Consider the following 445,238-nt stretch of genomic DNA (forward strand, 5'->3'; position numbering starts at 1 on the left):
GATCTCTCGGTTGCTGGACTTCTACTTGGCGACGGCGGCGGGGGTCTACTCGATCGAGCGTCCGGGCGACCGGCTGGTGAACCACCTTGAGGCCACCCAGCATCCCGGACTGACCTTCACCGAGGGCAAGACCGCCGTCGACTGGCTCTACTCCGAGGCCAACTGCCTGCTGGCCTGCGTACGTCAGAGTGCCGGAAGCGGAATGCTCCGGCGGGCGGTCGACCTGCTGTGGGTCGCCAAGGACCTCGCGGAGTCCGGCGCCAACTCCTACCAGTACGAGACGATCGCCGTGGCACTGCGGGACCTGGCCCGGGAGACCGGTGACCGCCGGGCCGAGGGGCGTGCGCGTACGGCGCTGACCAACGCCCTCATGGTCTCCGACAAGTTCGCGCAGGCCGATGAGGAAGCCCGGCTCGCCATCCTGCTGGCCCAGGAGACGGGAGACCTCGCCCCGTGCTGCTGGGCGCCGAACGACCGGGGAATCATCGCCTTCTACCAGGGGCGCAACGCCGACGGCGAGAAGTACCTCCAGGAGGCGATAGACAACTACCGGGCCGACGGGAATCTGCCGGGCGAAGGCAGCGCCCTGTGCAATCTCTCGCGGATCCGCGTACGGCTGGGTCGTACGAGAAGCGCCATCGAACTCGCCCGGCGCGGAGTCGCCATCTACGACCAGCTGGGCATGACCGTCCGCCTCGCCAACAGCCGGCTCGCGCTCGGCATCGCCCTCAGCGCGGCCGGTCAGCACAGCGAGGCCCTGGAGGAACTCCACGAGGCGCTGCGGCTCTTCCGGACCAACCGCCAGCGGCTCTGGGAGGGCTCCGCGAACTTCCGTATCTCCGAGGCCCATCTCGCCGACGGCCACCCGGCGCTCGCCGCACAGCACGCGGAGCAGGCGCTGGCCCTGCGCGTCATCGGGGGCGACTGGATGCGCGCCAACGTCCTCACCACGCTGGGGCTGGCGCTCAACCAGCTCGGGCAGACGGACCGGGCCAGGGCCTGCTGGACCGAGGCACTCAGCATCCACGAGGAGCACGGCGCTTCCGAGGCCGAGCAGGTGAGGGCGCTGCTCATCCCGGCCGCGGCCGCCTGATCCGGGCGCCGGGCCGCCGTTCATTGTTTGTTTATCGCAGGCCGCCATGCTCATGAGTGCTGATCCGCCGCCTCGGGGGGCAAGCGGCTCAGCGCCTGGCCCCACCATTAAGGTGAACGGCCTTGTAGTGCCCGCCCGGCGGCCCTCGGGGGAGTCTCCGGGCGGGCCTCATCATCAGGACGTTCGACAGGAAGTTGCCGACGATGAGCGATAGCTCGAAGAAGCAGAAGATAACGACGCTGGAGAACCACGCCGGGAGCCCGGACGACGGGTCGACTGTCGAGCCGCTGGAGAACCACGCGGGCAGCGTCACCGAGAGCGAGATCATCAAGCCGCTCGAAAACCACGCCGGCCTCATCGAAGAAGCGGTCCTCAAGCCTCAGGAGAACCACGCCGGTTCCGAAGAGGCATAGCAGGCATCGCCCGACACGGGGGATCGGCCGCGGCGGCACCGAGGGGGAGCCGTCGCGGCCGAGGTGTGTCCGGGGGCCGGCAGCCGGTCTATGCAGGTCAGCACCCTTCCGCCAGTTCGCACCAGACGGTCTTGCCCGCCACCGCCTGCTCCACTCCCCACCGCAACGCCATCGCGTCCAGCAGGGCGAGGCCGCGCCCGGACTCGGCGTCGCCCGTGGCGCGGACGAGCACGGGAAGAGCCCGCGGATCGGGGTCGGTGACCTCCACCCGCGTACGGCCGTCCACGCGAGCCACCCGCACTCGGACAGGCGTGCCCTCGCCCAGATGCCGGATGACATTGCCGACCAGTTCCGTCACACAGAGCTGGACGTCGGCGCAGGGGGCGTCCAAGTACTGGCGCACGGTCCGCCGAAGCTCGGGGACGGCCTTGGGGAGGGCCAGCAGAGCGAGTTCGAGATGTCCGGGAAGTTCGGCGGGACGTTCGGGGTGAAGGGTGTTCACCGTACGGCCGCCTTCTGGAGTACGGCCGTGAGCCTGCGCGCGGTGGCGGCGTTGCAGTTGCCGAGTGCGACCAGCCCCGCCGGCGGCGCGTACGTCCCCGCGAACCCCGGCAGGTCGGTGCGGAGGGAGGGCAGGGTGATGCCGTGGGCCGCGAGGGCGGTGCGGAGTTCGCCGACACAGCTATCCAAGTCGGCGGCGGTGGGGGGCTGGTGGTCGGGCATGAGGTACGCCTTCCGTCTTCGGGTTTCTTCACTCGTCGATGCTTTCCGTGACGATTCAGTCACACGGTGACGTGAAGCCGCGTACCGTAAAAGAGGTTTGAGTTGCGCCCGGTAACTGGCAAATGGCGGTGGTGAGTTGTGCCCCCTCGTAAGGATCCCGACGCGTCGGCGAACGTCCCCTCCTTCTACGGCGCCGAGTTGCGCTTCAAGAGGGAAGAGGCCGGCCTCACGCTCGAACAGCTGGCGGAGGGAAGCTTCCGGGGCATCCCGTTCCTGAGTCAGATCGAGCGGGGCGAGCGGCGCATGCCGTTGGATCTGGCCCAGCACGTCGACAAGGTGCTCGGTACGGACGGGTTTTTCGAGCGGCGCTGTGAAGACGCCCGCAAGGCGAAGCAGTCGGGGCACGCGGAGTATTTCGCGGATGTCGCGGAGATGGAGAAGCACGCGGAGTCGATCGAGGACTGGGCGCCGGCGCTGCTTCCGGGGCTGTTGCAGACGGAGGCGTATGCCCGGCGGGTCATTCAGAGCGGAGCCCCGTGGTTTCCTCCGGAGGACGTAGAAAAGCAGTTGAAGGCTCGTATGGAACGCGCGAAGCTTTGGGGGCGGGGCGACCGTCCAGCGTTCTGGGCGGTCCTGCGCGAGGAACTGATCCGAAAGCCCCTGCTGCCGTCCGAGGAGATGGCGACCCAGTTGGAGCACATCGCGCACACGATCCGCTCCACGCAGGGCGTTCTGCAGATCCTCCCGGAAACGGCCGTGGCCTACCCGCTCATGATGGGCATGATCCGGGTCATGACCTTCCCGGACGCGCCGCCCGTGGTGTACACGGAGGGCCTCCACAGCGGCCAACTGATCGACTATCCGGCCCTCGTGAAGGACTACCGCAGGTCGTACGATCTGCTCAGGGCCGCGGCGCTACCGCCGGACACGTCCCTGGCCATGATCGAGCAAGCGGCGGAGGATCACAGAAATGGCAAGCACAGGGCCTGACTTGAGCACCGCGGTGTGGCGCAAGAGCAGCTACAGCAACAGCAGCGGCGGCGACTGCGTCGAGGTCGCCACGCTGTGGCGTGCCAGCAGCTACAGCAACGCTACCGGCGGCGAATGCCTCGAAGTCCGCGACGACCTCCCCGACGCCGTCCCCGTCCGCGACTCGAAGGCCGCCGAGGAAGGCCCCGTGCTCCTCTTCCAGGCCCCGGTCTGGACCGCCTTCCTCACCTCCCTGAAGCGCTGAACGCCCCACTCCAGGTCCCAGACGCACCCCTGCTCCTGCCCGAACACTCTGCGTAGTCACGCGACCCTGTCGTACCGTGGCCGAAGCACGCACGGTCCGTGGACGGAGCAGGATGACCGCACACCACATCGAGCCCGGGGAGCCGCTCATTCCCCGGCCCGAGCGGACGCCCGCCGCCCTTCGAGTGGCACTGGCTCAGGTGGCCCCTCACCGGCTGCCCGACATGGAGCGGCAGAAGGACGAGGCCATCGCCCTGGCCGCACGCGCCGGCAGCCTCGGCCCCATCACCCAGTTCCTCGAAACGTGGGCCGAGGCGATCGAGATCGCGAGGATCCCCCCTGCAGCCGCGCGGCTGCGGTCGGCGGAGTACACGGCGCAGAGCGTCGACCGCGACAACCCGGCCTGGCGTGACGCCATGAACGAGATCCACACCCTCCACGCCAGGGCCCGGGAATCACTCGTCCGTGAGTAACTGGCACTGGGAGCCGACGAGATCGTACGAGCGACCGAAGCCCCGTCCCCCGGCACGAGTGCGTCTACGTTCTCCAGGTCACCATGTGGCCCGCGTAATCCCTCACCGCCCCTGCGGGTCCTCCTTCACCGCCTTCCCGCTCGGGTTCCGCGTCCCGAAGGCGTCGGCCACGTCGTCCGGCAGGTCGTCGAAGTCGTCGGCCAGCTGAATCCGCCCGCGAAGCGAGCCCCGGCCCGTCCGTCTGGCCTTGGGCCGCAGGGGGGCCACCTTGGCCACCGGCTCACCGGCTTCGCTGATCGCCACGTCCAGCTCGCCTCCCTGGCTCACTCCACACTGTCCTGCTACGGCTGTCTGCCACAGGTCACGCGACCGTGTACTGGGTATCTCCGAAGTCCGCCACCACACGCAGCCGACCACCCAGCGCCTCGACATAGGACCGCAGGGTGGACACCTCCGTGCGGTCGATCTCACCGTGCTCGATCGCCGAGATCCGGGGTGTGGAGACACCCATGGAGTCCGCGATGTCGCGCTGGGTGAGGTCCTGCTCGCGGCGGATCTCCGCCAGCTTGTAGGCGCGGACCTCGGCAAGGAGGCGGTCCATGTCGGCCCGCTTCTCCTCGGGAGTCCGTACCGGCAGCCCAGCGGCTCTCCGGCGCTCGTCGGCCCGGCGCTTGGCTTCCTCCCAGCTGACAGTGCTCATTCGTACTCCCTCGTGTCCAACTCGGTGATGTGGTTCCGGTAGTGCTTCTCGGCGATGGGGATGTTGGTGTCGTACCAGCCGCTCCAGTTTCCCGCCTTGTCACCAGCGACGAGCAGGACAGCCCGGCGTACCGGGTCGAAGGCGAACAGGATCCTGACTTCACTGCTCCCCGATGATCCGGGTCTCAGTTCCTTCAGGTGGTGCTGTTCGGCACCCTTGATCCGGTCGACGAGCGGTCGACCGAGCGCGGGGCCGCAGTACGCCAGTGCGTCGATGGCATCTTCCACTCGATCCGCGCTGTCAGGGTCAGCTGCCGTCAGCTCCCCGAACCACGTCGCCACTTCCGCGACGAGAACCACTTCCCATTGAGCTATGCAGCGGAAATTAACGCAAGCGTTAACCCGTGTGGCGAAATCGCCACTCCGTCACCCGAAAGTGGTGGGGCCGTGCCCCCGCAGCTCCCCCTTGACCACCTTCCCGCTAGCGTTCCGAGGCAGCTCCCCCACGAACTCCACCACCCTCGGCACCTTGTAGTTCGCCATCTCCCGCCGGGCCCAGGCGATCAGGTCGTCGCCCGTCAGGGTCACTCCCGGCCGCCGTACGACGTACGCCTTCCCGACCTCCCCGAGCCGCGCGTCCGGTACGCCGATCACCGCGACGTCGGCCACATCGGGATGCAGGCCCAGCAGCTGCTCTATCTCCGCCGGGTACGCGTTGAAGCCGCCGACGATGAACATGTCCTTGATCCGGTCGGTGATCCGGAGGTTGCCCGCCTCGTCCAGCACCCCGACATCCCCCGTGCGCAGCCAGCCGTCCTCGCCCAGGACCTCCGCCGTGGCCGCCGGGTCCTCGTAGTAGCCCCGCATGACATTGAAGCCGCGCACCAGCACCTCGCCCGGGGAGCCGGGAGGGGCCTCCACCCGGACCTCGGTCCCCGGGATCGCGCGCCCCGACGTGGACGCGATGACCACCGGATCGTCCCCCCGCCGGCACATCGTCACGATGCCGCTGGCCTCCGAGAGGCCGTACGCCGTCAGGACCGTGCCCACGCCCAGTTCGCCCCGCAACCGCTCCACCAGCCGCAGCGGCACCACCGCCGCACCCGTGACCACGAGCCGCAGCGCGGAGAGGTCGTGCGTGTCCCGGGCCGGGTGGTCGAGGAGGGACTGGTGGAGGGTGGGCGGGCCGGGGAGGACGGAGACCCGTTCCGCGGCGATGTTCGCCAGCACCGTGTCCACGTTGAACACCGGCTGCGGGATCATCGTCGCGCCCCGCATCAGACAGGCGATCACGCCCGCCTTGTAGCCGAAGGTGTGGAAGAGCGGGTTCACGATCAGATAGCGGTCGCCCTGCCGCAGCCCGGCCAGGTCGCTCCAGATCTCGTAACCGCGGAGTGTCTGCGCGTGCGTGATCACCGCGCCCTTGGGGCGGCCCGTCGTGCCCGACGTGAAGATGATGTCCGAGACCGTCGAGCCGTCCAACTCCCGTTCCCGTTCCCGTACTTCCGCCTCGCCCACACCCTCCCCGCCCGCCAGGAAGTCCTTCCAGGTGCGGAAGTCGGCCGGCGCGTCGTCGGCGAGGACCACGACCTGCTCCAGTGCCGGGAGTCCGGGCAACGGGCCGTCGCCCGCCCCCTCCCCCGCCGCCCGGCGCAGCGAGGCCACGTACGACGTCCCCAGGAACGTCCCGGTCACGAACAGCAGTCGGGCCCCGCTGCCGCGCAGCACATACGCCGCCTCGGTCCCCTTGAAGCGCGTGTTCAGCGGCACCAGTACCGCGCCCGCCGACACCGCGCCCAGTGCCGAGACGATCCAGTCCAGCGAGTTCGGCGCCCAGATGCCGACCCGGTCGCCGACCTCGACACCGGCGGCGAGGCAGGCCGCCGCCGCGCGTTCCACCCGGGCGCCCAGTTCGGCGTACGAGATCCGTGTACGGCCCTCCACCACCGCCTCGGCGTCCGCGTACCGTTCCGCGGCCGACCGGACCAGGCCCGGGATGCTGCCCCACTCCTCGTCTCCGCGCATGAACGGCCTCCCTGTACCCGGTAGCTGACTGCCCGTCAGATTAGCTGTAGCCTGACGCCCTGTCAGCTGCCCCGGTGTCACGCGGAGGTGCACGGAGAATGGCCGGACAGCGCATGGCCGGACTGAAGGACGCAACCGCGATCGTCGGCATCGGACAGACCTCCTTCGCCAGGCAACTCCCCGAGGACGAACGGACCTTGGCCTGTCGTGTCGTACTCGACGCCCTCGACGACGCGGGCATCGCCCCGGGCGAGGTCGACGCCCTCGCCTCCTACACGATGGAGGAGACCGACGAGGTCGAGCTCGCGAAGGCGGTCGGCTTCGGGGACCTGACCTTCTTCAGCAAGGTCGGATACGGGGGCGGTGGTTCATGTGCGACCGTCGCCCACCTCGCCACCGCCATCGCCGCCGGGCAGGCGACCGTGGGGGTGGCGTGGCGGTCGCGGAAGCGGGGCAGCGGGGCGAGACCCTGGACCAACACCACCCGCCAACTCCCCACCCCCGCCCAGTGGACCCGCCCTTTCGGACTTCTCCGGCCGGCGGATGAAATAGCCATGCTCACGCGCCGCTACATGTACGAGTACGGCGCCACCCGGGACCACTTGTTCAACGTCGCCCTCGCCTGCCGGAACCGCGCCAACCAGAACCCGGCCGCGATCATGTACGACCGCCCGCTCACCCGCGAGATGTACATGACCTCCCGCTGGATCAGCGAACCCCTCTGCCTCTTCGACAACTGCCTTGAGACGGACGGGGCGTTGGCCTGTGTCGTCGTCTCGCGCGAGCGGGCCCGGGACTGCCGGCGCACCCCCGTCCACATCCACTCCGCCGCCCAGGGCCTCCCCGCCCAGCACCACGGGATGGTCAACTACTGGAACGACGACCCCCTCACCGGCCCCGCCTGGACCGCCGCCCGACACCTGTGGAAACACGCCGACTTCACCCCGCAGGACGTCGATGTCGCCCAGATCTACGACGCGTTCACCGCCCTCGTCCCGCTCTCCCTGGAGGGCTACGGCTTCTGCGGGCGCGGCGAGGGGGGCGCCTTCACGGAGGGGGGTGCTCTTGAGATCGGCGGGCAGCTCCCCCTCAACACCAGCGGCGGCGGGCTCTCCGAGGCCTACGTCCACGGCTTCAACCTGATCAACGAGGGCGTACGGCAGCTGCGCGGCACCAGCACCGCCCAGGTCCCGGATGCCGCCACCTGCCTGGTGACGGCGGGCGAGGGCGTCCCCACCTCCGCCCTGCTGCTCACGAAGTGAATTGAAACGAGGAGTTGACCGCCATGCTCGCTCCCCTCACCGACACCGACGGCGCCCCCTTCTGGCAGTACGCCCGTGCCGGCGAGCTCCGCGTCCAGACCTGCGCCGACTGCGACGAACCCCGCTTCCCGCCCCGCCCCTGCTGCCCCCACTGCCAGTCCTTCGCGAGCGAGTGGCGGCAGGTGAGCGGGCGGGGGAGGGTCTGGTCGTACGTCTTCCCGCATCCGCCGCTGCTGCCCGACTACGCCGCCGTCGCGCCGTACAACGTGATCGTCGTCGAACTGGTCGACGTCCCGCGGATCCGGCTGGTCGGGAATCTCGTCAGTGAGGCCGGGGCCGCGCTCAACTCCCTTCCCCCGGGCCGGATCCGGATCGGGGCGCGGGTGCAGGTCGTGTTCGACGCGGACGGGCTTCCGCAGTGGGTTCTGGAGCGGTCATGACGCTCAAGATCGCCGCCGACAAGGACACCGGTGTCGCCGTCGTCACCCTCGACCGGCCGCACAGGCTCAACGCCGTCGACCTCGCCACGGCCGCCGAACTGGCCGCCGTATGGCGGGAGTTGCGGTTCGACGACACCGTACGGGCCGTCGTTCTCACCGGGGCCGGAGAGCGCGCCTTCTGCACCGGACTCGACCGGGACGCGGTCGTGCCGCAGCCCAACTCGCCCTATATGCAGGACGATCCGCTGCTGCGCATCGGGCCGAAGGCCAACGACCTGTGGAAGCCGGTGATCTCCGCCGTGTCCGGGATGGCGTGCGGCGGGGCCTTCTATCTGCTGGGCGAGAGCGAGTTCGTCGTCGCCGATCCCACCGCCGTGTTCTTCGATCCCCACACCACCTACGGCATGGTCAGCGCCTACGAGTCGGTGCTGATGGCGCACCGGATGCCGTACGGCGAGGTGGCGCGGATGATGCTCATGGGGACGGCCGAGCGGATCTCCGCGCAGCGCGCGTACGACATCGGCCTCGTGTCCGAACTCGCGCCGCCCGGCGGAGCGTTGGAGGCCGCCGTGGCCTGTGCCGCCGTCATCGCCGGGTATCCGACCGAGGGGGTTCAGGGCACCGTACGGGCGCTGTGGGCGGCGAAGGAGGCGGCGCAGGCGCAGGCCTATGCGCAGGCGCCGCCGCTCATCGCCCTTGGGAATCTGCCCGACGAACGGCAGGCGGAGCTGTTCGCCGGGCGGCGGAGCGGTGAATTCCGGACCCGGTGAGGGTCAGGTCCCCGGGGTTGCCCTGGGGTCGACCTCGCAGTGGTCGACCGGGGTGGAGGTGCCGAGCACGCGCACCCGGACGGTCGCCTTGCCGTTCGCCGGGACCTTGACGTCCACGTAGTTGAAGTCGACCTCGTTGTCCTGGGCGTCCTTGAAGGTGACGTCGACGGAGAAGGTCGCCTTGCGGCTGTTCGGGTTGCTGACCTCGACCGTCGCGTACTGCTTGGTCGCCGTCGCGCAGCTCACCAGCTTCGCCGTACCGTCCTGGAGGCTGCTGGTGCCGCTGCCCGAGGTGGCCGTAGAGGTGGGTGTGGAGCGGTAGTTGGGCCGGTGGGTGTACGAACTGCCGCCCGACGAACCGCCCGTTGTGCTGGTCGAGGTGTCGTGATCCTGGCTGGAGCTGCTGCACCCGCCCCCACCCCCGCTGCTCCCATGGCGGCTGCTGTGGTGCCGTCCGGTGGAGAAGCCGGTGAGGGTGAGAACCGTCAGTGCCAGTACTGCCGTGAATTTGAGCCTGCGCCCCCGCGTTTGCATCCGATCATGGTACCCACCTGGGCCAACGGGCGCCGTTCACGCGGTCTTTGCGGTGCCCGTCCCCTTCTCCGCGTCGAGGGCGTACACGCAGCGGTCCTTGCTGCACGCGTACACGACGCCGTCCCTGACGACGGGTGCGCCGGTGATCTCGCCGCCGGTCGCGAGCTTCCAGCGGAGCCGGCCGTCGTCGGCCTTGAGGGTGTAGAGGAGGTGGTCGGTGGAGCCGAAGTGGATCCGGCCCTCGGCGACGGCGGGGGCCCCCACGATGTCGCCGCCCGCCTGGAAGCGCCATTTGGGGGTGCCGGTGACCGCGTCGAGCGTATAGAGGCCCTTGCCGCTGCCGACGTGGACGTGTCCGGCGGCGACCAGGACCGGTTCGATGGAGGCGCGCGGTTCGGTCGCGATACGCCAGCGGTCGCGGCCGTCGGCGGCGTCGAGGGCGTAGACCGTGCCGAGGTAGTCGGCGAGGTAGATGCCGCCGCCGGTGACCGCCGGGCCGACGGCGAAGGTCGGGGCGCAGAGGAAGACCGCGGGGGCCTCGAAGTGCCAGCGGACCCGGCCGCTCGCCACCTCGACGGACAGGACGCGGGTGCCGGCGGCGACGTAGACCTGACCGTCCGGGGCGGCGGTGACCCGTACGGGTACGCCCCCGCAGGAGGCCGCGTCGCCGATCGGGTACGACCAGCGCTCGTCGCCCGTCCGGGCGTCCAGGGCGCGCAGCCGGGCGTCCTGCCACACGTAGACCGTGCCGTCGTGCAGCGCGGGGCCCGCCTCCGGGGACTCGAAGTCGGTCTGCGAGCCGGTCAGCTGCCACAGCTGCTGTCCGGTGGCCGCCTCCCAGGCCTGCACTCCGCCGCCGCGCGTACCGGTGACGACGGTGCCGCGCTCGGCCTTGAGGGAGTACACCCAGGCCTCGGTGGACAGCCGCCACAGGTCACCGCCCTCGCGGGCGTCCAGGGCGAAGAGGGTGGGGCCGTCCGAGGCGTGGATACGGCCGTCCGCGACCGCCATCGACCAGGCGACGTCCCTGGTCTTGAAGGAGCGGCGGCCGGTCTGCACATCGAGGGCGTGCACCTCGAAGGAGGTGACGTAGACGAGGTCGCCGGCGACGGTCGGGGTGCCCCAGACGTCGTTCGACATCCGGAACCGCCAGGGGCGCCAGCCGGACGCGGTCTCCGGGGGCAGCGGCGGCGGTGCGGGTACGGCGGGTCCTACGGCGGCGTCGGTGCCGTTGACACCAGGGCGCGGCCGGGACCAGGAGGCGACGAGCCCGGCCTCCGGAGGGGGTGCCTTCACGGCGGCGGCGCGGGCGTCGGCGACCCGGGGGCCGGGGCCGATCGGCACGGGGGCGCCGGCCAGCCGTACGGGCCCGGTGTCGGGGGCGCCGACCGGGACGGGCACGACGGGGTCGTGGGAGGGCGGCGGCGGTACGGCGACTCGGCCACCGCCGCTGCGGCCGGCCGTGGGCGTCGGTTTCACGGGCGGGCGGCCACCGCGCCGGGTCTCGATCAGGGTCACCGCGCGCTCGGGCAGCCAGGCCGAGGCCGTACCGCTGTCGTCGGAGCCGGAGCCGAAGAGGTGGGGGGCCAGCTGGGCCTGGAGGTCGGCCGGATTCGGCCGACCGGTGGCCTCCATCTGCATACAGGACTCGATGAGGGGGCGGAGTTCGTCCGGGAGGCCGGCGAGGTCGGGGCCCTCGCGCAGCAGCATGAAGACGGTCTCGACCGGGTTGGCGCCATGGAACGGGGGGTGTCCGGTGGCGGCGAACACGAGCATCGAGCCGAGCGAGAACACATCACTCGCACCGGTGACGCTGCGGGAGTCCTTGGCCTGCTCCGGGGACATGTAGGCGGGCGTACCCACCGCCACGTTCGTCATCGTCAAACGGGTGTTCGACACACCGGAGGCGATACCGAAGTCGATGACCCGGGGTCCGTCCTCGACCACGAGCACATTGGACGGCTTGAGGTCACGGTGAACGAGACCCGCCCCGTGAATGGACTGCAGCGCCTCCGCGACCCCCGCCGCGAGCCAGCGCACCGCCTGGGCCGGCATCGGCCCGCACTCGTTCACTATCTCTTCGAGGGAGGGTGCGGGCACGTACGCGGTGGCCAGCCACGGCACGGCCGCCCGCGGATCGGCGTCGACCACGGCAGCCGTATAGAAACCGGAGACGGCCCGCGCGGCTTCCACCTCGCGCGTGAAACGGACCCGGAACAGCTGGTCCTCGGCGAGTTCCGTCCGCACGGTCTTGATCGCCACGCGCCGGCCGGACGCCGAGCGCGCGAGATAGACCAGCCCCATGCCGCCCGCGCCAAGCCGTCCCAGCACCTCGAACGGCCCGATCCGCCGCGGATCGTGCTGCGTCAGCTGATCCACCACTTGCCTGCCACCTCCCCGTACGGGCCACGCCACCCACATATGTACGCGACCCCGTGCAGCGTCTCACCACCGCACCGCCATGGCGGCACGCACCCTGATTCTTCCTGGCCGGGCCACAGGTTGCGAACCCGGCGACTAATCGGGGTGTCTCAGCACATTTTCGGACAAATGTCCAGGTGTCAACGTTGCTGCAGCGCGAACGACGCCCCTTGATTGTCGGTGACGACGGCCACTTTTCCGTACGACGTCTCGAAGGGCGGGACCTGAACCCGTCCGCCGAGCCGCTGCACGGCCCCCAGAACAGCGGTGATGTCCTCGACCCGGAAGTGAACGAGGAAATGCGGCGGCATCTCCACCGGGAAGACGTCGGAGACGGGCGCCCGCCCGAAGTCGGAAGCGGCCTCCGGTCCGAACAGGGCGTCTGTGAAAAGTCCGCCGTAGAAAGTGTTCGCGGCCTCCGTGTCGCGGGCGTACAGCTCGGCCCAGCCGAAGGTGCCCGCCTTGTGCCGGACGCCGAAACCGGGGTGCCGGGCCGCCTGCCACAGCCCGAAGACGGCGCCCTCCGGATCGGCGGCGAGGGCCGCGGTCCCCAGCTCCCCCACCGGCATCGGCGCCATGAACACCTGCCCGCCGGCGTCCCGGATCCGCCCGGTCAGCCGCACCACGTCCGGCGTCGCGAAGTACACCGTCCACACGGTCGGCATCCGCCCGTCCGCCTTGTGGGCGAGCGCCGCGACCGGCTCACCCTCCTTGCGGGCCCATACGGAGCCGCCGTACGCCTCCTCGAAGGTCCACCCGAAGAGCTCACCGTAGAACCGCCTGCCCGCAGCGAGGTCCGGCAGCTGCGCGTCCACCCAGCAGGGGACGCCCTCTCCGTAGGTCTCTTCCTTCGCGGATGCCCTGTTTTCGGCCATACCGTCAAAGTAACGGCGTCGCACGCACCCCGCAGACCAGGCACACCACCCTCTGGACCCTCGTGCACCCCATTTGCAGTCGGCCGAATCGCGCTCCGATCACCCCTCGGTAAGCTGACGGCATGACAGGACAAGTGCGTACCGTCGACGGCCGCGTGGCCGGCCGGCGTGGGCAGGCGACCCGGCAGAAGCTGCTCGACTGCCTAAGCGAGATGCTCAGCTCCTCCCCCTACCGGGACGTCAAAGTCATCGATGTCGCCCGGAAGGCGGGGACTTCACCCGCGACCTTCTACCAGTACTTCCCGGACGTCGAAGGCGCCGTCCTGGAAATCGCCGAGCAAATGGCCACGGAGGGCGGGCAGTTGACCGAACTGCTCGCCGGCCGGTCATGGGTCGGCAAGGCCGGCTGGCAGACCTCGCAGGAACTCGTTGACGGATTCCTGGAGTTCTGGCGCAGGAACGACGCGATCCTGCGGGTCGTCGACCTCGGAGCGGCCGAGGGCGACAAACGCTTCTACAAGATCCGCATGAAAATCCTCAACTCCGTGAACAACTCCCTCTCGGACGCGGTCGCCGAACTGCAGTCCAAGGGCAGGGTCGACAAGGACGTGAACCCGGCGGCGGTCGCCGGTTCACTGGTCGCGATGCTCGCGGCGGTCGCCTCGCACCAGAAGGGTTTCCAGACGTGGGGCGTCAAGCAGGCTGAACTCAAGCCGAACCTGGCGCTGTTGGTCCACCTGGGCGTGACCGGCAAGAAGCCGACGAGGTAGCGGTTCCTGCTTCCAGGTCCCAAGTCCTGTCTCGCGGGCGGCGGTTCACCCAGGTGGACCGTCGCCTGCCCTGCGTGTGATCCGGAACAGCCGGATCTCCCGCTCCACCCGCGCCTGATACGTGGCATACGGCGGCCAGAAGACGAGGGCCGCCTGCCAGACCTCCGCCCGCTCCTCCCCCTCCAACAACCGTGCGGTGACCGGGATTTCCGCACCCTTCCAACTGATCTCCGCGTCGGGATGGACCATCAGGTTGCGCGTCCAGGCCGGATGGCCCGTGCGCCCGAAGTTGGACCCGATCAGAATCCACCCGTCCTCAACCGGCATACAGGCCAGCGGAGTACTGCGCCGCTGCCCGCTCCGCGCACCCCTCGCGGTCAGAATCACCCCCGGCAGCATCTGGGCGCTGAGCAGCACCTTCCCGCGCGTCAACCGGTGCACGGCCCGGTCGAGGGCGGGCACGACATGTGGGGCGACGCGCGCGAACACGGGCGTCGAGGACACCTTCTGCACCAGCCGCACACCGATCACACCGTCACCTCACGGCTCTCGAAGAGACGCGCACCCTCGGCGGCGTACGCCCGCAGCCGGTGCACCGGCCCGAAGAGCAGTTCGTCACCGGCGGCACGCTTGAAATAGAGATGGGCCTCGTGCTCCCAGGTGAACCCGATCCCCCCGTGCAGCTGGATCCCTTCGGCGGCGGCCCCGCGCAGGGCCTCCAGCGCCTGCGCGAGGGCGAGCCCGCCCACCCGCTCCCCGTGGACGGTCCCCCAAGCCGCGTAGTAGGCAGCCGACTTGGCCGCCTGCACCTGCACATACACATCGGCCAACCGGTGCTTCACCGCCTGGAACGACCCGATCGCCCGCCCGAACTGCTCACGCTGCCTGACGTGATGAACGGTCCGCTCCACCACACGGTCGGCGGCCCCGACGGCCTCGGCCGCCAGCACGGTGGCGGCGGTGTCACCGAGCGCGGAAAGCTCTCGTAGCAGCCGCGGGCTGTCATCGACGCCCAGCAACTCCCCTGCCACATCCCGCAGTTCGATGCGCGCCAGCGGCCTGGTCGCGTCGAGCGCGGTCTGCCGGGTCCGTACAAGCCCTTCAGCGTCCCCCGCCACGAGAAACAGCAAGGTCCGCGACCGGGCGAACCCCCCGGCATGAGCGGCGACAAGCAGCAGCTGGGCACTGTGCCCGTCGAGAACCTGCGCGACCTGCCCGTACAACCGCCACCCGCCGTCCCCCTGTTGTCTGGCCTGCACCCCGCCCGCACGCCCGCCGCCGGCCCACTCGCCGTCGTTGGGGCCGGTGAGGGCGAGGGCGGTGGTGAGGGCGGTACCGGGAACGGCAAGGGCGGCGGTCAGGGAACCGGCGGCGATGCGGGGCAGCAGCGTGGCGCGCTGGGTCTCGCTCCCGAGGGCGAGGACGAGAGGAGCGGCGAGCACGGCGGTGGCGAGCAGCGGGGAGGGGGCGAGAAAACGGCCCGTCTCCTCGCAGGCGAGAGCGAGTTCGGTGGTCGTACAGCCGACACCGTCGTACGACTCCGGGAGCGCGAGCCCCGGCAGCCCCAACTGTTCGGCGAGAGCGGCCCACAGAGCGGGATCGTGCCCGGCCGGACTGTCGATGGCGGCCCGGAGCCGGTCCGGCCCGCAGCGCTTGGTGAGGAGTTCGCGGAGGGTACGGCGGATCTCGTCCTGCTCGGCGGTGAAGCTGGCGTCCATGACACTTCCCTCCAGATCTGACGGTCCGTCATATTAGGAGTCCGGGCACGATATGCACAGAGGGAGGAGGCCCCTCATGACACCGGGGAGCCGCAAGGTCGCCGTGGTGGGCGTGGCACTGTCCGACTGCGGGCGGGTCGACGACACGACCCCCTACGCCCTGCACGCCCAGGCGGCCCGCCGCGCACTGGCGGACGCGGGCCTGGACCGGTCCGCGGTGGACGGCTTCGCGTCGGCGGGCCTGGGCACGCTGCCACCGGTGGAGGTGGCCGAATACCTGGGCCTGCGCCCCACCTGGGTCGACTCGACGGCGGTAGGCGGCTCGACCTGGGAGGTCATGACGGCACACGCGGCGGACGCGATAGCGGCCGGCCACGCGAACGCCGTACTCCTCGTCTACGGCTCCACGGCCCGCGCCGACATCAAGGCGGGCCGCAGAACCGGCAACCTCTCCTTCGGCGCACGGGGCCCGCTCCAGTTCGAGGTCCCCTACGGCCACACACTGATCGCCAAGTACGCGATGGCCGCGCGCCGCCACATGCTCGAATTCGGCACGACCATCGAGCAGTTGGCGGAGGTGGCGGTACAGGCCCGCGCCAACGCCGCGCTGAACCCGGAGGCGATGTTCCGCGACCCGATCACCGTGGACGACGTCCTCTCCGGCCCGATGATCGCGGACCCCTTCACCAAACTGCACTGCTGCATACGGTCCGACGGCGGAGCGGCGATACTGCTGACCGCCGAGGAGTACGTACGCGACTGCCGTACGGCACCGGTCTGGATACTCGGCACCGGAGAACACGTCTCGCACGCCGCGATGTCCGAGTGGCCCGACTTCACGGTGTCCCCGGCGGCGGTGAGCGGCCGACTGGCCTTCGAACGAGCCGGGGTCCGCCCCGAGGAGATCGACTTCGCGGAGATCTACGACGCGTTCACCTACATGACGCTGGTGACGCTGGAGGATCTGGGCTTCTGTGCGAAGGGTGAAGGTGGCGCCTTCGTGGAGAAGGGACGGCTGCGGGTGGCGGGCGGCGAACTCCCCGTGAACACGGACGGCGGCGGCCTGTCGGCCCAACACCCCGGGATGCGGGGGCTGTTCCTGCTGGTGGAGGCGGTCCGACAACTACGAGGAGAGGTCGGCGCCCGTCAAGTCACCGGCAGGGACGGGGAGTTGCCACGCCTCGGGGTTGCCTCTGGGACGGGGGGATGGTTCTGCTCTTCGGGGACGGTGGTGTTGGGGCGGGGGTGACGGTGTTGGTCGCGAGGCTTCTGGGTGGTGGGCGTTGGGCCACTCGCTTCTTTGTCAGTGTCGGGCTTCCACGGACCGAGTAAAGGGCGCTCCCTGCGGTCGCGTCGCCTTCGGCGATGACCCTTCGGGCCACCCTTGACTCGCTCCGCTCCAACCCGTTTCAGAAGCGAGCGAGCGGCCGGGAAGAATGGGGGGCCGAGGTCCGCCAACCCCTCACGCCGGCTGCGCCCGCAACCGGCGGAGCGGAAGCGCATCCGCGTCTCGCCAGCACGCCGCGCCGGCTCAGCGGCCAACCGCGAGTGGGGGGACCCCTTCATGTTCATGGCCGGGGGGCAGGCTGCGCACGCCCGGTCTCCAGGACGTCGCGGATCAGGACGGCTTCGAGCAGGCAGGAGTGGCGGGCGAGGCACGACCGCCCGTGGGGGGGGTAGGGGTCCCAAAAAAGTGTGTCACTTTCCACCCGAAGTGTCACACTTTTTCAGACCCACCCCCCCACCCCCCTCCTCCTTCTCCCCGCCGGCGGTTGGCCGCTGAGCGGGCCCGGCGTGCCGGCGAGACGCCGACGCGCCCCGTAGTACCGGCCCGCAACGCGGCACAGGCAAGGGGCTGGTACGCCTCGGCCCCCCATTCCTCCCGGCCGCTCGCTCGCTTCTCAAACGGGCTGGAGCGGAGCGAGTCAAGGGTGACCCGAAGGGTCATCGCCGCAGGCGACGCGACCACAGGGAGCGCCCTTTACTCGCTCCGCGGAAGCCCGACACTGACAAAGAAGCGAGTGGCCCAACGGCAACTTCTAGCAACTCACGGCCACAGCAACACCTTCGCCCAGCCCCGCTCCTCACGGACGTAACTCAGGCGAACGTGCCGTCGTAGTGAATCTCCCTGGAAAAACTCAGCCTCGTCAGGGAAGACGCGGTACAAGGTCCAGGACGGAACCGGTGTCTGCGGCTCGCGTTGGGCGAGTTCCCAGGCTGCTTCAGAGGTTTGCGTCAACTCCTCCAAGGACGAGAGGACTTCGCTCTGGTGGCCGGTCAGTGCTGCTGCCAGGGCTCCTGTCGAGCGGGCGTGCAGGTCGGCCTGGGATTCGGAGGAGGTCGCCGGGAGGACCGGGCCGCGCAGGCGGATCTGGCGGCCCAGGCGGGGCCAGTAGAAGGAGAGGGCGGCGTACGCGAAGTGTGTCAACTGGTGGCCCTTGCGGCTCGTGGCGTGGGTCGCGAAGGACCAGCCCTCCGTGTCCGCGCCGTGCAGCATCACCATTCGTACGTCGGGGAGCCCCTCGTCGTCCCTCGTCGCCAGTGACATCACGTGCGGCTCGGTCTCTCCCGCCGCCACCGCCTCCACGAACCACGTGGTGAAGAGGGCGAGGGGGGTGTCCGGTGCCGTCGTCGGGTCGAAGGCCCGTAGTTCGGTCGTCTCGGGGGCCCATACCCGTAGGGACTTCAGCAGGTCGTGGAGATCCGGTCCCGTTTCCGTTGCCATGGGTCGAGTATCACCTTTGCCGGGTGCCGGGTCGGAAGTCGTATGCGGTGAAGTCCGCGACCGGGCGGTACCCGATCCGTTGGTAGAGGGCGTTGCTGGTCGGGTTCGCGAGGTCGGTGAAGAGGAGTATCTCGGCCGCGCCCGCCGCGCGCGCGGCCCGGCTGACCTCCGCCGTGGCGGCGCCGGCGTAGCCGCGGCCCCGCAGGTCCGCCGGGGTGTAGACGGGGGCGACGCGGATCTGGCCGGCCACCTTCGCCGTGACTCCGGCCATCGACACCGGTGTTCCGTCGGGGGTCTCCCAGAGCGTGACGCCTCCGTAGGAGATCCGTGCGTCGGCCCATTCGGCCGAGCCGATCACGGCGCCGTGCTCTCCGATCGCCGCCACGAACTCGCCGTGCCAGCGCATGAGTTGTTCGCGGTCCTTTGCCACCGCGACTCTTGGGCGGCCCGGAGGGGCAGGGGTCGGGATCATCAACTCGGCGAGGCGGTAAAGGCGTTGGCGGACATTGATTTCGGGTTCGGCTCCGGTTCGTCGTCGCCATGATTCCGCGAAGGCCGTCGCGGTGTCCTGTTCGGCCATGATGCCGGGCAACTCGGCACCACGGTCGGCGAGTTGGGCTGCCAGTGCTTCGGCCTCGCCGGGGGTGAGGCGGGTCGACATCAGGCGGCCGGGGGGTGTGCGGAAGTAGGCGGCCGTGACAGTGCCGTCGCGTTCCAGGACGCCGAACTCCGGGTCGCCGTCGCCGTAGATGTGCCGCCCGCGTCTGCGCAGGGTGTCGGTCACCGTCAGTTGAATCGTGTGGTGTGCTGGGCGGGACTGGAGGAAGTCCCCTGCCAGGCCCAGGAATTGGTCCAGGTCCGCGGTGATGTGCCAGGTGGGGATCGTCGTCACAGTTCTACCTCCGGGTCGGTCGCCAGGCGGCCGTGCAGGTGGACGTCGCGGAACGCGTCGCGTCGGCCCGCCTCGAACATCGCCCCGCGCAGTGTTCCTTCGGCGGGGAAGCCGCAGCGTTCGGCGATGTGGCAGGAGGCGTGGTGGCCGAGGGCGTGGCCGAGTTCGAGGCGGTGCAGGCCCAGGTCGGTCAGGGCCCAGCGGGCGGCGAGGGTGAGGGCGCGGATCGCGACGTGCCGGCCGCGCGCCTCGGGGAGGGTCCAGTAGCCGACGCGGGCGACGCTGATGATGTGGTCGATGTCGTTGACGCCGATGTGTCCGAGGGTCGTACCGTCGGCGGCGTCCATGACGCGGAACGAGGCGCTGACGCCGTCCTCGGCGCCCTCGGCGCGGGAGCGGAGCGAGTTGCGGGCGCCGGTGAGGTCCGTGATCGGGCGGAGTGGGGTGTTCCAGCGCTGGAAGTCGGGGTCGGACACTCCGCGCAGCCAGTCCGCGACATCGGTGTCGTCGTCGGGGTCCCAGGGGCGCAGCCGCAGTCCGTGGCCGTTCAGCTCGGGCAGCGGGTGCTGAACGGACCGCTCGCGTATGTGGGCCATCGCGCCATTGAATCAAGTGCCTCGTGCACGGGGTGTGTCATTTTTCCCGGGGCGGAAGCCTGAACACCGGTACTCCCTCCCGGAACACCGCCTCGACCGGCGTCCCGGCCCGCAGGGCGGCCGGGTCGGAGTCCACCAGTTCCGTCATCATGCGCGGGCCCTCGGCGAGATCGACGACGGCGGCGACGTACGGCACCCGTTGTCCGAAGGGAGGCAGGTCGTTGCGGTGGACGACGGACCAGGTGTAGAGGGTGGCGTGGCCGCTCGCGGTCTCCCAGGTGACGTTCTCGCTCCAGCAGTGGGGGCAGAACTCGCGCGGGTAGTGGTGGGCCCGGCCGCAGTCGGCGCAGCGGCGGATCAGCAGTCTGCCCTGGCCGGCCGCGTCCCAGTAGGTGCGGGTGAACGCGTCGGTCTCGGGGAGGTCGAAGCGGGGGGCACCGGTCATCGGAACCATCCGACCGCGTCGTCCAGGGACCACACCTGCCAGGACATCGCGAACAGGGCCACGACCGAGATGAGTGCCATCATCGCGTTCTGCCCCTGCTCCGCCCAGTCGTGGATCATGAGGGTGAAGTAGAGGACGTTGAGGAGCAGGCCCCCGACGAGGGCGACCGGGGTGAGGAACCCGGCGACCAGGCCGAGGCCGACGGCGAGTTCGGCGTAGACGACGACGTACGCCATCGTGCGCGGGCGTGGGGCGACCATCACGTCGAAGCCCGAACGGACCGCGGTCCAGCGGTGTTTGGCGGCGATGTCGGCGGCCCAGGCGATGCCGGTGCCGCGTTCGAACCAGGCTTTCTTGTCCTTGTGCCGCCAGCTCTCCAGCCACCACAGGCCGAGTCCTATGCGGAGGACCGCGAGCCATTCCGCTCCGTCGAGCCAGATCGCATCCATGAATCTGACGGTACGTCAGAAGCTGAGGAAATCCGAGGGGTGGCCATGAAAATCCTATGCTCCGGCCGTGCCGCTGTGGGTCCCCCATGAATCCCCGCAGATTGTTGACGATTTTGTTCAGCGCCGATTATGTTCGCAAGCGCAAGGTCAAGGAGCGGTCAGGAAGACGAGAGGCAGCAGGCAACGGGCAACACACCCGCTGGCGGCGGCCGGGGGGTGAAGCACAGGGCATTGAATCCTCCCCCTCCCTAACGGATGGGGATTCCTGGCTCACATTGGCTGCGGACCGGCGGTCCGTCAGCTCTTACACGATCAGCACCAGCCGGGTTGAGACCAGCCCGGACCAACATCACGCGGGCGGAGTTCTTGTCCCTGGGGGACACGGCTCCGCACACAGTGCAGGCGTAGGTTCGTTCCGAGAGAGGCGGCAAGTAGCCCGCCCGACCCCAAGAACGCGGTACCGGTTTCCCGTCATACATTCCGGTCACCGCCCCACGACGCCGAGCCCCTCCGCGCACGTTGCGGGCTCGGCGTCGCGGCATGTCCGGCCCCTCACCTGCTACGCACAAACCAGAGCTTCTACGCCACTGACCTCACCCGGTCCTCCACACCCGTGATCAATCCGCAACCAATTCCGGTCTTGACCGAGACCCATCAACGTGGGAGGTGATTACGCTCGCGCTCATGGCCGACTCCACAGTGTCCCCGACCCCGGTGCCGCAGAACCACGCAGACCGCCCCGTGTACGTCGTCGGCGGCGGCCCCGGCGGACTCGCCGCCGCGTACGCACTGCGCGCGCGGGGCATCCGTGCCGTCGTACTGGAGCGGTCGGACCGGGTCGGGGCGTCCTGGCGCGGCCACTACGACCGCCTCCATCTGCACACCACCCGGCGGCTCTCGGGCCTGCCGGGCCTCGCGATGCCGCGCCGGTTCGGGCGCTGGGTATCGCGGGACGACGTGGTGCGCTATCTGGAGAAGTACGCGGAGGTCCACGAGCTGGAGATCGTCACCGGTGTCGAGGTCTCCCGTATCGAGCGCTCGGCCGACGGCACCGGCTGGCTGCTGCACGCCACCGGCGGCCGTGAGCTGACTGGCCGCGCGGTCGTCGTCGCCACCGGCACCAACCACACCCCCCGGCTGCCCGACTGGCCCGGCCGCGACTCCTACACCGGCGAGCTGCTGCACGCCGCCGACTACCGCAACCCGCAGCCGTACGCGGGCCGGGACGTCCTGGTCGTCGGCGTCGGCAACACGGGTGCGGAGATCGCGGTCGACCTGGTGGAGGGCGGCGCATCGCGCGTACGGCTCTCCGTGCGCACCACCCCGCACATCGTGCGCCGCTCGACCGCGGGCTGGGCGGCCCAGTACACGGGCATCGTCGTACGACGGCTGCCGGTGCGCCTCGTCGACCGGCTCGCGGGGCCGATGGCCAAGCTCAGCGTGCCGGACCTGTCGGAGCGGGGGCTGGCGCGGCCCGACACCGGGCTGTACAGCCGGGTCAAGGACGGGTCGATCCCGGTGCAGGACGTCGGTCTGATCGACGCCGTGCGCAAGGGGCGGGTGGAGGTCGTGGCCGCCGTGGAGTCGTTCGAGGACGGCAAGGTGGTGCTGGCCGACGGTGAGCGGATCGAGCCGGACGCCGTCGTCGCGGCCACGGGTTACGTCCGCTCGCTGGAGGGTCTCGTCGGCCATCTCGGCGTGCTGGACGCGCGCGGCAGGCCGGTCGTGCACGGCGTCCGCTCCCCGAAGGACGCGCCCGGCCTGTACTTCACCGGCTTCACCAACCCCATCAGCGGCATGCTCCGCGAGCTGGCGATCGACGCGGAGAAGATCGCGAAGGCCCTCGCCAAGTCCGTCCGCAAAAATGCCGTGAGCTAGAGCCCGTCCGTTCTTTGCGTGCACGACAGTTCCTGACGCAGTGTCAGTTCAGTAATCTGACAGTGCGTCAGTTAATTGTGCTGTCACGACTGTCACACAGGAGCGGGCGGACCGATGCTTGGATCAACCCACGGCACCCTCACCACCGACTCCCGCCGGGCCCGGGTCATCGCCTGCGGTGAGCAACCCGGCCCCGCCGTCCACGGAAGGCCCGCCGACGTCGACGATCTCGATGTCGGCGGACGGCCGTTGTACGCCGGCGTACCCGACCTGGACCGTTTCTTCCGCCCCGAGTCGGTCGCCGTGATCGGCGCCTCGGACGCGGAGGGACGCCCGAACACGGGCATCACCCGCCAACTCATGGCCTGGGCCGACCGGGTGGGGGCGCGCCTGCATCCGGTGCACCCCACTCGTACGACGGTCTTCGGCGTCCCCTGCCTCCCCTCCGTCCCCGACCTCCCCGAACAGGTCGATCTGGCCGTGGTGCTGGTGGCCGACCCGCTCCCGGTGATCGAGCAACTGGCCGAGGCGAAGGTGAAGTTCGCGGTCGCCTTCGCGTCCGGCTTCGCGGAGACGGGCGAGGAGGGAGCAGTGGCGCAGGAGCAGCTGGCCGCTGCTGTCGGCCGGTCCGGTCTCCGCCTGCTCGGCCCGAACACCAACCTCAACGCCTTCGAGAACTTCCGCGAGGACCTGGACGGCCCCGCGATCGCCCTCATCACCCAGTCCGGCCACCAGGGCCGCCCGGTCTTCGCCCTGCAGGAACTCGGCATCCGCCTCTCCCACTGGGCACCCACCGGCAACGAGGCCGACCTGGAGACGGCCGACTTCATCTCCTACTTCGCCGAACGCCCCGAAGTCGGCGCCATTGCCTGCTACTTGGAGGGCCTCAAGGACGGCCGCGCCTTCCTCCTCGCCGCCGACCGCGCCGCCCGCCGCAAGGTGCCCGTCGTCGCGGTGAAGGTCGGCCGCACCGAGACCGGCGCCCGCACCGCCGCCTCCCACACCGGCAAACTCACCGGCGCGGACACGGTGGTGGACGCGGCGATGCGCCAGTACGGCGTGCTCCGCGTCGACGGCCTCGACGAACTCCAGGACACGGCAAGCCTGTTGGCGCGGGCGAAGCCCCCGGTCGCCGACGGGGTCGTCGTGTACTCGATCTCCGGCGGCACGGGCGCCCACTTCGCCGACCTGGCGAGCGAGGCGGGGCTGCACCTGCCACAGCTGTCCACGGCCAAGCAGGACGAGCTGCACGAGTGGATACCGCCGTACCTGAGCGTGGCCAACCCGGTGGACAACGGCGGTCACCCGGTGGGCGACTGGCGCGGCCGGAAGATCATCGACGCGATCCTCGACGACCCGGAGGTGGGCGTACTGGTGTGCCCGATCACGGGCCCCTTCCCGCCGCTGAGCGACAAGCTGGTCGAGGACCTGGTCGCCGCGGCCGAACGCACGGACAAGCTGGTGTGTGTGGTGTGGGGTTCACCGGTCGGCACCGAACCGGCGTACCGGGACGTCCTGTTGGGCTCCTCGCGGGTGGCCACCTTCCGGACGGTCGGCAACTGCATCACGGCACTGCGCGCCTACTTCTCCCACCACCGCTTCGTCCACGCCTACCGGTCCCCCTTCGACGAGGCCCCCCGCGCCCTCTCCCCCTCCTTCCGCAAGGCCCAGGCCCTGATGCGCCCAGGCCAGCAACTGAGCGAACACGCGGCGAAACAACTGCTGCGGGCCTACGGCATCCGGGTGCCCCGCGAGCAGCTGGTGACCAGCGCGGCGGCGGCCGTACGGGCGGCGGGGCTGGTGGGCTACCCGGTGGTGATGAAGGCGTCGGGCGGCCAGATCGCGCACAAGACGGAACTGGGCCTGGTGAAGGTCGGCCTGACGTCCGCGAGCCAAGTCCGTGATGCCTACCGCGAGTTGACGGACATCGCCCGCTACGAGGACGTGACCCTGGACGGTGTCCTGGTCTGCCAGATGGTCGAGCGGGGTGTCGAGATGGTGGTGGGCGTCACCCAGGACGACCTGTTCGGGCCGACGGTGACGGTGGGGCTGGGCGGGGTGCTGGTCGAGGTGCTGCGGGACGTGGCGGTAAGAGTGCCGCCGTTCGGCGAGGACCAGGCGGCCGACATGCTCGGCGAGTTGCGCGGCCGTCCCCTGCTCGACGGGGTGCGGGGGCGACCGCCGGCGGACCTGGACGCGCTGGTGGAGGTGATCCTTCGGGTGCAGCGCATGGCCCTCGAACTGGGCGATGTGCTCTCCGAGTTGGACATCAACCCGCTGATGGTGTTGCCGCGGGGCCAGGGCGCGGTGGCCCTGGACGCGCTGGCGGTGTGCCGATGACCAGGCCGACGGCTGATGTCGTCCACACCGTCACGGACCAGGTCGCGTACCTCACCCTGAACCGCCCCGAGACCCTGAACGCGATCACGCCTACCCAACGGGACCACCTGATCGCCCTGTTGGCGGAGGCGTCGGCCGACCGGACCGTTCGGGCGGTGGTCCTCACCGGCAGCGGACGCGGCTTCTGCGCTGGCGCGGACCTGAGGGGAGGCGGGACGACGACCGGCGAACGGGTGGCCGGAGATGTGGCCCGCACGATCCGCCTGGGCGCGCAACGCCTGATCGCCGCCGTCCTGGACTGCGAGAAACCGGTGATCGCCGCGGTGAACGGCACCGCGGCGGGCCTGGGCGCGCACCTGGCGCTCGCCTGCGACCTCGTCCTGGCCGCGGAGTCGGCGCGGTTCATCGAGGTGTTCGTACGACGCGGCCTGGTCCCGGACGGCGGCGGCGCCTACCTGCTCCCCCGCCTGATCGGCCCGCAACGGGCGAAGGAGCTGATGTTCTTCGGCGACGCCCTGACCGCCCCGGACGCGGAACGCCTCGGTCTCGTCAACCGGGTAGTGCCGGACGGGGAGTTGGAGAAGACGGCCCGCGAGTGGGCACAACGCCTGTCCACCGGCCCGACCCGCGCCCTCGCCCTCACCAAACAGCTCGTCAACGCCTCCCTGGACAGCGACCGAACGACCGCGTTCGCGGCGGAGGCGGCGGCCCAGGAGATCAACATGACGACGGAGGACGCGCGGGAGGGCGTGGCCGGCTTCGTGGAGCGGCGGAGTCCGGAGTACCGGGGACGCTGATGCCCGCGCGGCGGCCCTTGCTCTCTACGCTGTGTCGATGCTGTCGTACGAGGAAATGACCCCGCCCGAGCGGGAGTTGTGGAACGCCTTCCCCGAAGGCCGCCTGGTGGACCTGCGCGTGGGCGCACTGGACGAGGACGATCCGGCGGAGGGGGCGGGCTGGGGGCCCGAGCGCACGCTTCGGGCGGCCGTCGTGACGGCTCTGGCGCGGGGAGCCAACGCGGCACCGCCCGGGGCGGTGACCGCTCTGCGGGTCACCGGCGCGCGGATCACCGGCCAACTCGACCTGGCCGGGGCCGAGATCGGGCACCTGCTGCGGTTCGAGGGCTGCTGGTTCGAGGAGGGTCCGAGTCTTTACGGAGCCACCACCCGGACGATCGGGATCGTCGGCTGCCAAGTTCCCGGCATGGACGCCTCGTTGGCCTCCGTCGAGGGCACCCTCGACCTGAGGCGTTCGGTTCTCCACGGCAGGCTTTCGCTCATGAGGGCGCGCATCGCGGGCGAACTGCAGCTGGGCAACACGAAGTTGTCGGACCCGAACGGCTGGTCGTTGTTCGCCGGCGGTCTGGTCATGGAAGGCGGGGTCTTCTGCCGTTGGGGATTCACCGCCCACGGGGGGATACGGCTGCTGGGGGCCCACCTGCCCGGCGGCCTGTTCATGGAGGGGGCCCGACTCGACAATCCCGACGGCCCGGCGCTCGTCGCGGACAACGCCGTGGCCCAGACCCTGGTCCTCTCCCAGGGATTCACCGCCGCGGGGACCGTCCAGCTGCGCGGCGCGCAGATATCCGATCAACTCACCTTTGACGGCGCCTTCCTGAACGGCGCGGACGTGGCCCTGGACTGCTCACGGATGCAGGCGGGGGAGCTCCACTTCACACCCGCCGTACCCCCTTCCGGTGCGGTGGACCTGCGCGGGGCCCACGTCTCGGTCCTGCACGACGGCGAGGAGAGTTGGCCGGGCATCGTACGACTCCAGGGGTTCGACTACGCCTCCATCCAGTCCGAGGACGGTCTTCGGGGGTACGACGTGACCCGCCGCGTCGAGTGGGTCCGACGCGAGCCTGGGTACGCCCCGCAGCCCTATGAGCAGTTGGCGAGTTGGTACCGGCAGGTCGGCCACGAGGACGACGCCCGCAAGGTGCTGCTGGCCAAGCAGCGCCATCGCCGCAGCACCCTGCATCCGGCCGGCCGGGCGTGGGGGCACGTGCTCGATGCCCTGGTCGGCTACGGCTACCGGCCCTGGCTGGCCGGAGTGTGGATCGTGGCCCTGGCCGTCCTCGGCACGGTCGTCTTCGGCCACCAGGCGCCGATCCGGGTTCAGGCCGGGCAAGGACCGCCGTTCAACGCCCTCGTCTACACCCTCGACCTGCTGATCCCGTTCGGCGGCCTCGGCCAGCGCACCACCTGGTACTGGGCGGAGGGAAGCTCCGCGCAATGGCTCTCCTATGCCCTGATCGCGGCGGGCTGGCTGCTGACGACCGCCGTGGTCGCGGGCGTGACACGGTCGCTGAACAAGAGCTGAGACCCCCGCCGACGTGCTCGGCGGGGGTCCGCGTGTGTCGGGTGTGCGGCGCTCGTCAGTCCAACAGGCCGTCGTAGTCCGGGAGTTTGTACGTCGCGTCGGCGTAACCGCCCGTCAGGTCGGTCGTGTTGTTGCCGATGTTGGCGATGATGTCGTAGCCGTTCGCCTCGATCGCCTTGCGCTGGGAGGTCTTGAAGTCGGCGACGCTTTCGCTCGCGATGTCGATGAGCGTGCGGGTGTAGAGGCCGTCGACGGTGTAACCGACGTTCGTCAGGTTGTACTTGGTGGCCACGTCGATCAGGTTGGTACGGGCGCTGACGAAGAAGACACTGACGCCCTTGGCGTGCGCGTCCTTGGCCAGGGCGAGTACCGGTGCGGCGGCCGGGGTGGGGTAGCCGCCCTCGAAGTAGGACGCCAGCGAGGTGTTGTCGATGTCGAGGACGATCGCCTGCTTGGCGCCCGAGGTGTTGGCGGCGGCACGGGAGTCGACGTAGGTCTGCGCGGGGCCGGTGACGGCGGCGACGTCGGACAGCCACTGGGACTCGGTGACGGTCGAGTCGGCGGCCTGCGCGGGCAGGGCTGCGGCGAGGGTCAGGGCGAGGCCGGCCACGGCGGCAACTGCGGTGCCGCGTGCGGTGAGACGGTTCATCGGGTGGATGCTCCTCGGGGTCGCGGCGGCCACCGGTTCCGTACCGGCGGCGGTCGTTGCGGAACTCTGCTGCGGGCGGGTGTGCGGGGAGTGACTCAGGGAGGTCCGTGCGGCGTCGTAACTCCCATGTTCTTCCCGGGAGTCTGTGAACCGGCCGTCAGAACCCCCACCGCCCGCGCCCCTTCCTATCTGATGACCCGTCAGCTTCAATGGGTGGTGTGATGGGACACGCAGGAGCGGCTGCCGCCGCCGTCCGCTACCTCAGGTCGTCCGGAAGCGCTCCGGCCGCGCAGCCTGTCGAGGCGCTGCCGCGGCCGGAGCTCCGGTGCGTCGCGGACGACGAGCGCGCACCGGTCGACCAGGGCGAATTCCGGCGCGTACTGGGCCACTTCGCGACCGGCGTGACGGTGATCACCGCCCCCGCGGCGGTCGGCGAACCCGGCCCCGCCGGCTTCGCCTGCCAGTCGTTCTCCGCGCTCTCCCTCGACCCGCCGCTCGTCGTCTTCATGGTCGGCCGTACGTCGACGACCTGGCCCCGCATCGCCCGCGCCGGCGTCTTCTGCGTCAACGTACTCGGCGCCCACCAGGGCGAGTTGTGCCGCGGCTTCGCGATCAGCGGCACCGACAAGTTCGCGGGCGTGCCGTACGACGCGTCCCCGGTCTCCGGCTCCCCCCGGCTCACCGGCGCCGCCGCCTGGATCGACTGCACGATCCACGCGGTGCACACCGGGGGCGACCACCTGATCGTGGTGGGGCGGGTGGACGCGCTGGGCACCGAGGACCCGGACGAAGCACCGCTGTTGTTCCATCGGGGCCGGTTCCGCTGATTGCTCCTCAGTCTCCCTGAGTAACCCGCGCTCCGGTTCTGAGCCCACGTACTCATGAAGGTCCGGCGCTCCTCCGACAGCCTTGCTCTCAGACCGATTCGAGCACCTGACCGGGGGACCTCAACCATGAGCAAGCACACGCGAGTCGCCGTTCTCGCTTCCGTCCTGATCTCCACCGCCGGGCTGCTGTCCGCCTGCTCGTTCTCCGTGGCGGACGCCATGTGCGGCTCCGGCGAGTACCCGGTCCTGGCCGTGGGCAGCACCTCGGGCGGCGCCTGCGTGAAGAACGGCGACACCCCGCCCAGCGGCTACGCGCGCTACCCGAAGGGGAAGGTGCCGCAGCACGTCGGGGACAAGTGGGACACCTACTGGGAGACCCACACCGTGGACGCGAAGGGGAACGTCACCTCGGCGCCGTAGCCGTCACGCCACCGCCAGCGGCCGCATCCCCACCACCGGCCGCCGCCGGATGACCAGCGCCATCAGCGCCGCCACCGCGCACAGCGCCCCGGACACGTACCAGACCATGTCGTACGAGCCGAACGCGTCCCGTGCGACCCCGCCCAGGAAGGCGACGAGCGCCGCGCCGATCTGGTGCGAGGCGAGGACCCAGCCGAAGACGATCGCGCTGTCCTCGCCGTACTGCTCGCGGCACAGGGCGAGGGTCGGGGGGACCGTGGCGACCCAGTCGAGGCCGTAGAAGACGATGAAGAAGAGCATGGGCGGGTGGACCGTCGGGGCCAGGAGCATGGGGAGGAAGAGGAGGGAGATGCCGCGCAGGGCGTAGTAGACGGCGAGCAGGCGGCGGGGTTCGAAGCGGTCGGTGAACCAGCCGGAGGCGATCGTGCCGACGACGTCGAAGACGCCGATCACCGCGAGCAGCGAGGCCGCGGCCGTGATGGGCATGCCGTGGTCGTGGGCGGCGGGCACGAAGTGGGTCTGGATCAGGCCGTTGGTGGAGGCGCCGCAGATCGCGAAGGTGCCGGCCAGCAGCCAGAAGGGGCCGGTGCGGACCGCCTTGAACAGGACGCCGATCGTGCGGCGGGCCGCGCCCGGCACGGGTTCCGGCTTCGGTACGAACTCGGTCGCGCCGTACGGCTTCGCGCCCACGTCCGCCGGGTGGTCGCGCAGCAGCAGCCACACGAAGGGGACGACCGCGAGCGCCGCGAGGGACACGGTCACGGCCGCCGGGCGCCAGCTGTGCTCCTCGACTATCCAGGACAGCAGCGGCAGGAAGATCAGCTGGCCGGACGCCGAGGCGGCGGTGAGGATGCCGGTGACCAGGCCCTTGCGTTCGGTGAACCAGCGGTTGGTGACGGTCGCGGCGAACGCCAGCGCCATCGAACCGCTGCCCAGACCCACCAACAGGCCCCAGCACAGCAGGAGTTGCCAGGGCGCGGTCATCCACACCGTCAGGCCGGAGCCGAGCGCGATCACGGTCAGCGCGACGGCGACGACGCGCCGGATGCCGAAGCGGTCCATCAGCGCCGCCGCGAAGGGGGCCGTCAGCCCGTACAGCGCGAGGTTGATGGAGGCCGCGGCCCCGATCGTGCCGCGCGACCAGCCGAACTCCTGGTGCAGCGGATCGATCAGCAGCCCCGGCAGCGAACGGAAGGCCGCCGCGCCGATGATCGTCACGAAGGTGACGGCCGCGACGAACCAAGCTCGGTGGATGCGGGTGCGCCGGGCGGGGCGAGCTTCGTTCACGACTGTGCTCGGTTCGGTTGTCTGGGTCACGCCATACAGCTTCCGGCCTGCGGCGGATCCGATCCATTGGCCGGGAGGACAGCATTCGCTAGGATCGAGCCATACAATGGGGTCATGGCCATAGCCACCGCCACCGACGGTTTCCGCCCGCACCGTGTCGTCGTGCTCGCCCTCGACGGGCTGCTCCCCTTCGAGCTGGGCATCCCGCACCGGATCTTCGGCCGCCCCAGGGACGCCGAGGGGCGGTTGCTCTACGAGGTCGTCACCTGCTCGGTCCGGCCGCCGGGCCCCGTCGACACCGACGCCGACTTCGCCATCCAGGTCCCGAACGGGCCGGAGGCGCTGGCCACCGCCGACACCGTCATCGTCCCGGCGTCGTACGAACTCGGCCCGGTCTTCGAGGAGGGCGTCCTCACCCCCGAACTGGCCGCCGCCTTCGCCCGGATCCGCCCGGGCACCCGCCTCGCGTCGATCTGCACGGGCGTCTACGTCCTCGCCGCCGCCGGTCTCCTCGACGGGCGCCCGGCGACCACGCACTGGGCGGACGCCGAGCGCTTCCAGCAGCTCTTCCCGCGGATCGAGGTCGACGCGGACGTGCTGTTCATCGACGACGGCGACGTGCTGACCTCGGCGGGTGTCGCGGCCGGGATCGATCTGTGCCTGCACATGGTGCGCCGCGACCACGGCACGGCGGTCGCCAACGACGTGGCCCGCCGCACGGTCGTACCGCCGCACCGCGACGGCGGGCAGGCGCAGTACATCCACCGCCCGGTCCCCGACCCGCAGTTGGCGACCACGACCGCCGCCCGCGCCTGGGCGCTGGGCCGGCTGCACGAGCCGATCCAGCTGCGCGACATGGCGGAGCAGGAGGCGATGTCCGTGCGCACCTTCACCCGCCGCTTCCGCGAGGAGGTCGGGGTCAGCCCCGGCCAGTGGCTCACCCAGCAGCGCGTCGAACGCGCCCGGCACCTCCTGGAGTCCACCGACCTGTCCATGGACCAGGTGGCCACGGACGCGGGCTTCGGCACCGCCCAGTCGATGCGCCAGCATCTGCAGGCGGCACTTGGTGTCACTCCGACGACGTACCGCCGGACGTTCCGCACCGGCGGCGGTGGCGGCACCGGGTCCGAGGGCGACAGGTCCAAGAGTTACGGCGGTGTCGGCGCCGCTCCCTGAACCCGTGCCCCCGCACGTCTCGCCCGTACTGGTCAGCCCGCGACGATGCCCTCCCCGCCGACGGCACCCGGCACCACGACCGAACCGATCTCGGTGAGGGACCCGTTCTTGTCGACCCGGAACTCGTCCACGATGCCCTTGATTCCGGTCTGGACGTACAGGTACCGGCCGTCGGAGGAGGCCGCCGCGTCCACCGTGCCGGCGTCGGTGGCCGTGTTGCCCAGCGCGGTCAACTTGCCCTGGGAGCCCACCCGGTAGCCGGACACCGTGCCGCTGGCGGCGTTGGAGACGTACACGTTGCCTGCGGCGGTGACCGCCCAGCAGGTCGCGGTCTGGCCGGTCGCGACGGTGCCCTTCGCGGTCAGTCTGCCGTCACGGGCGACGCCGAACGTGCCCACCGAGTTCGTCCCGGCCTCCGTCACATGGATCCGTCCGGCGGAGTCGAAGTCGAAACCGAACGGCACGGCCCCCGGGAGCGAGGTCACCACGGGCCGCGCGGACGGACCGCCGTACCGGCCGACCGGGAAGACATCGATGCTCTGCCCGGCGGCCTTGGTGGTGACCACGAGCTTGGAACCGTCGGGCGTGAAGGAGATCTGTCCCACGGCCGAAGCAGTTGCGCCCAGGCCGAGCTCACGATGCCAGGAGGGGACCTTGACCAGCCGCTCGCCGGTCCGCACGAAGCCCTGCACGGAACCGCCGCCGAGCGCGTTGGCGACGTAGACCCGGTCGCCGTGGAAGGTGACGCTGACCGGGAACTGCCCGCCGCTGGATATCTCCTGGACACGGCTCAGCTGGGTGCCGTGCACGGCGAAGACGGTCACGGTGTCGCTGCCCGCGTTGACGGCGTAGAGCAGCTGGTTGTGCCGGTCGTAGGCGAGCGACCCCTGCGAGGCCAGATGGTCGGCGACGGTGCCGGCCAGGACACCGCCCTTGCCCCCGGTGCGGTAGACGCCCTTCTGCCCGAGGGTGCCGTCGGCGGCGCGCTCGTAGGCGACCACGGAGTTGGCGGTCGTGTCGTCGGTCTGCACGAACACCGTCGAACTGCCGTGGCGCGCACGGGAGTCGGAGCCGCGGTGCGCGTCGGCGGCACTGGCGGCGGGAGCGGCGAAGAGGGCCGCGGCGGCGAGCGCGACGGCGCCCGTACCCGCCGTGCGGGCGATCCGGACGGCGCGGGAGGTGCGGGAGGCACGGGCCTTGGCGAGAGCCATGTGTGGGTACTCCTCTTGCGGAAAACGGCACGGAAAACGGCACGGAAAACGGAACACGGAACGCGGGACCAGGAGCCGGCGGAGCAACTCGCGCTCACTGCCGGACGGCTGCAACGCTAGCCCGCGACCGCGGTACATAAGCCCACAAAAGGCACGCCAGGGTCCGACGTCCGAGCTTCGTAAGAATCACCGCCAACTCCGCTTCGAGGCTCCTGACTTCGCCGACCGCACTACGGCGACATCGACACCCCGCGCCGCCCGCTCCACCCGGCCCGCGCGCCGCACCTCGCCCCACCACCCGGTCACGGTCAGCAGCCCGGTGAGGCCCACGCCCGCCAGGATCGCCGTCGACGGCGCCGTCACCTTGAGCAGGGCACCGGCCAGCGACCCCGTCGCCGCGTAACCCACGCCCGCCGCCGCGTACATGACCGAGTAACCGGCGGCCAGGGCCCCGGGCGGCAGCACCTCGCGCAGGGACAGATTGCGGGTGACCATCGCGCCCGACTGGAGCGTGCCGCCCAGAACGAGCGCGACCGCGATCCCGGGCGTGCTCGGTATCAGCGCGGCGAGCGCCACGCAGGCCGAGGTCCCGGCCATCAACACCACGCTGCGGGTGCGCAGCAGCCCCGGCCAGCCGCGCAGGCCGTGGACGAACGCGCCGAGGCCGCCGCCCACCGCCATCCCGGCCAGCAGCGGACCGGACCAGCCGACACCGATGCCGCGCTGCTCAAGCAGGGCGGGCAGGACGAGTTCGGACAGGCCGAGCAGGGTCATGCTGGCCGCGCCCGTGACATAGACCGGCCAGGCACCGACCAGCACCCGGAGCAGCGGAGCGCCGGTCCCGCCCGCTCCGCCCGCGTCCCACGCCGCCGGCAGCAGCCACAACCCCCCGACCGAGGACGCCATCAGACCGGCCGCGAGCAGGAGCGGAACGCGCGGCGCGACGCCCAGCGCCAGCCCGGCCACCGCGGCCGGGGAGAGCGCCCAGACCCCCGCCGTGAGTATCGACTCGGCGGACAGCGCCTGTGCCACGGACCGCTCCGGCACCAGGGAGCTGAGCAGGGTGCGCAGCGCACCGGTCGCCGCGGACGGTGCGGCCCCGGCGAGACAGGCGAACCCCGCGAGGACGACGGGATGCGCGCCCGGAAACAACCCGAGCCCCAGGAAACCCGCCGCGCCGAGCCCGAGCCCGACCGCCAGTTGCCCCCGGGCCCGCTCGGGCCGCAGTCGCATCCCGAGCACCGGTGCGCCGACGATCTCCCCGAGGACGTACGCCGCCGCGATGACCGCGCCCAGCGAGTAGCCCCCGGGCCGTTCGCGCACCAGGAAGACCAGGGCGAGCGGAGCCATGGCCACGGGCATACGGGCCCCGATGGCGGTGCAGGACCAGGTCAGGACCTGTCGGGAGACGACATCGCGGTAGGTCATGCCAGCACGCTACGGGCCGTCACCGACAACACCCCACGGGATTTTCCCCACCTGTGGACAACTCCCGTCATGCCACGGTCACGCACCCGCCGTACGGCCGCCGGACGCCCTCGTCAGAACCTCAGAACGTCAGAACGCCCCGAGCCACCCGCCCCGCCTCCGCGTCCGCCGCCGCCTTCTCGAAGTCCTCGACGGGATAGGTCTCGGTGACCAACTCGTCGAGCAGCAGCCGCCCTTCGCGGTACAGCCGGGCGTACAGGGCGATGTCCCGCTGCGGCCGGGAGGACCCGTACCGGCATCCGAGGATGGACTTGTCCAGGTACATGGACGAGACGAGGAAGGAGGCCTCGGCGGTGGCCGCAGGCACCCCCAGCAGAATGGCCTGCCCGTGCCGGTCCAGCAGATCCACGGCCTGCCGGATCAGCTCCACCCGCCCCACGCACTCAAACGCGTGATCGGCCCCGTTCGGCAGAATCTCCCGCACACCTTCCGTCGAGGTGAGGAAGTGCGTGGCCCCGAACTGCCGTGCCACGCCCTCCTTCGCGGGGTTCGCGTCGACGGCGACGATCGTCAACGCGCCCGCGATCCGCGCCCCTTGAATGACATTGAGCCCGATCCCCCCGGTCCCGATGACGACGACGCTCTCCCCCCGGTCGACCCGCGCCCGGTTCAGCACGGCGCCGACCCCCGTCAGCACCCCGCACCCGATGAGCGCGGCGGACGGCATCGGGATGTCCTTCGGTATCCGCACGGCCTGCACGGCCTTGACCACGGTCCGTTCGGCGAAGGCGGAGTTGGAGGCGAACTGGTAGACCGGCTGCCCGCCCCTCGTGAACGGCTTCCCCGGCCGCCCGATGGCCTGCCGGCACATGGTCGGCCGCCCCCGGTCGCACTCGGCGCAGGTCCCGCAGTTGGCGAGCGTGGACAGAGCCACATGATCTCCGGGCGCCACATGGGTGACGCCCGCACCCACGGCCTCCACCACTCCCGCTCCCTCATGCCCCAACACCACAGGAACGGGAAAAGGTATGGTCCCGTCCACCACGGACAGATCGCTGTGACACAGCCCGGCCGCAGAAATGGCGACCAACACTTCCCCCGCCCCAGGCTCCCGCACCTCCAAATCGTCCACGACCTGGATCTGCTTGCCGTCGAAGACCACACCGCGCATCAGACGACCCCCTTGGGTTCCCTGGGCAGACCGAGCACCCGCTCGGCGATGATCGTGCGCTGAACCTGGTCCGAGCCGCCGTAGATCGTGTCGGCCCGCGAGAAGAGGAACTGGTGCTGGAACAGGTCGAGTTCGTACGACAGCGACGGCGACCAGTCCACCGGCCCCACCGCCGCCGCGGCCCCCCGCACCGACATCGCCAGCTCCCCGAGCCGCTGATGCCACCCGCCCCACAACAGCTTGGCCACACTGGGCGCCCCCGCGTCCCCGGCCCGCCCCAGCGTCCGCAGGGCGTTCCACCGCATGGTCCGCAACTCGGCCCACTGCCGCACGAGTCGATCACGTACGACGGGATCAAGCACGGCACCGGAAGCGACAGCGGCCTCGACAACCCGCCCCAACTCCCGTGCGAACCCCACCTGTTGGGCAAGGGTGGACACCCCCCGCTCAAACCCGAGCAGACTCATGGCGACACCCCAACCGCCCCCCTCACTCCCCACAAGATGCTCGCCCCGCGCCGACGCCCCGTCGAAGAACACCTCGTTGAACTCACTGGTCCCGGTCAACTGCCGGATGGGCCGCACCTCGATACGCCCCGGCTGATCCATGGGCACCAGCAGAAAACTCAGCCCGTGATGCCGCCGCGACCCCGCCTCGGTCCGCGCCAGCACAAAACACCAGTCGGCCTCATGCGCGAGCGAGGTCCAGATCTTCTGCCCGCTGATCCGATACCCGTCCGCCTCCCGCACGGCCACGGTCCGCACCCCGGCCAGATCGGACCCCGCCCCGGGCTCGCTGTACCCCTGACACCACAACTCGTCCCCCGCGGCAACGGCAGGCAGGAAGCGGGACTTCTGCGCGTCGGTGCCGTGTGCGATGAGGGTGGGGGCGAGCAGATTCTCCCCGATGTGCCCGGACCGAGGAGGCGCCGACGACCGCGCATATTCCTCGGCCCAGGCGACCTGTTGAGTGAGAGTCGCGCTGCGATTCCCGTATCCGGATTCGGGCCAACCCAGCCCTATCCAGCCGCTCTTGCCGAGTGTGCGTTCCCAAGCCCGACGGTCCTGACCACTTTCGGCATGCGCAGAAAGCCAGGCCCGAGCTTCCACCCGAAACTCTTCGTCCTCGCCAGCGAATCCAAAATCCACAGGGGGCTCCTCAAAACACCGCTCAGACCAGCTCCGTCAGGGGCGCGGGGAACTGCGCGACCAGCCCCAACGCACCCGCACCCGCCCAACAACCCAACGCCCCCCGAGCTATTAGGCGTTGGGCCGACTCCCATCCCGCGCAGCCCGCTCCATCTCCTGCAACCGCCCAAGCATCGGCATCGGATCCACCCCCACAGACCCCGGCAAAAACTCCGCGATCTTTTCAGCCGTCCACCCGCCGGAGGCATACCCCGCCCGCAACTCCCGAGGCTGAGCCCACACCGCGATCTTCGGCCCCGCAACGGTATAGACCTGCCCGGTGATCCCGACCTCCCGAGCCGAATCCGACAGCAGATAAACGACCATCGCCGCCACATCCTCCGGCGACCCGATCTCCGCCAGCTCCATGGGAACGTTCGCCGACATCCGTGTACGAGCAACAGGCGCCACCGCATTGGCAGTCACCCCGTACTTGTTCAAACCCAGCGCAGCGCTCCGCACCAGCGAGATGATCCCGCCCTTCGCCGCGCTGTAATTGGCCTGCGAAACCGACCCTTGATGATTCCCGCTGGTGAACCCGATCAGCGTCCCGGCCCGCTGCTTCCGCATCACCGCGGAAGCCGCCCGGAAAACGGTGAACGTCCCCTTCAGATGCGTGGCGAGAACGGGATCCCACTCCTCCTCGGACATGTTGAAGAGCATCCGCTCCCGCAGAATCCCGGCAACACACACCACACCGTCGAGCCGCCCGTACGAGGACAGCGCGACATCCACAACGCGCTGCCCACCCGCCATCGTAGAAATGTCGTCGGCGACGGCGACGGCCTCGCCTCCCGCCGCCTCGATCTCCTTGACCACGCCCTCGGCTATCTCGCTCGTCGGCGACGCGCCGTCCATCGAGACGCCGTAGTCGTTGACGACGACCCGCGCCCCCTCGGCCGCCGCGGCGAGCGCGACCGCCCGGCCGATGCCCCGGCCCGCGCCCGTGACGGCGACGGCCTTGCCTGCCAAGAAGTTCCCCATGTCCGGCCCCTCCCGCAGTTTCTGACGGTCCGTTAGATTTGACTCAGATTCTACGACCCGTCAGATGCCTGAGGACAAGCCCCGGGGAGGCCCCGATGTCACTGCCGACGTCACCGCCGTCACTTGGTCCGGAGTTCCACGACATCGCCAAGCGCGTGAACAACTGGGGCCGTTGGGGACCGGACGACGAGATCGGCACGCTGAACCTGATCACCGACGAGGTGGTCCGAGAGGCCGCGTCCGAGATCCGGACCGGCCGCCGCATCCCGCTCGCCCTCCCCCTCCGGCACGACGGCGTCCAGACGGGGATGATCCCGGGCCGGGTCAACCCGCTGCACGCGATGGTGCAGATCAACCAGGAGCTCTTCGGCCCGGGGACGGTGGCGTGCAGCGACGACGCGGTGACCATGGGGCTGCAGGCGGGCACGCACTGGGACGCGCTGACCCATGTCTCGCACTCGGGGAAGCTGTACAACGGCCGCCCGGCCGGCACCGTGACCCCGCACGGCGGCGCCGAGTTCAGCGGTATCGACAAGGCCCGGCACATCGTCTCGCGCGGGGTGCTGCTCGACGTGGCACGCGCGCGTGGCGTCGACCGTCTCGAAGGCGGTCACGCGGTGACCCCGGAGGACTTGGAGGCCGCCGAGCAACTCACCGGCACCCAGGTCCGATCGGGAGACGTCGTGCTCGTACGGACCGGGCAGGTGCAGGTGTATCTGGCGGGTGACAAGCAGGGGTACGGCTATCCGTCGCCCGGTCTTTCGGTCCGTACGCCGGAGTGGTTCCATGCGCGGGATGTCGCGGCGGTCGCCAACGACACCCTCACGTTCGAGATATTTCCGCCGGAGATCGAGGACTTGTGGCTGCCGGTGCACGCCCTCGACCTGGTCGAGATGGGGATGCTGCAGGGGCAGAACTGGAATCTCGAAGAGTTGTCCACAGCTTGTGGACAAGAGAACCGCTTCACGTTCTTCCTGTCGGCGATGCCCGAACCTTTCGTGGGCGCAACGGGAACCCCGGTGGCCCCCATCGCCATCCTCTAAGGCAGTCCGGTTTTGACGAGGGCCGGACCTACGGTCGGATGGCGGCGCGCTGCTGCCCGCCCCGAGCACGGCACCGCGCTGCCGCCATCCGACTCCGGCGCACCCGTCCCGGCCCCCGGCCCCGAGGGAACCCACGCCGAACACGACCCACACTCGCCGAGGGCTCCCGTCACCGAAGCCCCCGTCGTCCCCTCGCGGCGAATCGCTGCTCACAAGCGTGACCAAACGGTCACGTCGCGTCAACGCCCATCCGGGGATTTATTCCTTAAGCACCACTTTGCCGCAGGGCGCGCACGGAAGCACGGCCCGGCGCATCTCCGCCCGGCACTTGCAGACAGCACCTACACGGCTTCGTACGCGAAGCCCTCGAACCCCCCGTACGCCGTGACACCGCTCCCGAACGCGGCGGCGGCATCACGGGGTTGGCTGCCCCGGTCCAGCTCGCACCAGATGCGCTTGCCGACGCCCTCGGCGCTCCAGCCCCAGCGGTCGGCGAGGCCGTCCACCAGGGCCAGTCCGCGACCGCCGGTCTCGTCACCGTCCGCGCAACGCAGCACGGGAGCCGTACAGCTGGTGTCGGCGACCTCCAGGCGGACCGTGGCCGACTCGGTCGCCTCGTCCGGCAGGGAGAGCCGCAGCACGGCCGGACAGCCGGTGTGCACCACCGCGTTGGTGACGAGCTCGGAGACCAGCAGGATCAGCGTCTCCGCGAGCGGTTCGTCCGCTTCTATCCCGGACCCGGCGAGCCGGGAGCGCGCCCATCTCCTGGCCCGCCCTACCTCTGCGGGGTCGGGCCGGATCTCCAGCTGCACTTGAAGCACCTGCACCGCTCACACCATCCGAACCGGCGGACACATAGCCTCGCGCCTCACGAGGGCCACGATCGTAGCCATTTTCTGCATGGCCAGAACAACGACCGGAGCCAGGGTCACGGAACGTGAATCCCTTGCGAGACAGCATGATTGACGTTCCGTCACCCCAACAAGCGCTTCGGGCATATTCCAGCGCGAAGGAGTACGCGTGCGGGATACTGTGCGACGCTCATTGCGGGGAGTCGAACAGGCAGGGGTGAAAGCCCGTTCTGCCATACGAACTGCGGAGCGCACCGCCCGATCCGGAGCCGCCTCACAGGCAACACCGGCATGGCTCGTACCTTGAACCACTCGCATCCCACACAAGCTACCGGAGCCCCGAGGCGACTCCGGACCGTGACGAGTCACGCATAGGACACAACCCGATATCAACGCTGCGTGATTCCGCTGTGCCACGATCCGCGACACCGTTGTCGGAGCCGTTCCGGTCACCGCAGGCAGGCGCCCCACTACACCGCTCCGCCCACCAGATCGGCCGCGAGCAGCTCCTCACTCTCCATGCTCCCGCCACCACGCTGGGCCCGCACCCACGCCCGTTTCAAGTGCAGATGGACCTCGGACTCCCAGGTGAAGCCCATCCCGCCATGCACCTGCAGACAGTCCCGGGCCCCGCGCACGGCAGCCTCGTCGGCCAGCAGCCGGGCTGCCGCGATGTCCACCGGGTCCCCGGTCACGGCCGCCGCGTACACGGCGGCCCGCGCCACCTCCACCCGCACCAGCGACCGCGCGCACAGCTGCTTCACGGCCTGGAACGCCCCGATCGGCTGCCCGAACTGCTCACGCGTCCGGGCGTGTTGCACCGCGAGCCCACACACCCGCCCGGCCGTACCGAGCTGCTCGGCAGCGGTGAGAAGAACAGCGGCGGAATCGGTACGCGCCGGAGCCGGCACCCGATGCAACGGCGTCAACGGATCCACCGACCGCAGCGCTACGGCCCCCTCGGCCCCCGGCAACACGACATCGGCCTCGTCCAGCCACTCCACGAGCCTGCCATCGGCAGCGGCGACAACCGTCTCCCCACTGGCCGCCCCCGGCACCACCCCGGCAGCAAGATGCGTAGCCACCAACGGCCCCGGCACCAACGCCGACCCGACCTCCTCAAACACCAACACGGCTTCGGGCAGCCCGAGTCCGGCTCCTCCATCAGCTTCGGGCAACCGGAGGGAGAACAGCCCGAGGTCTCCGAGGGCCCGCCACAATCCCCGGTCGAGCCGAGGAGTGCCCCGTAGGGGCGCGGGGCTGTATACATCAGCGGCTACGCCGCGGGGCGCGACAAGCCACGACGAACCCGCACCCGACCGACCACCGACCACGGCTCGCACCGCATCCCGCAACGCCTTCTGATCATCGGTCAGTTGAAAACGCATGGCTCACCTCCCCTTCGGCAACCCCAGAATCCGCTCGGCCACGATGTTCTGCTGAATCTGCGAGGTACCCGCAGCGATGGTGTACGACAGCGACGACAGCCGATCGAGCACCCAAGGCCGCTCCAGATCCAGCGACTCCACCCCCAGAACCTCCGCCGCCGCGTCATACAGCTCCTGACGGGCGTGCGAGTAGCGGAGTTTGAAGACCGAGCCGCCCACACCCGGGACGCCGCCGGAGGCTTCCGCCTCGCTCACATTCCACTGCGTGAGCCGCCACAACGCCCGGAACTCGGCGTTCAACCGCCCCAGTTGCCGCCGGAGCACGGGATCGTCCCACCGCCCGTTCCTCCGCGCCTCGTGAGCCAACTCGCCCAACACCCGCCGACAGGCAACGACCTCCCCCACGAAGGCCGTACCGCGCTCAAAGGACAGCGTCACCATGGTCACCCGCCACCCGTCGTTCTCGTCCCCCACCCGGTTGCCGACAGGCACCCGTACCTCGTCGAGGAACACCTCGGCGAACTCGGCGGACCCGGCGAGCGTCCGCAGCGGCCGTACGGTGATCCCCGGCGCGTCCATCGGCATCGCGAGCCAGCTGATCCCCCGGTGCTTCGGCGCGGAGGGGTCCGTGCGGACCAACAACTCGCACCAGTCGGCGACTTCGGCGTGCGAGGTCCAGATCTTGGAACCGGTCACCACGTAGTCGTCGCCGTCCCGCCACGCGCGCGTGCGCAACGACGCGAGGTCGGAACCGGCCTCGGGTTCGCTGAAGCCCTGGCACCACACCTCGTCGCCGCGCAGCACGGGCGGCAGCCAGCGCTCCCGCTGCTCGGCGGTGCCCTCGGCGGCGATCGTCGGCCCTGCGTGCAACAGCCCCACGAAATTGGCCCCTACGTAGGGCGCGCCCGCCTTCTCGGTCTCCTCCAGGAAGATGAGGCGGGTGGTCGGGGACGCGTCCCAGTGCACATCGCCGTACCCGGCGTCGTACAACATCCGCTGCCAGCCGAGGTCGTGGACGCGTCTGCCCGGCCAGTCGTCCGGGGACGGCTTCGCAGGGAGAGTGGGAAGCACCTTGGCGAGCCACTCCCGCAAACGGGCCCGGTACTCGTCCTCCTCAGCCGTGTACGAGAGGTCCATTACCGGTCGAGGTCCAGGCCCAGCATGCGGATCGCGTTGCCCCGCATGAGCTTGTAGACGGTCTCGTCGTCGAGGCCCTTGACGTGGTCGAGTGCGACTTCCTTGGTGTGCGGGAAGGTCGAGTCGACGTGCGGGTAGTCGGTCTCGAAGGTGGCGTTGTCCCGTCCCACCACGTCCAGCGAGGCGACCCCGTGCTTGTCGCGGAAGAAGCAGCAGAACATCTGGCGGTAGTAGTACGTGGACGGCGGGTCCGGGATCAGATCCCGCACCCCGCCCCACGCGCGGTGTTCCTCCCAGACGTCGTCGGCACGTTCCAGGGCGTACGGGATCCAGCCCATCTGGCCCTCGGAGTAGGCGAGTTTGAGGGTCGGGAACTTCACCAGGACCCCGCTGAAGAGGAAGTCCATCATCGAGGCCATGGCGTTGTTGAAGGAGAGGGAGGCCTGTACGGCGGGGGGTGCGTCCGGGGAGGCGGCGGGCATCTGGGAGCTGCTGCCGATGTGCATGTTGACAACCGTGCCGGTCTCCTGGCAGACGGCGAAGAACGGGTCCCAGTAGCCGGAGTGGATGGACGGCAGTCCGAGGTAGGTGGGGATCTCGGAGAAGGTCACCGCGCGGACGCCGCGGGCCGCGTTGCGCCGGATCTCCTCGACCGCCAACTCGATGTCCCACAAAGGGATCAGGCAGAGCGGGATGAGCCGGCCGCCGCTGTCGCCGCACCACTCCTCGACCATCCAGTCGTTGTAGGCGCGGACGCAGGCGAGCGCGACCTCCTTGTCGTGCGCCTCGGCGAAGGTCTGGCCGCAGAAGCGCGGGAAGGTCGGGAAGCAGAGCGAGCCCTCGACATGGTTGAGGTCCATGTCCGCGAGCCGTGCCTTGGGGTCCCAGCAGCCGGGGCGCATCTGTTCGCGGGTGATGCCCTCCAGGGTCATCTCGTCGCGGTCGAAGCCGACGGCGGCGATGTTGCGCTTGTACGGGAACTTGAGGTCCTCGTAGATCCACCAGTCGGTGGGCGGGCCGTCCGGGTCCATCGTGATCTGGTATTTGCCCGCCACGTAGGCGAGTTCGCCGATTCCGGCGGTGAGGGGCTGGGGGCCGCGCTCGCGGTATTTCGCCGGCAGCCAGGTCTCGAAGAGGTGCGCGGGTTCGATCACGTGGTCGTCGACGCTGATGATGCGGGGCAGTTCGGTGGTCATGGGTTCCCCTCCGCCGGACGGTACTTATCTGATGACCCGTCAGATAGCATGTCACCTGACGGGTCGTCAGCCAAGGCGGGGGCACCATGAACGAGACGCCGCACTCCCTGAGTTCCGCCCGCACGCTGTGGGAACTGGTCGTCCGTCGCGCCGATTCGACCCCCGACCGGCCGGTCTTCCTCCAGGACGACCGCGCCCTCAGCTTCGGCGAGTTGCGGGACCGGTCGGAGCGGGTGGCGGCCGGCCTGTACGGCATGGGCGTAAGGCCCGGCACGGTCGTCGCCTGGCAGCTGCCCACCCGGATCGAGACCGCCCTGCTCTCCTTCGCGCTGGCCCGCCTGGGCGCCGTGCAGACACCGGTGATCCCCTTCTACCGCGACCGCGAAGTCGGCTTCGCGCTGCGGGAGTCGAAGGCGGAGTACTTCGCGGTGCCGGGCACCTGGCGCGGCTTCGACCACACGGAGATGGCCCGGCGGCTCGGTGCGCGGGGGATCTTCGAGGCGTACGACGGCGCCCAACTCCCGGACGGAGAACCGTCCTTGCTCCCCGCTCCGCCCGCCGACGGCACCTCCGTGCGCTGGATCTACTGGACCTCCGGCACCACTTCCGACCCCAAGGGCGTGCTGCACACGGACCGTTCGCTGATCGCGGGCGGCTCGTGCCTCGCGCACGCGCTGCGGCTGACGGCGGACGACGTGGGGTCGATGGCCTTCCCGTACGCGCACATCGCGGGGCCCGACTACACGGTGATGCTGCTGCTGTACGGCTTCCCGGCGGTGATGTTCGAGCAGTTCGCGCTGCCGGACGCGCTGGAGGGCTATCGCAAGCACGGGGTGACGGTGGCCGGCGGCTCGACCGCCTTCTATTCCATGTTCCTTGCCGAGCAGCGCAAGCAGCCCGGGACGAAGGTCATTCCCTCGCTACGGCTGCTCGCGGGCGGCGGGGCGCCCAAACCACCGGAGGTCTACCACTCCGTCGTACGGGAGATGGGGGTCCAGCTCACCCACGGATACGGCATGACCGAGGTGCCGATGATCACCATGGGCGATCCGGAGGACACGACCGAGAACCTCGCCACCACCGAGGGACGGCCGCCGGAGGGGATGGAGATACGCATCGCGGAGGGCGGGGAGGTGCGGCTGCGCGGGGAGGCCGTGTGCCAGGGGTACTTGGACCCGGCGCAGACCGCCGGGGCCTTCGACGCGGACGGGTTTCTGCGCACCGGGGACCTGGGGACCGTGACCGACAGCGGGCATCTCGTCCTCACCGGGCGGCTGAAGGACGTGATCATCCGCAAGGGCGAGAACATCTCCGCGAAGGAGATCGAGGATCTGCTCGCCGCGCATCCGGACGTCGATGACGTGGCCGTCGTAGGGCTGCCGGACGCCGAGCGCGGGGAGCGGGTGTGCGCGGTGGTCGAACAGCCGTTGGGGGCCGGGGAGTTGACCCTCGATGCCGTGACGGACTATCTGCGCGCGGAAGGGCTGTCCGTGCACAAGCTGCCGGAGCAGCTGGAGATCGTGGACGCCCTTCCGCGCAACGAGACGCTGCGCAAGGTGCTCAAGTACAAGCTGCGGGAGCGTTATTCGGGGACGGTGAAGTAGCGGGCGAAGGCGGAGACGACCTCCGCCTCGCCGACCTTGCCGTCGCTGTCCGTGTCGAGGGCCTCGGCCGCCATGGCGGCGATGTCGTCGGGCACCCCGAGGGCCTTGAGAACGCGCACGGTGTCCGCGATGGTGGCCGAGCCGTCGCCGTCCGGGTCCGCGACGTCGAGGGCCGCGTGCAGGAAGGGGCGGCCGATCTCGGCGAAGCGCTCCGGGTTGTCGCGCAGCCGCTTGACCGCGCCGCCCACGAACTCCTCACGGCTGACGCGCTGGTCGCCGTCCCGGTCGGCGATGCCCGCCATGCCCTGCCAGAACGCCTCGGCGCCGATGTACAGGGCCTGGCCCTTGTCGGAGCGGGCCGCCGTACCGAACTCCGCGAGCAGCGCCTTGGCCGCCGAGTTGAAGTCCTCGCGGTCGATGAAGCCGTTGCCGTCCTGGTCGAAGGTGGCGAACCGGGCGGCGATGCGTCGCTCGTACTCGGTGCTGACCATGTGTTTCGGGCCGCCTTACTCATGTGGGTGCACTTGGCAGGGAGCGTACGACGCCGGGGCGGGTCCGGGAGCGGGAAAACGTCGCTTGTACCAAGACCGGGGAAATTCCGAAACAACGGCGTCACGCCGAGAGGGGGTCCGCCTCTTCCTCGGGCTCCTCTTCCGTGGCCGCCATCACATCGGGGTAGACGTCGAAGAGGCGGCGCACGCCGAGGGCGCCGAGCACCCGGTTGACGTGCGAGCCGTCGACCGCGCCCTGGGCGGGCAATATCAGCCGCAGATGCCCCTGGCAGGACCGGATCAGACGGCGGGCTGCGATCAGCACTCCGACGCCGCTGGAGTCGCAGAACAGCACCTCGGAGAGGTCCACGACCAGGCTGTGGTGACCGTCCGCCACCACGTCGTGCACCCGCTGGCGCAGCACCGGCGAGGTCACCAGGTCCAGTTCGCCGGACACGAGGAGCACGGACCAGCCGCCGCGCTCGCCATCGTTCACTTTGAAGGCCACCATCGCGCCTTTCGCTAGCCGGAACTCCCGGAAACCGTCCGGAAACGGAAGCCGTACCTACGCTTCCTTGCAGCGCGGCTGCCCAGCGGCCGTTCCCTGAAACGCGGCAACAGAAACGGAAACCCGTCCGAAGAGGCTTGTTTTAGTCGCCTTCGATCCTGTTCGATCAGTTGTGGACCGGGTAGGCACACGTCCGCTACCATCCGCGCCCCTTCGGGGGCGTGCGATTGCACGAAGGGGCGTGCGCTGTCCGAGGTGCCGACTACATTCGAAGAGACGGTGAGCGCACGCTTGACTCGGGCACGGACACGGTGAGGGGGCCGCATGGCGACAACGGACGCACCGCCCCGATGGGACCGCAAGATGCAGCAGCGGCTGGCCCGCGGCGAGGCGGCGGCCCTCGGTGAGCTCTACGACCGCTTCGCCTCCCTCGTGCACGCCCTCGCCCACCGCGTCCTCGGCGACGAGCGCGCCGCCGACACCATCACCCGCGAGGTCTTCACCCACGTCTGGGAACACCCCGACACCTACGACCCCAAGCAGGGCCCGCTGCGCTCCTGGGTGGCCGCGCTGACCGCCCGCCTCGCCGTGCAGCGGCTGCGCGCCACCGAGACCGCCGCCCTCGCCCGGGGCGGCCAGGGCTCCACCGAGGAACTGGAGCGCAAGGTCCGCCGCGCCTCCGTCGCCGCCCGCGCCGACTACATCGTCACGTCCATGCCCGCCCCGCTGCGGGCCGCCCTGGAACTGGCCTACTTCCAGCGCCGCGACTACCGCCAGACCGCCGTCGACCTCGGCGTCACCGAGGACGAGGCCCGCCGCCGACTGCGCCTGGGCCTCCAACTCCTGTCCACCGCCCACGACGTCGGCGCACCGCCAGAACCAGCGGGACCAGGGGGTGCGGTGTGAGCGACGCGAACGACGAGCACGACGAGCACGAGGCGTACGACGGGAGTCCGCCCGGGGAGAGCGAGGGCCGGGGTTCCGTGCCGCCGCGCATCCCCATGCCCCGGGCCTCCGTGGAGGACGGTGGGCGGCCGTTGCCCGAGCTCGACGAGTCCGCGTCCCGGCCCGCGCCGCTGATACTGGAGCACCCGGTGCTGAAGGCGCTGCTCGGCGCGTGGGCGCTGGCCGCGTGCTCCGCGGCGGAGACGGCCGCCGTGGAGGAACACCTCGGCGAGTGCGGCTCCTGCGCGGACGAGGCGCTGCGGCTGCGCGGCGCGGTCGGCCTGCTCCACCCCGTCGAACCCCTCGACCTCGACCCCGGCCTGCGCACCCGCGTCCTCACCGGCTCCTTCGACCGCCGGCCGCCGCGCATCCCGGTCCCCGAGTGGGCGACGCCGTACGACGCCGAGACCGCGCGCCTGGACGCCCTGCTGCAGGACATAGGCGACGCCGAATGGCACACGCCCGTGCGGCTGCGCTGGTTCGACGGCCAGGCCCCGACGAGCCGTCGTACGACCGTCGCCGGAGTCATCGCGCATCTGCTGACCGTCGACGGCCTGGTCGCGACGGCGCTGGGCCTGGACGACCCTCCCCCACTCTCGGCTGCGCTCGAGCGGGGGGACCCCCACGCCGGGGAGGCGGCCGACAAGGCCGCGAACCCCACCGCGCGCACCGAGGCGTACTGGCAGGCGTCGTACTTCCCGCCCACCCGCACCATCCGCGCACCCTGGCGCGAACAGAGCCACACCATCGTCCGTACGGTGTCGTTCACCGGCACCACCACCGGCAAACGGGCCGTGTCCTACGGCGACTTCGAGCTGCCGCTGCACGACGCGATGCTCGACCGGGCCTTCGAGTGCTGGGTCCACGCGGGGGACATCGCGGACGCGGTGGACTATCCCTACGAGCCGCCGTCACCGCGCAGCCTGAACCAGATGATCGACCTCGCGGCCCGCATGCTGCCCGTGGTGCTGGCCGAGCGGCGCCGGCACGGGTTGGCTGCGCCGGCTGAGGGGCGGCACCTGGTCCCGGCCGGGGATCCCGGGCGCAGCCTGCGGCTGGAGATCGAGGGGCACGGCGGGGGCGAGTGGTTGATTCCGCTCGACTCACCCGGCGCGGTGGGGTCGGCCGAGCGGGAGGTGGCTCATATCGCCCTGGATGGCGTGGAGTTCTGTCATCTGGCGGCTGGGCATGTGTCGCCGGAGGACGCGGCGGCTGGGCAGTTGGGGGATCGGACAGCGATCAGGGATGTGTTGTTCGCGACGGCGTCGTTGAGCCGGATGTAGCGGGGCGACTGCGGGTGCGTTGTGGCTGGTCGCGCGGTTCCCCGCGCCCCTTGGATCGGAAACGCAGGCCCACTTTCAGGGGCGCGGGGAACTGCGCGAACGGCCCCCACCGGCCCGCAGCCGCCCACGCACCCGAACCCCCGAGCTCCTAGGCGAACACCACAGTCCGGCGCCCGTTGAGCAGAATCCGCCGCTCCGCGTGCCACTTGACAGCCCGCGCCAGCGCCTGGCACTCCACGTCCCGGCCGATCGCCACCAGCTGGTCCGGGGTCACGTCATGGCCGACCCGCTCGACCTCCTGCTCGATGATCGGGCCCTCGTCGAGGTCGGCGGTCACATAGTGGGCCGTGGCGCCGATCAGCTTGACGCCCCGCGCGTGCGCCTGGTGATACGGCTTCGCGCCCTTGAAGCTCGGCAGGAACGAGTGGTGGATGTTGATGATCCGGCCGCTGAGCGCCTTGCAGAGGTCATCGGAAAGGACCTGCATGTAACGGGCGAGGACGACGAGTTCGACGTTCTCCTCGCGGACCAGGTCCAGGACCCGCGCCTCGGCCTCGGCCTTGTTGTCCTTCGTCACCGGGATGTGGTGGAAGGGGATGTGGTACGACTCCACCAGCTCGGCGAAGTCGGTGTGGTTGGACACCACGGCCGCGATCTCCACGGGGAGCGCGCCGATACGGGCGCGGAACAGCAGGTCGTTCAGGCAGTGGCCGAACTTGCTGACCATGAGGACGATGCGCATCTTCTCGTCGGCCCGGCTGATCTGCCAGTCCATGTGGAAGGCGTCACCGATCGCCGCGAAGCTCGCGCGCAGCTTGTCCACGGTCACCGGAGGCTCCGCCGAGAAGTGGACGCGCATGAAGAACAGTCCCGTGTCGTGGTCGCCGAACTGCTGGCTGTCCTCGATGTTGCAGCCGGTCATGAAGAGGTAGCTCGACACGGCGTGCACGATGCCCTGCTTGTCGGGGCAGGACAGGGTCAGGACGTACTGGTCGGCGGGCGCCGCGGCTCGGGTGGACTGCGCGTTCATGCGGGACAGGGTCCCATATCCCCCTGAGCAGGGAGACCGGCGTCCGCCACCCGGACCGGGGGCCCACGGAAACCTGCGGCCTACGCCGACCGCGTCATGATCTGCAGCACCTCGAGCGTGCGCGGCGGCGCGTCCGGGTCCTCCTCGTCGCTGGACGCCATCCGCACGTGCGCGTCGCGGGCCGCCCGCACCGCCTCCGGCCACGCCTGGTGGTCGACGTACGCGGAGACGGGGGCGTCGGGCCCGACCTGGTGCATGATCCGCAGCACGCGCAGGACGGCGGAGTCGACGAGCGCCGCCTCCTGGGAGTCGCGGAAGATCGTGCCGACGTATTTCTCGGCGGACCAGTTGTCCAGCCAGGTGTCCTCGACGAGGCGGTAGACGGCGTCGGTGACGTCCCCGTACCCGTCGACACCGGCCAGCCAGACGTTCTGCTGGAACACCGGATCGGAGAGCATGTGCAGCGCGGAACGCACGTTGCTGCGCCAGCGCCACCACGGCATGTCGTTCAGTGGCATGCCGCCCATGGTGGAGGAGCGACGGGGGCGACGGGAAGAGTTCTCCGGAGCTTGCACGGTCATCGATCGTACGTTCCTTGTCACACCCACAGGAACGCCCCCCGTAATTCACCTCCGCGTCACCACTTGTTGACCATGAGTAACTCGCGGGTTAGCGGTGTGGCGGAAGCGTGTGTGTACATGACCGGCAGGCGGCGCAACCACAGCACCTTCCTCCCCACGATCACCCGGCCCGTCAGAGCCACCGTCATGTCGGCGGCGGCCCTGGTGGCATCTGCGTCGCTCGCGGCCGGCTGCGGGGTCATCCCCGGCACCGCGGGCTCCGCGGACGCCCCGATCACCGTCATGACCTGGGCGCCCTGGGACACCAACGCGACCAACAAGCCCGGCATGCCCGCCATGGCGACGGCGTACGCGAAGTGGATCAACAAGCACGGCGGTCTCAACGGCCGCAAGCTCAAGGTCCTGACCTGCAACGACCACAACACCAGCGTCTCCGCGGCACAGTGCGCCCGGCAGGCCGTCAAGGAGAACGTCGTCGCGGTCGTCGGCTCCTACAGCGAGTTCAGCGACTCGTTCTTCGCCCCGCTGGAGGGCGCAGGCATCCCGTACATCGGCGGCTACGGCGTGACCAGCGAGGAGTTCACCCGCGCCCTGTCCTACCCCGTCAACGGCGGCCAGCCCGCGCTGCTGGCCGGTCTCGGCAAGGAACTCGCCCCCGGCTGCGGCACGGTCACCCTGGTCCGGCCCGACTCCATCGCCGGCGACGACCTGCCCCCGCTGCTGAACGCGGGGCTCTCGGCGGGCGGACACGCACCGGCCACCGACCAGCTCGCCGCCGACAACGCCACCGAGTACGCCGGCCAGTCGACACGCGCGCTGGAGAGCGCGTCCAGCGGCACCTCGTCGAAGGAGGGGTGTGTGGTGCCCTCGCTCGGGGACCGCACCGACACCTTCATGGACTCCTTCCGGCGTGCCCGCGCGGACTATCCCGCCGTGCGCACCGCGACCGTGCTGGGCAGCGTCGACCAGACCGAGATCAACGCGACGGGCGGGCAGTCCGGGCCGTACGAGGGGTCGTACATCACCGGCTGGTACCCGGTCGCGGGCGACCCGCGCTGGGACCCGATGAAGAAGGCCGTCAACGAGGTGGCCTTCGGCGACAACCGCATCGACCCGGCGGACGCGGGAGTGGAGACGACCTGGATCGCGTACACCGCGTTCAAGACCGTCGTGAACTCGCTCGGCAACGGCGAGGTGACCGCCGACACCGTACGGCGCGCCCTCGACGACGGCGTCAAGGTCACCACGGGCGGGCTCACGCCGACGCTCCAGTGGAGCTCCACCGACGACGACGATCTCGCCTCCGTCGGACTGTCCCGCCTGGTCAACGCCTCGGTGACCCTTCAGGTCGTACGCAAGGGCGTTCTGGTGTCGGCGAAGAAAGGCTTCGTCGATATGACGGAGACGCTGGAGAGCGCGAACCTCGACTGAGGTCCGCGCCGTCCGTTCCTGTTCCTCAGAGCTGGGTCGGCTGCCGCTGGGTCAGACCGTAGGTCTTCGCGATCGTGTTCCAGAGCGCGGCGGCCTTGGTCTTCTGGTTGCTGGCGACACCGCTCGCCGCGTTGCCGGCCGCGGTCTGGCCGGTGGTGCGGGCCTGGCCCTTCTTGCAGCCGTGCTTGCCGGCGGCCTGGTCCGCCCAGGCCGCGTAGTGGTTGTCGGCGGACGCGGACGCCTTCCACGCGTTGGTGAGTGCGGTCGTCAGGGCCGCGTTGTCCGGCAGCTTGTCCACCGTCAACTGCGAGAGTTTCGTGACCAGTTCGGTGCGCTGCTGGGCCGCGTCCCGCAGGGCGGAGGCGGAGTCGCCGAGGCTGTTGCATGCCTTCACATTGCCCACGGCACGGATCACCGAGGCGCGGCTGCTGCCGCTGTCGGCCAGCAACTTGTCCAGGGCGACGGCCTGTTCCTTGGCCGCGTCACCGCCCGCCGCCGAGGAACCCCCGGTCGCGGGCGACGTCGCGGCGACCGTCTTGTTGCCGTCGCTCTTGCTCCCGCCACCGCTGAGCAGCGCCCCGGCACCGACCCCGAGGATCGCGATGACGATCCCGACCCCGGCGATCAACGGCACCCGCGAACGGCGCCCGCCCCGGCCGCCGTCGTCGTCCTGCCCGGGCGGGGCGTAGGACGGTGCGGCATAGGCGGGCTGGGCGTACGGCGGCTGCGCGTAGCCCTGTTGTCCGTGGCCCTGTTGCCCGTAGCCCGGCTGCTCGGCCCGCGGCGGCTGCTGGAAGCGCGGCAGCTGCTGCGTGGCCCCGGCCGGTGCCTCCCCGCTGCGGAAGAGGTTGTCGAACTCTGCGGGCGGCTGCCGGTCCTCCGCCCCGCCCGGCAGCCCCCCGTACCCAGGAGCGCCGCCCTGCGCGGGCACCGGCGGGAGGAACTGCGTGGGCTGCGCGTCGGGATGCGCGGCCGGCGGCATCGGCCCGGCCCCGCCGGACACCTCGGGCGGCAGCGCCCCGGGCAGCACCGGCGGGATGTACTGCGTCGCCCCCTCGTCCACCGGCGCGGCCGGGACCGGAGGCAGGAACTGGGTGGCACCCTCGTCGCCGGGAATGTTGACCACCGGCGGGATGTACTGCGTCGCACCCTCGTCGGCGGGCGGCAGCGGGGCGCTCGGGAACGCGGACGAGGAAGACGAGGAAGGGGACGCGGAGGCGGCGGGGGGCAGGGGCGCGCCGCCCGAACCGGAAGCGCCGTATCCGTATCCGTAGTCCTGTGCGCCCGATCCGTAGCCCTGTGCGCCCGCCGCGTACCCGGCGGACTGCTCCGGGGCGTATCCCGGTCCCGGCGAGTACTCCTGGGCGTACGACTGCTGCTGCACGCCGTAGGCCGCGTGCTGGGCGCTCTCCTGCGGCAGCGCCCCCGGCTGGCTCGGGATGCCCTCCTGGGCGCCCCATGGGGACGGCTGCTCGGGGGCGGCGCCCCACTGCTGCTGCTGCGCGTCGCCCCAGCCCTGGCCCGGCGGCGGGGCCGGGGTCCGGTGCTGCGGGTCGTGCTGCTGGTCCGGGCCCCACGACCCGCCCCAGGCCTGGCCACCCGGGGGCGTGCTCGGCTGCCCTGCCGACTGCTGGTTACCGCGTCCGCCCGTCATACCCGGAAGGAGGGGTTCACCTCCGTCGGAGGGCAGCACGATGCCTTCGCGCGCGGGCCGCGCCGAGGGCTCCTCGCCCTGTCCACTCTGCGTCACCGGGACTCCTACGAATGGGGGACCTTCGGGATCGTCGGTTCACGCTACCGGGTACCCCGAGCCCGGTGCCACGCAGCACTGGACGGGACCTCTCCACTTGTGACCCCGGTAACAGTTCCGGCCCCTCATCCGCGCCAAATCCCGCTCTGCGCCCTCCTTTCACCACCGGATCGCCACCGGAAGCTTCCTTCACTCCCCGTTCACGCGGCGGCCTGCAACTCCATCCGCGCCCCGAACTCCCGCACCACCGGCTCGTCCCGGTACGGCTCCAGGCGCTGCTGGAAGTCCTCCAGGTACTCGGCACCCCGGTTGGACCGCAGCGAACCGAGCAACTCCACCGCTTTCAGGCCCGTGTTGCAGGCCTGCTCGACCTCGCGCTGCTGCACCTGCGCGCTCGCCAGCAGTACGTACCCGATGGCCCGGCGGCGCGCCCGCGACTCCGGGTGCCCGTCCAGGGACTCCTGCGCACACCTGGCCGCCGCCTCGGCCTGCCCGAGATCGCGGTGGCAGTGCGCCAACTCGTCGGCGAGATACGCCTCGTCGAAGTGCCCGATCCACGCCGGGTCGTCCCCGGACGACGGATCCGCCGCGTCCAGCGCGCTCACCGCGCGCCCCGACGCCAGCTGCGCCGACCGCGCCTCACCCATCAGGGCGTGCCCGCGCGCCTCCGCGGCGTGGAACATCGCCTCCGCCCGCGGGGTCACCCGACCGCGCGCCCCCTCCTGCGCCGCCCGCGCCAACTGCGCGATCTCACGCGGGTTCCCGAGCTGCGCGGCGAGGTGACTCATGGAGGCGGCGAGGACGTACCCGCCGTATCCCCGGTCCCCGGCCGCCTGCGCGAGGCGCAGCGCCTGGATGTAGTACCGCTGCGCCAGGCCGGGTTGACCGGTGTCGACGGCCATGTAGCCGGCGAGTTCCGTCAACCGGGCGACGGCGGCGAACAGTTCACGCCCCACGGCCTCCCGGTACGACCCCGCCAGCAGCCCGGAGACGACACTGTTGAGGTAGTGCACGACGACCGGGCGGACATGCCCGCTGCCGTACTGGTGGTCCAGCTCGCTGAGCGCCTGCGTCATCGCGCGCACGGCCGCCACGTCGGACTGGCCCACCCGGGGCCCCGCCGCGCGCGCGACCTGCGAGTCCGGCGAGGAGATCAGCCAGTCACGGCTCGGCTCGACCAGCGCGGACGCGGCGACCGACGAACCGGACAGGAAGTCCCGCCGTCCCACGTCACTGCGCCACAGCTCACACACCTGCTCGATGGCTCCGAGCACGGTCGGCGAGAACTGCAGGCCCACACCCGACGCGAGGTTCTTGCCGTTGGCCATGCCGATCTCGTCGATCGTGACCGTACGGCCCAGCTTGCGGCCCAGTGCCTCGGCGATGATCGCCGGAGCCCGCCCGCGCGGCTGCTGTCCCCGCAGCCAGCGGGCCACGGACGTCTTGTCGTAGCGCAGGTCGAGACCGTGCTCGGCGCCGCACATGTTGACCCGGCGGGCCAGCCCGGCGTTCGAGCACCCCGCCTCCTGGATGAGCGCCTGCAGCCGTTCGTTCGGCTGCCGCGCGACAAGTGGCCTTGCGGCCATGGCGTACCCCCTGGGAACAACCCCTGAAGCGAAAAGATCCGGCCGAGAAGATCAATGCCCACCGAACATGGCGAAAATGCGAAGCATGCGAGGAATGCGAGGAATACCGGGGTAAAAGCTCGTGCCCGCCCCTCACGTGGTTACCCCGATCCCGCCCTCGGTCCTCCCGCGCGCCCCCGCACATGCATCCATGCGCCCCAGTTGCGGAATCGATGCTCCTCCCCCGCGCGCGTTACAGCCGTAACCCGAGGTGGGTGCGGGAGTTGTGTTGGGCGTGGAAGAGACGATCGCGGGCACCGAAGCCGCTCAGATTCCGAAGCAGCGCGGGGAATCGCTGCTGGAGACAGCCGTACGCTACGCCGAGGAGCGCCACTGGGATGTCTTCCCCGGCACCTGGCTGGAAGCCGTCGACGGGGTGCAGCACTGCTCGTGCGCGGACCCCGCGTGCGCCGCACCCGGCGCACATCCGGCGCGTGAGGACTGGGCAACCCAGGCGACGGGCAGTGCGACGGTCGCGCGGCGGATGTGGCAGAAGCAGCCGGGGGCGTCGATTCTGCTGCCGACCGGGCGCACGTTCGACGCGATCTCCGTTCCGGAGACCGCGGGGTTCCTGGCGCTGGCGCGGATGGAGCGCATGGAGTTGACGCTGGGTCCCGTCACCTTGACGCCGTCGCGGCGGATGGAGTTCTTCGCGCTGCCGGGCGCGTCGGTGAAGGTGCCGGATCTGGTGCGGAACATCGGCTGGTCGCCGTCGTCACTGGATCTTGTGGTGCTGGGTGAGGGTGGGTATGTGGCCGCGCCTCCTACGCGGTTCGGGTCTCGGGGGGCTGTGCAGTGGGCTTGTCGGCCTACCGCTGCCAACCGTTGGCTGCCGGACGCGGAGGAGTTGATCTCGCCGCTCGCCTATGCGTGTGGGCGGGATCGGTAGTTCCGCGGCCTCCGGCCGGTGGGGGCTGGTCGCGCAGTTCCCCGCGCCCCTTAGGTGGGACACCTGACCGTAGGGTGCAAGGTATGACGTCTGCTGCCGTGAGTGTGCGTGGGCTCTGGAAGCGGTTCGGACAGCAGGTTGCTGTTGCCGGGATCGATCTGGAGTTGCCTGCTGGGAAGTTCATCGGGCTGGTCGGGCCGAACGGGGCCGGGAAGACCACCACCCTCTCGATGGTGACCGGGTTGCTGCGGCCCGATCAGGGCAGCGTTGAGGTCGTGGGCCACGACGTCTGGCGTGACCCCGTGGCCGTGAAGGCGCGGATCGGGGTGCTGCCGGAGGGACTTCGCCTCTTCGAACGGCTCTCGGGGCGTGAACTCCTCGGCTACAGCGGGCGGTTGCGGGGGCTGCCCGGGGCCGAGGTCGACAAGCGGGCCACGCAGTTGCTGGACGTGCTCGACCTGGCCGGTGCCCAGCACAAGCTCGTCGTCGACTACTCCACCGGTATGCGCAAGAAGATCGGGCTCGCCACCGCTCTCCTCCACAATCCCGAAGTCCTTTTCCTGGACGAGCCGTTCGAGGGCGTCGACCCGGTCTCCGCGCAGACCATCCGGGGTGTCCTGGAGCGCTACACCGCCTCCGGCGCCACCGTCGTCTTCTCCTCCCACGTCATGGAACTCGTCGAGTCGCTCTGCGACTGGGTGGCCGTGATGGCCGCCGGCCGCATCCGCGCCCAGGGCACGCTGGCCGAGGTCCGCGGCGAAGCCCCCACGCTCCAGCAGGCGTTCCTCGAACTCGTCGGCGCGGGCGCCCGCGACCACGGCTCCGACCTCGACTGGCTGGGCGGCGGCACCCGATGACCGACACCACGCCCCCGGCCTCGATCACTCCCGTCGTCGTCCGCCTGAAGCTGTCGCTGTTGCGCAACGGTCTACGGCAGTCAGGTGGCCGACGGGCCGCATATGTCGCGTCGGCGGTCGTGGCGCTGCTGTTCGCGGCGCTGCAGCTGCTCGGGCTGATCGCGTTGCGCGGGGACTCGCACGCCGACTCCGTGGTGGTCGTCCTGGTGTCGGTGCTGGGGCTGGGCTGGGCGGTGATGCCGCTGTTCTTCCCGACCGGCGACGAGACCCTCGACCCGACCCGCCTGGTGATGCTGCCGCTGCGGCCCCAGCCGCTCGTACGGGCGCTGCTGGCGGCCTCGTTGGTCGGCATCGGCCCGCTGTTCACGCTGGCGCTGCTGCTCGGTTCGGTGATCGCGGTCGCGCACGGCGCCGCCGCCTACGTCACGGCGGTCCTGGCGCTCCCGCTCTCCCTGCTGGTCTGTGTGGCCCTCGCGCGGGCCGTCGCCGCCGCCAACATCCGCCTGCTGACCAGCCGGAAGGGCCGGGACCTCGCGGTGCTGAGCGGGCTGGTGATCGCGGTCGGGGCGCAGTTGGTCAACTTCGGTGCGCAGCGCCTGGGTTCGTCCGGGCTGTCCCAACTCGACCCGGCGGCCGAGGTGTTGCGCTGGGTGCCGCCCGCGTCGGCGGTCGGCGCGGTGGACTCCGTGAGCAAGGGCTCGTACGGCCTCGCCGTCACCCAACTCGCCCTGTCCGCAGGCGCTTTGGCGGCCCTTCTCTTCCTCTGGTCGCGCAGCCTCACCAAGTTGATGACCTCCCCCGACGGCTCCACCCTCCAGTCCGCCGAACCGGCCGCGAAGGACAAGGCGTCCGCCGGCGGCCTGGCCCGTCTCCTCCCGGCCGGCCGCACCGGCACGGTCATGGAGCGCAGCCTGCGCTATGTCTGGCGCGACCCCAAGACCAAGGCGGCGTGGGTGACTTCACTGGCGATCGGTCTGATCGTTCCGGTGTTCAACGCGCTGCAGGGCACCGGCTCGGTCTACTTCGCGTGCTTCGCCGCCGGGATGCTCGGCATCCAGATGTACAACCAGTTCGGGCAGGACACCTCCGCGTTCTGGATGGTCGCGATGACGATCTCCACGACGAGGGACGCCTACGTCGAACTCCGCGCCCGCGCCCTCGCGCTGCTCCTCATCACCGTCCCGTACGCGGCGCTCGTGACCGTCCTCACGACGGCGCTGCTCGGCGACTGGCACCGGCTCCCCGAGGTCCTCGGCCTCTCGTTCGCCCTCCTCGGCGCGATGCTCGCGACCGGCGCCTGGACCTCGGCCCGCTTCCCCTACTCCATCCCCCAGGGCGGCCACAAGAACGTCGCCCCAGGCCAGGCCGGACTGGCCTGGATCTCCATCTTCGGCGGCATGATCGCGGCGGCCCTGCTCTGCTCCCCCGTCATCACCCTCACCATCTGGTCCAACGTGAGCGCGAACGGCGACCAGTGGAGCTGGCTGCTGCTGCCGGTGGGGGCGGGGTACGGGGCGGCGATCACTTACGCGGGGCTGCGGCTGGCGGCACCGGGAACGGCGAGGCGGCTGCCGGAGATCCTGGCGGCGGTAAGCAAGGGGTAACTTTTCAGCTCAGGGCCGGGCGATCCCCCAAGGGGCGCGGGGAACTGCGCGAGCAACCACGACGCACCCGCACCCGCCCCACAACCGCACCCCCCACCCCCGTAGGCGCTCTCACACCAGCACCCCATCAAGAAACGGCTCAATAGCCGCCCGCCAAGCCGACGGCTGGTCGTAGTGCACCAGATGCCCGGCGTCGGCAACCTCCGCATACTCCCCTCGCGGCAGCACCCGCACCATCTCCTGTGCCTCGGCCCGCCCCAACTCCCCGTCCAGCCCCCGCACAACAAGCGCGGGACACTGAACCTGGGCCAGCTCCTCCCAGTGCGCGTCATACACCCACGTCTCCCGCGACTTCAGCATCTGCTCCGGCTCGAACACCGGCCGCCACCCGTCGGGAGACTCGTGCATGACCTCGGCGTAGAACTCCCCCCGGGACGGATTGGGCCGTTCCACCCACGGATCGTCCTCGCCGAACCACTTGCGGACATCGGCGAGCGTGGCGAAGGGCACGGGCCAGGACTTGAACCAGTCGGACCACTCCCGCTGCGAGGCCGCCCCCAGCGCGGACGCCCGCATATCGCAGATGATCAAGCCCCGCACCAGATCGGGCCGCTTCGCGGCGAGCTGCCACGCGGTCAGCGCGCCCATCGCGTGGCCGATGAGGACGACCGGGGCGAGCTCCAGCTGTTCCAGCGCGGCCTCCGCGTCCTCGACGTAGGCCTCACGGGTGAAGGCCGCCTGCGGCGGCTTGTCGCTCTGGCCGTGGCCGCGCTGGTCGAGTGCGACCGCGCGGTGCCGTTCGGAGAGCCACCGGGCGGTGGACGCCCAGTGCGAGGCGCGGCCCATCAGGCCGTGCAGTAAGAGAACTCCGGGTGCCCGCTCGATCTCCCCCGATTTGGGCGGGTCCGCGAACTCCCATGCGGCCAGGCGTACGCCGCCTGCTCCGGTCACGTCGATGCGCCGCGCCATTGGTCCTGGCACCCCCCCTAGCCACGCTCTGCCGCTTGTGCCGTTCGTTCTTGCTGCTGTCTCTTCTCTTGCTCGTCTCTTCCTACAGGTCACGCCCCGCGCGTTTCATCACCCAGAGGTTATCGAATACAGATTCGAAAATGCGGTCTCCGGCCACAACACCCCTCGTTCGAGTGACCCGGCTCAAGGAATGATCGCCGCCACCGGGGGGAGATCTTCACCGGGAGGCGGACCGCTCGGGGAAACCGGTCCGAAGGGGATGACCTTGAGAGCTCGGGGCTCCGGGTCAGCAAAGGGGAGGACAGGCCCCGGCGCCGCACGGCGTCGGGGCCCTCCCCATGTTTGCGGCACATCCTCCCGCCCCCTCACGGTCATATGCCTCACGCGACAGCCTGGCACGCCAAGCGTCCCCGCGCTGCAATTCAGCGCACTGAATCTTGGAATCTCCGCGACCGGCGGAACGCCACAACTACCTGTCCAGCCCCACGAGTTGACGGCCCCGCCGGGCGAAGGGCGTGGTCAGCGCTTGGCGACGAACACATGCGAGGCGATGTCCGAGGCCAGCTCGGCCGCCTCGCCACCGCTGCCCACCAGCACCCCGCCCGCCGACTCCGTCACACTCACCACCGAGCCGGGCTGCACACCCGCGCGGCGCAGCGTGTACATCAGCTGCGCGTCCGTCTGGATGGGCTCGCCGATCCGGCGCACCACGACCGTCTTGCCGTCCAGGCCCGGATCCAGCTCGGCCAGCGACACCATGCCCTCGTCGAGGAACGGGTCGGCCCCGTCCTTCTCGCCCAGCTCCTCGAGACCGGGGATCGGATTGCCGTACGGCGACTCCGTGGGGTGGCGCAGCAGCTCGAGGACCCGCCGCTCCACGGCCTCGCTCATCACGTGCTCCCAGCGGCAGGCCTCGGCGTGCACCTGCTCCCACTCCAGGCCGATCACGTCGACGAGCAGACACTCGGCGAGCCGGTGCTTGCGCATCACACGCGTGGCCAGGCGGCGGCCCTCGTCGGTCAGCTCCAGATGGCGGTCGCTCGCGACGGCCACCAGGCCGTCGCGCTCCATGCGCGCCACCGTCTGGCTCACCGTCGGGCCGCTCTGGTCGAGCCGCTCGGCGATGCGGGCGCGCATGGGGACCACACCTTCCTCCTCCAGCTCGAGGATGGTGCGGAGATACATCTCCGTGGTGTCGATCAGTCCGGACATACGTGCCCCTCGATTACCTCTGCCCGAAGCTCGGCGGCTCCGCGGCGCGTGCGCTGGCCCTGGACTCAATTCTGACGCATCGCACTGACAACCGTGCCGCGCCGTTGAAACCAGCCGGTTACGGCGGTCCGTGCAGCCCCCCTCCGCCCGCTCCGCGGCGGACCCGATCGCCCTCGACGCCGTATTGACATCCACTTGGTCCAGACCGCACGGTGATCCGCGACACAAACTCACCGAGGGGGCTCCCGCATGAGCGACCGTACGCCGGCCGGCCAGTTCTTCGACGCCGCGATCACCCTGCTCCAGCGGGTCAGCGACGAAGAGGCCGACTCCGTCGGGGCGGCCGGCACGCTCCTCGCGGACACCGTGGCCGACGGCGGGCGCCTCTTCGCCTTCGGCGCAGGGCACTCCTCGCTCGCCGCGCAGGACCTGGTCTACCGCGCGGGCGGACTCGCCCTGATGAACCTGCTCGTGGTGCCCGGAGTCCTCGGCGTCGACGTCATGCCGGCCACGCTGGGCTCCGCCCTGGAGCGCGTCGACGGCCTCGCGGGCGTGGTCCTGGAGACGTCACCGCTGCGCTCCGGCGACGCCCTGGTGATCATCTCGCTGTCCGGGCGCAACGCCCTGCCCGTGGAGATGGCCATGAAGGCCCGCGCCCTCGGCGTCCGCGTCATCGGCGTGACCTCGGTGGCGTACGCCTCGGAGACGACGTCACGGCACACCTCGGGGACGTATCTCAAGGACCACTGCGACGTCGTACTCGACTCGAAGATCGCGATCGGCGACGCGGAACTCACCCACGACGCCATCCCGGCCCCCTTCGCCCCCGCCTCCACGGTCGTCACCACGGCCCTCCTCCAGGCCGTCATGGCGACGGCGGCGGCGACCCTGGCCGACCGCGGCATCGAGCCGCCGCTGCTGCGCTCCGGGAACGTGGACGGCGGCCACGAGTGGAACGGCCGGGTGTTCGAGGAGTACCGGGACCGGATCTTCTACCAGTACTGAGACCGGTTCCGGGCCGCCGCTACTTCTCCCCCGTGGCCCCCGCCAGATCCAGCGCCGCCGCGATCCGTACGGCCACGTCCTCGGCGTAGATCGAGTCGGACCGTTCGAACTGGCTGCGGCCCGCCCCGCGCAGGAACGTCACCACTCCCAGCGTCCGGCCCCGGCTGCGCAGTACCGCGCACAGCGCGTGCACGGCGTCCTGGGGCCACTGGCGGGCCCGGGCCCACTCCCGGGCCTGTTCGGGCGGGGCGGCGCCGATGCTGGCCCGCACGGAGCCGACGCGTTCGACGCACTGCAGGGCGGGATGCCCCTCTCCGTAGCGCACGGGCAGCCCAGCCGCGCCGGTGAGCAGACTGGGCCCCGGCGCCCCCGTGGGCGTGGCGGCGACCCGGACGAGCCGTACGGCCGCTGCCGACGCGCCGTCAGTATCGTTCAACGATCCGCCCACGACTCGGTCCACGAGCGCGTGGTCGGCGAAGCCGGCGAGGGCGAAGTCAAGGTGGACGGTGGCCGCGTCGCGCGGATCCTCGCACTCGGCGGCGGCGCGCGCGGCCCGGTGCAGCTGCTGAGCGCGGAAGCGCAGCAGCGAGGCCTCCTGCTCGATCTGCTTGGCCTCGGTGACGTCCTGGAACAACCAGCCGACGCCGAGCGGCACCGGTTCCTCGGTGAGCGGCGAGGCCAGCCGCAGGAACCCGCTCCGCCAGCAGCGCCGCAGATGCCCCTCGGCCGTCCGTACGCTCACCCAGATCTCGGCCGGCGCGGGCGGCGCGCCCTCGGCCAGCACATGCGCGAGCGCGGCCTCCAACTCCTCGACGCCCTGGACCAGCAGCTCGCCGAGAGGCCGCCCGAGGACGGAGGTGCGCCCGGTGCCGAGCGCCCGCGCGGCATGCGCGTTGACGACGGCGAGCCGCAGATCGGCGTCGACGAGCACGACCCCCCAGGAGGCGTCCTCAAAGAGGGCCTCACTCAACGCGATCGACCGCTCGAGGTCGATCTGGGCATGTACCTCACTGAAGGCGCAGTAGACACCGGCGGGCTTCCCGTCGGGCCCGCGCACGGCGGCGGACTGCGTCCGCACGAGCACCCGCCCACCGTCCTTGGTCAGCAGGGCGAATTCATTCACCTGCCGTCCTGGGGCCTGCATCGCGGACATCAGCCGCGCCTCGACCTCCTCGGCGTCCGCACTCCGTACGGCCCACCCGGCCAGCCCGTGCCGTCCGACGGCCTCGGCCGCGGTCCAGCCGAGGATGCGTTCGGCCTCGCGGTTCCAGTGGGTCAGCACGCCGTCGGCGTCGAAGGCACACAGTGCCGCGTCCATCCCGTCCAGCAACGCGGCGAGCAGATCGGACCCGCCGGGCCCCTCGGGACCACCGTCCCGCTCGGGCTCGTCGGGACCCAACTCGTCGGTGGTCCCACTATGCCGGGAAGCACTCACCTGGACCCCCTGCTGCAGGCTGCGTCCGCGGACACGGAGCGTCGGTTCACTCACTCACCATCATTCAACTCGAACGTGACGCAGCACACACCGCGTTCCCAAAGATTGAGCGAATCGTTGTACGGCACCGCTTCCGGCACCGGCACACTCGCCCGATGCCCGCCCGCCTCCCCCTCGACGAACAGCTCACCGCGCTGCGGACGACGCTGTCCCGCAACCAGACCCTCCTGGAAGTCCTCGACCGCACCGCGGCCCTCGGCCTCCCCGACTGGTACCTGACCGCGGGCTGCCTCTTCCAAACGATCTGGAACACGGTCACCGGCCGTCCCCCGACCCACGGCATCAGGGACTACGACGTCTTCTACTACGACGCCACCGACCTCTCCTGGGAGGCGGAGGACACGGCGATCCGCGCGGGCCGTAGGGCCTTCGCCGGCCTCCCCGCAGAGGTGGAGATCCGCAACGAGGCCCGAGTCCACCTCTGGTACGAGCAGAAATTCGGCACCCCGTGCCCGCCGTACGACTCCGTGGAGTCCGCGATCGACTCCTTCGCGTCGACCACCTGCTGCCTCGCCGTACGCCTCAAGGAGGACGGCGACTGGCGCGTCTACGCCCCGCACGGCCTCTCCGACATCTACAACCTCGTCGTACGCCCGAACCCGGTTCAGGCACCACAAGAGGTCTACGAGACGAAGGCGGCCCGCTGGCGGGAGTCCTGGCCGGAGCTGACGGTGCTGCCGTGGCCTATGCCGTTCGCGAAAAGCGGTTGATCCGTCGGCAGGGGGTTCTTAGGGTGGCGAGTACTTCGGAAAGGAGGTGGTTCGGCAGATGTATGGATACCGGACGGAAGAGGTGGCTGCGGGCTAGTGGCCCGCCGTCGTACTCGGTTCGGCGCCGGGCCCGCGTGTGTGAGTCGCACGCAACCGGCCTAACCCAACGCAGTCACCCGACCCGCGAGCTCGCCGGTACGTCCGGCCGGCTCCCCCGCTGCGAGGCGGAGGGACCTGAGCTCGCGGGTCGTCTGCGTGTCCGGCGCGCGACGACCGTTGCGATCACGACCGTCGCCAGGCCGATGCCCCGGAACGTGCGCGGTGTGCCGTGTGCCGGGGTGAACTCGACGACCGGGTATGCCACGGGGCCGCTGTTCGTGCGGCTCTTGCGGGAAGTTCCGGTGCTGTGGCCGGCCCGCCAGTCCAGGGACACGACCGTGCCCGGGGCGCGCTCCGCGCTCGTCAGCAACGAGACCGACACCCCGGCCAGAATCAGCCCGACGGTCAGGAACAGCGACCCGAACGTGATCACTCCGACGAGGATCCATCGGCGGGCACCCAGCCCGTCCGACTGAAACCGAAACCGCACGTCATCCCTCTCCCTCGGCCGGAGTCAGGGACCTTGTCCCAGGTCCAGGGCCAGGAGAGTTCAGGGGCTCAGGCGCTCCACCCGCCAGCTGCCGTCCTGTTCGGCGGTGTAGCGGAGGCGGTCGTGGAGGCGGTTCTCGCGGCCCTGCCAGAACTCGACAGTCTGCGGCGCGATGCGGAAGCCGCCCCAGTGGGGCGGGACCGGGACCTGTTCCCCCTCGGGGTAGCGGGCGAGCAACTCCTCGTACGACGACTCCAGTTCGGCCCGGGAGGCGATCACCGAGGACTGGGCGCTGGCCCACGCGCCGAGCTGGGAGCCGTGCGGGCGGGTGCGGAAGTACGCGGCGGTCTCGTCGCGGCCGGTGCGGCGGGCGGTGCCGGTCACCAGGACCTGGCGGGCCATCGGGTGCCAGGGGAAGAGCAGGGAGACGTACGGGTTGGCGGCGAGTTCGCGGGCCTTGCGGGAGTCGTAGTTCGTGTAGAAGACGAAGCCCTGGTCGTCGTAGTCCTTGAGGAGGACCGTGCGGGAGCTGGGGCGGCCCTCGGGGTCGGCGGTGGAGACGACCATGGCGTTGGGCTCGTAGACGAGGTCCTGGAATGCCGCCTCCTCGAACCAGCGGCCGAACTGTGTCATGGGGCCGGGCGCCAGGTCCTTCCCGTCGAGGCCCGCCGCCCGGTACTGCTTGCGCATCGCGGCGGGGTCGAGGCGGGGATCACGGGCGGCGGTATCGCGGGCGGTGGGATCGCGGTCAGTCACGGCGGTCATCTTGCCGTACGGCGGGTGCGGCCACGAGTTCGGGTGGCACTCAGTGCCACCCGACCCTCCCCATGGGTGGCACCCGGCGTTATGGTGCTGCTGTCTCTATCTTCGGCCCGCGAGTCCCCGGTGACCGTGGAGCCACAGCATGAGGAGCCGCCCGATGTCCGACCCCGGCTTTGTACCTGGACTCGAAGGAGTCGTCGCGTTCGAGACGGAGATCGCCGAACCGGACAAGGAAGGCGGCGCCCTGCGGTACAGGGGCGTCGACATCGAGGACCTGGTCGGTCATGTCTCGTTCGGCAACGTCTGGGGGCTGCTCGTCGACGGCGCCTTCAACCCCGGACTGCCGCCCGCCGAGCCGTTCCCGATCCCGGTGCACTCCGGTGACATCCGCGTCGACGTACAGTCCGCGCTGGCCATGCTCGCGCCCGTGTGGGGCCTCAAGCCGCTCCTCGACATCGACGCGGAGCGGGCCCGCGACGACCTCGCCCGCGCGGCCGTCATGGCCCTGTCCTACGTCGCCCAGTCCGCGCGCGGGCAGGGCAACGCGATGGTGCCGCAGCGCGAGATCGACAAGGCGCAGTCCGTTGTCGAGCGGTTCATGATCCGGTGGCGGGGCGAGCCCGATCCGAAGCATGTGGCCGCCGTGGACGCCTATTGGACGTCCGCCGCGGAGCACGGCATGAACGCGTCGACGTTCACGGCTCGGGTGATCGCGTCGACCGGGGCGGATGTCGCCGCCGCGCTGTCGGGGGCCGTGGGGGCCATGTCCGGACCGTTGCACGGTGGTGCGCCGTCTCGGGTACTCGGGATGATCGAGGAGATCGAGCGGACCGGGGATGCCGAGGCGTATGTGCGGCAGGCGCTGGACAAGGGTGAGCGGTTGATGGGGTTCGGGCACCGGGTGTATCGGGCCGAGGATCCTCGGGCGCGTGTACTGCGGCGTACGGCGCGGGAGTTGGGGGCGCCGCGGTTCGAGATCGCGGAGGCGTTGGAGAAGGCCGCGCTCGCGGAGTTGCACGCTCGGCGTCCCGACCGGGTGCTCGCGACCAACGTCGAGTTCTGGGCGGCGATCGTGCTCGACTTCGCCGAGGTGCCGGCGCACATGTTCACGTCGATGTTCACGTGTGCGCGGACCGCGGGGTGGTCGGCGCACATTCTTGAGCAGAAGCGGACGGGGCGGTTGGTGCGGCCTTCTGCTCGGTATGTGGGGCCCGCCTCTCGGGGGCCTCAGGCGATCGAGGGGTTTGGGGATATCGCCCACTGAAGAGATGCCTGAGGTGCGTGGGCGAGTGCGGGTCCGTCGGGGCTGGTCGCGCAGTTCCCCGCGCCCCTAAAGGGCGCCCTCCAGCAGGTGGGTCCATTGGGCGACGACCCTCTCCCTTCGTCCCCTGTCGTCCGTGAGCAGGTTTGCCAGGCCGAGGCCCCTCGCCATGTCCAAGAGGCCCTGGACCGTTTCTCGTACGCCCGGCTTGGACTCGTCCGCGCGCAGGAGGTCTACGGCGATGCGGTGGGTCTCGCGGCCCACTTTGGCCTCCAACTCTGTTACTCGGGGCCTGAGTTGGTCCTCGTTCGAGGCTGCTACCCACAAATGCAGGGCTGCTCGGAACAGCGGGCCCGTGTAGAGGTCGACCAGGGCCTCGACCACTACTCGGCGGTCTTCCGCGCCCTCCGGGAACAGGGCCCGGAGGGCCGTGGAGCGTTCTTCCGCCACGTACTCCACCGCCGCCGTGAAGAGGTCCTCGCGGGTGGGGAAGTGGTGTTGGGCGGCACCTCGGGAGACGCCGGCGCGTTCGGCCACGACGGCTACCGTGGAGCCCGCCCAGCCGTGTTCGGCGAGGCAGGACACGGCGGCTTCCAGGAGGCGCTGCCGGGTGGCCCGGCTGCGGTCCTGCTTGGGTCTGCGGTCGACCGTGCCCGGCGCGGGCGCCGCGCTCACACCAGCCATACGGGATCCCGTCGTTCGAGGAAGGCCGTCATTCCCTCGCGGGCCTGCGCGGAGGCGAACAGCCGTGCCGAGAGCGCGGTCAGGCCGGCCGTGTCCCGGTCGAAGGTTTCCAGCACCCTAGCCGTGAGCAGCCGTTTCGTCTCGGCCAGGGCCTCGGGGGCGGAGCGGCGCAGGCCGTCGAGGATGGGGGCGAGGGACTCGTCCACGTCCTCTCCCGCTGTCGTCAGCAGACCGATGCGGGCCGCTTCCGGCGCGTCGAAGCGTTCGCCGGTGAGGTAGTAGCGGGCCAGGGCGCGGGGGTCCGTGCGGGGCAGGAGCGGGAGGGAGATCACCGCCGGGGCTACCCCGATCCGTACCTCCGTGAAGGCGAAGGTGGCCTCCCCGGATGCCGCCGCGATGTCGCAGGCCGCGAGGAGGCCCAGGCCGCCCGCCCTTACGTGACCCGTCACGCGGGCGACGACCGGTTTGGGTGCCTCCACGATCTGGCGGAGCAGGGTCACCAACGCGTCCGGGGGCGGTGGGTTCCGTAGGTCCGCGCCCGCGCAGAACGTGTTCCCCGTGTGGGTCAGGACGATCGCCCGTACGTCCGTGTCCTTGGCGCACTCGGTGAGGCCGTCGGCCAACTCGGCCACCAGGGGCGCCGACAGCGCGTTGCGGGTGTCTCGTGAGTCCAGGCTCAGGGTCTCGATGCCACGTTCGCGTGTCCGGCCGATCAGGGTCACGAGCGGCCTCGGAGTTCGCGGCGCAGGATCTTGCCGGAGGCGGCGCGCGGGACGGCGTCGATGAAGGTGACCCGGCGGACCCGCTTGTAGGGGGCGACGCGTTCGGCGACGTACATCATGACCTCGCCTTCGGAGAGTTCGGAGGGGTCTACGGCCGCCCTCTGGCGGACCACGTACGCGTGCGGGACCTCGTTGTTGTCCTCGTTGTACTCGCCCACCACGGCCGCGTCGGCGATGCCGGGGTGGGTGAGCAGGAGGGCCTCCAGTTCGGCGGGGGCCACCTGGAAGCCCTTGTACTTGATGAGTTCCTTGACCCGGTCGACTATGAAGGTCCAGCCGCCGGCGTCCACATGGCCGACGTCCCCGGTGTGCAGCCAGCCGTCCTCGTCGATCATCGCGGCGGTGTCGTCGGGGCGGCCCAGGTAGCCCTTCATCACCTGGGGGCCGCGGATGAAAAGTTCGCCGGCCTCTCCGATGCCGAGGTCCTTGTCGGGGTCGTCGAGGGAGACGATCCGCATCTCGGTGCCCGCGATGAGTTTGCCGACCGTGCCGGGGGGTGCCGTGGGCATGTCCCGTACGGGGACCACATGGGTGCCCGGGGACAGTTCCGTCATGCCGTACGCCTGGCCCACGGGCGGCAGGCCGAGGCGCCTGGAGCAGGCGGCGGCGAGGTTCGCGTCCAGGGGGGCGGCGGCGCTGATGATGTACTTCAGGGACGAGAGGTCGTACTGCGCGACCGCCGGGTGTTTGGCCAGCGCCAGGACGATCGGCGGGGCGACGTAGAGGCCGGTGATGCGGTGGTTCTCGATGGCCGCGAGGAAGGTTTCGAGGTCGAAGCGCGGGAGGACGACGACCGCGGCGCCCTTCCGCAGGGGTGCGTTCATCAGGGCCGTGAGGCCGTAGATGTGGAAGAACGGCAGGACGGCGAGGATGCGGTCGCCGGGGCCGGTGGGGACCGCGGGCTCCAACTGGGCCAGGTTCGTGGCTATTTGACTGTGCGTCAGCATCACGCCCTTGGGGACGCCGGTCGTTCCGGAGGAGTACGGGAGGGCCGCGACGTCTTCCACGGGGTCGATGTCGACCACCGGCTCGGGGGCCGTCGAGGCGAGCATGTCGGCCAGCGAGCGGTGCCCGGGCGCGCTGTCGCAGACGAATATCTCCTCGACGCCGCCCGCGAGTTCGGCCGCGCGGCGGGCCGCCTCCAGGAGCGGTGACACGGTGACGATCCAGCGGGCCGCCGAGTCCCGCAGCTGCTTGGCGAACTCCTCCGGCGTGGCGAGCGGATGCACCGTCGTGACGGAGGCACCCGCGCGCGTGGCGGCGTAGAAGGCCAGCGGGAAGGCGACCGTGTTCGGGCTGTGCAGCGCGAGGACGTCCCCTTTGCGCACGCCCGCCTCCGCGAGCCCCGCCGCGACACTGCGGTGGAACCGGTCCACCTGGGCGTACGTGAGGGTGGTGCCGTCCGTGCCGTCGATCAGCGCGGGCTCGTCCGCGAACTCCGCGGCCCCGGCCAACACCGCGTCATGGATGGGGAGTTCTACAGCCGGAACGTCTGCGTACTCGCTGCGGAACATGGTTCCTCCTGGCATGGGCCCTGAGTGGCTAGTACGACTTGGGCAGGCCCAGGGTCTGGTGGGAGACGTAGTTGAGAATCATCTCCCGGCTCACCGGAGCAATACGAGCCACGCGCGCGGCAGTTATCAACGACGCGAGCCCGAACTCGCGCGTGAGGCCGTTCCCGCCGAGCGTGTGCACCGACTGGTCCACTGCCCGCACGCACGCCTCCCCCGCCGCGTACTTGGCCATGTTCGCCGCCTCGCCCGCGCCTACGTCGTCCCCCGCGTCGTACAGATACGCCGCCTTCTGCATCATCAGCCGGGCCAGTTCGAGGTCGATGTGCGCCTGTGCGAGCGGGTGCGCGATGGCCTGGTGGGCGCCGATGGGGGCGTCCCACACGGTGCGGTCGCGCGCGTACTCGACGGCGCGGGCGAGCGCGTAGCGGCCCATGCCGATCGCGAAGGCGGCCGTCATGATGCGTTCCGGGTTGAGGCCGGCGAAGAGCTGCAGCAGGCCCGCGTCCTCGTCCCCGACGAGTGCCTCGGCGGGCAGTCGTACGTCGTCCAACGTCAGCTCGAACTGCTTCTCCGCCGCCTGGAGTTCCATGTCTATCTGGCGGCGCGTGAAGCCGTCCGCGTCGCGCGGGACGATGAACAGGCAGGGCTTGAGGCGGCCCGTGCGGGCGTCCTCCGTACGGCCGACGATCAGGGTCGCGTCCGCCAGGTCCACGCCGGAGATGAAGACCTTGCGGCCGGTGAGCAGCCAGTCCGTGCCGTCCTTGCGGGCGGTGGTGGTGATGCGGTGGCTGTTGGAGCCGGCGTCCGGCTCTGTGATACCGAAGGCCATGGTGCGGGTGCCGTCGGCGAGGGCGGGGAGCCAGGTCTGCTTCTGTTCTTCCGTGCCGAAGCGGGCGATCACCGTGCCGCAGATCGCCGGTGACACGACCATCATCAGCAGGGGGCAGCCTGCTGCTCCCAACTCCTCCAGGACTATGGAGAGTTCGGAGATGCCGCCGCCTCCGCCACCGTATGCCTCCGGCAGGTTGACGCCCAGGTAGCCGAGCTTGGCTGCCTCGGACCAGAGTTGCTCTCGGTCGTAGTCGCGGCCGTGGCGTTTGCCGAGGGCGGATACGGCCTGGCGGAGTGCCTTGTGTTCTTCGGTTTCGGTGGTAGGCATGTGACTCCTTCGTCGTGGCTGGTCGCGCAGTTCCCCGCGCCCCTAAGTTGGCTCTACTACCGCCAGTAGAGAGGCGACCTGTACCTGTTGGCCCAGTACGGCGTGCAGGGCCGTCAGCTTGCCTGTCGCCGGGGCTGTGATCTTGTGTTCCATCTTCATCGCCTCCAGCCACAACAGGGGCTCGCCGGCTGTCACTTCGGCTCCTACGGTCACGCCGTCCGCGACTCTCACCACCGTGCCCGGCATGGGTGCCAGGAGGGAGCCGGGGGCCAGTTGGGCGGTGGGGTCGGGGAAGCGAGGTAGGGCCGTCAGGGTCGTCGCGTTCACGTACACCTGGTCGGAGTCGTACCTCGCGACCTCGAACTTCCTTCGTACGCCGTCCACTTCGAGTACGACCAGGCCCGCGTCCGCATGGATGACGCGTACCCCTTCCGCGGTCAGGCCGTCCCTCGTGTGGTGGTAGTGGACCTCATGCTCCTCGCCTGCCATGGCGTAGCGCTTGGTCTGCGGCTGGGACGGGAGGTTGCGCCAACCGGTGGCGAAGCGGGAGCGGCCGTGGGTGTCGGCGAGGGCGGCCGCAAGGGGGGCGTATGGCTCCGGGGTCGGCTCGGTGAGGTCGGGGAGGTGGCGGTCGTAGAAGCCGGTGTCCATCGTGCCGGTCGTGAACTCCTTGTGGCGCAGGGAGCGTACGAGGAGGTCGCGGTTGGTGAGGGGGCCGTGGAGCGTCGCCCGGTCGAGGGCTCCGGCGAGTTTGCGGACGGCTTCGGCGCGGGTGGGGGCGTGGGCCACGACCTTGGCGAGCATCGGGTCGTAGTGGACGCCGATGCCGTCGCCGTCGGTGTAGCCGGTGTCGAGGCGGACGCCGTCCGGGACGGCTATGCGGTGCAGGGTGCCGGTCTGGGGGGTCCAGTCGTGGGACGGGTCCTCGGCGTAGAGGCGGGCCTCCACGGCGTGGCCGTGGGGGTGGGGAGGGGCGGTCTCCAGGGGCTCGCCCTCCGCGATCCGTAGTTGCAGGGCCACCAGGTCGATGCCGAACACGGCCTCCGTGACGGGGTGTTCGACCTGGAGGCGGGTGTTCATTTCGAGGAAGTGGGGCCTGCCGTCGGGGGAGATGAGGAACTCGACCGTCCCTGCGCCCTCGTAGGCGACCGCGCGGGCGGCGCGTACGGCCAACTCGCCGAGTTCCTGCGTGAGTTCCTCGCTGAGGCCCGGCGCCGGGGACTCCTCGATCACCTTCTGGTGGCGGCGTTGGAGGGAGCAGTCCCGGGTGCCGAGGGCCCAGACCGTCCCGTGGGTGTCGGCGAGGATCTGTACCTCGACGTGCCGGCCGCCCTCCACGTAGGGCTCGACGAAGACCTCGCCGTCGCCGAAGGCGCTGGTGGCCTCGGCTCGGGCGGCCGTCAACTCGGCTTCCAGATCGGCGAGTTGGCGTACTACGCGCATGCCGCGTCCGCCGCCGCCCGCCGCCGCCTTCACCAGGGCGGGGAGGTCGGCCTCGGTGACGTGGTCCAGGGAGGCGATGCCCATGAGTTCCTTGGCGCGGGTCTTGGAGGCCATCGCCTCGATCGCCTCGGGGGGCGGTCCGATCCACACCAGGCCGGCGTCCAGGACGGCGCGGGCGAAGTCGGCGTTCTCGGACAGGAAGCCGTAGCCGGGGTGCACCGCGTCCGCGCCCGCCGCGACGGCCGCCTTCACGATCAACTCGCCGCGCAGATACGTCTCTTGGGGCGTCGCTCCGGGCAGCCGTACCGTCGCGTCGGCCACGCGTGCGTGGAGTGCGTGCTCGTCGGCGTCCGAGTGCACGGCGACGGTCCGGATGCCCAGCTCGCGGCAGGTGCGGAAGACCCGGCAGGCGATCTCGCCCCGGTTGGCGACCAGTACTGTCGAAATCACGTGATCCCTCACATCCGGAAGACGCCGAAGCCACCGCGCGCGCCCTCGAAGGGCGCCGTGTGGAGGGCGGACAGGCACAGGCCGAGGACGGTACGGGTGTCGCGCGGGTCGATGACACCGTCGTCGTACAGCCGCCCCGACAGGAACATCGGCAGGGACTCGGACTCGATCTGCTGCTCCACCATGGCGCGCAGCGCCGCGTCCGCCTCCTCGTCGTAGGGCTGCCCCTTGGCCACGGCCGACTGGCGGGCGACGATCGACAGAACGCCGGCGAGCTGCTGGGGGCCCATGACGGCGGACTTGGCGCTGGGCCAGGCGAAGAGGAAGCGGGGGTCGTAGGCGCGGCCGCACATGCCGTAGTGGCCGGCGCCGTACGAGGCGCCCATGAGCACGGACAGGTGCGGTACGCGGCTGTTGCTGACGGCGTTGATCATCATCGCGCCGTGTTTGATGATGCCGCCCTGCTCGTACTCCTTGCCGACCATGTAGCCGGTGGTGTTGTGCAGGAAGAGCAGCGGGATGTCGCGCTGATTGGCCAACTGGATGAACTGGGCGGCCTTTTGGGACTCCTGGCTGAAGAGGACCCCTTGGGCGTTCGCCAGAATGCCGACCGGGTAGCCGTGCAGGGTGGCCCAACCCGTCACCAGGCTGGTGCCGTAGAGGGGCTTGAACTCGTCGAAGTCGGAGGCGTCGACGAGGCGGGCGACGACCTCGCGCGGATCGAAGGGGGTTTTGAGATCCCCCGGGACGATACCCAGCAGCTCGTCCTCGTCGTACTTGGGGGGTGCGGCCGGGCCCGGATCGCCGTACGCCTTGCGGTGGTTGAGGCGGGCGACGACGCGGCGCGCCTGCCGGAGCGCGTCCTGTTCGTCCACGGCGAAGTGGTCGGCAAGTCCCGACACGCGCGCGTGCATCTCGGCGCCGCCGAGCGACTCGTCGTCGCTCTCCTCGCCGGTCGCCATCTTCACGAGCGGCGGCCCGCCGAGGAACACCTTGGCGCGCTCCTTGACCATGATCACGTGGTCGGACATGCCCGGGATGTAGGCGCCGCCGGCGGTCGAGTTCCCGAAGACGACCGCGATGGTGGGGATACCGGCGGCCGAAAGCCGGGTCAGGTCGCGGAAGATGGCGCCGCCGGGGATGAAGATCTCCTTCTGGGACGGGAGATCGGCGCCGCCGGACTCGACGAGGCTGATGCAGGGGAGCCGGTTGGCGAACGCGATGTCGTTCGCGCGCAGGGCCTTCTTCAGCGACCAGGGATTGCTCGCGCCCCCGCGCACGGTGGGGTCGTTGGCGGTGATCAGACACTCCACGCCCTCGACGGCCCCGATGCCGGTGACGAGCGCGGCGCCGACCGCGTAGTCGCTGCCCCAGGCGGCGAGCGGCGACAGTTCGAGGAAGGGGGTGTCGGGGTCGAGCAGCAGCTCGATGCGCTCGCGGGCGAGCAACTTGCCGCGTCTACGGTGCCGTTCGACGTACTTCGGCCCGCCGCCCGCGAGCGCCTTCGCGTGCTCCGCATCCAGCTCGGTGAGCTTGGCGAGCATGGCCTCGCGGTTGGCCCGGTAGTCGGGACCGTTGATGTCCAGGGCGGACGGAAGGACGGTCACAGCAGGGCCTCCGGAATGTCCAGTCGACGGGAACGCAGCCACTCGCCCAGGGCCTTGGCCTGCGGATCGAAACGGTGCTGGGCGGCGACACCCTCGCCGAGAATGCCCTCGACGACGAAGTTGAGAGCACGAAGGTTGGGCAGCACATGCCGGACGACAGTGAACTCCTCCGTCTCCGGCAGGAGTTGACGGAACCGCTCGACGGTCAGCGCATGGGCGAGCCAGCGCCACGCCTCATCCGTACGCGCCCACACCCCCACGTTGGCGTTCCCTCCCTTGTCACCGCTACGGGCCCCGGCGACCAGACCAAGGGCCGCCCGCGCCGTGGGCCCGTCCGGCGGAGGCTCGGGGAGGGCAGGCTGTGGAACGTCTTCCAGTACGAGGGTGACGTGGGCCGGGGCCACAGGAACCCGGCGCCCGTCGTGGAGGACGGCCACATGGTCGACGGCGCCATGGGGGACATACACATCATCGAAGACGCCATAGGGCGCTCCCTTTCCAGGTGGGGTCAGCACATGGAAGCCCGGGTAACTGGCCAACGCGAGCTCGACGGCAGCCGCACTCAGCGCCCGCCCGACAACCTCCTGATCGGCATCCCGGACGACAAGCCGAAGCAGCGCACTGGCGGTCTCCTCGGTCGGCGCGTCGGCGTGATCTGTACGGGCGAGATCCCAACGAAGTTCACCGGGCCGGGACTTGGCCGCATTGAACGCGAGGTCCATCTGCTCCCGGACGAGAGCTGCCTTGCGCTCGATGTCGAGCCCGGTGAGCACGAAGGCGACCTCGTTGCGGAAGCCCCCCAGCCGATTGAGACCGACCTTGAGCGCCGGCGGCGGGGCCTCCCCCCGCACCCCCTCGATCCGCACCCGGTCTGGGCCGTCCTCGCCCAGCCGAACGGTGTCGAGGCGGGCGGTGACATCGGGACCGGCATACCGCGCCCCCTGCGTCTCGTAGAGAAGCTGAGCGGTGACGGTACCGACGTCGACGACTCCGCCCGTGCCGGGGTGCTTGGTGATGACCGAGGAACCGTCCTCGTGGATCTCGGCGAGCGGGAAGCCGGGGCGGCGAAGCCTTTCCGCCGTGTGTTCGGTGAAGAAGGCGTAGTTGCCGCCGGTGGCCTGGGTCCCGCACTCCAGCACATGTCCGGCGACCACAGCACCCGCGAGCCGGTCGTAGTCGCCGGCCCCCCACCCGAAGTGGGCGACGGCGGGACCGGCCACCAGGGCCGCGTCGGTGACCCGCCCGGTCACCACGACATCGGCCCCCGCGCCGAGACAGGCGGCAATGCCGAACCCGCCGAGATAGGCGTGAGCGGCGAGAGACCCCGGATACCGAGCGACGAGATCGTCCCCCTCGACATGCGCGACCCGCACGGATATCCCCAGCCGGTCGGCCAACTTCCTTACGGCATCGGCGAGTCCGGCCGGATTGAGCCCACCGGCGTTGGTGACGATCCGCACCCCGCGCTCATGGGCGAGGCCGAGGCTCTCCTCCAACTGCTTCAAGAAGGTACGGGCGTACCCGGCGCTCGGGTCCTTGAGCCGGTCCCGCCCCAGGATGAGCATGGTGAGCTCGGCGAGATAGTCACCGGTGAGAACGTCGAGCTGTCCATCGGTGAGCATCTCGCGCAGGGCGTCGAAGCGGTCGCCGTAGAAACCGGAGGCATTGCCTATTCGGAGGGGGGCGGGGCGGGGGCTCACTGGTCGGCCCCCTTCGACTTCAACTTCGGCTGTCGCCCGGCACCGGGTGGTCCCGCGAAGGCCTGGGCGATGTCGAGCCATCGACCCGCATCGGGACCTACGGCCTCCACCGCGAGGTCGGCGCGGTGGGCTCGCTGGGTGACGAGAAGACAGAAGTCGAGGGCGGGGCCGGTGACGCGCTGCGGGGCGTCGTCGGGACCGTAGGTCCACAACTCACCGGAGGGAGCGACGAGTTCGACCCGGAACTCCTCACTCGGCGGGGTGAGCCCATGCACACCGAAGGCGAAGTCGCGCGCCCGTACACCGATGCGCACCACATTCCGGAGCCGGTCCGTAGGTGTCCTGACCACACCCACCGCGTCCGCCACGTCCTGCCCATGGGCCCAGGTCTCCATGAGGCGACCGGTGGCCATGGAGGCGGCCGACATGGGTGGGCCGTACCAGGGGAAGCGGGTCTTTGTGGGGGCGGCGTACAGGGCAGCCAACAGGGCCGTCCGCCCGGCCCGCCAGTCGGCAAGAAGCTGAGCGGGAGGCTTCGCGGCGCCCTCCTCCGCGCCCTCGTCCACGAACGACTCGGGGGCGGCGAGCGCCTTCTCGACCAGCGCACCGAACGCGTCCTCGTCCGTCACGGCGAGCAACGCCGAGTGGTCGGTCCAGGCCAGGTGGGCGATCTGGTGGGCGACGGTCCAGCGGGCGGCGGGAGTCGCGACCGCCCAGCCCTCCGGGCTCAACTCGGCAACTAGCCGGTCGAGTTCCTCGCTCTCCTCACGCAGGTCGTCGAACACGTGCGTTGGGTCGGACATGAGGGGAGCATGGCAGGGGTGTCAGAAACAATCAAGCGTGCTTGCATTATTTGGGTGGGGTGGTGTTTGCGTGTGTCGTGAAGTGCTGGTTGGCCACTCGCTTCTTTGTCAGTGTCGGGCTTCCGCGGAGCGAGTAAAGGGCGCTCCCTGTGGTCGCGTCGGCTTCGCCGATGACCCTTCGGGTCACCCTTGACTCGCTCCGCTCCAGCCCGTTTGAGAAGCGAGCGAGCGGCCGGGAGGAATGGGGGCCGAGGCATACCAGCCCCTTGCCTGTGCTGCGTTGCGGGCCGGTACTACGGGGCGCGTCGGCGTCTCGCCGGCACGCCGGGTGTGCTTAGCGGCCAACCGCCGGTGGGGAGAAGGAGGAGGTGTGTGGGGGGGTGGGGGTGGGTCTGAAAAAGTGTGACACTTCCGGCGGAAAGTGACACACTTTTTTGGGACCCCTACCCCACCCCCCACGGGCGGTCGTGCCTCGCCCGCCACTCCTGCCTGCTTGAAGCCGTCTGATCCGCGACGTCCTGGGGGCCCGGCGTGCGCAGCCTGCCCGCCCCCGACATGAAGGGGTCCCCCTACTCGGGGTTGGCCGCTGAGCCGGCGTGGCGTGCTGGCGAGGCGCGGATGCGCTTCCCGTTCCGCCGGTTGCGGGCGCAGCCGGCGTGAGGGGTGGGCGGACCTCGGCCCCCCATTCTTCCCGGCCGCTCGCTCGCTTCTGAAACGGGTTGGAGCGGAGCGAGTCAAGGGTGGAGCGCAGCGGAATCGCCGAAGGCGACGCGACCGCAGGGAGCGCCCTTTACTCGGTCCGTGGAAGCCCGACACTGACAAAGAAGCGAGTGGCCCAACGCCCACCTACGCCTGAGGAGCAACCCCAGCAGCCTCATCAGCCGCCTCCCGCTTCACCTTCCCCCGCCCCACCTGAGTCCGCACAGCCCCCATACTCGCCCCGATAACCAGCCCAATGGCCAAGGCTTCGGTGACAGACAGCGCCTGGTGAAGGATCAGGAAGCCCGCCGTCGCAGCGATGGCAGGCTCCAGGCTCATCAGGATGGCGAAGGTGGAAGCAGGCAGCCGTCGCAACGCCAGAAGTTCGAGCGTGTAGGGAAGAACGGACGAAAGAACCGCCACCGCCGACCCGAGGGCGATGGTCACAGGGTTCAGCAGCCTCGTACCCGACTCCGCAATACCGAGCGGCAGAAACGCCACCGCCGCCACGACCATCGCCAGCGCCAACCCGTCGGCCTGCGGAAAGCGGCGACCCGTACGCGCACTGAAGACGATGTACGTCGCCCACATGGCGCCGGCACCCAGCGCGAAGGCCACACCTACCGGGTCCAGGCTGCTGAAGCCTCCCCCGCCGAGCAGGAACACACCAGCCAGGGCGAGTCCCGCCCACACCGCGTTCAGCGCACGCCGAGAAGTCAGCACCGACAGGGCGAGTGGGCCCAGTACCTCCAGGGTCACCGCCGGTCCCAGCGGGATGCGGGCCAGTGACTGGTAGAAGAGCCCGTTCATCGCGGCCATCGTGACGCCGAAGACGACGACCGTGCCCCAGTCCGTACGCGAGTGACCGCGCAGACTCGGGCGGCAGACCACGAGCAGAACCACCGCCGCCACCAGCAGGCGGAGCGTGACAACGCCCAGCGATCCCGCCCGCGGAATCATCGTCACCGCCAGCGCCCCACCGAACTGCACCGAGATCCCACCGGCCAGCACGAGCCCCACAGGACCGAACCGACGAGGGGTGGCAACCGGGGTCGTCGCCACGGGGGCGGTCGTCGATGTACTGGGGATGCTCACGGCGCTTCCAGGGGATCAGCTTGGGATTCGTCCATCACGGTGCACTGCTCAGTCCATGGTAATGGACCGAGACAGGTGTGAGAACCCTTTATGCAACTGTCCCCGAGCTGTCCCGAAGCTGTCCCGCCGGATGATCAGTGGCTCAGATGCCGCTCCAGGGAACCTCGTCGCGGAACAGCGGCCGACCGTCGGGGAGGGTGGTGGGCAGAGGCCCGAAGAGCGGGTCGGAGGCGTACTCGGCCTCGACGTACGCAGGTTGATACATCTGCTGCACTTGCTGCACTTGCTGCACCTGGTGCACCTGGTGCACCTGCTGTGCCTGCGGCGCCCAGCTCTCGACGAAGACCGGAGGCGCGGCGTACTGAACCCCCGCTGCCACACCCGCCCCCGCCCCTGCCCCTGCCTCGGCGAACAGCGGCAACCGCAGCTCCCCGGTGTCCATCACCACGTTGTTCTGCGAGCGGTGCAGCCGGGAGTACGCGCCGCCCCGCGCCATCAGTTCGTCGTGGCGTCCGGTCTCCACGATCCGGCCCCGGTCCACCACCAGGATCCGGTCGGCGTCGGGGGCGAGGTTGAGATCATGGGTGATCATGATCGTCGTACGGCCTGCCATCAGTCGCCGCAGCGGCTTCACGACCCGTCGGGCCGCCATCGAGTCCAGTCCGGTCGTCGGTTCGTCGAGGACGAGGACCGGGGCGTCGCGCAGGATCGCCCGCGCGATCGCCAGCCGCTGGAGCTGACCGCCGGACAGGCGGGCCGAGTTGGGGTCGACCCTCGTGTCGTAGCCGTCGGGGAGGCGGAGGATGAACTCGTGGGCGTCGGCCGCGATCGCCGCGTCCATGATCGCCTGTTCGCTCGCGCCGGGCCGGCCGCAGGCGATGTTCGCGCGGACGGTGTCGTGCAGGACGAGCGTCTCCTGCGGGAGCAGGGTGACGTACTCGCGCAGGCGGGCGAGCGGGAGGTCCCGCAGGGGGACGCCGTCGAGGAGGACTTCGCCGGCGTCGGGGTCGTAGAAGCGGAGCAGCATCTTGGAGACCGTGGACTTGCCGGCACCGCTGGGGCCGGTGACGATCACCAGTTCGCCGGGGTTGACGGTGAAGGAGAGGCCTTCCAGGGCGGGGCGGTCCGCGCCCGGGTAACTGAAGGAGATGTCGCGGAGTTCGACCGTGCCGTCGGGGCGGCCGAACTCCGTGCCGTGGCTGGGGTCGGCGACGGACGGTCGTACGTCGAGGATCTCGATCAGGCGCTCGGCGCCGGCGGTGGCGGCGGTGATGGTGAGGCCGAGTTGGGCCAGGCCGCGGACGGGCGGGTAGAGATAGCCCAAGAAGGCGGAGAAGGCGAGGAGTTGGCCGAGGGTCATGCGGCCGGTGGAGATCTCCCAGGCGCCGATGCCGATGACGGCGAGCACGCACACGGTCTCGATGACGCTGACGAGTTGCTCGTAGGCCTCGTTGAGGCGGGTCGAGCGGACGGAGGCGCGGAACCAGGCGCTCGCCTCCTCGTTCAGGCGTCGGCGTTCGGCGTCGCGGCGGCCGTAGGCCTGGGTGAGCACGATGTTGCCGAGGGACTCCTCGACGACGGAGGTGATCGCGCCGTCGGCGACCCGGCCCTCGCGCGAGACGTCCTTGATGGAGCCGGAGAAGCGGCGGGCCGCCAGCCAGAAGAGGGGGGCGAGGACGAAGGTGGCCGCGGCGAGGTCCCAGCGCAGCCAGAACGCGGCGGCGGCGTAGAAGAGGGCGGAGAAGACGGCCGAGGCGGTGCCTATGACGCCGGACACCACGAGCGTCTCGATCGCCTCGACGTCACTGGTGAGGCGGGACAACAGGTCGCCCTGGCGGTGCCGTTGGAAGAAGTGCGGGGGCAACTGCTGTACGTGGTCGAAGACATGCTCGCGCAGTCTCATCACGAAGCGTTCGGTGGCCCAGGCGGCGAGGGAGTTGCCGGCGTAGGCGACGACCGCGCCGACGAGCGCGACGCCCAGCCATTTGACGGCCGGGCTCCAGAACGCGGCGAGCGATCCCTTCGCCAGGGCGCGGTCGGTGAGGTCGCTGAAGAGGAGGATCGACTCGGTCTCGGCGAGTGCGGCGACGACCGTGCACACCCAGACAAGGATCAGCCAGCGTCTGAGACCGACCGTGAGCGGCCAGAAACGACGGAAAGCCGTGCGGGCGGGAATGGCGGGAGTTTCGTCGCCCTCATATTCGAGGTCTTCCTCTTCCATATCCATGTCCACAACGCCCTCCACTTTCCGTCATCAGAATTCTTTGGATTTTCGAATTCAGGAAAGAAAAGAGGGCCGACTGCGTGGGTCGGCCCTCCTTCTACTGCCGGATCAGCTGTCCTGGCCGGGCAGCGGCTTCGGCAGCGGCTTCGGCTCGTGCTTCTTGCGGGGCTTCGGGGGCGGGGGCGGCGGCAGCTGCTGCTTCTTGGGCTTGGGCAGCGGGGCGAGCTTGTTGAGGCCCATTCCGAACTCCTAGGTTGTGCAGAGGAATTTGTGCGTCAAAGTCGAGCGTTTTATCGCCCGGGGAATTCCCGACACCGAGAAACTTACACGCCCCCGACGCCAAGAAGCAGCAAAGTCGGCAAGCGAACGGCAAGCAGGTGCTGTGAATACCTATGCGAATCCTGAGCGACGTCCGCCAACCTGAGAGTTCTCTAATAAACCTGAGAACAGCCTTAACGAACCTGTGCTTCCGCCCTCAGACGAGCCTCTCAGCGGCGCGCCATGTAGAGGTCCAGCGCCTTGTGCAGCAGCCGGTTGAGGGGCCCCAGCAGGTGGTCGGGCTCCTCCAGGGTGTCGGTGATGCCCCTGAAGTCGTATACGGCGGCGGGGAGTACGTCGTAGCCTTGCCGTCCTGTCGATGGTCCACTGTGTGGTTTTGGCATCGTCGACGTGCGGGGGATCTATGAAGCGGATGCTGCAGGTGCTGCGGAAGGCGGAGATGTCGCTGCTGACGGCGGTACTGAAAGCCGAACGGTCTCTCGGTATGGGCGGGAGGTTCCGGCCTCCGGCGCCCATCGCGGTTCGCGTCACCAGCCGCCCACTGCGCTCCGCGGCTGTGCTGGCCGTGCCGCTCGCGGCGCTGGGCGGCTCGACCTTCGGGGCGTTCACCGATGGGACGCGTTTCTTGCAGGCGGTCTTGCTGGGCGCTGGGATGACGCTGTTCTTCGCACTGCTCCTGCGGCTGGAGCGCCTGAGTCAACTGCACTACGAGCGCGTCGGCTACGACCCCGCCGCCCGGCCGTTCGTGCACCGTCCACGCACCGGCGGCCCCGGACGGACCCTTGCACGCCTCTCTGTCCGCTGGGGCGTGCTGACGGTGGTCTTCTGGGGTGTGGAAAGAGCCAAGGGTGCTCCGGTCAGTTGGCTCTTCAGCGGGGTTGCCATGGCGCTGGTGCTACTGGTCATAGTCGCGATCAGCTACCTGGCGGAGCGGAGAAGGCGGCGGTCGCGCCCGCCGACCGGCTAGGGATCGTCCACCGTCATCGCCCGTCCCGGGGTCCGAACGTCTCCAGTGCCTCCGTGTCCGAGGCCCGTGCGTTGAGGAAGTAGTCCGCCCAGTCGGCGATCTCCGGGTAGGCGGACTCCCGAATGAGGCGGGTGATCGCTGTCGGGATGTCGTACGGCGTGACGCGCAGGTCTGTGCCGGGGCCCAGTAGGCACCAGTGGGCGCCGGTGCGGCCGTAGGGCATGCCGACGCTGCCGGGGTTGACGATCAGGCGGCCGTGGGCGAGGCGGACGTACGGCATGTGGGTGTGGCCGCAGACCACTGTGCGGATGTCTTCGCCGAGGTCGGCCAGGACCTCCGCCCAGCGGGACAGGCGGGAGTCGACCAGGACAACTTCCTCGTCGTCCCGGGGAGTTGCGTGGCAGAAGAAGACCTTGCCCAGGCCGCGGACCGAGAGGGTCAGGGTTTTGGGGAGGGTGGCGAAGAAGTCGATCTGGTCGGGGCGGAGGGCCGTTGCCGCGTAGGGGGCGATCGGGTCGGGGATTTCGGTGCGTTCGCCTCTGCGGTACTCGACCAGTTCGCGGTCCGCGTTGCCCGAGATCCACAGCACGCGCTCGCCCTGCTCGTGCAACAGGTCGACGACTTCCGCCGGTTGGGGGCCCGCCGTGATGTCGCCGGTGAGGACGATGCGGTCGGCGGCGGCCACCTCCGGTTCGGCGAGGACCGCTTCCAGGGCGGGGAGCACGCCGTGGATGTCGGAGAGGACCGCGACCCGGTCGAGTTCGTCCATCAATTTGCTTCTGCCTCCAACGCCTCCGCCAGGACCTCGGCCAAGTGCCTGCCCCGTACCCCTGCCAGCTGCTCCAATTGCGTACGGCACGAGAAGCCGTCCGCCAGGACCACCGCGTCCTCCGGTGCCTCCCGTACGGAGGGGAGGAGTTGTTCCTCCGCGCAGGTCGCCGACACCTCGTAGTGCCCCTTCTCGAAGCCGAAGTTGCCCGCCAACCCGCAGCAGCCGCCGGACAGTTCACCCGTGAGGCCGGCGGCGGAGCGCAGCCTGCGGTCCGCGGTGTCGCCGAGTACCGCGTGCTGGTGGCAGTGGGTCTGGCCGACGGCGGGGCGGTCGACGCGGGGCGGGGTCCAGTCGGGGGCGAGGCGTTCCAATGCCTCGGCGAAAGTGAGGACAGACGCGGCGAGACGGGCCGCCCGGGGGTCGTCAGGGAGGAGTTCGGGGAGGTCGGTGCGGAGGGCTGCCGCGCAGCTCGGCTCCAGGACGACGACGGGCGCGCGGTCGTCGTCCAACTCCGGGACGAGGTGGACGTCCAGCAGATCGAGAGTGTTGCGCAGCACCGCGCGGGCGCGGTCGAGCTGCCCCGTCGAGGTGTAGGTCAGGCCGCAGCAGACCCGGCCGCGACGGGACAGCCATAGATTCCCGCCGACCCCCGAGATGGCGCCCTCGGCTGTCCTCCTCACCGTCATGCGCACGTGCGGCGTCAGCATCACCCCCACCCCCGCAGCCTCCAGCACCCGCACAGCCGCCTTCCCCACGGACGGCGCGAAGTGTTCCGTGAAGGTGTCCGGCCAGAGCTGGACGACAGGTCGGGGTCCCGCGGTCCGCTCGCCGGCCTTCCACGCGGCGACCGACTGTCGCAGTTGTTTCCTGAACCCTCGCGACCACCACCTGGTGAACGTCTCCCCCGCCACCCGCGGAATCCTCCGCTCGGGCGCGATCCCGCCCAGCCTCTTGGCCAGCCATGCCAACGGCCGTACCGAAGCAAGGGAGTTGACCAGCCACGCCGTGCGCGTCCGCGCCACCAGCCGCAGCCAGCGCGGCAGCCGGCCCATCGTGTAGTGGGACGCGGGCCGGCGTCGGCCCTCGTAGTGGTGGTGCAGGAACTCCGCCTTGTACGTGGCCATGTCGACCCCGACGGGGCAGTCCGTGCGGCAGCCCTTGCAGGACAGGCACAGGTCCAGCGCGTCCCGGACCTCCGTCGACTGCCAGCCGTCGGTGACCAGTTCGCCCGCGAGCATCTCGTGCAGCAGCCGGGCCCGCCCGCGCGTGGAGTGCGCCTCCTCGCCGGTGGCCCGGAACGACGGGCACATCACGGAGGGGCCGGACACCTCTGTCGTACGGCACTTGGCGACCCCGACGCAGCGCCGTACCGCCGCCGCGAAGTCGCCGCCGTCGGACGGGTAGCCGAAGACCACGTCCACCGGTTCGCTGGGCAGGACGGAGAAGCGGAGGTTCGTGTCAAGGGGGGCCGGGCGGACCAGCATCCCGGGGTTGAGGAGGTCGTCCGGGTCCCAGACCGCCTTCGCGCGCTCGAAGAGGGCGACCGTCCCGGCGCCGTACATCTTCGGCAGGAGTTCGGCGCGGGCCTGGCCGTCGCCGTGTTCGCCGGAGAGGGAGCCGCCGTGGGCCACCACCAGGTCGGCCAGGTCCTCGGAGAAGCGGCGGAAGCGGCCGACGCCCGGCTCGGTCAGCAGGTCGAAGTCGATGCGGACGTGGATGCAGCCGTCCCCGAAGTGGCCGTAGGGCGTGCCGCGCAGGCCGTACGTCCCCAACAACCCCCTGAAGTCCCTCAGATACGCGCCCAGTTGTGCCGGTGGTACCGCGCAGTCCTCCCAGCCGGGCCACGCCTCGGAGCCGTCCGGCATGCGCGTCGCCGTACCGCTGGCGTCCTCGCGGATGCGCCACAGCGCGCGCTGGCCCGCCGGGTCCGTCACCACGAGGGAGTCGACGACATCGGCCGCGCGGACGATCGTCTCGGCACGCGCGTGTGCCTCCGCCGCCGTGTCGCCGCCGGTCTCCACGAACAGCCAGGCGCCGCCCCGGGGGAGGTCCGCCGTGGACCGCACCAGGTCGGCGGCCATCCCCTCGACGGTGAGCGGCGCGAAGGGCAGCAGGCCCGCCGCCGCCTCCGCCGCCGCGCTCTCGTCGGCGTACGCCAGCACGGCGAGGGCACGCGCGCGGGGTGCCTCGACGAGTCGTACGACCGCTTCCGTGAGGATGCCCAGCGTGCCCTCGCTGCCGCAGAACGAGCGGGCGACGTCGGCGCCCTTCTCGGGGAGGAGGGCGTCCAGGGCGTAGCCCGAGATACGGCGGGGGAGGTCGGGGAAGCCGGTGCGCAGGCGGGCCAACTCGCCCTCCACGAGGGGGCGCAGGCCCTCCGGGGCGCCCGCCCAGTCGCGGCCGGGGCGCAAGGAGTCGCCGCGTGCGGTGAGCACCGACAGCTCGCTCACGTTGTCCGCCGTCGTGCCCCAGGCGACCGAGTGGGAGCCGCAGGCGTTGTTGCCGATCATGCCGCCGAGGGTGCAGCGGCTGTGGGTCGAGGGGTCGGGGCCGAAGCGCAACCCGTGGGGGGCGGCGGCCTGTTGGAGGCGGTCGAGGACCAGGCCGGGCTGGACGACGGCGGTGCGGGAGGCGGGGTCCAGGGACAGCAGGCCGTTCATGTGGCGGGTGAAGTCGAGGACCACGCCGGTGCCGGTCGCCTGGCCGGCGATGGAGGTGCCGCCGCCGCGTGCCACGACCGGCACTCCGTGCGCTCGGCAGGCGGCGAGGGTCGCCGCCACGTCGTCGGCGTCACGGGGCGCGACGACGCCCAGGGGGACGCGTCGGTAGTTGGACGCGTCCATCGTCGTCAGTGCCCGGGACGTGATGTCGAAGCCGACCTCGCCCCGGACGGTCCTCGTCAGTTCCGCCTGAAGATCCGCCATGCCCCCAGCATGAAGGGATTCTGTAAACGCATCCAGAACCTCCCCAGTTCGATCACTAACTCTCATATAGTGACCGACAGTTGAGCACCCGTGTCGCTTCTCGCCCCCAGGAACCCGACGAGCACCCCCCGAGGACACGACCGAGGACGACAGAGGACCCCGACCAAAGACGCCCGAGGACCGACCGAGGACCCCCTTCATGACCGCCCCCATGCTTCCCGGCGAACGACCCACCTTCCGCACCCTCGCCCCCGCCCCGCTGCTCACCGCCGTCCTGGCCGGACTCGCGGTCGCCGGGGCGGTCTCCGTGGCACCCGGCTCGCAGCGCCTCGCGGTCGCCTGCGCGGCGGGCGCCGGCGCGCTGCTGCTGTGCGCGGCCGTCGCGGCGGCGGCGCACGCCTACCAGACCGCCCGTGTCACCCGCCGCCGGCTGGAGGCCGTCACCCTGGACGCGGGCCGGCTGCTGCAGGAACGGGCCAGGCTGAGCACGGAGTTGGACCGCGAGCGCGTTCAGCTGACCGAGGAGCTGACCCACGAGCGGGCCCGGCTGACCGCGGAACTCACCCAGGAACGCGCCCGGTTGACCTCCGAGTTCTCCCAGGAGCGGATGCGGCTCACCACGTCCTTCGCGGAGGAGCGCGGCCGCCTCACGGAGGAATCCACGCTGGAGCGGGCCCGGCTGACCGCCGAGAACAAGCAGTTGGCCGAGCGGGCCCGCCGGGACTCCCACGAGCGTGCCGCCGCGCTCTCCGCGACCGCCAACGCGGCGGGCCGTATGCAGGCGCTGGCCACCGGCATGCTCGCCGACCTGCGCGCGATGGAGGAGCGGCACTCCGACGAGGACGTCCTCGCCGACCTGCTGCACCTGGACCACCGCACCGCGCAGGCGGGCCGGCTCGCCGACTCCGTCGCCGTCCTCACCGGCGCCCGCTCCGGCCGCCGTTGGGCCCGGCCGATCGCCATGGAGTCGATCCTGCGCGGCGCGATGGGCCGGATCAGCGGCTACCAGCGGGTGCGGGTGCACTCCGCGAGCGACGCCGCCGTCGCCGGGCACGCGGCCGAGGGCGTGATGCACGCGCTCGCCGAACTCCTCGACAACGCCGCGAACTTCTCGCCGCCGACCGCCGAGGTGCATGTGTACGTCGAGGAGGTGCCGGCCGGGGTCATCGTGTCCGTCGAGGACAGCGGTCTGGTCATGGGCGACATCCAACTCCGGCGCGCCGAACGGGCCGTGGCCGGTGACTCCGCCGAACTGGGCGGCCTGACCGGCACCCGCCTCGGCCTCGCGGTCGTCGGCCGGCTGGCCCGCAAGTACGGGCTGAAGGTGTCGTACCGGCCCTCCGCGCGCGGCGGCACGGGCGTCCTGATGCTCGTACCGCAGGACATCCTGGTGCCGCAGGACACCCCGGCGGCTCCGCAGGAGGTCGTCGCGCTTCCCGAGCCGGTCACTGTGTCGCGCCCGGAGCCGGAGACCGCGCCGGAACCGGTCGTCCTGGGACAGCTGCGGGTGTCGTACTCCTCCGCGCGCGCCGGCTCCGACCTGGACCCGGACCCGGTCCCCACGCACGAGTCACCGGACCGCGACGAGTTGTCCGACGCCTTGTCCGAGGTCCTGGCCGAGTCGCGGCCGGACGTCCCGGGCAGCCTCCCCGAAAGCCTGCCCAAGCGGCGCCGGGGCCAGGCGCTGGCTGCGGCCGAGCGTGCACGCGCGCGTGCGGAGGCCGCGGCGGCCGTGTCGCGCCCCGCGCCCACGGCCGACGACACCCTGGCCCGGGCCGCCCGCTTCAACAGCTTCCGCCAGGCCGTACGCGGTGCGATGACCGAACAGCTGCCGCCCGTACCGGAGTCCGGCGCGACGGCCGAACGATCGACACCCGTAAGGGAGTTCGGCGCGATGACGGCCGAACAGCCCGCGCCCGTACCGGAGTCGGAGCCGGAGCGCTCCGAACACGCCACGTCCCTCACCCACCCGCGCCCGGAAGGCAACCCCACCTCATGACCGGCACGACCACCGCCGACGAGAAGCTCACCTGGCTCATCGAGGGCCTACTGGAGCGCACCCCGGGCGCGCGACACGCGCTGGTGCTGTCCCGGGACGGCCTGAAGCTGTGCCGGACGCCCGAGCTCTCCGTCGACCAGGCCGACCAGCTCGCCGCGATCGCCGCCGGAATCCAGTCGCTGTCGCACGGCGCGTCGGTGGAGTTCGGGGACGGCAGCGGGGGTGTGCGCTCCGCGATGACGGAGTTCTACGGCGGGGTGCTGTTCATCGTCGAGGCGGGCGAGGGCGCGCATCTGGCGCTCGTCACCACGGAGGACGCGGACGCGGGGCTGATCGGGCACAACATGAGCGAGCTGGTCGAGCAGCTCGGCGAGCACCTGCGCGCGGAACCCCGTTCGTGATGAGCCGCCCCGGCAGGGACGACTCACCCGACCGCCTCTACACGCTCACCGGAGGCCGCACCCGTTCCGCACCGGACAACCCGTTCGACCTGGTGACCCTCGTGGTCGCCGAGTGCGATCCGGTGACCGGCATGCAGTCGGAACACGCGGCGATCCTGCGGCTCACCGAACACCCCACCGCGGTGGTGGAGTTGGCGGCCGAGCTGAAGCTCCCGGTGAGCATCACCAAGATCCTCCTCTCCGACCTTCTCGCGGCCGGCCGGGTCAGTGCCCGGCATCCGCGGGGGGCCGTGTCCGATCCCGACGTCCTGGAACAGGTGCTCGTTGGACTCCGCAACCTCTGACGCGCGCACCCCCTTGGGTGCGTCCACCGACAACGGCCTCAAAATCGTGGTCGTCGGCGGCTTCGGCGTCGGCAAGTCCACTCTGGTCCGTTCGGTCAGCGAGATCCGTCCCCTCAACACCGAGGAGACGATGACGAAGGCCGGTGAGGCCGTCGACGACATCAGCGAGGTGCGCGGCAAGTCCGCGACGACCGTCGCCTTCGACTTCGGCCGCATCACGCTCGACGCCCGCAATGTGCTGTACCTGTTCGGCGCCCCCGGCCAGGAGCGGTTCTGGTTCCTCTGGGACCGGCTGTTCTCCGGGACGCTCGGCGCGGTCGTCCTCGTCGACACCCGCCGCATCGGCGACTCCTGGTACGCCATCGACCGCCTCGAACACCACGGCACCCCCTTCATCGTGGCCTGCAACGACTTCGGCGGCCCTGCCTACGCCCCGCAGCAGATCCGCGAGGCCCTCGACCTCGACCCGCACGTCCCCCTCCTGGACTGCGACGCCCGCTCCCGCGCGTCCGCGAAGCAGGTCCTGATCACCCTGGTCGAGCACGTCATGAGTTCCTACGGCACCCAGGGCCCCGCCCGCCTCCAAGCCCCCGTCCCCCACCAGGAGTTGGCCCTGTGACCGCGCCCGTACCGCTGAGTGGACCCAGGTTCCAGACCGAACCGGCGCAGCTGTACCGGGAGATGCGGCGCGAGCACGGCTCCGTGACGCCCGTGGTGCTGGACGGCGACATCCCGGCCTGGCTGGTGCTCGGCTACCGCGAACTGCACCAGGTCACCGGCGATCCGGTCCTGTTCAGCCGCGACTCGGACCTGTGGAGCCAGTGGGACCACATCCCCGACGACTGGCCGCTGCTGCCGATGATCGGCCGCAAGCAGCCGTCGATCCTCTACACGGTCGGCGAACGGCACCGCGAGCGCGTCCGCATGATCAGTGACGCGCTGGAGGCCGTGGACCCGTCCGAACTGCGGTCGTACGCCGAGAAGTTCGCGGACGAGCTGATCGACGGGATCTGTGCCAAGGGCGAGACGGACATCGTCGGCGACTACGCGATGCTGCTGCCGGTGCGGGTTCTGGCCCGGCTCTACGGCTTCCGGGACGAGCAGGGTCCGGGTCTGGTCACCGCGCTCAACGACATGATCGACGGACGTGAGCGGGCGATCGCCGGGCAGACCCATCTCGCCACGTCCATGGGGCGGTTGCTGGCCGACCGGAAGGACGAGCCGGCCGACGACGTCGTATCGCGGATGCTGGCGCACGAGTCCGGCTTCGACGACGTGGAGATCGCGCAGGACCTGATGGTGATGATGGCGGCGGGCCACCAGCCGACCGCCGACTGGATCGGCAACTCGCTGCGGCTGATGCTGACCGACGACCGGTTCGCGGCCTCCCTCTTCGGTGGCCGCAACAGTGTCGCCGAGGCGATGAACGAGGTCCTTTGGGAGGACACCCCGACCCAGAACGTGGCCGGGCGCTGGGCCTCCCGTGACACCCAGCTCGGCGGCCGTCGCATCCGCACCGGCGACCTGCTGCTGCTCGGCCTCCAGGGCGCCAACTCCGACCCGCAGGTCCGCACCGACGGCTCCGCGCTCACCGGCGGCAACAACGCGCACTTCTCCTTCGGGCACGGGGAGCACCGGTGTCCCTTCCCCGCGCAGGAGGTCGCCGAGGTCATCGCGCGGACGGGCATCGAGGTCGTACTGGACCGCCTTCCCGACATCGATCTGGCGGTGCCCGCCGAGTCCCTGACGCGCCGGCCCTCGCCGTGGCTGCGGGGACTGACCGCGCTGCCGGTGCGGTTCACGCCCGTACCCGCGCTCTGAGTTCCGAGTTCCGACTTCCGAGTCCCGATCTTTGAGCCCTGCCCTTGGAGGCACGCCCGTATGAGCACGCGCATCGTTCTCGACCCCTTCGTCGGCGACCTGGACGGCGAGAGCGCCAGGCTTCGTGCGGCCGGTCCGCTGGCCGCCGTAGAACTCCCCGGTGGGGTGCCCGTATGGGCCGTGACCCATCACGCCGAGGCGAAACAGCTGCTCACGGATCCGCGGCTGGTGAAGGACATCAACGTGTGGGGGGCCTGGCAGCGCGGGGAGATCCCCGCGGACTGGCCGCTGATCGGGCTGGCGAACCCGGGCCGTTCCATGCTGACCGTGGACGGCGCCGACCACCGCAGGATGCGGACGCTGGTCGCGCAGGCGCTCACCCCGCGCCGGGTGGAGCAGATGCGGGAGCGGATCGCGAAGCTGACGGAGGGGCTGCTCAACGGAGTTGAGGCGGCCGAGGGTGAAGTCGTGGACCTGAAGGCGGAGTTCGCGTACCCGCTGCCCATGTACGTCATCGCCGACCTCATGGGCATAGCGGAGTCCCAACTCCCGCGCCTGAAGGAGCTGTTCGAGAAGTTCTTCTCGACGCAGACCCCGCCTGCCGAAGTGATCGCGACGCTGACGGAACTCGCGGGCATCATGGCGCAGACGGTCGCGGCGAAGCGCGCGGAGCCGGGCGACGACCTGACGTCGGCCCTCATCGCGGCCTCCGAGGACGGCGACCACCTCACCGACGAGGAGATCGTCTCCACGCTGCAGCTGATGGTCGCGGCGGGCCACGAGACGACGATCTCGCTGATCGTCAACGCGGTCGTCAACCTCTCGACGCACCCCGTACAGCGGGCCCTGGTGCTGGCCGGCGAGGCCGACTGGTCCTCGGTGGTCGAGGAGACCCTGCGCCACTCCACACCCACCTCGCACGTCCTGATCCGCTTCGCCACGGAGGACGTCCAGGTCGGCGACACGGTCCTCCCGGCCGGGGACGCGCTGATCGTGTCGTACGCCGCGATCGGCCGCGACGAGCAGGCCCACGGCCCGACGGCCGGCGAGTTCGACATCACCCGCACCAGCGAGAACCGGCACATCTCCTTCGGCCACGGCCCGCACGTCTGCCCCGGCGCGGCCCTGTCCCGGCTGGAGGCGGACGTAGCCCTCCCGGCCCTCTACGAGCGCTTCCCGCAGCTGGACCTGGCGGTCCCGGCGTCCGAGCTCCGCAACAAGCCGGTGGTGACGCAGAACGACATCTTCGAGCTGCCGGTGCGGCTGACGCCGTAGCTCACCGTCCGTGCACGGGCCGGAGCGGTCGTCTCATCGAACGGACGCGTTTCCGTCCGGTTTCACCGAGGGGATACGCTCCGGCTCGTGGCTGATATCGAGATTCCCGCTGACATCAAGCCCGCCGACGGACGGTTCGGCGCTGGCCCCTCCAAGGTGCGGACGGAGGCGCTGGACGCGCTGGCCGCCACCGGTACGTCTCTGCTGGGCACCTCCCACCGCCAGGCCCCGGTCAAGAACCTGGTCGGCAAGGTACGCGAGGGCGTCTCCGCGCTCTTCTCCCTCCCCGAGGGCTACGAGGTCGTCCTCGGCAACGGCGGCTCGACGGCCTTCTGGGACATCGCGACCCACGGCCTCATCGAGAACAAGTCGCAGCACCTGACCTTCGGCGAGTTCAGCTCCAAGTTCGCCAAGGCGGCCAAACTGGCCCCGTGGCTGGCCGAGCCGACGGTGATCGCGAGCGACCCCGGTACGCACCCGGAGCCGGCCGCCGAGGCAGGCGTGGACGTGTACGCGTTCACGCACAACGAGACGTCGACGGGTGTGGCCGCGCCCATCAAGCGCGTCGCGGGCGCCGACGAAGGCGCACTGGTCCTGGTGGACGCGACGTCGGGCGCCGGCGGCCTCCCGGTGGATGTGTCGGAGACGGACGTCTACTACTTCGCCCCGCAGAAGTCCTTCGCCTCCGACGGCGGCCTGTGGATCGGCGTGTTCTCGCCCGCCGCGATCGAGCGCGCGGAGCGTATCCACGCGTCCGGCCGCCACGTCCCGGAGTTCTTCTCGCTCCCGACGGCGATCGACAACTCCCGCAAGAACCAGACGTACAACACCCCGGCCCTGTCCACCCTGTTCCTCCTCAACGAGCAGCTGGGGTGGATCAACGGCCAGGGCGGCCTGGCCTGGTCGACGGCCCGCACGAAGGACTCGTCCAGCCGCCTCTACAGCTGGGCCGAGGGCTCCAAGTACGCGACCCCCTTCGTCGCGGACGCCACCAAGCGCTCGCAGGTCATCGGCACCATCGACTTCGCCGACGAGATCGACGCGGCGGCCATCGCCAAGGTCCTGCGCGCCAACGGCATCGTCGACACCGAGCCCTACCGCAAGCTCGGCCGCAACCAGCTCCGCGTGGCAATGTTCCCGGCGATCGACCCGGCGGACGTCGAGGCGCTGACGAAGTGCATCGACTATGTGATCGAGAAGCTCTGACTTTCTGACTTTCGGCTACGACGCGAAGGGCGCCCCGCAGAGTTGGTTGCGGGGCGCCTTTTGTCGTCGTAGAAGACTGCGAGCGGCCTACGGCCGACATCGAGGTGAACCCATAACCGGGGCAAATCAACCCCCCGCCACAGCCGCGTAACAGTGGCAGCACAGGGAACAACTCCCGCCCCGCGCCACCGGTCGAACCTGCTGCGTCGCACCTTCGCGGCGCAACTCCTCCACTCCCGACCGAAGTTGGAGCTGCCCCATGCCCAGGAAGTCTCTGCCGACGCGGCTCGCCGCCACCGCCGCGCTGCTGCTCGCCGCCGGCGCCCTGTCCGCGCCCGCCGCCTCCGCGAAGCCCTCGGACGCGTCCCCCGGCGACGCCTACGTCCTGAAGGTGACCACCAACCCGGCCGCCACCAGCTACGGCAACCGCCGCGTCGACGTCACCGGCACGGTCACCAAGGCCGACGGCACGCCCGCGCCGAACATCCCCGTCACGGTCCAGGAAGTCGTCGAGTTCACCACCTGGAACCCGTGGGGCGACCCGATCGACCCCACCTACTACGAGCCGCGCGACCTGGGCACACCGGTCACCGACGCGAACGGGAAGTTCACCATTCCCGGCGTCGACATCGACCACACGGGCGGCAGCAGCCTGCTCAACGTCCAGCAGGGTGTGGAGATCACGGCCCTCTACGACGTGGACGGCAACCTCAACACCCCGCAGGACGGCTACTACGCGGACACCACCGTGAACGCCAACGCCCTTGCCAGCTCGGTCAGTTACCGGGTCAGCAAGAAGAAGGTGAAGTCCGGCGACATCCTCACCATCACCGGCCGGGTCACCCTCCCCAAGGGGGTCCAGCCCGCAGGCACCGAGGTCTTCCTGCAGACCTACTGGGAGCAGGAGTACGACGTGAGGACGATCGCCACGTACGACGGCTCCTTCGTCCTGTCGGTCCGCGTCACGGGCTACGACGACACGTTTACGCTGCGCTCGGCTCCGCGGGATTTGTATGTGGCGGGGGCGACGCAGCAACTCCCCATCATGAACACGTCGTTGCCGCGCGGGTAGGCGTCAGAACTGCTGGAGGAAGTCTCGCCAGCTCTCGGCGGAGACGGTGAGGAGTGGGCCGTGTTCCGAGTGCTTGCTGTCGCGGACAGCTCGGCCGTGGTCCGTGGTGTCCGCGACCTCGACGCAGGCGTTCTCCTGCCCGGAGTACGACGACTTCCAGAAGGGGCTTACAACCTTGGTCACGATGTGTCTTCCTTCAAGCTCCGCAGTACGCCCCGGATGAGCTTCGCGCTCGCGTCCGGCGCCAACGCTGACGATCGTAGTAGGTCGTATGCATTGGCGTAAGCGGCAAGATCCTCGGCTCCTTCAAGGACCGAGGTGCCTCGCAGGTTGTCCATGGCGACGGCTTCGACCGTCGGTTCCTCGTCGAAGCTGAAGGAGTAGAAGGCGGAGGAGTAGCCGGCAAGGACTCCCGCACTGAACGGCAGCACCTGCACAGTGACGTTCTTCCGCTTTCCGATCTCAAGAATCGCGGACAACTGCTCCTGGTGAATCCCTACGCTCACGAGCGGGTGCACGACGACGCCCTCCCAGAGAATGACCGTGTACGACGCCCCGCCCTCGTCGATCTTCGCCTGCCGCCCCATCCGCACCTTCACCAGCTGGGCGACCCTTTCCGGCTCAAGGTAGTGGGGACCGCCCGCGATAACCGACTCCGCATAGGCCGGAGTTTGCAGGAGCCCTGGCACCGTGACCGGCTGCCACTCGCGGATGTAGGTCGCGTCATCCTCCAACGCGATGTGGTCGACATAGTCCGGCCGGAGATGTGCGGCGTGCTCCAGCCACCAGCCCCGGTTCTTCGAGTTCTTGGCCAACTCCTCCAGCTTGACGCGCACTTCCGGGTCCGTGACCCCGTACGCATCCAGCAGCAAGCGCACCTCGATCACGCGTGGGGTGGCGTGACCACTCTCAACGCGGCTGATCCTGGCCTGACTTGACGCGATCACATCGGCAGCCTGCGGTTGGTCGAACTTGGCAGCCAGCCTGTACTGCCTGAGCGCCGTACCCAAGCGCCTACTGCGCACCGTCGGCCGTCCACCTGCGGGCATGGGCCCTCCCCTCTTCTGCGGCCACGATGCCACACCGAGCGTCAACCTCAGGGCTGCATCACTCGATCGAGTGACACCCATGAATATATTCGCCGATTCACATTGCGCGGATCGCGTATCCAGATCTAGCTTCTTGAACGCGCCGCAGCGCAGGCCACCTTGACGGCACGTCAGGACGGAGTTCCCCCATGCCCGCGTCCGAGAGCTTCCGCATCCCCAAGCATCGCCGACATGTCCCCACCGCCCGCCAACGGCTCCGAAAGACCCTCGCCGACTGGGGCATCACCGACGAACTCGCCGACGCCGTAACCCTGTTGGCGAACGAACTCGTCACCAACGCCGTGACCCACTGCCGGGTCTCCCACTCCCAGGTCAAGGTCGAACTCACCCTCAAAGACACGGAGTTGATCCTTGAGGTCTCCGACCCGGACCGGAACAGACTCCCCCGACCGCACGACTCGACCCCGGAGGAGGAAGGCGGACGCGGCCTCGCGCTCGTCGCCGCGCTCGCCGACAACTGGGGATGCCGGCAGGAGCCGTACGCGAAATGCGTGTGGGCAAGGTTCGACCTGGAGGGAGTTCAGGCTCATGTTCCGGCGACTTTATGAGGCGACGGCCCGCCTGCCCACTCGCCCAACTCCCCTGAGCGACACCGAGCTTGCACAAGAAGTCCGGACGCCCGACCCCTACGTATGGCGACTCCCGCCCGTCACACTTCGGTAAGACGGTCATCGCTCACATCCCTGGACGTGTCTGTTAGCGTCCGCGCGACCCCTCAGAGATCCACAACAGGAGACGCAGATGGGTATCTCCCTCATCCTCGCGAGCGGTATCGCCTGGACGATCGTGTACGTCGAAGCGATCCGGGTCGGGTTCCGCGAGCGTACCTACGCCATGCCGGCCGTGGCACTGGGCCTGAACTTCGCGTGGGAGTGGACGTACGCGGTGCACAACCTGGCCTTCGACCCGTCGGTGCAGGGCGGCATCAACCTGGTGTGGGGCATCGCCGACGCGGTCATCGTGTACACGTTCTTCCGGTACGGCCGCGCCGAGTTCCCGTCGTTCGTCACAGCGCGGATGTTCGCAGGCCTGAGCGTGCCGCTGTTCGGGATGTCGTTCGCGGTGCAGTGGCTGTTCCTGGCGAAGTTCGGTGCGGAGGACGCGGCCGGCTACTCGGCGTTTCTCCAGAACCTGCTGATGTCCGCCCTGTTCATCGCGATGTTCGTCGCGCGGCGCGGACTGCGCGGGCAGTCGGTGACGATCGCGGTGGCCAAGTGGCTCGGCACGCTCGCGCCCACGATCCTGTTCGGCGCCATTCAGCACGACGGGTTCCTGCTCGGCCTCGGCATCATGTGCAGCGTGCTCGACCTCGTCTACATCTGGTTGTGCGTGGGGGCGAAGCGGGGCGGTGGGGTGTTCGACCCGGAGATCCGCGCCGAGGACCGAGAGCGGGGGCTTGCACCTCACACGGCGTCAGGGACCATCGTCGACGCATGAGCATCGACCAGACATGGAAGGTCGGAGCGCTCGCCGAGGCGAGTGGGCTGACTGTTCGTACGTTGCACCACTGGGACCGGATCGGGCTGCTCAGTCCCTCCAGGCGTACGGCCGCCGGGCACCGCGAGTACACCGAGCAGGATGTGATCCGCCTGTATGAGGTACTCGCGCTGCGCCGTCTGGGGCTGGGGCTGGAGACCATCGCGACGTGCCTGGACATCGGGGTCGACCCGGTCCGGCTGGTGAGCGAGCAGCTGGCCGGCGTCGAGGCGTCCATCGCGTCCCTGGAAGCCCTGAGGCAACAACTGGCCTACGTCCACGGTGAGTTGGCCTCCGATCGGGCGCCGGACGTCTCCGCGTTGATCGGTGCGCTCCGGACGATGGGCGGCGCGGGACCGGAGAGCGGGCAGGCGCTGCGGCGTCATCTCGACGACGACCAGATACAGACGCTGCACGACCGGGCGGTCGTACTCGGCCCTGGCGCCCACTATCTGCTGGAGGTCGAGTGGCCGGAGCTGTACCGCAGGGCCGAGGCGCTGCGGACCGCCGGGGTGGAGCCGACGGCACCTCAGGTGAGGAAGCTGGTGGCACGCATGGACGAGCTGAGCTCGCTGTTCACTGGGGGTGACAGCGGCATCTCGGCCGCGGTGCGCTCCGCCTGGCAGCACGAGCCGGCCGCGATGTCCGGCGACCCGAAGGCTCCGGCCGACGTGTGGCACGACCTGACCGCCTACCTCGACCGTGTCCGCGCCCACGCCCGCTCCACCGCATGACCGCTCCTGCGGGTGGTCGAGGTCGCCTCCCCCTGCGCCGGAGAACCGCCGTCGGTGAGGTGGGCTGCGGCCGGCATGGTTGCACCACTGCCTACAGAGTGATCCAGTAGCGGCGCTTGATGCCCGCGTCGGTGGTGCGGACGTCCTCCAAGATGCCACCGTTGCGCTCGATGCTGCGCGCCGATCCGACGTTGTCGTCGTCGCAGGTGACGAGGACCCGGCCCAGACCGAACGCAGGGGCCTTGAGGAGAACCGCCCCGAGGGCCCACGTGGCCAGGCCGCCTCGCCGGGCGGAGGGCCGGATGCTGTAGCCGATGTGGCCGCCGACATCGAGCAGGAAAGCGTTCAGATAGTGCCGCAGATCGATGGCTCCCAGATAGCTGTCGTCCTCGACGATCCACCAGTGGGTGGCGTGGACGCGCCCCTCTCCCACGGCAACCGACCTGTCCGACTGCTGATGCAGTTGCTCGACCCACGCCGAGAAAACCTCGGGGCTGTCGAGGTCGGCTTCAGGTGCGAGACGCAAGCCGCTCCCGTCCTGGTGGGCACCTGAGGGCCACTCGTCACGCGCCGCGAGCCATGAAGACTGGAGTCGACCTGTGGGTCTGATCAGTTCAGGCATGCGGGCGACAATAACACTCGCCACCCCATCTGACCAGGCATTTTGCGCTGGTCCGGGCCCACGACTGCTCACCCGTCACACCTGGATGGCGCGTGACCAACCATGAGCAGGATCCACTTTCACAACAGGTCCTGGCCCTCCACACCCGCGTTGGTCAGCGCGTCCACGATCATGCGGGTGGCGAAGTCGGGGTTGTCGGCGATGCGATTGATGTGTTCCGCGAGCAGGAGCGCCGTGGCTTCCAGCGGAGTCATCTCCTCCTTGGTCCAGTCGCCGTACTGCTGACGCCACAGGTTGGGGCTCAGTTCGGAAGCCGCGGCGATCACCAGGCCGGCCATCATCGGGACGGCCTCGGGGGGACAACTCCTGGGCATCATCCGCATCGTGGCCACGAGGGTGGGCACCACGTACTCGATGACGTCCTTGTCCTCGCTCTCGTGGGCCTTCCTCACCAGGTCATGAACATGTAGATGAGCGTGCACGCGCCGTCCAGCAGATCGTCGAGCCCGCCGGGACCCAGCGACGCGAGGTACTGCTCCATCAGCGCCTGCTGTTCGCGGTCGGTCGCGGACTCTCCGGCGCGGACGGTCTTCAGCCGGGAGTCGACCATCATGAGTACGGCGCCCACATCGCCGGCGGGGGCGTACTTGGGGTCGCAGGACGATGACACGGGGTTCCCCCTCCGGTGGCCGCGGTAGGTAACGCGTCATGGTTTACGGCAACTGAGCGAGGAGTTGCATCAACCGCTCTGCGCGCCATGGCCGTTCGGCTGGTTGGATCCGCACTCCAGTTGGCAGCCATGACCTCCGGCGAACCGAGCCGGCCGCACAACGCCCCCTCCCAGACCAACTGGTGCAACTCCTTACCGGGGACGCGCAACCACTCCTGCGGCCACAACACCCGTTGTGTGACCCAGGTCTCAAAGAGCTGGTGCAGCAGAAAGGGCCGCTCCGCGCTCATAGGGGGGACAGGAAGGGAGGAGCGGTGTGGCTCTGGCAGCGAAGTGGAATGCACTGCTTTCCGAGGCGGGGCGAAACGGTCGGTCCGGGCGCCGCGGCCGGGCCGAATCGGCGTCGGCCCGCATGGACCCGGCGAAGGATTTCGACTCCTTCGTGGCGACCCGCTCGGGGACGTTGTTCCGAGGCGCCCTGGTCCTGACCGGAAGCCGTGAGGCCGCCGAGGACCTGGTCCAGGAGACCCTGGAGCGCGCCTGCGGCCGCTGGCGCGCCATCGCCGCCATGGACGCGCCGGACGCCTATGTGCGCCGCATCATGGTCAACCTGGCCAACAACCGGTGGAAGCGATTCCGCCGGGTCGTCCCCCAGCACGACGCCGGTGACGACCGGCCCGCCCCGGGGGACGACTACGGACGCGTCGACAGCCGGGACCAACTGGTCCGCGCCCTGCAGCGGTTGCCGATCGGCATGCGCACCGTCGTGGTGCTGCGCTACTTCCACGACCTCTCGGATGCCGAGATCGCCGAGGACCTGCGGATCTCACCGAGCGCCGTACGGTCCCAGCTCACCCGCGGCCTCGAAAAGCTCCGCGCCCAGATACCCGCACTCTCCGAACCTCCGTCATCAGCGCGGCCCCGGAAAGGAACCCAGACCCGATGACCGGCTACGTGTCGCCGCCCTCGGACGGCCGCGACGGTGACATCCACCTCGAATTCCTCGAACAGGAACTGGTAACCGTCTTGAACGACTTCGCCAACACCTCCCCCACACCGCACTTCGACGCCCCCGGCATCAGGCGGCACACCCGTCGCAGGCGCGCCGGTTTCGTCGCCGCCGTCGCCGCGGTCGTCGTCGCTGCCGGCGTCGGCAGCGCCCTGGCCGCCGCCGGCAGCGGTTCACACACCGCGCGGCCCGCGGCCCAGACCACCACGAGCACGACCCCGACCACGAGCACGGAAAAGGGCGACGTCACCACCGTGCCGTACGTCAAACCGTTCGACCTGAAGGGCGTGCCCCTGGCGGCGGCCGAGAAGGCACTGGCGGGTGCCCGCCTCAAGGTCGGCACGGTCACACACGGAGTGGTCGACAACTGCAAGCCGGGGTCCGTCATCGCGGTCTCGCCCCTCGCCCCGACGGTCCTGCACGGCGGCGAGACGGTCGACCTGGCCGTCTGCGGCTGACCCGACGCGTCTAGCGACTGAGCCTGCGGAATCTCCGTACTGCCAGCGGCAGGAACAGCAGCGTCAACGCGGCCGGCCACGCCCCGGCCAGCAGCAGCGCGTGCTGTTCCGGCCAGGACGTGCCCTGCCCCGTCGGGGCGCCGAACAGCGCTCGCGCGGCGCCCGCCGTGGACGAGAGGGGGTTCCAGAGCGCGGCCTGGCCGAGCCAGTGGGGCATCTGGGTCGGGGAGACGTAGATGCTGGAGATCATCGTCAGGGGGAAGACGATCGCGAACAGGCCGCCCACCTGTTCCGGGCCCGGGAGCAGCAACCCCAGCCACACACCCACCCAAATCAGCGCGAAGCGGAGCGCCAGGAGCAGGGCCACCGCCTTCACGAAGTCCAGGCCGAGGCCGATGTCGATGCCGAGGCCGGTGCCCAGGTGGGGGCCCGCGCCGAACTCCGGGCGCCAGCCCATGCCGTACGCGGTGGCCATCATGATGCCCAACTCCGCGCAGGCGACGATGAGATCGGTCGCGCCGCGCCCCGCCACCACCGCCGACGGCGCCATCGGCATGGAACGGAAACGGTCGATGACGCCCTTCTTCGCGTCGTTGACGAAGATCGTCGCCGTGGAGACGAACCCCATGGCGACGGTCATCACGAACATCCCCGGCATCAGGAACGCCTTGTAGTCACCGCCGCCCGGCACCTGGATGGCCTTGCCGAAGACGTACCCGTACAGCAGCACGGACAGGATCGGGAAGCCCAACTGCCAGAGGATGCTGACCGGTTGACGCCGGTAGTGGGTCAGACCGCGCCGCACGACGTTCCAGCAGTCGGCGACCGTCCAGAAGAGGCGGCCGTGCTGCGGCCGTCTGCGGTACGTCCGTCCGGTGCCGTCGGACGCCGTCGACACACCGCCGCTCATACCGCCGCCCCCTCGATCTCCGGTTCCGGCGCCGGTTCTTCTTCGGTACGGCGGCCCGTCAGCCGGAGGAACACGTCGTCCAGGCTGGGGCGGCGCAGGCCGATGTCCTCGACCGGGATGCCGAAGTGCTGGAGGAAGCGGGCGACTTCGGTGAGGGAGCCCACCCGGTCGGCGACGGGCGCGTGGACGCGCAACTCCGCGATGTCCGCCTCCGGTTGGCCGCCGTGGGCGACCCGGGCGACTGCCTGCAACGCGTAGGGGATGTGGGCGGGTTCGCGGACCACGACCTCGACGCGGTCGCCGCCGACGCGGTTCTTCAGGCCGTCGAGGGTGTCGTCGGCGATGGCCCGGCCCTGGTCGATGACGGTGATGCGGGAGGCCAGCCGGTCGGCCTCCTCCAGGTACTGGGTGGTGAGGAGGACGGTGGTGCCGTCCGCCACCAACTCCCGTACGGCTTCCCAGACTTCGCCGCGGCTGCGCGGGTCGAGGCCGGTGGTCGGTTCGTCCAGGAAGAGGACGGCCGGCGCGAGGATCATCGACGCGGCCAGGTCCAGCCTGCGCCGCATGCCACCGCTGTAGCCGCCCGCGCCCTTGTCGGCGGCGGCCTCCAGGTCGAACTGGCGCAGGAGTTGGGTCGCCCTCAACTTGGCCCGTCTGCGGCCGAGATGGAAGAGGCGGCCGAACATCTCCAGGTTCTGCCGGCCGGTGAGGATCTCGTCGATCGCCGCGTACTGGCCGGTGAGCCCGATCCGGGAGCGCACCTGGCGCGGCTGCCGGGCCACGTCGAGTCCGGCGACGGTCGCCCTGCCGCCGTCGAGCCGGACGAGGGTGGAGAGGATGCGTACGGCGGTGGTCTTGCCGGCGCCGTTCGGGCCGAGCAGTCCGTGCACGGTGCCCTCGCGGACGGCGAGGTCGAAGCCGTCGAGGGCGCGCTTGTCGCCGTAGCGCTTCTCCAGCCCTTCGGCCTCCACGACGTATCCGCCAGTGCCCTCACTCATGGATCCGATTCCCTCCCTCCCGAACTGCGTGCACCGTATCTGATTACGCGTACGGTGTACTCGGTTTTCGTCCCGGACCTACACTCCCCCCATGACGAGCAGGCCGGCGAGCGGCGGTCAGGAATCCAGCGGCAGCGGTGACATCGGCCGCACCCTCGAACTGCTGTGGGACACCGGCCCCCGCCCCAGCCGCGGCCCGAAGCCGGGCCTGAGCGTCGACCGGATCGTGGACGCGGCCATCCGCATCGCGGACGAGGAGGGGCTCGACGCGGTCTCCATGCGGCGCGTGGCCACCGACCTGGGCACGGGCGCGATGTCGCTGTACCGGTACGTCCCCGGCAAGGCCGAACTCCTCGACCTGATGCTGGACCGCGTCCGCTTCCCGGACCGCCCGAACACCCAAGCCACGGCCGCCGGTTGGCGAGCGGCCCTGGAGACCGCCGCCCGCGACGCGCTCGCCGTCCACCGCCGGCACCCCTGGCTGCTGCGCGTCAACCAGTCCCGCCCGCTGCTCGGCCCCCGCGCCCTCGCCACCCTGGAACACCTGCTCGGCCGGATCCGCCCCATGGGCCTGACCGACCCGGAACTCGTTTCGACGGTCGTCATGATCGACGGCTACGTCGTGGGCGCCGCCCGCACCCAGGTCCACCAGGAGGAGGCGGCCCGCTCCACCGGCCTGACCGACGCGGAGTTCTACGGCGCCCAGGTCCGGGCCCTGGAGAAGGCCATGGCCACCGGCGCCTACCCGACCCTCGCGTCCCTCACCCCCGACACCTTCACCGCCGGTTTCGACCACTTCGAGTTCGGGCTCGGCCGAATCCTGGACGGACTGGAGGTCCTCGTCGAACAGCGTCGCGGGACGTGACAAACGGGGCGGCCGGTGGCTCCATGGAGGTATGGCCAATCCGACAACGAACCCGGAATTCGTCCCCTTCGTCAAGCAGTACGCGGTCCTCCTCACGACACACAAGAAGGACGGCACAGGCGTCGGCACCCCGATGAGCATCGCCGTCGAGGGCGACCACGCGTACTTCCGCACACCGGGCACGGCCTGGAAGGTCAAACGGCTCCGCAACCGCCCGGAAGTGGAGCTGGCCCCCTCCACCGTCCGCGGCAGGCCCACCGGCCCGGAGATCCACGCGCGCACCCGCCTGCTGGACCACGGCAGCCCGGAGGAGAAGCACGCGGCACTGCTGCTGCGGCGCAAGTACCCCGTCCTGCAGGGCCTGCTCGTACCGCTCACCCACAAGCTCATGCGAACGCGGACGATGCACTACGAGGTGCGGCCGGTGGAGTCGACGCCCGGCGAGCGTGCACCGGAGTAGCGCCACGTCCTCAGCTGCGGCGGGTCAGCCGCCGCAGCCCGATCACGGCCCCGAAGACGACCAGGACGGCGACGGCGCCCACCTTCAGGTTCTTCCCCGAGCTGCCACCGCTGTCGTCGCCGCTCGCCGAACTCCCGCCCTCCGAGGGGGACTTGGACGCGGACGAGGCGCCCCCGGGCGCGTCCTCGGCCTGCACCGGGCTGTCGGTGCCCTCGCTGCCGTACATCAGCTTGGTCCCGTCGGCGGAGTAGCTGACGGACTCGCCCTGTCCCTGCAAGGGCACGTCGAGGCGGCCCTTGCGCTTGATCTTGCCGCCGTTCCAGTCGTAGTAGATACCGCCGAAGTAGCCGCGTACGGCAAGCTGTTGGCCGTTGGGCGAGAAGGCGGCGTCGGTGGCCCAGAGGTCGACGGAGGCGATGGGCTTGAAGTAGTTGGTGCCGGAGGAGGAGAGCTTGGCCGGGCCTTCGAAGAGATGCCCGCCGTCCTCCTTCTTGTCGATGATGTAGACGCGCCCGGTCTTGGGGTGCACGACCAGCGACTCGGCGTTGCGTGCCCCGTCCGAGTACTTCACGACGTACTGCGTGGCCCGGATCGTCTGGTCCTTGAGCACCTTCGGCTCGGGCAGCTTGTAGATCCAGACGTAGGCCCAGGTCCCGTCGAGGTTGTCGCCGATGTCACCGACGTAGATCTGGTTGCCCGGCCCGATGGAGATGGCCTCGACGTCACGCGGCTTGCCGACGCCGCTGAAGGTGACGGTCGCGACCGTCTTGCCGGTGCTGCTGTCGACGGCGTAGATGTACGGGCCGTCGTCGCTGTCGTTGTGCGTCCAGTAGATGCCCGGGTGGAGGTGGGAGGCGGCGAGGCCGCTGGACTCGGTGATCCGGGAGTCCGTGATCGTGAACCCCTTGTCGCCCTTGCCACCGTCGTCGGCGACGGCCGGTGCTGCTGCGGTTGCGGGCAGGGCGAGCGCGCCGACGAGGAAGCCGGCGCCGAGGAACGCGAGGAAGCGACGCATGCCCCCAAGCCTGCCATCGTGGCAGGCCTCACACCCCACCGGCTCCAGCGATCGGCCACTGATCGTCCATCATGAGCGGATGCTCAGGTTCATGCCCGTAGGCGACTCCATGACGATCGGGAGCGCGGGCGAACACACATGGCGCTACCGGATCTGGCAGCACCTGCGCGCGACCTACGGCGGCCCGTTCGCCGTGGTCGGCCCGCGCGAGACGCTGTACGACAAGGCGACGGACACACCCACGTCGTACGAGTACGCCGACCCCGACTTCCCCCACTTCCACCTCGCCGGGTGGGGCGAGGGCTGGCTGCACATGGCCCCGCTCATCGGCGAGGCGGTGCGCGCACACCGGGCGGACGTCCTGCTGGTCTCCCTCGGCCTGATCGACCTGGGCTTCTACACGAACGCGGCACAGACGGCGGACAACCTGCGCGCCTTCGTGGCGGAGGCCCGCGCCGCGAAGCCGTCCGTCCGCATGGTCTTCCTCCCGGTCATCCCGAACGTCCGCGCCCAGACGGACGCCCCCTTCGCCGCCGAGGTCACCCTCTTCAACGAACTCCAGGCCAAGGCGGTCGCCGACCTCGACGACCCGCGCTCACCCCTCCTCCTGGCCTCCCTCCCGGAGTCGTACGACATCAACCACGACACGTACGACGGCACCCACCCGAACGCGTCCGGCGAGCACCGGATCGCGGGGGCGTTCGCGGGGGCGATGCATCAGGCGTGGGGGGTGGGTGGGGAGTACGACGTGGACGGCTCGGACGCCTCGTCCACCACACCTGACGATCAGACGACAGGGGGCCGCAGCCGATACCGGGCGGCCCACTCCTCATTGAGGCGATCAGCCTGGCGCTGATGACTGGGGGTGATGTGCCGTCCGGCAGGGAGCGCGAGGCCGAGATGATCGAGGACGCGGAGGGTGACGGCTTCCGGGGCGGCGGAGAGCTCCTCGTAGCGGATGCGGTGCGGCTCGATGCCGTAGCCCTCGAACCACCGCTCCCAGCCGGCGTTGTGCTCCTCGATCGTCCGCATGGTACGGGTGATGGCGTCGCGGTCGTAGGCGGGCCGACCGCCGCCGGGGGCGGCCCGGCCTCCGCCGATCTCGCCCTTCCCGCCGATGAACCAGACACCGGTCTGCTCGGCGCGCAGCCATGAGACGGCTTGGGCGAGTACGTCGTCCCGCCGCAGCCAGACGAACCTGACCCGGCCGAACTCCCGCTCCAGCAGGCCCAGTTCGTCCCCGGCGAGGTCAGGGTGCAGGCGAGCGAGCCGAGTCGTGAGTTCGGCGTGCGTCCCCCACATGAGCTTGGCCCCGAAGACCCCGTTGCCGGTCCGGCCCGCCGCGAGCGCGGCCCGCACGAAGTCGCCGTAGTCCAGGGCGTGTTGGGATGTGCGGGCGACTCCCCACCGCTCGGCCCACGCCACCTCGTCCGGCGACCGGAAGTAGGCCTGGGGGTGCCCGGCGACTCCGGTGGAGTCGAGCAGGCCCAGGAGGAGGGAGCTGCCGGTTCGGGGGGTGGCGCAGATGAAGTAGGTGTCCGTGTCCGGGGGGTGGGTCACGGGGAGCAGGGTCGGGGGTGGAGGTCGGGGTGGCAACCGAATTACGGCGGTCGATGGCGTGATCACTGCGTATCCCGGTCACCGTGCGTATCGTTGTACCGCGCGGCTGCACCCGTCCGTGGGGCAGCCGGGGAGGAGCGCCACGATGACCGTCCTGGAAGACAGGATCGAGATGGCCGACGCCGACGCCAACACCCAGCGCTTGGACGAGTGGTTCGAGCGGCTTGAGCGTATGCCCGTCCCCGAAGGATTCAGGGTCGAGATCGTCGAGGGCAACGTTCACATGACGCCGCAGCGGAACACGCATTGGCAGATCATTCGCCAGATCCTTTGGGCCGTCGAAGACAGGTTCGGCAGGGACGTCCTGGTCTTCACCGACGTCCGTGTCGATTTCCCTGGCTTCGAGAACGGCTTCTGCCCGGACATCGCCATGCTCAAGGACGGAGCGAAGCCCGACGACACGGGCCACTGGCGTTACCAGGACGTGGAGTTCGTCGCCGAGGTGATCTCCAAGGGCACGGCCGCCAACGACTACGGCCCGAAGAGGACCGCGTACGCGGAGGCCGAGGTCCCCGTCTATGTCATCGCCGACCCCTACCAGGGCCGCTGCCACGTGTACACCGCCCCCAAGGACGGTGATTACGCCGATCCCGTACGAGTGGACTTCGGCACCGACGTCGACCTGACCGGCACGGTGGTCGACCTCGTCCTCAAGACCGACAAGTTCCCCCGCGACTGATTCCCCTTGCATCGAGCGCACTCGAAGTCGTTGGCTAAGTACCCATGAAGTACACGCAGCTCGGACGCACAGGCCTCAAGGTCAGCCGACTGGTCCTCGGCACGATGAACTTCGGTCCGCAGACGGACGAGGCGGACAGTCACGCGATCATGGACGCGGCGCTGGACGCCGGTATCAACTTCTTCGACACCGCCAATGTGTATGGGTGGGGTGAGAACAAGGGGCGCACCGAGGAGATCATCGGCAACTGGTTCGCCAAGAGCCCCGATCACCGCGACAAGACGGTCCTCGCCACCAAGGTGTACGGCAACATGGCCGTGGACGGCGACGCCTGGCCCAACCACGACAAGCTCTCCGCCGTGAACATCCGGCGCGCCGTGGACGCCAGCCTCAAGCGGCTGCAGACGGACTACATCGACGTCTACCAGTTCCACCACGTCGACCGTGCCACCCCCTTCGAGGAGATCTGGCAGGCGATCGACACCCTGATCCAGCAGGGCAAGATCCTCTACGTCGGTTCCTCCAACTTCCCCGGCTACAAGATCGCCCAGGCGAACGAGATCGCCGCCCGGCGCGGTGGCACCATCGGGCTCGTCAGCGAGCAGTGCCTCTACAACCTCGCCGAGCGGCGCGCCGAGATGGAGGTCATCCCGGCCGCGCAGGAGTACGGCCTCGGGGTCATCCCCTGGTCGCCGCTCCAGGGCGGACTGCTGGGCGGGGTCATCAAGAAGGAGATCTCGGGCGGGCGCCGGGCGAGCGGCCGGGCCGCGGACACCCTCGCCAACCCGGCCTCACGCGCCCAGATCCAGGCCTACGAGGACCTCCTCGACAAGCACGGCATCGAGCCCGGAGAAGCCGCCCTGGCCTGGCTCCTCACCCGCCCCGGCGTCACCGGCCCGATCGTCGGCCCGCGCACGGCCGAACAGCTCGACTCCGCCCTGCGGGCCGTAGAGCTGGAACTGAGCGAGGAGATCCTCACCTCACTGGACGAGATCTTCCCGGGCCCGGGCCCGTCTCCGGAGGCCTTCGCCTGGTAGCACGCTGAGGGCAAGCGCCCCGTCAGGGGCGCGGGGAACTGCGCGACCAGCCACATCCGGCCCGCAGCCGAACGTCGACCCGCAGTTCCCCAGCCCTCACTTGCCGAGGGCAGCTGCAAGCCCCACGACAACGAACAACAGCACAAGCACACCGGCCATGATCCGGTTCCGGAATTTCGGGTCCACGTACCCGAGCCTAACCGCCCGCTCCCAGCCCCCAGCGGGCGACCGCCTCATACCGCGGCTGCTCCCCCGGGACGCCCGACCTCGGCAGGCTGCTCCGGACGAGCGCCAGCTCGTCCGCCGTCCACGGGCGCCCCGCGAAGTCGTCGAGGCGGTCGAGATATGGCCGTACGTCCGCCGCTTCGCGGCTGCGGGCCAGGGTGAGGTGGGCGCGGTAGCGCCGGTGGTCCGCCATCTCCACGCCCGCCTTCCGGGCCGCCGCCTCGCAGCGGTCCGCCAGCAGCCGCAGGGCCGCGAGGTCCCCCTCCGCCCCGGCCCACAGGGCCCGCCCCTGGCCGAACTGCCCGCCCCCGCGCACGGCCAGCCCGAACGGCTCGGTCCGCCTCGCCGCCCGCTCAAGCCGGGCCGACAGTTCGGGTACGACGTCCTCGCCGACCTCGCCGTAGAACGCGAGCGTGAAGTGCCAACCCGGGCGGCCGGTCCAGCGGAGCGCGTCCGCGTCCGGCAGCAGCCTCAACTCGTCGACGACCGCACCGAGTTCGGCCAGCACACGCTCTGGTGGCAACAGCGCCGCGAAGAGTCTCATGGCGTCACCCTTCCAGGGAATGGATCACCCGGCCAGTGTCCCCCACGATGGAGGTACGCGCCGTCGACCGGGGGACCATCCAGATGCCGGTGCTCGGAATCGTGCTGCTCCTGGCCGGGTCGGCCGCCGCCGCGGGGCTGCTGCCGGCCGTCTCCCGCGCGGTGCCGCTCGCCAGACGGAAGCCGAACAACGACGTGCTCGGGTTCGTGTACGCGCAGGTCGGGGTGGTCTACGCCGTCGTACTTGCGATGGTCGTCGTGGGGGTGTGGGACGCCCGGTCGCGAGCCCACGAGAACACGTACACGGAGACGAACGCGCTGCTGCAGATCGCCTGGTACAGCCGTACGCTCCCGCAGCCCGACCGCGGGCGGCTCGGCGCACTGGCCGAGCAGTACACCCGCACGGTGATCCACACGGAGTGGCCACTGCTGGGCGAGCAGCGGGACGACCCGGGGGCCTGGCGGCAGTTCACCGGGATCCGGGAGACCATCAACACACAGCAGCCGACGACCGGTGCCGATCAGGCCCGCTATCAGGGGGCGTTGGAGGCCGTGGCCCAGCTCGGGGACGCGCGGCGGGAGAGAGTCAACTAGGCGGCCACCGCCGGGGTGCCCGAACTGCTGTGGGTGGCGCTGCTGTTGGGCGCGTTCGTCACCATCGGGTTCGTCTGTCTCTTCGGCATGGACAGCCTGCGCGCCCACGCGGGCGTCGTCTTCTCGCCGGCGTTCACCGTGGGTGTGATGCTGCTCATCGTCTATGGGTTCAACTACCCGTTCAGCGGGCCCCTGAAGGTCGCCCCGACCGCCTTCCAACTCGCTCTGGAGCGGATGAGAGCGGTCACCTAGCCTGCCCCCATGACGACGAACCGGGAGATCACCATCAGGGGCGGCGGGACCGGCGACATCCCCGCGATACTCGGCATGTTCGACAGCGCCGTGGCGTGGCTCGCCGCGCAGGGGCGGACCGGGCAGTGGGGCAGTACGCCGTGGTCGGAGAATCCGAAGGCCGTGGCGATGGTGGAGCGGTATGTGGCGGAGGGGTCGCCGTTCGTCGCCGAGGTGGATGGTGTGCCGGCCGGCACGCTCACCCTCACCGACTCCCCCGGGTCGTACATCGAAGCCGTCGACGAGCCCGAGCAGTACATCCACATCCTCGCTTCCGACCGCCGGTTCAAGGGGTACGGCGTCGGCAGCGCGCTGCTCGCGCACGCGGCGGAGGTGACCCGGGAGGCCGGGATCTCGCTGCTGCGGGTGGACTGTTACGCGGGGGACGACCGCAAGCTCGTCGCCTACTACGAGGCCAACGGGTTCACCGCGACCGAGGCATTCGTGGTCGGTGAGAACAACTGGCCGGGGCAGGTGCTGGCCCGGAGGGTGTAGCACCTGCCCCAAATGTCAGGCCACCGTGGCCAGTTGCTCCCGCTCTCTCGGGACGAAGGCCACGCTCGGGTGGCCGTGGTTCCAGCCGACGGACAGGCGCAGGTCGCCGATGCGGGCCAGGACCAGGCCGATCGTGGCGGCGGCCAGGGCCGCGATGGCACCGCCGAGGGCGAAGCTCACACGGGGGCCGTAGGCGTCCGTGATCCAGCCGACGATCGGTGCGCCCACCGGCGTACCGCCCATGAAGACCATCATGAACAGGGCCATGACCCGGCCGCGCATGGCCGGGTCGGTGCCCATCTGGACGGCGGTGTTGGCCGTGACGTTGACGGTCAGTCCTGCGATGCCGATCGGGATCATGAGCAGGGCGAACAGCCAGTAGGAGGGGGCCACCGCGGCCACTATCTCCAGCAGGCCGAAGGCCGCCGCCGCCGCGATCAGGACGCGGAGGCGGGTGGTGCCGCGGCGGGCGGCGAGCAGGGCGCCGACCAGGGAGCCGACCGCCATGAGGGTGTTGAAGAGGCTGTAGGCGCCGGCGCCCGCGTGGAAGATGTCGTCGGCGTAGGCCGACAGCCACACCGGGAAGTTGAACCCGAAGGTGCCGATGAAGCCGACGAGGACGATCGGCCAGATCAGGTCGGGGCGCTTGGCCACGTACTGGAGGCCCTCGCGGAGCTGGCCCTTGCCGCGCGGGGTGCGCTTGACGACCTTCAGGTCGCGGTTGCGCATGAGCAGCAGGCTGGCCAGTGGGGCGACGAAGGACAGGCCGTTGAAGAGGAACGCCCAGCCGGTGCCGACGCCGGTGATCAGGACGCCCGCGACGGCGGGGCCGACCAGGCGGGCGGACTGGAAGTTCGCGGAGTTGAGGCTGACCGCGTTCTGCAGCTGCTCGGGGCCGACCATCTCGGAGACGAAGGACTGGCGGGCCGGGTTGTCGACGACCGTGGCGAGGCCGACGGCGAAGGCGGCGACGTAGACGTGCCAGACCTGGACGTGGCCGGAGATCGTGAGGAAGGCGAGGGCGAGGCCGGTGAGGGCCATCGCGGACTGCGTGACGAGGAGGGTGGGGCGCTTGGGCAGCCGGTCGACGAGGACACCGCCGTAGAGCCCGAAGAGGAGCATCGGCAGGAACTGGAGGGCGGTCGTGATGCCCACGGCGGCGGAGGAGCCGGTGAGGCTGAGGACCAGCCAGTCCTGGGCGATGCGCTGCATCCAGGTGCCGGTGTTGGAGACGACCTGGCCGATGAAGAAGAGGCGGTAGTTCCGGATCCTCAGCGAGCTGAACATCGAGGACTTGCCTGGGGGTACGGGCGGGGAGTCGGGGGTGGCTGGCGCGGGGGCGGAGTCTGCTCCGGGTCCCGAACTCAAAAGGTCGCCTCCTACATAGAGCGGTTACAGGTGTGCGAGTTTCTCCAGTACGGGGGCGGCGGCGACGATCTTCGCCCACTCGTCCTCGTCGAGGCCGTCGACCAGGCCGGCCAGGAACGCGTTGCGCTTGCGGCGGCTCTCTTCGAGCATCGCCTCGGCCTGGGGGGTCTTGGTGACGACCTTCTGGCGCCGGTCCTCGGGGTGCGGCTCCAGCTGCACCAGGCCCTTGGCTTCGAGCAGCGCGACGATGCGGGTCATCGAGGGCGGCTGCACATGCTCCTTGCGAGCGAGCTCGCCAGGGGTCGCGCTGCCGCAGTTGGACAGGGTGCCCAGCACCGACATCTCGGTGGGGCTCAGTGACTCGTCGACCCGCTGGTGCTTGAGTCGACGGGACAACCGCATCACGGCTGATCGCAGGGAGTTCACGGCGGCAGCGTCGTCGCCATGGGTTAGGTCCGGCATGTTCTTTAGCGTAACTCATTACTCTCGCTAAAGACCAACTGAATGCGCATGGGACACGCCGGGATGCCCGTGACCCTGGCCACTGAACCCTTCCGTCACCCATATGAGTGATCCAGGAGCGGAACGTGACACGGTGGCCGGAGCCGCCCCGGACCCTCGTCCGTATGGGGACCAGTGTGCTCAGCCTGCGGATGGACGGGGAGCTGCTCGAGCGGCTCCGGCACCATGCGGCGAAAAGAGGAATGAGCGTCCAGGACTATGTGGTCCAGACGCTCATCCGGGACGACTTCGACGAGCGGTTCCAGACCGCCGTGGAGGAGACCGAGAAGTTCTACGGGGTCAACGGGGTCACGTGAGACCCAGGGCCGGCATCAGGTAGTAGAAGCCGAACACGGCCGCCACGACGTACATCGGCACCGGGACCTCCCGGCCCCGGCCCGCCACCAGGCGCAGCACCACGAAGGTGATGAAGCCCATGCCGATGCCGTTGGTGATCGAGTAGGTGAACGGCATCATCACCATCGTGATGAAGGCCGGGATGGCGATGGTGTAGTCGGCCCAGTCGATCTCCTTGACGGAGCCCGCCAGGATCAGGAAGCCCACCGCGAGCAGGGCCGGGGTGGCCGCCTGGGACGGGACCATCGTGGCGACGGGCGTGAGGAACAGTGCTACGGCGAAGAGGGCGCCCGTGACGACGTTCGCGAAGCCGGTGCGGGCGCCCTCGCCGACGCCGGCCGTGGACTCCACGAAGCAGGTGGTGGCCGACGAGGAGCTGGCGCCGCCGGCCGCGACCGCGATGCCGTCGACGAAGAGGACCTTGTTGATGCCGGGCATGTTGCCCTCGCCGTCGGTCAGCTTCGCCTCGTCGCTGATGCCCATGATCGTGCCCATCGCGTCGAAGAAGCACGACAGCAGGACCGTGAACACGAAGAGGACGCCGGTCAGTACGCCGACCTTGCCGAAGCCGCCGAAGAGGCTGAACTTGCCGATCAGGCCGAAGTCGGGGGTGGCGACCGGGTTTCCGGGCCACTTCGGGGTGGTCAGGCCCCAGGAGGGGATCGTCGCGACCGCGTTCACGATCACCGCGAGGACGGTCATCGTGACGATGGAGATCAGGATCGCGCCGGACACCTTGCGGACGATCAGCCCGAGGGTGAGCAGCACGCCGAGGATGAAGATCAGCACCGGCCAGCCGTTGAGGTGACCGTCGGCGCCCAGCTGGAGCGGGACGGTGGTCTGGGCGGCGTCCGGGATGCGGGAGATGAACCCGGAGTCCACGAGCCCGATCAGCATGATGAACAGGCCGATACCGATCGAGATCGCCTTGCGCAGGCCGTAGGGCACGGCGTTCATGACGCGCTCGCGCAGCCCGGTGGCGACCAGCAGCATCACGACCAGACCGGCCAGTACGACCATGCCCATCGCGTCCGGCCACGTCATGCGGGGCGCGAGCTGGAGGGCGACGACGGAGTTCACCCCGAGTCCGGCGGCCAGCGCGATCGGCACGTTGCCGATGACGCCCATGAGGAGAGTGGTGAACGCGGCGGTGACGGCGGTGGCGGTGACCAGCTGGCCGTTGTCGAGGTGGTGCCCGTACATGTCCTTCGCGCTGCCGAGGATGATCGGGTTCAGCACGATGATGTACGCCATCGCGAAGAAGGTGGCGAGCCCGCCCCGGATCTCGCGGGGGAGGCTGCTGCCCCGTTCGGAGATCTTGAAGTAGCGGTCGAGGGCGGTCTGCATTGGATGTTCCTACGAGCAGAAGTGGACAGACGGAAACCGTTTCAGTATGAACATATCAAGACGTCAGGCGCTATCTCCGCGCGTAGACCCAGGAGTGTTGCGCCGCCTCGTAAGCTGTGGGCATGGCGAAGTGGACACCGACACACGAGGCACCGGAGCCCCTGGAGGGCCCGATCGTCCCGACCATCATCGGCGGCACGATCCTCTGGTTCGTCCTCTTCCTGGTACAGCTCCCCTTCTACGGCTGGTTCGACGACCACGGTCATCTGTGGTGGCTGTGGACCTGCCTGGCCGGGGGCGGGCTCGGCCTGATCGGCGTCTGGTACGTCCGGGGGCGGGACGCGGCGCTCAAGCGGCTGGCGGCCGGGGCGGCGGCCGAGGGTCCCTCTCCTGCTGCGGAATGAGGAGCTCCCCTACAACCCAGGCATCACCCCACCCCGCCCACCGTCCTCCCCTGGTCGGATCTTCCGGGCACTCGGCGGGTGAAGCCGTAAATCCGCACGTACCGTCGACTGCATGACGCACACCGACGCGGGCGCCGAACTCGACCCGGTGCACCCCGTGCCCATTCCGGCACGGCGGGCCCATGGACTCAGCACCGCCGAGGTCGCCGAACGGGTGGCGCGCGGGGAGGTCAACGACGTCCCGGTGCGCAGCAGCCGGTCCCTCGGCGAGATCGTGCGCGCCAACGTCTTCACCCGGTTCAACGCGATCATCGGTGTGCTCTGGCTGATCATGCTGTTCGTGGCGCCGTTGCAGGACAGCCTGTTCGGGTACGTGATCCTCGCCAACACCGGGATCGGGGTCTTCCAGGAGTGGCGGGCGAAGCAGACCCTCGACTCCCTCGCGGTGATCGGCGAGGCGAAGCCGACGGTACGGCGGGACGGGGCCGCTGGGGAGGTGAGCACCTCCGAGATCGTGCTGGGCGACCTCATCGAGATCGGGCCCGGGGACAAGGTCGTGGTCGACGGGGAGTGCGTCGAGGCCGACGGCCTGGAGATCGACGAGTCGCTGCTCACCGGTGAGGCCGACCCCGTCGTCAAGCGGCCGGGGGACGCGGTCATGTCCGGGAGTTTCGTGGTCGCCGGCGGTGGCGCGTTCGAGGCGACGAAGGTGGGGCGTGAGGCCTACGCCGCCCAACTCGCCGAAGAAGCCTCGCGGTTCACGCTCGTCCACTCCGAGCTGCGTACCGGCATCTCCACGATCCTCAAGTACGTGACGTGGATGATGATCCCGACCGCGATCGGCCTGGTCATCAGCCAACTCGTCGTCAAACAGCACGGGTTCAAGGACTCGATCGCGCGGACCGTGGGCGGGATCGTCCCCATGGTCCCGGAGGGGCTGGTCCTCCTCACCTCGGTGGCCTTCGCGATCGGGGTCATCCGGCTTGGCCGGAAACAGTGCCTCGTCCAGGAGCTTCCGGCCATCGAGGGCCTCGCCCGCGTCGACACGGTCTGCCTCGACAAGACGGGCACGCTCACCGAGGGCGGCATGGACGTCACCGAGCTGCGCCCGCTCGGCGGGGCCGACGAAACGTACGTACGCAAAGTCCTCGGCGCGCTGGGCGAGTCGGACCCGCGGCCGAACGCGTCGCTGCAGGCGATCATCGCCGCCTACCCGGACAGCGAGGAGTGGCGGTGTGTCGAGTCGCTGCCCTTCTCGTCCGCGCGCAAGTACAGCGGGGCCTCCTTCAGCGAGGGCGACGGGGAGTCCAGCACGTGGCTGCTCGGGGCGCCGGATGTGCTGCTGGGCGCCGACGATCCCGCGCTGGCCGAGACCGGGCGGCTCAACGAGCAGGGGCTACGGGTGCTGCTGCTGGCCCGTGTCGCCGGTGAGCTCGACGATCCCGAGGTGGCGCGGGGCGCCCGGCCGACCGCGCTGGTCGTCCTGGAGCAGCGGCTGCGGCCCGACGCGGCGGAGACGCTGCGCTACTTCGCCGAGCAGGATGTGCGGGCCAAGGTCATCTCCGGGGACAACGCGGTGTCCGTGGGGGCGGTGGCCGGGAAGCTGGGGCTCAGCGGGCAGGTGGTCGATGCCCGTCAACTGCCTTCGGATCAGGAGGAGATGGCGAAGTTCCTGGACGAGGGCACGGTGTTCGGGCGGGTCACTCCGCAGCAGAAGCGGGACATGGTGGGGGCGTTGCAGTCGCGCGGGCACACGGTCGCGATGACCGGGGACGGCGTCAACGACGTACTCGCCCTCAAGGACGCCGACATCGGGGTGTCGATGGGCTCGGGGTCCGAGGCCACCCGGGCGGTCGCGCAGATCGTGCTGCTCAACAACAGCTTCGCGACGCTGCCTTCGGTCGTCGCCGAGGGGCGGCGGGTCATCGGGAACATCACCCGGGTGGCGACGCTGTTCCTGGTGAAGACGGTGTACTCGGTGCTGCTGGCGGTGCTGGTGGTGTGCTGGCGGGTGGAATATCCCTTCCTGCCGCGGCACTTGACGCTGCTCTCGACGCTGACGATCGGCGTCCCCGCGTTCTTCCTGGCGCTGGCGCCCAACACGGAGCGTGCGCAGCCCCACTTCGTGCGGCGGGTGATGCGGTACTCGATCCCGGGTGGGGTGATCGCCGGGGCGGCGACCTTCGTGACGTATCTGATCGCCCGTCACTACTACACGGGGAAGGGGTCGTTGGGGGCAGAGACCAGTGCGGCGACCCTGACGTTGTTCCTGATCTCGATGTGGGTGCTGGCGATCATCGCCCGACCGTACACGTGGTGGCGGGTGACGCTGGTGGCGTCGATGGGGGCGGCGTTCGTGGTCGTGCTGATCGTGCCTTGGCTTCAGCACTTCTTCGCGTTGAAGTTGGTGGGGGTGACCATGCCGTGGGTCGCGGTGGGGGTTGCGGGGGTGGCGGGGGTTTTGCTGGAGGTGGTGTGGCGGGTGGTCGATCGGCGGGGTGCGGCGGCGTAAAGGGTCGTATGTCGACTGCGGGTGCGTCGTGGCTGGTCGCGCCCACGCGGCGGAGCCGCATATCGATACAGACCCGCGCCCCTAAAGGGCGCGGGTCGCTGCGGAGCTGGTTACTTGACGTCGATGAAGTCACCGGCGGCGTTGACCGCCGAGGTGCTGGACGTGCCCGCGAAGCTGTAGCGGAAGTAGCCGTTGACCGTTGCCGTGACCGTGGTCTTCAGGGTGCCCGTGGAGCTGGTCTTGATGGTCTTGACCGTGGTGTAGGTGCTGGAGCCGTTCTTGCGGAACTGGAGCTTGACCGGCTGGGTCGAGTAACCGGAGTACGTGCCGGTGTCCCAGTTCGCGCGGGTCAGCTTGCCGGTGACCGTGATGGTCTTGCCCTTCTTCACGGGCTCCGGGGTGGCGTTGGCCGTGAGCTTCGACAGGCGCTGGACCTGGAAGCTCTTCGCGTTGTCCTTCTGGACGTAGTCGTTGTCCTTGCCCGTGGCGATCGCCCAGACCTTCCAGCCGCCGGCGGCGAAGCTGAACACCTCGGTGCCCGGCTCCAGGTCGTAGGTCGCCTTGCAGGTCGACGTCGTGGCGTTGACCGCGGTGCAGGTGGAGCGGTGGTTGCTGCTGGTGGCGACGGCACCGGTGTCGGAGGACTCGATGTCGGAACCGTGGTACAGGATGGCCTGCGCCCAGCCGACGCCCGAGGCGTCCTTCACGGTGAAGCTGACAGTGATGGTCTTCTTCGCGGTCGCGCCGACGACGACCGGCTTCCCGCCGTTCACCACGACGCCCGAGATCGTGGTGTCCCCCTGGACCTCGTCCGCCTGCGCGGCAGGAACGGCGAGGACCGAGAGGGCCAGGGCGCCGGTGACGACGCCGAGGGTGGCACGAATGCGCGTGGATTCCCCAGTTACAGAAGTGATCGTGGGGCCAGTTGGCCCAGCAGGTCAGACGTGCGACGGAAGGGAGATCACGCCCCCGCTCAGTCGAACCAGCGGTCCCGGGCCAGTTCCTCCGTCCGGGACGGGTCCTCCAGCAGTGCGGCGACCTCGAAGCGCCGGGGCCACTGTCCCGCCGCCCAGGCGAGGCCTGCGGCGACGCCCTCCAGGGTCGAGGCGTGCAGCACGCCGTCGCGGGTGCGGCGCCAGTCGATCTCCACTCCGTCCACGACGAGTTCCTCGTGTTCGACGTAGGTCGCGGGGGTGAGGGGGCCGAGGAGGACGCGGACGGAGTCCGGTACGTCGTGTTCGGTGCCCTCGGAGGTGACCTCTCCGGTGATGGACTCGCTGAGGCGCCGGACCTGGAAGAGTTCGGCCAACTCGGCGGCCCGGGACGGGCGTACGGGGAGCAAGGGGATGCCGGCTGTGAACGGGAGCAGGTCGGGTGAGTCGACCACCACCGCGTCGGCCGCGTCCACGACCGTCACTTCGCCGTCGACCACGGCCCTCAAGTCGTCCGGCAGGGTGACCTGTTCGGGGTCCAGGTCGGCCAATGCGCCGTACAGGGCGTGCAGTTGGGCGCCGGTGACCTCGCGGTCCGGGTCGGCGAGGCGGTCGAGGAGTTCGGCGGCGCCGCCGGGCTCGTCGAGGAGGGCGGCGACCGAGGTGCGGACGCCGAGTGCGCGGAGTACCTGTTCGTCGTCGAAGCCGGTCGCGTCGGCCTCGTCGTAGAGGCCGCGGAGGAGCGGGTCGCCGCCGGACGCCAGCAGGCCGGCCGGGCGGCGGCCGTCGAGCACCGGGTGGCCGCGCAGCCACCAGGCCGTGTAGGGCCGTACGACCTCGTAGGAGCCGTCGGGGAGCAGGATGCGGATCTGTTGGGTGATCGCGTCGCGGAGGGGCGGCTGGGCGAGAAGGGCGAGGGCTTGCGGCCAGCGGTCGTCGTCGACGAGGTCCAGGTCGCGGACCGCTACGAGTTCGGTGGCCACGGGCGGGACGGGGGTGTCGGGGAAGCGGTCGAGCACGTCCTCCGACCACACGTCCACCGAGTCCAGCAGGCCGGGGTCGTCCGGTTCCGCGAAGTCGCTGTCCCGGGGCTCCAGTTCGTCCGGGTCGAGGACTACGTCGGTGGCGCGGACGAGGGCGAAGTTGGCGAGGACTCCGCAGGCGGCGAGGGGTTGTTCGCCCCAGCGTTCTGCCAATTCCGCGTCCACGAAGGCGAGTTCGTCCTCGCGGATCACCTGGGCGAACGGGCTGCCGGGGAGGACGAGTTCACCTGCGGGTGCGAGTTCGCCGTCCTCGTCGGGCAGGGCGAGCGCGCCCAGCCAGGGTTCGTCGCCGGGTTCCAGGCCCGCGTCCCGGACGAGGGCGAGCACCGTGTCGGCCAACTCCTCGGCGTCCGGGGTGGGTTCGTCCCATACGGCGCCGCCCTCGTCGTCGAGGGAGGCGGCCACCGCGGCCCGTACCTGGGGTGTGGTGAGAACCGCGCGGGGCGTGGCGGGCAGCGCGCCGAGCTTCTCCAGGAGGGGGTGTGCGGCGTCCGGGTGGGCGACCTTGAGGCCGAGCCGGGCGAGGACTTCGGGTTCGACGTGCGCGGAGTCGGGGGTGGGGAGGAGGACTTGGCGGGGCCCGATGGTCGTCCGCCCGTCGGCGAGCGGTACCGGCAGTCCCGACAGCCGGTCGGGGTCGACGCCCGCGAGGCTGTCGTAGAGCCGCCGCCACCAGGCGGGGTCCTTCTCCAGGCCGGCCAGCCGGTCGACGGCGTCGGTGAGCGGGACCCGGGCGACGCCCAACGTCCGTAGTTCCACGCGGCGTTCGAGGCCGGCGGGGAGGAGGGTGGGGAGCACCTCGGCGAGGACGCGCACGGTGTCGGCGCCGGCGCCCTCGACGACCTCGGCGTCCCGGGGCCGTAGCGACTCGGGCAACTCCGAGTCGTCGGTGGGGGGTTCGACGGCGGGCGGCAGGAAGGAGGTGCGCGGCAGCCGCTCCAGGATGGCCTGGCGCAGGGTGCCGTCCAGCTCACCCTTGCCCAGGGGGCCGGGCACGAGGTCGATGATGCCGGCGGTCACCGGCCGCCAGGCGGCGAGGAGTTCGACGTAGGCGTCCGCCGCGCGCTCCACCACGAAGTCGGTCAGCGGGCCGGGGGCGGCGTGGCGGCGGGTGGTGTCGAGCGGGAGGGAGGCGATGAGCAGCGCGGGTACGCCGAGGGGTTCGTCGCTGGGTGTGGGCGCGTGCACGACGGGGCTGGTGCGGGGGCGGGCCGGGGTGCCGTCGGCGTCGACGGGCACGGCCCAGGTGACGGACCAGTAGGGCCGCTGCCGCTCCTCGACGGGACGGTCTGCAAGGAGTTCCTTGGCGAGTTCGCCGTGTGCGGAGACCGTGCGCCAGCGGGTGGTGCCGTCCCGGCTGTCGTCCACGACGGTGTCGGCGCGGTCGCCGCGGCGGGTGAGGGTGCGGGGCGCGGCGTCGCCGACCTCGATCACGACCTCCGCAAGCCCCGGCAGGGCGAGCAGCAGGGCGTCGTCGACGGCGTTCAGGAGGCGCTCGGCGAGGTCCTCGGCGGCGCTGTCGCGCAGCGGGAGGATGACGACCGTGTCGTAGGAGTCGGGGGCGCTGCCCACGGCGGCGAACGGGAGGCGGAGGAGGGGGATGTGACCGTCTCGGCGGCGGATCTCGGTGCCGAGGCCCGGGCTGTGCCGGGCGGTCTCGTCGGCGAGTTCGCGGGCCTCGGCGAGGGACCAGCGGACACCGCCGTGGCGTCCTACGAGGGCGGGTTCGTCGGTCACGGCGACGACGGCGGCGAAGCCGACGCCGAACCGGCCTACGGCGCTGTCACCCGCGTCGCGTTTCGCGGACGCGCGGAGGGTGGAGAGCGACTCGACGCCGGCCGCGTCGAGGGGGGCGCCGGTGTTGGCGGCGCACAGGACGCCGTCGCGGAGGGTGAGCCGGAGGCGGCCGGCCACGCCTGCGCGGGCGGCGGCGTCGGCGGCGTTCTGCGCGAGCTCGACGACGAGCCGGTCCCGGTAGCCGCCGAGGACGAGGTCCTCCTCGGCGTTGGCGTCCTCCCGGAACCGGGCCGGGCTGGTCGCCCAGGCGTCGAGCACCCCACGCCGCAGACGGGCGGTCCCGAACGGGTCGGCACCCTCGGCAGCGGGCCGCACGAACTTACTCACGTACGTTCACTCTCCTCATCGACGTCGCGATGAAGGTACCGCGCGTAGGGGGTTGCTGTGTTTTCGCCCGCGGGTGGTGGGGGGGCGGGGTCGGGGCGGTACGGCGCAGCCCGCCGCCGGTTGCGCCCCTCTGCTTGTTGCCACAGTCGACGGCGTGGGGACCAGCTAAGGCGGCGGGCTGCGCCGTACCGCCACGACCCGCTCCCGCTCGTTGGCGGCTGCGGGTGCCTGGTGCTTCTCGCCTCGCGTGGCTACGGGTGGAATCGCCACCGCCCTTCGGTGACTACGTCCACCTCGCCGTCCCTGACGCGGAGGGCCGTGTCGTCGTCGATGAAGTAGATCGGGAAGTCCGCGCGTGCGGTGATGCGGTCGGCCCAGGTGTCGTCTCGTTCGCTGAAGTCCGGCGAGTACAGGTGGGGTTTGAGGTACCAGTCGAAGAGGGCGAACGGCGGTTCCACGGTCGTCGCGCCGAGGAGGTGGAGGTCGGCCGTGTCCCCGATGACGTCGGCGGAGTGCGCGGTGAGGTTTTGGCTGAAGATCATCGATCCGGCGCTGACCCCTACGTAGACCCGGTTCTCCAGCGCCTCCAGGAAGCCGTCGGCGAGGCCGTTGCCGGTGATGCTGCGCGCGAGGTGGTAGTGGTTGCCGCCCTCGACGTAGATGACGTCGGCGCGGAGCAGCCGGTCTAGCACCAGTTGCCGGGGCAGGCCGTTCAGCTCCAGGACGTCGAACTCCCGCCAGCCGAGGCCGTGCAGCCGGTTCAGGTCCGCGACGAGCCATGTGTGGTCCCCGGGCTCGGCGAGGGATGCGGTAGGAACGAACACGACGTTCGCCGACCCGAACGGCTTGCCCAGCATGTCCCGGAGCGCTTCCCGCAGCGTCTCGTTGCGCAGGCCACTCGCCGTCAAGAGAAGATTCATCGGGCGAGCCAAGCACGGGAGATGGGCGGGGGCAACGAACCCGGTACCTATGGTTGGCGCTCCGCCTGCCTTCGCCTACCAGCTTCGATGGTGCTCAAAGACTGCTGGTCGCACGCGGGCGGGCCGTTCAGGAGCCGGCTGCCGAGCGGAGTGGAGAGGTGATGGGCGCTGGTGCCGGTGCGGTGGGTGGTGATGAGCCCGGCGTCAGGCAGCACGGTGGTGTGGTGGCAGACGGTGGCCGATGAGATGCCGATGCGGCGGGTGAGGTGCAGGCCGCGCCCGAGACGATGAAGGCTGTTCGCGGGTGAGCTGGAAAGGGGAGTACGCCTTCGGTGCCGAAGAAGCCGCCCGAACGGCTTCCGCAGAATTCCTCGCCGCCGTGGAACGCAAAGCCGCTGAACTGGTCAGGGCCGCCGAGGCATTCCACATCCACGGCCGCGCCCACGAGGGGATCGATCCGAAGGGGAGCGACGTCATCGTCCCCGATGGGATGTTCACGTACCAGGTCGTGGTACGCAGCGAACGCGTCTACGTCGTCCAGATCACGTCTCCCGCCCCGCACTCCCAACCCTACGAGTGCCCCAACTCCGCCGATTCCGCGTCTGTGCCCACCGGCACCGACCCCGAGTCCGCCGCGGGCCGCAGCGGGAACGGGTCGACCATCGTCTCGTCGATCACCGGGGCGGGGGGCTGGGGCGGTTTGGGCATGACGGCTGCTTCCGAGTGGCCGCCGCAGCCGTAGGACAAAGACACCACGTGGCCGTCGGCCGGGGAGAACTCGTTGGCGCAGACGCCGAAGGCCTGGCCGAGGGAGCCGCCGATGGCGACCAGGAAGCCGCAGCTGACGCAGGCCGCCGGGGCCGCCTGGGCCATGGGGGTCTTGGGGCCGTAGCCGTCCTCCCAGCGGTCGGCGGCGACGTGCAGGCCGTAGCGGGAGAGGACCCGGGCGCGGCGGATGCCGAGTTCCTCCGCCACCGAGGCGATCGAGCCGCGCGTCGGCGCGAACGGGAGCGCCGCGGGCACCCCGGCCGTCACCTCCGCGTCCTCCGCCTCGACCAGTTCCGCCATCTCCTCGGAGACCGCCGAGTTCGGCGGGGGCTCGTCCTCGCCGGTGTAGCCGGGCTCCAGGCGCAGGTCCTCGGCGTCGGTGGGGAGCAGGTCGCCGGGGCCCATGTCGCCGGGGCGCAGGCGTTCGCTCCACGGCACCCATTCGGGGGCGAGGAGGGAATCCGGGCCGGGGAGCAGGACTACCTCGTCCAGAGTGACCAGCTTCGCGCGGGACGCCCTCGCGACAGTCACCGCCCAGCGCCAGCCCCGGTAGCCGAACTCCTTGCACTCGAAGAAGTGCGTGACCACACGGTCGCCCTCGGATTCGAAGCCCGCGTGCTCGCCGACCACGCCGGGCGCGGCGGCCTCCTCGGCTGCGGCACGGGCGAGGTCGACGGCCTCGGCGCACAGGCGGTCGGGGGTGCGGCTTCGCGTGGTCGCTGCGCTCACAGGTATCGCTTCTCTCCTACGCCGTCTCACGGGTGCGCCTGTTGCGGCGAAGGGAGCGGACGGAGCGGCTGAAAGACATGTACCAGGCCCTTGGGGGCACTGGTGGAGGGCCGCGTCGACGTCCGCGCCCGATCGCGCTCGGGCGCGCCTACGCCATCCATTGTGCGGGATGGCCGAGAGGCGCGCGGCCGAGAACAATCGCCACGGCGCGCTACGCACGCTACCTTCTCCCGGGCCATGCGCCCACACCGACGGTCCCTTGGGCGGTGCGCGGCGGTCGAAGAGAGACCTGACAGAGACCTGCGGGACCGTCACCGAAGACCTGTGCAACGACACTGAATCCACCCCGGCAGGCCGCCATACGTGCGGTAACGCCACTACTCGCACCGTTCTCGGGGCACTATGACGGGGTGGCAGCCGCGAGGTCGCCCCAAGGTGCCACCGGTGTCGGTGGAGCCAAGGGGAACATCCGAGGTGGCGGTTCGGGCCGGGTCGGCGGTTCCGTCCGCGCGATGGGTCGTGCCCTGCACTTCCCCGTCACCGGTACCGCCCGGGGCATCCGCAAGGCGACCCACGCGCACGGCGCGGGCGAGTCGGGCCTCGGCCGGCTGATCGAGCTGCACGCGGTGAACGGCGCCGGCGATGTCATGATCACCGTCGCCCTCGCGTCGACCGTCTTCTTCTCCGTACCGACCGATGAGGCGCGGGGGCGGGTCGCCCTGTATCTCGCGATCACGATGGCGCCTTTCACTGTTCTCGCGCCGGTGATCGGGCCCCTCCTCGACAAGCTCCCGCACGGCCGCCGCGCCGCGATGGCCGCCGCGATGCTGGCCCGCGCGCTCCTCGCGCTGATCATCTCCGGCGCGGTCGCCAGCGGCAGCCTGGAGCTGTATCCGGCGGCCCTGGGCGCCCTGGTGGCCTCGAAGGCGTACGGCGTCGTCAGAAGCGCCGTGGTGCCCCGGCTGCTGCCGCCCCGCATTTCCCTGGTGAAGGCCAACTCCAGAGTCACCCTCGCCGGGCTCCTCGCCACCGGCGTCGCCGCCCCGATCGCGGGCGGCCTGCACGCCATCGGCGACCCCTGGCCGCTCTACGGCGCCTTCGTGATCTTCGTGGCGGGCACGGTCCTGTGCTTCTTCCTGGACCCCAAGGTCGACTCCGCCAAGGGCGAGGACACGGCGCTGCTCGCGGCCGACGAGAACCATCTGCACGGCCCGCACCCCAAGGAGGTCAAGCGTCCGGGGCTGCGCACGGTCGGCATCGCCGTCACCCACGCGCTGGGCGCCAACGCGGCGCTGCGCTGGCTGTCCGGCTTCCTGACCTTCTTCCTCGCGTTCCTGCTGCGCGAGCACCCGATGACCGGGCAGAGCGCGGCCGTGTCGCTGGGCATAGTCGCGGTCTCGGCGGGCGTGGGCAACGCGCTCGGTACGGCGGTCGGGTCCTGGCTGCGGCAGCGGGCGCCGGAGATCATCATCGTGACGGTGATGGCGGTCGTGCTGGGCGCGGCGATCACGGCGGCGATCTTCTTCGGGGCTGTGCTGGTCGCCTGCCTCGCGGCCACGGCGGGGTTCTGCCAGGCGCTGGCCAAGCTGTCCCTGGACGCGCTGATCCAGCGGGACGTGCCCGAGCTGGTGCGTACGTCGGCGTTCGCGCGCTCGGAGACGATGCTCCAGATGGCCTGGGTGCTGGGCGGCGCGATCGGCATCGTGATGCCGCTGAACGGCGCCCTCGGCTTCACGCTGGCCGCCGCGGTCATCGCCCTGGGCTGGCTGACCACCCTGCGCGGCCTGCTCGCCTCGGCCCGGCACGGGGGTACCGGACGCCCGCGAGTGGCCTAACCCTCGGTGCCCGGCCCGGCACGCCGCACCCCACGTGGGGGGAGGACTGGACGGGCCCGATAACCTTCGCCCCATGACCATGCAATCCGCTGTGCGACGCCGCCGCGCCGTCGCCGCCGCCGGCGCCGTTTCCGCCGGACTGCTCGTCCTGTCGGCATGCGACAAGCCGACGCCGATCTCGACGATCACCGTCGGGAGGAACTCGGTCCACACGGAGGCCACCTGCTACAACGACGGCGACGCGGTGAAGACCGCGGAGCTGGCGAAGTGCCTGAAGGCCTCCACGTCGATCTCGGTCGACCCGGACGAGACCGTGCGCTTCGGTGTCGACCCGAAGATCGCCGACAACGGCTGGACGATCCTGATGAACGGTCAGCCGCTGACCGACTCCAGCAAGAAGACCTACCGGACGATCCCGGGCAGCGTGTTCTTCAACACCCAGTACGGCGCGACCGGCAACTCCACCGTCGTCTCCATCAAGGAGGGCGACAAGACGGTCAAGGGCATCTGGTCCTTCAAGTTCAAGAAGGACTCCTGACCACGTCGTCCCCACGCGTCCTCGTCGCCACCGCCGTCCCGGCCGAACGGGACGCGGTGGCACGGGCGTTGACCGGTAACCGGATCAGTGTCATCGCCGTCGGGGTGGGCCCGGCCGCCGCGGCCGCCGCCACCGCCACGGCCCTCGCCCGCGCCCGCTACGACCTCGTCGTCTCCGCCGGGATCGGCGGCGGTTTCCAGCCCGAGGCGCCCGTCGGCTCCCTGGTGGTCGCCGACGAGATCACCGTCGCCGACCTGGGCGCGGAGACCCCCGACGGGTTCCTCCCGGTCACCGAACTCGGCTTCGGCACCGTCACCCACCGTCCGCCGGCCGCACTCGTACGAGCGCTGGCGACCGCGACCGGCGCCCGCCCCGGAACCGTACTGACCGTGTCCACGGTGACCGGAACGGCGGCCCGCGCCGCGGAACTCCGCGCCCGCCACCCCCGGGCCCTCGCGGAGGCGATGGAGGGCTTCGGCGTGGCCGAGGCGGCCGTCGCCCACGGCGTGCCCGTCCTGGAACTGCGCGCGGTCTCCAACCCCGTCGGCCCGCGCGACCGCGCCGCCTGGCGCATCGGCGACGCGCTCGCGGCCCTGACCGAGGGATTCGGGAAGTGCGCGCCCGTACTGGAGAGTTGGAACCCGTATGACCAGTGAGCAGCGTCTGCAGATCGCCTACTCCCCCTGCCCGAACGACACCTTCGTCTTCGACGCGTGGGCGCACGGCCGGGTGCCGGGCGCGCCCGTGCTCGACGTGACCTTCGCGGACATCGACATCACCAACGGCATGGCCGAGCGCGGTGAGTTGGATGTGCTGAAGGTGTCGTACGCCGTGCTGCCGTACGTTCTCGACGAGTACGCGCTGCTGCCCTGCGGGGGCGCGCTGGGGCGGGGCTGCGGGCCGCTGGTCCTCACCCGTGGGCCCGGGGACCTGACGGGTCGTACGGTCGCGGTGCCGAGCGAGCGGTCGACGGCGTATCTGCTGTTCCGGCTCTGGGCGGCGGACACGATTCCGGGCGGGGTGGGCGAGATCGTCGTCATGCCGTTCCACGAGATCATGCCGGCCGTGCGGGACGGGAAGGTCGACGCGGGGCTCGTCATCCACGAGGCGCGCTTCACGTACCAGAACTACGGCCTGCACAAGCTCGCGGACATGGGCGAGCACTGGGAGGACACGACGGGGCTGCCGATCCCGTTGGGCGCGATCATCGCCAGACGGTCCCTGGGCGCGGACGCGTTGACGCTGCTCGCCGACTCGATCCGGCTGTCCGTGCGCGCCGCCTGGGACGACCCCGAGGCCTCCCGCCCGTACGTCATGGCACACGCCCAGGAGATGGACCCGTCCGTCGCCGACCAGCACATCGGCCTGTACGTCAACGAGTTCACCGCCGACCTCGGCGAGGACGGCTATGCCGCGGTCCGGGGGCTGTTGACGCGTGCGGCGGCCGAGGGGCTGGTGCCGCCCCTCGGGCCGAACGCGCTCGAATTTCCGTAGATCGGGCTGTGTAGCGGCTATACGTCCAACTGGTCGGCCACCGCACGCAGCAGGCCCGCGATCTTCGCGCCCGCGGGCTTGTCGGGATAGCGGCCGCGTTCCAGCATTGGCGTGATGTTTTCGAGGAGGGTCGTCAGGTCCTGGACGATGGAGGCCAGTTCGTCCGGCTTCTTGCGCTGGGCCGCCGCGACCGAGGGGGTCGGGTCGAGCAGCGTGACCGAGAGTGCCTGGTCGCCGCGCTGACCGGCGACGACCCCGAACTCCACGCGCTGTCCGGGCTTCAGGGCGTCAACTCCGGCGGGCAGTACCGAGGAATGGACGAAGACGTCGCCGCCGTCGTCGCGGGAGAGAAAGCCGAAGCCCTTCTCACTGTTGAACCACTTGACCTTGCCGGTGGGCACGTCTGTCCTCGTCCTCGTACTCGTCGGAAAACTGCTCGGAAAACGCTGGGGAACTGCCGGTACCAAGGCTAATGGTCTTCAGGCCGGTGACAAGACGTCGCCGGACTGTTCCTGTGCGCAGGGAACTACCCTGGTCGAGTGCGTGACAAAACCCAAACGAATTCCGCCGTGGCCGGTGACCGACTGATCCGTGCCGGTGCCATCGTCTTCTTCGTCGGTGCGGTGGCCACACTCGTCACCGTGGTACCGCTGCTGCTCCACACGACGCCTTTTCCGACGTACATGTACCTCTTGAGCATGCTCATGGGCGTCGGATTTCTGCTCGCGGCCGCCGGCGTACTCCGGTCCGTCGCCGCCGGGCGGCGTCAGGCGCGCGTCACGAGGTAGTCCGAAAGCCATCGCGGGAACTCGGTGAGATCGCCGAGCACGACATCCGCACCGGCCGTCCGCAACTCCTCCGCATCGCACGGCCCGGTCGTGACCGCGACCGACAGCGCCTGGGCGCCGCGGGCACCGCGCACGTCCCCGACGTGGTCGCCGACGTAGACGCTCGCGCCCTCCTCGCGCAGCGCCTCCGCCTTCCGCTCGGCCCACAGGTCGCCGATCACGGCGTCGGCGTCGATGCCGAGATGAGCGAGGTGCAGCTTCGCGTTGGGCTCGTACTTCGCGGTGACGACGACCGCCCGCCCACCGGCCGCCCGCACGGCCGCTATCGCCTCGCGGGCGCCGGGCATCGCGGGGGTCGCGGCGATGGCGATCGAGGGGTACATCTCGCGGTACAGGTCGGACATGGCGGGCACCTGGTCCGCCGGGAACCAGTTGACCAACTCGTCGGCGAGCGGCGGGCCGAGCCGGGTGATCGCCAGTTCGGCGTCGATGTACGTCCCCGTCCGCTCCGCCAGCGCCAGATAGCAGGCGTGGATACCGGGCCGGGAGTCGATGAGGGTCATGTCCAGGTCGAAGCCGACGGTCGGGGCGGGCGGGGCGGAGTGCTGGGCGCGCGAGGTCATATGGGCCATTGTGCCCAGTGCCCGTGAAGGACCTGCGGTCGTGCCCCCGTCCTGCCTCCTACCTCTGCCGCTGCGAGCGCCACACCAGGAACAGCGCCGACGCGACGGCCGCGCCCCGCACCACCCACGGCCAGGTCTCGGAGATGGCGTCGTTCATGTGGCCCTGCGCGATGGGGATGCCCCAGCGGCCGGTGTTCCTGCCCCACAGCCAGACGATGCCGGCCACGACGGCCGCCGTCGGCATGCCGATCACCGCCCACTTCGTCTCCGCGTCGGTCAGCCGCCGGGAGGCGTACGCGATGAGCCAACCGAGCAGCAGCGCGAACCAGTTGCCGAGTACGGCGCCCACGACGAGCAGCGCGGCGGCGATCAGGAGGAGCGGGTTGGACCAGCCCCCGGTGGGCAGGCGGGGGACGACTCGGCGCCGGCGGGCGGGGGCTTCCGGTGCCTGCTCGACGGCCGGTGCGACCACCGGCTCCGGTTCCTTCTGGAGCGCCTTCGGGGGCTCTTTCGGCGGCGGGGGCTTGAGCAGTTCCGGGATCTCCACCCCGCCGGTGAACCCGGGGACGCTGTCGCCGAGCGCGAAGCCGTTGCCCTCCGTCCGCCACCAGTCGGGCTGCAGCACGCTGTCGCCGAGCTCGGCCGCGCTCGCGAGATGCGGCGGGGCGGCGGCGTTGTCGGGTTCCGGTGCGGGCGCGGCCTTGGTGAGGCGTGGGCGCGGTACGACCCGGCGCAGGCCCTTGGGCCGCAGATCGTCCTCGTGGTCGCGCTGTACGGGTACGGAGGTGGACGGTGCCCGGGGGACACCGGCGCCGGTGCCGGCCGCGGCGACGACCTCTTCCGGGCTGCCGAGGCCCTTCAGGATGCGCTGGACGGCGGCGGGAGTGTCGGCGGTGGCTCCGGCGCGCCGTCGGTCGATCTCGTTGCGCAGCTCGGACACCAGCCGCATCCGGGTGACCGAGGGCAGCTGGCGTTGCTGCGCGACGTCACCGACGCGGCTCAGATACTCGTAGACGACCTGGTCGCTCTCGATACCCACGAAGTCCCCTCCGGGGCGGGTGCGTTGGATACCCCGTGGTGACAGACGTTACCGCCAGCGGGCCCGGTGCCGGGAACCTCACGTCGTGCGCGCTCCCCCACGGTCGCACCCACCCGCTACCGTGGGTCGGATGAGCACTCCGGCCACGCCGCCCCGTTCGCTCGCGGAGGCACTCCGAACCAGGCACGACGCCTCCCTGGCCGCGCTGCTGCGCAGCCGCCCCGACCTCATCACGCCCGTGCCCACCGATCTCACCCAGCTCGCGACCAGGGCCGGAACGCGCGCCTCGGTGGTGCGGGCGCTGGAGCGGCTGGACCGTTTCACGCTGCAGACGGCCCAGGCGCTGGCCGTGGCGGCGGACCCGGCGCCGTACGACGAGTTGCTCGGGCTGATGGCGGGCGACGCGCGCGATCCGGCGGTGGTGAACGCGCTGCCGCGCGCCGTCGCGGCGCTGCGCGAGCAGGCGCTGGTGTGGGGTGCGGACGACCGGCTGCGGCTGGTGCGGACGGCGCGTGAGCTGCTGGCGCCGGCGCCGCAGCATCCGTCGCCGACCGGGCTCGGTCCTACGGTCGCGGAGGCCACGGCGGGCATGTCGCCGGGCCGGATCCAGGAGATCGTGACGGCGGCGGGCCTGCCCTCCACGCATGACCCGGTGTCCGCGGTGGCCACGCTCACCAAGCTGTTCACGTCCCGGAGACACATGAAGGCGCTGCTGGCCGGTGCCCCCGAGGAGTCCCTGGAGGTGCTGAGCCGGCTGGTCTGGGGGCCGCCGTACGGGCAGGTGACGGCCGACCCGGCGGCCCGGCTGCGCTGGCTCATCGACCGGGGGCTGCTGCTGCCGACGGCGCCCGGCACGGTCGTACTGCCGCGTGAGGTGGCCCTGCATCTGCGGGCCGGGCGGGCGCACCGGGAGACGGAGCCGGTGGCGCCGCCGGTGGAGGCGAAGGCGACGCACCGTCCACAGGTTGTGGACGCGGCGGCGGCCGGGCAGGCGTACACGGCGCTGGCGACGGTCGAGGAGCTGCTGAAGGACTGGGACGAGGGCGGGCCGACGGTGCTGCGGGCCGGTGGTCTCAGCATCCGCGATCTGAAGCGGACCGCCGTCGCGCTGGACCTGGCGGAGCCGGTCGCCGCGTTCTGGGTCGAACTCGCCTATGCCGCGGGCCTGTTGGCGTCCGACGGCGAGGCGGACGAACGGTATGCGGCGACCCCGGCCTACGACGAGTGGCTGCAACAGCCCGCCGCGCAGCGCTGGACGCACCTCGCGGAGACCTGGTTGACGGCGACCCGGACGTCCGGGCTGGTCGGCGGGCGGGACGCGAAGGAGCGCACGCTGTCGGCGCTTGGCCCCGGCCTGGACCGCTCGGCCGCCCCGGAGGTACGGCACCGGGTGCTCACGCTGCTCGCCGCGCTCCCCGAGGGCACCTCGCCGTCCACGGAGTCGGTGCTGGCCCGGCTGCGCTGGGAACGTCCCCCGCGGGGGACGGGGGGTGCGGCGCCGCAGTCCGACGACGACCTGCGCAGCCGCCTGGCCCGCTGGACCCTGAACGAGGCCGAGCTGCTGGGGGTGACGGGGCGGGGCGCCTTGTCGGGGCAGGGGCGGGCGTTGCTGGGGGCGGCGGCGGGTGGCGCGGCGGCGAAGGGCACACCTTCCGGTCCCGGCGACAAGCTGCCCGTCCACCACCGCACGCCCACGCTCCCCGAACCCCTCTCCCCCGCCGAGCAGGCCGTGGCGAGTGCCGCTGCCGCTCGGCTGCTCGCCCCGTTGCTGCCCGAGCCGTTGGACCATGTCCTGCTGCAGGCGGATCTGACGGCGGTGGCCCCGGGCCCGTTGGAACGGCCGTTGGCCGATGTGCTGGACGTGCTCGCGGACGTGGAGTCGAAGGGCGGTGCCACGGTGTACCGCTTCACTCCGGGCTCGGTGCGCCGTGCCCTGGACGCCGGCCGCTCGGCCTCCGATCTGCACGACTTCCTCACCGCGCACTCCCGTACGCCCGTTCCGCAGCCTCTCGCCTATCTGATCGACGACGTGGCCCGCAGACACGGCCATCTGCGGATCGGCGCGGCCTCGGCGTATGTGCGCTGCGACGACGACGCGGTGCTCAGCGAGATCCTCGCGGACAAGCGGTCGGCGGGTCTGCGTCTGCGCCGCCTGGCGCCGACCGTGCTGGCGGCGCAGGCCGATCCGGCGGCGCTCCTGGACGGGCTGCGCGCGATGGGCTTCGCGCCGGCCGCCGAGTCCGCCGACGGCGATGTCGTCATCACCCGCGCCCATGCCCACCGCACCCCGCCCCGCACGGCTCCGGAACCGGTACCGGACGGCCCGCCGACCCCGGACACGACCCTCCTGTCGGCGGCGATCCGCGCGATCAGGGCGGGCGACCGCGCCTCCACGACGCCCCTGAAGCCGTCGACGACCCCGGCCCCGGCCGGTGAACTCCCGCGCACCGGCTCCGCCGAGACCCTCGCCACCATGCAGGCCGCCGTCCTCACCGGCAGCACCCTCTGGATCGGCTACGTCAACGCCGAGGGCGCCGCCAGCCAGCGCGTCATCGCGCCCATCCGCGTGGAGGGCGGCTTCGTCACGGCGTACGACCACACGGCGGACGAGGTCCGGACGTATCCGTTGCACCGGGTGACGGGGGTCGCGGAGCTGGCGGAGGGGTAGGTCTGAAAAAGTGTGTCACTTTTCGCCATGAGTGTCACACTTTTTACGGACAGGTGTCCCCCCGGACTGCCCGGCCCCGGCTCAGATAACGGTCCAGCGTCTCGACGGAGTCCGCCACGAACGTCGGGCGCCGGGCCATCTCCCGCAGCTCGTCCTCCGTGACCCACGCGTGCCAGGCGATCTCGGCCGGGTCGGGGGTGATGTCCGTGCGGACGACCGCTTCGTGGACGCCCATCCAGTACGGGCTGATCTCGCCCCGGCACAGGTACTTGAAGGCGAACCGGACCGGCACCACCACCCCGAGTTCCTCGGTGAGTTCACGGGCCGCCGCCTCTTCGTAGGACTCCCCGACCTCCGCGGCGCCGCCGACCAGGAAGTTGTACTGCCCGGGGAACCGGGACATGTCCGCCGCCCGCCGGTGCACCAGGACGCGGCCCTCCCCGTCCCGGCAGACGGTCGTCGCGACGCGGTGCAGCCAGTGGTGCGCGATGGCCTCACCCCGGTCCACCGTCCCGACTGTCCGGTCCTGTTCGTCCACCCGTTCCACCAGTTCTCCCATGGCCCCCACCCTCGCAGAGCCGCCTGTGATCATCGGCCGGTAGTGCACACTGGACGTTTGGCCGTGCGGAAGGGATGTGTACGTACGTGAATGGCCCCCTCATCGTCCAGTCCGACAAGACCCTGCTCCTCGAGGTCGATCACGAGCGAGCCGGCGACTGCCGGCGCGCCATCGCGCCGTTCGCCGAGCTGGAGCGGGCGCCCGAGCACATCCACACCTACCGGGTGACACCGCTCGGGCTGTGGAACGCGCGGGCCGCCGGGCACGACGCCGAGCAGGTCGTGGACGCGCTGGTCGAGTACAGCCGGTATCCCGTGCCGCACGCGCTGCTGGTCGACATCGCCGAGACCATGGACCGCTACGGCCGGCTCACCCTCTCCAAGCACCCGGCGCACGGGCTCGTCCTCACCACCACCGACCGGCCGGTGCTGGAGGAGATCCTGCGCTCGAAGCGGATCGCCCCGCTGGTCGGCAACCGGCTCGACCCCGACACCGTCGCCGTTCACCCCTCCGAGCGCGGGCAGATCAAGCAGGTGCTGCTGAAGCTGGGCTGGCCGGCCGAGGACCTCGCCGGGTACGTCGACGGCGAGGCGCACGCGATCGAGCTGGACGAGAACGGCTGGGCGCTGCGGCCGTACCAGAAGCAGGCCGTGGAGAACTTCTGGCACGGCGGCAGCGGTGTCGTCGTACTGCCCTGTGGAGCCGGCAAGACCCTCGTCGGCGCGGGGGCCATGGCGCAGGCCAAGTCGACCACGCTCATCCTCGTCACCAACACCGTCTCCGCCCGGCAGTGGAAGCACGAGCTGATCAAGCGGACCTCCCTGACCGAGGAGGAGATCGGCGAGTACAGCGGGACCCGGAAGGAGATCCGGCCCGTCACCATCGCCACCTACCAGGTGCTCACGACCAGGCGGAAGGGGATCTACCCCCACCTGGAACTCTTCGACTCCCGTGACTGGGGCCTGATCCTCTACGACGAGGTGCACCTCCTGCCCGCGCCCGTCTTCAAGTTCACCGCCGACCTCCAGGCCCGGCGCCGCCTCGGTCTGACGGCGACCCTCGTCCGCGAGGACGGCCGGGAGTCGGACGTGTTCTCCCTCATCGGGCCGAAGCGGTTCGACGCGCCCTGGAAGGAGATCGAGGCGCAGGGCTACATCGCGCCCGCCGACTGTGTCGAGGTGCGCGTCAACCTCACGGACTCCGAACGGCTCGCGTATGCCACCGCCGAGACCGAGGAGAAGTACCGCTTCTGTGCTACGACCGCGACGAAGCGGAAGGTCACGGAGGCGATCGTGCGGCGCTTCGCGGGCCAGCAGATCCTCGTCATCGGCCAGTACATCGACCAACTCGACGAGCTGGGCGAGCACTTGAACGCGCCGGTGATCAAGGGCGAGACGTCCAACGCCCAGCGGGAGAAGCTCTTCGGCGCCTTCCGCGAGGGCGAGATCAGCGTCCTCGTCGTCTCCAAGGTCGCCAACTTCTCCATCGACCTGCCCGAGGCGACCGTGGCCATCCAGGTCTCCGGCACCTTCGGCTCCCGCCAGGAGGAGGCCCAGCGCCTCGGCCGGGTCCTGCGCCCCAAGGCCGACGGCCATCAGGCCCACTTCTACTCGGTCGTCGCCCGCGACACGATCGACCAGGACTTCGCCGCCCACCGCCAGCGCTTCCTGGCCGAACAGGGCTACGCGTACCGGATCATGGACGCGGACGAACTCCTCACGGAGAGCTGAGCTCGGCAGGGCAGCCGTGGGTGACCTCTGCGGTCACTTACGGCGTATGCCCGCTTCCTCGCCGTACTCTCCGAGGACGACCACGCTGAACGCGGCGCCCGCGAACACTTTTATGGCGCGCAGGGCATTGCCCAGGCGATGGGGGTGGCTGCCGCCGGTGGCCGGTGTGGCACCGGACGGGCGGACGGGGACCGGGTGGATGGTTGCTGCGCTCATGAATCCATGGTGCGTCTTGGGACATAAGGTCGGCATCGGTCCAGAGAGCCAACCTCGAAGCCGCCCGAGTACGCCTCCGGGCTGACCCGTTCCCCCGTCGGGTGGAGGGGGCGTCCCCTAGGGGACGAAAAACGATTGGCCCTCACCAGGCCCGCGTCACTAAACTCTCCGCTCTTGCCCGCCTCCCCGCAGGGAGTGCCGCCGCCCGGACGGAAACCGGTCGGCACCACCCGCCCAGCAGCGACAGCAGGTCCTCCGGAGGCACTCCCTTGTCCACGCCCGCCGCCGACCCCCTCGGCGATCCCCTCGACGACCCCCTCGACGACCCCCTCGCCCGCGAACGCTCCCACCTCGCCTCCTCCCGTTCCGCACTGCGTGCCATGCGCGAGGACGTCGAGTCCCTCGACATCAAGGACGTCACGGCGAACTGGGTCAACGCCGAGGTCCTGGCCCGCCAGATCGACGAGCGCATCAAGGCGCTGGCCGACCTCAGCGACACCCCGCTGTTCTTCGGCCGCCTCAACTACCTGCACGCACCCGGCGCCGAGCAGGCGGAGGGCGCGGAGGGCGAGCAGTTCTACATCGGGCGCCGGCATGTGCACGACGGCGACGGCGACCCGATGGTGATCGACTGGCGGGCGCCGGTCTCGCAGCCGTTCTACCGGGCGTCGAAGAAGGACCCGCAGGACATCTCGCTGCGCCGCCGCTTCGGGTACACGGGCGGCGAGCTCACGGCGTACGAGGACGAGCACCTCATGGACCCGGCCGAGGCCGCCGCCACCAGCAAGCTGCTCCAGCAGGAGATCGAACGGCCCCGCGTCGGCCCGATGCGCGACATCGTCGCCACCATCCAGCCCGAGCAGGACGAGATCGTGCGGTCCGGACTCGGCGGGACCGTCTGCGTCCAGGGCGGGCCGGGCACCGGGAAGACCGCCGTCGGCCTGCACCGCGTCGCCTACCTCCTCTACGCCCACCGCGAGCGGCTGGCCCGCACCGGCACTCTGGTCATCGGGCCGAACAAGTCCTTCCTCCACTACATCGAGCAAGTCCTGCCCGCACTGGGCGAGTTGACGGTCCGTCAGGGCACGGTCGACGACCTGGTCGCGCATGTCGAGGTGCGCGGGACGGACGAGGCACCGGCCGCCGTCATCAAGGGCGACGCGCGGATGGCGGAGGTCCTGCGGAGGGCGATCTACTCGCACGTGACCCTGCCGACCGAGCCGGTGATGGTGGTGCGCGGCTCGCGCCGCTGGCGGGTCCCGGCGTACGAACTCGAAGCCATCGTACGGGAGTTGCTCGACCGCGACATCCGCTACCGCGCCGCTCGCGAGGCCCTGCCGCAGCGCATCGCGCATGCCGTGCTGGTGCAGATGGAGCGGTCGGGGGAGGCGCCGGACGACCGGGTGCAGGACGCCGTGGCGCGCAACGCGGCGGTGAAGGCGGCTGTCAAGGCGGTGTGGCCGCCGGTCGAGCCGGAGAAGCTGGTGCTGCGGCTGCTCACGGACGCGGACTTCCTCGCCGTCCACGCGGACGGGATCCTCGACGAGGACGAGCAGAAGACGATCCTGTGGGTACAGCCTGGATCTGGAAAACGGGCGGTGCGGAGCGTGAAGGCCGCCAAGTGGGCCGCCGCGGACGCCGTGTTGATCGACGAGGCGACCGACATCGTCCAGCGGACGCACTCGCTCGGACATGTGGTGCTCGACGAGGCGCAGGACCTCTCCCCGATGCAGTACCGCGCGGTGGGCCGCCGCTGCACCACCGGTTCCGCGACCGTCCTCGGCGACCTGGCGCAGGGCACCACGCCCTGGGCGACGCGGAGTTGGGACGAGGCAATGGCCCATCTCGGCAAGTCGGACGGTGTGATCGAGGAGTTGACGGCCGGTTTCCGCGTACCGACGGACGTCATCACCTACGCCTCCCGGCTGCTCCCCCACATCGCGCCGGGCCTGACCCCGGTCGCCTCGGTCCGTGAGAACCCGGGCTTCTTCGACCTCCGGGAGACGACCGGGACGGCCGAAGTGGTCGCCGCCTGCGAGGAGTTGCTGCGCAACGAGGGTTCGACGGGCCTGATCGCGGCGGATGCCAGGATTCCCGCGCTGGCGGAAGCCCTGATGGCGGCGGGCATCGGCTACATCGACCCGGGCGAGGAGACCACCGCGGACACTCGTCTGACGCTGGTCCCGGCCTCGCTCGCGAAGGGCCTGGAGTACGACTACGTGGTCCTCGACGAGCCGCGGGCCGTGGTCGACGGCGAACCGGACGAACGCACCGGCCTGCGCCGCCTGTACGTCGCCCTGACCCGAGCGGTCTCGGGCCTGATCGTGACGCACGCGGCCCCGCTGCCGGCCCAACTCGCCTAATCAGGCAGTGATTTGATCAGGGAGTCCAGGAGGCCGGGGAACCTCGCGTCCAGGTCGTCCCGCCGCAGCTGCACATAGCGGTTGCGGCCGGCGGCCCGGGTCGACGTGAGCCCGGCCTCTCGCATGATCTTCAAGTGGTGCGAGACGGTCGACTTGTGCAGATGGGCGACGCCCAGCGCCTCGGGCGCACAGCTGAACTGCTTCCCCGTCGAGTACACCTTCAGCAGCGACAGCCGCACCGGGTCACCGAGCGCCTGCAACACCTTGACCAGCTCGATGTCCTCGACGTCCGGCTGCGGCAGCCACTCGTTCTCCGCCTCGCTCACGCGCGCACCCCTTTCCATACCGTTTGACAATCATCCAACAGTCTCTATTGTTTGACCAACGTCAAACCGTTGCGCAGTCCTGCGCCGGACGCACCTGGGGGACCCGTGCGCCTACGCCTGCTCCTGCTCGCCCTCGGAACCTTCGCCGTCGGAACCGACGGCATGGTGACGGCCGGCATCCTGCCGCTCGTCGCCCGCGATCTGGACGTCTCCATCTCGGTCGCCGGACAGATGGTCACCGTCTTCGCCCTCTCCTACGGCGTCCTCGCCCCCGTCCTGGCGACGGTCACCGCGCGCTGGCCGCGCCGCCGCGCCCTCCTCACGGCGCTCGCCGTCTTCAGCGCCGCCAACGCCCTTACGGCGCTTGCCCCTTCGTACGACGCCCTGCTCGCCACCCGCGTGCTGGCCGCCGTAGGAGCCGCCCTCTACACCCCCACCGCGAACGCCGTGGCGACGACCCTGGTGCCCGCCGAGCGGCGCGGGCGGGCGATCGCGGTCGTGATGGGCGGGCTGACCGTCGCGACCGCGCTCGGGGTGCCGCTGGGCACCTGGATCGGCCGTACGGACTGGCGGCTCACGATGTGGCTGGTGACCGGGCTCGGAGTGGCCGCGTTCGCGGGTCTGGCGGCGCTGCTGCCCGAACTCCCCCAGCCGGCGGCCGCGTTGAGCCTGCGCGCGCGGTTCGCCCCGCTCGCCGACCGCCGGGTGCTTGGCGCGGCCGGCACCACCTTCCTGGTCTTCCTGGCCTTCCAGACGACGTTCATCTACTACACGGTGGCCACCCGGCACGCGACCCACGGCTCCCAGGACCGGCTGACCCTGCTGCTCCTGGTGTCCGGCTGCGCGGCGGTCGCGGGCTCATCGCTGGGCGGGCGGTTGATCGACCGGTGGGGACCCCGGGTGGTGATCCTGTCCGGGAGCACCGCCTACGTGGCACTGGCGGCCGCCGCTCCATGGACGCTGCGCACCATGCCGACCGCGCTCGCCGCCGCCGCGCTCGCCCCGGTGTCCGGCTGGTCCATCATGGTCGCCCAGATCACCCGCGTCACCTCGCTCGACCCCGCCAACGCACCCGTGCTGATCTCCCTCAACAGCAGCGCCCTCTACCTCGGCATGGCCGCGGCCGGCGGCACCGGCAGCCTGGCGCTGAGCCTCTTCGGCGACCGCTGGTTCCTGCTGGCGGGAACGGGACTCGCCCTGCTGGCGACGGTCGTGGCCGCCCTGACGACACGGCCGGTACCGCAGCCGCACGCGTCCACCAAGACCCCGGAACCGGCGCGCACTTGAGGGCGTGCACGGCGCGTGGCGGACGACAGGGTGCGCTGGCCCGCGCTGCCTTCAGCCCGAAGGGACACACCCTGGCGGTCGCGGGGCAGGACCGCCGTGTCCGGCTCCTCGATCTCACCGTCCCCGACCGTCCCGAACCCCTCACCACCCCGTTCACCGCAGTCGGGATCGCGCGCCAGGTGAACGGGCTCGCCTTCAGCCCCGACGGCCGCACACCCGCCGCCGGGGGCAGCGACAACAAGGCCCACCTGTGGAACGTCACCGACCCGGCCCGACCGAACCACCGCGCTGGCGGGCCAGTGCCGAGCGGCTGGACTCGATCGTGTTCAGCGCTCTGGCACACGTACATCCCGCAACTGCCCTACGACTCCCCGTGCGCCCCGCACGGCTGACCGCACCTCAGCCGTCGAGCGCCGCCCGCCACTCCCCCACCGCCGCCGCCGACACCGGCCGCTCCCAGCCCTCCGGCCGGGCGGCGCCGCCGATGTGGAAGGCGTCGACTCCGGCGGCGCGGAGGGTGGGGACGTGGTCCAGGCGGAGGCCGCCGCCGACCAGGATGCGCTGTTCGTAGCCGGGTTCGCCGTGCAGGGCCGCCTCGCGGAGCAGTGCGGGGAGGCCGTCGTCGACGCCGTCGGCCGAGCCGGCGGTGAGGTAGGTGTCGAGGCCGGGCAGGTCCGCGAGCTGCTTGCGCAGGGCGTCGCGGTCGGCGGCGCGGTCGATCGCGCGGTGGAACGTCCAGGCGCAGCCGTCGAGTTCGGCGACGACGCGTTCCACCGCGTCCAGGTCGACCCCGCCGTCCGGGTCGAGGAACCCGAGCACGAACTGGTCGGCGCCGGCGGTCCGCAGCTCCCCGGCGACCCGTACCAGCCGGTGCACGTCGCCCGCGGCGAAACCGTCCGCGAGGCGGATCATCACGCGCAGGTCGATGTCCACGGCGGCGCGGATCGCGGCGAAGGTCTCGACCGGCGGGGTCAGCCCGTCGGCCGCGATGTCGGTGACCACTTCGAGGCGGTCCGCGCCTCCGGCCTGGGCGGCGATCGCGTCCTCGGCGCCGAGGGCGATCACCTCCAGGACTGCACGCGTGCTCATAGGACCCCTTCCGTCGTGTTCCCTGGAGCGGCTACAGGTCTAGTCCAATCTCAGGGTACGCGGGCGGGACGGGGGCCGCGAGATCACCCCCGCGAACGGCGAACGGAGAACGGAGGCCTACGGCCATGAGCCGAAGATGTTCAGCTCCGCCGGCTCCGCCCCCGCCAGCTCGTACGCCGTCCCCTCCGGCACCGGACGGCCCGAGTACAGCCGTACGAGCGTGGCCGCGTCGCCGATGTACCGGGCCGGGGTCCGCTCGCCCGACACATCGCCCAGCCGCAGCGGATCGTCCAGGTCGTCGAGGTCGGCGTGGAGAGGCAGGTGGCCTCGCTGACGGGTCACAAGGCCGAGAAGGGTCAGCGCGGACCCCAGCCTTTCGCCCCCGTAGGCCCCGGGCTCGCCGAGCGTGTCCCGTACGTCGCCGGCGTGCACCCACTCGCCGAACGCGACCGCGTCCAGCGCACCGCCCGCGCGGGCGATCACCGCACCGGCCTCGGTCATCCCGCGCTCCAGTTCGTCGACGACCCGCGCGTTGCTCCAGTCGGCCCGCTCTGCGATGTCCCGGTCGTTGGACTGCGGCGAGAACGCCCCCTCCTCGAACCGGCGCTCCACCACCCGGGTCAGCGCGGACGAGCAGTGCGCGAGCACGTCCCGCACGGTCCAGCCCGGACACGCGGCGGTCGCCAGCGCGAAGTCCTCCTCGGAGCGGGAACGCAGCAGCGGGATCAGCGCGTCGCGCTCGCCGGCGAGGAGCCGTCCGGGCAGTTCGGGGTCACGTACGTCGTGTGTCGTGTCGGCATAAGTCATGGGTTCCACGCTAGGGGCGGGGCCACGGGAGGAAAATAAGGACCATGGCCGATCTCGACGCCCTTCGCGCCCGCTGGACCCGTGCTCTCGAAGGAGCCCGGGCACCCGGCGGCGGACCGGATCCCGCGCCGTACGCGGAGAATCTCCTCGCCCGCTGGCAGGAGCCACAACGCCGCTACCACACGCTCACCCACCTCACGGCGGTCCTGGACCACATCGACGTGCTGGCGGAGTACGCCGACGACCCGGACGTCGTACGGCTCGCGGCCTGGTTCCACGACGCGGTCTATCTCCCCGACCGGTCCGAGAACGAGGAGCGGTCGGCACGGCTGGCCGAACGGGCGCTGCCCGAGGCCGGGGTGCCGGACGCGAAGACGGCCGAGGTCGCCCGCCTGGTCCGGCTCACCGTCACCCACGCCCCCGCCGACGACGACCGCGACGGCGTGGTCCTGTGCGACGCGGACCTCGCGATCCTGGCCGCACCACCGTCGGCGTACGCCGCGTACACGGCCGCCGTCCGCGAGGAGTACCACTTCGTCCCCAACGACGCCTTCCGGGAGGGCCGTTCGGCGATCCTGCGCCAACTCCTCTCCCTGCCACAGCTGTTCAGGACTCCGCACGGGCTGGCGGAGTGGGAGGCGACGGCGCGGTACAACCTGACGGGGGAACTGGCCCTGCTGGGCTCGGCAGACCCGAGTGCCGGGTGAGGAAGGCGAGTGGTGAAAGTGTTAATCACGGCGGGCCGGTGGTGGCCGCCCGTATGCTCCCCGGCATGGGGACCACGGGCGCACCACAGGTGGAAGAGGCCGTAGCGAGCTGTCTCGCGCTGCTGGGCACGGCGACGGACCGGGACTGGGACGGCGTGAAGGCCGACCGCCTGGAGTGGAGCTGCCGCTACACCGCCGAGCACATCGCCAGTGATCTCATCTCGTACGCGGGCCAGTTGGCCGGGCGCGCACAGCACGCGTACTTCCCCTTCGACATCGCTCTCGACGACGGCACCGACAACTCCGGTGTCCTGGAGGTGATCGGGGCGACCGGCGCCCTGTTGTCGGCCGCCGTCCGCACCACCCCGCGCGAGGTGCGCGCCTTCCACCCCTACCCGTTCCGCAGCGCCAACCGCGAGGGCTTCGCCGCGATGGGCACCGCCGAGGTGCTGCTGCACACCCACGACATCGCCGAGGGCCTGGGGCTGACTTACCAACCGGCCCGGAAACTCGCCGAGTTCGTCCTCACCCGGATCTTCCCGCAGGTCCGCTCCGGCGCCGACCCCTGGCGCACCCTGCTGTGGGCGACCGGCCGCGGCGAACTCCCCGGCCGCACCCCCGTCACCGAGTGGCGCTGGCACAACACCCTCGTCCTCCCCGCTGAACGCCTCACCCTGGAGGGCGTCCACCCGGCAGCCGCCGCCGACCTCGCCGCCGGCGGCGACGGCGGCTTCGAGTGGATCGACGGCGGCCCCTTCCAGGGCACCCGGGAGGCCGCGACCTTCATGACGAAGGCGCACCAAGCAGGCCTGCACCGCCCGGAGTTCGGCGTGTTCGCCCTGGTCCGCCACGAGGACGGCCGCGCGATCGGCGGCATGGGCTTCCACGGCACACCCGACGAGGAGGGCCGCGCGGAGGTCGGCTACGACCTGGTGGAGGGCGCGCGCGGCCAGGGCTACGCCACGGAGGCACTGCGCGCGCTGACCGGCTGGGCCCTGGCACGGGACGACGTACGCACCGTCCTCGCGACCGTCGAACGCGACAACCTCGCCTCCCAGGCGGTGGTTTCACGCGTGGGCTTCAAGCAGGTGGGCGAGGACGCCGACGAGCTGGCCTATGAACTCGGCGGCTGACCGGCCCCAACTGGCTTACCGGGCCCGCCCCTTGCTTACCGCTCCCGTCCCTTGGGCCGGCGCAGCCCCGCCGCCGTCAGCAGCCGCACCACCTCCCGGCTCCTGACCTCCACCGCCCCGGCGGCCACCGCGTCGGCATAACGATGCGACGGGATGTCGTAGTGATCCCGCTCGAAGGCCCGGCGCGGCACGCCCAACTCCTCGGCGAACAGGTGGAGTTCGTCGTAGGAGACATCGCTGACGAGGTGCGACCACAGGCGGCCGTGCCCCGGCCAGGTCGGTGGGTCGATGTACACGGTCACAGGGAACCCAGGTTTCCCACCGCTGCGACCTTCACGCCCGCCTGGTGGCAGACCCAGTGCGGATCGGGTCCGAGCTCCGGTTCGACCTCCAGGGCGTGCGGGTCCCCGGCCGAGCAGACCGGGCAGAGCGGCCAGCGGCCGTACGCCTCCAGCAGCGCGTCCTGCACGTCCTGCGCGACCAGGCCGGCCACGTAGTCGACGCCTTCCGGCCACTGCTCCACCCACCACCGCCGCTGCACGACGGACTCCTCCACCATCGACACCACGTCCGCCGCCGCGACCTCGCGCGCGGCCAGGTCGGCGAGCACGAGCGCGCGAGCGGCGTGCAGCGCCTGCTCCAGGGGACTGATGGGGTCGCCGGTGGGTTCCATGCACCCATTGTGCGCACTCTTGACCACAACCCGGATTCGAAAATATCTTTCAAGGGTGACCCAGGACGTGAAGGAAATTTTCGGAAACGGTTCCGGGAGCACGCCACCCGCGGCCCTGGCCGCCAAGGTGCGCACCCTCGCCCCCTCCATGACCCGCTCCATGCAGCGCGTCGCCGAGACCGTCGCCGCCGACCCGGCCGGCTGCGCGGCCCTCACCGTCACCGGCCTCGCCGAACTCACCGGCACCAGCGAGGCCACCGTCGTCCGCACCGCCCGCATCCTCGGCTACCCCGGCTACCGCGACCTGCGCCTGGCCCTCGCCGGGCTCGCCGCGCAGCAGCAGTCCGGGCGGGCGCCCGCCCTCACCACCGACATCGCAGTCGACGACCCGATCGCCGACGTCGTCGCGAAACTCGCCTACGACGAGCAGCAGACCCTCGCCGACACGGCCGCCGGCCTCGACACCGCGCAGCTCGGCGCGGCCGTCACCGCGCTCGCGGCGGCCCGCCGTACCGACATCTACGGCGTCGGCGCGTCCGGGCTCGTCGCCCAGGACCTCGCCCAGAAACTCCTGCGCATAGGACTCATAGCCCACGCCCACAGCGACCCGCACCTCGCCGTCACCAACGCCGTGCAGCTCAAGGCCGGGGACGTGGCGATCGCGATCACCCACTCCGGGTCCACCGGTGACGTCATCGAGCCGCTGAGAGTGGCCTTCGAGCACGGGGCCACGACCGTGGCGATCACCGGGCGGCCGGACGGGGCGGTGACGCAGTACGCCGATCACATTCTTACGACGTCCACGGCTCGGGAGAGTGAGCTGCGGCCGGCAGCGATGTCGTCGCGTACGAGTCAGTTGCTGGTGGTGGACTGTTTGTTCATCGGGGTCGCACAGCGGACGTACGAGCAGGCCGCGCCGGCGTTGTCGGCGTCGTACGAGGCACTGGCGCATCGGCACCGCCGGTAGCCGGGCCAGACGAGCACGACCTCACACCGCACACGTGAAAGAGCCGCTGATCCATGACCTCTACGTCCAACCCCCGTGATCTCCGTACCGAGTTGGAGTCACTCACCACGGAAGCCTTCCGGCCGGAACTCGCCGGGATCGATCAACTGCCCACCCTCGACATCGCCCGGCTCATGAACGCCGAGGACGCCACGGTGGCTGCCTCGGTCGCTCGCCGTCTCCCTGAAATCTCCGCCGCGATCGACGCCGTGGCCGACCGGATGGGGCGTGGCGGCCGGCTGATCTACATGGGTGCCGGTACCGCCGGACGGCTCGGCGTGCTGGACGCGTCCGAGTGTCCGCCGACCTTCAACACCGACCCCTCCCAGGTGGTCGGACTGATCGCGGGGGGCCCGGCCGCCATGGTCACGTCCGTCGAAGGGGCGGAGGACTCCCGCGAGTTGGCGGAGGCCGACCTCGACGCGCTCTCGCTCACCGCCGACGACACGGTGGTCGGCGTCTCCGCCTCCGGCCGCACCCCGTACGCGATCGCCGCCGTCGAGCACGCGCGCGGCCTCGGCGCGCTGACCATCGGCCTGTCCTGCAACGAGCACAGCGCGCTGGCCGCAGCCGCCGAGCACGGCATCGAGGTCGTCGTAGGACCCGAACTCCTCACCGGATCAACGAGGTTGAAGGCGGGCACGGCCCAGAAACTGGTCCTCAACATGCTGTCCACGATCACGATGATCCGGCTCGGCAAGACGTACGGGAACCTCATGGTCGACGTCCGCGCCTCCAACGAGAAGCTGCGCGCCCGCTCCCGCCGTATCGTCGCGCTCGCCACCGGCGCCGACGACACGGAGATCGAGCGGGCCCTCGCGGCGACCGACGGCGAGGTGAAGAACGCGATCCTGGTGGTCCTCGCCGGGGTCGACGGCCCGACGGCCGCCCGCCTTCTGGAGGAGTCCGGGGGCCGGTTGCGCGCGGCGCTGACCGCTGCGGGCGGCTGACCAGCACGCTCAGGGGGTGGATACTCCGTACGACATCGCCGCCGCGCTCCTCCCCCTGATCGGCGGCCCCGCGAACGTCACCTCCGTGGCCCACTGCATGACCCGCCTCCGGCTCGGCCTGGCCGACCGGTCACGGGTGGACGAGGACGGGCTGCGGGCGCTGCCGGCCGTGCTCGGGATCGTGGACGACGGCACGTACCAGATCGTGCTGGGGCCGGGGGTGGTGGCCCGAGTGACCCCGGAGTTCGAGAAGTTGGCGGGTACGGGCGGCGAACTGGCAGCGCAAGGCGCGGAGTTGAAAGAGGCGCGACGGGTACGCAACGCGACCCCCGCCAGACTCCTCCTGCGCCGGATCGCGAACATCTTCGTCCCCCTCATCCCCGCCCTGATCGGCTGCGGGATCCTGGCCGGTCTCAACGGCCTCCTGATCAACATGAGTTGGCTACCGGGCCTGACCCCCGCCCTCTCCGCCATCGCCTCCGCGTTCCTCGCCCTCATCTCGGTCTTCGTCGGCTACAACACGGCGAAGGAGTTCGGCGGGACGCCGGTGCTGGGCGGGGCGGTGGCGGCGGTCGTCGTGTACCCCGGGGTGGCGAAGGTGACGGCGTTCGGAGTCGCCCTCTCCCCCGGCCAGGGCGGAGTGCTGGGCGCGCTGGCCGCCGCGCTGCTCGGCACATACGTCGAGAAGTGGTGCCGCACCTGGGTCCCCGCGACCCTCGACGTCCTCGTCACCCCCACCCTGACGGTCCTGGTCGCGGGCCTGGCGACGCTCTACGGCCTCATGTACGCGGCCGGCGAGATCTCCACGGCGATCGGCATGGCGGCGAACTGGCTCCTCTCCACCACGGGCCCCTTCGCGGGCCTGATCCTGGGCGGCCTCTTCCTCCCCCTGGTGATGCTGGGCCTCCACCAGGCCCTCATCCCCATCCACACCACCCTCATCGAACAGCAGGGCTACACCGTCCTGTTGCCCATCCTGGCGATGGCGGGCGCGGGCCAGGTAGGTGCGGCGGTCGCGGTCTACTTCCGCCTGCGCCACGACACTTCACTCCGCACGACCATCAAGTCAGCACTCCCCGCAGGCCTGTTGGGCATCGGCGAACCCCTCGTCTACGGCGTCTCGCTCCCCCTCGGCCGCCCGTTCCTGACCGCCTGCGCGGGCGGCGCGGCGGGCGGCGCGTTCGTCGGCTTCTTCGCGACCCTCGGCGACAAGGTGGGCGCGACGGCGATCGGCCCTTCGGGTTGGGCCCTGTTCCCGCTGCTGGCGGGGAACAGAGGGCTGGGGACGACGGCGGCGATCTACGGGGGCGGCTTGCTGACGGGGTACGCGGTGGGCTTCGCGGCGACGTACTTGGTGGGGCTGAGCGGGGTAATGCCTGGCGACGCATCCCGGGCGTGACCGTTCCCCCGGTCATGAAGAAGACACAACCACTGCACGAACGGCAACGTCCTCGACCACTCCTGAAGCAGAGCTCACAGGTCCATCGAGCGGCCGATGATCTCCTTCATGATCTCGGACGTGCCGCCGTAGATACGCTGGATGCGGGCGTCGGCGTACCGGCGGCAGATCGGGGACTCCCACAGATAGCCGGAGCCACCGAACATCTGCAGGCAGTCGTCGACGACCTGGCCCTGCAGTTCGGTGGTGACGAGCTTCGCCTCGGCGGCCTGGTCGGCGGTGAGGGTGCCCTGGTTGTGGGCGAGGACGCAGGTGTCGACGAAGGCCTGGGCGGAGGTGATCCTTGCCCGCATCGCAGCCAGCCGGAAACGGGTGTCCTGGAATCGCGCCAACGGCCGCCCGAATGCGGTGCGTTGCTTGGTGTAGGCGACCGTCTCCCGCAGCGCGGCCCCGGCGTGAGCCACCGCGCCCATGGCGACGCCCAGTCGTTCCAGGGCGAACTGCCGCATCAGCAGGGCGAATCCCTGGTCGGGCCGCCCGAGCACATCGGCGTCCGGGACATGGACGTCGTCGAAGAACAACTCGGTGGTGTCCCAGGTCCGCAGGCCGAGCTTGTCCAGTTTGCGGCCCCGGGTGAAGCCAGGGGTACCGGCGGCCACGAGGAACAGGCCGATCGTGTGGTCCTCACCGGTGCGGGCGGCGACGATGACGAGATCGGCGTTGAGGCCGCTGGAGATGAAGGTCTTGGCGCCGTTGAGCAGCCAGCCGTTCCCGTCCGGGGCGCGCACCGCGTGCGTGCGGATGGCGGCCACGTCCGAGCCGGCACCAGGCTCTGTGATCGCGATGGCGAGCACCGTCTCGCCGGAGACCGCGCGGGTGAGGTGGCGGGTCTTCTGGTCCTCGGTGCCGAACTCGGCCAGGTACGGGGCGACGACGCCGGAGTGCAACGGGACCGCGAAGCCGGACTCGGCGGCGTCCGCCAGTTCCTCGATCACGATCTGCTCGTACCGCAGGTCGGCCAGCCCCAGGCCGCCGTAGGCGGGATCGGCCCACGGGCAGAGCAGGTTCTGTTCACCCGCGAGCCGCCAGACGTCCTTGCCCACGATCCCCTCGCGCTCCCAGTCGGCCTGCCTCGGCACGATCTCGTGCTCGATGAAGCCGCGCCATGCGGTCCGGTACGCCTCGTGGGCCTCGTCGAAATACCCGTTTCTGATCACGGTCCGACGGTAGGCGCGCGGCACCGTGGGCCGTCATGACCGCAGCGCTCACGGCCATTGACCTCCGCGTCCCGTACGATCGGCGGCCATGCCCGCACCTCCCGAGGACGACGCACCTCCCGCGTACGGCGCGCCGACCCGCTCGGTCGCCATCCACCACGTACGGGCCGCGCTGCGCGGAGCCGAGCGGCACGGTGTGGACATCACCCCGCTCCTCGAACAGGCCGCCATCCCACCGCAGTTGCTGGAGGTCCCGCTCGCCCGGGTGTCGCCCCGGCAGTTCGCCCGGCTCACCAAAGCCGTGTGGCAGGCACTCGACGACGAGTTCCAGGGCCTCGGACCACAGCCCCTCAAGGTGGGCACCTTCGCGATGATGTGCCACGCCGTGGTGCATTGCAGCCCCGATCTGCGGACCGCGATCAACCGCAGCAGCACCTTCTACCGACTGTTCCCCGGCGGACCCCGGTTCCACGTGGAGGAGAAGCCCGCGGAGGAGACGAACGAGGCGCAGGTGGTCTTCGACCTCAGCGCCTTCGACGATCCCGATCACTACCTCGCCGAGTCCGCCACCGTCGTCGCCCACCGTTTCACGGGCTGGCTGATCCGCCGCCGGATCAGCCTCACCCGGGTCGAGTTCAGCCACCCGGCACCGCCGCACGCGCTCGAATACGACCTCCTCTACGGCGCCCCGTGCACCTTCCGGGCCCCGCGCACCGCCCTGGTCTTCGACCGCTCCGTGCTCGAACTGCCCGTGCTCCAGGACGAGTCGGGGCTGCGCACCTTCCTGCGCCGCGCCCCGGACGACGTACTCGCCCGCCTGGACTACGGCAGCACCGCCGCCGCCCAGGTCCGCCGGCTGCTCGGGCAGTCGCTGCCGGACCGGATGCCCGACCCGCAGGACATCGCGGCCCGGCTGGCGGTGAGCGCGCAGACCCTGCGCCGCCGACTGGCCGCCGAGGGAACCTCGTTCCAGCAAATCCGGGATCAGCTGCGGCGCGATGTGGCCATCGTGGCACTGGCCGCGGGCACCACCTCCATCGAGGACATCTCACATCAGCTGGGGTTCTCCGAACCGAGCGCCTTCCACCGCGCCTTCAAACGGTGGACCGGCTCCGCGCCCCGCTCCTACCAGCCCGGCGCCTGAACGAACACCCCGGTCAAGGACCGTGAGCGGCACGGTCACGGCCTCCGACCGACCCCAGCCCCTACTGTCCCGGCATGACAGTGAGGGAAGAAGCGGGGCTCGGCCGCGTGGGGATCTGGACCGCGAGCCTGGACGCGGTGCCTCCGGCGGCGGCCGGACAGATCGCCGCCGAGCTGGAGGAACAGGGCTGGGGAACACTGTGGTTCGGCGAGGCCTACGGCAGGGAGGCCTTCAGCCAGGCGGCACTGCTGCTCGCCGCCACCGGGCGCATGCGCGTGGCGACCGGCATCGCCAACATCTGGGCGCGGGACGCGGTAGCGGCCAACGCGGCGTCCCGCACGCTGTCCGCCGCCTACGGCGGCCGGTTCGTGCTCGGGCTCGGCGTCAGCCACCGGCCGCTGGTCGAGCGGGTGCGCGGCGGTAGTTACGGCAGACCCGTCGCCGCCATGCGCGAGTACCTCACGGCGATGGAGGGAGCGACCTTCTACGCCGCCGAGGCCGACGCGCCCCGCCCGCCCGTCCTCGTCGCCGCCCTCGGCCCCCGGATGCTGGAGGTGACCCGCGAACTCGCCGACGGCAGCCACCCCTACCTGGTGACACCGGCCCAGACCGCCGAGGTCCGTGCGGCCCTGGGCCGGGACAAGATCGTGGCCGTCGAGCTGGGCGCCGTACTCACCAAGGACCGCGAGACCGCGCTGCGCCGGGCCCATGCCCACCTGGACATCTACACCGGTCTGCCGAACTACCGCAACAACTGGCTGCGGGGCGGCTTCGGCGAGACGGACCTGGTGCGCGGCGGCTCCGACAAGCTGGCCGAGGCGCTGGTCGTGTGGGTCGACGAGGCGGCGATCCTCGACCGGGTACGCGAGCATCTGGACGCGGGCGCCGACCATGTCTGCGTGCAGGTCCTGATGGAGTCGCCGTTCGAGGTACCGACCGAGCCGTGGCGCGAGCTCGCACCCGCGCTGGTGGGCGCGTAGCGACGGCGCATGACGGTCGGTGAACGTGGAGTCCCCCTTCCGCGTCGTAGGTGCGGACAGGCGCTGGTGGCCGGAGTCGAAGAGCCTCCGCGTCATCCGCTCAGCTGGGAATCCGTCGTCGGCAACGCCCAAGGGGACTCCATGAACACGCAAGCGAACCACCTCGTGGGGCTGGTGCTCGCACCGCTCCTGGGTGCCTGTCTCCTTGCCGGTTGCGGCGATGACCGGAGCGCGGGCGACGGGCGGACGAAAAGCCAGTCGCTCAAAACGCAGGAGAAGCGCGCTCGTGAAGTGGCCGACGCCTGGCCGGGGTCCGCGGCCGCCGCGGCCTGGAGCCGGGGCTACTACCCGATGGCCGACACGACGCAGCCCCCGGAATCGGGCTGGCACAACGAGGCGGACAAGCGGGCCTTCGAGAGCGGGACCATCGTCCGGAGCGGCAAGCTGCCGACCACCGCGATCACGCAGGGGAAGGTGGCGTGGAGAAGCGGAAGCACGCTGAGCCGTCCGCTGATGGAGCCGAAGGCTTGTCCCGTAACGCATGTGGCGGGGTGAAACAGCCGTTGCGTGTAGGTCAGTTAGGGGCTTTGGCCAAGTTCAGGAGGTGCTGGTGGAGGCCGGGCTTGGCGAACAGGGCTGCGCCTGTGTCGGTTCGCCGCTGGCCGGAGAGGTCGCTGAAGGTGCCGCCGGCCTCTTCGACGATCGGGATCACTGCGGCAATGTCCCAGGGCCCGGCGCCCAGCAGGAGGAAGGCGTCGAGCTTTCCTGTCGCGACCAGGAGGGCTCCGTGGCAAGTACCGGATCTGGTGGACGGTTTGCTGGGTGGCGGCGTGAGGTGGTCTGGCGTTGACCAGTCGAGCGGGGGGAGCACGGTTGCAGTGCCTGCCGCCAGTCGCGCGGCAGCGGCGCGTTCGGATTCGCTCAGCCGGGACGGCGGAGGCCAGATTCCGATGGCAGCGTCCTTGGCGCTTCCGCCTGCCGTGAGCGTGAGACGGCTCGGCGGTGCTGACGGATCGGAGGGGCATGGCCCTGTCCAGGTGCCAGTGCCTGGTGTTGCCCACCAGCGCCGCCCGAGTGCGGGGGCGGAGACCATGCCCAGGGTCACGGCGCCGTGTGCTTCAAGGGCGATGAGGGTGCTCCATTCCGGATCGCCCGCGATGAAGCTCGCCGTGCCGTCAATAGCGTCGATGATCCATCGGCGGCTGCTGCGACCATGGGCACCGAACTCCTCTCCGATGAACGCGTCGCCGGGATGTTCGGCGCGGATCGACGCACGCAGGGCACGTTCGATCTCCCGATCGGCCTTGGTAACCGGACTTCCATCGCTCTTGCCCTCGGCACACAGGCCGGGTGCACGGAAGTGGTGCCGGGCGATCTCATCTGCCTGATCTGCCAGGCGGTGCGCCAGCGCCAGGTCTGCTGAGTCCGTCATGCCGCTCACTCTTCCCGCCGCCACTCTCGTGATCAAGTCCTGGTCCAGCCGCACCACCGCGGTGAGACGATCACCGCATGGCTGGTGTGATCACGGCGTCTGAGCCGTCCTGGATAACCCCGTTCACCGGCGTGAATCCGCGCCAGTTCCACAAGACAGTGACCGCGCTTCGGCGCGAGGGGGCCGATCTTGTCCGGCGCGGACGGCCCTGGGGCCTGTCGTTGGAGGATCGCGTGCTGCTCGTTGCGGCCTACTGGCGCACGAACTTGACGATGCGCCAGCTCGCCCTGCTATCTGGCATTTCGAAGTCCGCAACCGATCGGATCATCGACTAGATCGGCCCACTCCTCGCGTTGAAGCCCCGGGAACGCTTCGCGAAGGACACGGTGCTCATCGTGGACGGCACCTTGGTGCCCACCCGAGACCACACGGTCGCCGAGCAGTCCAAGAACTATCGCTATTCCACCAATCATCAGGTCGTCATCGACGCCGACACCCGCTTGGTCGTCGTGGTCGGCCAGCCGGTGCCCGGCAACCGGAACGACTGCAAGGCATGGGCGGAATCCAGGGCCAAAGGCGCCGTCGGCAAGGCGATGACCATCGCCGACGGCGGCTATCCCGGCACCGGACTCGTGATGCCGCACCGCCGCCGGCCCGGCGAGGAACTGCCCGACTGGAAGCGGGAGCACAACCGCTCGCACAAACAGGTTCGTGCCCGCGTCGAGCACGTCTTCGCCCGGATGAAGACCTGGAAGATCCTCCGCGACTGCCGACTGAAGGGTGAGGGCGTCCACCACGCCATGCTCGGCATCGCCCGGCTGCACAACCTCAACCTCGCCGGATAGGGCGGCCGCCGACCGAGCAGCCATTCTCCATCGACTCGAAGATCGTTTACGGGACAAGCCTGAACACGGCGTATCAGTCGTTCGCCCACTACAGCGGTAAGGGAGCCAGGCTCACCGTGACGGGAGTGAAGCTCGGCGAAACGACGATCACCACGAACCGGGGAACGGCGACTGTTCCCGCCTGGCTGTTCACTCTCGACGGCTACGACGCCCCGCTCAAACAGGTCGCCGTCACCCCGTCGAAGCTGCCCGAGCCGCCGATCGGACGGGCTCCGCAAGGATCCGCCGGCGGCCTCTGGAGTATCGCCCGGCTCGCCGGGACGGCGGCGGACGGCCGCTCCCTCACGGTGCGGGCCACCCACGGAGCCTGCGACGACGGCCCCGTCGTCAACGTGCTGGAGACGGACGAGAGCATCGTGCTGTACGCCTCCGTCACGGGAGCGCGAAGCGGCCCCTGCACCGCCCAACTGATCGAACAGAACGTGCGGGTGGAGTTGCGGCAGCCGCTCGCCGACCGTGTCGTCCTGGACGCCCTGACCGCTCGTCCGGTGCCGTACGAAGACTGAACGATGTCTCATCGCGGGGGCGAAGGTGCGTCACAGGCCAGACCCGAGAGACAGGCATCCCGGTAGGAGGACTCGTAAATGCGTTCACCAGCGACCTTCGCGCTGGTCAGGGCCGCGCAAATGGCGAGGACCATGACAAGTTGGGTGACGGCAACCACAGGTATCCGGCGGACTCCGGCTACAACAGCTGCAACCAGGGCGGCTGCCGCCACGAACATGGCTTTCTGCAGGTAGGGACCCGGCGGTGCTCCGTAGTCCTGCGCGTCAAAGGCCGACCAGTAGGACGAAATCCAGAACAACCAGATCAGGCCTAGAACCAACAGCTCAAAAACAGCCAAGCCCACGGCCACGGCCACGGCCACGGCCCGACCAATACGTTCAGGATCTGTACTCACCCGGCCAGAATCCATCCGACAGGCACGCGGTGTCATGAGCGTCCGTACTTAATGGAACGACGCCATGGCGGGCTTGGGTGATTCGGCGTCCGCCTGGGAGCGTCCGTTTTCCACGATGCCGTTCACATCAAGGGAGCCGAGCCTCCCGGTTCCGCTCCCGTACCCGGGCCCGCAGCACCTCCTCCTGTGCCGCGGGCCCCGTCGACTCCGGTGGGCAGTCCCACTCCCGGCCGCCGCAGACCGGCCGCAACTGCACGTTCCCGCCCACGTGCCCCATCACCTCGCCGATCCGCCCGTCCCGCACGTCCACGGCGTGCGCCCCGACCGGCGGCCGTTCACCGCGCAGTACGGACGCCAGCTTCTCGGCGGTACGTACGTTGCAACGCCCCAGCACCACCAACGCGAACGGTTCCTCGCCCGCACCCGTCACCGGGTCCACACCCAGGGACGGCAGGGCGACACCTACGCCGGTGAGCGCCTCCCGGAGCGAAGCGACGACTTCTTCCGTCGACCGCAGCATTCCTTACACCTCCACACAGAGTTCACTGTTCGCAACACAGCGTGGCTGTCGCATGTCTAACCTGGCCAGACAGGGCGGCCCAACAACATCGGGTGTCGGACAGGGAGTTGCCGTGGCAGGACAGAAGGACCTCGACCCGTCGTCGTCACCGCGCGCCTTGCTCGGCGCCGAACTCCGTCACGCCCGCGAGAAGGCGGGCCTCAGCCAGGAGGAGTTGGGGCAGCGGCTGTTCGTGAGCGGTTCGTTCATCGGGCAGTTGGAGGCGGGGACGCGGCGGATGCTGCCGGAGTACGCGCGGATGTTGGACGGCGAGTTGGGGACGGAGGATTTCTTCACCCGGAACTGCGGGGCTGCGGCCAAGTCGAGGTATCCGGAGCACTTCGCCGAGGCGGCGGAGGCCGAAGCGAGGGCTGCAGCGATCCGTGAGTACGCACCGATGCTGATCCCCGGACTGCTCCAGACACCGGCGTACGCACGAGCCGTGAACCGTGCGTACGACCCGACGGCGCCCGAGGAGACGATCGACGAGTGGGTGGACGGTCGGATCGCACGGACCCGCCTGCTCGGCCACCCAACAAAGCCATTGTTGTGGGCCGTGCTTGACGAGGCTGCGCTACGCCGGGAAATCGGTGGCCGGTCGGTAATGGCGGAGGCTCTGCGCCACATCGCGGACCTGAGCAACCGGGGCCGGGTCATCACACAGGTACTGCCCTTCAGCGCGGGAGCGCACACGGCGACGGAGGGCTCCCTGAAGCTCATGGACTTCGAGGACGCCCCTCCGCTCGTCTACTTTCAGGGAGTTCGCACCGGACGGTTGGAGGACGACCCCGCCACCATCACCCAACTGAGGCTGACCTTCGAACTCCTGGCGGCTGTCTCGCTCTCGCCAGAGAAGTCCCTGGCCATGATCGAGGCGTTGGCGCAGGATTACACCCATGAGGATCCTTCCTGACTACGACCTGAGCACGGCCACCTGGCACAAGTCGAGCTACAGCGGCGGGGGCGGCGGCGACTGCCTCGAAGTAGCCCGCTGGCGCAAGTCAACGCACAGCGGCGGCGATGGCGGTGACTGCGTGGAAGTAGCCGACGGCCACCCCACCATCGTCCCCGTCCGCGACTCCAAGAACCCCCTCGGCCCGAAACTCGTCTTCCGGGCCGACGCATGGTCCGCGTTCGTCGACAGCCTGACGAACTGAGTCCTTCCGCCCCTCTCCCATGGGTACCCGTACTCATGCCTGGGCGCGCCCCTCGGTCCACCGTTGTGACACCAACCCGGACCGACCTGAAGGACGCCTCGATGCCGCATCCCTCCCGTCCGCGCCGCCTCCTCGCGCTCGCCACGGACAACTGGCCGGCCCGGGCCTACCTGGGCGTCGTAGGCGTCTCGGTCGCGGCGATGTTCCTCTCCCCGGAGAGTCCCGTCGCCCTGGCCCCCTCGGTACTCACCGCGCCCCTCTCCCTGCTGGGCATCGTCCTCCCCTTCGGTCCCGGCGCCGAAGGGGACGGGACGGCACAGGTGTCGGCCATCGGCGCCTGGACGGTGTGGGTCGTGCTGTGCGCGCTGGTGAACGCGGCCGTGATCGGCGCCCTGGTGACGAAATCCGCGGCGCCCCCCACAGCACCCCCTGCGGCGCGTCCCGCCCGCCTCCGTGCCCTGCTCGCGCCCGCCGTCGACAACTGGCCCGCGCGGGTCTACCTCGCCGCGGTCACCGCCTCGGTGGTGTTCTTCCTCGGCGCCGCGTACGTCCTGCCGGACCCGGGTTTCGCCGGTGTCTGGCCGCTCATCACCACCGCGCCGCTCAGTTTCGTCCCCCTTGCGGTGTCGATACCGGCCGAACTCCCCGATCTCTCCTGGCTGAGCCCGCCGCTCTTCGCCGCCGGCTGCGCCCTGTGCGGGCTGGTCAACGCCGTACTGCTCGGCCACCTCGCGCACCGTGTCCGGGCACGTGAAGCGCACCCGGCCATCTGAGCGGAGACCGGGCGCTCCCGCCAAGGGAACCAGCCCGCGCCAAAGCCGACTATCGTCGACAGGACCATGAACCACGCCCAGCAGACCGCCCTAGGTCGCGCCCTCCGTCTCCTCGGCGAGCACGGTGAGGCGCTGACGTCCGACACCCCCGACGCCCGGCTGCACGAGGTCAAGGCGGATCTCAAGCGCGCCCTGGACCTGCTGGACGACACCGTCAGCGGCGGCGCGCCGACCACCCGCTGCCCGGAACACCCCAACGGCCCGGTCGACGCCGACGCCCCCGACCTGTGCCTGCTCTGCGAGACCCGGCGCCGCGCGGCCCGCCGCTCCGAGATCAACGGCCCCGGAGCGCCCCGGCCCACCGACACCACACCGTCCCGCTACGGCGTGCGCGAGGACCGCCCGCAGGCGCAGCAGCGCTGGCTGCCCGAGCTGTGGAACGGCCAGGCCTGGCAGCTGTGCGGCACCCCGCGCCGCGACCGGCACGAGGCCGAGCTGTATCTCGCGGCCCAGCGCCGGGGTTCGCGGCCCGCGATGGCGTACCGGCTGGTGCACGAGTTCACGGACTACGAGGTGCTGCGGGTGTGGGGTACGCCGGTGCACGTGGACATCGAGCCGCTGGGGAACCTTTGAGCACATTCAAGGGGTTGAACTGGTGGCAGCGGGTGGTGCTCGTCGCGTGTCTGTGCGCGCTCGCGCTGCCGTTGTGGTTCGCCGCGAGGAACGTCCACCGGTTCGTCGACGGCGACCGGACGATCACCGAGGGGTACGTCCACTGCGAGTCGAACGACCGCTGCACGGGCACCTGGCGGCTGCCCGACGGACACCAAGGGCGGGGAAAGATAGCGGGGTTGGCCTTCGAGTACGACGAGGAACAGGTGACGGGCATCCCGCTCTACGCCGGCCGGGACTGGGCCGTGACCGAACGCTCCGACCTGGCGTACCACGCGGCCTACGAGTTCGCCGGTGCCGCGATCGGCGCGGCGCTGATCGTCTCGGTCGCCTGGTTCAAGTCCCGCTAGTGTGATGCGCCAGAAATCCTGAAGGTTAGTTACTACCCTGTTGGCATGTCGCATCCGGGGCCTTCTGCTGTGGATATCACGTTGTCCGAGGCCGAGCGTGCTGAGTTGGTGCGCCGGACGGAATTGCCGCACCGGCGCTCGGCCGAGAAGGCCCGCATCATCCTGGCGTGTGCTGACGGCACGTCAAACGCGGCTGTGGCGCGGATCGTTGGTGTTCAGGCCAAGACGGTGGGCAAGTGGCGGCGGGCTTTCGCCGCGGAGCGGGTGGCCGGCCTTGAGGACGCCGGCTGGATCGGCCGGCCGAAGGCCGACCTGGTCCTGGACGATGCTGAGCGCAGGCAGTTGACGCAGTGGGCGCGGCAGGCGAAGACCGCCCAGTTCCTCGCGTTACGGGCCAAGATCGTGCTGCGCTGCGCGGAGGGCGGGACGAACCAGCAGGCCGCAGCCGACCTCGGCATCGACAGGTCGACCGTGGACCGCTGGCGGGCCCGGTTCATCGCGAAACGCCTCGACGGCCTGCACGACGAGCCCCGCTCGGGCCGCCCGCCCTCGATCCTCCTCGACCAGGTCGAGGAGGTCGTCGTGGCCACCCTGGAGTCGGTCCCGGGCCAGGACACGCACTGGTCACGGGCCTCGATGGCCCAGCGCACCGGCCTGTCGAAATCGACCATCGGCCGGATCTGGAAGAAGTTCGACCTCAAGCCCCACCTGCAGGACTCCTTCAAACTGTCCACCGACCCGCAGTTCGTCGCCAAGGTCGTCGACGTCGTCGGCCTGTACCACCACCCGCCAGAGAAAGCGGTCGTGCTCTGCGTGGACGAGAAGAGCCAGATCCAGGCACTGGACAGGTCCCAGCCAGTCCTGCCGATGATGCCGGGCATGCCCGAACGCCGGACCCACGACTATCTGCGGCACGGCATCACCAGCCTGTTCGCCGCCTTCAACATCGCTGACGGCACCGTCATATCGGCACTGCACCGCCGCCACCGTGCGATCGAGTTCAAGAAGTTCCTGGTCCGGATCGACAAGGCAGTACCCGCCGGCCTCGACGTCCACCTCGTCTGCGACAACTACGCCACCCACAACACCGCCGAGATCAGGATGTGGCTGGGCAGACACCCCCGCTTCCACGTCCACTTCACCCCCACCGGCTCCTCCTGGATGAACCAGGTGGAGCGGTGGTTCGGTCTGCTGACCGACAAGCTCATCCGCCGCGGCGTCCACACCTCCGTGAAGGCACTGGAGGACGACATCACCGCATGGATCGACACCTGGAACAAGAACCCGCGGCCCTTCACCTGGACCAAGACCGCCGACGAAATCCTCAACTCCCTCGCCGACTACCTCACCAAAGTCGGAACCGACAGCCAGAAGACAGAGCAGAACTAACCTTCAGGATTTCTGGCGCATCACACTAGTGCTGTGACCCGGAAGGTTTGCCGGGTCGGTCAGGCGGCGGCGGTGAGTGAGCGTCCGCCCGCAGCGCCCCCTCTCCCTTGCAGCCCCTCTCGCCTGCGGGCGCGCTCGCTGCGTTGAGCTGCGAGGGCGTCGGGGTGGCGGGCGTTGGCGCAGCGCTATCGAACGAGGTCGGGGCGAGTGCCGAGCACGGCGGCCAGCAGGCCGGGGAAACAGGCGTCGAGATCCTCGGTCCGCAGGCTGACGATCCGGTGCGCGCCCTGCACGCGTTCGCGCAGCACGCCTGCCTGCCGCAGCACGCGCTGGTGGTGCGAGAAGGTCGGCTGGCTGATCGTCAGACCCGCGGCGTGATGGAGATCCACGCAGGGCGACTCGCCGAGCCTGGCGAGAGTGCGGACGATGCTGACGCGCGCCGGGTCGGCGAGCGCGGCCAGCACCTTGACCAGCCGGAGGTCCTGCGCGGCGGGGTGGCGGTCGGCGGTTGCCATCATGCGCTCAGGATATCGACAGTCACCGATCGCATCGACTATCGTCAAAGACATTGATGGATGTCGATTAATTGGGGGATGTCCTCGTGACCTGGACCACCGCCTACCTCGCCGCACTCGCGGATCCGGCCGGAACACCGCCGTTCATGCCGCAGCCGCGCACGTTCGCGACGGCGGAGACCGTGCGGCAGCGTGTCCGCGTCCTGCGCGGGGGCACCACGCTGCGACTGGTGCTCAGCAACGAGTTCGGCCGCACGCCACTGGTCTTCGACACGGTCACGATCGCGGACGCCGACCTGCCGGTGACCTGCGAGGGCCGGACATCCTGGGAGGTCCCGCCCGGAGGGACCGCGACCAGCGATCCGGTCCTGCTGATGTTCGACGCCGGGCACGAGCTGACGGTCGACTTCACACTCGGCGACAACGCCGAGGCCGGTGCCTACCTGCACTCCGCACAGCGGACCGGCGAGGTGCTCGGCTCCGGCGAGCGCTTCACATCGCTCTACTGGATCACCCGGGTCCTGACAAACGCCCCCGCGAACGGGCCGGTCATCGTCGCCTTCGGCGACTCGATCACGCGCGGCGACGGCACCTCGGCCGATCTCGACCAGCGCTACCCCGACCACCTCCAGCGGAGGATCGGCTCAGTCGGAACCGTTCTCAACGCTGGAATCGGTGGCAACCGCCTCCTGGGCCCACTGTTCGGCCCCACCCTCCCCGACCGCTTCTCCCGCGACGTGCTGGGCACCCGGGAGGCCACCCACCTGTTGCTCCTGGCCGGCCTCAACGACGTCGGCCTCGGCGCCACGGCCGCGCAGATCACCGACGCACTGTTCGCACTGGCCCGCCGCGCGGACGAGCACCGCATCCGCCCGATCATCGGCACCCTGACGCCGATGATGGGCAGCGTCTACGAGACCTTCCGCGCGGCGGGCGCCGAGACGACGAGGGCCGCCGTGAACGAGGCGCTTCGCGCCCAGTCCGACTGGCCTCTGGTCGACTTCGCGTCCGAGGTGTCCGATCCGCGGGATGCTTCCCGACTCGCCCCCGTCTTCGACTCCGGCGACGGCGTCCACCCGAGCGACTCCGGCGCGGCGGCGCTCGCGGCGGCGGTGGACCTGAAGCTTTTCAAAGGCACGGGAGTTACGGCGACCTGCTAGGGCCTGTCCGGCGGATCAGGTCGCAGGAAAGTGACAGTGGGTAACGCACCGAACCGGTGCTGCCCCGGCGAACCTACGCGGTCACAGCACCATCCGCGCCACCGTTCTCCCGCTCCCGCTCCCGTTCGATGACCGACCGGGTCTGTTCCGCGTCCAGTTGGTACACCGTCTCGTGCGCCCGTGGATCGCGCGCGTGGAGGGTGTGGAACATCGGCCCGGTGTCACCGCCAAGTTCCACCCGCGAGGCCGAGGCGCCGCGCACCGCCCGCTCGGTGCCGTACGCGGTCGTCAGGTCGATCCGGTTGACGACACCCGGCGTGACCCACACCGGCGTCGCCTCCAGGAAGCCGAAGAGCTGGAGGTGGAAGTGCCCGGTGAGGACGACCCGTACGTCACTCCCCCGGATCGCGTCCGCCAGCTCCCCGGGATTCCGCAGCCCGAAGGCCTGTTGGGTCGGTACGTCGAGGGCGATCGGCGGGTGGTGGAAGGCGAGGACGGTGCCGTTCCCGAACGGCGTGCTCAACTCCTCCTTCAGCCAGTCCAGTTGGGCCGCGCTCAGCCGCCCGTACACCTTCCCCGGCACCAGGGAGTCGAGCGTGATGAACCGGTATCCGCCCACGTCACTCACGGCCGCGCACGCGAACTCCACGGGAAACACAGCCGATACGACCCGATCCGTGCCGTCCGCCGCCAGGTGCCCGCTCCCCAACACCTTCCCGAACGCCTCGCGTTCGTCGTGGTTCCCGGTCGTGTAGAAGACCGGCACCCCGCCCATCCTCCGCGCGAACCCGCCCACCAGCTCCCGTACGGCCGAATACGCCTCCACCGCCCCGTCGTTGGCGAGGTCCCCGGTGACGACGATCGCGTCCACCCCGCGCTGGTGCCGCAGTTCGGCGAGCATCAGCCGTAGCGAGTCGGTCGCGTCGACACCGTGCCGGTTGGGGGCGTCGGTGCGCTCCAGGTGGGTGTCGGACAGGTGGAGAATCTTCATGTTCCGGCACGCTAGCCCGAGTCGGGACCCCTCACCAATAGCCACGGCTCAACGGGTGGCCGGACGCCACATGGTCGTAACGACCTGGCCACCTGAGGTGACGATCTCGTCCCGGGCCTCGAAACCGACGCTCTCGTACCGCCTGTTGTTGACCGGGTTGGTCGACTCCAGATACACGGGAGCGCCAAGCTCGCCGAGCGCGTCGATCCGGGCGAGCCCGTCGGCCACCAGCCCCATGCCCAGCCCCTTGCCCCGGTGGTCGGCATGCGTGCCCAGGATGGTCAGGTAGAAGAACGGCTGGGCAGGATGCGCCGCCTCGAACTGCTCCCCAACAACCATGATCGCGCGAGCGGTCTCCGCATCCGTCACCGCGGCCAGCCGCCCCTCCAGCCCACCGGCCTCCTCCTCGGTCAACTCGACCCCACCCGGCGGAATGAAGATCGCCGCAGCCTCGACGCCCGGCGTCACCAGCGTCCACGGATACCGCAGCGCGGAGCCGGCATAGACCCGCCACATCACGGCCGCCTGCCCGGCCCGCCGCCGCTCGTCCGGGAACGCGGGCCCCCAGACCGGGTCATGGAGAAAAGCACTGGTGAAGGTGGCGACGACGGCATCGAGATCGGCGACCGTGGCCACCCGGCTGACGGAAGTCATACGATCACCGTACGCACGCCCACGGAGCTTCGTGCACGAGGGGACGACGGCCGGAGCGGCAGGGCGGAGAAGACATCATGGGGTTCACGAGAGACCCGGACACCGGTGCCATGTGGGCCGTACTGCTGGTGGCGGCGGGTCTGCCCGCGCTGCTGTACGCGGGCATCGCCCGGTTCACCGGACACGGGCGCAAAGGGGGCGCGGTCTGGCGCCCGTTGCACGACCGGCTCAACATGGTCTGCGCCCTGCTCGCCGTCGTCGGCCACGCGGGCGCCTCGGTCGTGATCGAGGGCTGGGGGGACGTGTTCGGGTTCACCCCGAGCGCGGCCATGAGCGGCAGCTTCTCCAGCGCCCTCGCCTACGCCGTCGGCGGCGACCAAGAGGGCCGTGCCCTCCGCCCCATGCTCCTGCTGCTGGCGCCGTACGCACTAGCCCTCGGGTTCTTCGCCCGCATCGCGGGCTGACCGCCCGGGATAACCCACCCCGGCCGGCACCATTTCGACACAGGCTCACAAAATCAGCCCGTCCGGCGTTTGAGGACGAGGCCGTTCAGGCCGAAGCGGGGGTCTGGGGGCGCAGCCCCCAGGGACGGGACGGGCAGGGGCGGCGGGGGCGAGAAACCCTCCGGCGCACCCCCACCGGCCGCACAACAAAAGCCCAACTCAGCCCAGCTCAGCTCAGCGAGCGCAGCGCCGCCGCGTCGTAAGGCGCCAGCTCCTCCACCCGGCCGGCCAGGACCTTCGCCGCCCACTCCGGATCCTGAAGCAGCGCCCGCCCCACCGCGACCATGTCGAACTCGTCGCGCTCCAGGCTGTCGAGGAGATCGTCGATGCCCTTGACCGGGGCGCCCTCGCCGCGGAAACCCTTGAGGAAGTCCCCGTCGAGGCCGACCGAGCCGACGGTGATGGTCTGCTTGCCGGTGAGCTTCTTCGTCCAGCCCGCGAGGTTGAGGTCGGACCCGGTCTCCTCGAACTCGGGGAGCCAGTAACGGCGGGTGGAGGCGTGGAAGACGTCGACGCCGGCCGCGGCGATCGGCGCGAGGATCGCCTCCAGCTCCTCCGGGGTCTCGGCGAGCCGGGCACCGTAGACGTCCTGCTTCCACTGCGAGTAGCGGAAGATGATCGGGAATTCGGGGGACACGGTCTCGCGGACCGCGGCCACGATCTCCGCCGCGAACTTGGTACGGGCGACCGGGTCGCCGCCGTAGGCGTCCGTACGGCGGTTGGTGCCCGCGTACAGGAACTGGTCCAGAAGGTAGCCGTGGGCGCCGTGCAGTTCGACGCCGTCGAAGCCGATGCGCTCGGCGGCGGCAGCGGCCTCGGCGAAGGCGCGGATGACGTCGTCCAGGTCCCGCTGCGTCATGGCCGTACCGGTGACCTCGTCACTGCCGATGCGCAGCCCGGACGGGCCGACCGCGGGGGCGTCGGCGTAGGGCGGCTGGCCCTGCTCGCGGACCATGCCGATGTGCCACAGCTGCGGCACGATCGTGCCGCCCGCCGCGTGCACGCCCTCGGCGACCTTCGCCCAGCCCGCGAGCTGCTCCGCGCCGTGGAAGCGCGGGACGCGGTCGCTCTGCCCGGCCGACTCGTGACCGACGTACGTCCCCTCGGTGACGATGAGACCGACGCCCGCGGCGGCCCGGCGGGAGTAGTACCCGACCACGTCCTCACCGGGAATGCCGCCCGGCGAGAACTGCCGGGTCATCGGCGCCATGACGATCCGGTTGGGGACGGTCAGGCCGTTGAGGGTGATCGGACGGGCGAGGACTTCGGCCGCTCGGGAGGCGGGGGCGGTCGTAGACACGTGTGGGGGCTCCTCGGGACTACCAGGTACCGGACGGTATGTGCGTATGCATCGATCATGCGTCAACAACAACCTCCGGGCCAAGCCCGTCATTCCGACCGTCCCACCCCTCGGCCTGTGATCCCGGACACGCCCGAGGGCGGTACCCCCCGCCAGAAGCAGGAAGTACCGCCCTCGGTAAGACCGTTGATCAACCGGAAGGGGTCGATCAGAAGTCCATGTCACCGCCCGGCATGCCGCCACCGGCGCCCGCGCCGGCACCGGCCTTCTCCGGCTTGTCGGCGATGACGGCCTCGGTGGTGAGGAAGAGCGCGGCGATGGACGCGGCGTTCTGCAGGGCAGAGCGCGTGACCTTCGCCGGGTCGATGATGCCCTCGGCGATCATGTCCACGTACTCACCGGACGCGGCGTTGAGGCCGTGACCGATGGGCAGGTTGCGGACCTTCTCGACGACGACTCCGCCTTCGAGACCACCGTTGACGGCGATCTGCTTCAGCGGGGCCTCGAGGGCCAGCTTCACGATCGCCGCACCGGTGGCCTCGTCACCTTCGAGCTCGAGCTTCTCGAAGACGTGGCCCGCCTGGATGAGCGCGACGCCGCCACCGGCGACGATGCCCTCCTCGACGGCCGCCTTCGCGTTGCGAACGGCGTCCTCGATACGGTGCTTGCGCTCCTTGAGCTCGACCTCGGTGGCCGCGCCCGCCTTGATGACGGCGACGCCGCCGGCGAGCTTGGCGAGGCGCTCCTGGAGCTTCTCGCGGTCGTAGTCCGAGTCGCTGTTCTCGATCTCGGCGCGGATCTGGTTGACCCGGCCGGCGACCTGGTCGGCGGAGCCGGAGCCGTCGACGATGGTGGTCTCGTCCTTGGTGATGACGACCTTGCGGGCGCGGCCGAGGAGGTCCACGGTCGCGTTCTCCAGCTTGAGGCCGACCTCCTCGGAGATGACCTCGCCGCCCGTGAGGATGGCGATGTCGCCGAGCATGGCCTTGCGGCGGTCGCCGAAGCCCGGGGCCTTGACGGCGACGGACTTGAAGGTGCCGCGGATCTTGTTGACGACCAGCGTGGACAGGGCCTCGCCCTCGACGTCCTCGGCGATGATCAGCAGCGGCTTGCCCGACTGCATGACCTTCTCCAGGAGCGGGAGCAGGTCCTTGACGTTGGCGATCTTCGAGTTGGCGATCAGGATGTACGGGTCGTCGAGGACGGCCTCCATACGCTCCATGTCGGTGGCGAAGTACGCCGAGATGTAGCCCTTGTCGAAGCGCATGCCCTCGGTGAGCTCGAGCTCGAGCCCGAAGGTCTGCGACTCCTCGACGGTGATGACGCCTTCCTTGCCGACCTTGTCCATCGCCTCGGCGATGAGCTCGCCGATCTGGGTGTCGGCGGCGGAGATGGAGGCCGTAGAAGCGATCTGCTCCTTGGTCTCCACGTCCTTGGCCTGCTCAAGGAGGGCACCGGAGACGGCCTCGACGGCCTTCTCGATACCGCGCTTGAGGGCCATCGGGTTGGCGCCGGCGGCTACGTTGCGCAGACCCTCCTTGACGAGGGCCTGGGCGAGGACGGTCGCGGTGGTCGTACCGTCACCGGCGACGTCGTCCGTCTTCTTGGCGACTTCCTTGACCAGCTCGGCGCCGATCTTCTCGTACGGGTCCTCGAGCTCGATCTCCTTGGCGATGGAAACACCATCGTTGGTGATCGTGGGGGCGCCCCACTTCTTCTCGAGGACGACGTTGCGGCCCTTGGGGCCGAGGGTGACCTTGACGGCGTCGGCGAGCTGGTTCATCCCGCGCTCGAGACCGCGCCGTGCCTCCTCGTCGAACGCGATGATCTTGGCCATGTGAAGTGGTCCTCCCGGACTGGGGTGGATTGCTCCGGACCGCGCTGGCGCCCGCGACGGACGGCCTGCCTGCCCCGTGGTTCCTTGCACCACCTGGCCTGCGGGCCTCACCGACCCGGTCCTTCGTTATCACTCTCACCTTCAGAGTGCTAACGCCAATGATTAGCACTCGGCATGCCCGAGTGCAAGGTGCGCCCGCGAAGCGGGCTCGTTGAGGGGTGGTGGTCGGGCGACGGGTGGGCGCAAGCGGCTGCCAGGTTCTGACCTCCCTGGCACGGGCCCGGCACCGGCCCGGACGCGTCCCGACTCCGGGCATGCCGAAGGGCCCGTACCCCAGGAGGTGACCCCCCAGGAGTACGAGCCCTTCGGTGAAGAACGAAGAACGTCGCTGCTGTTCGTCGGCGCGTGCTTCAGCCGGTCGCGAGCCGGACCATGTCCGCCTGCGGCCCCTTCTGACCCTGCGAGATCTCGAAATCGACCCGCTGACCCTCTTCCAGGGTGCGGTAGCCGTCCATCTGAATCGCGCTGTAGTGGACGAAAACATCCGCACCACCGTCGACCGCGATGAAGCCGTACCCCTTCTCCGCGTTGAACCATTTGACGGTGCCCTGAGCCATGCCTAACTCCCCTATTACTGGCCCTTGCACGGATCCGCACTTCGCGGATCCGGGTCAGACCTCACCCCCCACAGGATTGGGGGCGTGCGCCGGAACGCGTCGACCGCGGCCGAATGTATCCGTCCAACTGCCGTCTGCAACAGGTCAATCCGACGAGAATTCCGGGCAGGACCGGTCGGGAATTTACGGAGAATTCGTCCGACTTCAGGGCAAGTCGGGCCCGATAAAGGCAATATAAGGCGCAAAAGACCTGCACACTTTGGCTACTTCTCATCGCACGCGGAGCCGGTACTCATATGCGTTCGGCATGCGGAGTGGAGCGCGTTCCCCAACTGTACCCCGCTCAACCATAGAGAATTGCCCCCTCCGCTTCTCTCACGGAGGGGGCAATTCGATGAACTCTTGGTAATCGACGTTACCTAGGGTAACGATCAGCCGCCGGCGACGGCCGGAATGATCGAGACGCCGGCCCCGTCCGGGGTGGCCGTCTCCAGCCCCTGCTCGAAGCGGACGTCGTCGTCGTTGACGTAGACGTTGACGAACCGGCGCAGCTTCCCCTGGTCGTCGAGGACGCGGGCGGAGATCCCGGTGTGGTTCTTCTCCAGGTCCGAGATGACCTCGGCGAGGGTCGCACCTTCGGCGGTTACTTCGGCCTGCCCGCCGGTGTAGGTGCGCAGGATGGTGGGGATGCGGACACTAACGCTCACGATGAAACCTCCGGTCAGCTTCTTTTTAGGGGCGCGGGGCACTGCGCGACCAGCCCCCACCGGCCCGCAGACGAACAACGACGCTAGGACGCGAGCCCAGCTTCCCTGAAGGACTCAAGACTCGGGCGGATCGTCGCGGTGAGCCCGGTACCGGCAACCGCGTCCAGCGTCTTCAGACCGTCCCCGGTGTTCAGCACGACAGTCGTCAGCGTCGGGTCCAGCAATCCGTTGTCGATCAGCTTCTTCGCCACGCCCACGGTCACCCCGCCCGCCGTCTCCGCGAAGATCCCCTCGGTCCGGGCCAGCAGCTTGATCGCGTCGACGACCTGCTCGTCGTTGACGTCCTCCACCGCTCCGCCCGTACGCCGGGCGATGTCCAGCACGTACGGCCCGTCCGCCGGGTTCCCGATGGCGAGGGACTTCGCGATGGTGTTCGGCTTCTGCGGGCGTACGACGTCGTGCCCGGCCTTGTAGGCGACGGACACCGGCGAGCAGCCCTCCGCCTGGGCGCCGAAGATCTTGTACGGCTTGTCCTCGACGAGCCCGAGCTTGATCAGCTCCTGCAGACCCTTGTCGATCTTCGTGAGCTGGGAGCCCGAGGCGATCGGCACGACCAGCTGGTCGGGAAGCTTCCACCCGAGCTGCTCGCAGATCTCGTACGCCAGGGTCTTGGAGCCCTCCGCGTAGTACGGCCGCAGGTTGACGTTGACGAAGCCCCAGCCCTCGCCGGCCGGGTCGCCGATCAGCTCGGAGCAGAAGCGGTTCACGTCGTCGTAGTTGCCCTCGATGCCGACGAGCTCGCCGCCGTAGATCGCGGCCATGACGATCTTGCCCTCTTCCAGGTCGTGCGGGATGAACACGCAGGAGCGGAAGCCGGCCCGGGCGGCGGCGGCACCGACCGCGCCGGCGAGGTTGCCGGTGGAGGAGCAGGAGAGGGTGGTGAAGTCGAACGCGCGGGCGGCCTCGATGGCCTGGGCGACGACGCGGTCCTTGAAGGAGTGCGTCGGGTTGCCGGAGTCGTCCTTGACGAACAACTTGCCCGCGTCGACGCCCAGTTCGCGGGCGAGGTTGTCGGCCTGGACGAGCTTGGTCCAGCCGGGGTTGATGTTCGGCTTGGTCGCCACGTCGGCGGGGACGGGCAGCAGGGGCGCGTAACGCCAGATGTTCGCGGGGCCCGCTTCGATCTGCTTGCGGAGCTCTTCGGTGTCGTAGGCCGAGAAGTCGTAGGCGATCTCCAGCGGGCCGAAACACTCCTCGCAGGCGAAGACCGGGCCGAGCGGGACGCGGTGGCCGCACTCGCGGCAGGACAGCGCGGCGGCGGGGCCGAGATCAACGGTGCTCGTGGGGTTCGGATCCGCGGCGGTCGTGTCCGTCTTCGCGGAGTTCGTGGTGCTTGCAACAGTCTGCGCAGCCATGGAGGCGAGGCCCTTTCTCCTCATCTTCCTCACGACGCATCTCGCCGTGAGACGGATTTGGCACCTTCCCGAGCCGGGAGCCTCACCACGTCAGCGTGTACCTGCGTGACAAGACCGGCTGGAGGGTTGCCGGGGCTTCATCGGGCCGTATCCCTCTGCCCCTCTGGATGAGCGGTGTTCAGTTGTGTATGCGATTGTCCCGCCGACGGCCCCCGACATGCGATGGTCATCAGCGTTGTTCAAGACTGTAACCGAAGGCCAGGACAGTTGAGTGAGCCGTCCGAACCGCGAGATGGATCACAGACTCACTGTCTGTGACCAGCCCTCGCCGAGAGAACGCAGAGGAGCCGCGCAACGTGCTGAAGGAAGTCGAGCACTGGCTGAGCACCCGCTCCTGGTCCCTGACCGATCGGCCGCTCCACAAGATTCTGGCCGCGAAGCACCGCACGGGCCAGTCGGTCTCCGTCGTGCTGCCCGCACTGAACGAGGAAGCGACGGTCGGTGACATCGTCGCGATCATCCGTCACGACCTCATGCAGCAGGTCCCGCTCGTCGACGAGATAGTCGTCGTCGACTCCGGGTCCACCGACCGCACCTCCGAGGTGGCCGCCGCGGCGGGCGCCCGGGTCGTGCACCGGGACGACATCCTGCCCCGCATCCCCGCCGTGCCCGGCAAGGGCGAGGTGCTGTGGCGCTCGCTGCTGGTCACCAGCGGCGACATCGTCTGCTTCATCGACGCGGACCTGAAGGAGTTCTCCTCCGACTTCGTCACCGGGATCGTGGGCCCGCTGCTCACCGACCCCGGCGTCGACCTCGTCAAGGCGATGTACGACCGCCCGCTGGGCGGCGCGGCCGGCCAGGGCGGACGCGTCACCGAGCTGATGGCCCGCCCGCTGCTGAACATGCACTGGCCTCAACTGGCCGGATTCGTGCAGCCGTTGGGCGGCGAGTACGCTGCCCGCCGCTCGCTGCTGGAACAGCTCCCGTTCCCCGTCGGCTACGGCGTCGAGCTGGGCATGCTCGTCGACGCGCTGCACCTGGTGGGCCTGGACGCCCTCGCCCAGGTCGACGTGGGCGTGCGCAAGCACCGGCACCAGGACGGGCAGGCGCTGGGCCGCATGGCCGCGCAGATCTACCGCACGGCACAGCTGAGGCTGGCCCGCGGGCATCTCATCCGGCCGTCCCTCACCCAGTTCGAGCGGGGACCGGAGGGTTTCGAGCCGCGCACGTACTCCGTGGACACGGAGGAACGGCCGCCGATGGCCGACATCACCGAGTACCAGTCGCGCAAGGTGGCGTAGCCGGCGCGGGGGCGGACGGCCGTATACGGACCCGTCCGGTCCGTTGTGACCCGTCCCTACGTTTGAGTGTTTCCGGGCCGGGCTAGGTTGTGCCGTATGGCTTCTACGTCGTCCACGTCGTCCGCGTCCGGTGCAGCTCAGGTGCTCGTCGCGTCCAATCGCGGTCCGGTCTCGTACGAGGTGGGCGACGACGGTTCGCTGCGCGCCCGGCGCGGCGGCGGCGGGCTGGTGTCCGGGCTGTCGGCGATCGGGCCGGACGCGGGGGCGCTGTGGGTGTGCTCGGCGCTGTCCGACGGCGACCGGGAGGCGGTCCGGCGGGGCGTCGGCGAGGACGGAGTGCGGATGCTCGCCATTCCGGCCGACGTGCACGCCGACGCGTACAACGGGATCGCCAACTCCGTGCTGTGGTTCGTCCACCACATGCTGTACCAGACCCCGCTGGAGCCGGTCTTCGACGCGGAGTTCCGGCGCCAGTGGGCGTCGTACGAGACGTACAACCGGGCGTTCGCCGAGGCGCTGGCGGAGGAGGCGGCCGAGGGCGCGGCGGTGCTGGTGCAGGACTACCACCTGTGTCTGGTGCCCGGGATGCTCCGTGAGCTCCGTCCCGACCTGCGGATCGGGCACTTCTCGCACACGCCGTGGGCGCCGGTGGAGTACTTCGCGATGCTTCCGGACGACATCCAGGTGCGGCTGATGGAGGGCCTGCTCGGGGCGGACCGGGTCGCGTTCCTGACCTGGCGGTGGGCTACGGCGTTCGAGAACTGCGTGCAGGGGCTCGACCCGTACAGGTGGCTCCCCCAGTGGCCGTCGGGTGCGCCGCGTTCGATCGAGCACCTGGAGAAGGAGCGCATCACCCGCAGGACGCTCATCGGTGTCCACGGGCTCGGCGCCGACGCCGAGTTCCTGCACGCGCGCTCGCACCAGGCGGACGTCGAGGAGCGGATGGCCGCGCTGCGCGAGGAGATCGGCGAGGGCCGCAGAACCATCGTCCGGGTGGACCGGACCGAGCTGTCGAAGAACATCGTGCGCGGGCTGCTGGCGTACCGGCAGCTGCTCGACGACCACCCCGAGTGGCGGGAGCGGGTCGTGCACGTGGCCTTCGCCTACCCGTCCCGGCAGGACCTCGCCGTGTACCGGGACTACACGGCCGAGGTGCAACGGGTCGCGGACGAGATCAACTCCCTTTACGGGACGCCCGGTTGGACCCCGGTCGTCCTCCACGTCAAGGACGACTTCGCCCGCTCGCTGGCCGCGTACCGGCTCGCCGACGTGGCCCTCGTCAACCCCATCCGCGACGGCATGAACCTCGTCGCCAAGGAGGTCCCGGTCGTCTCCGACGAGGGCTGCGCGCTGGTCCTCTCCCGCGAGGCGGGCGCCTTCCAGGAACTGGGCAAGGACGCGATCGCCGTCAACCCGTACGACGTGATCGGCACGGCCAACGCCCTCCACGAGGCGCTCATCATGCCCGCCGAGGAACGCGCCGAGCGGACAAAGAGGCTGGCCGCGGCGGCGACGGCGCTGCCGCCGGCCCAGTGGTTCCTGGACCAGCTGAACGCACTGCGGGATCAGGCGAGTTGAGCGGCCGCCGCCGACAGCGAGGCTACGGTCCCGCCGGGCAGCGTCCGCCGCGTCGCTACGGTGGGCCCGGCCCCCTCCACCGACATCGGCCCCGATCAGCGCAGTTGATCACGACGCACGGGCGGCGGAGCGTCGAGGCCGTCGGCCGGGGACACCCGGGCCGCCGCGACAACCCGGCCCAGCGCCCGCCAACACCCGCGCACGATCAGCGAAGTTGAGCATCGAGCCCCGAAGCGCCGACAGCGGGGCTACGGTCCCGCCGGGCGGCGTCCGCCGCGTCGTTGCGGTTGGCCCGGCTCGTCGCCGCCGACGCGGGCCGCAGGGCCGGACGCCCTGCCCGACCTCCTCCGCCAACACCCGCCCCGATCAGCCCAGTTGATCACGACGCACGGGCGGCGGAGCGTCGAGGCCGTCGGCCGGGGACACCCGGGGCGCCGCGACAACCTGGCCCAGCCGCCACCAACACCCCGGCGCGATCAGCCCAGTTGAGCGGCGGGCACCGACAGCGGGCCTACGGCTCCGTCGGCCGACGACCGCCATCTCGCGCCGACGCCCCGGCCCAGCCCCCGCCAACACCCCCGCGTGATCAGCCGAGTTGAGCCGCCAGCGCCGACAGCAGCGCCACGACCCCCGCCGCGCCGTCCACCACCAGGTCCGCGCGTTCGCGTAGTTCTGTCACCTCGTCGTTGCCGCTGCACACGAGGAGGCCGGGGAGGCCGTCGGAGCGGAGCTTTTCGACGGCGGCGAAGGCGGGGAGGTCGCCGAGGTCGTCGCCGGCGTAGAGGACGGACTCGGCGCCCGTCTCGCGGAGGTAGTCGGCGAGTGCGACGCCCTTGTCCATGCCGGGTGGGCGCAACTCCAGGACCAGGCGGCCGGGTTCGACGATCAGGCCGTGGCGGGTGGCGAGGTCGGTAAGGGGGGCGCGGAGGGCCTCGAAGGCGGCCTGGGGGTCGGTGGCGCGGCGGGTGTGGACGGCGACGGCACGGCCCTTCTCCTCGATCCAGGTGCCCTGCCAGGCGCCGATCCGGTCGAGGAAGCCCGGGAGTTCGGCGCGGACGGCCGCGACGCCCGGGTGCGGGGCGGGGGCGCTGACCGTACTGCTCACCGCGTCCCAGCGTTCCGTGCCGTAGTGGCCGAGGACTACCAGGTGTTCCAGACCCCGGACGCCCGCGAAGCCGCCGTTGCGCACCGCCACGCCCGCCGGCCGGCCGGTGATCACGGCGACGGAGGCGACCTTCGGGGCGAGGGCGGCCAGCGCGGGCACCGCGCCCGGGTGCGCACGGGCCTGCTCGGGGTCCGCGACGATCGGTGCGAGCGTGCCGTCGAAGTCGAGCCCGATCACCGCGGCGGAGGGGCGCGCGAGGATCGCTTCCAGGCCCTCACGCCCGGCGCCGGTGCGAGGGGTCGGCAGTACGTCCGGGGGATGGACGGGATCGGTGGGGTGCTTAGGGCTGCCCATACAGGGACCCTATCCGGGCGGAGCCGACCGCACCCCTCGCCCACCACCGCTCGGCCGGACCCTCACCGCTCCGAACGCCGCGTCTCACGGACCCGTCTCAGCCTGTTCACCGTCACCGGGTCGTGGGCGAGCGCCCGCTCGTCGTCCAGCAGGGCGTTGAGCAGCTGGTAGTAGCGCACGGGGGCCAGGCCCAGCTCCTCGCGTATCGCGCGCTCCTTCGCGCCGGGGCCCGGGAAGCCGCGGCGCTCCAGCGCGAGGATGTCCTGTTCCCTCCGGTGCAGCGGGGGAAGCCGCGAGGGCCGGTCCTTGTCCATGCCCTGCACCGTAACCCCCGCCACTGACAGCGGCCCCGGTCTCCTACTTGCCGCTCTCCGCCAGCGTCGCCGCCGCCTGCAGCTGCCCCAGCACCGCGCCCGGGCTGCCGTTCGCGGCGACCGCCTGCCCTATGCGCTTCTTGATGCCGGCGCTGACCGTGGCCCAGGAGGTGTTGCCGACCGGGTAGAGCGTGGAGAGGGGAAGCTCCTCCAGGAAGGGCCGGAGGGCCTGGTCCTCCTTCGCGCTCTCCATCACCTTCGACGCGGAGTTGGTCACCGGCAGCAGGTCGTACTCGCGGGAGAAGGCGAGGACGTTCTTCTCGCTGTAGACGTAGTCGAGGAAGTCGCCGATCTGGTCGCGGTGGCCGTTCTGCTTGAAGGCGGTCATCCAGTCGGCGACACCCATCGTGGTCTTGGCCTTGCCGGTGCGTCCCGGCATCGCGACCGTGCCGAACTTGACGCCCTTCCTGGCCGCCTGCTGGATGAGCGTCGGGTGGCCGTTGAGCATGCCTACGTCGCCGTTGGCGAAGGCGGCGAACGCGTCCGCGCGGTTCAGCTCGGCGGGTGCGACGGGACCGGTCAGCCCCTTGCCGACGAGGTTGTCGCGCAGCCAGGTGAAGGTGGAGATGTTCTCCGCGGAGTCCAGGGTGTAGGTGCTGCCGAGGTCGTCGGTGTAGCCGCCGCCCCCGCCCAGCAGCCACTGCATGGTCTCGGCCTGCGCCTCCTCGGAGCCGAGCGGCAGCGCGAACGGGTACTTCACGCCCCGCTCCTTGAGCGCCTCAGCGTCAGCGGCCAGCTCACTCCAGTCCTTGGGCGGGGTCAGACCGGCCCGGACGAAGAGGGTCTTGTTGTAGAAGAGGACGCGCGTAGACGCGGCGAAGGGCATGCCGTACTGGACGTGGTTCACCTGCCCCGCGTCCGCGAGCGGCTCCAGGAAGTCGGCCTCCACGGGGATGGAGAGCAGGTCGGCGGTGGAGTACAGCCTGCCCTCGTCGGCGTAGTCGGCGTACGCGCCGATCTGCGCCATGTCCGGAGCCTTCCCCGCGTCGACCATGGCCCTGACCTTGGCGTCGACCTCGTTCCACGAGTACACGCCGACGTCGACCTTCACACCGGGGTGCTCGGCCTCGTACGCCTTGACGAGCGCGTCCCAGTACTTCCGCGAACTGTTGGACGCCGAGTCGCCGTAGTCGGCGGCGACGAGTCTCAGGGTGACATCACCGGAGTCACCGCCGAGGCCGCAGCCGCCGAGGACCGCCGTCATGCCCAGTACGGACATCGCCGCGATCATTCCTGTCCTGCGCCGCTGCACTACCGACTCCCAAACCTTTGCTGTCGTGACGTTCACTCCGCGAACCCATAAGGTCTACACCACGTAAGTGGACTAGACCTCTCGCGGGTAGACGGGCCACACTGTCCCCCGTGAGACATGTCATCGCCCTCGACGTGGGCGGCACCGGGATGAAGGCCGCCCTAGTGGGGGCCCACGGCGAGCTGCTGCACCGGGCCCGCCGGGCGACCGGCCGCGAGCGCGGACCGGACGCGGTCGTCGAGCACATCCTCGGCTTCGCCGCCGAGCTGCGCGCGTACGGCGAGGAGCGCTACGGCGAGCCCGCGTCCGCCGCCGGAGTCGCCGTCCCCGGCATCGTCGACGCCGAGCGGGGCATCGCCGCCTACTCGGCCAACCTCGGCTGGCGCGACGTACCCCTCCGTGACCTGCTCGCCGCCCGGCTCGGCGGCGTCCCGGTCGCCCTCGGCCACGACGTGCGCACCGGCGGCCTCGCCGAGGGCCGGATCGGCGCGGGCAAGGGCGCCGACCGCTTCCTGTTCGTGCCGCTGGGCACCGGCATAGCGGGCGCCATCGGCATCGACGGCCGGGTGGAGGCGGGCGCGCACGGCTTCGCGGGCGAGATCGGCCACATCGTCGTACGACCCGGCGGCGCCCCCTGCCCCTGCGGCCAGACCGGCTGCCTGGAGCGGTACGCGTCCGCGGCGGCGGTGACGGAGGCGTGGGCGGCCGTTTCCGGCGACCCGGAGGCCGACGCGGCCGGCTGTGCCAAGGCCGTCGACTCCGGCGACCCCCGGGCCGAGACCGTCTGGCAGGAGGCCGTGGACGCCCTCGCCGACGGCCTGCTCACCGCCCTCACCCTCCTGGACCCCCGCACGATCATCATCGGTGGCGGCCTGGCCGAGGCGGGGGAAACGTTGTTCACACCACTGCGGGACGCCGTCCGGCAAAGGGTCACTTTCCAGAAGCTGCCGTCGATCGTCCCGGCGGCGCTGGGGGACACGGCCGGATGTCTCGGTGCCGGCCTCCTGGCCTGGGATCTCCTCACTTCAACCGACCGTACGGAGGTAGCACCCTGATGGCACCCAACCCAGGGGCGCGGGGAACTGCGCGACCAGCCACAACGCACCCGCAGCCCGCAACGGCCAATGCGCCCCTGATCCTGTCCGGTGCCAACCTGGTCCTGCCCACCGGGACACTCGAAAACGGCCGGCTCATCATCGACGGCACCCGCATCGCCGGTGCCGCCCCCGAGAACGCCCAGGTCGTCGACGTCACCGGCCACTGGCTCGTACCGGGATTCGTCGACATCCACAACCACGGCGGCGGCGGAGCCTCCTTCACCTCCGGCACCGTCGACGACGTCCTCAAGGGCATCCACACCCACCGCCTGCACGGCACCACGACCCTCGTCGCCTCCACAGTCACCGGCGAGATGGACTTCCTGACCCACCGCGCCGGTCTCCTCTCCGAACTCGCCGAACAGGGCGACCTCGCCGGCATCCACTTCGAGGGCCCGTTCATCTCGCCGTGCCGCAAGGGCGCGCACTCCGAGGCGCTGCTGCGGGAGCCGGACCCGGCGGACGTGCGCAAGCTGGTCGACGCGGCGCGCGGCAGCGCGAAGATGGTCACCCTGGCGACCGAACTGCCGGGCGGGCTCGACTCCGTACGGCTGCTCGTCGAACACGGCGTCATCGCGGCGATCGGGCACACGGACGCGTCGTACGAGCAGACGGTGGAGGCGATCGACGCGGGCGCGACCGTGGCCACGCACCTGTTCAACGCGATGCCGCAGCTCGGTCACCGCGAGCCCGGTCCGATCGCGGCGCTGCTCGAAGACGAGCGCATCACCGTCGAGTTGATCAACGACGGTACGCATCTCCACCCGGCGTCCCTGGAGTTGGCGTTCCATCACGCGCGCGCGGGCCGGGTGGCGTTGATCACGGACGCGATGGACGCGGCGGGCTTCGGCGACGGCCGGTACATGCTCGGCCCGTTGGAGGTCGAGGTCAGTGAGGGGGTGGCGCGGCTGGTGGAGGGCGGTTCGATCGCGGGCTCGACGCTGACCCTGGACCGGGCCTTCAAGCGTTCGGTGACGGTCGACCGGCTGCCGGTCGAGGACGTGGTCGCCGCGATCTCGGCCAACCCGGCCAGGCTGCTGGGGAGTTACGACGAGATCGGCTCGCTGGAGCCGGGCAAGTACGCCGACCTGGTGCTGCTGGACTCCGAGTTCGATCTCAAGGGCGTGATGCGGCGCGGTACTTGGGTGGTCGAGCCCCAACTGGGGTGATATGCGCCACTGTTGAGGGAGGCGGTTGTCCGGGGGGACTGGGAGGACCGCCTCCCGTTTGACATCATCGAGCCTCCGGAACACAGAGCAAGCGCATTCATGCGGTCTTCGGGGGAGGTCGCCCGGTGATTCTCACGGTCACACTGAACACCGCGCTCGACATCACCTATCGGGTACGGGAGTTGCGGCCGCACGGCACGCACCGCGTCTCCGAGGTGACCGAGCGGCCCGGCGGCAAGGGGCTCAACGTGGCCCGGGTGCTGGCCGCCCTCGGCCACGAGGTGACGGTCACCGGGTTCACGGGCGGCGCCACCGGACGTGTCGTACAGGAGCAACTCGCCGGTACACCGGGTGTGTTGGACGCGCTGGTCCCGGTCTCCGGGGCCACCCGGCGCACGACGGCCGTCGTGGACGAGCTGACCGGTGACACGACTCAACTCAACGAGCCGGGTCCGACGGTCACTTCGGCGGAGTGGTCGGCGTTCCAGGACGCGTACGAGGGTCTGCTGGGCGGGGTGTCGGCGGTGGCCCTGTGCGGGAGTCTGCCGCCGGGGGTGCCGGTGGGCGCGTACGCGGGCCTGATCCGGACGGCACGGGCGGCCGGCGTCCCCGTGCTCCTGGACACCAGCGGCGAACCCCTCCGCCGCGGGGTCGCCGCCCGCCCCGACATCGTCAAGCCCAACGCCGACGAACTGGCCGAACTCACCGGCTCCCACGACCCGTTGCGGGCCACGCAGGACGCGCGTCGCCGGGGTGCCCGTACGGTGGTCGCCTCACTGGGTGCGCGGGGTCTGCTGGCGGCGACCCCGGAGGGCACCTGGCACGCGACGCCTCCGGCACGGGTGCAAGGCAACCCGACCGGCGCGGGCGACTCGGCGGTCGCGGGCCTGCTGTCGGGACTGGTCGACCGCCTGCCCTGGCCGGCCCGGCTGGCCCGCGCGGTGGCACTGTCGGCGGCGACCGTACTGGCGCCGGTGGCGGGCGAGTTCGACCGGGCGGCGTACGAGGAGCTGCTGGAGCGGGTCGCGGTGACGGGGGACGCCACGGCGGCCTAGGTCAGCCGTTCACCAGGTACAGCTGGTCGAAGTTGACGTCGCACTGGTCGCCCTGCTCGCAGGAGATCTTGATGGTGTTGGTGCCCTTGTTCAGCTGGACGGACGCCCAGGTTTCCGTCCAGCCCTTCTCGTAGTTGCCCTCGGGGGCCTTCGCGAAGTTGCTCAGGTTGAGTGGGCGGGACTGGGCCGTGCCGTTGATCGTGAGGGTGGCGGTGGCGTCCTTGCCGGGTACGCCGTAGTTGACGTACAGGCGATAGCCGCCGCTCTTCGCGATGCCGCTCACATTCCAGGTCACGGTCGCGCCGACCGCGTTGAAGCCCGTCACATAGACACCGCCTTCGGCCTTGGCGCCGTCGATGTCGGATGCCGTGGTGGCGCCGCCGCCCAGCAGAAGGGCCTTGGCGTCGATCTTCGGCAGTTCCGCCGCGTCCGACGCGCTGCTGCTCGGCGACGGACTCGACGAGGCGCTCTGCGAAGCCGACGGCGTGCTGCCCGCCTGGTCGCCCGTCTTGGTGTCGCCGTTGCCGTTCATCATCGCCACGCTGATGCCGATGACCACCGCGGCGACCACCGCGATCGCGCCGATCAGCAGGCCCTTGGTGTTGGGGCCGCGGCCCCGGCCGCCGCCCCGGCCGCCGTCGTAGGACGGGGGCTGCTGGGTGGGCGGGGCGCCGAAGGACTCCGGGGCCTGGTAGCTCGCGTTCGGCTGGGCGCCGTAGGCCTGCTGCTGCGGGACGGTCTGGCCGTACGGCTGCTGGTACTGGGCGGTGGGGGCGGCGGCGGGCTGGCCGCCGTACTGGCGCTCGCCGACCGCGCGCACCCGGTTGACGGAGCCCGGGTAGCCGTAGCCACCACCGCCGGTCGGCGGCTGGGCGCCGTTGGCCTGGCCATCGGCGTACAGGTAGCCGAACGGGTCGTCGTCCTCGGGCGTGCTCGCGCCGTTGTTGCCGGGCGTCATCCCTAGGTACTCCTCAACAGGTGCGGGTGCAGGTACGTCAGCTTCAGATGCGTCTTCGATTGGGGCTTCGATACGTCTGGAGAACTGCGAGCCTACCCGCTCCGCGTGGTCCAAACCGGTGACTCGGACGGCATCACAACGCTGACCTGGAGATCATCCCGCGCGTCTGTGCTGTTTGGGACGAGATCGTTTCTCGATGTACATCCGTTCGTCGGCGGACTTCAACACCTCGTCCGCCGTCATGCCGCAGTGGGCCCACCCGATGCCGAAACTGGCCCCGACCCGCATGGCCCGGCCGTCGACCCGGATGGGCTGGATGATCTCGTTCCGCAGGCGTACGGCGAGGTCGGCGGCGTCGGCCTTGCCGAGGCCGTCGGCGAGGACGACGAACTCGTCGCCGCCGAGCCGGGCCACCGTGTCGCCGTCGCGCACGGCCCGCCCGAGCCGCCGGGCGACCTCGATGAGGACCGCGTCGCCCGCGTTGTGCCCGAACCGGTCGTTGATCGACTTGAAGCCGTCGAGGTCGCAGAAGAGGACCGCGAGCCCCTTGGTGCCGTCGTCGCGCTCGCCCTCGGGGGCGATGGTGTGGACGTGGTGGTCGTAGGCGTCGAGGAGGTCGGCGCCGGGGGGGTAGTCGAAGCCGTGGCCGTTCGCGTCGTAGGCCGGGTGTCCGTAGGCGGCGTCGAGGGACTCGACCTCGCCGGGGAACGCGGAGGTCGGGCGCTGGCAGAGGCGGGCGGAGAGGCGGGTGCGCAGCTCGGCCGAGTTCGGCAGGCCGGTGAGCGCGTCGTGCGCGGCGCGGTGGGCGAGCTGCAGCTCGCGGCGCTTGCGGTCCTCTATGTCCTCGACGTGGGAGAGGAGGAAGCGCGGCCCGTCGGCGGCGTCGGCGACGACGGAGTTGCGGAGGGAGACCCAGACGTAGGTGCCGTCCCGGCGGCCGAGGCGGAGTTCCGCGCGTCCGCCCTCCGCCGAGGTTCTCAGCAGGGTGCCTACGTCCTCGGGGTGGACGAGGTCCGAGAAGGAGTAGCGGCGCATCGCGGAGGCGGGGCGGCCCAGGAGGCGGCACAGGGCGTCGTTGCTGCGGAGTATTCGGCCGTGCTGGTCGCCGCCCATCTCGGCTATCGCCATGCCGGAGGGGGCGTACTCGAAGGCCTGCCGGAAGCTCTCCTCGCTTGCGCGCAGGGCCTGTTGCTCGCGTTCGAGTCTGACAAGTGCGCGTTGCATATTCGCACGTAGACGCGCGTTGCTGATCGCGATGGCGGCCTGGAACGCGTACATCTGGAGCGCTTCGCGCCCCCACGCGCCGGGTCGGCGGCCGTTGCGCGGCCGGTCCACGGACAGGACGCCGATCAGTTCGCCGCACGAGCCGCCGGAGACGCCGGGCGTGTACATGGGCGCGAACAGCCGGTCGGAGGGGTGCCATTCGTCCTCGAAGCGGGGGGCGGGGCCGTCGGTGTACCACTGCGGTACGTCGTCCTCGTCGAGGACCCAGCCCTCGGTGTGCGGTATGAACCGCAGGTCGCCCCAGTCCTCGCCCATGCCGAGGCGGCGCTCCCAGGAGGCGCGGGAGCCGACCCGGCCGGTGATGAGTGCCTCGGCGGCGGAGTTGCCGGAGAAGGCGGCGACCACGAGGTCGCCGTCGGGGCGGACGAGGTTGACGCATGCCAGCTCGTACCCGAGGCCCTTGACCACGCCGTCGGCGACGGTCTGCAGGGTGTCCGCCAGGCTGCGGGCGGTGTTCATGTCCGCCATGACCGTATGCAGTTGCCGCAGGTTCTCAAGACGGACGTAGGGTTCCGACTCGGTCTCCATACTCGCCCTCCCCCCGAGACCTCGCAGCGAATCAAGGGTCTTCTTCCCCGCCACTGAATCACAGCGCGCTGCCCACTCGGTACACAGGGTCAACAATTACTACCCCTTGTGACTCAAGTCACAGCAGAAGATGAACAATTGAGTGGAGTTTCTGCATTTTCCCTGTGCGTTTACTGAACGCAAACTTTGTGGGTGTGGGGACATGATGCACGAGGATGTTCCGTCGCGTGGGTCATTGGTCCTAGGACTCTGTGGGGATCCTGTCGGGACCGAAGTCCGATGCGGTGCGCGGCACTCGGAGATTAGCGTTCCCGGCGTGCTGAACACCGCGTCGATCACCGAGTCCGTTCCCTCCGGGCATGCTGTGGGGGTGAGCAAAGACGAGTTCCGCGCCGCCCTCGCCCGGCTGGCCGCGGGCGTGGTCCTGGTGACCGCGCACGAGGAGCCGTACGACCCGGACGACCCGCAGGCCCCGGTCGGCGAGGACGTCGGCATGACCGCGACCGCCTTCATGTCGGTCTCCCTGGACCCGCCGCTGGTCCTGGTCAGCCTCCGCAACGGCTCCCGCATGGACGACCTCCTCGACGAACAGCCCCTGTGGGCCGTCTCCGTCCTCTCCGAGAGCCAGCGCCACATCGCCGGCCGCTTCGCGATGAAGGGCCGCATCAGCGACCGCCTCCTCTTCGACGACATCCCCTACGTCCACGGCGCGGCCTCCGGCGCTCCCCTGGTGCGCGGCGCCCTCGCCACCCTCGAATGCCGCACGGAACAGCGGATTCCGGCCGGGGACCACACGCTGGTCATCGGCCGCGTACTGACGGCGGAGGTGACGAGCACGGACGGCGGCCCGCTGGCCTATTTCCGGGGCAAATACCGGCAGTTGGGGTGATGGTGAATTCGGTCGCCCACCGGTGAGCGGTCCGCCTACCGTGCACCCATGACGACGATCACCACCGAGTCCGGGCCCCGCCTCGAAGAGATCACCCGCGGCAACATCGACGCCGCCCTGGGCATTCGGGTCCGCCCCGACCAGGAATTCGCGGTCTCCCCCGTCGTGAAATCCCTCGCCGAGGCCTACGTCCACCCCGGCACCGCCTGGCCCCGCCTGATCGTCGACGAGGACCGCCCCGTCGGCTTCCTCATGGCCTTCTTCGACATCGACTGGAACCTGGATGGCACCGTCATCCGTTCCGGCCTGTGGCGCCTGAACATCGCGGCGGACCAACAGGGGCGCGGCTACGGCCGGTTCGCCGTGGAGTCCGTCGCCGCCGAGATCCGCCGCCGGGGCGGCAAGGAGCTCTACGTCACCTGGCACGAGGGCCCGTCCGGACCCGCCGGGTTCTACACGGGGCTGGGTTTCCGGCCCAACGGCGAGCTGAGCGAGGGCGAGACGGTCGGCGTGCTGGAGCTGCCGTAGCCGCGCCTCACACCAGCCGTACGTCCAGCAGCGCCACCCTCTCCGCCTCCGTCACGATGTCGATCGCGGCGATGCGGTCGCCGACGAAGGTGAAGGCGAGGGTGCGTACGGGGCGGCCGTCGACGACGAGGGCGATGGCCGTGGCGCCGTCGACCAGGGCGGGCCGGGCGAAGGCCGCGAAGTGGGCGAAGGAGGTCGCGCCGGTCGCCACGGCGGCGGCACCCGCGGTCACCGTGTCCCCGGAGCGCGCGACCACGTCCGGATCGAGCACCTTCACCAGCGCCTCGAAATCGCCCTCCCGCACGGCGGCGAGAAAGGCGTCGGCAACCACCCGCTGCCGCGCCGGATCCCCGTCCGGCGCGGGCGCCCCCCGCACCCGCCGCCGGGCCCGGCTCGCCAACTGCCGTGCCGCCGTGGGCGTACGCCCGACGATGGACGCGATCTCCTCGAACGGCACCGCGAACAGGTCGTGCAGCACGAACGCGAGCCGCTCGGCGGGCGTCAGGGTCTCCAGTACGACGAGGAGCGCGGCCCCGACCGAGTCGGCGAGGAGGGCGTCCTGTTCGGGGCCGGGCGCGGCGGCCGGGACCGGGGCGCCGAGGTCGAGGGGTTCCTCGGCGCGGGAGGTGCGGGAGCGGAGCATGTCGAGGCAGACCCGGCCGACGACGGTGGTGAGCCAGCCCGCGAGGTTCTCCACCTTTTCCGAGTCCGTCCGGCTCAGCCGGACCCAGGCCTCCTGCACGGCGTCGTCGGCCTCGGCGGACGAACCGAGCATGCGGTGCGCCACGGCGTGCAGGCGGGGGCGGTGGGATTCGAACCGGGCGGCGAGAAATTCACCGTCCTGCCGTCGGGGAAATTGTCGGGGGAATTCGAAGTCGCCCACGGGTGAACACTCCTCGTCGCGGTCCGTCGTCACTGCTACGACGGAGCACGGGCCGAGGATGTGACAACCGGTGCCGGGATTACCCCCAGTCCCGCCCGGTCCGCCCCCGCTTGGTGTCGGAGCGCGCCTTCTTCTCGCGCAGCCGGCGCTCGTTGATGCCCCGGGGAATCCGGGTGGGCCTGCGCGGCTTCGGCGGCGGCGCGGTGGCCTCGGCGAGCAGCGCGGCGAGGCGTACGGCGGCGGTCTCGCGGTTGCGCCACTGGGAGCGGTGCTCGGAGGACCGTACGGTCACGACGCCGTCGACGAGCCGGGAGGCGAGGCGCTCCAGCGCGCGGGCCTTCCACACCTCGGGCAGGGCCTCGGTCTTCGCCAGGTCGAAGCGCAGCTCCACCTGGGAGTCGCTGGTGTTGACGTGCTGCCCGCCCGGCCCCGACGACCGCGAGAAACGCCACATGAGCTCGGCCTCGGGCAGGGAGACGGAGCCGCGGATGAGATAAGGACCGGACATGCCTCCATGGTCGCCTGCCTGTCCGGTCCACGTCACGCCAATTACCCCGGACGTTCCGGAAGGGGCGGGTAAAGAAAGTAAAGCCACGTGGAACCTTCGATACCCCTCTTGGCGTTCATAGAGGTACCGGTAGCTTCGTCCTCAGTACGAAGCCCGCACCGCAACGAGGGAAGGACTCCCAACAATGGCTGTAAGCCTGTCCAAGGGTGGCAACGTCTCGCTCACCAAGGAGGCCCCGGGCCTGACCGCCGTCACCGTAGGCCTCGGCTGGGACGTCCGCACCACCACCGGCACGGACTTCGACCTCGACGCCTCGGCGATTGCGGTCAACCCCGAGGGCAAGGTCTACTCGGAGGGCCACTTCATCTTCTTCAACAACAAGTCGACCCCGGACCAGACCATCGTCCACACCGGCGACAACCGCACGGGCGAGGGCGCGGGCGACGACGAGGCGATCAACGTCAACCTGGCCGGCCTCCCGGCCGACGTCGACAAGATCGTCTTCCCGGTCTCGATCTACGACGCGGAGACCCGCTCGCAGAACTTCGGCCAGGTCCGCAACGCGTACATCCGCATCGTGAACCAGGCGGGCGGCGCGGAGATCGCCCGCTACGACCTCTCCGAGGACGCGGCGACGGAGACGGCGATGGTCTTCGGCGAGCTGTACCGCAACGGCGCGGAGTGGAAGTTCCGCGCGGTGGGCCAGGGTTACGCCTCGGGCCTGGTCGGTATCGCCCAGGACTTCGGCGTCAACGTCTGACGGACGACCCGCCCGCAGTGCACTGTGCGAGGCCCCTGACCGCGTCACCGCGGCCGGGGGCCTCGGGCATGTGAGGGGCGTGCACGGGGGCTGGGGGGTCCACAGGGGTGTCTCAGACCCGTGTGGGAGTGTGCCGGGGTCAGCAGCGGCTGGACCCTGGAAGGACAGAGCACCCATGTCGTTCGGACCGCCCTCCGCCGGTTTCGGGCCTCCCCCGCCCGCCGGTCCGCCCGCCTGGACCCCGCCGACCGAGACCGAGCGGGCCCTCGCCGGGGCCAGGGCGCGCGGCGACCGGTCCGCGTACTACGACGTACTCGCCCGGACCCACCTCTACTACGAGATGTCCCGCGAGGCCTACGACGCCCAACCCGACCGTGTGCACCGCGTGTTCATCCGCGATGTCCGACGCGGCACCAGGCACTGGGAACTGTTCACCGACGGCATGCTCCCCGCACCGCGCCCCGACATGGTCTACTCGCGCGCCTCGCTGCGCTGGATAGCCGACGCCTGGAACCCGCAGTGCCCGCCCACCCTGGTCATCAACCCCGGCACCCCCTGCGAACTGGCCCTCCCCTACGGCCCCCCGGGCACGACGGACTGGTCACGCGCGGCCGAACACACAGGCACACCCGCCAGGGGCATGCGCCTGCGCGCACTCCACGTCGGCGGCGCGCTGCACGGCCCCGTCGCCCACGGCCTGGCCTGCGGAGCCCTCCTCTGCGTCAGCAACGGCTCCCTCTGGAACGCGCCGGCCTGGCACGGCAGCGGCTACGACGGCGAGCGCCGGCGGCTGCGCGAATGGTGGGGCATCACCACCCGCGCCGAGTGGCAGCGCCATCTGCGCAACCTGCTGGCCCGCGAAGCCTCCAGCTCCGTATGGGAGTTCGCGCTGAGCCTGCGCCGCACCATCGCCCGCGACTTCGGCGGCCACGTCGACACCGGCTACTGGCGCGAGGCCGTCGCCACCGTCATCCGCGCCGACTCCGAGGGCTCCACGGTCATCACGGAGGACGGCGTGACGAAGACCGACCCGCGCCCCGCCTCCGAGACCGAGGCCCGCATCGAGGGCGTACAACGCCTCATCGGCCGCATCACCCGCTACGAGGCCCGGATGCGGGCCGACGGCATCCTCGACGAGAACCGCCATGTCACCTCCGTCGAGGCCTGGGACCTGGGCCGCGCCTCGAAGATGGCCCGCTGGGGACTCGGCGCCCGCTTCTGCACCCTGGCGGAGACCGAGTCGGCCCTGGTCCGCGCGGGCCGCGCCGCCACCCTCGCCCACCGCTCCTGGCCGGACTTCTCGGCCGGCTACATCCTCGGCCGGTGCCTCCACTTCGACGAGGAGGAGTTCGGCCCCTGGTACCAGGACATGGTCACCGCGCACCGGATCCTGATGTCCGATCCGGGGAGCCCTTGGCTGAACATTCCGTTCCGGTAGCGGGCGGGGTGGTCAGCGCAGGTCGGCCGCGGCTCTGTCTCTCGCGTCCCTCGCGTCCCTCGCGTCGAGGGTTCGCCGCGCCTCCGCCGCGCGGGCCGTGCGCACGAACGCGGTGACGGCCGGGCGGGAGGTTCCCTCGGGCCAGGCGAGCGCGAGGCGGGTGGGCGGGAGGTCCGACACCGGTACCGCGGTCACCTCGGGGGAGATCCGTTCGGCGGCGCCCGAGCCCACGACGGTGACCAGGCGGCCGAGTGCGACCCGGTCGATGATCTCGTCCAGCCCGACCGGCGGGCACTCGGGGGCGAAGTGCGGATCCCGGCCCAGTTCCGCGACCGTCACCGCGGGGCGGCGGGCCACTGGATGGCCGCGCGGGACGAGGGCGAAGGGCGCCTCCTCGGTGAGGTCGGCGGTGCGCAGCCCGGTGAGGTCGTCGCTGCCGACGCACAGCAGCGCGATGTCGGCCCGGCCGTCCCTGAGGGCGGCCGGGCGGTCATGGGTGAAGACGATGTCGTGGCCACCGACCTCGGAGGAGCGGAGCAGCTCGGCGATCAGCCCGGATGCGGTGCCGGGCCGTACCGCCATCACCAGCCGGCCGGGCTGCCGTACCCGCCGCGTCCGCCGTACGGCCGCGTCGAGCGAGTCGAGCAGCCGCCGGCTCTCGTCCAGGAACACGGCACCGGCATCGGTGAGCGCGACCCGGCGGCTGGTGCGCTCCAGCAGCCGTACGCCTATCCGCCGTTCCAGCCGGCTGATCGCGCGGGACAGCGGGGGCTGGGCCATGCCCAGGCGCTCGGCGGCGCGGCCGAAGTGCAGTTCCTCGGCGACCGCGACGAAATAGGCGAGTTCGCGGGTCTCCAGACGATCCATACCTCAAGGGTATCGACCCTTGCCGGAACCCTCATGGCTCCGCCCCGTTCCCGATGGTCGACTCGGAGGAGTGAGCGAGACCCCGCTTCAGACACACGAGAGGAACATGCGAACCATGAGCGACGAGCGCAAGGTCCAGGAGGTCCTGGCCCGCTATGTCCGTGCCGCCGACCGGCGGGACGGCAAGAGCCAGGGCGCCCTGTTCACCGACGACGCGATCGTGGACGTCTTCGTCAAGACCGGCCCCGACGCCTACCAGCAGATCGGCGAGCCCATCATCGGCGGTGCGGGGGTGGCGTACGCGGTCGACAACTTCATGGCACCGCACCCCGAGGGCGGCTCCAGTCACCACGTCACGGCCGACCACCTCATCGAGATCGACGGCGACCGGGCGCACATGAACGCCCACTTCGTGGTCTTCGAGGTCCGCGCCCTGTCCCGCCCGGCGGCCGGCTGGCCCGCGGACGCCTTCGGCGCCCAGGGCACCATCCGTCCCATCGAGTCCGGTTACTACGACACCGACCTGCGCCGCATCGACGGCGAGTGGAAGATCGTCCAGCACCGTGTGCTGCATGACATGCCGTATGCGGGGCTGGAGGCCTGACCGTTGAAGGCCGTTATGCGCTGAGGAGTTCGGCGACCGGTACCAGGACATGGTCTCGGCAGCGGGGCTACTCCCCGACGGGGCAAGGCAGTTCGGGTGCCGCAGTGTTCGGAGAACAGGTGACGAGGGCGAGGGACAGGTACGAGGGCCGTTCGAGATAGAAGCCGTACGACACATCGCCCCCGGCCGCCAAGAACTCAGCAGCCGAGTCGACGAGCCGCGTGAGGCGAGCGACGTCCCGCTCCGCCTCGAAGGCGAACCGGGGCGCGTGCAGGGCGAGTTGCTCCCCGAGCAACGGAGCCCCACATGGACCCCACCCACACCCCCCACAGATCTACCGCCTCCGCACCCCCAACTCCCCCACCAGCCCCAAGATCTGCCGAGATCTCGTCGCCCTCCTCCTCCAGGTCACCGGCCACCACCAACACGCCGACACCGCCAGACTCCTGGTCTCCGAGATCGTCACGAACGTCAATCTCCACACCGACTCCCTGGCCGTACGCCTCGAAGTCGTCCTGCGCCACGACCGCTTACGCGTCTCCGTCTACGACGACGCCCTCGACGCCGACCCCCGCCAGAAGCCCGGCGACGCGTACGACGAGAACGGCCGAGGCCTGCTCCTGCTCACCGGCCTCGCCCGGGATTGGGGCGTACAGCGGAGCGCCTCCGCACATGGCACCCCCGCCAAACAGATCTGGTTCGAGCTCGGCGGAGCCCCCTGCCGCTAGCGTGCCCCCATGTTCCTCGAACCGCTCACGTCGACCGAGGCCGGTGCGCTGCCCGGTGAGCTGCTTACCGAACTCGCCGCCCTCTACGCCTCCCACCACGCGTTCCACGCCCTCAGCGGCGACTTCCCGGACCCGGAGAACATCCGGCCCGAGCAGGTGGCAACGGCGTTGGCCGACGAGCTGGCCGACCCGGAGGTGGAGGTACTGCTCGCCCGCAGTGCGGGGCGGCTCGTCGGGATCGCCATCACCCTCGGAACGCATCCCGACCCGGCCGACGAAGACCCCTGGATCGGCCTGCTGATGATCGACGCCGCACAGCAACGGCAGGGCTACGGACGGCAGTTGGCATCCCTCGTCGAGGACCGCTTCCGCACGGCCGGCCGAAGCGCCGTGCGCCTGGCCGTCCTTGACAACAACCCCCAGGCCCTCGCCTTCTGGACCACCCTCGGCTACGAGGTCATCGACCACCGCCCGGACCGCCAACTCGGCCGCCCCTGCACGGTATTGCGCAAACAGCTCCGCAGAACCCGCCACTCCGCCCGCATCGCGGTACTCGACCCCACCGGCGCCGTCTTCCTCTTCCGCTACGACGACGCCGAGACCGGCGGCGCCTTCTGGGCCCTCCCCGGCGGCGGCCTCGAAGCCGACGAGACCCCACGCGAGGCCGCCCTGCGCGAACTGCAGGAGGAGACCGGCTGGACCGACCTGGAGCCCGGCTCCCTGCTGTCCACCAGAGAGGTCGACCTCACCTTCGCCGGCACCCCGACCCACCAGCACGAACGCATCTACGTCACCCACGGCCCCCACCGCGAACCCACCGGCGCCCACCTCGCCGCCACCCACGCCCAGGACGGCATCCTCGGCTGGCGGTGGTGGACCAGAAAAGAACTCCGCGAGACGACGGAAACCGTCTGGCCGGCCGAACTCACCCGATTGCTCGACGAGTTGGAGGGCTGACCCACCTCACGGCCAACAGCCGGGACCGGCCCCAGCGCTTATCTACGGACGGCGACGACGAACAGCCGGTCGGCGGTCTTCCGGCCGACTCCGGGCCCGATCCCGACGTCGTGGAAGCCCGCCGCGGACAGACGTTGCCGTAGCTCCGCCTCGCTCCAGGGACGCATCGTGAAGTCGTAGCCCGACCTTTGCCGGGGCTCGTCCCTCGCAAGCAGGTCGTACTGCTCGTGAACCCGCAGCAGTCCCGCCTGCCAAGTGACGGTGCTGGTGAAGATCAGCTGCTTCCCCGAGCCGAGTTCCACCGTGCGTTCACGGGGCGCCCCGTCCGCGCGTTCCCGGGACCCGCGCTCGTCGCGGACGTCGAGAATCAGCAGACCGCCTTCCCGCAGACTGCCCGCGAGCGAGACCAGCACCGCGTCGCGTTCGGCATCGGTGATCATGTCGTTGAGCACACCGCGGCAGGTCACCGCCTGGTACGCCGGTCCGACGTCGAGAGAGCACAGGTCGGCCTGGTGGCGCCGTGCTTCGGGACACCGTTTCGCCGCCTGGTCCAGGAGTGGGCCGGCCGCGTCGACGAGGTCGACGTGGTGGCCCTTGGCCGTGAGGGCGGCGGCGTGCCGGCCGGTTCCGCAGCCCGCGTCCAGAACCGACGCCGTATGACGGCCTGACCGCACGAGCACGTCGTGGACGGCGTCGACCCAGGGCTCCACCGGATCCGTGATGAGCAGGTCGTAGGCCGCGGCGTGATCGGCGTAGAACGGTCGGGACCGGCTCACCCGCGCGGAGTGTGACGTCACGGCAGACATCCTGCCCCGCTACCCGTTCGAGGACGCGCCGGTTCCCGCAGATCTCGCGGATCGCGTGGGCGATCAGCGGGGCGACGGACAGGACCTCGACCTTGTCCAGGCCGGTCGCCGCGGCGGTCGGCAGGGTGTCGGTGAAGACGAAGCGGGTGACCCGGGAGTTCTTCAGGCGGTCCACGGCGGGGCCGGACAGGATGCCGTGGGTGGCCGCCACGATGACGTCCTCGGCGCCGCTCGCGTACAGCGCGTCGGCCGCGGCGCAGATCGTGCCCGCCGTGTCGACCATGGATGACCCGGGACACAGTGGCGTGATCCGTCGCGAGCGACGCCACAGACATGAGCAAGTCCTTCGACGTCGAACTATCTGACATCGAGAGGTTATGTGAGCGATGCCGTCACCCGTGACGCAGTCGACGACTTCATGGGCCAGTGGGCCGCCCAGCGCACTGACCTGGACCTCGACGCCATGGGCACCATCGACCGCGTCCTGCGGCTTTCACGGCTGGTGAACACCCGACTGAAGGAGTACTTCGCCCAGTACGACATGGAGACCTGGGAGTTCGACGTCCTCGTCACCCGCGACTCCGTCCCCGGCGACCGCCGCAGCCTGCACATCGCGCTCACCGACGCCGGGCGCGACCTCGTCGACCGCGTGGTGGAAGGCCACGTACAGAACCAGATCCAGATCCTCTCGGCCCTGGAGGGCACCGACCGCGACGAACTGACCCGGATGCTGCGCACCCTGCTGATCTCCCTGGGGGACACCCGCTGAACGGCCTCGGCTAAGGCCGGTTCAAACGTGCGCCGGCTTCCTGTCCCCGTACAGCCAGTCCTTCCAGATCCCCCCGAAGTCCTTCCCCGGCGCCATCCGCTCCACGTACGCCGTGAACTCCGCGGTGTCCGCGTTGCCGTGGCGGTGGGCGGCCGCCCAGCCCTGAACGATGTCGTAGAACCGCGCGTCGCCGACCGTCTGCCGGATCTTGTGCAGGACCATCGCGCCGCGTTCGTAGACGGGGCTGTCGGAGATGTGGGCGGCGGAGGTGGGGCGGGCCGGAGGGAAGGCCCAGATCGCCTCGCTGTCGGCCTTGTTGTCGTAGTAGTCGCCCTTGTAGAGCGCGTCGAAGGTCTGTTGCGCGGTGTCGCCGTCGTGGTCCTCGTCCCAGAGCCACTCCGCGTACGTCGCGAAGCCCTCGTTGAGCCACATGTCGCGCCAGGTCCTCGGGGTGACGGAGTCGCCGTACCACTGGTGGGCGAGTTCGTGGACGAGGGTGGCGGTGTCGGGGGCGCCGGCGAAGAAGGGGCGGTTCTGGGTCTCCAGCGCGTAACCCGCGTCGCCACGCCTGTCGACGATCGCACCGGTCGAGGAGAAGGGATACGGCCCGAAGTTGTACTCCTCCCACTCCATGATCTCGGGGATCTTCGCCAGCACCTTGCTGCTCGCTGCCGCTTCCTCCGGGTCGACCGCCACGTACACGGGGAGACCGCTCTCCGTCGTCGTGCGGGTGATGTCGTAGTGGCCGATCGCGACCGTGGCCAGGTATGTCGCCATGGGCTGGGCGGTACGCCAGCGGTAAGTCGTCCTGGTACCGGCGGTGTTCGTCGTCTCCGCTCTCAACTCCCCGTTGGAGACCGCCTGCAGACCATTGGGGACGGTGATCGCGATGTCGTACGTCGCCTTGTCGGAGGGGTGGTCGTTGCCGGGGAACCACGCCATCGAGCCGACCGGTTCACCCAGCGCCAGCGCGCCGTCCACGGTGCGCAGCCAGCCCTCCTCCGAACCGTCCGGGTCGGTGAGCGTCTCCGGGGCGCCGGAGTAGCGGACGGTCGTCTCGAACGTCCCGCCCTTGCGAAGGGCGGAGGACGGACGGACCGTCAGTTCCTGACCGCTGCGGGTCCAGCGGGCGTTCCGTCCCCCCACCGTCAGCGACTCGACCGTCATGCCCTTGAAGTCCAGGTGAAAGGACGAGAGGTCGGCGGTGGCCCGGGCCGTGATCGTCGCCGTACCGGTCAGTTCAGGTGCGTCGGGGGTGTAGGCGAGGGTCAGGTCGTAGTGGGTCACGTCGTAGCCGCCATTGCCCGCCCGCGGGAAGTACGGGTCCCCCAGGCCGGAACCGCCGCTCGTGCTCCGGGCACCCGACCCCGTACACGCGGTCGGGGCGAGGGCCAGCACGCAGGCGATGGCCATGGGAACAAGCCGTACGGATCGGGGCACGTCCGCGATCCTATGAGTCCGGAGCTCGTACGCTGGGCTCCATGCCCCGCTCCTCCAGGAAGCCCCGCCGACTCGTCGCCGACGGACGCACATACCTCTGGAGCCTGCGCCACAGCCACACCGACAGTCAGCCTGTGGGCTGCGTCCACACCCTCACCCTGCGCCCTCAGCCGGCCGGCACCGGTGGGCCACTGCGCATCGTCTTCGTCGCGGGGCCGGGGCGGTACGTCCCGGGCGGCGCCCCCTTGGGCTCCGGGGACGTGGGATACGTCCGGGGCGCCTCGCTCAACCTGCACGAACCCGGCGCCGTACGTGCCCTGCTCGACGCGGCATCGGCTCAGGGGTGGCTGCCACGACCGGAAGAACCGCAGGCCGTGGAGGTCGACGGCTGGCCCCTCCTGGAGGTGGCCGCCGCCGCACAGAACAAGGACGAGGACCGTCCCACCGGGCCGGCGTGAGTGATCGCTCCGGCTGCCGTCCGCCCTTCCGAACCGTGACACCATCTCCTACGTGCTCGACATCGGCTACGCCCTCTCCAACCGCTTCCCGGACCCCCCGCAGACCGACTACCGGCGCGCCGACGTCCACGCGCTGCGGCACGACCTGTTCTGCGGTGACGTGTATCTCGCCGACACCAAGGCGGACCGGGAGGTGGCCACGGCCTGGGGCTGGGTGCCGGTGCTCGACTTCGCGTGGGCGCTGTGCGACATCGTGGAGCGGATCGACCAGGACCCGGCGGGTTCGCGGGCGTCCCGCCCGCAGCGGGCGGAACTGGACTTCACCGAGTCCACGGACCGGATGCTCTTCGAGCGCCGCTTCGGCTGGGTGGACGTGGAGGCCGACTGGATGCGGCGCGACGAGGAGCCGCTGACCTTCTCGCACACCGAACTCCGCCGCGAGGCACGGGACTTCCTGCACGATCTGATCGCCGACCTGGTCGACATGCACGACGACCTCGGCGAGAACCCGGCGATCTGGACGCTGCAGGCGCGCTTCCCCAGGGTGTCCTGAACCACCGGACGAGCCGGAGGGTACCTCTGATGGTTCACCCCTCCACCCGAATCCCCATCTGCACCGCCAACACCGGCGCCAGATCCAGCAGTTGCCCCATGCTGATCACGGCCCCCGAAAGCCGATCCACTCCCCGCGCGATCTCCAGCTCGGCCGCCCCGCGCAGATCCACGTCCGTGAACGTCACCCCCGTGAAGTCCACCCCTTTCAGCGCGCAGTCCACGAACTCGACCCGCTCCAGCCGGGCATCGAGGAAGTCCGGCTCCACGAGCACACACCCCTCGAAGACGACGTCCCGGAGCCGCGCCTTGCGCAGATTCAGATAGTCGATCTTCCCGCCCCGAATCACCACCCGCTCCAGCACGGCACCGTGCAACTGCACACCCCCCATCCTGGCGTCGATCACCTCGACATCGCGCAGGGTCGACTCCGCGAGGTCGGTGCCGACACCCCGTACGCCGGTGAGGACCGAGTCCAGTACGCGGGCGTGATGCAGCCGCGTCTCGTCCAGCGCGCAGCCCGTCAGCGCGCAGTCCATGAAACGGGCGCCCCCGCCGTCCTGCCCGGCGAAGTCCGCGTCCCTGATCTCCAGCCCGTCGTAGTCCCCGTCCGGCTCCAACTCCCCACCGCTGTAAGCCTCCAGCGTCGGCAACCGCACCTCCGGCCGCCGCGCCCCCTTCACTCCACCCGTCCCACCAGCCGCTCTCCTCGCCATGCCCCCATCCTGCACCCCACCACTGACAACGAGGCCGCCGGACACTTGACCTCAAGCACGCTTGAGGTCGAAGAGTGACCCACATGCATGCCATACGACTCCACACCTTCGGCCCCGCCGACAACCTCACCTACGAATCCGTCGACGCCCCCTCCCCACGATTCCCGGCCGCGAGGTCGCCGGAGTGGTCGAGTCGGCCGTGGTCGATGTCGACCGGGTGCACGAGATCCCCGCGAACCTGGACTTCGCACAGGCCGCGGCCATGATCGGAACGGGCCGTACGGTGATGGGAATCGTGCAGTTCAGCGAGCTGAGCACAGACTCCGTGGCCATCGTCCCGGCCGCCGCCGGAGGCCTGGGCACCCTCCTCGTCCAGTACGCCAAACGCGCCGGTGCCACCGTGATCGGCCTCGCGGGCGGCCCCGAGAAGACAGCCCTCGCACGGGCGAACGGCGCCGACCTGGCCGTCGACTACACAGCCCCGGAGTGGCCGGAGAAGGTGCGGGCCTGGCTGGGCGGCCGGCACACGACGGTCGTATTCGACGGCGTCGGCGGAGCCATCGCCCGAGAGGCCGTGGCGTTGCTCGGGTCCGGCGGTCAGCACATCGTCTTCGGATGGTCGAGCGGAGAACCGTACGAAGTCGAACGAATATCCGAACGAGTACTGGGCCCCGCGATGACGCAGAAGGCCGGCGGACCGAGCCCCGTCCGAACCCTCGAACTGCGGGCACTCACCGAGGCCGCCGAGGGCCGACTCGTACCGGCCGTACAGCGCTTCCCGCTGTCCGCAGCGGCGGACGCGCACCGGGCGCTGGAAATGCGACGGACAACCGGAAAGGTGGTGCTGGAGCCATGAGCACGTCGAAGCAATCACCCAGGGATGCGATACATGCTGATTCATGGTCTTCTGAGCAGATGAGCGTCGCTCGAACAGGTGAATCAACGGCCGCGGAACCCGACCCCCGGCGCTGGTGGGGCCTGGTGATCATCGCTCTCGCCCAGCTGATGGTCGTCCTCGACGCGACGATCGTGAACATCGCGCTCCCCTCCGCACAGCACGACCTGGGCATGTCCGACGGCGACCGCCAATGGGTCATCACCGCCTACACCCTCGCCTTCGGCGGCCTGCTCCTGCTGGGCGGCCGGATCGCCGACCTGGTGGGCCGCAAACGGACCTTCATCATCGGCCTGATCGGCTTCGCCGGCGCCTCCGCACTGGGCGGCGCGGCCACCACCTCGGGCATGCTCTTCGGCGCCCGAGCCCTCCAGGGCGCCTTCGCCGCCGTACTGGCCCCCTCCGCGCTCTCCCTCCTCACCACGACCTTCACCGACCCGAAGGAACGCGGAAAGGCCTTCGGGATCTACGGCGCGCTCGCGGGCAGCGGTTCGGCGATCGGCTTCATCGCGGGCGGCCTGCTCACCGAGTACCTGAACTGGCGCTGGTGCCTCTACGTCAACATCCCCATCGCGGTCATCGCCGTCTTCGGCGCCTTCGCCCTCCTCCACGACCGCCCCGGCCACACCGGCGCCCGCCTCGACGTACCCGGCGCACTGCTCGGCTGCGGCGGCCTGGTCGCGATCGTCTACGGCTTCAGCGAGGCGGAATCACGAGGCTGGACGGACTCACTGGTACTGGCCCTGTTCGCCGCAGGCGCGCTACTCCTCACGACCTTCGTCTGGTGGCAGACGAGGGCACCCAGCCCCCTCCTCCCCCTCCACATCGTCAAGGACCGCAACCGGGCCGGCTGCTTCCTCACCATGGGCCTGGCAGTCATCGGCATGTTCGGCATGTTCCTCTTCATGACCTACTACCTCCAGGTCATCCTCGACTACTCCCCCGTAAAAACCGGCATGGCCTTCCTCCCCCTCACGGTCGCGATCATCATCGGCTCAACCCAGATCTCGGCCCGCCTGATGCACCACGTTCCACCCCGCACCCTGATGGTGCCGGGCGCGGTCCTCGCCGCAGCGGGCATGTCCTTCTTCACCCGCCTGACCGTCCACTCCTCCTACACCACCGAACTCCTCCCCGGCCTGATCCTGATGGGCCTCGGCATGGGCCTGATCTTCATGCCGGTCTTCGCCACAGCCACCGCCGGCGTAGCCCCCCAGGACTCGGGCGTGACGTCCGCAACGGTCAACACCTCCCAGCAAGTGGGCGGTTCGATCGGCACGGCCCTCCTCAACACGATCGCCACCACCAGCAGCACGGCCTACATCACCGCCCACCTCCACAACCCGGCCCAGAAAGCCCTGATCACCAGCAAGGGCATCGTCCACGGCTACACGGTCGCCATCTGGTGGGCCGTAGCCGTAATGCTCCTGGCAGGCCTGGTAGCGGGCCTGATGGTGACAGCACGAGCACCGAAGCACAACGCACCGGCACAGGCACCGGTGAACGCGGAGTCGGTGAACTGATCAGCCGCGTACGGCGCGAAGGTGACGTGTCGGGGGGTGTCCGCCCGCAGCGGTTGGCGCGTCAACACCGCCACACTCTTGAGACACCGATTCCGCGCCGTTCCGAGGACGGACACCCCCCGACACGGCACCGACCCACCACAAACCGCAGGCGAACCACGCACCGCACCCGCAGGACTCAGTGGCGCCCGGCCACCCGATCCGCGAACTGCGCCAACCGCGACGACTCCGCACTGTGCCCGGTAAGTTCACGCCGGTCAGCCGCGCGATAGGTCGCGTACATCCCCTGCACCCCCAGCCAACGGAACGGCTCCGGCTCCCACTTGCGCACCTTGTGGCCGACCCACGGAAGGCCGGTGAGATCAGTAGCGCCACCCTGCCCGGAGTCCAGCCGGACCAGATCCCGCAACGTCCGCGCGGCGAGGTTGGTCGTAGCAACCCCCGAGCCGACGTAACCCCCCGCCCACCCCAGCCCCGTAGACCGATCCAGCGTCACCGTCGCACACCAATCCCGAGGCACCCCGAGCACCCCCGACCACGCATGCTCCACCCGCACCCCGACCAGCGACGGAAAGAACCGCACGAGAATCTCCCGCAACGCCTCGATCGTCGCAGCCTGCGTCCGCCCGTCGTTGTCGGTCTTGGACCCGAACCGATACGGCACCCCACGCCCACCCAACGCGATCCGCCCATCGGCAGTCCGCTGCGCGTACATGTACGCGTGGGCCATATCGCCCAGCGTCTCCAGCCCACCCCACCCCACCGAAGCCCACTGCTCTTCACTGAGCGGCTCGGTAGCGATCATCGAGGAGTTCATCGGCAGCCAGGTCCGCCGCTGCCCCTTGAGACTCGCGGTGAAGCCCTCGGTGCACCGCAGGACATAGGGCGCACGCACACTGCCGTAAGGCGTGACAGCGCACCGGGGCCGAATCTCGGTCACAGGCGTCGACTCATAAATGACAACCCCCAACGCCTCGGCTGCCGCCGCCAGCCCCTTCACCAGCTTCACCGGATGCAGCCGAGCCCCGTGCGGCGTCCACGTGGACCCGACCGCGTCCGCAACGCGAATCCGCTCGGCGGTCTCGCGGGCGCCGTACAACTCCCGGTCCTTCTCGCCGTACGACAGCTCGTGCTCGTGAAATGCCTTCAGCCGAGCCAACTGCGCAGGCGTACAAGCGACTTCGAGCACGCCACCCCGATGGATGTCGGCCTGGATCCGTTCCGCCTCGGCAACCTTCACGACCTCGGCAACGGTGTCGTTCATGGCCTTCTGCAACCGTACGGCGGCTTCCTGACCATGGAGTTTCGCGTACCGGTCCCGCCCCGCGATCCCGTTGTACAGCCACCCGCCGTTCCGCCCCGAGGCACCGTAGCCGCAGAACTTCTGCTCCAGAACGGTGACTCGAAGAGAAGGATCGGCCTTCTTCAAGTAATAGGCGGTCCACAGCCCCGTGTACCCACCGCCGACGATCACGACGTCGGCGGAGGCGTCACCGGCGAGGGGTTCCCGCCGCGAGGGAAGCCCATCGTCCGCGTACCAGAAGGAGACCCCACCGTTCACGACACCGCTTGCCGAGCTGCTCATATCCGCACGCTAACCCCTGAAGGCGGCCACTGTCTCCTTCGGATTCCATGCTTTTCCGCAGCCCCTGACCAGCGGATAACACGCCAGACCGATCGCCATGGAGGTGAAATGCCCGAGATCGGCGAGCGTCCGATGGGTCGCCAAGGGCACCCCATAAACCACGAGCACAACCACCAGATACAGATACCGCCAAGGCACGGCGATCCGATACACCAGCACCCCCACCACCCCCGCCAGCGCGTAACTCACCCCGATATCAAGGGTGTCAAGAGACGACTGCGGCGCCATCCCATTCTCCACGGCCCACAACAGCGCCCCCTCGCTGATCAGCGAGGCAAGCACATGCGCGGCCACACACACCATCAGCCACCGCGCCGTCCCCAGCCACCGCTCCGCCTGCGCGTGGAACACCGTGTAGAGCACGGCGTACGGCAGCCAGCGCCCCCCGGCGATCCACATCGCGCTCGCGAACAGCACCCGCACCGGGTTGTTGGACAACTCGTGGATGTTGGTGGACCGCTGCCGCAGGAACTCCTGCTCGAACTCGGGCGACATGTGGTGCATCGCGACGGTGGTGACAAAGAGAATCCCCAGCCAGACGTAGGTGCCGGGGGCGCTGCGGACGTATGTCCACACCCTGTGGAGGCCCCGGATAATTCGCATGAGCCGATTCACGCACGCAAGTATCGTCCGAGACGTGATCGACATTCCGGCCGGACTAGCCGCCTCCCAGGAGAGATTCAACGGCGAGGCCGGACGAGCCTTCGTAGCCGCGCTCCCGTACCGCACGGCCGACTTCATGTCCCGCTGGTCGCTACGGCTGGACGGCCCCTCCCGCCACGGCATGTGCGCCCTGGTCCTGCCCGTACTGCGCGCCGACAACACCCGGGCCGCGCTGAAACTCCAGTACCTCGACGAGGAGACGGCCGGCGAACCGATCGCACTGCGCACCTGGGCCGGCGAAGGCGCCGTAAAACTTCTGAAGCACGACACCGAAACCGGCACCCTGCTCCTGCAACGTCTGGATGCGACCCGCGCCCTCACCCATGAACCGGACACCCGCGCAGCGACCCTCGTCATCGCCCGCCTCCTGGCCCGCCTGACGACGGTATCCGCACCGCCGGAGCTGCACCGACGCCTCGGCGAAGTGGCTGCGGCCATGCTTGAACGGACCCCCGCCGCCCTCCCCCGCATCCCGGACCCGTCCGACCGCCGCCTGATCGAGGACTGCGCGGCTGCGGTACGCGAGGTGGCGACGGAACCGGGCGACAGGCTGCTGCACTGGGACCTGCACCACGACAACGTCCTGGGTGTAGGCGATGGGGACCGCGGCCCCTGGCTGGCGATCGACCCCAAACCTTTGGCGGGCGACCCCGGTTTCGAACTCTTCCCGGCCCTGGACAACCGTTTCGACCCCGACGAAATCCGTTGGCGTTTCGACGCGATGACCGACGTGATCGGTGTCGACCGCGCACGGGCACGGGCCTGGACACTGGGCCGGGTACTGCAGAACACACTGTGGTCGCTCGAGTCCGACAGACCACCGGCACCGCACCACCTGGAGATCGCACGCCGCCTGCGCACCCCACGCTGACAGCCGGTACAACCACCGATTGTGCCTTCACGGCGTGTCGGTTGTTTGCCGTCACCGTCCCCCACTCGCTTGGATACCGACGACGGTCGGCCAACGGGTGTCCAAAAGGAGCGGAATGACGGGCAGGCGCACGCTGGGTCGGCAGTTCGGTTGGCTCTGGGCGGCGTTCGCCGTCAGTTCGTACGGCACCGGCCTCGGCTTCGGCGCCTTCTCCGTGCTGGCGATCCTCGTACTGCACTCCGGCCCGACCCAGGTGGCGGTACTGGCCGCCTCGGGCCGGGCGGTGGGCTCACTGATCGCGGTGCCGCTCGGCCCCTGGGTGGAGTTCCGCCGCAAGCGACCGGTGATGATCGCGATGGACCTGACCCGTTTCGCGGCCCTGCTGAGCATCCCCGTCGCGTACGCGCTCGGCGGGCTCACCTTCGCCCAACTCCTCCTCGTCTCCATCACCGTCGCCGCCGCGAACATCGCGTTCAACGCGGCGAGCGGCGCGTACCTGAAATCCCTCGTCCCGCCCGAGGACCTGCTCGTGGCGAACGCCCGCTTCGAGTCCACGACCTGGACCTCCACCATGCTCGGGCCGCCGCTCGGCGGAGCCGCGATCGGCCTGCTCGGCCCGGTGACGACCGTGGTGGCCGATGCCACGAGCTATCTGCTCTCGGCCCTCGGCATCCGTGCCATCGGCGGAACGGAACCACACCCCGAGCGAACCGGCGCACCGAGACTGCGAGCCGGTGACCTGCTCGACGGATGGCGCTACATCCTCGCCCACCCCACCCTGCGCCCGCTGCTCCTCAATGCGATGACGGTCAACGGCCTGATCATGGCCTCCGAGCCCTTGCTCGCCGTACTCCTGCTGGGCCGTCTCGGATTCGCGCCCTGGCAGTTCGCGCTCGCGCTCGCGGCCTCCTCCGGCGCCGGCGGCTTCGTCGGCTCACGCCTCGCGCGCCCGCTCGCGGCCCGGTTCGGACAGCACAGGGTGCTGCTGACCTCCGGGACGCTGCGCGCGTGCTGGCCGGTCGGACTGGCGTTCGTCGGGCCCGGGGTCCCCGGGATGCTCCTCGTCGCCGCCCTCCAACTCTCCATGGTGACCTGCATCGGCGTCTTCAACCCCCTCCTCGCCACCGCCCGCCTCACCCGCACCGCCCCCGATCGCGTGGCCCGCACGCTCACCGCATGGTCGGTCAGCACCAGCGCGGCGATCGCGCTGACGACGGCCGCATGGGGATGGGTGGCCGCGGCCACGACCCCCCGCACCGCGATCGCACTCGCCGGGGTCCTCCTCCTGGCCAGCCCGCTCCTCCTCCCCCGGCGCGAGCCCGCCGAGCGGGGCATGGACCCGAGCCCGTCTACCCTCTCCGCATGATCCGCACCGCGAACCCCACCGACATCCCCGTCATCCACGCCCTGATCCGCGAACTCGCCGCCTACGAAAAGGAACCCCAGGAGGCGAGGGCCACCCCGGAACAGCTCCACGAAGCCCTCTTCGGCGAACAGCCCGGCGCCTACGCCCACATCGCGACCGACGACACCACCGGCGAACCGGTCGGCTTCGCGCTGTGGTTCCTCAACTTCTCGACCTGGCGCGGAGTCCACGGCATCTACCTGGAGGACCTGTACGTCCGCCCGACCGCCCGCGGCACCGGTCACGGCAAGGCCCTCCTCACCGAACTCGCCCGCATCTGCGTGGCCCGCGGCTACGAACGCCTGGAGTGGTCCGTCCTCGACTGGAACCGCCCCGCGATCGACTTCTACGAGTCACTGGGCGCCCGCCCCCAGGACGAATGGACGGTGTACCGGCTGACGGACGGAGCACTGAACACACTGGCCGAGAGCTGACCGCACTGGCCGGAACCTGACCGCTCCGGCCGGGAGTTGAGGAATGGCTGCGTAAATTCGCACACACGATCATGCCCGGACTGGGCAGGGTCCCCGCATGAGCTTCACGAATATGCCAACTTTCTTACCGGGCCTCGAACTCTCCCGCCGTTTCTACACAGAAACCGTCCGTCCCCTCCTCGAAGAGACCGCCCCCGACCTCCCTCACTCCGCCGCCCGCATCGGCGGCGGCTCCGAGGTCCTCGGCTACGACACCCCCCGCTCGCGGGACCACACCTGGGGCCCGCGCCTCCAGCTCTTCCTCCGCGCCCGGGACGTCCCCCGGCACGCGGGCCGTATCAGACACCACCTCGCCGAACACCTCCCGAGAACCTTCCACGGCCACCCCACCCACCACTGCGTCGAAGTCACCCACACCACCGCCTGGTTCACCGACACCCTCGGCTTCGACCCGACACACGGCATAGCCTCCGCCGACTGGCTGGCCACCCCCACCCACCTCCTCACGGAGGTCACGGCGGGCGCGGTGTTCCACGACGGCCTCCACCAGCTCGGCCCCCTGCGCCACACCCTGCGCTGGTACCCCCACGACATCTGGCTGCACGTCCTGGCCCGCCAGTGGCAGCACATCACCGAACGCGAAGCCTTCGTCGGCCGCTGCGGCGAGGTGGGCGACGAACTGGGCTCCGCCATGAACGCGGCCCACCTGACCCGCCACCTGATGCGCCTCTGCCTCCTCATGGACCGCCGCTACCCGCCGTACGACAAATGGCTGGGCACCGCCTTCGCCCGCACGACGGCCGGCCACCGCCTCACCCCGGTCCTCACCGCCGCCCTGGCCGCCACGGACTGGCAGACCCGCGAGAAACACCTCTCCTACGCCTACGAAGCCGTGGCGGGCATCCACAACGAACTGAACCTGACCGACCGCGTCGACCCGACCACCCGCCCGCACAGCTCCGGCCCGTTCCGCGTCCTCCACGCAGAGCGCTTCACCACCGCCCTCCTCGCCCGCATCACGGACCCGGCGTTGAGGGAACTACCCGACTACAGGCACCCTGGCCGACCCCGCTGATCACGCTCCACCGCTCGTCGATGGCGGTGTCGCCGTACAGGGCGGGCAGGTCGGTGCGGTGGAAGACGAACGGCGGTTCCACGCAGTGGCAGGCGCCGAGCGCGCCGCCGAAGGCGGGCGAGCGCCAGGCGAACTCACCGGGAAGTCACGTCGAGACTGCCGTCGGGGTGTCGATGTCCAGCAGGGCCGGAGCCGGGATGTCGGACCGGGCGAGCAGGGAGAGCGCCGCCGCGGACGCGGTGTCGGCGCCCGCCGTGGCCACGACGATGCGCTGCCCGTCCTCCTGGGGGACGGGCAGGGACTGCAGGTTGAGCTCCATGCGGCCGACGACCGGATGGTGTATGCGGTACGTCGCGAGGGCCCACTTCCTGACCCCGTGCTCGGCCCACATCGTGGCGAACTCCGGGCTGTTCATGGTCAGTTCGCCGATGAGCGAGGCCAGCCGGGGATCGTCGGGGTGCTGCCCGGCCGCGAGCCGGAGCTTGCCGACCACGTTCCTGGCCTTCTTCGGCCAGTCCAAGAACAGGTCCCGGGTGTGCGCGTCCAGGAACACCAGCCGCGCCATGTTCGGCCGCAGGTCGGGCTGTTCGGGGATCAGCGCGTCCAAGTGCCCGGCGAACAGGGCGTGTCCGGTGCGGTTCCAGGCCAGTACGTCGCTACGGCGGCCGAGCACGAGCGCGGGTGCGTCACCGAGGGCGGCGAGGAGCTGCCGGGTGGCGTCGCCGACCCGCTCCGGCGCGGGCCTGCGCCGGGTGGTGACGCGACGTGCCGCGCCGGCCAGATCATGCAGATGGGCGCGCTCCACCTCGTCGAGACCGAGGGCGCGGGCCAGCGCGTCCAGGACCTCGGGCGACGCGTTGAGCGAGCTGCCCTGTTCAAGTCGCGTGTAGTAGGACAGCCCCACCCCGGCGAGCCGCGCCAACTCGTCCCGGCGCAGCCCGGGCACCCGCCTGCGCTCCCCGAAATCAGGGATCCCCACATCGGCCGGCCGCAACTGGGCCCGACGTGTCCTGAGGAACTCCCCCAACCGCGGCTTCCTGTTCATGGCCCCGAGTATCGGGCAACGGAATGCCGCACAGCCTGCCCCTGCCAGGGGCAGGCAACGGGACGTCGGCCCCGACTCGGCTCACCCGGGGACGGGGAAGTCGTTCACGGCGGTCGCGGCGGCGCCGTCCCGGCCCTCGTCCCGGCCCTCGTCCGCGGCGATGAACGCGCTCGCGGTCAGCGGCGGGCCGTCGTTGCCGGACGCGGCGGCCATCAGGCGGGCCGCCGACTCCGCCCCGGTCTCCGGCGGGATGATCAGCAGGTCCCGGCGACCGTTGTCGTAGGAGAGCAGCAGGAGCTTGTGCGGGTCGAACTCCGTGAACCAGCCGGCCTTGACGACGTGACCGTCCACGGGAACCTTGCGGGGGATGTCCGGCCAGTACGTCGGGTTGACGGCGATGCGGGTGATGCGGCCCCACAAGGGGTCCAACACGGCGGCCAGGGAGGGCAGTTCGCTCAGCAGATCCCGGGAGCGGGGCCACCACGCACCGTCCAGGAGGCCGGGGGCGGCACCGTCGCTCTTCAGGGCGAGCCGGGCGGCCGGGGCCGCGCCGGGCCGGGGTCGCGGGAGGGTGGGTTGCACGGTCGCCGACATGATGCGTACCCGTCTCCGGGCCGCCTCGGCGGCAGCACGGGTTTCGTCTCTCGCCGAGGACGACCCGGTGCGGAGGCCGGTGTGCGAAGTGCCCTCAGTACTGTCCACGGTACTCCGCGCTCCGGGGCCGGCCCGTTCCGGAGCGTACGGGAGTACGGTGGAGCAACCGAGGGCTCTTGACGTGCCGGTGTCCGGTCCGGCGTCCTGTCCTCGCGTTCCCTTCCCAGGGGCAGCCCGTGACCCCGGCCGCGCCATCCGCACCGACGGCCGAGGAGCCCCGCCATGTCGATCCTTTCCACCCCGTCCACGACGGACGTCCCGACGGGCACCGACCCGCCGCCCCCGGCGTACGACGGCACCTCTCCCTTCCCGGACGACGGCCCGCCGCCCGTGCGCGACGGCGCCGCGCGGATATACGTGAGCATCACGGCGGTGATCGTCGTGCTGCCGTTCGTGGGGCTCGGCCTGGCCGGCTGGCTGCTGTGGGGGCGGCTCGTCCACCCCGTCGACATCGTGCTCGCGGCCGTCCTCTACACGATCACCGGCCTCGGCGTCACGGTCGGCTTCCACCGCGGGCTCACCCACGGCTCGTACCGGGCCGACCGTCCCCTGCGCATCGCGCTCGCGGTGGCCGGGTCGATGAGCTTCCAGGGCGACGTCATCGGCTGGGTCGCCACCCACCGCCGCCATCACGCCTTCACCGACCGGCCCGGCGACCCGCACTCGCCGTACCGCTACGGCACCCATCTGTGGGGCCAGTTGCACGGGCTGGCGGACGCCCACGTCGGCTGGCTGTTCCGCAACGAGCAGACACCGCCCGAGCGTTACGCCCCCGACCTCCTCGCCGACCCCGGCATCCGGGCCGTCTCCCGCGCCTTCCCATGGCTGTGCCTGCTCACCCTCGCCCTGCCGTTCGGCCTCGGCTGGGCGATCGGCGGCAGCTGGCTGTACGGCGTAACCGGCCTGCTATGGGCGGGACTTGTGCGGATCGCGCTGCTCCACCACGTCACCTGGAGCGTCAACTCGCTGTGCCACATGATCGGTGACCGCCCCTTCCGCACCCGCCGCCACGACCGCGCCACCAACCTGTGGCCGCTGGCCCTGCTCTCCTTCGGCGAGAGCTGGCACAACCTCCACCACGCCGAGCCCACCAGCGCCCGCCACGGCGTCGACCGCGGCCAGATCGACCCGTCGGCCGCCGTCATCCGCCTCTTCGAACGCGCCGGCTGGGTCCACGACGTGCGCTGGCCGACCCCGGACCGGGTCGCGGCCCGCCGCGCCTGACGTCGAACCACTCGTCCACGCAAGGCAGTTGGCAGGAGCCTCATGACCACCGTGCTGCAGCCCCCGCTTCCCTCCCATCCCGTCCTGCGCCTGCGCCTGGCCCCCCACGGGAATCTGCCGCGGGCCATCGACGGCGCGTGGTGGCCCCGTTCGTACGGCCTGCCGGCCGAACTCCCGGGACTGCTGGCCGGGTTGCCGCGCCAGTGGGGCCACATCACCAGTGCCACGGTCAACGGGGCGGCGTGGTCCGCCGTGCCCGGCCGGCTGCTCGTCTCCCACGAGGTCGTACGACTGCGCAGGACCCGGGGGGAATCCACCCCGCACACCATCGTCCTGCTCGCGCCCGGCCGGGGCCGCTGGGATCTGCTGGTCGTGCCGCCGGACACGAGCGAGCAGGCGGCCGAAGCGCTCATGGCGGCCGCCGTGGCCGGTCAGCCGTCGTGGTCGCCGGGCGGGGCCGTCGCGGGTGCCGGAATGACCGAGGTGTCGAAGTCGCCGGAGACGATCTGCGCGGCGAGGTCCGAGAGGCGCAGATGACGGGCGCGGGCGTAGCTCCGGAACGCGGCGAAGGCGTCGTCGACGGAGGTGTTCCAGCGCTCCGCCAGGAAGCCCTTGACCTGCTCGATCAGGATGCGGCTGGTCAGCGCGTTCTCCAGCTGGCTGTTCTCGACGTGGGACTGCTCCAGGGTGCGCTGCTGCAGGATCGCGATGGTGGCCACGTCGGCGAGGGCCTGGGCGAGCGCGATGTCGTCGTCGCCGAGACGGTGCGGGGTGGCCTGGAAGAGGTTGAGGGCGCCGACGACGCGGTTGCGCAGACGCAGCGGGATGGCGTGCGTGGTCACGTACCCGGTCGCGCGGGCCTGCTCGGCGAAGTGCGGCCAGGCGGCGATCGTCTCCGCCCGGGTCAGGTCGATGTTGGTGCGGGCGGCGCCGGTGCGGTAGCACTCGACGCACGGGCCCTGGTCGTGCTGGAGCGCGAAGAGTTCCAGCAGGCGGGTGTGCTCGTCCGAGGCGGCGATGATCTGCAGTTCGCCGTGCGCGTCCACGAGCAGGATCCCGGCCGCCGACACGTCAAGGAGCTCCACGCAGCGCGCGGAGAGGCGGTGCAGCAGGTCGATGACGTCGAAGTCCTCGACGAGTGAGTCCGCAACCTCAACGAAGATCTCGGCCAGACGTCGTTCGCGGGCCATGGCTATCATCCCTTTCCACCGTCGGGCGAGTACGGCCCGCTCACATCGTCGTCGAAGTCGTCGTTGAAGCGCAGCCTGCGGGCCACCACATCCGCCGCGATCTCGCCAAGGGGCCGCTCACTGCTGTACGCGTGGGCGCGCAGGCGCAGCAGGGCCTCCTGAATGGACACATCCAGCTGGGCGCTGATCATCCCCGTGGCCTGGTGCACGACCGCACGGCTCAGCACCGAGGGAGACTCCAGGGCCGCGCCGAGCCCCGGCCCGCCCCCGTCGCTTCGGTCGCCGTTCAGGAGAACGCCGGTCAGTACGGCGGTCAGGGCGGCGGCGTCCGTGTACTGCTGCGGGCTCAGCCACCGCTCGCCGTCGCACAGGAGGGTCAGTACGCCGACCCGGATGGCCCCGATGCCCAGCGGGAAACAGCACACCCCGTGTACGCCCAGTGCGCGCGCGGCCGGCAGCAGCGCGGGCCAGCGCTCGGGGCGTACCCGCACCAGGTCCGGCTCCAGCACCGGCGAACCGGTGCGGACCGCGTCCGGCCCCGGGCCCTCCCCCAGCGTGAACTGCAGTTCCTCGAACCGGGCACTCAGGTCCGGGTGGTACCACAGCGGCTCGGCCGTCCGCTCGGCGCCGACCAGCAGCGACAGTGCGACGCCCGCGGCTCCCAGCGCCCGCGCACACGCCTGGGCCGGATCCCCGACCTCGCCCAGCCGCAGCGACCGCAGGACCTCCGCCATGCCGTCACTGATCACCCGTCTCCGTCCCGCGCGGGCCTGGGCGCTTCGAGGTGAGGCGTCGCCCGGCCTGCGCCGAACACTACGTGGCCCGGCCTGCCGTCGCACGGTTCGCGGGTATGTCCTGCCAGGCATCCTGGAGGAGTTCGACGCCCTGATCGCCGCGGACGGCGTCGACTCCGCCGTACGCCGGCAGTACCTGCCGCACGCCCGGATCATGGACGGCGGAGTCCGCCACATCTGCGGCAAGGTCCCGCTCGACGACCACACCCGCGGCCGGGGCCCGAGGGTCGTCCCGTTCGTTTCACTGCTTGACCGGGGTGTGGCCGTTCATGGTGAAGCGGGCGGAGCACTGCTCGTCGGAGCGGTCGCTCGCGTTCCAGACGCAGATCCACATGGTGTGGCCGACGTCCGAGATGAAGTTTGTCTTCGCGGCGCCCAGGGAGGCATGGAACGTGTACGCGATGCCGTCGCTGCGGTAGAGCTCGGCGCCGCAGCTTTGGGCCAGGGAGGTGTTGAGGACGCCCGCGAGTTCGCCGGAGCCGTTGTCGTCCAGCCAGGCGGAGCAGGCGGCGTCGTTGCCCACCCAGGAGGTGTCCGCCTCGGAGCCCTTGACCTGTGCCGGGTCTTCGTTGCCGCTGATGCCGCTGATCGACGACGAGGTGACGCGGGTGGCGGCTGCTGAGGACGCGGCGGTCGTCGCCACGGGGCCGGAGGGCGAACGCGGGCCGGCCGTGCTCGGCGGGACGGTCGTGTGCGTGCCGGCCGGGACGACCGGGCTCGGGTGCCCGGACTCCGCGGTGGGTGAGGCCGAACGGCTTGGGCTCGCGGAGGACGTCCGGGTCGTCCCGGCCACGGGCTCGCCGCTGATCGACGCGCTGCCGGAGGGATGCGCGGCGCCGTTGTGCCGGGAAGGGGACGGTACGAGTACGAACGCCGCGACGGCGCCGAGGGCGATCACCGCGGCGGCCGAGAGCAGGAGCGGGCGTTTGTGCGGGGGGCGGGGTAACTCGGTGGACGGGTGCGCGGTTTCCGGCGTCGGATCCGCCTCGGGGTTCGGCGTCCGGTCCGCGTCCGCGTCCAGGTCCGGCGGCGGGACCGTCTCCAGTTTGCCGACCGGCGTCGCCGCGAAGGCGCGCCGCGAGGCGATGCGTGACATGACCTCGGAAGGCCAGGAGGGAGGAGGGACGGGCAGGTGTGCGCGGGCCGCGTCCGCCACCTCGGCGGCGGTGGGGCGGGCTCCGGGGCCGGTCGCGAGACAGGGCCCGATGACGGCGGCGAGGTCGGGGTCCACGGCACGCAGCGGCTCGGCGTCTGGGACGACACCGGGCGTACGGCCCGAAGCCGCGTAGAGCACGAGCGCCCCGAGCGAGTAGACGTCCGCGGGCGCGTCCACGTCCTCGTCCCCGGCCTGCTGTTCCGGTGCCGAGAATCCCTGAGTGCCGTAGCCGCCACCGCTCTTGGTGAGCCTGGCCTGGTCCGCGGCGCGGGCGATGCCGAAGTCGATGAGCTTCACGCCGTCCCGTACCAGCATGACGTTGCCGGGCTTGACGTCACGGTGCACGATCTCGGCGGCGTGCACGGCCGACAGATGAGTGGCGGCCTCGGCCAGCAGCAGCCACAGTGCCTCGGCGGGCAGCGGGCCGCGCAGCCGGACCGCCTCGTCCACGGTGAGTCCGGGCACGTATTCGGTGGCGAACCAGGGGCGTTCGGCGGTGCCGTCGCTCGCCAGCACCCGCGGCCCGACCCCGGCCGGCACCCGGTAGAGGAGGCCGACCTCGCGTTCGAAGCGCTCGCCGGCGACCAGCCGCGGCCGGACGCGCTTGACGGCGGCGTAGCCCTTGTCGGACGCCCCGAGGTAGACCTCGCCCATGCCGCCGACACCGAGCAGACCGATGATGTTGAAGCTGCCGATCTCCTGCGGATCGTCCGCGCCCAGCGGTTCGGCGATCGTGCCATCCATCATCAGCAGTTCCCCGACCGCTCGCGTTCACGGGCGGGCAGGTTATCGAGCAAGTCGGGGCGAGGCAAAACGAGTTGGCGGCCGGCGCGCCCCTGCCCGCCGTACGCGCCCGGGGGAGGACCGGTCCCCGCGGTGCGTTCGTACACTGACGCGAGCCGAGCGGAGGTATGCGACATGGCGTACGGAAACTTCCCACCCCAGATGCTGCCGCCGGGCAGTCCCTCCGACCGGGTGCCCTCGGCGCCGCCGGGGACGATCTTCGTGCTGGGCCCGGAGGGCGGGTACGCGGTGCCGCCGCGCCGGTACACGCTGCTGTTCGGGCGCGACCGCGAGGACGTGCATGTGCCGGTCGGTGTCGACGACCCGACCGTCAGCCGTCGGCACGGCGTGTTCACCTGCACGGCCGCGGACGGCGACTGGTGGCTCGTCAACACCGGCAATCTGCCGATCGAACTGCCCGACGGCGTACTGATGCTCTCCGGCCACAAGCGGCTCATCGCCTCCGGGTACACCCCACTGGTCATCAACTCGTCCAAACGGCGTTCCCACCTGGTGGAGGTCCGTGTCACGGACGAGGACGACCAGAATCCCCGCTCCACGAGCGGCGCGGAGACCGTGGATCCCGAGACGGTCTACGAACTCTCCCCGCAGGAAAGGCTGGTGCTCACCGCGCTCGCCCGGCGCTACCTGGAGGGCCACGACGCCTTCCCGCTCCCGCTGGCCTGGGAGGACACGGCCCGTCTGGTCAACGCCTCCCCCTACGCGACCAAGTCCTGGACCCACAAGTCGGTCGCGAACACGGTCGAGGACGTCCGCGAACGGCTGCACCGCCGGGGCGTGCGCGGACTGCTGCGCGACGAGGTCGGCGAGCCGGTCGGCTCCACCCTCAGCGTCAACCTGATCAGGGAACTGCTGAAGACGGCGACGCTGAGCGCTCAGGACATGGAGTTGCTGGCCGACAGGGACTGAGCGGATCGCAGGGCGAGTGCCCCGGCCGGACGTCGGCCGGGGCACCCGGCGTTCCTCAGCCTTCCGCCTCCCGCCCGGCCGCCGCGTTGTACGTGACGTGCATGGTGCCGTCCTGGACGGCGAAGACGGCCGCCTGGTCCTCCGCGGAGCTGTGCTGGTGTGGTTGCGGCTGCTCAGGGTCATACGTCGTGTTCGTCACGCGGTTGTTGTCGCCCACGACGAAGGTGCCGGAGACGTCACCGGTGTGGATGTCTCCGTGGGGGGATTCAGCGGGCATGGCCGGCCTTTCTTTCGGTGGGTTCCGGGGGAGGTCAGGCGCCGCAGTCGGTCTGCAGGGCGGCTGCGGCCGAGCTCAGCGCCGAGGCCTGAGTCGATGTGTCGATCTCGCTGCCGCCTCCCGGATCGCTCTCGAGATCGTTCTCGAACGACTGATACAGGCCCTGGATCTCCTGAATGGCGGTCAGCATGTCGTCGAGGTCTGATTCCACGGAGCTGTCCTGGGCTTGCGAGATGGCTCCCTGCAACGTGGACTCGACGGAATCCAGGTCGCTGATGACGGTGCCGATGCCGGAGAGAAGCGTGCTGTCGTCGGGAGTTGTGGACGCCTCGCCCGAGTTGTAGGCGGCCATGTCACTGTTGTACGAGTCGACCGCAGCGGACACGATGTCCGCGTCGGCGCCGAACTGCCGCATCCCCGGCATCAGTTCGGGGATCCCACTCGCGCACACGGGATCGACGCTGGGCGAGGTGTCGGCGGTCGAGGTGTCGTAGGCGGGCACGGTGTCGTCGCTCAGGTTCGGTGTACTGACGGAGCTCGATACGACGGCCGGAGACGAGTTCGACTGATCGTTCGCCTGGACCACGGCACCCACGCCCACCACGGCCGCGAGGCCGAGCGCGCAGGCGAGGGCCAGTCCCGTTGCTCCGCCCTTGGTAACCGCCACACCGCCGGCGGCGCTCCCCGCGTGGCCTGTGCTCCCCACGGACGTCGTGGTGCCCCCGTGCCCCGTCGAGAGGTCGATCCGCGGAGGAGTCGGCGCGGCCGGGTGTGTGCCGGCCACGTTGACGGCGACATGCGGCTGCGCGGAGCCGCCCGAGAGGTCGACCACCGGCCTCGCCACGTGCGCCGAAGCCTGCGTGGTGGACGTGGCCGACGTAGCCGACGTAGCAGTCGAGTGGGCGACAGGCTGCGCGTGGACCGCACCGTGCGCCGAAGCACCCGGCGCGACCGTTTGGACCGGCGCCGTGGCGACCGGAGGGGCGACGGCGGTCGCCGCCCCGCCGGCGACCTGGTGGGCCACCGCATGCCCGGCGACCTGATGAGCCGCCGACTGCGCGTGCAGCGCGGTGAGTTCGTGCCACAGCACCTCCGCCTCCAGCACCAGGGCCGTCGTCTGGGCGACCCGCCCGATCGCCCTCCGGCGGGTGCGGGCCTCGCGCTGGAAGAACTCCTCGCTCTCCTCGTCCCCCGCGGTCCTCGCCGCCGCCCAGCCGACACCGAGCAGGCTGCCCCACGCGTCGAACTGCCGGGACAGCGCCAGCTTCGGGGAGGCGACACGGGCCAACTCCACGCCGAGCTGGGCGTGTCCGCTCCGCTCGGCTCGCAGCACCGCGACGTCCAGGGCCCGGAAGTGCGCCGCGACGTCGTCCGGAGTGGTGTCCCCCGCCTCGACCCAGACGGTGAACGCCCGGCAGAGCTGATCGGCGGGAAACTCCGTCCTCCGGCTGTTCAGCACGGCCTCGGCGACATCCGGCGGACAGCTGTAGCCGGTCTCCGAGGAGAGCAGCAGACCGTGCCGCACCAGACCTTCGGCGATCGTGTCGATGTCCGGCCCGCCGAGCAGATCATGGAGGTGCCGGGCGGCCAGCTCGGCGCCGGACAGCGAACCGAGCAGGTGCAGCAGGTCGCGCTCCCGCGGCCGGAGCCTGTTCAGCAGCGCGGGAAGCAGTTCGGGGAGGTCGTCGATGCCCGGCAGGCCCTTGCCGGTCGAGGCCGACAGGGCGATGCGCCGCAGCCGGAGCGGGTTGCCGTCCACCGCGTCGCACAGCGCGGCCACGGTCGTCGCCTCGCCGGGCCGCAGTTCGCGGGCGAGCAGCGCCGTCACCAGTTCCGCCGCCGCCGGGGCCGTCAGCCCTTCGAGCCGGATCGCGTGCACGCCGTCGACCGCGGAGCGCGCTTGCGAGGTGAAGACGAACGTGGACTGCGACGCCATGTCGAAGAGCCGGCGCAGGTCCTTCTCGTCGAGTCCCGCGTCGTCCAGGTAGATCCGCAGCCGCAGGGTCTTCAGATGCTCCTTCAGCACCTCCGGCGACGGCTTGTAGTTCGGCGCGTCGAAGCTGATGTCGAAGATCGCCTGCGCGAGGTCGTCGGCCGTGCGTCCGCCGGCCTCGACGTGGGCCACGCCTTCGGGCCCGCGCGGCAGTTCGCAGGCGAGGTGGCGCAGCAGCGCGCTCTTGCCGACCCCGGCCGCGCCCCAGATCTGCACCAACTGCCGTGTTTCGATGGCATCTTGGAGTACGACCACGTCGCGGGCCCGGCCGATCAGCGGCTCGGCGGCGGACCGCGGCAGGTGGGAGATCGGCCGGCGCATGACCGGAGCCGGCAGCGGTCCCCGCTCCACGGTGACGGTCGATCCGTACTCGGCGGTGATCCTCAGGTTGTTCACGGTGTTGCCGCTGCCTACGACCATCGTTCCGGACATGTCGCCGGTCCGGATCCGTCCGGAAGCCTCCGGAGCACCGTCGTTGTCTGTCATCTGTTTCCCCCGTCTTCTCCGAGGCCCGGGTCCCGGCACTCGGTCATGCTGGCGCCGACCTGTCGTGCGAACCCGGTGCTTTTACGTGTTCGGCGAGATCGCCGGCGATCCGGCGGGCCCGGCCGCGAGGGCGATCCGGGCGAGGTGGTCCAGGTCGAGGATCGTGATCCTGCGGTAGCCGGTCACGACCGCGCCCGAGTCCCGCAGGGCGCGCAGGGCCTTGTGGACCGAGGACTCCGCCGCGCCGACCAGGGTGGCCATCTCCGGCTGTGACAGCGGGAGTTGGGCTTCGTTTCGGCCGGGAGGCCCATAGGTGACGGCCAGGTGGTGCAGGATCCTGGCCAGCCGCCCGAGCACGTCGCAACCGGTGAAGTCGACGATCCGGCCGGTCGCCGTGCGCATCTTGGCCACCACGCTCGCGCTGACCGCGAGCCCTATGGAGGGGTGCTGTTTCGCGCACTCCAGCAGTTCGGAGCGCAGGATGTAGCGGGCCAGCACCCTGCCGCAGGCGGTCACGGTGCCGACGCGCGGCTGGCCGTCGATCCCGGCGAACTCCCCGACCAGGTCCCCGGCCATCCGTACGGCCAGCAGCGCCTCGCGGCCGTCCTGCGCGTGCGCGGTGACCTTCACCATGCCGCCGAGCAGGAGCAGCGCGAAGTCCGAGGTGTCGGCCTCGCGGATGGTGATCTGACCGGCCGGGTAGGCCACGCGGTGGCCGAGTCCCATGAGGATCGCGCGGTCGGCCTCGTCGACGCGGCCGAGCAGCCCGGCCGGCGGCCAGTAGGCCGCGGCCCCGCGCACCCGTGTGTTGTTCATCGGCCACACCTCTCTTCCCTCGTGCAGCCGAAACCGCACAAGCCGTATTAGTAGCCGTTCTACCCGGGGACCCCTCCTCTACGGTCACGTCCATCATCTTGTCGACACCGAATAACAGGGACGACGGCACATCGATCTTCGAATTGCCGGTCCCCGTCGTGATCGCATCGCGGAGGAATGGTGAATCCGAGGTACGAATACCGAGCCCTGCTGGCGTGCGACATCGCGGGCTCCGCGGGCCGCGGCGAGCAGCGGCTGCAGGAGATCCGCAGAGTTCTGCGCTCCACGCTGTTCGACGCCCTGAGCATCGCGGATCTGGACCCGCGGAACTTCTTGTACGTCGACACCGGCGACGGCTGCCAACTGGTCGCCCCGGCCGCGCTGCCCAAGGCCGGACTGCTGTTCCCGCTGCTCCCGGAGCTGAACTCGCGGATCCACAGGCACAACCGGAACACCTGCGCGGACACCCGGCTGCGGGTGCGGGCGGCGGTGCACGCGGGAGAGATCCGGCTCGATCCGGACGGCACCGTCTCGGGCGCCCCGTTCGAGGCGCTGGCCCGGCTGCTCGACTCGGCCCCGCTGCGGCACGCGACCCTGGCCGGTACCGGCGGCACCCCGGTGGCCGCGATCCTCTCGCACCACTTCTACGAGGAGACGGTCGGCCACGGCTACGAGGGACTCGACACCGACGCCTTCACCGCGGCCGACGTCCGGGTCAAGGAGTACGCCGCGAAGGCCTGGCTGTGGTACCCCGGCAGCCCCGTCGGGCCACGCGTCGATCCCGGCCGGGACACCGACTCCGGCGGGCAGTCCGTGCGGTCCGGGCCGGGAACGGTGGAGCAGCTCGTCCGGGCCACGGGAAACGGCACGGCCTTCGCCGTGCACCGGGGCAACCAGTACATCCGCCACCACGACCGGGGTTGATACGCGCCGATGAACGAGGAACTCGCCGAGCTGGCCGTGAGCGGCGCCACCGCTCTGGTCTCCGCAATGGGCACCGATCTCTGGCAGGAGGCTAAGACGCTGATGGGCCGCGTCCTCACCCAGGCGCGCGGCAGCCGCCGCGAGGAGCTGTCCGCCGCACTGCACCGGCAGTCGACCGCCGCGAGGGGAGCGGTCGACTCCGGTGCGGTGGACTACTGGGCCGAGGCCCTGTCCCAGCTGCTCGACCGGAATCCGGATCTCGCCCAGGACGTCATGGCCCTGGCTTCGCTACGGACTCCGGAAAGGCCGGACATCGCGATCCAGCTCAATTCCGCCACCCATTCCGGTGAGGTATTCGCGGTGCAGCGCGGCATTCAGCATTTTGCCTCCGGGCCGAATTCCGGCGATTCCGGGGAACGGCCGTGATGCGGGGCGACGGCCGGGACGACAGCCGGCGGGACGGCCTCATGGACGGACGGCTGCGGGCGGTGCTGTTCGTGGCCGTCGTCATCGGGGCCTTCATCGAGGTCAGCACACCGCATCGGCGGTACGGCCCGCTGGTGGACATGTTCGCCCTCGCGGCGGTGGGTGTCGTCGGCGCAGCGGCCGTATGGGGGTCCGAGTCCGCCGCGACGCCGGCCCGACAGCGGGACCTGCCCGGACCGGAACACCAACCCGGCACTACGGCTCCGATCTGCCGCTACGTCACCGGACCTGCGGCGCCGCAGTCCCAGCCCCCGAGGCCCCGGCCGTTCCTGCGTGAGCGGCCGACCGACCTGGGCGTCCCCCGCTTCGGCGACGGCGCCCGCGCCCAGGGCTACCCCTGGCTGCTGCCGGAGCGCACGGTACAGAACGGGATCGCCGCCGACGAGGCCACGGTCGGTGCCTTCACCGTCCGCGCGGCCTCCGTCATCGGGCCCGGCCACCGCTGCGGCGAGCCCGCCGAGCCGCGCCAGGACTCGTACCGGATCGGGCGCAGCCGGGACAGCCGGCACGCGATCGTGGCCGTGGCCGACGGTCTGTCCAGCGCGGCCTGGTCCGACGCCGGGGCCACCACGGCCTCCAGCCAGGCCGTCACCCTGTTGCGCGAGCAGATCGAGTCCGTGGGCTTCGGCGGGCTCGACGTCAAGGAGCTGTACGGGCGGATCGCGGCATCGATCGCCGGGCACGCGGCCGGCCGTGGCGTCGACACCTCGCACCTGGCCACGGTCCTGATCACCGCGGTGCTCGCCGAGCCGGACGCGAACGGCGTCGCGAGGGCCTGGGTCGCGTGGCTCGGCGACAGTTCGGCCTGGACGCTCGACCCGCACGTCCCGCTGTGGCGGTTCCTGTCCGGCGAGACCAAGGACCGTACGGCCGCGGTGGTCTCGAACGAGGTCGCCGGGCGGCTGCCGGACACCCCGCACCTGGCCAGGGACCATTACGTCACGCTGGCTCCCGGCGCCGCCCTCGCCCTGGTCACGGACGGGATCGGCGACGCGTGGGCGGACCCGGCGGGCAACGTCAACACGTACTTCGCGAACGCCTGGCGCTCGCCCGTCCCGGCCACGCGGTTCATCGCCGACGTCGGCTTCGACGCACCGCAGTGCCTCGACGACCGGACCGCGGTCGTGCTGTGGAACGGTGGCCGGGCATGACAGAACCCCGTCCCCTCGACGGCGCGGACGACAGTGCCGTCGACGACTGCCCGGCGGCCGATCCGCGTGGCTGGACGCTGCCCCGGACCGTGAGCGTCGGCGACCTCGGACCACTGGCCGAGCCGGTCTCCGAACACAACGGCCAGGCCATCGCCGTCACGCCGCTGAAGAACCATCCGGGCTGGCTGGCGAAGCTCTACCGGCCGGACCAGCATCCGGAGGACGCCGACCGGCTCGACCTGTTGATCTCGGCGCCGGACACGCTGCCGGCGGCGGATCGCGCGCTCCTGTACTCCGGCACGTGCTGGCCCGCGGCCCGGATCCACGGGACCGGCAACCCGGCCGTGGGCTGTGTGATTCCGATGGCGCCCGAGCAGTACCGTGCCGAGCTGCGGCGCGGCGACTTCGGCGAGCGGCGCTTCGTGGAGATCGACTGGCTGGCGAAGTCCGACGAGTCGATCCTGGGCATCGGACTGACGCCTCCCGGCTTCGCGGGCAGGCTGGCCGCCTGTCGCCGACTCACCGAGCTCGCCGCGGTGTTGGAGAGCCTGGGCCTGGTCTATTCGGACTGGTCGTTCTCCAACGCCTTCTGGAGCCCGGACCAGAGCTCGGTCTATCTCATCGACGTCGACGGCTGTCAGCCGGAGAAGATGTCCGACCTCCACCAGCCGAACTGGGCCGACCCGCTCACGCCGCCGGGCACCGACGCGGACACGTACACCGACCGCTACCGGGTCGGACTGCTCGTCGCCAAATGCCTGACGGGCCGGCGTGACGCGCACGCCTTCCACACCGTCGCCGCGTCCCCCTGGCCGAACCAGCCCGCGGTCTCCGAAGTACTGCTCGACATGCTGCTCGCGACCGACCGCGAGCGACGGCCCTCGGCCGCTCAGCTCGGTCAGGCCCTGGACAGCGGCCCCTACCTCAGGACCGCACCACGTCCGACCCGCACGGAGCTGCCCCCGCTGCCCCCGCCGCCGGTCACGATCCCGCAGCCCCGCACCGACACACCCGTGCCGAAGCCCCCGCCACCGCCCCGGCCGGATCTGCGGGCCGGCTGGATTCTCGTACTCGCCATAGCCGTGATCGTGCTGTTCGTCATGGCCGCCAACCACTAGCTCAGAGGTGCACCATGTCACTCTGCCTGCCCACCTACGTGGTGATCGACGCGTCCTCGTCGATGAAGCCGCACGAGAAGGTGCTCAACGCGACCCTCTCCCGCCTGCACTACAACCTGGCGACGAATCCCCGCGTCTCGGAGTTCGCCCGGGTCAGCGTGGTCGCCTTCTCCACCGATGTGCACGTGGTGATCCCGATGTCGGACATGGAGCAGGTGCCGGCCATGCCCGAGGTCATCTGCGGCGGACGCACGGAATACGGCAAGACCTTCGACCGGGTGCGGGAGTGCATCGAACAGGACGTCAGCGATCTGCGCACCCAGCACTTCAGCGTGCTGCGGCCGACGGTCTTCTTCCTGACCGACGGCGCTCCGACCGACGCGCACTGGCAGAACTCCTTCCGCACGCTGGTGAACCGGGACTGGCCGCGCCACCCGCACGTGATCGCCTACGGCTTCGGCGGCGCCAAGCGCGACGTACTCCAACAGGTGGCGACCAAGGCGCTGTTCATCGCCGACGGTTCGGACACCGAGTCGGCGCTGAGCGGGGCGATCACCGGCCTGCTCAACACCCTGATCGCCTCGTCGAAGACCGGTCAGATGCAGATCGCCACCGACGTCAAGGGCTTCGAGTACGTCCAGGTCGCCCAGGAATACGTGGACTGATGCCGGACATCGACCCGCGTTCCACGACCTCCCGGGCGCGACGCGCCTCCGCCGGCCTGACCGCGCTGGCCGTAGCACTGCTCACCTGCGGCGCAGCGGTCGAAGTGACGGGCAATGTCCTCGCCTCCTCGGCGAACGGCAGCGGAAAGGGCTCGCACCCCACGAAGACCGTGCAGCCGACCCACACCCGCTCCCGCACCTCCGAAGCACCGTCACCACACCCCCCGCCCCCGACCTCACCCGCCTACCTGCCCAGCCCAACAACCTCGGCCACGACCACCGCCACGACCACCGGTAGTTCGCCAAGCACCACACCGGTGAACTGACCATCCCCGGCCTGCCGGCCGGAGCCAGACCGCACACATCCGAGCGGGAGACGTACATGGGAATGCTGCACGCGATCCGGATGCAGAAACTCCTCACGGACGCCAGGCGCGCACACGCACAGGGCGACCACACCTTCGAAGCGTCCATCGACATCGACCCCCGGGGCCTGGCCCGGGTCAGGAACCCCATGAAGAAGATCCGCAAGGAGATCGACCTGGTCGTACGCTCCGTCGAAGCCGTCGGCTGGGAGTGCGTGAGCGTCGGCCAGTTCATGTACTCGATCAACATGGAGTTCGTCCGCACGGGGTGACAGAGCTCTCCGAAAAGCCCCCAGCCGGATTCGAACCGACGACCTACGCATCACAAGTCCGGGCGGGATCCTGCCGGATGATTCCGGGCGCTCAGGCAGGGGGCCGCGGGCGGGGGCTCGCCGGCGAGTGCCCCGGAGGCGGTCACCGGCCGTGGTCACCGGGCCGCCCGCGTGCTGGTGCCGTAGGTGTGCGAGTCGACGGGCTGCTCGGCCTTGGGCAGGTGGGAGACGACGAGCGGGTAGGAGACGGTGACGAGTTCCCTGACGAGCTTGTCGTCGACGCCTGGGCCTCGCCGGGGTCCGCCCTGAGGATCACTACGGGGCGCCCGGGGACCTCGGTCATCGGCATGAAGACCTTGCCGCGTACTTCTCGGGTATTCGCGCAAGCGTGGCAAGACCATCGGCGGCCCAGGTGTCACCGACGAGTCCATGCTGTCCATGGCCCTTCACCTACGCGACCAGGAGATGAGCCTGCGCGACATCACCAAACGGCTCGTCATCACGACCGGCGCGAAGAAGGGTCAACACCCCTCACCCACCACCACCATGCGGATGCTCCGCGAACACGACGAACACGACGAACAGGCCACCACGGCGGCGGGCACGTGATCACCCGGCTGGTTTGCAGCTGGTGTCCGAGCCAGGACTCCGGGGCCGACGGCCATGCCTCGGTCGCCGGGCTTGAGGTGCCGTTTGCCGTGGGTGACGACCAAGTCCCCTTCCGCGGCGGCCCGTTTGATGTCCAGGCGCAGGTCCGGGAACTGGCGGCGCAGCCAGTGGACGTAGCCGACGAACGCCTGCGGGCTGTCCTGCGCCTCCGGGTTGTGCTGGGTGTAGCTCTCGCCGAGATGCGCGGCGGCGGCCTGCTCCGGCTGGTAGTCGTTGAACGCCTGCGCGCAGAACGCGATGACGAGCGCCTTGTTGCCGGCAGCGGACACGAGCTTCTCCTGCCGCCTGGGTGCTGGGTCGTGCGTCAGACGGTCATGGCGTCGCGGACGAGCGCCGTGTCGACGAACTGCTCGAAGCGGACGATGCGTCCTGCGCGTACGACGAAGTGGTGGGCGACGCGGACGGCGATCGGCTTCCCGGTCGCCTTGTTGGTCGCGGTGTAGCGGGCGAGGACGACGACGTTCTCGCCGTCCACGACGTAGGTGTCGTCGTGAGCGGTCCAGCCGTCCCAGTCCTGGCCCAACCTCTCCATCACGCCGGCGGTGACGCCGTCGGGGGTGCGGTAGGTGCCGGCGAGGGGGAAGCCGGCCATCTCCGTCCACTCCACGTCGGGGGCGAGGGTGGCCCGAAGGGCCTCCAGGTCACCTGTCGCGGAGGCGAGGTACTGACGGCGTACGACATCGGCGGGTGCGGTGGAGGTCGCGAACTCGCTCATGGTCAGCCCCACGTCATTTCGCCCTTGGCGACCTTCGCACCGATCTGGGCGGCGATCAGCATGCCGTTGTCGGGGTAGCGCTTGACCAGCTCCTCGGTCAGCGTGGCGCCGTCGGCGGCCTTGCCGAGCTCCTCCTCGAAGGCGAGGAGGTAGTCGCGGGTGGCGGTGATCGCGGACGCGTCCGCCGCCGTGCCGGGCAGACGGTGGCCCGGCACGACCAACTCCGGCTGCAGGGAGGCCATTTCGTCGAGCAGGTCGATCCACGCGGCACGGTCGCCGGGGGTGGGGGTGTCGGCGACCCAGACGTGCTCCTGCTGGAAGAGCAGGACGCCGCCGAGGAGGGCACGGTGCTCGGCCTGCCACAGGTAGTGGCGGTCGGGCAGCGCGGCCGGGCCGCCCTTGAGCTCGAAGCGGTGGCCCTCCAGGGTCAGGGCGTCGCCGGTCAGCGCGGTCAGGTCGACCAGGCGGGTGGGCAGGTTCGGGCCGAGCGCGGCCCACGCCTTGAGCTTGCCCTCGTAGGAGTGCTGGATGTGCTCGATGACGAGCGGGGTGGCCACGAAGGTCGCGTCGGGGAAGGCGTCGGCGATCACCTCGGCGCCGAAGTAGAAGTCGGGGTCGGCGTGGCTGACGAAGACGGTCGTCAGTTGCTTGCCGGAGTCGAGGATCTCGGCGGCGAGGCGGTGGCCGTCGGCGCGGGTGAAGGCGGCGTCGACCAGCAGGGCGTCGTTCTCGCCGGTGACGAGGGTGGCGGTCTTGTTCTTGCTGCCGGCCGGGAAGTCGAGGTCGAGGACCTTGAAGGAGAGGGTGCTCATGCGGGGGCTCCTATTGCGCAGAGGGGGGATGGGGCAGGGGAAGATCAGTGGGCGGCGAAGCGTGCGTCGACCTCGTCGGCGGTGGCTTGGCCATAGGCCAGCGGGGTGACCAAGTCGCCGTCGACGGCCAGGAGGGTGGGGAAGCCGGTGACGCCGAGCTGGACCGCGCGGCGGAAGTCGGCGCGGGCCGCGGTCTGTGCGTCGGGTGCTTCGAAGGCGGCGACGACGGCATCCGCGTCGAGCCCGGCGGCCTGGGCGACCTTCCGGTAGGTGGCCGCCTCGGACAGGCTGCGTCCGTCGACATAGAAGGCGGCCTGCAGGGCCGCGGCCAGCTCCGCCGCGTGGTCGGGGGCGACCTGGCGCAGGGCTGCGACGCCGCGGGCGGCGGCCTCGGAGTCCATCACGAAGGAGCCGTCGGCGATCAGCTGCTCGTAGGCCGCGCCGAACTCGGCGCCGGTCAGCTCGGCGATCTTGGCGTTCGCGCCCTGGACGTAGCCGAACTGGCGGATGGGTACCCGCCGCGATCCGGTGAACAGCCCGCCGGAGACGACCTCGACCGGCAGTTCGGGGTGACGGGCGGCGACCTCGCTCAGCGTTCCGGAGAACCCGTGCGACCAGCCGCAGTAGGCGTCGAAGACGTAGACGAGCTTCATCGAAGACCTCGGCAGAGATGTGCGCCCGCGGGGTGCGAGCGATTCACCTGACAGAACAGTAACTGACGCGTCAGATATTTCAAGGTTCGTGTGAGGTGGGGCACATAGGTGTGGCTGACCGCGTCATCACACCAGCGGGGTTGCTGGTCCGCAGGTCAGGGCAGTCGGGGCAGCAGGTCCCGGGCCGTGTGGCTGAGGATGCGGAGATCCTCCGCGAACCGCTTCCGGTCCGCCGCGGGCAGCGGGTCCACGAGGTACCGCTTGATGTTCTCCAGGTGGACCCGGGACGCGCGTACGACCGTCTCCTCGCCCAGCGGCGTCAGCCGCACCAGCTTTCCGCGCCGGTCGTCGGGAGAGTCCGCGCGCGTCACGAAACCCGCCGCCTCCATGCGATCCACCAGCCGGGTGGCCCCACCGGTGGTCAGCACCTGCTCCTGGGCAATGGCGCGCATGGAAAGCCCCGGCTCGCCCGCGCGCCCGAGGATCAACAGCACCTCGAAGACCAAATGACTGATGCCGCACTCCACCTCCAGCGCCCGGCCGAGGATGTACTCCAGCCGGTTCGCCGCCCCCTGCAGCCTCCCGAACGCCAAGATGAGCTCGTGATCCGCAGCCTCCTTGGCCGTCCTGATCTCCGCTTCCTCGCCCACGGCAGCGCCGCCCCTCTCGTCGTCCCGGTGCCACCGTACCGATCACATAGGGACAGGCAGGACAGCCGAGTCCGCTGGACCGGTCGCGCGACAGCAGCCCCGCTCCTGCGCGAAGTTTCGGTGTTCCTATTGCCAGCCGTCGACAGAGACACCGTCGCATCGAGGCCATCAAGGCCCACGCCGCCCTCGGCGGACGGCTCGTGCACGGCTGCCAGTCCGTGCCCGACCAGTCCGGTGGCGTCGTGGCGCCCTACGGCGCCTCGATGAACGCCTTCCGCGACGACCTCGCCGCCTTCAAGTCCGGCTGGGTCGACCAGGTCTACGCCCACCGCGCAGCCCCGACCGCGTAGCACCACCGCCCTGGCGTCCGGGGCGGACCGGCCCCTGTCACCCGCCTCGGACGCGACCAACCCCCTTGGAGCCCCCACGTGACCGCGAACCCCAGCACCGAACTCCTCGACAACCTGCTCACCCTGGCCAGCCACACCACCGCCGTACGCGAGGAGGTGCGCGCGTGGTCCATGTCCGGCGTCGAACGTCTGACCTTCCCCGACAGCCTCTACGGCCGGTTGCCGTATGCCGGCTCGTGTGACGTTGTCCAAAGGCGTCCGGCCACCGGGCGGCCACCCGCAGGGTCACCAATGACGACAAGAAGTGAGGCAGCCGGGGTTGCGGGGCTCCCACATCTCGGCGCCCTTTCGGCCGGTCCATCCCATGCGGACCGACGTCAAGGAGCCGCTTCCAAGGCAGAGGTACGGACTCCTCAGTGGCGCACTGCCCGCACGTTCATACCGCCCGCTGTCCAGCCCCGCGGAGCTCTGTCCCAACGAGCGCATCCGCGTCGTCGTGGTCGTACGTGTTGATCATGTCGATCACGATCAGAGCGGTCTTTTCCGTGTCTTCCACCCGGCACCGTCGACGACCGTTCCCGGCCGGTGGTCACAGGTCGCTGCGCCATCTCCGCCAAAGGTCGGTTGAGGAACAGCCGCCCGGCACTCTACTCACGGGACCGTCCGGCCCACCCCACGCTGCCGGAGGACCGGCCGCGCGAGGGCAAACCCAAGGCTCCCGTGAAGCACCGCAGTCCTTGGCTGGTCGCGGCGTTCGTCATCGGCGTCATCGTGCTGATCGTCGTCGGCATCGCCTTGTTTCCCTGACGGGAAGACCCGGGGGCAGGCAGGCCCTCTCGGTGACCGCCTCGTGGGTCACGCGCGAGTACCGCGTCCGGCGCAGCCTCACGCCGGACGCGGTACGCGCGGAGGACAAGGTCCTGTTCAGGCTCCGTCCAGGCGCGAACGCAGCAGCCGCTTGCCGATGTCGGCACCCTTGCGGCTGTCGGCCTGGGCCTTGCGGAAGAGATCCGCAATCTCGGTGTCCTTCTCGCGCTCCGCGTCCGCGATGTACGTCTCCAGACGCAGCGCGTTGTTCAAGCACGCTTCCACGTACCAGATCAGGTTGTAGTCCTTGTCCGGCGTGCCCGTGGCGCCGCCGGTCTCCGTGCCGCTGGTCATACGGGCCTCCTTCAGGTTCCGGGGTCTTGTCCCTCCAGCCCGGCGCGGGTACCCGCCCCGCCCCGGCGCACACTCCGGCCGGACCCGCGTGTGGACGGTGCCGACCTGGATACGCGGACCGAAGGCACACCTGAATCCAGACGGAAGGCACACGCACCATGGGCAGCCAGAACCAGGACGACGTCATGGGTGACGAGGTCTACCAGCCCTACGGGCCCGACGGCCGTGAGGACGAGGGTGTCCTCGATCCGGAGGACACCCTCAACGACCGGGGCAGCGATCCTTACGAGGAGGGCTGGTCGCCGCCCGAGCGTCCGCTCGCCGTGGAGCACGAGGGCACGACGGCGCGGGAGCAGCGGGAGGGCGAGAGCCTGGACCGGAGGCTGGCCGAGGAGCGCACCGATCCGGCGCTCGAGGAGCCCGGTACGACGGCCTGGGGGATCTCGCGGGCGGGGAGGGTGAGCCGCTGGACGACGAGGTGGGCACGGACCGGGCCGGCCGCCTGGTGGCTCCGGACGAGGGCGCGCACGGCGACACCGAGAAGGACATGCTCGCCCAGGACGTGGGCATCGACGGTGGCGCGGCCTCCGCGGAAGAGGCCGCCGTCCACCGGATCCCGGACGAGGACGACGACCTCCCGTAGTCACGCACGGGAGGAGCGCGTCCGTCGGCTCCGGCGCGCCCGCCACAGCTCCGTCCCACTCTGCTGTGGGGCCCGTTCCGTTCAAGGGTCGGCATGTCGGGTACGCGTGAGTCGGTCCGAAAACGGCAGCGGGAGGTCAGCGGGATGGTGGCCCAGCAGAAGGCCGGTGGCACGGTGGCGCACCGGCTCATCGAGGAGCACCTGGTGACGGGGCACATGGTTCCCGGCGAGGAGATCGGTCTGCGGATCGACCAGACGCTCACCCAGGACGCCACCGGAACCCTGGTGATGCAGGAGCTGGAGGCCCTCGGCCTGGACCGGGTGCGCACCGAGGTCAGCGTGCAGTACGTCGACCACAACATCCTCCAGGCGGACGAGCGCAACGCCGAGGACCACGTCTTCCTCCGGTCCGCGGCCCGCCGCTTCGGCCTGTGGTACTCGAAACCCGGCAACGGCGTCTCGCACCCCACCCACATGCAGCACTTCGGGGTGCCGGGCCGGAGCCTGGCCGGGTCGGACTCCCACACGTGCGCGGCCGGTTCGCTGGGCATGCTGGCCATCGGCGTCGGCGGCCTTGAGGTGGCGCTGGCGATCGCCGGGCAGCCGCTGTACGTACGGATGCCGCAGATCTGGGGCATCCGGCTCACCGGCGCCCTGCCCGACTGGGTCAGCGCCAAGGACGTGATCCTCGAACTGCTGCGCCGCCACGGGGTCAAGGGCGGGGTCGGCCGCGCCCTGGAGTACCACGGGCCGGGCCTGGACCGCCTGACCGCGATGGACCGGCACGTCATCGCCAACATGGGCGCCGAACTCGGCGCCACCACCTCGGTCTTCCCCGCCGACGACGCCGTACGGTCCTTCCTGCGGGCCGAGGACCGCGAGCGGGACTTCCGCGAGCTCACCGCCGAGCCCGACGCGCGGTACGACCTGGAGGAGGAGATCGACCTCTCCGCCCTCCAGCCGCTGATCGCCAAACCCACCTCACCGGGCAACGTCGTACCGGTACGGGAGGTGGCGGGCGAGCCGGTCGAGCAGGCCGTCATCGGCTCCTCCGCCAATCCGGGGCTGCGTGACTTCATGGTGCCCGCGGCCATGGTCCGTGGCCGTCAGACCGCCCCGGGCGTGAGCTTCGACGTCAACCCCACCTCCCGCGAGATCCTCCAGGACCTCACCCGCGCCGGGGCCACCTTCCACCTGGTGGCGGCCGGTGCGCGGCTGCACCAGGCCGGCTGCCTGGGCTGCATCGGCATGGGGCAGGCCCCGACCAGCGGGCGCAACTCACTGCGTACGTTCCCGCGCAACTTCCCCGGCCGCTCCGGCACCGAGGACGACGCGGTCTGGCTCTGCTCCCCCGAGACCGCGACCGCGTCCGCACTCACCGGGACGATCACCGACCCGCGCGACTGGGCCGCCGACTGCGATGTGCCGTACCCGGCGGTGGAGTTGCCCGAGCGGGCCACGGTCAACGCGGCCATGCTGGAACCGCCCCTGCCTCCGGACGAGGCCGGCGGGATACAGCTCGTACGCGGGCCGAACATCTCCGCCCTGCCCGACCTCGACCCGCTGCCCGACACCATCGACGCACCCGTCCTGATCAAGGCGGGCGACGACGTCTCCACCGACGAGATCTCCCCGGCCGGCGCCAAGGCCCTGCCGTACCGCTCCAACGTCCCCAAGCTCGCCGAGTTCACGCTCACCCGGCTCGACGCCGACTACCCCCACCGCGCCGCCGAACTCCGCGACCACGGCGGACACGTGATCGTCGCCGGCGAGAACTGGGGCCAGGGCTCCTCCCGCGAACACGCCGCGATCACCCTGCGCCACCTCGGACTGCGCGCCGTCCTCGCCCAGTCCTACGCCCGCATCCACTGGCAGAACCTCGCCAACTTCGGTGTCCTGCCTGCCGAGTTCGACGACGCCGGCGACCGCGACCGTATCGAGCGGGGCGACCGACTCCGCATCGAGGGACTGCACCGGGCCCTCGCCCCCGACGGCCCGTCCACTCTGACCGTCCACAACACCACCCGTGACGAGACCTACGGGCTTCACCACCACCTCTCGCCCCGACAACGCGAGGCGATCCTCGCCGGCGGGATCATCCCCGCGCTGGCCCGGAGCGCAGCTTGAGTCGTGGTGGTCACCTCGGCCGCAGGACGGGGCGCTCCAAGGGGGGCACACGGCCCGGGGCCTGGCGGAGCTGGACCTCTTCGTTCACGCCGCCCGGGTTCGTTCACGTGGTGCGAGACAGCCGGGCCGAGGGGTCTCGGATCTTCGGGGTTTCCGGTTGGGCAGAGCTCAAACGGCAGTCCCGCGACCGCGTCTGTCACTGTCGCGGGCAAACAGCCCGCCGCACAGTTGCCCGGCCTGGACGACGCCCGCCGCAGGCGGACTTCACCGACCTGTTCGGCCACGGCACCCCGGTCGTCCTCGCCTTCCACGGCTATCCGTCCGCCGTCCACAACCCGACGCGAACTGCGCCGCACCGGCACCCACCCGTCCTCGGTCACCGAATGGACCTGGCAGACGTTGGGGCCTCAAGGCGTTCACTCGTGCGCGTCCACCAAGGCGGCCGTCCTGCGCAGTTCGGCGCGTTCCCGCTCGCTCGTTCCGCCCCAGACGCCGTGCGCCTGGCCGCTGTCCATCGCCCAGTCGAGGCATTGGCGGATCACTGGGCAGAGGAAGCAGACCCGCTTGGCGGCGAGTTCCTGCCGTAGCGCCGGCCCTATGGAACTGAGGGGAAAGAACAGCTCCGGGTCCTCATGAGCGCAGGCAGCCCGCTGAGCCCATTCCATGAACGCCTCCTCAATGACCTGTCCCGAATTCGGCTCGTCCGTCCGGATCTCGGCCCGAGTGCCCGTGCCGGGCGGCCGGAAACGGAAGCGCACTGGCGGGAAGGTCAACGGCGTGGTGGAAAAGGCCTGTTGAGGTTCAGGCTTCGCCGGCTTCCGCCTCCGGTGCCGCCGACGGAGTCCGCGGCAGCGCGGCGACCGTCGCGGCCAGTTGCTGCTGGACGACTTCTGAGAGCGGGGGTCCGGTGACGGCGCCGACGATCTCTTCGGCCACGTGGTGCAGTTTGGTGTTCGTGTTCTGGGAGACCGTGACGAGGACCTCCCAGGCCTGCTCGGGGGAGAGCCCGAAGGACGCCATCAGCGCTCCGCGGGCGAGATCGATCACGGGCCGTGTCTGCATGGCCCGTCGCAGCTGAACGAGTTCGATGCGCGGATCGTGGTGCGCTTCGCCGAGGGACACGGATTCCTTCCAGCGGTGGGGTATTGGGCCGGACGACGCGTCCGGCAGTTGTCGGGTGCTCAAGTGGTTCTCGTCCACAACGGTGAAGAGGGGGCGCGTGCGGGTGACCGAGAGCAGGCGGTGCACCACCGCGCTCGCGTTCCGGACGGCGACGGTTCTGTCCTCGTCGCGGGCCTGTCGACGCACGCGCAGCAACGCGTTGAGGCCGGCGCAGTCGCAGAAGTCGATCCCGCTCAGATCGAGGTCGATTCCGCGTACCGATCGGCCGAGGACTTCGTGCAGAGCGTCGTACAGGGCTTGTTCGGTGAGGAGGTCGAGTGCGCCCGACACCGCCACGAGCGTCCCGTCGCCCGCGGGATGCGCTTCGATTCCCGGCAGAGACCGCTCGGGGCCGCCCCATGGCGGGACGGGCTCTGGGAAGGCGGTCCCGTATCCGGCCGCGGGGTGCGTCGTAGATGCAGGTTCTGACATGGCAGCCACTCCATTGGCATCCGTACGTGTCCACCTCGCGCCCGTCGGGGCTCCGTTCGAACACAATCGCCTGTCAAATCATACACGAATTCTGTTTCAGTCTTCTGAATGCGTGAATCAAGGGGCGTAGGCTGTGAGCATGCACGAAGCCCCGGAACCGCATACCGGTTGGACGTTCCTGACCAACCACGCACGAGTGCTGGCCGCGATCTCGGAGGATCCCACCACCCGCATCCGTGACATCGCCGCGCGTTGCCGCCTCACCGAACGGGCGGTCCAGAAGATCGTGTCCGATCTGGAGGAGAGCGGCTTTCTCACCCATACGCGTCAGGGCCGCTCCAACGCCTACCGCGTCGAGGAAGGGACCATCCTGCGCCACCCCGCCGAGGCGGGACTGACGGTGGCCGACCTGCTGTCCCTGCTGGCCCGGCACGACGCCGAACACGACGACGGACGACCGGAACTCCAGGAAGCCGTACCCCCGCAGGCGCGGAACGCGGAAGCCGACCTGTGACGTCCGCGCCCGCCTTCGGATCGGGAAGGGCAGGGGCGACATAGGCTCGGGCGACGATGCCGACCGGGTTCCTTCCCGTCGATGACGGGAAACCGCCGGACCCGGTGTTCCGGCACGGTGCGGAGGGCGCCCTCGGCGTCTTCGTCCGCGCCGACGCACTCGGCACCGGGTGTCATGATCTCTCGCGCCTTCGTCATGGATCCGCTTCCTCCTCGTGCTGAGAGCCCCGGCGGGGCTCGGTGGACACGCTTCGGATTCCCGGCGCGCGGATCGTGTAACGCGCACCGGGGCATCGGCGAGGGCGGTTCGAGGAGCGCCGGACCCCCGTTCGGGCGCGCAGGGATGTCGCTCGGCGTGACCGGAGGGAGAGGGTGGGAGTATCCGGTGGCTCCGTCTCCGGAGAGACCCGGTACGTGTCCCTCTGCACCCGGCACGGACCGGTTCGGCCGCCGCGCGACTGTTCCGCGCAGTCGGGGTACTCGCCCGCCGCGATCTGCCGGCACGGCACGAGCACGAGCGCGCCGCGAGTGCGTGCGGAGGGAGGCGTCCGTGAGGGACGAGCGGTGCGGGGAACTCCACGGGCATGGGCCGGGGGCGACATGAGGGCGGCGCGACCCGACCGGGACGAGGGGGCGTCGGGGACCGAGTCACCCCGTTCGCCCGGCGAGCGTTTCGCGGACGCGGTCGATGCCCGGCTGCCGACGACGGACGGCGGCGGGCGGCTGCTCCGCAAGGCCTTTCCCGACCACTGGTCGTTCCTGCTGGGCGAGTTGGCGCTGTACAACCTGCTCGTGCTGGTCCTGACCGGGGTGTGGCTCACGCTGTTCTTCAAGCCGGAGATGCGCGAGGTGACGTACGGCGGCGGATATGTGCCGCTGCGAGGGGTGCGGGTGTCGGAGGCGTTCGACTCCACCCTGCACATCAGCTTCGACATCCGGGGCGGGCTCCTGGTCCGGCAGATGCACCACTGGGCGGCCCTGGTCTTCGTCGGGGCGATCGGTGTGCACCTGCTGCGGATCTTCTTCACCGGCGCCTTCCGCAGACCACGCGAGGTCAACTGGCTGATCGGTGTCACCCTGTTCACGCTCGCGCTCGCCGAGGGCTTCGCCGGCTACTCGCTCCCGGACGACCTGCTCTCCGGGACGGGGCTGCGTATCGCGCAGGGCATCATGCTGTCGATCCCGGTGGTCGGCACGTATGTGAGCATGTTCGCGTTCGGGGGCGAGTTCCCCGGCCACGACATGATCTCCAGGCTCTACGGCCTGCACATCCTGGTGCTGCCCGGCGCGCTGATCGCTCTGGTCACCGTCCATCTGATCCTGGTCGTCTACCTGAAGCACACCCAGTGGCGCGGACCGGGAAAGACGAACCGGAACGCCGTCGGCAAACCGTTCTTCCCCCAGTTCATCGCCTCCTCCGGCGGTCTGTCCCTCATGGTCTTCGGTGTGCTCGCCCTGCTCGGCGGGATCGCCCAGATCAACCCGGTGTGGGTGTACGGGCCCTACCGCCCGGACCAGGTGTCGACCGGCTCCCAGCCCGACTGGTACGTCGGTTTCCTGGAGGGCGCGCTACGGCTCGTACCGCCGTGGGAGACGAACATCGCCGGGCACACCATCATGTGGAACGTGCTGCTCCCGGCCGTCGTACTGCCCCTGCTGCTCTTCCTCGTCCTGTACCTGTACCCCTTCGTCGAACAGCGGGTGACGGGCGAGTGGGACCAGGAGCAGCACCTCTGCGACCGGCCGCGTGAACGCCCCGTCCGCACCGGACTCGGCGTCGCAGGCATCATCTTCTTCGGCGTACTGCTGCTGGCCGGCGGCAACGACGTGGTGGCCCAGACGTTCCGGATCTCGGTCAACGCGCTGACCTGGATCCTGCGCATCGCCCTCGTGGTGGCCCCCGTCGTGGCGTTCGTGGTGACGCGGTGGCTGTGCCACGCCTTGCTGCGGACGGAGCAGGAGGCCCTGGAGGAGGGCCAGGAGACGGGGGAGGTTCGGCAGTCCGTCACAGGGGGCTACGAGAGCGAGCACCGCCCGGTCGAGACGTTCCGTCCCGGAGCGCCCAGGGCGCCGCTCAGCCCTCCTGACGGTCACCCCGGTCCGCGTACTGGAACACCATCCCCAGAACACCGCGAGCCAGCACCCCGAACCCGATGAGGAAGAGCCACAGCCCGAAGACGACCCCGGTGCTCAGCACGGCGAAACCGAAGGCGGTGACGACGGGCCACGGGCTCTTGGCCGGGAAGAACTCCAACGGCCCCGCGCCGTCCGCCACTTCGGCGTCGCCGCGGTCCTGCGGGCGGCGCCCCTTGCGCCGGTAGTTCATCCCGCAGAAGAACGCGATCACGGCGGCCATCAGGAACGCCACCACCAGCGCCGCCGTGCCGGGCGGGTCCCAGTGCGACCAGTAGCCGTAGAGGACGGCGGAGCCCGCGAAGAACACCGCGACGCCGCCGAACAGGAACGCTTCGACCTTCATCGTTGGCCCTCCTCTTTCGCCAGCCGGACGATGTCGGGGTGGTGCAGGTCGAAGGCGGGGGACTCCGAGCGCACCCGCGGCAGCGCCACGAAGTTGTGGCGGGGCGGCGGGCAGGAGGTCGCCCATTCCAGCCCCCGTCCGAAGCCCCAGGGATCGTTCTCGGGGACCTGCTTGCCGTACCTGGCCGTGTGCCACACGTTGTAGAGGAACGGCAGGGTCGAGACGCCGAGCAGGAAGGCCCCGGTCGACGACAGCGTGTTGAGGAGCGTGAAGCCGTCGGCGGGCAGATAGTCCGCGTACCGGCGTGGCATGCCCTCCTCGCCGAGCCAGTGCTGCACCAGGAACGTGAGCTGGAAGCTGGGGAAGAGCAGCCAGAAGTGCACTCTGCCGAGGCGCTCGTCGAGCATTTTCCCGGTGAACTTGGGCCACCAGAAGTAGAAGCCGCCGAACATGGCGAAGACGACGGTGCCGAACAGGACGTAGTGCAGATGCGCCACGATGAAGTACGAGTCGGTGACGTGGAAGTCGAGCGGCGGCGAGGCGATGAGCACCCCGCTCAGGCCGCCCAGCAGGAACGACGTCAGGAAGCCCATCGCCCACAGCATCGGGGTCTCGAACGACAGTGATCCTCTGCGCATGGTGCCGATCCAGGCGAAGAACTTGATGCCGGTGGGCACGGCGATCAGGAACGACATGAGGGAGAAGAACGGCAGGAGCACCGCGCCGGTGGCGAACATGTGGTGTGCCCAGACGACGGCGGACAGCATGGTGATCGCGATCGTCGCCCCGATCAACGGAACGTATCCGAAGAGCGGTTTGCGGGAGAACACCGGAATGATCTCCGAGACGATCCCGAAGAACGGCAGGGCGACGATGTAGACCTCCGGGTGGCCGAAGAACCAGAACAGGTGCTGCCACAGCAGGGCACCGCCGTTGGCCGCGTCGAAGACGTGCGCCCCGAACTTCCGGTCCGCCTCAAGGGCGAGCAGGGCCGCGGTGAGGACCGGGAAGGCGGGCAGCACCAGGACCGACGTGAAGAGGATGTTCCAGGTGAAGATCGGCATCCGGAACATCGTCATCCCCGGGGCGCGCAGGCACAGGATCGTGGTGATGAAGTTGACGGCGCCGAGCGTCGTCGACACACCGGCCACCACCAGACCCATCACCCACAGGTCGCCGCCCGCGCCGGGCGAGTTGTACGCACTGTTGAGGGGTGCGTACGCGAACCAGCCGAAGGCGGCGGCGCCGCCGGGGATCACGAAGCCCGAGACGACCATCAGGCCGCCGAAGAGATACATCCAGTACGACAGGGCGTTCAGGCGGGGGAAGGCCACATCGGGAGCGCCGATCTGCAACGGCATCACCGCGTTCGCGAACCCCGCGAACATCGGCGTCGCGAAGAGCAGCATCATGATGGTGCCGTGGATCGTGAACAGCTGGTTGTAGGTGTGCTCGTTCATGAACTGCAGCCCGGGGCGGGCGAGTTCGGCCCGCATGCCCATGGCGAGCAGACCGGCGAGGAGGAAGAAACAGAAAGCCGTGACCATGTACATCTTGCCGATCACCTTGTGATCGGTCGTGGTGGTCCAGCGCAGCAGCGCCCGCCCCGGAGAGGCTGTGGACGCGGTCCGCACGGCTGCGGCGCCACGTTCTGACAGTTCGGTCATGGTCCTCCTCCGTGGGCTGCCCAGGGCCGGCGGCGCGGCGGGAGACGCGCGGACCGGGGAGCAGAAAAGCGACTCGCGGGTGCCCCTGCCATCCCGGCGGAAACCGCGGACGCGCGCGAACTCCGTACGGAGGGGCTCACCCGATGCCTCGGTTCCGGGCGGCGACGCCACTGGCCACGCCGTCGTGTGATCGTCCGGGGCGAGACGTTATCCGCGCCCTCTCGTCAGGTGTGGACGCCACGCCTTGGTATCTCGCGGCGAAGACACAGATGAGTCCGGGATACCCGGGAACCCGGCACCGGACAGGCCCAACGCCAGTGAACAGCGCGTCAGGAAGATGATCATGGCTTCATCGCGTCACGCCCGCGGTACCGACCGGGCCGAACTGCCTGTCCCCGACTACGAAGGACTGCCGCTGGGCGAGATCGAGCACCGCGTCCGCACCCTCGACGAGGCCGAGCTGCGGGAACTGCTCCGGTACGAGATCGAGCACGGCGCCCGCAGGCCCGTCGTCGAGGTACTCGCCTCGCGGCTGCACCAGCTGGCGGCGAGCGCCGAGCCGGCCTCGGGATCCCCGGCGGCATCCCGTCCTGGAGCGGCGCCCACGACGGGGGGTTCCCCCGTCTCCCCCGAGACGTCACCGGAACCGATCAGCCCGCCGCCCCACGGCACGCCCGACCAGCCCGCCAAGCCCAAGGCGAACCGGGTGCGATAGGGCCCACGGCAGGAACACGGTCCCAGGTCTTCGATTCAGGAGTGGGGGTACTCGGCCATCATGAACGCGACATACTGGGAAATCGCCCTTGCGAACGCCGCGTACGGCACGATCGGCGCCTTCGTGGGCGGCCTCGTCATCGTCGGAGTGCTGGTGTGGGCCGTCCGGCTCGGGATCCGGGTGCGTCGGCGCGAGCCGGGCCCGCCCAAGCCCCACGAGCAGCCCACGCCGCCGGAATCCGGGCCCATGTACGAAACCAGGGAGGTCCGGGAGCCGAACGAGGTGCCTCGGGCGGAAGACGAGAGCGAGCGCCTCACACCGCACCAACTCGGCCGCTCCGGCACCAAACGCAGTGAGAAGCAGGAGCGCCCGCGTTGGGGCTCCGGGTCCAGCGGCTCGTTCGGCAGCGGCGGCCCCGGCACCACCTGAGATCCCGGCGGCGGGAGCTGAATCGGTCCGATCGGCTGCTCGCCGACCCGGGCACGCCTTTGCCACGGCCGGCCCTCCGAGCCCGGGTACCGCCGCAGACGATGTCGTCGAGGTCCTTCGGACCCGCCGACGGGCCGGGGCCCCGGTCCCGCAGGTGTCCCTCGACGACCTCCTGTACGTCGGCGACCGCCGTACGGCTGCTCGATCTCGGGTTCTTCCGCATCGGCAGCGGCCCCTACACGGAGCAGAACAGCACCTACGGCCTCAGCAGGCTGCTGCGCGAACACTCCCGCTGCCGGGCAGGGGCCGTCCTGTTCACCTGCACCGGCAAGGCGGGCAAGGAGCTCACCCAGGCCATCGCGGAACCGGCCGCCTGCCGCAGCCCGACGGCACTGCTCCGGCGTCGCAACGGCGGCGACCGGCTGCTCGCCCACTGGAGGCGCGCGCCTGGCACGCGACAACACGTCGGCGGTCTGCCGGGCCTCCTACCTCAACCCGCGGGCGATCGAGCTCCACGAAGAAGGGGTCACGATCGCCGCCGTCCGGCGCATGCTCCGCGACGGCACGCCTTCCGCGAGCGGGAAGGCCGCACCGGCCGACAGCACGCTCGCCCGACGGGTTCCGCCACCGCGATCACTGCGCCGGGTTCACCTCTGGGGCTGCGGATCGACGACGACGGCCGGCAGCAGGTCCCGGTTGACGAGAGCGCGGGCGGTCTCGGTGAGCCGGACCTGGTGCCCGCTGGCGTAGGCGCTGAGCAGCCGGGCCGCCTCGCCGATGGTGGCGCCCGTGGGCTGCGCGACCATGCCCTTGGCGATCTCCAGGGTGGCCTTGGCCGCGATCATGCTCTGCACCCGGGTGATGACCTCGTCGATGTGTTCCGGCTCGGCGGACCAGTGCATCAGGGCCAGCGCCGCGGAGTCCGCGAGGGCCTGCGCGAGATGTACGTCGTCCTCAGCCAGCGGGCGTCCTCGTCGGTCGTCGCCATGGTCCGCAGGCTGCCATGGGCGTCGGCGATCATCACGGCCGCCGCGTCCACGTCCAGCAGATCCCGGCAGGCATGAACCAGGCAGTGGAAAAGACGCAGGGGGGTCGAACCCCGCGGCATAGTGTCCGCCAGGACGACGAAAGCCTGCGCCAGCTGTCGCTCGCGGTTCATGCTCGCCTCTCCGGCGCTGTGGTTGCCAGTCTGGGCACGTGCACCGGCCGGTCAGTCAGCACCGAGGTCCAGACTGCGGTCGATGACGGCCCGTGCGACATCCGTGGAGGTCCGCCCCTGGGCGAAGGCACGCGCCCGCAGGCGCAGCAGCGCTTCCGAAGCGCTCACTCCCAGCTGAACCATGATCATCCCAGTGGCCTGATGGACCTCCTCCCGGTCCGACTCCGCTCCTGCCAGCCACGTTACGACTCCATCGGGGTGCGGGGAAGCGTGATCGAGGGCGATGACGGCCAGGGTGACCGCGTCGGCGACCAGCAGGGCTGTGCGGATATCGCCCCGGCTCAACGCACCGGGCGTCTCCCGGTACAGGTCAAGGGTGCCGAGCGCGCTTCCGGCCCCCATCAACGGCAGGGAGAAGGCGGCCCGCACGCCGGCCTTGACCGCCTGCACCGAGTACAGCGGCCAGCGGCGCCGCTCACGGGACAGGTCCGTACCGAACACCGGCGCCCGCAGCCGGACCGCCTCCCGGCACGGGCCTTCGCCGAGGGTGTACTGGATCTCCGCCAGCCGGGCCGCGACATCGTCGCTGGCGAACAGCACGACGCCCATGTCCGAACCGTCCGCCAGCATCGAGGCCGACAGCCCCGACGCCGCCGGAAGCAGCGTCGCACAACTGCGGCACAGCGCGTGGGGCACATCGGACGGAGACAGCCCGCTCACTCCGGCGATGAGTCCATGGGCGATACGGGCACGCTCGATGTCCGCCTCCTGTTCGGCGTCCCCGCCGCCCAGCAGGTCGTCCCCCGCCATGACCATCACCTCCCGCGACCGCTCCGTCCCACGGTTCCACCCGATCTTGGCACAGGCAAGGAGCCGTGCCCCGAGTCGGCGCATGCGCCGCGGCGCCGCGGTGCGTCTTCCTTCCGTACCCGGGCCGTTGTCGTCCCGTTGTCCGGACCAGGGCGGTCGCGTGCGGTCACCGTGCCTCGTGGTCGGCGAGGGCCGTGCTCGACGGGAACCGTGTTCGCTCCGTGTCCGGGTGCCCCAAGGGCGGACGCCTACGCCGTGGTCCGGCTGTTTCGGGTGGTACGGACGGGGCACACGGGAGCCCAGTCAAGTGCTTCGGCCCGGCAGGCACGCTTCTTTCGCCCTTGAGGAGTGTCATCGTGCCCTCCCCCTCTCGTCACGACTTCGACCCGTCGAGCCCGGGCCCCCCGCCGCGAAGGCGGAGGTCTCACGTGATGGTCCCGGACCCGGCAGTGCTGGAACAGGCTGTCGACCACTACCTGGCACGAGCGGCCGACGGGGACGCGGCCGTCGCCGTCGCCGTCGCCGTGCGGAACGCCGCCTACACCCTGTGCGTCCTGACCGGCACCCGCACTGTGGAGGAAGCCATGTCGGCGGTGCGGGAGCTGAGCCCGGGATCCACGCCGCCCAGAGCTTCGCGGCAGCCGACGGTGATCATCCCTACGGCCGAGAGCGGATCCGGGCAGCCGGAGGCCGTGTCGTGACCCAGCTCCCGGACGACCCGCAACTGACGGTCGGCACGACCGGATTCGTGGTCGTCGCGGACGACGAAGGGGCCATCATCGCCACGGAGTTGGTCTACCGGCCGGACGACTGCCTGGCCGCGCGGCTGGTGCTGCTGGGCCCCGACGGAATAGAAGTCCGCTGGACCTTCGCCTGGGACCTGCTCGCCAGGGGCCTGATGTCCCCGGCCGGGGACGGGGACATCACCGTGCGACCCGCGCGAGGGCCGATCGACGGCATCGAGGTGAGCCTCGTGTCCCCGTCCACCGCACGGGTGTGGCTGCCCGGGGACGGCGTCGCCGAATTCGTACGGAAGGTGCGCGGGAGGGTCGGCGTCGACGCTCGTGGTATCGCTCCGGCGCTCGACAAGGAACTTGCCGCGATCACCGACGGAACGTAACCGGGGGCACGTGCCGCTCCCGGGCGAAGTGCCGGCGCGGCCCTCCCTTTCGCACGTGGTCATCCGGGTACTCGAAACACCGTACGCAGTCTTCGGAGGTGAGACGGATGGCCACGACCACCCAACCCGCGGTAATGCGGGCGCTGTTGGACGCCCACGGCCGCACCTATGCCGACGAGGCGGGCATCCCGCTCAAGAACACTCCTCAGCCGCTGTACCGGCTGCTCGTGCTGGCCTGCCTGCTCAGTGCGCGTATCCGCGCCGATATCGCGGTCGCCGCCGCCAAGGAGCTGGCCGCCGCCGGGATGCGTGATCCACGCCGGATGGCCGAGGCCACCTGGCAGCAGCGGGTCGACGCACTTGGCCGCGGCGGCTACCGCCGCTACGACGAGCGCACCGCCACCCAGCTCGGTGACGGCGCGACGCTGGCCATCGAACGTTACGGAGGCGACCTGCGGCAGTTGCGGGATCAGGCCGACGGCGACACGGCGACGATACGGCGCCTCCTCCAGGAGTTCCCCGGAGTGGGACCAACCGGCGCCGACATCTTCCTGCGCGAGGCACAGGCGGTCTGGCCCGGTACGGCGCCGTACCTCGACGCCAAAGCCCTCCAGGGCGCCCAAGCCCTGGACCTGCCCACCGCGCCCGCCGCCCTGCTCCGCCTGGCGGACGGCGCGGAGCCCGCCGTACTGGCGGCGGCCCTGGTCCGCGTCGCCCTCGACAAAAAGGCTCCTCAGGCCGTGCGCGAAGCCGCCGACACCTGAGCCCGCTCCGCGATCCCCGTCCGAGCGATCAGCGGCCGAGGGCCTGCGGAAGAGTGAGGTAGCAGTCCACGAGTGCGTCGACGCCGACGAGTTGGATGGTGCGCAGCACGGACGGGACAGCTCCGGCCGGCCGCAGCCAGCCGTCCGCTTCGGCTGCCCCGCTTGTCGGGTGTCCACCATCTGTCCTCATCCACCTCCGTGCGCGTCGGAGTTCGGGATTCTCCTCACCCGGAGGAGTGCCCCCTGTCGCACGGTTGATGCCCGAAGAGGAAGGGGTGGGCCGGAGCGGCTGCTCCGGCCCACCCCGCGCGCACCCCGGCTCAGATCTCACGCACGGTGGCTCTCGTAGTAACTGATGAGTTGCTCGTGGTAGCCCGCGTCACCGGTGTGCTTGTCCTTGTCGAACTCGGGAGCGTTCTTGATCTCCTCCTTCGTCCGGCCGACGTAGACCCTCTTCTCCGCCGTGTCGACGCCGATGACCAGGCCGGCGGGGATCAGGACGTGCCTGCCGAAGATCCACGCCCCGGTGTCGACCACGAGGTGAGAGGCTCCGACGTCGTCGGAGTGCTTGTCGACCTTGCCGACAGTGCCGTCGGTCGCCTCGACCTGGTAGCCGATCAGACTGGTGCCGGCCGTGTAACCCACCGCCGGCTGGTAGCCCCACATGTCCGTGCTCACGAATACATCTCCTTGATCGACGTCAGAGGGACGTGCCGGGGTCCTCGGGCCGGATACGTCCGCGCCAGCCGCCACTCTCGCCGCCGCGGTCCTCGATGTAGTCCTTGAACCGCCGCAGGTCCCCCTTGACCCGCCGGTCGATCACGCCCAGCACGTCCGCGCTCCTCTCGGCGACGCCGGCCGGCTCGACCTCCATGGTGAGTTCCACCCGGGTGTGCGCGTCGTCCAGGGGCTCGAAACGCACCGAGCCCCGCTGCCGCGTGTCGCCGTCCACGGTGCGCCAGGTGATCCGCTCGTCCGGCGCCTGGTCGACGATCTCGGTGTCGAACTCCCGCCGCACCCCGCCGATGCTGGTGATCCAGTGGTTGTGCCGGTCGTCGAGCTGCCGCACTTCCTCCACGCCTTCCATGAAGTGGGGGAAGTGCTCGAACTGGGTCCACTGGTTGTAGGCCGTGTGGACCGGGACACCGACCTCCACGGCTTCCTTGACGGTGCTCGTGCTCATTTCGCTCCTCCTTCGATAAGGGGGGTCGTCCGCGCCGCATCGGCGGACCGGCGCGGGTCCGGAACGCCCCGGGTACCCAGGGAGAGGACATGAAGACATCCAGGCGGCCGACCGGGCGGTCAGTCCATGCCCCTGATGATGTTCGCCTCGGTATCGGACTGCGCCACTGCCGGCGCGCTCTCGTCCGCGACGGCGGCGACGCAGGTGCGCACGCCCTTCCCCCGGCGGTGACGGGCCTTCGACCAGCCCGTCTCGGCGACGCGGATCGACGATTTCGGCGTGGTGCGCGGGAGTTGAGTGGTCACGGTCGTTCATCTTCCTTCTGTGCCTCGGCACCCTGCCCCTCGGATCGGGACAGAGGCTTATGGGCGCGATGTCCTGATGGTCGAGTTGCCCGCCGCGTCGCCCGCAAACCACTCCCCTCCACACCCCCGGCTCGTCCGGGCGCCGTCGTTTCCCTCGGCACACCGGGGTACCCGGTCACCGGGACCGACGGACGCCCGTACGGGCACCTCGGTCAGGGATGCCTCCGCACCCGCATTCCGTCCCAGCTGATCACTGCCGGGGGTGTGGCGGACCCAGACAGCCAGGAGTGTGCCGGTGAGCGCGGAGGAGACCGGCCCGGACAGCGGCCGGAGCCATGCGGCTTCGCCCCCGCCCGTGCCCGAAAACAGCACGCGCCGTCCCGGGCCGGAGCGGCGGCCGTCACGGTCCTGGTTCTCCATCGGATTCCGGGTCGGCCTGGGGGCGCTGACGGCGTATTGGCTGGTGCGGTCCGTCCAGCACATGGAGAGCGTCCTGATGCTGGTGCTGCTCTCCCTGGTGATCGCGATCAGCGCGGACCCGCTCGTGAGCCGGCTCACCGAACGGGGGTGGGGCCGCGCCTGGGCAGTGGCCACGGTGATCGTGGGGCTGTTCCTCGTCCTGGGCGGTCTCTCCGCGCTGTTCATCGTGCCCGCCACCCACGAGATCACCGCCGTGGTCCACCAAGTACCCACCTGGCTGCAGCAGTTGCACGACCACCACTCCTTCCTGGGCCGGATGGAGGACCGCTACCAGATCATCGAGAAGGCCAAGAAGCAACTGGGCACCGACACCAGCAGCCTGGCCGGCGGCGTGATGGGCGCCGGCCAACTGCTGATCACCACCGTGACCGGCCTGTTCCTGGTCATCGTCCTGACCATCTACTTCCTGGCCGGACTGCCCGCTCTCAAGCATTTCTGCCTGCGCTTCGTGCCCGGCAGCCGACGCGAGCACACAACGGCCCTGGTCGACGAGATCCTGCTGCGCACCGGACGCTACATGCTGGCCAACGTCGCCACATCGCTCATCGCCGGGCTGGCCACGTTCATCTGGCTGGTGATCTGGGATGTCCCCTATCCGGCGGCACTGGGGGTGTTCGTCGCCCTGATGGACCTGATCCCGGTGGTCGGCTCCACCATCGGCGGCATCGTCGTCTCCCTGGTGGCCCTGGTCGTCTCCCTGCCGGTGGCGATCGCGACCGCCGTGTTCTACGTCGTCTTCCGGCTCGCCGAGGACTACCTGATCCTGCCCCGCGCCATGAAGTTCGCCGTCCAGGTCCACCCCCTGGTCACCATCCTCGCCGTGCTGGCCGGCGGCACCCTCGAAGGCATCATCGGCGCGCTGCTCGCGATCCCCGTAGCGGTGGCCGTCGGCCTGGTCCTCGACGACGCCGTCTTCCCCCGGATCACCCGACGCTGACTGCTCGGCGACCAGGGGCAGCGTCGTCGACGGCGGCACTGACGGTGTGGCCGGCCGGACCGGCCGGCTTTCCGCCACGGCCCGGCGCAGGGCGAACGCGCGCAGCGGCGCCCCTCCTTGTACAGGCCTGGAAGGCGCCGTGCCGGGCACCTGGACCGGATGGGCGCACTTCTCGCACTGGCCTCGGCGGTCTGCTACGGCATCGTCGACTTCGCCGGTGGCCTGCTGTCCCGCCGGGCACACTTCACCGTGGTCACGTTCCTCGGGCAGATCGGCGGTCTGCTGCTCGCGCTGACGGCCGCGGCCCTGGTGTCCGCCGAGGCCGTCCGCTCCCCGGACCTGCTGTGGGGAGCGCTGTCCGGAGCCGGAAGCGGGTGCGCCATGCACTTCCTCAACCGCGGCCTGGCGCGCGGGGCCATGAGCGTCGTGGTCCCGGTGAGTGCGGTCACCGGAGTCGCCCTGTCCGTGATGTGCGGCGTGTTCTTCCTGGGCGATCAGCCCACGCCCTCGTCCTGGCTGGGCATCTGCCTCACCGTGCCCGCCCTGTGGCTCGTCTCGCGGAGCGCCGGCCCGCACGAGGCCGGGCACCCGGCACGGGAGCAGCGGGCGTCGGCGGACGGCCTGCTCGCGAGCGCCGGGTGGCCCTGCAGTACGTCGCACTCGGCCAGGTGGAGCCGACGAGCGGTCTGTGGCCCGTGGCGGCCGGTCGGCTGGCCGCCGTCATACTCCTGCTGCCGAGTGCCTTGCGACAGGCTCCCCGCTTTCGGCAGCCCTTGCCGCTGCTGGGCGAAGCGCTGGTGACCGGAGCGGGCGCGGCCTTCGCGCTCATCCTCTACCTCCGAGCCGCCCAACAGCAGATGCTGGCCATCGCTGTCGTGCTGGCGTCCCTGTACCCGGTGGTTCCCACCGTCCTCGGCCTCGCGGTGTTGCGCGAGAAGGTCACCCGGACGCAGGTGACCGGTCTGGTGGGCGCCGCCGCAGCCATCGTTCTGCTGACACTGGGATGAGCGGCCGGTCCCCCGGCGGCTGGCCATCGTTCCCGTTCGTCGGCGAGGCGGTGAGCCTTACGTCCGGCTGCCCCGCTCTCGCCGCAGCCGGCCCGCCACCACCCCCAGGTCGACCGCGGTCGTCAGGGCGAGCACCGCGCACACGACGGCGAGAACGGTCAGGGCACCGCGGCCCGGCGAGTCACCGAAGCCGGACCTCGCGGCTCCCACCGCGAACAGGGCGGCGGCCGGTCCCGCCCGATCGGGTCCGCGGCGCATCGCGCATGGGCCGGTTCATGGTCACCTCCCGGGTGCCGGACGGGTCGTTCGGCCGGATACGGGTCCTTCGGGACTCCTCAGGCGGGGTCGATCAGGGCGAGGCCCAGGTCGGGCTGGTATCGCTTCGTCAGGGCCGTCGGGCTGTCCCGTACGACGACCTCCAGCGTCGGCCACACCCGGATGCGGCCGGGTCGGGGCAACCGACTCCGCGGCGCGTACGGCACGGGCCGGGGTCTCCAGCTTCCCCCGGTCGGCGGCCGTCCTGAAGTGGGCGAACTCGTACCGCTCCTCGGCCTCGGCGTGGGCGAGGACGTCCTGCCGCAGGGCGGCGAAGCGTTCGAGGAACTCGGCGGAGTCGACGTCCATGTCCTCCAGCCTCGACAGCACCTCCTTGGCGCTCTCCACATCTCCCAGGCGGAGCCTGACGATCTCCTCGCCGCCGGCCACGTTCTTGCGAGCGTAGGGGTGGACCACCTCTTCCTCGGCGGTCTCGTGCACCGCCAACAGGACGACGTCCAGTCGGCTGTCCATCGGATACGTCCTTCGGCTTGTCGACCCGGCGACGGCTGCCGCCGAGCCCGCCGTGTACCCGGGCGACCGGACGTGAACCAGGCTGAGGCTCTTCCCTCGGCCGTGCCCGCGGAGCGGTACGAGAGGAGGAGGTGACACCGGCGTGTGTTCACCGCCGGAGCGGCCGTCTCCCGCGGCGGACCCCCTCAGCCGTCGAGCCCTGCCGTGCTGCTCGCGGCTTGCGGCTCGGGGAGGTGCGCGGTGAGCCGGCCGGCCAGGCGGTGGGCCTGGGTCAGCAGGGTGCCGTAGGTGGCGAACTCGCCGGGGCTGCCCGGCCCCGCCTGGGTCACGTGGTGGCGCAGGGCGTCGAGCGTGCGGTGCAGTTCCCGTACGGCCTGACGGAGTTCGCGGTCGCCCTGGTGGCCGAAGCGACTCTGGTCGTAGAGGCGGAGGGTGTCGGCGGTGCGGCGCAGGAACACGGCGTAGCGGCGGGCGAGGGCGGGGTGGGGGCATGCGGCCGGACCGACTTCGGCGGCGGCCTCAAGGACGGTGCGGGTCACGTCGGCGGTGTGGAGCGCGGCGTAGTCGAGGACCACCACCGCGTCGTCGTAGTCCCCGCCGTGAAGGGGTGTCGGGCCGGTGCGGCGGAGGTTGACGCGCAGGCTTTCCCGGCTGGTGCTCAGGGTGCTGCGTGCGTGGCCGACCAGGCGTTGCAGACACAGGGCGCGCTCGTGGCAGGTGCCGGCCTCCTGGGCGTCCCACTTCCCTTGGTCGAGGCCGTCGGCCACGGCGTGCAGGATGTCGTGCGTCTCGCGGAGGGCGTCCCGCAGGGCGATGCGGGTGTCACGCAGGTAGAGCGGGGGGCGGATCAGCGCGTTGACGGCGATACCGACCACCGCACCGAAGACGGCCTCGCCGATACGGGCAGCGGCGGCGGGGATGCCGACGGATCCGCCGGTGAGGACGAACAGGGCGCCGGTGGCGGCGTAGATGCCCTGGCTGCCCAGGCGCCGCCACTGCCCCAGCAGCACGGTCGCGGGCAGGACCAGCGCCATCGCCGTCATCGTGTCGTGCAGCAGCAGTGCCGCGGCGGTGGCCACGACCGTCCCGGTGGTGATCGCCGCGAGTTGCTGCAGCCCGTACGCGATGGACCGGTAGACGGTGGATTCCACCAGCACGATCGCCACCCAGGGGGCGACGAACGCCATGGGCGCGTCCAGCCACCGGCCGACCACCGCCCAGGCGATCCAGGCGGCCAGGGCCGCCTTGCCCGCCTGCACGGCCAGGTCCCGTTCCCGGCCCGGCCCCGACCACACCCGCCCGACCGCCTGCCCGGCGGCCCGCGTCCGGCGCCTCGCCCTTCGCGCCGCGGCTCGTATCGCATGCATGGAGATCCAGGTGCCACCGATCGGCGGCACCTATGCCGGGCACTCGGCTGTCACAGCCAGCCGTTGCGGCGGAACGCCCGGTACAGCAGTCCGGCTCCGAGGGCCATCACGGCGAGCGCGCACGGGTAGCCGTAGCGCCAGTCCAGTTCGGGCATGTGGGCGAAGTTCATGCCGTAGATCCCGGCGACCAGGGTGGGGACGGCGAAGAGGGCCGCCCAGGCGCTGATGCGGCGCATGTCGTCGTTCTGCCAGGTGCCCACCTTCGCGAGATGGGCGTCGAGGACGGAGCCGAGCAGGTCGTCCAGGGCGCGGACCTCGGTGTCGGTACGGGTGAGGTGGTCGGTGACGTCACGGAAGTACGGCGCGGCCTCGCGCGGCCAGTCGTCCCGCTCCTGGCTGAAGGGCCGTATGACCGGGACCAGCGGCCCGATGGCGTCCCGGAACTCCACCACCTCGCGTTTGAGCGAGTAGATCCGCTCGGTGAGGTCGTCCCGGGCGGGTGAGAACACGCATCGCTCCAGGTCCGTCAGGTCGGTCCGTGCCTGGGCGGCGGCCCGCGCGTAGTCGTCGACGATCACATCCTGCACCACGTGCAGGACGCTGACCGGTCCCAGCCGTGTCATGTGCGGCTCCCGCGCGAGCCGGCGCGCGGCCTCGACGGTGGGATCGTTCGCGCCGTGCCGTACGGTCAGCGCGAAGGACGGCCCGAGGAAGATCATCACCTCGCCGGTCTCCACGTCCGCGCTCTCCTCGACGAACCACACCGTCTTCACCGCGATGGCGAGCACGTCGCCGTAGCGCTCCTGCTTCGGCCGCTGGTGTGCGTGGACCGCGTCCTCGACGGCCAGCGGATGCAGCTGCAGGTACTCGCCGAGTTGCCGCAGTTGTTCCTCGCCGGGCTCGTCCACGCGGATCCAGGCGAACTCGTCGGGCTTCAGCGCGGTCAGCCGGTCCAGCGTGGCCTTGCACCCCCCGGCCTCCTGCCGGCAGTCGACCTGCTCGCACTCACCGGTCCGCTCCTGGTAGATCAAGCACTCCATGCACTCCGAGTGCTTCCGTCGCCCCGTTCCATGCTCCGGAAGGTGCAAAAGATGTCCGGCGCCATCGGCGTCAGCAACGGTGGTGGCGTAGGCAGGGCCCCACGGGTTACCCGAGCGGCATGGCGAGACTGCGTCCTCCGGGACGGAAAGCGCATCACGGCAGCGACGGGACACGGGAACCCGGGGTGCCGGGGCCGCAAGAAGTCGGTCCCGGCCCGGAGGTGGAGCGGGAGGCACCGGACCGGCCTTCGAAACTGCCCCTGCGGGCCTGGGGTGCCGTGATCAAGGGCACCCTGCGGGAGTTCCAGGCGGACGAGCTGAGCGACCGCGCGGCGGCTCTGACGTACTACGGAGTCCTGTCGCTGTTCCCCGCGCTGCTGGTCCTGGTCTCCCTGGTGGGCATCGCCGGGAAGTCGGTCACCGGCACGCTCCTCGACAACCTCCGGCAGCTCGCTCCGGGCTCCGCGAGGGACATCATCACCCAGGCCGTACAGCAGTTGCAGCGCGACGCCGGCGTCGGCTCCGTCATGGCGATCGCCGGCATCGCGCTGGCGGTGTGGTCGGCCTCCGGCTACGTGGCGGCGTTCATCCGCGCGGCCAACGCCGTCTACGACATGCCCGAAGGCCGCCCGGTGTGGAAGATCCTCCCCATCCGCGTCGCCCTGACGGTCGTACTGCTGGTCCTCGCGGTGATCAGCGCGTTGATCGTGGTCCTCACCGGGGGTGTGGCCCGGGAGGCCGGCACAGCCCTCGGGGTCGGTGACGCCGCGCTGACGGTGTGGTCGATCGCCAAATGGCCCGTGCTGGTCGTCCTCGTCACGGTGATGATCGCGATCCTCTACTGGGCCAGCCCCAACGCGAAGGTGAAGGGCTTCCGGTGGATCACGCCCGGCAGCTTCACCGCCCTGGTGATCTGGCTGGCCGCCTCCGCCGGATTCGCGTTCTACGTCGCCAACTTCGCCTCCTACAACAGGACTTACGGCGCGATGGCCGGCGTCATCGTCTTCCTCGTCTGGCTGTGGATCACCAACCTCGCGCTCCTGCTGGGCCTTGAGATCGATGCCGAGACGATGCGTCAGCGGGCCGTCGCGGGCGGCCTGCCGCCGGAGGCCGAGCCGTACACGCAGCCCCGCTCCACGCAGACGTGGGACGAGGCGGACGTACGCAGGCTGGATGAGGAATGACGCGTCGTGAGCGGAGCCCGATCGCCGTGGGGGGCCGACACCCAGGGCGCGGAAATGTGACACTCGGGGGCCCGAGTGTCACATTTCCCAGACAAACCCCCTCCGTCGGGGCGCTGTCGGTACCGACCAGAGGCCGCGCCGGTCGACTTCTCTGCTCTGAACTCGCCCGTTCGGGGTACTCGCGCAGTCATCGGACAGTCGGGAGCATGACGCGGCCCGGCCCGCGGACACCCACATGGAGGGGAGATGACCGCTGTGTCGAACACACAGCCGCACATCGCGGACTCCGACCGCATCACAAGCCGCTCAGGCCAGGAACCCGTGAGCGAGTTGGTGCAACGGGCTTCACACCAGCTGACCGAGCTGGTGCGGGGCGAACTGCGGCTGGCGCAGGCCGAGATGAAGGAGAAGGGCGAGCGCTACGGCAAAGGCGGCGGTCTGTTCGGCGGAGCGGGCGTCGTCGGCTTCCTGATGCTCCAGGCGCTGGTCGCCACCGCGATCGCCGCGCTGGCGGTGCCCCTGCCGGTGTGGGCGGCGGCACTGATCGTCGCGGCGGTGCTGGGTGTGATCGCCGGTGTGCTGGCCCTGAGCGGGAAGAAGCAGGTCGGCCGGGCCGCGCCACCCGTGCCCGAGCAGACGATCGACAGTGTGAAGGCCGACGTGGCCGAGATCAAGGAGAGTGCCCAGCGATGACCAAGCCGTCTCCCAACGAACCCACCCCCGCCGGCTCCGAGGAACTGCGGGAGCAGGTCGAACAGGTCCGGACCGAGCTCGGGCAGACGGTCGAGGCGCTGGCCGCCAAGGCCGACGTCAAGGCGCGCGCCAAGGCAGAGGTCGCCGAGGCGAAGGAACAGGCCGCCGCGAAGGCCGGCGAGCTCAAGGAGCAGGCCGCCGTCAAGGCCGACGAGATCAAGGGCCAGGCCGCCGTCAAGGCCAGGGAACTGAAGGCGAAGAGCGCCGACCTGGCCCACCAGGCGCAGGACAGGCTCCCTGACCCGGTCAAGGAAAAAGCCGCCCAGGCTTCCGGGCGGGCCCGCGCCGCCGCGGCCCAGGCCGGTCGCGTATGGCAGGAGAAGGCACCCGAACCGGTACGGCAGAAGACGGCCCAGGGCGCACGGCTGGCGCGGGACAACCGCACCGCACTGCTGGCCGCGGCCGGCGTCGCCGTAGCGGTGTGGCTGTCCTACCGCCGGAGGGGGTGAACCGCGGTGAAGGCATCGAAGATCGCCTACAAGCCGGTCGGCCTGGCCCTCGGCGCCGTCAGCGGTATGGCCGCCGGAGCCGCGTTCAAGCAGGCGTGGAAAATACTCGGCCACGACACCGACGCCCCGGACGCCACCGACGAGGAACGCTCCTGGGGCGAGGTGCTGCTCGCCGCCGCGCTGCAAGGCGCGATCTTCGCCGCGGTCAAGGCATCCGTCGACCGCGCCGGCGCCGCCACCACCCGCCGCCTGACCGGAACCTGGCCCGGCTGACGCCCGACAGAGCCCGGCAGAGGGGGCGGGAGGGCAGTACGACACGGCGATCGCACGGGGGCCGAACGCATCGCAAGCCTGCCGCATTCCCGGCGGGCTTCTTCGCGGGCTTCTTCGCGGACGAGTCCGAGTGTGAACCGGAGTTCTCGCTCAGGAGTCCCCGCTCATGCACCGGCCCGGTGGGACAACGCGGAGAGGTGGTCCCCGAAGCCGCCTCGGGCCCGGGCGGGCAATCTCGCCGAGGTGAGAACCCTCCCGCGTCCAGGTAGGCGGCGGCGCTCACGCCCAGGTTGGCGCCGTGGACATGGGGTGGTGCCAGACCACCCCGTGAGCGGGCCGGGTCGCCTCGTACAGAGCCCGGTGCCGCGCGGCCAGAGGTGAAGCCGGCAGGACGACCGTGCCGACCACGGCCTCCCACCCCTCGCGGGCGCGGGCGAGTTGGCGGGCGGCCCGGTCTCGCGGCGGCCTCGGCGAACAGGCTCTGTCGAGCGCGGCGTTGACGTGTCGGTCGCGCTACTCGGGCGACCGTGAGGCCCAAGCGGGTCAACCGCTCAACGGTTGAGCGCCTTGCGCAGCTTGCGGCGCGACGCCTCGGCCCACACGGGCGGCAGTTCCCGTTCGTCCCGGTCGGCCGCGGCCTGCTCCTGGCCGTACAACAGGCCCCAGGTGAAGCTCGGTTCACCGGCCGCGTGTGCCGCCAAGGTCACCTTCCGCAGGGCGTCGCGGGCCACGACGCTGTCCTGGTGGTCGCCGAGCACCTGCTGGACGGCCTTGACGCGCTTGCCCAGCCGCTTGGCGGGTTTGCCGAGTGAACCGCGCGCCGGCTCCGTGGCGTACCGCGTCTTCTTGGCCGCCTTGCGGGCCTCGTGGAGGGCCTTGTCGCGTTCCGTTCCCGGCGGAAGTTCCAGCGCGTGGGCCATGCGGCCGGACAGGCGGCCGTACACCTTGAGGATGGCCTTGCCCATGACCTTCCCCGGCTGCCGGGCGGCCTTGCCGCGCAGCGGGGGCCGTTCCGTCAGCGATGCCAGGCTGTTCAGAAGGGCGAGGTAGCGGGGCGAGTCCAGGGCGGCGATCGTGCGCAGCCGGGCCTCGGAGGTGTCGCCGACGTCCCACACCTGAAGGCGTGCGGAGACGGCCCCGAAGACGAGTTCCGGGGGCAGTGCCTCGATCCTCGCGCCCAGTCGCTCGCGAAGGACCTCCTGGTCGCGTTCCGCGCCCAGTTCGGTGCTCAGCCACTTGAGTTCGTCGCGGACGGGATCGGTGACCTTCCGGTCCAGGACCGACCGGTAGGACCGCAGGACGCTGCGCAGCCGGCGGCAGGTGGTGCGCATCTGGTGCACGGCGTCGGGCAGGTCACGGCGGACCGCGGGATCCAGGTTCACGAGGGCGTGGATCCGTTCGTCCACATACCGCAGGATCTCCTCGCCCGCAGATCCGGGCACTACGGCCTCGCCACGCGCGTCCGGCATCCGGGGCGCTCCGACGTCCGTCTCCTCCAGGGCACGGGCCAGCTTGGAGGGGCTGTGCGCGCGGCCGATGCCGTTCGCGGCCAGGGCCTTCTCCACGGCGTCCAGCAGCGCCGGGTCGGTGTCCGAGGCGAGTTCGACCTCCATCTCGGTCCATGCGGCCCGCGACCCCGTGCCGAGCAGGGACTCGGCACGGACCGCGTCGACGCTCAGCTCGGCGAGGGCCCTTCCGCCGGAGCCGACGAGCTGCCGTAGGCCACGGGTGGAACGGATACGGACCACCGGCCGCAGCTCCGCACCACGGGTACGGGAGAGCGCCAGCTCCCGCAAGGTGTCCGGGACGGTCTCGGACAGCGGGGCCCGCACCTCCTCCCGGCTGTCACCGGACAGCGGCAGCTTGAGGTGCCAGCCCGCGTCACTCCCACCCGTCCTCCGCCGGAGGGTGGCCGAGGTGCGGGCCAGCCGCAGGTCGTCGGTGTCGTAGTACACGGCGTCCAGTTCCGCGGTGCCCTCGTCCACGACGGACGCGATCCCGTCCGTGCCGGTGAGGTCGGGCAGCCACGCGGTGTCGTCGGCCGAAGGGGCTTCGTACTTCCGCTCTGTCTCTCGTTGCGACTCGGTCATGACGTTCGCGTACACGTCTGAGCCTCGGACAAACACCGGCGGCCCGTATTCACGCCGTGTGGGGCCTCCGATTTCCGCCCGGACCATGCGCCTGCTCCGCAAGTACGAGAGCGCTGTGTGGCCCCACCGGTACCTCCGGACGTCGACGTCGCCCTCGTCGCCGTCCGGCACCGACTGCCCGGCGCCCGGCGCCCGGCGCCAGGGCAACGCCCCCGCTCTCCGCACGGAGGCTCGCGGCGTTACCGGTCGGCGAAGACGCTCGTGTCGAGGCGTTCGAGGAGGTCGGCGGGGTCCCCGTACACCGCGTGGGGGCCGGCCGCCTCCAGGTCCGCGCGGGGGATCCCGCCGGACAGCACCGCCACCGGGACCACTCCGTCCCGTACGGCGGCCTTCATGTCCCAGACGGTGTCGCCGACGAACACGGCCCGTTCGCTCGGAACGTCCGCGAGTTCCCTGGCCTGTTGGACGGGGTCGGGGGCGGGTTTGCCGTCGGCGACGTCGTCCGCGCTGGCCGCCCCGAGGATGACGCCGTCCGCGTCGATCGCGCGGCGCAGCGCGGCCAGTTCCGGGCCGCTCGCCGAGGTCGCCAGGACGATCGTCCAGCCCCGCCCGGCCAGGGCGCGCAGCAGGTCGCCCGCCGCGTCCAGCGCCGGCAGCCGGTCGAAGTAGGTGGCGTAGAGGGCGTGATGGGCGGCGTCGAGCTGCTCGTCGTCCTCACGGTCGCGGTCCTTGCCGAGCAGGTGCTCGATCAGGTCGTCGCTGCCGAGGCCCACGGCCCGGTGGATGTCCCGCATGGGAACGCGGTGGCCGCCCTGTCTGAACGCCTCCCACCAGGTGACGACATGGAGGTGGTTGGTGTCGACGAGGGTTCCGTCGACGTCGAAGATCGCGGCGCGTCTCGTGCTCATCCCGGCGTCCTCTCCCGCTCGCAGTTCACAGTTCCCGCAGGGCCGGCAGCAGCTTCTGCTCGGCCCATTCCAGGTACGGCTCCTGCTGGTCACCGCCGATCTGGACAAGTGCGACCTCGGTGAACCCCGCGTCCACGTAAGGCCGTACGGCCTCGACGACCGCCTCCACGTCGTCGCCGCAGGGGATGGACTCGGCCACGTCCTCGGGTCGTACGAACTGGGTGGCGCCCTCGAAGGCGGCGGGTCCGGGGAGTTCGGAGTTGACCGGCCAGCCGCCGCCGAACCAGCGGAACTGGTCGTGGGCGCGGGCGATCGCCGCGTCGCGGTCGGTGTCGTAACAGATGGGCAGCTGGCCGACCTTGGGCTTGCCCGCGCCCCCGTACCGGTCGAACGCGGAGGTCAGCTCCGGCCTGGGTTCGGTGGCGATCAGCAAGTCGGCGAGACGGCCCGCGAGTTCGCACGAGCTGTCGCCGGAGACAGCGACACCGATCGGCAGGGGTGTGTCGGGGAGGTCCCACAGCTTGGCGTTCTCCACGTCGAAGTGGGCGCCGTGGTGGTTGACGTTCTCCCCCGCGAAGAGCGCGCGGATGATCTCCACGGCCTCCTCCAGCCTCGCAAGACGGACATGCGCGGCGGGCCAACCGCCGGCCACCACATGCTCGTTGAGGTTCTCCCCGGAGCCGAGACCGAGACGGAACCGTCCCTGGGACAGGAGGTGGAGCGTGGCGGCCTTCTGGGCGACGACCGCCGGGTGGTAGCGGGTCGTCGGGCAGGTCACGTACGTCATCAGCGGAATGCGTTCGGTGGCCTGCGCGGCGGCGCCGAGCACGCTCCACGCGTAGGGGGCGTGGCCCTGGGACTCCAGCCAGGGGAAGTAGTGGTCGGACGTGACCGAGAAGTCGAAGCCGGCGCGCTCGGCGCCGACGACATGGCCCACCAGCTCCCGTGGACCGGCCTGCTCGGTCATCATCGTGTACCCGATCCTGCTGGTCGGGCATGTCCCTCGGCACGGGCTTGGTCTCCCGCCCCACGCCGTCCCCGTGACCGGGCTGCACCCGGCGAAGCTGCTGTTCATGTACACCCCGGGAGGAGCCGAGGGCCTGTTCGTCGAAGGCGGCGACGAGCCCCGGCCGGGCATGCAGGTGCAGCCGTGGGGGCCCGAGCGCATCGACGAGCGGATGCTGGGCCTGCCGGCCAAGTACGACACGGGCCTGCCTGCCGCGCCGTAGCGTCGCCCAACGGCAAGGAGCCCGGCAGCGCACCAGCGCGCTGCCGGGCTCCTTGCCGTTGGGTCAGGCCTCGATGTCGACGACGATCTTGGCGTGGGCCGAGCCGTCCTCGACGTCCGCGTGGGCCTGGGCGACCGCGTCCAGGGTGTAGCGGCGGGGGTCCAGCAGCGGCTTGAGCAGACCCGCGTCGGCCAGGGCGGCGGCTTCGCGCAGGATTTCGCCGTGGTGCTCGCGGCCCTTGCCGGTGAGCATGGGCAGCAGGGTGAAGACCCCGGAGTAGGTGGCACCGCGGAAGGAGAGCGGGGCCAGGCTGTGGCTGCCCCAGCCCAGGGCGCTCAGGACGTGCCCGGTGTAGTGGCGTACCGCGGCGAAGGAGTTGTCCAGTACGGTGCCTCCGACGGTGTCGAAGACGATGTCGAAGCCCTCGCCGCCGGTGTGGGCGGCGACGTACTCCTCCACCTCGGTGGTGGCGTAGTCGATCGCGGTGGCGCCGAGCCGTCGGACGGTCTCGGCGTCGGCGGCCGAGGCGGTGGCGAAGACCTCGGCGCCACGGGCGCGGGCGATCTGCACCGCGACATGCCCGATGCCGCCCGCACCCCCGTGCACCAGGACCTTGTGCCCGGCGCCGACCCCGGCCCGGTCCACCAGCCCCTCCCATGCGGTGACGACCGACAACGGCAGCGCAGCGGCCTGGCGCATGGTCAAAGAGGCGGGCTTGTGGGCCAGCAGGCGGGCATCGGCGGCGGCGTACTGGGCCAGTGACCCCTGCAGGTCGCCGACGCCGCCGCTCAGCCCGTACACCTCGTCGCCGACGGCGAAGCCGGTCACCTGCGGCCCGACCTCCTCGACAGTGCCGGCCAGGTCCAGGCCCAGCACCGCGGGCAGGACAGCACGGGCATGTGCGGCCAGACCGGCGCGAATCTTGGTGTCCAGGGGGTTCACACCGCTGGCTGCGATCCTGACCAGGACCTGGCCGGCGCCGGGCACCGGTGTGGCGATGTCGGCGAGTTCCAGCGGGGTGGCGAATTGTCTGAGCACGGCTGCGCGCATGGTCACTGTCTTTCGGTGGGTCGGGGTGGTGGCCGCCGTCATGAGGGGCGGTGGAGCTGGGGTTGGGCCGCTCGCGCGGGGATCGACAGATCGAGGACCGCTGCCGTGAAGGCGGCGGGGTTCTCCTGGGGAAGGTTGTGCCCTGCGTGCGGCACCCGGCGGTGGGTGCGCGGACCGGTGAAGTGCGCCGCCGACGCGGAGCCGTCGGTGGCGGGGAAGTTGCCGTCCGCCTCTCCGTCGAGCGTGATGCTCGGGACGGGGATGCCGGGTTGGCAAGCGAGTTGTCGCTCGATCGCCCCGTAGGAGGGGGCACCAGGTGCGAGGCCGAGGCGGTGCCGGTAGGAGTGGATGACCACGTCCACATAGTCCTCATTGCGGAACGCCTCGGCGGTGCGGTCCAGGAGCGTGTCGCCGAAGTCCCATTCGGGTGAGTTGCGCCGCCAGATCACCTCGGCGATGTCCCGGCGGTTGGCGGTCAGGCCGCGCCTGCCGCGTTCGGTGGCGAAGTAGTGGAAGTACCAGAACCCGGCTTCGAGGTCGGGGCGCAGGGGTTGGGCGGCGGCGGTGATGTCCTGGATGAGGTAGCTGTTCACCGACACCAGCCCGGCGCAGCGCTCGGGCCACAGCGCCGCGACGACGTTGGCGGCCCGTGCGCCCCAGTCGTAGCCGGCCAGCACGGCACGCGGCAGTTCCAGCGCGTCCATGAGCGCGACGACGTCGGCCCCCAACGCCGCCTGCTGCCCCGACCGTGGGGTGGTGGCGTCCAGGAAACGGGTGGGACCGTGGCCCCGGAGGTAGGGGACGATCACTCGCATCCCGGCGGCGGCCAGCTGCGGGGCGGCATCGACGTAGCTGTGTACGTCGTAGGGGAATCCGTGCAGCAGCAGGACGGCGGGGCCTTCGGCCGGGCCCGTCTCGAAGTAGGCGATGTCCAGAACACCGGCCCGCACGGTGTGCGGGGTGCCGAGCCCGGTAGATCCTACGGACGGCGTCGTCGCTGCGGGGATCACGGGCGCAGCAGCCACTGGGCGTCGGCGCTCGCGCGTGAGGGGCGCCAGTCGATGACCGTGTGCGTGGCCACCTTGGCGATGCCGAACGGGTCGAGGGCCAGGATGCGGTCCAATGCCTCGCGGTCGGCGGCCCGGGCCAGGATGAGACCTCCCACCCTGGGGTCCTGTCGGCCCGAGGCGAGGAAGTGGCCGGCCGCGTAGTTCTCCTCCAGCCAGGCGTTGTGGGCTTCCAGGTGGCGGTCGATCTCTTCGAGCGGCGCGGTGTAGTTCAGGATCACAACGAACATGGCGTGCACTTCCGATCTTCAGGTGGGACGGTCAAGGGGGTGCGGCGGCAGGGGTCAGGCGGGCTGGACCCGGGCCCAGAAGTCGTTGAACTCGACGCTGTCGAAGAACGCGACAACGCTCACGATCCGCTGGTCACGCATCGTCAGGAACCAGGCGTAGGTGTTGTCGTAGCGCGAGCCGTCCCGCACCGTGGCGCTCGCGTCGAACAGGGCGACCACGGTGTCCCCGTCGGCGTACAGCGCGCGGACGGACGGCACCAGCGGGCTGCTCATCCTGGCGTTGAACGGGGCGATGACCGTGCTGATGAACGCCTCGCGGGTGGGGTAGGTGCCGGAGGCGACGCTGTTGCCGACGATGGTCCAGTCGGCGTCCTCGGCCAGCAGGTCGAACACCCCACCGGTGCCGGCGGCCCAGGCGTCGAACGCCTCCGCGACCAGCTGCTTGTTGGATTTCCCGGACATGGGGTTTCTCGTTTCATCGGTGGGGGATTTCGGCGGCTGCGCCGTCCCTTCCCAGGGTCGTCGCCGCCCCACGGCCGGGCATGAGTCATCCGACCCGGGTTTCCCCGCCCCGAGCCCGTCCGGGCCGATACGGCGCCGTCCCGATGCGCTCGTCACAGGCACCCGACCCACCTGGTGCGGTGGTGTCACCGCGGGCCGCACGGCTCCGGTGCGAGGGCGGCGCCAGACAAAAACCCCCGGCAGTCAGGTCGGATGACCGGTGCGGTCCGGATGCCCCCGGGGCGACGCTTCAGTTGTCCCCGCCACTCGGCAGGGACAACGCATCCCGACCCAAGGAGCACCCCATGCCGTTCGTCAACGTCAAGCTCGTCGACGGAGTGTTCACCACCCAGGAGAAGCACGACATGGCCGCCGCCCTCACCGAGGTCATGGTCAAGTTCGAGGGATCCGAGGCCTTCCGCGAGATCGTCTGGGTCCTCATCGAGGAACTCCACACCGACGGCTGGCACATCGGCGGCAAGCCCTTCGCCGGCCCCGCCACCCTCCTCGACACCCTCGGCCGCTCCGCCGCCACCTACCAGACCATCGACGGCCACCCCGTCACCCGCCCCGACCTCGCCAAGGCCGCCCCCTACCAGGAGAAGTGACACCACCCGGCACGACCTCCGGCACGACCCGAAGAGGAACGGCCATGCCCATCACGCAGATCTCGCCCGTCATCCTCACCCTGGACGACGCGGCCACGGCCACCGCCGCAGGCGTCCACAAGGCCACTGAGCTCGGGGTTCCGTACACCTTCACGGTCCTCGACGGCGGCGGCAACACCGTGCTGGTGACCCGGATGGACGGCGCGGCGCTCGCCTCCATCGACACCTCCCGGGCCAAGGCCCGCACCGCGGTGTACTTCGGCGCCGCGACCGCGGATCTGGCCCCCGCGGTGCAGTCCGGCGCCCCGCTGTCCTCGATCCAGACCGCCACCACGCTCCCCCTGGCCTTCGTCGCCGGCGGCGTCCCGATCACCGACGCCCGCGGGGTCGTCGTCGGGGCGCTGGGGGCCGGCGGCGGATCACCCGCGCAGGACCACGAGGTCGCCGTCTTCGCGGTCCAGGCCCTGCGCCGCCGCTGAACCGGCACCCCTCCCCTCCCCTTTCCCCACCCACTCAGGAAGCGAAGCCATGCCCTACATCACCGTCGCCAAGGAAAACACCACCGACGTCGACCTGTACTACGAGGACCACGGCGAGGGCTCGCCCGTCGTGCTGATCCACGGCTACCCGCTGGACGGCAAGTCCTGGGAGCTGCAGATCCCGGCGCTCCTCAAGGCCGGACACCGTGTCATCACCTACGACCGCCGGGGCTTCGGCCAGTCCAGCCAGCCCACCACCGGCTACGACTTCGACACCTTCGCCAACGATCTCGACGTACTGCTCGACGTACTGCGCCTCAAGGATGTCGCCTTGGTCGGCTTCTCCATGGGTACCGGCGAGATCGGCCGCTACATCGGCACCCACGGCACCGACAACCTGCGCAAGGTCGCGTTCCTGGCACCCATCGAACCGTTCCTGCTGCAGACCCCCGACAACCCCACCGGCCTCCCGGCCGACGTGTTCGACGGGATCATCTCGGCCGCGGAGTCGGACCGGTACGCCTGGTTCACCAGCTTCTTCAACGACTTCTACAACCTCGACGTGAACCTGGGCACCCGCATCAGCGAGGAGGCGGTGCGCGGCAGTTGGGGCACCGCCACGCGCATGTCCCCGTTCGCGTCCTCGGCCGTGGTGCCCAGCTGGCACACCGACATGCGCGCCGACATCGCGAAGATCGACGTGCCGACGCTCATCCTGCAGGGAACCGCCGACCGGATCCTGCCGATCGACGCCACCGGGCGGCAGTTCACCAAGGCGGTGCCGGCCGCGCGGTACATCGAGATCGACGACGCCCCCCACGGGCTGCTGTGGACCCACGCGGACCAGGTCAACACCGCACTCGTCGACTTCCTCGCCTCCTAGTCGGCACGCGGGCGGGCGGGAGCCCGGCAACTGCCGCCTCCTGCCCGCCCGTACACCGCCCGCCCCCTCCTTCTACTTCCGCGGAGAAGAAATCAACCATGAACGCCAGTCCCCTCGCCCCCCTGCTCGACGCCTGGCAATGGCAGGCAGACGCCGCCTGCCGGGGCATGGCATCGGCCGTGTTCTTCTCGCCTCCCGACGAACGCGGCCACCGCCGCCGCAGGCGCGAACAGCGCGCCGTTGAAGTCTGCCGGGCCTGCCCGGTCCTCGACAGGTGCGCCGCGTTCGCGCTGAGCACCCGTCAGCCGTACGGAATCTGGGGCGGCCTGACCGAACACCAGCGTGACATCCCACGCCCCAGGCCGAGGGCCGCGTGAACGCGGCCGGCCTGCCCCATCCCCAGGACGCACCCCCTCGCCCCGTCCCGGGACTGTGCATCACCGCGCAGCGCACCCCGGACAGCTGGACCCTGCACGTGAGCGGCGAGATCGACCTGGCGACCGCACCGGCCTGGAAAACGAGATCCGCGCCCACCTGAGCTGCGGGCCGACATCGGTCACCGTGGACCTCAGCGCGGTGACCTTCGTCGACTGCTCCGGACTCGGCGCCCTGCTGCGCTGCCACGCACGCACCGTCCGCGAGGGCACCACGGTCCGTATCGGACCCGTCAGCGCCTCGGTCGCCCGCCTCTTCGCGCTGGTGCGTGCCTTGCACCCACTGCCCGACGGTCTGGTCCAGGACCAGGGGCGGCCCGTACCTGCACCAACCCCTGGACGCCTGGTCCTCAGCGCCGCCTGACCCGCTCGCCCCACCACCTTCCAAGGAGATCCACCATGTCCATCCCCCGCCCCCGGCTGCGTACTCTGCTCATCACCGCCGCCGTCACGGCTTCGGCCAGCCTGTCCCTGATCCCGTTGGCCTCCGCCCACACCACCCCCGCCGCCCCCAAGCCCACGGTGGTACTGGTGCACGGCGCCTTCGCCGACGCTTCGAGCTGGAACGGCGTGGTCGAGCGCCTGCAGCGCGACGGCTACCCGGTCATCGCTCCGGCCAACCCCTTGCGCGGCCTGGCCGAGGACTCCACGTACGTCGCCAGCGTCCTGGCCAGTGTCAAGGGGCCGGTCATCCTGGTGGGCCACTCCTACGGAGGCGCCGTCATCTCCCAGGCCGCCGCCGGCGACCGCCAGGTGAAGGCCCTGGTCTACATCGCCGCGCTCGTCCCGGACAAGGGCGAGAAACTGAGCGCGCTGTCCAACAAGTTCCCCGGCACCAACGAACTGGCCCCCGCCCTGCGCCCGGTGCCCTTCAGCAACTCCGACGGCACCGGCGGCTCGGACCTGTACGTCGACCCCGCCCGCTTCCGGGCCGTGTTCGCGGCCGACCTGCCCGCCTCCCAGACCGTCGTGATGGGCGCCGAACAGCGCCCCGTCGCCGCCGCCGCGTTCGCCTCCTCGGCCACGGCCGCCGCCTGGCGCACCATCCCCTCCTGGGCCCTGGTCGCCCGGCAGGACGAGGCGCTGGGCGCACCGCTGGAGCGGTTCGAGGCCCGGCGCGCCCACTCGCACACCATCGAGATCAACAGCTCCCACGTCGCGATGATCTCCCACCCCGGCACCGTCACCCACCTCATCGAGGACGCCGCCACCAGCACGGCCCCCTAGAGAATCAGTCCCCTGGAGAAGAGACCGACGCAGTGCGGTGCGGCGTCGAATAGAGTCGGGACAGACAGGGGAAAGAGGCGCCTCCTCATGAGCGCAGAGCACCTGGGCACCGAGGGCCAGGGCGTCGGGACCGGCCTGACCGGCCGGTCCAGCGAACTGGACCTCATCCGAGCAGTGATCGACGACACCGCCCGGCTCGGCGGCTCGCTGACCCTGTTCGGTGATCCCGGTGTGGGAAAGTCCGCCCTGCTCGACGCCGCCGCCGATCTCGCCGACGCCCGGGGTATGAGGACGCTGCGGGCGGCCGGCGTCCAGTTCGAGGCCAATATCGCGTTCGCAGGCCTCAACCAGCTGCTGGTGCCACTGGTCCCGCTGTTCGCGGAACTCGGCCCGGACCACGAGAGCGCTCTACGAGTGGCACTGGGCTTCGGCGAGGGCGCGACCCCCTCACGCATCCTCATCTCGACCGCCGCGCTGTCCCTGCTCCTGCTCGCCGCACGAGAACAGCCACTGGTCGCCATCATCGACGACGCACAGTGGCTCGACGACGCCAGCGCAGACGTCCTGTCCTTCGTGGCCCGGCGGGTCGCCGGAACTCGTGTGCGGGTGCTCTCGACAGTCCGTACGACCGGGGAGCCCCTCCGCGCTCGCGGCGACGTCAACAGCCTCACCATGCGTTCCCTGGACGACTCGGAGTCCGAGGCCCTCCTGCTCGCCCGCTACCCGGACCTGGCCGAGCACGTGCGCCGGCGCATCGTCTCCGAGGCCCAGGGGAACCCGCTCGCCCTCGTCGAACTGCCCGCGACGCTGGCCTCGGACCGGTACCCCACGGCGGACATGCTTCCCACCGTGCTGCCGCTGACCGAACGGCTCACCCGGATCTTCACCGCCCGGATCGCCGCGCTCGCACCGGAGACCCGGGACCTGCTCCTGCTGCTCGCCCTGGACGGTTCGGGCCAGGCGCTGTCCGCCGAGAGCGTGGTGGGACCCGATGCCGCCGACCACCTCGACATCGCCGAACGCGAGCGCATCATCGTCGTCGACAGCCGCCACTCCGTCGTCTTCCGCCACCCGCTGGTGCGCTCCGCAGTCGTAGAACTGGCCCGTCCCGAGCAGCGGCGCAGGGCCCACCGGGCACTCGCCGGCTGCCGACGCGCCGATCCGGGACGCCGTGCCTGGCACCTCGCCGACGCGTCCTACGGCCCCGACGAGGAGGTGGCCACCCTCCTTCAGCACGAGTCGATCCAGGCACTCAAACGCGGGGACCCCTCCGCGGCGGTGGCGGCGATGACACGGTCGGCCGATCTGAGCCCGGATCCCGAGCACCGGTCACAACGCCTGGCCGGGGCCGCGTACTTCGCGGCCGAGGTGATGGGAGACCTCCAGTCGGTCTCACAACTCCTCGCCGACGCGCGCCGTCTGGACGCCGACGTCGGCTCGCTGGCGACCGCCTCGGCCGCGGCCTCGCTCATGCTGTACTCCGACGCGGACGTCGTCTCGGCCTTCCGGGTGCTCACCACCGCTCTACGGGCTCCCGGGACGGAGCCGACCGCGGAGGAGATCAACGCCGCGATCTGGGTCCTTTCGGTGATCGCCTCGCTCAACGGACGCAAGGAGATGTGGGACCCGTACCTCGAACTCGTCGACAAATACCGCTACTTGCTGCCGGAGGGCCTGCTCGTCCGCTCCGAGGTCGTGTCCAACCCGGCCCTCGTCTCCCCGGAGGCACTGCACACCCTGGACCAGGAGATCGCGACACTCGCGACGGAGCTCGACCCCGGGCAGATCATCCGCGTCGGCTATGTCGCCAACGACGTCGACCGCCTCGCCGACCTGCGGGAACCGTTGCTGCGCGTCTGGCAGGACGCCGCACGCACAGGGGCTGTCGCCTCCGTCACCAACGCACTCATGCTGCTGTGCGCGGAGAGCTACCTCGCCGGCCGGTGGGACGACACCCAGCGCTTCGCGGAGGAGGGACTGGAGCGCGCCGAGTCCTACGGGTACGTCAACTTCGTCTGGTTCCTGCACTACAGCAAGGCGCTCGCCGCAGCCGCGCTCGGTCAGCAGGACGAGGCGGAAGAACCGCTGGAGGCAATGCTGGCCTGGTCGATTCCGCGCCAGGCCTTCATCGTGCCGCAGCACGTGTACCGCGTACGGACCCTCGCGGCGATCGGCCGCGGCGACTTCGAGACGGCGTACACAGAGGCGACCAAGATCAGCCCACACGGACTGGAACCCGGCACCGCCCGACAACTCCAACTCTTCGTCGCCTACGACCTCGTAGAGGCAGCCGTCCGAACCGGCCGGTCGGACCAGGCGCGCGAATACGTCGAAGCGATGCTGCGGATGGACATCACCAAGATCTCCACCCGCTGGGCAATGCTCGTGGCCGCGGCACAGGGGCTGGTGTCCGAGGGAGAGGTGGCGAACGTCCAGTTCGAGCGGGCCCTCGCAGCGGCGCCCGAGAACCTGTGGCCCTTCGAACGCGGACGCGTACTGCTGGCCTACGGCGAACACCTGCGCAGGGAGCGGGCCACCGTCGAATCACGCATCCACATCAACGCCGCGCTGACGATCTTCGACCGGCTGCGGGCCGCACCATGGGCCGAGCGCGCGAGGACCGAACTGAGAGCAACCGGCGTATCCCGACGCCAGACAGGCTCGACGGACACCCGGCTCACTCCCCAGGAGTTGCAGATCGCCACGCTCGCGGCCTCAGGGCTGACGAACAAAGCGATCGGCGAACGGCTGCACCTGTCCGCCCGCACGGTCAGCGGACACCTCTACAACGTGTTCCCGAAACTCGGCGTCACCGCCCGCGCCGGCCTGCGCGACGCACTCACCGCTCTCACAGCACAGGAAGACCTGCCGCCGGGTGCGGTGGTACGCCAGACCACCGACGGCCGGTGAGCTCTCAGGGCCTGGCGTTTCGTCTGGTCAGCGGCCGACGGCAAACCCGGCTCGGGCGGAGCCGTCCTTGGAGCGGATTGTCGATCGCGCCCCAGGCGGAGCGCATTGATCGCGGCATTGTCCGGACGCCACAACCCTGCGGCCCCAAGCACGCCTGCGAGCGCACGGCAGATCGGGCTCCGTCCGCACAACCGCTGCACGCTCGGCCACCGCATGGCCACCACGTCGAACCCGACAGACCGAAGCGGACCGGCAGTACGGAGCAAAAGACCAGTTCACAGCCCTGCGAGCCGAAACGCCCACCGGCGGAGTTCTCGCCAAGCCGTCCGTGACACTGCTGTCGCACTGCCAGAGATACTGCGACCGGCCGGAGAGACAGACGAAGGCCCCTGTGGAACTCCTACAAGCCATCGGGTTCCCCACGGACACGTTCCACCTGACTCGTCATCCTGGCCGCCGATGTCGAGTCGGTGACAGGCGCGGCGCCTCGTTCGTCGACAAAGCGTCAGGACAGCGCTCAACCGTGCCGTATCACCTGCTCAATGAACCGAAGCAGCGTAGACTACGAGACTTTCTTCGGGTCCGCTTTGGAATCTATTCATCACTTTACGAACCGGCCACAAAACGGTCCCGTCAGGAAGGAGCAAGGAAGCGTTTACCTCCCCACTCGAATCCGCATCGTCGACATTCCAGGATCCCCCGGCAGGTCGTCTGATCACTTCACCCACGTAGGCGCCGAGGGCGAAGAGCCTCCCGCCGGTTTCCTCAGCCAAGAGTCCACCAGGCTTTACTTTTCCTCGGACTACCGAATCAGACATGAAGCGCTCAATCTCACGCACGCTCGACGGACTGAAATCAGCTTCATACCCAGAGCTCTTCAGAGCTTTCGAGATCCATTCGGAATAGATTCGAATGTCATCCAGGAGACCGTTCTTCCCCATTGCAAGCCGCCCGATCGATTACGGTGAATTATGGACCATTACACAGGCTGGTGGATGCCGCCCTGCCCACCAGCCCGGTCAGGCCCTAATGGAACCTACGTATGCCCACTTCCACGCCTTGCTGCGTACCATACTCAATAATATCCTTCAGCACCCCTTCCTGGGTATCCGACAAGCCACTGCCCGGCACACCGATCTCCAGTCTCCGCACTTTAATTTCATTCTGTGCAATCTTTACACCTCCATCTTCAGGCCCAGTGAATCCAGCCATAAGGCGGACAAGCTTGCGGCCAGCACCTCTAATCCCGGCCGCCGCCTGATAGGACTTAAGACTGGCATCAATGGACTTAACGCTCGTCGCCGCACCTGTTGTGCTATCTCATTTATCAATGGTTTTGAAATTATTCGACAGGTTCCCACCGAGCATTTCTTCGATCTTGAATCCGCGCGGAGAGGCCGGCAAGGACCATACTGATTCCTCAGGGACAGTTCCGCCAGCCTTTGCCAGCCCATAGAAGCCAAAGCTTCCGCCCAGCATCCCCGATATTACGGCGGTCCTGTAGAGAGAGTTGCGCATTTCGCAAACCCAGTCGCCGTCTTCACAGCTGACCAAGTCGGGGATCTGCGACAGGCCTTCCGTATTCGCAGACGTGTCGACCACGCCATCGGCCTTGCCAACGGCCCCGGCACATGCGTCCTTGACCATGTATCCGTAACTGGCGCAGTCGACCGTCCCCGGGGTGGAACTGTCCGATGACGTCGAGCTCGTGGTCGTAGTTGTAGTAGTCGTCTTTTTCTTCTTCGGGCAGGGCAACGAAATATCGTAGAGGCAGGTGCCTCGCGTACCGCCTGGGTCAAGTCCCGTTGCATCGCTGAAGTTCGTCGGGTTGTTGCCGGAGTAGGCGTAGGCGTTGAGCCCCTGCGGGTCGTACGGCGAGGTCAGCGGATCCGTGCTCAGAAAACGGCCCAGCGTCGGGTCGTAGGCTCGGGCTCCGAGGACGGAGAGCCCAGTCGAGTCGTCCTCCGTCTTCCCCAGGAAACCGCGGTCGATATTGCTGGACAACGAGCCGGTGCGCTGACCGCCGAAGGGGAGGTACCGGCGGCGGGCAGAAGTACCGGTGGCCGTATCGATGCTGAGCTGAGTGGAATTCTGCCCGTCTGACATCAACCAGGTGAGTGCGCTGGTACCGGTACCAGCGACGCGCGCGGCACAGGTGGAGGTCCCGTCGCTGTAATAGCGGGTGGCAACTGGGCTGGCAGTGCCGGTCTTGTGGATTTCCTGGCCGCTGAGGTAAAGGACGGTTTCGGTCGGGGCCACCCTTTCCAGCAGGTTGCCGTCGGCGTCGTAGAGGTAGCTGGTGCTCTTGTCGCCGCCCGTGGCGTGGATGGTGGTCTGGGTGAGCTGACTGAGGGCGTTCCAGGCGTAGTCGGTGCTGATGCCGGACTCTGTGCGGGACTTCATCCGGCCGGCGGCGTCATAGCTGTAGGCGTCAGTGCCACTGGATGTGTTGATGCTGGTGACACCGTGCGGCTGGGCGGCTCCCGCGGTGTAGGTCGACTGATCGGCGGAGTAGCCGGGGTAGACGTAGTCACGGACACTGGCACCGGCGGAGGTGGTCGTGGTGACCTTCTGCAGGTTGCCGATGCCGTCGTAGGTGTAGTCCAACTGGTACGGCGACAGAGTGGTACTGGTCAGGTCCGGGGTGAAGGCTCCAGCGCAACCCGTGGAAGCTTCGGTAGTCCATGCTCTGGTGATGCGGTTCAGTTCGTCGTAGGTGAAGCACTCATTTTGGGTGGTGAGGTTGTCCTTCAACGCCGTGGTCTGACCGGCTGCGTCTCGGGTGTAGGTGTCGTTCTGGACCGTGCCCTTGGTGCTGGTGATCGTGGTGATGTTGCTCAGCAGGCCGGTGCCGGTGGCATCGTCGTAGGAGTAGCTGCGCTGTGCCGTCGTCGTGGTCGTCGCGGTGGTGCCGTATGTACGTCCAGAGAGCCGACCCACCGTGTCGAAGTCGGTGGCATCGACATACGTGGCACCGAGTGAGCTGGTGACTCGGTCGGGCATGCCCAGGCCGTCGTAGGAGGTCGTAACGGTTTCCTCGGCGAGACCGCCGGCGGCCGGGTACTTGACGCTCGTCTGGTGATCAGCGGCGTGGGTTTACTCCGTTGTTCGAGGTCTGCATGGCCCCAGGCAGCTGCCCATCCGCGTCGTAGCTGGGGATGCCGATCTGGTTCCAGGAGGCGGTGGCCGGGCCTGTCGGGGGTCAAGGAGCCCAGACACCGGGAAGTTTGCAGACGATGCTGGTGACGACGGTGCCACCATCCATCGTCAACGTCGGGCCCACCTGCAGGGTCGCGCGGGTGCGGACAGCACCCTGCCGTCACCCACGTCGGCATTCGATCCGACCGTGCCGTAGGCGAAGGTCCACGGCAGCTGACCCGGGTGGGTCTCGGCGGCTACATGGTCGGCGCTGTCGTAGGTGCGGGAGGTCTTGGACGTCATCTCATTTGGTGATTCTGCGGTAGCAGATGAGGGTGCAGGCGCCGCATGGCCCGCACCGAACCCGCAGTGCGCCGCAAGGTCCGTGAGCTGGAGAAGCTCCGAGACAAGGGACGCGCCCCGGTGGCCGGCCGCAAGCCGACCGTAGAGCAGTAGATGACCACGTACCTGACCGACATCGCGAGCCTGAAGCTGAAGCCGCGTTCGCTCGATGACTACCGGTCCAAGACCCGCAACGACATCGTCCCCGGTGTCGGGAAGCACCGCATCGACAAGCTCGCCCCAGAGCACCTTGAGCAGATGTACCGGGCCATGCTCGACGCCGGGCACGCAACATCCCATGTGGTGAAGGTGCACCGCATCCTGTCGCAGGCCCTGAAGATTGCCCACCGCCGCCGGATGATCGGCGAGAACGTCGCCACGCTGGACGACCCGCCCTCGATCGACGAGACCGAGGCGAACCCATTCAGCCAGGAAGAGGTCAAGGCGTTCCTGGAGGCGGCGGCCAAGCGACCCACGTTCATGCGGTGGATCGTCGGGGTCGGCATGGGGTTCCGGCAGGGCGAGACCCTGGGACTGCGCTGGCCGTACGTCGACCTCGCGGCCGAACTGTTCCACCCCAAGCGGCAGCTACAGCGCCTGACTTGGCGGCACGGCTGCGGTGACGCGCGTGCTTGTGGGACACGTCTTCACCGCTTCGAGCCCTGCCCGCCGAACTGCGCCAGGCACAAGAACTACAAGCGCGGCTGCCCGAAGCCGTGCACCGCGACGTGCGTCAAGCACGCGAGCATCTGCCCCGACCGCAAGGGCGGAGGACTGGCCGTCACCCGCCCGAAGACCAAGAAGAGCACGAACCCCGTACCGATCCCGCCCCGCCTTCATCCCCTACCTGATCGCCCACAAGGCGCAGCAGGACGAACTACGCGAGGCGGCCGGCGAACTCTGGCAGGAACACCACCTCGTGTTCACCCGACCCGATGGCCGACCCATCGACCCCCGAGACGACTGGGAGGAATCCAAGGAACTGCTGACGGAGGCGGGCATCGGCGACCGTCGCCTCTACGACGGGAGCCGCCACACGGCCGGCACGATCCTGAACGAACTCGGGGTCGACATGCCGACGATCATGGAGATCCTCCGCCACACCCAGATCAGCCAGACCCGCCGCTACGTCAAGGGCCGCTCGCACCTCTCGAAGGACGCCATGCGCCGCATGGGAGACACCTTCCTGCCCGCCCAGGAACCGGCCCCGGAACCCCCAACTGAGACTGGAACTGAGACTAAGGACCGCCGAGCCGCCCGCGCTCAGCGCCGCCGCCGCGTCCGCTAAACACGAAAGCCCAGCTCAGACACTGTCTGGGCTGGGCTTCGGAGGGAGCCCCCTGTCGGATTCGAACCGACGACCTACGCATTACAAGACCGGGCAGGATCTTGCTGGGTGGTTCCGGACGCTGACTCGGTGTCCGGAACCACCAGGTCAGGACAGGTGCCGCTCCGCGCTCAGTCCACGCAGTGATGGCCTCTGCCACCTCATCCGCTCACGCATCGCTCACGCAGAAGGGGGCGCTGACCAGCGTGTTCGCCCCTTCTCCAACCCCTGCTTCCATCCCCAGCCAGCCCCGGGCCTTTCTGAACTGGACGTGGATGCTGCGTCTGTCGGATCGGGGGTGTCAGCGTTCTCACGGTTGTTGCCCGGCTCGTGGGCCGCTGTCCGCCCCTCGAATGCGGTCAGCGCGATGAGCGTCACGCTGACGACAGCGAGTGCTGCCAGCGCGGGCAGGTATCGGGCTACGGGGAGCAGAATCAGTAGCGCCGCGGCGGCAGCCAGTTGCGCGGGCGGCACCTGTCGGACGGTCAGCCTGGTGAAGGCCGCGCGACCTGCCAGGTATACGGCGGTTCCTGCACACAGGGCGGTTGACGCGGGCCAGGTCAGCGGTGCGCCGAGGTTCGATGCGCTGCTGTCGGTGATGGCCGTGAGTACTTCTCGGGCGCCGAGCGCCAGGTAGAGGACGCCGGCGATCAGCAGGAAGTGGACCATGGTGTAGGCGTCGCGGGCGATCCGGGCTCGACGTGCCGGGGGTGCGTGCTCCAGCGTGTCCTCGGCGGCGGCGGCGAGGTGCTCGAAGTAGAGCCGCCACAGGCAGACGACGGCCGCGAAGCCGAGTGCCGCGGCGAGGAGCACCATGGTGCGGGACACCGAGTCCCCTGCCCCCGCTCCGGCGGAGATCAGAGATTCGCCCAGCACGATGATCAGGACCATGCGGTGGCGTTCGGTGAAGTGGCCGGGGCTGCGCACCTGCCACCCGCCCACCCGGGAGGCGATCCAGCCCCCGCCGAAGTCGATGGCGAACGCGACGGACCACAAAGCGGTCTGCCACGTGCCCGCGAGCACGGCCCCGGCGATCAGGGGGGCCAGCGAGAGGGTCTGCGGGATCGCGTCGGCCAGCAGTTGGACGCGCAGCCTGCTGTCTTCGGCGGCGGCGGTCAGATACAGGCCGAAGTAGACCAGTCGCACGACGATGAAGGCCGCGGCCAGGATCAGCGGCGCGTCCACCGTACCGGTGCGCCGGCTCCACGCGTCCGGCATCACCAGGGCGGCGATGAACAGCGCGGCCATGACCACCAGCATCCCGGCCCGGACCACGCCTTGGTCGGTGCGCACCCGGTTGCCCAGCCAGACGTAGGCCGCCCAGGACCACCACAGCAGCAACAGCAGGATCAGGCCCTGGGCCAGGGTGGTGGCCGTAAGCGACCGGGCCATGAACGAGACGACCCGCGTGATCGCGAAGACGAAGACCAGGTCGAAGAAGATCTCGAAGGAGGTCACCCGGTGGGACTCGCCGGCCATCGCCGGGCGGCGCCACGAGTCGTCCACCACCGGCCCGGCGGAGTCGCCCTCGCCGGCACCGACGCCGGTGCTCACGAGTGGTCCTGGGTGCGATACGGCCGGCCAGGAAGCTGATTCTCCGCCGCCACAGGGTCTTGAGCGCCCATCACGGTGACCCAACTCGCCGCGGGCAGGGGGGCACCGACCCCGCGCATCAGCGTGTCGACCACCACATCGGCGGCCTGCGCGGGACTGAGGTCGGGCAGGTCCTCGGCGGCGTGCCGCATCAGCGGCGGAAGGAGCGCGGCCACCCAGCCGGGCGGCAGGTCGGAGCGCAGCAGTCCCTCGTCGGTCGCACGCCGCAGGAAGGCGTCGACCTGGTCGATCAGGCGTTGGCGGCGCTCGCGGATCGTCTCCTCGGCGTGCAGACGGCTGGTTTCCACCGGCCATTTCCGGTTGGCCGCGATGATCCCCTCGACGTAGCGGTGCAGCGCCACCGCGACCGGGGCCTGATCGAGCCTGGCGGCGTCAACGGCCTGCTCGACCGCGTCGTACCGGGCCTGGTAGACGGCGGCCAGGAGTTCTTCGCGGGAGGCGAAGCGCCGGTAGACGGTGCGCCGATCCACGCCCGCCTCGGCTGCGATGGCGGCGATGCTCGCCGAGGCATCGTCGGCGAGCATCCGCGCCCCGGTGCTCACGACAAGTTCGAGGTTGCGCGCTGCGTCGGCTCTCATGGTCGCGAGTATACACACTTACGAGGTAGATAGACCAATTACTGTCCCGCTCTTGCGTCATGTCTAAATCTAAGTGCTACATTGATGTGGCGGTTGGCGAGAGCCCGTCACCCCGGGACCGAGAGGACGATCATGATCACCTACGACAAGCTCTTCATCGGCGGCACGTGGACCGAGCCGAGCGGCCCGGACCTGCTCGACATCCTGTCCCCGCACGACGAGTCGCTCGTCGGGCGCGCCGCCCAGGCTCGTCCGGCCGACGTGGACCGTGCGGTGGCCGTCGCCCGCGCGGCCTTCGACGAGGGGACCTGGCCGAACACTCCGCCGGCCGAGCGGATCGCGGTGCTGCGCCGCCTGAACGCCCTACGCGAGGCCCGCGCCGAGCAGATCGCGGCCGTGATCACCGCGGAGAACGGGTCCGCCGCCTGGTTCACCCGCGCCGGGCAGCCGAGCCTGACCCGGCAGGCCAACGCCTATCTGAAGGCGGCCGAGGACCTGGCGTGGGAGGAGACCCTCACTTCCACCGACCCCGCGGCCACCGTGCGCAGCGTGGTGCGCCGCGAGGCGATCGGCGTCGTGGCCGCCGTCATCCCGTGGAACTCGCCGTTCTCCGCCTCCCTGGCGAAGATCATTCCGGCGCTGCTGGCCGGCAACGCGGTCATCCTGAAGGTCTCACCGGAGAACTCCCTGAGCATGGGCCTGCTCGCCGACCTGCTGGCCGAGTGCGGGCTGCCCGCAGGCACGATCAGCGTGCTGCCGGCCGACCGCGAGACCAGCGAGCACCTGGTGTCCCACCCCGACGTCGACAAGATCGCGTTCACCGGTTCGACCGGCGCCGGGCGCCGGATCGCCTCTATCGCCGGCCAGCAGCTCAAGCGCGTCAGCCTGGAACTCGGCGGCAAGTCCGCCGCCATCGTCCTGCCCGACGCCGACCTGGCGAAGTTCACGGCCGGCCTGGCCTTCTCCTGCCTGCTCAACAACGGCGAGGCATGCATCGCGCAGACCCGCATCCTCGCCCCGCGCAGCCGCTACGAGGAGGTCGTCGACGCCGTCAAGCAGGTCGTCGAGTCACTGAAGGTCGGCGACCCGCAGGACCCGGACACCTTCATCGGCCCGATGATCCGCCGCGACCAGCAACAGCGGGTGCGCGACTACATCGAGACCGGCATCAAGGAAGGCGCACGCCTGGTCACCGGAGGCCCGCAGGTGCCGGCCGGCCTGGAACAGGGCCACTACGTCACCCCGACCGTCTTCGCCGACGTCGACAACGCCATGCGGATCGCCCAGGAGGAGATCTTCGGCCCGGTCCTCGTCGTCATCGCCTACGAGGACGAGGACGACGCCGTGCGCATCGCCAACGACTCCGAGTACGGCCTGTCCGGCGGCGTGTGGTCCGCCGACGAGCAGCACGCCCTGGCCATCGCCCGCCGCATCCGCACCGGCACCGTCACGATCAACGGCGCCCCCATCGGCTTCGACGGCCCGTTCGGCGGCTTCAAGGCCAGCGGCCTGGGCCGCGAGTACGGCTTCGCCGGCCTGAACACCTACCTCGAATACAAGACCGTCACCATCTGATCACCCGTCGAACAGGGGGCCGCGGGCACGCGGCCCCCGACTGAAGGAGCGCCTCACCATGTCCACCGCCCTTGCCCCCGAGCCCGCAGCAGCGCCGCACACTCCCCTCGAACACGACAGGCGCCCCGGCGTCACCGCGGCCATGAGCGCTCTGGTCCTCGCCGTGCTGCTGGCCGCCCTCGATCAGACCATCGTCTCCACCGCGCTGCCGCGCATCGCCTCCGACCTCAACGGCTTCGCGAACATCGCCTGGGTCAGCGCCGCCTACCTGCTGGCCTCGACCGCCGTCACCCCGCTGTGGGGCAAGCTCGGCGACATGCTCGGCCGCAAACGCCTCTACCTGTCGGCGACGGCGCTGTTCCTGGTTGCCTCGGCCGCTTGCGGCCTGGCACAGAACCTCCCCCAGCTCATCGCGGCCCGCGCGGTGCAGGGCATGGGCGGCGGCGGCATGATCGTGCTGACCTTCGCCCTCGTCGGCGACATCGTCGCCCCCGCCGAACGCGGCCGCTACCAGGGCATGTTCGGCTCCGTCTACGGCGTGGCCAGCATCATCGGCCCGCTACTCGGCGGCGTCTTCACCGACGATCTGTCCTGGCGCTGGGCGTTCCTGATCAACCTGCCCGTCGGCGCCGTCGCCCTGCTGCTGGCGGCCCGGGTACTGCCGGACGCGGCACGCGCCGCCGTCGCTCGCATCGACTACGCCGGCGCGACCCTCCTGGCCTCCATCGCCACCGCCCTCGTCCTGGCCACCTCCTTCGGCGAACGCTGGGGCTGGGGCTCGCCGCGAATAGCCGGGCTGGTATTCGCCGCCGTTGCGCTGAGCGCGCTGCTGGTGCCGGTGGAGCGGCGCGCGTCCGCCCCCATCCTGCCGCCGGCCATGCTGCGCTCGCGCACCGTGGTCCTCGGCTCGCTGATCGGCTTCACGGCGAACGTCGCCATGTTCAGTGTGCTGATTTACCTGCCCACCTACCTTCAAGTAGTACACGGGGTGTCGGCCACCCTCTCCGGCGTGCACCTGCTGCCGCTGGTCGGCGGCCTGGTCGTCAGCCAGACACTCGCCGGACGCCAGACCGCCCGCCCCGACCGGGTCGGGGTGATCCTGATCGTCGGCATGGCCCTCAACGTCGTCGGACTGCTCCTGCTCGCCACCATCGGCGCCGGCACGAACGCCCTTGTGCTCAGCGCCTACTTCCTGGTCACCGGCGTCGGCATCGGCATGGTGCCCATGGTCGTCCTGACCGCAGTACAGAACTCGGTCCCCGCCGCGGACATCGGCGCCGCCAGCGCCGCGGTCACCTTCGCCCGCTCCACCGGCGCGGCCTTCGGCGTCGCGATCTTCGGCACCCTGCTGAACACGGGCCTGTCCGAGCGACTGCACGACGCGGCGCACCGAGGCATCCACGTGCCGAGCGGAATCGACCCGACCCAGACCGACGCGGTCGATTCACTCCCGCCCACCACCCGCCAGGCCGTCCTCGACGCCTTCGCCCACGCCACCGCCACCGGCTTCCTGTGGATCACTGCGTTCGCCATCGTCGGCACCCTGCTGGCCGCGTTCCTTACCGCGCGCCCCCGCCAGTCGAACTGAGCAAGCACCTGGGCCGACCCGACATATACGCATCAGAACTTCCAGGAAGTGGGCCGTACATCTCTGAAGAGGCGCGGCAGGCTCATCCTCGTGACATACCTGCGCAATTACGTAACTACACAGGAGTCGCTTTACGAGCAGGTTGTCGATCGCGCCCCAGGCAGAGCGCATTGATCGCGGGATTGTCCGGACGGCACAATCCTGCGGCCCCAAGTACACCTGTGACCGCACGGCAGATCGGGACCCATCTGCACGACCGCTGCCCGCATGGCCACCACGCCGAACCCGACAGACCGAAGCCGACCGGCGGTACGGAGCAAAAAGCCAGTTCACAGCTCTGCGAGCCGAAACGCCTACCCGCAGTCGACCTCCGACCTACGCATTGCGATGCCGTAGCCCGCAGATGCCCGATCAGCCCGGATTCCAAGGTCAGTAGAAACGAGAAACCCCAGGTCAGAGTCCTGACCTGAGGTCTTCCCTGGAGCCCCCTGTCGGATTCGAACCGACGACCTACGCATTACAAGACCATGAGCGATCAAGGTGCGTAGTGCCTCGTCGTGCTGCCCGGTGACGTTCTGCCTGATCCGAGCTCATGCAACAGGCTGACCTGTGCCACCCCGTGACGCACCGTCCAAAGGCGTCCGTCCACCGGCTGTCCACCGGAGGGGCTGTGACCCGGCCCACCAGCGGGACTGCCCGGGCTGCCGACGGTGCTGTCGATCGGACGGAGAGGCGAGCGGAGGTCGCTGTGGGACCTCTACAAGCCATCCGCCAGCGGTTACTCCACGGATGCGTCACCGGGAGCACCCCTCCTTGCCGCCACCTGCTCGGTCCTGGCACGAGGGAGCCGGGTCTCGCCATTATCGAGGCACCGACCGGCTCACCCGCAGCCTCACCACCGACGCCCCCAGCAGCGTCCAGGACTGGCACGCCGACCGCCGGAATTCCGGGGTCCGCGTCCACTGCGAGGAGGCGGAGGAGGCGCAGGTCGTCGTCCCGATACTGCTCGTAGAGCGCAGCACATGCGTCCCTGGACGCAACGATGCCCCGCCGAACGGCACTTGGTCGACGGGGCATCACTGGTGTGGCGTCGGAATGCGTCAGCCGATGTAGCCGGCGACGTCCGCGATCACGCTGGTCGTGCTGTTGGTGTAGAAGTCCACCTTGCCGTCGGAGCCGACCGGCGCGATCACCTGGTTGGAGATCGTCTTGCCCTGCACCCAGTTCAGGTTGGAGGCCGTCGGGCGACTGCCGCCGTCGGCGAAGGCGGTGAGGTAGCCGCTGCCTGTGGTACCGGTGACGGTGACGGTGAGTACGACTGCCTTGACGCCGGCCGGGATGCCGTCGGCGCCGGAGATCTGCAGGGCCAGGGTCTTGCCCGAGCCCAGGGCGGCCGTCTTGCGGGTGTCCAGGAGGCGCAGCGGTGTGACCGTGTCGAAGGTCGAGCCGCTGGTAGAGAAGTAGCCGGAGACATCGGCGATGACGTGGCTGGTGCCGTGGACATAGATGCTGACGTTGCCGTCGCTGGCGATCGGCACGACCACGAGGTTGGGGATGGTGGTCCCGGTGGCCGACCAGTTGACGTTGGAGGCGGTCGGGCGGGTGGCGCCTTCGGGGTAGGCCTCCAGGTAACCGCCACCGACGGTCTGGGTCGCCGTCAGGTTGAGCACCACGGAGGTGGCGCCGGTCGGTACACCGCCGTGACCGCGGACCTTGAGGCTGACCACCGCGTTGGAGATCTTGGTGCTGGTGGAGATGCCGACCTTGGAGCGGGTGTCCAGCAGGCGGGCCGGGGCCAGCGCTGTGTACTTCGAGCCGGTGGTGCCGCTGGTGTAGTAGCCCTGGACATCGGCGATCAAGTGGGTGGTGCTGTTGGTGGAGAGGTCCACCACTCCGTCACCGGCCACCTTGACGGTCGCCGAGGCCGCGACGGTCTGGCTCGCGCCGGTCCAGTTGAGGTTGCTGGTCGACGGCTTGGCGGTGCCGTCGGCCCAGGCCGTCACCGAACCCGCGCCGGTGGTGCCGGTGACCGTGAGGTTGAGCACGACACCGGTGACGCCGCTGCTCGGGATCCCTCCGACGCCCTCGACCTTGACCGGGGCGGTGCCGCCCGCGACCAGGGGCTTGGTGGTCGGGATGGAACTGAGGCCCCAGCCGGTGCCGTTGCGGGTGTCCAGCAGGCGCTTGGGGCTGCTGAGCGGGTGGAAGGTGGAGGTGCCCGTGGCCGCCGTCCCCTTGGCCGCACACAGTCCGGTGGTCAGGCCGGCCTCCTTGGGCGAGCCCAGTCCGGTGACCTCGTCGTAGCCGGCCGCAGACGTGAAGCCGGTGGCGTACGTGGAGTTGTTGCCGCTGGTGACGTCCCAGAAGTTCGTCGGGTAGCCGCTCCGGGCGGCCTTGTAGAGGGCGTTGTTGAGGAAGCCGACCTGGCCGTTGGCCTGGCAGGCCGTGCCGGCGTTGGCCTGGACGATCGCGGCGGCCCAGGTCGGGGCCGCGCCGCTGGTGCCGCCGATGATGGCAGGGAGGGGGCTGGAGGACTGGCTGTTGTCCTGGAGGTAGATCGGGTAGCCGGTGTGCGGGTCCGCCAGGGCGGAGACATCCGGAACGGCGCGCTTGCCGGTGGTGGCGACACCGCCCTGGTAGACGACGGGAGCCCAGCGCGTGGAGATGCCGCCACCGGTACCGCCGGTGTCGTTGTTCCACGTCGTCTGGGTCGCACTGCTGCCCGAACCGGTCATCGTCGTACCGCCGACGCCGGTGACATAGGGCTGGCTCGCAGGGTCGTCGACGGCCTTGGCGGTGGAGCCGGTGGCGCGGTAGCAGTCGCTGGAGCCGTCGTCGCCCGAGGCGGCGACCACGCTCTGGCCCTGCGTGGCGGCCTCCGCGAAGATGGTGTTCTCGGCGTTCGCGGTCGCGCTGCTCTCGACCGCCTCGCACTCACCCCAACTGGTGGAGATGACCTGCGCCTGGTCGTCGGTGACCATCCGCTGGTAGACGTCGAGCACGTTCTGGTCGGTCGCGGACGTGGCGTCCGGGCCCTGGTAGTCGATGATGCTCGCGCCGGGCACCAGACCGATCAGGTCGTCGATGTCGAGCGCCGACTCCACGCCGACCGATCCGTCGGTGGCCGGTGCGCCGGCGCCTGACGTCGTATCGACGTACACGGTGGAGACGGAGGTGCTGGTGCCGACGCAGGACTGGTACGCGGCGATACTGCCGGCGTCGACGTTCTCCAGCTCGAACACGGCCACGGTCTGCCCCGCACCCACGGTGGCGGAGCTGGTCATCCCGTAGGTACCGGCCAGCTTGCCGGGGCTGTAGTAGTCGGTGCCGTCGGCGAGGCCCGAGCCGGTGAAGTCGGCGCAGAGCGCCGGGCTGTACGCGTTGGCGGTCACCGTGCGCGAGCTGCGTCCGGAGACAGTGGCGGAGCCGGTCCTGCTCGCGCGACGCGCCGCAGTGTGGTGGCCGGCGACGGTGTTGACGCTGCTCAGGCCGACGACCCCGGTCACCGACGCCGCTACGTCCGCGGGCAAGGAGGGGGCCGACGTGTTGAGGTAGTCGGTGGTGCCGTCCTTGAGCCGGACGTTCCGGAAGCCGGTGGCGAAAGCGTGGGACGCCTGTGCGGCAGTGGCGGTGACCGGTATGGACAGGCCGTCCGGGCTGACCTCGCCGGGAGTGAGACCGGCCGCCCTCAACGCCCGTGAGACCCCGGCGATGGTGGCCCGCGTAGGACCGAAGACCGAGGCGAAGTGCCCCTTGGCCAGGTAGTGGTGGTACTGGGCGTTCCCTGGTGTGGACACCGCGGTGACGAAGTCCGCCAACGACTGCGGGTCACGCGGGGCCAGGTTCACACTGAGGTGCAGCGTGGTTCCCGACGCGGTCGCGCCGGTCACCGTCGCACCCGCCGGAACACGCGGCGCGGTCCCTATTCGCTTGAGTGCGTCCGATCCGGGCGTTCCCCCTTGTGCGACCGCGCCGTTGGCGGTCGCGGTGACAACGGTGAGGGCGACGGCAGCGGTGGACGCCGCCATGATCACCCTGGCCCGTCTGCCGGTCTTGACTGCCGCCTGTCCGGGACGTCCCGGCGCGGCGTGGGCCTTCTTGGCCATGCAGAAATCTCCTAGAAACTGACGCACCATCACATCTGTGGCCGTGACGATGGTCGAAGCGTCACTCGGCCCGGCGGGCGCATCCGTGTCACCAGGCGCGCAGGAGCTATCCCTCTTAACCGAAGTGTGCGCATTTCTTATCAGGACACGACAGTTACTGTCTCTGTTCGCCCAGGAACCATGAGCGGATCTTTACGCCACCACCGCAGGGCGAGCGCGCGCCACGTCGTCGAATGCCGTCCGCGCTCCCCCGCCCTCGTGTCAGTCCGCCGGACGAGCAGCGGTTCCAGCCAGCCAGCGACTGTGCCGAGTTGGCCGAGAGCAGGAAACAGCCGCTGAGGACCCATTGCGGAACGCCTCTTTCGGGACGCTGCTTTGCGCGGCCGAGGCGGGCCTTCCAGCGCCATGTGCGCATTGGGGCCCCGATGACGTCCCGCCAGGTGGTGTATCGAATCAAGGCACCGGAATCCGCAGGCCAGGGACGGTTGCTGCGCCCGATCGGTTGTCCAACTCGCGCTACCGGGACGCTTCGTGGGCTGACGCCCCCACGCAGATCGGCATGGGTCTCGAACCGGAACGCGTAGCGCTTGATCCCCTGCACCACGTCGCGGGACAGGCCTTGGCTCCCGCTCACACCGTACGAACACACAGCGGCAAGGCAGCCGTTGTCCGGTACCGGCCACGGGCTCGGTCGGCACGGACAACCACGACTTCTCGCCTCGGTCGATTTCCGGGTTCCACGCCTGGAAGTTCTGGTTCGGCCGGACGCTGGCACGCCGGGGGCATCCCGCCGTTTCGACGAGGCGGCAACGCCCCAGGCGGACTCCGCCGCTGGCTGCCATCGTGGCGGCTGCTGCTCGGGGACTTTCCGCTGTCCGTCGGCAGCCTGTGCGGGCTCTTCGCCTACGTGTACGTCCAGGTCGGCGCGGCCACCGTCCGGCCGCGGGACGGTGCCGTCCTCACCCTGTACGGCGGCTCGGACGCCACGAAGCACTTCGCCAACAACGCCGACACCTCCGGCGTCGCGGCCGGGTCGGTGTTCAAGCCCTTCGCATACGCCACCCTCCTGGACGGCGAAATGAGAGGCGAGCCCATACGCTCACCTCTCCCCGATATCTCGGACATGCAAAGCGCTCTGGTGACCTCGGCCCACGCATCCTTCGTTCAACTGGGCAAAGCCATGGGCTGGGTGCCGATCCGAAACGCGGCCGTCAAGGCAGGGCTGCTGCAAAGCAGCATGGCCCCCCTGGAGCAGACCTTCCCGATAGGCACCTCGACACCCAGCACCATCCGATTGGCCGACGCCTACTCGACCTTCGCCAACGGAAGCGAGCAGAACGATCCGTACTCGGTGTCCCGGATCCTCAGACACGGCAAGCCGGTCGGCGGTCTCGATCGCCCGCAATCCCGCGCCGCGTTCGATCCGACGGTGGCCGAGGGCGTCAACAAAGTGCTGCAGGTCGTGGCCCACCAGAACCGCACCCAGTCCATCGTCCCCGGCTCCGCGTCCGTCGCCACCGGCGCCGACGACCTGACCAAGTCGGCCTGGTTCGTGGGCTACACCAAGGACCAGTCCACCGCGATCACCCTCTTCCGCAACAAGCCCGGCCAGCCCAAGCTCCTCCCCCTCACGGACGTGGGCGGCACCGGTTCCATCCGCGGCAACGTCTTCCCGCCTCGGATCTGGGCCCGTTTCATGGGCTTCACCGGCAACTTCGACCTGAACCGCACGATGCCCGCGGAACGAAACCCGGCCACAGAGGCCGGAACGACGACGCAGCCGTCCGATCCGTCCGAGGACCGGATCACGACGGAGCAGAAGAGCGAACCGGGCGAGCGGGCGTCATCAACACCGAAAGCCACTCCCACAGCGTTGGACCGGTCCGGGCCGACCAGCAAGCCGCTGGCCGGCGGTTCGCCCTCGTCGGCCACTTCGAGCGACCGGCAGAAGGCCGCGCAGTACAGGGCAGCGACCAGTAGAGCCTGGTCGCGTTCACTCGCCGGTGGCGTGTTCCCTTGGTCGTATGTGCTGTTGAGCAGGTGTGACAGCTGAGGACCTGGCTGCGGTCCGGTGTGATCCTGAGGACTTCGCGGCGAAGTGTCCGAGCCGTTCGCGAGGCCGGATCAGCGGCGGTGGGGCGGGGCCTGTCCGCAGGGACTGCGTGCTCGCGCCCGTGATCAACGCCGAAACCGATCGGTAGCGGCCTGACGGGCGCATTTCAGCCGCCGACCAAGGGAAAGCGACAGGAACCTGATGGAGTGTCACGCACGCCTGTCCACCGGTTGTCCACCGAAACCGACTGCGCATGCCTGGTTCGCCCCTCCCAGAGGAGCAAAAGCCCAGCTCAGAGACTCAGGCCGCCCATGCGGTCACGGAAACCACACCGCCGACCTACGCATTACGATGCACAGACCGACAGTGCCCGATTTGCCAAGATTCCAAGGACATCCGAAACAAGAAACCCCAGGTCAGATGCCTGACCCGGGGTTTGCCAGGGAGCCCCCTGTCGGATTCGAACCGACGACCTACGCATTACAAGTGCGTTGCTCTGGCCAACTGAGCTAAGGAGGCCTGCACGGGTGCGAGACGTGCGCGATCACGTGCCTGGTGCAGTGTACCCAGGTCCCCGCCGCACCCTGTCGAAAATTTCCGCGAAGTTCACATGCCCTCGGGTACTGACAGACCGGGCAAACGCCAGGTACCGTCCGTACCCAGTTCACTCGTGTGGACTACACCACCACCTTCCTACAACGGATCGTCCGGCACGTTCCTGCCGGTAGAAGGGGGCCTTCACCATGGCCACTGTTTCGTTCGACAAGGCGACCCGGATCTACCCGGGCACCGAGAAGCCCGCCGTCGATGGTCTGGAGATCGAGGTCGGGGACGGCGAGTTCCTCGTCCTCGTCGGTCCGTCCGGCTGTGGCAAGTCCACCTCGCTCCGCATGCTCGCGGGGCTCGAGGACGTCAACGCGGGCGCCATCCGCATCGGTGACCGCGACGTCACGCACCTGCCGCCGAAGGACCGGGACATCGCCATGGTGTTCCAGAACTACGCGCTGTACCCGCACATGACCGTCGCCGACAACATGGGCTTCGCGCTCAAGATCGCCGGCGTCAACAAGGCCGAGATCCGCCAGAAGGTCGAGGACGCGGCGAAGATCCTCGACCTCACGGACTACCTCGGCCGCAAGCCGAAGGCGCTCTCCGGCGGTCAGCGCCAGCGTGTCGCGATGGGCCGCGCCATCGTGCGTGAGCCCCAGGTCTTCCTCATGGACGAGCCGCTGTCGAACCTCGACGCCAAGCTCCGTGTCTCGACCCGTACGCAGATCGCCTCGCTGCAGCGCCGTCTCGGCATCACCACCGTCTACGTCACCCACGACCAGGTCGAGGCCATGACGATGGGCGACCGGGTGGCCGTACTGAAGGACGGTCTGCTCCAGCAGGTCGACAGCCCCCGCAACATGTACGACCGCCCCAAGAACCTGTTCGTGGCCGGCTTCATCGGATCCCCCGCCATGAACCTGATCGAGGTCCCGATCACCGACGGCGGTGTGAAGTTCGGCAACTCGGTCGTCCCCGTCAACCGCGAGGCGCTCAAGGCCGCCACCGACAAGGGTGACCGCACGGTCACCGTCGGCGTGCGCCCCGAGCACTTCGACATCGACGAGCACAACGGCGAGGCCGCGAAGTCCCTCACCAAGGACTCCGAGGACGCCCCGGCCGGTCTCGCCGTCTCCGTGAACGTCGTCGAGGAGCTGGGCGCCGACGGTTACGTCTACGGCAGCGCCAAGGTCGACGACAACCTCAAGGACCTGGTCGTCCGCGTCAGCGGCCGCTCGGTGCCGGAGAAGGGCTCCACGCTCCACGTGGTCCCCCGTCCGGGCGAGATCCACGTGTTCTCGACCTCCACGGGCGAGCGCCTCACCGACTGATCAGACGTTCAGACGTTCAGACGTTCACGGGAAAGGGCCTCGCGGTGATCCGCGGGGCCCTTTCCCGTTTCCGATTCACGTCGGCCGACCGATATGACAAATACCCCGGCAGACCCGTCATTTCGAGCAGTGTTCGTCAACGCCCTATCCAATTCGAGGCACCAATCCATCCCCCGAATTAGTGACTAAATGTCGCCAAATCATTACCGGGCGCTACCCTCACACGCGTGAAGCACTCCAATAACCAACAGCCGCGACGCGGCCGGGGCCCCGCCCGCCGGGTCGGCCGCACCCTCGCCCTCGTCCTGCCCGTCATGATGGTGCTCTCCGGGACCCTCGCGGTCACCCGGGTCAACTGGTCGGGGAGCCCCTCCAGTTCGATGCTCACCGCGACGGACGTCACGGCGGCCGGAGCCTCCTCGCGGGCCGCCGCGCGCGCCCCGCAGGACGTCCTGCGCGACCAGCTCATGACCGAGCTCCAGGACAAGAACCCAGGCGTCGTCCTGACCCACCTCCAGGAGGCGGTGAACGGCCACCCGTCGCTCGCCACGCACTGCACCTCCATCGCCCGCGCACTGGGCCGCGCAGCGGTCCGTATCTATGGCGCCGCACGCGCCCAGTCCTACGCCCGCCCCGTGTGCGACACCGCGTTCGCCTCCGGGGTCATGGCCGCGCACAGCTGACCGGGGCCGGCGCCCGGAGTAGGAGGTCGGTAACGGCTGATTAAGGAACGGTTGCAGCCGAAAGATGCGGTGGGGCCGCCACGTACAGTTCGGGTCATGACCGATCCGAACGCCGCGTCGCGCCCCACCCAAGCCGTGATCCTGGCCGGTGGCCAGGGATCCCGGCTGCGCCCCTACACCGACGACCGGCCCAAGCCGATGGTCGAGATCCCGGGCACCGGGACGCCGATCATCGGCCATCAGCTCGTCTGGCTCGCCGAGGAGGGCGTGACCGACGTCGTCGTCAGCTGCGGGCACCTCGCCGAGGTGCTGCAGGCCTGGCTGAAGACGGCCGACCTGCCGGTCGAGGTGACCACGGTCGTCGAGACGGAGCCCCTGGGCCGCGGCGGCGGCCTCAAGTACGCCGCCGCGCACCTGCCCCGCCCGGACAGCCCCTGGTACGCCACCAACGGCGACATCTGGACCCGCTTCTCGCTGCGTGACATGGCGGACTTCCACACCGAGCGCGACGCCGTCGCCACGATCGCGCTGGCCCGGCCGCGGATCCCCTGGGGGGCCGTGCAGACGGACGACTTCGGGCGTGTCACGGACTTCATCGAGTCGCCGCCGACGCAGTACGCGATCAATGCGGGGGTGTACGTCTTCTCGCCCGAGTTCGCGGGGTTGTTGCCGGAGCGGGGGGACCACGAGCGGACGACGTTCCCGCACCTCGCGCGTGAGTTGCGGCTGGCCGGGTTCCCGATTCCGCAGGGGGCTTACTGGCGGGCCATCGACACCGCGAAGGATCTGCGGGAAGCCGCCAAGGAGCTTGCTGCGCTTGGTCGTTGAGACAAAGCCGAGGAGGGCCCGCACCGGAAAGTGCGGGCCCTCCTCCTATGTGTCAGCCGGTGGGCGGTGACTGCTGCAACAAGCCGCCCACCGGCCCAGCTACCCCAACAGGCCGCCCACCAGGCCCGGCTGGCCGGAGGAGGACGAACCCCCGGTGCTGGAGCCGCCGCTTGAGCCGGTGCCGCCGGTCGTACCGCCGCCCGACGTCGGGCCGGAGGTCGTGCTGGGGGCCTGGCCGGCCGGGGAGGACCGCTGGGGCTGGGTGCGGCCCGCGGTGCCCTGGGTCTGGCTGGGGGCGCCGCCGGTGGCCGTACCGGTCGACGAGTGGGTCGCGCCCGGGCTCGTCGCGGCGCGCGACGGGCTGGCCGAAGTGGCCTTCCGGGACGGCGAGTCGACCGCCGAGGGGCTGCTGCTGCGGCTCTTGGTCGGTTCACCGGGGAGCGGGGCGCCGGGCAGTTCGTTGCGCGGGGCCTCGCCGGGGCCGGGGACGACCACACGGCTGGAGTCGCGGACCGCGCCGCCCAGCAGCGAGCCGATGAGCAGGGTGAGGCCGATGGAGACCGCCGTGACCAGGGCGCCGCGGCGCAGCACGTAGCGGCGCAGTTCCCAGATGTCGGCGCGGGGTCCGAGGCGGCGCCAGGCGCTGCCCGCGAGGCGGCCGTCGATGGAGTAGACGGGGGCGCCGGCGATGATCAGCGGGGACCAGGCGGCGAGGTAGATGATGTCGGGGGCGTCGTAGGCGGGAACGGTCTTCCAGCTGACGGTGACGATGAGCGCGGCGGAGAGCAGCGCGCCGCCGACCGCCGCGACCCGCTGCCAGAGGCCGAGAATCGTCAGGACGCCCACGATGACCTGGGCGAAGGCGATGACGAGCCCGGAGCCGACCGGGTGCTGGAGGGCGAACTGCCGTAGTGGCTCGGCGACTTCCCAGGGGTGCAGGGTGTTGAGCCACTTGACCATGGAGCCGCGTTTGCCGCCGTCGAAGTAGACGGGGTCGCACAGCTTGCCCATGCCGGCGTAGATGGAGATGAAACCGAGGAAGATGCGCAGGGGGAGCAGGACGACGCCGAGGTTCATCCGGCGGCCCGGGTAATAGGCGTGCCGTACCGGGTCGTTGGAGTGCCGTCCGGTGCGCCGCTCGCGCTCGCCGTCCGCCTCGAAGTCCTCGAACTCCCCGTCTCCGTAGGCGGGTTCGTCGTAGGCGCTGCCCACGGTCCGCATCTGCGGCAGGAGTCGGTTCTCGCCGGTGTCGTGGGCGTGGCCCCGCTGGGCGCCGACGACGGGGGTTTCGAGGGTCTGCGCGGTCAGGCCGCCGCCGTAACCGCCGTCCGCGATACGGGGGATGACCTGCGTGGCGCCGGCGCCGGCGGCCGGCTGCTCGCCGTGGCGGACGCCGCTGCCCCGCACGGCCTGGAGGAGCCGGTGGGCGCCGGTGTCGTCCGGGGCGGACCTGCCGCTCCAGACGACGGGCCTACGGCGCGCGGCACCGGCCGCGGGCATCCGGCCGGTGTCCTCGGCGGTGCTCAACTGCCGTGCGAGGCGCGGGTTTCGGGTGCGCGTCGAGGCGCCCAGCTGCACGCGGAAACTCGCATGGTTGACGATGACCTGGGCCGGATCGCTCGGCACCTTCACCATGCTCAGCGCGGGAGCGTCGTCCAATCCGGACTGGAATCCGGACGAGCGGTCCCCCGTGGGTGTGCGGGGTGTTCTGGTGTCCACACTCATCTAACCGAGTGACGTGTGTTTAGGACACTGCTCCGACTTGCCGGATGTGTCCGGACAGCGTCAAGCTCGCCCTCGACCGCCAGATTGCCCCGAGTGGGTGACTGCGCCGAACATCCGTACAGCTACGACTCAGTTACGGCGACGGGCCGCCTCGTAGAGCACGATCCCGGCCGCCACACCCGCGTTCAGCGACTCCGCGCCACCCGGCATCGGAATCCGCACCCGGTAGTCGCAGGTCTCGCCGACGAGGCGGGACAGGCCCTTGCCCTCGCTGCCCACGACGATGACCACCGGGCCTTCCAGGGCGGGGAGTTCGCCGATCTCGGCCTCTCCGTCGGCGGCCAGGCCGACGACCGCGATACCGGCCTTCTTGTACGCCTCCAGCGCGCGCGTCAGGTTCGTGGCGCGGGCGACGGGCGTACGGGCCGCAGTACCGGCCGACGTCTTCCAGGCACCCGCGGTCATGCCGGCCGCGCGCCGCTCGGGCACGAGGACGCCGTGGCCGCCGAACGCGGAGACGGAGCGGACGATCGCGCCGAGGTTGCGCGGGTCGGTCACCCCGTCGAGGGCGACGATCAGCGGGTCCTCGCCCTTGTCGTAGGCCGCGTTGGCGAGGTCCTCGGCGTGCGCGTACTCGTACGGCGGGACCTGGAGGACCAGGCCCTGGTGGTTGAGGCCGTTGGTCATGCGGTCCAGCTCGGGGCGCGGGGCCTCCATGAGGTGGACGCCACCGCGCTCGGCGACCAGCTGGAGCGCCTCGCGCACCCGCTCGTCGTTGTCGATGAACTGCTGGACGTAGAGCGTGACCGCCGGGACGCCCTCGCGCAGCGCCTCGACGACCGGGTTGCGGCCGACGACCATCTCGGACGTGCCCTTGCCGCCACGCCCGCGCGCGACCGGGCGGCGCTGGACCTGCTTGGCCTTGGCGTTGGCGACGCGGTTCTTCTTGTGCCCCTTGCGCGCCTCGGCGGGCGGGGTGGGGCCCTTGCCTTCCAGGCCCCGGCGCCGCTGGCCGCCACTGCCGACCTGCGCGCCCTTCTTGCCGGACATGCGGCGGTTGTTGGCTGCCATGACCTACCTGTCTGTTCAGAGTCGTATCAAAAGTCTGTGGACGTACGTCTATGCAGTGTGCCGCCCGGAGGGCCGGGCGGCACAGTCGATCTTCGTTGACCGGGGTGGGTTCAGCGTGGGCCGAGGGTCCAGCGGGGGCCCTGCGGGCCGTCCTCGATGACCAGGCCGGACTGGTTGAGCTGGTCGCGGATGGCGTCCGCGGTGCCCCAGTCCTTACGGCCCCGGGCGGCCTCGCGCTGGTCGAGGACCATGCGGACCAGGGTGTCGACGACGCCGTGGAGGTCCTCGCCGCGGTCGGTCTCGCCGGCCCACTGCGGGTCCAGCGGGTCCAGGCCGAGGACGCCGAGCATGGCGCGCACCTCGGCGAGACGCGCGACGGCGGCTTCCTTGTCGTCGGCGGCCAGCGCGCTGTTGCCCTGCCGGACCGTGGTGTGCACGACGGCGAGCGCCTGCGGCACGCCCAGGTCGTCGTCCATCGCCTCGGCGAACGCCGGCGGCACCTCGGCCGCGGGCTCGACGACTCCCCCGGCCTTCTCCACGACCCGCTGCACGAAGCCCTCGATCCGCGCGAACGCGGACTCGGCCTCGCGCAGGGCCTCCTCGCTGTACTCGATCATCGAGCGGTAGTGCGGGGTGCCGAGGTAGTAGCGCAGCACGATCGGCCGCCACACCTTGACCATCTCGCTGACCAGCACGCTGTTGCCGAGCGACTTCGACATCTTCTCGCCGCTCATGGTGACCCAGGCGTTGTGCACCCAGTACTGCGCGAAGTCGTCGCCGTAGGCCTTGGCCTGGGCGATCTCGTTCTCGTGGTGCGGGAAGATCAGGTCGAGGCCGCCGCCGTGGATGTCGAAGGCGGGGCCCAGGTACTTGTGCGCCATCGCCGAGCACTCCAGGTGCCAGCCCGGCCGGCCGCGGCCCCACGGGGTCTCCCAGTCGGGCTCGCCCGGCTTGGTCGCCTTCCACATGGCGAAGTCGCGCGGGTCGCGTTTGCCGGTGATGCCTTCCTCGGAGGGCTGGCGCAGGTCGTCGATGTCCTGGTTCGACAGCTGCAGATAGTCCGGGTACGAGCGCACGTCGAAGTAGACGCTGCCGTCGGCCTCGTAGGCGTGCCCGCGCTCGATGAGCCCGCGCATCATCTCGATCATCTCGGGCACATGGCCGGTCGCGCGCGGTTCGTACGTCGGCGGGAGGCAGCCGAGTGCCTGGTAGCCGTCGTTGAACGCGCGCTCGTTCTCGTAGCCGATCGCCCACCAAGGGCGGCCCTGGTCACGGGACTTGGCGATGATCTTGTCGTCGATGTCGGTGACGTTGCGGATGAACGTGACGTCGTAGCCGCGGTGTTCGAACCAGCGGCGCAGGATGTCGAAGTTCAGGCCCGAGCGGATGTGGCCGATGTGCGGGGCGGCCTGCACGGTGGCACCACACAGGTAGATCGAGACACAGCCCGCTGTGAGCGGGGTGAAGTCGCGAATCTGCCGGGTGCTGGTGTCGTACAGGCGAATGGTCACGGTACAAGGGTAGTGGGCGGTACAGGGTGCGCGGGACCGTATGTCGGGTACCGGCCGGTGGGGGCTGGTCGCGCAGTTCCCCGCGCCCCTGAAAACCAAAGGTTGGGCCGCTCAACCGTGTTTGACCACCAGCGCCGTTGCCACCGCCATCAAGCCCTCGTCGCGCCCCGGGAAGCCCAAGCCGTCCGTTGTCGCCCCGGACACGGACACCGGAGCACCCGCCGCCTCCGACAGCAGCTTCTGTGCCTCGTCCCGGCGCTTGCCGATCTTCGGGCGCGGCCCTACGACCTGTACGGCGACGTTGCCAATGGTGAAGCCCGCCTCGCGGACGATTCTCGCGGCCTCCGTCAGCAGGGTGACGCCGGATGCGCCCGACCACTCGGGGCGGCCGGTACCGAAGTGCTGGCCCAGATCACCGAGCCCCGCCGCCGAGAACAGCGCGTTGCAGGCCGCGTGGGCGACGACGTCCGCGTCGGAGTGGCCGGCCAGGCCCGGGCCCTCGCCTTCCCACTTGAGACCGGCGCACCACAGGTCGCGGCCCTCCTCGAAGGCGTGGATGTCGGTGCCGATGCCGACCTGCGGCAGTGGGTACGGGTCAGAAGCCATCGTTGAGCCTCCTGCGGGCGAGGACCGCCTCCGCGAGGACCAGGTCCAGGGGGCGGGTGACCTTGAAGGCCTCCTCGTGGCCGGGGACGACCACGACCGTCAGGCCGAGCTGCTCGACCATGCTCGCGTCGTCGGTGACGTTGTCCGTGACCTTCTCGTGGGCGCGGACGAGCGTGGCGCGGTCGAAGCCCTGCGGGGTCTGTACGGCGCGGAGGCGGGCCCGCTCGGGGGTGGCGACCACCGGCTCCGGGTCGCCGGGGTGCGCGGCCGGCTCGACTTCCTTGACGGTGTCGGCGAGGGGCAGCGCCGGTACTACGGCGGGAGCCCCGTCCCGTACGGCCTCGATGACCGCGTCGACCGTGTCGACCGGGACGAGGGGCCGGGCCGCGTCGTGGACGAGGACGACGTCGTAGCCGGGGGGCAGCGCGTCCAGGCCGAGCTTCACGGACTCCTGGCGGGTCTCGCCGCCGGGGACGACCAGGAAGTCGGTGCGCTCGGGCAGCGCGTGCGCGTCGAGGAGGGTCTTGACCTCGGGGGCGCCGTCGGGCGGGGCCACGACGACGACCAGGGAGACCGCGCGGGACGCGGCGAGTGCGCGGATCGCGTGGATGAGCATGGGGGTGCCGTTCAGCGCGCGTAGCGCTTTGGGGGCGCCCGGGCCGAGGCGTACGCCCCGTCCGGCGGCCGGGATCACGGCGGCGACGGAGGACTGCGCTTGCGAAGAGCGCGAATCGTCAGACATCGGTTCCTGTCAGGTTTGTGTGCTCGACCTACGTGGGTATGGCCTGAGGAGTGCCGGGCACGACGCCTTGACCGGACCCTTCCGTGACACCGGTCGAGCCTGCTGCCCGGGCCCGGCACACCATTATCGGGGGACGTTTCTCCGGCGTTCGACGAAGCCGCGAATTTCCCCCGAACATGCCGAAGCGCCCGGCGACAGGCGGGCTGTCATCGGGCACCACGGCATTTCAGTGTGCTGAGCAGGGCGTACCAGTCGCCTGCGTCAGGACGCGAGAACCTCGTCGAGCAGAGCCTCGGCCTTGTCCTCGTTCGTGTTCTCCGCGAGCGCGAGCTCACTCACCAGGATCTGGCGAGCCTTGGCGAGCATGCGCTTCTCACCTGCGGAGAGTCCGCGCTCGCGCTCACGACGCCACAGGTCACGGACGACTTCCGCGACCTTGATGACATCGCCGGAGGCGAGCTTCTCCAGATTTGCCTTGTAACGACGCGACCAGTTCGTGGGCTCCTCGGCGTACGGAGCGCGCAGCACCTCGAAGACCCGGTCCAGCCCGTCCTGACCGACCACATCACGTACGCCGACGAACTCCGCATTGTCCGCTGGCACACGCACCGTCAGGTCACCCTGGGCGACCTTCAGCACCAAGTAGGTCTTGTCCACGCCTTTGATCTGGCGAGTTTCGATAGCCTCGATCAGCGCGGCCCCGTGATGGGGATAGACCACGGTGTCGCCAACCTTGAACGTCATGTGACAGGTACCCCTTCCGTGGCTATCCAGGGTAACACGGAAACTGCGTGTTCTGAATGGCGTTTTCGCAGGTCAGGGCATATCTCGGGGCTTGACAACAGCAACAGGAACGTGCTGCGGAGGCCGAGCGGAAGAGGGTATTCGCAGGTCGGAGCGGCTCTCCGGGCGAGGTGAAACGCGTACGTTACACACATCCGGAGGCGCCTCCAAGTGGACGAACGTCCCCAAATGTCTGGTTCCAAGTGCTCGACTTCCGCTACTCCGTTCGGCGCGCGGAGCCCGGTGCGAGGCGAATCCGGAATTGATCACCGAGGTGGCATGGAACGGCCGGTGATCAATTCTTCGAGGTGTCCTGCATTCTTCACGGAAAATCCGCCGACGGACGGCTGAGCTGCTTATGTGAATGCCGGACGAGTGCCGGGCACAAGTGACCCGCGAGTCACTTGTGGCACACGGGTACCCGGTTGGGGGAGGGTCGGGTGCGGTGGCGCGGGAACGGCTCGGTAACCTAAGGCCGCTGACAGACACTTAGGGCGGCTTTATTCGGGAGTCGCCCTGCTCCGCCCACGTTCAAGGAGTAGCCGCCGCCGTGAGCAGCAGCCTTCGACGCGGCGCCCTCGCCGCCGCCGCCATCGCGTTCTCGATCGCCTCGCTCGCCGCGTGCGGTGCCGGCAACGACGCCCAGACGCTTGAGGTCAAGCCGGACAACGCGGCCGTCTCCGTCGGCGTCATCAAGGTGCAGAACGCACTCGTCATCACCCAGCCCATCACCGACTCCAGCCCCCAGCCCTCGGGCCCGGCGGTGATCTCCGCGACCCTGTTCAACACCGGCAAGGACCCCCAGACCCTGGACTCGGTCAGCGTCGACGGCGTCGGCACGGCCACGCTCACCCCCGCCAAGGGCAAGGGCAAGCTGGTCGTCCCCGCCTTCGGCTCGCTCGTCCTGGGCGGCAAGGGCAACGCCTCCGCCGCGCTGACCGACGCCGGCACCGGCCTGGAGGACGGCAACGCCCAGAAGGTCACCTTCACCCTCAGCACGACCGGCGCGGTGAGCCTGAGCGCGTTCGTCGTCCCGGCCGACAGCTACTTCACCAAGTGGGGCCCGACCGCGATCCCCACCGCGACCACCTCCGCCTCGCCGAAGCCCGGCAAGAGCACGTCGGTCACGCCGTCCGACTCCGCCTCCGAGAGCACCACGGCGACGGCTACGGCCTCCGCCGGCTGAGCAGCGGCCGTAGCAACAGTCGTATCGCTACGACGAAGGGCGGGACCTCTCCGTGAGGTCCCGCCCTTCGTCGTAGCGCCGATAAGAAGGTGATCGCGGTTTACGGCTCAAACTTGTAGCCGAGGCCGCGCACCGTCACCAGGTAGCGCGGCGCGCCCGGGTCCGGCTCGATCTTGGCGCGGAGGCGCTTGACGTGGACGTCGAGGGTCTTGGTGTCGCCCACGTAGTCGGCGCCCCAGACGCGGTCGATGAGCTGCATGCGGGTCAGTACGCGGCCCGCGTTGCGCAGGAGCATCTCCAGCAGGTCGAACTCCTTGAGCGGCAGGTCGACCTTGGAGCCGGAGACCGTGACCACGTGGCGATCCACGTCCATGCGGACCGGACCTGCCTCGAGGGCGGCCGGGGTGACCTCCTCGGGCTCGCCGCGGCGGCGCAGGACGGCCCGGATACGGGCGACCAGTTCACGGGACGAGAAGGGCTTGGTGACGTAGTCATCGGCTCCTATTTCCAGGCCTACGACCTTGTCGATCTCGCTGTCCTTGGCCGTCACCATGATCACGGGGACGTTGGAGCGGCCGCGCAGCTGGCGGCAGACCTCCGTGCCGGGCAGCCCCGGCAGCATCAGATCGAGCAGGACGAGATCGGCGCCGTTGCGCTCGAACTCGTCGAGTCCGTCGGGCCCGGTGGTCGCAATGGCGACCTCGAAGCCCTCCTTGCGGAGCATGTACGACAGGGCGTCGGAGAAGGACTCCTCGTCCTCGACGACGAGCACTCGGGTCACGGAAGGACCTCCGGGGCGGGAAGCGGTTCGTACGGGGATGGATAAGGGGACGCCTCGGCCTCGTCGTCGAGGTCGGGGTGCTGGTGGGCACGGTCGCGGGCCGCACCCGCCTCCGGCAGCCGCAGGGTGAACGTGGAGCCCTGTCCCTCGGAGCTCCACACCGTGACCTCCCCGCCGTGCGAGGCGGCCACGTGCTTGACGATCGCCAGCCCGAGACCCGTACCGCCGGTGGCCCGCGAGCGGGCCGGGTCGACACGGTAGAAGCGCTCGAACACGCGCTCCTTGTCCTTCTCGGATATCCCGATGCCCTGGTCGGTGACGGCGACCTCGATGTGGTCGCCGCCGGGCGCGGTCACCCGGCGGGCGGCTATGCCGACACGGGTGCGGGCGGGCGAGTAGTTGACGGCGTTCTCGACCAGGTTGCCGAGGGCGGCGGCCAACTGGCCGCGGTTGCCCCAGACGTGCAGGTCGGCGGTGCCGCCCGCCCGTCTCCCGCCACCACCCTGATCGAGCCCTTCGGGCGCCCCCACACTCGCAGCCATGGTGATCTGCTTGGTGCCGGCCTGGTGCCGGCAGCGGTCGATGGCCTCGGCGACGAGTTCGTCGACGCGCACCGGTTCGGCGTCTTCGAGGGGGTCGTCGTTCTGGACCCGTGACAGGTCGATGAGCTCCTGCACGAGATTGGTCAGGCGCGTGGCCTCGATCTGCATCCGGCCGGCGAAGCGCTCCACCGCCTCAGGATCGTCGGAGGCGTCCATGACCGCCTCGGAAAGGAGGGAGAGGGCCCCGACCGGAGTCTTCAACTCATGGCTGACATTCGCCACGAAGTCACGTCGTACGGCCTCGATACGGCGGGCCTCGGTGAGGTCCTCCACGAGGAGCAGGACGAGCCGGGAGCCGAGCGGGGCCACACGTGCGGACACGGCGAGTGCCTCGCCGCGTCCGGTGCCCCGCCGGGGCAGATCCAGTTCGACCTGGCGTATCTCGCCGTCGCGCCGGGTGTCCCGGGCCATCTTGAGCATCGGGTCGACGGACAGTTTCCCGCCACGGACCAGTCCGAGGGCGTACGCCGCCGAGCTGGCCTTGACCACGGCGTCCGCTTCGTCGAGGACGACGGCCGAGGAACGGAGCACCGAGAGGACGGTGTCCACGCCCGGCGGAAGCACCGGGTCCGTGTGCAGGGAGGTCCTGGTCGGCCGTTTCTGGTCGCGTTCGCTCCAGCGGAACGCCAGCATGGCGATGACACCGGTGAGCACCCCGGCGATCGCTGCCGCTGCGGCGACCGCCGCGTTCACGTCCATGCCCCCAGGTTAGGCATGGGATACCTCCTGGCCACAGCCATCGGAGTGCGACCTCGAACACTCGTCGCCCAGAGTTCACCTTGGAGCCAGTATTGGTTCATTCGGGGTGGCGGAAACCGTCGCGTAGGAGCGGGAACGTGGGAGCGTGGGGTGGAAGGGCCGGTTTTTAGTCACACCGACGGGCCCGGGGCCCCTGAGCCCCCGAAGCGAACGTAGGAGAGGGAACCCTGATGCGGGACGCGTACCACGAGGAACTTGACTCGATCGGTGACGGTCTGGTGGAGATGGCCCGGCTGACCGGGTCGGCGATCGGGCGCGCCACGACGGCGATCCTGGACTCCGACCTGAAGCTGGCCGAGAGCGTCATCGAGGCCGACAAGAAGGTCGACGACCTCCAGCACGACCTGGAAGCACGGGCCATAGCCCTGCTGGCCCGGCAGCAGCCGGTGGCGACGGACCTGCGGATCGTCGTCACGTCCCTGCGTATGTCGGCCGACCTGGAGCGCTCCGGCGACCTCGCCCAGCACGTGGCGAAGCTGGCCCGGCTGCGCTTCCCGGACCGCGCGGTGCCGCACGACCTGCACGCGACCATCCTGGAGATGGGCCAGCTCGCCCAGCGCCTGATGGCCAAGGCGGCCGAGGTCATCATCACGAAGGACGTCGACCTGGCCCTCCAGCTGGAGCAGGACGACGACGCGATGGACCTGCTGCACCGCACCCTCTTCCAGCACCTGCTGGACGACAAGTGGAAGCACGGCATCGAGACCGCGGTCGACGTGACGCTGCTCGGCCGCTACTACGAGCGCTTCGCCGACCACGCGGTGTCGGTGGCGAAGCGCGTGGTGTTCCTGGTCACGGGTGAGCACGCGGACGAACTCCAGCCCGACATCCAGCCGGCGACGGGGGCCGAGGGGGCGTAGGCCCAGGTCGGGGGGCTCGCGGGGGAAGCCTCAATGCGCCGTTGATGCGCCCGCCGGAACGGGCATCCAATGGGCAGCATCCGATGGGCACAGGCACGAGCCTCCAGGAGGACCCATGGCCGAATCCCCCGCTACGACGACGCCGGACCCGACGCAGGAGCGCGAGACGCAGCAGCCCGCCGAGATCAAGAGCCTTCCGCTCTTCGGCGCCTGCGGCTGCGGCTCGGGCTGCGGATGCGGGTGCCAGTCGGGCAATCCCTGCCAGTGCGGCTGACCGCCGCCTGCTCCCGCCCGGAGGGGCCTCGGTGCTACGGCGCCGGGGCCCTCCGGCGTGCCCAGGGGTTGTTCCCGGCCACGGTGAGCAGGACGTCTGTGGTGGCCGGGAGGCTGTGGTAGCCGTCGGGCAGAGCCCGGGCGTCCCCGAACGGATGCCCCTCACCCTCCCCGTGCTCGTTCCGCACGGTAGCCCCGGCGGCCGTGGAAGCGCAGCATGGGGAGGGGGGAACAGCACAAGGAGGTGCGAAGCCATGGCTCAGTACATGGACGTACATCACGGAATGAAGGGCATCACGGCCGACCAGTTGATGGCGGCCCACAAGGCGGATCTCGCCGTGGAGAAGGGCGAGGGCGTCCACTTCGAGCGGGCCTGGGCGGATCCGGAGTCCGGGACCGTGTACTGCCTGTCGGAGGCCCCGTCGCCCGAGGCGGTCCAGCGTGTTCACGAGCGCGCGGGGCACCGGGCGGACGAGGTGCATCCGGTGCCGTACTCGATCTGACGCCGTACCCGGGGATGTTGGGGGGTGCCCCGGGGTGCGGTCAGCCCCACCCCCAACCGGGTGGGGCGCTCCATGGTGGGTGCGGGCGGACGAAGGCATCGTAGAAGCCAGTTGGCCACCCGGCCGATCTCCACGGATCGCCCGCCCGGAAGGAACGTCCCATGGAATCAAGGCAGTTCACCGACCCGGCCGAGGTCCCCGGCGAGAGCGCGCTCGCTCCGCTGCTGGCCGCGTGGGACCTGGCGCACCCCGCCGAGGGTGATCCCGAGTGGCGGCACCTGCTGGACGAGATCGCGCATCCCCGCACCACGGAGGCGTTCCGGCGGCTGGCCGGGGCCGCGGCCTGAGTAGACCCGTGCGCCCGGCAGAACCGTTCGGGCATTGGGTGCTGTTTGGGCAAAGGCTTCGGCATCGGCAGTTCAACTGACTTGTCCTGTGCATGTCTCACTGGATGAGATGCACGCAGACTATCGCGTGCAACTCACAATCATCCAGGGGGCATTCATGCACATAGCCCGCAACAGACGTGGCCTCGCGGCTTCCACGGCCGCCACCGCCACTCTCGCCGTAGCCGCACTGGCAACCGCCCCGCTGGCCGGCGTCAGCAGCGCCGCACCCGCCGCCGCACCGCAGACGAAGGCGATCCCGGCCATCACCGGACACACCCTCGCGCGCGACGTGCCGAGCCCGCTCTCCAGCGAGGAGTGCGAGGCCAAGTGGCAGATCGCCTGCTACAACCCGCTGCAGTACCGCACCGCGTACAACCTCAACTCCCTTTACAAGAAGGGCATCACGGGCAAGGGACGCACGATCGTCATCGTCGACTCGTTCGGGTCGCCGACGATCCAGCACGATCTCGACGTCTACAGCAAGCAGTTCGGCCTCCGCAGCACCAAGGTCAATGTGGTCAAGTGGGGCAAGGTCCCGGTCTTCGACCCGAAGAACGCCGACATGACCGGGTGGGCCGGCGAGAGCACCCTGGACGTCGAGATGGCCCACGCGGTCGCGCCCGACGCGAAGATCGTGCTCGTGGAAACGGCGGTCGCCGAGACCGAGGGCGTCACCGGTCTGCCCGAAATGATGGACGCCGAGAAGTACTTGATCGACCACGGCGTCGGCGACGTCATCACGCAGAGCTTCGGCGCCACCGAGAACACCTTCCCCGGCTTCGACCAGGGCGACTTCTCCAGCATCAAGAAGCTGCGCTACGCCTTCCAGGACGCCAACCGCAAGCACGTGACCGTCCTCGCCTCCTCCGGCGACGGCGGCGCCACCGACTACAACCTGGACGGCTCGGCCTTCTACGACAAGCCCGTCAACTCCTGGCCTTCCTCAGACCCGTTGGTCACGTCGATCGGCGGTACGCAGCTCCACCTGAACGACAAGGGCGAGCGCGTCACCCCGGACAGCGTCTACAACGACTACGGCGCGAGCGGCGGCGGCCAGTCCCACGTGTTCTCCCGCCCGTCCTTCCAGAACGGCGTGAAGAGCGTCGTCGGCACCCAGCGCGCCACGCCCGACGTGTCGATGGCCGCGGCGGTCAACGGCGGCGCCTGGGTCTACTCCAGCTACGACCCGACCGCGATCGGCTGGGACGTCTACGGCGGTACCAGCGAGGCCGGACCGCTCTTCTCGGGCATCGTCGCCCTCGCCGACCAGGCGGCCGGGCACCGCGTCGGCAACATCAACGAGGCGCTGTACGCGCTCGCGAAGCACGGCGCCAAGAGCAACGGCATCGTCGACGTGAACGACGGCACGAACAACACGTACGCGGGCGTGACCGGTTACACGGCCGGCAACGGCTACGACATGGCGACGGGCGTGGGCACGGTGGACGCGCTGCGCTTCGTTCCGGCGCTGGCGAAGGCGAGCCGGCGGCGCTGAGGCGCTGCGGGGTCTCCTGAACTCCCTTACGAGCGGCCCGGGTTCGCATCGGATGCGAACCCGGGCCGTCCGCGTCCCCGGGCGGGGGGTGTTCATTCGAGGGTGCGAAGAGCTCGTCGTCGGTGGGAGTGACGTGCGACCCGGAGGACCAGGACCACCGTCGTGACCGCCAGTACGAGGTTGAGGGTGTCCATGGTCATGACGACGGCGTGGGACGCGTGCAGCAGCGCCGGCAGGTTGGAGGCGATCATTCCCAACCCCAGCAGCAAGGGGAGCCACGCCCAGAAAAAGCGCGTGCCCCGAACAGGCCCGGCTCCCTTGAGCGCCTTGGCCCGCTCCCACCACCGACCGCCTAGTGCCATCAGGACCAGCAGGCATCCCATGGCGACTACAGACCAGTCCATGAACTGCTGCATCGCCGCTCCCCCAAATCGCTTGTTTTCGAGTGTAGTTGGGGGGCTCTACTTCTTCTTGCCCTGGTTCTTGACCGCCTCGATCGCGGCCGCGGCCGCGTCCGGGTCGAGGTACGTGCCGCCGGGGTTGAGCGGCTTGAAGGATGCGTCGAGTTCGTACGACAGCGGGATGCCCGTCGGGATGTTCAGGCCCGAGATGTCGGCGTCGGAGATGCCGTCGAGGTGCTTGACCAGGGCGCGGAGGGAGTTGCCGTGGGCGGCGACCAGGACCGTGCGGCCGGCCAGGAGGTCGGGGACGATGCCGTCGTACCAGTAGGGGAGCATGCGGACGACGACGTCCTTCAGGCACTCCGTGCGGGGGCGCAGCTCCGGGGGGATGGAGGCGTAGCGCGGGTCCGCGGACTGGGAGAACTCCGTGCCGTCCTCGAGGGGCGGGGGCGGGGTGTCGTAGGAACGGCGCCACAGCATGAACTGCTCCTCGCCGAACTCCGCGAGGGTCTGCGCCTTGTCCTTGCCCTGGAGGGCGCCGTAGTGGCGCTCGTTCAGGCGCCAGCTGCGGTGGACCGGGATCCAGTGGCGGTCCGCGGCCTCCAGCGAAAGCTGGGCCGTGCGGATCGCCCGCTTCTGGAGGGACGTGTGAACGACGTCGGGGAGGAGGTCGGCGTCCTTCAGGAGTTCGCCACCGCGGACCGCCTCCTTCTCGCCCTTCTCGTTCAGATTGACGTCCACCCAGCCGGTGAACAGGTTCTTCGCGTTCCACTCGCTCTCGCCGTGGCGGAGGAGGATCAGCTTGTACGGTGCGTCGGCCATGCCTCAGAGCGTAATCCACGCATTCGGGCCACGGTCGGGTGCCCGCCTCCCCGTCCGACAGTTGACGGCTTCTGTTAATTGAGTGGCTCGCACGAGAGCCCCCTTCGTAAGTTGTGAGTGGCGCATGAGCCGCTTACACACCCGTCCGACCGTGGGGGATCCACCATGTCACTCGCCGCCCTGAGACGCGCCGCCCGGGAAACCGTCTCCGGTCTGCCCCGCGAGTTCTGGTGGCTGTGGACCAGCACCCTCGTCAACAGGCTCGGGGCGTTCGTCGCGACCTTCATGGCCCTGTACCTGACGCTCGACCGCGGCTACTCCGCCACCTACGCCGGTCTCGTCGCCTCGCTGCACGGGCTCGGCGGGGTCGTCTCGTCCATCGGCGCGGGCGTGATGACCGACCGGCTGGGACGCCGCCCGACCCTCCTCATCGCCCAGTCCGCGACCGCCCTCTCCGTCGCCGTCCTCGGCTTCGTGCACGACCCGGTCTCCATCGCCGGCGTCGCCTTCCTCGTCGGCATGGCGAGCAACGCCTCCCGCCCGGCCGTCCAGGCGATGATGGCCGACATCGTCCGCCCCGAGGACCGCGTCCGCGCGTTCTCGCTCAACTACTGGGCCATCAACCTCGGCTTCGCCGTCTCCTCCATGGCCGCGGGATTCATCGCCGAGTTCAGCTACCGCGCCGGGTTCCTGATCGAGGCGGGGATGACGGCGCTGTGTGCGGTCGTCGTCTTCCTCAAGCTGCCCGAGTCACGGCCGGTCGCCACGGGTGCCGAGAAGGCCGCGGACGACGCCGTCGGGCTCGGGACCGTACTGCGCGACGGGCGGTTCATGAGCGTCGTAGGACTGTCCTTCCTCGTCGCGCTCGTCTTCCAGCAGGGCTCGGTCGGACTGCCGGTCGCGATGGGCGAGGCCGGGTTCACCCCCGCCGACTACGGCACCGCGATCGCCGTCAACGGCTTCCTCATCGTCGCCCTCCAGATCCCGGTCACCCGGCTCATCGAACACCGCGACGCCAAGCGGCTGTTGGTCGTCTCCTCGCTCCTCGCGGGCTACGGCTTCGGGCTCACCGCGTTCGCCGGCTCGGTCGGCGTCTTCGCGCTCACGGTGTGCGGGTGGACCCTGGGTGAGATGATCAACGCCCCGACCCAGACGGGGCTCGTCGTCCGGCTCTCGCCGGTCCAGGGACGTGGGCGCTACCAGGGCATGTACACCCTGTCCTGGGCCGTGGCCGCCCTCGTCGCACCGCTGATGTCCGGCTTCGTCATCGATCGGTTCGGAGCGGAGTGGCTGTGGGGGATGTGCGCGGTCGTCGGGACGGGGGCCGCGGTGGGGTACGGCGCACTGATGCGACGGCTGCCGGCGAGCGGGGCAGCAGCCGTCGGGCCCTCTGCCGCCGCCGCGAAACCGGAGGTCAGCGCGGCCTGACGGCCCTCCGATGGCACGCCTACGCCAACGACGAGCCCCCACCTGCACTTCTTCTGCCGGTAGGGGGCTCGTCGTGGTGACCGGCGATGACCGCCGATGGGCGTCGGTCAGTAGCCGACGTTCACGCCGACGTTGTGGGGGAGCGCAGAGAGGGTGCCGCCGAGGCTGCCCAGGGCAGTCGCCTTGACCGAGTCGACCTCGGCGAGGAGGTCCGCGCTGCTGAGGGTCGTCGAGCCGACGGTGACGCCGATCTGCGGGCTCACGCCGCCGGAGACGGTGTCGAGCTCGGCGTCGGAGATCTCGAGGGTCTGAACCTGGGGAGCGGAGTTCATGGGGTAACTGCCCTTCGCATGGTGATCCACAATGGGGATGCGGTCCCGCTGGGGGACAGACTGCGGGCCGCGATGCGCAGGATCAAACCACGCGAGGTGAGGGGCATCCAGTCCGAACCCGTTCGCGGCGGGGCAGTTGAATGCGGCGGTGACCGAACCGTGTGAGTGTGCACACGAGTTGGGTCCGGGTTCTCTACACGCGGCGGCGCACAGCGGGCTTACAGACAGTGCGGCGGCCGGCTCGAACCGGACAACTCCGCCCCAACGGGCCCCGCCCGCCTCGCGGTTGCGCACACCCTGTGCAGATTCGGTCATGGATGGCGTCACGGATGCATCCGCGCCCCCCTCACCACCTTGTCCACCCCGTTCCGCGGCCCGTACACCGCCAGCCCCACCACATCCAGGTCGGCCGTGGCGACGGCCCGTACCGCCGCCCGGTTGTCCCGGTCGTTGCCGGTGCCGAAGAGGTCGGACGTGAAGACCGCGCGCGGCAGGGCCCGGGACAGGACCCGGCCGTGGGCCGCCACCAGGACCTCCTTCGTGGCCTCGAAGACCATCACCGGCTGCCGGAACATCGGCAGATAACCGACCCCGTCGGCGTCCTCGTACGGCTCCCCGATCACCTCGGGGAGCTGCGTACCCAGGCCGCTGACCAGGAAGGACGTGACGTTCAGCCGCTGCCACGGTTCCAGGTCGTCGCGCAGCAGCACAGCGATCTTCGTGTCGAAGCGGATCGGTTCACCAGCGATGTCAGTGCTCATGCACTGAGACTGCCGACCGCCCCACGCCCCCGTCTTGTACGTTCTTTGCATGGCCCCGCACCACGGCCCCGCCCGCCCCGAGCAGGAAGTCTCCGCGTGGCGGCCCCGCATCCCCGGTGTCGTCGAGGTCTTCCACGCCCACTTCACCGAGTACGCGTACCCGATGCACGTGCACGACGCGTGGACGCTGCTGATCGTGGACGACGGCGCCGTACGGTACGACCTCGACCGGCACGAGCACGGCACCCCGCACGACACGGTGTCGCTGCTCCCGCCGCACGTCCCGCACAACGGCTCCCCCGCCACCCCGCACGGCTTCCGCAAACGCGTCCTCTATCTCGACGGCACGCATCTGCCGGACGACCTGATCGGTTCCGCCGTCGACCGGCCCGACCTCCGCGACCCCCAACTCCGGCTGCGTGTAGGTCAGTTGCACACCGCGCTCGACCACCCCGGCGACGAGCTGGAGGCGGCGAGCCGGCTGACGCTCATCGCCGAACGGCTGCACGCCCACCTACGGCCGTCCGCCCCCGCCCCCACCGAGGACCCCGCCCTCGCCCGCACCCTGCGCGAGCTCCTCGACGAGCGCGTCACCGAGGGCATCGCGCTCGACGAGGCGGCGCGGCTCGTGCATGCCCATCCCGCCCATCTGGTACGGGCGTTCAGCGGGGCGTACGGCATCGCACCGCACCAGTACCTGATGTCCCGCCGCGTCGACCGCGCCCGCCGGCTCCTCCTCGACGGGCGCCCGCCGGGCGAGGTGGCGGCGGCGACCGGCTTCTACGACCAGTCCCATCTCACCCGCCATTTCCGGAAGTTGGTGGGGGTCACGCCGGGACGTTATTCACGCGACAGGGATCAGCACCGCGGTTAGGTTCCCGGAATGGACTGGCACGAGTGGCACGACGCCTACGACTCCCCCGACTCCTACCTCAGCGAGCGCCTCGCCCTCGTCCAGGAACGCGTCCGGTACGCCCTCGACGCCGCCCCGGCGGACCCGCTCACCGCGATCAGCCTCTGCGCCGGACAGGGCCGTGACCTGATCGGCGTACTGGCAGACCATCCGCGCAAAGACGAAGTCCGGGCCCGGCTGGTCGAGTTGGACGAACGCAACGTCGCCGACGCGACCGAGGCCGCCCGGGCCGCGGGCCTCTCCGGGGTCGAAGTCGTCGCCGGGGACGCCTCGTTGACGGATCAGTACGCCGACCTCGCACCCGCCGACCTCGTCCTCCTGTGCGGTGTCCTCGGCAACATCACCGACCCGGACGTCGAACGTCTCCTGGATCACTGCACCCAGCTCTGCCGCACCGGCGGCACGGTGATCTGGACCCGCAACCGCAAGGCCCCGGACCTCGTCCCGCAGATCTGCGCCTGGCTGGAGGAGCGCGGCTTCGAGCGGCTGTGGGTCTCCGACCCCGCGCTCACCGCGTCCGTCGGCGCCCACCGCTTCACCGGCGAGAACCGCCAACTCCCGCCCGGACAGCGCATGTTCGACTTCATCGGCTACGACACCCTGTGGCGCACCTGAGTCACAGCTCCCGCTGCGCCTCGTACAGGTTCCGCGGCCGTACGGCGTCCGTCGTGCCGTAGAGCTCCAGGCGTGAGTGCAGGTCGCCGGTGAAGTCGGGGACGTCGGTCTGGTCGAACTCGGTGACCGTGTTCAGGCCCACCGTGGCGCTGTACGGGGCGAGTTGGTCGATCTTCATCAGGCCCGCGCGGCCGTTGGTGACGCGGATGTTCCAGTGGGTGAAGCGGGCGCCGAAGAGCGGGCCGGCGTTCGCGTCGCCGCCGTGGCGGCCGTTGTTGTTCACCGTGATGTCGGTGCGGACGTTGGCGAAGGGCAAGCCGCGGTGGCTGTCGAAGGTGCCCATGCGCATGTCGCCGCGGGACCAGACGTTGTAGGAGGACAGGCCCTCGACGTTGATGCCGTGGAGCTGGGTGTTGGGCGACGCCGGGACGGTGCGCTCCTCGATCGTGAAGTCCTCGATGAGGTTGTCGTGCGAGCCCTCGCGGCAGAAGTAGGGGTGGTGGGAGCCGCGGCCCGCCACCGTCGTACCGCGCAGGGTGCACGCCGAGGCCGCCACCAGGCCGAAACCGTTGTCCACATGACGGACCGTCACGTCGTCCACCCAGCAGTCGTAGGCGCATTGGAGGACGACCCCGTTGTAGCCCTTGTCGAGGAGGTGCGGCTGCTGCGGGGTCTCGACCGCCTCCAGGGTGAGGCCCTCGACGCCCGAGCCCGTCAACTCCTCTATGTGAGTGGTGAATTGGGGGTTCCACTCGGGGCGGAGGTCGAGGGGCAGTGGGCGTTCGAGAGTCACCCTGCGGCCGTGGACGTGGGCGATGCGGACGGGCCATTCGTAGGGGACGTAGGACAGAAGCTTGGTCTTGTCGTCCCAGTAGTACGCCTCGGGGCCGGGGCCGCCGCCCGCCATGTGCTGGAGGAGGGTGTGGGCGGTGTCGTCGGCGAGGCGGAGCAACACCAGTTCGCCCGGCCTCAGTTGGGAGGCGTCCGCGACCGTCACCGTCCAGGAGCCCTGCCGGGCCGGTTCGACGGTCGTCAACTGCCGCCATTCGTCACGCCTGTTGCCGGTCCAGCCCTCGAAGGGCCAGGCCTTCGCCCTGATCGCGACGACCAGTGAGTCCCAACGGGCGGTCGGGGCAAGCCAGATGAGGCCGCCGGCCCAGGACCAGGACGACTTGTCGCCGCCGTAGCGGGAGCCGTAGACGCCGATGAGTTCGGTGAGGTTCTTGGTGGCGTAGAGCTTTGTACGGTCGCTGCCCGCGCCTCTGACCACGACGTTCGAGTGGCCCACGCGGATCACGTCGTCGATGCGGAAGGTGCCGGGCGGGATGTGGACCGTGCCACCGCCGGCCCGGCCGGCAGCGGCGATGGCACGGTTGATCGCGGGGGCGGAGTCGGTGGTGCCGTCCTCGACGGCGCCGTAGCGGACGACGTCGAACGCCCGGGTGGGGCGGGGGTGGCGCCGGGCGCCCGCGCCGCCGATGTAGGGGATCTGGGGGTGAGTGAAGGGGGTGCGGGTGAACTCCCGCCAGAGGGACGGGACTTCGCCCCTGGGGCCCGTCGGCCCCGGTTTCGGCAGGGGGACCGCCAAAGCCAGCGTGCTTCCGAGCAGGGTTCGTCTGGTGAGACGGGTGTGGCTCATGTACGTACGTCCTCCCACGCGGCTCTTCATGGATGTGAACGTCGTTCAGAAATGTGCTGGCGGCGAGCATGCCATGAAGCCCCGTCGGCGGGGAAGGGGTCGGGGTGCGATCAGTCTGTCGGCCGATGGGTCAGATGGGTGAACGCGTCCAGATTCCGCGTGGACTCCCCGCGCGACACCCGCCACGCGTACTCCTTGCGGATCGCGGAGGAGAAGCCCAGTTCCAGGAGGGTGTTGAAGCTGCCGTCGGCGGCCTCCAGGACCTGGCCGAGGAGGCGGTCGATCTCCGCCTCGGTGACGGCGGACAGCGGGAGGCGGCCGGTGACGTACACGTCACCGAGCTGATCGACGGCGTAACTCACGCCGTACAGCTTGAGGTTGCGCTCCAGTAGCCAGCGGTGGACGCCCGTCTCGTTCTCGTCCGGGTGGCGGACGACGAAGGCGTTGAGCGAGAGGGAGTGGCGGCCGACGAGAAGGGAGACGGTCGTCGACAGCTTGCGGGTGCCCGGGAGTTGGACCACGAACGCGCCCGACTCCGGGCTCTCCCAGTCGAGTTCGGCGCCCTTGAGGAAACCCTCGATGACCTGCGCCGCCCGGTCCTGGTCCGCTTTCTCACCCATGGTGCGAGCGTACGTGACGGCGGTGGGCCTGGGCCGCCGCCGCGTAGACGTCGGCCGTGGCGGCGGCGGCCGTGTCCCAGCCGAAGCACTGCGCGTGCCGGGCGGCGGCCTCGCCCATGCGGGGCGCGAGGTGCGGGTCGTCGGCGAGGGTGCGCAGGACGCGCGCGTAGGCGGTGGGGTCGTGCCCCTGGACCAGGAAGCCGGTCTCCCCGTCGCGCACGGCCACCGGGAGGCCGCCGACCGAGGCCGCGAGCACCGGCGTACCGGCCGCCTGCGCCTCTATGGCGACCAGCCCGAAGGACTCGCTGTACGAGGGCATGACCAGCACGGACGCGGCCCGGAACCAGTCGGCGAGCTGCTCCTGCCCGACCGGCGGCCGGAACCGTACGACATCCGCGATGCCCAGCCGCGCGGCCAGCTTCTGCAGCCCCTCCGGCTTGGCGAGGCCGCTGCCGCTGGGCCCGCCGACGACGGGGACGACGATGTTCGAGCGCAGTTCGGGCCGCTCGTCGAGCAGCACGGCGACGGCGCGCAGGAGTACGTCCGGCGCCTTCAGGGGCTGGATGCGCCCGGCGAAGAGCGGGATCAGGGCGTCCTGGGGCAGCCCGAGGCGGGCGCGGGCCGCCGCTCGGCCGTCCGCAGGGCGGAAGCGTTCGAGGTTCACGCCCGGGTGGACTACGGCGACCTTGGCGGGGTCGGCCGCGTAGTGCCGTACGAGTTCGTCGGCCTCCTCCGCCGTGTTGGCGATGAGGCGGTCGGCGGCGGCGACGATCTGGGTCTCGCCGATGACACGGGCGGCGGGCTCGGGGGTGTCGCCGTCGGCCAGGTTGGCGTTCTTGACCTTCGCCATGGTGTGCATCGCGTGTACAAGGGGCACACCCCAGCGCTGCGCGGCGAGCCAGCCGACGTGGCCGGAGAGCCAGTAGTGCGAGTGGACGAGGTCGTAGTAGCCGGGGCGGTGACCGGCCCACGCCTGCATCACTCCGTGCGTGAACGCGCAGAGCTGGGCGGGGAGTTCCTCCTTGGCGAGACCTTCGTAGGGGCCCGCGTCCACGTGCCGGACGAGGACGCCCGGGGCCAGCTCGACGGTCGGGGGGAGGGCGGCGGTGGTCGCGCGCGTGAAGATCTCCACCTCGATGTTGATCGCGGCGAGGCGCTGCGCGAGCTCCACGATGTAGACGTTCATGCCGCCCGCGTCGCCCGTGCCGGGCTGGTGCAGCGGCGAGGTGTGCACGGAGAGCATGGCGACCCGGCGGGGTTTCCGATGCAGCCGCAGCCGGGCCGACGACGCCTGGGAACGCCGCCCGAGCCTGCTGACGTACTGGCTCACGTGGCGTTCCTCCTCGCTGCGGGCATGCCTGAGGGAGGGTGTGCGGTTCCCTCCAAGGGGGTGCAACGCCGGGGGGCGGGATTCTCATTCCGGCGCATGGGGATTTTGCCTGGACATTACCCCTTGTCGCTCAACCGTTCGAGGTGACGGTGCGTCGGCCGTGCCCGCTCAGCGCATCAGCCCACGGGCGCCGTGGCGAAGGCATGCCAGTACGCGGCCGCGCCGCCGGTCTGCTTGAGCAGCCGGGCCGGCTCGGGCGCGGCAGGCCATATCTGCAGCAGATACCGGTCGTCGGTCGCGGGCTCGTCGTCCTCCCGCACGTTCTTGCTCCGGCCGGCGTCCATGGCGATGGCCGAGTAGCGCACGCGGTAGTCGCGCTCCTCCAGTCCCAGCTCCCACGAGTTCTTCCAGTTCCACTGCCGCAGCTTCGTCTCCTGCGACACAGGCCGGAACGGGACCTCGACGATCTCCTCCCACGTCTCGTCCAGATCGGGCCGACTGTCGTGCAGCTCGGCGGTGAAGTCGACGCCGCCGATGCGCAGACCGGTCAGAAGTAACAGCATCCCCGCCTGCCCGCCCCCGCAGAGCCCGACGCCCTCCTGCCCGGCGAAGGCGTCGTACAGGTCGCATTCGTCCCCGCCGCTCTCCACGAATATCTGGCCGTAGTCAACGTGGACTTCGTCCGTGACGAGCACCTTCATCGGTCCCACCTTCACCTCGGCAACTTGATCTCCGATCCTGCCAGGCGGCACTGACAACGGGACAGGAAGCGACAGCTTCGGCCCATGCCCGGTGCGGCGCCCCTCGTCCCGCGCCGCCTACCCTCGTACATATGACAGCCCGCGCAGCCGCCCGCCCCCTAGGAACAGTCACGCGCGGGACGACCAACCCCAACCGGCTGCGCCGTATGGACCGCTGGATCGTGGCGACGCACGGGGCGGAGCTGCGGCGGGCCGACGAGCCCCTCGCCGTCGATCTCGGGTACGGCGCCGCACCCTGGACAGCAGTGGAACTGCTGCAGCGGCTCCGTTCCGTCGCCCCGCACGCGCGCGTGGTCGGGGTCGAGATCGAACCGGCGCGGGTCACGGCGGCCCGGCCGTACGAGCGGGAGGGGCTGGTGTTCCGGCACGGCGGGTTCGAGATCCCGGTACCGCAGCGGCCGTCGCTGATCCGCGCGGCGAACGTGCTGCGGCAGTACGACGAGGCGCAGGTCGCCGAGGTCTGGGCGCGGCTGTGCGGGCGGCTCGCACCGGCGGGCGGGGGCTCCCGGGGCGGGCTGTTGGTCGAGGGGACGTGTGACGAGATCGGGCGGCGGCACGTGTGGGTCGCGCTCGGTCCTGAGGGGCCGCGGACGGTCACCTTCGCGGCGCGGCTCGGTTCCCTGGAGCGGCCGTCCGACCTCGCCGAACGCCTCCCCAAGGCCCTCATCCACCGCAATGTGCCCGGCGAACCGGTGCACGCCTTCCTCCGCGACTTCGACCGCGCCTGGGCCGCCGCCGCGCCCTACGCCTCCTACGGCGCCCGTCAGCGCTGGATCCGCGCGGTGCGGGACCTCACCGCCGACTGGCCGGTGGTAGACGGTCCGGTGCGGTGGCGGCAGGGCGAAGTGACCGTGGGATGGGGGGCCTTGGCCCCGCTGGGGTGAATCGCGGCGGGCGGGTGAGCGGGTGGCCCGCAGGGGGAACGATCTCCGTCGGCCGTTCGTCACATGGGCGGGGAGATCGCCGCGACAGGTCGTGCCAGGTCACGACAGGTCATGAGCTGGAAGGAAAGGGGAGAAGTACGGGAAGTGCTGCCTCTGTCGTTTTCTGTTCGGGCATGGCACGATCCCCCAGGCGTCCGTAAGTTACTGACGGTCAATCAGATACGGGATGTGGGGGCAGGGGTATGGGAGCGGGCAGGCGAGCCCTGATCACGACGGCCGTCACGGTCGTCTGCGCGGTCACCGTGCTGGCGGCACCCGGTATCGCCTTCGCGAGCCCGTCGCCCACGCCGACCCCTTCGTCTTCGTCGACCGCTACCGCGTCCCCAACCCCCGTAACCAACAAGGACCTTGAGGCCGTACGCACGAAGCTCGACGACCTCTATCACGATGCCGCCGTCGCCACCGACGCCTACAACGCGGCCGAGGAGCAGGCGCAGAAGCAGTCCGCGCAGATCGTCGAGCTGGCCAAGAAGATCGTCAAGGGCCAGGAGAAACTGGACGAGTTGAAGGACCGCGCCGGTGCCGCGGCCCGCTCCCAGTACCGCACGGGCGGGCTCCCGGACGAGGCGCAGCTGATCCTGAGCGACAACCCGCAGGCCTTCCTGGACGGTGCCGGTCGGATACTCCAGGGCCAGCGCGCCACCAAGGGCCTGATCGCCGAACTGACCCGCACCCAGCAGGACTTGAAGCAGTACACCGCCGACGCCTCCACCCAGTGGCAGCAGTTGGAGAAGAACCGCCAGGCGAAGGCCGCCGCCAAGAAGGAGATCACGGCCCGGATCGCGGCGGCCGAGAAGCTGGAGTCCCAACTGGAGAAGCAGGAGAAGGAACGCCTGGCCAAGCTGGAGCAGCAGGCCGCGCTGAAGGCACAGACCGCCTGGCTCGACTCCGGTGTCCTCAAGGAGATCAGCGGCAAGGCGTCCGCCGGGGGCAAGGCGGCGGTGGCGTACGCGACGGCCCAGCTCGGCAAGCCGTACGAGTGGGGTGCGGAGGGCCCGAAGTCGTACGACTGCTCGGGGCTGACCTCACAGGCCTGGGCGAGCGCGGGCGACCCGATCCCGCGCACCTCGCAGGAGCAGTGGAAGCAGCTGCCGCATGTGGACGTCAAGGACATGCGCCCGGGCGACCTGATCATCTACTTCGACGACGCCAGCCATGTCGCGATGTACATCGGGGACGGCGCGATCATCCATGCCCCACGACCGGGGCGTACGGTGACGATCGCGGGGGCCGGCTCGATGCCGATATTGGGCGTTGTGCGACCGGATGCGTGATTCGCCCGTCCGGTAGGCATGGTTGCGACCGGTGACCCTGGCCACGTGACCCAGCACACGCATCACCCGCCCCAAACCCCGGCCCGGCGTGACCTTCGTCATCCCGGCCCCACCGCCGTCCTGCCCAACTGCGGTACGGAACACGGCATATGACTGTGGCCGCCTGCCGGGCGACCTGCCTCACACCATTCCTTTCCGGCGCCCACTACCGCTATGGTCCCGGTCGGTGGGTCGAGGTCCCTCGCCCCACCGCGCCCTCGGGGGGAGGGAAGGAAACAGGACGATGCCCGCACCCATACCGCGGCAGAGAGCGATCCCGGCCGTGGAAAGTGGTCAGGCGCCGGCCGCACCCACGATCGGCGACACCTCGGAAGACACCTCCGGGGCCACCTCCAGCGAGACGCCGGGGAGCGCTTCCGAAGGCATGGAAGCCCCGCGCCCGGAGACCCCGCGCACGCCGGACGCCGTCAACGACGGCACGGCCACCGATGCCGACGCCGCGCACCGCGCCGCCCACGGCACCCACGCCGGTCCCGGCGGTCCTGCCGGTCACCTCACCCTGCTGATGATCGAGGACGACCCCGGCGGCTCGCCGATCGTGCCCGAGCTGGTCGACCCGACCGGCAAGCCGATCCGGGTCCGTACCGCCCGCAACCTCACCGAGGCCGAGCGGCTGCTCACCGACGACGTGCACTGCATCCTGCTCGACCTCGCGCTGCCCGCCCCCGGCCGGGCCGCGGACGGCGCCGACGACGAGCTGGCCGTACTCAAGCACGTGCTGAGGATCGCGCCCCGCCACGCCGTCCTCGCCCTCACCGCGTCCGGCGACACCGAGCGCGGTGCCGAGGCGGTCCGGGTGGGCGCGCAGGACTATCTCTTCCGGGACGAGCTGGACGGCCGGCTGCTGAGCCGCGCGATCCGGTACGCGGTGGAGCGGAAACGTTCCGACAGGGCCGAGCGCAAGCTCACCGAGTCCAAGCTGCGCGCCCAGGAGAACGCCCGCCTCGAACGCGGCCTGCTGCCCACCCCCCTCCTCGACGGCTCCCAGCTGCACTTCGCCGCCCGCTACCGCCCCGGCCGCTCCCGCGCACTGCTCGGCGGCGACTTCTACGACACCGTGCGCACCCCCGACGGCACCGTGCACGCGATGATCGGCGACGTCTGCGGCCACGGCCCCGACGAGGCCGCGCTCGGCGTGGAACTCCGTATCGCCTGGCGCGCGCTCACCCTGGCCGGCCTCTGCGGCGACCAGCTCCTCGGCACGCTGCAACAGGTCCTGGAGCACGAGCGCTCCGACGACGAGATCTTCGCGACGCTCTGCACGGTCGACATCGCCCCCGACGGCCGCCGCGCGGGCCTGTGCCTGGCCGGCCACCCGTCCCCGCTGCTGGCCCGCCCCGGCCGCCCGGCCGAACTCCTCCCCTACGACAACAACGGCCCCGCCCTCGGCCTGCTCCCCGGCGCCCGCTGGCCGCGGATGCAGGTGGAGCTGGGCGCCGAGTGGAGCCTGATGCTCTACACCGACGGTCTGATCGAGGGCCGGATCGGCGAGGGCCGCCGCGAACGGCTCGGCCAGGACGGCATGGTGGCCATGGTCCGCCGCCAGCTCGCGGAGGGCCTGCGCGGCGAGGAACTGCTCCGGGCGGCGGTGAACGAGGTCCGCGACCTCAACGGCGGCGAGCTGACGGACGACGTGGCGGTGGTACTGCTGGACCGGGCGCCGTAACCCCGGCTACCTGGCCGTAGGACTTCAGCGTCCGCCGTTGTACGGGCCGTAGGGGCCGTCGCTGCTGGAGCCGCCTCTGCGGCTGCGGCCGCCGCCGGGGAGGCCGCGGAGGGCCGGGCGGACGTCGACCATGTACACGATCGTCGCGACGAGGCCGATGATCGGCAGGAACGACAGGATGTTGAAGATGAGGTTCACCACGAAGGCGAGCCCGAGGATGATCAGCCAGAACGGCTTCGTCTTCTTGTCCGCCGCGCGATAGGCGTCCTCGCGGCGCGTCGCGGCGTCGACGAGCGCGAAGCCGCTGAACACGATCAGGGCGGTGCTCAACAGCCACATGAACCCTGTGAAGCCCTGCATCAGCACTACGTCCACCACCAGACTCGGCTAGTCATTACGCGGTCACCGTACCCGCAACCGGATTGCCGCTGAAGGAAGAACGGGCCGGGCACTCATCGAGTGCCCGACCCGTTACCGATCACCCGTTCGTGTCACTTCGCGGGCGGCGTGGTCTTCTTCGCGGTGGTCTTGCGGGCCGGGGCCTTCTTGGCCGCGGGCTTCTTCGCCGGGGCGGCGGCGGTCGGGGCCGGAGCGGGGGCCGGAGCGGGGGCCGGAGCGGGCTCCTCGGTCTTCACGACGACCGGCTCGGGGTCGGGCTCGACCGCGACGGCCAGCTCCTCGATCTCGTCGGCGGCCTCGCCGCGCCAGGTCTTCACGGCCTGCTCGCCGTGCTCGGCGACCTTCTCGTACGCCTCACGGGCCTTGACGGCGTACTCGGCGGCGACGCCGACCCCGCGCAGCGCGAAGTCCTGGGCGGACTCGCCGAACTTCTTCAGGTCGGCGTCGAGCGTGCTGCCGAACTTCTTCAGGTCGGCGTCGAGCGTGCTGCCGAACTTCTTGAGGTCGCCGTCGAGGCTGGTGAGGAACTCGTTGACCTTGGTCTGGAGGGTCTCCTGCGCCTCCTTGGCCTTGGCGCTCGCCTCCTTGGCACGGGCGGCGGCCTTCTCCTGCACGGCCTTCGGGTCGGTGCCGCGCACGGCGTCGATCCGGGCCGGGGCCTCGGCACGCAGCTGCTCGACCAGGCCGGGAACCTTCTTGGCCTGCTGGAGGGCGAGGTCGGCGGTGCCGGCGGCGAAGTAGAGCGGGGTGGGGTCGCTCAGGGTCTTGCGCAGGTCATCGGTGATGGCCATGGTGATGGTCCTCCCGGTTGCTATCAGCTGAGGGTTTTGGGTTGCTTCCGCGCTCGGCGGACGGGCCGTGTCGTCATCAACCGGCCGTCTGCTCCCGCGGGTCGGCGTCGCTGCCGTCTGCACCGTCGCTCACGCCGGGACCGTTCTCCACGCCTTCGTCCCCGTCGGCGATCTCGAACCCGTTCTCCTTGCGGAAGGACTCGTAGATCTGAAGCAGCACCTGCTTCTGCCGTTCGGTGAGCGTGGGATCGGCGAGGATGACCGCACGTGTCTCGACCTCGTCCCGGTCCCGCTCGGCGTCGAGGATGCCGGCCCGCACGTACAGCGTCTCGGCGGATATCCGCAGCGCCTTGGCGACCTGCTGCAACACCTCCGCGCTCGGCTTGCGCAGCCCGCGCTCGATCTGGCTCAGATACGGATTGGACACCCCGGCGGCATCGGCGAGCTGCCGCAGGGACAGCTGCGCGGTGCGCCGCTGTTCCCGCAGATACTCACCAAGATTGCCGACGTTGAGCGATGCCATGCCTTCACCATGCACCATCTCTGCTAACTATTGCAAGCACACGCTTGCAAAAGTGCGTCACGCCACTCGCCCATCCGTGCCAGGATGCGCGGATGGAGACGACCGACGTCACGCGAGCGATCGCGGCTGCGACCTCGGCCGCCGTATCGGTCGGCCTGGCGGCCGACGGCGCGGTCGTTCTGCACAACTCGAACAAGCTGGCACTGCGGCTGACGCCGTGCGATGTCTTTGCCCGGGTCGCCCATGTGGGAGAAGAGGTCGCACAGTTCGAGGTCGAGCTCGCTCAGCGGCTCGCCGAAGTCGGCTGCCCGGTGTGTCCCTTGGAGCCCCGGGCGGACCCGCGTGTGTACACGCGCGACGGCTTCGCGGTGACGCTGTGGACCTACTACGAGCCCATGACACCCCACACCGCACCGGTCGACTACGCCAAGGCGCTGGAGCAGTTGCACGCCGGCATGCGCGAGGTCGATGTGCCGAGCCCGAGGTTCACGGACCGGATCACGGAGGCGGAAGAAGTCGTCGCCGACCCGGATCGCTCGCCGGAACTCGCCGACGCGGAACGCGTGTTCCTCGGCGGCAGGCTGGCGAGCCTGCGGCGAGCGATCGACGACCGCGGCGCCGTGGAACAGCTGCTCCACGGCGAGCCACATCCGGGCAATGTGCTCAGCACGACGAACGGCCCGTTGTTCATCGACCTCGAGACGTGCTGCCGCGGACCCGTCGAGTTCGACCTCGCCCATGTTCCCGAGGCGGTCCGGGAGCACTACCCGAACGTCTGCCAAGGGCTGCTGGACGAGTGCCGGCAGGTCGTCCTCGCGATGGTCGCCGCGTGGCGTTGGGAGCTCGGCGACCAGTTTCCGAACGGAAGGCGATTCGGAGAGGAACTCCTGCGCGCACTGCACGACGGTCCGCCTTGGCCGACACTCGACACGCTGAACAGGCGACTGGGCGGCCTGTAGGGACCCTTGGGGGTCACGACGGCTGCACCTCGTCGAAGACCGCGATCGCTTCGGCGGGGTCCGGGCTCACCAGGCGTTCCAGGCCGGCTGTTGTGATCTGCGCCCACTTTCCGGCCCGGGCCCACATCCGTTCCTCGAAGACGCGGACGGTCTCGTCCGGATCCCGGGTACCGGGGGCGGTGGCGATGGACTCGGCGAGTTCGGCGCCGTCCAGCATCGCGAGGTTCGCACCGACTCCGAGTGGGGGCATCAGGTGGGCGGCGTCGCCCAGGAGTGTCACCCCGGGGGCGTGGGGCCAGGTGTGGGAGACGGGGAGGACGTAGAAGGGGCGGTGGGCGAAAGCGGTGCCGCGGCGGAGGAGGTCGAGGACGGGGGCGGACCAGCCGTCGAACAGGGTCAGCAGGCCCGATCGCACAGCTTCGGCGTCGGCCAGGTCCAGGTCCTTGTGCCAGTCCAGCGGTGCGCGGAACTTGCTGTACACCTTCACGTGGCCGCCGCTGTTGCGCTGCGCGACGAGGCTCCGGTTCGCGCCGTACACGGCCACGGAACCCTCGCCGATCAGCCGGGCGAGGTCGGGGTGGCGGGCGTCGACGTCGTCGAGGGAGGTCTCCAGCGAGGTGACGCCGGTGTAGTGCGGCGTCACCGGCGAGAGGGCCGGGCGGACCCGGGACCAGGCGCCGTCCGCGCCGACCACGAGGTCATACGTCTCCTGTAGCCCGTCCGCGAAATCGACGAGTACGCCGTCCTGGCCCCCGGGCACCACCCGCGTCACGCCCCGCCCCCACCGGACGTCGAGCGGGCCGAGCAGCAGGTCACGGAGTTGCCCGCGGTCGATCTCGGGATTGGCCAGGTCGTCCGGGCGGGGCCGCCAGTCGCGCAGGACGGTCCCGTCCGGGGCCAGGATGCGCATGGCCTGTCCCTCGGGACGCGAGAGCGCCTGGAACTCCGCCAGTAACCCCGCCTTCTCCAGTGCGAGTTGGCCCAGCCTTTCGTGCAGGTCCAGCGTGCCGCCCGGGGGACGGGCGTCGGGGGCGGGATCGCGTTCGAGGACGGTGACGGGGTGGCCGTAGCGGTGCAGTACTCGGGCGAAGGTGAGGCCGGCGGGGCCGCTCCCGATCACGGCGATGCGATGTCTCATGCCGATACACTGTATTGACTCATGGCGATGTATCGCAACAGTACGATGCGTCCATGACTGTGTGGGACCGTCCGGAGCCGCCGACCCGACCCGTGCCGCTCGACCGGGAGCGGATCGTCGCCGCCGCCGTCGCGCTGGCTGACGAGGGCGGGCTGGAGGCGGTGTCGTTGCGCAAGGTCGCCGCCCGGCTGAACGCCGGCCCGATGCGGCTGTACGGCTTCATCTCCACCAAGGAGGAACTGTTCGACCTCATGGTGGACGAGGTCCAGGCCGAGATCCTCCCCGAGGAGCGGCCCGGTGACTGGCGGGAGTCGCTGCGCGTCCTCGCCCACCGCACCAGGCGGGCCGCCCTCCGCCACGAATGGCTGGCCGACCTGCTCGGCGGCCGTCCGAGCCTGGGCCCGAACGGCCTCGCCGTGACCGAGGCCACGCTGGCCGCCCTCGACGGTCTCGCCGACATCGACACCGTCATGCGCGCCGTGGAGACCGTCAGCGCCTACTTCACCGGCGCGATCAGACGCGAGATCGCGAACCTGCGGGCCGAGCGCGCCACGGGCCTGTCCAAACGCGACTGGCAGCGCGCCTCCGGCCCGCACGTGACGAGAATGCTGGCCACGGGCCGCTTCCCCACGCTGGCCAAGGCCGTGCACGACGGCACGGACGTGGACGCCGAGACCTCCTTCGCGACCGGCCTGGACTGGGTCCTCGACGCGGTGGCCGCCAGACTCACCCAGCGGCCTACGTGACCGGCGGACCGGCTGTCCCGCTCCCCGCTAGCGTCGAGCCCATGATCGTATGGCTCAACGGCACCCATGGCTCGGGCAAGACGACGACGAGTCCGCTCGTGCAGCAACTCATCCCGGATTCACGGGTGTTCGACGCCGAGAAGGTCGGCGAGACGCTCATGGACATCTCGCCGGGGCTGCCCGCGACGGACAACTTCCAGCACTGGCCGCCCTGGCGGCAGCTCGTCGTGGAGACCGCCCGGCGCGTACTCGAATACACCGGCGGCACCTTGGTCGTTCCGATGACCGTCCTGGTCGAGCAGTACTGGCGCGAGATCAGCGCGGGCCTGGCCCAACACGCCATTCCGGTACGGCACTTCGTCCTCCACGCCGACCAGGAAACTCTTCGCGGCCGCATCGCGGGCGACACCGTCCTCGGCCCCGACTCCCCGTTCCGGCTCCGCTACCTCGAGCCCTACGCCGAGGCGGCCCGCACCTGGCTGCACCGCGAGGCGCACGTCGTCGACACCACCCACCTCACGCCCGCCCAGGCCGCCCTGCGGATCGCGGAGTCCGTCACGGCGTGAGGTTCATCTGGCAGTCCGCCCGGGCGGGATGGCTCAGCAGGGGCTTGAACCGGGTGAAGAGGGCGAGGAGTTGAGGTCCCCAGCGCTCGCGGAAGGCGAAGTCGTGGCGGGCCAGGTCGAGTTCGTTGGCGACGGTGAGTTCGGCGAGGTCCCGGCGGAGTTGCGGACCAGGCGTGTGGAGAGCGCCGGTGAAACGGTCCCGGAAGACCCCGTCGGCCTCCGCGAGCCCGGGATAGGTGGCCTTCCTGTCGCACGCCCCGTAGAGATACACGATCCCTTCCGCCTCCGCGCCGATCACCTCGGCGAGTTCGGCGCGGCCCGTGTCCACCGGCAACAAGGCGGTGCGGAAACCGTCGGTGCCGTAGCAGGCGTGGCACAGGCCCGCGAGTTGGAGGGCCGGGCGGGCGCCCCACGCGGCGAGGCGGTCCCGGACGCGTTGGAGGTGGGCGACGAGAGTGCCGCCAGGGTGCGCGATGTCCGCGGCGCCGAGCCGGAGCAGCAGCGCTACGGCCCGGTCGGCACCGGCCGTGTCAACAGCACGGGGGGAGTGACCGGTTGACGTAGGAGAGTCGGACACGACCCGGCGTCCTTCCGTCGTTCTTCGGAGGTCGGCACCCGTCCGTGTCTTCGCCCTGGTCCGGACCCGGCGAAGGCGTCGGACGGGTTGCCGCCTGGGCCCTGCACTGAGGATGGTCGAGTCCGCGACCCCGGTCAATCCTATGGATTTCCGCCAACACCCAAGCTGTAGCTTGGAGTTGTGACTCTGGAGGATCTGCGTGTCTTCGTGGCCGTGTGCCGGGCGGGAAGTCTCAGCGCCGTCGCCCGCGAACTGGGCCGCACCCAGTCGGCGGTGAGCCAGCATGTGAAGCGGCTGGAGCGGGAGGCCGGCATGAGCCTTCTGGAGCGCCGGCCGCGAGGTGTCGTACCCACTCAGGCGGGGCTGCTGCTGTGCGAGGCCGCCTCGGAGAGTGTGGCCGGGCTGGAGCTGGCCATGCGGCGGCTCGGGGATCTCGTCAACGGCGACAGCGGCTCGGTGCGGGTCACGACGGGCGGGACCACCGTGCGGCACTTCATGTCGGAGGCGGTCGTCGCCTTCCGGCAGCGCTATCCGAGGGTGGGTCTTGAGTTCCGGACGGAGACCTCCAGCCGCAACTGCTTCGAGGCTCTCGCGGCCGGCCACCTGGACCTCGCGTGGGTCACGATCGACGGGCCGGTGCGCGGCATCGAGCAGCGTCCCGTCGTAGACCTGTCCTGGGTGCTGGCCGTCCGCGCCGACGATCCGCTCGCGGCCAGGTCCCGCGTCGACGCCGCCGAACTCGGCGGCATCAGCCTCATCCGCCTGCCCCCGAACTCCACCTCGGGCGCCCGTCTCGACGCCGCGTTCGCCGAACTCGGCGTCCGGAGCAGCTCCGACACCGGTGTCGCCGACTGGGACACCGCCCTTCTGCTGGCCGAACTCGGCCTCGGTCACGCCGTCGTCCCCCTCCTGCCCGGCTGGGAGGTACCCGGTACCGGCCCGCTCCGCCTCGTCCCCCTCCCCGGTCTGCCCCCGCTCCCGGTCGGCTGGGCCGTCCGCCGCTGGGACGCCCTCACCCCGCTCGCCCGCGCCTTCGCCGACACGGTCGCCCGCAGCTGCACGGAGAGGGCCAGGGGCAGCGACACGGGAGAGGGATCGTGACAGGGCGGACGCCCGCCCCCCAGCCGTCAGGGCAGCTGTCGGAGCCGAGGCCGGCCGGGCGCCTCCCGCACCATGAACACGTCCACCGGATCCTCGTAGTCCCCGGTCTCCACGGTGAACCCGTGCCGCGCGTACAGCCGCCGGGCCGGGCTCCCCCGCAGCACATTCAGCCGCACGAAGGGGACACCGTCACGGTCGCACCCGTCCAACAGCTCGCCGAGCACACCGGACCCGATCCCGCCGCCCTGGAACCCCGGCGCGAGATAGAAATGCTCCAGCCAGTGGCAGCGGGCGTCCGCGTCCGGCCGTAGCGCCACGCAGCCGGCGAACGCGCCGCCCACCTCGATCACCCAGGTGTGCCCCGGCTCGAACCCGTCCCGCAGCCGCTGCCGCACGCGCCGGGCGTCGTAGCGCCCGAGCCGTTCCAGATCCGCCCGCATCACGACCGCACGCAGCTCGGCCACCGTCTCGACGTCCGCCCGCGCCGCAGGCCGTATCCCCCAGTCCGCCATGATCACCACGGTAGCGCGGGCCGGTAAATCGTTGGAGCGCCCGTCGGCCCGGATGCTGGAATGACGCGATGCACGAGGACGACACGTCGCAGGTCATCGACCGCGGACAGCACGAGAACGCCAAGACGCCCTGGGATCAGGAGACTTGGCGGAACGCGGCCCTCGGCTGGGCCCGGCGCGAACTCGCGGCGCGGGGGCTGCGCGAGGCGGGGCGGCAGGGTGTGCGGCTGCGGCCCTGGTCCGTGCTGGTCCGAATCCCCGTCGAGGGCCCGGGCGCCTCCACCGCCCGAACTGCCGTATGGCTGAAGGCAAATCCTCCCGCCAGCGCCTTCGAGGCGCCGCTCACCGCCGCGCTGGCCCGCTGGGTCCCGGAGTACGTCCTGGAACCCCTCGCCGTCGACGCCGACCGCGGCTGGTCCCTGCTCCCCCACGGCGGCGAACTCTTCTGGCAGGTCCTCGACCGCACCCCCGCCGACCCCCGCGCCTGGGAGGAACCGCTCCGCCAGTACGCGACCATGCAGCGCGCCCTGATCCCGCACACCAAGGACCTCGAACAACTCGGCGTCCCCAGCGCCCGGGCGACGGCCCTCCCCGAAGTCTTCGACCGGGTGGTGCAGTTCATCGAGACCACCACCGAACCGGACATCGCCCCCGCCCAACTGCATGCCCTACGGCCGCTGCTGCTCGAACTGTGCGCCGAACTGGCCGAGTTGGGCATCCCGGACTCGCTCGACCACTCCGACCTGCACGACGGCCAGCTCTTCCACCCGGCCCCCGGCCGCTACACCTTCTTCGACTGGGGTGACGCCGCCGTCTCGCACCCCTTCTGCAGTTTCCTGGTCCCGGCCGGGCGAGTCCGCAAACGGTACGGCCCCGAGGCACTGCCCCGGCTGCGGGACGCCTACCTGGAGCCCTGGGCGGGAAACGGCCGCACCACCACGGAACTCCGCCGCGCCCTGACCCTCGCGACCCGCCTCGGCGTCATCGGACGCGCGGCATCCTGGAACCGCCACTTCCCCGGCGCCTCCGCGGCGACCCGCACGGCGGGTGCGACGGAGAGCGGCAAGTCACTGCTGAAGCTGTCGCCGGACGAGCCGCTGTTCTAGAAACCCCGTCACCGATTGGCCGCCAACCACGCCTCCATCGCCGCGAGATCGGCGTCCGTGATCCCGTACCGATGGTCGACGCGCTGCAGCAGGGCCCGTTCGGGGTGGTGGGCGCTCACCCAGTCGCGGTCGGCGGGGCCGATCTCGTCGTCCACCCACACGAAGGGGCGCCCGGCGGCCCAGGCGACCAGCGGCCGGGTCTTCCAGTGCAGCCGGCCGCCCGTGCCGTCCCCGACCCCGTCCTCGGCCGGGTCGGGCCAGTCCACCAGTGGCAGTTGGGGCAGACCGAGCCAGGGCGCGACGCACACATTCGCGTCGTCCATCCAGGTCGTCGCCCAGACCAGTTCGCACCGCAAGGCCGCGAGCCGTGGCCCGAGCGAGGGGTCGATGCGGGTCAGCAGCGGAGGGGCGTCGGACGCGGGCGGCGCGAAGCCGGAGTCGTACACCGGGTACGGCCGGGACGCGCCGAACGGCAGCAACGTCCCGTCGACATCGAGGAAGAGAAGCATCAGAAGACCCCTCTCACATCACCCCTCGAAGCCGCCCGCGCGCAACAGCTCGTCGACTCGCGCCCGATGCGCCTTCTCCCAGTCGTCGAGGGTCTCGGCGGACTCCTTCTCCAGACGGGCCCGTGCCCCGGTGAGGATCTCCGCCCGGCGTGCGGCCGGTACGACGACAACCCCCTCCTCGTCGGCCACCACGATGTCCCCGGCGTCGACGGCGGCTCCCCCGCAGCGCACGCGCTCGTTCAACGGCAGTACGGCCTTCTTGCCGCCCGGGATCGGGATGACACCGCGGGCGAAGACGGGGAAGCCCGCCGCCCGTACCTCGCCAAGGTCACGGATCACCCCGTCGACGACGAAGCCGGCGATGCCTCGCCGCTGGGCGATGGCGCAGACGTTCCCGCCGGCGAGGGCGTAGTCCAGGTCGCCCGACTCCACCACGACGATCGAGTCCGGCTCGGCGCGGTAGATGGCCGCGTGCAGCATGAGGTTGTCGCCGGGCGGGCACCGCACGGTGAAGGCCGGCCCGGCGAGACGCGGCAGCGGACCCCACAGGGGCCGGATGCCGATGTCCATGACCCGCTCGCGGCCGAGCAGTTCGGCGAGAGTGGTGGTGGGGATGTCCTCGAAGTCGGTGGCATCAGTCATGCCCCGGACGCTACCGCTCCGTCCATGACAGCCGGGTCGGCCTTGTTGACCCAGCGCGCGAGTGCCGCGGCAAGCCGGGGCCTGCTCGGAATCTCGGCCAGGCCCAAGGGGCCCGCCGCGGCCGTCATGATCGCCTGCAGTTTCCGTACCGCCGACGGGAGCCGGGCCCATTTGACGTTCGGTCCGTCGCGCAGGGACAGCGACAGCCGGATGACGTCGGTGAACACCGACTGCGCTCGCTTGAAGGCGAGGATGCGGTCCAGGTCCTCCGCCCAGCCCCGCGCACTGCTGGGCCGTACTCCACGGACGGATCGCGCCCAGTCCTCGGCCATCCGGCGTTCCTGGTCCGCCGGGTAGGACATCAGGTAGAGGTGGGTGGCGAGGTCGTAGAGCGGGTCTCCCAGCATCGCCAACTCCCAGTCGATGGACCAGAGTTGGTTGAGCGGGTCGAGGACGAAGTTCTCCCGGTGCAGGTCCGCGTGGAGCAGGCAGAAGTCACGCCGGGTCAGGCCGGAAACGTTCTTTCTGAGCTGGACGAACGCATCGAGGTGGAGGCCGAGTTCCGTGAAGAGCCGCCCGAAGTCCGGGGAGTTCTTCTCGTAGACCTGTTCTTCCACGAAGACGACGAGGCGTTCCAGGAAGCCGTCGCAGTCGCCGTCGTCCGCGCGGTCCTTGGCCTCGCAGCTGCGCTCCACCTCAAGGGTGTCGGGTGTGACGTGCGCCAACTCCCGGAACAGGTCGACGATCTGGCCGTGGACCCCCTCCGGGATCCGCCGGTCGCCCCACGGGCGGGACTTGAGGGTGCGGCCCTCGATGAAGACCTGCAGTGCCATGCCCTCCACGTCGTGGATGACGGGGATACGGCTGATCCGGCCGTCCAGTTCGCGGAGCAGGGCCTCTTCCGACCGGAAGCACCTGCGGTCGAACCACAGGATCCGTTCGCGCGGTTCGCGGAGCTTCACGATCCGCGTCTCGCCCGGCATGGCCAGCACATACGTCTCGTGGTGGTAGCCCTTGAGGGGCCCGGTCACCACACCGCTTTCGCCGACCAGTTCGTCGGCGCGCTGCCGAACACCGGTGAGTTGGGGTGTCATTCGCTGCGTTCAGCCCGTTCCGGTTGAGCCGATGAGTAAGGGATGAGGCACGTTACTCCAGAGGCGTCAAGCAACGCCGGAGAACCCGCCCATTGAACCGCCGCGAGCCACGAGACGCTCGTCCGACCGAGGTCAGCGGCGCGACTGTGCCGCTACACCCGCCGTACCAAGTCGAGTAGCGGCCGCAACGAACCCACCACGGCGTCGGCGCCCGCCCGGCGCAGCAACGTTTCCTTGAATTCGTTACGCGCGTAGCCGAGGAACGGGATGCCCGCCCTGCGGGCCGCTTCGAAGTCCGAGGGGGTGTCGCCGATCATCAGGGCGTCGGCGGGGGCGGCGCCCATCGCGCGCAGGGCGCGGTTCAGGCAGTGGGGGTTCGGCTTCAGGAGGTCGAGGTCGTTGGTGCGGCCGTAGACGTGCGGGGTGAAGCACTCCAGGAGGCCCCGGCCGTGGAGGTATTCCGTCACCGTGCGCGGGGAGTTGTTGGTGGCGACGGCGAGATGGATGCCGACGGCGTTCCAGGTGCGTATCAGCGGGTCCGCATACGGGGTGGGGTACGCCGAGTCGACGGCCTTGAGTTCGTGCTGGGTGAGCAACTCCTCCAGTTCGTCGACCAGATCGCTGCGCGGGTGCCGCTTGTTGACCGCGTTCAGGACGACGTGCGGATCGGGGTGCACCCGCTCACTCTCCGTCAGCAGTTCCTTCAGCCCCTGCCGTTCCAGCCAGGACACCAGGTCCTTCGCCACGCCCTCCGCCGAGAGTCCCGCGAACAGCCGGCAGATCGGGCCGTCGAAGTCGAAAAGGACGAAGCGAGCGCCGGTGATCAATTCTCGTACGTTGCCTGTCTCTTCTGTCACCGGAACAGTCTGCGCCGTATCAGGAGTCACTAGGAGAGTGTCAGGTCCGTCGTGATGGTTTCCCAGAGGGCGTCGAACCACTTCTGCGATTCCTCCACGAACGCGGCGTCGCGCTGACCGGCCTGGTTGAGGAAGGCGAACAGGACGGACTGGGAGCCGACGGCGTCGTACATCTCCAGGGTCTGGCTCTTGTACTCCTCCTCCCGCTCGTTGAGGACGTAGTAACCGAGCAGCGCCTCCTCGCCGTTGAGCAGGTAGAGCTTGATCGGCGGGGTGAAGGGCAGGGCGCGGAAGGTGACGTGGACGTCGATGCCGTGGGTGGCTCTCAGGGCCATCAGGTTGTGCTGGAGGACCTGGGCCTGGGCGTTGCGCATGGTCAGCCAGCGCTGGTGGACCGGGTCGTCGTCGCCGCGGCCCTCGACCGGGACGGGGAAGGCCAGGGCGATGTCCCGGGAGGGCAGCAGCACCCGGACGTCGATCGAGGTGGGGCGGACCTGGCCCCCGTGGATCAGCCGGACCGATTCGCTCACCGCCAGCATGAGGCTCTCGGCGGTCAGGCAGGCCGCATCGATCTTGACGTGGGGCTCAGCGAACGCGTCGGACAGGCGGGGCGCCAGCGCCACCATGGTCGGCTGGGGCCCGTCAGGCCCGGGCGCCTGTTCCGCGATCGTGGGCGGACTCCCCTTGCTGACGTTGGTGAGCAGTCCGGCCTCCTGAAGGACCCGCAGCGCCTGTCGTACGGCTCCCCGCTCCACGCCGAACTCCTCCGCCAGGGCGGTCTGGGTGGGCAGGCGGTCTCCCGCCTTGAGGTCACCGGCACGGATACGGTCCCGTAGGGCGTCGGCGATCTCCTGGGGCGAGAAGCTTCTGCTGCCGTTCACTGCCACGTTCTCCTGGGTCACGACCAAACGGTATAACTCTGCCCCATCTAAGGGGAGTTGTTTGGAACTTGATTGCGAGTAGGTGTGAGTAGGTACCAAACGGGAACAACTTAAGCAGAGTTGGCTGCCAACTTATCCAAGTTGGTGGAAGTTTTGCTTCCGCAGCCCGAAGGGGGAACCACCGTGCCTGCCATCGCCCTCCTGTCCGCCGTCTTCGTCGTCGGCTTCGAACAGATCGTCCAGTGGAAGTTCGGCGCCACCGGCATCATCGGCCTGCTCCTGATCTCCATCGGCATCAAGGCCAAGAGTCCGGCCATCAGTTCCATCGGGGCCGTCGTCCTGGCCCTGCTGTTCACCGGACCCGCCCTGTGATCCGTAAACCGCCCTCCGGATCAGCCACCGCGGGAGGCGATCAGCTCGTCAGCCTCAGCTCCGAACTGATCGTCTCCCACAGTGCGTTGAACCACAGCTGGGACTGTTCCACGAACGTCGTGTCCCGCAGCCCCGCGCCCTGCTCGAACGCGAAGAGCATCGACTGGGTGCCCTCGGCGTCGTACATCTCCACCTGCTCCTGACCGATCTCCTCCTCGCGCTGGCTCAGCGTGTAGTACGCGAAGAGCGCCTCCGAGCCGTTGAGCAGGTACAGCTTCACCGGAGGCGTGAACGGCAGCGCGCGGAACGTGATGTGTACGTCGATGCCGTGCGTCGCGCGCAGGGCCAGCAGGTTGTGGCTCAACACCTGGCCCTGCGCGTTGCGTTGGGCCAGCCAGCGCCGCTGCGGCCGGCTGTCCTCCGGGGAGTCCACCAGTGATGGGAACGCGAGTTCGATGTCACTGCTCGGCAGCAGCACCCGCACATCGACCTTGGCCGGATTCAGCTCCCCGGCGTGGATCTGGCGCAGCGGCTCGCCGATGGCCAGCGTGAGCGAGACCGCCGTCAGACACAGCGCCTCGATCTCCACGTGCGGCTGCGCGAAGGCCTCCGCGATGCGCGGGGCCAGGCCCACCATCGTGGGCTGCGGCGGGGCTCCGGGGCCGGTCAGGGCCGGTCCGAGGGCGGGGGCGACGGTCGCCGGGCTCCCCTTGGACACATTGGTGAGCAGTCGCTCGGACTGCAGGATGCGCAGCGCCTGCCGCACGGCCCCGCGCTCGACGCCGAACTCGTCCGCCAGCTTGGCCTGGGTGGGCATGCGCTGGCCGGGCCGCAGGACACCGGACCTGATCCTGGTGCGCAGCTCGTCGGCCAGTTCGTGGTGTGACCACTGTGGCCGTGGTGACCTCAACCGTCCATTGACGGTGGCGTATTCGGGCTCCACGACCAAACCCTACAACTTCTCGCCATCTTTAGGCAGTTCATGGAAAGGTGGTTATGAGACGCATCCAAGAGGAGATAACTAGAGAAGAGTTGGTTACCAACTTAGGTAACTTGGCCGACCGGACCTCTCTCCTGGAGGGGAGCCGAGAGCCCGGTCGGCCGGCTCGACCGCACGACAACCACAACTGAACAGCTACGGATGAGTCCACCCACCCGCCGCCAACCGGCCGCACAGCAAGGAGCGTTCAGAAGATGTCCGGGCACCAAGGCCGCCTGGACGTACGCAGCAGGGCGTCGGCCACTCGGGCGGCGCCCGCTCGTTCTTCCCGCACCCGCCCCAGCGCCGCGAGCCGCGGCACCGACACGTCACCGAGCCACAGCGCCCCCAGCTCCCGGACGTCCAGCGTGAGTTCCGCGCTCTCCGTGGTCGGCGCACAGGACGCCCCCTGCGCCGAGGCCGTCAACCGGTAGCGCCCGCCCGCCAGTCCGGCCCCGTCGGTCACCTCGAAGACCAACGTCCCCTCCCCCTCGTACGACCGCGCCTCCATGGCCCGTACGACATCCAGGATCCGCACCCACAGCCAGTCCGCCTGGGTCGTGATCGTGGCCGCGCGCGGGTCCGGCAGGAAGTGGGGCAGCAGGTCGTCGGGGGAACGCCAGCCCGACTTCACCTTCGTCACCCAGTCCAGCGAGCAGACGTGCTGCCACAGGGCGCGTTCGGCGGCCGGGGTGGTCGCGATCAGCCCCTTCACCGTGGCCGTGTCGCCCGGCTGCTTGGCGTCGGTCCAGGTGTCGTCGCAGTAGTACGCGGCCAGGCCCGCCACCTCGCCGCCCGCCGCGCGGTAGACGGCGTGGAACGGCTCGGTCCACGACACCCGCCCCGGCTGCACGGCACCCGTGGTGACCTGCCACCAGCGGTCGTCCCGGTTGATCGCGCCCGGCTGGAGGCGGCGCAGCCGCTCGTGGAGTTCGGGGCCGAGCTTGCGTACGTCCTCGGCGTCCACCAGGTCGATACGGGCGCCGTCCTCCGGAGCCGACCAGCGGGGGTCCAGGCCGGTGCGCTGGACATCGATGTCCCACTGGGTCGCCGACGTGGCGGGGCCGAAGCCGTAGCGGCCGTAGATCCGGTACTCGGCGGCGATGAGTGTCGCTACGACGTCGCCGCGCTCCTTCGCCGCGGCGAGGTCCTGGGTCATCATCCGGGTGAGCAGGCCTCGGCGGCGGTGGGTGGCCGTGACGGTGACGTTCGTGATGGCGTTGGCGGGGACGAGCGCGCCGCCCACGGCCGTGATCTCCTGCGGGAACGAACGGAAGGTCGCGACGCAGCGGCCGTTGTCGAAGGCGCCGAGGGTGCGGGGCGGGTCGATGTAGCTGCTGCGGTCGGTGAGTTCCGTCTCGTGGACGGTGGGTGTGCGCAGGAAACCGGTGTTCAGGGCGCGGATCCAGTCGGGGATCTCGGGCTCGGTGACGGGGCGGACGGCGAGGTCGTGTGCGGGGCTGGTCATGGGGTCACGGTAGGTCGGTGGAGGTTGGTGTTGCGGGATTTTTTTCGCCCCCGCCGCCCCTGCCCGTCCCGTCACCACGGGCTGCCGCCCCTTCGACCCCGCCTGGGGGCTGCGCCCCCAGACCCCCATCGGCCCTGAAGGGGCCTCGTCCTCGAAAAGTGATCGCTAGAACGCCGCCCGAATCTCCCCCACCTCACGCCCCCCGCCCAGCACCGCGGCCTTCCCGAATTCAGGCACCCGTGCGCCCATCAGGTCCAGCGCCCGCCCCAGCACGGGCCCCAGGGCCCGCCCCGCCCCGTCCTCCACCTTGAACGCCACGGCACGCCCGTCCGGCAGGGCCACCGCCTGTACGGCCTCGGCGCCCATCTTCGACAGCAGGCCCGGTACCGCGCGCATCAGGAGGGTGTCGGGGCGGCGCGTGCCCGCGACGTACTCGGGGTGGGCGCGCATCGCGTCGGCGACTCGGCGTTCCGGGGTGCCGGGGGTGGCGAGGACGAAGGAGCGGTAGGCGCGGGCGAGGCCGGTGAGGGTGATGGCCAGGAGTGGGGCGCCGCAGCCGTCCGTGCCCACGGCGGTGACCGGCTCGCCCGCCGCTTCTTCCACAACCCTGTGGATAACTTTCTGGAGCGGGTGCCCGGGGTCCAGGTAGGAGTCCAGCGGCCAGCCGCGCAGCGCGCTCGCCGCGAGCATCGCGGTGTGTTTGCCGGAGCAGTTCATGGCGACCCGGTCGCGTACGGCGCCCGACGCGAGGTACGTCTCCTGCTCGACCGGGTCCAGCGGAAGGTCCGGCGGGCACTGCAACTGCCCCGCGTCCAGGCCGTGTTCGGCGAGAAGCTGTCGTACGAGATCTCGGTGGAAGAGTTCGCCGGAGTGGCTCGCGGCGGCGAGGGCGAGGCGTTCGCCGGTGAGGTCGAGGCCCGCGTGGAGGACGCCGGCCGCCTGCATGGGCTTGTTGGAGGAGCGGGGGAAGACCGGGGTGGTCGTATCGCCCAGGGCCAGTTCCACGGAACCGTCCGACGCCAGTACCACCAGGCTGCCCCGATGGCGGCTCTCGACGAAGCCGGAGCGGACGACCTCGGCGAGCACCGGAGGTGCGATGAAGGAATCCTCGGCCGTCACGCGCACCCCTCACACAAGTCACACGAGCAGGTCGTCCACCTGCGCCTCACCCTCACGGTACCTGCGGGCGATCTCCGCGCTGCAGCCGTCGGCCGTGTGCTGGAGGACCTGACGGCGCCGGGACACCTGCTGTTCGTACCGTACGAGCCGGCCCATCGCGGTGGTCAGCTCCAGGTCGGTGCGCGCCTCCAGGTCCGAGAGCTCGACCTCGGCGAGCATCTCGGCGGCCAGCAGCCGGTACTCCTCGCTGTGCGGGGTGCCGAGTGTGACGTGCCGGGCCGAGGAACGGTGCCGGGCGGGCGCGTCGGCGAGGATCTCCGAGAGACGGTCCACCACCGAGGCCGCGCCTGCCGGGGAGCGCCGGGCCAGTTCGGCCCGCAGGATGTCGATACGGCCCTGGAGGAGCCGTCGTACGTAACTCAGGTCGGCCTCGTCGCGCTGGGCGTCGCGGCGCAGCGCGCGCAGCTCCGTGAGGCGCAGTGCGGTCAGGTCGGGTGCGGCCGGTTCGGCGGGCAGCAGCGGGCTGTCGACGCGCTGCACGGGCGGGCGGCGCGTGGCCGCTCCTCCCGCGCGGATCAGCGAGACAGTCCCGGGGGACTGCCCGGTACTCGGTGTGCTCATGTGCCTCTACCCGTCCCCTCGACCGGCGTGTGGACAGCATCGTGCCACCCCAACTGGCCGCTATGTGACCGAGTGCCCCCGAACGGCCCCAGATGGGGGGGTTAAGGAACAAAATAGACCCGCCCGGAGTTGTTCTCGTCCGCACGGCATCATGGGACCCATGCGAGCAGTGGTGCAACGGGTGGACGGCGCGAGCGTCGTCGTGGGCGGCGAGACGGTCGGGGCGATCGAGGGCGAGGGCCTGTGCGTCCTCGTCGGCGTCACACACGAGGACACCAAGGAGAAGGCGGCCCAACTGGCCCGCAAACTCTGGTCGATCCGCATGCTGCACGACGAGAAGTCGTGCAGCGACATCGATGCCCCGCTTCTCGTCATCAGCCAGTTCACCCTCTACGGCGACGCCCGCAAGGGCCGCCGGCCCACCTGGAACGCCGCCGCCCCCGGCGACGTCGCCGAGCCGCTGGTCGACGAGGTCGTCGCCCAACTCCGCGCCCTGGGCGCCACGGTGGCGACGGGCCGCTTCGGCGCCCGGATGCGCGTCGCGCTGACGAACGACGGCCCGTTCACGGTCGTGGTCGACCTCTAGGGCTCTACGACGACTTCCTGGGCCGCGGCCGTCGAGTCGGCCAGCAGGGGCGCGTCCACCGGCACATTCCGCTTCACCAGCGCCAGGGCGATCGGCCCGAGTTCATGGTGCCGTACGGAGGTGGTGATGAAGCCGATCTTCCGGCCTTCCTCGCCCTCCTCCGCGAGCCGCAACTCCGTGCCGTGGCCCGGGAGATGGACCTCGCTGCCGTCGAGGTGGAGGAAGACGAGGCGGCGCGGGGGCTTGCCGAGGTTCTGCACCCGCGCGACCGTCTCCTGGCCCCGGTAGCAGCCCTTCTGCAGATGAACCGCCGTACCGATCCAGCCCAGTTCGTGCGGGATGGTGCGGTGGTCGGTCTCGAAGCCGAGGCGGGGGCGGTGGTGTTCGACGCGCAGCGCCTCGTAGGCCAGGAGCCCGGCCGGCGGGCCCGCCTTCTCGGCGTACGACTCCAGGTCGGCGCGCGGGAGGAAGAGATCACGGCCGTACGGCGTCTCGCGTACGACGACGCCGACGGGGACCGGGGCGATGGAGCCGGCGGGAAGATGCACGACCGCGAACTCCCCCGTCCTGTCGGCGACTTCGACCCGATAGAAGAACTTCATCGACTCCAGGTAGGCGATCAGCGCCTCCTGGGTGTCGGGTTCGGTGTGCATCCAGACCGTGGCGCCGTCGTCGACGAGGTACAGGGCGTGCTCGATGTGGCCGTGCGCGGAGAGGATCAGCGCCTCGGTGGCGACGCCCACGGGGAGGTCGGTGACGTGCTGGGTGAGCAGGAGGTGCAGCCAGCTCAGCCGGTCGTCGCCGGTGACGGCGACCACACCGCGGTGCGAGAGGTCCACGAAACCGGTGCCGTCGGCGAGGGCGCGCTGCTCGCGGAACAGGTCGCCGTAGTGGGCGGCGACGCCTTCGTCCACTCCTTCGGCGGAGACGGCGCCGGGCAGGGACAGCAGGGGACTCTTCATACGGGCAAGCCTACGACTCGGTAGTTGAAGTCTTCATGGAACAGTCCCTGCATCTGCCGAAGATCGCGAAGTGCTTCATGTCGGTCTCGAAGCCGAAGGTGTCCCGCAGCTTGGCCCGGAACTCGGCGGCGACCTCGACATCGGCCTCGATGACGTTCGTGCAGTCACGGCAGACGAGGTGTATGTGGTGGTGCCGGTCGGCGAGGTGGTACGTCGGCGCCCCGTGCCCGAGGTGGGCATGGCTGACCAGCTGAAGCTCCTCCAGGAGCTCCAGCGTCCGGTACACCGTGGAGATGTTGACCCCCGACGCGGTCTTCCGCACCTCGATGAGGATGTCGTCGGGGGTCGCGTGCTCCAGGGTGTCCACGGCTTCGAGCACGAGCTGCCGCTGCGGGGTCAGCCGGTAACCGCGCTGCCGCAGATCACTCTTCCAGTCGGTGCCTGGGTCCATGCCTTGGGTGCTCACCACACGCCCAGTCTAGAGCGGGGCGGACGGAGTCACGGCTCGGCGGACAGAACGCCGTTCATCAGAGCATCGGCGAGCGCACTGCGGTAGGCGCGGGTCGCACGAGCCGACTCGTCATGTGCCCGGATCTTGTCGTCGAGGGCGGCGAGTGCCGCGCCGATCGCCTCCTGTTCGGCCTCCGGCGGCAGGAACACGGGCAGCTCACCCAGGGTGCGGATACTCAGTGACGGGATGACCGCACCGGCCGTGCGTGTCCTGATCCAGTCCTGTGCGACCGCCGCGCTCAGACAGGCGGCGAGATAGGCGGCTCCGACGGGCCCTTCCTCGTCCAGTCTCAGCCGTACCAGATTGGGGTGGAACAGCCACCCCGCGTGCTCCCCGGTCACCAGTGCGCAGCGGCCCACGGTGCCGGTCCGGGTGACGAGCACGTCTCCTTGGGCCAACTCGTACTTCACCAGTGTCCGGGCCCGTTCCCAGGAGATCGCGGGTACGGCGGCGGCTTCCTGGGGAACGATCCGACGGCTGCGGAGGTCTCGCGGCAGTACGACCGGCGTCCCGCCGTCCGCCCAGGTACGGCCCTTGTCCTCGGGCCTGCCGCCGCCCGGACCCACCTGGATGGAGGTGCACAGTTCCCGCAGGGGGCGACAGGACCAGCCCTCCGGTGGCACCACCCCGTCGGTCACCGTCATAGTCCATACCTCCTGAGCCACCGTCTCACCTCCGCGTCGGCCACCCCCACGCGCGCCTGCTGCGCCTCCATCTCCTCGGCCAGCCTCGCCAGTTGGTCCAGGATCTCGGCAGTGTCGGCCGCCGTGGCGTCCGGCGCCCGGCCGGCGATGGGGACATGGCGCGCCGGGTCCAGATTGTGACCGCGTTGAACCGTTTCCCGCAGTGGCACGGCTCGGCTCAGGCCGGGGGTACCCGCGAAGACCCGCCCTGTCTCCCCGGCTCTGCGCCAGGACACGTATTCCCCGACCAGCCGACCGATGTCGTCGTCGGACAGGGCCTTCTGTGTTCTGGTGACGTTGTGTCCGAGGTGCGCGCCGGCCACGAACAGCACCTCGCCGTTCGCCACCCCGTTGGAACCGGGGGCACGCAGGAACCAGATGTGGGTCTTGACGCCGGTGAGTGCGAAGAGCCCGGCCGGGAGTTCGATCACGCACTCCACGACCCCGGCCTCGACAAGCCCATCCCGGACGGTTTCGGCGGCGCCCGCGTTGAACGCCGCTCCGGCCGGCATCAACACCGCGGCCCGACCGTCGGGCGAAAGCCGTGAGACGGCGTACTGAAGCCAGTCGAACTCGGTCCGGCGGGCAGCTCCATAGACCCAGTACGGCGGCGGGGGCACGTCGTCGTGGAGACGTCCGAAGGGGGGGTTGGTCAGGAGCACGTCGAAGACACCGGGGGGATCGGCGGGGTCGAGCGCGGGAGTGACCGGTCCTTCTCCGAACCGTACGGAACGCTCATGGTGCACCCGTAGGTTCATGCCCGCTACCTGTTGTTCCCGAGGCCCCGCCACCCGGCCGCTGACGTGAACCGGCGCATCGCCGCCGTGCTCGACGACGGCGTCCAGGTAGGCGACGAGCAGTTCTCCGGTACGGGCACAGGGGTCGTGGACGCTCAACGCTTCCGGCTGTACGGCGGCCAGTGCCCCGGCCATGACGCGGCTCACCGACGGCGGGGTGAAGAACACGCCGCCCTCACGGGCGTGAGCATCGACCCACTGCACGAGCACACGGTCGAACGCCTCCCGGGCCTCCCGCTGGGAGCGTGCGGTGCTTCTGCCGAGGACGCGGGAGAGACCGTGCAGCAGATGGCCGGGCACGTTCCCTTCCGGTAGGTGATGTGTACGGGCCGCCTCGCCGAAGTCCTCCACGGTCTGGAGCACGCGGTCAGGTTCCACGATGCGGAGCAGCACGAAGTACAGCAGCCATTCGAGATAGTGGTCCAGCGGCATCGGCCCCCGCAGCCGGTCCGCCTCCGGTCCCGCCAGTTGCTCGATCGCCCGGAGCAGTCCACCGGCCGTCCCTCCGGACAGACTCCTGCGGAACCGGTCGCCGTAGGTCGTGCCCACCGGTTCGCCCGGGCGCAGGGCGTTCGCGGGGACGGTCCGGCCGGACAACCAGGCCAGCACCTCGACGGCGCGGAACTGCTCGACCGCAGAGTCTGTGCTCACGGGTGCGGGGAAGTCTTCGTGCCGCCGCTCCCAGTTGGTGACGGCGGGGCGCTGCACCCCTGCGAGGCGGGCGATGTCGGGCCGGGAGACGAGCACATCGGTGAACTCGACGTCGGTCACAGCGCCTTCCTCCATCAGAACCTCGGCGGTCTGCTGCCGCCCAGGGCGTCCACCCGTCCCGCGAGCACGGCGGGGAATCGATCCATGGCCACTGCTTCCTTGGCCAGCTCAGGGCTGACATAGCCGAGCACGCGGTAGATGGTGTCATGGTCGGCGGCGAGGTGCCGGTGATGGACCGGCTCGTGGTGCATGACCCGGTTGCGCAGCAGGACCAGCGAGGTCAGGTCGCGGTAGAGACGGTCGCGGCGCCCTCGGTAGTGCGGAAACGCCGAGTGCAGTACCGGCACCCAGAACATCCGGTCGTAGCCCGAACCATGGCTGATCAATGAGACCCAGAAGCCGAAGGACAGTTCCGCCACCACGTCGTCCGGCCTCGTGGGGCGCGGGCGCCGCCCGCAGGTGCGATGGGCGTCATCCACAAGCCTGCGTCCGCGCTCGTTCAAGGGCGCCACCGCCCACCAGTCCGGCCTGCCGTGGTGTCGGACGAGCGCACTGTGCAGGGCGTTGCGAAGGGCCAGCTCCAGGCAGTGAAGAGGACCGAGCAGGGTGGCCGACACTTCGACGTTCCACCAGTACAACCGCTCCGCGGCCCGGGCGTCACCATGCGCCGCACGGATGTAGCGCTTCAGGCGCGGTAAGGACAGGTCTCGCAGTATCCATTCGGGCAGGCGATTTGCCATGATTCCCCCCAGCGTCCCCGGACGCGCTGTGCTACCGTCAAAAGTGAATGTTCTGGGCTCGCCTCTGCACTGCAAGCCACCCAGAGCACAGCCTCCGGAGCCCCGGTCGCAGGCATATTGCGACCGGGGCTCCGCGCTTGCGCGAGGTCTGGATACTCGCTCCACGAAGACGGCATCACTGTAGTCTCGGGCCCACCCGCGCCGCAACTGCATTGTCATGCTGCGAATTCTGTTAACCCTCAGAGGAATCCGGCCTGCCGTGACCGGCCCGACCAGTGGGTCGCCCTGGACGCCGAGACGGGGGCGGTCATCGCACAGGCGGATCTGCGGACCGTCGGGCACGGCGGACAGCACCTGCTGCATCCGGCGAGCGATCAGGTCCTCCTCGATGTGGGTGAAGGACAGGACGGTTCGGTCATCTACCGCGCGTCGCTGGCCGGGACCCGGATGGATCTCATCAGCTATCCATGGGACGACCGGTGCCTCATCGACCTGTCGCCCGACGGACGCGAGTTCATGACCGTCCACCACGAGCAGGCCGATGTCGCCCTCCACGCCTACCCCGAGGGCGAGGTGAGGTTCGTGCTCTCCGTCGACGCCTTCGGACACGACCCCGACGAGAGCTACGTGGAATGGAGCGGCGGCTACCTGAGCCCGGACACCGCCGTCGTCACACTCGTCGGCGAAACCGAGGACGAGCAGGAGTGGTTCCGCCACTACCGCGTAGATGTACGCTCCGGCCAGGTCCGAACCGAGTTCGACGCCCGTACGGACAATCCCTACGACATCCGGCCTCTCGGAGACGGATCCTGGCTCACCAGGAGTGTGTCCGGTCACCCGATCCGCTGGACCGACTCATAGAGGCTCCACACCCGACCTGAGGGAGAGCAGGCGGGCGGCTGCGGCTACTTGAAGAAAGCGATCCCGTCGTCCGGCATGTCGTCCGGGAGGGCCTTCGCCCAGCGTTCGACGTCGTCCGGGGTGACGATCTTCTTCAGGTGGGCGGACATGTAGGGGCGGAGTTCGACCTCGGGGGTCTGCTTCTCGCCGACCCACATGAGGTCGCTCTTGACGTAGCCGTAGAGGCGCTTGCCGCCGGTGTAGGGGCCGGAGGCGGCGGTGCGGGCGACGGCGTCCGTGACCAGGTCGATCTGGGGCTTCTGCTTCGCCAGCTCGCCGTACCAGATCTCGACGACTCCGTCGTCGCGGGTCATCGTGACCTCTACCTTGCGGTCCGCGTCGATGCGCCAGAAGCCGGACTCGGTCTCCAGGGGGCGGACCTTGTTGCCGTCGTTGTCCAGGACCCAGGTGTGGGAGCGGTACTCCAGGAAGTCACGGCCGTCGTGGCTGAAGGAGACCTCCTGGCCGAAGTTGCACTTCTCGGAGCCCGGGAAGTCGTGCACGCCCGCGCCGGCCCAGTCGCCGAGCAGGAAGACGAGGGGGACCAGGTCCTTGTGGAGGTCGGACGGGATCTCGATCATGACGTCAGCAGTTCCTCGGTGGGGGTCAGCGCTGGCCCTGGTACAGCTTCTTCACGGTCAGCCCGGCGAAGGCGAGAACGCCGACGCAGACCAGGACCAGCAGGGTTTCGAAGAAGATCTCCACGGGTGCTCCTTGAGCGGTACGAGCGGTGCGTGTACACGGGCCGGGCCCCAGCTTAGTCGGCCGGGGCCCGGTGCTCTCTGCGAGGTACGGCTAGCCGAGCAGCTCGCTCTGCAACGTCACCGTCTGCTGGAACGGGACGGCCTCGGCCTGCCCCTTCCTCGACTGCACGATCATCGCGAAGGTGTCGCCGGCCGTGACGAAGCCCAGGCGGACCTGTTCGGCGCCGTACGGCTTCGTCTCGACGTACGGCTGGAGCGAGACGTTCGTGATCTTGGCCGCGTCCGGGAAGTCGTCGTCCGGCTCGTAGCCGTCGGCGCCGCGTACCGGGTAGGTGGGGGCCGCGTACCCGGCCAGGCCCTTGGAGATCTCGTCGGCGACCGTCGCCGTGTCGAACTGGAGCAGGTAGATCCGGGTGTGGGTGCCGTCCGGGGTGGTCCAGCCGCGCGCGGCGATGTGCCGCAGACCCTCGTCGGTCAGCTTCTGCGCGATCTCGGTGCGGTCGTCGGCGGCTGAGAACTCGGCGAGGAACACCTTCGTCGCCAGCCAGCCGTCGGTGCCGTCGAGGGCCTTGTCCCCTACGGCTCCCTTCGGCGCCGGCAGCACCAGCGCCCGCAGGTCGGCGAAGTGGGCCCCCGCCGCGTTCGCCGTGGCGAACGGCCCCGGGCTGCCCGTCGGCAACGGCGGCTTGCTGACCGTGGGAAACGTCCACCGCCCGTCCGACACCGTCCCGAGCCCCGGCACGTCCGACCGCTTCATCCCGGCGATCCCATAGGCCGTCCCGGCCCCGACCACCGCGAACACGACGACGGCGGCCCCCCACCGAACCACGGCACGGAGGACCCGACGGTCCTTGCGGGGGGCGGTGGGCTGGGCTTCCGGGGCCGGCGCGGAGGGGAGCGGGGGTTCAGTGGGTACCGGGGGTACCGGGACGGCCGGAGCCTCGGCGACGACGGCCGGAGCGGCCGAAGGCTCGGAGCCGGCCGGGGACTCCGCGACCGCAGGGACAGCCGGAGGCTCGGCATCGACCGAAGCGGCCGGGACCTCGGAAGCAACCGGAGCGACCGGAGCGACCTCAGGCTCCACGTCCGCCGCGGCCTCCGACGACCCGGAGACGCCCGGGACGACCAAGGCTTCCGTGACTGCCGGAGCAGCCGAAGACTCGGATGCAGGCGGGACGACCGGAGACTCCGTAGCCGCCGGGACAGCCGGAGCTTCAGCAGCGACCGGCACGACCGGGACCTCAGTGGCGTCGATCGCAGGCTCCGAGGACGGCGCAGGGATCGTCGGCGTAGGAGCCGGTGGTGTGTCCGTCGGTGTCGGTGTCTCGTGCTGTTGGTCGGTCATACCGCCTCCCCCGGGTCCTTGATGCGGTCGAGTTGTTCCTGCAGCAGGCGGCCGATGGCGTACGTCTGCATCGGGCGGGCGGATTTCGCGGTGAGGGTGACGAGGATTTCGCCCTGGTAGGCGGAGCAGTAGATCGTGTCGAGCTTTTCGTCGGCGTCCTTCGGGGAGAGGAAGCACTCGGCGTTCTTGTAGCCGTTGATCGATGGGCCGGGGCGGAAGACACCCAGGGAGTCGAAGAGCTCGTTCTGGAAGCGGGACGCGTTCCGTACCGCCGTCTTGTCCGCGATCTGGGCCAGCACGATGCTCACCGTCGACGCCTTGTCCGTGTAGACGGACGCCTGCTCGTCGGTGCTGACGTAGCTGCGCATCGCCAGGCCCTTGGTGTGCTGCTTGTCGATCTCCTTCTCCAGCGGCTTGCGCTGCTTGGCCGGCAGTTCCTTCAGCGACTCCTTGCGCAGCGCCGCCGCCTGCGCCCCCGTGAAGTCCACGTCGTGCCCGTACTCCGCGATGTCGGGTCCCTGGCTCCACCCGTCCGGCCCGTACGGCACGAGCGCCGCCGCGAGCGTGCTCGGTCTGCCGCCCACCGCCTTCTCCGACGACACCTTCGGGAGCGTCCATACGGCGTCCCCCGCGTCCCGGTCCGCGCCGTTCACGGTCACGACGGTGTACCCGACACCGCCGATCACGGCGACGGCGAGCAGCGCGGCTCCGGCGATCGCCGCGATACGGCCCCTGCGCACCGGTTTCCCGACCGCCTCGGCGGTCAACTCCTCGGAGCTGCCGACGAGTTCGGGAACGAGTACGTCCGTCTCCGGCTCTGTCTCCGACTCTGTCCCCGGCTCTGTCCCCGGCTTCTGTTCCGGCTGGTTCTCGGTGGTCACAGCCGCTCCATCTGCCGCTCGGCCAGATCCATGATTTTCTTCTTCGGGACGGGCTTCGCCGAGGAGACCCAGATGTCCATCTCGACGTCACCGCGCCAGGCGTGCGCCTCGGCGTTGTAGACGTCCGTGTAACCGGCCTCGCGGTCCGGCGAGTTGTGGACGTACGCCATCCCGTCGCCCGTGCCCGGGATGGGCCAGCTGTCGGTGTGGGACTCCTTCTCGGCCCAGTAGTAGGCATCGTCCGAGTCGGAAGCGGTCACGAGCTCGTCCTCCTGGCGGAACTGCACGAGCCGGATCTCGACGAACAGCGAGCTGCCCTCACGCCAGTTGGCGACGGCCGCGCGGCGGAACTCGCTCGCGACGAGGTCGCTGAACGCGCCGGCCGGCTTGTCGAACGTCTCCGCGTACTCGGCGAGGTCCATCCACCCGTCCACACCGACTTCGTAGCCCGCGTCCCGCGCCCCGCTCGGCCTCTTCAGCAGCAGCTTGCGCAGGTCGCCGTCCACCTTGACCCTGCGGTCCTGGGCGGCGGACAGGGGCTCCGGAGCGGGGCCCTTCGCCTGCGTCAGCGTCGCCTGCGACAGCGAGGGCAGCTTGTCGGGTGCGCGGTCCGCCTGGACCACGAAACCCGTGCAGGTACCGGCGACGACACCGAGCACTGCGGCGACTGCGATCAGGAGTGTGGTGCGGCCACGGCGGCGCGGTAGCCGGGGCGGGCTGGGCACCTCGCCAGCTGCTTCTTTTTCGGTTGGTTCTTCGGGTATTTCTGGTACTTCCACAACGTCCCCCACGGAACATGGCATGCGCATTCCATATGCGCGCACAGGAGACTCGTGGCCGTTGCAGGGAGTTGTAAGGAAGTTGATTACGATTCGGTCATGGCGAAGAAGCTCGTGATCAAGGTGACCGCGGGGGCCGACGCCCCCGAACGCTGCTCACAGGCGTTCACGGTGGCGGCGGTGGCCGTTGCCAGCGGGGTCGATGTCTCCCTGTGGCTGACCGGCGAGTCGGCGTGGTTCGCGCTGCCGGGCCGGGCCGCCGAGTTCCAACTCCCGCACGCCGCACCGCTGCCCGACCTGATCGACTCGATCCTCGCCGCCGGCCGCGTCACGTTGTGCACGCAGTGCGCGGCCCGGCGGGACATCACGGAGAAGGACGTCATCGGGGGCGTACGGATCGCCGGGGCGCAGGTGTTCGTACAGGAAGCGATGGCCGACGAGACGCAGGCCCTCGTCTACTGAGCCTGCCCCTTCACCGAGCCGACGAACTCCGCCCAGGCCTCGACACCGAAGAGGAGGGTGCCGTGGGCGGGGTTTTTGGTGTCGCGGACGGGGACGAGGGTGGGGATGTTGGGAGCGAACTCGATGCAGTTGCCGCCGTCCGTGTTGCTGTAACTGCTCTTCCGCCACGTCGCGTTGCTCAGGTCGATGACTCGCACGGCACTTCCTCCAACATCCGCAGGACGAACATCCGCGACTCGGCCGGGGACAGCGCCTGGTCGCGTACCGCATCATATGCACGCTGTAGCTGCTCAACCCGCTCGGTTTCCTCGATCAGTTCGCCACGTACGTCGTTCTCTGCGTAGGCCACGCCACGGCCATCCAGCAGCCTCAGGAACATGGTGTCGGTGCTCGTCAGGCCATGCACTCCAGTGCCGAACGGGAGGACGTGGATCGTAATGTTCGAGCGCTCGGCCGCCTCCACCAGGAACTCCAATTGCTGCCGCCACGCTCGCCGGTCGCGCATTCCCATGCGCACCACAGCCTCGGAGAGGATGGCGCGGAATGGGGGCGCATCATCCCCCTCCAGCAACTTCCGTCGCCGTACGCGCGCTTCGACCTGCTGCTCCAGCTCCTCACCCCTGGCGCCACCCGCCATGAGGGCCTCGCGTACATAGCCGTCCGTCTGGAGCAGACCCGGCGGCGCACTTACGGAGTACTGCCACAGACTGACCGCCTCAGCCTCCAACATCATGTACCGGCGATACTGCTCCTTGAACTGCGTCGGATCCCCCAACGCCAGCTCCCACAAGGTCAGTAGGAACAACCCGGTCCCGTAGTACTGGTCCAGCGCCTGCACGACCTCTGGCCCACCCAGCGTGCTCCCGCTCTCCATCTTGCCGAACTGCGAGGCGTCCCACCCCACCTCCCTCGACAAGTCCCGCAGTGTCAGGCCCCGTTCGGCCCTCAACCGCCGTAGTTCCTCGGCAAACCGCTTCCTGGGCTCATGGCTCATCTCCGTGACCACCAGCCGTTGCGGCATCTCGACCTCCTGTGGAATTTGTGGAATTTGGCGCGCCCCGTGCGGAAGTTGAGCCCGTTGGCGCTGCATTCGCCTCCGACCTGGGTCATCCTCGTAACACCCAGGAATGCACAGAGTAGTTCAACTGTCGCATTCTGTATGGAAGTTGCACAAAAAGGAGGAGGAGCCGATGGAAACCGGAGCGCTGCTGTACGACCCGGCCACGGACAAGGTCGGCGAGTACCAGGACAGGTCGGGCCCCTACGCCCTGCTGCGCCCCGTCGGCGGCGGCCGCGAATGGCAGGCCGACCCCGCCTCACTGCGACCGGCGACGGACCAGGAGCGCCTGAGTGCCGGGGTCCGCGCCGCCAACGCCCGTGCGCGGACCGACGCCCCGTTCCTCGTCACGCCCCCGCCCCGGCCCGTCGACGACTGCCCCACCTGCACGGAACTCGACGGCCTCCGCGCCATCGCCCGCACGGAACACGACTACAGCACCGAGACCGACGCGAACGTCCTGCTCCGCAAACACCGCAGTGAGGCCCACCCCGTATGAACCGCCCGCAGCCCCATCAACTGATCCAGGTACTCCCGGTCCAGACGCTCCCGCCCCCGCTCATGCCAGTCGTACGACCGCCGGAACCACCACCAGCCGCACCCACGCCCGCCCGCCGCCGACGACGGTTCCGGACCCCCCGTGCCCTGCGCGACGACGCCTTCTGGACCGGGGCGCTCACCGCGCTCTGCATCGGCGGCCTGCTGATGGCGATCATCGCGACGACTTGATCCGCACGTACGCTCCCGCACGCGCCGCAGCCGCGGCGGCCTCGGCGGCCCGGTCCGCGGCGGCTTCGTCGAGGCGGTCGCCGGTGGTCAGCAGGCGGTAGTAGAGGGGGGCGGAGACAGCGCGGACGACCTCGTGGACATCGGTACCCTCGGGCAACTCGCCCCGGTCGACGGCCTGTTGGACGCAGGGTGCCCACTCCTCGACGCGGATGTCGTAGAAGCGGTGCAGGGCCTCGGCCGTCTTCGCCTCGCAGGTGGCGGCGGCGATCACCGCCTTGAACAGGGCTCCTTGCCGCGGGTCGGCCAGGGTGCGCTGCACGAGCCGGGCGTTGGCTTTGAGGTCACCGAGCAGCGAGCCGGTCTCGGTACGCGGCAGTGACTGCTCGGCCATGTCCAGCAGCAGATCGGCCACCAAGCCGGTCACGGTTCCCCAGCGGCGGTAGACGGTGGTCTTGCCCACCTCGGCACGGCGCGCGACGTCGGCGAGGTCCAGGTGGGCAAAGCCGTGCTCCGCCAAGGCGTCCCCGGCCGCCCGCAGCACCGCCGCACGCACCCGTGCCGTGCGCCCTCCGGGACGAACGGTCCCTGGATCCGCACTCTCAAACCCCATAACGGGACTCCAGTTTTGTTAATCGCTCACGCCTGCTACGTTGAGACCCATACTAATGGAACTCCAGGTCCATTAGCCAAGTCGGGCGGCGAGAGAGGAACAGCCATGGAGTACAGGCGGCTGGGTGCATCCGGCCTCAAGGTCCCCGCACTGAGCTTCGGCGCCGGCACCTTCGGCGGCCGGGGGCCGCTGTTCGGCGCCTGGGGCAGCACCGACGCACAAGAAGCACGCCGGCTCGTGGACATCTGCCTCGACGCGGGGGTCACGATGTTCGACACCGCCGACGTCTATTCCGGCGGCGCCTCCGAGGAGGTGCTGGGCGCGGCGATCAAAGGCCGCAGGGACCAGGTGATCGTGTCCACCAAGGTCGGCCTGCCGATGGGCGACGGCCCGGGCGATGCGGGCTCCTCCCGTTCGCGCCTGATCACCGCGTGCGAGGACGCCCTGCGCCGACTCGGCACCGATCACATCGACCTGTTCCAGCTGCACGCCTTCGACGCCGGCACGCCGATCGAGGAGGTCCTGTCCGCACTCGACGACCTCGTACGAGCGGGGAAGGTCCGCTACCTCGGCATCTCCAACTTCTCCGGCTGGCAGGTGATGAAGTCTCTCTCGATCGCGGAGAGGTACGGCCACCCGCGCTACGCGGCACATCAGGTCTACTACTCCCTCGTCGGCCGCGACTACGAATGGGAGCTGATGCCCCTCGGGCTCGATCAGGGCCTCGGAGCCCTCGTCTGGAGCCCGCTCGGCTGGGGACGGCTCACCGGAAAAGTCCGCCGCGGCCGACCGCTGCCGGCCGGCAGCCGACTGCACCGCACTGCGGACTACGGCCCGCCGGTCGAGAACGAACACCTCTACCGCGTGGTCGACACCCTCGACGAGATCGCGCGGGAGACCGGCAAGAGCATTCCGCAGATCGCCATCAACTGGCTGCTGCGGCGGCCGACCGTCTCCTCCGTCATCATCGGCGCCCGCGACGAGGAGCAGCTGCGCCAGAACCTCGGTGCCGTCGGCTGGACGCTCACGCCCGACCAGATGGCGAGACTCGATGCGGCGAGCGGCAGGACAGCGCCCTACCCGTACTTCCCCTACCAGCGCCAGGAAGGCTTCGCCCGCCTCAGCCCACCGGTTGTGTAGGTCGCCACAGGCAGAACGGGTGCCCCGCAGGGTCCAGCAGGACCCGTACATCGTCCTGCGGCTGGTGGTCGTGGAGCGTGGCTCCCAAGCCCACGGCCCGCTCGACCTCGCCCTCCAGGTCGTCGACCTCGATGTCCAGGTGCAGCATCATCTGCTGCTCGCCGGGCCTGCGGGTGGGCCACACGGGCGGGACGTACTCCGGCTCGGTCTGGAAGGAGAGGCCGGTGCCGCCGTCGGGTGGGCCGATGAGGACCCAGTCGGGTTCCTCGGCCCGGACGACGTAGCCGAGGAGGCGGAGATAGAAGCCGGCCAGCTCGTGCGCGTCCTGCGCGTCGAGCACCACGGTGGACAGTCTCGTAGGCGACATGCCCGCCTTCCTACTGGTGCCGCTTCTTGCCGTCCAGCTCGTCCCACCACTCGTCGGACTTGGGGTCGCCGGAGGGGTCGTCCCACCAGCGGTCGTCGGGGCCCCGGCGGTTGGCGACCATGGCGGCGACGGGGGGGATCACCATCGCGACCACGCACATGCCGACGGCCGCGGGCACCGACCAGATCCGCACGACCCCCCAGGCCAGGACGAACAGCCCGATGCAGATGCCCATCATGACGAAGTACGTGCGACGGCGGCGTGCCAGCATGTTTCCAGGGTAGGCCTGGGCACGCCAAAGGGCCGCACCGAGGAAAAGGTGCGGCCCTTCAGCGGTAAACAGGCGATCAGACGGTGATCGCCACCTCCGCCAGCCCGCCCGTCTGGGCGACGACCGTGCGGTCGGCGGTGGCGCCCGGAACGAGGGCGCGGACGGTCCAGGTGCCTTCGGCCGCGTAGAAGCGGAACTGGCCCGTGGCGGAGGTCGGGACCTCCGCGGTGAACTCGCCGGTCGAGTCCAGGAGACGGACGTAGCCCGTCACCGGCTCGCCGTTGCGCGTCACCTGGCCCTGGATGGTGGTCTCACCGGGCTTGATCGTCGAGGCGTCGGGGCCGCCGGCCTTCGCTCCACACATGGTCTGTCCTTACGGGGTTGGGGCTGGTCGGGGGCTTACTTGTTGGCGCCGAGCTCGATCGGGACGCCGACCAGGGAGCCGTACTCGGTCCAGGAGCCGTCGTAGTTCTTGACGTTCTCGACACCGAGCAGCTCGTGCAGCACGAACCAGGTCAGGGCCGAGCGCTCGCCGATACGGCAGTACGCGATGGTGTCCTTGGCGAGGTCGACCTGCTCCTCGGCGTAGAGCTCCTTGAGCTCGTCGTCCGACTTGAAGGTGCCGTCGTCGTTGGCGTTCTTCGACCACGGGATGTTGCGGGCCGAAGGCACGTGGCCCGGGCGCTGCGACTGCTCCTGCGGAAGGTGGGCCGGCGCGAGCAGCTTGCCGCTGAACTCGTCGGGCGACCGGACGTCGACCAGGTTCTGCGAGCCGATGGCGGCCACGACGTCGTCGCGGAACGCGCGGATCGCCTTGTTCTGCGGCTTGGCCTTGTAGACGGTGGTGGCCCGCGCGGGGACCTCCTCGACCAGCTCGCGGGCGTCCAGCTCCCACTTCTTGCGGCCGCCGTCGAGCAGCTTGACGCTGTCGTGGCCGTACAGCTTGAAGTACCAGTAGGCGTACGAGGCGAACCAGTTGTTGTTGCCGCCGTAGAGGATCACCAGCGTGTCGTTGGCGATGCCCTTGGCCGAGAGGAGCTTCTCGAAGCCCTCCTCGTCGATGAAGTCACGGCGTACCGGGTCCTGGAGGTCCTTGGTCCAGTCGATCCGGATGGCGTTGCGGATGTGGTTCTTCTCGTACGCGGACGTGTCCTCGTCGACCTCGACGATGGCGATGTCCGCGCTGTCGAGGTTTGCCTCGACCCAGTCGGCGTCGACCAGGACGTCACTGCGGCTCATGCTGTTTCTCCTCCGGGGCAGTTACGGCGGTGCGGTGCGTGAGAGGGGGTGCGCGCTCGCGCGGGTGCCCTGAGATCAAGGGCACGGGGGAAGACGGAAGCCTGCGCTTCCGCTCAGAAAGTGCGACAGAGCATGGCGGCGACGCGGCACAGGTCCACTGCCCGCCGCTTCGTGAGATCCGCCTGTTGCCTCATAGGGTCGATCGTAGGGACGGACGGCGGGACATGTCACCGGTGTGTCGTATTTTGAGACGCGATCGTCCGTGATGTGAGATCAGCGGGCCGGTAGCGGCCCCGTCGCCGGTTGTCCGCGCGCCCCTCGCCGTCCTCACAACTGCCGTACGGACACTGCCGTCTCGCCCCTCGGACAGCCGCCGCCCACCGGACCTCGTCCTACCCGGCCAGCCTGACGTTCGAACCCTTCACCTTGATCTCCACACCGTTCTTCGCGGCCTGCACACTGGCCAGCTTCACCCCGCCCGGCAGCTGGTCGATCGTCTGCTGGAAGTCGGTGATCGAGCGGATCCGGGAGTCGGCGAGGTCGACGACCAGCTTGGGCAGGTTGTCGGCGTGCACCTTCACGGTGTCGCCGTCGACGGTGACCGTGCTGAGCACCGGATACGTCGTCTCCTGGCCGCCGACCGAGATCTTGACGTCGACCTTGATCTTGCCGTCGCCGCCGTCGGAGAGGTTGACGACCTGGGCCTTGACCCCGGTGAAGATGTCCGTCGGTTCGGACTTGGCGGCCTTGAGCAGCTGGTCGTAGGCAATGCTCGCGGAGCCGGTCGCGCTGGCCGCGGTCGCGGAGCTGTAGCCGTTGGAGAACTTGACGTCCTTCATGTCGGCCTTGAGATCGTCGATCCGGATCGTGGAGGTGCCGCTGCCGCTGGTGTTCGGGGTGGTCGCCTCGTAGGTCTTGATGCCGAGCTCGACGTCGTCCAGCTCACCGGAGGCGACCTGGGTGAGGAAGGGGAAGCCCTTGATGGAGACGTCGGGGGCGGAGGCGAGGTTCTCGCTCGTCTGCACCTTGCCCGCCGCCTCGTTCTGCGCGAAGTAGACCGCGACCCGGTCCACGACCACGAACAGGACGCCCAGAATCACCACGACGGTCAGAAGTATTCGTAGCCCACGCATTTACGGTGTTCCCCCACCTGGCGGTCGTCGACGAAAGCGGTGCAACGACCGTGTGGCCGCAAATCGCGAGCGTAGTCCCGCGAGATGCGTGCAGCAGGAAATTGTCGATCACCTGTGACAGGCGGCGTGACTACGCCAGCGCGCGCCCCAGTACGTAGGCCGCCGGGGCCGCCGCGGCGAGCGGGAGGGCCACACCGGCCGTGAAGTGGACGAAGCGGGACGGGTAGTCGTAGCTCGCCACCCGGTGGCCGATCAGCGCGCAGACCGCCGCGCCCGCGCCGAGCAGCGCGCCCTTCGCGCCGAGGCCGGTCATCCCGCCGACCGCGATGCCCGCACCGGCGGCGGCGAGGAGGGAGACGACGACCGAGGCCACGGTCGGCAGCGGGAGCGCGCGGGCCAGGATCGCGACCGCGACCGCCGCCGCGCCGACGGTGACCGCGTCCGGGTCGGCCGCGAGGTGGCCGGTCGCGACGATGGCCAGGGCCGCCGAGGCGACCGTCGCCATCAGGCTCTGGATCCGGGTGTCCGGGTCGGCGTGCGAGCGCAGCTGCATCACGAGGGAGAGCAGGACCCAGACGCCGAGGGTGCCGAGGATCGCGGCGGGGCCGTTGTCCCGGCCGGCCGCCAGCAGGGCAACGTCCGCGACGAGCGCGCCCGCGAAGGCCAGCGCGATGCCCTGCCGGGCGGGCCACATCCCGTTCAGCCGGAACCAGCCCGCCGCCGTGACCGCCTGGAGCACGACCAACGGCACGACGAGGGCGTACGACCCGATCTGCGCGGTGACGGAGAGGAGCAGCGCCAGGAGGGCGGTGAGGCCGGCGGGCTGCATCCCGGGTTCGATGATCGGCGAGCGGCCCTCAAGCCGGGCCCGCTGGGCGTCGGTGACGCGGGCGTTGCCGGCGAGGGTCGAGGGGCCGTAGCCGCTCTCCTCCGCCGCGGACGCCGGCGGCGCGGGCACGGGGGCCTGCGCGTGGGCGTCGTAACTCGGCGTCGGCGCCTGGTAGTTCTGCGGCGGGAAGTACGCCAGGTCGGACGCGGAGGGTCTCGACTGCTGGACCTGCGTGTCCCAGGTCTGGCCCTGCCACTGCTGGGTGTACTGCTGCGCGGCCTGCGGGTCGTCGTACGCCTGCTGCTGCCCGTGCCAGGCCTGCGCCTGCTGTTGCTGTGCCTGCTGTGCCTGCTGTGCCTGCTGTGCTTGCTGGGCCTGCTGCGGCTGTTGCGGCTGTTGCTGCTGGGCGTAGGGGTCGTAGCCCTCGCCATAGCCCTCGTACGGCTGGTTGCTCATCGCTTCGCTCATCCTCCTGCGAACGGCGGGAGCACCTCGACCGTGCCGCCCTCGGCCAGCCGTACCGTCTCATGTCCGCGGGTGCCCACGGGGTCACCGTCGACGAGGAAGGAGCATCGCAGCAGTACGCGGGCGAGTTCCCCGGGGTGTCGCTCGCGCACCTCGGCGAGGGCCTCGGCGAGGGTGGCCGCGTCGAACGGCTCCTCGGCGATCCCGGCCGCGGCCTTCGCGGCGGCCCAGTAGCGCACCGTGACCTTTGGCATCCGCTTCCTCAATCGATCGGGGGCTGCAACGGCCAGGCTAGTCCTCCTGTGAACCGGCCCAGCGACCGATCCGGGCCAGCAGGTCGTCGCCGGCCGCGTGCTCGGCGTGGCCCATGCCGGGCTCCAGCCAGAGTTCGGCGTGGTCACCCGCGGCGTCGGCCAGCATGCGGGGGTGGTCGAGGGGGAAGTAGCCGTCGATCTCGCCGTGCACGACGAGGAGCGGGGTCGGCGCGATGCGCGGGACCGCCTCGACCGGGGAGAGCGGGACCGGGTCCCAACCGCTGCGCTCGATACGGGTCTTGAGGCCGAGGCGGCCGACGAGACGCCCCTCGGGGCGGGTCACCAGCCAGTGGAGTTTCCGCATGGGGGCGGTGCCCCGGTAGTACCAGCGGGCCGGCGCACTCACCGAAACCACCGCGTCCGTGTGCGCTTCTGTGCGCCCCCTGCGCCCCTGACCGTCCGCGTCACCCTCCGGGCCGTAGAGCGCCGCGTGCCGCAGCACCACCGAACCGCCCATCGAGAAGCCGACGGTGACCACGCGCGCGTGCCCCTGCTCGCGGGCCCAGACGACCGCCGCCGCCAGATCGAGCACCTCGCGGTCGCCGACGGTGGACCGTCCGCCGGACCTTCCGTGGCCCCGGAACGAGAACGTGACCACGGCCCCGTACTGGGCGAACGCCTCGGCCACCCGGCGCACATGCGGCTTGTCCACATCGCCCGTGAAACCGTGCGCCACGACGAACACCAGATCACCGGAAGGTGGCGGGGAGACGTCGTATACGGCCACTGCCGGGTCGTATACGGAATCGATCGTCACCCCGTCGTCGGTGTGCAGAAACGTCCGCAAAGGTGTGCGTCTGATCGTCTCAGAGTTCGGACGAACGGTGGATCGCGCCACATGACCTGCCGTATCAGCGCTCATGTGGGCTATTCTGCTGGACAGAGGACTCGGGCAGCGAAGCCCCCGGGTCCTTTTGTGCTTCCGGGAGCGTTGTATACGAAGCGGGAAACCGCGGGAAACCACAGGTGGACGCCAGTGATACAGGGCCCCCGGGATCACAGTGCAGTGCCGCAATGCCGCAGTGCCGCAAACGTCCTCGCAGGGACCGAGGAGGAACCAGACATATGAGTTCTCTGCTGCTCCTGACCAATGCCCTCCAGCCGTCTACGGAGGTGCTTCCGGCCCTTGGCCTGCTGCTGCACAACGTGCGCGTGGCACCGGCGGAAGGCCCCGCTCTCGTCGACACCCCCGGTGCCGACGTCATCCTCATCGACGGCCGCCGGGATCTGCCTCAGGTGCGCAGCCTGTGTCAGCTCCTCCGCTCCACCGGACCGGGATGCCCGCTCATCCTCGTCGTCACCGAGGGCGGCCTCGCCGCCGTCACCGCGGACTGGGGCATCGACGACGTGCTCCTCGACACGGCCGGCCCGGCCGAGGTCGAGGCACGGCTGCGGCTCGCCATGGGCCGCCAGCAGATCGTCAACGACGACTCCCCCATGGAGATCCGCAACGGCGATCTCTCCGTGGACGAGGCGACGTACTCCGCCAAGCTCAAGGGCCGGGTCCTCGACCTGACCTTCAAGGAGTTCGAGCTCCTCAAGTACCTCGCCCAGCACCCGGGCCGCGTCTTCACGCGCGCCCAGCTGCTGCAGGAGGTCTGGGGCTACGACTACTTCGGCGGTACGCGGACGGTCGACGTCCATGTACGGCGCCTGCGCGCGAAGCTCGGAGTCGAGCACGAGTCGCTGATCGGGACCGTCCGGAACGTCGGTTATCGATTCGTTACCCCGGAGAAGGGTGACCGGGGCGGCGAGGAGGCGAAGCTCAAGGCGAGCGCCGCTCTCGCAGGTGCAAAGCCGGAGGATGCGGACGAGACGGCCGACACGGCCGCCCTGGACGCGGCCGAGATCCCGGCCCAGGCTTGACCCGCGTCGGGGCAGGGCATCGCTTCCGCACGGCTTCTCGTCGCTTCCGCGCGGCGATGCTGTGCGGAAGCGACGAGAAGCTTCGAAACGCCCTGCCCAGAGCGGGTCAATCCGCGTAGACTCCGCGCGTGGCCAAGGTGACTCGGGATGATGTGGCGCGGCTGGCGGGTACTTCGACCGCCGTTGTCAGCTATGTCATCAACAACGGACCCCGGCCGGTTGCCCCGGCCACGCGCGAGCGTGTCCTCGCCGCGATCAAGGAACTGGGGTACCGACCTGACCGGGTGGCCCAGGCCATGGCGTCGCGGCGCACGGACCTCATAGGCCTGATCGTGCCGGACGCGCGCCAGCCCTTCTTCGGGGAGATGGCGCACGCGGTCGAACAGGCCGCGTCCGAGCGCGGAAAGATGGTGCTGGTCGGCAACTCCGACTACGTCGCCGAGCGCGAGGTCCACTACCTGCGCGCCTTCCTCGGCATGCGCGTCTCCGGCCTGATCCTCGTCAGCCACGCGCTGAACGACCTCGCCGCCGCCGAGATCGAGGCCTGGGACGCCCGCGTGGTCCTTCTCCACGAACGCCCCGAGGCCATCGACGACGTCGCCGTCGTCACGGACGACCTCGGCGGCGCCCAGCTCGCCGTCCGGCACCTCCTGGAGCACGGCTACGACTACGTCGCCTGTATGGGCGGTACGGCGGAGACACCGGCCGTCGGCGACCCGGTCTCCGACCACGTCGAGGGCTGGCGGCGCGCGATGACCGAGGCCGGTCTGCCGACCGAGGGACGGCTCTTCGAGGCGCCGTACAACCGCTACGACGCCTACCAGGTCGCCCTGGGGATCCTCTCCGGGCCCCGGCGGCCACCCGCGATCTTCTGCTCCACCGACGACCAGGCGATCGGCCTGCTGCGGGCCGCCCGCGAGCTGCGGATCGACGTACCGCGCGAACTCGGCGTGATCGGCTTCGACGACATCAAGGAAGCCGCCCTCGCCGATCCGCCGATGACCACGATCGCGTCGGACCGTCCGGCGATGGCCAGGGCGGCCGTGGACCTCGTGCTCGACGACGGCCTGCGGGTGGCGGGCTCCCGTCGTGAGCGGCTGAAGGTGTTCCCCTCCCGCCTGGTGACCCGGCGGTCCTGCGGCTGCGAAGCCTGACCACCTGCGTGCCCGCGTAGAGGTACAGGACACCGGGGGAGTTGCGGACCAGGAGGTCGGCGCGGCCGTCGCCGGGGATCGCCTGTCACCTCGCACACGTGTCGCACAGGGGTCACGCAAGTGTTCGTCCGGCCCGTGCCGTGCCCCAACTCCCCCGCGACCTCCCGTTTCCCCGAGTTTCCGGGCCTCGGGCGTCTTTATATCGGGCATACGAGGTTCTGTCGGGCTTCTCAGCGGGGACTCAGGTACCTCTCATGATCGCGCGACAGTCTCTTTTCCATGACCGAGAGCTTCCGCCGCAGCGGCGAGTACGAGACCCCCCAGGGCGACCAGCCGCAGGCGTACCCCCAGCAGCAGCACGCCTCTTCCCCCGTGAACCCGGAGTGGCCGCCCCCGCCGGCCCACCAGCCGCAGCCGGCCCAGCAGGCGCAGCCCTTCGACCCGGCCCAGCAGCCGGTCACCGTAGAGCCGGGTACGACGGTGTGGCCGGGCGGCCAGACGCCCGCTCCCTCGCCCGCCCCGCAGGCCGCGTTCGGCGCGGACGGTTACGGCGGTTCCGGTGGTGGCGGCGGTGGCGACACGGCTCTCCTCACTCCCGTCCAGGCGGAAGCACCCAAGCCCAAGAAGCGGACCCGCGGTCCGATCGCGCTGCTCGCGGCCGTGGCGATCGTCGCCGCGGCCGTCGGCGGCGGTACCGCGTACGCCTTCCAGCAGCTGACCGGCAAGGACACCGTCGCCACCACCAGCACCACCACAGCGGTCGTGCCCTCCAGCAAGAAGGGCGACGTCGCCACCATCGCCGCGACCGTCAGCCCGAGCGTGGTCGAGGTCGAGGCCACCCTGAGCAACGGCACCTCCACCGGTGCGGGCGTGATCATCACCACCGACGGCCAGATCGTCACCAACAACCACGTGATCTCCGGCGCCACCTCGGTCAAGGTCAAGACGAGCAACGGCAAGTCGTACACCGCGAAGGTCGTCGGCACCGACAGCAAGAAGGACCTCGCACTCCTCCAGTTGGAGAACGCCTCCGGACTGAAGGCGGCCACCCTCGGCAATTCCGCCGGCATCCAGATCGGCGACACGGTCGTCGCGATCGGCTCCCCCGAGGGGCTGACCGGCACGGTCACCAGCGGCATCGTCTCCGCCCTGAACCGTGACGTGACCGTCTCGACCGACGAGAGCCAGAGCCAGGGTTCGGGTTCGGGCGGCAGCGGCCAGTGGCCGTTCCAGTTCGGCGGCCAGCAGTTCAACGGCGACACCGGTTCGTCCACCACGACGTACAAGGCCATCCAGACCGACGCGTCCCTCAACCCCGGCAACTCCGGCGGTGCCCTGATCGACGCGAACGGCGACATCATCGGCATCAACTCCGCGATGTACTCGTCGAGTTCGTCCTCGTCCTCGTCGTCCGACGCCGGAAGCATCGGCATCGGCTTCGCCATCCCGATCGACACCGTCAAGGCGGACCTGGCTTCGCTGCGGGCGGGCGGTTCCGACAGCTGAGCACGGCTCTTCCAGCAACCAGTAGGGAGTACGTCATGATCAAGCAGGTTTCGCACACGGTGACCGACGCCGGAGCGGCCGGTCTCGGCCTGGCCCTCGGGGTGGCGTACGAACTGCACGCGCCGGCGGCACGGGCACCGGAACTGGCGCCCGCCCCGGAGCTGATGGGGCTCCGCACCAGCGCGGCCCACCCGCACCACCGGAAGGTGCCGCTGAACCGGCTCGCCACGATGCGAGCCTGATCTCAGCCCATTTCTCCCCTCCCCTCCTCTTTACGCGCCAGCCGGGAAACATGCGAGGCTGATTGCGACCAGCCGATCGTTGTCTCCCCGTCCCACCGCACCCGAGGAATCCAGCCCATGAGCCCCGCCGAAGGCGACCGTGACACCCAGCGCATCCTGATCGTCGACGACGAGCCGGCGGTGCGTGAAGCACTCCAGCGCAGTCTGGCCTTCGAGGGGTACGACACCGAGGTCGCCGTCGACGGCGCGGACGCGCTGGAGAAGGCGACCGCCTACCAGCCCGACCTGGTCGTCCTCGACATCCAGATGCCGCGCATGGACGGCCTCACGGCCGCGCGCCGTATGCGCGGGGCGGGCACGACGACGCCGATCCTGATGCTCACGGCCCGCGACACGGTCGGCGACCGGGTGACCGGTCTGGACGCGGGCGCCGACGACTACCTCGTCAAGCCCTTCGAACTCGACGAACTCTTCGCGCGGGTACGGGCGTTGCTGCGGCGCAGCTCGTACGCGGCGGCCGCGGCGGCCGGTACCGCCCCCGAGGACGACTCCCTGACCTTCGCCGACCTCCGCATGGACCTCGCGACGCGCGAGGTGACGCGGAACGGGCGCCAGGTCGAGCTGACCCGCACCGAGTTCACGTTGCTGGAGATGTTCCTCGCCCACCCCCGCCAGGTCCTCACCCGTGAGCAGATCCTGAAGGCGGTCTGGGGCTTCGACTTCGAGCCGTCCTCCAACTCTCTCGATGTGTACGTGATGTACCTGCGCCGCAAGACCGAGGCGGGCGGCGAGCCGCGGCTCGTGCACACGGTTCGGGGCGTGGGCTATGTGTTGCGACAGGGTGGAGCGGAGTGAAGAACGTCCTCAACCGTTTCCTGCACCGGTTCCGGACCCTGCCGATCCGGTCCCGGCTGGCGATGCTGGTCGCGGCGGCGGTGGCGTTCGGGGTGGCGGCGGTTTCGGTCACCTGTTGGTTCATCGTGCAGGGGAAGTTGTACGAGCAGGTCGACGCTGATCTACGGCAGATGGCACAGCCGCAGCGGACCGGTGATGTTGTGCAGTTCCTCCAGACCTGCCCGCAGACCGTCGACAGCACGCAGAGCGACACCACCGACCCCAGCGGCTTCGACGGGATCCGGACGCAGACCACTTATCTCCAACTGCTCAAGTCCAGCGGGAAGTTCTGTGTTTCCTCCGGTTCGGCGGGCGTCGTCAAGGTCACCGGTGCCGACAAGGACGTGATCAAGGACGCGAGTAACCTCACGTCGCTTCCGTCCACCCTAAAGGGGGTGTCCCGCAATGGCGTCGACTCGAAGGGCAACGCCGTACGCGTGCTGACCACGCCTCTGCTCGTCAGGCAGGGCCCGACCCTCCCTCAGCTGTACCCCGACACCGCACTCGTCGTCGCGGTCCCTCTGAAGAGCACCCAGAACACCCTGAACGAACTCGCCCTCGTTCTCCTCCTCGTCTCCGGTATCGGAGTGATCGGCGCCGGTGCGGCCGGACTGGCAGTGGCCCGCGCCGGTCTCCGTCCCGTCGACAAGCTCACCGAGGCAGTCGAGCACGTGGCCCGCACCGAGGACCTGGCCATCCGCATCCCCGTGGACGAGGACAGCGACGACGAGGTCGCCCGTCTCTCCCGCTCCTTCAACTCGATGACGACGTCCCTCGCCAACTCCCGCGAGCTGCAACAACAACTCATCGCAGACGCAGGTCACGAGCTCCGCACCCCCCTCACCTCCCTCCGCACCAACGTCGAACTCCTCACCCGCAGCGAGGAGACCGGCCGCCCGATCCCCCCGGCGGACCGCAAGGCACTGCTCGCCTCGGTGAAGGCGCAGATGACCGAACTGGCGTCCCTGATCGGCGACTTGCAGGAACTGTCCCGTTCGGAGGGGCAGCGAGGTGAACGCGTCCAGATCGTCTCGCTCCAGGACACCGTCGAAGCGGCCCTGCGCCGAGCCCGCCTGCGCGGCCCGGAGTTGACGATCACGGCGGACGTACAGCCCTGGTACGTCCAGTCGGAGCCCTCGGCGCTCGAACGCGCCGTGGTCAACATCCTCGACAACGCCGTGAAGTTCAGCCCCGAGGGCGGCACGATCGAGGTCCAGCTCACGCGCGGCGTCCTCACGGTCCGCGACCACGGCCCCGGCATTCCCGCCGATGAACTCCCCCACGTCTTCGACCGGTTCTGGCGCTCCCCGTCGGCCCGCGCCCTCCCCGGTTCCGGCCTGGGCCTGTCGATCGTCGCCCGCACGGTCCAGCAGGCCGGCGGCGAGGTGACGTTGTCCCGCGCAACGGGCGGCGGCACGGTGGCGACCGTACGGCTGCCGGGGGCGCCGACTCCACCGCCGGAGGGCTCCGCCACCCAGTAGCCCAGTTGAAAAAGTGTGTCACTTCTGCGGAAAGTGACACACTTTTTCGGGGGAGGGGTCAGGGGGAGGCGGCACGGAATCACACGCTCCGGGGTCTCTCCACCCCTACGGGGCCGGCGACAAGGCCGTTCACGGCCACACCGACCGGAACCGGATCCGCCGATCACGCCGCGATAGGTTGCCCACCATGAACGCACGGCACCTGAGGTACCCGGGCGGCGCGCCGGATTCTTCGTGATCGAAATCGACGGGTCGATGATCGGCATCGTCGAGCTGAACCGGCGCGACGCGGAGCGCCGGAGTCAAGTCCGTCCGGACGCCGGGGAGGCCGAACTCGGCTATCTGTTCCTGCCGGAGGCGTGGGGACACGGATACGCCGCCGAGGCGTGCGCGGCGGCTCGCGACAACGCTGGGGTTCACCGAGGTGCAGCGGTTCGAGGAATGGGGCGCCGAGCAGTGGTTCGGCGTACGGTCATCGATCACGCCGTCCGGTTGAGTCGGGACGCGTTCGCTGACGCCCACAGCCCCCCGCCACTACCATCGCCCCAACCCAGGCTCCAGAGAGGGTCGATGAGCGGGGGCGGCGGCGGTGACGTCGGCGGTGGGCGTGGGATCGAGCGGGAGTACCGCGGGTGGGGGAAGCAGTCGCGGAAGCGGTTGGTCTTCATGGGGATCCTGCTGGAGAATCCCGCCTCCAGCTGGCGCGGCCGGGCGGCATCTCCCTCCGGGTCGGCCCAACGCGGCGCCGGCCAACCTGCGCGCCGCGTCCGGGACGGTGTACGTCTTCTTCGCCGCCTTCGTCCCCTTCGCGGCCCTGTTCCACTGGCTCCGCGCCCGCACCCCGGCGGCCCACGCATAACCCGCTGCCAACTCCCTGCCAGCTCCCGCACAGCCGCCCGTCACACCGTGTTCGAATGGCGCTGGCGCGGAAGATCCTGCTGGCCGACGACGACGCGGACGTACGCGAAGGGCTCGGCCGGGTGCTCAGATTCGAGGGGTACGAGACCGTCCTCGTGGGAGACGGGCGTACCGCCATCGATCTCCTCGGTGTACCGGACGATGCCGCCGCGCCCGACCTCGTGCTGATGGACGTCACCATGCCCGAGTTGGACGGGCTGGCCGCGACCCGCCGTATCCGCGCCTCCGGGTCCACCGTGCCGATCCTGATGCTCACCGGGCGGACCGCCGTCGGCGACCGTATCGTCGCCCTCGACAACGGCGCCGACGACTACCTCAGCAAACCGTTCGCGGTGGACGAACTCCTCGCGCGGGTACGGGCGTTGTTGCGCCGCAGCACCCGCGAGGAGGTCTACGGCAGTCCCCCGGCCGAGCTCGAACAGCTCGTCTTTCATGATCTCGTCATGGACCCGCGCACCCGTACCGTCACCCGCGGCGGCCGGCCGCTCGAACTCACGCGGACCGAATTCCTGTTGCTGGAGTACCTGTTGAGGCATCCGGCGACCGTGCTCACCCGGTCCCGGCTCCACCGGCACGTCTGGGGCTTCGACTTCGAGCCCGCGTCCAACACCCTCGACGTCTACGTCATGTATCTGCGCCGGAAACTGGAGAGCCGCGGCGAACCGCGGCTCATCCACACCGTACGGGGGCTCGGGTACACCCTCCGGGCAACACCCACCGGTTGACGACTACTTGAGCGGCAGCCTCAGGATCATCGTCTCGTCAGCGGACGCCGGTGCCTGCGGCGGGAGCGGACGCAGGAGCATCGTGTCGTCCGCACGGTGCCGTCCCGTTCCCGTTCCCGTGATCGCCATTTCGGGGAGCGGACCCGCAAGTCGCGCGTACGCGCCGCCCCTTGCCACCAGCTCCGCGTGCGTTCCCGTCTCCACCAGGCGTCCGCCCTCCACGACCAGGATGCGGTCGGCGTCGGGGGCGAGGCTCAGGTCGTGGGTGATCATGATGGTCGTACGGCCGGACATCAGGCGGCGGAGGGGCTGGATCACCTGGCGGGCGGCCACCGAGTCGAGGCCGGCCGTCGGTTCGTCCAGGACCAGGACCGGGGCCTGGCGCAGCATCGCCCTCGCGATCGCGATCCGTTGCAGCTGGCCGCCGGAGAGTGCCGCCGTGCCGGGGGCGATCTCGGTGTCGTAGGCCTGGGGCAGGGCCGTGATGAAGTCGTGGGCCGCCGCCGCGCGTGCCGCCCGCTCGATCTCCTCGTCCGTCGCGCCGGGGCGGCCGCACTCGATGTTCTCGCGGATCGTGCCGTTGAGGATCAGGGTCTGCTGGGGCAGCAACGCCACGTTCTCGCGCAGGAATTCGAGCGGTACGTCACGGAGGGGGACGCCGTCCAGGCAGATCACGCCCTCGGAGGGATCGTAGAAGCGAGTGAGCAACTTCGACAGGGTCGACTTGCCTGCTCCGCTCTCGCCAGTGACGATCACCAGCTCGCCGGGGTCCGCCCTGAACGTGACGTTGTCGACCGTGTCGCGGGCCGCGCCGGGGTAGCGGAAGGTCACGCCGTGGAAGCTGACCCAGCCGTGGACGGGCCAGGCGGGGACGGGTTCGCGGGGGTCGCCGACGGACGGGGTGGCGTCCAGGATCTCGTTGATGCGGGCGGCGCCGGCCGTGGCCGCGGTGAGGGTGAGGCCGAGCTGGCCGAGGTTGCGGACCGGGGGGTAGAGGTAGCCGATGAAGGCGGCGAAGGCGAGGAGTGCGCCCAGAGTCATGCGGTCGGCGGAGATTTCCCAGACGCCGAGGCCGATGACCGCGAGGACGCAGAGGGTTTCCACCACCTCCACGAACTGCTCGTACATCTCGCTGAGGCGGGCGCCTCGTACCGATGCCTTCATCCACGCGCGGGCCTCGATGTCGAGGCGCTTCTCCTCGTCCCGGCGGCGGTTGTACGCCTGGGTCAGCACGACGTTGCCGAGGGACTCCTCCACCACCGAGGTGATCGCGCCGTCCGCGGTCCGCTCGTCCTGCGAGGCCTGCTTGATGCGGCCGGAGAAGCGGCGGGCGGCCAGGAGGAAGAGGGGGGCCAGGACGAACGTGGCCAGGGCCAGGTCCCAGCGGAGGTACAGGGCCGCGCAGGCGTAGAAGACCGCCGAGAAGGCTGCCGAGATGGTGCCGACCACGCCGGACACGACCATCTGCTCGATGGCCTCCACGTCTCCGGTGAGGCGTTCGACCAGGTCGCCCTGGCGGTGCTTCTGGAAGAAGTGGGGCGGGAGGTCCTGGACGTGGCGGAAGACGTTCGCGCGCAGGCGCAGGACGAAGCGTTCGGCGGTCCAGGTGGCGAGGGAGTTGCCGAAGTAGCCGACGAGCGCGCCGAGTACGGCGACGCCGAGCCAGGCGGCGGCCGGGCCCCAGAACGCGGACAGCGAACCGGCCTTGAGGGCGTTGTCGGTGAGCTCCGCGAAGAGCAGGATCGCGGCGGTCTCGGCGAGCGCCGACACGATGACGCACGTGATGATCACCGCGAGCCACTTGCGGTCACCGCGGGTCAGCGGCCAGAAACGGCGGAAGGCCTCACGGGCTTCCCTCATGGTCAACAACTCCCTTCGGACTAGGGCCTGTCCGGCGGATCAGGTCGCAGGAAAGCGACGGCGCCTGATCGGCACCGGTGAGCGGGATCTGGTGCGTCCAACTGCAAGGCGGAGGAGGGCGGCGACGCGGTGGGGGCACCTCCCGGCCGAAGGCTGGGGGACGTCGGCAACCGACGACAACGCCGCTGGGGGTCCCCCCACGCCTTTAGGGCAGTGGGGGAGGGCGTGCCAGACCCCGCGTCTGCGACAGGATCCGCCGGACAGGCCCTGAGGATTGCGGCCTGGACGTGGCCGAGGCGGGGCCACCGGAGCGAGCGAACTCGCTAACCGGCGGCCCCGCCTCACTGGGCGCTGGCTCAGCCCTTGTGCCCGACGGGACGCTTCGGCGCCGGCTTCTTGGGCGCGGGCTTCTTCGGGACCGGGGCGGGCTTGCGGTGCTTCTTGACCGGGACGATCTTGTGGAAGCTCATGGCGGGTTCCCTTTCCGGGGGTTCGGCCCTGCGGCCGGGTGGGGGGTGGTGCGGGTCTTCTTCTGCGGCTCGCGGGACTGCTTACTTGTGTCCGACCGGACGCTTCGGCGCCGGCTTCTTCGGCGCGGGCTTCTTCGGGGCCGGGGCCGGCTTGCGGTGCTTCTTGACCGGGACGATCTTGTGGAAGCTCATGACGGGTTCCCTCTCTGGTACGGCTGTCGCGGTGTCTGCTGCGGTTCTGCAACAGTTCCTCTACCGATCTGCTGCAACTGCCTTTGAATTACGCCTGTAAATTCTTTGTCAGCCCTTGTGTGCGATCGGGCGACGCTTCGGGGCGGGCTTCTTCGGCGCCGGCTTCTTGGGGGCCGGGGCGGGCTTGCGGGTCTGCTTGATGGGGTGAATCTTGTTGAAGCTCATGATTAATTCCCTCCCTGTTACGAACTCTTATGGGCTGTTTACTTGTGGCCGACCGGGCGGCGCTTCGGGGCCGGAGCAGGCTTCTTCGTGGCCTTCTTGGGCGCCGGGGCGGGCTTGTGGTGCTTCTTGACCGGGGCGATCTTGTGGAAGCTCATCGTGCTCTCCTTCGTCTTCTGTCGTTTGCGCCGTTCGCTTTCGACATGGAAAACACTACTGGACTTCCGACGCAGGAAAAGCGATTTTCGCTTAGACCTTCCTGAGCGATTGCTGTGAATGATTCTTATGGAATTCGCGGAACTGAACCCGCCCTTACACAGAATTTAGAACGGGAAAACGGAAGGGGCCCGGCGCCGACCTGCGGCACCGGGCCCCCTGGGGGTCGGCTGCTACTGCACGACAGTGATCCGGTTCGCCGCCGGAGGCGTGAGCGGGCTCGCCGCCGACGAGTGGGCCGTCAGGTACTGCGCCAGCGCGCTCAGATCGTCCGTGCCGACCAGGTCACCGGTGCCCTGCCCCAGCGTCGGGAAGCCGTCACCGCCGCCCGCGAGGAAGCTGTTCGTCGCGACGCGGTAGGTGGCCGCCGGGTCGATCGCGGCGCCGTCGAGGCGGATGGAGTCGGTGACCACGCGGTCCGCGCCGGTCTTCGTCAGGTCCAGCGTGTACGTCAGTCCGGACGAGGGCTGGAGCACCTTCGGTGCCGCCGCGTTCGTGCCGCTCACCTGTTCCTTGAGTACCTGGACCAGCTGCGCGCCCGTGAAGTCCTGGAGGTTCACGGTGTTCGCGAACGGCTGCACCGTGAAGCCCTCGGCATACGTCACCACACCGTCGCCCTCACTCCCCTTCGCCGCGTAGGTGAGCCCGGCGCGCACCCCGCCCGGGTTCATCAGCGCGAGGTCGGTCTCCGGGTCCAGCTCCTTGCCGTAGGCGAGCTGGGCGTCGGCGATGAGGTCGCCCATCGGGGACTCGGTGCCGGTGTTGTTGACGTCGGCGGAGATGTAGCCGATGGCGCGCTTGCCGATGGGGGCCGCGAGGGTGTTCCACTTGCTGATCAGGGCGGTCAGGTCGGCGGCCTTGGGCACGGTCCGGGTGACCACGTGGTTCGCGGACTTGACCGCCGTACGGGCGATGTCGCCGGTGACGCGGTCGTACGTCAGCGTGGTGTCCGTGTACAGGCGGCCGAAGGACGCAGCCGAAGTGACCATGCGGGGCCGGCCACTTGGGTCGTCGATCGTGCAGACGTAGGCGTTGTGGGTGTGGCCGGTGACGAGGGCGTCGACGGCCGGGGTGACGTTCTTCGCGATGTCGACGATCGGGCCGGAGATGCCGGAGCCGCCGCCGGACGCGTCGCAGTCGTAGTTGTAGGACGCGGAGGCAGGGAAGCCGCCCTCGTGGATCAGCGCGACGATCGACTTGACGCCCTGCTTCTGCAGTTCCTTGGCGTACTTGTTGATCGTCTCTACCTCGTCCTTGAACTGCAGGCCCTTGACGCCGTCCGCGGAGACGATGCCCGGGGTGCCCTCCAGTGTGACGCCGATGAAGCCGACCTTGACGCCGTTCTTCTTCCACACCCAGTACGGCTTGAGGATCGGCTTCTTCGTCTTCTCGTCGAGGACGTTGGCCGCGAGGTAGGGGAAGTCGGCACCCTTGAACTTCTTGTCCGTGTAGCAGCCGTCGGTGGGGTGGCAGCCGCCGTTCTGCAGGCGGGCCAGCTCCCTGGCGCCCTCGTCGAACTCGTGGTTGCCGACCGAAGTGACGTCCAGGTCGAGCTTGTTGAGGGCCTCGATGGTCGGCTCGTCGTGGAACAGACCCGAGATCAGCGGGGAGGCGCCGACCATGTCGCCGCCGGCCGCGGTGATCGAGTACGGGTTGCCCTCGCGGGCCTCGCGCAGATGCGTCGCGAGGTACTCGACACCGCCCGCGTCGATCGTCTTCGTCGTGCCGTCCGCCTGGAGCTCGGTGACCCGGCCGGAGGAACCGGACGGGGGCTCCAGGTTGCCGTGCAGGTCGTTGAAGGACAGGAGCTGTACGTCCTGGTAGCGGCTGGGCGTGGACCCGTGGCCGTACCCGTGACCGCTTCCGCCTCCGGTCGGGATTCCGTGCGCGTCGGCGGGCAGCGCGGCGGCCAGCGCACCGGCCGTGGCCAGGCTCGCGGCGGCGGCGAGCAGGCCTGCGACACGGCGTCTGCGCGGGCGGAACGGCTGGGAAGTGGCTGGCATGAGCCCCCCTGTGTGTCGGCTGAGAAGTCACCACGTTCCGGCGCAGCCTAGGGTCAACGCGCGTAGCGCGACAGGGGGTTCTTGGTTACATCCTGGTTTCTTCTTTGCCGCCACTTTGCCGGTACGTCCGCTTACCCTGAGGCCATGACCAGCGACGACACCGCACGGCCCGCGCCCATCTCCCGCTCCATCGAGACCTATTCCGAGCTCCCTCCGGACCAGGCCGGGGCCGTCCTCGCGCTGATCGCCGAGGCCGCCAGGACCGACGGGCAGCCCGCGGTGTCCGAGCAGGGGCGGCTGCAGCTGCGCGGCGGGGCGCGGCCCGGGGTCTCGCATCTGCTGCTGACGCTGGGCGAAGAGCTCGTCGGCTACGGGCAGTTGGAGGACACCGACCCGGTGGAGGCACCGGCCGCCGAACTCCTCGTCCACCCCTCGCACCGGGGGCACGGGCACGGGCGGGCGCTCGGCGCTGCGCTGCTGGCCGCGTCCGGGAAGCGGCTGCGGGTGTGGGCGCACGGCGGGCATCCCGCCGCGCGCCATCTCGCGCAGGTCCTTGGGCTCGCCCTGTTCCGCGAACTGCGCCAGCTGCGGCGGTCGTTGGCGGATCTGGAGCTGCCCGAGCCGGTCCTTCCGCAGGGCGTGACCGTACGGACCTTCGTGCCCGGCGCCGACGACGCGGCCTGGCTCGCCGTCAACGCCGCCGCCTTCGCCCACCACCCCGAGCAGGGCTCCCTCACCCAGCGGGACCTGGACGACCGCAAGGCCGAGGCATGGTTCGACCCCGAGGGATTCTTCCTCGCCGAACGCGACGGCGAACTGATCGGCTTCCACTGGACGAAGGTCCACGCGGAGGAACAGCGGGGCGAGGTCTACGTCGTCGGGGTCCTGCCCGGCGCGCAGGGCGGCGGGCTGGGCAAGGCCCTGACGACGATCGGCCTGCGGCACCTGGCGCGGCAGGGGCTGCCGACGGCGATGCTGTACGTCGACGCGGACAACAAGGCGGCGGTGTCGGTGTACGAGCGGCTTGGGTTCACGACGTACGAGACGGACTTGATGTACCGCTCGGAGTCGTGAACGGCCGAGTCATGAGGGGCCCGGTCAGGAAGGGGTGAGCCTCAGGCGCCTGCGCCGCACCGGCTCCGGCCCGCATGCCGTCCACACGAGTGCCGCCCCCGCCAGGACGAACGCCCAGTGGTCGTGACCCACCGTCCACCACTTCTCCTTCGGGGCGGCGAACAGGCCCCAGTGCTCCGGGAACAGGAGGGCCGCCGCCATGGCGGTGGCGAGGAGGGCGATGGCCACGCGCTGGCCCGGTTCGGACTCGTCGGTGAGGCGGACCGCCGTGGCCGACGCGGCCAGGGCGACGACCGCCGCCGCGGCCGCCTCCAGGGTGAGGGCGCCGACCGGAGGGCGTATCTGCGCCGGGATCAGCAGGACGACCGCCGTCCACCACAGGGCGGCCAGGGGGGCGACCAGCGCGGTGCGCAGTGCGGCGCGGAGCATGCGGCGGGTCGGGACCGCCACCGTCACCTGGCGGGCCGGATCGTCCAGGAGGAACGTCAGGCCCAGGGCGAAGGCGAGCGCCGCGCCGCGCAGCAGGAGCAGGGCCGTCCAGGGGTCGGGGTCGTCGGAGAGCAGTCTCGGCAGCGCGGCCAGCAGCAGCCCCGCAGCGGCGCCCGCGCCGAGGGCCCGCCAGGGCAGGGCGCGCAGCACCGGGCGCGCCAACTGCCCCAACACCCGTGTGGTTACTCGCACTTGTCCGCTCCCGCCGGTGCCTTGACGCCGAGCAGCTCGGCCACCTTCGCCGTGGTCACCTTGGGTGCCGTCAGCTCCGCCCAGTGCGCCTTCACCTTGGGGGCGACCGTGGTCTTGCCGGCCGTGAGCAACTCCCTTACGACCGTGGTCTGTTCGGCCGTCATCGACATGGGGTTGGTCGGCGAGAGCACGATCGCGGAGCCGCTCACGCTGTCGTCGAGCCGGACCGCGCGCAGCTGGGTCAGCGGGTCGGACTGCCAGCCGAGTGCCAGCCACATGATGGTGACCATGCGGCCGTCGCAGAGCGAGCCGGTCGCCTTCTCGCTGCCCATGACCAGCACGGAGGAGACCGCCGCGGCGAACTCCGGTACGCGGGGGCCGCCCCAGCGCGTGCCGACGGTCACCTGGTAGGGCACGGTGGACGGTTCGATCGCGCCGTCGCCGTCCATGCCGTAGCGGGCCTCGACGCGCTGCCGTACGAGGAGCTTCTCCTGGGCGGCGGTGCCGCCCGTCAGGGACTGGACGTGGTCGGCGACCTTCGCCCAGGTGCCGGTGCGGGGCATCCATTCGGGGAACGCGCAGTACGTGGAGTTGCCGTGCCGGGCGCAGGACTGGACCTTCGCCGGGTTGAGGGTGGCCAGCACGCGGGCGTCGGTCGTCGCCTTGGACACCTTGGCCGCCTGGCCCACCGCGCCCCATGTGCCCAGGCCGACCGCCACGACCAGCGCGGCGGCGACGGTCTTCGTACGGCCGCCGTTGACCAGTACTGCCGCCAGCGCCAGGGTCAGCGCGAGTCCGAACAGGTAGAGGGCGTGCCAGACGGCCGGGCGGCCCAGCAGGTCGGAGGGGAGGGTCTTGCTGCTCGCGTCGCCGATGACCGGTACCAGCCACCTCGTCGCGCTGCCGTTGGAGTCGCCCGGGACCGCCCCCAGGAAGAGGGTCGAGAAGAACGCCAGCACCAGGAGCATCGGTGCCGCGAACGGCGACCGCACCACCCGGGCCAGCAGTACTCCGGCCGTTCCGGCGAGCAGCACCGTGAGCGGTCCGACGAGCAGTTCGCCCACCGAGCCGTGGCCGACCGAGCCGGGCGCGAGCACGCCCCAGGTGAACTGCGCGGCCACCAGCAGCGCGGTGAGCGCGGCGGCCGGTACGACGGACAGGGCGAACGCGACCGTACGGCGCCAGGGTTCGAGGACCAGCACGTCGAAGTGCCGGTCGGTGTCCTGGCGTCGGGAGCGCAGCACGGCCTGGTTGGCGCAGAGCAGGACGGCCAGGGCGGGCAGCAGCGGGCCGGTCTGGGTGGCGCGGTCGACGTCCTGGAGGGCCGGGTAGCCGGTCCACGCGTCGCGCATGGTCCAGCCGATCCAGGCGGCGTAGAGGACGAACATGAGCAACACGGGGAGGCGGAGGAGGAGTTTGCGGGCCTCGAAGAGGGCCAGCGCCAACACCGCTGCCCAGGAACGGCGTCGCTCGTCGGCGCGTTCGGCCGGGGGTGCCTTCTCCAGTACGGCGCTCATGCCGCCACCTCCGCGGCGATGCCGTCGAGGGTGATCAAGTAGCCGTCCTCCAGGGTGGGTTCGACGAGTTCCGCGCCGGGGGGCGGGTCGCCGACGTTGCGGAAGGCGCCGAGGCCGGTGCGCCAGCCGGCCATCGCGGCCGGGTCGCGTTCCGTGCCGCTCCACACCCGGCCGGCGGCCCGTGCGGTGAGTTCGGCCGGGGTGCCCTCGAAGCGGACGGTGCCGCCGGCCATGACGACGACCCGGTTGCAGAGCATCGCGACGTCCTCGGTCTGGTGGGTGGAGAGGAGGACCGTGCGGCCCTCACCCGCCCTCGCGATCAACTCCCGGAAGCGCATGCGCTGTTCGGGGTCGAGGCCGACGGTCGGCTCGTCGAGGACGAGGAAACCGGGGTCACCGACGAGGGCCGCCGCGAGCGCGACGCGCTGCCGCATTCCGCCGGACAGCTTCTTGATGCGCTTGCCGCGCACGTCGGAGAGGTCGACCTCGGCCAGCACCCGCCGCACCTCGCGGTGGCGTCCCTCGCGGTCGGTGAGTTCCTTGAGGATCGCGACGTAGTCGACGAACTCGAAGGCGGTGAAGTCCGGGTGGAAGCCCGGCGTCTGCGGCAGATAGCCGAGGACGCGCCGCACCTCCTGGCGTCCGCCGGTGGTGCTCGGGTCGTGGCCGAGCACGGTGAACGTGCCCGAGTCGGCGGGCAGCGCGGTGGCGAGCACCCTCAACAGGGTGGTCTTTCCAGCCCCGTTGGGGCCGAGCAGCCCGGTGACGCCCTCGCCGAGCCGTAGCGACACGTCGTCGAGGGCGTGCGTCGAGCCGTAGCGCAGGCTGAGCCCGGCCGCGGAGACGGTGGTGGTCATGTACGGAACTCCAGTCAGAGGTGGGAGGTTCACGCGGCGGGCCCGAAGGCGCCGGTGGCGAAGGAGAGTTGGGGGAACGGGGCGTCGGACGAGGCCCCGGGAGGCCGACCGGGTCGCGCGGCGGAACCGGCGCGAGCGAGCCGAGAGCCCGGCGGCCGTGGACAGTTACCCGGCGGTCCAGGAAGGCCGGTTGAGCGATTCGCGCAGCACGCGAGGCCTCGAAGCCGGCCGTACCGCGCACCGCACCCCACACGGGCGGGTCACGGCGACCGGCCACCGCCGCCGGACAGACGAGCCGGGCGGCGCGGGCGTCACGCCGCCCCCCACGGGCCGGCCGGGCGCGCGTCGAAGCGGTCCCGCAGCAGGTACAGGAGCCCGGCCGCCAAGGCGGCCACCGCCGCGGCCACCCCCTGTCCGGCCGGGGTGAAGGGGGCGAGCGTTCCGGAGTGCCGCTCGTGGGCGGCCAGCAGGAACAGCACCCAGCCGCCGCCGACCAGGGACGGCGCGAGGACCGGGCCGAGGCGGGGGGTCAGGGCCAGACCGGTCGTCGTCAGGGCGAGGGCGGGCAGCAGCCAGCCGAGCGCGGCCAGGCCGTATCCGGGCAGGGCCAGGGAGGCGAGGCCGTTGAGGCCGAGGCCGGCGGCCAGGACGGCGACCGTGCGGATCATCAGGAGGCGGAAGCCGTGCATCGGGGCGACGACGGTCATCTCGTACGTCGGGTCGAACTTCGGCCCGAACGACAGCGCGACGCCCGCGAGCGGCAGCAGCGGGGCGAGACCGAGGAAGAGGGTCGGGGACTGGGCGGTCTTCAGCGCGTTGGTGACCAGGACGGTCATCACGAGCAGCGCGACCACCGCGCCGAGCCACGAGCGGCGCAGCACCGGCGTCGCCGCCAGCAGCCTTGCCGTGTGGTCGGCGACACCGATCCGCACGAGCAGCGACTCCACCAACCCCCTTTTGGGGGCGTCGAGTTCGGCGTCGAGGCGCTCCCAGCCCGCGTCGAGCGCGACGGGGTCGGTGACGGACGCCAACAGGGCCCGGCAGTCCGCGCAGTTGGCGATATGGGTGTCGGCGGACCAGAGCATGGGCGGTGCCAACTCGCCCCGCGCATAGGCGCGTACGTCGTCTTCGGCCACATGCCAGGTCATGCCAGCTCCTCCCGCAGTTGCTTACGGGCCCGCATGGCCCGTGTCTTGACCGTGCCGGCCGGGATGCCCAGCAGGACGGCCGCCTCCCGGGTGGTCAGCCCGTCGATCACGGTGGCCTGGAGGACCGCCCGCAGCTCGGGCGAGAGCCGGACCAGGGCACCTGCGAGGTCCCCGTGTTCCACCCCCGCGAGCACGCGCTCCTCCGCCGACGCCTCGTCCCGGTGCCGCAGCCGCGCCAGCGCCTGCCGCATCCGGCCGCGCGCGCCGTCGCTGCGCAGCACGTCGATCAGCCGCCGCGACCCGATCCGCCACAGCCACCCGGCCACATCGCCGTCCTCCCGGTAGCGGGCACTGCCCCGCCACACCGCGAGAAACGTCTCCTGTACGACGTCGTCGACCATCCCGGCGTCGGCGCACCGGCCGCGCAGCCGCGCGGTCAGCCACGGCGCGTACCGCCGGTACAGCTCCTCGAACGCGCGCCGGTCGCCGTCCGCCGCGATGGCCCGCAGCAGCTCCCCGTCGCTTCCCGTATCGCTCACATCTCCTCATCGCACGAGCCCCGCCGACCGGTTCACGGATCGGCGCACAGATCTCTCTTGACTTTCTCAGCCCTCCTGCACCACCCTTTCACTACTCAATTAGTGAAAGGGTGGTGGAACCCCAGTGGTCGAGTACCGCATCGACCGGCACAGCGGCGTGGCCACCTATGTCCAGATCGTCCAGCAGACCAAGCAGGCGCTGCGCCTGGGCATGCTGGAGCCCGGCGACAAGCTGCCCACGGCCCGCGAGGTCGTCGAGGCCACCGCCATCAACCCGAACACCGTCCTCAAGGCCTACCGCGAGCTGGAGCGCGAGGGACTGGTCGAGGCCCGCCGCGGTCTCGGCACCTTCGTCCGCAAGGGGCTGAGCACCACGCCCGCCGACTCGCCGCTCCGTTCAGAACTCGACGACTGGGCCGAGCGGGCCCGGGCCGCCGGCCTGGACCGCGACGACATCGCCGCGCTCTTCACCGCCGTACTCGAAAAGCACTTCCAAGGAGAACCTTCATGACAGGCACCGCCGCGATAGAGGCCGCCGCGCTCGGCAAGCGGTTCGGCCGGCGGGGAGGCTGGGCGTTGCGGGACTGCTCGTTCCGGCTGCCCGCCGGGCGCGTCTGCGCGGTCGTCGGCCCCAACGGCGCGGGCAAGTCCACGCTCCTCGCCCTGGCCGCCGGACTGCTGGCCCCCAGCGAGGGCGAGATCACCGTCCTCGGCGGACGTCCGGGCGCCGCCCGCGAGCGGGTCTCCTACGTCGCCCAGGACAAGCCCCTCTACCCGCAGCTCACGGTCGCCGAGACGCTGCGCATGGGCGCCGACCTCAACACCGACCGCTGGGACACCTCCGTCGCCGAGCGGGTCGTCACGGACGGCGACCTCAACCCGAAGTCGGGCATCCGGGACCTCTCCGGCGGCCAGCGCACCCGGGTCGCGCTCGCCCTCGCGCTGGCCAAGCGGCCCGAACTGCTGCTCCTGGACGAGCCGATGGCCGACCTGGACCCGCTGGCCCGGCACCAGATGATGGGCCTCCTCATGGCGCAGGCCGCCGAGTCCGGCACCACGATCGTGATGTCCTCGCACGTGCTGGCCGAGCTGGAGGGCTCCTGCGACCACCTGCTGCTGATCGACGGCGGCCAGGTCCGGATCGCCGGTGAGATCGACGAGCTGCTGGCCGCGCACCGGCGCGTGTCCGCTCCCGCCGACACCGTCCTCGACGCGCACACGGTCGTCGAGTCCCGCACCACCGGCCGCCAACTCACCGCCCTGATCCGCCCCTTGGCCCCGCTCGCCGCCGACTGGCAGACCGGCACACCCACCCTGGAGGAGCTGGTCCTCTCCTACCTCCGCAACCCTCAGGCCCCCACCACCAAGACCCCGGAGACCGCCGTATGACCGCCCTCGCCACACCGTCGGCGCTCACCTCGCGCCCGGCCGGGTCACCGCATCTGCTGCGCTGGCTGATCCGGCTGCACCGGCCGGCCCTGCTCTCCTGGGCCGCCTTCGTGCTCGTCGTCGGCGCGCTCCTGCTGTGGGTGGGCGGCCCGCTGACCGACGCGTCGGCCGAGGCCTGGAAGCAGTACCGCGCCTGCCGGACGGACAGCTGCGCGTACGACGCGGGCGCGATCGGCCGATACAAGGACTGGTACAACTACACGACCATCGCCGTCGTCGCCGCCCCGTTCCTGGTCACCGCCTGGTCCGGTGCCGCGCTGGTCAGCCGCGAACTGGAAAGCGGCACCGCGCAGTTGGCCTGGACCCAGGCGGTCTCCCCGGCCCGCTGGCTGGCCGCCAAGCTCGCCGTCCCGGCGGTGCTGATCGCCGTAGGATCCGGCCTCCTCGCGGGACTGCACCACTGGGCCTGGTCGACCGGGCAGGGCCGGATCGACACCGTCAAGGGCTGGCACGACCTCGGCACCTACGCCGCCAACGGCACGGCCACCGCCGCGATGGCCCTGGCGGGCCTGGCGAGCGGCGTCTTCTGGGGGCTGTACAAGCGCAACTCCCTTGGCGCGCTGGTCGGTTCACTGGCGAGCACCGGCTTCCTGTGGAGCGTCGTCGCCATCGCGACACCCCACCTCTGGCCCACCGTCACCACGGTCAGCAGCCTCAAGGACAGCGTCCCGGCCGGCTCCGGCATCGTCGTCGACCAGGGCCTGGTCACCTCCACCGGCAAGCACCTCTCCGGCCACCTGTGCGGCAGCACCACCTACCAGCCCTGCCGGACCGCCTACGCCAAGCTCGACGCGGTCAGCTACTACAACGACTACCACCCCCAATCCCACTACTGGCCACTCCAGTTGACCGCGACCGCGATCATCCTCGCCGTCACCGCCGCCCTCACCGTCGCCGCCTTCCACCTCCTCAAGCGCCGCACCGGTTCGGCGCCCGCACGCAAGGCCGCCGCCGTATGACCGCCCTGGCCATGAGCCCCACCACCGCCCGACCACGGCGCGCCGTACTGCGGCTGCACCGGCCGGCGCTGATCGTCTGGGGCGCGTACGTGCTGCTCGCCGTGGGCGCGCTGCTGTGGGTGCATCTGTTCCGGGCACCCTCCCTACGGCACTCCGTCGACCCGTACTTCGTCATGACCGACGTCAACAACGTCATGAACTTCCTTGGCGAGACGCTCAGTTACACCTCCGTGGCCGTTGCCGCCTGGGCGGGCGCGGCCGTGCCGTTGACCGCAGGAACCACCCTGCTGGGCCTGGTCTACGCCTGGGTCCGGACCGGTGACCAGGACGTCCTGGTCACCAACTGGTCCTACGACCGCGTCCTCGTCCCGTCCGGCCCGCTCTCCGTAGCCCTCGTCCTCCTCGCCCTGGCCGCCGGCACCCTCGCCGGAGCCGCCCTCGCCCTCGTGGCCGCGTTCGCGCTGCACGGCCGCCGTACGAACATCAAGGGGACCGCCGTATGACCACCCGGGCCGTCGCCCCCACCGCCCGGCCACGACCGGCCCGGGCGGGCCGTGCCGTCCTACGTCTGCACCGCCCCGCACTGATCGCCTGGGGAGTCTTCGTCGCCGTCATCTCGGCGGTGCTCCTGTGGGCGTACGGCCCGGGAGGGAGCGCGGCCAGTGCCGCGTGGCAGCGGAAGTGCTCCGTCGACCTCTGTGACGTGGGCTACGCGGTCGACACGTACCACCTCGCCTACCGGTTCAGCGAGGCCGCGATCGGCTTCCTGCCGGTCCTCGCCGCCCTCTGGGCGGGCGGCCTGCTGATCGGCCGCGAACTGGAGAACGGCACCGCGGAGCTCGCCTGGACCCAGTCGGTCGGACCGGCCCGCTGGCTGGCGGCCAAGCTCGCCGTCCCGGCCGCACTGCTCACCGCGGGCACCACCCTGCTCGTCCTGCTGCACCGCCTGCTCTTCGACGCGCACCAGGTACCGAAGGGCTGGAACTGGTCCGACAACGGCACCTTCGAGAACAACGGGCCGATCGCCGTCGCGTTCCCGCTGCTCGGCCTCGCCCTCGGCGCCCTCGCGGGTCTCGTCGTACACCGTGCCGTGGCCGGCCTCGCCGTCGCCGCCGTGGCGACCGTGATCACGAGGAGCCTCGTCCTCCGGACGAGCCCCCACCTCTGGCCGTGGAAGTCCGACACCAGCTCCCTGCTCCACGGCTACCCCACGAAGAAGGCCGCCATCTACGGCGGCAAGGGCGCCGTCACCTCCACCGGCGCCCACATCCCCGACCCGTGCGCCGGAGCCGCGAAGACATGTCCGGCCGCCCACGACCTCGTCGGTTACTACCGGGACTACCACCCCTCCTCCCAGTTCTGGCCGCTCCAGCTGACCGAAACCGCCCTGATCCTCGCCGTCGCCGCGCTGGCCACCACCGCCGCCTTCACCCTGCTGCGCCGCCGCACCTCCTGACCGGGTCCCGCCTCGCGGTGGCTCCCAGGCATCCGTTACGTTCGTTTCCGTGCCGTAGACGTCCGGGAGCCGCCCCCCGATATCCCGCACGCCATGTCGCCGTAACCATTGGTTCAGACGGGCTTGCGACGCTCGGCGAATGAAGCCCGTCGTGCCAGAGCCTTCGCCACCTCCCGGGGTGAACGGGAGCAACGGGGCCGTCCTCCCGCTCCTTCCGGCGCTGTCCGACGCGCCCGTATCGCTGGTGGCGCGGAACAATGGGCACATGAGCAGCCAGCCCAACGCCCAGGCACAGGTCCAGCACGCGCAGCCCTCCGTGGGCTCCATAGCCGCGCACCGCCCGCACACCGTGTCGGCGGCGGTCTCCGATCTGGAACCCGACATCGACGCCGACCTCGACGAGTACGAGGAGTCGCCGTACGACGGGCCCCAGCTCCCGCAGGGCCGCTTCCTGGACCGGGAGCGGAGCTGGCTCGCGTTCAACGAGAGAGTCCTGGAGCTCGCCGAGGACCCGAACACCCCTCTTCTGGAGCGGGCGAACTTCCTCGCGATCTTCGCCAGCAACCTGGACGAGTTCTTCATGGTCCGGGTGGCCGGCCTGAAGCGCCGTATCGCCACCGGTGTCGCCACCCGCTCCGCGTCCGGCCTGCAGCCGCGCGAGGTGCTGGAGATGATCTGGGCCCGCTCGCGCGAGCTGATGGCCCGGCACGCCGCCTGCTACCACGAGGACGTCGCCCCCGCGCTCGCGGAGGAGGGCATCCACCTGGTCCGCTGGAACGAGCTGACCGAGAAGGAACAGGCGCGCCTCTTCACCCTGTTCCGGCACCAGATCTTCCCCGTGCTGACCCCGCTGGCCGTCGACCCCGCGCACCCCTTCCCGTACATCTCGGGCCTCTCGCTGAACCTCGCGGTCGTCGTACGCAACCCCGTCACCGGCCACCGCCACTTCGCGCGCGTCAAGGTGCCGCCGCTGCTCTCCCGCTTCCTGGAGTCCTCGCCGGGCCGGTACGTCCCGCTGGAGGACGTGATCGCCGCCCACCTGGAGGAACTCTTCCCGGGCATGGAGATCCTGGAGCACCACGCGTTCCGGCTGACCCGCAACGAGGACCTCGAAGTCGAGGAGGACGACGCCGAGAACCTGCTCCAGGCCCTGGAGAAGGAGCTCATGCGGCGCCGCTTCGGGCCGCCGGTGCGCCTGGAGGTCGAGGAGTCCATCGACCGCGAGGTGCTCGACCTGCTGGTGCGCGAGCTGAAGATCAGCGAGGCCGAGGTGTACCCGCTGCCGGGACCGCTGGACCTCACCGGCCTGTTCCGCATCGGCTCGCTCGACCGGCCCGAGCTGAAGTACCCCAAGTTCATCGCGGGCACCCACCGCGACCTCGCCGAGGTCGAATCCGCGTCCGCGCCCGACATCTTCGCCGCCCTGCGCAACCGGGACGTGCTGCTGCACCACCCGTACGACTCCTTCTCCACCTCCGTGCAGCGCTTCCTGGAGCAGGCGGCAGGCGACGACGACGTCCTCGCCATCAAGCAGACCCTGTACCGCACCTCGGGCGACTCCCCGATCGTGGACGCGCTCATAGAGGCCGCCGAGGCCGGCAAGCAGGTCCTCGTCCTGGTCGAGATCAAGGCCCGCTTCGACGAGCACGCCAACATCAAGTGGGCGCGCAAGCTGGAGGAGGCGGGCTGCCATGTCGTCTACGGCCTGGTCGGACTCAAGACCCACTGCAAGCTGTCGCTCGTCGTCCGCCAGGAAGGCGACCTGCTCCGCCGCTACAGCCATGTCGGCACCGGCAACTACCACCCGAAGACGGCCCGCCTCTACGAGGACCTCGGCCTGCTGACCGCGGACCCCCAGGTCGGCGCCGACCTCTCGGACCTCTTCAACCGGCTGTCCGGATACTCGCGCCGCGAGACCTACCGCCGCCTGCTGGTCGCCCCCAAGTCCCTGCGCGACGGCCTGATCGCCCGGATCAACAAGGAGGTCCAGCACCACCGTGCCGGACGCCCCGCGTTCATCCGCATCAAGGTCAACTCGATGGTGGACGAGGCGATCATCGACTCGCTCTACCGCGCGTCCCAGGCGGGCGTCCCGGTCGACGTATGGGTGCGCGGCATCTGCGCGGTGCGGCCCGGCGTCCCCGGCCTGTCCGAGAACATCCGCGTACGGTCCATCCTCGGCCGCTTCCTCGAACACTCCCGCGTCTTCGGCTTCGGCAACGGAGGCGAGCCCGAGGTGTGGATCGGCAGCGCCGACATGATGCACCGCAACCTCGACCGACGGATCGAGGCCCTGGTCAGGGTCACCGACCCGGCCCACCGCGCCACGATCAGCCGGCTCCTGGAGACCGGCATGTCGGACACGACCTCCTCCTGGCACCTGGGCCCGGACGGCGAGTGGACCCGGCACGCGACCGACGCGGAAGGCCAACCCCTGCGCAACGTCCAGGAGATGCTCATAGACGCCCGGAGGCGCCGGCGTGGCACAGCAACACCTTGACCCGACGGATCCCACGGCCAGGGCCGTGACAGGTGACGCCCTCGCGGGCTACCTGCGCGGCCAGGCCACGGAGTTCCTCCGGGCACTGCGACTGCACCGGGAGACCGGCGGCGGCCAGAACGGCACGGAGGAGTCCGTCGACGCGGCGCGCGCCCTGCGCCACTCGGCCCGCCGGATCAGCGGCAGCCTGCACACCTTCCGGCCGCTGCTCGACGCCGACTGGTCCGAGGCGATGCGCCCCGAACTGGCGTGGCTGTCGGGCACGTTGGCGCTGGAGCACGCGTGCGCGGCCCGGCTGGAGCGGCTGCTGCTCGCCCTGCACCGGCTCTCGGGCTCGGCCGCGCTGCCCGCGCAGTCGGCGGCCTCGGCCGTGGGCGGCCGGGTCACCGGCGCGGGCCGGGGCGTCCCGGCCCCCGCGAGCGGCCGGGGCACCGGACCTGCCGCACCGTCCACCGCCACCGCCGAGCGCGGCAACCTCACCGTGGGCGCGGCCAAGGCGGGCGCCCTGCTGGAGCGCCAGCTCACCCTGGCCCGGACCCGGGCCCACTCCACCGCCCTGCAGGCCCTCGGCTCCTCCCGCTTCCACGCGGTCGCCGACAGGGTCGCCGTACTGGCCAGCGAGGTCCCCCTCACCCCGGCCGCCGCCAGCGCAGACCTGCGCCCGCTGGCCGCCGCCGCCGGGGAGCGCCTGAACGACGCGGTCACCGCGCTGCCCCTGGTCACCGCCGGGCACCCGTACAACGCGGAGGCCCTCATCCACGGCCTCTCCCCCGACCCGGCCCCGCACCCCCAGGACGGCCCCTGGCACCAGGTCCGCCTGCTGCTGCGCCTGCACCGCTACGCCGGCGAGGTCCTGCACGGGGACGACCCGCCCCTGGACGTACGTCTGCTGACGGCCGGCCAGGCCCTCAATCTGCACCGGGACGCCTCGGAGGCCGCCGCGGCGGCGGCTTCGGCGGCCCGGACCCCGCGCATCGCCCCGGCGACCGCGTACGCGCTCGGGGTGCTGCACGCCGACCAGCGCCACGAGGTGGAGGCAGCCCGCTTCGCGTTCCAGCAGTCGTGGCAGAAGCGTGCGGTGGGCACGCCCTGACCGAGTCTTTTGGCACGTCACCGAAATGGAACTATTCCGCGCGTGGTCCGGTTGTTAGGTTGATCGCGATCAATCAAATCCACCGAGCAACCGATAGGTGACGCACTTGAGCAAAACAACTCAAAGCGGCGGAGAATATGCCATAAGTCGTCGCACACTCCTCAGAGCCGGTACAGGAATGGCGGCCGTCGCTGCGAGCGGCGGCCTTTCCCTGTTCTCGGCCGAAACGGCGAACGCCGTCGTCCCCACGTCACAGCACTTCGTATTCGGCGGGGACGGCGACAACCCCGTCTGGCGGAAAACACTTCACCAGCCCTACTGGGCAATGCAGTCCTTCGCCTACGACCACGTCTACGGGCACATCTACTTCGTGCAGACCAAGGTCGGGAGCACGAACGGCGACCTCTGGATGACCAGAACAGACCTGTCGGGCAATGTTCTGGGAGCCATGGCGATCCACAAATTCGACCACGGTTCGTCGATGGGCATCGAGCCGGACGAGTACGGATCTCCGTACGTGTGGCTCGCAGGCGACTGGGAGAGCCCGAACGCCGACGGTTCGGACCCGAACAGCCACAGGATCGCCCGCTTCAAATACAGCGACGGCGGCGACCTCGACTACTTCGATCACCCAGGGCAATACCTGCGGGAATTCTCGATCGGAATCTCCGACTTCGTGGACTGCCCGAGGCCGGCGATCGATCCCTACACGAACCGGCTGCTGCTCCGGTACATGGGTACCACGAGTCCGTGGCGCATCGCGCTCTTCGACCTCGCCGCCGTCCTCAGTTCCGGCATCAGCGACGACACCCCCATTCTCGCCAAACGCGCACTGCCCACCAACACCCAACTCGGTATCGCCGACTCCGCAGCCTTTCAGGGCATCACCTCGTACGGCCAGTACGCCTACCTTTCCTACGGTGCTCCGCCCTCGGACGCGGACCCCGACCCGGATTCGTATCTCGTCCGCCTCGACATGAACAAGAGCGGGGGTTCGTACGAGGAGAAATTCGCGACGACGGCGGGAGCCTCTCTGCCCGGCCGCGAACCTCAGGGAATGGCGATCTGGCGATCGTCGAGCGGTCCGCGGCTCGCATTCGGTTTCTCCAGCAAGATCAGTGGCAGTCCTGCCGAGTTCGAGGCGAGCGTCTTCTACAAGAGCCAGCTCACCGGGTGAGTCACGGAAGCCCTGGACCCTGATCCTCGGCGGCGCACCTGCCCGCTCAGCGACGATCCGGCCCCCTCTCGGCACACCGGGGCGGGGGCCGGATCGCCCCGACATCACAGCCCTCTCCCGCTCCCGTCCGTACCGACGGCGATGAGCGCGAGGGAAATCATGCTCCGGTCCGTCTCCCGGGTGAGGAGATCACCGGCCTCGTCCGGCGGGAGCCAGCGGAGAACGCTGACTTCGGCGTTGGGCTCGAAGACTCCCCCGGTAGCCTCCGCCGCCCAGTAGCGGACCTCTTTGGGGCGGCCCTGATGGTCGACGTACCCGACCGAAGGGAGCTCCGTCCCCAAGCGGCACGTCTGTCCGGTCTCCTCCAGCACCTCGCGCCGGGCCGCCTCTTCGGAGGTCTCGCCCCGCTTGAGCTTCCCCTTGGGCCAGGACCAGTCGGCCCACTTGGGCCGGTAGACCAACGCGAGTTCCACCCGGCCGGCGGACGAGCGGCGCCACAGCACACAGCCCGCCGCGCGGACCGGAGATTCACATCCCATGTCCCCTATGTGCCCGCTCCGCCGCTGATCGATCTCTGACCTGCCGGTTCTTTCACCGTGCGTTACCTTGCGGAGGGGTGATCCGGCCTCACCCGGCCGAGGGAACGCCCGGTCATGGACGCGTTTCCGGGCCCTTCGCACCTGGCATAGTCCGGAATCGGCTCGTGTCCTCGACGTGAGCGTTCCGTGACCTAACCGCACCGCCCACAGGGGTTCACCCTCCGTTCACTTATGCCCATAGGCGCCTTCACCTGTTCTGCCTAATTTCGGCCTTACGCGATGCGAGCCGCGACCTGGGGGTCGCTACCCGCGTCACCCACGTCTTCGCACGCCGCCGGAATTCAGGACGGCGGCTCCTGGAAGGAACTCCCTCAAGTGAAGCTTCAGCGCATGAACCGGCGGGCCATCACCCTCGGTGCTCTCGCGGTCTCCGGCGCCCTGGCCCTCACGGCGTGCGGCTCGGACGACAACGGCGGCGGCTCGGGCAGCAGCAGCTCGTCGACGACCAACGCCAGCTCGGCCGTCTGCGGTGACGCGAAGAAGGGTCAGCAGCTGCTCGCCGACGGCTCGTCCGCGCAGAAGAACGCGATCGACGCGTGGGTCAAGGCGTTCAGCCAGGCCTGTGGCGTCCAGATCAACTACAAGGGCGGCGGCTCCGGCGCCGGTGTCACCTCCTTCAACCAGGGTCAGCTGGCGTTCGCCGGTTCCGACTCCGCGCTGAAGCCCGAAGAGGTCACCGCCTCCAAGCAGGTCTGCTCCGGCGGCCAGGGCATCGACCTCCCGATGGTCGGCGGCCCGATCGCGCTCGGCTACAACGTCCCGGGTGTCGACAACCTGGTACTGGACGCCCCGACGCTCGCCAAGATCTTCGACAGCAAGATCACCAAGTGGAACGACGCGGCGATCAAGAAGCTGAACCCGTCCGCCACGCTGCCCGACCTCAAGATCCAGGCGTTCCACCGCTCGGACGAGTCCGGCACCACGGACAACTTCACCAAGTACCTGATCGCCGCCACCCCGGACAACTGGAAGTACTCCGGCGGCAAGGCCTGGCAGGCCAAGGGCGGCCAGTCCGCGGCCGGCTCCGCGGGCGTGGCCGCCGGGGTCAAGCAGACCTCCGGCGCCATCGGCTACTTCGAGCTCTCCTACGTCGCCGACGGCGTCAAGGCCGTCAGCATCGACACCGGCGCCTCGGCCCCGGTCGCGCCCAGCACCGACAGCGCCACCAAGGACATCGCCGCCGCCCAGGTCGTCGGCACCGGCAACGACCTGACGCTGAAGCTGGACTACAACACCAAGGCCGAGGGCGCGTACCCGATCACCCTGGTGACGTACGAGATCATCTGCGACAAGGGCAACAAGGCCGACACGCTGCCCGCGACGAAGGCGTTCCTCTCCTACATCGCCAGCGCGGACGGCCAGAAGGTCCTCTCCACCATCGACTACGCGCCGATCCCCGACGCGATCATCGCCAAGGTTCGCAGCACCATCGCGAGCATCAGCTAGTCCGAGTGTGCGGCCGGGTCCCGTTCCAGGGGCCCGGCCGCACCGTCCGGTGCACCGCCGCCACGGACCGCACACCGCACGTGTGGACCCGCAGACCGGAGAATCCCGATGGATATATCGACAAAGAACCCTGAAGAAGCACCTCCTCCCACCCCTGAGCCCTCCGCCGCCGCGCAGAAGCGTGTCGCCCGAGGTGCCACCCGACCCGGTGACCGGATCTTCCTCGGTCTCTCCCGCGGGTCGGGCATCCTGCTGTTGGTGATCATGGCCGCCATCGCGGCCTTCCTCACCTATCGCGCTTCCCTCGCGATCAGCAAGGACCACGCGAACTTCCTCACCACCTTCGAGTGGAACACCAGCCTGGTCCCGCCGAAGTTCGGCATCGCCGTCCTGGCGTTCGGCACGGTGGTGTCCTCGGTCATCGCCATGGTCATCGCGGTCCCGATCGCGGTCGCCATCGCCCTGTTCACCACGCACTACGCCCCGCGCAAGCTCCGCGGCCCGGTCTCCTACGTGATCGACCTGCTGGCGGCCGTACCGTCCATCGTGTACGGCCTGTGGGGCGCCCTGATCCTGGTCCCGCACATGATCGGCCTCTTCGGCTGGCTCAACGACTACTTCGGCTGGACCGGGATCTTCTCCTGGGAGGAGGGTGCCCCCCGCTCGATGCTCACCGTCGGCATCCTGCTCGCGATCATGATCCTGCCGATCATCACCAACGTCAGCCGTGAGGTCTTCCGCCAGGCCCCGCAGATGATCGAGGAAGCGGCCCTCGCCCTCGGCGCCACCCGCTGGGAGGTCATCCGCATGGCGGTGATCCCCTTCGGCCGCTCCGGCGTGATCTCCGCCTCGATGCTCGGCCTCGGCCGCGCGCTCGGCGAGACGATGGCCGTCGCCACCGTGCTCTCCCCGGACTTCATCATCCACGCCAGCCTGCTCAACCCGGGCGGCGGAACCTTCGCCCAGAACATCGCCAGCAAGTTCAGCGAGGCGACGCAGGACGGCCGGGACGCGCTCATCGCCTCCGGTCTGGTCCTGTTCGTCATCACCCTGCTGGTCAACGGTGCGGCCCGGCTCATCATCGCCCGCCGCGCGGAGTACTCGGGGGCCAACGCATGAGCAACGCAGCCGTAGTCGACAAGCCCGCGAGCACCCTGCAGGGCGCGACGCTCCCCAAGTGGTCGCCGTACGCGATCGCCGGCGGCTCCATCGTGCTGGCCGTCCTCATCGGTCTGGTCGGCAGCCTGGACAGCAAGATCCAGTGGGGCCTGATCGCGGCGATCCTCTTCGTCGTCGGTACGTACGTCATCGCCGCCCGCGTCGAGGGCCCGCGCCAGGCCAAGGACCGCATCGCGACCAGCCTCGTCTGGGTCGCCTTCCTCCTCGCCGTCGTGCCGCTCGTCTCCCTCCTGTGGACGACGATCTCGCGCGGTGTGAAGGTCCTCAACGTCTACTTCCTGACCCACTCGATGGGTGTGGTCGCCGACACCGAGCCCGGCGGCGGTATCTACCACGCCATCATCGGCAGCCTGGAGCAGGTCGGCCTCGCCACTCTGATCGGCGCCCCGATCGGTGTGCTCACCGCGATCTACCTCGTCGAGTACGGACAGGGCAAGCTCTCCAAGGCGATCACGTTCTTCGTCGACGTCATGACGGGCATCCCGTCGATCGTCGCGGGTCTGTTCATCCTGTCCCTCATGATCATGTGGGACATGCAGCCCTTCGGCTTCGCCGGTTCCTGCGCCCTGGCCATCCTGATGATGCCGGTCGTGGTCCGCTCCACCGAGGAGATGCTGAAGCTCGTCCCGAACGAGCTGCGCGAGGCCTCCCTCGCACTCGGCATCCCGAAGTGGCGCACGATCCTGAAGGTGGTCCTTCCGACGGCCATCGGCGGCATCACCACCGGCATCATGCTGTCGGTGGCACGCATCGCCGGCGAGACCGCGCCCGTCCTGCTGCTGGTGTTCGGCAACCCGTTCATCAACAACGACCCGTTCCACGGGGCGCAGGCGTCGCTGCCGCTGTATATCTATCAGCAGTTCGCGCAGAGCGCGGGCGCCGGTGCGGCCTACGACCGCGCCTGGGCCGCGTCCCTCACGCTGATCGCCTTCGTGATGATCCTCAATCTGGTGGCCCGCGGCATCGCCCGCTGGAAGGCCCCCAAGACCGGTCGCTGACCGCGACCTCCTCAGCGACCGTTCTGAACCCCCCTGGAAGTGAAGCAGTCATGGCCAAGCGAATCGACGTAAGTGGGCTCACCGCCTACTACGGCTCCCACAAGGCAATCGAAGACATCTCGATGACGGTCGAGCCCCGCACGGTGACGGCCTTCATCGGCCCCTCCGGCTGCGGCAAGTCGACCTTCCTGCGCACGCTCAACCGTATGCACGAGGTCACGCCCGGCGGCCGGGTCGAGGGCAAGGTGCTCCTGGACGACGAGGACCTCTACGGCCACGCCATCGACCCGGTGTCCGTGCGCCGCGAGATCGGCATGGTCTTCCAGCGCCCGAACCCCTTCCCCACCATGTCGATCTTCGACAACGTGGCGGCGGGCCTGCGCCTCGCCGGCTCGTACAAGAAGAGCGAGCTGACGGACGTCGTGGAGAAGTCCCTCAAGGGCGCGAATCTCTGGAACGAGGTCAAGGACCGCCTGAACAAGCCCGGTTCGGGCCTGTCGGGTGGTCAGCAGCAGCGCCTCTGCATCGCCCGGGCGATCGCGGTGGAACCGAAGGTCCTGCTGATGGACGAGCCCTGCTCGGCCCTCGACCCCATCTCCACCCTCGCGATCGAGGACCTGATCGGCGAGCTGAAGGAACGCTTCACGATCGTCATCGTGACGCACAACATGCAGCAGGCGGCCCGTGTCTCGGACCGTACGGCCTTCTTCAACCTCGCGGCGGTCGGCCAGCCCGGCAAGCTCATCGAGATCGACGACACGGAGCGCATCTTCTCCAACCCGTCGGTCCAGGCCACGGAGGACTACATCTCGGGCCGCTTCGGCTAAACCGGGAGTTCCTCTTCCAGAACCCCTCGCGGTGCTGCATGGCGGTGCCACCGCGAGGACGAAAAGGGCCCGCCCCTGGCTCCCGGGGGCGGGCCCGTTCGCATGTCCGGCCGAGCAGTCCTACAGGGGGCTACCGGCGTACTGATGCTCCCAGTCGCCGCACGTGGCCGTTTGCACGACACCGTTGTCCCAGAGACAGACCCTGATGTACACGGTCGAGGTCTCGGAGACGTTGTGGTCCTCGTACACGCAGTTGCCGGCACCGTTGCCGTCGTAGATCGGGTGCTGGGTGCCGCCGCTGCCGACCTTCCAGTAGCCGATGGCGCCGGCGCCGTCCGCCTTGTTGTCGCAGACCCCGAAGTGGTCGCCGTAGCTCTCGAAGTACATGGAGCCGGCCTGGTAGACGTAGTCGGCCGTCTCATCCGTGACGGCCTCGGCCCGCTGGGCCGACGCGGGAGAGGCCGCGTAGAGGAGCAGGCCCGTGAGAGCCGACGCCACCCCCGCCCCGGACATGAGGTGACGACGAAGTTTGGACATAGGGATCCCCCACCCTCGCATGGCGCGTTCTATTCGAACGCTTGAGCCCCAGAAGCTAGCAGCGATCCCGACGACACCACCGGGTTTTCGGGAAAGCGGTTTCACCTTCACAGGAATGGCCCGCTCCGGAAGCCGGAGCGGGCCACTGACCAGAGTGAAGGGAGGGCTACAGGAACGCGAGGTTCACGACCCAGAACGCAGACGCGGCCACCACCGCGGCAGCCGGCATCGTGATGAACCACCCCATCACGATGTTCTTGGCGACACCCCACCGCACCGCGTTCACCCGCTTCGTCGCGCCCACACCCATGATCGCCGAGGTGATGACATGCGTCGTCGACACCGGCGCCTTGAAGAGATACGCCGTGGTGAACATGATCGCCGCCCCGGTCGTCTCGGCCGCGAACCCCTGCGGCGGATCCAGCTCGATGATCTTCCGCCCCAGCGTCCGCATGATCCGCCAACCGCCCGCGTACGTCCCCAGCGACAGCATCAGCGCGCAGACGATCTTCACCCACACCGGGATCGGATCGCCGTAGGTCGAATGCCCGGAGATCACCAGGGCCATCACCACGACACCCATGGTCTTCTGCGCGTCCTGGAGGCCGTGCCCGAGGGCCATGCCCGCCGCGGAGACGGTCTGCGCGATCCGGAACCCGCGCTTGGCCTTGTGCGGATTGGCCTTCCGGAAGATCCACATGATCGCCGTCATGACCAGATAACCGGCGACGAGACCGACGACCGGCGACACGAACATCGGCACGATGACCTTGTCGACGACACCGTGCCAGATGACATCGGTACCGCCGGCCAGCGCGGCTCCCACCATCCCGCCGAACAGCGCGTGCGAGGACGACGACGGCAGGCCGAAGTACCAGGTGACCAGGTTCCAGGTGATCGCGCCGGTCAGCGCCGCGAAGAGGATCCCCATCCCCTTCGACCCCTGGGGCGTCTCGATCAGCCCCTCGCTGACGGTCTTGGCGACCCCGGAACCGAGAAACGCGCCGGCGAGATTCATCACCGCGGCCATCGCCAGCGCCGCGCGCGGAGTCAGCGCCCGCGTCGAGACGGATGTGGCGATCGCGTTCGCGGAGTCGTGAAAACCGTTCGTGTACGTGAAAAAAAGCGCGACCAGAATGGTCACGACCAGAGCGAAGGTGTCCATGAAGAGGTCAGGACTCCTTGACGGCGATGGTCTCCACCGTGTTCGCCACGTGCTCGAACGCGTCCGCCGCCTCCTCCAGCACATCCACGATCTGCTTGAGCTTGAGCACCTCGATGGCCTCGTACTTGCCGTTGAAGAGCATGGCCAGCAGCTTGCGGTGGATCTGGTCGGCCTGGTTCTCCAGCCGGTTGACCTCGATCCAGTACTCGGTGAGGTTGTCCATCGTGCGCAGGTTCGGCATGGCCTCGGCAGTGAGCTCCGCCGCCCGCGCCAGTACCTCGATCTGCTGCTCGACGCCCTTGGGCAGTTCCTCCACGTTGTAGAGGACGACCAGGTCGACGGCCTCCTCCATGAAGTCCATGATGTCGTCGAGGCAGGAAGCGAGGTTGTAGATGTCCTCGCGGTCGAAGGGCGTGATGAAGGAGGAGTTCAACTGGTGGAAGATCGCGTGCGTGGCATCGTCACCGGCATGTTCAGCGGCCCGCATACGCTCTGCGATCTCGGCCCGGCCGGCGGTGTCCGCCCCGAGCAGTTCCATGAGGAGTTTCGAGCCCGTGACGATGTTGTCCGCGGACGCGGCGAACATGTCGTAGAAGCTCGTCTCCCTGGGGGTCAGACGAAAGCGCACAAGGGGTCCTCGGGATGCATCGGTTTCGGTCAGGCTGATGCTAAGTGCATCATCCGGCCACGGCTAATGGGCCGTCCCCCAGTGTCGCCCATCGGAAACCGTGATCCGCACGGGGGCGTACCAAGGGCCCTATACCCAGCAAAGTTCGTTACGATATACCCACTAGGGGTATATGTCTGGAGGACGCCATGGACGCGATGACGACCACCGAGGCCGGCGCGGCGGCAGCGCCCTCCGAACCGGCCCAGGAACCGGTGACGCACGGTTACCACCACCAGAAGGACGAGCACCTCAAGCGGCTGCGCCGGATCGAGGGCCAGATCCGCGGCCTGCAGCGCATGGTCGACGAGGACGTCTACTGCATCGACATACTCACCCAGGTGTCCGCCTCCACGAAGGCCCTGCAGTCGTTCGCGCTGCAGCTCCTGGAGGAGCACCTGCGGCACTGCGTCGCCACTGCAGCCATTGAGAGCTCCGCTCTGGGGGCCGTCAAGGGCGGCGCGGAGATCGACGCGAAGGTCGAAGAGGCGACGAAGGCGATCGCCCGGCTCCTGCGTACCTAAGGCCTGTTGGAGGCGTCCCGTTCCTCGGCCACTTTCAGCACCTCGTCGATGCTCTCCAGGCTGAGCCGGTCCTGGGCGGCCGAGGCCGCGATGATCAGGTCTCCGCACAGCTCGATCTCGGCGAGTGCCACGTGGTCCTGAACTGCCGTACCGCCGACCGGAGCCACGTGCGTCACCTCTTCTCTGCCGTTACCGACTTCCTAGAGTAGGGAGCGGTCTACACACCGCGCATGGCACGGACGGGCTAGTTCTCACACAGACTCATCACCGATCGGTTCAGGTCACTTCTCGGCGATCTGCCCGGCGTAGATGTCCTTCGACGCCGGAAGCCGTACGTCCACGGGAGCCCCGAAGTCGTACAGCAGCGTGGTCGAGGCGACCGCCACGGTGCTGCGGCGCTGCCCGTTGACGAAGCTGAACCGCTGCCGGACCTTGCGGACGCGCCCCCGGTCGTCGAGGTAGACGTCGAAGGGCACCCGGGCGGTGGCGAACCCTTTCGCCGCCGACCTCAGAGCCGCCTCGTTCCCCGCCGAAGCACTCCTCGCGGCGACGGAGAGATCGGCGACCCCCCGATAGTGACGCACGGAGGCCCCGGCCACCTCCGTCTTCCCCAGATACGTCGCCGTAGTCGTCCCGCGCAGCACCTCGGCGGCGGCGTAGGGGTCGGTGGCCCCGCCGGTCACGAGGTTGCCGTCGGACAGCGTCCCGGTGTCGACCCGTACCCACTTGTCGGCGGGCACCCCGGCGCCCCGGTTCTTCATGAACAGGGCGCCCGGCGCGAGGAGTTCGGTGATCGGCAGGTGCTCACTGGCACCGGCCGGGTCCTGCGGCAACTGCACGGTGAGTCGGCCGAGCTGTCGCCGGAAGTCGTAGCCGCCCGCGCCGCGGATGGTCACGCGGGTGCCGCCGGTGGCCATCTCCATGGACGTACGGGCCTGTGAACTCCCCGCCGCGACAAGGGTGTCGGCCGCGCGCCGCACGACCACGACCGCGTCCCCGCCACCGCGCGCGTCCGCCGTGTCCGCCCCGCCGCCACCGCCGCACCCGCCGGCCCCGGCACAGACCCCGACCACGAGCCCCGCCGCGACGACCACCCCACCGGTGCGCCTGCGCTGCCGCTCCTCCATCGCTGCCGTACCCCCGGTACGTCGTCACGGGCCCCCTGTCGTTCGCCTAACGAGCGGGCAGGTGGCCCCGTCACGCGTATCCGGGCCGGGTACAAGGACATACGGCCGCCATACGAACCCTTTACGGAACCTCGGTAACGTTGTCGAGGTGGCGCAGCAGGACGGCCGAGAGGCTCCCCCCGTACATCCGGAACATGGCACGACACTCGTCGAGCAGGGTCCTTTCTGCTTCGGCCGGTGCGTGTGCGGCTGGCGCGGACCGGCGAGACGGGCGAGAAGCCAGGCCAGAACGGACGCCGCGGGGCATCTGTCTGTTCCGAACCCGTGACATGAGCGCGAGAACTTGTGGGGCGCCGGACGTATCTCATCTCACGGAATCCCCACAGGAGGCGAAATGGAACGGCGTACGTTCATAGGCGGCGGCGCGGCCGCGATAGCGGCGGTGGCCGCGTCCGGGTGCAGCGGCGGCAGCCTGGGCATCGGCAGTGGTGACACGTCCACCGTGGCCAACGCCGCCAAGGCGACCGGCACCGGCAAGCTGCCCGCCGCCGCAGCCAACTGGGCCGCCCTCGCCCGGGATCTGGACGGCACCCTGGTCCGCCCCGGTGACGCCTCCTGGAAGACGGCCCACCAGCTCTACAACACCCGCTTCGACAACCTGAAGCCGGCCGCGGTGGCCTATGTCGCGAACCCCGACGACATCCGCTCCGTCCTCTCCTACGCCCGCGCCCACAGCATCAAGGTCTCGATCCGCAACGGCGGGCACTCCTACGCCGGCTGGTCCTCCGGCGACAACCGGCTGATCGTCGACGTGTCGAAGCTGAACAAGATCCGGGCGAGCGGCTCCTCCGCGGTCGTCGGCGCCGGCGCCAAGCTGATCGACGTCTACCGGGGCCTCGCCGCGAAGGGCGTGACGATACCCGCCGGCTCCTGCCCCACGGTCGGCGTCTCCGGCCTCACCCTCGGCGGCGGTCACGGCGTGGTCTCCCGGGCGTACGGCCTGACCTGCGACAGCCTCACCCAGGCCACGCTGATCACCGCCGACGGCAAGCAGCTGGTCGCCAACGCGAGCGAGAACAAGGAACTGTTCTGGGCGCTGCGCGGCGCGGGCAACGGCAACTTCGGCGTCGTCACCGAGCTGCAGTTCAGGACGCACCCCGCACCCCAGGCCGTATCGGGCTATCTGACCTGGCCGTCGTCGATGGCCGCGGCCGTGGTGAAGGCCTGGCAGGAGTGGGGCCCGGACCAGCCCGACGAGATCTGGTCGTCCTGCCATCTGTCGAACACCCCCGGCGGCATCCCCAAGGTCTCCGTCGCCGCCTTCTCCCTGGGCACCTACAACGAACTGCAGAACGCGGTCGACAAGCTGGCCCACCTCGTCGGCGGCAACGCGTCGAGCGTCTCGCTCAGGCGGCACACGTACGAGGAGTCGATGAACGCCTACGCGGGCTGCTCGTCGTTCTCGACGGACGCCCAGTGCCATCTGCCGGGTACGACCCCGGGCCGTAACCCGCAGGGCGCCCTGGCCAGGGAGACCTACACGGGCCGCTCCGACTTCTTCGACCGCTCGATCTCGGACGCGGGCATCCAGACGATGCTGGCGCAGATGCGGTCGGTCAGCGGCAACGGCGACATCGCGCTGACGGCCCTGGGCGGCGCGGTCAACCGGGTCTCCCCCACGGCGACGGCCTTCGTGCACCGCCGCTCCCGCATGCTGGCCCAGTACCTCGTGTCCTGGCCGGCCGGCACCGCGGGCGCCGCGGCCCAGTCCTGGCTGACAAGGTTCCACACCGCGATGAAGCCGTACGCCTCCGGCGCCGCCTACCAGAACTACACGGACCCCACCCTCACCGACTGGCGCAAGGCGTACTACGGCGACGCGGCAACCCGCCTGACAACCTTGAAGAAGCAGTACGACCCGAACCGCTTCTTCAGCTATCCGCAGGGGCTGTAGGACTCCCTAGGCCGCCAGGTCCCGTTCCTCAGTCCCCGAAGCCTCCGTCCGCGCACCCGGAATCACCGCATCCCGGGCCATTCGGCGGGCGTCGGCGGAGCGGACCAACCACCCGCCCCACATCGAGCTCTCGACAGCCTTGAGCACCGGCGTGAGCAGAGCCATCGCGAGCGGAGACAGAAGGAGAGCGACAGCCGTGCCGAGCGCGAACCCGCCGATCACGTCGGTCGGATAGTGCACGCCCAGGTAGACCCGGCAGAACCCCTCCACCAGCGCGAGCCCGATCCCCAGCAGCCCGAACCGCCGGTTCGCGACGAACAGCGCGACGCCCATCGCCATGGTGATCGTGGCGTGATCGCTCACGAAGGAGTAGTCGGTCTTCCCGGAGACGAGGACATCGATGCCGGTGTGGTCGAGGAAGGGGCGGGGCCGCTCCACGAACCCGCGGATGGGCACGTTCACAAGAACGGCGATCGCCGCGGCCAGCGGAGTCCAGACGAGCGCCGCGACGGACTGGGCGGAGTCCTCGCCCCCGCGCCGCCGCACGGACCACCAGCACCACACCACCAGCAGCACCATGGCGACCAGCAGTCCGTACTCACCGACGAACTCCACGACCCGGTCGAACCAGTGCGGTGCGTCCTTGGCGAGTCCATTGATGTCGTAGAGCAGATCGACGTCGGGGTTCGACCCGGATTCGGCGAGTACAGCCATGGTGCTGCGGCTCCTTCGTCGTAGTTCCGGGCGCACCTCTCGTGCGCATTACTGAACAGGAACGCATGGCCCCGCTTCATACGTTCCACACTCCACCGAATGATCACTCAGACGTTATCGAAGAGAGACCCATCGCCGCAGCTCAGGGGGTGGGTTCACGCTCGGTCACACCGTCGTGGGGAGCGCTTTCGCGCCATCTTCGGTGACCCGGGTGGCGCCGAAGTAATCAGGGGTGTCAATGGGGTCGAACCGGATCACAGCACCCGTCCGGGGCGCGTCGATCATGTATCCGCCGCCGACATAAATCCCCACATGCCGGATGGCACGGGAATTGGTGAGGTCGTCCGAGAAGAACACCAGATCTCCCGGCAGCAATTCGGCCCGCTGCGGATGCGGTCCCGCGTTGTACTGGTCGTTCGCAACGCGCGGCAGCGTGATCCCCGCGCTCTCGAACGCGGCTTTGGTCAGCCCCGAGCAGTCGAAGCGCCCGCCCTGGTCGGCGGTGCCGTTCCCGCCCCACAGATAGGGGGTGCCGAGCTTGTTCTGGGCGTAGGTGATGGCGGTGGCGGCCTGTTCGGAGGGGTCGACCCGGCTGACGGGGGCGGCGAAGCTCTGCTCCAGGGACGTGATCGTCTTCACGTAGTTCTTGGTCTCGGCGTACGGCGGCACGCCCTGGTACTTGATGACCGCGTACGCGCCGGCGTTGTACGAGGCGAGCATGTTCTCGCTCTGGTTGCCGGGCACGTCCTTCACATAGGTGGCGAGCTGGCAGTCGTAGGTCGCGGCCGACGGAATCGCGTCGTTCGGGTCCCATACGTTGCGGACGCCGTCCCCGTTGCCGTCGATCCCGTGCGTGGCCCAGGTCCCGGGGATGAACTGCGCTATCCCCTCGGCCTTCGCGGGGCTCTTCGCGTTCGGGTTGAAGCCGCTCTCCTGGTAGAGCTGGGCGGCGAGCAGTGCGGGGTTGAGGGCGGAGCAGAGGTTGCCCCATTTCTGCACGAGTGACGAATAGGCCGCCGGCACCGCGCCCTTGGCGAGCGAGACGCTGCCTCCGCCGGCTCCGTTGACGAGGTTCCCGGCGACGAGGTACACCCCGACGACGAGCAGCATCACGAAACTGAGCCCGAGCCCGGCCGCGACCCCACCGATCACCCATACTTTTCGCACGGCTCAACCCTCCCCCATGTCAGCCCTGTTCAAGGCCATTTCGGGGCAGGGTGGCGGCATTTCGCTGTGTTTCCGCCGGATGTGACGCGTATTCAGCGAGTGGAACGGGTGGTGCGGCGGCCCTTATTCCGGGTTCCTCGTGGCGTCCTTGTACAACTCGGCCGCTTCTTTCCCGAGCACGACACTGTAGGAGATATCGGGCGTCAGTCCGCCCTGTTCGTGTCCGCCGATGACGCCCACGACCTGCTGGTCCCCGTTCACCCAGGGGCTGCCACTGGTGCCGCCGGTGAAGCCCGGGCAGTCGATGCGCTGCTGGGTGGCGCTGTGCTGGACGGGCTTGTTGGTGCAGCTGATGGGCTGGTCGGTGGCGGAGGGGTAGCCGGTGATGGTCACGGCGGTGGACCCGGTGGCCATCCCGGTGGCGAACCGGTCGGCGCCGACCACGTCCTCGATGTTCCTGCCGTCCACCTCGGCGACCGTGGCGAAGCCGATGTCGCTGTCCTCGCCCTGGCCCTGGGACCAACCGTCCGGCAGGAACCGCTGCACGACCTTCCACACCCCGTACGGCGCCCTGCCGTCGCGGTAGCCGGGTACGAACACGTCGCCGGGGTCGCCGTCCAGGCAGTGGGCCGCGCTGACGATGAGGTTGTGCCCCGCGCTGTGCACCACGGACGCGGTGCAGTGGTGGCCGCCGGCCAGGCTGGCGGCGTGGGCCGACCCGAAGAGGGCTCCGACGCGCACGCTCTGTTTGTTCACCTCGGTCACGGTGGTCACCCCGAAGGGCCCCGGGCCGTCGTCGGCGGTCGCCACAGAAGCCGAGGTCAGGGCCAGCGTCACCACGGTGACGAACAGCGCGTACCGGCGGTTGCCCGCGAGGCGAGCGGAACGGGAGATGCGTGAGCTGCGCTTCATCGGCCCCCACTTTGTCCCACGAAGGTGAGAAAGGACGTCGACGTTTGCTGAGATTTCGCTGTGAAGGGCTCGTGCAATGACTCGTTCGGCGGCCTGTCCACCGTACTGTTCTCCCGCCTCTTCTGCCCCCTGAGCGATACTCGATGCCGTCCCGGCACCAGAAAGAGGTAGATCCCCGTGTCCGACATCCCCTCCGACCTCACCTGGGAACGCGCCGCCCCACCGGACGCGACGGGCCCGGGCCCCTGGATCGAAATCGCCTTCGGCGAGGGAGACGACGGCGAGGCCCCCGTCTACATCCGCGAGACCAGCGACCCCGAGAACGTGGTCACCACCAACCGCCGCAAGTGGGACGCCTTCGTACTGGGCGTCCAGGCAGGCGAGTTCGACCACTTCGTGGAGGGTGTGGAAGACGCGGCGGACGCAACAGCCCCGGAAAACGGGCCGCATGCATAGAAGCCGCGTCTTCGCCCTCCTGATCGACACCCCCGGGCCGGAGGCCGCCGCCGCTGCAGCCTTCTGGTCCGCGGCCCTCGGCGCCCCCGCCGAGCCGGTCCCCTCGGAGGCGCAGTTCACCACCCTCCACGAGGCAATCCCCGGTCTGGTCACGGCTGTTCAGGCGGTCGACGATCCCAACCCCCGCTTCCACATCGACATCGAGACCGACGACGTGGAGGCGGAGACCGCCCGCCTGCTCACCCTGGGCGCGACCCCGGTCTCCCGCTGGCTGGAGTGCCGCACCCTGCGCGCCCCCGGCGGCCACCTGCTCTGCGTCCTGCCGGTGCACAGCGACGCCGACGTCTTCAACGCCGAGGCACGCAGCTGGAGTTGACGGGGCCGGTACCGCTCAGAACGTTGTCGTCATCCCGCCGTCCACCGCGATCGTCTGCCCCGTGATGAACGACGCCGTGTCGCCCGCCAGGAACACCACGATCCCCGCGATCTCGGCCGGCCGCCCCCAACGCCCCAGGGCGGTACGGGTCTTGAGCCACCGACCCCACTCGGGGTCGTCCGCGAGACCGGCGTTGACCTCGGTCGCGAACGTCCCCGGAGCCACCGAGTTGACGGTCGTGCCGCTGGGCCCCAGGTCCGCGGCGAGTGCCCGGGTCAGCCCGTCGAGGCCGGCTTTGACCGTGGCGTAGGCGATGTCCCCGGTGCGGCCCAACTGGCCCATGACGGAGGAGACGTTGATGATGCGGCCGGGAGTGCGACGGGCGGCCAGGCCCTCGGCGACGGTCCGGCTCAGCGCGTACGCCGAGGTGAGGTGGATGTCCAGCATGTGCGCCAGCGCGTCCGGGGTCATGTCGTACAGCCCTCGCCGGTCTCGTTGGCCGACGTTGTTGACCAGGACGTCGATGTTCCCGAGCCCGCTCACCGCCTCCCGCGCCGCCGCACGCTCGGTGACGTCGAAGACCGCGGCCGAAGCATCCAGCCCGTCGTCACGCAGCGCCCGCACGGTCGCGCCGACGGTGGCCTGGTCCCGCCCGTTGATCAGTACCCGTGCGCCCGCCCGGGCCAGCCCCCGGGCCATCTCCAGGCCCAGCCCGCGCACCGAGCCGGTCACCAGGGCCGTACGCCCACCGAGCGAGAAGGCGTCGTGACCACCCATGCCGCGACCTCCACCGGAGCTGGCACTGAAACACTCGTTTCAGTTACGGTAGCGCAGTGGGCACGACACCGTCATCAGCGCCTTCTCCCCGGCGCACCGAACTCCTCGACGCCTGCTACGCCTACCTCCTCGAACACGGCCTCACCGGCCTGTCCCTGCGCCCCCTCGCCACCGCCACGGGCACCAGCCCGCGCGTCCTGCTCTACCTGTTCGGCAGCAAGGACGAGCTGCTGCGACAGCTGCTCGCCAGGGCCCGCCACGAGCAGGTCGGGATGATGGCCGCGATCCTGACGGAGCCGGACCGGGCGGACAGCGGGGCCCGTGCGGCCGGTGAAAGCTTCGACGACCTGGTCGAGCGCCTGTGGACCTTCCTCTCCGCGCCGGAGCAGCGCCCCATGGTGCGGCTGACGTACGAGGCCTTCCTGATGTCCCTAAGTCACGACCCCGGCCCGTGGGCGGGCTTCGCCGGCGAGGCGGCCCGGGAGTGGCTCGACCTCCTCGCGCGCGCCCAGCCGCCCGGCACCCCGCCCGCCCTCGCGCAGGCCCGGGCCACGCGGGCCCTGGCACTGGTCCGGGGCCTCCTGCTGGATCTCCTGGCCTGCGAGGAACCAAGACGGGTGCAGTCGGCGCTCACCGTCGGAACCCGGGAGCCGGTACCCGTTACGCCACCGCCCCCACCTGGAACCGCACCCCGGTGAGCTCCTCCGAAGCCGTCCACAGCCGCCCGGCCGCCACCACGTCACTCGCCTCCGCGCTGCGCCCCACCAGCGTCGGCGCCCCGCGCATCTCGCCCATCCCGCTCGGGCCGACGTAACTCGCGCCCGGCAGGTCCTGGGTCGCCGCGTACAGCGTCGGCAGGGCGCCGCCCTTGTCGTCCTGGGCCAGGACCCTGTTGCCCACGGCCATCAGCGCGCGGCCGACCGGGTTCGCCGTGTGGCTCTGGAGGTTGGTCGCCGCCCAGCCCGGGTGGGCCGCCAGCGCGCGGACGCGTGAGCCCGACTCGGCCAGCCTGCGCTGGAGTTCGAGCGTGAACAGCAGGTTGGCCAGCTTGGACTGGGAGTAGGCGCGCTGCGGGCCGTAGATGCCGTCCAGGTTCAGGTTCTCGAAGTGGATGTAGCCGTCGCCCATCCTGTGCGCGCCGGAGGAGACGGTCACCACGCGGTCGGTGATGTGCGGGAGCAGCAGGTTCGTGAGGGCGAAGTGGCCCAGGTGGTTGGTGCCGAACTGCGTCTCGAAGCCGTCCCGGGTGCGCCCCTCGGGGAGCATCATCACGCCCGCGTTGTTGATGAGCAGGTCCAGCGGGCCGTCCCAGCCCGCGGCGAACTCCCGCACGGACGCCAGGTCCGCGAGGTCCAGTCGGCGCACCTCGGTGCTGCCGCCCGCCTTCGCCGCCGCGGCCCGCCCGCGCTCCAGGTCCCGTACGGCGAACACGACGTGCGCGCCCGCGCGGGCCAGCTCTGCGGCGGCGGCGAAGCCGATACCGCTGTTGGCGCCGGTGACGACCGCCGTCCGGCCGGAGAGGTCGGGGATCCGGCTCGCGTCCCACTTGGGCGCCTTGCCGCTGTTCTTGTCACTGATGGTCTTGTCCGTCTTGTCCATGCCCTCCAATGTAGGCAACGACTACAATGCTGTCAACGACAACAATGATGTCGGCAGCAACAATGCTGGCGCCGACTACATCGGGATACGATGGTTCGCATGCCTGTACGCCCCTATCACCACGGAGACCTGCGCTCCGCCCTGCTCGCGAGCGCGGAGCGCACCCTGCTGGAGAAGGGCGTCGCGGCCCTGTCCCTGCGTGAGCTCGCCCGGGACATCGGGGTCAGCCATGCCGCCCCCGGCCGCCACTTCAAGGACAAGCAGGCCCTCGTCGACGCGCTGGCCCTGTCCGGCTTCGAGCGCATGGCCCAGGTGCTGAACGGCGCCGACGACGCGAAGGCACCGCTGGAGGAGCGCCTCATCGCGCTGGCGAAGGCCTATGTGCACTTCGCCGCGTCCAACGCCGAGCTGCTCGAAGTCATGTACACCCGCAAGCACGACCCGGACATCTCCGAGCAGCTGAGCGCGGCCGTCGAGAGCACGACGGTCCCCTTCGTGCGGATCATCTCCGACGCCCAGGAGCGCGGCGAGATCGTCGCCGGCGACACCTGGACCGTCAGCCTGGTGGTCGGCGCCGCACTGCACGGCACGGCCTCCTTCGCGGCCCAGAGCACACTCACCCCGGAGGCCGCGGTCGCCGACGTCCCGGCCCTGATCCACCATCTGCTGAACGGCCTCAAGCCCCGCGAGAACGAGCAGTGAGCGACAACTACTCGACGGTGATTCCGACCGACCCGCACGGGCAACCCGACCGGGCTGCCGCGAACCACGCCAAGCCGACGGGTTTCGCGAGCTTCAGGATCCAGGCCCTGCACCCGAACCGGGGGTGGCTCACCGAGGAGGAGCCGGCCTCCGTCACAGCCGCGCTCGGACATCCCCTGCGCCAGATCCTCGCGCACTTCCAGCGCACTTCCAGCGTCCCCCGCCGACCCTTGTCAACGCGCGTCACGCTGTGGATTTTCCGTGGAGAGAGTCAAGCCCGGGCCATTGCCACGCCATCCCGGCGCCATTGATCAGCAATCCCCCAACCCCCTTGAGTAACGCGGAAGTCAGAACTCCAGAACCCTTCTTGTTGTCACGTACTCAACAAGAGAAGGTCGTCACGGGCCGCCGCCCCCACCGGGAACCTCACCGGTGGATCCCCCACCCGCAGGCCTCTGCCCACCTCTCTCTGGAGGCTGTACGTTGCGTACGTCACCCCCCAACTCCCCCCACATACGCGGCAACTGGCGCAGAATCAGTTCTGCCGCCGCCGCGACCGCCGCGCTCCTGATCGCCGGACTCGGCACCGCGGCCCACGCGAGCGCCGCCGCGGACACCACGGCGAGCACCAAGAAGGTCAGCGCCAAGGCCGTCGCCGCGCAGGTCGCCAAGGCCCATGTGCAGTACGAGAAGGCCGCCTGCGGCGCCACCCCGAAGAAGGGGTTCGCCGCCTGTAACGCCCTCCGTGTCACCGGCGGCACCACCGCCTTCATGGAGAAGCAGGCCGCGCTGAAGGGCGTCACGCCGAAGACCATCTCCCCGAAGGCCGCCTCCGCCGACCCCACCGGCTACGGCCCCTCGGACATCCAGTCCGCCTACGGCCTCGCCGACGCGGCCGCCGACAACGGCTCCGGCGAGACCGTCGCGATCGTCGACGCCTACGACGACCCGAACGCCGCCGCCGACCTCGCGACCTACCGCTCGTACTACGGCCTCTCGGCCTGCACGGTCGCCAACGGCTGCTTCAAGAAGGTCAGCCAGACCGGCTCGACGACCTCCCTGCCGACGGCCGACAGCGGCTGGGCCGGTGAGGAGTCCCTCGACCTCGACATGGTCAGCGCGACCTGCCCGAACTGCAACATCCTCCTGGTCGAGGCCAAGTCCGCGAGCGACGCCAACCTGGGCACCGCGGTGAACGAGGCCGTCAAGCTGGGCGCCAAGTTCGTCTCGAACTCCTACGGCGGCTCGGAGTCCTCCTCCGACTCGACGTACGACACCTCGTACTACAAGCACCCGGGCGTCGCCATCACGGCCAGCGCGGGCGACGAGGGCTACGGCGCCGAGTACCCGGCCGGTTCGCAGTACGTCACCGCGGTCGGCGGCACCGCGCTCTCCACCTCCTCCAACTCCCGCGGCTGGACCGAGAGCGTCTGGAAGACCAGCAGCACCGAGGGCACCGGCTCCGGCTGCTCGGCGTACGACGCGAAGCCGTCCTGGCAGACCGACGCCACCTGCGCCAAGCGCATGATCTCCGACGTCTCCGCGGTCGCCGACCCGGCCACGGGCGTCTCGGTCTACGACACCTACGGCGCCGACGGCACCGGCTGGGGCACCTACGGCGGCACCAGCGCCTCGTCCCCGATCATCGCCTCGGTCTACGCGCTGGCCGGCACCCCCGGCAGCAGCGACTACCCGGCCTCCTACCCCTACGCCGCGGCCGGCACCTCGGCCCTGAACGACGTGACCAGCGGCAACAACGGCACCTGCTCCACCTCGTACTACTGCACCGCGAAGTCGGGCTACGACGGCCCGACCGGCTGGGGCACCCCGGAGGGCATCTCGGCCTTCACCGGCTGAGGCACTCCCGCAGAGCCTCCCCGTCGGGTCACGGGGAGCCGCCGGCAGAGGGGACGTGGGGTCCCCTCGGCGGAGCAAATGGCAACGGGCCGCGGCAACCAGCCGCGGCCCGTTCGCCGTGCCCCGGGCCTCTGACGGCCCCCAACTCCCATGAAAAACCTGTGGGTTTGGTAAAGAGCCAGACCCTGTTCGGTAAGCCGGAAGTCAGGATTCCAGCAGCCTCTTGTTGTCGCGTACTCAACAAGAGATGGTCATCGCGGGCCGCCCCCCACCGCCGGGGAAACCGCACCGGCGAGACGCACCCGCACCGCCCCTGTTCCACCGACTCAGGAGGCTGCACCTTGCGTACCACGACCCCCAACTCCCCCCACATGCACGGTAGATGGCGCCGCATAGGTTCCGCGGCCGTCGCCACGGCCGCACTCGTCTTCACCGGCCTCGGCACCGCCGTGCAGGCCGACGCCGTGCAGAGCGCCACCACCTCCACCACGGTGACCTACGCCGCCACCCCCTGTGCGACCCCCAAGCACGCCGGCGACCTCACCTGCAAGTCCTACCGCGTCACCGGCGGCCTCACCGCCTTCCAGAAGATGCAGGCCGCGAAGACCGGCATCACCCCCAAGGCCGCCGACGCGTCGACCCCCTCCGGCTACAGCCCGGCCAACCTCCGGTCCGCCTACGGCCTGACCTCCGCCGCCGCCTCCAACGGCTCCGGCGAGACCATCGCGATCGTCGACGCGTACAACGACCCGAACGCCGAGGCCGACCTCGCCACCTACCGTTCGTACTACGGCCTCTCGGCCTGCACGACGGCCAACGGCTGCTTCAAGAAGGTCAGCCAGACCGGCTCCACGACCTCCCTCCCCACCAGTGACGCCGGCTGGTCCGAGGAGATCTCCCTCGACCTCGACATGGCGAGCGCGATCTGCCCGCTGTGCAACATCACCCTCGTCGAGGCCACCAGCGCCAGCTACGCCAACCTCGGCACCGCCGAGAACGAGGCCGTCGCCCTCGGCGCCAAGTTCGTCTCCAACTCCTACGGCGGCTCCGAGTCCTCCTCGCAGACGACGTACGACACCTCGTACTACAACCACGCGGGCGTGGCCATCACCGTCTCCTCCGGCGACAGCGCCTACGGCGCCGAGTACCCGGCGACCTCCCGGTACGTGACGGCCGTCGGCGGCACCAAGCTGTCCACCTCCTCCACCACCCGCGGCTGGACCGAGACCGTCTGGAAGACGTCCAGCACCGAGGGCACCGGCTCCGGCTGCTCCTCCTACGACGCCAAGCCCACCTGGCAGACCGACACCGGCTGCACCAAGCGCATGGAGTCCGACGTCTCCGCCGTCGCCGACCCCGCCACCGGCGTCTCCGTCTACGACTCCTACGGCGTCACCGCCGGCTGGTACACCTTCGGCGGCACCAGCGTCTCCGCCCCGATCATCGCCGGTGTCTACGCCCTCGCCGGCACCCCGGCCAGCGGCACCTACCCCGCGCAGTACCCCTACGACTACGCGGGCACCTCGTCCCTCAACGACGTGACGAGCGGCAACAACGGCACCTGCACCACGTCGTACTTCTGCACCGCCACGACCGGCTACGACGGCCCCACCGGCTGGGGCACCCCGGAGGGCATCTCGGCCTTCGCCAACTGAGGCCGACCGGACCCCCACCCTGATCTGATCCACAGTCACATGTCATGCCACCGTGGGTCGTGGGGGCCACACGTGGCATGAGGGAACGGGCCGCGGCATCCAGCCGCGGCCCGTTCATCATGAGAACATCAGCACGAGCAACTCGATAATCAGGGGCTAACGACCGAACCACGCACAGGTTCCGCCCAGACCTCGTTGCCCGGCGTTACCTACCGTGATACACAGAGTGACCGTACGTAGTATTCGTACGAAACTCGCCAACCAATGACGCCAAGTCGACATACGTCGGCGCCATTGTCGGCGACAATGATGCCTGACCTCTGCGCACCAGCAGGGGATGCGGAACTACCCACCAGGGGCGGTGACTTACATGCTCTTTGCGGCCGACAAGGGAGACATCAACACCATCATCGGCGGGATCGCTCCGGACTGGGGCCCCTTCGGCAGCCTGGGCAACGAGGCCAAGGTGATGATCGAGGTCGTGATGGCGGTCGCCATCCTCCTCTGTCTCGGAATCGCCGTATGGGGTGCCGCCAAACAGCGCATCGGCGCGACGGCGCTCCGCGACACGTTCAGCGCGGAACAGGGCAAGGGCCTCATCATCGCCGGGCTGACCGGGGTCTTCATCATCGGCTCCCTGGGCACCCTCTTCACGATCGTGTACGGCATGGCCGTATAGCCGCCGGACCCGACCGCCCGCCCTCCCCACCCCACCCGCCCGTCGCGCCCACCGGCTGAGGTTGCGTTTCCCTGATGTCGAGTCACCACACCGCGCCCGCGCGGGAACCAGCACGGCTACCGTCGTACTTCCAGATGTTTCTGGACGACGGCGAAGGGGCGTACCCGGCATGAGTTCCGGAGACGAGCACGAGACCTCCGGCGGTTACGGCGGCACCGGCCAGACCCGCACCCGCTACCCCCAGGGCGACGGCGGCGACGTCTACGGCGGCGCCCGCAAAGGCACCCGGTCCTCCTCCAGAAGCCTCGTCACGGTCGTCGGAGTGGTCGTCCTGCTCATCGCCGCCATCGCCTTCGCGAACCGCGGCGGCAACGACTCCTCCTCCAACGACACGACCGTGTCCGGCGGTTCGAAACCGGACGCGAGTTCCACGGCGGCGAGCGGGACGAAGCCGGTGCAGACGAAGGCGGGCGGGATTCCCGCCGGGTTCGCGCACGACCAGCAGGGCGCGGAGAGCGCGGCGACCAACTACGCGACGGTGCTCGTCTCGGCGGACATCCTCAAGCCGGCCCGGCGGACGGAGATCGTGCGGCAGGTCTTCGTCGCCGACCAGCAGACCGCGCTGCAGAACAGCCTCGACCAGGCCTACTCCAAGGAGTTCCTGAGCAAGCTCGGCCTGGACGCGAACGGCAACGCGAGCACGGGCAACACCTACGTCTCCCGCACCGTGCCCATCGGCACCAAGGTCACCAGCTACTCGGACACCGCGGCCACGGTGGAAGTCTGGTGCACCGGGCTGTACGGCACGGCAGGCACGGTCTCGACCAACCCGGTGACCAGCGACTGGTTCACCCTGACGCTCCACCTGCGCTGGGCGGACAGCGACTGGAAGGCCGACAGCTTCTCCCAGAAGGACGGCCCGGCCCCTGTCCCCGGCGACAACAAGGCATCGACTGCCGACGAGATGGCCAAGGCCGTCCAGGAGTACGGAGGGTTCACCTATGCCCGGTAGCTCACATCTCGTACTCAAGGCCGCGGCCGCCTTCACCGCCGTACAGACCGCTGCCGTGCTGCTGGCCACCCATGCCGTCGCGGCCCCCTCCCCCACCCCGACACCGACGGGGTCGTCGTCGACGGCTCAGCAGTGCAAGCTCCTGGTCGGCGAGGCCAAGGACATCTGCGAGAACGGCAAGAAGGGTTCGGGCTCCACCACCCCCAGCACCACCGACACCCTCGACCCCCTCTCCTCCCTCGCCAAGGGCTGCGCCGAAGCCGCCTCCTGGACCATCGACAAGCTCAGCGTCGCCGTCAAGGACACCGCCAACGTCGACTTCACGAACTCCAGGTTCCTTCAGCAGTACGCGGTCGTCTTCGCCGCGTCGACGATCCTCACCCTCCTCCTGTGGCTCCTCGCGGTGGCCAAGCGCGCGGTCCGAGGCGTCCCCCTCACCACCGCGATCTCCGAGGCCGTCGGCTTCCTCTGGCTCACGGTCATCGCCTCCGCGTTCACACCCCTGATCCTGTACACAGTCGTCTCCGCCACGGACGGCATCTCGGACGTCCTCGCGAAGACGACCGGCAACCAGGACACCTTCTTCGGCAACTTCTCCAACGCCCTGGCCAAGGGAAACAACATCGGTGGCGGCCCGATCATGCTGATCGTCGTCTCCCTGGTCAGCATCCTCGCCGCCGGCGTCCTCTGGCTGGAGCTCGTCATCCGCGCCGCCCTCCTCTACGTCGGCGCCCTCCTCGGCACCGTCGTCTACGCGGGCCTCGTCGACAAGAACCTGTGGGGCCACGTCCGCCGCTGGGCGGGCATCATGATCGCGGTGATCCTGGTGAAACCGGTCATCGTCATCGTGCTCGGCCTGGCCGGCGCGCTGTCCTCCGCCGACGGCCCGGACTCGTTCTCCGCCGTCGTCTCCGGCCTCGCCATCATCCTGCTGGCCATCTTCGCCAGCGCGATGATCTACCGCTTCGTCCCCGGCTTCGGCGACGACATCGCCAACGGCCGCAACAACCGCATCATGCAGGGCGCCGAGGGCAAGGCCGCCGCGGTCATCAGCTCCCCGGCCACCATGGTCGCCCAGGGCATCAAGACCCACAGCGCCCGCTCGAACGACGGCGGAGGCGGCGGCCAGTCCTCCGGCGGCGCCCGCCCGTCCAACCCGGTCTCCGGCGGCGTCGCCGCCCACAGCACCCGCCCCTCCTCGGGCGGCGGCGGAGCAGTCCCCGCTTCCGCGCCCCCGCCCCGCCAGAGCCCGGCGAACACCCCGCACGCCAGCAACGCCCGCAACAACCGCACGGGAGGTGAAGGGCGTTGACGACAGAGTCCCACCTGTCCCATCCGATCACGCCCCGCCGGACATATCTGATCGGCCGGGCCCGGCCGAACGCGATCGTCGGCAAGAACCGGGAGACCGGCGAGATCGCGCTCATCATCGTGGGCGCGTTCCTCGGCATGATGTGCGGGCTCCTCGTCCCGGTCCTGTCCCTGCGGATCGTGCTACTGACGGGCTTCCCGATGCTGGCGCTGATGGCGGTCTACGTGCCGTACAAGCGCCGCACGTTCTACAAGTGGTTCGAGATCAACCGCAGTTACAAGCGGACCCTGCGCAACGGCACGACGTACCGCTCCTCCGTCATGGAGGCCGGCGTCCACCTCGACGGGCGTGAGGTCGAGATCGGACCGCCGCCCGGGATCGGCCGCATCAACTGGCTGGCCGCCCCCTTCGGCCCGGACGAGATCGCCGTACTGCTGCACGCCGACCGCCGTACGGTCACCGCGGCGATCGAGATCGAGGGCCCGGGTGTCGGCCTGCGCGACAGCGAGGACCAGGAGGCCCTCGTCGACCGCTTCGGCACGCTCCTCAAGCACGTGGCGAACGGCGACGGCTTCGTCACCCGCATCCAGATGCTCGCCCGCACGCTCCCCGCCGATCCGGACGCGCACGCCAAGGACGTCGCCCAGCGCGGCGACGAGAAGGCACTGACGTGGCTCCAGCAGTCGTACGACCAGCTGCAGTCGATGGTGTCCACCAGCAGCGAGCAGCACCGCGCCTATCTCGTGGCGTGCATGCACTTCAACCGCGAACTCTCCGCCGAGGCCCACGCGATGGCCCGCGCGTCCCGCCCCCAGGCGGGCCGCAAGCTCGACCGGGACGCGGGGCTCGCGGTCGTCATGGCGCGTGAACTCACCGACATCTGCTCGCGGCTGCAGGAGGCGGACATCCGCGTACGGCAGCCGCTCGGGCAGGGCAGGCTCGCCTCGCTCATCCACTCCATGTACGACCCGGACCACCCCATCGACCACATCCAGGCGATGACGAAGCGCAACGCCTGGCCGGCCGAACTCGACGCCATGGAACCGACGTTCCTCCAGGCGAAGACCCGAGAGTCGTCTACCCGCGAACCGTGGTGCCACGCCACGGCCTGGGTGAAGGAGTGGCCGATGACCCCGGTGGGCGTCAACTTCCTTGCCCCGCTGCTGGTTCACACCCCGGACGTGATCCGCACGGTCGCCGTCACGATGGACCTCGAACCCACCGAGGTCGCCATCGAGCGCATGCTGACCGAGAAGACCAACGACGAGGCCGACGCCTCCCGCGCCGCCAAGATGAACCGCACCGTCGACCCCCGCGACGTCGCCGCCCACGGCCGCATGGACCAGCGCGGCGAAGACCTCGCGAGCGGCGCGGCCGGCGTCAACCTCGTCGGCTACATCACCGTCTCCTCCCGCAACCCCGAGGCCCTCGCGCGCGACAAGCGCACGATAAGGGCCTCCGCCGGCAAGTCGTATCTGAAGCTGGAGTGGTGCGACCGCGAGCACCACCGCGCGTTTGTGAACACACTGCCGTTCGCCACCGGCATCCGGAGGTAGGGCTCAGATGCGGGATCCGCTGTCCGTCCTCACCGACGCCTTCACGTCCTTCCTCTTCGGAAAGATCGAGTCCACCCGCCTCCCCGTCCGCACCTCGACAGGCCAGGCCCAGGCGGTCTATCTGCCCACGGCCGCCCCCGGGTTGGGCGACTCGGGCGTCATCATCGGCCGCGAGGTCTACTCCGGCAAGGGCTACATCTACGACCCCTTCCAGCTCTACGGCCAGCAACTCCCCGCCCCCCACTGGCTGGTGCTCGGCGAGTCCGGCAACGGCAAGTCGGCGCTGGAGAAGACGTACGTCCTACGGCAACTCCGCTTCCGCGACCGCCAGGTCGTCGTCCTGGACGCCCAGGGCGAGGACGGGGTCGGTGAATGGAACCTGATCGCGGAGGAGTTGGGGATAACTCCCATCCGCCTGGATCCAACCGCCGCCCTGGACATGGGGATTCGCCTCAACCCCCTCGACCCGGCGATCACCACCACCGGCCAACTCGCCCTGCTCCGCACCATCATCGAGGTGGCGATGGGCCACGGCCTCGACGAACGCTCCGGCTTCGCGCTGAAGGTCGCGCACGCCTACGTCAACGAGACGATCGTCGACCGGCAGCCCGTCCTCATGGACATCGTCGAGCAACTACGGCATCCCGAACCGGAGTCGGCCGAGGCGATGAACGTCGCCGTAGACGACGTACGGGCGTGGGGCCTGGACGTGGCCCTAGTCATCGACCGCCTGGTCGACGGCGACCTCCGCGGCATGTTCGACGGCCCGACGACGGTGGGCATCGACCTCGACGCCCCCCTCATCGTCTTCGACCTGTCCCACATCGACCGCAACTCCATCGCCATGCCCATCCTGATGGCGATCGTCGGCGTCTGGCTGGAGCACACCTGGATCCGCCCCGACCGGAAGAAGCGCATCTTCCTGGTCGAGGAGGCCTGGCACATCATCAACAGCCCCTTCGTGGCCCAACTCTTCCAACGCCTCCTGAAGTTCGGCCGACGGCTGGGCCTGTCGTTCGTGGCGGTGGTCCACCACCTGTCGGACGTGGTGGACGGAGCGGCGGCGAAGGAGGCGGCGGCGATTCTCAAGATGGCCTCGACACGGACGATCTACGCCCAGAAGGCGGACGAAGCCCGAGCAACCGGGCGGGTGTTGGGGCTACCGCGCTGGGCGGTGGAGATCATCCCGACCCTCACCCCCGGCATCGCGGTCTGGGACGTCAACGGCAATGTCCAGGTGGTCAAACACCTCATCACCGAGACGGAACGCCCGCTCGTCTTCACCGACCGCGCGATGACCCAGTCCTCCCGCGACCACGACCAAGAACTCACCGACGACGCCCTGCGCGCCGCCGAGTTGGAGGCGGAGGAACGCGCTGCGGCCTTCATGGAACAGCATTTGAGCGATCTCGACGGCTCCTCCGAGTCCACGGTGGCGTGAGAGGCGAAGAGGCGAGATGAGACCGAACGACGAACGGGAACGCCAAGGAGGCATCCCCGACGGCCTGTTGATCGGCCTGCTCGCCTTCCTCCTCGGCATGACCCTGCTGGTGTGGTCGGCCGCGGGCCTGGCGGCCTGGTTCTCCCACGGCGCCTGGCCCGACGGCGTGACCTTCGCCCGCACCCCCTTGGCCATGCGCCACCTGATCGGCCGGCCCCACGACCTGACCGGCGCCTGGCCCGGCACCCCACCGGCCCAGCTCTCCGGCTACGGCCTCTTCTGGGGCCTGTTCATCGGCCAGCTGATGGTCCTGTTCGTCCTGACTGTGTTCACGATGGGCACGGTGGCGAGATGGCGAGCGGTACGGGCCCGGAACCGAACAGAGCGGCAGGCACCGGAAGTTCACGAGGTACCGGCACAGAGACCAGAGCCGCAACCTCAGCCGACGGCCCTCCTCGAACAGCCGCCGAGCGCACCGCCGCTCGCCTCAGCCTCAGCCTCAGCCTCAGCCTCTCCAATTAACGGTGAACGGGTGGCTGGGTGGGAAAAGGTCTTTCTTGCGACAGCAGAAAGCCGCCAAGCAACCGCAACCCAGGCAGTACGGGACGCGGAAGGCCCAGCCCTGGTAGTCACGTCGAACCCCACCATCTGGCAGGACACCAAGGACGCCCGAGCCAAACTGGGCCCGGTCCTCCTCTACGACCCCACCCACCTCTGCGACACCCCGGCCCGCCTCCACTGGTCCCCCACCACAGGCTGCGAGGACAAACAGACCGCGGTAAAACGAGCCGCCGCCCTCCTCGCCCCCGTAAAACCCACCGCGAAGATGGACCAGGCGGTGGCGGACACGGCCGAAACACTCCTCCGCAGCTACCTGCACGCCGCCGCGATCGACGGCCGTACCATCCGCCACGTCCACCGCTGGTCCCAGGGCACCCAGATCCAGGACGCCGTACGGACCCTCCGTACCAACCCCAAGGCGGCCCCCGGCGCGGCAGGCGAACTCGAAGCCGCACTCACTTCGCACCCCGAACGCCGGGACATCGCCCAGGAGTTGACGAGCCGCGCACTGTCCTCCCTCTTCACGGTCAACATCCGCGAAGCCTGCACACCCAACAGAACTGACGCGCTCTCCTTGGATTCCTTCGCGAACGAAGGGGGCACGCTTTATCTGGTAGGTGAATCCATCGAGGACCCCCGTACGAACCCGGGTGCGATGCCTCTCCTCACCGCCCTCGCATCAAGCGTGGTCGAGCGCGGCCGGCACATGGCCGAACGGTCATCGGCCGGTCGCCTCGACCCACCAATGACGCTCGTCCTGGACGACATCGCCGCGGTCGCCCCGCTCCCCCAACTCCCCGAGCTCCTGTCCACCGGAGCAGACCGAGGCCTCCCCACCCTGGCCCTCCTCCGCTCCCAGGAACAGGCCAGAGCCCGCTGGCCGCACCACGAACTCCCGGTCTAGGAACCGCAGTTCTTCCGGTACGAGCCCGTCGGCGCCGAAATTGACGGGTGACCAGCCTCTTCGCCCCCGTAGGGTCTGCCGCATGACTCTTGCTCACGACACGACCGGCGACGGTCCCGCCCTCGTACTGCTCCACTCCGCCGTCTGCGACCGCCGCATGTGGGACCCGCAGTGGCAGGCCCTGGCCGACGCCGGATACCGGCTGCTGCGCTGCGACTTCCGCGGCTTCGGCCAGACCCCCCTGCCGGACCACCGCCACAACGACGCGGAGGACGTACTCGACCTCCTCGACACCCTCGGCATCGAACAGGCGACCCTGATCGCCTCCTCCTACGGCGGCCAGGTCGCCCTGGAGCTCGCCGCCCGCCAACCGGACCGCGTATCCGCGATGGCACTGCTCTGCTCCGGCCTCCCGGGCCATCAACCCACCGACGAACTGCGCGCGTTCGGCGAGCGGGAGGACGAGCTGCTGGAGGCGGGCGATGTCGAGGGAGCCGTAGAACTGAACGTGGACACCTGGCTGGGCCCCGACGCCGACGAATCGGTCCGGGCGAAGGTACGCGGAATGCAACGGCAGGCCTTCGACATCCAACTGGCCGCCCCCGACGGCGCCGGACGGAACAAGGTCGACTTCGACCTCGCCGCGATCAAGTCACCCGGCCTCACCGTCTCGGGCGGCCACGACCTGCCGGACTTCCAGCACATCGCGACCCAGCTCCCGAGCCTGCTCCCCCACACCCGCCACCTCGAACTGCCTTGGGCGGGCCACCTCCCCAACCTGGAACGCCCCACCGCGGTGACAGCCCTGCTGACCGGCTTCCTGCACGAAACGGTCCCCGCTCACTGAGCCGACCAGGCAGCCAGGCAGCCAGGCCCACGGCGTCTACGGCCGCTCGAACGCCATCTCCAGCTCGCGCTCGGCCGGGTGCCCGGACAGCGGCACGACGACCCCCGTGGGCACGAAGCCGACCTTGCCGTAGAACCGCCGGGCCCGTTCGTTGTCCTCGTGCACAATGAGCCGCACCCGCTCGACACCGCGCCCCCAGGCCCACTCCAGGGCCGCGTCGAAGAGCACCTCGGTCAGTCCGATGCCCCGGACCTCCGGGCGCACGAACACCCCGACGATGTGCCCCTGCTTCCGCTCGACCGCGAAGCCGGCCCAGTCGACGGTCCCGGCCTCCTCAAGAAGCACGGTCAACGTCCCGACCCACTCGCCGTCCGGCCCCTCGGCAATGATCTGCTGAGCCTTTTCGGCGCCTTCGGCGGCCCCTACGGCCCGCTCCTGGTAGAAGGAGTCCGGCTGGGCCTTCGCCGCTTCATAGGTCTCCAAGAAGGCGAGATGCGCGACGGGATCCTGCAGGGCGACCAGCCGCAGTTCCTTCGCCGCGGCCCACTCGTCGGCGCGTATCGAACGGATCTTGTAGTTCATGCCAACAACGGTAGCCCAAACGCAGAAAACCCCCGTACCGAATAAACGGTACAGGGGTTTTCGCAATATTTGTTCGGCGGTGTCCTACTCTCCCACAGGGTCCCCCCTGCAGTACCATCGGCGCTGTAAGGCTTAGCTTCCGGGTTCGGAATGTAACCGGGCGTTTCCCTCACGCTATGACCACCGAAACACTATGAAACACATCAACCGCACCACACCCGTGACCATGGGCATGGGGTTGTTCGTGGTTTCAGAACCAACACAGTGGACGCGAGCAACTGAGGACAAGCCCTCGGCCTATTAGTACCGGTCACCTCCAGCGGTTACCCGCCTTCCAGATCCGGCCTATCAACCCAGTCGTCTACTGGGAGCCTTAACCCATCTAGTGGGTGGGAACACTCATCTCGAAGCAGGCTTCCCGCTTAGATGCTTTCAGCGGTTATCCCTCCCGAACGTAGCCAACCAGCCATGCCCTTGGCAGAACAACTGGCACACCAGAGGTTCGTCCGTCCCGGTCCTCTCGTACTAGGGACAGCCCTTCTCAATGTTCCTGCGCGCGCAGCGGATAGGGACCGAACTGTCTCACGACGTTCTAAACCCAGCTCGCGTACCGCTTTAATGGGCGAACAGCCCAACCCTTGGGACCGACTCCAGCCCCAGGATGCGACGAGCCGACATCGAGGTGCCAAACCATCCCGTCGATATGGACTCTTGGGGAAGATCAGCCTGTTATCCCCGGGGTACCTTTTATCCGTTGAGCGACGGCGCTTCCACAAGCCACCGCCGGATCACTAGTCCCGACTTTCGTCCCTGCTCGACCCGTCGGTCTCACAGTCAAGCTCCCTTGTGCACTTACACTCAACACCTGATTGCCAACCAGGCTGAGGGAACCTTTGGGCGCCTCCGTTACTCTTTAGGAGGCAACCGCCCCAGTTAAACTACCCATCAGACACTGTCCCTGATCCGGATCACGGACCCAGGTTAGACATCCAGCACGACCAGACTGGTATTTCAACGACGACTCCACCTGAACTGGCGTCCAAGCTTCACAGTCTCCCAGCTATCCTACACAAGCCGAACCGAACACCAATATCAAACTGTAGTAAAGGTCCCGGGGTCTTTCCGTCCTGCTGCGCGAAACGAGCATCTTTACTCGTAGTGCAATTTCACCGGGCCTATGGTTGAGACAGTCGAGAAGTCGTTACGCCATTCGTGCAGGTCGGAACTTACCCGACAAGGAATTTCGCTACCTTAGGATGGTTATAGTTACCACCGCCGTTTACTGGCGCTTAAGTTCTCAGCTTCGCCCAACCGAAGTCGGACTAACCGGTCCCCTTAACGTTCCAGCACCGGGCAGGCGTCAGTCCGTATACATCGCCTTACGGCTTCGCACGGACCTGTGTTTTTAGTAAACAGTCGCTTCTCGCTGGTCTCTGCGGCCACCCCCAGCTCAAGGAGCACGTCCTCTCACCGGTGATGGCCCCCCTTCTCCCGAAGTTACGGGGGCATTTTGCCGAGTTCCTTAACCATAGTTCACCCGAACGCCTCGGTATTCTCTACCTGACCACCTGAGTCGGTTTAGGGTACGGGCCGCCATGAAACTCGCTAGAGGCTTTTCTCGACAGCATAGGATCATCCACTTCACCACAATCGGCTCGGCATCAGGTCTCACCCTCGTGTCATCCGGATTTGCCTGGATGACGGGCTACACCCTTACCCCGGGACAACCACCGCCCGGGCTGGACTACCTTCCTGCGTCACCCCATCACTCACCTACTACCGTCTTGGGCCGGCGGCTCCACCACTTTCCCTTCCCCGAAGGGTCCGGAACGGCTTCACGGCCTTAGCATCAACGGGCTCGATGTTTGACGCTTCACAGCGGGTACCGGAATATCAACCGGTTATCCATCGACTACGCCTGTCGGCCTCGCCTTAGGTCCCGACTTACCCTGGGCAGATCAGCTTGACCCAGGAACCCTTAGTCAATCGGCGCACACGTTTCTCACGTGTGTATCGCTACTCATGCCTGCATTCTCACTCGTGAACCGTCCACCACTAGCTTCCGCTGCGGCTTCACCCGGCACACGACGCTCCCCTACCCATCCCAGCACCCGTTGGGGCTTAATTGCTGGAATGACACGACTTCGGCGGTACGCTTGAGCCCCGCTACATTGTCGGCGCGGAATCACTAGACCAGTGAGCTATTACGCACTCTTTCAAGGGTGGCTGCTTCTAAGCCAACCTCCTGGTTGTCTCTGCGACTCCACATCCTTTCCCACTTAGCGTACGCTTAGGGGCCTTAGTCGATGCTCTGGGCTGTTTCCCTCTCGACCATGGAGCTTATCCCCCACAGTCTCACTGCCGCGCTCTCACTTACCGGCATTCGGAGTTTGGCTAAGGTCAGTAACCCGGTAGGGCCCATCGCCTATCCAGTGCTCTACCTCCGGCAAGAAACACACGACGCTGCACCTAAATGCATTTCGGGGAGAACCAGCTATCACGGAGTTTGATTGGCCTTTCACCCCTAACCACAGGTCATCCCCCAGGTTTTCAACCCTGGTGGGTTCGGTCCTCCACGACCTCTTACAGCCGCTTCAACCTGCCCATGGCTAGATCACTCCGCTTCGGGTCTTGAGCGCGCTACTATACCGCCCTGTTCGGACTCGCTTTCGCTACGGCTTCCCCACACGGGTTAACCTCGCAACACACCGCAAACTCGCAGGCTCATTCTTCAAAAGGCACGCAGTCACGACGCACCGAGTAAACTCGATGCGCGACGCTCCCACGGCTTGTAGGCACACGGTTTCAGGTACTATTTCACTCCGCTCCCGCGGTACTTTTCACCATTCCCTCACGGTACTATCCGCTATCGGTCACCAGGGAATATTTAGGCTTAGCGGGTGGTCCCGCCAGATTCACACGGGATTTCTCGGGCCCCGTGCTACTTGGGTGTCTCTCAAACGAGCCGTCAATGTTTCGGCTACGGGGGTCTTACCCTCTACGCCGGACCTTTCGCATGTCCTTCGCCTACATCAACGGTTTCTGACTCGTCCTGTCGCCGGCAGACGACAGAAGAGAGATCCCACAACCCCGCATACGCAACCCCTGCCGGGTCTCACACGCATACGGTTTGGCCTCATCCGGTTTCGCTCGCCACTACTCCCGGAATCACGGTTGTTTTCTCTTCCTGCGGGTACTGAGATGTTTCACTTCCCCGCGTTCCCTCCACACTGCCTATGTGTTCAGCAGTGGGTGACAGCCCATGACGACTGCCGGGTTTCCCCATTCGGAAACCCCCGGATCAAAGCCTGGTTGACGACTCCCCGGGGACTATCGTGGCCTCCCACGTCCTTCATCGGTTCCTGGTGCCAAGGCATCCACCGTGCGCCCTTAAAAACTTGGCCACAGATGCTCGCGTCCACTGTGCAGTTCTCAAACAACGACCAACCACCCGTCACAACCCACCGAAGCGGATTTTTACCGGGGTCGGCACTGAAGGCGGCCTCACGGCCGTACCCTCAGACACCCAACAGCGTGCCCGGCACCACCGCCACTCATGATCAGCTTTCCACACTCCGAAGAGCAGTACTCGCAGCCCGAGATGACGGACAGTGCCGAATAATCAACGTTCCACCCTTGAGCAACCAGCACCGGACATTCGCCGATGTACTGGCCTCTGACCTCACCCCGGAGGGATCGGTAAGAAGTGCTCCTTAGAAAGGAGGTGATCCAGCCGCACCTTCCGGTACGGCTACCTTGTTACGACTTCGTCCCAATCGCCAGTCCCACCTTCGACAGCTCCCTCCCCACAAGGGGGTTGGGCCACCGGCTTCGGGTGTTACCGACTTTCGTGACGTGACGGGCGGTGTGTACAAGGCCCGGGAACGTATTCACCGCAGCAATGCTGATCTGCGATTACTAGCAACTCCGACTTCATGGGGTCGAGTTGCAGACCCCAATCCGAACTGAGACCGGCTTTTTGAGATTCGCTCCACCTCACGGTATCGCAGCTCATTGTACCGGCCATTGTAGCACGTGTGCAGCCCAAGACATAAGGGGCATGATGACTTGACGTCGTCCCCACCTTCCTCCGAGTTGACCCCGGCGGTCTCCTGTGAGTCCCCGTCACCCCAAAGGGCACGCTGGCAACACAGGACAAGGGTTGCGCTCGTTGCGGGACTTAACCCAACATCTCACGACACGAGCTGACGACAGCCATGCACCACCTGTACACCGACCACAAGGGGGGCACTATCTCTAATGCTTTCCGGTGTATGTCAAGCCTTGGTAAGGTTCTTCGCGTTGCGTCGAATTAAGCCACATGCTCCGCTGCTTGTGCGGGCCCCCGTCAATTCCTTTGAGTTTTAGCCTTGCGGCCGTACTCCCCAGGCGGGGAACTTAATGCGTTAGCTGCGGCACCGACGACGTGGAATGTCGCCAACACCTAGTTCCCACCGTTTACGGCGTGGACTACCAGGGTATCTAATCCTGTTCGCTCCCCACGCTTTCGCTCCTCAGCGTCAGTAATGGCCCAGAGATCCGCCTTCGCCACCGGTGTTCCTCCTGATATCTGCGCATTTCACCGCTACACCAGGAATTCCGATCTCCCCTACCACACTCTAGCTAGCCCGTATCGAATGCAGACCCGGGGTTAAGCCCCGGGCTTTCACACCCGACGTGACAAGCCGCCTACGAGCTCTTTACGCCCAATAATTCCGGACAACGCTTGCGCCCTACGTATTACCGCGGCTGCTGGCACGTAGTTAGCCGGCGCTTCTTCTGCAGGTACCGTCACTTGCGCTTCTTCCCTGCTGAAAGAGGTTTACAACCCGAAGGCCGTCATCCCTCACGCGGCGTCGCTGCATCAGGCTTTCGCCCATTGTGCAATATTCCCCACTGCTGCCTCCCGTAGGAGTCTGGGCCGTGTCTCAGTCCCAGTGTGGCCGGTCGCCCTCTCAGGCCGGCTACCCGTCGTCGCCTTGGTGAGCCATTACCTCACCAACAAGCTGATAGGCCGCGGGCTCATCCTGCACCGCCGGAGCTTTCAACACCCACACATGAGTGCGGGAGTATCATCCGGTATTAGACCCCGTTTCCAGGGCTTGTCCCAGAGTGCAGGGCAGATTGCCCACGTGTTACTCACCCGTTCGCCACTAATCCCCACCGAAGTGGTTCATCGTTCGACTTGCATGTGTTAAGCACGCCGCCAGCGTTCGTCCTGAGCCAGGATCAAACTCTCCGTGAATGTTTACCCGTAATCGGGTGCACACACACGAGAGCGGAACAACCACCGGAATAAGATGATCGTTCACAGCGTCCTCGCTGTATGTTTTCTTCAAAGGAACCTCGCCACCGGAACAATGTCCGGCAGACGGGGTATCAACATATCTGGCGTTGATTTTTGGCACGCTGTTGAGTTCTCAAGGAACGGACGCTTCCTTTGTACTCACCCTCTCGGGCTTTCCTCCGGGCTTTTCCCTTCGGTCTTGCGTTTCCGACTCTATCAGACCGTTTCCAGTCCCGATTTCCTCGGTGCTTTCCAGGTTTCCGCTTCCGCGTTTCCCTTTCCGGCGACTCCGACTCTACCAGACCCTTTCGGGCCTGACTCCCAGTCAGAGGGGGCTGCCATCCCAGCCGTTGGGCCGTTCCGACGTCCCAAACCTTAGCCGATACCCCCGGCGGAGTCCCAATCGAGGTCCAGTGACCTGATCGAACACAGCCGAGCCCAAATCGAATTGAATTCGGGCACGCCGAAATCAATCCCGTTGGGAGATCGTGCGGATGGTTTGGGTTGCCGCTGTCGCGGCGGAGGTGCCACCGGAGAACCGTTACGGCTCGGCGGCAACCCGAAGAACTTTACGGATCAGCGAGGGGTGTGTCAACTACCCCTGTCAAGATCTTTTCCTGGACGAGTCGAAGGCGTGCCGCAGGCCGGTCAGTCCAGGTCGCTCAGGCGCCCGCCCGCGTCCGGCTGAGCGTGCTCCACCCTGCGCAGCAACCTGGTGAGGACCTCGCCGAGGACGGTGCGCTCGTCCGGCGACAGGTCCTGGAGCAGGTCCTCCTCGAAGACCGTCGCCATGCGCATCGCCTCCAGCCACTTGCCGCGGCCCTCGGGGGTCAGCTCCACGATCACGCGGACTCGGTTGGACTCGTCCCGCTCCCTGGTGACCAGTCCCTCGGCGACCATGCGGTCGATCCGGTGGGTCATCGCGGCCGGTGTGAGCCCGAGGCGCTTGGCTAGGTCGCTGGGGCCCATCCGGTAGGGATCGCCGGCGAGGACGAGGGCCTTGAGGACCTCCCAGTCAGCGCTGCTGATGCCGAGGTTCGCGGTCTGGCGGCCGTAGGCGACGTTCATGCGGCGGTTGAGGCGGCCCAGGGCCGAGACGATCTTCTCGACCTGGGGGTCGAGGTCCCGGAATTCGCGCTGGTAGGCGGCGATCTGTTCGTCGAGCGTCGGCTCCGGGACGCCGCTGGTGTCGGCCATGCGCGCAGTATGGCACGGGCTTCCTTTGCCTTGAAGTCCTTGAGTATGTACTCTTTAGCTTCTAAGTCTTCAGATCTAACTAGTTGATTGAGGTGAACGTGACCAGGGCGATGGGCGCAGCGATGCGCCGGATCCACGTGGGTAACGCACTCAGCGCGTTCGGGCTCGGCTTCACAGTCCCGTACCTGTACGTCTATGTGGCGCAGGTGCGGGGTCTTGGGGGTATGACGGCGGGGCTCGTGCTCGCCGTCTTCGCCGTGGCCGCGCTGATCGTGCTGCCGTTCGCCGGGCGGGCCATCGTCCGGCGTGGCCCGCGACCGGTTCTGATCGTCGCCCTGGTCGTGGCCGCCGTAGGAGCGCTGAGTCTGGGGCTGGCGGGGAGTGCGGGGGCCGTGTTGCTGTCGGCTGCCGGGCTCGGGGCCGGCCAGGCCGTGATGCAGCCGGCGCTCGCCACGATGATCGTGGAGTGTTCGACCGCCGAGACGCGGTCGCGGGCGTTTGCCATGCAGTTCTTTCTGCAGAACCTCGGGCTCGGTGTCGGCGGGCTCATCGGCGGTCATCTGGTCGACACGACCAGTGCGTCGTCGTTCACGCTGCTGTTCGGGATCGAGTCGGCGATGTTCCTGGTGCTGGCCGGGGTGATGGCGACCGTGCGGATGCCGCACTCGCCCGCGATCGGTGCCACTCCTTCGCGGTCGGCCAAGGGTGCCTGGAAGCAGTTGCTCGGCAATCGGGCCATGGTGCAGCTGAGCGTGCTCGGCTTCGTCATGTTCTTCGCGTGCTACGGGCAGTTCGAGTCGGGGCTGAGTGCCTATGGGGTCGAGGCCGCCGGGATTTCCACGTCCGCGCTCGGGACGGCGCTGGCCGCGAACACGGCGGTGATCGTGGTCGCCCAGTTCGCGGTGCTGAAGTTCGTCGAGCGGCGGCGGCGTTCGCGGGTGATCGCGGGTGTCGGGCTGATCTGGGCGCTGGCGTGGGTCACGGCCGGGTATGCCGGGCTCGGGCACGGGAGTCAGGAGATGGCTACGGCCGCCTTCGTGTCGACGTACGCGCTGTTCGGGCTCGGTGAGGCGATGCTGTCGCCGACCGTCGCGCCGCTGGTCGCCGATCTGGCGCCGGAGGGGATGGCCGGGCAGTACAACTCGGCCTTCGCCCTGGTGAAGCAGCTCGCGCTGGCCCTCGGGCCCGCGGTGGGCGGGCCGTTGGGTGCCTCACTGCCGGGGCCGTACGTCGTGACGTTCCTGGTGTTCTCGCTGGGGATTAGCGTGCTCGCCGTGCGGCTGGGGCGGCAGCTGACCGCCGTACAGGATCAGCCGTGGCGGGCGAAGGGGAGTCTGGTCGTGGCTCGGGGGGCCGTCGAGCCCGTCGGTGCGGACGTGTAGGTCATACCGGGGCCGTCTTGGGGAGTGCGAACTCGCACCAGACGGCCTTGCCGCCGCCCGGAGTACGGCGGGAGCCCCAGTTGGTGGCGATTGTCGCGACGATGGCGATGCCTCGGCCGGACTCGTCGGCGGGTTCCGCGCGGCGGCGGCGCGGGAGGTGGTCGTCGCCGTCCGTGACCTCGACGATGAGGCGGCGGTCGGTGCGGCGCAGGCGGAGGCGCATCGGTGGGGTCCCGTGCTGGAGGCTGTTGGCGACCAGCTCGCTGGCGGCCAGGACGCCGAGGTCGTGCAGTTCGGTGGGGAAGCGCCAGCTGGTGAGGACTCCGGAGGCGAAGGCACGCGCGCGTGGGGCCGCTTCCACTCCGCCGAGCAGCTCCAGGGCCGCGTTGCGGAAGAGGTCGCCGTCGTGGCCGGTGCGCGCCGGGTGGTGGATGACCAGGACGGCCACGTCGTCGTCGTGGTCCGCGGTGACGCCGAGCGAGCGGACCAGGCGGTCGCAGACCACCTGGGGGGTGCCGGTGGCGCCGGCCAACGCGCGCTCCAGGGAGGCGATTCCCTCGTCGAGGTCCTCGTCCCGGCGTTCCACCAGGCCGTCCGTGTAGAGGACCGCCGTGGAGCCGGGGCTGAGCGGGATCGTGCCGGAGGAGTGGATCCAGCCGCCGGTGCCGAGCGGGGGGCCGGTGGGTTCGTCGGCGCGTTGAACCGCGCCCGTCTCGTCGCGGACGAGGATCGGGAGGTGGCCCGCCGAGGCGTACACCAGGCGGCCCTCGTTCGGGTCGAAGATGGCGTACACGCACGTGGCGATCTGGTTGGCGTCGATCTCCGTGGCGAGGCCGTCCAGGAGCTGGAGGATCTCGTGCGGGGGCAGGTCGAGGCGGGCGTATGCCCGGACGGCGGTGCGGAGTTGGCCCATGACGGCCGCCGCGCGGACGCCCCTGCCCATGACGTCGCCGATGACCAGGGCGGTCCGGCCGCCGCCGAGGGTGATCACGTCGTACCAGTCGCCGCCGACCGCGGCCTCGGTGCCGCCGGGCTGGTAGGTGGCGGCGATGCGCAGGTCGTCGGGCTCTTCGAGTTCCTGGGGGAGCAGGGAGCGCTGGAGCGTTACGGCGGTCTCGCGCTGGCGGCGTTCGCTGGTGCGCAGGCGCTCGGCGGCCTCGGCGTGGTCGGTGACGTCGGTGGCGAAGATCAGGACGCCGCCCTCGCCGCCGTCGGCGCTCTTGGCGACCGGGGTGCAGGTGAACGTGTAGGACCGGCCGCCGGGGGCCTTGCGGGACTTGAGGGTGCGGGGCTTGCCGCTGCGCAGGACCTGGTCGAGGAGCGGGAGCAGGCCGAGTTCGTGGAGCTCGGGGAGGGCCTCGCGGGCCGGTGCGCCCAGGGGGCGGTCGCCGAAGGCGGCCACGTAGGCGTCGTTGACGTAGGCGATGCGCTGGTCCGGGCCGTGCACCAGGGCGACGAGGGCCGGGACGCGGTCGAGGACCTCGCGGACGGGCAGGTCGTCGACGGCGGGGGCGGGCGGCGGCTCGTCGGTGAGCTGCTCGGCGCGGGCCGCGGGGACGGAGCCCTCGCCCCGGCGGTCCAGGGTGACCGGGTGGTCGGTCCGCGCTGCGGCGCGGCGCTGCGTTCCGGGGAGCCGGGCGCTCCAGCGCGTGAAGTTCACGAATCCATGCCTCGTGTAGGTGTCGTCGGCCCGTTCCGGACCCTGCCGGGGGTCCGGGGGCCGCGCGGCGGGGGCCGCACATCGGTCGCCGGGGGATGCAGCACAGTGGGGAGAGCCTCTTGGGTGGGACGGGCGGGCGCGGGCCCGTCCGAAGTCGGGGACCAGTCTGGCAGTGTGGCGGACCGGGCCGATATTCGTCAGACGCCGGGGCCGCCGGTGGAGTTCCTCGGTCCGGTCAGTTCGACCCCTTCGGGTCGTTCGGAGGCTTCCCACCGGCCGCGAGTTCGAACTCGGCTCGCGGGTGTTCGAGTGAACCGAGGGAGACGATCTCCCGTTTGAAGAGCCCTGCCAGGGTCCATTCGGCGAGCACGCGGGCCTTGCGGTTGAAGGTGGGCACCCTGCTGAGGTGGTAGACGCGGTGCATGAACCAGGCAGGGTAGCCCTTCAGCTTCCGTCCGTAGACCTGCGCGACACCTTTGTGCAGCCCCAGGGAGGCGACCGAGCCGACGTACTTGTGGGCGTACGTCTCAAGGGGCTCGGCGCGCAGGGAGTGCGCGATGTTGTCGCCGAGGACCTTGGCCTGCCGGACCGCGTGCTGGGCGTTGGGGGCGGTGTCGGTGCCGGGCGCGTCGGCGGTCACGTCGGGGACGGCCGCCGCGTCTCCCGCGGCCCACGCGTGCGTGGCGCCCTCGATCGTCAGCTCGGCGGTGCACTTGAGGCGGCCGTGCGCGGTGCGCGGGAGGTCGGTGGCGGCGAGGACGGGGTGGGGTTTGACGCCGGCCGTCCACACGAGCGTGCGGGTGGGGAAGCGCTGGCCGTCGTCGAGTACGGCGACGCGGTCGGCGCAGGAGGCGAGGCGGGTCTCCAGGAGGACCTGGATGTTGCGCCTGCGGAGCTGGGTGACGGTGTAGATGCCCATCTCCTCGCCGACCTCGGGGAGGATGCGGTTCGAGGCCTCCACGAGGATCCACTTCATGTCGTCGGCCTGGACGTTGTGGTAGTAGCGCACGGCGTAGCGGGCCATGTCCTCCAGCTCGCCGAGCGCCTCGACGCCGGCGTAACCGCCTCCTACGAAGACGAAGGTCAGGGCCGCGTCGCGGATCGCGGGGTCGCGGGTGGAGGAGGCGATGTCCAGTTGCTCGATGACGTGGTTGCGCAGGCCGATGGCCTCCTCGACGGTCTTGAAGCCGATGCCGTGCTCGGCGAGACCGGGGATGGGGAGGGTGCGCGAGACGGAGCCGGGGGCCAGGACCAGTTCGTCGTACGACAGCTCTTCCGTGCCGGTGCCCTCCTCCTCGGTGGCGAGGGTGCTGAGGGTCGCGGTGCGCTTGCCGTGGTCGATGGCGGTGGCCTCGCCGATGACGACCCGGCACCGGTCGAGGACGCGGCGCAGCGGGACGACGACATGGCGGGGGGAGATCGAACCGGCGGCGGCCTCGGGGAGAAACGGCTGATACGTCATGTAAGGGTCGGGGGAGACGACGGTGATCTCGACCTGCCCGCGCCTGATTTCACGTTTCAACTTCTTCTGAAGGCGCAGGGCCGTGTACATCCCGACGTAGCCGCCACCGACAACGAGAATGCGCGCGCGTTCCTTCACCATCCCATGACGCACCCGGCGCAGGAGTTTGTCCACAGGCTCGACAAATTGTGTGACCGGCCGGGGAGGCCGCGCGCGGGCGCCGGAATTGCCGGAGTGCGGGGCAGGTGCGCAGGTCAGTGGGGGTGATCGGGGTGGTGTCGGGGGGCGCAATCGGGATGTATGCGACCCGTACTCCGATCGGGGGGCGCTCCGTGCGGAACCTGCCCCTTCTGAATTGACCCCCTCTCAACTATGTTCGTGTGTCGACGGGGTGAAGGGGGATGCGCTCAACGAGCCCGCGAGGAGCGTGGTTCGTGAACCGGGCTTGTCTCACGATGCTCCGGCTGCCAATGGCGGGGAGTCTCCGGGGGGAGACGTCATTAACCGGGGGAACGTGTATGCATATTCAGGACTCTCATTGGACATCCGCGTCTGCCGTCGCATCCGGCGCCGCGGTCGGTGCGACGGCGGGAAACGGACGCGGGGACAGCTCGCGCACGACGCCGTTGCGCGTGGACGCACAGCGCAATCTTGAGCACGTACTGCGGGCGGCGCGTGAGGTCTTCGGCGAGCTGGGCTACGGCGCGCCGATGGAGGACGTGGCGCGGCGCGCGCGGGTCGGGGTCGGCACGGTGTACCGGCGCTTCCCGAGCAAGGACGTCCTGGTGCGCCGGATAGCCGAGGAGGAGACCTCCCGGCTGACCGACCAGGCGCGTTCGGCGCTCGGTCAGGAGGACGAGCCGTGGTCGGCGCTCTCGCGCTTCCTGCGGACGTCGGTGGCCTCGGGCGCCGGGCGGCTGCTGCCGCCGCAGGTGCTGCGGGTGGGTGTCGCCGACGAGGGCGCCGAGGGCTCCCTGCTCGACGAGGCGCGGGTGCCGCAGCAGCGGACGCAGCCGGGCACGGGCGAGCTGCGGCTGGTGCCGGAGGAGTCGGCGGGGTCCCTGGGCTCGGTGGTCGACGACGCCGGGGCGGCGGCGCTGCTGGAGGTCGTGGGGCAGCTCGTGGACCGGGCGCGGGCGGCGGGTCAGCTGCGGGCGGACGTGTCGGTGTCGGACGTGCTGCTGGTGATCGCCACGGCGGCACCCTCGCTGCCCGACGCGGCACAGCAGGCGGCGGCCTCGGCGCGGCTGCTGGACATCCTGTTGGAGGGGCTGCGGTCGCGGCCCCTGTGAGGCCGGCTCTTCGGGGTCGGGAGGCCCGTTCGCGGGTGACTCGAATAGGTGACTGTGGTGCGTGGGCGCTGCGCCGCCCGCGCCCCGAGTGATGCCCGGGAGGTTAACGCTAGTACTGCGTTGCGGGAAGTCCCCACGGACGAGTGGATGGTCCGTACGGGGTCCTGAACAAAAGCCAATATGGCTACGCTGACCCGGTGTTCTGGACTGGTTGGGCAGGCGGCGGGGGCTTTCCGCGATGAGCGTTGACGGGCGGGACGAGTCACTGGGTGACGGTGACCCGGAGGCCGGTGGGCTGACCTCACCACAGGTGCCGAGCCAGGGCGGGCCCAGTGGCGTCCCCCAGGACGCCGATCCCGGCGAGGGCAGCGTCCCGGCGCAGCGCGAGGGCAGTGTCCTGCCGCCGCCGCTGAAGATGCCGATGGCCGACGCCTCGCTGATCGAGCGGATGCGCGCCGGTGACGACACGGCGTACGAGGAGCTGTTCCGGCGCCACGCGGACGCCGTGCGCCGCTACGCCCGCACCTGCTGCCGGGACGCACACACCGCCGACGACCTGACCGCCGAGGTCTTCGCCCGCATGCTCCAGGCGGTGCGCGGCGGCTCCGGGCCCGAGCACGCCGTACGCGCCTATCTGCTGACCTCCGTCCGGCGCGTCGCCGCGAACTTGACGAAGTCGGCCAAACGGGAGCAGCTCGTCGACGACTTCGCGGTGTTCGCCGCGCAGTCCGCGCGCGTGTCCGAGGTGTCCGAAGACGACACACTGGACCTGGGCGCCGATGTCCGGGCGATGCACGAGGCCGAGCAGTCGATGGCCATGCGGGCGTTCCGGTCGCTGCCCGAGCGGTGGCAGGCCGTGCTGTGGCACACCGAGGTCGAGGACGAGTCGCCGAGCGAGGTCGCCACGCTCTTCGGGCTCGACGCCAACGGCACGCGCGTGCTGGCCAGCCGGGCCCGCGAGGGCCTCAAGCAGGCCTATCTCCAGGCCCATGTCAGCGCCACCCTCACCGACGACGAGGACTGCGCGCGCTACGCCGACCAGCTCGGCACCTACGCCCGCCGCCGGCTGCGCACGCGTGCCGAGCGCGGGCTGCGCAAGCACCTGGAGGAGTGCGCCAAGTGCCGGCTGGCCGCGCTGCAGATCGAGGAGGTCGCCGGCGGGATCCCGGCGGTCGTCCCGGTCGCGGTCATCGGCTGGTTCGGCGCCGCCGGGTACGCCAAGGCGGTCGCGCTCATCGCGGGCGGCGCGGGAGCGGGCGCGGCCGGTGCAGCGGGCGCCGCCGCGGCGGCGGGCGGGAGTTCGTCCGGCGGGGCCGGTGCCGGGGGCGCGGCGGCCTCCGAGGGGCTCGGGGCGCCGGTGAAGGCGGGCATCGCGGCCGGTGTGGTCGCGGCGGGTGTGGTGGCGGCGGTGGCGTTCGCGCTGGCCAACCACGACAGCACGGCGAAGACACCCGAGGCCAAGCCGGCCCCCTCCTCCTCCCCCGTCGTCAAACCCGAGCCGCCGACACCCACGCCCCCGAACAAGCAACCCGCCCCGGAACCGGCGGTGTTGGCCCCCGAACCGACCCCCGCCCCCACCCCGAGCCCGACCCCGTCGCCCCCGCCCAAACCCAGGCCGACACCGACCCCGAAGGCCTCCCCGACGCCGACACCGACCCCCCGGCCCACGCCGACGCCGACACCGACCCCGACCCCGACGCCCCCGCCGGCACCGACCGTCTTCCAGGTGAGCGAGCTCTCCTACAACGTCAACGGCGACGGCACCGCCCCGGAGATCCGGCTCGGCGACAGCAGTTGGGTGTGGCAGCGCTACGGCGTCGCGATCGGCGGCACGCGCTACACCCACGGCATCACCGTGCACGGCCGCTCCTCCGTCACGATCGACCTCAACCGCCAGTGCGTCTCCTACGACGCGAGGGTCGGCGTCGACGACATGACGCTCGGGCTCGGCAGGGTCTACTTCTCGGTGTACGCCGACGGGATCCGGCTCTGGAACTCCGGGGAGATCGACGGCGGAGACCCCGCGGTGCCCGTCCATGTGAACCTCGCCGGGCGCAAGACCGTACGGCTGGTGGTCGAGCCGCGCAGTTCCTTCGACGACCTGGCACTCGCCGACTGGGCGGAGTCGAAGTTCACCTGCCAGTAGGGCCCGGCTCCGGGGAGGGCAGCTCGGTCAGCGCCTCGTCCACGGTGAGGGACTCGCCCCGGGCTCGCTCGGCGGCGTAGCGCTCGGCGCCCAGTGCGGCGCGGGCGGTCTCCTCGACGCGCTCGGTCCGCGCGCGCTCCGGCATGGGGCGCGGATGACCGCCGCGCAACCGGTCCGCCGCCGCGAACAGCCTTACGGTGCGCGGGAGTTCGCCGAGTTCGGCGAGGAGTGTCGCCGCTTGGTCGACCAGTGTCGCCGTGACCACCTCGGCGCAGCGCAGCTCCACCGCCTCGCGCAGGGCGGCGGCCATCGCCACCAGCCCGCGCGCGGGGCCGGACTCGGCCGCCGTGACCAGGGCGTCGACCGCGCCCAGCGCCGCCCGGAACTGGGGCGGCGGTGTGCCGCGCCCGCTCTCCTCACGGGCCTGTTCGCACAGCGCGCGGGCGTGGGCCACGTCCCCGTCCTCCAGGGCGATGTGCGCGCGCAGCAGCTGGATGAACGCGTGGGCGTCCGCGACCCCGTGCCGGTCGGAGGCCTCGGTCGCCTCGTCCAGGCCCGCGATCGCGCCCTCGCGGTCACCCGCGCGGAAGGCCAGTTCGGCGAGGCGGGCGATGAGGAACGGCGTCTCGGTGTGGGCGCCGACCTCGTGGGCGAGCGCGAGCGCCTCCTCGTAGGCCCCCTCGGCCTCCTCGAACCGGCCGCGGCTCATGGCGGCCTCGCCGACCGCGCTGGACACCTGGGCCCGGACCCAGCGGTCGCCGACGCGGCGGCAGAGTTCGCGCAGTTCCGCCAGGTCGTCGTCGACGCCCGCCATGCCGCCCGGGGAGTCGACGACCATGTGCGTGCGGAACATCATGATGACGGCGATCTCCCAATCCCCGCCGTACGCACGGGCGTTGGCGACCGCCACGTCCATGACGTCCCGGATGTCCATCGTGTCGCGCAGGAAGTAGGCGGTGAACGGCCACGCGAGCCCCGGCATACGGGCCGCGTCCGGGCCTCCGCCGGCGAAGAAGCCCTGCACCAGCGTGACGTACCGGCGCAGCCGCTCGTCCCGCAGGCCGTTCGGCAGGTGGTCCAGGGCTCCCGATTCGGCGCCCAGGAAGAGGTGCAGCATCCGGAGGTTCATGCGCTGGGTGTGCAGGGGGTGGTCGGTCTCCGAGTCCGGGGCCTCGAGGTAGGCCTCGAACGGGCCCGCAGTGTCCACCGGGGTGATGAGGCCGAGGACGCGTTCGGCCCAGTCGACGCCCTCGCGGCGGTAGTTGCGCAGCCACCAGAACCAGCCGACGGCGAGGGCCAGCGCACCCGCCTCCGCCTCCTCGCGCGCGGTGACGGTCCGGTCGAGGGCCGCGCGGATGTTGTCGAGCTCGGTCTCCAGGCGGGCGATCCACGGGAGTTGCTCCCAGGAGCGGAGCAGCGGCTCGGCCTCCTCGACGAGGGCGCGCACCCAGGCCCGGTGCCGGCGCTCGGCCGCCGTCCGCAGTGCCGGGGTCTCGGCGGCGCGCTCGACGGCGTACTCATGGATGGTCTCCAGCATGCGGTAGCGCATGCCGTCGGGTGCCTCCCCCGGGGTGGCCACGACCAGGGACTTGTCGACGAGGGCGCCGATCAGGTCCGCCGCGGGGCCGGTGCACACGCTCTCCGCCGCCGCGAGGTCCCAGCCGCCGGCGAACACGGAGACCTCGCGCAGCAGGGTCCGCTCGGGCTCGTCGAGCAGGTCCCAGGACCAGTCGACGACGGCCCGCAGGGTCTGCTGGCGGGGCAGAACAGTGCGGCTGCCGGAGGTGAGCAGGCGGAAGCGGTCGTCGAGGCGGTCGGCGATCTGGCGGGGGGTGAGCAACCGCAGCCGGGCGGCGGCGAGTTCGATGGCGAGGGGCAGGCCGTCGAGGCGCCGGCAGATCTCCGTGACCGCTTCGGTGTCCTGGAGCACGGCCTGCGCATCGGGGCGGACGGCGGCGGCGCGCTCCGCGAAGAGGCGGTGGGCCTGGTCCGGGACGAGGGGTTCGACCGGGCGCACCGACTCGCCGGGGACGCCCAGGGGTTCACGGCTGGTGGCGAGGATCGTGAGCCCCGGGCAGCGGGTCAGGAGGGTCTCGGCGAGGTCGGCCGCCGCGCCGATGACATGTTCGCAGTTGTCAAGAATCAGGAGTCGGCTGCGCGCCGCGCAGTACTCGATCAGCAGGGCGACGGGGTCGTCCTGCGGGACTACCAGCTCGGTGGTCATCAGTACGGTCTCGCGCAGACCGAGGGCACTGACCACCGCGCCCGGCACCGCCTCCGGCCGGTCGAGCCGGGCGAGCTCGACCAGCCACGCCTGCGGGAGCCCGGCGGCGGCTTCCTCGGCGAGACGGGTCTTTCCGGAGCCGCCCGGTCCGGTGAGCGTGACGAGGCGGGCCCTGTGCACTTCGGAACGGATGGCGGCGATCTCGGGTTCCCGGCCCACGAAAGAGGTAAGCCGTGGACGTAGGTTGCCGTCACGTTCGGACTGCCGGGCGGGGTGGTTGCCGTTCCGCTCGGACTGCGGGGCCGGACGGTCCGCAGACGGTGACTTGAGCAACTCGCCGTGCAGGGCCCGGAGTTCCGGCCCCGGGTCGGTGCCCAGGCCGTCGGCGAGGGCGCGCCGGGCGGTCTCGTAGGCGGCGAGGGCGTCTGCGCCCCGGCCCGAGTCGCGCAGGGCACGGATGAGGAGGGCGTGCAGCGGTTCGTCGTACGGGTGCGCCGCCGTCAGTTCCTTCAACTCCGGTACGGCGTCGGCGGCCCGGCCGAGCAGCAGGTCGGCCTCGACCCGCGCGCGGGTGGCCTCCTCGCGCAGCGCGTCCGGGCGGGCGGCGGCGGACCGGTCGGGGAGGTCCGCGAGGGCGGGCCCGCGCCACAGGGCGAGCGCCTCGCCGAGGTCGCGGGCGGCGGCGGTCGCCTCTCCCCGCTCGAGGGCGGCCGTGCCCTGGCGCACCAGCCGCTCGAAGACGAACAGGTCCACGTCGTCCCGGGTCGCCGCGAGCCGGTAACCGCCGGGCTCGGAGACGATCGCGTCCTTGCCGACGGTACGGCGCAGCCGGCCGACGAGGGCCTGGAGGGCGGCCGGGGCATCCTGGGGAGGTTCGTCGGCCCACACCTCGTCGATCAGGGTCCCGAAGGGGACGATCCGGCCCGGGTGCAGGGCGAGGGCGGCAAGCAGCGCGCGCAGCCGCGCACCGCCGAGCGCCACGACAGCGCCCCGCTCGTCCTCCGCCCGGGTACTGCCCAGGATTCCGTACCGCACCGGGCCATTGTCGCCGGGCACGAGGGCCAAGGTCACGGCGTTTGTGGGCGGGGCCCCGCAGTTGGGGCGGTTTGTGCCGGTGCGCTGTCTCCCGGCGCCGCGGATCGACACCCCTGACAGAACACGGACCCCCTCAGGCCACTCCCGCTCCCCCGCCGGAGGCCAACGCCCCCCGCTGCGGCCTGATCCCCGCCGGTACCGCACGCGCGCGTGCCGGTGTTCCCGTCCAGCAGGTGCCCCGGCGGGCCAGCAGACGGCCGAGCCACAGCTCCAGGGAGACCAGGTCCGCGAGGCCGTCCAGGGGCAGGGGTTCGCCCTGGGCCGCCGCGCGCAGCGCCTTGCGGACGACGCGGGCCTCCACCAGGCCGGCCTGGGCCAGCAGCGGTGTGTCGAAGAGGGCCATGAGGGAGTCCGCGGCGACCCGGAGTCCCGTGCGGGACGCGGCTGCCGCCGAGGCGTGGGAGGGGGCGCCCCAGCCGGGCGGGAGGTCGCCCACGCCGGCCCCCTCCAGGACCGTACGGAGGATGGCCGCGCGGGCCCCTGGCTGGACCCGTAGCGCCTCGGGGAGGGAACGGCAGGCGCGGACCACCTGGTTGTCGAGGAAGGGCGTGTGCAGGCGCTGGGAGCGGATCTCGGCGGCCTGCTCCAGGACGCGGAGGTCGGACGCGTGGCGGGCGAGGGCGGCACGCGCGCGGAAGTCGCCGGGGCGCTGTCCCGGGCCGACCCCCTGACGGCTGGGCGCCCCTTGCAGGCGAACCGATACTTCAGCTAGGGCCTCACCGGTCAGCCAACGCGCCGCGGGCCCCGGTCTGGCCCAGGTGAGCGCGGCGAGGGAGGCCCCGACGGCGCCGCCGGGCTCGTCGAAACGCTGGTTCATCAGCCGGTCGGCGAGGACCTCGAGCCCGGCGCCGTACGGGGTGCGGGCGAGCCGCCGGGCAGCGCCGTACACGCGTCCGGGGACCATCACCGAACCGTCCGCCTTCGCCAACGCGGCCACCGGGCGCACCAGATGACGCCGTTTGCGGTCCATGAGGAGGTCGGCCAGGCGGGCCGGGTGCGCGTCCAGGACCTGGCGGGCGCCGTACCCGGTGAAGTGGTCGGCGCTGCCCGCGGCGAGCCGGGCGCGGTGGCGGGCGGCGGTGATCAGGGAGGGGCCGGGTTCGTCGGTGAGGGGGCCGTCGAGTTCGGCGTACGGCAGGACCTCCTCGCCGCCGGTGACGACCACGTGGTGCAGGCGGGGGTTGGCCGCGAGGGTGCCCGCGCGCTCCACCTCGGACTCGCGGCCGCGGACGGCGAGGTCGTTGAACGTGACGGCGAGGAGCCGCTCGCCCGCGCCGGTGCCGTGCCCGAGGACCGTGCCGGGCGCTCCCGGCAGCCCGGCGGCGAGCAGGGCCAGCGTCCCGGAGGCGGGCCCCCCGGAGAGGTCGGCGCCGATCCCGGGGACGGGCATCCCGCGCGCGGCACGCCGTTCGGCGGGCCCCATGCCCGGTACCGGGCCCGGGTCGATGTCGGGAACGTGCCGGGGCGCGGACAGGCGCGCACGCACCGCCTCGACGAGTGCATCGCGTACGGCGTCCACCGCACTGTCGGGGTCGACGGGCGCGGCGGCGACGGCGAGGGAGGCGACCGGCTCGTACCCGGCGATCTCGCGCGCCCCGGCGCGCAGGATCAGCGCATGCCCCGGCGGAATGCGACGTACGCCGTCGTACGGCGTGGAGTCGTGCAGCGCGGCGGGCACATCCGGGGCCGCCAGCAGGGCCGCCAGGTGCCCGAAGTCGAGGTTGGCCTCGATGAGGTCGGCCAGCGGGAGCGCGGCCGTGGAGTAGGCCGTACCGCCGGCCCAGGGGGTGTAGAACACCGGCTTGGCGCCCGCGAGATCGCCGCAGACCATGGTGCGGCGGCCGACCTTGACGACCGCCGTGTAACTCCCCGACCAGGCCGTCAGATGCCGAAGTGCCCCTCCGCGCGCGGAGAACAGGCTCAGCCGCAGCTCCTCGTCGGACGCACCGCAGGTACCGAGGACCGCGATCCGGGTCTCCGCGTCGACCTTCACGACCCGCACCTCGTCGGGCCGCCAGTCGCCGACCGCCCAGAGCGGATCCGGGTCTCCCCACAGGAGTTGGGACCCCACCGGGTGGACCGTCTCACCGTCGAGTCCGGTCGCCCCCGCCGAACCGATCGCGGCGGCTCCAGCGGCGGTACTGCTCCATCCCACCAACCACCGCATCGACGCCTCCACAGGCTGTGGACAACCAGTGCACCGCACGAACTGGGCACCATGCTGCCATGAAGGACGCCTTCCGGAGGGCCGGAGAAGCCGCTTGAGATCGCGTGAAGACGCCCTGGACGAGGGACAACCGGACAAGGACGACCCTACGTCCGCGACGCGAATGCGCCCCCGATACGCTCCCCCAAAACCCCTAACGCGCCCTCAACTCCCGTGGTAGGAGCGGTATTCGGCACCGAGAGGCGGGGGCGATTTTCGGCCAAATCGGTGTTACGAGCACAGGCTCGCGCACGCTCCGTACATGCCGTGCGCACCGCTTCGTACCGCGCACAGTCCGGGAGGCGGAGTACGCCTCCCGGACCGGTCCGCCGCCCGCGGGGATGTAGGCGGCGGTGTCCCCCAGCCCACTGGATCCAGTACAGCGGGCCGACCCACGCACAATCCATCGAAGCGCTCCCGCGATGGCCGGAGAAGAGCGCACACACGGGCGCACGGCCACACGGCGGGGGCACGTCGCAACCCTCCGTGCAAAGCCCGCACTCGCGTACGGACCACAATCCCGCCATCCGGAACAATGCCCCTTAACGCTTGGGATGCGGCGAACTACGCTGGGTTTACGAATGCCGCATGGTTATGCCAGCGCGGCAGCCGTCTGTGTCGAGGGGTGGCGCATGTCCAGGGAGCAACGCGGGCCGAACGAAAAACTCGGCACCGTTCTCGCCCTCGCGGGAATCAGCAACGCAGGACTCGCGCGTCGCGTCAACGATCTTGGCGCTCAACGCGGGTTGACACTTCGCTACGACAAGACGTCGGTGGCGCGCTGGGTGTCGAAGGGAATGGTGCCCCAGGGCGCCGCCCCGCACCTCATCGCGGCCGCCATCGGCCAGAAGCTCGGCCGCCCGGTGCCGCTCCACGAGATCGGCCTGGCGGACGCGGATCCCGCGCCGGAAGTGGGCCTCGCATTCCCCCGGGACGTCGGTCAAGCCGTGCGTTCCGCAACGGAGTTGTACCGCCTCGACCTCGCCGGCCGCCGGGCCGGCTCCGGCGGCATCTGGCAGTCCCTCGCCGGGTCGTTCGCAGTCAGCGCATACGCAACGCCCGCCTCACGCTGGCTGATAACCCCGGCCGACAGTTCGGTGGCGCGCGAGGCCAACTCCGCGGAGGGCTCCGGGGCGCCGCTGAAAGTCGGCCACAGCGATGTGCAGAAGCTGCGGGAGGCCGCGGAGGACGCCAGGCGCTGGGACTCCAAGTACGGGGGCGGCGACTGGCGTTCGTCGATGGTGCCGGAGTGTCTGCGGGTGGAGGCGGCACCGCTGCTGCTCGGCTCGTACTCCGACGAGGTCGGCAGAGCGCTCTTCGGCGCGAGCGCCGAACTCACCCGGCTCGCCGGGTGGATGGCCTTCGACACCGGGCAGCAGGAGGCGGCGCAGCGGTACTACATCCAGGCGCTGCGGCTCGCCCGCGCGGCGGCGGACGTGCCGCTCGGCGGCTACGTACTGGCGTCGATGTCGCTGCAGGCGACCTACCGGGGATTCGGCGACGAGGGTGTCGATCTCGCGCAGGCCGCGCTTGAGCGCAACCGGGGGCTTGCGACTGCCCGCACGATGAGCTTCTTCCGGCTTGTCGAGGCGCGGTCCCACGCGAAGGCGGGGGACGCCCAGGCTGCCGGAGCGGCGCTGAAGGCTGCCGAGGGGTGGCTTGAGCGGTCCCGGGAGGGTGACAACGATCCGTCCTGGCTGGGGTTCTACGGCTACGACCGGTTCGCGGCGGATGCGGCGGAGTGCTACCGGGATCTGAAGGCGCCTCGGCAGGTGCGGAGGTTCACGGAGCAGGCGTTGTCCAAGCCGACGGAGGAGTTCGTGCGGTCGCACGGGCTCCGGCTGGTGGTTTCCGCGGTTGCCGAGTTGGAGTCGGGGAATCTTGACGCGGCTTGTGAGCAGGGGGTGCGGGCGGTGGAGGTCGCTGGGCGCATCTCGTCGGCCCGTACGACCGAGTACGTGAAGGATCTTCTTCACCGGCTGGAGCCCTATGGGGACGAGCCGCGAGTTGTTGAGCTGCGGGAGAGGGCTCGGCCGTTGTTGATGGCGCCCGCCTAGGGATTTGCCTGGCTTGTGTGGTCTTGCGAGTGCGGGTCCGCTGTGGCTGGTCGCGCCCGCGCGGCGGAGCCGCAGATGTCACAGCCCCGCGCCCCTTGGTTGGCATGCCCTCCCCGGGTTTGAAGGCACTGTCAGTGGCGCAGTGCACTATCGAAGCCGGGAGGTGGTGCGCGGTGGTCGGGTACGACTGTGATGTGCTCGTGGTCGGGGGTGGGATCGTCGGGCTGTCGGTCGCCTATGCGATCGGCCATGCCGCGCCGGGGACGCGGGTGACAGTGCTGGAGAAGGAGGCGGGGCCCGCCCGGCATCAGACGGGGCGGAACAGCGGGGTGATCCACAGCGGGATCTACTACCGGCCCGGCTCGCTCAAGGCGCGGTATGCCGTGGGCGGCGCCGCCGAGATGGTCAAGTTCTGTGCGGAGTACGGCATTCCGCACGCCGTCACCGGCAAGCTGATCGTCGCCACGGAGCGCGCCGAGCTGCCCCGCCTGCACGCGCTCGTGCAGCGCGGCCGGGAGAACGGCATCCCGGTGCGGGAGCTCGGCGGGTCCCAGATCGCCGAGTACGAACCGGAGGTGCGCGGCCTCGCCGCCATAGAGGTCGCGACGACCGGGATCTGTGACTACGTCGCGGTCGCCCGGCACCTGGCCGAGGCCTCCGGCGCGGAGATCCGCTACGGCGCGCGCGTCGCCCATGTCGACCGGCGCCCGGAGCGCGGGGTCGCCGTCCGGACTGCGGACGGTGCCGGGGGCGGTGACGTCGTCCGCGCGCGCGTGCTGGTGAACTGCGCCGGCCTGCAGTGCGACGAGGTGGCCCGGCTGACCGGCGACGACCCGGAGATGCGGATCGTGCCGTTCCGCGGCGAGTACTACACGCTGACGCGGCCCGAGCTGGTGCGCGGTCTGGTGTATCCGGTGCCGGACCCGGCGTTCCCGTTCCTCGGTGTGCACCTCACGCGCGGCATCGACGGAAGCGTGCACGTGGGGCCGAACGCGGTGCCGGCGCTGGCCCGCGAGGGCTACGGCTGGGGTGTCGTACGCCCCCGGGAGATCGCGACCACGGCGGCCTGGCCCGGGGTGTGGCGGATGGCGCGGCAGCACTGGAGGTACGGGGTGGGGGAGCTGCGGCGGTCGGTGTCCAAGAGCGCGTTCACCAGCGCCGTACAACGACTCCTCCCCGCAGTGACACCCGACGACCTCACTCCTTCGGCAGCCGGAGTACGCGCCCAGGCCGTCCTCCGGGACGGCACCCTCGTAGACGACTTCCTGATCAAGGAGGGCCCGCGCGCGGTGCACGTCCTCAACGCCCCGAGCCCTGCGGCGACCGCGTCCCTGCCGATCGGAAGAGAGGTGGCCCGGCGGGCGCTGGCCGTGCTGGGCCAGGAGAAACGCCTCCCACTTGAAACCCCGCGAAGGGCAACCCCGTAGGGGGCGCGGGGCTGTGACATGTGCGGCTCCGCCGCGCGGGCGCGACCAGCCACAGCGCACCCGCACACGCGAGACGGCACAGGCCACGCAGACGACTGGGCGGGCTCCGCCCAACAACGCCCTCCCGTAAAATCGACGCATTGTGACTGACTCCCCCAACACCCGAGCCAAAGGCGAGCCCCGTTTCCCCGACGGCCCCAAGCCCGACCCCGCCGGCTCCCACTTCGAACGCCGCATCCGAAGTTTCCAGCCACGCAGGAGCCGGGTAACCGCAGGCCAAGCGGACGCGCTAACGCGGTTGTGGCCCAAGTGGGGGCTGGACATCGACGGGCAGCGGGTCGTCGATTTCGGGGAGCTGTTCGGGAACGACAACCCGGTCGTGCTGGAGATCGGCTTCGGGATGGGCGAGGCGACCGCGCAGATGGCCGCCGCGGACCCGGCGACGAACATCCTCGCCGCCGATGTGCACACCCCGGGCCAGGGGAATCTGCTGAGCCTCGCCGACCACCACGGGCTCTCCAACGTCCGGGTCGCCAACGGGGACGCGATCATCCTGCTGCGCGAGATGCTCGCCCCGGACTCGCTCGACGGGCTGCGCGTCTACTTCCCCGACCCCTGGCCGAAGAAGCGGCACCACAAACGGCGGCTGATCCAGGAGGAGTTCCTGACGCTGGCCGCGTCCCGTCTCAAGCCCGGCGCGACCGTGCACTGTGCGACGGACTGGGAGCCGTACGCGGAGCAGATGCTCGAAGTGCTCGGCGCGCACCCGGACTTCGAGAACAGCCAACCCGACGGTGATTTCGCGCCTCGTCCGGACTTCCGGCCGCTGACCCGTTTCGAGGGGCAGGGACTGGACAAGGGACATGTCGTGAACGATCTGCTGTTCCGTCGCGTACCCCACGACGACCAGCGCTGACGCCAGGCTCCCTCGCGGGCCGTGCCCTTACCTCGTTAGGGTCGATGCCGTGGCCACGTTTTCGCCGTACCCCCCACACCCCGGCCACCCGGCCGGTGGTGTGCCCGGCCAGGTGCCGCGCGGGCGCTGGTGGCACCGGAACGGGGTCCGTTACGGCGCGCTGATCACCCTGCTCGCGCTCTCCGGGCTCGTCATCCTCGCCCTCGTCCGCCAACAGACCGGCACGGAAGGGTTCTTGGTGGGTCTCGGGCTCGCCGTACTGCCCGTGCCGCTGCTCGTCGCCGCGTTCCGCTGGCTGGACCGGGTCGACCCCGGCCCCTGGCGCAACCTGCTGTTCTCCTTCGCCTGGGGCGCCTGCGCCGCCGCGCTGATAGCGATCGTCGCCAACAGCTTCGCCACCAGATGGATAGCGACCGCGACCGCCGACCCGACCAGCGCGGACACCCTCGGCGCGACGGTGATAGCCCCGATCGTGGAGGAGTCGGCGAAGGCGGCGGCCGTCCTGCTCGTCTTCCTGTTCCGCAGACGGGACTTCACCGGGATCGTCGACGGGGTGGTGATAGCCGGGGTCACCGCCACCGGCTTCGCGTTCACCGAGAACATCCTCTACCTCGGCACCGCCTTCGGCACCGACCAGCTCACCGGCGACCGCGGCTTCACCTCCGTCACCGCGGCGACCTTCTTCGTACGCATCGTCATGTCCCCGTTCGCGCACCCCCTGTTCACCGTCCTCACCGGCATCGGCTTCGGCATCGCCGCGCTCTCCCCCGACCGGCAGCACGTCCGGCGCGTCCTGGTACCGCTGACCGGACTGCTCCTCGCGATGGGCATGCACGCGGTCTGGAACGGCTCCTCGACGTTCGGCCAGTACGGCTTCTTCGAGGTCTACGGCCTGTTCATGGTGCCCGCGCTCGGCCTGCTGACCTGGCTCGCGGTCTGGACCCGGCAGCGCGAACTGCGCGCCGTGCGCGAGGAGTTGCCCGTGTACGTCCTCGCGGGCTGGCTGACCCCCGTCGAACCGTTCGTGCTCGGCTCGATGAGGGCCCGCAGGCTGGCCCGCGACTACGCCGGCCACCACCTGGGCCGTCCCGCGGCCCGCTCGGTGGCCCGCTACGAGGCCTGCGCGACCTCCCTGGCGTTCCTGCGCCACCGGGCCGCGCGGGGCCGCGCCGGCGCCGACTTCGCCGTACGGGAAAGGGAGTTGCTGCACGAGCTGTGGCAGCGGCGGGAGGTGGCGCGGCCCGCGCTGGAGTACGCGGCGCGGCGGATCGCGCCACCGGTGCCGGTGGTGGTGCCGCCGTGGCCGGTGTACGGGGTGTACGGGAACACGGCCGCGCCGTATGTCGCGTACAACCCGTACCGGTCCTGACGACCCTCAGGCGGAGGCCTGTGTCAGCTGCTCGATCTCGGCGTCCGCGAGGGCCAGTTCGGCCACGGCGAGCAGGTCGGGCAGCTGCTCGACGCTCCTGGCGGAGGCGATCGGTGCGGCGACCGTGGGCTGGGCGGCGAGCCAGGCGAGGGCGACCGTCGCGACCGAGGCGTCGTGGGCCTGGGCGATCTCGTCCAGGGCGGTCAGCACCTTCTGGCCGCGCTCCGATTCGAGGTACTGCGCGGCGCGCCCGGCCCGCGGGCTGTCCACGGCCGTACCGGGCCGGTACTTGCCTGTGAGGAAGCCGGCCGCGAGGGCGAAGTAGGGGAGCGCGGCCAGGCCGTTGCGCTCGGCCACGTCCCGCAGTTCGCCCTCGTAGGTGTCGCGGGAGACGAGGTTGTAGTGCGGCTGGATCGCGACGTAGCGGGCCAGGCCCTCGCGGTCGGAGAAGTCGAGGGAGGCCTGAAGGCGCTCGGGCGAGATGTTGGAGGCGGCGATGTGCCGCACCTTGCCCGCCTTCACCAGCTCGTCCAGCGCGCCGATGATCTCCTCGACCGGCACCTCGACCTGGTCGAAGTGGGTGTAGTAGAGGTCGATGTGGTCGGTGTCCAGGCGGCGCAGGGAGGCGTCGGCGGCGACCCTGATGTTGGCGGCGGACAGGCCCGGGAAGTCGGGGTGCTGGCTGACCTTGGTGGCGATGACGACGTCGGAGCGGTTGCCGCGGGCCTTGACCCACTTGCCGATGACGGTCTCGGACTCGCCGCCCTGGTTGCCCGGGGCGAACGCCGAGTAGGAGTCGGCGGTGTCGACGAAGTTGCCGCCCGCGGCGGCATAGGCGTCGAGCACGGCGAAGGAGGTCGCCTCGTCGGCGGTCCAGCCGAACACGTTGCCGCCGAGGTTGAGCGGGAAGATCTCGAGGTCGGACCGGCCCAGCTTGCGAAGAGAAGTCATGCTCTACGCCAACAGCCGGACCGGAACCGGATATTCCAGCGGGTTCCCCAGGGGCCTCAGGGGTTGAGGCCCTTGCTGCGCAGCCAGGGTGCCGGGTCGCTGGCGGTGGCCGCGCCGTTGATGTGTACCTCAAGGTGGAGGTGCGGCCCGGTCACGTTGCCGGTGGCGCCCACGCGGCCGATGACGTCACCGGTGGCGACCTTCTGGCCGACGCTGACGTTGATCGAGGACTGGTGGCAGAACCACAGCTCGGTGCCGTCGTCGAGGGTGATGATCGTGCGGTAGCCGTAGGACCCGGCCCAGCCGGCCTCGGTGACCGTGCCGCTGTGGATGGCCTTGATCAGCGTGCCGGTGGGCGCGGCGAAGTCGAGTCCGGTGTGGTAGCCGGAGGACCACATGGAACCGGCCTGGCCGAAGGTGCCGGTGATCGTGTACGAGGCGACCGGCAGCGTGTACTGCTTGGCCAGCGCGGCGAGCTTCGCGGCCTCGGCCTTCTTCTTGGCGGCGGCCTCCGTGGCCTTCTTGGCGTCCGCGGCCCTCTGCGCGGCGTCCTTCTCGGCCTTCGCGGCGGCGGCGTCGACCTGCTTGGCGACGGCTGCCTCGGCGGCGGCCTGGGACTTGCCGTCGACTTGGAGCTGCTGCAGCTCGGCCTGCTCCATGATCCGGTTGCGCAGCAGTTCGCCCGCGTCCGAGGTGCCCTTGGCGGTCTCGGTGGTGGTCACGCCGACGCTGCTGAGCGCGGTCGCGGAACCCTTGGGGGTGCTGGCGGAGTCGTCCAGCAGATGGCCCACGGAGGGCAGGTCGGGCAGGGAGATCGAGACGGGCGGCTTGCCGGTGTTGGCGCTGGCCATCCCGCCGGCGCTCACGGCGGCTATGACACCGACGCCCAGGACGGTGGAGCTGCGGGCGAATCCCCCGCCACCACGCTGCTTGGCGACACGGTGCTTGCCGCGGTTGGGAGGAACGGACTCCGCGCTGGGGTTCCACTCCTCCCAGGGGCCCTCGTCGGGGCGGAACCCGCCGTAGACGAACGGGGCTTCTGGGGCAGCCTGGTTGGACGCCACGTGGGCGTGCTCCTTTCCTTCCTTCTCGCCTACCGGGTTAGCTGACGGGTTCGGAGCAGGAAGGTCTCCTACGCGCGTAAACCGGTCGTGTTCCCACGACTGTCGACGTGCGATTCACCCCAAGTGGTGGTTCCCCGGTTCCCTTGCGGGATTCGGCGCGTGCGCACGGAGCTGTCTCTTGTGACGGCTGGGACGACCGTGCTGCGTTATCGAACGTTAATAGACACGGGCGCCCGTTTCCAAGCCCGTTCGCTTGATCATTAACCTTTCCTTGCTGGACGAAGAGCCCATGACCGGCGAAAAACGGGTGAGTTGACCTGTCATGGACGGCGTACGGCGATCATCGCCATGTCGTCCGTCATCCCGCCCCCGGCATACCGGCGCACCTCCTTGGCCAGGATGCCGAGCAGCGCTTCGGGGCTGCGGAGGGTCCGCCCGGACAGCCGCTCCCCGGGGTCGTAGAACACGCCGTGGCAGTCGCGGGCCTCGGACAGGCCGTCGGTGTAGAGGAGCAGTGTGGCGCCGCCGGGGAACGCGAACTCCTCGGCCCGGTCGGGCCAGAACCCCAACTCCCCTATTCCCAGCGGCAGTGCGGGCTCCTTGACGAGCAGGGTGTCCACGGTGCCGTCCGCGTGCAGGAGCAGCGGCGGCGGGTGACCGCGGTCGACGATCCGTACGACGCCGTCGCCGTGCGGGAGTTCGGCGAGGACGGCCGTGGTGAACCCCTCGAACGCGTCGAGCCCGTCGCGCCGGGTGCCCTCGCGCGCCAGCGCCCGCTCCAGCCGCTGTGCGACCGCCTCCAGTGTGGCCTCCTGCTCGGCGGCCTCCCGGAACGCCCCGATCACCACGGCTACGGCGGCGACCGCGCCCATGCCCTTCCCGCGTACGTCGCCGACGACCAGCCGTACGCCGTGCGGAGTGTCCTGCACGGCGTACAGGTCGCCGCCGATGAACGCGCCCTCCTGCGCCGCCTCGTACCGTGCCGCGATCTCGAACCCGCCGATCCGCTCGGCCGGTTCGGGCAGTACGGCGCGCTGGGCGGCCTCGGCGATCTCGCGCACGGAGGCGAGCTGTTCGCTGCTGCGGCGGACGAGGGCGTTGATGAGGACGGCCAGGACGGCGACCGTCGCCACGGTGGCCACCTCGGTGACCGCGTCGATGCGCAGGAGGATGCCGAGCCTGAGGTGGATCGCGAGGACGACGGCGAGCGAGGCGAGCCCGGTGAGCACGGTGCCGCGCCGGGAGTAGAGCGGGGCGGCGACGAGCGGGGCGGCGGTCAAGAACGGGGCCGCGGTGAAGTCCCGCGGGGTGAGGTAGTCGTAGAACGCCCCGACGATCAGCAGTAGCGCGGGCAGTCGGCGGACAAGGGCGAGGACGCGGGGGATCCGCCGTCCCTCGTCGGGGCCGAGGCCGGGGTCGGGCACGGGGTCGCCGGGCAGGCGCCCGCCGGCTCGCACATACGGACCCTCCTCCTCCACGCGTCCAGTTTTTCCTGGCCCGGGGAGGGCGGCGAGCGGGGTGGGCCGACCGGGGCGGGACAAAAAAAGGAAGGGCCGGGGAAACACCAAGGGCCGGAATCCATGTTCTGGATTCCGGCCCTTGGCCTTGAGTAGCGGGGACAGGATTTGAACCTGCGACCTCTGGGTTATGAGCCCAGCGAGCTACCGAGCTGCTCCACCCCGCGCCGTTGTGTTCCCAACTATACGCCATCCGCGGGGTCCGATGTCACACACGTTTCAGTCGGCCGGGTTACCGGCGTGCGTGAGGGTCTCTCAGGAGACGAAGAGGTCGTCGCTGTCGGCCGGCCGGGTCGTCTCGGTGAGTTTGTGCGCGGCGGGCACCTTCATGCCGAGCCGGTCCTCCAGGTGGTTGAGGGGGACCTCCAGGTCCGGCCCCATGTTCCGGTCGACCTTGCCGCCGCAGAGCCAGGCCGGCGCGGCCTCGCCCAGCTGGTAGCGGGCGTGGAAGTCGAGGGCGGCGAGCCGGTCCTTGACGTCCTTGTAGAGGTCGACGCCCTGGTGCCAGGCGGTCTCGGCGATGTGCCCGGTGGCCGCCAGCGAATACCCGACGTGCTTGAAGTTGCGGCAGGTCTCCTGGGCGATGCCGTCCTTGCAGGTGGTCTGCTTGAACCAGTACGTCGTGAGCTTCTGCGGGGTGGTGACGGTGGAGCGGGCCGGGGTGAGCGGCACCTTGCCGTCCTTCTCCAGGTAGAAGTAGGCGGGCACGCGGTCGCGGAAGCGGGCGACGGCCGCGTCGAAGGCCTTGTGGTCGTCGAGGAAGACGGCGATGCCGATCGCCGCGTCGGTCATCGCGAGGTCCCAGTTGCCGTTGTAGTCCGGCAGGTCCTTCGTCACCTCGGGCTGACAGGCGGTGCGCAGCATGGTCGCGAACCGCTGCACCCGGTCCGCCGGCCACCCGGCCACCCGGCCCCCGGCGCGTACCGCACGATCTCCGCCGCCCGCGCCCACGTCGACCCGGCCCACGCGGTCTGCGGGCCGGCGTCCTCGGAGGTGTGCTCCTTCATCTTCGCCGACCAGTCGTCCATGATCTCCCGCGCCTTGAGCGCGTGGTGCTGCTTCCCGGTGATGCTGAACAGCAGCGCCTGCGTGTACGCCGCGATGGCGTCCTCGCGCTCCTCGACACACCCGTGCGCGGCCTTGCCGTTCCAGGGGCAGTCGACGTCGGCATAGGGCTTCGCCGTGTACTTGTACGACCCGTACTTGCTGTCCCGCATCCCGAAGTACGCCTTCAGCCAGGGCTGCTTCCCGGCCGCCACGTTCTTCCGTACGGCGTCCAACTACCCCTTGCTGACCAGCACTCCGGGGTGCGTGAACGCCGCGCCGGCGGGCAGCGCCCTCGCCATGGTCCGGGTACCGGTGTCCGCCGCACTGCCCTCATGTGCCCTGCCTCCGCCGTTGTCCACACCGGTTCCCTGCGAGCGTGACCCGGCGGACGGCGGACCGCAGGATCTGATGGGCCGATCGATCACCCGCCCTGGACGGATGCCTTTGGATTTGCGATTGACAACTCCCTGCATACTAGGTGAGTTACGATCGATTGGTAAGTAGGCACTTTTGAGTGCGTTACTCCCTGGCGGGAGGGACTGGAGCGACGATGACCACGAAGGCGTACGAGGCGTACCTGCGCGACTGCCCCGCGGTGGCCCTGCTCTCGACGATCAGCAACCGGTGGGTCAGCCTGGCGGTGTGCACCCTCGGGTCCCACGGCGACGCGATGCGGTACAACCACATCAGCCGCGAGATCCCGGGCGTCAGCCAGAAGATGCTGACCCAGACCCTGCGGATGCTGGAGCGCGACGGCATGGTGCGGCGGACGGTCACACCGTCCGTGCCGGTGCGCGTCGACTACGAACTGACCGCGCTCGGGCAGGGCCTGTACGGCCTGCTGTCCCAGGTGCGCGACTGGGCAGCCGAGAAGACCGACGAGGTCGACGAGGCGCGGGGCCGCTACGACGCGAGGGTGTAACGCACTTAAAGGTGCCTCCTTACGAATCGGCCGCAACGCACCTACCGTTTGAGTGGTTCTATTTCGCAAACGGAAGAGCGAATATCATGCGCGCAGCAGTCGTCAGGAAGACCGGGGGACCCGAGGCCGTCGAGGTCCTGGACGTCCCGCTGCCGGAACCGGGTCCCCTGGAGGTCCGCGTCAAGGTCGCCGCCGCCGCGCTCAATCCCGCCGACTCCGCGGTGTGGGCCGGGTACTTCGGACCGATGCCGCAGGTCGACCACACCGGTCTCGGGCTGGACGCCGCCGGGACCATCGACGCCGTCGGCCCGGGTGTGCTCCTTGCGGTCGGCACCCCGGTGATCGTGTTCGACGCCCCCGTGCTGCGCCCCACGAAGGCCCAGGCCGAATACCTCGTGACCGACCTCAACTCCCTCGCCCCCGCCCCGGAGGGCATGGACCCGACGCTCGCGGCGACGATCCCGCTCAACGCGACGACCGCCTCGCTGGCCCTGGACCACCTCCCGCTGCGCCCCCGCGACACCTTGCTGATCACCGGCGCCGGCGGGGCCGTCGGCGGCTACGCCGTGGAGCTGGCCCGGACACGGGGCGTGCGGATCGTCGCGCAGGGGCGGCCCGGGGACGAGGGGTATCTGCGCGGTCGGGGCGCCACCTGGTTCGTGACCCGCGACGAGGAACCGGGCCCGGCGGTACGGCGGTTGGTGCCGGAGGGTGTGGACGGCGTGCTCGACGCGGCGGCGCTGGGCGCACCCGCGATGGCGGCCGTCCGGGACGGCGGGGTCCACGTGAGCGTGCGGCTGGACGTGCTGCCGGCGCCGGAGCGGGGCGTGGTGGTGCGCCACACCACCGCCGGTCCCGACGCGCCCCGGCTCGCGTATCTCTCCGCGCTCGCCGAGGTCGGCGTCCTGACACCCCGCGTCGCCCAGGTGTACCCCCTGGCACAGGCCGCCGAGGCCCACGCCCGCCTGGCCCGGGGCGGCCTGCGCGGCCGGATCGTACTGGTCCCGTGAACACCGGAGCCGGAGCGGGGCACGGAGGGTAGGTGTCCCAAAAAAAGTGGGCCACTTTCGCGGAAAGTGACCCACTTTTTTGAAGAGGGTCCCGGCTCAGCCGAGCAGATGCCGGTTCGGCGCCTTCGCCCGCTCCTCGTACTCCGGGAGTACGACCACGGACACCCCCTGCGCGGCCAGCGCCCCGCTGCCGTCGGCCCCCGCCACGAACGTGTCCGGCTCGCGCCAGGCCGTCACCACGCGGCGTACGCCCGCGTCGAGGATCAGGCGGGCGCAGGGCTTGGGGCGGGAGGCTCGGTGGGTGCAGGGTTCGAGGCTGGTGTAGACCGTGGCGGTGGAGAGGCGCGGGTCCGCCGGGTCCAGCTTCGCCAGGGCCGCCTCCTCCGCGTGGACCACCGGGTCGCCGGCCTCGCGGGAGTGGCCGCGGGCCAGTTCCGTGCCGTCCTCGGCCACCACCACCGCGCCGACGCTGAACGCCGTCTCCGAGGGCGGGCAGTCGGCGGCCAGGTCGCAGGCGAGGGCGAGCCAGTGGTGGTCGGCGGCGGAGGGGAGGTCGCCGGTGCCGGGGGCGGTGGGTTCGTAGCGCATGAGGACGACGTCCTCGATGGGGCGGGTCTCGACCAGGCGGAGGCGGCCGGGCTGGTAGGCCCCCGGGCCGAAGAGGCGGGGGGCGTCCGGGGTGCCCACGAAGAGGGGGGACAGCACGAGTTGGAGTTCGTCGGCCAGGCCCTGCTGGAGGAGCTGGGTGTGGACGGTGCCGCCGCCCTCGACCATCAGGCGGTCAACTCCCCTTACGGCGTGCAGGTGTTCAAGAAGGCGGCGCCAGTCGAGGTCGGGGCCGAGGGCGAAGACGTCGGCGGCGAGGCCGAGTTGTCGTACCCGCTCCGCGCCCTTGTCTGTCGTAAAGACGAGTTTGTCGCCGCCCGTGTGCCAGAAGCTGGCCGCCGGGTCCAGCTCGCCGGAGCCGCTGACCGTGACCTTGAGGGGGTACTCCGGCTTGCCGGCCGCGATGCGGGCCGCGCGGCGCTCCGGGGAGTTCACGAGCAGGCGCGGGTTGTCCGCGCGGATGGTGCCGGCGCCGATGAGGATCGCGTCGACGGACGCCCGGACCTCGTCGACACGGTCGAAGTCGGCGGGGCTGGAGAGGAGCAGCCGGTCGGGGCCGGTGTCGTCGAGGTAGCCGTCGAGGGAGACGGCGGCGGACAGCAGGACGTACGGGTGGGGCATCGACGCGCTCCCGGCTCGGTGGAATGACGGGGCTTGGTTCAAGTTTGAAACAAACCTACACTGGGGGCATGACGACTCGCTGGCTCACCTCCGAGGAGCAGCGCGCCTGGCGCGCCTACATCGCCGCGACGCACCTCCTGGAGGACGCGATCGACCGGCAGCTCCAGCAGGAGGCCGGCATGCCCCACCTGTACTACTCCATCCTCGCCAACCTCTCCGACGTACCGGACCACCGGCTGCGGATGACCGACCTCGCCGAGAAGTCGAAGATCACCCGGAGCCGGCTGACGTACGCCGTGACCCGGCTGGAGAAGGACGGTCTCGTACGGCGCGAGGGGTGCCCGTCGGACAAGCGGGGCAGCACCGCGATCCTGACCGACGAGGGGATGGCCGTCCTGGTGCGTTCGGCGCCGGGCCATGTCGAGACCGTCCGCGCCGCGATCTTCGACCATCTCACCCCGGAGCAGGTGGGTCAGCTGGAGGAGATCAGCGCCGGCATCGTGCGGGCACTGGAGACACCGGAGGACGTCCCGTGGCGCCGCCGCTCCTCCCCGCCATGTTCGTGACTCGTCACACAAATCTGTTGCTTCAAATTTCAAGCATGCGGTAGGGTCCGTGATCGTGGATGTGCTTCAGTTTTGAAACACATCGCTACGTCACCCTTCGGACTCGGAGACCCGCATGCCCGACTTCCCCGCCGCCACCCCGCGTGCCCGCGTCCGGGTACCGCTGCGCTTCCACGACGGCTACAGCATCGACACCGAACTCGTCACCTTCCACGGCCTGGCCGACGGCCAGGAACACCTGGCCGTCGTCCTCGGCGATCCGGCCCCCGGCACCACCCCGCTGGTCCGCCTGCACTCCGAGTGCCTCACGGGAGACGTCTTCGGCTCCGCCCGCTGCGACTGCGGACCCCAGCTGCGCGAGGCCGTCGAGCGCATCGCCGACCGCGGTGGCGTGCTGCTCTATCTGCGCCAGGAGGGCCGGGGCATCGGCCTCTACAACAAGCTCGACGCGTACGCCCTCCAGGACCAGGGCCTCGACACCTATGCCGCCAACACCGCGCTCGGCCTCCCCGAGGACGCCCGCGACTACACGGCCGCCGCCCAGATGCTCCAGGCCCTGGGCATCACCTCCCTGGACCTGCTCTCCAACAACCCCGACAAGGCCGACCAGTTGCGCGGCCTCGGCATCGACGTGCACGACCGGGTGCCGACCGGTGTGTTCACCACGCCCCACAACGTCCGGTACCTACGCGCGAAGGTCCTGCAGACCCACCACACGCTGCCGCTGGGCCGGCTGACGGAACTCAACGTGGGCTGAGCCGCGGCCCGATGGTGTAGCGGGCTACACCATCCATTCGGGAGGGCACTCCCTCGTGGCGGAAGGCCGTCGGCGGAAGTGTTGAGACCACGATCACGAACTCGATCCGGATCTCGACCGACCGCCGACGTGGAGGCCTTCCCCAGCCATGGCTACTCTCCTTTATCACTTGGGCCGCGTGGCCTTCCGGTGGCGCTGGTTCGTCACCCTCCTGTGGGTGGCGGTCCTCGGCGCCGTCGGATTCGCCGCCACCAAGGCCCCCGCCGCCCCCGACGACGGTTTCACGATGCCCGGCATCGAGTCGCAGAAGGCCTTCGACCTGCTGGAGCAGCGCTTCCCGGGCACGGCGGCGGACGGCGCGAGCGCGCGGATCGTCTTCGTCGCCCCGAACGGCGAGAAGGTCACCGCGACCGAGAACAGGGCGGCGATCGAGAAGCTGGTGACCGAGGCCGCCGACGGCTCCCAAGTCGCCTCCGCCGTCGGCCCGTTCGCCGCGAAGGCGGTGAGCGAGGACGCTTCTACGGCGTACTCCACCGTCACCTTCAAGGTGAAGGCCGACGACCTGACCGGCGCCGCCAAGACCCATCTGGAGCGGGCCATCGACACGGCCCGGGACGCGGGCCTGACCGTCGAGGTCGGCGGCGACGCGCTCGCCGCCCAGCCCGCGGCCGGCGGCAGCGCCGAGGCCATCGGCATCGCGATAGCCGCCGTGGTCCTGCTCATCACCTTCGGCTCGCTGGCCGCCGCCGGACTGCCCCTGCTCACCGCGATCCTCGGTGTCGGCATCAGCATGTCCGCGATCCTCGCCCTGGGCAGCGCCTTCGGCCTCTCCGAGACCACCGGCACCCTCGCCACAATGCTCGGCCTCGCCTGCGGCATCGACTACGCCCTGTTCGTCGTCTCCCGCTACCGGGAGGAACGGGCCAAGGGCCACGCGCCCCGCGAGGCGGCCGGACTCGCGGCCGGCACGGCGGGTTCGGCAGTGGTGTTCGCCGGTCTGACCGTTGTCATCGCGCTGGCCGGTTTGTCGGTGGTCGGCATCCCGATGCTGACGAAGATGGGCCTCGCGGCGGCCGGCGCGGTCCTCCTCGCCGTCCTGATCTGCCTCACCCTGGTCCCCGCGGTCCTCGGCTTCTGGCCGAACGCCGTACTGTCCCGCCGCGACCGCAAGAAGAAGGCCAAGCGCGGCAACGGCGAGAACGGCGGCAGCCGTTGGGCCCGGATCGTCGTACGCCGCCCGATCCCCGTCCTGCTGCTCGGCGTCGTGGGCCTCGGCGCGATGGCCCTGCCCGCCCTCAACCTCCAGCTCGGCATGCCCGGCGACGAGGCCAAGTCCACCGCCACCACCGAACGCCGCGCCTACGACGACCTGGCCGACGGCTTCGGTCCCGGCTTCAACGGCCCGCTGACCATCGTCGTGGACGCGAGGAAGGCGGGCGACGCGAAGACCGCCGTAGCGACGATCTCGAAGGAGATAGCCGCCACGGACGGAGTGGTCTCCGTCTCCCCGGCGCGCTTCAACTCGGCAGGCGACACAGCGGTGTTCTCCGCGACCCCCGCCACCAGCCCCACCGACGAGAAGACCAAGCAGCTCGTCCAGACGATCCGCGGCGAACGGCCGGGTATCGAGTCCCAGGCCTCCGGCGCGAGCTTCGAGGTCACCGGGACGACCGCGCTGAACATCGACGTGGCGCAGAAGGTCCAGGACGCGCTGATCCCGTACCTGGCCCTGGTGGTGGGCCTGGCGATCGTGCTGCTCCTCCTGGTCTTCCGCTCGCTCCTGGTCCCGCTGAAGGCGGCGCTCGGCTTCCTCCTCTCGGTGCTCGCGGCGCTCGGCGCGGTGGTCGCGGTCTTCCAGGAAGGACACCTGGCCTCCTGGCTGGGCGTCGACCAGACCGGCCCGATCATGAGCCTGATGCCGATCTTCCTGATGGGCATCGTCTTCGGACTCGCCATGGACTACGAGGTGTTCCTGGTCTCCCGGATGCGCGAGGCGTACGTCCACGGGGACGGGCCCGGCCAGGCGGTGGTGTCGGGATTCCGGCACAGCGCCCGAGTGGTCGTGGCCGCCGCGCTGATCATGATGGCGGTGTTCTCGGGCTTCATCGGCGCGGGCGCCTCGATGATCAAGATGATCGGCTTCGGACTGGCCATCGCGGTCCTGTTCGACGCGTTCGTGGTCCGGATGGCGATCGTGCCGGCCGTCCTCTCCCTGCTCGGCCACAAGGCCTGGTACCTCCCCCGCTGGCTCGACCGGATCCTCCCCCGCATGGACGTCGAGGGCGAAGTCCTGAGCCGCAAGGTCCCGGCACCGGTGACCGACCACCCCACCGACACCCCGACCGCCCACCTCACACCGGTCCCGTAGCCGCAGGGACCGCGCAGACCCCGGACGTCCACAGTCCACAACTCACCAGCCAGATAGGGCACTTCGATGAAAACCTCAGTGCAGGCCGGGGTGGCCGGGCTCCTCGCCTGCGGCACGCTGCTCACCGTGGTCCTGGTCACCCGCGACGGTGACGACAACCACATCGGTGTCACCTACTCGACCACATCCAAGGGCCCGTACGTGGCCCTCGGCGACTCCTACACGGCGGGCCCCGGCATCACCGACCCCACCGGAACCCCCGCCGGCTGCGACCGCTCCGCCGGCAACTACCCGGCCCTCGTGGCCGCCGAACTCGGCCTGAAAGGCGGCAAGTTCCGCGATGTGAGCTGCAGCGGCGCCACCACGGCCGACCTCACCGCATCCCAGCACACCGACAACGGCACCAACCCGCCCCAGCTCAGGGCACTTTCGTCGGACACCCGCCTGGTGACTGTCGGCATCGGCGGCAACGACATCGGCTTCAGCAAGCTGATCAAACGCTGCGTCGCCATGGGTTCCCTGTACCAACTCACCGGCAGCGGCAAGTACTTCCCGGAGGACGCCCCCTGCGCACGCGACGCCGACTCCAACTCCGCCACCGTAGAAATGAAGATCGCCACGGCGGGCGACCGGCTCACCCGGGTCCTGACCGAGGTAAAACGCCGCGCCCCCGAGGCCCGCGTCTACGTCGTCTCCTACCCGGCGATCCTCCCGACCGACAGCGCCGACTGCGGCCGTGGAATGTCCCTCGCACCGGGCGACGTGACCTACCTCCGCGAGAAGGAGCAACAGCTCAACACCGCACTGCGCCAACGGGCTTCGGAGGCGGGGGTCAGCTACGTCGACACGTACACCCCCTCCTCCGACCACAACGCCTGCACGGCGAAGAGCACCCGCTGGATCGAACCGCTCGTACCGGAGAATCCGGCGGCACCGGTGCATCCGAACGCGCGTGGGGAGCGGGGGATGGCGGATGTGGTGCTGCGGGCGGTGAAGTCGGCGTTGTAGGAAGCGTCGGCCGGCGGAGGTCAACTGTGTGCCGGTGCCGTGAGACAGGGGTCCCGACGGAGGACCTCGCGGCTGCCGAAGAGGGTACCGACGGCCAGTCCGGCGGCGGGCAGCAACAGCGCCGCGACAGTCCAAGTCGGCCCGGGCAGTGCGTCCGTGGCGGAGATGGGCAACCCGAGTACGTCACTGAGCGGACCGGCCAGCGCGGCGGAGGCGACCGTGCCGACGACCACGCCCACCACCCCCGCCACCCCACCCGAGGGCGCGGCTTCGCCCAGCAGGATCCGGCGCAGTTCGGGCCGCCCGGACCCGAGGATCCGCAGGATCGCGAACTGGCCGATCCGGGCCCGCGCGCTGTCCGCCGCCCGGACCGCACCGAGCGCGAGGGCGCCGAGCGCCAGGACCAGCACACCGACGCGCATCGCGAGATCCGCCGCGCCGAACAACCCCGGTAGATCAGGCACCCGGTCAGACACCGCGGCGGCCGAAAACCCCTTGTCCTGAAGGGACTTGGTGACCGCGGCCACCTGCCGCTGGTGCTCGACGACCACAACGGCGGACTGGGCACCCTCCCTGGCCTGGAAGGCTCCCGCCGACTGGCCGGCGCGTGCCGCGGCGAGCAGCGCGGCCGTGTCCTGTGAGAGATACGCGACGCCGGGTCCGTCGGCCTGCCAACCGGGGTCGTACAACGCGACGATCTTCAGCCTGACGACCGCGCTGGTGCCGGACGCGGCGCCCGTCGCCCTGGTGTATCCGAGGGCGACGGACCGGCCGAGGAGCGGGGTGAAGTCGGTTCCCTGCGCGACGGCGGGGAGCACGACCTCGTCCGGGCCGAACGGCGCGGCCAACTCCCCCTTGGTGAGCGGCAGTTCGTCCCCCGGTGTCAGGGTGTGCGTCGTCAGGTCGTACGTCCCGCTCCCCTCCGCGTACAGAACGGCGGAGTACTCGGCGGCGACCTGCCGGACACCCGGTACGCGCGCGGCCTCCCGCAGAGCGGAGGTGGTGAGCGGACGGACCGACGCATCGCCCTCGAACGAGGAGAGTTCGATCTGCGTGAGTCCGCCGGACCTCAGTACGTCCCGCTCTACGGCACGCGCCGCACCGGCCGCGACCCCGGCCGACGCGGTCAGCAGTGCGGCCAGAACCGTGAGGGTGGGCAACGCCCGGCGCAGCGAACGCCGGTCTCGCTTCCACGTGTAGCGACTCCACAGACTCCAGCGGCTCATCCGCGCGTCTCCTCACGGACGCCCGACAGCACACCTTCGTCGAGCACATACCGCTGGTCGCAGGCCTCGGCGACGGAGGAGGCGTGCGTCACGAGCAGCACGGCCGCGCCCCGGCCGGCGTACGAACGCAAGGAACTCATCACGGAGTTGGCGTTCTTCGGATCCAGCCCCGAGGTCGGCTCGTCGGCAAGGACAAGCACGGGTTCCTTCACGGCCGCCCGGGCCACGGCGATGCGCTGCTGCTGTCCGCCGGAGAGCTCGGTGACGGGCGAGTCCGCGAGGTACTCCATGCCCAACTCCCCGAGCAGAGCACGGGCCGCCGTACGGTGCCGGGACAACCGTGGCCCGAAGGCGGCGGCGACGTTCTCCCAGGCGTTGAGGAAGGTGGGCAGCCCGAGGTCCTGCAGCACGATCCCGATCGAACGCAGCCGCAGCGCGTCCCGGTCGGCCGGCGACAGCGCCCCGGTGTCCGTGCCGGCGATGCGCAGGGAGCCCGCGGTCGGCGAAAGAATGAGCCCCAGGACGGCCAGCAGAGTGCTCTTGCCCGAGCCGGACGGTCCCTCGACAGCAGCCATCGTTCCCGCCCGCAGCGTGAGATCCGCCCGGCTCAGACCACCACCACCGGCCGCGTATCCGTTGCGGGAATATCCGGATGTGACCGCAACACGCCACCAGCCGGGTCCGAGGCACCCCGGACCCACAGAACGAGACGCCTCCCGACACCGCGAGCCCGGTGTCCGTACGGAGACCCGGAGACCGGTTTCAGCCACGCCGGAGACGGCCAGGTTCACACCTGAGGGGTAACCGGCCCCACCGATCGTCCGCGAGGCGCGTCGCCTACTCCCACCCGTACGGCGACACCCGCGGTTCGACGCCGTCCAGGTACTGCCGTAGGGCCTGTCCGTTTCCTCGTACGAACTCCTCGGGTACGGCGTCGAGTTGGACCCATCGGACCTGGGCGTGCTTGAGGGGTTCGCGGTTCTCGGGCTCGCCGGACCACGTGTCAGCGACGAAGACGACGGTGAGGAAGCCGTGCGGTGCGTCCACTCCCCTGGCGGCATGGATGAGGTGCACGACCTTCAGGGCCTCCGCCGCCACGACGATCCCGGTCTCCTCGTACAGCTCGCGCACGGCGGTCTCGGTGACGGGCTCGCCGGGTTCGTTCTTGCCGACGGGAAGGTCCCACATGCCGCGGCCGAACTTGGCCTTCTCACCCCGCTGGATGAGGACGACCCGGCCCTCGGCCCTGTCGTGGACGATGACGGCGGCGACGAGACGGGTCATGAGGCAATTCCGAGTTCGGCCGGCAGACCGCGCATCCGTCGCTCGATCTCCTCGCGGACGGGCCGGACGGCGTCCACCCCCTGACCTGCCGGATCGTCGAGCTGCCAGTCCAGGTACCGCTTGCCCGGGAAGACGGGGCAGGCGTCCCCGCCGCCCATCGTGATCACGACGTCCGAGGACCGCACGGCCTCGGCGGTGAGCACCTTCGGCGTCTCGGCGGATACATCGATCCCCACCTCCGCCATGGCCGCCACCACCGCCGGGTCGACCGCGTCGGCGGGAGCCGAGCCAGCCGACCGCACCTCGACCCGGTCACCGGCGAGGTGAGTGAGAAAGGCGGCGCCCATCTGGGAACGGCCGGCGTTGTGGACACAGAGGAACAGCACGGATGGCGGCGGAGCGGCGGAACTCAAGGTCATGGCAGGTGTCCTTGCGGGCGGGAGGGGGCTGGTTCGGGTCCGGGTTCGGGGCCGCCGTAGGAGACGACGGCCTCCGCCGTGCGGACAGGACGCTCGCATACGACGGCCACGGCGGCCAACCCGGCTACGGCGCCCAGCAGTTGCGCCCCGACGAACGGAGCGACGGAACCGGGTGCGATCCCGGCGAAGGTGTCGGTGAAGGCGCGGCCGACGGTGACGGCGGGGTTCGCGAAGGAGGTCGAGGAGGAGGTCGAGGAGGAGGTCGAGGAGGTGAACCAATAGGCGGCCCCGATGCAGGCGGCCACGGCCGCCGGGGCGAGGGCGGCACGGCCGACACGCTCCAGTCCGAGGACGAGCAGGATCAGCCCGCCCGTGGACGGCATGCACTCGGCCGTCGTCCGGGCGACCAAGCCTGCGGCGAGCGGGCCGGGGGACGACCGCCGAAGCTGAGCCACAACGGGGTCGAGGCCGACGCGAACAACGTCGACGTCCTCAAGCTCGCGCAGGTCAGGGAGTTCCTCCACGCTGTCGGGCAGCGCCCCGTCCCGCCCCGTCTGTCGCCCGCGCGGCCCGCGGCAGGCGCGGGGCGAGCGCCAGCATTCCCGGAACCGTCAGCAGGGCGAGCGCCGCCAGGACAGCCCAGGGAGCGGCGCTCGACAGGTCCAACAACAGCGAGAACAGCAGCGGTGCTACGACCGTGGCGATCGCGAACGAGTACTGGAACACGGCGATGTAGCGCCCGCGGATGTCGGCGGGAGCGGCATCCGCGGACAGCGCGTTCGACACGGGAGAGTGCACGAGCTGAGCGGCCGAGTAGCAGAGCACGGCCACGGTGAGAAAGGGGACCCACAAGGCCCGGGGCAGCCAGAGCGGGCCGGCGGTCAGGCCCGCCCATGACGCCCAGAGGACTCCGGCCAGGCACAGGGACACGGCGCGGGGCAGCGGTCGTATCAGACGGACGACCGACGTCTGCAGCGCCGCCTGGACCACGGTGTTCATCGCCAGCAGCGGACCAACCACCCAGGTGACGGCGGGCAGTTGGCGATCCACGAACGGCGGGAAGGCGATGCTGAGCATGACGTTGCACAGGGCGAACACCGTGTTCAGCCCCACGAGCGCCAGATAGGGACGATCGGCCCACAGCACCCGGTAACCGCGGCTGCCCGCCTCCTCGTTCGCCGGCCTCTCCTTCAGAGTCACGCTGCGCGGAACTCCCCGTTCGAGCAGCAGCGCGGCCACCAGCAGCAGACAGGCGCAGGCACCGATCGCCCCTCGGTACACCAGGCCCGACTTCACCGACAGGGCGACTCCCGCGACCACGGCCCCGAGTCCGTAGCCCACCGCGCGCAGCGAGCCGATGATGCCGAACCACCGCTCGCGGGAGTGCCCGCCGGGATCACGGTCGGACAGATTGCTGACGAGGGTGAAGGCGGAGGACCAGAAGGCCCGTTGCCCCAGCGACGCGACGGTCGCGGCCAGGAGGATCGCACCGCCGTCGCGCACCACGAGGTACCCGAGGAAGCCCGCCGCCTGCAGCAACTGCGCCACCAGCACGACCGGCTTGGGCCCGTGCCGGTCGACGAGGCTCCCGACCCACAACGGCAACGGAAGCGACACCAGCCCGGCCAGGCTCAGCAAGGACCCCACCTCGACCAGCGACGCGCCCGAACTGGCCGACAGATAGAGCATGGACAACGGCACGAAGAGCCCGTTGACCACCGAGTCGATCATCAGGACGAGAAAGACCGCGATCCCGGCTGTGTTCCGCCGAGGCCCACCCGGCGCCGACCGCACGGACAATCCCCTCCCCCGCCGCTGGAGCCGACGTCCCGCGGCACGGTGTACTCAGGTATCCACAGCCACGGACGACAACCTCCCGCCACCCGAATCTTTGCCAAACCCCGCCACGAGCTCGGGGTGCTCGTGCTCGCAGGTGTCGTCGATGCCGTAGGTGTTCCAGGCGGGGAACGGATCGACGGGTGACGGGCAGTCGGCCGGACGGCATGGACGGTCAGCCCTCGGGGCGCAACAGGCGGCGCTCGTACGCCTTGGCCAGCCGTTGGGGTACCAGGTACGGGACGCCGTCGATGGTGATCGGTACGAGCGCCGGCGTGGCCGCCTTCCACTGGGCGCGGCGGTGACGGGTGTTGCTGCGGGACATCTTCCGCTTGGGAACGGCCATGGGAATCCTCCTGCTCGGTGGGTCGCGGGTCGCGGGAGACGCTACATGAAAATGGATACCATTACTAACTGGACGGACTGGGCCGGCTGGACCGGCACCGTGGGCAGAGCCCGGTGAGTTCGACGGTGTGCTCGACCTCCGCGAAACCGGAGCTCTCGGCCACCCGCTCCGCCCAGCTCTCGACCGCCTCGGAGTCGACCGGGATGCTCAACCCGCAGGCGCGGCACAGCAGATAGTGCTGATGCTCGGGGAAGGGGCGGTGGCGGAAGAGGCGTTCGCCGCCCCGGTCGCGTACGACGTCGGCGCGGCCGGCTTCCACGAGGGCGGCCAGGGTGCGGTAGACGGTGTTGAGGCCCACACGCGCGCCGCGAACCTTCAGTATGTCGTGCAGGGCGCGGGCGCTGACGAAACCGCCGTGGTCGATCAACGCCCGTACGACACCGGCGCGTTGGGCGGTGCGGCGTCCGATGAGGTCCAGGTCGTCGGCCGGCCCGCCCATCACACCGCCACGAGGCCGACGCGGGCGCGGGGCCGGCGTACGACGACGACGGCTGCCGCGTAGACGGCCGTGGCGACGGCCATGATGGCGAAGCTGGGCGGCAGTCGGGGGACGTAGTAGCTCAGGGCGAGGCCCGCCCACATCTCCGCCACGGCCAGTCCCGCGGACAGGGCCAGGGCGTGATAAGGCCGGTCGGTGAGCCGCTGGGCCGCGCCCGCGGGGGCGGCGAGCAGGCCAAGCAGCAGCAGCGAGCCGACCGCCTGGGTGGCCTCGGCCGCGCAGGCGCCGACCAGGACCAGGAAGGCGAGGCCGAGCAGCCGTACCGGTACACGGCGGGCCGTCGCCACCGCCTCGTCGACAGAGGCGAAGAGCAGCGGGCGGGCGACCGCGAGCACGGCGAGGCAGATGACGCCCGCGACGACGGCCGCCACCTGCGCCTGCCCGGTGGAGAGGCCGAAGATCGATCCGAAGAGGACGTTGACACCGGCGGTGCCGTTCCCGGTGTTGCGGGACGTGGTGTAGAGGGTGAGGAAGAAGACCCCCAGGCCCAGGATCCAGGAGAAGAGGCTGCCTATGACGATGTCGTCGGCGCGGCCGCGGTGGCCCAGCGCGCCGAGCACCACGGCGAGCAGCACGGTCGCCGCGAACAGCCCCCACCGCAGGTCGTAGCCGAGCGCGAGGGCCGCGAGCGCCCCGGTGAACGCGACGTGGCTGAGCGCGTCGCCGGTGAACACCTGGGCGCGCAGCACCAGGAAGTACCCCACGAGCCCGGCCGCCAGCGCGATCGCGGTGCCGGCCAACAGGGCGTGCGTGAAGTACGGGTGCGTGAAGACGCTCATGCGACAGCACCCGCTCCCACTGTCCGGTGCCTGCCGACGGTCGTGGTGAGGGTGCGGCCCGTACGGGCCAGGACGTAGCCGGCGAAGGCGAAGGTCGTCACGTAGAAACCGATCGGGTACGGCGAGTAGTAGGCGGCGATCAGCCCGGTCCAGGTCACCGCGATCGCGATCACCACCGAGAGCACCAGGCTCAACGCGGGCCGTGCCGTGAGCTGTTGCGCGGCTGCCGCGGGCATCACCAGCAGGGCGAACACCAGCAGCGTGCCGGTGATCTGGCCGGCCTCGGCGGTCGCCGCTCCGAGCAGGACGAGGAAGACCACGGACAGAGCGCGTACCGGCACCCCGCGTCCGGCGGCGACGTCCTCGTCGACCGAGGCGAACAGCAGCGGTCGCCCGATGACCGCCAGCACGCCGAGCGCGAGGGCCGCCACGAGCGTCAGCACGGTCACCTGGACGGTGGTGATGCCCAGGAAGCTGCCGAACAGCAGGGAGTTGACCCCGCCGAGGAACCCTTTGTAGAGGGCGACGAAGAGGAATCCGCAGGCCAGCAGGAACGCCTGGACGGTGCCGGTCAGGGCCGACTCCTGGCCGCTGCCGCCCTGTCCGGCGCGCGGGATGGCGGCGATCACCAGGGCGCCGCCGACGCAGAACGCGAAGTAGCCGAAGCCCGCGCCGATGCCCAGCAGGGTCGCGCAGGCCGCCCCGGGAAAGCTGACCACGGCCAGCGTGTGTCCGGCGAAGCTCTGCCGGCGCAGCACCATGAACCAGCCCATCACGGCGGCCAGTACGGCCACGACGGTACCGGCCCGGAAGGCGTTGACCATGAACGGGAACGCCCAGATCTGCTGGAGGTCGGTCACCGGATTCCACGACCAACCGGCGCTCGCGTCAGCCCAGTTCACGGCCGCCTCCCTCAGCGTGCCGGTCGGTGTGGCGGGCGGGTGCCTCGGGCTGGCCGACGACCACCAGCCGCCCGTCACTGGTACGCAGCACCTCCACCGGCACGCCGTACAGCCGCGTGAGCGTCCCGGTGGTGATCACGTCCTGCGGTCGGCCGGCGACCGCACCGCCCTCCGCGATGTACACCACCCGGTCCAGCCACGGCAGGATCGGGTTGACGTCGTGCGCCACCATGACGACGCCGACGCCCGCCTCCCGGCAGATCCGCCCGATCAGCGCTGCGACCGCGCCCTGATGGGACAGGTCGAGACTGTCCAACGGCTCGTCCAGGAGCAGCAGTTCGGGATCGCGGACGAGCGCCTGGGCGATCAGCAGCCGCTGCTGCTCGCCACCGGAGCACTCACCGATCGGCCGGTGCGCGTACGCGCTCGCCCCGACCAGTTCGACGGCCTCGGCGACACGGTCCCGGGCCGCCCGCCGCCGGGCACTGAACCGAGCCGGCACCGGCAGTGGCACGCCCCAGCGGTCGCCGTCCAGGCCGAGCCGCACGATGTCGGTGCCACGGATGCGCAGGCTCGCGTCGAAGCTGCGCCGCTGCGGCAGATAGCCGATGCGGTGCCCCGCCCGGCCAGGCGCCTCGCCCAGGACACTGACCTCACCGGCGGCCGGAGGCAGAATGCCGAGCAGCATCTTGACCAGGGTCGACTTCCCGACCCCGTTGGGACCGAGGACGGCAACGAACTCACCGGCGCCGACCTCCAGATCGACCCCCGACCACAGGGTCCGGCCGCCGACGCGCACTTCCGCGCCGCGCAACGACACGACGGGAGAAGGCGGTTCGGCGCCGACCGGTTGCGCGGGGACGCGGTGCCGGGCCCTGCCGCCCGGCCGGGAGGTGGCCGGATTCACGGTACTCACCTGCCCGTCGCCTGCCCCAGGGCCTTCTCGATGCCCTGCAACTGCCGTACCTGCCACGCCTGGAAGGACGCCCCGGCCGGGGTGAGCGTCTCGGTCACGGTCGCGACCGGGATGCCCTCGGCCTTGGCCGCCTTGACCTGGGCCTGTACGTCCGGGGTGGCGTTCTGGCTGTTGTAGACGTACACCTTGATCAGCTTCTGGCTGATCTGCCGGTCGATCGTCTGCTTGTCCTTGGCCGTCGGGTCCGTGCCCTCACTGATGGCGTCCAGGAAGGACTCGGGCGTCAGCATCTTCAGGCCCAGCCCTTCGGCGAGCGGGGTCACGATGGACTCCGAGGCGCCGACGGGGGTGTTGGCGTACTTCGCCTTGATGTCGGCGATCAGCTTGTTGTACGGCGCGAGGGTCTTGGTCTCGAAGGCCGTCTTCCGGGCGTCGAAGT

The 445,238-nt window shown here is 70.1% G+C and carries 451 protein-coding genes, 2 tRNA genes, 3 rRNA genes, 15 pseudogenes and 2 riboswitches (2 of these 473 cut by a window edge); of the genes and pseudogenes, 221 read left to right on the forward strand and 250 right to left on the reverse strand.

Going from position 1 to position 445,238, the window contains the following annotated elements; genetic code table 11:
• Positions 1-1,093, forward strand: the 3' end of a protein-coding gene (locus OH768_RS22350; protein WP_406456222.1) for a BTAD domain-containing putative transcriptional regulator. It extends 1,859 nt beyond the left edge of the window; 1,093 of the gene's 2,952 nt are visible here — the last part of the coding sequence; the start codon falls outside the window, past its left edge; the stop codon is at positions 1,091-1,093.
• 203 nt (positions 1,094-1,296) lie between these two features.
• Positions 1,297-1,506: a hypothetical protein gene (locus tag OH768_RS22355; RefSeq protein ID WP_406456224.1), complete on the forward strand. Its 210-nt coding sequence runs from the start codon at positions 1,297-1,299 to the stop codon at positions 1,504-1,506.
• A 97-nt stretch (positions 1,507-1,603) separates the two neighbouring features.
• Here OH768_RS22355 and OH768_RS22360 read toward each other — a convergent pair whose 3' ends face one another.
• Together OH768_RS22360 and OH768_RS22365 are read right to left on the reverse strand one after the other, a co-directional pair.
• Complete coding sequence (locus tag OH768_RS22360; protein WP_406456226.1) at positions 1,604-2,008, reverse strand: ATP-binding protein; 405 nt, start codon at positions 2,006-2,008, stop codon at positions 1,604-1,606.
• Positions 2,005-2,229, reverse strand: a complete 225-nt coding sequence (locus OH768_RS22365) for a hypothetical protein (protein WP_406456228.1) — start codon at positions 2,227-2,229, stop codon at positions 2,005-2,007. Before OH768_RS22365 ends, OH768_RS22360 begins: the two co-directional genes overlap by 4 nt.
• Before the next feature lie 138 nt (positions 2,230-2,367).
• On the opposite strand from OH768_RS22365, the gene OH768_RS22370 reads away from it, so the two are divergent.
• The 3 genes from OH768_RS22370 (at position 2,368) to OH768_RS22380 (ending at position 3,935) form a co-directional block, all read left to right on the forward strand.
• The gene (locus tag OH768_RS22370) at positions 2,368-3,219 is read left to right on the forward strand and encodes a helix-turn-helix domain-containing protein (protein ID WP_406456230.1); all 852 of its coding nucleotides are present in this window, start codon (positions 2,368-2,370) and stop codon (positions 3,217-3,219) included.
• Entirely contained in the window at positions 3,200-3,463 is a 264-nt protein-coding gene (locus tag OH768_RS22375; RefSeq protein ID WP_406456232.1) for a DUF397 domain-containing protein, read from the forward strand. The genes OH768_RS22370 and OH768_RS22375 overlap by 20 nt, the downstream gene beginning before the upstream one ends.
• Before the next feature lie 112 nt (positions 3,464-3,575).
• Positions 3,576-3,935, forward strand: coding sequence for a hypothetical protein (locus tag OH768_RS22380; RefSeq protein ID WP_406456234.1), 360 nt, complete (start codon positions 3,576-3,578; stop codon positions 3,933-3,935).
• 102 nt (positions 3,936-4,037) lie between these two features.
• Here OH768_RS22380 and OH768_RS22385 read toward each other — a convergent pair whose 3' ends face one another.
• The 4 genes from OH768_RS22385 to OH768_RS22400 form a co-directional block, all read right to left on the reverse strand.
• Positions 4,038-4,238: a hypothetical protein gene (locus OH768_RS22385; RefSeq protein ID WP_406456236.1), complete on the reverse strand. Its 201-nt coding sequence runs from the start codon at positions 4,236-4,238 to the stop codon at positions 4,038-4,040.
• Positions 4,239-4,296: 58 nt separating this feature from the next.
• Positions 4,297-4,635 carry an XRE family transcriptional regulator gene (locus OH768_RS22390; protein ID WP_406456238.1) on the reverse strand — a complete coding sequence of 113 codons (339 nt, stop codon included), beginning with the start codon at positions 4,633-4,635 and terminating at the stop codon, positions 4,297-4,299.
• Positions 4,632-4,994, reverse strand: a complete 363-nt coding sequence (locus tag OH768_RS22395; RefSeq protein WP_406456239.1) for a type II toxin-antitoxin system RelE/ParE family toxin — start codon at positions 4,992-4,994, stop codon at positions 4,632-4,634. The genes OH768_RS22390 and OH768_RS22395 overlap by 4 nt, the downstream gene beginning before the upstream one ends.
• A 66-nt stretch (positions 4,995-5,060) precedes the next feature.
• The gene (locus OH768_RS22400) at positions 5,061-6,659 is read right to left on the reverse strand and encodes a FadD3 family acyl-CoA ligase (RefSeq protein WP_406456241.1); all 1,599 of its coding nucleotides are present in this window, start codon (positions 6,657-6,659) and stop codon (positions 5,061-5,063) included.
• Positions 6,660-6,772: 113 nt separating this feature from the next.
• Here OH768_RS22400 and OH768_RS22405 point away from each other — a divergent pair, with 113 nt between their 5' ends.
• The 3 genes from OH768_RS22405 to OH768_RS22415 are packed head-to-tail and all read left to right on the forward strand — an operon-like array spanning position 6,773 to position 9,131.
• Complete coding sequence (locus tag OH768_RS22405; protein ID WP_406465402.1) at positions 6,773-7,921, forward strand: lipid-transfer protein; 1,149 nt, start codon at positions 6,773-6,775, stop codon at positions 7,919-7,921.
• A gap of 23 nt (positions 7,922-7,944) precedes the next feature.
• Complete coding sequence (locus tag OH768_RS22410) at positions 7,945-8,361, forward strand: Zn-ribbon domain-containing OB-fold protein (RefSeq protein WP_406456243.1); 417 nt, start codon at positions 7,945-7,947, stop codon at positions 8,359-8,361.
• Positions 8,358-9,131 carry an enoyl-CoA hydratase/isomerase family protein gene (locus OH768_RS22415; RefSeq protein WP_406456245.1) on the forward strand — a complete coding sequence of 258 codons (774 nt, stop codon included), beginning with the start codon at positions 8,358-8,360 and terminating at the stop codon, positions 9,129-9,131. The genes OH768_RS22410 and OH768_RS22415 overlap by 4 nt, the downstream gene beginning before the upstream one ends.
• A gap of 3 nt (positions 9,132-9,134) precedes the next feature.
• Here OH768_RS22415 and OH768_RS22420 read toward each other — a convergent pair whose 3' ends face one another.
• The 3 genes from OH768_RS22420 to OH768_RS22430 all read right to left on the reverse strand — a co-directional run bounded on the left by OH768_RS22420 (position 9,135) and on the right by OH768_RS22430 (position 12,961).
• Positions 9,135-9,665, reverse strand: coding sequence for a hypothetical protein (locus OH768_RS22420; protein ID WP_406456247.1), 531 nt, complete (start codon positions 9,663-9,665; stop codon positions 9,135-9,137).
• A gap of 36 nt (positions 9,666-9,701) precedes the next feature.
• Positions 9,702-12,047, reverse strand: a complete 2,346-nt coding sequence (locus OH768_RS22425; protein ID WP_406456249.1) for a PQQ-binding-like beta-propeller repeat protein — start codon at positions 12,045-12,047, stop codon at positions 9,702-9,704.
• Positions 12,048-12,226: 179 nt separating this feature from the next.
• Positions 12,227-12,961, reverse strand: a complete 735-nt coding sequence (locus OH768_RS22430) for a VOC family protein (RefSeq protein WP_406456251.1) — start codon at positions 12,959-12,961, stop codon at positions 12,227-12,229.
• A gap of 134 nt (positions 12,962-13,095) precedes the next feature.
• Between OH768_RS22430 and OH768_RS22435 the strand changes: the two genes are divergently transcribed.
• Positions 13,096-13,731, forward strand: a complete 636-nt coding sequence (locus OH768_RS22435) for a TetR family transcriptional regulator (protein WP_406465403.1) — start codon at positions 13,096-13,098, stop codon at positions 13,729-13,731.
• A gap of 45 nt (positions 13,732-13,776) precedes the next feature.
• Here OH768_RS22435 and OH768_RS22440 read toward each other — a convergent pair whose 3' ends face one another.
• Together OH768_RS22440 and OH768_RS22445 are read right to left on the reverse strand one after the other, a co-directional pair.
• Positions 13,777-14,262, reverse strand: a complete 486-nt coding sequence (locus tag OH768_RS22440; protein ID WP_406456253.1) for a nitroreductase family deazaflavin-dependent oxidoreductase — start codon at positions 14,260-14,262, stop codon at positions 13,777-13,779.
• Positions 14,259-15,449, reverse strand: coding sequence for an acyl-CoA dehydrogenase family protein (locus OH768_RS22445; protein ID WP_406456255.1), 1,191 nt, complete (start codon positions 15,447-15,449; stop codon positions 14,259-14,261). Before OH768_RS22445 ends, OH768_RS22440 begins: the two co-directional genes overlap by 4 nt.
• 76 nt (positions 15,450-15,525) lie before the next feature.
• On the opposite strand from OH768_RS22445, the gene OH768_RS22450 reads away from it, so the two are divergent.
• Positions 15,526-16,698 carry a thiolase C-terminal domain-containing protein gene (locus OH768_RS22450; RefSeq protein ID WP_406456257.1) on the forward strand — a complete coding sequence of 391 codons (1,173 nt, stop codon included), beginning with the start codon at positions 15,526-15,528 and terminating at the stop codon, positions 16,696-16,698.
• A 798-nt stretch (positions 16,699-17,496) separates the two neighbouring features.
• On the opposite strand, the gene OH768_RS22455 is transcribed toward OH768_RS22450, so the two are convergent.
• The 6 genes and pseudogenes from OH768_RS22455 to OH768_RS22480 all read right to left on the reverse strand — a co-directional run.
• A complete protein-coding gene (locus OH768_RS22455) occupies positions 17,497-18,174 on the reverse strand; it encodes a pyridoxal 5'-phosphate synthase (RefSeq protein WP_406456259.1) in 678 nt (225 codons plus the stop codon).
• Between the two features lie 10 nt (positions 18,175-18,184).
• The gene (locus OH768_RS22460) at positions 18,185-19,066 is read right to left on the reverse strand and encodes a GNAT family N-acetyltransferase (RefSeq protein ID WP_406456261.1); all 882 of its coding nucleotides are present in this window, start codon (positions 19,064-19,066) and stop codon (positions 18,185-18,187) included.
• A complete protein-coding gene (locus tag OH768_RS22465; protein WP_406456263.1) occupies positions 19,063-19,662 on the reverse strand; it encodes a GNAT family N-acetyltransferase in 600 nt (199 codons plus the stop codon). Before OH768_RS22465 ends, OH768_RS22460 begins: the two co-directional genes overlap by 4 nt.
• 37 nt (positions 19,663-19,699) lie before the next feature.
• The gene (locus tag OH768_RS22470; RefSeq protein WP_406456265.1) at positions 19,700-20,107 is read right to left on the reverse strand and encodes a Zn-ribbon domain-containing OB-fold protein; all 408 of its coding nucleotides are present in this window, start codon (positions 20,105-20,107) and stop codon (positions 19,700-19,702) included.
• Positions 20,104-20,556, reverse strand: a complete 453-nt coding sequence (locus tag OH768_RS22475) for a DoxX family protein (protein ID WP_406456267.1) — start codon at positions 20,554-20,556, stop codon at positions 20,104-20,106. The genes OH768_RS22470 and OH768_RS22475 overlap by 4 nt, the downstream gene beginning before the upstream one ends.
• 248 nt (positions 20,557-20,804) lie before the next feature.
• Positions 20,805-20,984, reverse strand: a pseudogene (locus OH768_RS22480) (RNA-guided endonuclease TnpB family protein); the annotation flags it as partial.
• Positions 20,985-21,240: 256 nt separating this feature from the next.
• On the opposite strand from OH768_RS22480, the gene OH768_RS22485 reads away from it, so the two are divergent.
• The 4 genes from OH768_RS22485 (at position 21,241) to OH768_RS22500 (ending at position 27,096) form a co-directional block, all read left to right on the forward strand.
• Positions 21,241-22,434, forward strand: coding sequence for a flavin-containing monooxygenase (locus OH768_RS22485; protein WP_406456269.1), 1,194 nt, complete (start codon positions 21,241-21,243; stop codon positions 22,432-22,434).
• A gap of 114 nt (positions 22,435-22,548) precedes the next feature.
• Positions 22,549-24,774 carry an acetate--CoA ligase family protein gene (locus tag OH768_RS22490; RefSeq protein WP_406456271.1) on the forward strand — a complete coding sequence of 742 codons (2,226 nt, stop codon included), beginning with the start codon at positions 22,549-22,551 and terminating at the stop codon, positions 24,772-24,774.
• Complete coding sequence (locus tag OH768_RS22495; protein ID WP_406456273.1) at positions 24,771-25,571, forward strand: enoyl-CoA hydratase/isomerase family protein; 801 nt, start codon at positions 24,771-24,773, stop codon at positions 25,569-25,571. Before OH768_RS22490 ends, OH768_RS22495 begins: the two co-directional genes overlap by 4 nt.
• A 37-nt stretch (positions 25,572-25,608) precedes the next feature.
• Entirely contained in the window at positions 25,609-27,096 is a 1,488-nt protein-coding gene (locus OH768_RS22500; protein ID WP_406456275.1) for an oxidoreductase, read from the forward strand.
• A 55-nt stretch (positions 27,097-27,151) separates the two neighbouring features.
• On the opposite strand, the gene OH768_RS22505 is transcribed toward OH768_RS22500, so the two are convergent.
• Complete coding sequence (locus OH768_RS22505) at positions 27,152-27,745, reverse strand: HAD family acid phosphatase (protein WP_406456277.1); 594 nt, start codon at positions 27,743-27,745, stop codon at positions 27,152-27,154.
• A 221-nt stretch (positions 27,746-27,966) separates the two neighbouring features.
• On the opposite strand from OH768_RS22505, the gene OH768_RS22510 reads away from it, so the two are divergent.
• Both OH768_RS22510 and OH768_RS22515 read left to right on the forward strand, forming a co-directional pair.
• On the forward strand, positions 27,967-28,572 hold the full coding sequence (locus OH768_RS22510) for a flavin reductase family protein (RefSeq protein ID WP_406456279.1): 606 nt from the start codon (positions 27,967-27,969) through the stop codon (positions 28,570-28,572).
• Between the two features lie 126 nt (positions 28,573-28,698).
• On the forward strand, positions 28,699-28,992 hold the full coding sequence (locus OH768_RS22515) for an SCO0607 family lipoprotein (protein ID WP_406456281.1): 294 nt from the start codon (positions 28,699-28,701) through the stop codon (positions 28,990-28,992).
• Between the two features lie 3 nt (positions 28,993-28,995).
• Here the strand turns inward: OH768_RS22515 and OH768_RS22520 are convergent, their stop codons facing one another.
• Positions 28,996-30,309 carry an MFS transporter gene (locus OH768_RS22520; protein ID WP_406456283.1) on the reverse strand — a complete coding sequence of 438 codons (1,314 nt, stop codon included), beginning with the start codon at positions 30,307-30,309 and terminating at the stop codon, positions 28,996-28,998.
• An 84-nt stretch (positions 30,310-30,393) separates the two neighbouring features.
• On the opposite strand from OH768_RS22520, the gene OH768_RS22525 reads away from it, so the two are divergent.
• On the forward strand, positions 30,394-31,455 hold the full coding sequence (locus tag OH768_RS22525) for a GlxA family transcriptional regulator (RefSeq protein WP_406456285.1): 1,062 nt from the start codon (positions 30,394-30,396) through the stop codon (positions 31,453-31,455).
• Positions 31,456-31,487: 32 nt separating this feature from the next.
• Here the strand turns inward: OH768_RS22525 and OH768_RS22530 are convergent, their stop codons facing one another.
• The 5 genes from OH768_RS22530 to OH768_RS22550 all read right to left on the reverse strand — a co-directional run bounded on the left by OH768_RS22530 (position 31,488) and on the right by OH768_RS22550 (position 37,436).
• Positions 31,488-32,666 carry a lactonase family protein gene (locus OH768_RS22530; RefSeq protein ID WP_406456287.1) on the reverse strand — a complete coding sequence of 393 codons (1,179 nt, stop codon included), beginning with the start codon at positions 32,664-32,666 and terminating at the stop codon, positions 31,488-31,490.
• Positions 32,667-32,852: 186 nt separating this feature from the next.
• Complete coding sequence (locus tag OH768_RS22535; RefSeq protein WP_406456289.1) at positions 32,853-34,094, reverse strand: MFS transporter; 1,242 nt, start codon at positions 34,092-34,094, stop codon at positions 32,853-32,855.
• Between the two features lie 121 nt (positions 34,095-34,215).
• Complete coding sequence (locus OH768_RS22540) at positions 34,216-35,265, reverse strand: Zn-dependent alcohol dehydrogenase (protein WP_406456291.1); 1,050 nt, start codon at positions 35,263-35,265, stop codon at positions 34,216-34,218.
• Positions 35,265-36,413 (reverse strand): acyl-CoA dehydrogenase family protein, encoded by a 1,149-nt coding sequence (locus OH768_RS22545; protein ID WP_406456293.1) that lies wholly within the window; start codon positions 36,411-36,413, stop codon positions 35,265-35,267. The genes OH768_RS22540 and OH768_RS22545 overlap by 1 nt, the downstream gene beginning before the upstream one ends.
• Positions 36,414-36,524: 111 nt before the next feature.
• The gene (locus OH768_RS22550; RefSeq protein WP_406456295.1) at positions 36,525-37,436 is read right to left on the reverse strand and encodes an SDR family oxidoreductase; all 912 of its coding nucleotides are present in this window, start codon (positions 37,434-37,436) and stop codon (positions 36,525-36,527) included.
• A gap of 95 nt (positions 37,437-37,531) precedes the next feature.
• On the opposite strand from OH768_RS22550, the gene OH768_RS22555 reads away from it, so the two are divergent.
• Positions 37,532-38,479, forward strand: a complete 948-nt coding sequence (locus OH768_RS22555; RefSeq protein ID WP_406456296.1) for a cyclase family protein — start codon at positions 37,532-37,534, stop codon at positions 38,477-38,479.
• Between the two features lie 341 nt (positions 38,480-38,820).
• On the opposite strand, the gene OH768_RS22560 is transcribed toward OH768_RS22555, so the two are convergent.
• The 4 genes from OH768_RS22560 to OH768_RS22575 form a co-directional block, all read right to left on the reverse strand.
• Positions 38,821-39,291, reverse strand: coding sequence for an ATP-binding protein (locus tag OH768_RS22560; RefSeq protein WP_406465404.1), 471 nt, complete (start codon positions 39,289-39,291; stop codon positions 38,821-38,823).
• Between the two features lie 509 nt (positions 39,292-39,800).
• Positions 39,801-40,718 (reverse strand): acyl-CoA dehydrogenase family protein, encoded by a 918-nt coding sequence (locus OH768_RS22565; RefSeq protein ID WP_406456298.1) that lies wholly within the window; start codon positions 40,716-40,718, stop codon positions 39,801-39,803.
• A 3-nt stretch (positions 40,719-40,721) separates the two neighbouring features.
• A complete protein-coding gene (locus OH768_RS22570; protein ID WP_406456300.1) occupies positions 40,722-41,855 on the reverse strand; it encodes an acyl-CoA dehydrogenase family protein in 1,134 nt (377 codons plus the stop codon).
• Positions 41,855-43,051, reverse strand: a complete 1,197-nt coding sequence (locus tag OH768_RS22575; RefSeq protein WP_406456302.1) for an amidohydrolase family protein — start codon at positions 43,049-43,051, stop codon at positions 41,855-41,857. The genes OH768_RS22570 and OH768_RS22575 overlap by 1 nt, the downstream gene beginning before the upstream one ends.
• Positions 43,052-43,137: 86 nt before the next feature.
• Here OH768_RS22575 and OH768_RS22580 point away from each other — a divergent pair, with 86 nt between their 5' ends.
• Positions 43,138-44,655: a class I adenylate-forming enzyme family protein gene (locus tag OH768_RS22580; protein WP_406456304.1), complete on the forward strand. Its 1,518-nt coding sequence runs from the start codon at positions 43,138-43,140 to the stop codon at positions 44,653-44,655.
• On the opposite strand, the gene OH768_RS22585 is transcribed toward OH768_RS22580, so the two are convergent.
• Positions 44,634-45,146 carry an EF-hand domain-containing protein gene (locus OH768_RS22585; RefSeq protein WP_406456306.1) on the reverse strand — a complete coding sequence of 171 codons (513 nt, stop codon included), beginning with the start codon at positions 45,144-45,146 and terminating at the stop codon, positions 44,634-44,636. The genes OH768_RS22580 and OH768_RS22585 overlap by 22 nt on opposite strands.
• A gap of 121 nt (positions 45,147-45,267) precedes the next feature.
• On the reverse strand, positions 45,268-45,657 hold the full coding sequence (locus OH768_RS22590; protein ID WP_406456308.1) for an STAS domain-containing protein: 390 nt from the start codon (positions 45,655-45,657) through the stop codon (positions 45,268-45,270).
• 321 nt (positions 45,658-45,978) lie between these two features.
• Between OH768_RS22590 and OH768_RS22595 the strand changes: the two genes are divergently transcribed.
• Both OH768_RS22595 and OH768_RS22600 read left to right on the forward strand, forming a co-directional pair.
• Positions 45,979-46,560: a sigma-70 family RNA polymerase sigma factor gene (locus tag OH768_RS22595; RefSeq protein WP_406456310.1), complete on the forward strand. Its 582-nt coding sequence runs from the start codon at positions 45,979-45,981 to the stop codon at positions 46,558-46,560.
• Positions 46,561-46,655: 95 nt separating this feature from the next.
• Entirely contained in the window at positions 46,656-47,882 is a 1,227-nt protein-coding gene (locus OH768_RS22600) for a zf-HC2 domain-containing protein (protein ID WP_406465405.1), read from the forward strand.
• A 148-nt stretch (positions 47,883-48,030) separates the two neighbouring features.
• On the opposite strand, the gene purU is transcribed toward OH768_RS22600, so the two are convergent.
• A complete protein-coding gene (purU, locus tag OH768_RS22605) occupies positions 48,031-48,912 on the reverse strand; it encodes a formyltetrahydrofolate deformylase (RefSeq protein ID WP_406456312.1) in 882 nt (293 codons plus the stop codon).
• 80 nt (positions 48,913-48,992) lie between these two features.
• The gene (locus OH768_RS22610) at positions 48,993-49,493 is read right to left on the reverse strand and encodes a hypothetical protein (protein ID WP_406456314.1); all 501 of its coding nucleotides are present in this window, start codon (positions 49,491-49,493) and stop codon (positions 48,993-48,995) included.
• Positions 49,494-49,610: 117 nt separating this feature from the next.
• On the opposite strand from OH768_RS22610, the gene OH768_RS22615 reads away from it, so the two are divergent.
• Positions 49,611-50,924 (forward strand): ABC transporter substrate-binding protein, encoded by a 1,314-nt coding sequence (locus tag OH768_RS22615; RefSeq protein ID WP_406456316.1) that lies wholly within the window; start codon positions 49,611-49,613, stop codon positions 50,922-50,924.
• Between the two features lie 25 nt (positions 50,925-50,949).
• Here OH768_RS22615 and OH768_RS22620 read toward each other — a convergent pair whose 3' ends face one another.
• On the reverse strand, positions 50,950-52,674 hold the full coding sequence (locus tag OH768_RS22620) for a hypothetical protein (protein WP_406456318.1): 1,725 nt from the start codon (positions 52,672-52,674) through the stop codon (positions 50,950-50,952).
• Positions 52,675-52,874: 200 nt separating this feature from the next.
• Complete coding sequence (locus OH768_RS22625) at positions 52,875-54,260, reverse strand: transcriptional regulator (protein ID WP_406456320.1); 1,386 nt, start codon at positions 54,258-54,260, stop codon at positions 52,875-52,877.
• A 274-nt stretch (positions 54,261-54,534) separates the two neighbouring features.
• Here OH768_RS22625 and OH768_RS22630 point away from each other — a divergent pair, with 274 nt between their 5' ends.
• The 3 genes from OH768_RS22630 (at position 54,535) to OH768_RS22640 (ending at position 57,649) form a co-directional block, all read left to right on the forward strand.
• The gene (locus tag OH768_RS22630; protein ID WP_406456322.1) at positions 54,535-55,188 is read left to right on the forward strand and encodes a bifunctional DNA primase/polymerase; all 654 of its coding nucleotides are present in this window, start codon (positions 54,535-54,537) and stop codon (positions 55,186-55,188) included.
• Between the two features lie 83 nt (positions 55,189-55,271).
• Positions 55,272-56,045: an ABC transporter ATP-binding protein gene (locus tag OH768_RS22635; RefSeq protein WP_406456324.1), complete on the forward strand. Its 774-nt coding sequence runs from the start codon at positions 55,272-55,274 to the stop codon at positions 56,043-56,045.
• The gene (locus tag OH768_RS22640; protein ID WP_406456326.1) at positions 56,042-57,649 is read left to right on the forward strand and encodes a transporter; all 1,608 of its coding nucleotides are present in this window, start codon (positions 56,042-56,044) and stop codon (positions 57,647-57,649) included. Before OH768_RS22635 ends, OH768_RS22640 begins: the two co-directional genes overlap by 4 nt.
• A gap of 111 nt (positions 57,650-57,760) precedes the next feature.
• On the opposite strand, the gene OH768_RS22645 is transcribed toward OH768_RS22640, so the two are convergent.
• Positions 57,761-58,618 (reverse strand): alpha/beta fold hydrolase, encoded by an 858-nt coding sequence (locus OH768_RS22645; protein WP_406456328.1) that lies wholly within the window; start codon positions 58,616-58,618, stop codon positions 57,761-57,763.
• Positions 58,619-59,137: 519 nt separating this feature from the next.
• On the reverse strand, positions 59,138-59,830 hold the full coding sequence (locus OH768_RS22650; RefSeq protein ID WP_388102001.1) for a metal-dependent transcriptional regulator: 693 nt from the start codon (positions 59,828-59,830) through the stop codon (positions 59,138-59,140).
• Between the two features lie 249 nt (positions 59,831-60,079).
• Between OH768_RS22650 and OH768_RS22655 the strand changes: the two genes are divergently transcribed.
• Positions 60,080-60,835 carry an SIS domain-containing protein gene (locus tag OH768_RS22655; protein ID WP_200715393.1) on the forward strand — a complete coding sequence of 252 codons (756 nt, stop codon included), beginning with the start codon at positions 60,080-60,082 and terminating at the stop codon, positions 60,833-60,835.
• Positions 60,836-60,854: 19 nt separating this feature from the next.
• On the opposite strand, the gene OH768_RS22660 is transcribed toward OH768_RS22655, so the two are convergent.
• Positions 60,855-62,270: a PAS domain-containing protein gene (locus OH768_RS22660; RefSeq protein ID WP_406456331.1), complete on the reverse strand. Its 1,416-nt coding sequence runs from the start codon at positions 62,268-62,270 to the stop codon at positions 60,855-60,857.
• Between the two features lie 155 nt (positions 62,271-62,425).
• On the opposite strand from OH768_RS22660, the gene OH768_RS22665 reads away from it, so the two are divergent.
• Complete coding sequence (locus OH768_RS22665; protein ID WP_406456333.1) at positions 62,426-63,040, forward strand: nucleotidyltransferase family protein; 615 nt, start codon at positions 62,426-62,428, stop codon at positions 63,038-63,040.
• A 172-nt stretch (positions 63,041-63,212) separates the two neighbouring features.
• Here OH768_RS22665 and OH768_RS22670 read toward each other — a convergent pair whose 3' ends face one another.
• The gene (locus OH768_RS22670; protein WP_406456335.1) at positions 63,213-63,629 is read right to left on the reverse strand and encodes a DUF3592 domain-containing protein; all 417 of its coding nucleotides are present in this window, start codon (positions 63,627-63,629) and stop codon (positions 63,213-63,215) included.
• Between the two features lie 60 nt (positions 63,630-63,689).
• Complete coding sequence (gene pdxH, locus OH768_RS22675; protein WP_406456337.1) at positions 63,690-64,385, reverse strand: pyridoxamine 5'-phosphate oxidase; 696 nt, start codon at positions 64,383-64,385, stop codon at positions 63,690-63,692.
• Between the two features lie 163 nt (positions 64,386-64,548).
• Here pdxH and OH768_RS22680 point away from each other — a divergent pair, with 163 nt between their 5' ends.
• Entirely contained in the window at positions 64,549-65,655 is a 1,107-nt protein-coding gene (locus tag OH768_RS22680) for a citrate synthase 2 (protein ID WP_406456339.1), read from the forward strand.
• 66 nt (positions 65,656-65,721) lie between these two features.
• Here the strand turns inward: OH768_RS22680 and OH768_RS22685 are convergent, their stop codons facing one another.
• The 12 genes and pseudogenes from OH768_RS22685 to OH768_RS22740 all read right to left on the reverse strand — a co-directional run.
• On the reverse strand, positions 65,722-66,336 hold the full coding sequence (locus OH768_RS22685) for a TetR/AcrR family transcriptional regulator (protein WP_406456341.1): 615 nt from the start codon (positions 66,334-66,336) through the stop codon (positions 65,722-65,724).
• Complete coding sequence (locus OH768_RS22690) at positions 66,324-67,058, reverse strand: enoyl-CoA hydratase family protein (protein WP_406456343.1); 735 nt, start codon at positions 67,056-67,058, stop codon at positions 66,324-66,326. The genes OH768_RS22685 and OH768_RS22690 overlap by 13 nt, the downstream gene beginning before the upstream one ends.
• Complete coding sequence (locus OH768_RS22695; protein WP_406456345.1) at positions 67,055-68,632, reverse strand: 4-coumarate--CoA ligase family protein; 1,578 nt, start codon at positions 68,630-68,632, stop codon at positions 67,055-67,057. Before OH768_RS22695 ends, OH768_RS22690 begins: the two co-directional genes overlap by 4 nt.
• A gap of 28 nt (positions 68,633-68,660) precedes the next feature.
• Positions 68,661-69,791, reverse strand: a complete 1,131-nt coding sequence (locus OH768_RS22700; protein ID WP_406456347.1) for an acyl-CoA dehydrogenase family protein — start codon at positions 69,789-69,791, stop codon at positions 68,661-68,663.
• Positions 69,792-69,833: 42 nt separating this feature from the next.
• Positions 69,834-71,684, reverse strand: a complete 1,851-nt coding sequence (locus OH768_RS22705) for a biotin carboxylase N-terminal domain-containing protein (RefSeq protein ID WP_406456349.1) — start codon at positions 71,682-71,684, stop codon at positions 69,834-69,836.
• Positions 71,685-71,692: 8 nt separating this feature from the next.
• A complete protein-coding gene (locus OH768_RS22710; protein ID WP_406456351.1) occupies positions 71,693-73,291 on the reverse strand; it encodes an acyl-CoA carboxylase subunit beta in 1,599 nt (532 codons plus the stop codon).
• Entirely contained in the window at positions 73,288-74,991 is a 1,704-nt protein-coding gene (locus tag OH768_RS22715) for an acyclic terpene utilization AtuA family protein (RefSeq protein ID WP_406456353.1), read from the reverse strand. The genes OH768_RS22710 and OH768_RS22715 overlap by 4 nt, the downstream gene beginning before the upstream one ends.
• Positions 74,988-75,794 (reverse strand): TIGR03084 family metal-binding protein, encoded by an 807-nt coding sequence (locus tag OH768_RS22720; RefSeq protein ID WP_406456355.1) that lies wholly within the window; start codon positions 75,792-75,794, stop codon positions 74,988-74,990. The genes OH768_RS22715 and OH768_RS22720 overlap by 4 nt, the downstream gene beginning before the upstream one ends.
• Positions 75,795-76,640: 846 nt before the next feature.
• A complete protein-coding gene (locus tag OH768_RS22725) occupies positions 76,641-77,555 on the reverse strand; it encodes an EamA family transporter (RefSeq protein WP_406456357.1) in 915 nt (304 codons plus the stop codon).
• Between the two features lie 175 nt (positions 77,556-77,730).
• Positions 77,731-79,815 (reverse strand): ABC transporter ATP-binding protein, encoded by a 2,085-nt coding sequence (locus tag OH768_RS22730; protein ID WP_406456359.1) that lies wholly within the window; start codon positions 79,813-79,815, stop codon positions 77,731-77,733.
• A gap of 105 nt (positions 79,816-79,920) precedes the next feature.
• Positions 79,921-80,052: a hypothetical protein gene (locus OH768_RS22735; RefSeq protein ID WP_019072556.1), complete on the reverse strand. Its 132-nt coding sequence runs from the start codon at positions 80,050-80,052 to the stop codon at positions 79,921-79,923.
• A 248-nt stretch (positions 80,053-80,300) separates the two neighbouring features.
• Positions 80,301-80,423, reverse strand: a pseudogene (locus OH768_RS22740) (peptidoglycan bridge formation protein FemAB); the annotation flags it as partial.
• An 80-nt stretch (positions 80,424-80,503) separates the two neighbouring features.
• On the opposite strand from OH768_RS22740, the gene OH768_RS22745 reads away from it, so the two are divergent.
• Complete coding sequence (locus OH768_RS22745) at positions 80,504-81,058, forward strand: hypothetical protein (protein WP_406456361.1); 555 nt, start codon at positions 80,504-80,506, stop codon at positions 81,056-81,058.
• A gap of 13 nt (positions 81,059-81,071) precedes the next feature.
• Here the strand turns inward: OH768_RS22745 and OH768_RS22750 are convergent, their stop codons facing one another.
• Positions 81,072-81,827 carry a metallophosphoesterase family protein gene (locus OH768_RS22750; RefSeq protein WP_406456363.1) on the reverse strand — a complete coding sequence of 252 codons (756 nt, stop codon included), beginning with the start codon at positions 81,825-81,827 and terminating at the stop codon, positions 81,072-81,074.
• The gene (locus OH768_RS22755; protein WP_406456365.1) at positions 81,827-84,754 is read right to left on the reverse strand and encodes an FAD-binding and (Fe-S)-binding domain-containing protein; all 2,928 of its coding nucleotides are present in this window, start codon (positions 84,752-84,754) and stop codon (positions 81,827-81,829) included. Before OH768_RS22755 ends, OH768_RS22750 begins: the two co-directional genes overlap by 1 nt.
• A gap of 199 nt (positions 84,755-84,953) precedes the next feature.
• On the opposite strand from OH768_RS22755, the gene OH768_RS22760 reads away from it, so the two are divergent.
• The 8 genes from OH768_RS22760 to OH768_RS22795 all read left to right on the forward strand — a co-directional run bounded on the left by OH768_RS22760 (position 84,954) and on the right by OH768_RS22795 (position 92,872).
• Positions 84,954-86,753, forward strand: a complete 1,800-nt coding sequence (locus OH768_RS22760; RefSeq protein WP_406456367.1) for an ATP-binding protein — start codon at positions 84,954-84,956, stop codon at positions 86,751-86,753.
• On the forward strand, positions 86,750-87,154 hold the full coding sequence (locus tag OH768_RS22765; protein ID WP_317880350.1) for a roadblock/LC7 domain-containing protein: 405 nt from the start codon (positions 86,750-86,752) through the stop codon (positions 87,152-87,154). Before OH768_RS22760 ends, OH768_RS22765 begins: the two co-directional genes overlap by 4 nt.
• Positions 87,154-87,498, forward strand: coding sequence for a DUF742 domain-containing protein (locus OH768_RS22770; RefSeq protein ID WP_359606916.1), 345 nt, complete (start codon positions 87,154-87,156; stop codon positions 87,496-87,498). The genes OH768_RS22765 and OH768_RS22770 overlap by 1 nt, the downstream gene beginning before the upstream one ends.
• On the forward strand, positions 87,479-88,117 hold the full coding sequence (locus tag OH768_RS22775) for a GTP-binding protein (RefSeq protein ID WP_406456370.1): 639 nt from the start codon (positions 87,479-87,481) through the stop codon (positions 88,115-88,117). The genes OH768_RS22770 and OH768_RS22775 overlap by 20 nt, the downstream gene beginning before the upstream one ends.
• Positions 88,114-89,319 carry a cytochrome P450 gene (locus OH768_RS22780; RefSeq protein WP_406456372.1) on the forward strand — a complete coding sequence of 402 codons (1,206 nt, stop codon included), beginning with the start codon at positions 88,114-88,116 and terminating at the stop codon, positions 89,317-89,319. Before OH768_RS22775 ends, OH768_RS22780 begins: the two co-directional genes overlap by 4 nt.
• A gap of 60 nt (positions 89,320-89,379) precedes the next feature.
• Entirely contained in the window at positions 89,380-90,594 is a 1,215-nt protein-coding gene (locus tag OH768_RS22785; RefSeq protein ID WP_406456374.1) for a cytochrome P450, read from the forward strand.
• Positions 90,595-90,681: 87 nt separating this feature from the next.
• Complete coding sequence (gene serC / locus OH768_RS22790) at positions 90,682-91,800, forward strand: phosphoserine transaminase (protein ID WP_406456376.1); 1,119 nt, start codon at positions 90,682-90,684, stop codon at positions 91,798-91,800.
• A gap of 259 nt (positions 91,801-92,059) precedes the next feature.
• Complete coding sequence (locus OH768_RS22795) at positions 92,060-92,872, forward strand: acyl carrier protein (protein ID WP_406456378.1); 813 nt, start codon at positions 92,060-92,062, stop codon at positions 92,870-92,872.
• Between the two features lie 3 nt (positions 92,873-92,875).
• Here the strand turns inward: OH768_RS22795 and OH768_RS22800 are convergent, their stop codons facing one another.
• Both OH768_RS22800 and OH768_RS22805 read right to left on the reverse strand, forming a co-directional pair.
• A complete protein-coding gene (locus OH768_RS22800) occupies positions 92,876-93,055 on the reverse strand; it encodes a DUF397 domain-containing protein (RefSeq protein WP_406456380.1) in 180 nt (59 codons plus the stop codon).
• Entirely contained in the window at positions 93,052-93,921 is an 870-nt protein-coding gene (locus OH768_RS22805) for a helix-turn-helix domain-containing protein (RefSeq protein WP_406456382.1), read from the reverse strand. Before OH768_RS22805 ends, OH768_RS22800 begins: the two co-directional genes overlap by 4 nt.
• Before the next feature lie 188 nt (positions 93,922-94,109).
• Here OH768_RS22805 and OH768_RS22810 point away from each other — a divergent pair, with 188 nt between their 5' ends.
• The 3 genes from OH768_RS22810 (at position 94,110) to OH768_RS22820 (ending at position 96,191) form a co-directional block, all read left to right on the forward strand.
• Positions 94,110-94,529 carry an ATP-binding protein gene (locus OH768_RS22810; RefSeq protein ID WP_406456384.1) on the forward strand — a complete coding sequence of 140 codons (420 nt, stop codon included), beginning with the start codon at positions 94,110-94,112 and terminating at the stop codon, positions 94,527-94,529.
• Between the two features lie 193 nt (positions 94,530-94,722).
• Entirely contained in the window at positions 94,723-95,418 is a 696-nt protein-coding gene (locus OH768_RS22815) for a hypothetical protein (protein ID WP_406456386.1), read from the forward strand.
• Positions 95,415-96,191, forward strand: a complete 777-nt coding sequence (locus OH768_RS22820; RefSeq protein ID WP_406456388.1) for a MerR family transcriptional regulator — start codon at positions 95,415-95,417, stop codon at positions 96,189-96,191. Before OH768_RS22815 ends, OH768_RS22820 begins: the two co-directional genes overlap by 4 nt.
• 91 nt (positions 96,192-96,282) lie before the next feature.
• Here the strand turns inward: OH768_RS22820 and OH768_RS22825 are convergent, their stop codons facing one another.
• Together OH768_RS22825 and OH768_RS22830 are read right to left on the reverse strand one after the other, a co-directional pair.
• The gene (locus OH768_RS22825; protein WP_406456390.1) at positions 96,283-96,717 is read right to left on the reverse strand and encodes a GNAT family N-acetyltransferase; all 435 of its coding nucleotides are present in this window, start codon (positions 96,715-96,717) and stop codon (positions 96,283-96,285) included.
• A 215-nt stretch (positions 96,718-96,932) separates the two neighbouring features.
• Positions 96,933-97,483 (reverse strand): annotated as a pseudogene (locus OH768_RS22830) (hypothetical protein).
• 412 nt (positions 97,484-97,895) lie between these two features.
• On the opposite strand from OH768_RS22830, the gene OH768_RS22835 reads away from it, so the two are divergent.
• Positions 97,896-98,429, forward strand: a complete 534-nt coding sequence (locus tag OH768_RS22835; protein WP_406456392.1) for a SigE family RNA polymerase sigma factor — start codon at positions 97,896-97,898, stop codon at positions 98,427-98,429.
• Positions 98,426-98,950: a hypothetical protein gene (locus tag OH768_RS22840; protein ID WP_406456394.1), complete on the forward strand. Its 525-nt coding sequence runs from the start codon at positions 98,426-98,428 to the stop codon at positions 98,948-98,950. The genes OH768_RS22835 and OH768_RS22840 overlap by 4 nt, the downstream gene beginning before the upstream one ends.
• 10 nt (positions 98,951-98,960) lie before the next feature.
• On the opposite strand, the gene OH768_RS22845 is transcribed toward OH768_RS22840, so the two are convergent.
• Positions 98,961-99,860: an ABC transporter permease gene (locus OH768_RS22845; protein WP_406456396.1), complete on the reverse strand. Its 900-nt coding sequence runs from the start codon at positions 99,858-99,860 to the stop codon at positions 98,961-98,963.
• Positions 99,857-100,858: an ATP-binding cassette domain-containing protein gene (locus OH768_RS22850; protein ID WP_406456398.1), complete on the reverse strand. Its 1,002-nt coding sequence runs from the start codon at positions 100,856-100,858 to the stop codon at positions 99,857-99,859. The genes OH768_RS22845 and OH768_RS22850 overlap by 4 nt, the downstream gene beginning before the upstream one ends.
• Before the next feature lie 91 nt (positions 100,859-100,949).
• On the opposite strand from OH768_RS22850, the gene OH768_RS22855 reads away from it, so the two are divergent.
• Both OH768_RS22855 and OH768_RS22860 read left to right on the forward strand, forming a co-directional pair.
• A complete protein-coding gene (locus OH768_RS22855; RefSeq protein ID WP_406456400.1) occupies positions 100,950-101,723 on the forward strand; it encodes a TetR/AcrR family transcriptional regulator in 774 nt (257 codons plus the stop codon).
• Positions 101,724-101,754: 31 nt separating this feature from the next.
• A complete protein-coding gene (locus OH768_RS22860; protein WP_406456402.1) occupies positions 101,755-102,183 on the forward strand; it encodes a PPOX class F420-dependent oxidoreductase in 429 nt (142 codons plus the stop codon).
• A 10-nt stretch (positions 102,184-102,193) separates the two neighbouring features.
• Here the strand turns inward: OH768_RS22860 and OH768_RS22865 are convergent, their stop codons facing one another.
• Positions 102,194-103,198 carry a WD40 repeat domain-containing protein gene (locus OH768_RS22865; RefSeq protein ID WP_406456404.1) on the reverse strand — a complete coding sequence of 335 codons (1,005 nt, stop codon included), beginning with the start codon at positions 103,196-103,198 and terminating at the stop codon, positions 102,194-102,196.
• 79 nt (positions 103,199-103,277) lie between these two features.
• Between OH768_RS22865 and OH768_RS22870 the strand changes: the two genes are divergently transcribed.
• Positions 103,278-104,054, forward strand: coding sequence for an SGNH/GDSL hydrolase family protein (locus tag OH768_RS22870; RefSeq protein ID WP_406456406.1), 777 nt, complete (start codon positions 103,278-103,280; stop codon positions 104,052-104,054).
• Here the strand turns inward: OH768_RS22870 and OH768_RS22875 are convergent.
• Entirely contained in the window at positions 103,985-104,758 is a 774-nt protein-coding gene (locus OH768_RS22875; RefSeq protein WP_406456408.1) for a Stf0 family sulfotransferase, read from the reverse strand. The two genes, OH768_RS22870 and OH768_RS22875, sit on opposite strands and share 70 nt — an antisense overlap.
• 145 nt (positions 104,759-104,903) lie before the next feature.
• Between OH768_RS22875 and OH768_RS22880 the strand changes: the two genes are divergently transcribed.
• Together OH768_RS22880 and OH768_RS22885 are read left to right on the forward strand one after the other, a co-directional pair.
• Positions 104,904-105,497 (forward strand): Uma2 family endonuclease, encoded by a 594-nt coding sequence (locus OH768_RS22880; RefSeq protein WP_406456410.1) that lies wholly within the window; start codon positions 104,904-104,906, stop codon positions 105,495-105,497.
• Between the two features lie 44 nt (positions 105,498-105,541).
• Entirely contained in the window at positions 105,542-106,534 is a 993-nt protein-coding gene (locus OH768_RS22885) for an aldo/keto reductase (protein WP_406456412.1), read from the forward strand.
• A 196-nt stretch (positions 106,535-106,730) separates the two neighbouring features.
• Here OH768_RS22885 and thpR read toward each other — a convergent pair whose 3' ends face one another.
• Positions 106,731-107,303 (reverse strand): RNA 2',3'-cyclic phosphodiesterase, encoded by a 573-nt coding sequence (gene thpR, locus OH768_RS22890; RefSeq protein ID WP_406456414.1) that lies wholly within the window; start codon positions 107,301-107,303, stop codon positions 106,731-106,733.
• 35 nt (positions 107,304-107,338) lie between these two features.
• On the opposite strand from thpR, the gene OH768_RS22895 reads away from it, so the two are divergent.
• The 3 genes from OH768_RS22895 to OH768_RS22905 are packed head-to-tail and all read left to right on the forward strand — an operon-like array spanning position 107,339 to position 108,682.
• Positions 107,339-107,896: a hypothetical protein gene (locus tag OH768_RS22895; RefSeq protein ID WP_406456416.1), complete on the forward strand. Its 558-nt coding sequence runs from the start codon at positions 107,339-107,341 to the stop codon at positions 107,894-107,896.
• 15 nt (positions 107,897-107,911) lie between these two features.
• Complete coding sequence (locus OH768_RS22900) at positions 107,912-108,148, forward strand: hypothetical protein (protein ID WP_406456418.1); 237 nt, start codon at positions 107,912-107,914, stop codon at positions 108,146-108,148.
• A gap of 9 nt (positions 108,149-108,157) precedes the next feature.
• Complete coding sequence (locus OH768_RS22905) at positions 108,158-108,682, forward strand: GNAT family N-acetyltransferase (RefSeq protein WP_406456420.1); 525 nt, start codon at positions 108,158-108,160, stop codon at positions 108,680-108,682.
• A 15-nt stretch (positions 108,683-108,697) separates the two neighbouring features.
• Here the strand turns inward: OH768_RS22905 and OH768_RS22910 are convergent, their stop codons facing one another.
• Together OH768_RS22910 and OH768_RS22915 are read right to left on the reverse strand one after the other, a co-directional pair.
• Positions 108,698-109,969 (reverse strand): MFS transporter, encoded by a 1,272-nt coding sequence (locus tag OH768_RS22910; protein WP_406456422.1) that lies wholly within the window; start codon positions 109,967-109,969, stop codon positions 108,698-108,700.
• Positions 109,970-110,074: 105 nt separating this feature from the next.
• Positions 110,075-110,512 carry a MarR family winged helix-turn-helix transcriptional regulator gene (locus tag OH768_RS22915; protein ID WP_019072529.1) on the reverse strand — a complete coding sequence of 146 codons (438 nt, stop codon included), beginning with the start codon at positions 110,510-110,512 and terminating at the stop codon, positions 110,075-110,077.
• A gap of 164 nt (positions 110,513-110,676) precedes the next feature.
• Between OH768_RS22915 and OH768_RS22920 the strand changes: the two genes are divergently transcribed.
• Positions 110,677-110,868: a ribbon-helix-helix protein, CopG family gene (locus OH768_RS22920; RefSeq protein ID WP_406456424.1), complete on the forward strand. Its 192-nt coding sequence runs from the start codon at positions 110,677-110,679 to the stop codon at positions 110,866-110,868.
• Here the strand turns inward: OH768_RS22920 and OH768_RS22925 are convergent.
• Positions 110,861-112,255: an NCS2 family permease gene (locus OH768_RS22925; protein WP_406456426.1), complete on the reverse strand. Its 1,395-nt coding sequence runs from the start codon at positions 112,253-112,255 to the stop codon at positions 110,861-110,863. The two genes, OH768_RS22920 and OH768_RS22925, sit on opposite strands and share 8 nt — an antisense overlap.
• Before the next feature lie 122 nt (positions 112,256-112,377).
• On the opposite strand from OH768_RS22925, the gene OH768_RS22930 reads away from it, so the two are divergent.
• Together OH768_RS22930 and OH768_RS22935 are read left to right on the forward strand one after the other, a co-directional pair.
• Positions 112,378-112,659 (forward strand): DUF2530 domain-containing protein, encoded by a 282-nt coding sequence (locus OH768_RS22930; RefSeq protein WP_406456428.1) that lies wholly within the window; start codon positions 112,378-112,380, stop codon positions 112,657-112,659.
• Positions 112,660-112,771: 112 nt separating this feature from the next.
• Complete coding sequence (locus OH768_RS22935; protein WP_406456430.1) at positions 112,772-115,171, forward strand: HAD-IC family P-type ATPase; 2,400 nt, start codon at positions 112,772-112,774, stop codon at positions 115,169-115,171.
• Positions 115,172-115,281: 110 nt separating this feature from the next.
• Here the strand turns inward: OH768_RS22935 and OH768_RS22940 are convergent, their stop codons facing one another.
• The 4 genes from OH768_RS22940 to OH768_RS22955 form a co-directional block, all read right to left on the reverse strand.
• Positions 115,282-116,085 (reverse strand): calcium-binding protein, encoded by an 804-nt coding sequence (locus OH768_RS22940; protein ID WP_406465406.1) that lies wholly within the window; start codon positions 116,083-116,085, stop codon positions 115,282-115,284.
• A gap of 59 nt (positions 116,086-116,144) precedes the next feature.
• Complete coding sequence (locus tag OH768_RS22945) at positions 116,145-119,270, reverse strand: sacsin N-terminal ATP-binding-like domain-containing protein (protein ID WP_406456432.1); 3,126 nt, start codon at positions 119,268-119,270, stop codon at positions 116,145-116,147.
• A gap of 251 nt (positions 119,271-119,521) precedes the next feature.
• Positions 119,522-120,190 carry a Type 1 glutamine amidotransferase-like domain-containing protein gene (locus OH768_RS22950; RefSeq protein WP_406456434.1) on the reverse strand — a complete coding sequence of 223 codons (669 nt, stop codon included), beginning with the start codon at positions 120,188-120,190 and terminating at the stop codon, positions 119,522-119,524.
• Positions 120,191-120,760: 570 nt separating this feature from the next.
• Positions 120,761-121,687, reverse strand: a complete 927-nt coding sequence (locus tag OH768_RS22955) for a DUF3027 domain-containing protein (RefSeq protein WP_406456436.1) — start codon at positions 121,685-121,687, stop codon at positions 120,761-120,763.
• 410 nt (positions 121,688-122,097) lie between these two features.
• Here OH768_RS22955 and OH768_RS22960 point away from each other — a divergent pair, with 410 nt between their 5' ends.
• The 4 genes from OH768_RS22960 to OH768_RS22975 all read left to right on the forward strand — a co-directional run bounded on the left by OH768_RS22960 (position 122,098) and on the right by OH768_RS22975 (position 125,554).
• Positions 122,098-123,522, forward strand: coding sequence for an MFS transporter (locus tag OH768_RS22960; protein ID WP_406456438.1), 1,425 nt, complete (start codon positions 122,098-122,100; stop codon positions 123,520-123,522).
• 73 nt (positions 123,523-123,595) lie between these two features.
• Positions 123,596-124,060: a hypothetical protein gene (locus OH768_RS22965; RefSeq protein ID WP_019072517.1), complete on the forward strand. Its 465-nt coding sequence runs from the start codon at positions 123,596-123,598 to the stop codon at positions 124,058-124,060.
• A complete protein-coding gene (locus tag OH768_RS22970) occupies positions 124,030-124,716 on the forward strand; it encodes a futalosine hydrolase (protein ID WP_406465407.1) in 687 nt (228 codons plus the stop codon). The genes OH768_RS22965 and OH768_RS22970 overlap by 31 nt, the downstream gene beginning before the upstream one ends.
• The gene (locus OH768_RS22975; protein WP_406456441.1) at positions 124,706-125,554 is read left to right on the forward strand and encodes a 1,4-dihydroxy-6-naphthoate synthase; all 849 of its coding nucleotides are present in this window, start codon (positions 124,706-124,708) and stop codon (positions 125,552-125,554) included. Before OH768_RS22970 ends, OH768_RS22975 begins: the two co-directional genes overlap by 11 nt.
• Positions 125,555-125,571: 17 nt before the next feature.
• Here the strand turns inward: OH768_RS22975 and OH768_RS22980 are convergent, their stop codons facing one another.
• Positions 125,572-125,955 carry a cold-shock protein gene (locus tag OH768_RS22980; protein ID WP_019057239.1) on the reverse strand — a complete coding sequence of 128 codons (384 nt, stop codon included), beginning with the start codon at positions 125,953-125,955 and terminating at the stop codon, positions 125,572-125,574.
• A 138-nt stretch (positions 125,956-126,093) separates the two neighbouring features.
• On the opposite strand from OH768_RS22980, the gene OH768_RS22985 reads away from it, so the two are divergent.
• Positions 126,094-126,342, forward strand: coding sequence for a hypothetical protein (locus OH768_RS22985; RefSeq protein WP_399115492.1), 249 nt, complete (start codon positions 126,094-126,096; stop codon positions 126,340-126,342).
• Here OH768_RS22985 and OH768_RS22990 read toward each other — a convergent pair.
• Positions 126,321-126,974: an HAD family hydrolase gene (locus OH768_RS22990; RefSeq protein ID WP_406456444.1), complete on the reverse strand. Its 654-nt coding sequence runs from the start codon at positions 126,972-126,974 to the stop codon at positions 126,321-126,323. The genes OH768_RS22985 and OH768_RS22990 overlap by 22 nt on opposite strands.
• 49 nt (positions 126,975-127,023) lie before the next feature.
• Positions 127,024-128,004 (reverse strand): hypothetical protein, encoded by a 981-nt coding sequence (locus tag OH768_RS22995; protein WP_406456446.1) that lies wholly within the window; start codon positions 128,002-128,004, stop codon positions 127,024-127,026.
• Positions 128,005-128,134: 130 nt separating this feature from the next.
• Between OH768_RS22995 and OH768_RS23000 the strand changes: the two genes are divergently transcribed.
• Positions 128,135-130,672 (forward strand): helicase-associated domain-containing protein, encoded by a 2,538-nt coding sequence (locus OH768_RS23000; RefSeq protein ID WP_406456448.1) that lies wholly within the window; start codon positions 128,135-128,137, stop codon positions 130,670-130,672.
• A gap of 43 nt (positions 130,673-130,715) precedes the next feature.
• Here the strand turns inward: OH768_RS23000 and OH768_RS23005 are convergent, their stop codons facing one another.
• The gene (locus tag OH768_RS23005) at positions 130,716-131,231 is read right to left on the reverse strand and encodes an NUDIX hydrolase (RefSeq protein ID WP_406456450.1); all 516 of its coding nucleotides are present in this window, start codon (positions 131,229-131,231) and stop codon (positions 130,716-130,718) included.
• Between the two features lie 86 nt (positions 131,232-131,317).
• Here OH768_RS23005 and OH768_RS23010 point away from each other — a divergent pair, with 86 nt between their 5' ends.
• On the forward strand, positions 131,318-132,961 hold the full coding sequence (locus tag OH768_RS23010; RefSeq protein WP_406456452.1) for a DNA repair helicase XPB: 1,644 nt from the start codon (positions 131,318-131,320) through the stop codon (positions 132,959-132,961).
• 33 nt (positions 132,962-132,994) lie between these two features.
• Here the strand turns inward: OH768_RS23010 and OH768_RS23015 are convergent, their stop codons facing one another.
• Positions 132,995-133,177 (reverse strand): hypothetical protein, encoded by a 183-nt coding sequence (locus tag OH768_RS23015; protein WP_086022036.1) that lies wholly within the window; start codon positions 133,175-133,177, stop codon positions 132,995-132,997.
• Positions 133,178-133,446: 269 nt separating this feature from the next.
• On the opposite strand from OH768_RS23015, the gene OH768_RS23020 reads away from it, so the two are divergent.
• Positions 133,447-135,540: a HelD family protein gene (locus OH768_RS23020; protein WP_406456454.1), complete on the forward strand. Its 2,094-nt coding sequence runs from the start codon at positions 133,447-133,449 to the stop codon at positions 135,538-135,540.
• Here OH768_RS23020 and OH768_RS23025 read toward each other — a convergent pair.
• The gene (locus OH768_RS23025) at positions 135,537-135,866 is read right to left on the reverse strand and encodes an ArsR/SmtB family transcription factor (RefSeq protein ID WP_406456456.1); all 330 of its coding nucleotides are present in this window, start codon (positions 135,864-135,866) and stop codon (positions 135,537-135,539) included. The genes OH768_RS23020 and OH768_RS23025 overlap by 4 nt on opposite strands.
• 105 nt (positions 135,867-135,971) lie before the next feature.
• On the opposite strand from OH768_RS23025, the gene OH768_RS23030 reads away from it, so the two are divergent.
• Both OH768_RS23030 and OH768_RS23035 read left to right on the forward strand, forming a co-directional pair.
• Positions 135,972-137,153, forward strand: a complete 1,182-nt coding sequence (locus tag OH768_RS23030) for an MFS transporter (RefSeq protein WP_406456458.1) — start codon at positions 135,972-135,974, stop codon at positions 137,151-137,153.
• On the forward strand, positions 137,150-137,545 hold the full coding sequence (locus OH768_RS23035; protein WP_406456460.1) for a WD40 repeat domain-containing protein: 396 nt from the start codon (positions 137,150-137,152) through the stop codon (positions 137,543-137,545). The genes OH768_RS23030 and OH768_RS23035 overlap by 4 nt, the downstream gene beginning before the upstream one ends.
• A gap of 7 nt (positions 137,546-137,552) precedes the next feature.
• On the opposite strand, the gene OH768_RS23040 is transcribed toward OH768_RS23035, so the two are convergent.
• Together OH768_RS23040 and OH768_RS23045 are read right to left on the reverse strand one after the other, a co-directional pair.
• Complete coding sequence (locus OH768_RS23040) at positions 137,553-138,242, reverse strand: copper homeostasis protein CutC (protein ID WP_388101893.1); 690 nt, start codon at positions 138,240-138,242, stop codon at positions 137,553-137,555.
• Between the two features lie 117 nt (positions 138,243-138,359).
• The gene (locus tag OH768_RS23045; protein ID WP_406456463.1) at positions 138,360-139,049 is read right to left on the reverse strand and encodes a maleylpyruvate isomerase family mycothiol-dependent enzyme; all 690 of its coding nucleotides are present in this window, start codon (positions 139,047-139,049) and stop codon (positions 138,360-138,362) included.
• 44 nt (positions 139,050-139,093) lie between these two features.
• Here OH768_RS23045 and OH768_RS23050 point away from each other — a divergent pair, with 44 nt between their 5' ends.
• Positions 139,094-139,756 (forward strand): hypothetical protein, encoded by a 663-nt coding sequence (locus tag OH768_RS23050; RefSeq protein WP_406456465.1) that lies wholly within the window; start codon positions 139,094-139,096, stop codon positions 139,754-139,756.
• A 65-nt stretch (positions 139,757-139,821) separates the two neighbouring features.
• The gene (locus OH768_RS23055) at positions 139,822-140,889 is read left to right on the forward strand and encodes a GNAT family N-acetyltransferase (RefSeq protein ID WP_406456467.1); all 1,068 of its coding nucleotides are present in this window, start codon (positions 139,822-139,824) and stop codon (positions 140,887-140,889) included.
• 35 nt (positions 140,890-140,924) lie between these two features.
• Here OH768_RS23055 and OH768_RS23060 read toward each other — a convergent pair whose 3' ends face one another.
• The gene (locus tag OH768_RS23060; protein ID WP_318017061.1) at positions 140,925-141,191 is read right to left on the reverse strand and encodes a DUF4031 domain-containing protein; all 267 of its coding nucleotides are present in this window, start codon (positions 141,189-141,191) and stop codon (positions 140,925-140,927) included.
• On the reverse strand, positions 141,188-141,562 hold the full coding sequence (locus OH768_RS23065) for a hypothetical protein (protein ID WP_406456469.1): 375 nt from the start codon (positions 141,560-141,562) through the stop codon (positions 141,188-141,190). Before OH768_RS23065 ends, OH768_RS23060 begins: the two co-directional genes overlap by 4 nt.
• A 55-nt stretch (positions 141,563-141,617) precedes the next feature.
• Between OH768_RS23065 and OH768_RS23070 the strand changes: the two genes are divergently transcribed.
• The 3 genes from OH768_RS23070 to OH768_RS23080 are packed head-to-tail and all read left to right on the forward strand — an operon-like array spanning position 141,618 to position 144,917.
• Positions 141,618-142,529 carry a MurR/RpiR family transcriptional regulator gene (locus OH768_RS23070; protein WP_406456471.1) on the forward strand — a complete coding sequence of 304 codons (912 nt, stop codon included), beginning with the start codon at positions 141,618-141,620 and terminating at the stop codon, positions 142,527-142,529.
• Positions 142,530-142,582: 53 nt separating this feature from the next.
• Entirely contained in the window at positions 142,583-143,518 is a 936-nt protein-coding gene (murQ, locus tag OH768_RS23075) for an N-acetylmuramic acid 6-phosphate etherase (protein WP_406456473.1), read from the forward strand.
• A gap of 16 nt (positions 143,519-143,534) precedes the next feature.
• Positions 143,535-144,917, forward strand: coding sequence for a PTS transporter subunit EIIC (locus OH768_RS23080; protein WP_406456475.1), 1,383 nt, complete (start codon positions 143,535-143,537; stop codon positions 144,915-144,917).
• Between the two features lie 74 nt (positions 144,918-144,991).
• Here the strand turns inward: OH768_RS23080 and OH768_RS23085 are convergent, their stop codons facing one another.
• A complete protein-coding gene (locus tag OH768_RS23085; protein ID WP_406456477.1) occupies positions 144,992-146,134 on the reverse strand; it encodes an acyl-CoA dehydrogenase family protein in 1,143 nt (380 codons plus the stop codon).
• 88 nt (positions 146,135-146,222) lie between these two features.
• On the opposite strand from OH768_RS23085, the gene OH768_RS23090 reads away from it, so the two are divergent.
• The 3 genes from OH768_RS23090 to OH768_RS23100 all read left to right on the forward strand — a co-directional run bounded on the left by OH768_RS23090 (position 146,223) and on the right by OH768_RS23100 (position 148,813).
• Positions 146,223-147,278 carry an AraC family transcriptional regulator gene (locus OH768_RS23090; RefSeq protein ID WP_406456479.1) on the forward strand — a complete coding sequence of 352 codons (1,056 nt, stop codon included), beginning with the start codon at positions 146,223-146,225 and terminating at the stop codon, positions 147,276-147,278.
• 74 nt (positions 147,279-147,352) lie between these two features.
• Complete coding sequence (locus OH768_RS23095; protein WP_406456481.1) at positions 147,353-148,258, forward strand: TIGR03620 family F420-dependent LLM class oxidoreductase; 906 nt, start codon at positions 147,353-147,355, stop codon at positions 148,256-148,258.
• A gap of 141 nt (positions 148,259-148,399) precedes the next feature.
• Positions 148,400-148,813 (forward strand): hypothetical protein, encoded by a 414-nt coding sequence (locus OH768_RS23100; protein ID WP_406456483.1) that lies wholly within the window; start codon positions 148,400-148,402, stop codon positions 148,811-148,813.
• Positions 148,814-148,832: 19 nt separating this feature from the next.
• On the opposite strand, the gene OH768_RS23105 is transcribed toward OH768_RS23100, so the two are convergent.
• The gene (locus OH768_RS23105) at positions 148,833-149,690 is read right to left on the reverse strand and encodes an inositol monophosphatase family protein (RefSeq protein WP_406456485.1); all 858 of its coding nucleotides are present in this window, start codon (positions 149,688-149,690) and stop codon (positions 148,833-148,835) included.
• A gap of 77 nt (positions 149,691-149,767) precedes the next feature.
• On the opposite strand from OH768_RS23105, the pseudogene OH768_RS23110 reads away from it, so the two are divergent.
• Positions 149,768-150,535: pseudogene (locus OH768_RS23110) on the forward strand (transposase).
• A 116-nt stretch (positions 150,536-150,651) separates the two neighbouring features.
• Positions 150,652-151,101: a hypothetical protein gene (locus OH768_RS23115; RefSeq protein WP_406456487.1), complete on the forward strand. Its 450-nt coding sequence runs from the start codon at positions 150,652-150,654 to the stop codon at positions 151,099-151,101.
• A gap of 8 nt (positions 151,102-151,109) precedes the next feature.
• Here OH768_RS23115 and OH768_RS23120 read toward each other — a convergent pair whose 3' ends face one another.
• Complete coding sequence (locus OH768_RS23120; RefSeq protein WP_406456489.1) at positions 151,110-151,496, reverse strand: DUF6234 family protein; 387 nt, start codon at positions 151,494-151,496, stop codon at positions 151,110-151,112.
• A gap of 127 nt (positions 151,497-151,623) precedes the next feature.
• Complete coding sequence (locus OH768_RS23125; protein ID WP_359606799.1) at positions 151,624-152,016, reverse strand: hypothetical protein; 393 nt, start codon at positions 152,014-152,016, stop codon at positions 151,624-151,626.
• A 112-nt stretch (positions 152,017-152,128) separates the two neighbouring features.
• On the opposite strand from OH768_RS23125, the gene OH768_RS23130 reads away from it, so the two are divergent.
• The 6 genes from OH768_RS23130 to OH768_RS23155 all read left to right on the forward strand — a co-directional run bounded on the left by OH768_RS23130 (position 152,129) and on the right by OH768_RS23155 (position 156,396).
• The gene (locus OH768_RS23130; protein WP_406456492.1) at positions 152,129-152,968 is read left to right on the forward strand and encodes a Scr1 family TA system antitoxin-like transcriptional regulator; all 840 of its coding nucleotides are present in this window, start codon (positions 152,129-152,131) and stop codon (positions 152,966-152,968) included.
• Positions 152,952-153,212 (forward strand): DUF397 domain-containing protein, encoded by a 261-nt coding sequence (locus OH768_RS23135; protein WP_406456494.1) that lies wholly within the window; start codon positions 152,952-152,954, stop codon positions 153,210-153,212. Before OH768_RS23130 ends, OH768_RS23135 begins: the two co-directional genes overlap by 17 nt.
• 101 nt (positions 153,213-153,313) lie before the next feature.
• Complete coding sequence (locus tag OH768_RS23140) at positions 153,314-153,985, forward strand: SCO4225 family membrane protein (protein WP_406456496.1); 672 nt, start codon at positions 153,314-153,316, stop codon at positions 153,983-153,985.
• 66 nt (positions 153,986-154,051) lie between these two features.
• Complete coding sequence (locus OH768_RS23145) at positions 154,052-154,618, forward strand: hypothetical protein (protein ID WP_359606793.1); 567 nt, start codon at positions 154,052-154,054, stop codon at positions 154,616-154,618.
• The gene (locus OH768_RS23150) at positions 154,615-155,007 is read left to right on the forward strand and encodes a hypothetical protein (RefSeq protein ID WP_400975730.1); all 393 of its coding nucleotides are present in this window, start codon (positions 154,615-154,617) and stop codon (positions 155,005-155,007) included. Before OH768_RS23145 ends, OH768_RS23150 begins: the two co-directional genes overlap by 4 nt.
• A gap of 69 nt (positions 155,008-155,076) precedes the next feature.
• Positions 155,077-156,396, forward strand: coding sequence for an IS630 family transposase (locus tag OH768_RS23155; protein ID WP_406456499.1), 1,320 nt, complete (start codon positions 155,077-155,079; stop codon positions 156,394-156,396).
• A 185-nt stretch (positions 156,397-156,581) separates the two neighbouring features.
• On the opposite strand, the gene OH768_RS23160 is transcribed toward OH768_RS23155, so the two are convergent.
• Positions 156,582-156,914: an ArsR/SmtB family transcription factor gene (locus tag OH768_RS23160; protein ID WP_406456501.1), complete on the reverse strand. Its 333-nt coding sequence runs from the start codon at positions 156,912-156,914 to the stop codon at positions 156,582-156,584.
• An 83-nt stretch (positions 156,915-156,997) separates the two neighbouring features.
• On the opposite strand from OH768_RS23160, the gene OH768_RS23165 reads away from it, so the two are divergent.
• Positions 156,998-158,071, forward strand: coding sequence for a GDSL-type esterase/lipase family protein (locus tag OH768_RS23165; RefSeq protein WP_406456503.1), 1,074 nt, complete (start codon positions 156,998-157,000; stop codon positions 158,069-158,071).
• 73 nt (positions 158,072-158,144) lie between these two features.
• On the opposite strand, the gene OH768_RS23170 is transcribed toward OH768_RS23165, so the two are convergent.
• Both OH768_RS23170 and OH768_RS23175 read right to left on the reverse strand, forming a co-directional pair.
• Positions 158,145-159,062 (reverse strand): metallophosphoesterase, encoded by a 918-nt coding sequence (locus OH768_RS23170; protein ID WP_406456505.1) that lies wholly within the window; start codon positions 159,060-159,062, stop codon positions 158,145-158,147.
• A gap of 48 nt (positions 159,063-159,110) precedes the next feature.
• Positions 159,111-159,716, reverse strand: a complete 606-nt coding sequence (locus tag OH768_RS23175) for a GNAT family N-acetyltransferase (RefSeq protein ID WP_406456507.1) — start codon at positions 159,714-159,716, stop codon at positions 159,111-159,113.
• A gap of 77 nt (positions 159,717-159,793) precedes the next feature.
• On the opposite strand from OH768_RS23175, the gene OH768_RS23180 reads away from it, so the two are divergent.
• The gene (locus OH768_RS23180; protein ID WP_406456509.1) at positions 159,794-160,180 is read left to right on the forward strand and encodes a hypothetical protein; all 387 of its coding nucleotides are present in this window, start codon (positions 159,794-159,796) and stop codon (positions 160,178-160,180) included.
• A gap of 208 nt (positions 160,181-160,388) precedes the next feature.
• Here the strand turns inward: OH768_RS23180 and OH768_RS23185 are convergent, their stop codons facing one another.
• The 5 genes from OH768_RS23185 to thrC all read right to left on the reverse strand — a co-directional run bounded on the left by OH768_RS23185 (position 160,389) and on the right by thrC (position 166,095).
• Entirely contained in the window at positions 160,389-161,519 is a 1,131-nt protein-coding gene (locus tag OH768_RS23185) for an NADH:flavin oxidoreductase (protein WP_406456511.1), read from the reverse strand.
• Positions 161,520-161,727: 208 nt separating this feature from the next.
• Positions 161,728-163,356, reverse strand: coding sequence for a chaperonin GroEL (gene groL, locus OH768_RS23190; protein ID WP_033281228.1), 1,629 nt, complete (start codon positions 163,354-163,356; stop codon positions 161,728-161,730).
• Between the two features lie 410 nt (positions 163,357-163,766).
• Positions 163,767-163,973: a cold-shock protein gene (locus OH768_RS23195; RefSeq protein WP_007493268.1), complete on the reverse strand. Its 207-nt coding sequence runs from the start codon at positions 163,971-163,973 to the stop codon at positions 163,767-163,769.
• Between the two features lie 431 nt (positions 163,974-164,404).
• Positions 164,405-164,680 (reverse strand): MoaD/ThiS family protein, encoded by a 276-nt coding sequence (locus OH768_RS23200; protein WP_328682262.1) that lies wholly within the window; start codon positions 164,678-164,680, stop codon positions 164,405-164,407.
• Positions 164,681-164,763: 83 nt separating this feature from the next.
• Entirely contained in the window at positions 164,764-166,095 is a 1,332-nt protein-coding gene (thrC, locus tag OH768_RS23205; protein WP_406456514.1) for a threonine synthase, read from the reverse strand.
• Between the two features lie 17 nt (positions 166,096-166,112).
• Positions 166,113-166,269, reverse strand: a riboswitch (SAM riboswitch).
• A 182-nt stretch (positions 166,270-166,451) separates the two neighbouring features.
• Here thrC and OH768_RS23210 point away from each other — a divergent pair.
• Together OH768_RS23210 and OH768_RS23215 are read left to right on the forward strand one after the other, a co-directional pair.
• On the forward strand, positions 166,452-167,396 hold the full coding sequence (locus OH768_RS23210) for a glucosyl-3-phosphoglycerate synthase (protein WP_093628329.1): 945 nt from the start codon (positions 166,452-166,454) through the stop codon (positions 167,394-167,396).
• Between the two features lie 96 nt (positions 167,397-167,492).
• Positions 167,493-168,974, forward strand: coding sequence for a trehalose-6-phosphate synthase (locus tag OH768_RS23215; RefSeq protein WP_406456516.1), 1,482 nt, complete (start codon positions 167,493-167,495; stop codon positions 168,972-168,974).
• A gap of 586 nt (positions 168,975-169,560) precedes the next feature.
• Here the strand turns inward: OH768_RS23215 and otsB are convergent.
• The 3 genes from otsB to OH768_RS23230 all read right to left on the reverse strand — a co-directional run bounded on the left by otsB (position 169,561) and on the right by OH768_RS23230 (position 172,026).
• A complete protein-coding gene (otsB, locus tag OH768_RS23220; protein ID WP_406456518.1) occupies positions 169,561-170,433 on the reverse strand; it encodes a trehalose-phosphatase in 873 nt (290 codons plus the stop codon).
• 62 nt (positions 170,434-170,495) lie between these two features.
• Positions 170,496-170,747, reverse strand: a complete 252-nt coding sequence (locus tag OH768_RS23225; protein ID WP_381243906.1) for a DUF3263 domain-containing protein — start codon at positions 170,745-170,747, stop codon at positions 170,496-170,498.
• A gap of 43 nt (positions 170,748-170,790) precedes the next feature.
• Positions 170,791-172,026: an extracellular solute-binding protein gene (locus OH768_RS23230; protein WP_406456521.1), complete on the reverse strand. Its 1,236-nt coding sequence runs from the start codon at positions 172,024-172,026 to the stop codon at positions 170,791-170,793.
• A gap of 143 nt (positions 172,027-172,169) precedes the next feature.
• Here OH768_RS23230 and OH768_RS23235 point away from each other — a divergent pair, with 143 nt between their 5' ends.
• The 3 genes from OH768_RS23235 to OH768_RS23245 all read left to right on the forward strand — a co-directional run bounded on the left by OH768_RS23235 (position 172,170) and on the right by OH768_RS23245 (position 175,380).
• Complete coding sequence (locus OH768_RS23235; protein WP_406456523.1) at positions 172,170-173,114, forward strand: ROK family protein; 945 nt, start codon at positions 172,170-172,172, stop codon at positions 173,112-173,114.
• Positions 173,114-174,325, forward strand: a complete 1,212-nt coding sequence (gene nagA, locus OH768_RS23240; protein ID WP_406456525.1) for an N-acetylglucosamine-6-phosphate deacetylase — start codon at positions 173,114-173,116, stop codon at positions 174,323-174,325. Before OH768_RS23235 ends, nagA begins: the two co-directional genes overlap by 1 nt.
• Positions 174,326-174,450: 125 nt before the next feature.
• The gene (locus OH768_RS23245) at positions 174,451-175,380 is read left to right on the forward strand and encodes a 1-phosphofructokinase family hexose kinase (protein WP_406456527.1); all 930 of its coding nucleotides are present in this window, start codon (positions 174,451-174,453) and stop codon (positions 175,378-175,380) included.
• 1 nt (position 175,381) lies between these two features.
• Here OH768_RS23245 and OH768_RS23250 read toward each other — a convergent pair whose 3' ends face one another.
• Together OH768_RS23250 and cdgB are read right to left on the reverse strand one after the other, a co-directional pair.
• A complete protein-coding gene (locus OH768_RS23250) occupies positions 175,382-176,338 on the reverse strand; it encodes a CBM35 domain-containing protein (protein ID WP_406456529.1) in 957 nt (318 codons plus the stop codon).
• A gap of 153 nt (positions 176,339-176,491) precedes the next feature.
• Entirely contained in the window at positions 176,492-178,150 is a 1,659-nt protein-coding gene (gene cdgB, locus OH768_RS23255) for a diguanylate cyclase CdgB (RefSeq protein ID WP_406456531.1), read from the reverse strand.
• 316 nt (positions 178,151-178,466) lie between these two features.
• On the opposite strand from cdgB, the gene OH768_RS23260 reads away from it, so the two are divergent.
• Entirely contained in the window at positions 178,467-179,039 is a 573-nt protein-coding gene (locus tag OH768_RS23260) for a flavin reductase family protein (RefSeq protein WP_406456533.1), read from the forward strand.
• A 48-nt stretch (positions 179,040-179,087) separates the two neighbouring features.
• The gene (locus OH768_RS23265) at positions 179,088-179,567 is read left to right on the forward strand and encodes a GNAT family N-acetyltransferase (RefSeq protein WP_406456535.1); all 480 of its coding nucleotides are present in this window, start codon (positions 179,088-179,090) and stop codon (positions 179,565-179,567) included.
• A gap of 7 nt (positions 179,568-179,574) precedes the next feature.
• On the opposite strand, the gene OH768_RS23270 is transcribed toward OH768_RS23265, so the two are convergent.
• A complete protein-coding gene (locus OH768_RS23270) occupies positions 179,575-180,450 on the reverse strand; it encodes a sigma-70 family RNA polymerase sigma factor (protein WP_406456537.1) in 876 nt (291 codons plus the stop codon).
• Between the two features lie 79 nt (positions 180,451-180,529).
• A complete protein-coding gene (gene arfB / locus OH768_RS23275; RefSeq protein WP_019072464.1) occupies positions 180,530-180,958 on the reverse strand; it encodes an alternative ribosome rescue aminoacyl-tRNA hydrolase ArfB in 429 nt (142 codons plus the stop codon).
• Between the two features lie 184 nt (positions 180,959-181,142).
• On the opposite strand from arfB, the gene OH768_RS23280 reads away from it, so the two are divergent.
• Both OH768_RS23280 and OH768_RS23285 read left to right on the forward strand, forming a co-directional pair.
• A complete protein-coding gene (locus OH768_RS23280; RefSeq protein ID WP_406456539.1) occupies positions 181,143-181,718 on the forward strand; it encodes a TerD family protein in 576 nt (191 codons plus the stop codon).
• Between the two features lie 175 nt (positions 181,719-181,893).
• Positions 181,894-183,156 carry a DUF1266 domain-containing protein gene (locus tag OH768_RS23285; RefSeq protein ID WP_406456541.1) on the forward strand — a complete coding sequence of 421 codons (1,263 nt, stop codon included), beginning with the start codon at positions 181,894-181,896 and terminating at the stop codon, positions 183,154-183,156.
• A 12-nt stretch (positions 183,157-183,168) separates the two neighbouring features.
• On the opposite strand, the gene OH768_RS23290 is transcribed toward OH768_RS23285, so the two are convergent.
• The gene (locus tag OH768_RS23290) at positions 183,169-184,023 is read right to left on the reverse strand and encodes a LysR family transcriptional regulator (RefSeq protein ID WP_406456543.1); all 855 of its coding nucleotides are present in this window, start codon (positions 184,021-184,023) and stop codon (positions 183,169-183,171) included.
• 115 nt (positions 184,024-184,138) lie between these two features.
• Between OH768_RS23290 and OH768_RS23295 the strand changes: the two genes are divergently transcribed.
• A complete protein-coding gene (locus OH768_RS23295) occupies positions 184,139-184,627 on the forward strand; it encodes a nuclear transport factor 2 family protein (protein ID WP_406456545.1) in 489 nt (162 codons plus the stop codon).
• Between the two features lie 67 nt (positions 184,628-184,694).
• Here the strand turns inward: OH768_RS23295 and OH768_RS23300 are convergent.
• A pseudogene (locus OH768_RS23300) lies at positions 184,695-184,928 on the reverse strand (hypothetical protein); the annotation flags it as partial.
• Between OH768_RS23300 and OH768_RS23305 the strand changes: the two are divergent.
• On the forward strand, positions 184,849-185,355 hold the full coding sequence (locus OH768_RS23305) for an ATP-binding protein (RefSeq protein ID WP_406456547.1): 507 nt from the start codon (positions 184,849-184,851) through the stop codon (positions 185,353-185,355). The pseudogene OH768_RS23300 and the gene OH768_RS23305 overlap by 80 nt on opposite strands.
• Before the next feature lie 9 nt (positions 185,356-185,364).
• On the forward strand, positions 185,365-186,312 hold the full coding sequence (locus OH768_RS23310) for a GNAT family N-acetyltransferase (RefSeq protein ID WP_406456549.1): 948 nt from the start codon (positions 185,365-185,367) through the stop codon (positions 186,310-186,312).
• Between the two features lie 38 nt (positions 186,313-186,350).
• Here the strand turns inward: OH768_RS23310 and OH768_RS23315 are convergent, their stop codons facing one another.
• Positions 186,351-187,088 carry a class I SAM-dependent DNA methyltransferase gene (locus tag OH768_RS23315; RefSeq protein WP_406456551.1) on the reverse strand — a complete coding sequence of 246 codons (738 nt, stop codon included), beginning with the start codon at positions 187,086-187,088 and terminating at the stop codon, positions 186,351-186,353.
• A gap of 70 nt (positions 187,089-187,158) precedes the next feature.
• Positions 187,159-187,401 (reverse strand): annotated as a pseudogene (locus OH768_RS23320) (ribose-phosphate diphosphokinase); the annotation flags it as partial.
• A gap of 96 nt (positions 187,402-187,497) precedes the next feature.
• On the opposite strand from OH768_RS23320, the gene OH768_RS23325 reads away from it, so the two are divergent.
• Positions 187,498-187,887, forward strand: a complete 390-nt coding sequence (locus OH768_RS23325) for a MarR family winged helix-turn-helix transcriptional regulator (RefSeq protein WP_406456553.1) — start codon at positions 187,498-187,500, stop codon at positions 187,885-187,887.
• A gap of 21 nt (positions 187,888-187,908) precedes the next feature.
• Here the strand turns inward: OH768_RS23325 and OH768_RS23330 are convergent, their stop codons facing one another.
• On the reverse strand, positions 187,909-189,327 hold the full coding sequence (locus tag OH768_RS23330) for a M1 family metallopeptidase (protein WP_406456555.1): 1,419 nt from the start codon (positions 189,325-189,327) through the stop codon (positions 187,909-187,911).
• Positions 189,328-189,368: 41 nt separating this feature from the next.
• On the opposite strand from OH768_RS23330, the gene OH768_RS23335 reads away from it, so the two are divergent.
• The gene (locus OH768_RS23335; RefSeq protein WP_406456557.1) at positions 189,369-189,785 is read left to right on the forward strand and encodes a hypothetical protein; all 417 of its coding nucleotides are present in this window, start codon (positions 189,369-189,371) and stop codon (positions 189,783-189,785) included.
• Between the two features lie 52 nt (positions 189,786-189,837).
• Positions 189,838-190,338, forward strand: coding sequence for a hypothetical protein (locus OH768_RS23340; RefSeq protein ID WP_406456559.1), 501 nt, complete (start codon positions 189,838-189,840; stop codon positions 190,336-190,338).
• A gap of 34 nt (positions 190,339-190,372) precedes the next feature.
• Here the strand turns inward: OH768_RS23340 and OH768_RS23345 are convergent, their stop codons facing one another.
• Positions 190,373-191,053, reverse strand: a complete 681-nt coding sequence (locus OH768_RS23345; RefSeq protein WP_406456561.1) for a pentapeptide repeat-containing protein — start codon at positions 191,051-191,053, stop codon at positions 190,373-190,375.
• Between the two features lie 83 nt (positions 191,054-191,136).
• Between OH768_RS23345 and OH768_RS23350 the strand changes: the two are divergent.
• A pseudogene (locus OH768_RS23350) lies at positions 191,137-191,909 on the forward strand (zinc-binding dehydrogenase).
• A 59-nt stretch (positions 191,910-191,968) separates the two neighbouring features.
• Positions 191,969-193,471: an MFS transporter gene (locus OH768_RS23355; RefSeq protein WP_406456563.1), complete on the forward strand. Its 1,503-nt coding sequence runs from the start codon at positions 191,969-191,971 to the stop codon at positions 193,469-193,471.
• 178 nt (positions 193,472-193,649) lie between these two features.
• Here OH768_RS23355 and OH768_RS23360 read toward each other — a convergent pair whose 3' ends face one another.
• Positions 193,650-195,056: an NAD(P)/FAD-dependent oxidoreductase gene (locus OH768_RS23360; RefSeq protein WP_406456565.1), complete on the reverse strand. Its 1,407-nt coding sequence runs from the start codon at positions 195,054-195,056 to the stop codon at positions 193,650-193,652.
• A 9-nt stretch (positions 195,057-195,065) separates the two neighbouring features.
• Positions 195,066-195,719, reverse strand: coding sequence for a rhomboid-like protein (locus OH768_RS23365; RefSeq protein WP_406465409.1), 654 nt, complete (start codon positions 195,717-195,719; stop codon positions 195,066-195,068).
• On the opposite strand from OH768_RS23365, the gene OH768_RS23370 reads away from it, so the two are divergent.
• From OH768_RS23370 to OH768_RS23385, 4 genes are all read left to right on the forward strand, one after another.
• On the forward strand, positions 195,718-196,650 hold the full coding sequence (locus tag OH768_RS23370) for an aminoglycoside phosphotransferase family protein (RefSeq protein ID WP_406456567.1): 933 nt from the start codon (positions 195,718-195,720) through the stop codon (positions 196,648-196,650). The genes OH768_RS23365 and OH768_RS23370 overlap by 2 nt on opposite strands.
• Positions 196,651-196,765: 115 nt before the next feature.
• Entirely contained in the window at positions 196,766-198,016 is a 1,251-nt protein-coding gene (locus tag OH768_RS23375; RefSeq protein ID WP_406456569.1) for an MFS transporter, read from the forward strand.
• Entirely contained in the window at positions 198,013-198,489 is a 477-nt protein-coding gene (locus tag OH768_RS23380) for a GNAT family N-acetyltransferase (RefSeq protein WP_406456571.1), read from the forward strand. Before OH768_RS23375 ends, OH768_RS23380 begins: the two co-directional genes overlap by 4 nt.
• Positions 198,490-198,601: 112 nt before the next feature.
• A complete protein-coding gene (locus tag OH768_RS23385; RefSeq protein WP_406456573.1) occupies positions 198,602-199,564 on the forward strand; it encodes a DUF4037 domain-containing protein in 963 nt (320 codons plus the stop codon).
• 145 nt (positions 199,565-199,709) lie between these two features.
• Here the strand turns inward: OH768_RS23385 and OH768_RS23390 are convergent, their stop codons facing one another.
• Both OH768_RS23390 and OH768_RS23395 read right to left on the reverse strand, forming a co-directional pair.
• Positions 199,710-200,609 carry a helix-turn-helix transcriptional regulator gene (locus OH768_RS23390; RefSeq protein WP_406456575.1) on the reverse strand — a complete coding sequence of 300 codons (900 nt, stop codon included), beginning with the start codon at positions 200,607-200,609 and terminating at the stop codon, positions 199,710-199,712.
• Between the two features lie 81 nt (positions 200,610-200,690).
• The gene (locus OH768_RS23395; RefSeq protein WP_406456577.1) at positions 200,691-201,311 is read right to left on the reverse strand and encodes a DUF5994 family protein; all 621 of its coding nucleotides are present in this window, start codon (positions 201,309-201,311) and stop codon (positions 200,691-200,693) included.
• A gap of 174 nt (positions 201,312-201,485) precedes the next feature.
• Here OH768_RS23395 and OH768_RS23400 point away from each other — a divergent pair, with 174 nt between their 5' ends.
• Complete coding sequence (locus OH768_RS23400; RefSeq protein WP_406456579.1) at positions 201,486-202,487, forward strand: acyl-CoA desaturase; 1,002 nt, start codon at positions 201,486-201,488, stop codon at positions 202,485-202,487.
• Between the two features lie 42 nt (positions 202,488-202,529).
• On the forward strand, positions 202,530-203,024 hold the full coding sequence (locus OH768_RS23405) for a DUF5994 family protein (RefSeq protein WP_406456581.1): 495 nt from the start codon (positions 202,530-202,532) through the stop codon (positions 203,022-203,024).
• Here OH768_RS23405 and OH768_RS23410 read toward each other — a convergent pair.
• From OH768_RS23410 to OH768_RS23425, 4 genes are all read right to left on the reverse strand, one after another.
• Positions 202,919-203,686, reverse strand: coding sequence for a GAF domain-containing protein (locus OH768_RS23410; protein WP_406456583.1), 768 nt, complete (start codon positions 203,684-203,686; stop codon positions 202,919-202,921). The genes OH768_RS23405 and OH768_RS23410 overlap by 106 nt on opposite strands.
• A complete protein-coding gene (locus tag OH768_RS23415) occupies positions 203,683-204,426 on the reverse strand; it encodes an ANTAR domain-containing protein (protein WP_406456585.1) in 744 nt (247 codons plus the stop codon). The genes OH768_RS23410 and OH768_RS23415 overlap by 4 nt, the downstream gene beginning before the upstream one ends.
• Positions 204,427-204,490: 64 nt before the next feature.
• Positions 204,491-204,616 carry a hypothetical protein gene (locus tag OH768_RS23420; RefSeq protein ID WP_406456587.1) on the reverse strand — a complete coding sequence of 42 codons (126 nt, stop codon included), beginning with the start codon at positions 204,614-204,616 and terminating at the stop codon, positions 204,491-204,493.
• 96 nt (positions 204,617-204,712) lie between these two features.
• Positions 204,713-206,374 (reverse strand): protein kinase domain-containing protein, encoded by a 1,662-nt coding sequence (locus OH768_RS23425; RefSeq protein WP_406456589.1) that lies wholly within the window; start codon positions 206,372-206,374, stop codon positions 204,713-204,715.
• Between the two features lie 171 nt (positions 206,375-206,545).
• Here OH768_RS23425 and OH768_RS23430 point away from each other — a divergent pair, with 171 nt between their 5' ends.
• Positions 206,546-207,340 (forward strand): FHA domain-containing protein, encoded by a 795-nt coding sequence (locus tag OH768_RS23430; protein WP_406456591.1) that lies wholly within the window; start codon positions 206,546-206,548, stop codon positions 207,338-207,340.
• Between the two features lie 55 nt (positions 207,341-207,395).
• Here OH768_RS23430 and OH768_RS23435 read toward each other — a convergent pair whose 3' ends face one another.
• The 3 genes from OH768_RS23435 to OH768_RS23445 all read right to left on the reverse strand — a co-directional run bounded on the left by OH768_RS23435 (position 207,396) and on the right by OH768_RS23445 (position 210,912).
• Complete coding sequence (locus OH768_RS23435; RefSeq protein ID WP_406456593.1) at positions 207,396-207,617, reverse strand: hypothetical protein; 222 nt, start codon at positions 207,615-207,617, stop codon at positions 207,396-207,398.
• A 34-nt stretch (positions 207,618-207,651) separates the two neighbouring features.
• Positions 207,652-210,096 (reverse strand): hypothetical protein, encoded by a 2,445-nt coding sequence (locus OH768_RS23440; RefSeq protein ID WP_406456595.1) that lies wholly within the window; start codon positions 210,094-210,096, stop codon positions 207,652-207,654.
• An 81-nt stretch (positions 210,097-210,177) separates the two neighbouring features.
• Positions 210,178-210,912, reverse strand: coding sequence for a Crp/Fnr family transcriptional regulator (locus OH768_RS23445; RefSeq protein WP_406456599.1), 735 nt, complete (start codon positions 210,910-210,912; stop codon positions 210,178-210,180).
• A 177-nt stretch (positions 210,913-211,089) separates the two neighbouring features.
• Here OH768_RS23445 and OH768_RS23450 point away from each other — a divergent pair, with 177 nt between their 5' ends.
• Genes OH768_RS23450 through OH768_RS23480 form a run of 7 tightly spaced genes read left to right on the forward strand, consistent with a single transcriptional unit; the run spans position 211,090 to position 215,893 of the window.
• The gene (locus tag OH768_RS23450) at positions 211,090-211,836 is read left to right on the forward strand and encodes a hypothetical protein (protein ID WP_406456601.1); all 747 of its coding nucleotides are present in this window, start codon (positions 211,090-211,092) and stop codon (positions 211,834-211,836) included.
• A gap of 9 nt (positions 211,837-211,845) precedes the next feature.
• Entirely contained in the window at positions 211,846-212,262 is a 417-nt protein-coding gene (locus tag OH768_RS23455) for a hypothetical protein (protein ID WP_406456603.1), read from the forward strand.
• A complete protein-coding gene (locus OH768_RS23460; protein WP_406456605.1) occupies positions 212,262-213,473 on the forward strand; it encodes a protein phosphatase 2C domain-containing protein in 1,212 nt (403 codons plus the stop codon). The genes OH768_RS23455 and OH768_RS23460 overlap by 1 nt, the downstream gene beginning before the upstream one ends.
• Entirely contained in the window at positions 213,470-214,591 is a 1,122-nt protein-coding gene (locus tag OH768_RS23465) for a hypothetical protein (RefSeq protein ID WP_406456607.1), read from the forward strand. Before OH768_RS23460 ends, OH768_RS23465 begins: the two co-directional genes overlap by 4 nt.
• 14 nt (positions 214,592-214,605) lie before the next feature.
• Positions 214,606-215,256 (forward strand): vWA domain-containing protein, encoded by a 651-nt coding sequence (locus OH768_RS23470; RefSeq protein ID WP_406456609.1) that lies wholly within the window; start codon positions 214,606-214,608, stop codon positions 215,254-215,256.
• The gene (locus OH768_RS23475) at positions 215,256-215,582 is read left to right on the forward strand and encodes a hypothetical protein (protein WP_406456611.1); all 327 of its coding nucleotides are present in this window, start codon (positions 215,256-215,258) and stop codon (positions 215,580-215,582) included. Before OH768_RS23470 ends, OH768_RS23475 begins: the two co-directional genes overlap by 1 nt.
• Positions 215,583-215,638: 56 nt before the next feature.
• Positions 215,639-215,893 (forward strand): hypothetical protein, encoded by a 255-nt coding sequence (locus OH768_RS23480; protein WP_406456613.1) that lies wholly within the window; start codon positions 215,639-215,641, stop codon positions 215,891-215,893.
• Between the two features lie 155 nt (positions 215,894-216,048).
• Here the strand turns inward: OH768_RS23480 and OH768_RS23485 are convergent.
• The 6 genes and pseudogenes from OH768_RS23485 to OH768_RS23510 all read right to left on the reverse strand — a co-directional run bounded on the left by OH768_RS23485 (position 216,049) and on the right by OH768_RS23510 (position 219,392).
• Positions 216,049-216,305 (reverse strand): annotated as a pseudogene (locus tag OH768_RS23485) (hypothetical protein).
• A gap of 109 nt (positions 216,306-216,414) precedes the next feature.
• Positions 216,415-216,831 (reverse strand): nuclear transport factor 2 family protein, encoded by a 417-nt coding sequence (locus tag OH768_RS23490; RefSeq protein WP_406456615.1) that lies wholly within the window; start codon positions 216,829-216,831, stop codon positions 216,415-216,417.
• Between the two features lie 35 nt (positions 216,832-216,866).
• A complete protein-coding gene (locus OH768_RS23495; RefSeq protein ID WP_406456617.1) occupies positions 216,867-217,277 on the reverse strand; it encodes a nuclear transport factor 2 family protein in 411 nt (136 codons plus the stop codon).
• Between the two features lie 2 nt (positions 217,278-217,279).
• Positions 217,280-218,089 (reverse strand): MBL fold metallo-hydrolase, encoded by an 810-nt coding sequence (locus OH768_RS23500; RefSeq protein ID WP_406456619.1) that lies wholly within the window; start codon positions 218,087-218,089, stop codon positions 217,280-217,282.
• Between the two features lie 44 nt (positions 218,090-218,133).
• Entirely contained in the window at positions 218,134-218,742 is a 609-nt protein-coding gene (locus tag OH768_RS23505; protein WP_406456621.1) for a DsbA family protein, read from the reverse strand.
• A 155-nt stretch (positions 218,743-218,897) separates the two neighbouring features.
• Complete coding sequence (locus OH768_RS23510; protein ID WP_388101739.1) at positions 218,898-219,392, reverse strand: MarR family winged helix-turn-helix transcriptional regulator; 495 nt, start codon at positions 219,390-219,392, stop codon at positions 218,898-218,900.
• Positions 219,393-219,541: 149 nt separating this feature from the next.
• Here OH768_RS23510 and OH768_RS23515 point away from each other — a divergent pair.
• The 3 genes and pseudogenes from OH768_RS23515 to OH768_RS23525 all read left to right on the forward strand — a co-directional run.
• Positions 219,542-219,742, forward strand: a pseudogene (locus tag OH768_RS23515) (hypothetical protein); the annotation flags it as partial.
• Positions 219,743-219,820: 78 nt separating this feature from the next.
• Positions 219,821-219,946: pseudogene (locus OH768_RS23520) on the forward strand (aminoglycoside phosphotransferase family protein); the annotation flags it as partial.
• 420 nt (positions 219,947-220,366) lie between these two features.
• Positions 220,367-220,549 (forward strand): hypothetical protein, encoded by a 183-nt coding sequence (locus tag OH768_RS23525; protein ID WP_406456623.1) that lies wholly within the window; start codon positions 220,367-220,369, stop codon positions 220,547-220,549.
• 117 nt (positions 220,550-220,666) lie between these two features.
• Here OH768_RS23525 and OH768_RS23530 read toward each other — a convergent pair whose 3' ends face one another.
• The gene (locus OH768_RS23530; protein ID WP_406456625.1) at positions 220,667-220,903 is read right to left on the reverse strand and encodes a hypothetical protein; all 237 of its coding nucleotides are present in this window, start codon (positions 220,901-220,903) and stop codon (positions 220,667-220,669) included.
• A gap of 158 nt (positions 220,904-221,061) precedes the next feature.
• Here OH768_RS23530 and OH768_RS23535 point away from each other — a divergent pair.
• Positions 221,062-221,546 (forward strand): annotated as a pseudogene (locus OH768_RS23535) (DUF5709 domain-containing protein).
• A gap of 144 nt (positions 221,547-221,690) precedes the next feature.
• The gene (locus OH768_RS23540) at positions 221,691-223,673 is read left to right on the forward strand and encodes an aconitate hydratase (protein ID WP_406465410.1); all 1,983 of its coding nucleotides are present in this window, start codon (positions 221,691-221,693) and stop codon (positions 223,671-223,673) included.
• Positions 223,674-224,089: 416 nt separating this feature from the next.
• Here the strand turns inward: OH768_RS23540 and OH768_RS23545 are convergent, their stop codons facing one another.
• Together OH768_RS23545 and OH768_RS23550 are read right to left on the reverse strand one after the other, a co-directional pair.
• The gene (locus OH768_RS23545) at positions 224,090-224,338 is read right to left on the reverse strand and encodes a WhiB family transcriptional regulator (protein ID WP_406456627.1); all 249 of its coding nucleotides are present in this window, start codon (positions 224,336-224,338) and stop codon (positions 224,090-224,092) included.
• A gap of 136 nt (positions 224,339-224,474) precedes the next feature.
• On the reverse strand, positions 224,475-225,266 hold the full coding sequence (locus OH768_RS23550; protein ID WP_406456629.1) for an ANTAR domain-containing protein: 792 nt from the start codon (positions 225,264-225,266) through the stop codon (positions 224,475-224,477).
• A gap of 139 nt (positions 225,267-225,405) precedes the next feature.
• On the opposite strand from OH768_RS23550, the gene OH768_RS23555 reads away from it, so the two are divergent.
• Both OH768_RS23555 and OH768_RS23560 read left to right on the forward strand, forming a co-directional pair.
• Positions 225,406-225,780, forward strand: a complete 375-nt coding sequence (locus OH768_RS23555; protein ID WP_406456631.1) for a helix-turn-helix transcriptional regulator — start codon at positions 225,406-225,408, stop codon at positions 225,778-225,780.
• Between the two features lie 599 nt (positions 225,781-226,379).
• Positions 226,380-227,936 (forward strand): cytochrome bc complex cytochrome b subunit, encoded by a 1,557-nt coding sequence (locus tag OH768_RS23560; protein WP_406456633.1) that lies wholly within the window; start codon positions 226,380-226,382, stop codon positions 227,934-227,936.
• On the opposite strand, the gene OH768_RS23565 is transcribed toward OH768_RS23560, so the two are convergent.
• Together OH768_RS23565 and ctaD are read right to left on the reverse strand one after the other, a co-directional pair.
• Positions 227,854-228,258 carry a cytochrome c oxidase subunit 4 gene (locus OH768_RS23565; RefSeq protein WP_406456635.1) on the reverse strand — a complete coding sequence of 135 codons (405 nt, stop codon included), beginning with the start codon at positions 228,256-228,258 and terminating at the stop codon, positions 227,854-227,856. The genes OH768_RS23560 and OH768_RS23565 overlap by 83 nt on opposite strands.
• On the reverse strand, positions 228,255-229,925 hold the full coding sequence (gene ctaD / locus OH768_RS23570; protein WP_406456637.1) for a cytochrome c oxidase subunit I: 1,671 nt from the start codon (positions 229,923-229,925) through the stop codon (positions 228,255-228,257). The genes OH768_RS23565 and ctaD overlap by 4 nt, the downstream gene beginning before the upstream one ends.
• 343 nt (positions 229,926-230,268) lie before the next feature.
• Here ctaD and OH768_RS23575 point away from each other — a divergent pair, with 343 nt between their 5' ends.
• Together OH768_RS23575 and OH768_RS23580 are read left to right on the forward strand one after the other, a co-directional pair.
• On the forward strand, positions 230,269-230,640 hold the full coding sequence (locus tag OH768_RS23575; RefSeq protein WP_406456639.1) for a hypothetical protein: 372 nt from the start codon (positions 230,269-230,271) through the stop codon (positions 230,638-230,640).
• Positions 230,641-230,700: 60 nt separating this feature from the next.
• Positions 230,701-231,069: a DUF6479 family protein gene (locus OH768_RS23580; protein WP_406456641.1), complete on the forward strand. Its 369-nt coding sequence runs from the start codon at positions 230,701-230,703 to the stop codon at positions 231,067-231,069.
• A 647-nt stretch (positions 231,070-231,716) separates the two neighbouring features.
• Here OH768_RS23580 and OH768_RS23585 read toward each other — a convergent pair.
• From OH768_RS23585 to OH768_RS23595, 3 genes are read right to left on the reverse strand one after another with little or no spacing between them, the layout of a single operon-like run.
• Positions 231,717-231,971 carry an ANTAR domain-containing protein gene (locus OH768_RS23585; RefSeq protein ID WP_406456643.1) on the reverse strand — a complete coding sequence of 85 codons (255 nt, stop codon included), beginning with the start codon at positions 231,969-231,971 and terminating at the stop codon, positions 231,717-231,719.
• Positions 231,971-232,228, reverse strand: coding sequence for a hypothetical protein (locus OH768_RS23590; RefSeq protein ID WP_406456645.1), 258 nt, complete (start codon positions 232,226-232,228; stop codon positions 231,971-231,973). Before OH768_RS23590 ends, OH768_RS23585 begins: the two co-directional genes overlap by 1 nt.
• Before the next feature lie 51 nt (positions 232,229-232,279).
• Positions 232,280-233,038 (reverse strand): GAF and ANTAR domain-containing protein, encoded by a 759-nt coding sequence (locus OH768_RS23595; protein WP_406456647.1) that lies wholly within the window; start codon positions 233,036-233,038, stop codon positions 232,280-232,282.
• Between the two features lie 431 nt (positions 233,039-233,469).
• Between OH768_RS23595 and OH768_RS23600 the strand changes: the two genes are divergently transcribed.
• The 3 genes from OH768_RS23600 to OH768_RS23610 all read left to right on the forward strand — a co-directional run bounded on the left by OH768_RS23600 (position 233,470) and on the right by OH768_RS23610 (position 234,922).
• Positions 233,470-233,739 (forward strand): DUF5133 domain-containing protein, encoded by a 270-nt coding sequence (locus OH768_RS23600; protein WP_406465411.1) that lies wholly within the window; start codon positions 233,470-233,472, stop codon positions 233,737-233,739.
• Positions 233,736-234,158, forward strand: coding sequence for an SsgA family sporulation/cell division regulator (locus OH768_RS23605; RefSeq protein WP_406456649.1), 423 nt, complete (start codon positions 233,736-233,738; stop codon positions 234,156-234,158). Before OH768_RS23600 ends, OH768_RS23605 begins: the two co-directional genes overlap by 4 nt.
• Before the next feature lie 107 nt (positions 234,159-234,265).
• Complete coding sequence (locus OH768_RS23610) at positions 234,266-234,922, forward strand: endonuclease (protein WP_406456651.1); 657 nt, start codon at positions 234,266-234,268, stop codon at positions 234,920-234,922.
• 28 nt (positions 234,923-234,950) lie between these two features.
• Here the strand turns inward: OH768_RS23610 and OH768_RS23615 are convergent, their stop codons facing one another.
• From OH768_RS23615 to OH768_RS23630, 4 genes are all read right to left on the reverse strand, one after another.
• Positions 234,951-235,112 carry a hypothetical protein gene (locus tag OH768_RS23615; RefSeq protein WP_406456653.1) on the reverse strand — a complete coding sequence of 54 codons (162 nt, stop codon included), beginning with the start codon at positions 235,110-235,112 and terminating at the stop codon, positions 234,951-234,953.
• 137 nt (positions 235,113-235,249) lie between these two features.
• Positions 235,250-235,600, reverse strand: a complete 351-nt coding sequence (locus OH768_RS23620; RefSeq protein ID WP_406456655.1) for a PRC-barrel domain-containing protein — start codon at positions 235,598-235,600, stop codon at positions 235,250-235,252.
• Between the two features lie 22 nt (positions 235,601-235,622).
• Positions 235,623-236,105 (reverse strand): SRPBCC family protein, encoded by a 483-nt coding sequence (locus OH768_RS23625; protein WP_406456657.1) that lies wholly within the window; start codon positions 236,103-236,105, stop codon positions 235,623-235,625.
• 119 nt (positions 236,106-236,224) lie between these two features.
• The gene (locus OH768_RS23630) at positions 236,225-236,410 is read right to left on the reverse strand and encodes a hypothetical protein (RefSeq protein WP_406456659.1); all 186 of its coding nucleotides are present in this window, start codon (positions 236,408-236,410) and stop codon (positions 236,225-236,227) included.
• Positions 236,411-236,705: 295 nt separating this feature from the next.
• On the opposite strand from OH768_RS23630, the gene OH768_RS23635 reads away from it, so the two are divergent.
• The 3 genes from OH768_RS23635 to OH768_RS23645 all read left to right on the forward strand — a co-directional run bounded on the left by OH768_RS23635 (position 236,706) and on the right by OH768_RS23645 (position 238,834).
• Positions 236,706-237,827 (forward strand): AI-2E family transporter, encoded by a 1,122-nt coding sequence (locus OH768_RS23635; RefSeq protein ID WP_406456661.1) that lies wholly within the window; start codon positions 236,706-236,708, stop codon positions 237,825-237,827.
• A 159-nt stretch (positions 237,828-237,986) separates the two neighbouring features.
• Positions 237,987-238,628, forward strand: coding sequence for an EamA family transporter (locus tag OH768_RS23640; protein WP_406456663.1), 642 nt, complete (start codon positions 237,987-237,989; stop codon positions 238,626-238,628).
• Entirely contained in the window at positions 238,523-238,834 is a 312-nt protein-coding gene (locus OH768_RS23645) for an EamA family transporter (protein ID WP_406456665.1), read from the forward strand. Before OH768_RS23640 ends, OH768_RS23645 begins: the two co-directional genes overlap by 106 nt.
• Before the next feature lie 57 nt (positions 238,835-238,891).
• Here the strand turns inward: OH768_RS23645 and OH768_RS23650 are convergent, their stop codons facing one another.
• The 4 genes from OH768_RS23650 to OH768_RS23665 all read right to left on the reverse strand — a co-directional run bounded on the left by OH768_RS23650 (position 238,892) and on the right by OH768_RS23665 (position 242,030).
• Entirely contained in the window at positions 238,892-239,092 is a 201-nt protein-coding gene (locus OH768_RS23650) for a hypothetical protein (RefSeq protein ID WP_406456667.1), read from the reverse strand.
• A gap of 21 nt (positions 239,093-239,113) precedes the next feature.
• Positions 239,114-239,623 (reverse strand): hemerythrin domain-containing protein, encoded by a 510-nt coding sequence (locus OH768_RS23655; protein ID WP_406456669.1) that lies wholly within the window; start codon positions 239,621-239,623, stop codon positions 239,114-239,116.
• 185 nt (positions 239,624-239,808) lie between these two features.
• Positions 239,809-240,990, reverse strand: coding sequence for an FUSC family protein (locus OH768_RS23660; RefSeq protein WP_406456671.1), 1,182 nt, complete (start codon positions 240,988-240,990; stop codon positions 239,809-239,811).
• A gap of 50 nt (positions 240,991-241,040) precedes the next feature.
• Positions 241,041-242,030, reverse strand: a complete 990-nt coding sequence (locus tag OH768_RS23665) for a magnesium and cobalt transport protein CorA (protein ID WP_406456673.1) — start codon at positions 242,028-242,030, stop codon at positions 241,041-241,043.
• Between the two features lie 119 nt (positions 242,031-242,149).
• Between OH768_RS23665 and OH768_RS23670 the strand changes: the two genes are divergently transcribed.
• The 4 genes from OH768_RS23670 to OH768_RS23685 all read left to right on the forward strand — a co-directional run bounded on the left by OH768_RS23670 (position 242,150) and on the right by OH768_RS23685 (position 244,689).
• Entirely contained in the window at positions 242,150-243,214 is a 1,065-nt protein-coding gene (locus OH768_RS23670; RefSeq protein ID WP_406456675.1) for a YihY/virulence factor BrkB family protein, read from the forward strand.
• Between the two features lie 246 nt (positions 243,215-243,460).
• Entirely contained in the window at positions 243,461-243,907 is a 447-nt protein-coding gene (locus tag OH768_RS23675) for a phage holin family protein (protein ID WP_406456677.1), read from the forward strand.
• A complete protein-coding gene (locus tag OH768_RS23680) occupies positions 243,904-244,416 on the forward strand; it encodes a DUF3618 domain-containing protein (RefSeq protein WP_406456679.1) in 513 nt (170 codons plus the stop codon). Before OH768_RS23675 ends, OH768_RS23680 begins: the two co-directional genes overlap by 4 nt.
• Before the next feature lie 6 nt (positions 244,417-244,422).
• Positions 244,423-244,689, forward strand: coding sequence for a DUF4235 domain-containing protein (locus tag OH768_RS23685; protein ID WP_406456681.1), 267 nt, complete (start codon positions 244,423-244,425; stop codon positions 244,687-244,689).
• 551 nt (positions 244,690-245,240) lie between these two features.
• Here the strand turns inward: OH768_RS23685 and OH768_RS23690 are convergent.
• From OH768_RS23690 to OH768_RS23700, 3 genes are all read right to left on the reverse strand, one after another.
• A complete protein-coding gene (locus OH768_RS23690) occupies positions 245,241-246,779 on the reverse strand; it encodes a CHAD domain-containing protein (protein ID WP_406456683.1) in 1,539 nt (512 codons plus the stop codon).
• A gap of 239 nt (positions 246,780-247,018) precedes the next feature.
• Complete coding sequence (locus OH768_RS23695; protein WP_406456685.1) at positions 247,019-247,687, reverse strand: HAD family hydrolase; 669 nt, start codon at positions 247,685-247,687, stop codon at positions 247,019-247,021.
• A 25-nt stretch (positions 247,688-247,712) separates the two neighbouring features.
• Complete coding sequence (locus OH768_RS23700; protein ID WP_406456687.1) at positions 247,713-248,657, reverse strand: LLM class F420-dependent oxidoreductase; 945 nt, start codon at positions 248,655-248,657, stop codon at positions 247,713-247,715.
• A gap of 1 nt (position 248,658) precedes the next feature.
• On the opposite strand from OH768_RS23700, the gene OH768_RS23705 reads away from it, so the two are divergent.
• Positions 248,659-248,916, forward strand: a complete 258-nt coding sequence (locus tag OH768_RS23705; protein ID WP_406456689.1) for a hypothetical protein — start codon at positions 248,659-248,661, stop codon at positions 248,914-248,916.
• A gap of 63 nt (positions 248,917-248,979) precedes the next feature.
• Here OH768_RS23705 and OH768_RS23710 read toward each other — a convergent pair whose 3' ends face one another.
• From OH768_RS23710 to OH768_RS23725, 4 genes are read right to left on the reverse strand one after another with little or no spacing between them, the layout of a single operon-like run.
• Positions 248,980-249,966, reverse strand: coding sequence for a zinc-dependent alcohol dehydrogenase family protein (locus tag OH768_RS23710; RefSeq protein WP_406456691.1), 987 nt, complete (start codon positions 249,964-249,966; stop codon positions 248,980-248,982).
• Between the two features lie 38 nt (positions 249,967-250,004).
• Positions 250,005-250,976, reverse strand: a complete 972-nt coding sequence (locus tag OH768_RS23715; RefSeq protein ID WP_406456693.1) for an alpha/beta fold hydrolase — start codon at positions 250,974-250,976, stop codon at positions 250,005-250,007.
• A complete protein-coding gene (locus OH768_RS23720; RefSeq protein ID WP_406456695.1) occupies positions 250,973-251,263 on the reverse strand; it encodes a YciI family protein in 291 nt (96 codons plus the stop codon). Before OH768_RS23720 ends, OH768_RS23715 begins: the two co-directional genes overlap by 4 nt.
• Before the next feature lie 54 nt (positions 251,264-251,317).
• The gene (locus tag OH768_RS23725; RefSeq protein ID WP_406456697.1) at positions 251,318-251,725 is read right to left on the reverse strand and encodes a nuclear transport factor 2 family protein; all 408 of its coding nucleotides are present in this window, start codon (positions 251,723-251,725) and stop codon (positions 251,318-251,320) included.
• 344 nt (positions 251,726-252,069) lie between these two features.
• Between OH768_RS23725 and OH768_RS23730 the strand changes: the two genes are divergently transcribed.
• From OH768_RS23730 to OH768_RS23765, 8 genes are all read left to right on the forward strand, one after another.
• Positions 252,070-252,372: a tautomerase family protein gene (locus tag OH768_RS23730; protein ID WP_019064730.1), complete on the forward strand. Its 303-nt coding sequence runs from the start codon at positions 252,070-252,072 to the stop codon at positions 252,370-252,372.
• A 44-nt stretch (positions 252,373-252,416) separates the two neighbouring features.
• Positions 252,417-252,851, forward strand: a complete 435-nt coding sequence (locus OH768_RS23735; protein ID WP_406456699.1) for a heme-binding protein — start codon at positions 252,417-252,419, stop codon at positions 252,849-252,851.
• A 49-nt stretch (positions 252,852-252,900) separates the two neighbouring features.
• Positions 252,901-253,734, forward strand: coding sequence for an alpha/beta fold hydrolase (locus OH768_RS23740; protein ID WP_406456701.1), 834 nt, complete (start codon positions 252,901-252,903; stop codon positions 253,732-253,734).
• Positions 253,735-253,832: 98 nt separating this feature from the next.
• On the forward strand, positions 253,833-254,111 hold the full coding sequence (locus tag OH768_RS23745) for a WhiB family transcriptional regulator (protein WP_406456703.1): 279 nt from the start codon (positions 253,833-253,835) through the stop codon (positions 254,109-254,111).
• The gene (locus OH768_RS23750; protein WP_406456705.1) at positions 254,108-254,272 is read left to right on the forward strand and encodes a hypothetical protein; all 165 of its coding nucleotides are present in this window, start codon (positions 254,108-254,110) and stop codon (positions 254,270-254,272) included. The genes OH768_RS23745 and OH768_RS23750 overlap by 4 nt, the downstream gene beginning before the upstream one ends.
• Before the next feature lie 23 nt (positions 254,273-254,295).
• A complete protein-coding gene (locus OH768_RS23755; protein ID WP_406456707.1) occupies positions 254,296-254,532 on the forward strand; it encodes an STAS domain-containing protein in 237 nt (78 codons plus the stop codon).
• A gap of 35 nt (positions 254,533-254,567) precedes the next feature.
• Entirely contained in the window at positions 254,568-255,395 is an 828-nt protein-coding gene (locus OH768_RS23760; RefSeq protein WP_406456709.1) for an alpha/beta fold hydrolase, read from the forward strand.
• 87 nt (positions 255,396-255,482) lie between these two features.
• Positions 255,483-258,305, forward strand: a complete 2,823-nt coding sequence (locus OH768_RS23765; RefSeq protein WP_406456711.1) for an AAA family ATPase — start codon at positions 255,483-255,485, stop codon at positions 258,303-258,305.
• Positions 258,306-259,331: 1,026 nt separating this feature from the next.
• Here the strand turns inward: OH768_RS23765 and OH768_RS23770 are convergent.
• The 3 genes and pseudogenes from OH768_RS23770 to OH768_RS23780 all read right to left on the reverse strand — a co-directional run.
• Positions 259,332-259,613, reverse strand: a pseudogene (locus OH768_RS23770) (hypothetical protein); the annotation flags it as partial.
• Between the two features lie 12 nt (positions 259,614-259,625).
• A complete protein-coding gene (locus OH768_RS23775) occupies positions 259,626-261,308 on the reverse strand; it encodes an RHS repeat-associated core domain-containing protein (protein WP_406456713.1) in 1,683 nt (560 codons plus the stop codon).
• A 264-nt stretch (positions 261,309-261,572) separates the two neighbouring features.
• The gene (locus OH768_RS23780) at positions 261,573-261,746 is read right to left on the reverse strand and encodes a hypothetical protein (RefSeq protein WP_406456715.1); all 174 of its coding nucleotides are present in this window, start codon (positions 261,744-261,746) and stop codon (positions 261,573-261,575) included.
• A gap of 45 nt (positions 261,747-261,791) precedes the next feature.
• Between OH768_RS23780 and OH768_RS23785 the strand changes: the two are divergent.
• A pseudogene (locus OH768_RS23785) lies at positions 261,792-263,073 on the forward strand (tyrosine-type recombinase/integrase).
• A gap of 219 nt (positions 263,074-263,292) precedes the next feature.
• Here OH768_RS23785 and OH768_RS23790 read toward each other — a convergent pair.
• Together OH768_RS23790 and OH768_RS23795 are read right to left on the reverse strand one after the other, a co-directional pair.
• A complete protein-coding gene (locus tag OH768_RS23790) occupies positions 263,293-264,666 on the reverse strand; it encodes a low temperature requirement protein A (protein ID WP_406456717.1) in 1,374 nt (457 codons plus the stop codon).
• Complete coding sequence (locus OH768_RS23795; RefSeq protein WP_406465412.1) at positions 264,663-265,250, reverse strand: TetR/AcrR family transcriptional regulator; 588 nt, start codon at positions 265,248-265,250, stop codon at positions 264,663-264,665. Before OH768_RS23795 ends, OH768_RS23790 begins: the two co-directional genes overlap by 4 nt.
• Before the next feature lie 186 nt (positions 265,251-265,436).
• Here OH768_RS23795 and OH768_RS23800 point away from each other — a divergent pair, with 186 nt between their 5' ends.
• Both OH768_RS23800 and OH768_RS23805 read left to right on the forward strand, forming a co-directional pair.
• The gene (locus OH768_RS23800; protein WP_406456719.1) at positions 265,437-266,879 is read left to right on the forward strand and encodes an aldehyde dehydrogenase; all 1,443 of its coding nucleotides are present in this window, start codon (positions 265,437-265,439) and stop codon (positions 266,877-266,879) included.
• 142 nt (positions 266,880-267,021) lie between these two features.
• Entirely contained in the window at positions 267,022-268,467 is a 1,446-nt protein-coding gene (locus tag OH768_RS23805) for an MDR family MFS transporter (RefSeq protein ID WP_406465414.1), read from the forward strand.
• Positions 268,468-269,567: 1,100 nt separating this feature from the next.
• On the opposite strand, the gene OH768_RS23810 is transcribed toward OH768_RS23805, so the two are convergent.
• Positions 269,568-272,573, reverse strand: a complete 3,006-nt coding sequence (locus OH768_RS23810) for a protease pro-enzyme activation domain-containing protein (protein WP_406456721.1) — start codon at positions 272,571-272,573, stop codon at positions 269,568-269,570.
• A 907-nt stretch (positions 272,574-273,480) separates the two neighbouring features.
• On the opposite strand from OH768_RS23810, the gene OH768_RS23815 reads away from it, so the two are divergent.
• The gene (locus OH768_RS23815; protein ID WP_406456723.1) at positions 273,481-274,626 is read left to right on the forward strand and encodes a penicillin-binding transpeptidase domain-containing protein; all 1,146 of its coding nucleotides are present in this window, start codon (positions 273,481-273,483) and stop codon (positions 274,624-274,626) included.
• A 445-nt stretch (positions 274,627-275,071) separates the two neighbouring features.
• Here the strand turns inward: OH768_RS23815 and OH768_RS23820 are convergent.
• Positions 275,072-275,145 (reverse strand) — tRNA-Thr (locus OH768_RS23820).
• 224 nt (positions 275,146-275,369) lie between these two features.
• Here OH768_RS23820 and OH768_RS23825 point away from each other — a divergent pair.
• The 3 genes from OH768_RS23825 (at position 275,370) to OH768_RS23835 (ending at position 278,017) form a co-directional block, all read left to right on the forward strand.
• Positions 275,370-276,506, forward strand: coding sequence for a sn-glycerol-3-phosphate ABC transporter ATP-binding protein UgpC (locus OH768_RS23825; RefSeq protein WP_366496670.1), 1,137 nt, complete (start codon positions 275,370-275,372; stop codon positions 276,504-276,506).
• Between the two features lie 227 nt (positions 276,507-276,733).
• The gene (locus tag OH768_RS23830; RefSeq protein WP_026179108.1) at positions 276,734-277,189 is read left to right on the forward strand and encodes a hypothetical protein; all 456 of its coding nucleotides are present in this window, start codon (positions 276,734-276,736) and stop codon (positions 277,187-277,189) included.
• Positions 277,190-277,285: 96 nt separating this feature from the next.
• Positions 277,286-278,017: an NDP-sugar synthase gene (locus OH768_RS23835; protein WP_406456725.1), complete on the forward strand. Its 732-nt coding sequence runs from the start codon at positions 277,286-277,288 to the stop codon at positions 278,015-278,017.
• 99 nt (positions 278,018-278,116) lie between these two features.
• On the opposite strand, the gene OH768_RS23840 is transcribed toward OH768_RS23835, so the two are convergent.
• The 6 genes from OH768_RS23840 to OH768_RS23865 all read right to left on the reverse strand — a co-directional run bounded on the left by OH768_RS23840 (position 278,117) and on the right by OH768_RS23865 (position 284,416).
• On the reverse strand, positions 278,117-279,742 hold the full coding sequence (locus OH768_RS23840) for a DoxX family membrane protein (protein WP_406456727.1): 1,626 nt from the start codon (positions 279,740-279,742) through the stop codon (positions 278,117-278,119).
• A gap of 129 nt (positions 279,743-279,871) precedes the next feature.
• A complete protein-coding gene (gene rlmB, locus OH768_RS23845) occupies positions 279,872-280,813 on the reverse strand; it encodes a 23S rRNA (guanosine(2251)-2'-O)-methyltransferase RlmB (RefSeq protein ID WP_406456729.1) in 942 nt (313 codons plus the stop codon).
• Positions 280,814-280,923: 110 nt separating this feature from the next.
• Positions 280,924-282,324: a cysteine--tRNA ligase gene (cysS, locus tag OH768_RS23850; RefSeq protein WP_406456731.1), complete on the reverse strand. Its 1,401-nt coding sequence runs from the start codon at positions 282,322-282,324 to the stop codon at positions 280,924-280,926.
• Positions 282,325-282,435: 111 nt separating this feature from the next.
• Positions 282,436-282,930 (reverse strand): 2-C-methyl-D-erythritol 2,4-cyclodiphosphate synthase, encoded by a 495-nt coding sequence (ispF, locus tag OH768_RS23855; protein WP_406456733.1) that lies wholly within the window; start codon positions 282,928-282,930, stop codon positions 282,436-282,438.
• Positions 282,920-283,672, reverse strand: coding sequence for a 2-C-methyl-D-erythritol 4-phosphate cytidylyltransferase (ispD, locus tag OH768_RS23860; RefSeq protein ID WP_406456735.1), 753 nt, complete (start codon positions 283,670-283,672; stop codon positions 282,920-282,922). The genes ispF and ispD overlap by 11 nt, the downstream gene beginning before the upstream one ends.
• 261 nt (positions 283,673-283,933) lie before the next feature.
• A complete protein-coding gene (locus tag OH768_RS23865) occupies positions 283,934-284,416 on the reverse strand; it encodes a CarD family transcriptional regulator (protein ID WP_003953493.1) in 483 nt (160 codons plus the stop codon).
• 589 nt (positions 284,417-285,005) lie between these two features.
• Between OH768_RS23865 and OH768_RS23870 the strand changes: the two genes are divergently transcribed.
• Positions 285,006-285,641, forward strand: coding sequence for a DUF461 domain-containing protein (locus OH768_RS23870; RefSeq protein WP_406456737.1), 636 nt, complete (start codon positions 285,006-285,008; stop codon positions 285,639-285,641).
• Between the two features lie 100 nt (positions 285,642-285,741).
• Here the strand turns inward: OH768_RS23870 and OH768_RS23875 are convergent, their stop codons facing one another.
• Positions 285,742-286,422 carry a response regulator transcription factor gene (locus OH768_RS23875; RefSeq protein WP_009340348.1) on the reverse strand — a complete coding sequence of 227 codons (681 nt, stop codon included), beginning with the start codon at positions 286,420-286,422 and terminating at the stop codon, positions 285,742-285,744.
• Positions 286,419-287,723 (reverse strand): sensor histidine kinase, encoded by a 1,305-nt coding sequence (locus OH768_RS23880; RefSeq protein ID WP_406456739.1) that lies wholly within the window; start codon positions 287,721-287,723, stop codon positions 286,419-286,421. Before OH768_RS23880 ends, OH768_RS23875 begins: the two co-directional genes overlap by 4 nt.
• A gap of 230 nt (positions 287,724-287,953) precedes the next feature.
• On the opposite strand from OH768_RS23880, the gene phoU reads away from it, so the two are divergent.
• The 5 genes from phoU (at position 287,954) to OH768_RS23905 (ending at position 291,303) form a co-directional block, all read left to right on the forward strand.
• Entirely contained in the window at positions 287,954-288,643 is a 690-nt protein-coding gene (gene phoU, locus OH768_RS23885) for a phosphate signaling complex protein PhoU (RefSeq protein WP_200712019.1), read from the forward strand.
• Positions 288,644-288,758: 115 nt separating this feature from the next.
• Complete coding sequence (locus OH768_RS23890; RefSeq protein WP_019072373.1) at positions 288,759-288,917, forward strand: hypothetical protein; 159 nt, start codon at positions 288,759-288,761, stop codon at positions 288,915-288,917.
• A gap of 253 nt (positions 288,918-289,170) precedes the next feature.
• Positions 289,171-289,419 (forward strand): SCO4226 family nickel-binding protein, encoded by a 249-nt coding sequence (locus OH768_RS23895; RefSeq protein WP_406456742.1) that lies wholly within the window; start codon positions 289,171-289,173, stop codon positions 289,417-289,419.
• A gap of 161 nt (positions 289,420-289,580) precedes the next feature.
• The gene (locus OH768_RS23900) at positions 289,581-289,766 is read left to right on the forward strand and encodes a hypothetical protein (protein ID WP_406456744.1); all 186 of its coding nucleotides are present in this window, start codon (positions 289,581-289,583) and stop codon (positions 289,764-289,766) included.
• Positions 289,767-289,923: 157 nt separating this feature from the next.
• Complete coding sequence (locus OH768_RS23905) at positions 289,924-291,303, forward strand: S8 family serine peptidase (protein WP_406456746.1); 1,380 nt, start codon at positions 289,924-289,926, stop codon at positions 291,301-291,303.
• 92 nt (positions 291,304-291,395) lie between these two features.
• Here the strand turns inward: OH768_RS23905 and OH768_RS23910 are convergent, their stop codons facing one another.
• Positions 291,396-291,719, reverse strand: coding sequence for a hypothetical protein (locus OH768_RS23910; RefSeq protein ID WP_406456747.1), 324 nt, complete (start codon positions 291,717-291,719; stop codon positions 291,396-291,398).
• Between the two features lie 45 nt (positions 291,720-291,764).
• Positions 291,765-292,526, reverse strand: coding sequence for a phosphoglyceromutase (locus OH768_RS23915; RefSeq protein ID WP_406456749.1), 762 nt, complete (start codon positions 292,524-292,526; stop codon positions 291,765-291,767).
• 165 nt (positions 292,527-292,691) lie between these two features.
• On the opposite strand from OH768_RS23915, the gene OH768_RS23920 reads away from it, so the two are divergent.
• Positions 292,692-293,954: an MDR family MFS transporter gene (locus tag OH768_RS23920; protein ID WP_406456751.1), complete on the forward strand. Its 1,263-nt coding sequence runs from the start codon at positions 292,692-292,694 to the stop codon at positions 293,952-293,954.
• A gap of 107 nt (positions 293,955-294,061) precedes the next feature.
• Here the strand turns inward: OH768_RS23920 and OH768_RS23925 are convergent, their stop codons facing one another.
• Together OH768_RS23925 and OH768_RS23930 are read right to left on the reverse strand one after the other, a co-directional pair.
• Positions 294,062-294,286 (reverse strand): hypothetical protein, encoded by a 225-nt coding sequence (locus tag OH768_RS23925; RefSeq protein ID WP_406456753.1) that lies wholly within the window; start codon positions 294,284-294,286, stop codon positions 294,062-294,064.
• A 323-nt stretch (positions 294,287-294,609) separates the two neighbouring features.
• The gene (locus OH768_RS23930; RefSeq protein ID WP_406456755.1) at positions 294,610-295,047 is read right to left on the reverse strand and encodes a DUF2000 family protein; all 438 of its coding nucleotides are present in this window, start codon (positions 295,045-295,047) and stop codon (positions 294,610-294,612) included.
• Between the two features lie 49 nt (positions 295,048-295,096).
• Here OH768_RS23930 and OH768_RS23935 point away from each other — a divergent pair, with 49 nt between their 5' ends.
• Both OH768_RS23935 and OH768_RS23940 read left to right on the forward strand, forming a co-directional pair.
• Positions 295,097-295,921: an AraC family transcriptional regulator gene (locus OH768_RS23935; protein WP_406456757.1), complete on the forward strand. Its 825-nt coding sequence runs from the start codon at positions 295,097-295,099 to the stop codon at positions 295,919-295,921.
• Between the two features lie 9 nt (positions 295,922-295,930).
• Positions 295,931-296,575 (forward strand): class I SAM-dependent methyltransferase, encoded by a 645-nt coding sequence (locus tag OH768_RS23940; protein WP_406456759.1) that lies wholly within the window; start codon positions 295,931-295,933, stop codon positions 296,573-296,575.
• 1 nt (position 296,576) lies between these two features.
• Here OH768_RS23940 and OH768_RS23945 read toward each other — a convergent pair whose 3' ends face one another.
• The 4 genes from OH768_RS23945 to OH768_RS23960 all read right to left on the reverse strand — a co-directional run bounded on the left by OH768_RS23945 (position 296,577) and on the right by OH768_RS23960 (position 300,865).
• The gene (locus OH768_RS23945) at positions 296,577-298,214 is read right to left on the reverse strand and encodes a glycosyl hydrolase family 28-related protein (RefSeq protein ID WP_406456761.1); all 1,638 of its coding nucleotides are present in this window, start codon (positions 298,212-298,214) and stop codon (positions 296,577-296,579) included.
• A 110-nt stretch (positions 298,215-298,324) separates the two neighbouring features.
• The gene (locus tag OH768_RS23950) at positions 298,325-298,834 is read right to left on the reverse strand and encodes a YbjN domain-containing protein (RefSeq protein WP_406456763.1); all 510 of its coding nucleotides are present in this window, start codon (positions 298,832-298,834) and stop codon (positions 298,325-298,327) included.
• Positions 298,827-300,164, reverse strand: coding sequence for a D-inositol-3-phosphate glycosyltransferase (gene mshA, locus OH768_RS23955; protein ID WP_406456765.1), 1,338 nt, complete (start codon positions 300,162-300,164; stop codon positions 298,827-298,829). The genes OH768_RS23950 and mshA overlap by 8 nt, the downstream gene beginning before the upstream one ends.
• A 176-nt stretch (positions 300,165-300,340) precedes the next feature.
• Entirely contained in the window at positions 300,341-300,865 is a 525-nt protein-coding gene (locus OH768_RS23960) for a hypothetical protein (protein WP_406456767.1), read from the reverse strand.
• Positions 300,866-300,996: 131 nt separating this feature from the next.
• Here OH768_RS23960 and OH768_RS23965 point away from each other — a divergent pair, with 131 nt between their 5' ends.
• From OH768_RS23965 to OH768_RS23975, 3 genes are all read left to right on the forward strand, one after another.
• Complete coding sequence (locus tag OH768_RS23965; RefSeq protein ID WP_406456769.1) at positions 300,997-301,809, forward strand: class I SAM-dependent methyltransferase; 813 nt, start codon at positions 300,997-300,999, stop codon at positions 301,807-301,809.
• A gap of 242 nt (positions 301,810-302,051) precedes the next feature.
• A complete protein-coding gene (locus OH768_RS23970; protein ID WP_406456771.1) occupies positions 302,052-303,143 on the forward strand; it encodes an NlpC/P60 family protein in 1,092 nt (363 codons plus the stop codon).
• A 283-nt stretch (positions 303,144-303,426) separates the two neighbouring features.
• A complete protein-coding gene (locus OH768_RS23975) occupies positions 303,427-304,869 on the forward strand; it encodes a PP2C family protein-serine/threonine phosphatase (protein ID WP_406456773.1) in 1,443 nt (480 codons plus the stop codon).
• Positions 304,870-304,893: 24 nt separating this feature from the next.
• On the opposite strand, the gene OH768_RS23980 is transcribed toward OH768_RS23975, so the two are convergent.
• The 3 genes from OH768_RS23980 to OH768_RS23990 all read right to left on the reverse strand — a co-directional run bounded on the left by OH768_RS23980 (position 304,894) and on the right by OH768_RS23990 (position 306,582).
• Complete coding sequence (locus OH768_RS23980) at positions 304,894-305,229, reverse strand: DUF2516 family protein (RefSeq protein ID WP_078532710.1); 336 nt, start codon at positions 305,227-305,229, stop codon at positions 304,894-304,896.
• A gap of 131 nt (positions 305,230-305,360) precedes the next feature.
• A complete protein-coding gene (locus OH768_RS23985; RefSeq protein WP_406456775.1) occupies positions 305,361-306,059 on the reverse strand; it encodes a hypothetical protein in 699 nt (232 codons plus the stop codon).
• 76 nt (positions 306,060-306,135) lie between these two features.
• Positions 306,136-306,582 (reverse strand): helix-turn-helix domain-containing protein, encoded by a 447-nt coding sequence (locus OH768_RS23990; protein WP_388101425.1) that lies wholly within the window; start codon positions 306,580-306,582, stop codon positions 306,136-306,138.
• 92 nt (positions 306,583-306,674) lie between these two features.
• Here OH768_RS23990 and OH768_RS23995 point away from each other — a divergent pair, with 92 nt between their 5' ends.
• Complete coding sequence (locus tag OH768_RS23995) at positions 306,675-307,541, forward strand: phosphotransferase enzyme family protein (protein ID WP_406456777.1); 867 nt, start codon at positions 306,675-306,677, stop codon at positions 307,539-307,541.
• A 13-nt stretch (positions 307,542-307,554) separates the two neighbouring features.
• Here OH768_RS23995 and OH768_RS24000 read toward each other — a convergent pair whose 3' ends face one another.
• The gene (locus tag OH768_RS24000; RefSeq protein WP_406456779.1) at positions 307,555-308,679 is read right to left on the reverse strand and encodes an FAD-dependent oxidoreductase; all 1,125 of its coding nucleotides are present in this window, start codon (positions 308,677-308,679) and stop codon (positions 307,555-307,557) included.
• A 53-nt stretch (positions 308,680-308,732) separates the two neighbouring features.
• Here OH768_RS24000 and OH768_RS24005 point away from each other — a divergent pair, with 53 nt between their 5' ends.
• A complete protein-coding gene (locus tag OH768_RS24005) occupies positions 308,733-309,425 on the forward strand; it encodes a TetR/AcrR family transcriptional regulator (protein WP_406456781.1) in 693 nt (230 codons plus the stop codon).
• A gap of 41 nt (positions 309,426-309,466) precedes the next feature.
• Entirely contained in the window at positions 309,467-309,991 is a 525-nt protein-coding gene (locus tag OH768_RS24010; protein WP_406456783.1) for an AAA family ATPase, read from the forward strand.
• Here the strand turns inward: OH768_RS24010 and OH768_RS24015 are convergent.
• Positions 309,981-310,568 (reverse strand): DUF6817 domain-containing protein, encoded by a 588-nt coding sequence (locus OH768_RS24015; protein ID WP_406456785.1) that lies wholly within the window; start codon positions 310,566-310,568, stop codon positions 309,981-309,983. The genes OH768_RS24010 and OH768_RS24015 overlap by 11 nt on opposite strands.
• 180 nt (positions 310,569-310,748) lie before the next feature.
• Here OH768_RS24015 and OH768_RS24020 point away from each other — a divergent pair, with 180 nt between their 5' ends.
• Positions 310,749-311,669 carry a LysR family transcriptional regulator gene (locus OH768_RS24020; RefSeq protein ID WP_406456787.1) on the forward strand — a complete coding sequence of 307 codons (921 nt, stop codon included), beginning with the start codon at positions 310,749-310,751 and terminating at the stop codon, positions 311,667-311,669.
• Between the two features lie 26 nt (positions 311,670-311,695).
• On the opposite strand, the gene OH768_RS24025 is transcribed toward OH768_RS24020, so the two are convergent.
• Positions 311,696-312,181, reverse strand: a complete 486-nt coding sequence (locus OH768_RS24025; protein ID WP_406456789.1) for a GNAT family N-acetyltransferase — start codon at positions 312,179-312,181, stop codon at positions 311,696-311,698.
• Positions 312,182-312,249: 68 nt separating this feature from the next.
• Here OH768_RS24025 and OH768_RS24030 point away from each other — a divergent pair, with 68 nt between their 5' ends.
• Positions 312,250-313,287 (forward strand): aminoglycoside phosphotransferase family protein, encoded by a 1,038-nt coding sequence (locus OH768_RS24030; protein ID WP_406456791.1) that lies wholly within the window; start codon positions 312,250-312,252, stop codon positions 313,285-313,287.
• 8 nt (positions 313,288-313,295) lie between these two features.
• On the opposite strand, the gene OH768_RS24035 is transcribed toward OH768_RS24030, so the two are convergent.
• From OH768_RS24035 to OH768_RS24055, 5 genes are all read right to left on the reverse strand, one after another.
• Positions 313,296-313,796 carry an HAD domain-containing protein gene (locus OH768_RS24035; RefSeq protein ID WP_406456793.1) on the reverse strand — a complete coding sequence of 167 codons (501 nt, stop codon included), beginning with the start codon at positions 313,794-313,796 and terminating at the stop codon, positions 313,296-313,298.
• 18 nt (positions 313,797-313,814) lie between these two features.
• Positions 313,815-314,438 carry an RraA family protein gene (locus OH768_RS24040; protein ID WP_406456795.1) on the reverse strand — a complete coding sequence of 208 codons (624 nt, stop codon included), beginning with the start codon at positions 314,436-314,438 and terminating at the stop codon, positions 313,815-313,817.
• Positions 314,435-315,532 (reverse strand): phosphotransferase, encoded by a 1,098-nt coding sequence (locus tag OH768_RS24045; RefSeq protein WP_406456797.1) that lies wholly within the window; start codon positions 315,530-315,532, stop codon positions 314,435-314,437. The genes OH768_RS24040 and OH768_RS24045 overlap by 4 nt, the downstream gene beginning before the upstream one ends.
• Positions 315,533-315,684: 152 nt before the next feature.
• Positions 315,685-316,419 (reverse strand): HAD family hydrolase, encoded by a 735-nt coding sequence (locus OH768_RS24050; RefSeq protein ID WP_406456799.1) that lies wholly within the window; start codon positions 316,417-316,419, stop codon positions 315,685-315,687.
• Positions 316,419-317,297, reverse strand: coding sequence for a GntR family transcriptional regulator (locus OH768_RS24055; protein WP_406456801.1), 879 nt, complete (start codon positions 317,295-317,297; stop codon positions 316,419-316,421). Before OH768_RS24055 ends, OH768_RS24050 begins: the two co-directional genes overlap by 1 nt.
• A gap of 156 nt (positions 317,298-317,453) precedes the next feature.
• On the opposite strand from OH768_RS24055, the gene OH768_RS24060 reads away from it, so the two are divergent.
• Positions 317,454-317,642 carry a hypothetical protein gene (locus OH768_RS24060; RefSeq protein ID WP_200715320.1) on the forward strand — a complete coding sequence of 63 codons (189 nt, stop codon included), beginning with the start codon at positions 317,454-317,456 and terminating at the stop codon, positions 317,640-317,642.
• 40 nt (positions 317,643-317,682) lie between these two features.
• On the opposite strand, the gene OH768_RS24065 is transcribed toward OH768_RS24060, so the two are convergent.
• The 4 genes from OH768_RS24065 to OH768_RS24080 form a co-directional block, all read right to left on the reverse strand.
• Positions 317,683-318,591, reverse strand: coding sequence for a winged helix-turn-helix domain-containing protein (locus tag OH768_RS24065; protein ID WP_406456804.1), 909 nt, complete (start codon positions 318,589-318,591; stop codon positions 317,683-317,685).
• 238 nt (positions 318,592-318,829) lie between these two features.
• Positions 318,830-320,089: a GNAT family N-acetyltransferase gene (locus tag OH768_RS24070; protein ID WP_406456806.1), complete on the reverse strand. Its 1,260-nt coding sequence runs from the start codon at positions 320,087-320,089 to the stop codon at positions 318,830-318,832.
• Positions 320,090-320,254: 165 nt separating this feature from the next.
• Positions 320,255-321,214: an asparaginase gene (locus OH768_RS24075; protein WP_406456808.1), complete on the reverse strand. Its 960-nt coding sequence runs from the start codon at positions 321,212-321,214 to the stop codon at positions 320,255-320,257.
• Between the two features lie 12 nt (positions 321,215-321,226).
• Complete coding sequence (locus tag OH768_RS24080; protein WP_406456810.1) at positions 321,227-321,829, reverse strand: aerial mycelium formation protein; 603 nt, start codon at positions 321,827-321,829, stop codon at positions 321,227-321,229.
• A 160-nt stretch (positions 321,830-321,989) separates the two neighbouring features.
• Here OH768_RS24080 and dtd point away from each other — a divergent pair, with 160 nt between their 5' ends.
• On the forward strand, positions 321,990-322,415 hold the full coding sequence (gene dtd / locus OH768_RS24085; protein WP_406456812.1) for a D-aminoacyl-tRNA deacylase: 426 nt from the start codon (positions 321,990-321,992) through the stop codon (positions 322,413-322,415).
• Here the strand turns inward: dtd and OH768_RS24090 are convergent.
• From OH768_RS24090 to OH768_RS24110, 5 genes are read right to left on the reverse strand one after another with little or no spacing between them, the layout of a single operon-like run.
• Positions 322,412-323,377 carry a YgfZ/GcvT domain-containing protein gene (locus OH768_RS24090; protein WP_406456814.1) on the reverse strand — a complete coding sequence of 322 codons (966 nt, stop codon included), beginning with the start codon at positions 323,375-323,377 and terminating at the stop codon, positions 322,412-322,414. The two genes, dtd and OH768_RS24090, sit on opposite strands and share 4 nt — an antisense overlap.
• A gap of 10 nt (positions 323,378-323,387) precedes the next feature.
• Positions 323,388-323,828, reverse strand: coding sequence for a transcriptional repressor (locus tag OH768_RS24095; protein WP_318021720.1), 441 nt, complete (start codon positions 323,826-323,828; stop codon positions 323,388-323,390).
• A 47-nt stretch (positions 323,829-323,875) separates the two neighbouring features.
• Entirely contained in the window at positions 323,876-324,532 is a 657-nt protein-coding gene (locus OH768_RS24100; protein ID WP_406456816.1) for a restriction endonuclease subunit S, read from the reverse strand.
• Positions 324,529-326,139, reverse strand: coding sequence for an N-6 DNA methylase (locus OH768_RS24105; RefSeq protein ID WP_406456818.1), 1,611 nt, complete (start codon positions 326,137-326,139; stop codon positions 324,529-324,531). Before OH768_RS24105 ends, OH768_RS24100 begins: the two co-directional genes overlap by 4 nt.
• Positions 326,140-326,153: 14 nt before the next feature.
• A complete protein-coding gene (locus tag OH768_RS24110) occupies positions 326,154-326,819 on the reverse strand; it encodes a hypothetical protein (protein WP_406456820.1) in 666 nt (221 codons plus the stop codon).
• 390 nt (positions 326,820-327,209) lie between these two features.
• Here OH768_RS24110 and OH768_RS24115 point away from each other — a divergent pair, with 390 nt between their 5' ends.
• Complete coding sequence (locus OH768_RS24115; RefSeq protein WP_406456822.1) at positions 327,210-327,680, forward strand: hypothetical protein; 471 nt, start codon at positions 327,210-327,212, stop codon at positions 327,678-327,680.
• 44 nt (positions 327,681-327,724) lie between these two features.
• On the opposite strand, the gene OH768_RS24120 is transcribed toward OH768_RS24115, so the two are convergent.
• The 4 genes from OH768_RS24120 to OH768_RS24135 form a co-directional block, all read right to left on the reverse strand.
• Positions 327,725-328,300, reverse strand: coding sequence for an FABP family protein (locus tag OH768_RS24120; RefSeq protein WP_363098002.1), 576 nt, complete (start codon positions 328,298-328,300; stop codon positions 327,725-327,727).
• A gap of 214 nt (positions 328,301-328,514) precedes the next feature.
• Positions 328,515-329,252: a hypothetical protein gene (locus OH768_RS24125; RefSeq protein ID WP_406456824.1), complete on the reverse strand. Its 738-nt coding sequence runs from the start codon at positions 329,250-329,252 to the stop codon at positions 328,515-328,517.
• 512 nt (positions 329,253-329,764) lie between these two features.
• Positions 329,765-330,649 carry a hypothetical protein gene (locus OH768_RS24130; protein WP_406456826.1) on the reverse strand — a complete coding sequence of 295 codons (885 nt, stop codon included), beginning with the start codon at positions 330,647-330,649 and terminating at the stop codon, positions 329,765-329,767.
• Positions 330,646-331,374 (reverse strand): hypothetical protein, encoded by a 729-nt coding sequence (locus tag OH768_RS24135; protein WP_406456828.1) that lies wholly within the window; start codon positions 331,372-331,374, stop codon positions 330,646-330,648. Before OH768_RS24135 ends, OH768_RS24130 begins: the two co-directional genes overlap by 4 nt.
• A 153-nt stretch (positions 331,375-331,527) precedes the next feature.
• On the opposite strand from OH768_RS24135, the gene OH768_RS24140 reads away from it, so the two are divergent.
• Complete coding sequence (locus OH768_RS24140) at positions 331,528-331,890, forward strand: DsrE family protein (protein ID WP_406456830.1); 363 nt, start codon at positions 331,528-331,530, stop codon at positions 331,888-331,890.
• On the opposite strand, the gene OH768_RS24145 is transcribed toward OH768_RS24140, so the two are convergent.
• Positions 331,884-332,087, reverse strand: a complete 204-nt coding sequence (locus OH768_RS24145; protein WP_406456832.1) for a DUF397 domain-containing protein — start codon at positions 332,085-332,087, stop codon at positions 331,884-331,886. The genes OH768_RS24140 and OH768_RS24145 overlap by 7 nt on opposite strands.
• Complete coding sequence (locus tag OH768_RS24150; RefSeq protein ID WP_406456834.1) at positions 332,069-332,911, reverse strand: helix-turn-helix transcriptional regulator; 843 nt, start codon at positions 332,909-332,911, stop codon at positions 332,069-332,071. The genes OH768_RS24145 and OH768_RS24150 overlap by 19 nt, the downstream gene beginning before the upstream one ends.
• Positions 332,912-333,080: 169 nt before the next feature.
• Here OH768_RS24150 and OH768_RS24155 point away from each other — a divergent pair, with 169 nt between their 5' ends.
• Together OH768_RS24155 and OH768_RS24160 are read left to right on the forward strand one after the other, a co-directional pair.
• Positions 333,081-333,446 carry a hypothetical protein gene (locus OH768_RS24155; protein WP_406456836.1) on the forward strand — a complete coding sequence of 122 codons (366 nt, stop codon included), beginning with the start codon at positions 333,081-333,083 and terminating at the stop codon, positions 333,444-333,446.
• Entirely contained in the window at positions 333,443-333,676 is a 234-nt protein-coding gene (locus OH768_RS24160; RefSeq protein ID WP_406456838.1) for a hypothetical protein, read from the forward strand. Before OH768_RS24155 ends, OH768_RS24160 begins: the two co-directional genes overlap by 4 nt.
• On the opposite strand, the gene OH768_RS24165 is transcribed toward OH768_RS24160, so the two are convergent.
• Positions 333,660-334,286 carry a TetR/AcrR family transcriptional regulator C-terminal ligand-binding domain-containing protein gene (locus OH768_RS24165; protein ID WP_406456840.1) on the reverse strand — a complete coding sequence of 209 codons (627 nt, stop codon included), beginning with the start codon at positions 334,284-334,286 and terminating at the stop codon, positions 333,660-333,662. The genes OH768_RS24160 and OH768_RS24165 overlap by 17 nt on opposite strands.
• Positions 334,287-334,391: 105 nt before the next feature.
• Between OH768_RS24165 and OH768_RS24170 the strand changes: the two genes are divergently transcribed.
• Entirely contained in the window at positions 334,392-335,426 is a 1,035-nt protein-coding gene (locus OH768_RS24170) for an aldo/keto reductase (RefSeq protein WP_406456842.1), read from the forward strand.
• Here OH768_RS24170 and OH768_RS24175 read toward each other — a convergent pair.
• From OH768_RS24175 to OH768_RS24215, 9 genes are all read right to left on the reverse strand, one after another.
• Positions 335,407-335,793 (reverse strand): VOC family protein, encoded by a 387-nt coding sequence (locus tag OH768_RS24175; RefSeq protein ID WP_406456844.1) that lies wholly within the window; start codon positions 335,791-335,793, stop codon positions 335,407-335,409. The two genes, OH768_RS24170 and OH768_RS24175, sit on opposite strands and share 20 nt — an antisense overlap.
• 10 nt (positions 335,794-335,803) lie before the next feature.
• Positions 335,804-336,064, reverse strand: a complete 261-nt coding sequence (locus OH768_RS24180) for a DUF3099 domain-containing protein (RefSeq protein ID WP_406456846.1) — start codon at positions 336,062-336,064, stop codon at positions 335,804-335,806.
• A gap of 76 nt (positions 336,065-336,140) precedes the next feature.
• Positions 336,141-336,428, reverse strand: coding sequence for a DUF1416 domain-containing protein (locus OH768_RS24185; protein WP_406456848.1), 288 nt, complete (start codon positions 336,426-336,428; stop codon positions 336,141-336,143).
• Between the two features lie 35 nt (positions 336,429-336,463).
• Positions 336,464-337,303, reverse strand: coding sequence for a sulfurtransferase (locus OH768_RS24190; protein ID WP_406456850.1), 840 nt, complete (start codon positions 337,301-337,303; stop codon positions 336,464-336,466).
• Between the two features lie 113 nt (positions 337,304-337,416).
• Positions 337,417-337,497 (reverse strand): putative leader peptide, encoded by an 81-nt coding sequence (locus OH768_RS24195; RefSeq protein ID WP_353963781.1) that lies wholly within the window; start codon positions 337,495-337,497, stop codon positions 337,417-337,419.
• A 198-nt stretch (positions 337,498-337,695) separates the two neighbouring features.
• Positions 337,696-338,436 (reverse strand): DUF2993 domain-containing protein, encoded by a 741-nt coding sequence (locus OH768_RS24200; RefSeq protein ID WP_406456852.1) that lies wholly within the window; start codon positions 338,434-338,436, stop codon positions 337,696-337,698.
• A 130-nt stretch (positions 338,437-338,566) separates the two neighbouring features.
• On the reverse strand, positions 338,567-339,721 hold the full coding sequence (locus OH768_RS24205; RefSeq protein WP_406456854.1) for a hypothetical protein: 1,155 nt from the start codon (positions 339,719-339,721) through the stop codon (positions 338,567-338,569).
• An 8-nt stretch (positions 339,722-339,729) separates the two neighbouring features.
• Positions 339,730-339,984: a MoaD/ThiS family protein gene (locus OH768_RS24210; RefSeq protein ID WP_019073733.1), complete on the reverse strand. Its 255-nt coding sequence runs from the start codon at positions 339,982-339,984 to the stop codon at positions 339,730-339,732.
• A 37-nt stretch (positions 339,985-340,021) separates the two neighbouring features.
• Entirely contained in the window at positions 340,022-340,906 is an 885-nt protein-coding gene (locus tag OH768_RS24215; protein ID WP_406456856.1) for an alpha/beta hydrolase, read from the reverse strand.
• 203 nt (positions 340,907-341,109) lie between these two features.
• Between OH768_RS24215 and OH768_RS24220 the strand changes: the two genes are divergently transcribed.
• The 8 genes and pseudogenes from OH768_RS24220 to OH768_RS24255 all read left to right on the forward strand — a co-directional run bounded on the left by OH768_RS24220 (position 341,110) and on the right by OH768_RS24255 (position 348,830).
• On the forward strand, positions 341,110-341,910 hold the full coding sequence (locus OH768_RS24220) for a response regulator transcription factor (protein ID WP_406456858.1): 801 nt from the start codon (positions 341,110-341,112) through the stop codon (positions 341,908-341,910).
• A 128-nt stretch (positions 341,911-342,038) separates the two neighbouring features.
• Positions 342,039-343,064 (forward strand): LacI family DNA-binding transcriptional regulator, encoded by a 1,026-nt coding sequence (locus OH768_RS24225; protein WP_388101339.1) that lies wholly within the window; start codon positions 342,039-342,041, stop codon positions 343,062-343,064.
• A 279-nt stretch (positions 343,065-343,343) separates the two neighbouring features.
• Positions 343,344-344,570: a S1C family serine protease gene (locus OH768_RS24230; RefSeq protein ID WP_406456861.1), complete on the forward strand. Its 1,227-nt coding sequence runs from the start codon at positions 343,344-343,346 to the stop codon at positions 344,568-344,570.
• 35 nt (positions 344,571-344,605) lie between these two features.
• On the forward strand, positions 344,606-344,812 hold the full coding sequence (locus OH768_RS24235) for a hypothetical protein (RefSeq protein WP_200713943.1): 207 nt from the start codon (positions 344,606-344,608) through the stop codon (positions 344,810-344,812).
• Positions 344,813-344,929: 117 nt separating this feature from the next.
• Positions 344,930-345,667, forward strand: a complete 738-nt coding sequence (locus OH768_RS24240; RefSeq protein WP_019073726.1) for a response regulator transcription factor — start codon at positions 344,930-344,932, stop codon at positions 345,665-345,667.
• A gap of 62 nt (positions 345,668-345,729) precedes the next feature.
• On the forward strand, positions 345,730-347,187 hold the full coding sequence (locus tag OH768_RS24245) for a sensor histidine kinase (RefSeq protein WP_406465417.1): 1,458 nt from the start codon (positions 345,730-345,732) through the stop codon (positions 347,185-347,187).
• Between the two features lie 189 nt (positions 347,188-347,376).
• A pseudogene (locus OH768_RS24250) lies at positions 347,377-347,683 on the forward strand (GNAT family N-acetyltransferase); the annotation flags it as partial.
• Between the two features lie 418 nt (positions 347,684-348,101).
• Positions 348,102-348,830 (forward strand): response regulator transcription factor, encoded by a 729-nt coding sequence (locus OH768_RS24255; protein ID WP_406456864.1) that lies wholly within the window; start codon positions 348,102-348,104, stop codon positions 348,828-348,830.
• Between the two features lie 3 nt (positions 348,831-348,833).
• Here the strand turns inward: OH768_RS24255 and OH768_RS24260 are convergent, their stop codons facing one another.
• Complete coding sequence (locus OH768_RS24260) at positions 348,834-350,690, reverse strand: ABC transporter ATP-binding protein (RefSeq protein ID WP_406456866.1); 1,857 nt, start codon at positions 350,688-350,690, stop codon at positions 348,834-348,836.
• Positions 350,691-351,963: 1,273 nt separating this feature from the next.
• Complete coding sequence (locus OH768_RS24265) at positions 351,964-353,793, reverse strand: bifunctional metallophosphatase/5'-nucleotidase (RefSeq protein ID WP_406456868.1); 1,830 nt, start codon at positions 353,791-353,793, stop codon at positions 351,964-351,966.
• Between the two features lie 144 nt (positions 353,794-353,937).
• Here OH768_RS24265 and mshD point away from each other — a divergent pair, with 144 nt between their 5' ends.
• Positions 353,938-354,867 carry a mycothiol synthase gene (gene mshD, locus OH768_RS24270; protein WP_406456870.1) on the forward strand — a complete coding sequence of 310 codons (930 nt, stop codon included), beginning with the start codon at positions 353,938-353,940 and terminating at the stop codon, positions 354,865-354,867.
• Positions 354,868-354,891: 24 nt separating this feature from the next.
• On the opposite strand, the gene OH768_RS24275 is transcribed toward mshD, so the two are convergent.
• From OH768_RS24275 to OH768_RS24295, 5 genes are all read right to left on the reverse strand, one after another.
• On the reverse strand, positions 354,892-355,548 hold the full coding sequence (locus OH768_RS24275) for an ABC transporter (RefSeq protein WP_406456872.1): 657 nt from the start codon (positions 355,546-355,548) through the stop codon (positions 354,892-354,894).
• Positions 355,539-357,065: an ABC transporter permease gene (locus OH768_RS24280; protein WP_406456874.1), complete on the reverse strand. Its 1,527-nt coding sequence runs from the start codon at positions 357,063-357,065 to the stop codon at positions 355,539-355,541. Before OH768_RS24280 ends, OH768_RS24275 begins: the two co-directional genes overlap by 10 nt.
• Entirely contained in the window at positions 357,062-357,922 is an 861-nt protein-coding gene (locus OH768_RS24285) for an ABC transporter ATP-binding protein (protein WP_406456876.1), read from the reverse strand. Before OH768_RS24285 ends, OH768_RS24280 begins: the two co-directional genes overlap by 4 nt.
• A 311-nt stretch (positions 357,923-358,233) precedes the next feature.
• Positions 358,234-359,070 (reverse strand): zf-HC2 domain-containing protein, encoded by an 837-nt coding sequence (locus OH768_RS24290; protein WP_406456878.1) that lies wholly within the window; start codon positions 359,068-359,070, stop codon positions 358,234-358,236.
• Positions 359,067-359,609 (reverse strand): RNA polymerase sigma factor, encoded by a 543-nt coding sequence (locus OH768_RS24295; RefSeq protein ID WP_406456880.1) that lies wholly within the window; start codon positions 359,607-359,609, stop codon positions 359,067-359,069. Before OH768_RS24295 ends, OH768_RS24290 begins: the two co-directional genes overlap by 4 nt.
• Positions 359,610-359,733: 124 nt before the next feature.
• Between OH768_RS24295 and OH768_RS24300 the strand changes: the two genes are divergently transcribed.
• The 8 genes from OH768_RS24300 to OH768_RS24335 all read left to right on the forward strand — a co-directional run bounded on the left by OH768_RS24300 (position 359,734) and on the right by OH768_RS24335 (position 368,243).
• Positions 359,734-360,120, forward strand: a complete 387-nt coding sequence (locus tag OH768_RS24300) for a GntR family transcriptional regulator (protein WP_406456882.1) — start codon at positions 359,734-359,736, stop codon at positions 360,118-360,120.
• The gene (locus OH768_RS24305) at positions 360,117-360,998 is read left to right on the forward strand and encodes an ABC transporter ATP-binding protein (protein ID WP_406456884.1); all 882 of its coding nucleotides are present in this window, start codon (positions 360,117-360,119) and stop codon (positions 360,996-360,998) included. Before OH768_RS24300 ends, OH768_RS24305 begins: the two co-directional genes overlap by 4 nt.
• The gene (locus tag OH768_RS24310) at positions 360,995-362,017 is read left to right on the forward strand and encodes an ABC transporter permease (protein ID WP_406456886.1); all 1,023 of its coding nucleotides are present in this window, start codon (positions 360,995-360,997) and stop codon (positions 362,015-362,017) included. Before OH768_RS24305 ends, OH768_RS24310 begins: the two co-directional genes overlap by 4 nt.
• The gene (locus OH768_RS24315) at positions 362,014-362,520 is read left to right on the forward strand and encodes a hypothetical protein (protein WP_406456888.1); all 507 of its coding nucleotides are present in this window, start codon (positions 362,014-362,016) and stop codon (positions 362,518-362,520) included. The genes OH768_RS24310 and OH768_RS24315 overlap by 4 nt, the downstream gene beginning before the upstream one ends.
• Positions 362,517-363,473 (forward strand): hypothetical protein, encoded by a 957-nt coding sequence (locus OH768_RS24320; RefSeq protein ID WP_406456890.1) that lies wholly within the window; start codon positions 362,517-362,519, stop codon positions 363,471-363,473. Before OH768_RS24315 ends, OH768_RS24320 begins: the two co-directional genes overlap by 4 nt.
• A 139-nt stretch (positions 363,474-363,612) precedes the next feature.
• Positions 363,613-365,973: an RNA degradosome polyphosphate kinase gene (locus tag OH768_RS24325; protein WP_406456892.1), complete on the forward strand. Its 2,361-nt coding sequence runs from the start codon at positions 363,613-363,615 to the stop codon at positions 365,971-365,973.
• Positions 365,954-367,066 (forward strand): CHAD domain-containing protein, encoded by a 1,113-nt coding sequence (locus tag OH768_RS24330; RefSeq protein WP_406456894.1) that lies wholly within the window; start codon positions 365,954-365,956, stop codon positions 367,064-367,066. The genes OH768_RS24325 and OH768_RS24330 overlap by 20 nt, the downstream gene beginning before the upstream one ends.
• A gap of 178 nt (positions 367,067-367,244) precedes the next feature.
• Positions 367,245-368,243, forward strand: coding sequence for a hypothetical protein (locus OH768_RS24335; protein ID WP_406456896.1), 999 nt, complete (start codon positions 367,245-367,247; stop codon positions 368,241-368,243).
• A 104-nt stretch (positions 368,244-368,347) separates the two neighbouring features.
• Here the strand turns inward: OH768_RS24335 and OH768_RS24340 are convergent, their stop codons facing one another.
• The gene (locus tag OH768_RS24340) at positions 368,348-368,782 is read right to left on the reverse strand and encodes an NUDIX hydrolase (RefSeq protein ID WP_406456898.1); all 435 of its coding nucleotides are present in this window, start codon (positions 368,780-368,782) and stop codon (positions 368,348-368,350) included.
• Positions 368,783-369,157: 375 nt separating this feature from the next.
• Here OH768_RS24340 and pstS point away from each other — a divergent pair, with 375 nt between their 5' ends.
• From pstS to pstB, 4 genes are all read left to right on the forward strand, one after another.
• The gene (gene pstS, locus OH768_RS24345) at positions 369,158-370,288 is read left to right on the forward strand and encodes a phosphate ABC transporter substrate-binding protein PstS (RefSeq protein ID WP_406456900.1); all 1,131 of its coding nucleotides are present in this window, start codon (positions 369,158-369,160) and stop codon (positions 370,286-370,288) included.
• 108 nt (positions 370,289-370,396) lie between these two features.
• A complete protein-coding gene (pstC, locus tag OH768_RS24350; protein WP_406456901.1) occupies positions 370,397-371,407 on the forward strand; it encodes a phosphate ABC transporter permease subunit PstC in 1,011 nt (336 codons plus the stop codon).
• Complete coding sequence (gene pstA, locus OH768_RS24355) at positions 371,404-372,465, forward strand: phosphate ABC transporter permease PstA (protein ID WP_406456903.1); 1,062 nt, start codon at positions 371,404-371,406, stop codon at positions 372,463-372,465. The genes pstC and pstA overlap by 4 nt, the downstream gene beginning before the upstream one ends.
• Before the next feature lie 50 nt (positions 372,466-372,515).
• A complete protein-coding gene (gene pstB / locus OH768_RS24360) occupies positions 372,516-373,292 on the forward strand; it encodes a phosphate ABC transporter ATP-binding protein PstB (RefSeq protein ID WP_019073697.1) in 777 nt (258 codons plus the stop codon).
• Between the two features lie 120 nt (positions 373,293-373,412).
• Here pstB and OH768_RS24365 read toward each other — a convergent pair whose 3' ends face one another.
• The 3 genes from OH768_RS24365 to OH768_RS24375 form a co-directional block, all read right to left on the reverse strand.
• A complete protein-coding gene (locus OH768_RS24365; RefSeq protein WP_406456905.1) occupies positions 373,413-373,829 on the reverse strand; it encodes a hypothetical protein in 417 nt (138 codons plus the stop codon).
• Between the two features lie 166 nt (positions 373,830-373,995).
• Positions 373,996-374,994, reverse strand: a complete 999-nt coding sequence (locus tag OH768_RS24370; RefSeq protein WP_406456907.1) for an anion permease — start codon at positions 374,992-374,994, stop codon at positions 373,996-373,998.
• Positions 374,995-375,001: 7 nt separating this feature from the next.
• On the reverse strand, positions 375,002-375,622 hold the full coding sequence (locus tag OH768_RS24375; RefSeq protein WP_026151758.1) for a DUF47 domain-containing protein: 621 nt from the start codon (positions 375,620-375,622) through the stop codon (positions 375,002-375,004).
• Between the two features lie 197 nt (positions 375,623-375,819).
• Between OH768_RS24375 and OH768_RS24380 the strand changes: the two genes are divergently transcribed.
• Positions 375,820-376,185 carry a metal-sensitive transcriptional regulator gene (locus OH768_RS24380; RefSeq protein WP_406465419.1) on the forward strand — a complete coding sequence of 122 codons (366 nt, stop codon included), beginning with the start codon at positions 375,820-375,822 and terminating at the stop codon, positions 376,183-376,185.
• On the opposite strand, the gene OH768_RS24385 is transcribed toward OH768_RS24380, so the two are convergent.
• Positions 376,182-376,361 carry a hypothetical protein gene (locus tag OH768_RS24385; protein ID WP_262061519.1) on the reverse strand — a complete coding sequence of 60 codons (180 nt, stop codon included), beginning with the start codon at positions 376,359-376,361 and terminating at the stop codon, positions 376,182-376,184. The genes OH768_RS24380 and OH768_RS24385 overlap by 4 nt on opposite strands.
• 105 nt (positions 376,362-376,466) lie before the next feature.
• Entirely contained in the window at positions 376,467-377,312 is an 846-nt protein-coding gene (locus OH768_RS24390) for a hypothetical protein (RefSeq protein ID WP_406456909.1), read from the reverse strand.
• Between the two features lie 394 nt (positions 377,313-377,706).
• On the opposite strand from OH768_RS24390, the gene OH768_RS24395 reads away from it, so the two are divergent.
• Complete coding sequence (locus tag OH768_RS24395) at positions 377,707-379,266, forward strand: FAD-binding oxidoreductase (RefSeq protein ID WP_406456911.1); 1,560 nt, start codon at positions 377,707-377,709, stop codon at positions 379,264-379,266.
• Between the two features lie 6 nt (positions 379,267-379,272).
• Here OH768_RS24395 and OH768_RS24400 read toward each other — a convergent pair whose 3' ends face one another.
• The 3 genes from OH768_RS24400 to OH768_RS24410 form a co-directional block, all read right to left on the reverse strand.
• Positions 379,273-379,980, reverse strand: coding sequence for a phosphatase PAP2 family protein (locus OH768_RS24400; RefSeq protein WP_406456913.1), 708 nt, complete (start codon positions 379,978-379,980; stop codon positions 379,273-379,275).
• 165 nt (positions 379,981-380,145) lie between these two features.
• Entirely contained in the window at positions 380,146-381,090 is a 945-nt protein-coding gene (locus OH768_RS24405) for an NlpC/P60 family protein (RefSeq protein ID WP_406465421.1), read from the reverse strand.
• A 180-nt stretch (positions 381,091-381,270) separates the two neighbouring features.
• Entirely contained in the window at positions 381,271-382,059 is a 789-nt protein-coding gene (locus OH768_RS24410; protein ID WP_406456915.1) for a trypsin-like serine peptidase, read from the reverse strand.
• 177 nt (positions 382,060-382,236) lie between these two features.
• Between OH768_RS24410 and OH768_RS24415 the strand changes: the two genes are divergently transcribed.
• A complete protein-coding gene (locus tag OH768_RS24415; protein WP_406456917.1) occupies positions 382,237-382,515 on the forward strand; it encodes a DUF397 domain-containing protein in 279 nt (92 codons plus the stop codon).
• Entirely contained in the window at positions 382,508-382,891 is a 384-nt protein-coding gene (locus OH768_RS24420; protein WP_406456919.1) for a VOC family protein, read from the forward strand. Before OH768_RS24415 ends, OH768_RS24420 begins: the two co-directional genes overlap by 8 nt.
• 15 nt (positions 382,892-382,906) lie before the next feature.
• Here the strand turns inward: OH768_RS24420 and OH768_RS24425 are convergent, their stop codons facing one another.
• Entirely contained in the window at positions 382,907-383,668 is a 762-nt protein-coding gene (locus tag OH768_RS24425) for an SDR family oxidoreductase (protein ID WP_406456921.1), read from the reverse strand.
• A gap of 56 nt (positions 383,669-383,724) precedes the next feature.
• On the opposite strand from OH768_RS24425, the gene OH768_RS24430 reads away from it, so the two are divergent.
• Positions 383,725-384,366 carry a TetR/AcrR family transcriptional regulator gene (locus OH768_RS24430; RefSeq protein WP_406456923.1) on the forward strand — a complete coding sequence of 214 codons (642 nt, stop codon included), beginning with the start codon at positions 383,725-383,727 and terminating at the stop codon, positions 384,364-384,366.
• Here OH768_RS24430 and OH768_RS24435 read toward each other — a convergent pair.
• Positions 384,329-385,267: an oxidoreductase gene (locus tag OH768_RS24435; RefSeq protein WP_406456925.1), complete on the reverse strand. Its 939-nt coding sequence runs from the start codon at positions 385,265-385,267 to the stop codon at positions 384,329-384,331. The two genes, OH768_RS24430 and OH768_RS24435, sit on opposite strands and share 38 nt — an antisense overlap.
• A 99-nt stretch (positions 385,268-385,366) precedes the next feature.
• Here OH768_RS24435 and OH768_RS24440 point away from each other — a divergent pair, with 99 nt between their 5' ends.
• The 11 genes from OH768_RS24440 (at position 385,367) to OH768_RS24490 (ending at position 397,793) form a co-directional block, all read left to right on the forward strand.
• Positions 385,367-385,969, forward strand: a complete 603-nt coding sequence (locus tag OH768_RS24440) for a TetR/AcrR family transcriptional regulator (RefSeq protein ID WP_406456927.1) — start codon at positions 385,367-385,369, stop codon at positions 385,967-385,969.
• Positions 385,966-386,280 carry a hypothetical protein gene (locus tag OH768_RS24445; protein ID WP_406456929.1) on the forward strand — a complete coding sequence of 105 codons (315 nt, stop codon included), beginning with the start codon at positions 385,966-385,968 and terminating at the stop codon, positions 386,278-386,280. Before OH768_RS24440 ends, OH768_RS24445 begins: the two co-directional genes overlap by 4 nt.
• Positions 386,281-386,452: 172 nt before the next feature.
• A complete protein-coding gene (locus tag OH768_RS24450; protein ID WP_406456931.1) occupies positions 386,453-387,826 on the forward strand; it encodes a peptidase S8 in 1,374 nt (457 codons plus the stop codon).
• Between the two features lie 341 nt (positions 387,827-388,167).
• Entirely contained in the window at positions 388,168-389,481 is a 1,314-nt protein-coding gene (locus OH768_RS24455; protein ID WP_406456933.1) for a peptidase S8, read from the forward strand.
• 370 nt (positions 389,482-389,851) lie between these two features.
• Positions 389,852-390,160, forward strand: coding sequence for a hypothetical protein (locus tag OH768_RS24460; protein ID WP_014673544.1), 309 nt, complete (start codon positions 389,852-389,854; stop codon positions 390,158-390,160).
• A 169-nt stretch (positions 390,161-390,329) separates the two neighbouring features.
• Positions 390,330-391,172, forward strand: a complete 843-nt coding sequence (locus tag OH768_RS24465) for a hypothetical protein (RefSeq protein WP_359614733.1) — start codon at positions 390,330-390,332, stop codon at positions 391,170-391,172.
• Positions 391,162-392,484 carry a hypothetical protein gene (locus OH768_RS24470; RefSeq protein WP_406456936.1) on the forward strand — a complete coding sequence of 441 codons (1,323 nt, stop codon included), beginning with the start codon at positions 391,162-391,164 and terminating at the stop codon, positions 392,482-392,484. Before OH768_RS24465 ends, OH768_RS24470 begins: the two co-directional genes overlap by 11 nt.
• Positions 392,481-394,040, forward strand: coding sequence for an SCO6880 family protein (locus tag OH768_RS24475; RefSeq protein ID WP_406456938.1), 1,560 nt, complete (start codon positions 392,481-392,483; stop codon positions 394,038-394,040). Before OH768_RS24470 ends, OH768_RS24475 begins: the two co-directional genes overlap by 4 nt.
• A 7-nt stretch (positions 394,041-394,047) precedes the next feature.
• Positions 394,048-395,481 carry an ATP-binding protein gene (locus tag OH768_RS24480; protein ID WP_406456940.1) on the forward strand — a complete coding sequence of 478 codons (1,434 nt, stop codon included), beginning with the start codon at positions 394,048-394,050 and terminating at the stop codon, positions 395,479-395,481.
• Between the two features lie 16 nt (positions 395,482-395,497).
• On the forward strand, positions 395,498-396,946 hold the full coding sequence (locus OH768_RS24485; RefSeq protein WP_406456942.1) for a type IV secretory system conjugative DNA transfer family protein: 1,449 nt from the start codon (positions 395,498-395,500) through the stop codon (positions 396,944-396,946).
• Between the two features lie 82 nt (positions 396,947-397,028).
• Positions 397,029-397,793: an alpha/beta fold hydrolase gene (locus OH768_RS24490; protein WP_406456944.1), complete on the forward strand. Its 765-nt coding sequence runs from the start codon at positions 397,029-397,031 to the stop codon at positions 397,791-397,793.
• A 36-nt stretch (positions 397,794-397,829) separates the two neighbouring features.
• Here the strand turns inward: OH768_RS24490 and OH768_RS24495 are convergent, their stop codons facing one another.
• From OH768_RS24495 to OH768_RS24515, 5 genes are all read right to left on the reverse strand, one after another.
• Positions 397,830-398,375, reverse strand: a complete 546-nt coding sequence (locus OH768_RS24495) for a GNAT family N-acetyltransferase (RefSeq protein WP_406456946.1) — start codon at positions 398,373-398,375, stop codon at positions 397,830-397,832.
• Positions 398,376-398,446: 71 nt separating this feature from the next.
• Positions 398,447-398,563, reverse strand: a 5S ribosomal RNA gene (gene rrf, locus OH768_RS24500).
• Between the two features lie 92 nt (positions 398,564-398,655).
• A 23S ribosomal RNA gene (locus OH768_RS24505) occupies positions 398,656-401,779 on the reverse strand.
• Positions 401,780-402,092: 313 nt separating this feature from the next.
• Positions 402,093-403,620 (reverse strand): 16S ribosomal RNA (locus tag OH768_RS24510).
• The 16S, 23S and 5S rRNA genes sit together here, the layout of an rRNA operon.
• A gap of 690 nt (positions 403,621-404,310) precedes the next feature.
• Positions 404,311-404,859 carry a MarR family transcriptional regulator gene (locus tag OH768_RS24515; RefSeq protein ID WP_317887720.1) on the reverse strand — a complete coding sequence of 183 codons (549 nt, stop codon included), beginning with the start codon at positions 404,857-404,859 and terminating at the stop codon, positions 404,311-404,313.
• A 110-nt stretch (positions 404,860-404,969) separates the two neighbouring features.
• On the opposite strand from OH768_RS24515, the gene OH768_RS24520 reads away from it, so the two are divergent.
• Complete coding sequence (locus OH768_RS24520; protein ID WP_406465423.1) at positions 404,970-406,241, forward strand: MFS transporter; 1,272 nt, start codon at positions 404,970-404,972, stop codon at positions 406,239-406,241.
• A 1-nt stretch (position 406,242) separates the two neighbouring features.
• Here OH768_RS24520 and OH768_RS24525 read toward each other — a convergent pair whose 3' ends face one another.
• Complete coding sequence (locus OH768_RS24525; protein WP_406456948.1) at positions 406,243-407,901, reverse strand: SpoIIE family protein phosphatase; 1,659 nt, start codon at positions 407,899-407,901, stop codon at positions 406,243-406,245.
• 235 nt (positions 407,902-408,136) lie between these two features.
• Complete coding sequence (locus tag OH768_RS24530; protein ID WP_406456950.1) at positions 408,137-409,504, reverse strand: NAD(P)/FAD-dependent oxidoreductase; 1,368 nt, start codon at positions 409,502-409,504, stop codon at positions 408,137-408,139.
• Positions 409,505-409,881: 377 nt separating this feature from the next.
• Between OH768_RS24530 and OH768_RS24535 the strand changes: the two genes are divergently transcribed.
• Together OH768_RS24535 and OH768_RS24540 are read left to right on the forward strand one after the other, a co-directional pair.
• Positions 409,882-410,655, forward strand: a complete 774-nt coding sequence (locus OH768_RS24535) for a TetR/AcrR family transcriptional regulator (RefSeq protein ID WP_406456952.1) — start codon at positions 409,882-409,884, stop codon at positions 410,653-410,655.
• Between the two features lie 238 nt (positions 410,656-410,893).
• Positions 410,894-412,801, forward strand: a complete 1,908-nt coding sequence (locus OH768_RS24540) for a sigma-70 family RNA polymerase sigma factor (RefSeq protein WP_406456954.1) — start codon at positions 410,894-410,896, stop codon at positions 412,799-412,801.
• On the opposite strand, the gene OH768_RS24545 is transcribed toward OH768_RS24540, so the two are convergent.
• Positions 412,788-416,060: a BTAD domain-containing putative transcriptional regulator gene (locus tag OH768_RS24545; RefSeq protein ID WP_406456956.1), complete on the reverse strand. Its 3,273-nt coding sequence runs from the start codon at positions 416,058-416,060 to the stop codon at positions 412,788-412,790. The two genes, OH768_RS24540 and OH768_RS24545, sit on opposite strands and share 14 nt — an antisense overlap.
• 133 nt (positions 416,061-416,193) lie before the next feature.
• Positions 416,194-418,287, reverse strand: coding sequence for an asparagine synthase-related protein (locus tag OH768_RS24550; RefSeq protein ID WP_406456958.1), 2,094 nt, complete (start codon positions 418,285-418,287; stop codon positions 416,194-416,196).
• A gap of 671 nt (positions 418,288-418,958) precedes the next feature.
• Here OH768_RS24550 and OH768_RS24555 point away from each other — a divergent pair.
• The 4 genes from OH768_RS24555 to OH768_RS24570 all read left to right on the forward strand — a co-directional run bounded on the left by OH768_RS24555 (position 418,959) and on the right by OH768_RS24570 (position 424,095).
• Positions 418,959-420,383 carry an MFS transporter gene (locus OH768_RS24555; protein ID WP_200715240.1) on the forward strand — a complete coding sequence of 475 codons (1,425 nt, stop codon included), beginning with the start codon at positions 418,959-418,961 and terminating at the stop codon, positions 420,381-420,383.
• A gap of 173 nt (positions 420,384-420,556) precedes the next feature.
• Positions 420,557-421,810 carry an L-2-hydroxyglutarate oxidase gene (gene lhgO, locus OH768_RS24560; protein ID WP_406456960.1) on the forward strand — a complete coding sequence of 418 codons (1,254 nt, stop codon included), beginning with the start codon at positions 420,557-420,559 and terminating at the stop codon, positions 421,808-421,810.
• Between the two features lie 142 nt (positions 421,811-421,952).
• On the forward strand, positions 421,953-422,726 hold the full coding sequence (trmB, locus tag OH768_RS24565; RefSeq protein WP_406456962.1) for a tRNA (guanosine(46)-N7)-methyltransferase TrmB: 774 nt from the start codon (positions 421,953-421,955) through the stop codon (positions 422,724-422,726).
• 49 nt (positions 422,727-422,775) lie between these two features.
• Positions 422,776-424,095: a PrsW family glutamic-type intramembrane protease gene (locus tag OH768_RS24570; protein ID WP_406456964.1), complete on the forward strand. Its 1,320-nt coding sequence runs from the start codon at positions 422,776-422,778 to the stop codon at positions 424,093-424,095.
• A 6-nt stretch (positions 424,096-424,101) separates the two neighbouring features.
• On the opposite strand, the gene OH768_RS24575 is transcribed toward OH768_RS24570, so the two are convergent.
• The 7 genes from OH768_RS24575 to OH768_RS24605 all read right to left on the reverse strand — a co-directional run bounded on the left by OH768_RS24575 (position 424,102) and on the right by OH768_RS24605 (position 429,033).
• Entirely contained in the window at positions 424,102-425,046 is a 945-nt protein-coding gene (locus OH768_RS24575; RefSeq protein ID WP_406456966.1) for an aldo/keto reductase, read from the reverse strand.
• 56 nt (positions 425,047-425,102) lie between these two features.
• Positions 425,103-426,110: a M23 family metallopeptidase gene (locus OH768_RS24580; protein ID WP_406456968.1), complete on the reverse strand. Its 1,008-nt coding sequence runs from the start codon at positions 426,108-426,110 to the stop codon at positions 425,103-425,105.
• 11 nt (positions 426,111-426,121) lie between these two features.
• A riboswitch (cyclic di-AMP (ydaO/yuaA leader) is annotated at positions 426,122-426,278 on the reverse strand.
• Between the two features lie 152 nt (positions 426,279-426,430).
• Complete coding sequence (locus OH768_RS24585) at positions 426,431-427,588, reverse strand: PP2C family protein-serine/threonine phosphatase (RefSeq protein WP_406456970.1); 1,158 nt, start codon at positions 427,586-427,588, stop codon at positions 426,431-426,433.
• A gap of 132 nt (positions 427,589-427,720) precedes the next feature.
• Positions 427,721-427,794, reverse strand: a tRNA-Met gene (locus OH768_RS24590).
• A gap of 88 nt (positions 427,795-427,882) precedes the next feature.
• Positions 427,883-428,491 (reverse strand): alginate lyase family protein, encoded by a 609-nt coding sequence (locus OH768_RS24595; protein ID WP_406456972.1) that lies wholly within the window; start codon positions 428,489-428,491, stop codon positions 427,883-427,885.
• On the reverse strand, positions 428,461-428,907 hold the full coding sequence (locus tag OH768_RS24600) for a hypothetical protein (RefSeq protein WP_406456974.1): 447 nt from the start codon (positions 428,905-428,907) through the stop codon (positions 428,461-428,463). The genes OH768_RS24595 and OH768_RS24600 overlap by 31 nt, the downstream gene beginning before the upstream one ends.
• Entirely contained in the window at positions 428,908-429,033 is a 126-nt protein-coding gene (locus OH768_RS24605; RefSeq protein ID WP_406456976.1) for a hypothetical protein, read from the reverse strand.
• 191 nt (positions 429,034-429,224) lie between these two features.
• On the opposite strand from OH768_RS24605, the gene OH768_RS24610 reads away from it, so the two are divergent.
• Both OH768_RS24610 and OH768_RS24615 read left to right on the forward strand, forming a co-directional pair.
• The gene (locus OH768_RS24610) at positions 429,225-429,596 is read left to right on the forward strand and encodes a winged helix-turn-helix transcriptional regulator (protein WP_406456978.1); all 372 of its coding nucleotides are present in this window, start codon (positions 429,225-429,227) and stop codon (positions 429,594-429,596) included.
• A gap of 86 nt (positions 429,597-429,682) precedes the next feature.
• On the forward strand, positions 429,683-430,606 hold the full coding sequence (locus OH768_RS24615) for an NADP-dependent oxidoreductase (protein ID WP_406456980.1): 924 nt from the start codon (positions 429,683-429,685) through the stop codon (positions 430,604-430,606).
• A 96-nt stretch (positions 430,607-430,702) separates the two neighbouring features.
• Here the strand turns inward: OH768_RS24615 and OH768_RS24620 are convergent, their stop codons facing one another.
• Entirely contained in the window at positions 430,703-431,833 is a 1,131-nt protein-coding gene (locus OH768_RS24620; protein WP_406456982.1) for a dihydrofolate reductase family protein, read from the reverse strand.
• A gap of 68 nt (positions 431,834-431,901) precedes the next feature.
• On the opposite strand from OH768_RS24620, the gene OH768_RS24625 reads away from it, so the two are divergent.
• From OH768_RS24625 to OH768_RS24640, 4 genes are all read left to right on the forward strand, one after another.
• On the forward strand, positions 431,902-432,399 hold the full coding sequence (locus OH768_RS24625; protein ID WP_406456984.1) for a MarR family winged helix-turn-helix transcriptional regulator: 498 nt from the start codon (positions 431,902-431,904) through the stop codon (positions 432,397-432,399).
• A 115-nt stretch (positions 432,400-432,514) separates the two neighbouring features.
• On the forward strand, positions 432,515-433,156 hold the full coding sequence (gene ribA, locus OH768_RS24630) for a GTP cyclohydrolase II (protein ID WP_406456986.1): 642 nt from the start codon (positions 432,515-432,517) through the stop codon (positions 433,154-433,156).
• A 148-nt stretch (positions 433,157-433,304) separates the two neighbouring features.
• A complete protein-coding gene (locus OH768_RS24635) occupies positions 433,305-435,524 on the forward strand; it encodes an MMPL family transporter (RefSeq protein ID WP_406456988.1) in 2,220 nt (739 codons plus the stop codon).
• 66 nt (positions 435,525-435,590) lie between these two features.
• The gene (locus OH768_RS24640; protein ID WP_406456990.1) at positions 435,591-436,532 is read left to right on the forward strand and encodes an SGNH/GDSL hydrolase family protein; all 942 of its coding nucleotides are present in this window, start codon (positions 435,591-435,593) and stop codon (positions 436,530-436,532) included.
• 20 nt (positions 436,533-436,552) lie between these two features.
• Here OH768_RS24640 and OH768_RS24645 read toward each other — a convergent pair whose 3' ends face one another.
• From OH768_RS24645 to OH768_RS24700, 12 genes and pseudogenes are all read right to left on the reverse strand, one after another.
• Positions 436,553-437,758: an FtsX-like permease family protein gene (locus OH768_RS24645; RefSeq protein WP_406456992.1), complete on the reverse strand. Its 1,206-nt coding sequence runs from the start codon at positions 437,756-437,758 to the stop codon at positions 436,553-436,555.
• The gene (locus OH768_RS24650; protein ID WP_406456994.1) at positions 437,755-438,549 is read right to left on the reverse strand and encodes an ABC transporter ATP-binding protein; all 795 of its coding nucleotides are present in this window, start codon (positions 438,547-438,549) and stop codon (positions 437,755-437,757) included. Before OH768_RS24650 ends, OH768_RS24645 begins: the two co-directional genes overlap by 4 nt.
• Positions 438,550-438,595: 46 nt before the next feature.
• Complete coding sequence (locus OH768_RS24655; RefSeq protein WP_406456996.1) at positions 438,596-439,042, reverse strand: NUDIX domain-containing protein; 447 nt, start codon at positions 439,040-439,042, stop codon at positions 438,596-438,598.
• Positions 439,039-439,461: an arsenate reductase ArsC gene (locus OH768_RS24660; protein ID WP_406456998.1), complete on the reverse strand. Its 423-nt coding sequence runs from the start codon at positions 439,459-439,461 to the stop codon at positions 439,039-439,041. Before OH768_RS24660 ends, OH768_RS24655 begins: the two co-directional genes overlap by 4 nt.
• Positions 439,458-439,838 (reverse strand): annotated as a pseudogene (locus OH768_RS24665) (hypothetical protein); the annotation flags it as partial. The pseudogene OH768_RS24665 and the gene OH768_RS24660, both read right to left, overlap by 4 nt.
• A 130-nt stretch (positions 439,839-439,968) precedes the next feature.
• Entirely contained in the window at positions 439,969-441,192 is a 1,224-nt protein-coding gene (locus OH768_RS24670) for an MFS transporter (protein ID WP_406457000.1), read from the reverse strand.
• A gap of 280 nt (positions 441,193-441,472) precedes the next feature.
• Positions 441,473-441,643 (reverse strand): 50S ribosomal protein L32, encoded by a 171-nt coding sequence (rpmF, locus tag OH768_RS24675; RefSeq protein ID WP_406457002.1) that lies wholly within the window; start codon positions 441,641-441,643, stop codon positions 441,473-441,475.
• 64 nt (positions 441,644-441,707) lie between these two features.
• Positions 441,708-442,142, reverse strand: a complete 435-nt coding sequence (locus tag OH768_RS24680) for a Fur family transcriptional regulator (RefSeq protein WP_406457004.1) — start codon at positions 442,140-442,142, stop codon at positions 441,708-441,710.
• Positions 442,142-442,981 carry a metal ABC transporter permease gene (locus OH768_RS24685; RefSeq protein WP_406457006.1) on the reverse strand — a complete coding sequence of 280 codons (840 nt, stop codon included), beginning with the start codon at positions 442,979-442,981 and terminating at the stop codon, positions 442,142-442,144. The genes OH768_RS24680 and OH768_RS24685 overlap by 1 nt, the downstream gene beginning before the upstream one ends.
• On the reverse strand, positions 442,978-443,883 hold the full coding sequence (locus tag OH768_RS24690; RefSeq protein WP_406457008.1) for a metal ABC transporter permease: 906 nt from the start codon (positions 443,881-443,883) through the stop codon (positions 442,978-442,980). Before OH768_RS24690 ends, OH768_RS24685 begins: the two co-directional genes overlap by 4 nt.
• The gene (locus tag OH768_RS24695) at positions 443,870-444,703 is read right to left on the reverse strand and encodes a metal ABC transporter ATP-binding protein (RefSeq protein ID WP_406465425.1); all 834 of its coding nucleotides are present in this window, start codon (positions 444,701-444,703) and stop codon (positions 443,870-443,872) included. The genes OH768_RS24690 and OH768_RS24695 overlap by 14 nt, the downstream gene beginning before the upstream one ends.
• A gap of 92 nt (positions 444,704-444,795) precedes the next feature.
• Positions 444,796-445,238: the end of a metal ABC transporter solute-binding protein, Zn/Mn family gene (locus tag OH768_RS24700; protein WP_406457010.1), read on the reverse strand. Its footprint extends 532 nt past the window's final position; only the last 443 of its 975 coding nucleotides appear in the window; the start codon falls outside the window, past its right edge; its stop codon occupies positions 444,796-444,798.

Origin of the sequence: Streptomyces sp. NBC_01622 (assembly GCF_045209635.1) — a bacterium.
Taxonomy (GTDB): Bacteria; Actinomycetota; Actinomycetes; order Streptomycetales; family Streptomycetaceae; genus Streptomyces.

What these genes read in the sequence shown, in the direction of transcription:
- OH768_RS22355 (WP_406456224.1), top strand. Translation starts at nt 1,297, where the DNA reads ATGAGCGATAGCTCGAAGAAGCAGAAGATAACGACGCTGGAGAACCAC.
- OH768_RS22365 (WP_406456228.1), bottom strand. Translation starts at nt 2,229, where the DNA reads ATGCCCGACCACCAGCCCCCCACCGCCGCCGACTTGGATAGCTGTGTC.
- OH768_RS22375 (WP_406456232.1), top strand. Translation starts at nt 3,200, where the DNA reads ATGGCAAGCACAGGGCCTGACTTGAGCACCGCGGTGTGGCGCAAGAGC.
- OH768_RS22380 (WP_406456234.1), top strand. Translation starts at nt 3,576, where the DNA reads ATGACCGCACACCACATCGAGCCCGGGGAGCCGCTCATTCCCCGGCCC.
- OH768_RS22390 (WP_406456238.1), bottom strand. Translation starts at nt 4,635, where the DNA reads ATGAGCACTGTCAGCTGGGAGGAAGCCAAGCGCCGGGCCGACGAGCGC.
- OH768_RS22400 (WP_406456241.1), bottom strand. Translation starts at nt 6,659, where the DNA reads ATGCGCGGAGACGAGGAGTGGGGCAGCATCCCGGGCCTGGTCCGGTCG.
- OH768_RS22405 (WP_406465402.1), top strand. Translation starts at nt 6,773, where the DNA reads ATGGCCGGACTGAAGGACGCAACCGCGATCGTCGGCATCGGACAGACC.
- OH768_RS22410 (WP_406456243.1), top strand. Translation starts at nt 7,945, where the DNA reads ATGCTCGCTCCCCTCACCGACACCGACGGCGCCCCCTTCTGGCAGTAC.
- OH768_RS22415 (WP_406456245.1), top strand. Translation starts at nt 8,358, where the DNA reads ATGACGCTCAAGATCGCCGCCGACAAGGACACCGGTGTCGCCGTCGTC.
- OH768_RS22420 (WP_406456247.1), bottom strand. Translation starts at nt 9,665, where the DNA reads ATGCAAACGCGGGGGCGCAGGCTCAAATTCACGGCAGTACTGGCACTG.
- OH768_RS22430 (WP_406456251.1), bottom strand. Translation starts at nt 12,961, where the DNA reads ATGGCCGAAAACAGGGCATCCGCGAAGGAAGAGACCTACGGAGAGGGC.
- OH768_RS22445 (WP_406456255.1), bottom strand. Translation starts at nt 15,449, where the DNA reads ATGGACGCCAGCTTCACCGCCGAGCAGGACGAGATCCGCCGTACCCTC.
- OH768_RS22450 (WP_406456257.1), top strand. Translation starts at nt 15,526, where the DNA reads ATGACACCGGGGAGCCGCAAGGTCGCCGTGGTGGGCGTGGCACTGTCC.
- OH768_RS22455 (WP_406456259.1), bottom strand. Translation starts at nt 18,174, where the DNA reads ATGGCAACGGAAACGGGACCGGATCTCCACGACCTGCTGAAGTCCCTA.
- OH768_RS22465 (WP_406456263.1), bottom strand. Translation starts at nt 19,662, where the DNA reads ATGGCCCACATACGCGAGCGGTCCGTTCAGCACCCGCTGCCCGAGCTG.
- OH768_RS22470 (WP_406456265.1), bottom strand. Translation starts at nt 20,107, where the DNA reads ATGACCGGTGCCCCCCGCTTCGACCTCCCCGAGACCGACGCGTTCACC.
- OH768_RS22475 (WP_406456267.1), bottom strand. Translation starts at nt 20,556, where the DNA reads ATGGATGCGATCTGGCTCGACGGAGCGGAATGGCTCGCGGTCCTCCGC.
- OH768_RS22485 (WP_406456269.1), top strand. Translation starts at nt 21,241, where the DNA reads ATGGCCGACTCCACAGTGTCCCCGACCCCGGTGCCGCAGAACCACGCA.
- OH768_RS22490 (WP_406456271.1), top strand. Translation starts at nt 22,549, where the DNA reads ATGCTTGGATCAACCCACGGCACCCTCACCACCGACTCCCGCCGGGCC.
- OH768_RS22495 (WP_406456273.1), top strand. Translation starts at nt 24,771, where the DNA reads ATGACCAGGCCGACGGCTGATGTCGTCCACACCGTCACGGACCAGGTC.
- OH768_RS22500 (WP_406456275.1), top strand. Translation starts at nt 25,609, where the DNA reads ATGCTGTCGTACGAGGAAATGACCCCGCCCGAGCGGGAGTTGTGGAAC.
- OH768_RS22505 (WP_406456277.1), bottom strand. Translation starts at nt 27,745, where the DNA reads ATGAACCGTCTCACCGCACGCGGCACCGCAGTTGCCGCCGTGGCCGGC.
- OH768_RS22510 (WP_406456279.1), top strand. Translation starts at nt 27,967, where the DNA reads ATGGGACACGCAGGAGCGGCTGCCGCCGCCGTCCGCTACCTCAGGTCG.
- OH768_RS22515 (WP_406456281.1), top strand. Translation starts at nt 28,699, where the DNA reads ATGAGCAAGCACACGCGAGTCGCCGTTCTCGCTTCCGTCCTGATCTCC.
- OH768_RS22525 (WP_406456285.1), top strand. Translation starts at nt 30,394, where the DNA reads ATGGCCATAGCCACCGCCACCGACGGTTTCCGCCCGCACCGTGTCGTC.
- OH768_RS22530 (WP_406456287.1), bottom strand. Translation starts at nt 32,666, where the DNA reads ATGGCTCTCGCCAAGGCCCGTGCCTCCCGCACCTCCCGCGCCGTCCGG.
- OH768_RS22535 (WP_406456289.1), bottom strand. Translation starts at nt 34,094, where the DNA reads ATGACCTACCGCGATGTCGTCTCCCGACAGGTCCTGACCTGGTCCTGC.
- OH768_RS22540 (WP_406456291.1), bottom strand. Translation starts at nt 35,265, where the DNA reads ATGCGCGGTGTGGTCTTCGACGGCAAGCAGATCCAGGTCGTGGACGAT.
- OH768_RS22550 (WP_406456295.1), bottom strand. Translation starts at nt 37,436, where the DNA reads ATGGGGAACTTCTTGGCAGGCAAGGCCGTCGCCGTCACGGGCGCGGGC.
- OH768_RS22555 (WP_406456296.1), top strand. Translation starts at nt 37,532, where the DNA reads ATGTCACTGCCGACGTCACCGCCGTCACTTGGTCCGGAGTTCCACGAC.
- OH768_RS22565 (WP_406456298.1), bottom strand. Translation starts at nt 40,718, where the DNA reads ATGCGTTTTCAACTGACCGATGATCAGAAGGCGTTGCGGGATGCGGTG.
- OH768_RS22570 (WP_406456300.1), bottom strand. Translation starts at nt 41,855, where the DNA reads ATGGACCTCTCGTACACGGCTGAGGAGGACGAGTACCGGGCCCGTTTG.
- OH768_RS22575 (WP_406456302.1), bottom strand. Translation starts at nt 43,051, where the DNA reads ATGACCACCGAACTGCCCCGCATCATCAGCGTCGACGACCACGTGATC.
- OH768_RS22580 (WP_406456304.1), top strand. Translation starts at nt 43,138, where the DNA reads ATGAACGAGACGCCGCACTCCCTGAGTTCCGCCCGCACGCTGTGGGAA.
- OH768_RS22585 (WP_406456306.1), bottom strand. Translation starts at nt 45,146, where the DNA reads ATGGTCAGCACCGAGTACGAGCGACGCATCGCCGCCCGGTTCGCCACC.
- OH768_RS22590 (WP_406456308.1), bottom strand. Translation starts at nt 45,657, where the DNA reads ATGGTGGCCTTCAAAGTGAACGATGGCGAGCGCGGCGGCTGGTCCGTG.
- OH768_RS22595 (WP_406456310.1), top strand. Translation starts at nt 45,979, where the DNA reads ATGGCGACAACGGACGCACCGCCCCGATGGGACCGCAAGATGCAGCAG.
- OH768_RS22600 (WP_406465405.1), top strand. Translation starts at nt 46,656, where the DNA reads ATGCCCCGGGCCTCCGTGGAGGACGGTGGGCGGCCGTTGCCCGAGCTC.
- purU (WP_406456312.1), bottom strand. Translation starts at nt 48,912, where the DNA reads ATGAACGCGCAGTCCACCCGAGCCGCGGCGCCCGCCGACCAGTACGTC.
- OH768_RS22610 (WP_406456314.1), bottom strand. Translation starts at nt 49,493, where the DNA reads ATGACCGTGCAAGCTCCGGAGAACTCTTCCCGTCGCCCCCGTCGCTCC.
- OH768_RS22615 (WP_406456316.1), top strand. Translation starts at nt 49,611, where the DNA reads ATGACCGGCAGGCGGCGCAACCACAGCACCTTCCTCCCCACGATCACC.
- OH768_RS22625 (WP_406456320.1), bottom strand. Translation starts at nt 54,260, where the DNA reads ATGGCCGCAAGGCCACTTGTCGCGCGGCAGCCGAACGAACGGCTGCAG.
- OH768_RS22635 (WP_406456324.1), top strand. Translation starts at nt 55,272, where the DNA reads ATGACGTCTGCTGCCGTGAGTGTGCGTGGGCTCTGGAAGCGGTTCGGA.
- OH768_RS22640 (WP_406456326.1), top strand. Translation starts at nt 56,042, where the DNA reads ATGACCGACACCACGCCCCCGGCCTCGATCACTCCCGTCGTCGTCCGC.
- OH768_RS22645 (WP_406456328.1), bottom strand. Translation starts at nt 58,618, where the DNA reads ATGGCGCGGCGCATCGACGTGACCGGAGCAGGCGGCGTACGCCTGGCC.
- OH768_RS22650 (WP_388102001.1), bottom strand. Translation starts at nt 59,830, where the DNA reads ATGTCCGGACTGATCGACACCACGGAGATGTATCTCCGCACCATCCTC.
- OH768_RS22655 (WP_200715393.1), top strand. Translation starts at nt 60,080, where the DNA reads ATGAGCGACCGTACGCCGGCCGGCCAGTTCTTCGACGCCGCGATCACC.
- OH768_RS22665 (WP_406456333.1), top strand. Translation starts at nt 62,426, where the DNA reads ATGCCCGCCCGCCTCCCCCTCGACGAACAGCTCACCGCGCTGCGGACG.
- OH768_RS22680 (WP_406456339.1), top strand. Translation starts at nt 64,549, where the DNA reads ATGTCCGACCCCGGCTTTGTACCTGGACTCGAAGGAGTCGTCGCGTTC.
- OH768_RS22685 (WP_406456341.1), bottom strand. Translation starts at nt 66,336, where the DNA reads ATGGCTGGTGTGAGCGCGGCGCCCGCGCCGGGCACGGTCGACCGCAGA.
- OH768_RS22695 (WP_406456345.1), bottom strand. Translation starts at nt 68,632, where the DNA reads ATGTTCCGCAGCGAGTACGCAGACGTTCCGGCTGTAGAACTCCCCATC.
- OH768_RS22700 (WP_406456347.1), bottom strand. Translation starts at nt 69,791, where the DNA reads ATGCCTACCACCGAAACCGAAGAACACAAGGCACTCCGCCAGGCCGTA.
- OH768_RS22720 (WP_406456355.1), bottom strand. Translation starts at nt 75,794, where the DNA reads ATGTCCGACCCAACGCACGTGTTCGACGACCTGCGTGAGGAGAGCGAG.
- OH768_RS22730 (WP_406456359.1), bottom strand. Translation starts at nt 79,815, where the DNA reads ATGGATATGGAAGAGGAAGACCTCGAATATGAGGGCGACGAAACTCCC.
- OH768_RS22735 (WP_019072556.1), bottom strand. Translation starts at nt 80,052, where the DNA reads ATGGGCCTCAACAAGCTCGCCCCGCTGCCCAAGCCCAAGAAGCAGCAG.
- OH768_RS22745 (WP_406456361.1), top strand. Translation starts at nt 80,504, where the DNA reads ATGCTGCAGGTGCTGCGGAAGGCGGAGATGTCGCTGCTGACGGCGGTA.
- OH768_RS22750 (WP_406456363.1), bottom strand. Translation starts at nt 81,827, where the DNA reads ATGGACGAACTCGACCGGGTCGCGGTCCTCTCCGACATCCACGGCGTG.
- OH768_RS22755 (WP_406456365.1), bottom strand. Translation starts at nt 84,754, where the DNA reads ATGGCGGATCTTCAGGCGGAACTGACGAGGACCGTCCGGGGCGAGGTC.
- OH768_RS22760 (WP_406456367.1), top strand. Translation starts at nt 84,954, where the DNA reads ATGACCGCCCCCATGCTTCCCGGCGAACGACCCACCTTCCGCACCCTC.
- OH768_RS22765 (WP_317880350.1), top strand. Translation starts at nt 86,750, where the DNA reads ATGACCGGCACGACCACCGCCGACGAGAAGCTCACCTGGCTCATCGAG.
- OH768_RS22770 (WP_359606916.1), top strand. Translation starts at nt 87,154, where the DNA reads ATGAGCCGCCCCGGCAGGGACGACTCACCCGACCGCCTCTACACGCTC.
- OH768_RS22785 (WP_406456374.1), top strand. Translation starts at nt 89,380, where the DNA reads ATGAGCACGCGCATCGTTCTCGACCCCTTCGTCGGCGACCTGGACGGC.
- OH768_RS22795 (WP_406456378.1), top strand. Translation starts at nt 92,060, where the DNA reads ATGCCCAGGAAGTCTCTGCCGACGCGGCTCGCCGCCACCGCCGCGCTG.
- OH768_RS22805 (WP_406456382.1), bottom strand. Translation starts at nt 93,921, where the DNA reads ATGCCCGCAGGTGGACGGCCGACGGTGCGCAGTAGGCGCTTGGGTACG.
- OH768_RS22810 (WP_406456384.1), top strand. Translation starts at nt 94,110, where the DNA reads ATGCCCGCGTCCGAGAGCTTCCGCATCCCCAAGCATCGCCGACATGTC.
- OH768_RS22815 (WP_406456386.1), top strand. Translation starts at nt 94,723, where the DNA reads ATGGGTATCTCCCTCATCCTCGCGAGCGGTATCGCCTGGACGATCGTG.
- OH768_RS22820 (WP_406456388.1), top strand. Translation starts at nt 95,415, where the DNA reads ATGAGCATCGACCAGACATGGAAGGTCGGAGCGCTCGCCGAGGCGAGT.
- OH768_RS22835 (WP_406456392.1), top strand. Translation starts at nt 97,896, where the DNA reads ATGGACCCGGCGAAGGATTTCGACTCCTTCGTGGCGACCCGCTCGGGG.
- OH768_RS22840 (WP_406456394.1), top strand. Translation starts at nt 98,426, where the DNA reads ATGACCGGCTACGTGTCGCCGCCCTCGGACGGCCGCGACGGTGACATC.
- OH768_RS22845 (WP_406456396.1), bottom strand. Translation starts at nt 99,860, where the DNA reads ATGAGCGGCGGTGTGTCGACGGCGTCCGACGGCACCGGACGGACGTAC.
- OH768_RS22850 (WP_406456398.1), bottom strand. Translation starts at nt 100,858, where the DNA reads ATGAGTGAGGGCACTGGCGGATACGTCGTGGAGGCCGAAGGGCTGGAG.
- OH768_RS22855 (WP_406456400.1), top strand. Translation starts at nt 100,950, where the DNA reads ATGACGAGCAGGCCGGCGAGCGGCGGTCAGGAATCCAGCGGCAGCGGT.
- OH768_RS22860 (WP_406456402.1), top strand. Translation starts at nt 101,755, where the DNA reads ATGGCCAATCCGACAACGAACCCGGAATTCGTCCCCTTCGTCAAGCAG.
- OH768_RS22865 (WP_406456404.1), bottom strand. Translation starts at nt 103,198, where the DNA reads ATGCGTCGCTTCCTCGCGTTCCTCGGCGCCGGCTTCCTCGTCGGCGCG.
- OH768_RS22870 (WP_406456406.1), top strand. Translation starts at nt 103,278, where the DNA reads ATGCTCAGGTTCATGCCCGTAGGCGACTCCATGACGATCGGGAGCGCG.
- OH768_RS22880 (WP_406456410.1), top strand. Translation starts at nt 104,904, where the DNA reads ATGACCGTCCTGGAAGACAGGATCGAGATGGCCGACGCCGACGCCAAC.
- OH768_RS22885 (WP_406456412.1), top strand. Translation starts at nt 105,542, where the DNA reads ATGAAGTACACGCAGCTCGGACGCACAGGCCTCAAGGTCAGCCGACTG.
- thpR (WP_406456414.1), bottom strand. Translation starts at nt 107,303, where the DNA reads ATGAGACTCTTCGCGGCGCTGTTGCCACCAGAGCGTGTGCTGGCCGAA.
- OH768_RS22905 (WP_406456420.1), top strand. Translation starts at nt 108,158, where the DNA reads ATGACGACGAACCGGGAGATCACCATCAGGGGCGGCGGGACCGGCGAC.
- OH768_RS22910 (WP_406456422.1), bottom strand. Translation starts at nt 109,969, where the DNA reads ATGTTCAGCTCGCTGAGGATCCGGAACTACCGCCTCTTCTTCATCGGC.
- OH768_RS22915 (WP_019072529.1), bottom strand. Translation starts at nt 110,512, where the DNA reads ATGCCGGACCTAACCCATGGCGACGACGCTGCCGCCGTGAACTCCCTG.
- OH768_RS22920 (WP_406456424.1), top strand. Translation starts at nt 110,677, where the DNA reads ATGGGGACCAGTGTGCTCAGCCTGCGGATGGACGGGGAGCTGCTCGAG.
- OH768_RS22925 (WP_406456426.1), bottom strand. Translation starts at nt 112,255, where the DNA reads ATGCAGACCGCCCTCGACCGCTACTTCAAGATCTCCGAACGGGGCAGC.
- OH768_RS22930 (WP_406456428.1), top strand. Translation starts at nt 112,378, where the DNA reads ATGGCGAAGTGGACACCGACACACGAGGCACCGGAGCCCCTGGAGGGC.
- OH768_RS22935 (WP_406456430.1), top strand. Translation starts at nt 112,772, where the DNA reads ATGACGCACACCGACGCGGGCGCCGAACTCGACCCGGTGCACCCCGTG.
- OH768_RS22950 (WP_406456434.1), bottom strand. Translation starts at nt 120,190, where the DNA reads ATGAATCTTCTCTTGACGGCGAGTGGCCTGCGCAACGAGACGCTGCGG.
- OH768_RS22965 (WP_019072517.1), top strand. Translation starts at nt 123,596, where the DNA reads ATGACCATGCAATCCGCTGTGCGACGCCGCCGCGCCGTCGCCGCCGCC.
- OH768_RS22975 (WP_406456441.1), top strand. Translation starts at nt 124,706, where the DNA reads ATGACCAGTGAGCAGCGTCTGCAGATCGCCTACTCCCCCTGCCCGAAC.
- OH768_RS22990 (WP_406456444.1), bottom strand. Translation starts at nt 126,974, where the DNA reads ATGGCCCATATGACCTCGCGCGCCCAGCACTCCGCCCCGCCCGCCCCG.
- OH768_RS23000 (WP_406456448.1), top strand. Translation starts at nt 128,135, where the DNA reads ATGAGCACTCCGGCCACGCCGCCCCGTTCGCTCGCGGAGGCACTCCGA.
- OH768_RS23005 (WP_406456450.1), bottom strand. Translation starts at nt 131,231, where the DNA reads ATGGGAGAACTGGTGGAACGGGTGGACGAACAGGACCGGACAGTCGGG.
- OH768_RS23015 (WP_086022036.1), bottom strand. Translation starts at nt 133,177, where the DNA reads ATGAGCGCAGCAACCATCCACCCGGTCCCCGTCCGCCCGTCCGGTGCC.
- OH768_RS23040 (WP_388101893.1), bottom strand. Translation starts at nt 138,242, where the DNA reads ATGAGCACGCGTGCAGTCCTGGAGGTGATCGCCCTCGGCGCCGAGGAC.
- OH768_RS23045 (WP_406456463.1), bottom strand. Translation starts at nt 139,049, where the DNA reads ATGACTTATGCCGACACGACACACGACGTACGTGACCCCGAACTGCCC.
- OH768_RS23050 (WP_406456465.1), top strand. Translation starts at nt 139,094, where the DNA reads ATGGCCGATCTCGACGCCCTTCGCGCCCGCTGGACCCGTGCTCTCGAA.
- OH768_RS23055 (WP_406456467.1), top strand. Translation starts at nt 139,822, where the DNA reads ATGGGGACCACGGGCGCACCACAGGTGGAAGAGGCCGTAGCGAGCTGT.
- OH768_RS23065 (WP_406456469.1), bottom strand. Translation starts at nt 141,562, where the DNA reads ATGGAACCCACCGGCGACCCCATCAGTCCCCTGGAGCAGGCGCTGCAC.
- murQ (WP_406456473.1), top strand. Translation starts at nt 142,583, where the DNA reads ATGACCTCTACGTCCAACCCCCGTGATCTCCGTACCGAGTTGGAGTCA.
- OH768_RS23090 (WP_406456479.1), top strand. Translation starts at nt 146,223, where the DNA reads ATGCCCGCACCTCCCGAGGACGACGCACCTCCCGCGTACGGCGCGCCG.
- OH768_RS23095 (WP_406456481.1), top strand. Translation starts at nt 147,353, where the DNA reads ATGACAGTGAGGGAAGAAGCGGGGCTCGGCCGCGTGGGGATCTGGACC.
- OH768_RS23100 (WP_406456483.1), top strand. Translation starts at nt 148,400, where the DNA reads ATGAACACGCAAGCGAACCACCTCGTGGGGCTGGTGCTCGCACCGCTC.
- OH768_RS23105 (WP_406456485.1), bottom strand. Translation starts at nt 149,690, where the DNA reads ATGACGGACTCAGCAGACCTGGCGCTGGCGCACCGCCTGGCAGATCAG.
- OH768_RS23125 (WP_359606799.1), bottom strand. Translation starts at nt 152,016, where the DNA reads ATGCTGCGGTCGACGGAAGAAGTCGTCGCTTCGCTCCGGGAGGCGCTC.
- OH768_RS23135 (WP_406456494.1), top strand. Translation starts at nt 152,952, where the DNA reads ATGAGGATCCTTCCTGACTACGACCTGAGCACGGCCACCTGGCACAAG.
- OH768_RS23140 (WP_406456496.1), top strand. Translation starts at nt 153,314, where the DNA reads ATGCCGCATCCCTCCCGTCCGCGCCGCCTCCTCGCGCTCGCCACGGAC.
- OH768_RS23145 (WP_359606793.1), top strand. Translation starts at nt 154,052, where the DNA reads ATGAACCACGCCCAGCAGACCGCCCTAGGTCGCGCCCTCCGTCTCCTC.
- OH768_RS23160 (WP_406456501.1), bottom strand. Translation starts at nt 156,914, where the DNA reads ATGATGGCAACCGCCGACCGCCACCCCGCCGCGCAGGACCTCCGGCTG.
- OH768_RS23170 (WP_406456505.1), bottom strand. Translation starts at nt 159,062, where the DNA reads ATGAAGATTCTCCACCTGTCCGACACCCACCTGGAGCGCACCGACGCC.
- OH768_RS23175 (WP_406456507.1), bottom strand. Translation starts at nt 159,716, where the DNA reads ATGACTTCCGTCAGCCGGGTGGCCACGGTCGCCGATCTCGATGCCGTC.
- OH768_RS23180 (WP_406456509.1), top strand. Translation starts at nt 159,794, where the DNA reads ATGGGGTTCACGAGAGACCCGGACACCGGTGCCATGTGGGCCGTACTG.
- groL (WP_033281228.1), bottom strand. Translation starts at nt 163,356, where the DNA reads ATGGCCAAGATCATCGCGTTCGACGAGGAGGCACGGCGCGGTCTCGAG.
- OH768_RS23195 (WP_007493268.1), bottom strand. Translation starts at nt 163,973, where the DNA reads ATGGCTCAGGGCACCGTCAAATGGTTCAACGCGGAGAAGGGGTACGGC.
- thrC (WP_406456514.1), bottom strand. Translation starts at nt 166,095, where the DNA reads ATGGCTGCGCAGACTGTTGCAAGCACCACGAACTCCGCGAAGACGGAC.
- OH768_RS23215 (WP_406456516.1), top strand. Translation starts at nt 167,493, where the DNA reads ATGGCTTCTACGTCGTCCACGTCGTCCGCGTCCGGTGCAGCTCAGGTG.
- otsB (WP_406456518.1), bottom strand. Translation starts at nt 170,433, where the DNA reads ATGGGCAGCCCTAAGCACCCCACCGATCCCGTCCATCCCCCGGACGTA.
- OH768_RS23225 (WP_381243906.1), bottom strand. Translation starts at nt 170,747, where the DNA reads ATGGACAAGGACCGGCCCTCGCGGCTTCCCCCGCTGCACCGGAGGGAA.
- OH768_RS23230 (WP_406456521.1), bottom strand. Translation starts at nt 172,026, where the DNA reads ATGTCCGTACTGGGCATGACGGCGGTCCTCGGCGGCTGCGGCCTCGGC.
- nagA (WP_406456525.1), top strand. Translation starts at nt 173,114, where the DNA reads ATGGCACCCAACCCAGGGGCGCGGGGAACTGCGCGACCAGCCACAACG.
- OH768_RS23250 (WP_406456529.1), bottom strand. Translation starts at nt 176,338, where the DNA reads ATGACGCCCGGCAACAACGGCGCGAGCACGCCCGAGGACGACGACCCG.
- cdgB (WP_406456531.1), bottom strand. Translation starts at nt 178,150, where the DNA reads ATGGAGACCGAGTCGGAACCCTACGTCCGTCTTGAGAACCTGCGGCAA.
- OH768_RS23265 (WP_406456535.1), top strand. Translation starts at nt 179,088, where the DNA reads ATGACGACGATCACCACCGAGTCCGGGCCCCGCCTCGAAGAGATCACC.
- arfB (WP_019072464.1), bottom strand. Translation starts at nt 180,958, where the DNA reads ATGTCCGGTCCTTATCTCATCCGCGGCTCCGTCTCCCTGCCCGAGGCC.
- OH768_RS23280 (WP_406456539.1), top strand. Translation starts at nt 181,143, where the DNA reads ATGGCTGTAAGCCTGTCCAAGGGTGGCAACGTCTCGCTCACCAAGGAG.
- OH768_RS23285 (WP_406456541.1), top strand. Translation starts at nt 181,894, where the DNA reads ATGTCGTTCGGACCGCCCTCCGCCGGTTTCGGGCCTCCCCCGCCCGCC.
- OH768_RS23290 (WP_406456543.1), bottom strand. Translation starts at nt 184,023, where the DNA reads ATGGATCGTCTGGAGACCCGCGAACTCGCCTATTTCGTCGCGGTCGCC.
- OH768_RS23295 (WP_406456545.1), top strand. Translation starts at nt 184,139, where the DNA reads ATGAGCGACGAGCGCAAGGTCCAGGAGGTCCTGGCCCGCTATGTCCGT.
- OH768_RS23310 (WP_406456549.1), top strand. Translation starts at nt 185,365, where the DNA reads ATGTTCCTCGAACCGCTCACGTCGACCGAGGCCGGTGCGCTGCCCGGT.
- OH768_RS23335 (WP_406456557.1), top strand. Translation starts at nt 189,369, where the DNA reads ATGCCCCGCTCCTCCAGGAAGCCCCGCCGACTCGTCGCCGACGGACGC.
- OH768_RS23345 (WP_406456561.1), bottom strand. Translation starts at nt 191,053, where the DNA reads ATGGCGAGGAGAGCGGCTGGTGGGACGGGTGGAGTGAAGGGGGCGCGG.
- OH768_RS23355 (WP_406456563.1), top strand. Translation starts at nt 191,969, where the DNA reads ATGAGCGTCGCTCGAACAGGTGAATCAACGGCCGCGGAACCCGACCCC.
- OH768_RS23360 (WP_406456565.1), bottom strand. Translation starts at nt 195,056, where the DNA reads ATGAGCAGCTCGGCAAGCGGTGTCGTGAACGGTGGGGTCTCCTTCTGG.
- OH768_RS23370 (WP_406456567.1), top strand. Translation starts at nt 195,718, where the DNA reads ATGAGCCGATTCACGCACGCAAGTATCGTCCGAGACGTGATCGACATT.
- OH768_RS23365 (WP_406465409.1), bottom strand. Translation starts at nt 195,719, where the DNA reads ATGCGAATTATCCGGGGCCTCCACAGGGTGTGGACATACGTCCGCAGC.
- OH768_RS23375 (WP_406456569.1), top strand. Translation starts at nt 196,766, where the DNA reads ATGACGGGCAGGCGCACGCTGGGTCGGCAGTTCGGTTGGCTCTGGGCG.
- OH768_RS23380 (WP_406456571.1), top strand. Translation starts at nt 198,013, where the DNA reads ATGATCCGCACCGCGAACCCCACCGACATCCCCGTCATCCACGCCCTG.
- OH768_RS23385 (WP_406456573.1), top strand. Translation starts at nt 198,602, where the DNA reads ATGCCAACTTTCTTACCGGGCCTCGAACTCTCCCGCCGTTTCTACACA.
- OH768_RS23390 (WP_406456575.1), bottom strand. Translation starts at nt 200,609, where the DNA reads ATGAACAGGAAGCCGCGGTTGGGGGAGTTCCTCAGGACACGTCGGGCC.
- OH768_RS23400 (WP_406456579.1), top strand. Translation starts at nt 201,486, where the DNA reads ATGTCGATCCTTTCCACCCCGTCCACGACGGACGTCCCGACGGGCACC.
- OH768_RS23405 (WP_406456581.1), top strand. Translation starts at nt 202,530, where the DNA reads ATGACCACCGTGCTGCAGCCCCCGCTTCCCTCCCATCCCGTCCTGCGC.
- OH768_RS23410 (WP_406456583.1), bottom strand. Translation starts at nt 203,686, where the DNA reads ATGATAGCCATGGCCCGCGAACGACGTCTGGCCGAGATCTTCGTTGAG.
- OH768_RS23425 (WP_406456589.1), bottom strand. Translation starts at nt 206,374, where the DNA reads ATGATGGATGGCACGATCGCCGAACCGCTGGGCGCGGACGATCCGCAG.
- OH768_RS23430 (WP_406456591.1), top strand. Translation starts at nt 206,546, where the DNA reads ATGGCGTACGGAAACTTCCCACCCCAGATGCTGCCGCCGGGCAGTCCC.
- OH768_RS23435 (WP_406456593.1), bottom strand. Translation starts at nt 207,617, where the DNA reads ATGCCCGCTGAATCCCCCCACGGAGACATCCACACCGGTGACGTCTCC.
- OH768_RS23440 (WP_406456595.1), bottom strand. Translation starts at nt 210,096, where the DNA reads ATGACAGACAACGACGGTGCTCCGGAGGCTTCCGGACGGATCCGGACC.
- OH768_RS23445 (WP_406456599.1), bottom strand. Translation starts at nt 210,912, where the DNA reads ATGAACAACACACGGGTGCGCGGGGCCGCGGCCTACTGGCCGCCGGCC.
- OH768_RS23450 (WP_406456601.1), top strand. Translation starts at nt 211,090, where the DNA reads ATGGTGAATCCGAGGTACGAATACCGAGCCCTGCTGGCGTGCGACATC.
- OH768_RS23455 (WP_406456603.1), top strand. Translation starts at nt 211,846, where the DNA reads ATGAACGAGGAACTCGCCGAGCTGGCCGTGAGCGGCGCCACCGCTCTG.
- OH768_RS23460 (WP_406456605.1), top strand. Translation starts at nt 212,262, where the DNA reads ATGCGGGGCGACGGCCGGGACGACAGCCGGCGGGACGGCCTCATGGAC.
- OH768_RS23465 (WP_406456607.1), top strand. Translation starts at nt 213,470, where the DNA reads ATGACAGAACCCCGTCCCCTCGACGGCGCGGACGACAGTGCCGTCGAC.
- OH768_RS23470 (WP_406456609.1), top strand. Translation starts at nt 214,606, where the DNA reads ATGTCACTCTGCCTGCCCACCTACGTGGTGATCGACGCGTCCTCGTCG.
- OH768_RS23475 (WP_406456611.1), top strand. Translation starts at nt 215,256, where the DNA reads ATGCCGGACATCGACCCGCGTTCCACGACCTCCCGGGCGCGACGCGCC.
- OH768_RS23480 (WP_406456613.1), top strand. Translation starts at nt 215,639, where the DNA reads ATGGGAATGCTGCACGCGATCCGGATGCAGAAACTCCTCACGGACGCC.
- OH768_RS23495 (WP_406456617.1), bottom strand. Translation starts at nt 217,277, where the DNA reads ATGAGCGAGTTCGCGACCTCCACCGCACCCGCCGATGTCGTACGCCGT.
- OH768_RS23500 (WP_406456619.1), bottom strand. Translation starts at nt 218,089, where the DNA reads ATGAGCACCCTCTCCTTCAAGGTCCTCGACCTCGACTTCCCGGCCGGC.
- OH768_RS23505 (WP_406456621.1), bottom strand. Translation starts at nt 218,742, where the DNA reads ATGAAGCTCGTCTACGTCTTCGACGCCTACTGCGGCTGGTCGCACGGG.
- OH768_RS23530 (WP_406456625.1), bottom strand. Translation starts at nt 220,903, where the DNA reads ATGACCAGCGGCACGGAGACCGGCGGCGCCACGGGCACGCCGGACAAG.
- OH768_RS23540 (WP_406465410.1), top strand. Translation starts at nt 221,691, where the DNA reads ATGGTGGCCCAGCAGAAGGCCGGTGGCACGGTGGCGCACCGGCTCATC.
- OH768_RS23545 (WP_406456627.1), bottom strand. Translation starts at nt 224,338, where the DNA reads ATGGAATGGGCTCAGCGGGCTGCCTGCGCTCATGAGGACCCGGAGCTG.
- OH768_RS23550 (WP_406456629.1), bottom strand. Translation starts at nt 225,266, where the DNA reads ATGTCAGAACCTGCATCTACGACGCACCCCGCGGCCGGATACGGGACC.
- OH768_RS23555 (WP_406456631.1), top strand. Translation starts at nt 225,406, where the DNA reads ATGCACGAAGCCCCGGAACCGCATACCGGTTGGACGTTCCTGACCAAC.
- OH768_RS23560 (WP_406456633.1), top strand. Translation starts at nt 226,380, where the DNA reads ATGAGGGCGGCGCGACCCGACCGGGACGAGGGGGCGTCGGGGACCGAG.
- OH768_RS23565 (WP_406456635.1), bottom strand. Translation starts at nt 228,258, where the DNA reads ATGAAGGTCGAAGCGTTCCTGTTCGGCGGCGTCGCGGTGTTCTTCGCG.
- ctaD (WP_406456637.1), bottom strand. Translation starts at nt 229,925, where the DNA reads ATGACCGAACTGTCAGAACGTGGCGCCGCAGCCGTGCGGACCGCGTCC.
- OH768_RS23575 (WP_406456639.1), top strand. Translation starts at nt 230,269, where the DNA reads ATGGCTTCATCGCGTCACGCCCGCGGTACCGACCGGGCCGAACTGCCT.
- OH768_RS23580 (WP_406456641.1), top strand. Translation starts at nt 230,701, where the DNA reads ATGAACGCGACATACTGGGAAATCGCCCTTGCGAACGCCGCGTACGGC.
- OH768_RS23585 (WP_406456643.1), bottom strand. Translation starts at nt 231,971, where the DNA reads ATGCACTGGTCCGCCGAGCCGGAACACATCGACGAGGTCATCACCCGG.
- OH768_RS23590 (WP_406456645.1), bottom strand. Translation starts at nt 232,228, where the DNA reads ATGAACCGCGAGCGACAGCTGGCGCAGGCTTTCGTCGTCCTGGCGGAC.
- OH768_RS23595 (WP_406456647.1), bottom strand. Translation starts at nt 233,038, where the DNA reads ATGGCGGGGGACGACCTGCTGGGCGGCGGGGACGCCGAACAGGAGGCG.
- OH768_RS23600 (WP_406465411.1), top strand. Translation starts at nt 233,470, where the DNA reads ATGGTCCCGGACCCGGCAGTGCTGGAACAGGCTGTCGACCACTACCTG.
- OH768_RS23610 (WP_406456651.1), top strand. Translation starts at nt 234,266, where the DNA reads ATGGCCACGACCACCCAACCCGCGGTAATGCGGGCGCTGTTGGACGCC.
- OH768_RS23615 (WP_406456653.1), bottom strand. Translation starts at nt 235,112, where the DNA reads ATGAGGACAGATGGTGGACACCCGACAAGCGGGGCAGCCGAAGCGGAC.
- OH768_RS23625 (WP_406456657.1), bottom strand. Translation starts at nt 236,105, where the DNA reads ATGAGCACGAGCACCGTCAAGGAAGCCGTGGAGGTCGGTGTCCCGGTC.
- OH768_RS23640 (WP_406456663.1), top strand. Translation starts at nt 237,987, where the DNA reads ATGGGCGCACTTCTCGCACTGGCCTCGGCGGTCTGCTACGGCATCGTC.
- OH768_RS23650 (WP_406456667.1), bottom strand. Translation starts at nt 239,092, where the DNA reads ATGCGCCGCGGACCCGATCGGGCGGGACCGGCCGCCGCCCTGTTCGCG.
- OH768_RS23655 (WP_406456669.1), bottom strand. Translation starts at nt 239,623, where the DNA reads ATGGACAGCCGACTGGACGTCGTCCTGTTGGCGGTGCACGAGACCGCC.
- OH768_RS23660 (WP_406456671.1), bottom strand. Translation starts at nt 240,990, where the DNA reads ATGCATGCGATACGAGCCGCGGCGCGAAGGGCGAGGCGCCGGACGCGG.
- OH768_RS23665 (WP_406456673.1), bottom strand. Translation starts at nt 242,030, where the DNA reads ATGGAGTGCTTGATCTACCAGGAGCGGACCGGTGAGTGCGAGCAGGTC.
- OH768_RS23670 (WP_406456675.1), top strand. Translation starts at nt 242,150, where the DNA reads ATGGCGAGACTGCGTCCTCCGGGACGGAAAGCGCATCACGGCAGCGAC.
- OH768_RS23675 (WP_406456677.1), top strand. Translation starts at nt 243,461, where the DNA reads ATGACCGCTGTGTCGAACACACAGCCGCACATCGCGGACTCCGACCGC.
- OH768_RS23680 (WP_406456679.1), top strand. Translation starts at nt 243,904, where the DNA reads ATGACCAAGCCGTCTCCCAACGAACCCACCCCCGCCGGCTCCGAGGAA.
- OH768_RS23690 (WP_406456683.1), bottom strand. Translation starts at nt 246,779, where the DNA reads ATGACCGAGTCGCAACGAGAGACAGAGCGGAAGTACGAAGCCCCTTCG.
- OH768_RS23695 (WP_406456685.1), bottom strand. Translation starts at nt 247,687, where the DNA reads ATGAGCACGAGACGCGCCGCGATCTTCGACGTCGACGGAACCCTCGTC.
- OH768_RS23700 (WP_406456687.1), bottom strand. Translation starts at nt 248,657, where the DNA reads ATGATGACCGAGCAGGCCGGTCCACGGGAGCTGGTGGGCCATGTCGTC.
- OH768_RS23710 (WP_406456691.1), bottom strand. Translation starts at nt 249,966, where the DNA reads ATGCGCGCAGCCGTGCTCAGACAATTCGCCACCCCGCTGGAACTCGCC.
- OH768_RS23720 (WP_406456695.1), bottom strand. Translation starts at nt 251,263, where the DNA reads ATGTTCGTTGTGATCCTGAACTACACCGCGCCGCTCGAAGAGATCGAC.
- OH768_RS23725 (WP_406456697.1), bottom strand. Translation starts at nt 251,725, where the DNA reads ATGTCCGGGAAATCCAACAAGCAGCTGGTCGCGGAGGCGTTCGACGCC.
- OH768_RS23730 (WP_019064730.1), top strand. Translation starts at nt 252,070, where the DNA reads ATGCCGTTCGTCAACGTCAAGCTCGTCGACGGAGTGTTCACCACCCAG.
- OH768_RS23735 (WP_406456699.1), top strand. Translation starts at nt 252,417, where the DNA reads ATGCCCATCACGCAGATCTCGCCCGTCATCCTCACCCTGGACGACGCG.
- OH768_RS23740 (WP_406456701.1), top strand. Translation starts at nt 252,901, where the DNA reads ATGCCCTACATCACCGTCGCCAAGGAAAACACCACCGACGTCGACCTG.
- OH768_RS23745 (WP_406456703.1), top strand. Translation starts at nt 253,833, where the DNA reads ATGAACGCCAGTCCCCTCGCCCCCCTGCTCGACGCCTGGCAATGGCAG.
- OH768_RS23760 (WP_406456709.1), top strand. Translation starts at nt 254,568, where the DNA reads ATGTCCATCCCCCGCCCCCGGCTGCGTACTCTGCTCATCACCGCCGCC.
- OH768_RS23765 (WP_406456711.1), top strand. Translation starts at nt 255,483, where the DNA reads ATGAGCGCAGAGCACCTGGGCACCGAGGGCCAGGGCGTCGGGACCGGC.
- OH768_RS23775 (WP_406456713.1), bottom strand. Translation starts at nt 261,308, where the DNA reads ATGCCCGACCGAGTCACCAGCTCACTCGGTGCCACGTATGTCGATGCC.
- OH768_RS23780 (WP_406456715.1), bottom strand. Translation starts at nt 261,746, where the DNA reads ATGACGTCCAAGACCTCCCGCACCTACGACAGCGCCGACCATGTAGCC.
- OH768_RS23795 (WP_406465412.1), bottom strand. Translation starts at nt 265,250, where the DNA reads ATGCTCGCCGACGATGCCTCGGCGAGCATCGCCGCCATCGCAGCCGAG.
- OH768_RS23800 (WP_406456719.1), top strand. Translation starts at nt 265,437, where the DNA reads ATGATCACCTACGACAAGCTCTTCATCGGCGGCACGTGGACCGAGCCG.
- OH768_RS23805 (WP_406465414.1), top strand. Translation starts at nt 267,022, where the DNA reads ATGAGCGCTCTGGTCCTCGCCGTGCTGCTGGCCGCCCTCGATCAGACC.
- OH768_RS23810 (WP_406456721.1), bottom strand. Translation starts at nt 272,573, where the DNA reads ATGGCCAAGAAGGCCCACGCCGCGCCGGGACGTCCCGGACAGGCGGCA.
- OH768_RS23825 (WP_366496670.1), top strand. Translation starts at nt 275,370, where the DNA reads ATGGCCACTGTTTCGTTCGACAAGGCGACCCGGATCTACCCGGGCACC.
- OH768_RS23835 (WP_406456725.1), top strand. Translation starts at nt 277,286, where the DNA reads ATGACCGATCCGAACGCCGCGTCGCGCCCCACCCAAGCCGTGATCCTG.
- OH768_RS23840 (WP_406456727.1), bottom strand. Translation starts at nt 279,742, where the DNA reads ATGAGTGTGGACACCAGAACACCCCGCACACCCACGGGGGACCGCTCG.
- rlmB (WP_406456729.1), bottom strand. Translation starts at nt 280,813, where the DNA reads ATGGCAGCCAACAACCGCCGCATGTCCGGCAAGAAGGGCGCGCAGGTC.
- ispF (WP_406456733.1), bottom strand. Translation starts at nt 282,930, where the DNA reads ATGGCTTCTGACCCGTACCCACTGCCGCAGGTCGGCATCGGCACCGAC.
- ispD (WP_406456735.1), bottom strand. Translation starts at nt 283,672, where the DNA reads ATGTCTGACGATTCGCGCTCTTCGCAAGCGCAGTCCTCCGTCGCCGCC.
- OH768_RS23865 (WP_003953493.1), bottom strand. Translation starts at nt 284,416, where the DNA reads ATGACGTTCAAGGTTGGCGACACCGTGGTCTATCCCCATCACGGGGCC.
- OH768_RS23880 (WP_406456739.1), bottom strand. Translation starts at nt 287,723, where the DNA reads ATGGACGTGAACGCGGCGGTCGCCGCAGCGGCAGCGATCGCCGGGGTG.
- phoU (WP_200712019.1), top strand. Translation starts at nt 287,954, where the DNA reads ATGCGGGACGCGTACCACGAGGAACTTGACTCGATCGGTGACGGTCTG.
- OH768_RS23890 (WP_019072373.1), top strand. Translation starts at nt 288,759, where the DNA reads ATGGCCGAATCCCCCGCTACGACGACGCCGGACCCGACGCAGGAGCGC.
- OH768_RS23895 (WP_406456742.1), top strand. Translation starts at nt 289,171, where the DNA reads ATGGCTCAGTACATGGACGTACATCACGGAATGAAGGGCATCACGGCC.
- OH768_RS23900 (WP_406456744.1), top strand. Translation starts at nt 289,581, where the DNA reads ATGGAATCAAGGCAGTTCACCGACCCGGCCGAGGTCCCCGGCGAGAGC.
- OH768_RS23905 (WP_406456746.1), top strand. Translation starts at nt 289,924, where the DNA reads ATGCACATAGCCCGCAACAGACGTGGCCTCGCGGCTTCCACGGCCGCC.
- OH768_RS23910 (WP_406456747.1), bottom strand. Translation starts at nt 291,719, where the DNA reads ATGCAGCAGTTCATGGACTGGTCTGTAGTCGCCATGGGATGCCTGCTG.
- OH768_RS23915 (WP_406456749.1), bottom strand. Translation starts at nt 292,526, where the DNA reads ATGGCCGACGCACCGTACAAGCTGATCCTCCTCCGCCACGGCGAGAGC.
- OH768_RS23920 (WP_406456751.1), top strand. Translation starts at nt 292,692, where the DNA reads ATGTCACTCGCCGCCCTGAGACGCGCCGCCCGGGAAACCGTCTCCGGT.
- OH768_RS23925 (WP_406456753.1), bottom strand. Translation starts at nt 294,286, where the DNA reads ATGAACTCCGCTCCCCAGGTTCAGACCCTCGAGATCTCCGACGCCGAG.
- OH768_RS23930 (WP_406456755.1), bottom strand. Translation starts at nt 295,047, where the DNA reads ATGAGCACTGACATCGCTGGTGAACCGATCCGCTTCGACACGAAGATC.
- OH768_RS23935 (WP_406456757.1), top strand. Translation starts at nt 295,097, where the DNA reads ATGGCCCCGCACCACGGCCCCGCCCGCCCCGAGCAGGAAGTCTCCGCG.
- OH768_RS23940 (WP_406456759.1), top strand. Translation starts at nt 295,931, where the DNA reads ATGGACTGGCACGAGTGGCACGACGCCTACGACTCCCCCGACTCCTAC.
- OH768_RS23945 (WP_406456761.1), bottom strand. Translation starts at nt 298,214, where the DNA reads ATGAGCCACACCCGTCTCACCAGACGAACCCTGCTCGGAAGCACGCTG.
- OH768_RS23950 (WP_406456763.1), bottom strand. Translation starts at nt 298,834, where the DNA reads ATGGGTGAGAAAGCGGACCAGGACCGGGCGGCGCAGGTCATCGAGGGT.
- OH768_RS23960 (WP_406456767.1), bottom strand. Translation starts at nt 300,865, where the DNA reads ATGAAGGTGCTCGTCACGGACGAAGTCCACGTTGACTACGGCCAGATA.
- OH768_RS23965 (WP_406456769.1), top strand. Translation starts at nt 300,997, where the DNA reads ATGACAGCCCGCGCAGCCGCCCGCCCCCTAGGAACAGTCACGCGCGGG.
- OH768_RS23970 (WP_406456771.1), top strand. Translation starts at nt 302,052, where the DNA reads ATGGGAGCGGGCAGGCGAGCCCTGATCACGACGGCCGTCACGGTCGTC.
- OH768_RS23975 (WP_406456773.1), top strand. Translation starts at nt 303,427, where the DNA reads ATGCCCGCACCCATACCGCGGCAGAGAGCGATCCCGGCCGTGGAAAGT.
- OH768_RS23980 (WP_078532710.1), bottom strand. Translation starts at nt 305,229, where the DNA reads ATGCAGGGCTTCACAGGGTTCATGTGGCTGTTGAGCACCGCCCTGATC.
- OH768_RS23985 (WP_406456775.1), bottom strand. Translation starts at nt 306,059, where the DNA reads ATGGCCATCACCGATGACCTGCGCAAGACCCTGAGCGACCCCACCCCG.
- OH768_RS23990 (WP_388101425.1), bottom strand. Translation starts at nt 306,582, where the DNA reads ATGGCATCGCTCAACGTCGGCAATCTTGGTGAGTATCTGCGGGAACAG.
- OH768_RS23995 (WP_406456777.1), top strand. Translation starts at nt 306,675, where the DNA reads ATGGAGACGACCGACGTCACGCGAGCGATCGCGGCTGCGACCTCGGCC.
- OH768_RS24000 (WP_406456779.1), bottom strand. Translation starts at nt 308,679, where the DNA reads ATGAGACATCGCATCGCCGTGATCGGGAGCGGCCCCGCCGGCCTCACC.
- OH768_RS24005 (WP_406456781.1), top strand. Translation starts at nt 308,733, where the DNA reads ATGACTGTGTGGGACCGTCCGGAGCCGCCGACCCGACCCGTGCCGCTC.
- OH768_RS24010 (WP_406456783.1), top strand. Translation starts at nt 309,467, where the DNA reads ATGATCGTATGGCTCAACGGCACCCATGGCTCGGGCAAGACGACGACG.
- OH768_RS24025 (WP_406456789.1), bottom strand. Translation starts at nt 312,181, where the DNA reads ATGGCGGACTGGGGGATACGGCCTGCGGCGCGGGCGGACGTCGAGACG.
- OH768_RS24030 (WP_406456791.1), top strand. Translation starts at nt 312,250, where the DNA reads ATGCACGAGGACGACACGTCGCAGGTCATCGACCGCGGACAGCACGAG.
- OH768_RS24035 (WP_406456793.1), bottom strand. Translation starts at nt 313,796, where the DNA reads ATGCTTCTCTTCCTCGATGTCGACGGGACGTTGCTGCCGTTCGGCGCG.
- OH768_RS24040 (WP_406456795.1), bottom strand. Translation starts at nt 314,438, where the DNA reads ATGACTGATGCCACCGACTTCGAGGACATCCCCACCACCACTCTCGCC.
- OH768_RS24045 (WP_406456797.1), bottom strand. Translation starts at nt 315,532, where the DNA reads ATGACACCCCAACTCACCGGTGTTCGGCAGCGCGCCGACGAACTGGTC.
- OH768_RS24070 (WP_406456806.1), bottom strand. Translation starts at nt 320,089, where the DNA reads ATGACCAGCCCCGCACACGACCTCGCCGTCCGCCCCGTCACCGAGCCC.
- OH768_RS24080 (WP_406456810.1), bottom strand. Translation starts at nt 321,829, where the DNA reads ATGAGCACACCGAGTACCGGGCAGTCCCCCGGGACTGTCTCGCTGATC.
- dtd (WP_406456812.1), top strand. Translation starts at nt 321,990, where the DNA reads ATGCGAGCAGTGGTGCAACGGGTGGACGGCGCGAGCGTCGTCGTGGGC.
- OH768_RS24090 (WP_406456814.1), bottom strand. Translation starts at nt 323,377, where the DNA reads ATGAAGAGTCCCCTGCTGTCCCTGCCCGGCGCCGTCTCCGCCGAAGGA.
- OH768_RS24095 (WP_318021720.1), bottom strand. Translation starts at nt 323,828, where the DNA reads ATGGACCCAGGCACCGACTGGAAGAGTGATCTGCGGCAGCGCGGTTAC.
- OH768_RS24100 (WP_406456816.1), bottom strand. Translation starts at nt 324,532, where the DNA reads ATGACGGTGACCGACGGGGTGGTGCCACCGGAGGGCTGGTCCTGTCGC.
- OH768_RS24110 (WP_406456820.1), bottom strand. Translation starts at nt 326,819, where the DNA reads ATGGCAAATCGCCTGCCCGAATGGATACTGCGAGACCTGTCCTTACCG.
- OH768_RS24120 (WP_363098002.1), bottom strand. Translation starts at nt 328,300, where the DNA reads ATGATCGAGATCCCGTCCGACCTCCACAAGGACCTGGTCCCCCTCGTC.
- OH768_RS24140 (WP_406456830.1), top strand. Translation starts at nt 331,528, where the DNA reads ATGGCGAAGAAGCTCGTGATCAAGGTGACCGCGGGGGCCGACGCCCCC.
- OH768_RS24150 (WP_406456834.1), bottom strand. Translation starts at nt 332,911, where the DNA reads ATGCCGCAACGGCTGGTGGTCACGGAGATGAGCCATGAGCCCAGGAAG.
- OH768_RS24155 (WP_406456836.1), top strand. Translation starts at nt 333,081, where the DNA reads ATGGAAACCGGAGCGCTGCTGTACGACCCGGCCACGGACAAGGTCGGC.
- OH768_RS24160 (WP_406456838.1), top strand. Translation starts at nt 333,443, where the DNA reads ATGAACCGCCCGCAGCCCCATCAACTGATCCAGGTACTCCCGGTCCAG.
- OH768_RS24165 (WP_406456840.1), bottom strand. Translation starts at nt 334,286, where the DNA reads ATGGGGTTTGAGAGTGCGGATCCAGGGACCGTTCGTCCCGGAGGGCGC.
- OH768_RS24170 (WP_406456842.1), top strand. Translation starts at nt 334,392, where the DNA reads ATGGAGTACAGGCGGCTGGGTGCATCCGGCCTCAAGGTCCCCGCACTG.
- OH768_RS24175 (WP_406456844.1), bottom strand. Translation starts at nt 335,793, where the DNA reads ATGTCGCCTACGAGACTGTCCACCGTGGTGCTCGACGCGCAGGACGCG.
- OH768_RS24180 (WP_406456846.1), bottom strand. Translation starts at nt 336,064, where the DNA reads ATGCTGGCACGCCGCCGTCGCACGTACTTCGTCATGATGGGCATCTGC.
- OH768_RS24185 (WP_406456848.1), bottom strand. Translation starts at nt 336,428, where the DNA reads ATGTGTGGAGCGAAGGCCGGCGGCCCCGACGCCTCGACGATCAAGCCC.
- OH768_RS24190 (WP_406456850.1), bottom strand. Translation starts at nt 337,303, where the DNA reads ATGAGCCGCAGTGACGTCCTGGTCGACGCCGACTGGGTCGAGGCAAAC.
- OH768_RS24195 (WP_353963781.1), bottom strand. Translation starts at nt 337,497, where the DNA reads ATGAGGCAACAGGCGGATCTCACGAAGCGGCGGGCAGTGGACCTGTGC.
- OH768_RS24200 (WP_406456852.1), bottom strand. Translation starts at nt 338,436, where the DNA reads ATGCGTGGGCTACGAATACTTCTGACCGTCGTGGTGATTCTGGGCGTC.
- OH768_RS24205 (WP_406456854.1), bottom strand. Translation starts at nt 339,721, where the DNA reads ATGAGCAACCAGCCGTACGAGGGCTATGGCGAGGGCTACGACCCCTAC.
- OH768_RS24210 (WP_019073733.1), bottom strand. Translation starts at nt 339,984, where the DNA reads ATGCCAAAGGTCACGGTGCGCTACTGGGCCGCCGCGAAGGCCGCGGCC.
- OH768_RS24215 (WP_406456856.1), bottom strand. Translation starts at nt 340,906, where the DNA reads ATGAGCGCTGATACGGCAGGTCATGTGGCGCGATCCACCGTTCGTCCG.
- OH768_RS24220 (WP_406456858.1), top strand. Translation starts at nt 341,110, where the DNA reads ATGAGTTCTCTGCTGCTCCTGACCAATGCCCTCCAGCCGTCTACGGAG.
- OH768_RS24230 (WP_406456861.1), top strand. Translation starts at nt 343,344, where the DNA reads ATGACCGAGAGCTTCCGCCGCAGCGGCGAGTACGAGACCCCCCAGGGC.
- OH768_RS24235 (WP_200713943.1), top strand. Translation starts at nt 344,606, where the DNA reads ATGATCAAGCAGGTTTCGCACACGGTGACCGACGCCGGAGCGGCCGGT.
- OH768_RS24240 (WP_019073726.1), top strand. Translation starts at nt 344,930, where the DNA reads ATGAGCCCCGCCGAAGGCGACCGTGACACCCAGCGCATCCTGATCGTC.
- OH768_RS24245 (WP_406465417.1), top strand. Translation starts at nt 345,730, where the DNA reads ATGCTGGTCGCGGCGGCGGTGGCGTTCGGGGTGGCGGCGGTTTCGGTC.
- OH768_RS24255 (WP_406456864.1), top strand. Translation starts at nt 348,102, where the DNA reads ATGGCGCTGGCGCGGAAGATCCTGCTGGCCGACGACGACGCGGACGTA.
- OH768_RS24260 (WP_406456866.1), bottom strand. Translation starts at nt 350,690, where the DNA reads ATGAGGGAAGCCCGTGAGGCCTTCCGCCGTTTCTGGCCGCTGACCCGC.
- OH768_RS24265 (WP_406456868.1), bottom strand. Translation starts at nt 353,793, where the DNA reads ATGCCAGCCACTTCCCAGCCGTTCCGCCCGCGCAGACGCCGTGTCGCA.
- mshD (WP_406456870.1), top strand. Translation starts at nt 353,938, where the DNA reads ATGACCAGCGACGACACCGCACGGCCCGCGCCCATCTCCCGCTCCATC.
- OH768_RS24280 (WP_406456874.1), bottom strand. Translation starts at nt 357,065, where the DNA reads ATGAGCGCCGTACTGGAGAAGGCACCCCCGGCCGAACGCGCCGACGAG.
- OH768_RS24285 (WP_406456876.1), bottom strand. Translation starts at nt 357,922, where the DNA reads ATGACCACCACCGTCTCCGCGGCCGGGCTCAGCCTGCGCTACGGCTCG.
- OH768_RS24290 (WP_406456878.1), bottom strand. Translation starts at nt 359,070, where the DNA reads ATGACCTGGCATGTGGCCGAAGACGACGTACGCGCCTATGCGCGGGGC.
- OH768_RS24305 (WP_406456884.1), top strand. Translation starts at nt 360,117, where the DNA reads ATGACAGGCACCGCCGCGATAGAGGCCGCCGCGCTCGGCAAGCGGTTC.
- OH768_RS24310 (WP_406456886.1), top strand. Translation starts at nt 360,995, where the DNA reads ATGACCGCCCTCGCCACACCGTCGGCGCTCACCTCGCGCCCGGCCGGG.
- OH768_RS24315 (WP_406456888.1), top strand. Translation starts at nt 362,014, where the DNA reads ATGACCGCCCTGGCCATGAGCCCCACCACCGCCCGACCACGGCGCGCC.
- OH768_RS24320 (WP_406456890.1), top strand. Translation starts at nt 362,517, where the DNA reads ATGACCACCCGGGCCGTCGCCCCCACCGCCCGGCCACGACCGGCCCGG.
- OH768_RS24325 (WP_406456892.1), top strand. Translation starts at nt 363,613, where the DNA reads ATGAAGCCCGTCGTGCCAGAGCCTTCGCCACCTCCCGGGGTGAACGGG.
- OH768_RS24335 (WP_406456896.1), top strand. Translation starts at nt 367,245, where the DNA reads ATGGCGGCCGTCGCTGCGAGCGGCGGCCTTTCCCTGTTCTCGGCCGAA.
- OH768_RS24340 (WP_406456898.1), bottom strand. Translation starts at nt 368,782, where the DNA reads ATGGGATGTGAATCTCCGGTCCGCGCGGCGGGCTGTGTGCTGTGGCGC.
- pstC (WP_406456901.1), top strand. Translation starts at nt 370,397, where the DNA reads ATGGATATATCGACAAAGAACCCTGAAGAAGCACCTCCTCCCACCCCT.
- pstA (WP_406456903.1), top strand. Translation starts at nt 371,404, where the DNA reads ATGAGCAACGCAGCCGTAGTCGACAAGCCCGCGAGCACCCTGCAGGGC.
- pstB (WP_019073697.1), top strand. Translation starts at nt 372,516, where the DNA reads ATGGCCAAGCGAATCGACGTAAGTGGGCTCACCGCCTACTACGGCTCC.
- OH768_RS24365 (WP_406456905.1), bottom strand. Translation starts at nt 373,829, where the DNA reads ATGTCCAAACTTCGTCGTCACCTCATGTCCGGGGCGGGGGTGGCGTCG.
- OH768_RS24370 (WP_406456907.1), bottom strand. Translation starts at nt 374,994, where the DNA reads ATGGACACCTTCGCTCTGGTCGTGACCATTCTGGTCGCGCTTTTTTTC.
- OH768_RS24380 (WP_406465419.1), top strand. Translation starts at nt 375,820, where the DNA reads ATGACGACCACCGAGGCCGGCGCGGCGGCAGCGCCCTCCGAACCGGCC.
- OH768_RS24390 (WP_406456909.1), bottom strand. Translation starts at nt 377,312, where the DNA reads ATGGAGGAGCGGCAGCGCAGGCGCACCGGTGGGGTGGTCGTCGCGGCG.
- OH768_RS24395 (WP_406456911.1), top strand. Translation starts at nt 377,707, where the DNA reads ATGGAACGGCGTACGTTCATAGGCGGCGGCGCGGCCGCGATAGCGGCG.
- OH768_RS24400 (WP_406456913.1), bottom strand. Translation starts at nt 379,980, where the DNA reads ATGGCTGTACTCGCCGAATCCGGGTCGAACCCCGACGTCGATCTGCTC.
- OH768_RS24405 (WP_406465421.1), bottom strand. Translation starts at nt 381,090, where the DNA reads ATGCTGCTCGTCGTCGGGGTGTACCTCGTCGCCGGGAACCTCGTCAAC.
- OH768_RS24410 (WP_406456915.1), bottom strand. Translation starts at nt 382,059, where the DNA reads ATGAAGCGCAGCTCACGCATCTCCCGTTCCGCTCGCCTCGCGGGCAAC.
- OH768_RS24420 (WP_406456919.1), top strand. Translation starts at nt 382,508, where the DNA reads ATGCATAGAAGCCGCGTCTTCGCCCTCCTGATCGACACCCCCGGGCCG.
- OH768_RS24425 (WP_406456921.1), bottom strand. Translation starts at nt 383,668, where the DNA reads ATGGGTGGTCACGACGCCTTCTCGCTCGGTGGGCGTACGGCCCTGGTG.
- OH768_RS24435 (WP_406456925.1), bottom strand. Translation starts at nt 385,267, where the DNA reads ATGGACAAGACGGACAAGACCATCAGTGACAAGAACAGCGGCAAGGCG.
- OH768_RS24440 (WP_406456927.1), top strand. Translation starts at nt 385,367, where the DNA reads ATGCCTGTACGCCCCTATCACCACGGAGACCTGCGCTCCGCCCTGCTC.
- OH768_RS24460 (WP_014673544.1), top strand. Translation starts at nt 389,852, where the DNA reads ATGCTCTTTGCGGCCGACAAGGGAGACATCAACACCATCATCGGCGGG.
- OH768_RS24465 (WP_359614733.1), top strand. Translation starts at nt 390,330, where the DNA reads ATGAGTTCCGGAGACGAGCACGAGACCTCCGGCGGTTACGGCGGCACC.
- OH768_RS24470 (WP_406456936.1), top strand. Translation starts at nt 391,162, where the DNA reads ATGCCCGGTAGCTCACATCTCGTACTCAAGGCCGCGGCCGCCTTCACC.
- OH768_RS24480 (WP_406456940.1), top strand. Translation starts at nt 394,048, where the DNA reads ATGCGGGATCCGCTGTCCGTCCTCACCGACGCCTTCACGTCCTTCCTC.
- OH768_RS24485 (WP_406456942.1), top strand. Translation starts at nt 395,498, where the DNA reads ATGAGACCGAACGACGAACGGGAACGCCAAGGAGGCATCCCCGACGGC.
- OH768_RS24490 (WP_406456944.1), top strand. Translation starts at nt 397,029, where the DNA reads ATGACTCTTGCTCACGACACGACCGGCGACGGTCCCGCCCTCGTACTG.
- OH768_RS24495 (WP_406456946.1), bottom strand. Translation starts at nt 398,375, where the DNA reads ATGAACTACAAGATCCGTTCGATACGCGCCGACGAGTGGGCCGCGGCG.
- OH768_RS24515 (WP_317887720.1), bottom strand. Translation starts at nt 404,859, where the DNA reads ATGGCCGACACCAGCGGCGTCCCGGAGCCGACGCTCGACGAACAGATC.
- OH768_RS24520 (WP_406465423.1), top strand. Translation starts at nt 404,970, where the DNA reads ATGGGCGCAGCGATGCGCCGGATCCACGTGGGTAACGCACTCAGCGCG.
- OH768_RS24530 (WP_406456950.1), bottom strand. Translation starts at nt 409,504, where the DNA reads ATGGTGAAGGAACGCGCGCGCATTCTCGTTGTCGGTGGCGGCTACGTC.
- OH768_RS24535 (WP_406456952.1), top strand. Translation starts at nt 409,882, where the DNA reads ATGCATATTCAGGACTCTCATTGGACATCCGCGTCTGCCGTCGCATCC.
- OH768_RS24540 (WP_406456954.1), top strand. Translation starts at nt 410,894, where the DNA reads ATGAGCGTTGACGGGCGGGACGAGTCACTGGGTGACGGTGACCCGGAG.
- OH768_RS24550 (WP_406456958.1), bottom strand. Translation starts at nt 418,287, where the DNA reads ATGCGGTGGTTGGTGGGATGGAGCAGTACCGCCGCTGGAGCCGCCGCG.
- OH768_RS24555 (WP_200715240.1), top strand. Translation starts at nt 418,959, where the DNA reads ATGTCCAGGGAGCAACGCGGGCCGAACGAAAAACTCGGCACCGTTCTC.
- OH768_RS24575 (WP_406456966.1), bottom strand. Translation starts at nt 425,046, where the DNA reads ATGACTTCTCTTCGCAAGCTGGGCCGGTCCGACCTCGAGATCTTCCCG.
- OH768_RS24595 (WP_406456972.1), bottom strand. Translation starts at nt 428,491, where the DNA reads ATGCTGCGCACCGCCTGTCAGCCCGAGGTGACGAAGGACCTGCCGGAC.
- OH768_RS24610 (WP_406456978.1), top strand. Translation starts at nt 429,225, where the DNA reads ATGACCACGAAGGCGTACGAGGCGTACCTGCGCGACTGCCCCGCGGTG.
- OH768_RS24615 (WP_406456980.1), top strand. Translation starts at nt 429,683, where the DNA reads ATGCGCGCAGCAGTCGTCAGGAAGACCGGGGGACCCGAGGCCGTCGAG.
- OH768_RS24620 (WP_406456982.1), bottom strand. Translation starts at nt 431,833, where the DNA reads ATGCCCCACCCGTACGTCCTGCTGTCCGCCGCCGTCTCCCTCGACGGC.
- OH768_RS24625 (WP_406456984.1), top strand. Translation starts at nt 431,902, where the DNA reads ATGACGACTCGCTGGCTCACCTCCGAGGAGCAGCGCGCCTGGCGCGCC.
- ribA (WP_406456986.1), top strand. Translation starts at nt 432,515, where the DNA reads ATGCCCGACTTCCCCGCCGCCACCCCGCGTGCCCGCGTCCGGGTACCG.
- OH768_RS24635 (WP_406456988.1), top strand. Translation starts at nt 433,305, where the DNA reads ATGGCTACTCTCCTTTATCACTTGGGCCGCGTGGCCTTCCGGTGGCGC.
- OH768_RS24640 (WP_406456990.1), top strand. Translation starts at nt 435,591, where the DNA reads ATGAAAACCTCAGTGCAGGCCGGGGTGGCCGGGCTCCTCGCCTGCGGC.
- OH768_RS24645 (WP_406456992.1), bottom strand. Translation starts at nt 437,758, where the DNA reads ATGAGCCGCTGGAGTCTGTGGAGTCGCTACACGTGGAAGCGAGACCGG.
- OH768_RS24655 (WP_406456996.1), bottom strand. Translation starts at nt 439,042, where the DNA reads ATGACCCGTCTCGTCGCCGCCGTCATCGTCCACGACAGGGCCGAGGGC.
- OH768_RS24660 (WP_406456998.1), bottom strand. Translation starts at nt 439,461, where the DNA reads ATGACCTTGAGTTCCGCCGCTCCGCCGCCATCCGTGCTGTTCCTCTGT.
- OH768_RS24670 (WP_406457000.1), bottom strand. Translation starts at nt 441,192, where the DNA reads ATGATCGACTCGGTGGTCAACGGGCTCTTCGTGCCGTTGTCCATGCTC.
- rpmF (WP_406457002.1), bottom strand. Translation starts at nt 441,643, where the DNA reads ATGGCCGTTCCCAAGCGGAAGATGTCCCGCAGCAACACCCGTCACCGC.
- OH768_RS24680 (WP_406457004.1), bottom strand. Translation starts at nt 442,142, where the DNA reads ATGGGCGGGCCGGCCGACGACCTGGACCTCATCGGACGCCGCACCGCC.
- OH768_RS24685 (WP_406457006.1), bottom strand. Translation starts at nt 442,981, where the DNA reads ATGAGCGTCTTCACGCACCCGTACTTCACGCACGCCCTGTTGGCCGGC.